Here is a 461,373-nt window from a genome sequence, read left to right as displayed (position 1 = left end):
CAATGCGGTTTCAATCAACCAAGAAGACATCGATGCATTTAATTATTTGAATGACAAAAATATTGAGCTTGAAGTCAGAAAAGTTTCATCTGACAACAAAGTCTACATGATGGACTTAATTAGCAAGCTCAAAAAATAATGCTTAATACAATTTTTTATTTTAGTTCTTTATCCATTACTCAAACAGATTTTAAAACTTGTTGGTTACAGGAGATTAAACAATGGAACTTACCGTTGTTCAAATAGTACTGGTCTTCATCGTTGCATGTATCGCGGGGATGGGGTCAATCCTCGATGAATTCCAGTTTCACCGCCCTCTCGTTGCCTGTACGCTTATTGGTATCGTTTTGGGAGACATGAAAACAGGTATCATCATCGGTGGTACTTTGGAAATGATAGCTTTGGGGTGGATGAATATCGGTGCCGCGGTCGCACCTGATGCTGCACTCGCCTCAATTATTTCAACCATTTTGGTCATCGCCGGTGGGCAAAGCATTGGTGCTGGTATCGCATTAGCCATTCCTCTTGCAGCTGCTGGGCAAGTATTAACCATTATCGTACGTACCATTACTGTTGCGTTCCAACACGCAGCTGATAGGGCTACAACGACTGGTAACTTGACTTATCTAAGCGTAGTTCACGTTTCAGCACTGGTCTTGCAAGCTATGCGCGTTGCTATTCCTGCGCTTATTGTTGCTGTTTCTGTAGGGACATCCGAGGTTCAGCAACTGCTAAGTTCAATCCCTGAAGTTGTCACAAGTGGCTTAAATATCGCTGGGGGTATGATTGTTGTTGTTGGTTATGCAATGGTCATTAATATGATGCGTGCAGGCTATCTGATGCCGTTCTTCTACCTAGGCTTTGTCACTGCAGCCTTTACAGATTTCAACCTCGTTGCTCTGGGTGTCATTGGTGTTGTCATGGCCGTACTTTACATCCAACTCAGCCCTAAATACAACAAATCTCAAGTTGTTGTGAGCCAAGGGAATAGTAACAACAATCTTGATAATGAATTAGACTAGGAGGAACGCAATCATGGTTGACACAACTCAATCTACAGAGAAAAAACTGACTCAGAGCGATATTCGCGGTGTTTTTTTGCGTTCCAATTTATTCCAAGGCTCTTGGAACTTTGAACGTATGCAAGCTCTCGGCTTCTGCTATTCAATGATCCCTGTTATTCGCCGCCTTTATCCAGAAAATAATGACGACCGTAAACAAGCGATTAAACGCCATTTAGAATTTTTCAATACGCACCCATACGTTGCAGCGCCGGTCCTTGGCGTGACGATGGCAATGGAAGAACAACGCGCTAATGGTGCAGACATTGATGACGGGGCAATCAACGGTATCAAGGTCGGTCTCATGGGGCCTCTTGCTGGTGTCGGTGACCCAATTTTCTGGGGAACAGTACGCCCTGTCTTTGCGGCACTCGGTGCTGGGATCGCGATGACAGGTAGTTTACTCGGCCCATTACTCTTTTTCTTTTTATTCAACCTAGTACGGTTACTCACCTTATACTATGGAATTTCATATGGTTATAAGAAAGGGATCGATATTGTTCAAGATATGGGGGGCGGCTTCCTACAAAAATTAACAGAGGGAGCTTCAATACTTGGTTTGTTTGTTATGGGGGCCTTAGTAAACAAGTGGACACACGTCAATATTCCACTTGAGGTTTCGCGCATCAAAAACCAAACTACAGGTGTAGAAGATATTACGACTGTACAGATGATCCTAGACCAATTAATGCCTGGTTTAGTGCCATTGTTATTAACCTTCGGATGTATGTGGCTCTTACGCCATAAAGTTAATGCATTATGGATTATTATCGGTTTCTTCGGTCTTGGTATCTTAGGTGCTTGGCTGAAATTCTTAGCACCATAATTCTCTTGTAATTATTTGAATTGGGAGGTTGCAGCCTCCCTTTTTTAATTTTAAGCTCTGCACATGTTTACTTATCCAAGGGCGCTCCAATGACTTTCAATGATGCCATTCTCGCTATTATCATTTTGCTCATGCTTGTGTATGCAATTTATGACGAATTTATTCAGCATTTACTGAAAGGCAAAACGTTATTAAAGATCAACTTAAAACGAAAACATCGTATTGATGCCATCATTTTTATTGTATTAATATGTATTGTTATTTACACAAATATTGTTCGCCATGGTAATTTATTAACCACTTACTTATTATTGGTTACTATATTCATGTCTATTTACTTGGCATTTATAAGAACACCTAAGCTATTTTTTAAACAAACTGGGTTTTATTTTGCCAATACTTTTATTTTATACGAAAGAATAAAAACAATGAATTTATCTGAAGATGGCATATTAATAATAGGGTTAGAACAAAAGAAAATTTACATAAAAGTATCTCATCTTGATGATTTACAAAGAATTTATGAGTTTCTAATTAATCATAAATAATCATTATATATATTCATAATAAAACTAAGGTTAATTAAATTTATAATTAACCTTTTTTTTCTTAATATCCTAGTTGATAATAATTCTCACTAACGTTTAATATCCACAATTAATTAATTGTTGCCTTTAAAATAAAATGTGGTATCTTTCTTTCAACGTCATTGGGGAGTAGCCTGTTCTGGTATTATATATATACCAGAAAGTCCGTATCAACATACTCGTTTGGTTTCAAACGTGGTGCGGACACCAGATTCGGTTGGCAAGACCATAGACACATAAATAAGCCTTTTGGTTGGGGGTAATTTATGTGTATATGGAAACACCCAACCGAGGTTCTTGTTATGAGCTTTTACGCTACCCTTATCTTAGCCCTTGCACTATCCATGGATGCCTTTGCTGTAGCCATTTGCAAAGGTGCTGTTTTGCATAAACCTCGCTTCAGAGAAATTCTCCGCACTGGATTTATTTTTGGCTTCATTGAAGCCATAACCCCAATTATAGGTTGGGGTATTGGGATACTTGCAAGTCAATATGTCATTCGTTGGGATCATTGGATTGCATTTGCTTTATTATTTGTTTTAGGTGCTCGTATGATTTGGCAGAGCATTAAAACAAAAGATGAAGAATGTTGTTCAAAGCCGTCAAGTCATAGCTCAACAAACCTAATATTCTCAGCGATAGCCACTAGTCTTGATGCAATGGCGATCGGTCTTGGTTTAGCATTTTTACAAGTAGACATCGTTCATACTGCAATGACTATTGGCTTAATGACGATGATAATGGCGACTGTTGGGATGATGATCGGCCGTTATGTCGGCCCATTATTAGGGAAAAAAGCCGAAATTGTGGGCGGGTTAGTATTAATTGGTATCGGGTTTAATATCTTATTCGAGCACCTTGAATTATTTATGTACGCTTCATAATTTTGTTGCCCCCTAATTATCTTAGGGGGCAATTTTAAGCGTTCTACTCACCCTGATATTGGTAAACCCGGATCAAGAAATCAGCAGTATAATTCTTCACATCAGATAATAATAAACCTTGCTTAACTTCTTCAGACGCACGCCAAGCAAATGGCGTCATTGCTAGCAATTCATAAGCTTCGCTGCCTGCCAGTGACATTTTATAATTTAACCGTGTTTCGTCTAATAGAACAAAATTAGGTAGGTTTTCTTCTTTAACAGGATGCAATTTCACTTCATCATAAATCAATGCTTTTAATTCTTGCAGATGTTCTGCTGCTGGAGTGACGGTAATTAGAGTCCCCTTAGATATTAAGATACGGCTTAATTCTTCCCCTTTGCATGGTGCATAAATTCGGACAATACTACCGAAACTTGTATCCGCAAAAGGTAATCGGTGGCTAGTCCCCACACAAAAATGTACTGATTTATAACGCTTAGCCGCGTAACGGATTGCCGCTTTAGACACATCTAACCCAAAGACCGTGGCTTGCTCGTCTTGCTTTTTCAGTTCTTGTGCAAAATAATCAGTGTAATACCCTTCCCCACAACCAATATCTAGCAAACTCATATTTGATGACGGAATAAATTGGGCTATTTTTTCTGAAACTTTGTCACGCATCAGGTGATAATGCCCCGCATCAAGAAACTGCCTACGAGCCTGCATCATCTCTGCGCTATCACCGGGGTCTTTTGAACGTTTATGTTGCACAGGTAATAAATTAACATAACCTTCTTTTGCACAATCAAACTGGTGGTTAGCTTCACAACGAAAGCTATTTTGTACTTTTTGAAGGGGTTTAAAACAAAGGGGGCATTGATAGTTCATAAACATCACTGATTTAAAAATAATGAGCAGTATACCATATCAGCCATCATGCAGCGCCATAGAATTATTTCCCATGACACCGTGACGTTAACGACATTCCATTAAATTATTTTACAGGCTTGCCCGCCTGCGCAGATTTTTCTTTGCTCTCTTTTTTCTCTGCTTTTAATTTATTATCATTAAACTGATATTATATTCTTCACCTAATGCAGAACTAAAAATAAAAGCCGGACTCATATCTGACTGAGCGGCTTTCATTCTTATTGCAGAATATCCTAAGCAATATACTTAGAAATCAGCAAATTCAGGGATTGGTTTACGCCCATGAGATTCAAGAAAATCAAGCACACGACGTGGTGTTACATTCAGGATCTGAGATTGTGGGAAATCAATAGAGTCCAGCATTTCAATGACACGGTCAAAACGACCTAAGTAACCTGAAAAGTGAGAGTCAGACCCCAGCGAAACCCAACCTCCACTGTCTTTAACCGCTTTTGCAATTTCTAAACAGTTCTTTTGACTACCCGCTCGGGAATGGAGAAATGATGAGTTATTCATTTCTAAAGCAACATTACTTTCTTTCGCCGCTTGAGCAACCGCTTTAATATCGATGGGGTACTTAGGGTTTCCAGGGTGCGTAATAATTTGCACTTTACCACTGCGGATCGTTGCAATCATGGCTTCTGTATTATCAGCTAAACTTTGGGGCTCTAATACCGGCTCATGAAAACCCGCTAATATAATATCCAGATGACGTGCTATTTTTTCATTACAGTCTGTCTCACCCAGCTTATTTTTTATATTAGCTTCAATACCATACAGTAAACCAACACCATCAACAATCCGAGGTAAGATAGGCATATTACCAAAATGCCATTCATGAGGGGCATCTTGCATTTCAGGTCCATGGTCTGTGATCGCAAATAGCTTTACACCACGGCTTGCCGCTTCCGTAAAATATTCACTCACCGTACTATATGCATGGGTGCTGGCAATGGTGTGCGCATGTAAATCAACTTGATACATAATATAATATCCTTCTAATTCTTCTATTTGCTTTATCACTTATAACGACTTATTCAAGCTAACATATCAAGGTTAAGGTTTCGATACTAATTAAGCTAAACAGCACTTTATAGACCTATACTTTATAAACTTATAACAATACATTGCACTTTATCTGGAATCGTATTTAATACGCAAAAACCCGCGATAATCGCGGGTTCAAGTTGAATATTTCGAGATTAAAACTAGTCGACTAAAACACGTTTATTTGTTGCGCCCCACAGGATCGACATCTCTGTAAAAAGTGCGCCACTGATATCTTCAACTTCCTCAGCCGTTATCTCGGCATTCCCTTGTTTACCAAAAAATACGACTTCATCACCTGGGCTGACTTTTTTTAAATCAGTAACATCCACCATAACGGTATTCATTGATGTTTTTCCTAACACAGGAACAGTTTGGCCATTGATCAATGCATGACCAGTATTACTAAATACTCGACGGTAGCCATCAGCATAACCAACAGGAATATTGGCCAAAACAGAATCTCGTTTCAAAGTATAAGTTCTGTCATAACCCACAGTATTTCCTTTAGGGTAATGATTCACCGCAGCAATATTTGATTTAAGCGTCATTACGCGTTTATAGTCGTTCGTTGCAACGGTGTCACCATAAAAGATCCCTCCTACACGCACCATATCTAGCCACGACTCGGGGACAGTAATAGTTGCATAAGTATTCGCCACATGCAGCATCACATCTTCACGCTTTATTCCAGTTACCGCCAAGACTTGTTGTGATCCTTTCTTGAATTTTGCGAGATCTTTACGGATTTGAGCTTCATCTTCCTCTGGATAGTGAGACATAATTCCCACGATTTTTAATTGCGGTAATTCTGAAATCTGCTTCGCTTCATTCAAACCAGCGGCATGGCTTACTTCGAGTCCATTACGGGACATCCCTGCCGAATTTAGCGCTAAATGAATAGGAATGATTTTATTTTGTTGTTTTGCAATCGCATTCAAACGTTGCGCCATTGCTAAATTACCAATGAGTTCTTCCGTGTCATATTGTGTCGCTTGTGCCATTTCCTGCTCAGTCGCATTTCTCACTCGCATTAAACGGCCTTTAAAACCTAAGTCTCTCACTGTTTTTAATTCTTGGTTGTTTGTTACGCCAATACATTGAACATTGTTTTCAATCATAATGGGGGTAACTAATGAAAGGTCATGACCGTAAGCATCCCCTTTCAATACCGCGCAAAGAGAGGATTTATCGCCTAATAGAGCTTGAACTTTTTGCACATTAAATTCTAATGCGCCTCGTGAGATTTCAATCCATGAGTTATTAACCACTACGGATTGGGTTTGTACTACAGGTGTTGCTACATCATTAGCATTAGTATTAAACGGTTGTTGGCATGCTGTCGTAGCAACAAATAGCGGTAGTAATGCAAGATATTTTAAACGAAAAGCCACAAATTATTCCTTAACTATAGTGATATTCACCCCAATCCGTTGTTGTTCTCATTTTGGGGACGTTGACCTGCATAAATACATTTCACCGTGATAATATCAATTTGAATAATTTGAACAAGTAATAATTCACTTTTAATGCATAAAAAGTCACGTTGTACGCATAAACATAATCAATGTTTCTTATCGCTCCTAATCCTCCCCAACCCATTACTTATATTTATTACACTGTTACCTTCCATTTGGCTTATTTCTTGATGGCTTGATAGCAGCTTATTTAATGCTTACCACATGGCTATCTTGCATATCATATTCGCCCATTATTGGGGCTCTATAGGGCTATTTTTAATTACATTCGTCACCTCATAGACAACATTGACATAGTGACATCATGATGTCATGATGATGATATGAATATTAATCCTGAACATTTACCGCTTTACGCAAAAATCGAATCAGCTCTCGCGGCTGATATTTCCAATGGTATATACCCCCCAGGCAGCCAATTGCCTCCCGAAGATCGCCTAATAGAAAGGTTTAATGCAAGCCGCACAACAGTACGCAAGGCGATTGAGAACCTTGTATTGCGCGAACAAATTGAAATCCGGCGTGGTAAAGGGACCTTTGTGACCATGCCTAAAATCAACCAAGAACTCACTGAGTTGACTGGGTTTGTTGAGGATATGCAAGCCCTTGGTCGTATCCCAACGGCTCGCCTATTAGACAAGCAAATCGTATCTGCCGATACACATGTAGCTGAGCAACTTGGCATCTTACCTGGAAGTGCCGTAATGCGGCTCCAGCGTGTCCGCCTTGCCGATGGCATCGCCATGTCTTTCGATGAAACCTATCTCCCTCAAGAAATTGGAGAAAAAATTATCACACACGATTTAGATGCTGAACCCATCTTTTCTCTACTCGAAGATAAATACGCTATCCCATTAACTGAGGCAGAATATCGCCTTGCAGCTATTACAGCCCCTTCTAATGTCGCTCTTGCTCTCAATATTGATACAGGTAGTGCGATCTTTTTAATCGAACGAACATCCTATACCACAGGCCACCAGCCCATTGATTATGAAAAGCTCTACTATCGCGGTGATCTGATTAGCTTCGCCACGCGTTTAACACGTCGTCCACGCACCTCACAGAAAGCCTAAATAATGGACGCTCTATTACTGTTTATCGCGGCTTGTGCAGCAAGTGCGCTTGGTGGAATACTGGGGATGGCAAGTGGCATTTTTATTGTGCCAATTCTCACGCAAATTTTTGGTGTAGAAATCCACGCCGCCATTGGAGCAAGCCTGGTCTCCGTCATAGCGTGTTCATGTGGTAGTGCAGGTCAGTTTCTCAAAAATCGCCTAGCCAATACCCGTCTAGCCATTGTACTTGAAACAGCCACTACATTTGGTGCCTTGACAGGGGTGTTGTTAATTGGGCTCATCTCACCCCCTGTACTGTATGGCCTCTTTGCCATGATCCTCACAATTTCAGCTAAACAGATGTTAACTCGCCGATATGAAGTCATTGCTGCTACTCCAATCAATCAAACTCGCTGGGCTACAACCTTACGCTTACATTCCAGTTTTCCAGAAAGCCAATCTAGGCAGGAAGTCCCCTATTACGTCAGTCGTGTTCCTCTTGGGATGATATTCATGTACGGGGCGGGGTTGATTTCGGCATTATTAGGAATTGGCTCTGGTGTACTCAAAATACCTGCCATGGATAGCGCCTTGCGTCTTCCCATTAAAGTTTCAAGCGCTACATCCAATTTCATGATTGGGGTGACAGCAGCAGCCAGTGCAGGGGCTTATTTTGTTCGAGGGGATATTGACATTAATGTTGCTGGCCCTATCGCCTTAGGTTCAGTTATTGGCTCAATTATCGGAGCACGCTTACTTATAGGGCTACCTGCCGATAAATTGCGTATCTTTTTTGTCATCATTCTGGCGTTTTTAGCATTTCAAATGCTTATGAGCGCTTTTGATATACACATTTTTGCTGGGACACTATGAAGTCTGAGAAAGGGTATTTAGAATTACGGGACCAAGTCATCGCTCTGTTACTTCGCTACGGAACATGGTTAGCGACAACCTTGATTGCCATTGGTGTAGCCTTAACCGCTTTAAAACCATTTTGGGGCACATCCCTACTTCCACTACATGGCTCTGACATTGTGAGTGCGGGCATTGCATTGTTTATTCTTTTGCCTGTATTACGCGTTATTTTAATGCTAGCCTTTTTTATACGTGACCGAGATTATGTTTATGTCGCGATTACGACTCTTGTACTCGTCTTTATCGCCGCAGGCGTTATTATTGAACTGTAATATTGATCCCTGCTTATTTCCCTATTGACCCAGCGAACTAGATATTTCAAGTCAGTTATCTACTTTTTTTCAGCATGTTAACTTCGTTACGATAAAAATCTTCGAGTCGATCACCTCCTACAGGTTCACCTAAGTGGCTTTCCCCCATAAATGTCAGAAAAAATTCAATTGGGCCATAAAACTTTTGCGGCGTGAAATGCCGAACTGCAAAAATACTTCCCCTACGAACCCAGTCAGGGAGATAGCTAATTTTGATATCTTGTCCTAAGGCTTGGGCTGCACAATTGGCAATATCATTTAGAGAAAGCACTTCAGGCCCTCCCACAGATAGTTCCTGCCTTGCTTGCCCCTGATTAAGGGCCTTAACGATAAATTCAGCCAAATCTTTACCCGAAATTGGGTTAATTTGCACATGACCATCACCGAACAAATAAACTCGCCCAGAAGCTGCCATCTTCAAAAAATCACCCATATCACTAAAGTAGCCGTTGGGACGAACGATAATAGAAGAAAGAGAAGATTGTTTGAGTTCATCCGCAAAACGTTCTTTTGCTTCAAATATCTTTAAGTGTCGGTTTTTATCGCCATCGATAGCTGAAACATAAACAAATTGCTTTACCTCATCAGCTATTGCTTCATCTAATAGGTTGATATTACCTTGATAATCAACATCCATATAGGTCAAACCATCTTTTTGTCGGGTTATTCCAACCGCACTAATAACGACGTCTATTCCCTCAGTAACACCATGCAGTGTGTTCGGTTCCGTCACTTCCCCAACATAGATATGATCGGCACTAGCCACCAACCCTTGTTGGTTTTGTCTCCTGACAAGCGCTCTGACCCAATAACCTTGTTTTTTTAATTCTGCAACGAGATATTGCCCCAAATAGCCTGTAGCACCTGCAACTAAAACTTTTTTCACATTTAAACCTTAGGGTAGCCACAAATTAAGTTAATTGAATACTGACATTATCGTCTTTCAAAATTAACCCTACTCTATGCTCTGTGATACCGTCAATAATACCGTCAAAATTATCTACTATTACTCGTAATTAAAAACGATAAAAAACAAAAAAGCACCAGTAAGTAACTGATGCCTTTGGATTTATCGACAACTAAAAACTGTTATCAACAATAACTATATTATTCCCACTCTATTGTAAACAAGCACACAAAACCCTTTAGTGACAACAATTTGCAAGAACTATCAGGCTCAGTGCCATGAAAAATACCATGACCAGATCATGAGGTTGAACACGGCTTGCGCCGGCAGCGTTCACGCTCCTGGTCGGCGATCTCGCCCGGCTGCAATGCTAGCTCAGCATCGGTCATGCGCTCCAGCACGTCGCGTAGGCGGATGGTGCAAGGAATGGGCGGCAGCTCGAACTCATAGCCGCCGGCGATCATTTCGGCCGCAATCTCCTCGGTGATGAAAAACGGCTCGTCGTCTTGGTTCGGCTTCTTCATGCCCTTTCCTCCTGGCGCTCATCCTGGCCGACAGCGGCCAGGGCATCGGCTTCCGTCAATGCGTCCTCCACGAACGCGCCGTGCTGCTTCGCTTCGGCCTGGCTGACCTCGGCCCATATCCGTTTCACCTGGGCCGCACTGTACCCGGCCAGCTCGGCGGTCTTGTTGATGCTGTAGCCGGACTTGCGCAGCGCGACAACTTGGGCGCGGCGCTTCGGATCAGCACGGCGGCCCTTGTACCGCCCGGCCTGGCGGGCCAACTCAATGCCTTGGCGCTGGCGTTCGCGCCTGTCCTCGTAGTCGTCGCGGGCCATCTGCAAGGCCAGGCGAAAAAGCATGATCTGCACGGCTTCCAGCACGATCTTGGCGACGCCCTGGGCCTCGGCCGCCAGGTCGGATAGATCGACCACGCCAGGGACGGCCAGGCGTGCGCCTTTGGCCTGTATCGAGGCCACCAGGCGCTCGGCCTCGGGCAAAGGTAGGCGGCTGATGCGGTCGATCTTCTCGGCAATGACCACCTCGCCGGGCTGTAGGTCGCCGATCATGCGCAGCAGCTCAGGCCGGTCGGCGCGTGCGCCGGATGCCTTCTCACGGTAGATGCCGGCGACGTAGTAGCCGGCGGCCTTCGCGGCCGTAGTGATCGCCTCTTGGCGTTCCAAGTCCTGCGCGTCGGTGCTGACGCGCAGATAGACCCGCGCCACCATCGGCGCGGCTACTGGCTTCGTCCTGCGCATACTTGCGGGCTCCTTTGGGCATACTCAAATGCACCCATCTTAAACTGGCAGGCCAATTTATCACATATCGATCTAAATGCGCCTAGCTCATTTTTACAGCTTAAATGAGCTATTGAGCACACTCCATATTTCGACTATTATTGAAACATGGAAACGATAAATGCTGTAGCCGCCCTGGCGGCCATCGCTCAAGAATCGCGCCTCGCGGTGTTCCGGCTTCTCGTCCAGGCCGGCCCCGCCGGCATGGCCGCCGGAAAAATCAGCGAAGCGGCCGGCATCCCGCCGTCTTCGCTATCCTTCCACCTGAAAGAGCTGGCACACGCCGGCATGGTCACGTCGCGGCAAGAAGGCCGATTTGTGATCTACGAGGCGAACTTTTCGACGGCCACTAACCTGGTGGCCTTTCTCACGGAAAACTGCTGCGGCGGCCAGGTGTGCAACCTGTCTTGCACCACGGAAGCCGGGAAGGTGTTGGCATGAGACTTCGCCATCTTTCCGACCCCGATTCTTTGCCCGCTTTGGACAAATCCTTTGCCATCGAGCGCCCGGCGCTCGGGCTGGCACCCGACGCCCCGCCGGTGCGTATCCTGCTGCTGTATGGCTCGCTGCGCGCCCGCTCGTTCTCACGGCTGGCCGTCGAGGAAGCGGCCCGGCTGCTGCAATTCTTTGGCGCAGAAACACGCATCTTCGACCCGTCCGATTTGCCGTTGCCCGATCAAGTGCAAAGCGACGATCACCCGGCCGTCAAGGAGCTGCGCGCCCTGTCCGAGTGGTCAGAGGGACAAGTCTGGTGCAGCCCGGAACGCCACGGTCAGATTACCAGTGTCATGAAGGCGCAGATTGACTATCTGCCGCTTGAAATGGCCGGCATCCGGCCGACCCAAGGCCGCACCCTGGCCGTGATGCAGGTATCCGGCGGCTCGCAGAGCTTCAACGCCGTGAACACCTTGCGTCTGCTCGGCCGCTGGATGCGAATGTTCACCATTCCGAACCAGTCGAGTATCGCCAAAGCGTTCCAAGAGTTCGACGCGGCGGGCCGCATGAAGCCCTCGCCGTACTACGACCGAATAGCCGATGTGATGGAAGAACTGGTGCGCTTCACGGCGCTGGTACGGCCGCACCGTGAAGCACTGACAGACCGCTATTCCGAACGGAAAGCGGCCGGCCACGTCATCGACGAGGCCACCGATCTTTCATCCATCGCCATTGCTCCCCAGCCACTACCAGAAAGCGAAACATCATGACCGAAAGAATCTATAACGTCCTCATCCTCTGCACCGGCAATTCGGCGCGCAGCATCATGGCCGAAGCTCTCATCAACACGATGGGGCAAGGGCGCTTCCGCGCCTACAGCGCCGGCAGTCACCCAACCGGCAAGGTCAATCCCTTCGCCGTCGAAAAGGTGGAGTCGGTGAATTACCCGACCGAGAATCTGCGCAGCAAGAGCTGGGACGAGTACGCCACGCCCGACGCACCGAAGATGGACTTCATCATCACCGTCTGCGACAACGCCGCCGGCGAAATGTGTCCGGTGTGGCCTGGTCAGCCGATCTCGGCGCATTGGGGATTTGAAGACCCGGCCGCCGTCGAAGGCACTGACGCCGAGAAGCGCCGGGCCTTCGAACAAACCTTCCGGCACATGATGAACCGCGTCCGCCTGTTCGTGAATCTGCCTCTCAAAATGCTTGACCAGACGGCCATCAAGCGCGAGCTGGCGAACATCGGCAAGACCGAGCAGGAAGCATGAGCGCCGGCGCACAGGCCATCGCCGCGAAGCCGCGCCAGGCCCCGATGAGCGGCTTCGAGCGTTACCTGACGCTGTGGGTGGCCCTGTGCATCGTCGCCGGTGTTGCGCTCGGCCAGGGCCTTCCTGACGTGTTCCAGGCCATAGGCCGCATGGAAGTGGCCCAGGTCAATTTGCCGGTGGGCCTGCTGATTTGGGTAATGATCGTCCCGATGCTGGTCAAGATCGACTTCGGGGCGCTGCACCAGGTCAAAGAGCATTGGCGCGGCATCGGCGTCACGCTGTTCGTGAATTGGGCCGTCAAGCCATTCTCGATGGCCCTGCTGGGGTGGCTGTTCATCCGACAAGTGTTCGCTCCGTTCCTGCCGGCCGATCAACTGGACAGCTACATCGCGGGCTTGATCTTGCTGGCCGCCGCGCCCTGCACGGCAATGGTGTTCGTGTGGAGCCGCCTTACCAACGGCGACCCGCTTTTCACGCTCTCGCAAGTGGCTCTGAACGACGCCATCATGATCGTGGCCTTCGCGCCCATCGTCGGCCTGCTGCTGGGCATGTCCTCGATCTCGGTGCCTTGGGACACGCTGCTGATTTCGGTCGTGCTCTACATCATCGTGCCGGTGATCCTGGCGCAGCTCTTGCGGCGGCATCTGCTCAAGCAAGGACAGGCCGCCTTTGAACGGGCCATGCAGAAGATCGGGCCGTGGTCGATGGCCGCGCTGCTGCTGACGTTGGTTCTACTGTTCGCCTTCCAGGGCGAGGCCATCATCCGGCAGCCGTTAGTGATCGCCATGCTAGCCGTGCCGATCTTGATTCAAGTGTTCTTCAATTCCGGGTTAGCCTACTGGCTGAACAAGCGGGCGGGGGAAAAGCACTCTGTCGCCTGTCCTTCGGCCCTGATCGGTGCCAGCAACTTCTTCGAGCTGGCCGTGGCGGCCGCCATCAGCTTGTTCGGTCTGCACTCCGGCGCTGCATTGGCAACCGTGGTCGGCGTCCTGGTCGAAGTGCCGGTGATGCTGCTGGTCGTGCGCGTGGTGAATCGCTCGAAGAGCTGGTACGAACGAGGTTGAACATGAGTAGGAAAAAACTGAGGAAATGATTGCAGATTGCCGCGCCGGCCGCTTCCTGGCGCATTCGATCACTGACCTGGAACACCTAGTATCCATGCTTGCTGAGGTCGCCCGATGACAGACCCAAAGAACCTAGAGAACAGGCTGCATGAGAAGGCCGACCCGGCCCGCGCCGTTTCCACTGGTCGGGTGCGCTACACACTGGCCGAACTACTGGCCGACGCGGAAGCATCCGGGGCTTACCCGCTGCCGCCGGAGGAACGCGAATGGATGGATGCGCCGTCTGTGGGTCGGGAATGGCCAAACAGTGAAGATTGAAAAAGGCGGCCAGTTCGAGTGGCCGCCCTTTCGTCATTAGCTGCACGCTTGGCGCAAGGCGTTCATTGCTTCTTGAAAATCAGCCTGTGTCGCCCGGCCCGTTTCAGCTTGGTAGTACACCACCATAAAAGCATTAGCGACGGCTTCGGCCAATGGCCCAAGGCTCCGCGCTTCCGCTTGGTTGATGTACTCCAAAGAAGAAAGAATAGCCGCTGCTTGATGCACTGCTTGCCCTGGTTCGATAATATGTTGTGTTGTCATAATTCACCTCTCCAGTAGGTGTTGATTGAAAGTGCCGGGCTGGTTGTGGCCAGCCCGGTGCGCCTACAGGTACAGCCCCGCCGCCTCCGCGAATGCTGACCGCTCATTCCTGCCGCCATTAACCTCAATACTTATCGGCTTAGTTTCGCTCTCTCTCATAGGGTCTGGCCGTGATACAAAAGCGGCTGTTTCTGTCTCTGCATCGACCTCGGTCGATTGATCACCCAGCGGCGAAATAAATACCTGGCTGACTTCTTCCCTTGGCGCTTCATCCAGGGCCGCCAATGCGGCCATGTATGTTGATGTCGTCATCGTGCTAACTCCTGACTTCGTTACTATCTGGGCCAGAATCGGCGCCCAAGCTATTGCCCTCGAACTGGCCAGATTGGCTTGCTTCTTTCGGCTCCATGCTTTCGCGTATCGAAGCAGCCAGTTTTCCGCCTGTGGTTTCGCTCACTCGCTCCTGGAATCCCTGCTTCACTTGAGAGCCGACACCCTTGGCTAACTCGGAGGCCGTGCCTGTGGCCAGCTTCGCGGCCTTGGCAAAGCCGCCACCGCTTGAGCTACTGCCGCTGTCACCAAAGCCAGCCGCTTGGGCGAATGGGCTACTGCCAGCAGTACCCGCTTCACCACCACCGTTTCCGCCACTGCTGACAACTGACCCCATGCTGGACATGTCACCGCCGGTTTCCATACTCGCTGATGCTTTCTGAAAAGCCGCTTGGAGTGCACTTGCACCTCCGGCTGCACCGGCTGCGGCACCCATAACCGCTTTACCTGCCAGGGCAGCGCCGCCAGTTGCCATACTGGCCGCCGTCACCGCCGCCCCAACTGCCGCACCCGCACCGAAGTTTCCAATTCCACCGGCTGCGCCAATACCACCACCAGACACAAGACCAGAAATCATCGGCGGAACTTTGTTGACCAAGAAAAGCAAGATGACCGATATAACCAACATCACGGCCAGTTCCTGGGATGCCATGTTCTCGCTGATTTGCGTGTAGTAGTGATTGATGAACTCTTTGCCAATCGCAACCAGAAGCACCATTGCCATAAGCTGTGCGGCCAGGCCCAGCACGGTCTTGTAGTAATTGATCGCCATGTCGGAAGTCCAACGACTTCCACCAAAGCCAAGGAAGAACACACCGGCATACAACAGAATCCAGGCTGATGCGAGCAACAGCAACAGGTTGACCGCAATCAACGCCAGGACAAACAAAACAGCCAGGGCCATTAGCTCCATGACCAGAGCAGTTGCCATCTGCCGCCATCCCAGCTCCGAGGTGGCCTGTACTGTGCGGTTGTATAACTCGAAACCAAGATCAAGGATGCTGGAGGGCCCAAGATTGCTATTGGAAAGTCCCCCCGCCTGCGCGCCCAGAGTTTGCAATGACTGAACAATCGTACCGGCGATATTCATGCCCTGGTTCGCATTCGTCAGCAACCACCAGAAAAAGCCGGTGAAGATCGTGAAGCGAACGAACTCCGCGAAGAACTCGCCAATGTCGGCCTTGCGCAAAGCCATCATGCCGAATGTCCAGACCATCGAAATCACAACCAGCGTCCAGAACAAACGCGATGCAGCGGACTCAATAGCTGGCCCCCATGTTGCGGCAGCATCATGAAAACGCTTGAGCACATCATTCATAACACCGCTGCTACTTAGCTCCTGCGCCATTGCAGGTTCAGCCAGCACCATTGTGGCGACCATCATCAAGCCACCTAGAGCAATTTTCTTTCTCATGGCGACCACCTCAATAATCATCTTTAGGGCTGGGCTTGAACTCCCACTGACGCATCTGCTTGGCCTTCTGGAATGCTCTGCATTCCTCGGTAAAGGCCTCTCGGTTCGCTTCGCTGCGCATTTCATTCAGTGCTGCCTGGAACGCATCGGGGGCACACGTCGCCGCATTTGGTTCGGGCATCCTTTCCTGTTCACATCCAGCCAACAACAGCAACGTAGCCGCGGTAGTAAAAAAGATTTTTTTCATCTCACCGCCTCCCTAGTAGTTGTCTGCCGGACTCGGGCGAAACGTCCAGGTACGCATTTGCTCGGCCCTGGCATCACCTCGCGCCTCGGCATCGAGTTCTGCTGCAATCCGGGCTGCCTCCGCGTTGTGTTGGGCGGTCAACATGGTGCGAATCTGCAAGAGCTGATTGGCCTGCTGGCTGGCGAGCTGGTTGGCGTAGCCGATGGCCTGTAGCTGGCCAGTTGCACCCTGGGCCGCGCCTTGCAGCCGCTCCAGGGTACGGGCGTCATCCTTCAAAGCCTTTTGCTGGTCGGCAACGGTCTGGAACAGGGCATCGTTGGCCTTCTTTTGCGACTCTGACGCCAGGCGGCGGTTCTCTTCCATCGCTGCCTTTTCGGCCGGCGTGCATCCGCCGCTGCCGTTGAAGCATGGCGAGCTGCGGTAATAGGCCACGTCCTGAAACTTGGCCAGGTAACGATCCAGGCTGCCTAGCTGGTTCTCGTAATAGGCCAGCGTGTTTTGCGCGGCAATCAGCCGGTTGATCGTAGTCTGCGCCTGATCCCAGATATACGCGGCTGGGGCCATCGTGTTCTGGAGCTGATTTTCGTACTGCTGCAACTGGGTCTGGTACTGCTCAATCTGCTTGAGCGTCTGCGCCACCGACTCGATGGCCGTCATGATGTTCTGGGCCAGGTTGCCGCCGTCGATGACGGGGATACCAGCTTGCACAGGGGCGGTGGTAGTGGTGATAAAGCCGGTTGCGAGTGCAACGGCTAGAGCGGTTTTTTTAGCCGCTAAAATTTTGGACTTCATGGTCGTACTCCGTCGATGAAAAGAAGGCATTGCCTTGACCAAGCGTTGTGCTTGTTCTCGGCAACGTTTCATCGAAGAGCTACGCCACTAGCTGATCGGTATTGCCCTTGGCGCTGAGGCCCGGACTTACAAACGTAAAACTACTCTGTTTTTTTATCGCTTTCGGACAAGCCAACTTCCCGGCCAATCTCTTCAAGCTCTAGCGGCTGTACTGCCGCCGTCAGTATTTCGCGTATTTCCGCGTCGGTGCTCCTATCGTTGAGCGCTGCTCGAACTTTCAACGCACGGTGCACCTCGGCGGGTAAATTCCTGATAAGCACATTTGCCATATCAATACCCTTTTGGTGTACCCGACAACCATGCTATCAAAGATATTAAAAATAGCAAGACCTATACTCTTGCAACCGGCGGTAGCCGATCAGCCCCGCAGGGCAGGATTCCCGTTGAGTGCCCCCGGCGCGAATAAGGGACAGTGAAGATAGATAACCGGCTTGCCGGTTAGCTAACTTCACCCATCCTGCCCGCATTTCACCCACTATTGAAAATCTAGCGCATATCGAACGTAAAGCGTTTTATCGTCAAACAAACACCGATTCTTGGCAACATAACCGTAATCGTCACCAAATCGGCCTGCAATCGACATAGTCGCTTCAAAATCGCTGCTCAATCGGCTTTAAATCGGAACCTAAAATGCCAACAATCGACACAAACCATTCGCCCCGATGGGGCGAGTTGGACGCCAAAAAAGAAGGGCATAACCCGCCCCTCAAGTGTCAATGAACACAAGAAATTTGCCTCCCCTCCCGTCATACCACTAAGGCGACGTATTGATACTTGAGGGGCAACCTTTCCTGATGTTGACACCTTCACGCAGGTTACTGGTTATGGGCGTCCAACACACACGGCTCATTCCTGCTTGGTAATAATAAGAATAATAATCTTCTTATTATTCTTACCGAACGAATGGGCACTGCTTAGCCATTTCACGTTTCGAGCCAAGGTTTCAGTACAGATAACTACAAGTGCACACAGCGGCCCTCCAGCACCGTTAGACGCAGATTCTGCTTCAGCTCATGGAATAAGGGACTCCGGGTTGTTTTCCCCTCTCACAAGGCGTTTCAGCGGCCACTGAAGCCGCCTTCTCTTCTTGGCGTTAAACCATCGGCCTATGGCCGATTGATAAAGCCCGCCAGGGCTTTATTGGCAAGGTCAGAACGCGCCCTCAAGGCGCGAGCTGCACCGCGCATGATGGATTATCTTTAGATAATCTTGGATGGATTTCCCAAACTGCCCGCAAAGCAGCGCACCGTCTGGGTTTTCCAAATTGGGACGGGGAACGTTACGACGGCAGAAGGGGAGCGTTACGACGGTAACAAGGGAACGTTACGACGGTAAACGGGTGCAGTTGCCGTGGGGCCAGGCCTCTTGATCTCCCATTTTCCCTTGGCGTATTCGTTCACTACCCAACCCACGGCGGCAAGTTCGGCCAGTGCCTTCCGGGCAGTCTGACGGCGTTTTTTCATAGCTTCGGCATTGGCTTCATCTGGCCAGACATAGCCGCAAAGCGTGTCCAGTTCCACGCGCCCGGATTTGCCGGGGTCGATCCAGCCGCATAGCCGTTGGTGCATCAGCCGTGCCGGATCAGTCTGTAGCACCCGCACTTCCGCCATGTCGATACGGGCATATGGACGATGCCCCAGGATCGCTTCGGCAATACGCGGATTCAGGGCAACCCATAGCCTGCCGTCCGTCTCGTCAAAAGCATGACTCATCAGGTGGAACGCGGCTTGCCGCCGTCCCTTCGTCACAAGGATGGTGACGTTCGACATGCGCAGCAGGCTGGCTTTGAGCGCCTTGATGTTGTCGCCGCTATCCGTCATGCCCGTTTCTGAGAGCAGTTTGGTCAGGCTCTCACGAACCACCAAGCCGTCTTGCTCAATGGCTTCGAAACGGGGTTCAAGGAATAGCCGTAGCTGTCGCCCCGTCTCACTGGTCGGTTCCGGGGTTAGCAAGATGCCGTTCGGGCCGCCAAGGGCCACGATGCCTTGCAAAAGACGCATATCATCGGCCCCGAGAGGTTCGAATCCGACGAAACGCATGGATTCGTCCTCGCCAAAGGTGTAGGTCACGTCCAGCTTGCAGCGTTTGCGATCGCCACGCTTGAGGCTGCGGAACAGGCCAGGTGCCAAACAGTGCGCGGGATCATGTCGGACGTGGGTCAGGTCATGCTTAGGCTTCTTCACGCTGTCTCCTTTTCACCTTGCACTGCCGCTCCAGTACAGCAGGCTTCAACACGCCGCCGTCGTGCCGTCTAAACCAGAGTTCTTGAAAAGGTGCGCCATAGTTGGCCTTGCTGACGCCAAAGCGGACAAAATACCCACGCTGACAATCATCGACCCCCAGTATCTCGGCCTCGCCTTGCGTCATGCCGGATAGGTACGATTGCCAACGGATGTTATCAACCAGTACGGACGATCCACGACTGGCCTGCTGTTGATCGCCCGACCCCATCATGGCTGCGCTTTTACTCGCGTGGTGCAGAAACACAATGGAGCAGCCTGTATCAGCGGCTATGGCCTCCATGTGCCCAACAACCTGCGCCATCGGCCCGCTAGCGTTCTCCTCCTCAATGTGGAAGCGCCGCAAAGTGTCCAAGATCATCAAGCGACGACCTTCAGCGGCTCGTTTGAGAGCATCGAACCAGCTAGCAGCCATGATGTTTGGGCATTTACCGATCAAGGGTTCAATGAGCAAACCATCAGCCACGGCTTGCCGTTCCGCTGCGCTGAGGTGTGCCCCAAGGGCGTGCAGACGATGGTGAATAGCGGCCGGTGGATCTTCAGCAGGCAGATAGACCACTTGCCCGGTGGGAAACTCGCCTATTTCAAGTAAATCAGGCCCGCCTGCAATCTGTGCAGCCAATTGAAGGGCCAACATGGATTTACCAGCCCCACCAGGCGACACAAGAGCACCAACAGTGCCAGCAACCATATTAGGCAGAACATAATCAATGGGTGGCGGCAATTCCGTGAAAGCCGCCATAAGATCAAGAGCCATATAACTAGCCCTCTATAGGGCCAGGTCGCGCAGCTTGATCACCCGATGATTTACGTGCCTCAATCCACTCTTCGACCTCTGACAAATCCCAGGCGACATTTCTACTGGTTAACGCGATACGGCGTGGAAAATCCCCTCGCTGCTCCAGGTTATAAATTGTTCGTGTCGAAAGCGGGATCATCTCCAGGAGCTTCTTCCTGTTGATGAGGGTCTTTATATTTTGCATGGGTCAATACCTCTCAAATGAATAGTTGCTATTCATCGAGTAGCTGCGCGAAGCAGCTAATCGGTAATTGACCTGCCCGATGCCAATGGCGGCCTTATTTATAAATTCACGGCATCAACTTCAATGCTATCAAAGATAGCAAAAACATCAACCCTTACTGCCTCCCGAAGTCCACTCATCAATCATATCGGCCCAATCCTGCAACATCGCCGCCCGCTGCTCGCGGTACTCAGCCTTGTTGTAGACAGCCCTCACGCCCTTCTGCTCGTGCGCCAGGCACTTCTCGATCCAGTCGGTGTTGTAGCCGGCCTCATGCAACAGCGTGCTGGCTGTGCGCCGCAAATCATGCGGTCCGAACTTGGTAAGTGACTTCCCATCTTTCTGCGCCGCCTTGTAAGTCAGCGTCAGCACCTGGTTAAGTGTGGCAGCGCTCATCGGCGCATCCGAGTCGTACCGTGATGGCAAAACGAAGTCGGAACCACCGGCAAAGGTTTTCATGGCAATGAAAATATCCAGAGCCTGCTGGGACAGAAATACCAGGTGCGGGTTACGGCGTTTCATCCGCTCCTTTGGAATCGTCCACAACGCTTCGCTGAAATTGATCTCGCTCCAGGTCGCATTGGTCAGCTCGCTCTTGCGCACCATCGTCAGCAATAACAGCTTGGCCGCCGCACGGTTTGTTGGGCTTGTGCCCACTCGCTCCATGTACTGGTACATCAGCCCAATTTCTTCTGGCGTCAACGCTCGGTCACGTGGCTCGAATCGAGCGATGCTTGTTGGGCGCACCAGTTCTGCCGGGTTTTCGACCTTCTGCCCACGCTCGATGGCCCAGCGAAATACCTGCAACACGATTTCACGCACATGAACGGCGGTGGCCGGTGCGCCTCGCTCAACAATGGCATCAGCCAGCGCCCGCAAGTCTTCGTGGGTGATCTCCACCAGCTTCTGATTGCTGAATTTCGGCTTCAGCTCACGCTCATAAACCGAGCGGCGCATATCGCGGGTGGAGTCGGCCATCTGGTAGCCACGCAGCCACTTCTCCGCCCAGGCACCGAACGTCTCTGCATCTTTCACCCGCGCCTTGTCTCGGGCTTTCTCCTTGGCCGGCGACTTGCCCGCCGCAACCATCTTCTTGGCGTCACCCAACAGCTCGCGGGCTTCGGCCAGGGTGATGCCACCGACACCATAACGCCCAAAGGTGATGGTCTCCTGCCGACCGTTGATTGAGTAGTTGTAACGGAACGAGATGGAGCCGGCTGGAGTCACTGCCACATAGAGACCTTCCCGGTCATTCACTTTGTAGAGTTTGTCCCTGGGCTTGAGATTGCGCAGCTTGGTATCGGTCAGCATGTACCTTGTCCTTCTTCGTCTCCGATACCATGCTGAAAAAATCTCGAATTTATCGTATTTTTTCTTACGAAACAGTAACTTATAGAATATTAATACCATGAACACACAAAAGAACGCAGCATGGTATCGGCATCAATCATGGCATCGCCAAACCATAATACCAGCTTTAATGCCATGCTCAAACGGTGCTTGGCGCTTCCTCCCGTTGCCAGATCGTGCCAAACACAAACAAAAAAAAGCCCGCAATTACGCGGGCTTAGCGGCATTTCATGCCATCAGGTGCCTGGCTGTGCCAGACGCGGAATCATTCCCACTCAATTGTTGCTGGTGGTTTACCACTAATATCATATACGACCCTAGAAATACCGCTAATTTCATTGATAATGCGGTTTGATACACGGCCTAAGAAATCATATGGTAAATGTGCCCAATGAGCGGTCATAAAGTCAATAGTCTCAACAGCACGCAGAGAAACAACCCAATCGTATTTACGACCATCTCCCATCACACCGACGGAACGAACAGGTAAAAACACGGTAAATGCTTGGCTAACTTTATGGTATAAATCTGCCTTATGTAGTTCTTCAATAAAGATAGCATCTGCGCGGCGTAGTAAATCACAATATTCTTTCTTAACTTCGCCGAGTACACGAACGCCTAAGCCTGGTCCTGGGAATGGATGGCGATATAACATGTCGTATGGCAGGCCCAGTTCAAGACCGATTTTACGTACTTCATCTTTAAACAGTTCTTTTAACGGCTCAACCAAACCTAACTTCATGTCATCCGGTAAACCACCTACGTTATGGTGTGATTTGATAACGTGTGCCTTACCTGTCGCTGAAGCGGCGGATTCAATAACATCAGGGTAAATTGTCCCTTGTGCTAGCCATTTAATGTTAGGAAGCTTCGATGACTCTTCATCGAATACCTCGATAAATACATGGCCAATTTTCTTACGTTTAGCTTCAGGATCGCTGATCCCTGCTAATGCACTTAAGAAACGATCTTCAGCTTTAGCATGAATGATGTTCAAGTCAAATTTACCCTCAAACATTTCCATCACTTGGTCTGCTTCATTTAAACGTAATAAGCCGTTATCAACGAATACGCAGGTCAAACGCTTGCCAATTGCACGGTTTAATAACAGAGCCGTTACTGATGAATCAACGCCACCTGAAAGTGCCAGCAATACATGATCATCTCCGATTTGCTCTTTCAAGCGCGCAACCGTGTCTTCTATAATTGCCGCTGGTGTCCATAGTGCCTCACATTGGCAAATATCTTGTACAAAACGTTTTAAGATATTTAAACCTTGGTGTGTGTGAGTAACTTCTGGGTGGAATTGAACCCCATAGAACCTTTTTTCCTCATTTGCCATGATGGCATATGGGCAGCTTGGTGTGCTTGCGATCGTTTTGAAGTCCGCTGGAATCGCAGTCACTTTATCTCCATGACTCATCCACACATCTAAAACAGGCTTGCCAGCTTCATTCAATGAATCATGAATATCACGGAACAGTTCACATTGCTCAGTAACTTCTACATTTGCATAGCCGAATTCACGCTCGCCTGAAACCTCAACTGCGCCACCTAATTGCATTGACATTGTTTGCATGCCATAGCAAATACCTAATACAGGTACGCCTGCATTGAACACGTAGTCAGGAGCGCGTGGGCTATCTGATTCCGTGGTGCTTTCTGGCCCACCAGAAAGAATAATACCATTTGGATTAAATTCTCGAATTTGCTCTTCTGTAACGTCCCACGCCCAGAGTTCACAATAAACGCCAATTTCACGGATACGACGGGCAATCAGCTGTGTATATTGCGAACCGAAGTCAAGGATAAGAATGCGATGCTTATGGATATTTGTTGTCATTTGAGGAGAATTCCAAAAATTCAAGTCAAAAATAAAATCGGTGGTGCGTATTAATTAACCGCACCACCCTGAAACGTTATCGATTATTGCCCCAAACGGTAGTTCGGAGATTCTTTTGTGATAGTAACGTCATGAACGTGGCTTTCTTGGATACCAGCACCACTAATACGAACAAATTCTGCTTTTGTTCTTAACGCATCAATAGTACCACAACCTGTCAGCCCCATACAGGAGCGTAGCCCGCCCATTTGTTGATGAATAATTTCTTTTAAGCGGCCTTTATACGCCACACGGCCTTCAATCCCTTCAGGGACAAGTTTGTCAGCCGCATTATCAGATTGGAAATAACGGTCTGAAGAACCTTTAGACATAGCTCCTAATGAACCCATACCACGGTATGCTTTATAGGTACGACCTTGGAATAAAATGGTTTCTCCTGGCGATTCTTCAGTCCCCGCAAACATAGAGCCAACCATGACACAAGCTGCCCCAGCGGCAATCGCTTTAGAAATATCACCAGAAAAACGAATTCCCCCATCTGCAATCACAGGGATACCAGTGCCAGCCAATGCCTCTGCCGCTTCTGCAATAGCAGTGATTTGAGGAACCCCAACACCAGTAACAATACGTGTAGTACAAATAGAACCTGGGCCAATCCCTACTTTTACAGCACTAACGCCTGCCTCTGCCAATGCTTTTGCACCTTCGGCTGTCGCAACGTTACCACCAATAATTTGTAATTCTGGGTATTTTTGACGCGTTTCACGAATACGCTGTAATACACCTTCAGAGTGACCATGAGATGAGTCAATCAATAATACATCAACGCCAGCAGCAACCAGCGCGTCAACACGCTCTTCGTTACCTGCTCCGGCACCAACGGCTGCGCCAACACGTAAACGCCCCTGTTCGTCCTTACAAGCATTAGGCTTACGTTCTGCTTTTTGGAAATCTTTAACGGTGATCATCCCTAACAAATGAAAGTTATCATCAATCACTAAGGCTTTTTCTACACGTTTTTCATGCATTTTTTGTAACACGACTTCACGCGCTTCGCCTTCTTTCACAGTAACTAAACGCTCTTTCGGCGTCATTACCGCAGTAACTGGCTGGTCAAGGTCAGTGACGAAACGGACATCACGGCCAGTAATAATCCCCACTAATGAATTGTCTTTAGCTACCACAGGGTAACCTGCGAAACCATTGCGTTCAGACAACTCTTGTACCTGACGAATTGTTGTATCTGGCGTCACCGTAACAGGGTCTGTCACGACGCCACTTTCATGTTTTTTCACACGGCGGACTTCTTCCGCTTGGCGCTCGATGGTCATGTTTTTGTGGATAAAACCGATACCGCCTTCTTGAGCTAGCGCGATTGCAAGATCAGATTCAGTAACGGTGTCCATGGCTGCAGAAAGCATAGGAATGTTCAGGCGGATGTTTGCAGTCAGTTGAGTTGATAAATCTGCAGTATTTGGCAATACCGTTGAGTGTGCAGGAACGAGTAAAACGTCGTCGAAAGTTAGTGCTTCTTTTTTAATGCGTAACATAGGCAATATCCCACCAGGCAGCGTTATGGAAAGGTATAAAATATTGCCGCGGAATTATACACACCGTAATCGGTTGCTTCCAGCCTTTTTTTGAAAAAAAACTTGATAACTCCAATGGCTACGTTAGTATCTATCAATTAAGTCCTTGTTTTAAAATTTGATCTAGCTCACATGTCGACATCACAAAATAGTGCTATTTACTCAGTTAGTAAACTAAACCAAGCGGTTCGCGAACTTCTTGATAACCAAATGGGCCGTATTTGGCTAACCGCTGAAATTTCTAATTTTTCGCAGCCAAGTTCAGGTCATTGGTATTTGACCTTGAAGGATGACCGTGCACAAGTTCGTGCAGCGATGTTTCGTGGGCAAAATGCGCGTGTGACATTTCGCCCACAAAATGGCCAACAAGTTTTAGTCAAGGCTACCGTGACTTTGTATGAGCCTCGCGGTGATTACCAATTGATCATCGAAAGCATGCAACCTGCTGGCGAAGGCTTGTTACAACAACGCTTTGAGCTTTTAAAGCAAACTCTAAATGCGCAAGGCTTGTTTGATGTCACCTATAAAAAAACTTTGCCTAGCCCAGCTAAATGCGTCGGTATTATCACTTCGGCAACCGGGGCTGCATTACATGATATTTTAAACATTTTACGCCGTCGTGACCCTTCACTGCCAATTATCATTTACCCTACAGCGGTTCAAGGTGAATTGGCACCAGCCCAAATTGCGAGAATGATTGAGCTGGCAAATTTGCGTCAAGAATGCGATGTATTAATCGTTGGTCGCGGTGGTGGTTCACTTGAAGATTTGTGGGCCTTTAATGAAGAAATCGTTGCTAGGGCTATTTTTGCTAGCCAACTGCCTATAATTAGTGCTGTTGGTCATGAAACTGACGTGACGATTGCGGATTATGTTGCCGATGTTCGAGCACCAACGCCTTCTGCCGCAGCAGAATTAGTCAGCCGTAACCAATTAGAGATGCTACGCCAGATAAAATCAGCACAGCAACATCTTGAAATGGCAATGGATTATTACGTGGCGGGCCAACAACAAAGGTTTGCTCGTTTACATCATCGTTTACAGCAACAGCACCCGCAATTGCGTTTGGCAAGGCAACATAACCAGCTTAATTTATTGCAACAAAAACTGGCGCAGTCGATGACTCGACAACTACAAAATTCAACGGTTAAATTCGAAAAAGTTAATCGCCGTTTACTGCAAAATGATTTGCGCCCTCAATTGCAAAAACAGCAGCGACAGTTGCAGCAGACACAGTATCATTTGCAGAATATGGTCACGAGTTTGGTTAATAGTTACCGCCAACGTTTCGCAGTAGCTTGTTCAAAAATGGAAGCGGTTAGCCCATTAGCTACCTTAGCTCGCGGGTTTAGTATCAGTGAAACCGCTAAAGGTACAGTGTTGAAAAAAACCAGCCAAGTGAAAATCGGCCAACCACTGAAAACTCGCCTTAATGATGGCTGGGTTGAAAGCCAAGTTACCCATATTGAAAAGGTTAAAGCCAAAAGAGTATCGAAATGATTATTATAACCACTTATCTCGATAAAAATAACGGGATAAGTGGTTTTAAATTTATACGTTGATTAAAAACGCACCTGCCCGCCAATCATATAAGTACGCCCTCTAGCTGTTGCATTGTTTTTACCGCGTTCTTCCATAATAGCGGTAGAATTTGCACGATTTAGTGCATCCGAATAATTTTTATTGGTTACATTATTAACCGTCATCATCAATTTAACGTTTTTATTAACTTCATAGTCTGCATATAAATCAATAATTGTAGGTTGTTTTTCATAGTTATCTTTTAGCGCATTTCCATCATGATCAACGATAGACTGTACACCAATTCGTTTTGAGGGGCCTGTCCATGTAATGGTTGTACCTACGGTTAATTTCTCATCCAATAAACGTACACCAGAATCTAACGTCAAATAATAATCGGGAAGCTCTGTGAAGTCCCCCGCACTGAAATCAGCAACTTTAGCTATAGAGTTAGGTTGATCCCCAGTTTCTTTGGTATAGGATAATGTTGAATAAACTATACCTGCATCATAATTAGCCTGTAATTCATAGCCACGTAGATTAACATCATGAGGCTCATTGACATACATATAGCTTTTACGCATAAATTCTGGGAATTCTTTGTCCCATACATCATCATTCATCAAACACCAAGCCAGTTCAGCATTTGATCTTGGGCGACAAAGTAAATAAGGCTTACTCGTAATATAGTCTTTAATTTTTGTATGGAACCATAATGCCTTCATATTAAACTGGTCACCTTCAAAAATTAAATCCGGTTTAAAGCTATTAAAACCAACTTGCCATGTCTGTGATTTCTCTTCTTTTAAGAATGGGTTCATTGAATTACCACCTTCTTGAGAATAAAAAACCTCTTGCGTATTCGGTGCTCTCATTGAATGCGCATAACTAACAAATGGCTGGAATTCAGGAATAATTTCTGCTGATAATAAAACTCCGGGGTTAAAACCATTACCCCGTAAATTTAAAGTCGCGGCTTCTTGTGGAAAACAAAAATCTTGATCGCCACATGCAGGTTTGAAACCTTTTAAGTGGTAATTCATATAGTTCAAATCAAAAATTGCTGTATAGATACCATACTTTGCTTCTAGTTGTGTATAGGCGCTCGCAAGATCTAACGACCCACTTGGCGAGAATGGGTTATAGTTCAACGTATCTTGGTCAATAACAGAACTAACCTCGCGCTCATATTTCGTTTTAGATAACTTAGAACCTACTTTCCATTGAAAATCAACATCACCATATGAAAACCGACTTGTATTAGAAAGATTAAGTCCATCGCCAATATTTTTAGACTTACCTTGCCTTAATGCCCAACCTAATGAGTCACCTTCAAATTGTTGGTCGTTTTTACCATGGCTAGCTAAAACCTCAACATCAATTAACTCATTCAGCGGCGTATATTTATATTTAATATAATAATCTTCACTATTAATCTTTCTTCTCGTGAGCTTATTTTGTAAGAAACGACCACTGAATTCTAATTCATGGCTGTCATTAGGTTTATATTTCAATTTGGCTAATTGCGATTGGGGCTTTTGTTTGAAAGTGGAATCAGTGGCAAAGTCGTCACTATCAAACCCATCACCATTTTTATAACTACCAGGAATATTATGGCCACTAACCGCAATTAATCCGCCAAAATAACCATCATCTTGTAATAATGTTTTCCCTGCAACCGCCACCATTCCATTATAACCGAGACCATTATCTCCCCAACTAGCTTTACTACGGAGCCCATATAAATTATCTTTAAAAATCACATCATCAATACCGATAGTGCGGAAATTTGCGCTCCCTACTAAAGCGTTAACACTATTTCCTCCATTTAATTGCCCTTTTTCTACTTCAATTTCAACAATAAAATTTGGATCAATTAAAGCGCCAAAATCATTATTTGGTTGTTGTCCATGTGTATATTGACTCGGGGAAATTCCATAATAACTCTGCGTGATACCATCAACCATCATATTCACGCGCCCAAAACCACTCAGACCACGGAGATTAACATTCACTGTTCCTTGGCTGCCATCCATTTGGGTATAAGTACCGGGCATCGTGCGGATAATTTTGTCCATCGACTGTAATTTATTTTCCGTACCAACCGCATTGTAAGCACCGGGTTTTTCTAATGCTTTGACGAGCGGGGTTTGTTTCTGCGCACCCGAAACTTTTAACTGGCTAAAATTAACCACATTATTTTTCTGTTTATTTTTCTGCTGCGTATTTTCAGCTAAAGCAACCCCTTGGTAGCTAGTGGCAATAATACCAACTACCATAATTATTGTTTTATTATTCATTAAACCATTCCTGTAAACGTACTGAGTGTCATACGCTCACATTGCTAACACAGAACAAAATAGTGCCTGTGAAAAGGCCCAGCAACAATGCCATTAATATTGTTGCTGCCCTAAGAACACCTAATTTTTATAGGTTAATTATTATTTTAAATATGGAAAATATTTGGGTTTATCTTCAAGCATTAAGATAAAGCTATATTCACGAGCTATGTCGTCTAGCGCATTAAAACGCCCTGACTTACCACCATGCCCCGCACTCATATTGGTTTCTAATAATAATAATGAATCACCTTGTTTAATATCTCGCAATTTAGCTACCCATTTAGCAGGCTCCCAGTATTGAACTTGAGAGTCATGTAACCCTGTCGTCACTAGAATATGTGGGTAATGTTGTGCTTTGATATTGTCATATGGACTATAAGCTTTTATTCTCCAGTAATCCTCTTCGTTTTCTGGATTCCCCCACTCATCATATTCCCCTGTCGTCAGAGGAATTGACGGGTCTAACATGGTAGTCACCACATCAACAAATGGGACAGCGGAAACCACACCCTCATATAAATTAGGCGCCATGTTCACAACCGCCCCCATCAACAAGCCACCAGCACTTCCCCCCATGGCATAAACATGCCCTGCTTTACCGTAACCTTCTGATAATAACCCTTTGGTTGCATCAATAAAGTCAGTAAAGGTATTCATCTTGTGGATTGTTTTACCTTGTATGTACCAATTTTTACCTAAGTCACCACCACCACGAATGTGAGCAATCGCGTAAACAAAGCCACGATCAAGCAAAGACAAGCGGGATGAACTAAATGATGGATCAATTCCGTAACCATAAGCGCCATAACCATAGACTAACAATGGGTTTTGCCCCTGTTTGAAAAGATCTTTACGGTAAACCAAGGAAACAGGGACTTTTACACCATCTCGTGCAGTAACCCAAATACGCTTACTTTGGTAATTTTGTTTATTAAAATCTTTAACTTCTTCTTGTTTTAGAAGCTGCTTTTCTTGAGTCAGCATATTAATTTCATATACTGAAGATGGCGTGGTCATTGATGAATAACCGTAGCGTAGTGTATCCGTATCAGGCTCAGGGTTATTCCCGATCCACGCCATGTAAGTTGGGTCATCAAAGCTTACTTGGTTTTCTTTATGTGTTAACCAACTGATTTGGCGGATATTCACCAAACCATTTTGACGTTCTTCCACAACTAACCAATTATTAAATAAAGCAAAATCTTCCAGATCTACCCCATCACGAGGGGCTATAAAGCTTAACCACGGCGCTGAAATATTGTCTGCAATGTATAAACCAAATAATGGGTGTTGGTGATTAGAGCGAATATAGAATTTACCGTTGAAATGATCAGGATAATACTCAACCCCTGTTTGACGTGGTTGTAGAATTTTAACTTCATTTTGTGGCTGGTTAGCATCAATTAACCGGTATTCAGACGTTTCAGTACTCGTGATACCAATTAAAATGAAATCTTTTGACGTCGATTTCGCTAAGCTAACGTAAAAAGTGTCATCCTTTTCTTCATACACCAGTTTATCTTGGGTTTGTTGTGTACCATATTGGTGTTTAACCACTTGGTAAGGCAACAATGTTTGCTTGTCCTTATTCACATAAAATAGTGTTTGGTTATCATTGGCCCAAACAATATTACCTGATGTATTGGTTAATATATTTTCTTGCCATTCGCCCCCCTTAATTTTGCGAAATGACACAGCAAATTCATTACGCCCTTGGCGATCTTCAGCAATAGCTAGCGTGGTGTTATCCGGCGAGATGGCTAATGCCCCCATGCGATAATATTCGGTGCCCTTAGCGCGTTCATTACCATCAACTAAGACAACCCATTCACCATCACTATTAATAGGGCGTCTTTCATATATCGGATAGTTTTTACCCGCAACGACTCGTGAACGGTATGTATAACCATTATAATTATAGGGAACTGACTCATCATCTTGTTTTACTCGAGAAAACAACTCATCATAAATTTCCTTTTTTAACGAACTTCCAGATTGAAGTTGTTGCTGTGTATAGTTGTTTTCTTGTGTTAAGTATTCAATAACTTCTGGTGACTTTCTTGCATCATCCCGCAGCCAATAGTAATCATCGATACGCGTATCACCATGAATAGTCATCGTATGAGGCTGTTTTTGTGCCTTTGGTGCAATCATTCTTTCCTCCGCAAAACTTGCGTTTGTCTGTAGTCCCAATAATATAATGAGACAAAATTTAACGGCTTGAGAGAAGCCTGACAATAGATTTAAATGTGTTAGCATTTCTTACCCTGATTAATCATTGATGATATTAAAATCAATAGGTAACTTCACCGTTACCTTTCCATTAACTAACATATCAATTGGTGGTGGTGGCAATGGTTCAGCTCTCAAAAGGACACGTTGTGCTTCTCTATCTAATGATTGCGTCCCGGAGTTTTTAATTAATACACTGTCTAATACATAACCTTGTGCATCAACCTCAAATTTTATGATAGGACGCCCTATTCTATTACGCCTTTTCGCATCATCAGGGTAGCGCTTAAACTTGTTCAACTGCCCCAGTACCATTGCTTCCCATTGACGTTTGCTATCATCCGCTTGAGAACTGCTATCAACTTGTGCAGCAACGCGCTGTGTTTGTTGTTTAGCCACCGCCTCACTAGTCACCGGGGCAGAACTCGCTTTTGAATTATCGCTTTCAATTTCACTTATTCGTTTGTTACTAATTTCCTTATGTGCTTTTTTGACCTCTGGTTGTGTTTTCTTTTTTTTAATTTTCGCCACTAATAATTCAGCATCTTCATTAACTGGAACAACCGGTTCAAGAAACTCATCGTCAGGAGTTAGCTTTGCTTCGCTTGCTATCGAGAGTTCTTGTGTTTTCCCAATATTAGTTTCAGTTAATTGTTTTGCTTCTGACTCAAAAGAGAGTTCCATTACCACTGAAGGTGATGGTAAGTAATCATCCCATTTATCTTCTATAGTACGAATAAAGAAACCAATAACCATTATGTGTAAAAGAACCGCTAATACAACTGAGCTACTGGTTTTTGTTGCTTGTTCATAACCTAAAGTCATCGCCACCATTTTCATCTTTCTTATCATAAAAAAAGTATGTAAATGATAATCAATAACAAATGTAAATGAAAAGCATTTATTGCCTTTAATGTTAAATCATTCGCATAATTAATGAATATTACTTATCTTATGCGAAATTAATTATTCTTTGGCGTATACCAAACATAATCAGCATGTAAGTTTTCAATTTGATTACCCTCTTCGGAGATAATCAAAACTTTAAATTCTATTTCAGGAGCTAAATCTTGTAAGTGTAAAGGAACCCCGATTGCACGGGTTGCGTGGTACCCACCGGCATACAGCAACGCAGGTTTTGGCGCATTGATTAACGCTTGTGCCATTGCCCGATCACGCATCTGCTGAATAACAGTCATTTTTTCTACTTGTTCAACGGTAAGTTCCCCACCATGTGAGCTTTTAATCGTTTTCCGAATTGTATCTTGTACTACTGACTGCGTTGAATACTGGCCTTTTAGTACAGGTGGATTAGCATAAGCCTCTGTAATAACCTGTTTATCTAAATTAGCGCTCAACAAAGGATATGGCTGACTAAGTAAATGCCTTACCAGATTACCGTATAAGCCCCAAGGCCAGCCAGTATTCCACTTAATAGCCGCCTGTAGCTTTTCATCACGTATATAAAGGTTACTTTGCATCTGAGCTTGCACCTTGGTGATATTGTTTTGCTGTGAAGGCGTAATCATTTCAAGTAACACAGAGCCTTGAGGGCGAACCTGTTGCATTTCCTGAGCAACCCACTGCTCTATTTGGTGATGATACAGATTGTCATGCTTTTCCCCCACAATCACATGAGTGGATTGTGCGAGTCGCTGGATAAGTTGTTGAGGCGTAATTGGTTTTCCTGTAGACAAATCAACCAATTGATTTGGCCCAGTAAGCTGATTATCTAGTTGTACTATGGACGGTGTAACTTTTTGCACACAACCGCTAATAATGAATAACCCGACGATAAAAATGGATACTTTTGATATTAATCTAATTGAAATCATTATACTTTCCGTATGCTGTAGTCTACACTACAAAATACAGATAATGAGAATCATTTTCAATTAAAAAAGACTTCTATTTTATAAAAACAGAAGTCTTTACAGATAATATTAAGTTATTAACACAAAACCTATAGCGGGTTAGTTTGTGCTTCTACAACGGCTAATGCCACCATATTCACAATGCGACGTACTGAAGCAATTGGCGTTAAAATATGCACAGGCTTCGCTACTCCCATCAATACTGGCCCTACAGTAACACCATCAGAGCTAGTCACTCGCAGTAAATTATAACTAATACGAGCTGCTTCCATATTAGGCATAATCAATAAGTTAGCTGAACCTTTTAATGGGCTATCAGGCATCACATCTTTGCGAATTGATTCGATTAAGGCCGCATCGGCATGCATTTCACCGTCAATTTCAAGGTGCGGATCACGTGCTTTAACCATCGCAAGTGTGTCGCGCATTTTTTGTGCTGATGCGCAATCCGAAGAACCAAAACTAGAACGAGAAAGCAGAGCAACTTTTGGTTCAATACCAAAGCGACGTACGGTATCTGCCGCCATTAAAGTAATTTCTGTTAGCTCTTCAGGTGTAGGGTCTTCATTAACGTAAGTATCGGCGATAAACGTGTTACCGGTTGGTAGTAGCAAGGCATTCATCGCACCTGCGGTATGAACACCTTCACGGAAACCAAATAGTTCTTTGACGACTTCGTAATGTTCACCATAACTTCCGACAGTACCGCAAATCATCCCATCTGCTTCGCCACGCAATACCATGATCCCACCAATTAAGGTTGGGTTATTGATTACAGCACGACGTGCCATTTCTTGTGAGACGCCTCGGCGTTTCATAATCTGGTAGTATTCTTGCCAATACTCTTTATACCGTGGGTCATTTTCATTGTTTACTACTTCAAAATCTTTACCTAGTTCAATATGTAGGCCAAGCTTTTGAATGCGCATTTCAATCACACTAGGACGCCCAACTAAAACAGGGAACGCTAAACCTAATGAAACTAATTCTTGAGTCGCATGCAATACGCGCTCTTCTTCCCCTTCCGCCAAAACAATGCGTTTTTTCTCTGTTTTCGCTTGAGAGAAAATAGGCTTCATAAACAAGTTTGTTTTATAGACAAACTGATTTAATTTTTCGATATACACATCAAAGTCTTCGATTGGTCGTGTTGCAACGCCTGAATCCATAGCGGCTTTTGCAACAGCAGGAGCAATCTTAACAATTAAGCGTGGGTCAAATGGTTTAGGAATAATATATTCAGGGCCAAAAAATAAGTCCTGATTACCATACGCAGAGGCCACTTCTTCACTTTGTTCTGCCAAAGCCAAATCTGCAATGGCATACACACAAGCTAGTTTCATTTCTTCGTTAATGGTTGTCGCACCCACATCCAGTGCACCACGGAAAATGAATGGGAAGCATAAAACGTTATTAACTTGGTTAGGATAATCAGAACGACCTGTACAGATAATGGCGTCAGGACGAACCTCTTTGGCTAACGGTGGAAGAATTTCAGGCTCTGGGTTGGCAAGCGCCAATATGAGTGGGTCTTTTGCCATGGTTTTCACCATTTCAGGCGTTAAAAGACGAGGACCAGAACAACCTAGGAAAATATCGGCATTTGGTATCGCATCAGCTAAAGTACGCTGGCCGTTATCTTCAATCGCATAGGCCGCTTTAGTGACATCCATTTTTTCGTCACGACCCTTATAAATAACACCTTTTGAGTCACAAACTGTGATATTTTCACGTTTTAAGCCTAATGCGACTAATAAATTCATACAAGCGATTGATGCGGCTCCCGCGCCTGAAACCACTAGACGGACGTCACCAATCTCTTTTTTTACAATGCGTAATCCATTGATAACCGCAGCAGTACAGATAATCGCTGTCCCGTGTTGGTCATCGTGGAATACGGGTATTTTCATGCGTTCACGCAGTTTTTGTTCAATATAAAAGCATTCTGGCGCTTTGATATCTTCCAAATTAATACCACCAAAAGTTGGCTCAAGCGAAGCAATGATATCAACCAGTTTGTCTGGGTCTGTTTCATCAACTTCAATATCAAAGACATCAACGCCAGAAAACTTTTTAAATAGTACGCCTTTCCCTTCCATGACAGGTTTACCTGCCAAAGCACCAATATTACCTAACCCAAGAACTGCCGTACCGTTGGACACAACGCCAACAAGGTTACCTTTAGCAGTATAACGATAAGCTTTAAGTGGGTTTTCAGCAATTTCAAGGCATGGAACAGCAACGCCGGGGGAATAAGCTAATGCAAGATCGCGCTGGGTTGTTAATGGTTTAGTTGGAGTAACAGTAATTTTCCCAGGATGTGGAAACTCATGAAAATCAAGAGCACTTTGTTTTAATTTATCATCCATCGTCAAGTCCTTTCAAAATTGGTAAGGTAAGAGCGCTAACAGTATAAACACATCTCACTAGCAAATCATGATCATGCTGGCAATTTCCAGAAAAATCTTTCGGTTACGATGATATTATCAGCAATATGTCTGCAGATACCTTACCTGCGCTATCGTTTTATCCATTCAAAGTCCCTCTGCCTCTACCAATAATAAAAGTGATAACAGCAACATGTTTAAGATATTAATCTATTTCTCACAGACTAAGATATTTATTAATTTTATATAAATCATATATCATTATGTACTCCTTCAATTTAAAAAACATGCAAATTAAATTGTGAAAATATTATTTTCACTTTCATGATTATTTTTTTATCATTATCATATTAAAATATTAGATATTATTTACACCAATTTAATGTATTATCAAAATTTGTGATTATTATTTTTATATCGTGTTCTCATAACATATTTCAGTAACTTATTTCAGCAATGCAGGCAATATATAACAACCTAATACATAGTGACAAAACACTATTATATATATTAATTATATATTAAATAAATTATTTAACAGCCCACTCTCTATATGGAAAATATGATATTCCTTAAGACATGACAAAGGAACCGACTATGTCTAATTATTCAGTAATGATTATTGATGAACACCCGATCATACACTTCGGATTACGTCAACTTATAAATACCGATGATTACTTTACTATAATTGCTGAATGTTGCTGCTGTAACGACGCTTTGAATGTCGCAACACAGTTACACCCTAACCTAATAATAATTGATACTAATATTCGAGGGAATAAAACGTTTGAGACCATACGCTCACTTCGTAAGCATTGTATAAATAGTTATATATTAGTGTTATCTGCATCTACTATTAAGACTGATGTGTATAATGCTATCGATTCCGGTGCTCAAGGTTATTTATTAAAAAACAGTGATCTAGATATGCTATTTTATAGTATGAAAAAAGCATCAGAAGGCCAGCATGTGTTTAGTGAAAAAATATATCAACTGCTTATTACACGGCATCAATCTACTGACCCTTTATCAACACTAACTCGACGCGAATGTGAAATCATTCACAAAATGGCACTAGGCTTAAAAAATAGGGAAATAGCTAAATTGTTTTTTATTTCAGAGGAAACGGTGAAAGTTCACATACGCAATATTCTTAAGAAGCTACGTGTCCGCTCACGACTTGAAGCAAGCTTAATATATATGCGCTCAAAATAAATCTATATAATTTAATATTAACGCTCAGTTTAATTCATTTAATATTTATGAAATAAACTATATGCAAGCAAATAATAACCTTGATATCTATTTACCATTTTGGGGTAGATCCTCAATGCATTTTCCCGCATTATATAAGGTATATCGCTATTTTTTGAGGACCATTGTATGTCGAACACCCCTGCTGCTTCTCCTTATATTATGTACGGAATTAAAAATTGTGACACCATAAAAAAAGCTCGCCGATACTTAGAGGATAATGGGGTTGATTATCAGTTCCATGATTATCGGGTTGATGGAATTAGTGATGCATTACTTTCTACACTGATGGATAACATTGACTGGGAAATCCTCGTTAATAAGCGTGGTACTACATGGCGTAAATTGACTGATGATGAAAAAAATGCCGTTATCGACGCTAATAGCGCTAAAAAGGTATTACTTGCAGAGCCTGCGATGATCAAACGCCCTGTACTTGTTTCCGCTGATAACCGTTATCTAGTTGGGTTTAATGCGGATGAGTACCAAAACTTCATTAAATAATCAGGTGATTAAAATGGATTGTCCGGTTATTCAACTTGCCAAAGAACTTATTGCTCGCCCTTCAATCAGCCCTGATGACCAAGGCTGCCAAGCCTTACTTATTGAACGCCTAGACAAAATTGGCTTCATTATTGAGCCCATGCTCTTTGGGAATACATTAAATTTTTGGGCATTTCGTGGCGCAAAAGGCCCTACTTTAGCCTTCGCAGGTCACACTGATGTTGTCCCTGCGGGTAATAGTGCTCAGTGGCAAACACCACCATTTACACCTACGATTATAAATCAGCATCTTTATGGCCGTGGTGCTGCCGACATGAAGGGTTCAGTCGCAGCAATGGTCGTCGCTGCAGAGCGATTTGTTGAAAAACACCCCAACCATCAGGGTCGTTTAGCCTTTTTAATCACCTCAGATGAAGAGGCAGATGCGTTAGACGGTACTGTTAAAGTCGTTGAAACTTTAATGCAGCGCCAAGAACGCGTCGACTACTGTTTAGTCGGTGAGCCTTCTAGTCAAGCTCAATTAGGTGACATTGTTAAAAATGGCCGCAGAGGTTCAATCACAGCTAACCTCACTATCATCGGCGTACAAGGCCATGTCGCCTACCCACATTTAGCAACTAACCCAGTTCACCGCGCAAGTGCGTTTTTGCATGAGCTTACGACCACCACATGGGATACTGGTAATGATTTTTTCCCAGCAACGACGATGCAAATTGCTAACATTCATGCAGGGACAGGGGCAAGTAATGTGATCCCTGGAGAATTATCTGTCCAATTTAATTTCCGTTTTAGTACTGAGTTGACTGACACACAAATACGTGACAGGGTCACTGAAATGTTATCACGACATGGACTCGAGTATAAAATTGAATGGGTACTATCTGGGCAACCTTTTTTGACAGAAAAACGCGAATTAGTTACCGCTACATTACAAGCAATTCATGAATTAACGGGTCAAAACGCTGAACTTTCAACCAGTGGTGGTACGTCGGATGGCCGTTTTATCGCTCAAATGGGCACTCAAGTGATTGAACTAGGCCCATTAAATGCAACAATTCATAAAGTTGATGAATGCGTAAAAGTGGATGACCTACAACAATTAGCTTTAATCTATGAGAGGATCATGGAGTTGTTAATACTATGACCACCAATAATATGCTCACTATTGAAATGCTAACTGGCCGCTCAACAGACCATTTAGTTACGCTTGGCGGGTCACATCGCTTGCAATTTAATGCAACAAAAGCGTTTCTTGCAATGCAACAAACCGCGACTAAAGCGGGCTTTAAATTACAGTCAGCAAGCGCTTTTCGTGATTTTTCACGTCAACAACTTATTTGGAATGAAAAATTTACCGGCCTGCGCCCTGTTCTTGATACTCATAGTCAACCATTAGATATCAGCCAACTTTCTGAAGGGGAACTATGTGAAGCTATTCTGCATTGGTCCGCATTACCCGGAGCCAGTCGCCATCACTGGGGCACAGAGATTGATGTTTATGACCCTTTGCGTATCCCTACAGGGCAAACATTGCAGTTAGAACCATGGGAATATGAGGCTGGGGGCTACCTTGCAGAGCTAAATGATTGGCTTACTGAAAATATGTCAACATTCGATTTTTATCGCCCGTTCACAGCAATTGATGCTGGTGTCGCATACGAACCGTGGCATATTAGTTATTGGCCTTTAGCGCATGAAGCTGAGCAATTATTAACACCTGAAGTGATTAAACAAGTGTTACAGCAAGAAGAGATCTATGGTAAAAATTGGCTAATCAACAACTTAAATTATGTATTTGAGCGTTATATTCGCCTAGATGTATAAGACTAGCTAAGACATTTCTCCCTATTATATTGCGTTTCATAGATTGGAATTCCCCGTCTATGAAACCTTCTTATTTTTCCCTGAAATTTGTTCATCAACCACTGGAAGCCTATACATAAACATTAACAACCAACATAACAGTACCAATAAGCTTATTTTTAACCAAAGGTAACTAACAACCCAAATAGAAAATGAAAATGTTAATAAGATTAAAATAATAGCCTTAGGTTTAGCCCCCTTTGGTAACCCTTTATGTTTTTGCCAATGACGAATATAACTACCGAACCACGAACGATATAGCAACCAGTGATGGAAACGCGGTGATGAGCGAGAGAAGCACCAAGCAGCTAATAATAAAAAAGGGGTTGTTGGCAAAACGGGAAGCACCACACCAGCAAAAGCCAGTACAACAGCTAACCATCCAATGGTAATGAGGAACAATTTTTTCAAAACTCCTCCTCCTTTATAAAGAATAAGAAATAAGCAGATACTAAGGTAAAATACCTTACAAAATCTGTGGTAACTCATAGTAATATCAATGATATACTGTAATGGTAAATAGGCGTAATGAAAAGTCGATTTTGCCGATTGAAATGATTATGATTACCTTTATTTTAGCGTGCTGAAGGTATTGTCCGATTTTAACGGGTATAGCTATATTTTTATCATGCCGTTTAATTTCTAATAAAGGTGATAGGAAACTCGCCTAGTCACATGCCCCCGTATGTAACTAGGGTAACTGAGCGAAATCAACGCACAGACAGCTCAAAGAATGACTGTTCCATACCCATTCTAAATTATTTGAGTTGTATGAAGGCGATAAGAGAAGGCATCCCTAGGAGCATACACCCGTATGTGACTAGGGTAACTGAGCGAAATCAACGCACAGACAGCTCAAAGAATGACGAATGGAAGGTGAATATGCAATGGCTAGCTGACTACTGGTGGATAATTTTACTCTTACTAGTCGGTATTATTTGGAACTCAGTAAAAGAAATGCTGAGACTTGACCCCAAAAAATACCTAGATGATAAACCTGAACTCCCTCCTCATAAAGATAATAACCACTTATGGGACGATGAGGATGACTGGCCTAATGACAAAAAGAAATAATCTTTTGTTTTATTTTGCTAAGCAAATCGGGTTGGTATTTTTTTACTTGTGTACCAACCTCTTTTCTCGCTAATTGTAGCCATTGTTTTTTCCCTGTTAATGCCATATCAGCACAAATTTGAGTTATCGGCTCTAATGATTGCAAATGCCTACTTAACAAAGGTAGTTCATTTGAAGTTACAGTTAACAAACGCATAATGGCACTTTTACTTGCTGCTAGAGGGCGTTTAAACTCACTAAAACCGACTAGTTCTAACCAATCTTCATCCATTAACTGCTGTTGGTCACTTACTAGTAAATTAAACGCTGATAAATCCTCACGCCAGGCTACATCCCGCTGTAACAACAATTCACCTTGCTCACAAAATTGAGATGCGCGGCTCGAAATCGGTAATATTGCCATCGCAGTAAAACACCCGCTACTCGCTTCTTTATGGTCCCCTATGCGAATTAACCGAAAACCTGCTTTTTGCCAAAATGCGAGTAAATCAGGGGTTAACCCAAAACTGACTGATAAAAAATCCAAACCCTGTTGTTTCGCAATAACCTGTTGCTTTTCTAATAATGTTAAACCAACTTGTTTTCTTCGATAATGGCTCTCAACGGCAATACGCATTACCCTACGTGATTTCCATTGAGCAACATTCGGAAAATAACTGTGTGCGGCTAATGACTGTACAACTAAATTCCCTCTAGGCCGGCGTAAACCAGCCCAAATTTGCCAGCCTAGCGCTTCAGTTAATTGCCCCTCATCTACCATCCATACAGCACCAATGAAAGTGCTTTCATGGCCGACAGCTTTTGCCGCCATAAAATGTTGTTGCTTTGCGTCCAATAAACGCCTTAAATCTAAAGGAGATGTTCGATAATGCGCACTCATCAATAAGCCATAAAAAGCGCTAAGTTGGGTATAGTTAGCCGCCAATTCCATTTGAGTTATCCCTAAATACTCAATGGCATCAACCTTATTTTTCTGACATTCTGGTTCTTGTAACAGGAGTGCTTGGTTAAGCCATAGCTCTAAAGGGTCATTTCGAGCAAAACGCATCGGCTCATCAAGCTGAAGTGCTGTGAAATTTTGCAAACTAGCACAAAATTTCAACATAAAACCACGCCCAGTTCCCTCATAACCATCAACGGTCGTCGTCAATAAAACTCGAGGAAAGTATTCTACTAATTCACGCAAAATATAGCTTGGGATGGCTGAAGCTTCATCAATAATTAACCAATCTGCAGTAATGTTTTTTTTCTGGCGACAAAACGACAAAAGATTATCTGGGGACCAAAACGTAATTGGCTTACCTGCTCGTTGTGTTAACACTTCTGTCGCCACTTTCGCTGGAGCACAACACCAGCACTCCCCAGGCCATTGTTGTATTAGCATCCCCGCAAGGGTCGATTTCCCCCGCCCTCTAGGTGCTATTACCCCCCAAATACCACCTTGAGCATGTAATAATTGGCTAATAATTTTTTGTTGTTGTTTGGTTGGTTGACCTGTTGCTGGCAACCATTTGGTTTTATTTTCCAACAATGAAAAACTGGGGGTATTCCCCTGCTGGTAAAATAATACGGTATCCGATAAGTGAATTGTGTGTTGTAAGTGCGATACAAAATTAGGAGTGGGAATAATACCGTGTTGCTCATTCCAGCGTAGGCTATCCACATCTTCACTGGCTGCCCATCTCGACGGCTCTTTGGTACATAAAACCAACAGACTGCCAGCCTTCAATGCCCCAGATAATATTGCCAATGCTTCACTATGTAGGCCTTTACGCGCGTCAAAAATACCGTGTAAAAACTCCCGACCTAACAACAAGTGTGCATTTTCAGGTAGAACCGCCCTCGGTAAGCTAGAGGATAGCGTTAACCAATCCCCCTTTAGTGTTTCTTGTAAGTTTATCAGTTGTTGCTCGACCCAAGCATCGTCTCCAGAAAGGAGCAAAAGACGCCGCATGCCCAGAAAACGAAGCTGTTCTACAATGGGAGATAATAGTTCAACCATAGTAATGTTATGATTTCCCAATTAATAACGACAAGATCCCAGCCGCAATTAACGGCCCTACAGGAACGCCGCGGAACAAAGCGACACCAATAACTGTCCCGACTAATAACCCTGCGACTGTAGAAGGTTGATGTGACATTAAAGTCACCCCACGGCTACCTAGCCAAGAGACGGCAATGCCAATCACGATGGCAAGGATTGATTTCCAATTTAAAAATGAGCTCAGGACTTCGTTCGCTGTTATTTTGCCACTTGCGATAGGAGCCATCACCCCAATAGTGAGAATAAGAATGCCGATTGTTAACCCATATTTTTCAATCCATGGGAAATAATTATTCAATGGCGTTATCCTAACCACCAATAAAAATAACATCGCAAGAGTGACCGTCATATTATGACTTATGATCCCTAACCCAGCTAATACCAGTAGGATGATTAATGTTGGATCAACATGACTCATAGATTTATCCCTGTAGAACGCGTAATTATTATTTTACGAACAGCTAAAATGATTGGTTTCAAAACATGTTATTGGCTCATCATCAAAGAAGCAAATATATACATGCTCTATTTTGTTTTTGCTAACCTATTATTATAATGAATAATAAAACTGACTGTCTCCTTCCATCATATTAACTTAGTAATTACACTTGTATTACTTATTAATATCAATTGATGCTGTTTAATATTTTTAGCTTTATTCTAACTAAAGGCATGTATGAATACGAATATTGCCCATCTAGCATACTGAACAATCCTCAAAGCTATACCATCCGAGGATGGTTTAAACGGGAATAGTAAACATTTCCCTTAGCAATTTACCCATATTAAAGAAAACACTCGCTAGCATAAACCATGGTTATCCGTTTATCGTGCTCAGAAAAACACCGTTAAGTTTAAATCCACCTGTAAGCAATAAAACTTAAGCTAAATATTCGGGATATTCATAACTCTTTATTTTTTTATTTCTTCATTTTTCCCATATTCATCACCATAAACACCAACTTACAGTGCGTTTTACTAAAGATGCACTCAAACACCTTTGTTCCCAGACAATTGGTAATTATTGAGTATAATATCCATCAGTTATTAATATAAAAAGTCATAAACCAAGATAATTGATAATTTACTAAATTGTGTGGCACTTATTACTAGCACAATAATTAGGATTAATGATATGACCCACCCTTTACCCCTTTATTCCAACGCTCGTTTTATTGCTATCCGCTTAGTACCCGATGAAGATGTGATTTTATCCTTACGCCAACAAATTGCACATCATCGTCTGCAAGCTGCGTTTATTGCTGGGAGTGTTGGCAGCTTAACCAATGTTGCTCTACGTTTCGCTGGGCAGGATATAACGCATCATACAACAGGTAAATTTGAGATTGTCTCTTTAATCGGTACGTTGGATGCCCAAGGTGAACACCTTCATCTGGCGGTTGCTGACGAAACTGGCAAAGTGCTTGGTGGCCATATGATGCCCGGTTGCACAGTGAGAACCACATTAGAACTGGTGATTGGTGAACTTGAAAAAACCAATTTCACACGTGAACCGTGTCCTCTTTCAGGTTACGAAGAACTTATTATCACCTCTCGTTAATTTATTATTCCATCATAGCAAGGAATACGTTGTCATGAGCAAAACGTCGATTATTTCTAGTCGCACACTGACTTTAATTGTTTTTTCGATCGCGATTAATATGATTATTGGGCAATTAAGCTCTATGTTAAAACTGCCTATTTTTCTCGATTCTATTGGAACGCTAATTTGTGCGTTATTAGCAGGCCCTTGGGTCGCCTTGTTTAGTGGCTTATTAACCAATTTATTGTGGGGATTACTCAGCGGGCCTATCGCCGCAGCATTTGCCCCCGTAGCCATGATGATCGGCCTCAGTGCTGGGTTGTTAGCCCGTGCCGGCTGTTTTCGCACCTTACCTAGAGTTATTTTATCCGGGGTCATTATTACCTTTGCATTAATGCTCGTTGCTGTCCCTATTCGCACTTACTTATTTGCAGGGACGACGGGTAGTGGAGCTGATTTTTTCGTTGCCTATTTCCATGCCGTTGGAGATAACTTACTTGAATCAGTCGCGATTACCGTTCTAGGTGCCAACATCGCAGATAAAGTTATTTCCGCTATTGTTGCTTGGCTGCTGGTTCGCCAATTGCCGGAGCGAGTGCAACGCAACTACCCCAATATGGCTAAGGTAAGTTAAATGCACCCGTTTACCTCGCTGACGCTTTGGCTCTGGCTGAGTGCGAGTTCACTATTTTTGCCTTTGGGGTGGCCTTTAGCTCTGCTAGGTTGTAGTACTTTTATGGTATTACTATTATGGCAACCCGCTCGTCATCGTTGGCGTGTTGTCGCGTGGATTATGATACCCATGGCGGCAGGTCTCTGGCTTATCCATAGTGGTTGGTTAGCCCAGATACTCACAGGGGATACGTTGAAAAATAGCCGCCCAGACTTTGCCATGGCATTATGGTTTAGGTTATTAACTATTATTAGTGGCTCCCAACTTTGGTTGCAATTTGTCCCGACGGAGCGGTTTATTCGAGCCCTATTTGCTAGCAGGTTGCCCGCAAGCTTTGCCTATTTATTGGCAGGTCCACTATTACTCGTTGAACAACTACGCCAACAGTTGATAACTATCCGTGAAGCTCAAATTGCTCGCGGAGTTCCCTTAAATGGCGGGATTTGGCAGCGCATCACATCATTGCCGGCCTTATTATTTCCACTAGCCAGTAATACACTCAATGAGTTGAGTATCCGCAGTGCCGCGCTGGATATGCGTGGCTTTCGATACAGCTCTAACCGTACGACCCTTAACCCTCCCGCTGACAGTTTATGGCAAATATCCTTACGCTACGGGTTAGTCATATTTATTTTTATTGAAGGTGGTTTAGCTCTGTGGTGGTGAATTTGCAACAAATGTGCTTTATTCCACAAGGAACAGAGCAAATTTTATTAGGGCCGATAGATTTACGTCTCGATCCAGGGCAGTGGCTATGTGTATACGGGGGCAATGGCAGTGGTAAAAGTACATTAGCCCAACTACTTGCGGGCTGGCATGATGATTTAATCCGTGGGAAAATTGAAGGTGTCGCCAATGTTTTACAGGGAACATTGACAACAGACTCATTAATTCAAGCTTCAACTAGCCGGCAACTCATTCAACAATCCCCACATTTACAGCTATCAGGCTGTGCTTTTACCGTCGAGCAAGAAATAGCCTTTGGGCCTGAAAATTTAGGGTTAGCACCAGAAGAGATAGATAGGCGGGTTGAACAAGCAATCCGTTTAACCTTCTGTGAGCCTTTACGTACTCGGCACCCTTCAACCTTATCGGGTGGTGAAGCTCAGCGTGTCGTCTTAGCCAGCGCTTTAGCAATGCAACCGAAATTACTGCTACTCGATGAGGCATTTAGTCGGTTAACACCTAGTGCGACACAGCATATTTTAATTCAACTCAAGCAATACACCGAACAAACTGGTTGTAGCTTAATGTTATTTGAGCGCAATTTATTACCCGCAACCCATTTTTGCAGTACTTTTTTGCTATTAAGTTCTGGTAAAGCATTTTTAGAAGCAGGAAAAATGCAAGCCGTCGGCAGCTTGAATGATATTTTTCTTGCTGCACTTGAAACTATTAATATGCCAGACGCATGGCGAGCCGTGGGAGAGCTAGTCAAACAAGGTCTTTGGGTTGGTAATATCCCCCATAATGAAAGCCAACTGGTGCAAGCATTTAAGGAGCGGTATGCTGCAACTCGATAAGCTAACTTACCGTTGGCCAAGTTCTAGTCATGATAATATTAAGAGCTTATCTGTCTCCATATACTCTGGAGAATGGGTAGCTTTAGTGGGGGATAATGGCGCGGGGAAATCAACACTATTGCGACTTTTAGCGGGTTTATTGCAACCCACCAGCGGTCATATACACCTCGACAATCAAAAGCTCAGTGCCATTACTGCACCCCATAGAGCAAACCAGATCGGTATTTTATTTCAAGAAGCTGAAAAACAAATTTTTCATAGTCGAGTCAAAGACGAAATCGCCTTTGGTTTAAAGCGGCAAAAATACGCTAAAGCTGAAATTCAAACGCGTACATTACATGCGCTAAAGACTTGCGGCCTCACTGATGTTGCAGATAAACACCCTTTAGATTTGCATGCAGGCCAACGAAGAATGGTTGCTGTTGCCTGTTTAGAGGCTATCTCTCCTAAATTATTATTACTCGATGAGCCTAGCCGTGATTTCGATGCATGTTGGATGCGCCGATTCGAGCATTGGCTAACATTGCAACGTGAAAAAGGGGTTACGGTGGTCACCATTAGCCATGACCTTGACTTTGTAGCACGCCATTTCCAGCGGACCTTACATTTATCAAATGGGGAGCTCATCGCTGATGGGCCGCCATTATCTATATTATGCCATCCTAAACTGCAAGTTGAGTCGTCTCTTCCGGCCCCAACACTGATTTCACTTAGCCAACAGTTACAACTGGAACAACTGGAACAACTGGAACAACTGGAACAACTGGAACAACTGGAACAACCTTATATCACCCCATTGTCTTGGGTAACCAATTTTCTGAACCAATCGTCCCTTAAGTAACATAACTCTTCGTCAAAATCAGCCTGAATAGCAGGCTGATCCATACCTAAAATAATGGAAAATTGATTAATCTAGCGGTACACCAATACGACGAGCAACTTCTTCATAAGCCTCAATCAAGCCGCCAAGGCTTTGACGGAAACGGTCTTTATCCATTTTATTAAGGGTTGCTTTATCCCATAAACGGCTACCATCTGGAGAGAATTCATCCCCTAGTACCACTTGGCCTTTATATAAACCAAACTCTAGTTTGAAATCGACTAAAATGAGCCCAGCATCGGCAAAAATTTTGCTCAGAACCTCATTTGCTTTGTAGCTCAGTTCACGCATTGTTGCCAGATTGTCTTTGCTAACCCAACCAAAGGTTTCACAATAAGACTCATTGACCATTGGGTCATGCTTCGCATCATCTTTTAAGAATAAGTCAAATAAAGGTGGGTTCAATACCATACCTTCTTCAACACCTAAGCGCTTAACAAGTGAACCCGCTGCGCGGTTACGAATAACACATTCAACTGGAACCATATCTAGTTTTTTGACTAGTGCTTCAGTGTCAGAAAGCAGTGCCTCCATTTGTGTTGGAATACCCGCCTCTTCTAATTTGCTCATAATAAAATGGTTAAATTTATTATTAACCATGCCTTTACGATCAAATTGTTCGATACGCTCACCATCGAGTGCTGATGTATCATTACGGAATTCCAGAACCAGCAGATCAGGATCCTCTGTGGTATAGACAGTTTTTGCCTTACCACGATACAACTCAGCTTTCTTTTGCATCTTACACACTCCAGAGATGTGATTAATCTATATAAAAAATGATATGGGAATTCTGTCATCATTCTGTCTTTACAGAAAAGATAATTAACAGAAGAAAAACCATTTAAAAATACGGTTCACTGTTAATTTTCTACTCTGTTTCAGCTAGTTATATGCCAATGTAAAAGCTTATGCTAACCCACTGATATACAATATTTTATATTTTAGCGCTAATTATGATAATAAAATTCTCAGGCGGACGCAAACGATTACTTCAGCATAAACACTGATTTTTTGTCCATTCGTTTTATGGCGTCTCATATTGGCAAGATAGCAATAATATTTAAAATGATTATCTATCTATAAACTTATGATGAGCTAACTCATCCCTTTTCCCCAATTTGAACACACCCAATTTGGCTAAAATTTCCCATAAAAAAAACCGCGACTTGTATTGCAAGCCACGGTTTTTATTTGTTTTACCAAAATGAAATATAATTATTTATTCGTTGGAACTTTACTAAACGCCGCTTTTAATGCCGCGACCATTTCATCATTTTGTTTCTGTGTTAATGCGACACCTTTAGTGGTGATAAATTGCAGCGTACTACGGTTGTTTAAGTCACCAACCTGCAATTTATAATCCGCTTCAGGGATAGATGGGTCATCAACCCCCAGAGCTTGCCATTCTGAGCTACTTAAGCCTTTGTAAGTTACCGTGACAGAGCCACTAGAGCGAGAACGGTCGCCAACTTTCATGCCTACACTTTCTAGTGCATGAGGTAACCTTTCCCAAACCGCATCAAATGGCGCACGGACAACGACTAAAGGAAGGCCTGTATCGTCACTACCTGTTTGAACATCTATGATCCCATAGGCACTTTGGATACTGTTTTTATTTGAAGTATCACGCAACGTATATAAATTATCAGTTAATTCGTTTAACAATAATTTGTTATAACGTTGAACTTCAATAGTATCAGTAATAGTTTCATCACCTTGGCGTAACCCTAAACTGGTGACTGTTAATGCCATCATGCCGTTTTCAGGTTTAACCGTAATTTTATGGCGGCTTTCAATAGGCACGTTTTCGTCAGCACGATCCCACTTGACCCAATTGGTTTCAATTGAGCGAGAGCCATCATCTTTCGATGAAACTGGGATGCCTCTTTGTTCTAGGATCATGGTGACTTGTGACCAAAGAGCACTATTTTCAGGTGTATTTTCTAGCAACAAACGACTTGCTTGCGCGCTATCTTCCGTGCGTGAACCCGCTAATTGCGAAATTGTCAGTACAGGGGGACGAATATCTAAAGCTTTCCCTACTGCGCCTGTTGATGTGGCTTTAGGGATATCATACTCACCATTTGCTTCTGGTAATGTAAGCCCTTGTGGCACATTTAACACTTTCAATGGCGCAGCATTGAGGTATTCCTCATCACCGCTGACCTGACGTTTATAGCGCTGATCGCTGGAGCAGGCTGCCAGTAACACGACAAGTGACAGGCCAGCAACCTTCATAACCTTCGATTTTTGCAATAATGTTGCCATTAAAATTCCCTAAATTTTACAGTAACCCAGCGAGTTTCAAGGCTTCTTCCACTTTTTGCTGGCCTGAGCTGGTTAGCGGTGTCATAGGTAACCGCAATGTACCATCTGTAATCAAGCCTAAGCGATGACAGCCCCATTTCGCTGGAATTGGATTTGGTTCAACAAACAACTGAAGATGTAACCCCATCAGTTTTTTGTTTAATTCGCGCGCTTCAGTATATTTGCCTGCAAGCGCTAAGTCACACATTTTTACCATCTGCGGTGCAGCAACGTTAGAAGTTACTGAAATAACGCCCTTTCCACCGAGTTGCATGAAATCGAGTGCTGTCGCGTCATCACCGGTTAACAGTACAAAATCATCATCAACCAGTTCTTTGATTTGATGAACCCTAGCTAAGTTCCCTGTCGCTTCTTTAATTGCGACAATATTCGCCAATTTCGCTAAACGCCCTACGGTTTCAGGTAACATATCGCAGCCTGTCCGTGATGGTACATTATAAAGAATCTGTGGCAAGCTAGTGTTCTCTGAAATTGCTTTAAAATGTTGATATAGCCCTTCCTGAGAAGGCCTATTATAATAAGGTGTTACCGTCAGGCAAGCAACTACCCCACTATTTTCAAATTCATTGGTTAAAGAGATAGCTTCTGCTGTCGCATTTGCACCTGCACCAGCAATAATTGGGATACGCCCATCAGCAAGTTCTAAGGTGGCTTTCACTACATCCACATGTTCTTTGTGAGTTAAGGTTGCTGATTCGCCTGTTGTACCAACAGAAACAATGGCAGATGTTCCGCTTTCAACATGGTAATCCACCAGTTTTTTCAGACTGGCTTTATCTAAACGCCCCGCTGAGTCCATCGGTGTTATAACTGCAACAATGCTTCCCATTAAAAAATCTTTATAATTTGCGTTTCCATTAGCCATGACGATACCCCCTTAATAATTGAACCCCCATGTTACTTTTTCATTTCCAAGAAGAAAACCACCCAACAGCAAGATTTTAATGAATTTTGTTAATGCCAGAGACATTAACTTAAATAGAAGTAATAATTCGCTGATATTTCTCGCAAGAGTGTGTGCTTTCTCTTGGCAGATGCCATTTTTTATGGTTTCCTTACCTGCATCTGGCGTCAGTTTTATGACAACTGTATTTACTGCTATATTCTAATTAAGTGTTTAACTGACATAATCAAAAACATTAAGGGACAGACTTTGCCTAAGACTGAACAGCAATTTCTTGTGATTACTGCGCTGGGAACAGATCGTCCGGGCATTGTGAACACGATTACTCGCCTCGTTAGTGAGTGTGACTGTAATATTGAAGATAGTCGCTTAGCGATGTTTGGCAAGGAGTTTACGTTTATTATGATGTTATCCGGCAGTTGGAATGCCATCACTCTATTAGAGGCGACATTGCCTCCTAAAGGGGCGGAACTTGACTTGCTGATTGTCATGAAAAGAACTCAAAGTGTTCAAACAACCTATTACCCATCGACAGTAACGGTGAACGTGGTTGTCGACGATGCACCACGGATTGTCGAGCAATTCACAAATTTATTCACAACTTCGCAATGTAATATTGCAGAGCTTGTTTCTAAGACTCAACCAGCCAATAATGATATGCCCGCTCAACTGGAAATTCAGATTACTGCACACGACCCGTTGGACGATAACGGCATAATTATAAAAAACAAATTTCAACAACTATGTACAATGCTAAATGCTAAAGGCAACATAAGCATTATCAACAACCCCAATATGCAGAGTTAACGGAGATATATGTAATGAACCCATTGAAAGCCGGTGATAAGGCGCCTCAATTTAGCCTTCCTGACCAAGATGGTGAGATCATCAATCTTTCTGATTATCAGGGTCAGCGCGTATTAGTTTACTTTTATCCTAAAGCGATGACTCCAGGTTGTACCGTTCAAGCGTGTGGTTTGCGTGATGAAATGGACACACTAAAAGCGAAAGGTGTCGAGGTTTTAGGGATTAGCACAGACAAACCAGAGAAACTTTCTCGTTTCGTTGAAAAAGAAATGTTGAACTTCACTTTATTATCAGACGAAGAGCACCAAGTATGTGAGCAATTTGGGGTTTGGGGTGAAAAACAATTTATGGGGAAAACCTATGATGGCATTCATCGTATCAGTTTCCTCATTGACCCAACAGGGAAAATAGAACACGTATTTGACAATTTCAAAACCAGCAATCACCACGAAATCGTCCTCGAATACATTACCGCGAACGCTTAATTTTTAGTCTTTATATAGTGCTGTATGGGCCATACAGCACTATTTTCTAAACTTATTTTACTAATTCGTTGGTGTCTTCAGGCCACACATGAATAACCGCTTTAATAAGCGTTGCCAATGGGATTGCAAAAAATACCCCCCACACTCCCCATAAACCACCAAAAACGACAACAGATAAAATAATCACTAGTGGATGTAGATTGACGGCTTCTGAAAACAACAAAGGCACCACAACATTGCTATCCAGCCCTTGGATCACTAAATAAGCCAGCATCAAGTACCAAAACTCACTACCAATACCAAATTGAAATAACCCAACAATAACGACAGGAATTGTTGCTGCTACCGCACCAATATACGGGATCAAAACAGCAACCCCTACCAACACTGATAATAATACTGAGTACCGCAAGTCAAAATACGCAAAACATAAATAAGTGACGACACCCACAATCACCATTTCTGTTACCTTGCCACGTAGATAGTTGGTAATTTGCTCGTTCATTTCTACCCAGACTTTACCTACTAATAAACGGTTTTTAGGTAATAGCTTTAAAAAACTTTGGCTAATACGTTCTTTATCTTTTAATAGGAAAAATGTCATCAGTGGAACTAAAACCAAATAAACAGCTAAAGTAAAAATGCCAATTAGTGATGCCACAGACGCTTTTACGACAGAGTCTGCAATACCTGACATGCGACTGCGTAAATTATCAGCCATCATATCAATAATGCCAACATCAACCAATGCAGGGTATTGCTCAGGGAGTTTCTGTGCAAATTCATTGAAACGGTTAACCATATTCGGTAGATCGGCCATCAAATTAATACCTTGCTGCCAAGCTGTCGGCGCAATAATTAAAATCACCATGGCACTTATTCCCGCAAATAGGGTCAAAATGATACTCACAGCAAAAGAGCGTGATAACCCCGCACGTTGTAGTAAATGCGTCGGCCACTCGAGTAAATAAGCTAAAGCAATTGCTGCCAATAACGGAGCTAGTATACTGCTGAAAAAGAAGATGATCACAAAACCAGAAACCAGTAGTGTAAAAAGTGCAACGGCTTGTGGGTCAGCAAAACGCCGACGATACCACTGTAAAAACAATTCCAGCATTTGTAGCTCCTGGGGAAATAACACAAAGGACAGTTCTTAAATTATCGAAAATTATACCGAAGAACAGATTTAACGATAGCTTTTGCTATCATATGTTTTAAACTTTTCGAGTTATTTGCTGCCTTACCCTATATACACTCGAAATAAAGTCGGTACTTACCCTAAATTTTAAATGTTGTATGGGATACTCACGTTTCATGAAGAAAAAATTCAAACACCCATTATTGGCTTTCATGATCGCCGCACTGATGAACGGTGCAGTTTTACCTGCTTATAGTGCCATAGAAGACACCTTACCTGATATTGGCACCACAGCTGGGGGCACACTGAGCATCAACCAAGAAATTATTATGGGTGATGCTATTACACGCCAAATCCGTGCTAGTACACCACTCATTTACGACCCATTGTTGACTCAATATGTTAACAAACTTGGTATGCGGTTAGTAAAGAATGCCGATTCAGTTAAAACACCGTTTAAGTTTTATCTCGTTAATAACCCTAATATTAATGCTTACGCCTATTTTGGCGGTAATGTCGTATTACACTCCGCGCTATTTCGTTACAGCCAAAATGAGAGCCAACTCGCTTCGGTGATGGCCCACGAAATTTCACACGTCACCCAACGGCATCTTGCCAGGATGATGGAGGATCAAAAAAGTACCACCCCTCTTGCGATTGCGGGGACGATTGGTTCTTTATTATTAGTGATGGCAAATCCGCAAGCAGGTTTTGCCGCACTGACAAGCACGATGGCCGGTGTGCAACAAGGCATGATCAGCTTTACACAAGCGAATGAACAAGAAGCTGACCGTATTGGTTTACAAACACTAAGGCGTTCTGGTTTTGACCCCCATGCAATGGCTGATTTTATGCAAACGATGTCAGACCAAACACGCTATATGTCTAAACCCCCTGAAATTTTGCTAACACACCCCTTACCAGATAGCCGCTTAGCGGATGCTCGAAACCGTTCAAATCAATACGCTAAAGTCAGCGTGCCATCTTCACTGGATTTTATGTTAGCCAGAGTCCGTATATTGGCAATGTATAGTTCAGACCAAAAACATGCATTAGACCAGATTATTGAAAATTATGGGAAAGGCTCTGCACAAGAACAAATAGCCGCGCAGTATGGTAAAGCCTTGATTCTGTCGCAAGATAAAAAATACGCAGATGCAGGTAAAATCATGGCTGAATTATTAGCTAAACAGCCTGATAACCCTTGGTTTATCGATACTATGACGGATATTGATATTGAGCAAAATCGTGTATCAAAAGCCGTTACGCGCTTGCAAAATGCCTTGAAGAAATCCCCTCAAAATACGGTGTTTATTGTTAATCTTGCGAATGCATTAATTAATGACCATCAATATAAAGAAGCCAGAACCTTGCTAAATAAATACACTTTCGATTATCCAGATGACCCCATCGGTTGGGATCTACTGGCAGAGGCGTCTGCTAAACAAGGTAACCGTACTGAAGAGTTAGCAGCTTATGCTGAAGGTATGGCACTGCGCGGAAATTATGATACTGCGATTAATTATCTCACTGATGCTAGCCGTAAGAGCAAATTAGGCAGTTATGAACAACAGCGCTATGATGCGCGAATCGATGCACTGATAAAACTGCAATTACGTGATAAAAATGCAAAACCGTAAGGAGTTAATATAATGACGGATTCGATTAAGATTTACCACAACCCTCGTTGCTCTAAAAGCCGTGAAACCTTAGCCCTGTTAGAGCAAAAAGGCATTGTTCCCACTGTGGTTGAATACTTAAAAACACCCCCAACAACGGGTGAAATCAAAAAACTGCTCAAGATGTTAGGGTTTAAAGATGCTCGTCAGTTAATGCGCACCAAAGAAGATTTATATAAAGAATTGAATTTAAGTGATGACGGCTTAACACAGGATCAACTAATTAAAGCGATGCATGAAAACCCGAAGCTGATTGAGCGCCCTATTGTGGTTAACGGCGATAAAGCACGTTTAGGCCGGCCACCTGAGCTGGTACTTGAAATTTTATAAAAACTGTTTGGTGATAAAAGTCGTACTCAATATATTATTGAGTTTGACTTAAGTTACTTCTTCTCTTCCAAACATTGTTTAAAAGGCGATATGCATGAGTCTATCGCCTTTAGTTTTATATATTGATTTAATCAATAATATTGACTAGAGCTTTAAGATATCTTTGACAAATGGAATGGTGAGTTTTCGCTGTGCAACAATCGAGGCATGGTCAAGTTTATTGAGAATATCGAACAATGTCCCCATTTTTCTATCAAGACGTTTTAACACAAACCGGCAGACGTCTTCAGGAAGCTCAAAACCACGGATACGTGCACGTAATTGAAGAGCCCATATTTTATCTTCATCGCTAAGTGGATGCAGCTTGTAGATTTGCCCCCAATCAAGGCGAGAGGCCAAATCCGGTAATTTCAACTCAATCTGCCGTGGGGGTCTATCACCCGTAATTAACAGGCAAGTACGGCCAATTTCTAAAATACGGTTATATAAATTGAAAATAGCCATTTCCCATTCTTCATCACCCGCTATACATTGGATGTTATCGATACAAACCAATGATAAATGTTCCATGCCATCTAATACTTCAGGAACAAAATATGCACGTTTATCGAGTGGTACATAGCCTACAGCAACACCCTGTTCAGAAAGCTCAGCACATGCAGCATGCAATAAATGGCTTTTCCCACCACCTTCACGCGACCAATAATAGATATAGCTACCATGTGGTTGAATAATTGCAGACTGAATAGCAGACAACAACGCCCCATTCTCCCCGGCATAGAAGCTAGCAAAGGTTTCATCATCTGGAAGATATAGTGGTAATGAAAGCTGTGATGGTGTGTTCAGAAGCGCCTCTGGCTGTACAAATCAATTTTCATCTCCCAGTTTACCATAAAAAACGAGGAGAGATGAATAAGAACGGTTTCCAATTGCCGCCCAATATTTTGAGCGGCGTATTGAAAACAATGTGAATTATTTTTTATGACTATTAAGCTCTTGCACTTCTGATGTCACAAACTGTTTCTCAGGCCGGACAAAGGTAATAAAGCGGAATAACAATGCCATACAAATACCAACAATCGTAGCCAGTGCCATACCTTTAAGTTCTGCTTGACCAATATGGATCACCGCCCCACTGACACCAATAATTAAAATCACTGACGTCAAAATCAAGTTTTGCGGTTTGTTGTAATCCACTTTCGAATCAATTAAAACACGGATACCCGATGCACCAATTACCCCGTATAATAAGAGTGATACCCCACCCATCACCGGTACCGGCACTAATTGGATCGCCGCAGCTAACTTACCAATGCAAGAAAGTAATATCGCTATTACCGCTGCACCACCAATAACCCAAGTACTGTATACCTTAGTAATGGCCATAACACCGATATTTTCGCCATATGTCGTATTCGGCGTGGAACCAAAAAAACCAGAAATTACAGTAGAAAAACCGTTTGCAAACATAGAACGATGTAAGCCCGGTGTTTTCATCAAATCCCGTTCAACAATATTTGCAGTCACAACTAGGTGGCCAACATGTTCTGCAATTACCACTAATGCAGCAGGCAAAATGGTTAAGATAGCAAACCATTCAAAGCGTGGCGTATAAAAAGTTGGAATTGCAAACCAAGGTGCTTCGATTACGGGTGTAAAATCGACAATGCCCATAAAGTAAGAAAGTGCATAACCAACTAAAAAACCAATTAGAATCGGAATGATAGATAAAAAACCACGAAAAACAACCGCACAAAGGATAGTTACAGATAATGTCGTCAGGGAAATGATTAGTGTATTGCTATCGACTGTGGCGCCATCTTTAGGCAATAAGCCAGCCATACTTGCTGCTGTTTGAGCTAATTCTAAACCGATAACGGCAACAATCGCCCCCATAGCCGCGGGTGGGAACATCACGTTAATCCACCCCCTTCCCGCAACTTTAACAATCAATGCAACAAGACAAAACAATACACCACAAATAATAAAGCCACCCAGTGCCAATTCATAACCGAGTGGCAATAAAATCAATACCGGCGAAATAAAAGCAAAACTAGACCCTAAATAAGCAGGAATTTGCCCTTTACAGATAAATAAATACAACAGGGTGCCTATCCCGTTAAACAATAATATTGTGGCTGGGTTTACGCCAAACAGAATCGGTACGACAACGGTTGCGCCAAACATAGCAAATAAATGCTGGAAGCTCAGTGGTATGGTTTGGAGTAATGGCGGTCTTTCTTCAACACTGATGGTGCGACGTGTCATTTTATTTTATCCCCTTTTAGCAATTTTTTACTGAATTGGCTTATCACTTTAAATACAGTGGTTCTCTACGAATAAATCAAAAAAAAGCCGACTTCTCAGTCGGCTTATCATTATTTTGTACCAAATATCTTATCACCCGCGTCACCCAGACCCGGAACGATATAACCATCTTCATTAAGACGCTCATCTATGGAAGCGGTATATAATTCAACATCAGGATGTACAGCTTCTAAAGCTTTAATACCTTCAGGAGCAGCCACAAGCACAAGTATCTTAATTGACGTACAACCTGCATTTTTTAACAAGTCGATAGTCGCAATCATTGAACCACCCGTTGCTAGCATTGGGTCAACAACGAGTGCCATACGCTCTTCAATGTTGGAGGCGAGTTTTTGAAAATAGGGAACTGGTTGTAGTGTTTCTTCATCACGATAAACACCAACCACACTGATACGTGCACTTGGAATACTGTCTAACACACCATTCATCATACCAATACCTGCACGGAGAATTGGTACTACAGTGATTTTCTTACCTTTAATTTGTTCTATTTCTACAGGACCACACCAACCATCGATAGTCACTTTTTCAGTTTCAAGGTCAGCGGTTGCTTCATAAGTCAGTAGGCTACCAACCTCTGAGGCCAGTTCACGAAAGCGTTTAGTGCTTATATCATGATCTCGCATCAGGCCGAGTTTATGTTTAACGAGAGGGTGGTTTACCTCAACGATCTTCATGGTTTTCTCCTACTATTTAAGACGTCGGCGGACAAAAAAATCGCCGGATTATACCTCTTTTAGCTACGATTGCCACTAGATTACCCTTGACTTTGGTCAAAACAACAACAATTAGACCCATTTTTTTCATATTATAGCTTATCTCAGCTAAGTTGATATTTGATAAACAGCAATCACCATCTCCGTGACCTCATTTCTTTTGGCTGATGTTTATTTACTGAATATTGTCATTTCTTTTCCCCTGACAATGACAAAAATTTTCATTGATAAAGCTATCGCAAACGTTTGCCTAGCCTGTTAGAATAATGCTAATGAAGTTAATTTTCTCAAAATGTAATTGCCTTGGGGGCCGTAGTGACTGATAAAACCTCTCTTAGCTATAAAGATGCCGGTGTCGATATTGATGCAGGTAACGCCTTGGTTGAACGTATTAAAGGTGTGGTAAAGGAAACTCGCCGTCCAGAAGTCATGGGCGGGCTTGGGGGGTTCGGCGCATTATGTTCCCTGCCTCAAAAATATCGTGAACCTGTACTCGTATCAGGTACTGACGGTGTAGGCACAAAATTACGTCTAGCAATGGATTTAAAACGCCATAATACTATTGGTATTGACTTGGTTGCGATGTGTGTCAATGACCTAATCGTTCAAGGTGCTGAGCCACTGTTTTTCCTCGATTATTATGCAACCGGTAAACTTGATGTCGACACTGCGGCAAGCGTTATCACTGGTATCGCAGAAGGCTGTAAACAATCAGGCTGTGCATTAGTTGGCGGCGAAACAGCAGAAATGCCCGGCATGTACCATGGGGAAGATTACGACGTTGCAGGTTTCTGTGTCGGTGTCGTCGAACGCTCCGAGATCATCGATGGCAGCAAAGTCAGTGCAGGGGATGCATTAATTGCCTTAGCCTCAAGTGGTCCTCATTCAAATGGTTATTCTTTGGTACGTAAAATTTTAGACGTTAGCCAAACTAATCCGGAAACCACACAATTAGACGGTAAACCTTTAGCTGACCATTTATTAGAACCAACCCGTATTTATGTTAAAAACGTATTAGAACTGATTGCTAACCGTGATATTCATGCAATCGCACATATCACAGGGGGTGGTTTCTGGGAAAATATTCCTCGTGTATTACCTGATAACACCCAAGCAATTATTGATGGAAATAGCTGGCAATGGCCTGCTGTCTTTGACTGGCTACAACAAGCTGGGGATGTTAGTACCCACGAAATGTACCGCACTTTTAACTGCGGTGTGGGCATCATCGTCGCCTTACCACCAAGTGAAGTTGAAGCTGCTTTAGCATTATTAACCCAACTTGGTGAAAAAGCTTGGCAAATTGGTACTATTGGTGAGCTTCCTGTGGGGGAAGAGCAGGTTGTGATCCGCTAATGAAGAAAATTGTTGTTCTCATTTCAGGCAGTGGTAGTAATTTGCAGTCATTAATTGATAGCTGCCATTCAGGGGAAATTGATGCTCAAATTGCCGCGGTTGTGAGCAACCAAGGCAACGCTTATGGTCTTGTCCGTGCACAGAAGGCTGGGATACCCGCCTTCTACCTTGATGCGACACAATATACCGACCGCCAAGCTTATGACACCGCCCTGTTAGAATATATTGAACAATACCAGCCAGATTTAATTGTTCTAGCTGGTTTTATGCGGGTTTTAACTGCACCTTTCGTTAATCACTTTACGGGGAAATTGCTCAATATCCACCCTTCTTTATTGCCCAAATACCCTGGGTTACACACTCATCGGAAGGCGCTGGAAAATGGCGATAAAGAACATGGTACATCCGTACATTTTGTTACAGAACAGCTTGACGGTGGGCCTGTAATTTTACAAGCCAAAGTACCTATTTTCACTGGTGATACCGAAGAACTTCTTATTGAGCGCGTAAAAACGCAAGAACATACCATTTACCCAATCGTTGTTGAATGGTTTATTAGTGGCCGTTTGTCGATGCACGATGGTAACGCGTTATTAGACAACCAAATTTTACCACCGAATGGTTATTCTATTGCATCATCAACGCTATAATTTATATTGTTAGCTAAGGGCGGAGTTTCCGCCCTTTTCTCTTTTATTTTTAGCGGTTAATCAAATCCCTCTGCATAAAGTGAACTATTCTTCAACAAGGAGTAGATCTGTCTGTGCTGTGTCATTATTTTATCGAAAAACCATGTTATCCTAGACGCAACGTTTTTATAAATAACATTTTACTCACTAACTTAGAGGTGTTTTATGACTACCGGGCAAGTTCATCCGTTTAGGTTGCGCCCACTTGAACGTGAAGATTTAGCATTTATTCATCAACTTGATAATAATGCCAGTGTTATGCGTTACTGGTTTGAAGAGCCTTATGAGGCCTTTGTTGAGCTAAGCGATCTTTACGATAAACATATTCATGACCAATCCGAACGGCGCTTTATTGTTGAGAATGATAGCGAAAAAGTGGGTTTAGTTGAGCTTGTTGAAATTGACTATATTCACCGTCGCTCTGAATTCCAAATTATTATTGCACCAAACCATCAAGGTCGTGGCCACGCAAGTCGTGCAGCAAAGCTTGCAATGGACTATGCTTTCTCTGTATTAAATTTATATAAACTTTACCTAATTGTTGATAAAGAAAATATCAAAGCTATCCATATTTATAATAAACTAGGCTTTCATACTGAAGGTGAGTTGATTGACGAATTTTTCGTAAATGGGCGCTACCACACGGCTATCCGCATGTGTATTTTCCAGCATCAATATTTTGCGATGAAACAACAGTCTGCTAACCCAGAAAGTGTTGTTGCTCAAGATAAAGCGATTAAACAACATATTTAGTTAGCTGGCTGAAATCAAAGCCTTAAAAAGTAACAAGCGTCTAATACGGAGTTATAATGTCCCAAGAACGTCTCTATCATGAAAAAGAGTTAAGCTGGCTATCTTTTAACGAGCGCGTTTTACAAGAAGCAGCCGATAAGCGTAACCCTCTTATTGAGCGTATGCGTTTTTTGGGCATTTACTCCAATAACTTAGATGAGTTTTATAAAGTTCGTTTTGCTGATGTGAAACGCCGGATTTTAATCAATGAAGAACGCGGCTCAGCAAGTGGTGCCCGTCACTTATTAAAGCGCATCCAATCTAAAGTTGCCAAACAGGAACAAGAGTTTGACGTTCTGTATAATGATTTGTTACTTGAGATGGCTCGTAACCAAATATTTTTAATCAATGAACGGCAAATTTCCCCACGTCAGCAGATTTGGTTACGTCAGTATTTCCGGCAAAATCTACGCCAGCACATCACCCCCATTTTAATCAATCCAGATACTGATTTAGTCGAGTTTCTGAAAGACGATTACACCTATCTTGCGATAGAAATCATTAATGGTAACCACATTCAATACGCCTTATTAGAAATTCCATCTGATAAAGTTCCAAGGTTTGTTAACTTACCACCAGAAAAGCCGAAAAGACGTAAATCAATGATATTAATTGATAATATCTTACGTTATACCCTCGACGAAATTTTTAAAGGTTTTTTCGATTATGATGAGCTCAACGCCTATTCGATGAAAATGACCCGTGATGCCGAATATGACATCGCCTCAGAAATGGAATCGAGCTTGCTTGAGATTATGTCTTCAACGTTAAAGCAACGTTTAACCGCAGAGCCAGTTCGTTTTGTGTATCAACGTGATATGCCTGATGAAATGGTTGCTTTGTTACGTGAAAAATTGGGGTTATCTAATGACGACTCGGTCATTGCAGGTGGGCGCTATCATAACTTTAAAGACTTTATTAACTTCCCTAATGAAGGGAATAAAAACTTATTAAACAAACCTCTACCAAGGTTACGTCACCGCTGGTTTGATAATTTCCGCAATGGCTTTGATGCTATTCGAGAACGTGATGTACTGCTGTATTACCCTTATTATACCTTTGAGCATACTTTAGAATTACTGCGTCAGGCTTCCTTTGACCCTAATGTATTGTCGATAAAAATCAATATTTACCGTGTTGCGAAAGACTCTCGCATCATTGATTCCGTGATCCACGCCGCCCATAACGGTAAAAAGGTCACCGTAGTCGTTGAACTGCAAGCACGTTTCGATGAAGCCGCTAATATACATTGGGCTAAAAGACTAACCGAAGCGGGTGTCCATGTTATTTTCTCTGCCCCTGGCCTGAAAATTCATGCGAAATTATTTATCATTTCACGTATGGAAGAAGGCCAAATTATCCGCTATGCCCATATTGGGACAGGTAATTTTAATGAAAAAACCGCTCGGTTATATACCGACTATTCATTACTCACCGCTAACGAACAAATCACTAATGAAGTGCGCCGAGTATTTAGTTTTATTGAAAACCCGTACCGCCCAGTCACCTTTGACAACTTAATGGTCTCACCACAAAATACTCGCATTAAATTAATGGCTTTAATTGACCAAGAAATAGCCAATGCACTTTCGGGGCTTCCAAGCGGCATTACATTAAAAATTAATAATTTAGTTGATAAAGAACTCACTGATAAACTGTATGATGCCTCTAATGCAGGGGTTAAAATTCGTTTATTAGTCCGTGGCATGTGTTCTTTAGTGGCAGGTCAATCGGGGTACAGCGAAAATATTCAAGTCACCAGCATCGTTGACCGCTTTCTTGAACATGACCGCGTCTATGTTTTCACTAATGCAGGGGACGAAAAAGTGTTTATTTCATCAGCGGATTGGATGACTCGTAACATAGACTATCGTATTGAAGTTGCAGTGAGTTTAGTTGATCCTCATTTAAAACAACGTGTTTTAGATATTCTAGAATTGCAATTTAGCGATACAGTAAAAGCCCGTTATGTTGACAAAGATTTGAGTAATCATTATGTTCCTCGCGGAAATAAGCGAAAAATACGTTCTCAACTTGCTGTTTATGAATATTTAAAATCACTTGAAACACCAGATACCAGAGCTTGATACTATGCCAATAACTTCAACATCATCACCAAGGCCACAAGAAATTGCGGCAATAGATTTAGGCTCAAACAGTTTTCATATGGTCATCGCACGTGTTGTCAATGGGGCATTACAAGTGCTCACCCGCCTTAAAAAGCGTGTCCACCTTGCTGATGGGCTGAGTGATACCAACGAACTCAGTGAAGAAGCAATGGAACGAGGGCTTTCTTGTTTAGCTTTATTTGCAGAGCGTTTGCAGGGTTTTTCGCCTGATAATGTTTGTATTGTTGGCACCCACTCATTACGAGTTGCAACCAATGTGAAGCAGTTTTTGCAACGCGCCAAAGAAATTATCCCCTATCCCATTGAAATTATTTCAGGCCAAGAAGAAGCAAGGCTAATTTTTATGGGAGTTGAGCACACCCAGCCGGAGAAAGGTCGCAAGCTTGTTCTTGATATCGGGGGCGGCTCTACGGAAATCGTTATCGGTGAAAAATTTGAGCCACTACTCATTGAAAGCCGCAGAATGGGTTGCGTCAGTTTTGCTCGCACTTACTTTCCAAACGAAACCATTTCCCCTGATTTTTTTAATCGTGCTTATCTTTGCGCCTGTTTAAAATTAGAAAGTACGGCTATTTTATTTAAAAAATACACATGGGATGTTGCAATGGGGGCTTCTGGCACAATTAAAGCAACACATAGTGTATTACAAGAACTTGGCTATAAAGACGGTATTATTACTCGAGAACGACTGGCTGAAATTAAACAAATGGCGTTGAAATATAAGTCATTTAGCGCATTAAACATTCCCGGCTTGTCCAACGAGCGCAAGCAGGTTTTCGTTCCAGGACTGGCTATTTTATTGGCTGTATTTGATTCATTAGATATTAAAGAATTACGGTTATCCGATGGTGCTTTACGTGAAGGGGTTCTGTATGAAATGGAAGGCCGTTTTCGCCACCAAGATATCCGTCAACGCACTGCATTAAGCCTTGCCGAGCACTATAATATTGATAGAGAACAAGCAAAGCGCGTTCTAAAAACCATGGAAGAGCTGTATTACCAGTGGGGTCAGCAAAACCCCAAACAGCTTAATCCTCAATTAGAATCTATTTTGATTTGGGCAGTTATGCTGCATGAAGTCGGGTTAAGTATTAATCATAGTGGCATGCACCGCCATTCTGCCTATATTTTACAAAACACTAACCTACCCGGTTTTAATCAAGAGCAGCAATTATTATTAGCCACGCTAGTCCGTAATCACCGTCGAGCCATAAAATATGACGATATTCCCAAATTTAATCTGTTTAAAAGAAAACAATTTATGCCGCTAATTCAAATCTTGCGGCTTGCCATATTATTAAATAACCAACGCCAATCAACAACAACCCCGACTTCATTACGAATAGAAACAGATGAAGGCCACTGGGCACTCTATTTACCAGAGGAATATCTCGTGCAGAATGCCTTGATGGCCCTGGATTTAGAAAAAGAAAGTGATTATTGGGAGGATGTTCCTGGTTGGTCATTACGTATTAGTGCGGAAACCAAGTAACTTACGCCATTATTGTAGTGATTTCTTCTGATTTTATTGGTTGATTACTGTGAAATCACTGCCTATTTAATTCAACTGTTTGAAATATTATTTAAATGGGCGACAATAATGATAATAAATTTCGTCCCCTCGTAGGCGAATTAATATAAAGCGCTGTGCGCTGTTATTGCTTTAAGGATTAAAATGTCACAACCTGCTTTCTCAATCGATGCGGTACCAACAGTAAACCCGCACTCACAAAAACTGGCGCATATCCGCCAGCAAATTCTGACGTTATTTTTAGACGACGAAGAGTTCGTCCATGCACTTGTTGAAAATGATCAACACGTCAGTATTGATGACAAAGCAATTAGTGAAAAAATCAATACTGTAAAAGAGTTACTTCTTGACCTGCACACCGCTGATATCGCGGATATTTTAGAGATGCTCCCATACGATGAGCGTCTCGCACTATGGCGCCTTGTTGATAATAACGAACGCGGTGAAGTGCTAGTTGAAGCCTCTGTTTCTGTCTGGGACAGTCTAATCAAGGATATGTCAGATAGAGAACTTCTGCGCGCAGTTGCTAACCTGCATGTTGATGAGCAAGCTTATATCGCGGAACACTTACCCCGCGATACGATGCGTAGATTACTAACCTATTTAGAACCCAGCTTACGTAGCCGCATCCGAGAAGTCTTGCAATACGCAAAAGATAGCGTTGGGCAAATGATGGACTTTGAGTTCGTCACCGTCCGTCCAAATGTCGCATTAAAAACGGTTCAACGTTATCTACGGCAACGAGGCAAAATCCCAGAAGCAACGGATAAAATTTTCGTTGTAGATAACAATAATTATCTACAAGGTGAATTACCATTAACCACGATTTTAACACAATCACCCGATAAAATCGTTGCTGAGGTCATGCGAACAGACACCGTCACCTTCTTACCCGATGAAAAAGGCGAAGATGCAGCAAGCGCGTTCGAACGCTATGACTTAATTTCCGCCGCTGTCGTAGACAGCAATGGCTTGTTAATGGGCCGTCTCACCGTTGAAGATATCGTTGATAACATCAGCGAAGAAAATGATAACAGTATTCGTCGTATGGGGGGGTTAAGTCCTGAAGAAGATGTCTTTGCTCCCGTAGGCCAAGCAGTCAAAACCCGTTGGACATGGCTTGCTATCAATTTATGTACCGCCTTTGTCGCTTCCCGAGTTATCGGGGTGTTCGAAGATACGATTTCCCAATTAGTTGCCCTCGCCACTTTAATGCCTATCGTCGCTGGTATTGGCGGTAATACAGGTAACCAAACTATCACTATGATTGTCCGTGCTATAGCGCTTCACCAGATTCAAAGCGGTAGTTTCTCTTTCTTAATGCTCAGGGAGCTTGGCGTTGCCTTTATTAATGGTATTGTTTGGGGAGGTATAATGGGTGTCGTTACCTACTTCCTCTATGGCGATATTGCGATGGGAGCAGTCATGACACTGGCTATGGTTCTAAACTTATTAATGGCCGCGATTATGGGTGTGCTTATCCCGCTAATCATGATAAAACTAGGTAAAGACCCTGCTATTGGCTCCAGTGTGATGATCACTGCAATTACAGATACAGGCGGTTTCTTTATTTTCCTAGGCTTAGCCACCCTTTTCTTAGTTTAGCTGTCTCTATGCATGTCCAGTTACCTTTCTGGGCATGCGTCTTTATCACTAGTAATCCCTTTCTTTAATACATTTCAAATTGTTAACTTTTAGTCACTGTCGGCTCTTTAGTCATGTTCATTTTTGCTAAAGATGTTTAGTTAGAATAATGACTATTTAGGATCACAGTATTTCCCTAGCAACTCTTATAATATTTTTTGTTATTCAAAAACGTAAGAAATTATTAAATTAATATTAATTAGCTAAATAAAACCCTGTTTTCGATATACGATATTCTGCAAATTTCATAATATTAACATCATATAAGGCTATTCACTGCCAGAGTGGGCGCTTAATTTAACTAATAGCAACTAACCAGAATATGATTCTTGTTTTTGGTGCCGAGGTTTACAAAATATAGAATTTCCTGCTATAAATAGCATATGCAAAAAGATACTGTGTATTAAACTAAGTTATACCCATCCAACGTTTATGCCTCTTATCTGCACCCAATAAATATGATTAACTCATTATTTTGAGCAACTGCTTGTTATCTTGAATTTATCCTATACTGATATTTCAAGTATTTTAGAAGGAAAGTGTTATGACATCGCAACCAGCCAGCCAACCCTCGGCGCGGCCCTTGGGTAAAGAAGATTATAAAACATTAGGTTTATCCTCTTTAGGGGGTACGCTTGAGTTTTATGATTTTGTTATTTTCGTTTTTTACGCAAAAATTATTTCTCAGCTATTTTTTCCTGGGGATAACGAATTCCTTGCGTTAATGGCTACTTTAGGGTTGTTTGCTGCTGGTTACCTAGCTCGCCCACTTGGTGGGATTATTATGGCCCATTTTGGGGATAAAATTGGTCGTAAGAAAATGTTCACCTTAAGTATTTTCTTAATGGCATTCCCTACCTTTGTAATCGGTTTCCTGCCAACCTTTGAAACAATTGGTGCAGCAGCACCGTTATTACTATTATTGATGCGCATTATGCAAGGTGCTGCCATTGGTGGGGAAATGCCTGGGGCTTGGGTGTTTATTGCCGAACATACCCCTAAACAACGTTATGGCTTAGGGGTTGGGACATTAACGTCAGGTATTACAGGTGGTATTTTACTTGGTTCTATCGTGGCCATTATTATTGAGCGTTCTTATACCACTACTGAAGTCCACGACTTTGCATGGCGTATACCGTTTATTCTCGGGGGTATTTTTGGCTTTATCTCCGTGTATTTGCGCCGTTTTTTACAAGAAACCCCCATATTTAAAGAGCTAGCCGCGAAAAAAGCATTATCTCAAGAGTTACCCGTCAAAACGGTCATTAAATCACACAAACAAGCTTGTATGATTACCGCCGCGCTAACTTGGTCCTTATCAACAGCGATTGTTGTCACTATTTTGATGACCCCAGATGTCGTTTTAAAAGGGATCTACAATATTGACCGCAATATTGCATTGCAAGCCAACTGTGCTGCGACATTGACCTTAACTTTAGGCTGTATTTTCTGGGGATGGTTAGGCGATAAAACAGGGACTCGGACATCCATGACATTGTCTTGGGGTGGTTTAGCTGTTACCGCGATTTATTTCTATTCATCGTTATCTTCAGATATTTCAGCAACTAGCTTAATTTTTAACTATGGCTTAATGGGCTTCTTTGTAGGTGCGATTGCAACAACGCCTATTATCAGCACGCGTGCATTCCCACCTGAAATCCGTTATTCAGGGCTGTCATTTGCTTACAATGTTGCTTATGCAATTTTTGGTGGTTTGACCCCAATTCTGACGGGGGCATGGTTACAACAGTCCCATATGGCACCTGCATACTATGTTGCTGGTGTATCGCTATTAGCTGTAGCGGTCGCATTTTTACCTCTTTCATGGAAAGGCTGGACGGCAAACAACCAAGATAATGAAAGCCATTCAACAGTTTTAAATACGAGTACGACACCGTAATTAAATCGTTAACTTTCAAACGGTCTGATGTACGTATCTTGGCGTCAGACCGTTTCTATTTATTGCATCTTACTATATATCTAGACCAATAGTTTGATCTAGTTTAACACCCTGTATCAAACCTGCATTAACGCTACTCGATTCTAAATGATTACTACTTGATGAACCATCTTCCTTAAAAGCGCTTATATATGAAGCCATGATTTGTTCGCATTCTTTAGATTCTTCAGCTGTCATTGCCCCTATCTCGGGATAGTTAAATTTATTTCTTACAATCAACTCTTTAATATTTTTTTCTGTTTTTGCTATTTGTTGTTTAAGGTCTCTTTTTTTTCCAGATAACGATAGGATTTTATCCATTAGCTCATCATTCTTAGCTCCACTCGATATATATTTTAATATTACCATTTTCACTATTATATCTATCTCTACTTTTTTAAAATCATCATTCAACATTTTATATTTGAAAAGCTCATCCCCGAAGTAGTCAACACCGCTATAGCTGCCCTCCTCCTCAAGTTTTACAATATCCTTTTTTTCTGCTAGTAACGTGTTAATTAGCCAAACTTCTTTATCATTAAGATTCTGTTCAGTATTTAATATTTCCAATGTTAAAGATTTAATTTCTGGGAATTGCACTGCTGCCTTACTATGATATTCACTCATATTTTTCACCCTATCATCATAATATTTTTGGGTGTCAACTTTAAAATCAAAGGGGTTTGATACTATTTCATTTGGGAAGTGATGGTCACTATCACTGCAGCAGAGTTGCTTTTGGGTTATCATAATAACATCATTTATATAATGCTTTATATTATAGGTGTTCTCTACGAATTGTACTTTATTTTTATAGCTATACTTAATATCTTCCAAATAGCTTGCCATTCTTGGAGCGTATATATCCTTCTTTGTAGGTATATTAGCGAAATTTTTTATAGTTTCGTTTATATATTCCTCAAAGTGCATAGGTGTTTTTGATATGATTTTTATAAAACCGTTCATATTCTCCTTATTAGACTGAGGCATTTTTTGTATAACATCTGTAATTTTTTCTATATAGCCATTGTATGTTTTGATATATTCTTCTATTAATGCTTCACTTTTTTTCTCTAGCTTTAGTTGAAGAGCATCTAGTTTATATTTTATATCAATTCGTCTATTTATCTTTCTATGTAACAGTTCAAGATCAATTGTTTTTTTATACTGGTTCACTGTTTTTTTTAACTGTTCTGTTCTAATTTTAACTAAATTCATATATTCTCCCTATAGATAAATAATTAAATGGTCCCTAATTTAATTTGACATTAATTTTAGGGACCATTTTGTTAATACTAACTACAGCGTTGCAATAGGTAATTCAAGTGCATAATGAATATATTTAAATCCACTATCTTGATTTACAGAGATGACTTCATCTTGCAAAAGGCTATTTGATGCAGAAACCAAAGCATCGCTTTGTACAGAGGTTTCAATATCTAATAAATTAACCTTACCAAGCATAGCCAATATTTCTTGTGCTTCAGAACCTATTATTTCCACTTCAGGAGTATTAACTTTATAATTCTCGGTATGGTTAGACTCCACATTTTTATTTACTTGTGTTGATACATTTAAATTTTGAACCTGAGAGAATATTCCTTTCACTTCTGAAGTAAGCATTTCTACCTCTTCTGTGCCGGAAACTTGTGCTGCAAAAGTTTTAGTGTCATAAATGATATCTGATAAAATTGAATTATTGTATAAAACCATTGATTAATTCCTTTTAATATATACAGTTATTAAATTTCTAGACTCTTTTCAAAGAGTGAGCAAACGTTATTATTTTTATATTAATTAAACTAATTTTTAATTAATATAAAACAAATTAATTCATTTACAGATCAAACTTGTAAGTTTTATTAGATTGATTTTTAATGTTTTTTTGGGATTTTGTTGTTTTTGGAGAATGTCCTAAAATTGTTCTATGCTTAACAATTAATCACTATATGCAGCAAAGCAAACATAAATTGACACTTATTCATATTTCCTCCATTTTTCTTTGTACCTATCACGTTAAACTATTAATATGCCTAACTAACTCTTTTCAGTTAGTTTTTTGCTCTAAAAACTCACTGAGCTTCCTTTTTTGTATTGAGCGACCAACCCAAAATGAATAAACAAAATCGCCGTAAGACATTGACTCGTTCTACTATTTTCGTTGCTATCCTTGTTGCAGCCGGAGCCTCTTGGTATTTTTATCAACAATCACAACAATCTGAAGCGCCTAATGCTAGTAACGTGGCAAAACCTAATTCACAACGCAGCGCCATGGGACGTCCACCTAGGGTACTCGCCCCTGTCCAATTTGCACTGGCAGAGCAAAAAGAGGTACCACGTTTTCTATCGGGGCTCGGTACAGTTCAAGCCGCTAATGTTGTCACCGTCACTAGCCGCGTTGAAGGCCAACTGATGCAGCTTTATTTTACTGAAGGTCAACATGTCAATGCCGGTGATTTACTGGCTCAAATAGACCCTCGTCCATTTGAAGTTCAGCTTTCACAGGCGCAAGGACAACTTGCTAAAAACAAAGCAACGTTAGCCAATGCACAGCTAGATTTGACTCGCTATCAAAAACTTGCTGGCAGTAACGTTATTTCACAACAAGAATTAGACAACCAAAAAGCGGCCGTTTTGCAAGCTCAAGGGAGTATTAAAGTCGATCAAGCCGCGGTGGATAATGCAAAATTACAATTAGCTTACAGTAAAATCACAGCGCCAATTTCTGGACGAGTTGGCCTAAAACTTGTTGATGTCGGTAATTTTATTCCCTCAGGAACTTCAACTCCGATTGTTGTGATCACTCAAACGCAACCCGCTGATGTGCTATTCGCTTTACCAGAAGGGGATATTCCTGCTATCCAACAAGCTCAATCTTCAGGTCAAAAAGTTTTAATCGAAGCTTGGGATAGAAATAATATTGCCCTGATCGCTAGTGGTGAATTATTAAGTACCGATAACCAAATTGATGCCGCCACCGGAACATTAAAAATTAAAGCCCGCTTCACGAATGAAGATGAAACATTATTTCCTAATCAATTTGTTAATATAAAAATGCAAGTCGAAACCTTGCAAGATGCCGTGGTCATCCCAACTGCCGCACTACAAATGGGTAACGATGGCCATTATGTCTGGGTTTTAAGTGACGATAATAAAGTCAGTAAACACGCTGTCACTGTTGGGATGCAAGATAGCCAGCAAGTGGTTATCGAAAGTGGGCTAGCCGCAAATACCAAAGTGATTACGGATGGTGTTGATAAACTGACTGATGGCACCACCGTAGAAGTCGTTAACCCTGAGAGCATTGCAAAAAAAGCCCAAACGCCTCGTAAAGATAAACCAAATAGCGCGGAGAAAGCGTAATGCAGCCTGAAATGCCAAAAGGCGGTGGTCCTTCTCGCTTATTTATTTTACGCCCTGTCGCCACGACATTATTCATGGTGGCTATTTTACTCGCAGGGATCATTGGCTATCGTTTTTTACCTGTTTCGGCGCTTCCAGAAGTCGATTACCCAACAATTCAAGTCGTTACACTCTACCCAGGCGCCAGCCCAGACGTGATGACCTCTGCGGTCACCGCCCCTCTGGAAACTCAGTTTGGCCAGATGTCAGGCTTAAAACAGATGTCATCGCAAAGTTCAGGCGGTGCATCGGTAATCACGTTAATGTTCCAACTCACCTTACCTTTAGAGGTTGCGGAGCAAGAAGTTCAAGCCGCGATAAACTCAGCGAGTAGCCTATTACCTTCTGATCTGCCTTATCCACCAATTTATAATAAGGTTAACCCAGCTGATCCACCGGTTTTAACCTTAGCGGTTACCTCTGATGCGATGCCGTTAACACAAGTTCAAGATATTATCGAAACACGTATTGCACAGAAAATTTCCCAAGTTAATGGTGTAGGTTTAGTGACACTAGCCGGTGGTCAACGCCCTGCGGTACGGGTAAATTTAAACCCACAAGCCATGGCAGCAAAAGGCTTAGATAGCGAAACTATTCGCCTAGCAATTAATAACGCGAATGTTAACTCTGCAAAAGGGAGTTTTGATGGCCCGACCCGTGCAGTCACTTTGTCTGCTAATGACCAAATGAAATCCCTTGATGATTACCGCAAACTTATTGTGGCTTTTCAAAATGGTGCTCCTGTCCGACTTGGTGATATTGCGACCATAGTACAAGGTGCTGAAAATGCCTATTTAGGTGCTTGGGCTAACAATCAACAAGCTATTGTTATTAATGTACAGCGCCAACCCGGTGCTAACGTTATTGAAACGACAGATACTATCCGTGCCTTATTGCCTGAGTTAATTGAAAGTTTACCTAAATCAGTGAATGTCGATATTCTAACGGATAGAACCAGCACTATCCGTGCCTCGGTCAGTGATGTTCAGTTTGAGTTAATGTTGGCAATCGCCCTTGTTGTAATGGTAATTTACCTGTTTTTGCGCAATGGGATAGCCACATTGATCCCAGGAATTGCGGTGCCACTTTCCTTAGTTGGTACTTTCGCAGTGATGTATTTCTGCGGTTTCTCTGTCAATAACCTCACGTTGATGGCCCTGACTATTGCGACAGGGTTTGTCGTCGATGATGCAATTGTGGTAATCGAAAATATTTCCCGTTACCTTGAACAAGGGGATAAACCCTTAGTGGCGGCATTAAAAGGCGCAGGGGAAATCGGTTTTACCATTATCTCCCTCACCTTTTCATTAGTGGCTGTGCTAATTCCATTATTATTTATGGGGGATATTGTTGGTCGACTATTCCGCGAATTTGCTATTACCCTTGCCGTCGCAATTTTAATTTCTGCGGTGGTTTCTCTGACTTTAACACCGATGATGTGTGCTCGCTTATTAAAACCTGAATCGCAACATAAACATAACCGTTTTGAATTAGCCTGTGAGCGTTTTTTTGACCGTATGGTGGCCGGTTATGCGATTTGGCTAAAACGTATTCTAAATCACCAATGGTTAACCCTGTCAGTTGCTGTGGGCACCATGGTATTGACCGTATTGCTTTATATGTGGATACCGAAAGGTTTTTTCCCATTGCAAGACAGTGGAATTATCCAAGGTTCAATTGAAAGCCGCCAATCTATCTCGTTTGCGGCAATGGCACAAAAACAACAAGAGGTCGTCTCTAAACTATTAGCCGACCCTGCCGTTGATAATGTCACCACCTATGTCGGCGTCGATGGCACCAATGCAACGCTTAATAATGCACGTATTCAGATTACGTTAAAACCACTAGATGACCGAGCAGATCGTGTCGTGGCAATTATTGACCGATTGCAACAATCAGCAGACAAAATTTCTGGCATCAATTTATATTTACAACCCATGCAAGACTTGACCATTGATACACAAGTGGCACGTACTCAATATCAATTTACCTTGCAAGCCGGTTCTTTAGATGAATTAGCAACTTGGGTGCCTCAGCTATTAACCGCGTTAGAGCAACAACCTGAGTTAGCCGATGTCAGTAGCGATTGGCAAAATAAAGGGTTAGTCGCTTATGTTAATGTTAATCGCGATACTGCCAGCCGTTTTGGTATCACTATGTCTGCAATTGACAATGCCTTATATAATGCATTTGGCCAACGCATGATCTCGACCATTTATACCCAATCTAATCAATATCGCGTCATTTTAGAGCATGATACCCAAACCCGTCAGGGGATGGATGCACTAAACGATGTTCGGTTAAAAGGGACTGATGGCGCGATGGTCCCATTAAGCACACTAGTCAATATTCAAGAAGGTACTGGCCCATTAGCGATTAATCACCTAGACCAGTTCCCTGCGGTTACCTTCTCATTTAACGTTGCCGAGGGTGCATCCCTTGAAGCCGCTGTTAATGCTGTCAAATACGCCGAATCGCAGATTGCCATGCCTAAATCCATTACCACACAATTCCAAGGCGCTACATTGGCTTTTGAAGCTGCATTAAGTAGTACTATTTGGTTAATTGCCGCAGCTATTATTGCGATGTATATCGTGTTAGGGATTTTGTATGAAAGCTTTATTCACCCCATTACCATTTTATCTACACTACCAACCGCTGGTGTTGGTGCACTACTCGCACTGATGATGGCGGGAAAAGACCTCGATGTCATTGCCGTTATTGGTATTATCTTATTGATTGGTATTGTTAAAAAGAATGCCATCATGATGATTGACTTTGCCCTTGCGGCAGAACGTGAAAAAGGGATGTCCCCTTATGATGCGATTTACCAAGCTTGTTTACTGCGTTTTCGCCCAATATTAATGACCACAATGGCTGCCTTGTTAGGTGCACTGCCATTAATGCTGAGCACGGGTGTCGGAGCGGAATTACGTCAGCCTTTAGGGATCAGTATGGTTGGTGGGCTTATCATGAGCCAAATTTTAACCCTATTTACTACCCCTGTGATTTATTTATTGTTTGACCGTCTTTCTCATTATTTTAAGCGACGCCGTCAAACCAATAAGGCGCAGGTGTCATAATGAAGCGCTTTTTTGCCCTGTTTGTCAGTCGCCCTGTCGCGACCACACTTATCAGCGTCGCCATAACCTTATGTGGCGCTTTAAGTTTTCTATTTTTACCTGTTTCCCCGTTACCCCAAGTAGATTACCCCGTGATAAACGTGACAGCGTCACTTCCTGGGGCTTCACCAGAAACAATGGCATCCTCCGTGGCTACTCCCCTTGAACGCTCTTTGGGGAGTATTGCAGGGATCAGCGAAATGACATCCAGTAGTGCTCTAGGGCGAACAACAATCACCCTTGAGTTCAACCTAGATAAAGATATCAATAATGCAGCGCGTGAAGTACAAGCTGCTATTAATGCTGCACAAACACTACTGCCCAGCGGTATGCCAAGTCGCCCACGCTATTATAAATCCAACCCATCTGATGCTCCGATTATGATCCTAACGATGACATCAGAAACGATGAGCACTGGTGAAATTTATGATATTGCTTCAACACGCCTCGCTCAGCGTATCGCACAAATCGAAGGAGTCAGTGAAGTGTCCGTTGGGGGCGGTTCACTCCCTGCTGTTCGTGTTGAATTAAACCCAACCGCCTTATTTAACCAAGGCGTCTCTTTAGATGCCGTCCGGTCTGCGATTAGCAGCGCCAATGTTCGTCAACCTCAAGGGTATATTAATGATGATGAAAAACGCTATCAGGTACAGACGAACGATGAACTAAAAAAAGCGGCAGACTATCGCCCTATTATTGTTCACTACCGTGATGGTAATGCCGTCCAATTGAGTGATGTTGCTAACGTTAAAGATTCTATTGAAAACATTCGTGCGGCGGGTATGGCTGATGGCAAACCCGCTATTTTAATTGTTATACGCCGTGAAGCGGGTGCCAATATTATTGAGACAGTTAACCGCATACGCGCTGAATTGCCTGAATTCAATGACATGATCCCCGCCGCTATTGACTTAAAAGTCGCACAAGATAGAACGCCGACTATCCGTGCATCTTTAGCAGAAGTCGAACGCGCTTTATTGATTGCCGTTGCCTTAGTTATTTTAGTTGTTCTGCTGTTCTTACGCTCAGGTAGAGCGACTTTGATCCCTGCGATTGCCGTGCCCGTTTCGCTGATCGGGACTTTCACTGCTATGTATTTATGCGGGTTTAGCCTTAACAACTTATCATTAATGGCACTGACAGTGGCAACTGGTTTTGTGGTTGATGATGCCATTGTGGTGTTAGAAAATATCTCTCGCCATATTGAAAATGGAACTAAACCCTTTATCGCCGCAATACGAGGCGTCCACGAAGTTGGATTTACCGTTGTCTCTATGAGTATTTCTCTGGTAGCTGTTTTTATTCCGCTACTGTTAATGGACGGCTTGGTCGGCCGCTTATTCCGCGAGTTTGCAATTACACTTGCCACCGCAATTGGGATTTCACTGGTTATCTCTTTAACACTGACGCCAATGATGTGCGCTTATTTGCTGAAGAAACGCGGTAGTAATATCAAAGCAAAGCATCGGGGATTTGGTCGAGTATTACTACGCCTACAAGAAAGTTACGCAGTGGCTTTAAACTGGGTATTAAATCATCGTCGTAGTGTTCTAGCAGTATTATTCGCGACTATTGGGCTCAATGTTTACTTATATATTACCGTGCCAAAAACCTTTTTCCCTGAACAAGATACTGGCCGCATTATGGGCTTTGTCCGCGCTGACCAAAGTATTTCTTTCCAATCCATGAAAGAAAAAATGACCCGCTTCATGCAACAAGTGAAAGATGACCCCGCTACCGATAATGTCACTGGTTTTACGGGTGGCAGCCGTGTGAACAGTGGTTTTATGTATATTTCATTAAAACCCCTTAGCGAACGCACTGAAAGCTCGGCTCAAGTAATCAACCGGTTAAGATTGAAACTCGCCAATGAGCCTGGGGCTAATTTATTTATGATGCCCGTTCAAGATATCCGTGTCGGTGGTCGACAAGCCAATGCCAGTTACCAATTTACCCTTCTTGCCGATGAGCTATCTGCTTTACGCGATTGGGAGCCTGCTATCCGTAAGGCATTAGGCGATTTGCCCCAATTAACCGATGTTAACTCAGACAAAGAAGACAAAGGCGCTGAAATGGCCATTACCTATGATAGGGATTTAATGGCGCAGTTAGGTATTGATGTTCGTGAGGCCAATAGTTTACTGAATAATGCCTTTGGCCAACGTCAAATCTCTACCATTTATGAAGCAATGAACCAATATAAAGTCGTGATGGAGGTCGCTCCTGAATACACCCAAGATGTCAGTTCCCTCGACAAAATGTTTGTGATTAATAATCAGGGACAAGCGATCCCCCTTTCCTACTTTGCGCGTTGGCAACCCGCCAATGCTCCATTAAGTGTTAACCACCAAGGGCTATCCGCTTCATCGACCATTGCATTTAACGTAGCCGATGGTTATACCTTGGATGACGCAATGGTCGAAATTGAAAAAACAATGACCGCCCTTGGCGTTCCTTCAACAGTCAGGGGGAGTTTTGCGGGTACCGCACAAATATTCCAAGAAACGCTAAAATCACAATTATTCCTCATTTTAGCCGCAATTGTTACGGTGTATTTAGTCCTGGGAATTTTGTATGAGAGTTATATTCACCCACTGACCATTTTATCAACACTGCCATCAGCAGGTGTAGGTGCATTATTAGCCCTAGAATTATTTGACACCCCATTTAGTTTAATCGCCTTAATTGGCATTATGTTGTTAATCGGTATTGTGAAGAAAAATGCCATCATCATGGTCGACTTTGCTATTCAAGCACAAAGAACCGCGGGACTTACCGCTCGTGAAGCCATATTCCGTGCTAGTTTGTTACGTTTTCGCCCAATACTCATGACAACATTAGCCGCAATTTTCGGTGCACTTCCACTGATGTTAGGTAGCGGTGACGGTGCTGAATTGCGCCAACCCCTTGGTATCACAATCGTCGGAGGGCTCATTATGAGTCAGCTACTGACTTTATTTACCACCCCCGTTGTATACCTAAGTTTTGATAGTTTAAGACAATATTGGCAACGTAAAAGAACAATTCCAACGGCAGTTAGTGGAGAGTAATCATGAAAATCAGGCTTAATAGTGTAAGTACCCGACTTTTTGTGGCTATTTTTGCTACCTGCCTGTTGTTAGTGGTGATCATGCACCAAGGTGTGCGTATGAGTTTCCAACATGGCTTTATTGATTATATTAAAGAAAACGATCAACAACGCCTCGAACTCGTCTCTGCGGCACTCGCTGATCAGTATGAAGAAACGGGTAACTGGCGCTTTCTCCTTAGTGATGAAAGGACATTCTTTCGCATTTTGAGATCGGTTGAGCACCAACAGCATCGTGGACCCATGCGCCAACGTTGGCGCACCATATTTTGGGTCTATGACACGCAAGATACTCTGATCTTTGGTCGGGACACCCCCTTACCGAACAAGGTACTCCGTGAGCCTATCATCATTAATAACGGTAATACTGTTGGCTGGTTAGTGGCGAGTTATGAAGATGGCATTAGCAGTGCACTGGACCGACGGTTTGATAGTAAACAAATGTATACTAGTTGGGTTATCGCTGGCTTATCACTATTTGTCGCACTGATAGCCACTATCTTTCTTGCCCGCAGCTTTTTAAAGCCTATCAAGCGCTTGTTAGAAGGTACCAACCAACTTGCCAATGGGGATTTTACCACTCGAGTACCTGATACAGGCCGTGATGAACTCGGCCAATTAGCAAAAGATTTTAACCATCTCGCTTCGACTCTTGAAAAAAACGAGCAAATGCGCCGTGATTATATGGCGGATATTTCCCATGAATTGCGCACACCGTTATCGGTGCTTCGTGGGGAACTTGAGGCCGTACAAGATGGCGTACGCCAAGCGACACCTGAAACCATTAATTCATTACTAAATGAAACTCAAACTTTAATTAAGTTAGTCAATGACCTGCACCAACTTTCCCTATCGGACAGGGGTTCGTTAGTTTACCGCAAGCAATCAACCGATATTATCCCATTGATTGAAATGGCTATTGGGCAAGCTCGTTGGCGCTTAGAAACAAGGCAATTAACCGTTGAAAAGCAATTAAGCGAACAAGCAATTATGTTTGCAGATCCAGACCGCATAACCCAATTGTTTTATAATTTAATGGAAAATAGCCTGCGTTATACCGACCCTCAAGGAAAAATAGTCATTAAGGTGACACAAGGCCCACATCAACTTTGTATTGTTTGGCAAGATAGTGCCCCCGGCTTAACCACTGAACAATGCCAGCACTTGTTTGAGCGTTTTTATCGTGCAGAAGGCTCACGAAATCGCGCAAGTGGTGGCTCCGGTTTAGGGCTTGCCATTTGCTATAATATTGTTGAAGCCCATAATGGGGAAATTACTGCCACCCCTTCTTCATTAGGCGGTGTAAAAATAACCATTAATTTACCTATTCAATCAAAGGATAAAGGCCGTGACCATGGTGGAAAATAGCAATTTGACCGTATTGATAGTGGAAGATGAACCTAAACTTGGGCAACTCCTTTATGATTACTTACAAGCTGCTAATTACCAGCCCGCGTTACTTTCGCGTGGTGATGAAGTGCTCCCTTACGTACAACAACATCAGCCCGCGCTCATTTTATTAGACCTGATGCTACCCGGCTTAGATGGTATTTCAATTTGCCGCGAATTACGTAAATTCAGTGATATCCCTATTATTATGGTCACCGCCAAAACAGAAGAAATAGACCGTTTATTAGGGCTAGAAATTGGCGCTGACGACTATATTTGTAAACCATTTAGCCCACGCGAAGTCGTTGCTCGTGTTAAAACGATTTTACGTCGCTGCCAACCTAACATTGTTCCGCCACAACACCAAACCAAACTGATTATTGATGAAAATGCATTTCAAGTTCGTTATGGCTCCCAGTTACTTGAGTTAACTCCTGCTGAATTTAGGTTACTGAAATTTATGTCTGATAATGCGGGAACGGTTTTTTCGCGCGACCAATTACTTGATATTTTGTATGACGATCACCGTGTTGTTACTGACCGTACTATCGATAGCCATGTAAAAAACTTACGCCGCAAATTAGAATCTCTTGATAGCGAAAAAACTTTTATACGTTCAATCTATGGTCTTGGTTATCGGTGGGATGAATACTAACCAATAGACATACTATTTTTGTGGGATATTTGGATTTTGACTGAAATAGAGTTAAAATCGCCATCCCTTAAAAACACTATCTCTCCCGAGTTAGTGCTGACTTGACATCAGATAGAGAATAACCATGTTTACACCAGAGCTTTTATCCCCTGCCGGTTCATTGAAGAACATGCGCTATGCCTTTGCTTATGGCGCAGATGCAGTATATGCAGGACAACCTCGTTATAGCTTACGCGTACGTAACAACGAGTTTAATCACGAAAACTTAGCCAAAGGTATCCAAGAAGCTCATGACCTTGGTAAGAAGTTTTATGTGGTCGTTAATATCGCCCCACATAATGCTAAATTAAAAACCTTTATTCGTGATTTAACCCCAGTCATTGAAATGGGCCCCGATGCGTTAATTATGTCAGACCCGGGTCTTATCATGATGGTACGCGAAGCCTTCCCTGCAATGGATATTCATTTATCCGTACAGGCCAATGCGGTTAACTGGGCATCGGTGAAATTTTGGCAACAAATGGGCTTAACACGCGTTATTTTATCCCGTGAATTATCACTCGAAGAAATTGCAGAAATCCGCCAGCAAGTCCCTGAAATCGAGCTTGAGGTTTTTGTCCACGGTGCATTATGCATGGCTTATTCTGGTCGTTGTTTGTTGTCTGGTTATATTAATAAGCGTGACCCAAATCAAGGCACATGCACTAATGCTTGCCGCTGGGAATATAAAGTTCAAGAAGGCAAAGAAGACGATGTCGGTAACATTGTTCATATCCATGAGCCGATCCCTGTCCAGAATGTCGCACCAACGCTGGGTGCTGGCGCACCAACCGATAAAGTCTTCATGATTGAAGAAGCTAAGCGCCCTGGGGAGTACATGACTGCCTTTGAGGATGAGCATGGTACTTATATCATGAACTCTAAAGACTTACGGGCGATTGAGCATGTTGAAAACCTCACTAAAATGGGTGTTCACTCGCTTAAAATTGAAGGTAGGACTAAGTCATTCTATTATTGTGCTCGAACAGCACAAGTTTATCGCCGTGCGATAGATGATGCTGTTGCCGGTAAACCTTTTGACCCGACTTTGCTCTCCACTTTAGAAGGGTTAGCACATCGCGGTTACACCGAAGGGTTCTTACGTCGCCATACTCATGACGCCTATCAAACCTACGAATATGGCTATTCCGTCTCCGACACCCAACAGTTTGTGGGTGAATTTACCGGTAAACGTGTTAATGGGTTAGCAGAAGTCGACGTTAAAAATAAATTTAGTGTCGGTGATAGCCTAGAAATAATGACACCTGCTGGCAATATTGTCTTTACCTTAGAAGCACTAACAAACCGCAAAGGTGACGCTGTTGAAGTCGCTCCGGGTAATGGTCATATTGTTTATCTACCAATTCCTGAAGATATCGACGTCAATTTTGGTTTATTGATCCGCAACCTTGCTGGTGCGACAACGCGAGACCCACATCAAACTCAGTCAGAAAACCACCTTGCGGGTTAGTTAGATAAAGATAGGTTTACTAAAGTATCCTATAATATACAAGCTAAGAATTTGAAGGTTATTTATTCAAATTCTTAGCTTTTTTTGCTAATAATACCGTTGTTCATTTCACTTTACATGCTCTTCTCATTTGATAATCATTCTCGTCATTGACATTTTCATTAAAAAGTGCACCTAATATCCAATTTTATGCAACAGATCACATCAATTGGCTATTCAATATCGTATAGTCACTCTCGAAAACGAAGAACTAGAAAGTCATAAAATAAGACTAGGAACCACCTCCTTGGCTGGCTCAATCTCCCTTGAGCTAGCCATTTCTTTTTTGTTATTTTTTCTCTTTCTCCTATAATGCTCTTGCTCTCTCTTTTTCTGTAACAAAATAAGCAAAACTCTTTTATACTTATTTTAAATATTAGCCGCATGGATAAATATTTATGAGTAAATATCAATCAGCTATGCTTATTCTTAATGGTAAACAATCTAATAACCCCGAATTACGCAAAGCAATTGCTCACCTACGCGAAGAAGGCCATCAAATACAAGTGCGTATTCCGTGGGAAAAAACTGACACTCGCCAGTTTATCGCCCAAGGGATAGAAAACGGTGTTGACACCATTATCGCGGCTGGAGGTGATGGCACCATTAATGCGGTTGCAAGCACGTTGATGCAATTCTCCTCAGAGACACGCCCTACTTTGGGTATACTCCCCATGGGGACGGCAAATGACTTTGCCACCAGCGCAAATATTCCTTTAGATGTTGAGGCCGCATTAGCACTTGCGATAAAAGGCAGGTCGGTCGCCATTGATATCATACGGGTTAATGAAAAGTATTATTTTCTTAACATGGCAACAGGCGGTTTTGGTACGCGGATCACCACAGAAACTCCCGAAGCGCTAAAATCTGCATTAGGCGGTGCGGCTTATGTCATTAATGGCCTATTTCGCCCTGACACTCTAAAAACAGATATTTGCCATATTGAAGGCAACAACTTTAGCTGGGAAGGCGAAACTTTAGTTATCGCTATTGGTAATGGCAAACAAGCAGGTGGAGGGCAACAACTTACCCCTCAAGCATTAATTAACGATGGTGCCCTTAATTTATTGATTATCCCTGCCAGAGACGTGATCCCCGCATTTTTCACCAATTTATTTTCAACCGATAAGAATGAGCATCTTATTGAAAAGAAACTATCATGGATTAAAATTTCCTCTCCCCATGACATGATACTAAACTTAGACGGTGAACCCCTTTCAGGGGATACATTTACGTTTAAAGTACAAGCTGGTGCAATACAATGCCGATTACCGCCGCAATGTAACTTATTAGCTTAATACAATGAATTAGCCCTTGAAGAAGGGCTTAGCAATCACCACCATGCATGGAAATGGTGTACAGGGCCGATCCCTGTTCCAACTTCCAAACTATCCGCTTTTTCTAACGCGGCCTGCAAATAGGCCTTTGCTTCTGTGACAGTCGTCTGCCAATCTGCATAACGAGGTCGTAATGCAGCTAATGCGGCGGACAATGTACACCCAGTACCATGGGTATTTTTCGTGTTAACACGAACAGAAGTAAACCGCCACTCACCTTCTGGGGTAATCAACCAGTCAGGGCTTTCTGCATCGCTTAAATGCCCGCCTTTCATTAATACCGCTTGGCAACCTTTTTGAAGTAACTTATAACCTTGAGCTAGCATTTGGCTTTCATTTTGCGCTATTTTTTCATCGAGCAATACAGCCGCTTCTGGCAAATTTGGTGTGATGAGTGAAACTAACGGAATTAACTGTTGCCTCAGTGAGTCAACCGCATCAGGTAGCAGTAATGGATCGCCACTTTTGGCTACCATTACAGTATCCAAAACAACATATGGAATATTATACTGTTTCAGAGCCTCAGCCACTACGGTGATGTTACGTTGATTAAACAACATACCAATCTTAGCGCTATCGATCCGGACATCACTAAGTACAGACTCTAACTGCGCTGCAACAAACTCAGCAGGCAAATCCTGTACTGATTGGACGCCTTTCGTATTCTGAGCCACTAATGCCGTCATCACACTGGTACCGTAGGCCTCTAATGCTGAGAAGGTTTTTAAATCGGCTTGAATACCTGCCCCACCAGATGGGTCTGTCCCAGCGATGGTTAATGCGTTGATCCTCATGAGTGCCCTCCTTTTTATGTGAAAGCGTATGAATGCAACAATCACATTCACGCTAGAAATCTATTAGCCGTTATCAGTTACTGGAAATGTGCTTAAAACCAGACAATAAATTGCCATGATTGTCTCATATCATTTAACAAATACCAGCAATTAGTGTGTGAAATTGAATGACTTAGATTTTAAAAAGGTATATCTCACATAAAAAGGATTAATTCATCTTATAAATATACGTTAGGTAAATAAATATTCCTAACACCACGGCGCTGAAGTTGCTGGGCAAAATCGTCTACTTGCACTTTGGTTGCTGACGGCCAATTAGCCGCTTCATTTTTTACACCATGTTGCTGAAATGCATTAATTTTTACCCGTGTATCCGTAGGAAGCCTAGTTAAAAAATTCGCTAATTCATCAATATGATGTAAATAATCTGTTTGCTGCGGAATAAATAATAGGCGCAATTCATACAATTTATTCGCTTCAGCCAGCAATTGAATACTTTGAAATACCCGTTGGTTATCTCTACCCGTTAACCGCAATGCACATTCATCACTCCATGCTTTCAGGTCTATCATTACACCATCCGTATATTCGATGACTTTGCGCCAGCCTGTAGAAGCAAGATGCCCATTACTGTCAATAAAGCAGGTTAAATGATTCAGTTCAGGTGAGTTTTTAATGGTTTTAAACAAATCAATAATAAAAGGCAACTGAGTGGTCGCCTCCCCGCCACTGACCGTGACCCCATTGAGGAAGGCAACATTTCTCGATAGGCTATTTATAGCATCATGAACACTAAGAACCGTGGTCATTGGGCTCGCGTTTTTACTGCAAGTCTGCAAACACGTATCGCAAAGCTGGCAAGCTACGTTATCCCAAACGACTTGACCACCAATGAGTGATAAAGCACCGTGGGGGCAAGTTACAACGCAGTCCCCACAGTGATCACAAATAGCCATGGTATAGGGGTTATGGCAGTTTAAGCACCGTAAATTACACCCTTGCAAAAATATGACTTGCCGATTACCGGGGCCATCCACGCAAGAAAAAGGAATAACCTTATTCAGTATAGCGCATCGATTGCTCATGGCTAATCACTCGTTGCTGACGGGCGGTAATATTACAATTCTTAGTCGCTTCTTCCCCTAACCACGTTGTATTACTTCTAGAGCCTTCCGTTTTATACTTTTCAATATCAGATAAACGCACCATGTACCCGGTGACACGGACTAAATCATTACTTGCTACGTTTGCGGTAAATTCACGCATTCCGCAGCTAAATGCCCCTTTGCATAGTTGTAATAGTGCTTGTGGATTTTGTTTGATAGTTTCATCGATAGTCAAAATATCGCTGATGCCAGATAAATAGTATTTGTGATGAGGTGCCACCGTTTGGATATGTGAAACTGGGTCTGGCTCTTCCCCATATGGAATACGCGCCCCAGGTGTGGTTCCAGTATCAGAGCTAATCCCTGATTGCGCATGCAGCATTGCTCGGTTTTTATAACCATATTTTACGGGGGTCGTTTCAACGAAATCCGCCAGTTGCTCACTAATTTGATAAGCTAGCGGTAATGCAGGGGAATCTGGTGCGTAATGCCCTTGAATTCCGTCTTTTTCCATCAAAATATTAACGGCTTCTGCTAATCCATAAATCCCAAACATCGGGGTAAAACGCTGCGGCTCAATTAACCCTTCATGCACAAGAAAACTGGTTTGGAAGAAATTAGATCCTTCAAATAAAAATGCACTACGCGTTTCGATTAACTCCATTTGCAATTCACAGTACTTTTTCAACTGGACAGTTAAAAAATCTGCCGCATTTTGGCTACGTAATGCAACTTCCCGTAAATTTAGCCGTACTAAAGTGCTACCACCACCCGCTATCGGTAGTGAGTTATAACAACTGACAATACCATAACCTAGGCCATCAAATGCCGCACTATGAATAATATCATTCGCAATATGTGGCTTACTACATTCACAAATATTTTCAATTACTTGAAAGAAAAGTGGTTCAGGGGTGCGCTGCGGGTGGTACACAAATGTTAAGTTCGGTGCAACTTGTTTTAACTCTGCGTCAATACGTAGAATCAAACGACAAATTAGGTTGTCATCTGGGCCAATATTCGCATGCATAAACGCATCCGGCAAAGTCCGGTCTAGCTGTATCCAAAATCGTTTTAATTTTGGATACAGCTGTTCCTCAGTAAGCTCGCCAACATAAGGCATCAATAGTTGGTCTAAATACCCAAGAAATACAGGGAAATTTGTTACCGATGGGACGTGATGATACACAATCATCAAGTGGTTTAATGCATCATCAAAATCCGCAGCAGGAGGAAGCTCTAAATAATCGGAACCTTGCTTAAGGTACTTAGCGTAATCAGGTAATACATAGCGAGGTTTATACGGCGCATTCCCTTCATACATATCGCAAATCACACCATTTTCTAATGCATCAGCTAAGGCTTGGCTGGTTGCTAGGTAAGGAATATGGCTATCCGCTTCTATCGCTAAAAAATTCGATTTTTGTTTAGGTGATAATATTTTATCCGTCGTAATCGCCAAACATTTGGCTTGATATTCAGTAAGTTGTTTCTGGCGCTTCATCATAGTGATGGTCCTCATTATTTAAGGCGCTGATGGTTTTCCCTGCTACGTTCCAGAAATGATTACCACTAAAATGGTTAAAAATTACTATTTTATGAGACTCATCATCTGAAAAATCAAAGGAAAATCAGCCCTATCATCATTCACCTATTTGGCAGTTTATATTTCCTATTTATAACTTCCATTTCATCCCATTGCGCCTACTGATTATTTGACATTCATCATGCTTTTTTGATTTGTTTACATCGTTTTTTCTATAAATGTCTACGCCATCTACATTATTAGCTGTATTCACTTATTTTCTTGAGATTACAAGTTGTTACTCACTCGCATTACGGGTGTCTCCTGCATTTTTTATCCCGTTTTCTACCACTTCTATCACTTGATACTTCGTCAATAGAATATCTATACTTAGTATTGATGCGTTTTTTAGGAAAATTGGACTCTTGGAATGGTTGTTTTATAAGCTAGAATTATACTTAATGTTAAATACCTATGGTTTTGGACCTTCAAAATTAAACCGTTTTGATATGGCTATTGAGTTATTCCCCTTAACAAGGCAATAAATACTATGATATTGCGTATATCTTAATTAAAATAATTAGGCTCAAAATTATTATAATAATGCTAGTTTTATGATTATTAGCGAGCTAATTGTCATTATTATATTTGCGATACAAAACTGGATTTACAATGAGAGTTTATAAAAATATACAATTTATGGTAAGCGCATCATTCGTTATAGGCGCTGCAATCAGCATACCATCGCCCGCGATTGCCGACGGTCAATCAACAAACTTATGGAACAAGTTTACCAACAACGTGAGTAACACATGGGACTCCGATAAATATGAACTCTATGTTCCTGCTGTCACGTGGCATAACCGTGCAATGTATGACAAAAAGAAAACAGACGAATACAACGAAAGGCCTTGGGGGTTTGGTCTGGGTAAGTATCGTTATGATGAGGATAATGATTGGCATGCTCTCTACGCAATGGCATTCAAAGATTCACATAATGACTGGGAACCGATTGCTGGATATGCATTTCAAAAAATGTGGGTTCCTGGAGACATAGATGGTTTTCGCATGGGGGCTGGTTTTACCTTGAGTGTCACTGCGCGTCGGGACATGTTTTATATTCCCATCCCAGCGCCACTTCCCTTAGTGTCAGTGGAATATGACAAGCTCTCACTGCAAGCTACTTATATCCCAGGGACCTATAATAACGGGAACGTCTTATTTGCTTGGTTACGTTGGCAATGGTAATTAACCCTTTTTAGTGACCTGATGAGATACCATAAAAAATGGCCGGAGATTTTTATCTGCCGGCCATTTATATATAAATCAATTAACTAAGCTTGCTCTGTTTGTTGTTTTTTAGCAAGCCCCTGCTTTTTAGCCCCAGAGAATTGGTAACCGACCCATAGAACGGCTATCCACAACGGAATAATTAATACCGAAATACGTAAGCCATCCATCGTCAAAATAATCCCTAGAATCAACAGCAAAAAGGCTAGGCACAGGTAATTACCAAATGGATACCAAATACTTTTGAACTTCGTTTCAATGCCCTGTTTATTCATTGCAGCTCTAAACTTCAAGTTTGACACACAAATCATAATCCAGTTAAGAACCAATGTGGTTACCACCAGAGACATCAATAATTCAAAAGCCTTACCTTCCATCAGAAAGTTAATTAAGATCCCACCTGAAGTTGCAATACCAGAAACAAGTAGAGCCATAACAGGGACACCACCCTTATTCACTTTTGAAAGGAATTTTGGCGCATTGTTTTGCTGCGCTAAGCCATACAACATACGGCTAGTCGCATATGCTCCACTGTTATACACGGAGAGTGCAGCTATTAAAATAACGACATTCAACGAGTTTGCGACCAGTAAATCACCTAACTCGTGGAAAATTAACACAAATGGGCTAGTCTTTCCGTCAAGGTCAACCCAAGGGTATAACGCTAACAACACCGCTAATGACCCAATATAGAAAATCAATATACGGTAAACCACTTGATTGATCGCTTTGGGTATACTTTTATCTGGGTTTTCTGCTTCAGCAGCCGTAATACCCACCAATTCCAAGCCACCAAACGAAAACATGATAATTGCAAGAGCCATAATTAGCCCATTAAAGCCATTCGCGAAGAAACCACCGTACTCCCACAAGTTACTGACTTTCGCCTGTGGCCCACCATGACCGCTTAATAATAAATAACAACCAAAGATGATCATGGCAATAACAGCAATAACTTTAATTAACGCAAACCAGAACTCTGTTTCACCATAAGAACGCACATTCACTAAATTGATGGCATTTACTGCGATAAAAAATACCGCGGCTGACACCCAAATAGGTAATTCAGGCCACCAATGTTGCATATATTTCCCTGCGGCAGTCAGTTCAGTCATCCCAACGAGGATAAACATCACCCAATAATTCCACCCAGACAGAAAGCCTGCAAAACCGCCCCAATATTTAAATGCGAAATGACTAAATGAACCTGCCACAGGCTCCTGAACTATCATTTCGCCCAACTGACGCATAATGAGAAAAGCAATAAACCCACATAATGCATAACCAAGTAAAACAGATGGCCCTGCCATTTGAATTGTTGTTGCAATCCCGAGGAATAACCCTGTACCAACAGCGCCCCCCAAAGCAATCAACTGGATATGCCTATTTTTTAATCCCCGCTTTAGCGTCTGTTGCTGTTGCGCCATAACTTTACCCTTTCGTCCTATTACTTGCTTTTTATCGTCCAAAATTATGATAATCGTACAAGTTTATTTGAATTTTCTTATTAACACTACATTCTTCTGGCTCTGTTTCACATTAATACAGCCCATCAGGAGGTGTTATTAGTTGTTTTTATTTTTCATCGTATTACATAACGATACTGGCAGAAAATTATCCCGACTCAATATCAAGTATTGTGCATTAAAAAGCAAATTCAAAATGGTAACAAGTCAGTTACACCGCAAATACCAAAAATAAAGTTTTCTCCCCCTTGATCGCAAAGGCTGTCCATCGCTAAAAGATAGAGAAAAAGGCAACTTAAGATGACGATAATAGCAATAAATATTTTACGACCAAACACCTAACATTCCTTCAAATATCAATGATGATTTTATTTTTCAAATGATTACAATGGTAAGGCGCGGTCGCTTTATCATTGACTGTGCTAATTACATTAGCTGCAATACATTCGCAGAATGAATACTACTCTAATTTGCGGTCACAAATTTGAGGAAAATAAGCAATTAACCTGTTTTTACAAAAATCTTGCTCATTTTAAGTACTATTGCCCGTTAACTTATTCTGATTGTGCTTTTTTTGCCCAAAAAATGAGAAATACCGCACAAGCAGCCTTTGTCATGGTGAAATGAAGTTGTGTATACTTCTGCTACCGTAAAACTAGAAATAATATAAGATGCCACAAGATAACCACTTAGCTCTTGTTTATGCTTTGAGTAAATGGATAGAAGAACACTTAGGACGCGTGATCCACTTAGAAGAACTCGCGGCTTACTCTGGCTATTCACTTTGGCATATGCAAAAAATTTTCAAAGAAGTCACCGGGATTTCACTAGGTAAATACATACGCCAACGCCGCCTTGCTGGTGCGGTTAACTTACTACGTAACAGCAACCAATCAATCTTCGATATCGCTTTGGATTTCGGTTTTGGTTCACAATCCCATTTTACGTACATGTTCCGTAAAGAGTATGGCATTACGCCGTTTGATTTCAGGCAAAATGAACAAATTCAGCTTGATGTCAAACAACCGTTGCACTTAACTGGTGATTATGAGTGAGTATGTTTTTATCGCATTAATTAAAAGCTTATTACTATTTTTAGTTTTAATGCCATAAAACATTGTCATTTCAATCGGTTTTCTGAACAGTCACATTGTCTTGTGTTCTGTTCGCCAGTATCTTCTTGCGGTCTTATACTCTTTATCACACCTGTTACATCGAGTTAGGTAATTTACATTCTAAATAATTGGAGTAAGGTACTGGGAGAAAAGTACTAATTTTAGGAGGCATTGGATGTCAATCAAACTGGTCGCCATTGATTTAGATGGCACGTTACTTAATTCCCAGCACCAAATATCTCCCGCAGTAAAAGACGCTATCAAGCAAGCACAACAAAAGGGTGTTCATATTGTCTTAGCATCAGGCCGCCCTTTCTCTGGCATATTCCCATACTTAAAAGAATTAGGTTTAAATAGCTCTGACAATTATTGTATTAGTAATAATGGTAGTGTTATCCATCAAGCAAATGATGGCAGCCACCTCATTGAAAACCTGCTAGATTTTGATGACTTCCAATATTTTGAAGAGCTGGCTAGAAATATCGGCGTTCACATGCATGCCCTCGCAGATAACTGTATGTTTACCACAAACCGTCATATTAGCCATTACACGGTTGCCGATGCTTATTTAACCAACACACCGCTGATATATAGCCCTGTTAATGAGATGGATAACTCGCTCGCTTTTACCAAGTTTATGATCATCGACCACCCAGAAAAACTGGAAGTCGGCATTAGCTATATCCCTGAGAATGTGTTTGATAGTTATTCATTAATCCGAACCAGCCCTTACTTTCTTGAAATATCGACAAAAACCTCAAGTAAAGGTGCCGCCTTACAATGTATTTGCGAAAAATTAGGAATCACACCCGACAAAGTGATGAGTATTGGCGATCAAAATAATGATATCCAAATGCTACAATATGCAAGTGTTTCAGTTGCGATGGCTAATGCTTTAGAGCCTATCCAGAAAATGGTAAAATTTGTCACAAATACAAATGATGAAGACGGTGTTGCTATCGCTATTAATAAGTTTATTAATGTCTAACTAGCTTAGAATTCATTGGCTTTACCAGCGCTCGCACGTCGCAAGCGCTGCGGTCTACTGCTCCTATACGCGCTTTTGTCGAGTCGCCCAAAAACAGACAATCGAACCAACTGTGACCATAAAAACACCCTGCCAAAAACTGAATGTCAATGCAGTACTCAATAATACTGAAGCGAAAGCTGTTGAAATAACAGGAGTAAAGTAAGAAAGTGTTCCTAAAAATGCCACATTGCCTTTAATCACAGCCAGTGTCCACAAGGCATTAGCTCCCCCTGTTGCAATAGCGGCAACGACTAAAAGCGAAATACTTTGGCTAGTAATAATAAATGGTGTTGGTGAGCTAAAAAAATAAAGCACCCATAAGCCGATTGAGGTCAAAATAAAAAATAGCACCATGCCATTATTGCCCCCCGAAATGCGCTTAGTCACATTACTATAAAAAGACCAAATAATCGCCCCGCTAAAGGCTAAAAAGTAACAAAGGGGGTTACTTTGAATATTTGCAAGAACAGCATTAATTGAAAGCGGTTGGTCCCCTGAAATAACCCAAACAAGCCCCATACAGGCTAAAATTAGCCCAATCGCTAATAATAGAGTGAAACGTTGCCGATTAAAAAAAACTGCGAGAGCAATTGTAAAACTTGGCCATAAATAATTCACCATACCCAGCTCAATCGCTTGTTGTCGACTGTTTGCTAACCCCAACGCTAAAACAAAACAAAGCTCATAGCATACAAATAGTATCGTTCCCCAAAATAAGTAGCGTTTAGGGTACTGCTTTATTTTTGGTACCCCCATTACAAGAACTAACACGATTGAGCCAATCGTATAAACGAGTGCAACACCACCAACAGGACCAAAGTTTTCACTTACACTGCGGATCAGCCCAACCATCGTACTCCATAATAAGATAGAAATGACCCCGTAAAACGTTGCAGCATACTGATTTAACTTCATAATATTCCCAGCTATTTAGTTCTAAAAATGTTTTATACCAAAAATGGTGGCGCTTAATATTTTAAAAAACCTTATAGCTCAAAGAATTATAATGCAAGATCTTTTACTGGTATTACGTTCTAATCGTATATAAAAAAATTCTTAGGTTTCTCACCTAAGAATTTCATAATGAAGCTTTAACCACTAACGCGAAGATTCTTTTTCAACCCATTTATCAACCTGTTCTTTTTCCCAAATTCCTTCTTCAAATTGTTTTTTCAACTCAGGGTGCTGATTAATGTCAAAAGTGGGTATTTTCCCCGCCGCTAATTGCTGCTTATAATCTTTTGCTAATTTAAATGCGATACCCGATAACAAAAGAATAGCGATCAAATTTGTGATTGCCATCAGCCCCATTGACAAATCGGCTAATTTCCAAATAAATGGCATTTCTGCAAGAGCACCAAACATCACCATCCCCAATGCCGCCAAACGGAAAATAAACAAACCAGCCGTATGGTTATTCTCTAGAAAAATCATGTTACTTTCTGCATAAGCATAATTTGCAATTATCGAAGTAAAGGCGAAAAAGAAGATAGCAATCGCGATAAATGTGCTTCCCCAACTCCCGACTGCTGAAGATAGCGCTAACTGTGTCAATTCGATGCCATTAATTTTTTCGACACCACCATCGAGAACCCCTGAAGAAAGGATAATAATCGCAGTCGCGCTGCAAATCACTATCGTATCCATGAAAACACCGAGCATCTGTACATAGCCCTGCGAAGCAGGATGAGGGGGATAAGGTGACGCCGATGCAGCTGCATTTGGTGCTGACCCCATCCCTGCCTCATTCGAAAATAACCCACGTTGAATACCTTGAGTCATAGCCTGAGCAACACCATACCCAATCGCCCCACCAGCCGCCTCTTGTAGACCAAATGCATTTCTAATAATCAACATAAATACTTCAGGTAACCGCTCTATGTGGTGCCCCACAACCCAAAATGCCAATAATAAATAAGCTGTAGCCATAACAGGAACAACTAATTCAGCGACCTTAGCAATAGATTTTAACCCACCAAAAATAATAACGCCGCTTAATAAAACTAAACCAATTCCGACATAAACAGGATTAAAATCGAAAGCAACAGCCGTTGCTTGTGCAATAGAATTGGCTTGGACTGCATTAAAAACTAAACCAAATGCAATAATGAGGAAAATTGAAAACAATACCCCCATCCAACGCTGATTTAGCCCTTTTTGCATGTAATAAGAAGGCCCCCCACGGTAATTACCTTGGTCATCTTTAGTTTTATATAGTTGAGCTAAAGTACATTCAACAAATGAAGTTGCCATCCCCAGCAATGCGACAACCCACATCCAAAAAATAGCACCTGGTCCACCAGCGGTTAGCGCGATTGCTACTCCAGTTAAATTGCCCGTTCCGACTCTGGCTGCTAGGCTGGTACACAATGCTTGAAATGATGAAATACCTGCACTATCCGTCTGTTTACTATTTTTTAACACCCCAAACATATGCCTAAAATGCCTAATTTGGATAAAACCTGAGCGAATAGTAAAGTACAACCCTGCTCCCAACAGTAAATAAATGAGTAAATAACCCCAAATAAAATTAGTTAATGTGTTTATATGTTCTATCAAATCGCTCTCCTTTTTATTAAATTAACTAATAAAGAATTAGCTGCTAATTAGCACGCATCTACTCTTTATAATTATTAAAGAATAGAAAACAAAAAATAAAATAAAATATTTCTTTTTGTTTTTTGAAATTATATTTTTTTATCTTTAATGTAAATTTTTTTTCGATTTATTATTCATTCATTTTCTATTAATGGAGATTCCGAACTCATTTCTTTAGAGAAAATAGCAACAAAATTCTTTTAAAACAGACAGATAAAATACCCCTCCTCTATTTGACTTACAGAAAATCAAACGTTTGATTTTTAGCTTTTTTTTTAATCGCATAACTAATGAGATTAATAACTCCCGCTAACTTATTAGCAAGAAATGAATTTAAATACAATAACAGCTAACACGATTGCTTATAATTAAACGAGTCTGTTAAGCTATATTTATTTTTAATCTAAAATCAAAATTTAATAAATCATATCAACCAACCAATGAACAACCAGACCAATTCGTATCATCTAAATAAGATAGTTGATTATACTTTGCGTTAACAATAAACTGATTGAAATTTCGCTTTTTAGACAAGAGGTTAACATATGGAAATTACGATAAAGCTGTCTGATGACTCTACATCTCAACTCTCAGAAAAATCATACCAAGCTTTTACAGATGAGTTAAAAGCCCGGGTTTTGGAAGTATATCCTGGTAGTTATTTGCTGATCACCCACGACAGTGGGCCAACAACTTTCCAAACTAATGGATTTCACGATGATAATAAAGTCCATATAGTGCTGCATGAACTTGTTGAAGATGTCTTAAAGCATGGGCACTGGTTACAGCAATAATTGATCAATAAGCCTTTTATTACATAGCCAGCTGTAACCTTAACAAAAGTGTTCAGCTGGTTAATTTTTTGATTTCAATTTGTGTAGCCTCAACTCACCCCTACCCTTATCGCAGTTTAAAGTCTGATCAAGGTCATACTTCTCCTTAACTTTTTTAAAATTATGGTAAATCGCTTTATTTTTTATCGTTATATGATAAGGTATATAACGTAATTTTCATTTACATTGCTTTTGCTGATTATAGCGGCCAGTATTTATACTGGCTCTTTTTTATGAAATCATGCTATAAAGTTATCAATCCCCCCCGTTTTAGGTCTAATCTGCTATAGTATTTCGCTGATACTGTATAGAGTTACTATTCATCGTGTGCAAAATAGAGGTATGATTATGAAGCGTTTATTACTGGCTTTTTGCCTGACTCCAGTCCTTGCTATGGCAGAAAATGCCCCTTTAAATATAAGCGAATTAGCCAATGATTATTGCGAAATCACCGGTCAAACGCTAAGTGAAGCATACAGCACTAACAAAACCAATAGTGAATTAACCCAAGCAACTATTGCTAAATTGAAAAGTGAGAATGTAGATCTGAAGCAATTAGAAACTCTTGAATCCGATCTTCGTCAAAACCTAGCCACTGCCATTGATGCTATACGCAGTAACAAATCTAATTTTGCTAACGAAGCAGATTTTCAAAAATCACTGAACGATTCAATCTCAGCTTGTAAACTACAAACTGAGCTATTATTAAATAAGTCTTAATTACTAGGCTAAAGTCAAAGAGCTCAAATTTCGCTTTGAGCTCTTTTTTGTTAATCTGTTTCTTTTTTAGAACACAATCTTTCTATTGAAAGTTGTAATTCCTGCGTTTCACTTATAATCAACTGTTCATGTTCAGAAAAACGCCCATCCTTGATGATAACATTTGCGACAAACGGCAAAGGGTTTTCTTGTGAAGGTAAATGATATTTCCCACACACACGGTAGTTTTCTCCCTCTTTAAACTCACCTTTTTGCATTATTTCAACATCATTAAACTCAATATTGCTTGCATTACCCAGCTTCGCTTCAACCAAACGTTGCGCCTCATTCTTAACATCAGAATCCCCGATACTGGTATAAGAATGGTAGCCAAACACACCAAGTGCTAACAACAGAACAATCAACAATTTTGTTTTTATACGTTTCAACGTACTACCCTTCTTCATTTATGACATTTGAGAATATTATAAATGCATCATATCAATTTTTGTGAACAATTTGAGCCTTTGATATTCACTGCCCTCAATACCGTTAAAAGTATGATAAAACCTGAAAGATAATGACAAAAACTCCTCACTTTTCAGATACACCAAAATTAATCGACAGAACTAATATTTTTCATATTAATATTTTTATATTTAGTATTGATAAAAAAAACATTTTATATTTTTCTTCTCAGTTTTATACTGGTTACCCCTACTTATTATTTTCTAAGTCATTTATGAAAGAAAAAATTGTAAAAAATCTAGTTGATTTAACCTACGGTAACAACAATGATGTTAAAATAGCAGCAATTACTGCATTAGGTGATTATAAATGTTCAATTGAACAACAAGATGCAATCGATAGGTTATTAGTTTTATGTGATGATTATAATAAAGATATTGCTGTCGCCTCTATTATATCACTCAGCAAGCTAGCAAAATTTTTCTATGAAAAACAATAGAATAAAAAAACCAGAAATTACCCGATGAAAACATTAACTTTAACTTAATTGTTTTAACAATATATTTTCATTGTGAATAAATAATGGAAAAATATTGTCACAATAGTGATTTATTCATTTAGATAAGTAAATCCGATTGAACTAATTAAATATATTGGCAGAATGATAATTAATAAATATTCCAAAGGAGATAAGCCATGAATATATTAAAACCATTAATTATCAGTGCAAGTTTAATCGCTGTTAGTTTTTCTACATTTGCGTACCCTGGGGATGGCTACGGAAATGGTTCTTGGCACCGTGGTGGGTATCAAAATCAACAACAATATAATAATAGACCATGTGATAACTTTCGCCAATTTAACAATACCGGTCGTTATCAAGGAATGATGCAATATTCAACTGCTATCCAAACAACTCAGCCAGATGAAGCACTGAAAAAAATTGCAGTTGATGCCCCTAAAGGAGAAAACGGGAAACAATATATGGTCAAAGTCGCCGTTATTGAAATCACACCCAATACACCAGTCCAAGGCCAATAATGTTTTATATCAAGCCACCCCTTGATATAACTCGACTAGAAATATTTGCGGTGGTTCACACCGCATTTTTATCACTATGAGGGCCAATTTGTAACTACATAATTAATTATATTTGCATTCCAACATGAGCCCCTAAAAGCCAGCCATAATGCTATACACTTAAGTGCGTTATCAATATAGATAAAACCTGATCATTCCCTCAATCGCTAGGTGAATAAAAAATCAAAAAAAGCAAATAATTATTTACTTTAATGCGATTTTAAGTAACCTAACAGATTCAAAAATAATAATTTCAGGGAATAATCATGGATCGTCGTTCATTTCTTAAATCAACTTCATTGATTGCAGGTAGCATTGCAATTAATGCTTTTTCAAATCAATCTATTGCACAAACAAATAGCCCTGTTTTGCCTGACGAACAACATCCACTATTGCTTAATTTTAATGAAAATTCGTTAGGTATGTCAGTAAAAGCTAGAGAGGCAGTTATTAACGCACTACCGGGTGCATTTCGTTATCCAGATGCCGCACGTGCTGAACTCTTAACTAATATTGCAGAACTTTACCGTTTATCTGACAAGCACATCAGTATTGGTAACGGCTCATCAGAAATTATCCAAGCTGCTGTCGCAATGTTAGCAAACCGAGCCAACCAACGTGGAATAAAAATTCAACTAGTGACGCCGGACCCAACCTTTAATTATGCAGAACTTTACTCTCTTTCACTGGGTGTGAAAGTTACGAAAATCCCGCTAACCGCAGAGCTTGCTTTTGACTTAGCGAAAATGGAGCAAGCCACAAAAGATTTTGAAGGATTATCTATAGTTTATATTTGCAATCCCAATAACCCTACTGCGATGATTACACCTCACAATCAACTCGAAAAGTGGATGAATAGTCAGTCTGATAATTTATTTTTTATTGTCGATGAAGCTTATGCAGAATATGTTGAAGACCCTAATTTTACTAGCGCGATAGAATTAGTAAAAAAAGGTCAAAATAATTTAATTGTCACTCGTACATTTTCAAAAATATTCGCCTTAGCAGGCTTAAGAATTGGTTATGGTGTCGCTTCCCCAGCGACCATTGCTGCTGTTGATGAGTTTTTATCCATCGATAATACCAATACGGCAGGGGCTGTTGCTGCTATAGCGTCGTTAAAAGATAAACCATTTATCGCACATAGTCTTAAATCTAATAACACATCTCGCATTATAGTAGAAAAAGCGTTCAATGAATTAGGTTTGGAATATGCGCCTTCACAAGCCAATTTCATTTTTCATAAGGTTAACGGTGATGTGAAAACTTATCAACAACGTATGGCTGATGCTCATGTGATGGTTGGCCGCGAATTTCCTCCAATTATTGGGTGGAACAGGCTCACTCTAGGAACGCCAGAAGAAATGCTGCAATTTGTTGTTATATTAAAGCAATTTCATAAGAAAGGATGGGTTTAAATACTAAGCACCTATCGGATTCATGGGGCCTTTCGATTACTTTATTAATTAAAATGGCCCCTTAAAAATAAAAAAAGCTCCTGCAAAAATAAGAATAAAACCAATCACATGGTTAACCGTAAAACTTTCTCCCAAATACAATACTGAGAATAGAACGAAAACACAGAGCGTTATTACCTCTTGCATCGTTTTCAATTCAGCCGCAGTATAATATTGATGCCCTAGCCGGTTGGCTGGTACGGCGAAACAATATTCTACCAATGCAATTAACCAACTAAAAAAAATGACTATATACAACGGCTTCGTTGTAAATTTCAAATGACCATACCAAGCAAACATCATAAATACATTTGAAATTACAAGTAAAAATACGGGGTAAAGTTTAGTTAGCATTCTATTTTAATAAGCCAGAAATTTGAGGCCGCTATTATGAGTTGAATAACATCACATTACAATCTTATCCCACCCAAAGCGTTTTATTCCATCTGCCCAAACCTATTTTCCCCTGTTAGAGGTAATAATGAAGATTAAATATGAATTAATGACACAAGCAGATTGCCCTGAAGTTGCAATATTATTACAAGCTAATGCCGAATCTCAGCAAGGTGGTCTTTTAGGGGAGTACCCATTACCCAAAGTGGGTGCAATGTATGCCAATAGCTTATCAACATTTGTTGCACGTGACGCTGAAAAAATTATTGGCGTTGTATTTAGCTTTGCCAGCACATCTACCGCATTACCCCCTATCGCCCATTTAATTCTTGAACAAAACAGTGGGCTAATGAATGGCAATTGGTTCTATGGCCCTGTATGTATTGATATTAATTATAGAGGAAACAATATTCTCAAATCTCTTTACGACAACATATGTGCTTTCAATACCGGAAAACCTGTGGCTTTCATCAATGCGGCTAACCACAGGTCTCTTGCCGCACATTTAAAAATAGGTATGCATAACGTTGCCAGTTTTGACTTTCAGGGGACGCACTATTATCTCGTAATAGGAAATTAAATTGTACTAATTGGTACACTTTTTTGTTTCAGTTTTTCCGTCTATCTATTACACTAGAACATATTATTGTATTTTGGAGTACACTTTATGATTGATATCATAACTACAAATCAACAAGCTTGGGATAAACAAGCAGAATTACAATTAGCTTGGTCAACTCCTGTTGACTCACAGACTATTAATGACGCTAAACAAGGGAAATGGAAAGTCCATCTTACACCTAGCCCCGTTGATGAAACTTGGTTAGGCAATATTAAAGGTCAGAAGATCCTGTGTTTAGCCTCCGCAGGGGGGCAACAGGCCCCTGTATTAGCAGCTGCTGGGGCAGATGTCACTGTTTTCGATTTATCTCAAAAGCAACTTGAAAAAGACCAAAAAGTCGCCGAAAGAGATAACTTAACATTGAAAACAGTTCAAGGGGATATGCGCTCATTAGATATTTTTGCGAATGAAACATTTGATATAATATTCCATCCCATCTCTAATCTGTATATTCCGGACGTTACACCTGTTTGGCAGGAGTGTTATCGCATTTTAAAACCTAATGGCCGGTTATTATCCAGTTTCTTTAATCCAATAGTTTTTGTTGGAGAACGAAATAAACATTACGATGAACAAGGTATTATTAAACCATCCTATAAGATGCCATTTTCTGAGCTAGCCACCTTATCCTCCGAACAAATAGCACAAAAACAAGCTAACCAAGACGCTTTTGTCTTTGGTCACTCATTAACTGATTTAATTGGCGGACAACTGAAAGTAGGTTTTCATATTGTGGGCTTTGAAGAAGACTGGCAACCCAACCCACGGTTTGTTATTGATAATTATTTGCCAACTTTTTTAGCCACTATGGCCATCAAAACAAATTAGCTTTACAAGAACTCGTTAACTTACCGTTAACGAGCAATAGGATGCTAAGCTCTATGGCAGTATCTATCCCATACTGCCTCAAATTGTTCAGGGGGGATTATATCATCTGTTTTTTCTACGAAAGGAATGGATACCATCACCTTCCCAGCTCTATTTTTATGTAAGCGTATAATAAATCTTTTATACCCATGAGGTAGCTCATTCTCAAAGCCAAAAACCTCACCGCAGTAATAACCTGTTTCGTCCCCTTCATCACTTTTTGTTAATACATAGTACTGAACATTTTTATAATTTGCCGCTGATGGGTAAGCAAGAAAATCCTCGACAGAGCTTTTTACTCGACTTTCAGTATCTAATTCAGGATCTAATGCGAGTTCTGTCATAATACCCGCAATATACGCACAACCAGCGACTAATAGTAAAACTAAGGATCTTAATAACATTTTTATCTTAAAGCTCTATGGAGAACACTGCATATCATTATAGTTTAGCCTTAATATTTTGCGACTCTTAAAATCATGGAATTCTTTTTTTCACATAATACACTAAATATAGGAACCTTATGTCAATATATTTAAATAACCTAGTGGCTATTTTTAATATAATTCACTGAGCAAGTTGCCATATATAAACTAATATTATCGCTGTAATTACCCATACAACCGTAGCAAGACTTAAGCTTGCCAAGGCCGTCATTTTAGTTGCAAACAAATACACGGTTAATAAGTACATTGCATAAGGGATGAGAGACCATAAGCCAAATAAAGCTATTTTTTTTAGCGCTTCCGTTCCTTGTTCTTGTACCACAATAACATGAGCTATTAAGGCAAATGTAGGAAATAAAGGAACTAATCCAGCAATATAATAAATTTTACTACGAGATAATAACGCAATAATTAGCACCGCTAAAGCACCTAAAATGCATTTAAAAAATAATGACAACATAAGACACTCAAAAGTTAAATTAAGCTTAGAATGTGATTATCTTCGATTAAAAGAATGATAACTACATTCTAGCTACCAATAATGCACAAATTATTTGCCTTTTGTAACACCACTCCTCCTGTATGCGTAAAAACACTTATTTTTTATTCAATTTTATGAGCTAAGTCAAATTGTTGAATATAAAGTATCCGGAATTGGTGCCGATACATTCAATTAGTCCCTACGCCTGATGCTTTCGCGTGACTACATATAACTTTTTAGCTATCGGACTGCTTGAATATGCTCGAGGTTAACAACGTTATGTTTAGAAGTCGGAATTTGTATGTGTGCAAACATACTACTCGATGGTATGAAAGGAAATAATTAATGATGTCTGATACTTCAAAAATAACTAAATTTAGCTCAGCTAAATTTGCTTTATCCGGTTTTAAAACAACTACCCTTGTTTGGTTAATCTCAGGGCTTCTTATTGTTCTATTGCTTTCAACTTGCTGGTTTTTCTTTAGTTCTTTAAAGCAGTATCAAACCACATTAACTAAACTCGATACTATTTATAATGAACAAACAGAATTAAACAACACATGGCAATCGTTATTACAAGCTAGAAACACCTTAAACCGCGCCAGTTCTCGACATTTACTTATCATCAACAAGATGAAAACATCCAATACTGATATTGATAGTCTTATTGAGTTTTATCATAAAAAAATGGTAGAGACTGATAGTTACTGGAAAGCGTTTTCCTCATCTTCTCTCTATAAAAATAGTGAAGCTTATTCTGAATTAGAAAAGGCTTATAAAGAACTCTATGCCGCCTTAAATGAGCTCTCGGTCTTTTTAGTACAAGGTAAAACGTATGATTTTTTAAATCAGCCCACCCAAGGGTTCCAAGATACGTTCGAAAAAAACTACATTAATTACCATCAGCAATTAAATGCAAACTATCACGATATTGCTGTAGCGAGTGAACAGCTGTATAAACAAAGCATCATAGGGCTAATAGTCATCATGACGATAATTACCCTTGTAACCTTGTTTATCCGGTTTATTTTACAGTTTTTCTTTATTCGACCATTAAACCAAGTTATTGATGGTATTGAAAAAGTAAGTCAGGGTATTCTCTACCATAGTTTTGATAATCGGGGCTTATTTGAAATAAAACTATTAAAGCAGCATGTTTCTAACATGCAAAGTAAGCTAGTCGATATTGTAACAAATATTTATGACAACACTCACCACATCAAAGTTGAACTGAGTGATATTACTCAAATGAATCACGACCTTTCCATTCGTGCAGACCAACAAGCAGCTGCGATTGTGGAAACTGCGGCGAGTGTAGAAGAGCTGGACTCCTCATTTAAATTAAATACGGCTAATACCAACCAGTCATGCCAGCTCATGTCGGCGACGAGTGTCACAATTGAAAAAAGTAATGAACTGATTTCTGATGTCGTAGAAAATATGGATGATATCGTCGATTTCTCTAAAGAGATTAGCAAAATCACTTCCACCATCGATAATATTGCCTTTCAAACTAATTTATTAGCCTTGAATGCTGCAGTTGAAGCTGCTCGAGTAGGTGAACATGGTAAAGGGTTTGCTGTGGTTGCTAATGAAGTGCGTGAGTTATCCATTAGTTGTACTCAAGCTTCAAAAGAAATTAAGCTCTTGATTAATAATTCAAATGATAAAATTAATCATTGTTTCCAATTAGCAGCCGATGCAAATGACAATATCGTTTCGATTGCCCAAGATACATCGAACATTAATGAAATGATCCAAAGCGTTGCTCTCGCCTCCAACGAGCAAACTTACGGTGTTAGCCAAATTCATTTAGCTATTAATGAGCTAGATAGTACAACACAAGCTAATGCTTCAATGACCCGCGAATTACAGTCATCATTAAAAGCCTTAGAATCTCAATCTGATTTACTGGAAGAAATTATTTCTATTTTCCATACTGAGCCTAAAGATGGGGAAGAATTAGAAACTAGTGATGTTAGTGAGGTAAAAGACTAATCTAAACTTAACCATTTACAATAGCAGCCATCAAGGGAATTGCTCTTTATAGGGCAATTTCCTTGACAATACCTATCCATAGTTCCTCCTCTTTAATACTTTACTTTCTAAGCGTCAATTTAGTAGTCATTGAATATTTTTTACTTTTTATCTGATATAACATATCCCGATGACTTCTGAACTAATAAAAATGAGCTAATGATGACAATAAAAATTACTGTCCTTGTCGACAACAATACCTTAATCGATAGTTATTTTTGCGGGGAGCCCGGCGTTTGTTACCATATCGAAGCCGATGGAAAAAAAATATTATTCGACACTGGCTATTCCAACATCTTTATTGATAATGCACACATTTTAAATATCGACCTTGCTAATATTACTGATCTTGTACTTTCCCATGGGCATAATGACCATACATGGGGATTAGGGCACCTAATCCAACATTTTGACCGCCGTAATATTGAAGCACAGCAAACAAAAAAGCTTATTTACCATCCTGATGCACTTATACAAAAAAAATTTCAGTCCAAAGTGATTGGAGCGAATACTCCAAAAGATATTTTATCTGCCTATTTTGATTGTATTGAAACGACTGAACCTTATTACCTTTCAAACAATATCGTGTTTTTAGGGCAAATCCCCCGAGAAAATAACTTTGAAGGGCAAGAGCCCATTGGAACCACCCTCGATAATGATAACAACGAGGTTGATGACTATGTCCTTGATGACTCTGCACTTGCTATCAAAACAACTGAAGGACTGATTGTGATAACAGGCTGTTCCCACTCAGGAATTTGTAATATTACAGAGTACGCTAAAAAGGTAACAGGGATTAATAAAATAGTTACTGTAATCGGAGGGTTCCATCTACAACAAGCCTCGAAAGAAGTTTTAGAATGCACCGGAAATTACTTTAATCAGCAAGATTTAATGCACATTCACCCATGCCACTGCACTGACCTCAATGCAAAAATACACCTAGCCCAATATGCTGCTGTTCAAGAAGTTGGCGCAGGGTTACAACTAACCTACCCTAGTTAATCGCATACATAGAATTTATAAAGCTCAGTTTTTAAACTGAGCTTTATTTTGTATTTAAATAATCAATGTTAAGTTCTTGAGCCTAAATCTTGGTCTGCACCGGCACCTTTTAGCATTCTTGTTAATTCTTCACAACGTATGATCTTATTATTTGCAATCTGGAAACAGGCAAATACTTCGAACTCGCTAACTGAACCATCTTTTTTAATCGCTTTTGCTAAATGCTGGGTATGTACACAACTTTCCCCTTCCGCTATCGATTTAATGGTTATAGTTATAGACTGAGTTGCCTGTTTCAGTACCTGTAAATGCGCGATAAACTCATTAAAATTAATTTTTTTACCATCAACAATTTGGATATATTCATCTGAAAAGTATTTTTGAGCAACAGACCTTGAACCAATATCTTCTCCCAATACTGCATTCAATGCTTGTTTTACTAGTTGCATATTATTCATTATTTTTCCTTAGTGACAAAAGCTATTCCCTAATTGTTATGGGTCTTTTATTTTTCATTTCAAGCCAAAGTCTGAGTTATTAACTTTCATACTGACATATGTAATATTTTAACCACAACCTTCATGTTAACAATCGTTCTGCTATTACTCACCTATTGTAACAATAGCACGGTAATCATCATTAAAATAACGGCCAATTTGTCGCATTTATTGTTGACTGCACAGCACAATACGGGTTTTTGCAACATTAATCTCCCTAAATTATCCCCCAAAAATTTTTTCTATCTAAACACATACTCTAATTTGGTTTAAAACATAATCACTGGTATCATCTTGTAGTTGCCCATTTAAACTATAGGCAGCTATAACAATAACTATAAATCTACATTTCCATTAGATACCCCTGCTTGCAGGGGCTTTTTTTCACTCCTTATCCCCCCTTTAGTCTCATTTTGTATCTAGTTAATTAGTAACTATTTTTAGCTAACGCCCTCAGCGTAAGCAAGCTAGGTACTCCGCAATTTAATATTAGATATCTCGGATATGCCATTGTTCTTGGTAAGTTAGATAACTTACCAACGCGTTAAATGCAAAAATCATCAAGGAGGAATATTATCCATAGATAGTTTCCAAGCTCTATTGCTTGCACCATTAAAAGTAACGCAACAGCCGATAAAACCTAATTTACGTTTATATGCTCTTTATAATCAAAATAGCCAATAGTAACCGTTACCAAAAAATTGGTATTCAGCCACCCGTAAATGGTGTTATCCATACAGTGTAAAACTTGTTTTTCGTACTTATTTTAATTCTCCCCTCCTTTTTGTTACAATATCTAACCCTTTGTTAAGGAAATACAAGTTTACTTAACGTAGATTATTTAAGTAATTATTAAATAATCAAGCTATATTATAAAAAAGGTGAACTCATGCGTTTTAACCTAACACAAATAAATATTTGTGGAGAAAACACAAAAATTGTTGGTTTAAACATAACGTTAATTGGGGATGACAACTCAACTCATAGTTTCAAAATAGATATCAAGGGGTTGGATACCATGAATTTAACATTAAGGGATATAGAAAAACATGCTATTAAACAGGCTAAGCATAGTTTTGAACACTGCTCCAATGGTTAGCTTACTCCTTGACATTGATAACTATAAACTGATCAACAAATATAAAATATTAATATATTAGTTTACTGTAATCAAAAACATAAAAAATTCTCATGAAATTTTGCCATAATTATAGTCATCAATTATATTTAACAATGTTATCTGTGTTCTTAGTTTTAACAAAAGTATAAAGTGTTGTACATTTACTCTGTATCACATCAAAACCAATGCAAAACTGATGTTACTTACTGATAAGGGGAAGTTGATATGAAAGCCTTCAAAGCAATATCATCTATACTGGTCGTTATCTTTATGGGCATTACATTAACAGCTTGTGCACCATCGTCTAAAAGTGAAGGCACTGGCGGCTATATTGATGATACGGTCATAACCACAAAGGTAAAATCAGCTTTACTTGCTGAAAAAAACTTAAAGTCAACGCAAATTAGTGTAGAAACATTTAAAGGGCAAGTCCAACTCAGTGGTTTTGTTAACTCTCAAGCAGATGTCAATAAAGCGATTGAAACAACAAGAAAAGTTGCTGGGGTACAATCTGTTATTAACTCTATGAAAATTCGCTAATTACAAACAATAAATGCCTCTTTTAAAGAGGCATTTATTGATATCGTATTCATGTTTAATGAGCAAATATGAGAGACACAAAGATAAAACCTATATTTATTATCGCTAATTTTTATGTATTATCACCTAAACTTTAGAACTATCTCATTAATAAAACCACTATCCTTCATATGAAGGAACCCCAGCAAACTCATTCAATATCTAAGTCTAAGTCTATTTTGCTAAGACTTTCCCCCTCAATGGGGGCAAAAATAGGCAGGTAAATTATATTCTTAATATAAATAGGGTATAAACCTATTCTAACATTACAAAAAAAACCAATTTTGTATTAGTAATGCGGATAGTGAAATAACGACAGCAGTCAAAGAATACTGCAGTACAACCATAAAACTAAGAAATTTACCAACATTTTTCACTAAACTGCATCCATTATAAAAAATATATCTAGATATTATAATGCAAATTTAAGATTGTTCATAACGATTATAAGCTTATTTTCGCCCTATTTCATTGGTTCAATAGCCCCATTCCATCCTAGGGAACCATTTTTAGTTTGTAATATACCGGTTTCTCATCTTTTCCAGAGAGTTTCTCTCCCCCAGCCTACAAATGAGCCTTGTTATATTTTTGCTTGAATGATAAACAATAAATAGACGCTAAATTTAACAAGATACGACTTTTTCTCAGGACTTAGAACCATAAGCTGTCTCCTACCCCCTAAATTAAGAGGTAAAATGGCGCATTTACGCATGGCAAAATAGTTTCCAGACATCATCAATTCGTTCAGATAGTAAGGCATTATCACCACCCTCTATAATAGGAAAAGATAGAAGAATTAACCCCTTAGGTGGCTCATATACTTTGACAACGAAACGTTTAAACCCATCTGGTAGATCATCATTATTAAACATAAAAACCTCACCACAGATATAGCCTAAACGCCCCCCGTTTTGTGTTTTTTTACTGAAAAAATATTCCATATTCCTAAAGTTAGCGGCATCTGGATATGCTAATACGTTAGCAACATTGATTTTAGACTGTTCAATAGGGTCAAAATTTATCGTTTTAGTCATTGATATACCAAAAATAAATGATATCACCATTAGAAAAATAATAATGATTGCCCTTAATATAGATACCTTACCAAGCTTAAATTTCATCCTACTTTCCTAACTTCTAATTAAATAACAGTGAGAATATGAATAGAATAGCAAAACTTTTATTTTAAGCTAGGTTTCACTGACTATATTGACGACCCAATATCCATATTAAATGTAACAATTATTGTTAAATATAATAATTAATTAAAAACCAATACTATTATGAGTAGTATTGGTTTTTCTTCAAATGTTATAACTGTTCGACATCCTGTTAAACTTGTCATAAAGCTAGGTTATTTATTATACCTTTCAAAAATACAGCATGTGTTGTGAGTGAAAATTGAGCTATTAAATCGCTGTATTCTAGGAACCTAAGCGATGACTAGAACTGTTGGTTTAACCCCAGCCCTAGTTTCACGCAAGCTATAAGTGAAGTTATTTTTCTTATCTAAACAACTAAAATTTCGTCAATGTTTAACGCTTTCAATTGATATTCGTGAGCATACATTACGTTATTAACCTCAATTCTCACGTTATATCGCTACCTAGAAGCCACCTACCGAATACAACTGTGTATTATTTCAATTTAAAATACGCAATGGTAAAGGGTTGTTGTATTGCCTTAACACATAAAACATATTGAAATATAAGCCAAATAATGTATTTCTCATTTATTGGGTTATTTATCTTGAGCTTATTATTCCGGATTAATATTTGATCTTATTCACAGATTACGACTCTTTCATTTGAGAAACTTAACTCCATAAAATAACATAAATCGGAGTTAAACTTCATGAAAGTGAGCTCAATATGGTCTTAATTGAAAAAATGACTAAAGATATTCAAGAAAAAGGTGGGCTAATTGTATCTTGTCAGCCTGTTGATAATAGCCCAATGAACAAGCCTGAAATTGTGGCCGCAATGGCTCAAGCTGCAGTAAATGCCGGTGCTATCGCAGTACGAATCGAAGGTATAGAAAACCTAAAAGCCACTCGCCCGCTTATTGATGTTCCAATTATAGGTATTGTAAAACGTGATTTACTGGATAGCCCTATAAGGATCACCCCGTGGTTAAGTGATGTCGATGCCTTAGCGCTAGAAGGTGCTGATATCATTGCTTTTGATGGCACCGACCGTCTACGACCAGTCCCTGTCAATGAATTACTCGCTCGCATACATCACTTAGGTAAATTAGCGATGGCCGATTGCTCAAATTTCAATGAAGGGATGTATTGCCATGCATTAGGTACAGAATTTATCGGTTCAACTATGTCAGGCTACACTGGCGGAGAACCTCCCAAATTACCTGACTTACAGTTAGTCACAGCCTTAGCTGAAAACGGCTGCCGTGTCATTGCTGAAGGCCGCTATAACACGCCAATTATTGCAGCGAGAGGCATGCATGCTGGAGCTTGGGCTGTCACTGTCGGTTCGGCATTAACTCGCCTTGAGCACGTCTGTAGTTGGTTTACTCAGGCATTAAAGTTACAGCAGGAGTTGGTGAAATGAATATATTAGCGATTGATATTGGAGGAACAAAAATTTCGGCTGCATTAATTAACCCAAATAACCAACTCACACAACACACTCAAATAACGACTCCTGCTAGCGCTTCACCACGACAACTATATGAAGCATTAAAGCTCATAACCTCACCACTTAAAGCGCATGCTGATGCTGTTGCTGTAGCTTCAACAGGGATCATTTGTGGCGGTATATTGACCGCATTGAATCCTGCTAATTTAGGTGGCTTAAAAGATTTTCATTTGAAACAAACACTTTCCACATTAACTGGTTTACCCTGCTGGATACTAAATGATGCTCAAGCTGCTGCATGGGCTGAATATCATTATCGTCATGAAACCATCTCCGATATGGCATTTATTACCGTATCAACCGGTGTTGGTGGTGGGCTTATTCAACAAGGGAAACTTCAACTCGGAAAGCGAGGTGTTGCAGGCCACCTAGGCCATACCATTGCAGACCCCTACGGACCTATTTGTGGGTGTGGGCGTTATGGGTGTGTTGAAGCCATCGCTTCTGGTCGTGCAATCGCTTCACAAGCTATCGATGAACTTGCTGGTCATGATGCCAAAGCTATTTTTACTGCCTATCACCAGGGAAATAAACAAGCAAAAGAAATTATTCAACGTTCAGCAAATACCATCGCTAATTTAATTGTAGATATTAAAGCAATAACAGATGCCGACTGCGTTGTTCTTGGCGGTAGTGTTGGGTTAGCTAATGGCTATATTGAACTGATTCAAACAACTATTGCACAGCAACCTTCTGCGCTACAAGTACCGGTTTTACCAGCCCACTATCATCATAATGCAGGGCTTTGGGGCGCAGCTCTCTGGGCTAGAGAACAATAAAAAAACTGTCGTACATTTTACCTACTACCTTACATATGGCAGGACTAAAAAATGCAATTACATGATTTTGGTTTCGTTAATTATGCAGTACTGTTTGGTTATTTAGCAGCAATGCTACTTGTTGGTGTTTATTTTTCAAAACGCCAAAAAACAGCAGATGATTATTTCCGTGCAGGTGGCCGAGTTCCAGGTTGGGCTGCTGGGGTTTCTGTTTTTGCAACCACTCTGAGTTCAATTACCTTTATGTCAATTCCAGCAAAAGCTTATACCTCAGACTGGACTTTTATTATTGGTCAATATTTAGCAATCGCCATCTTGCCCTTAGTATTTTATTTTTATATTCCTTTTTTTCGGAAATTAAAAATAACTTCTGCTTATGAATATTTAGAAGCACGTTTTGATATACGCAGTCGTTTATTTGCTAGTTTATCCTTTATGTTATTCCATATAGGTCGAATTGCAATTATCACTTATTTAACTGTACTTGCACTACGTCCTTTTATTGGGATTGACCCTATTATATTAGTTGTCCTTATTAGCCTATTATGTATTATTTATACATGGATGGGCGGCATAGAAGGTGTTATTTGGACTGATGTTATCCAAGGGCTATTACTCTCTGCCGGTGCTGTTTTAATCTTTATTGTGATCTGTTTTAAAGTCGATGGTGGGATAAGTGAAATATATACTGCAACTGCTCAAGCCGATAAATTTTTCCCTGATGCACAATTACGATGGAGCTGGACTGACAGTACTATTCCAGTTTTAATGATAGGTTTTTTATTTGCAAATATTCAACAATTTACTGCAAGTCAGGATGTAGTCCAACGCTACATTGTTACTGATTCTATTGAGCAAACAAAACGCACTTTAATTACTAATGCTAAATTAGTTGCTATTGTTCCTATTTTTTTCTTTGCCATTGGCTCAGCCCTATTTGTCTATTACAAACAAAACCCAAGCTTATTACCTGAAGGTTTTAATACTGGTGGAATTTTGCCCTTATTTATTGTCACAGAGATGCCTATCGGTATTTCAGGGCTAATTATCGCAGCTATCTTTGCCGCCGCACAATCGAGTATATCCAGTAGCTTAAATAGTATTTCAAGTTGTTTTAATTCCGATATTTATATTCGCCTAAGTAAAGTTGAGCGCCTTGCTGAACAGAAAATGAAAATTGCTAGGTTGGTAATTATTATTGCAGGTGTATTTAGCAGCTTAGCGACTATTTGGTTAGTTTTATCTGATGAGTCTGAAATATGGGATGCATTTAATAGTCTAATTGGGTTAATGGGTGGTCCCATGACAGGGCTGTTTATGCTAGGTATTTTTATTAAAAGAGCGAATGCAGGCAGTGCAGTTGCAGGTATTATTGTAAGTATCATTGCGGTATTGGCGACACGTTATGCTAGTGACCTTAACTTTTTCTTCTATGGCGTGATCGGTGCAATGTCAGTGGTTATTGTGGGGGCGGTTACGGCGCCATTTTTCTCAACTGCGAAACAAGTGTCACTAGATGATAGTGAAATTCACGAAAATTAATAGGAGTTACTTATGTTGTTTGGTCATGTATCCAATGTGGCAACAATGACTGAAATAAACTCAGTCCTACGCAACCTAATCGAAAAAACATTAGCACTCAATCCTGCATCTTTAGAACCGGGAAGCTACCCTATTGATGGTGATAATGCATTTGTCAATGTAATGACATTCGAAACCCAAGGCCGTGAACAAAAGAGTGCTGAATTACATCATCATTATATTGACGTGCAAATATTACTATCCGGTGACGAAGTAATAGATTATGGAATACGAAATTCCGCTAAAAATGTAACACCTTATAATGATGCGGATGACTATCAACTGGCTGATACAATCGAATATTGCCAAACAGTATCGTTAGTACCAAATATGTTTGTCATTTTTATGCCTTATGAACCACATAAACCGGGTATTACTTCAAAAAGAGGAAAAAGCACCGTAAAGAAAGCAGTTATCAAAGTACGCTTAAGTACATTAGCAAATTAATTTAGTCTGCTTTTAACGAAAACACTTTATTTCTAATGTATCAATCAGTTGTCTATTAATACTCTTAGAGTAAAGTGTTTTTATCATCATCACATAATTGTAAACTAAAGGCTTTTTTTAACTGATTATAATTGGTACTCTTATTTGCAGAATTTGTCTCACCTCTCTCTTCTGCAACCAAGGGTAATTTACATGACAACACAGGCAGCTTCCAAACTGAAACCGGGTAAAATACTCGATACGTTAGGGGCGATGAAAAATAGCCTGACGCGTGTTTCTCAGCGCATTGCTGATTACATCTTGTCTCACCCTGTTGAAACGACACAATTTTCCATAGCTCAACTTTCCCAAGCGACAAAAGCAGGTGAAGCCACTGTTGTACGTTTTTGTCGTGCTCTTGGTTATAAAGGCTTCCAAGACTTTAAAATGGACTTAGCGATAGAAATGGCGACATCAGATAGTGAAGAATCGCCAATTTTGGATGCAGAAGTGAGTGAGCAAGATGACATCCACACTATTGGTTTAAAATTACAAGCAACTATCAACAACGTGCTGTCAGAGACCTTGAATTTACTTGATATAAAACAAGTACAGGGGGCAGTAAATGCATTGCTTTCGTCAAATTATATTTTTATTTGTGGTGTCGGCTCCTCGGGGATCACCGCAGAAGATCTGAAAAACAAGCTAATGCGTATTGGCTATCGTGTTGATGCAGCTACCAATAACCATTTTATGTATATGCAAGCGTCCCTCTTAAAACCAGGTGATATCGCCATTGGTATTAGCCATTCGGGTAATTCTCCAGAAACCGTTCATGCATTAAAACTTGCACAACAAGCAGGAGCATGCACAATTGCACTAACACATAATTTAGGATCACAAATTATGGAATATGCTGATTACCATTTGATTAATGGTAATCGCCAAGGGAAATTACAAGGTGACTCCATTGGTACAAAAACGGCGCAATTGTTTGTTTTAGATTTATTGTATACCCTACTTGTTCAAGCTCAGCCTGATATGGTAAAAGAACAAAAACTACGGACACTCAATGCATTAAAGAGCATTAATTCCGCCTAAATTCAATATGCATTTTTATCGGTTTTCAACAGAAATCAGCTAAAGATCACACTTTCATTTTTATCTTCCTTCAACGCGAATTTCGTTATTGCGTTCACAGCTAATGCTCCCTAATATAGAGCTAAACTCCAAATTCAAAAAAATTAAGAAGCTAACCTCCAAAGGACTTATTATGAACAAACTCTCTGGATTAATTGCTGCGCCTCATACACCTTTTGCCGCCGATGGTAGTGTAAACTACCCTGTCATTGATAAAATCGCAGAACATCTTATTGCAAGTGGTGTAAGCGGTGCTTATGTATTAGGAACAACGGGGGAAGGTATTCATTGTTCTGTTGAAGAGCGTAAAAAAGTGGCTGAGCGCTGGGCTAAGGCTAGCCAAGGAGGATTAGAGTTAATTATTCATACTGGTGCATTAAGTATCGCTGACACCATAGACTTGGCTCGTCATGCAGATACATTAGATATTCGTGCCACATCCGTCATTGGTCCTTGCTTCTTTAAACCCAGTAATGTGGATGATTTAGTCGAATATTGTCGTTTAGCCGCTGAGAATGCCCCATCTAAAGGTTTTTATTACTATCACTCTACAATGTCTGGTTTAAACATTGATATGGAGAGTTTTTTACAAGTCGCGGGTACAACTATCCCAAATTTATCTGGTATGAAATTCAACTCTCCTGATATGTATGAATTCCAACGCTGTATACGCGTTAATGAGGGTAAATATGATATCCCATTTGGAGTCGATGAATTCATACCTGCTGGGTTAGCATGTGGCGCATTAAGTGCAGTTGGAAGTACCTATAATTATGCTGCACCCCTCTATCTTGAAATCATTGAAAAATTTAACATAGGTGATTACCAAGGTGTCGCCGCATGTATGGATAAAGTCATTGCAATTATTCGTGTATTAGTGGAATACGGTGGTGTGGCTGCCGGAAAAGTTGCCATGCAATTACATGGTATTGATGTAGGTAACCCGCGTCGCCCGCTACGCCCATTAACTGTAGAACAAAAGGCTAAAGTATTAGAGAAGTTTAAAGCCGCTGATTTCTTATAGTCAGTTTGGTATAAATCAGTGTTGATAAAATAGCCTATACCTTAACATGTTATCAATTAATGAGGGCTACACATAACGTGCAGCCCTGTTGCATCAACATAACTAAGATTGATTATTTATTATCTTTATTCTCAATCGCTATCATTTGTGGTTTCTCTTCTTCTGGCAGTTCATATTCAATATTAATAGCCAGTAACCCACTGGATAGATTAGCTTTCTCTATTTTTACATTTTTACCAAGATCGAATTGCAAAGTGAATTGCCCTTGTGATATTCCACGATGGAGCCATTTTTCATTATCCTCCTGTATTTTTTCCTCTTTTTTCCCCTCTACCAGTAAGCGCCCTCCTTTCAATGATACCGTTAAATCACTTTCCTGATATCCGGGAACGCTAACCGTCAACTCATAATGGTTATCATCAATTTGTTTTAGATTATAAGTCTGGGCTGGTACTGATACAGGCTTACTTCCGGTTAATTGGCTAAATAAGCGATCTATCTGATCAAACCGATTCGACAACATATTGTCAGAAATTGCTGGAAATAGTGAAAAAGGTCTAATGTTAGTCATAATTCCTCCTCCAATATTAATTGAACTAGGGTAAAGGTGACTTACCCACAATATAGATAAGAACGAATTGTCATTTTTCAACCCCATGACATGATTTTTACCTATTTTTATATTATAGAGATGTGAATTCAGGTGAGCCTACCCCGCCTAACGGTATAACTTATATTGAAAGAGAAAGCGCTAAGGGGAATAAGTCTCAAAAAATAACTGATAAATATCATGATGGCAGAGGTAAACAATGGCAAATTCTTACGATTTAAAGCGCCTGTTTTTAGATATCGAGCAGTAAATATCTTTAACCACCCAGACCAAGGACAGGCTAGATTAACTATTGAACAATATAATCAGCAGTCAATATCATTATATTTCCACCATGTCCGTTGCAATCAATCCTGACTACATGTTTTGGTGTCCATGTTGTTAATGTGTACGTGTATTTAAGGTTACTTATTGATGTTAATTTATGCTCCATTGCACCAGACGTATAAATAGCCTCTACTGATAGCTTACATAAGTCATAGTTCATTTTTTCAGCATAAATAAAATCCCAATCACCATAATTAGACCTTTTTGTATCTGCTACTAATGAGTCAATGCTATTGCTCGAATGTGCATTAAAACCAAAGCTAGTAATCATTAGCAAGGTAGTAACTATGTATCCTTTCATCTCACCATCCCATCAATTAGTTTCAATGATATTAGCTTAGAGGGAGTGCAAATTGAAGTTAATTAGTTGGTGGCACATAGTGTGGGAATACAGTAAAAGTGCAATACGTTATTAGAAATATGATGACAATTAACACTGTCATCCCAAGCCAAGAACCCCATGTTTCCTAGGGTAAATATCAACCCGGTAAGTTGGCATTTGGAGCTATAGTCATAGAGCATTTTGCTATAGCAAATATAATAGAGAAATAGATTAAGTAGCCAAGCCAATTACGCATATCAATCCCCCTCAGCGTGTAGAGGGTAAATATTAGGATAGATGTAGATTTCAGGCAATAAAAAATTATAAATTACAGTAACTTAGATTTAAATTCATAGAGCTAATATTTATTCAAGATAAATTGAAACTGTTTTTGAATTAACCCAATGAATTCATTTTAAATAAGTATATCAATGCAGTATAATGAACTAATTTCTATTAAGAGCGCCCATATGAAACAACAAATCAAGCCAGAGTCAAATGACATTACCCAACCACATTGGCCTACGTTGAAGCTCATATTGAGTTCTTTTATTGTTTTTAGTTTCTACTTAAATTTAGCTGATAAAAGTAAGGTTTCATTTCTTATTGATATTTTCGACTTAACATTAATTCCTATGTTTGTATTTATAGTTGCATTCGTAACGAAAAATACTACGTGGAAATCTTTGAAGTTTAGCTTACTTTCATCCTTTATAATTTACTTAACATTTCAAACAGTTGATGCAATTCCATTGTACTTTTCAGGCGAATTAAGTTTGAAAGTTTATATCCTTGAGCCTCAAAATGGAGTATGGTTTTTTTTAGCCACTCCTGTTTGGCAAGCTTTTTTTTTATTATTACCACCAAGATTAAAATCTAACATTTCAATATTATCTTGTATTTTGATGGTATCATTGGTTCTTTCTTATTTAGCCAACAATTATTTAATTAACTTATCAAAATTTTTCTCTATTATTATATACTTCCCATTCTTTATCATCGCTTATTTTATTAATAATGAAAAAGTATCCTCACTTAGAAAAAAACCTTACTTGATAATTGTAATCAGCACAACCTTGGCTATAGCCGCACTTTATTATGAGGAAAGTATCAATAGATTAATCATAAACAGTACTCACGCTGATTTTTTATCATTTTTTTTTGTTATTTATATTTTAAAATTCTGTATAAGTATAGTTTTAGGTTCTAGTATTATTTATTTCGCTTCATCAACAGATAAATATGCTAAACTATCAAACAATGCTTTAGGTGTTTATTTAATTCATCCTATTATTTGTTTTATTTTTTTACAAACCCTAACTTATTTCCATGTGGAATATAGCTCATTAGTCGTCATACTACTAACGCTATCAACTATCAGCATCGCTCTTTTATTAACCTTTAACTCAACCATTCACTGGTTTATTGAACCTAAGTTAGGTTTCAACAAGTTAACACATTAGTGCTACTTACCCCTTAAAATTCACTAAATTGATAGACAGTATCAATGTAGCCAACCGCAATTTCATTAAAGTGACTATGTGATTTGATGATTTGCGGTGGCTATATACAAAAAAGACCGTGCAGTGCGTAGCCCTTGGAATATTTTGTTGTTTGAAATGGCGTTATGACTAATTGAGTTCAAGCATTGCATTTGTTTTAATAGATAACTGACCATTTTTAACAAAGAGCGGGCTCGCAACAAACCCACCACTTGCTGGCTGTTTTAATCCCGTGCTAACCATCAGCCCTTCAATGCGCTTTAGTTGCGCTTCCAACTTGTCTAAGTCAGCGCTATCGACTGAGATCTTTATAGATAGGGTGGCTATTTCTTTTTTATCTGACATGACTGTCTCCATAAATGAAAAATCCACCAGTGATTAGCTGATGGCTATAAATATTTAACTTATGTATAGTGCTGGTAGCTTAAAGCAACTTAGAGATTATATGATTTATGGCTGATGTTTTTTCCGCACTTCTCATCGCTTTCCTTGTTTCGTTTGTTTCTTTCATAGCTATAACGCTTTATATGGATAATAAATATAAAGGCGACACATCTATGTCAGGGTGCTTTAATTCATTCTTTGCTTCATTTTTCATTCCGCTAATTATTTTTATTGCAGTATTTTTGTACAATTTTAGTTTCTATTAAAAGCCCGCTCTAGGCGGGTCATTGTGAATTCTTGTTGTTTGTTTAATATCTAACGGCATATCGCGCATTGATTTAGGTATTTCCCTTTCACCATACTCTTCGGCTATTGCCATTATTTCTCTGTATGGTTTTGCGAGTGGGCAAGCTACAACAGTAATGTTCTGCCCTCCGCTTCCTATGGTGTTAGCTTCATTGTTTCTACCGTCATTACCAGTGCGACTTTCAATGCAGCACCAGTCCACGGCTAACTCTTAATTAAATCTTCTTGTTCATCCACCATTTCCCCCTGCAATTTAATTCATCTCTATTCACTTTCTCAACAAAAGGTCTACTGCTCAACATACTTAATATATTTGCAATTTAAACACATTAAACTAACTTAATCTAAATTTATTGAGTTTCTATGGGGTAGTATATGATTACTTTTGAAGTCATTTTATGGACTGCTGGTATCTTGGTAATTTCAGCGGTTGCATTCCTTGTGTGGGTAACAATGATAATACTGAGTAACAAAGCTAAGGCAGATGCTCAACGCGAAAACACTAAAAATAAAGTAGAAAATGGTGACTAAATAAAACTAACGCCAGCCATGTCTTCATATTCGTACTCTCTTTCCGCATTTGCTTACACTTAATTCATGTGAAGACTTTGCTAATTATCTATGCTTATAGTGTATTCAAATAGTTTTGATAATTAGCTATTATTTGGCTTTAGTTACATTTATTTTATTCGTTTTTTAAATAGAGGCCTTAAAGACCTTACACGGAAAATTTATGATAAAAATAAAGTATTTGCCAATTATGATGTTTACTTACTCTTTATTTGCAGCAGGTTCGGATCATGATTGCGCTAAGCTATCCCCTGATCTCAATATACAAAAAGTATGCGAACAAGCCAATAAAGGGGAGGCTTTAGCTCAATATAAACTAGCAGTACAATACGCTAAAGGTGAAGGTGTTGAGCAGAATAAAGATCTGGTCTTTAAATGGATGGAAAAATCAGCGCAGTCAGGTTATCCAAAGGCTCAGTATCAAATGGCATTAATATACTATTTAGGTCGTGATTTTCCACAAGACTATGATAAGGCAATGCTATATGCCCAAAAAGCCGCGCAAGGTAAAATACCTCAAGCACATAATATCATCGCAGGAATGTATTATTCTGGCAATGGAGTCCCAGTGGATCTCAAAAAAGCATTTGCTCAATATGAAAAAGCAGCCAACCAAGGTGACCCTATGGCACAATTCTATTTGGCAGAAATGTATTTTGAAGGAAAAGGTGTTAGTAAAAATTACTCTAGGGCTATTGAGTGGTATATCAAGTCTGCCAATCAAGGCTATGCAGATGCTCAGCTAGAATTAGGATACCTTTACTATTATGGCGATGTGATTAAACAAGATAAAGACAAAGCTTCTGAATTATTTAAAAAAGCGTGCTTAAACGGCATTGAAGATTATGATGAATTATGCGCCGAATGGCGGTAATACTCATTCTGGTGCTAATTCTGCTTCTGCTGATTCGATATTTTCATTTAAAATAGCCCCTGAGTTAGCACCATAATAATTTATTTCGTTACTTTGCTAAACGCATATTCAGCTACACCCTCTTCAATAAAATATTTGCTCGTTAATTTTTCATAGAACGGCTTCCAGTTTCTGCGCCATGTCCTTTCGTTAAGATCAGGCACTAAATGTCTAATTACACTAAACGCCGCAGATGACGGCACCCGCTTAGGGATCAGACAGATTTGAAGAGGGAAGATGGAACTCCGCCAAGTTTTTATGGGCAGCGTTCTTTATCAGAAAGGTTATATAGAGATCAAGGCATCGGTACTAAAACTTTATTGGCCATAAGAGCTAGGTAATGACAGATAAATATCATGATGATCGAGGATAAAATTGACAGGTTTTAGCTATAAAATAACGATTATTTTGTAGCCTGTTTTGCAGAAGAGTTTTGCAGGAGTTTTGTAGAGGAATTTTTCAAGGCAAAATAAAACGGGAGTTTTTAGGCTCCCGTTGTTAATCACACCACGTAATAAATTACATGTGTTTAATGATTGCGTCACCGAATTCGCTACATTTCAGTAATTTAGCGCCTTCTAATTGACGTTCGAAATCGTAAGTTACAGTCTTAGCCGCGATTGCGCCTTCCATACCTTTAACGATTAAGTCAGCGGCTTCAGTCCAACCCATGTGGCGTAACAGTATATAGGGGCATCATTTCTAACACAATGATATTTCTGGCTTTATCAAAAATATTTTGACAAAATCACAGTGTAAATAGTGATTTATAAGCTGTTGATTGTATAAATTATTGTTTTAGTTTTGATAACCGCTTTTCTGGCACGATACATAATTCCCCTTGATCTTTGATTGCCTTTTGCTGTATATAATTACAGTTATATTTTACTGTATAAAAACCCAGTCAATTAACCTGCGAAGGAGTGTTTTATGGTTACCATCAAGATCCGCTTTAATAGCAATAAAAAAGGTAAATTACCTACAGGTACTTTTGAAGCATTGAGAAATGAAATAACAAAAAGATTAAGTGCCAAATACCCCGAGCTAAATATCGATATAAACTGGAGCACTCAAGATAATGTGTCTATTGATGGTCTTGGGAAGAATGAGAAGAAAACATATATTGAAGAAACGCTGGAAGAGATATTTAACGATGGTGATTGGCTTCCTGAAACCCAAGAAGCCGAAGTGGAATATTTTGATAAGTGATCTAGATGCGCCAACCACTCGAGCTGGCGCATTAGTTTTTATTGTTGCTCTACCTGTTCCGCAGCGTCCTGCTCTGCCCTTTCTGCTTCCTCTGCTGCACGTTTAGCTTCTTCTTGCGCTAATCGCTCTGCTTCTATCTTAGCGAGTCTCTCAGCTTCAGCTTGCTTTTGATTGTAGAGGGAGTTAGGTGGCATTTCGACACGCATGTCTATCCAGCGCGATTCAGGTATATCACAAGGTTCGTAGTTTTCGAAGTAAACAGGAACACCTTCTTCATCAAAGTGCTTAATGCGCTTGTTCTGGAAACGTTCTGGCATATCTGCGTTCTGTTGGTGGAAAACAAAAACTTCAATGTCACCATCTGGTCTCACCTCGTAATCAATGAGAACCATGTTTTTACCGTTATGGTCTTGAGGAATGACAAAGCCGTTATTGATACCCCATGCACCATCTGCATTAAACCCCACAACACCTTTAATGAGGTAATGGCCAATACCAAGGTGCTCCATTTCAACGCCTTCAGATTCTTCGTTTAACTCAATGTCATCAGCGAAGAGTTTAACAATCGGGGATGCGGCTTTTAAGTTACCGTTTGAGTCTTTAGTTGTGTTTCCATCTGTATAAACTTTATTTTTCCTAATCTGTCCATTTGCAATATCTGCACGAGAACGCCACACGGTCAAATCACCATTTGCGTCATTTATGAATAACCCGGCTCGAATTGATGCTGAATATGAAATTAATAGCCCTGCGCCGTGATTTACAAATGCATTGTCATCATTACCTCCGCCCATTTTAAAGAACCGAGATTGTAGTGATGACATGAGTTGTGAATTTGTAGCTCTAGCAGCTTCCAATGAGCCAAAGCCATAATCACCAACTTGCATTAATGTGCCCGGCGAATTCGGAATAATATGTGTTTGCCACGCACCACCCATGTTTCTACTTTTAATTGCAGCTTCATTTCCACTGCCACTTATTTGTACACCAGATCCGCCATCTCTATAGGCTGTTATTTCACCTTGATTTGTTTGTATTGACCCTGTTGCTTTTATTACTCCGTTTACATCCCCACCAGCCTTATCAAACTTCCCATCTAGCTGCTTATCCATTTCTTTTGTGGTGCGCAGTTGCTGGGTTGTTTGGTCTGGCAATGTAACAGTGATAATGCCCTGCTCGGTCATCCAGCGCGTTAATATGTCGCTGAACTGCACATTCGCACCATTCATGGACACAATCTTATTCATCGCATCGGAAACAGAATGAACCATCGTCGTGAGAATGACGTATTTTGCCCCCGTTGCTGCGGTTGGTAATGGGAAATTTAATGTGAGTTCAGTATCTGATTGAATCGACTGAATACTGTTATTGTAAACAATGTTATTAATTTGAATTTGAATTGCTTGCTCTGCGGATACACGATTAATGTTATTGAGCCATTTAGTGCCGGTACCAACTAATTTAGTGCTGTTTGCTGTTGTGGTAACTGTGCCCGTACTGTACATAGGATTCTCCGAAATTTAGACGTAAAAAAACCGCAATTAAGCGGCTTGTTCATATGATTCATTAATTTAATGGTTAGAAATAATCATCTCGGTTTAAAACCAAAACATTACATTCCGAATAAAATTCACTACCTGTTCCAGATTTTTGGTCTCCCTGCACTCCTGCATATGATCCACTGGCTATACTGATAGTGCCGTTTTGCATTTTTAATCCGGCATTCCATGCTCTTCGTCTACCCGTCGAACCAGTAAAAAATAACCCATATTGCCCCAGTGTCACCAAAGGTTTATCAAACGATTTCACGGCATTTCGCCCTAATTTGACGTAACTTGGCGTTTTGAGTGGTGGGTAGTAATTTGTCAGGACGGGTTCACCGAGATCATTAAATATAAATACTCCCCAATCATTGAGCTTTGCAGGTGGGCTAAATCCACCTTGCGTTATGACGATATCCATTTGAACTGATTGCCCGTTCGTAATAACACGATTATTTACGTGGTCATACTCAACAACAGCGGAAGAGTGATCCCAATAAGCTAGCACTGATTGTGAGCTCATATTGGGTAAATTACTGGGTAGTGTCATTGCGTTATTAACAACCCCGCTATAACTCCAGACAATAAAGCCCAGCTTCGACTTATCCGTAATTTTTGAATAATCCGTAGCATTATCAATCACAATACCGAAGTTGCCCTCCTGGTCATCTGCATCAAACATTTCGAAAATATGAATGGTTGCCGTTGGATCTCGGTAGCCCTCCCAGTCGGCATTATTGTTTGGGTTTATATAGTTTACATACATATAAACAGTGACAAGATCACCCGAAATAACAATGTTCTTTATCACTGTAAACATGACCCAGCCATGTCCCGGTAACCATGCATTACAAGCCTTGTAGGGTATAGCGACTAGGGTTGAGTTTGGTGATTTATTTTCAATCCTAAACTGGACTGTATAGTCTTCTGTTTTTCTTGGGGGTTGGCCTAAATTGAGGGTTTGTAGATACGTAAAATTTCGCGTTCCAGACAGTGAGTAGGGGTTTTTCACCCCTACCTCATTAAAAATATAAACATCATATTCCATAAAGCCGCCCTATCACTATTTTGGGTTTTCCTCCTGCATAGACTGCGATTTGGTCATTTTTGATGGTCATTCGTGACCCTGAGTCATCACTACCATTGATTTCAATAGTGCCATTATTCATATCAATCCTTGTCCCTGTTTTACCTGCAGCATAGTTTTTGGAGCGCATATCTGTACCCACAATGATTTTTTCAATTGTGGCTTTGTTGATAAAAGCATCACTCATAACAACCTGCCCGTTAACGACGACAAATGCCGGATCTAACTTGCCGCTTACAGGATTAAAAATGCCGAAAGTATCTGCACTGAAACCAATTTGTGTGGTCACCTTTCCATTTTTGATAATAGCACTCATCATCATTTGGGCTTCATAGTATTGCCCATTTACCATCACGGCGTTTTTAATGCCAAAAATCGAAGAGGCATTACCGTTGTGATCAACTGATGTTTCAGCTCGTTTCTCAATTGCCGCCTTGTTATCACCTATTTCTGATTTAATGAGTTCGTTAACTTCCGCTTGTGACTTCTGGTTATCAGCGACAACTTTTTGTAATGAGTTGATACTTGAATTCATAGCGCCATATTGAGCATCAAGTTGTTCCACTTTTTGCGCCAAGGCATGCGTTTCAGTCGCTATAACAGTTTCCACACGTCGAATGGAAGCCTTCACACTCAACACTTCTATGCCTTGAATATCATGCTGAACTTGCAGTTGACCAACTGCCTCAACGGTTGCCCCTTCAATATTGGCTACCGTTTGCTGCAAACTCGAAATTGAGGCTTCTGTTTCTTCGAAGCGGGATTCTGTTAAAGCTTTCTCCGTTGTCATTGCTTCATCAAGGCTTGTCGTCGTTTCTGATAGCTCATTGATGCTCGCTTTGGTTTCGTTGTATTGGCTCTGCTGGTTTTGCTCAACCTGTGTAAGTGTTTTATCTAAATTAGCAATTGTAGTCTTGTGCTCAGTCACAACACTGCTGACTTCGGATAACTCACGGCCTTGCTCGGTTAACTGACCTTGTAGCGCCTCATCGCCGAGGTTAATTTCAGCGCGTAGCTGTTCTTCAGATTTTGCAATCGCTTCACCCTGTTGAGCCTGAACCTCCTTAATTGTGGTAATCGCGCCTTCTGCGTCATTGAGACGTGCATCAATTTGTACTTTATCTTCCGCTCGCGCTTCTGTTTCAGTGGCTAAGGCTGTCTCAGTACGGATAATACGGGCACGCGAGACCAGGCTTTCATTATGCAGCGAAAGAAACTGTGCTTGAGTTTGCCCTATGGCCTCCACTAAGGCTTTGTTATCATCCGTTGTGACTTGCCCTAGGTGCGTTAGATACCCTCTCATTTCGCCAAATTCAGCGGCAACGGATTGTTCTTGCTTCGCTTGTGCTTGCTTTAAGTCGACCGTTGCAGTTTCAACCGTAGTCACTCGCCCTTTAATGGTACCGACTTCATCGTTGGTCTCACCTAAATCAGCACGAACTTGCCTAATATCCTCTGCAAAAGCTTCATTTGATTTTGCTAGCGCATTTTGAATATTCAGAACATCAGCAGCCGTATGCTCAAATTGAGCCGCAACTTCTTGCTGGTACTTTGCCTGAGAGGCCGTAAAGTCAGCTTGAACTTGTTGTAACTGCTTAATTGACGCCTTACCTTTAGCGGATTCCTCCTTGAGCTCATAGTAATTTTCAGTGGAAAAGTGAACAACTTCCATGACCGCTTCATTCACCGCCTCTAATTCGCGATCAATACTGATAACCTTCTGCCTAAAATCGTCACTATCAATTTTTAAATCAGTGAGATTGTCCTTGTTGAAGTCGATTTGCTCCTGCATTTGCTGTCCAGCTTCAGTGCTGAGAAACTTATCACCGATAACCTCCAATATTTCATCAGCCCGATCCTCTGGCTTGCCGTTGGCTTCAACAAACTGCGATTTGCCTACAGGGTTCACGGTTCTGACATAAACATAATATGTCTGGCCAGCTTTAAGCTTTCTTCCTTGGATAACCCACATCGTGCCGTTGCCAAGATATTCAGCTAATAGCTCAACTTCATTGATATTGGCGATCTGCTTTTCAGAAAACCAGAATTCATACTGCAGGCGTAGGGCATTTTGCCCACCCACATGAGGGATAATCCCTAAACTGAAAAAGCCCGGCTCAACATCGATATAAGACGGCGGTGGCGGTGGGTTAATATCAAATGAGACCGAGGCTTGTTCGCCCTTTTGCCCATCTTTATTTTGCGGTGCGACAGAGAGTAGGTAATTACCTTGCGGTAAATTACCAATACGATAACGGTTTTCTTGGGTTTTAGCGGTACCAACAATACGCCCTGCTTGGGTTAATTTGAGAATAAAATCAACACCTCGAACCGCTGTTGCGGTTGTCCAGTTGGCTTCCACTTGCCAGTTGTCACTATCTGCACTGACTTCAACAGAAAGGTTTTCAACTGGAGGAATGTAGCCGCCCAATGGCGTATCGGGCAACGGCTCAAATTTTACACCCTGATCAACAATAGCCTCTTTTTCGGGGACATGTTGAACTGCAATAATACTGTAGGTACCATCGCCTTTATCAGAAATGGTGATAGCTCTAAATAAACGACGAGCCAAATCAGGCAGATTAATTCCCCAAATGGTTTTTGCTTTTAATCCTTTTGGTACCGCCTCAACTTTGATTTGGTTATTGGATAAATACCCCGTAATTTTCACACGTTCATATTTTCCGGTACCATTCATCAGGGTAATGAATATTGAACCTGATTTAGGCGGGGTGATCTCCCTGTCTAAAGTTAAAACTTTTTGAGTGGCATTAATATCAATGAGACGACCACTAATGGGATCCTCACCACCGACCCAGTCATTATCCATGATTTCAATAATGTCACCGGGAGTATGGCGCAACCCTTCCGCCCCCAAGTCAAATTCTACTGTTTGTGTTTCTAACTTTTCAGTCATTAACACCCACAAACCATAGCGCCTTGCTTGACCACGGCTCGTACACCCAAAAGCATCAAGGCGTAAGACGTTAGGACCGAATTGAGCTACCAGTGCATCATCCGTTACCTGTTCGATGCTGGTTTTCCAACCATTTTCATGATCAATGAAACGCACTTCAATGATATTATGGCGGGCTTTTGCCGGGCTAAAGCTGTAATTAAATCGACCTGCAACCACATTGGCGTTTGTGTAAGGCCAAACAACATCACTCGGGCGATCTTGAATGAAAGTGAGCATTTGCCCATTCCATGCAAACATCACTCGCATTTGTGAGCAGAGATCTTGAAAAAAGTCATAAGCTTTACGAATATCAGTAATGTAAGCATTGCAGGTAACACGAGGCTCTGTGCCCCCAAAACCATCAGGCACCCTCTGATCGCAATACTGGCCAATAACATAAAGTGCAAATTTATCAATTTCTGACAGCTTTAACCGCTTACCTAGCCCGGCACGGGGATTTGTCAATAAGTCATACAAAACCCATGCAGGATTATTTGTGTAAGCAGGTTTAAATGTTCCACTCCAGATACCACTATATTCTCGTGTTTCGGGGTTATAGTTATCAGGCACCTGAACAATACGCCCCCTAATGAGGTAACTGCGAGAAGGGTATTGATTACCAAACTGCTCACTTTCAAACGTCAACCCCGCAACCGCTGAACCCGGATAGGTTTGATTAATATCGGTGATCTCGGTATAGCTTGACCATATCGTATTATTTTGTAGTTTATCGCTATCACTATCCGGTGTAATGCGAAGCATACGAATGCTAAATGGTGGAGATGGTAAGTTATCAATAATAACTGCAGTTAAATAAGGTGAATTACTACGCTTCCCTCGGATTGTAATATTTTTCTCTGTCACCCATGTACCATTGCGCTGCACTTGAACTTGTAATTCTACTGCAGTGGGTACTCTATCTCCGTTATCCTTAACCTCGACCAATGTTTGGGTTCCAAACGTTAAGCGGAGGCGATCAATGTTCCTCGAGGTAATTGTTCGTGTAACTGGGGTGCTTTTTTTTATTTCAATCCCCACAGGAGTTTCACTTGAGGATGAAGAAAACCCCTCTAATGCTGGCTGCTCCAATGTTCCAGAGACCCACTGAGCTGTCATACCATTGACATTGCTATTACCAGACGAGTCAATCACAGGGGTATTATTAAGATACACGCCCTTTAAATCACCCACAGGTCCCTCAATGGGTCCTTCGCTTACAAGGTCAACGATAGACAGTTTTTGCCTTGATGTTAAATCGTTAGGTGCTTCGTACGGTGTACGTTGCTTGCCTCCACCTTTACCCATGATTAAGTCTCCCCACTACCACCGTGTTTGCCTACGTCAATATCTTTGCCTTCACTGTCATCCATAATTTCGACAGACTGAGAAATTACCCGCGATCCACACATGATTTCACCGTACGCGATAGGTACCGCCATCCCTTGAGCCACTGAGTTATCTAAGTTGCTGAAGTAGGTATTCCCTTTTTCTTCTTCAGAACGAGATAAACTGGCTCGCTTAGGAAGTGGAGTCAGCATCTGAGCAACGCCGCCCAGCATCATTGCGGCACCTGCTGACATCATCATGGTTGCAGCTGTCGCTGATATCCAAGCTGGCCCCCACCAACCCAGCCCCAAAATAGCGGCTCCTGCCACAAACTGGAAAACACCACCTGACTTAGCCCCTTCAATACGTGGCACAATATGGATAATCGCATTGGGTATTAGCGGCTCATAAATACGTTGATGAAGTTCATCAGGCTTAACATCAGAGCCGCTAATGCGGATCTGATACCAACCTTCGCGGAATTGCTGTTTAAGATTGGGAATTTGAAGAAATAAGGCATGAAGCCCTTCCGCTGCAGTTTTTATATTTAAATCGAATCGACGGCCAAATCGTTGTAAATCCCCATAAAGTCGGATGGTAGCCAACTGCGGTAACGCCAAATCGAGTGAGTCATTTTTTGCCATCTTTCGTTATAAACCTCACGTTTGCTTAATTGATTAGGGACGTGGTGCAGGATTGTTTGATCACCGAGATAGATTGCGGCATGATTTGCGCGAGAACTGGCGTAACAACACAAAATAATGTCACCGGGTTGGATATCTCTTTTGACTTGCTTAAAGCCATTTTCAGTCAAGTTATCTAAATAGAGCTCTTTACCTTGCCGCCACCAATTGTCTTCGCGATCAAAATCCGGCAATGAATGACCGGATAGATGATAAGCATCACGAAACAAGCCATAACAATCTGTAGAGCCATGAACAAACTCACGACCTAATAACTTAGGTACACATTCAAATTTGATAATTTTTTCATCACACGCTAACCACCAGGGGAGATGTGTTTTGAGCTGATGAGCTCTATCTGCTGAACTTAAGTAAGGCTTTCCATTTGGATGACTGTGAACAATAGCAGCCACATCACCTAAGCGTTCGGCTTGGATGTAGCTTTCAACTGCAATCGAGAAATGGTTTTCAGGATCGGCATGCTGATTTTCACAGGGAATATAAACCTCGGTACCCTCTTGAATAATCACAAGGCCGCACGACTCCTGTGGCGCCATGCTTTTAGCATGTTCCAGAATAGTTTGTTCTAACATAGGGGTCCTTATTGACTAAGGCGAGATGAGGAGAGGAAGCAGCCTATTCGATGTGTATTGTTTCTTAATTTACAATCAGATAACCGCTTTCCGCACTTGTCTTTTGCTGGATCTTGGGTTGGGTTCCCAAGTTCATCAGCTACTGGCTCACCTTTATAGCCGCACTCCTCACCCCGATAAGCAAAATTACACACATCAGAAAGAATGACTCGAGCTGGCAATGTTGCACCATCGGTTTCGGTTGGGGCGGCTAACTCGAAAGTCGCTGTTTCTGCGTTTATCGAGGTCAGTTGCTCAATTACCCATCGACTCACCTGCTCTTGAGTTGGATCGGCATTTTCATTACCACCAGCAAAATTATCCGCATCGAGAAACTTAGCGTCCGTTTTCCTACGGATCACTGTACCCCCGATGCCTGAATTTAACCGGCTAGCAATGCCATAAACCAAACCAAATAAATTTGATAATGAAATAGTTGGACGGGTTGATGGCCCTTTACCGTTAAACTCGAACCCCTCACCAACAATAGGATAAGGCTCATATTGTTGCCCTTGCCAAATAATCGGTTTTAATAATTCATTCGCACCATCATGAAAACGATAGCGAACACCACCGATATTGGTTAGATCTATTTCATATAATATGATTTCGGAGTCACCTTCAGTTTCAGTAACTGCAATAAGTAACTCAGGTGGGATGTTTTGCATTTTATTTACCTACAAAAAAACCACCCGAAGGTGGTTGTGTCACTATGAAAAAATTTTATTAATTACCTATAAGATTTAATATTTTTTTAATAAACTCACTTTGAATTCTTGTTGGTAGTTTTTCTGCAACATCATGAATATCATCATTATATTTTAATTTTAGCATGGCGGGAGTAACTCTGGGATTATGCTTTTTTATTTCAAATGCTAACTTTTTCACCCCATAGTCATTAATTACTTCCCTTCCATTTTTTATGCCAATTAATTCATCTATATTATAATTTAATAAAGAAAATGAATAATCAACACTTGAAGGACTCGCCTTTGCTACGTTTATATCACTACCACAATGTTTACATTTTATAGCATCAGTATTAATAGATTCCGCGCAAAATGGACATTTTTTTGTTACTGAGGATTTTTTACCAAAAATAGTCACCAATAAACCACACAAAATAATAAAGCAACTAATTAAAATGTAATTCTGTTTGTCTGTCATTAAGCCAATATTATTAACCCTTCCACCATATCCAGTTGCTACAGTAACATCCATTGCGAAAGAAGCTATAGCGCCAATTATGCCAATAACCAAAATAAATAGCCCAAATCCTTTCATAATGACCTCTAACTATGATAATTGGCATTATATTAGCGCATTGAAGCAAAAGAGAAAGCGATCAATCTTTAAAAAACTACCTGCTCAAATTCAGCACTGATAGTTTTGCGAATATTACCGTCATCCGAAGACCATTTTCTGCAAACAACTACAACTGCCGGCTGACTTTTTATAGGTTGAAACAAAAATGATTTTACACCGCCGTGACGAGCCAAAAACTCTAGTGCCTGATCTGCTTTTTCTAAAGGTAGCGATAAATTGACATTAAATTTTTTAAGCTGTGAATTCAGCCCATCTGATTTACGCTGTTCGTATCCATCACCAAAACGTACAGATCTTACTCGGGGTGAAAAATCCGTTTTCATCCCCGGTTTAATTGGCCAATTGAATATTTCCATTAAACCTCCATTATCTAGCCTTCACTCTGGAGGCTTTAAATTTACTTTATTAAGAGAATGAACCACCATCACGACGCTGCTTTCTCATGTAATCTTCAGCTCCTTTTTTACCCACTTCATAAACCGCCTTAAGTGCTTGAGGTCCAATCTCACCATTTGAACTATCATTCTGAATAGTGACATGGTTGGTTTGATAGAAATCACCAGAATTTTGCTTCGTATTCGCAGCAATAACACCTAGTTTTCCATCAATGCCACGGCGCAAAGGTAGTATCGCCTCTGGCCCCGCCTCCCCCATAAGTCCTGCACCGCGAGCAAAGGGGAATAAAGTTGGTTTAGAAACAATCTGACCACTATAAGCACTTAGACCAGGAGTGTTGTACACGCCACCATTAGCATTCGGTGTCACGCTACCAAAACCAAAGGCTTCAAACCCTTTAACAATGGTCATTTTAATCGCAATTTCAGCTAACATTTTTAGGATAGAGCGAGTGAAATCTTTAAAGTTAGCCTCACCCCCTGTGAGCGTTTCCGCCAGTTGAGAGCTAAAACCATTGAGCGTAGCTGAGGTTACATTTTGGATTTGCGCATTAGCATCCAACGCAGCATCACGATAATTACCCCAAGCCGTACTAGCGCCTGATACCCAATCCGTTTTTGCAGCATCCTCCTTATCAAAAGTAGCTTGCTTAGCTGATTTAACTTTGCCCCATTGTGGTGTGTCACCATAAACAGAGCGAAGCTGTTCCATTTCCAAGGCACGCTGAAGTTCTATGGTGGACTTACCCAGTGAATCAGCAATTGCTTTTTGCCTCGCCTCCTGTTGTTTGACATACTTATCAGCCTGATCCTGCAGTTTATTTAAGTGCTCTTGCTTGGCAATTTTGTCACCCAAATCCGCTAACTGCTTTTTATTCGCAAGAATACTTTCTTTATTTTTCAATAAAGATTGTTCATCAAGAGATAATTTACGAGTCTTTCGAGCTTCTTCTAAAACTTCAAATTTAGCCAACTCCAATTGCAGGTTTTTACGTTGCTGACTAAGGAAATCAGTTGCTGAAGAATGCTGCTCAAGAAGTCTTAATTGTGCCTGAAGAGATGTAACCTCTGCTTGTGCTGACTCGTCATGCCGAGTGCCCATATCAGGTTTATAGGCTTTCCCTTTCGGTGTTTTACGGTCTAGCTCTTTTTGGTATCGTTCCTTTTCTCGCTTAATGGCTTCATCTTTTGCGGCTTGAGAAGCATATTCATCATTCCTGATTCGCCTCAATTCACTTTGATGTTTTTCTTCTGCGGTTTCATATTTCTTTTTTAATGCTAAGTCTGCTTCAAGCTGCTTCTTCATTCTCTCATTAAACGCAGTAATAGCATTTGTTCCCGCTTTAAATGATTTCTCATTGGCTACTTGATTTTGCAGGATTTTAATCTCTGACGTGAGATTTTTAACTAAAGTTTTGTTTGCCTCTAAATTTCTTGTGGCATTTTGATTTAAAAAAGACTCAGAATTTCTTCCAACCCCATAACCTGTTGTATCTGGCGCCCCCCCTTTTTCTGCTAGCTCGAGTTCTTTTTTAATCGCAGCCAATTGCTTAACTTTTGCGTCTAACTTTTCTTGTACAGAAACTGAACGACCTACATTAAGCATCTGGTTCCATGCGTTTTGAGCTGCTTCCCCAACCCATTTCCATGCAGTTTCAAGCGTCCCTAAATTTTCACTTATTTGCTTGGTCCGTTCATTCATTGAGGTAGAAAAAAGCTCCCATGCTAATTTAGTTGCCTCAGTCTTCCTCCCTTGCTCCTCTAGCGTAGTTATTTGCTCAAGTTGTGCCGCTGTCAAAAAATGAAGGGATTTGTCCAGTTCCATGACCGCTTGAACTGGCTGATCTTTAAGGCGCTGAAATTGCTTGATAGTTTCATCAATAGATTGCCCTGTAGCCTTTTCCATTTTTGCCGCAACACCAGCAACCATATCAACTTGAGAGCCAGTGAATGAGCCAGAACCCACCACTTGAGCTAACGTATCCGCCATTTTGTACTGTGTGATGCCATCACCCGAAAGGGATTTGGCTAAGGCGTTAAGTTCGCCTTGAGTTTTAGCGGCATAGTTTCCCGTTAAGATAAGCTGTTTATTGTACTCGGTGAGCTCCTTAGATCCTTGGTATGCAGCAACACCAAAAGCCGTTAGTGCACCAGCGCCGGCAAACATAGCCACTTTCCATGGTGTAATTAAGGAGGTGATCGCTTTTAGTGAATTACCAAAACCACCAAAAGAATCTTTAATTTACCCGCCTTGCTGAACAGCCACTAACCATGGTGGCATGCCAGAAGCCAAAGAAGTAACAATATCGGTCATTTGCATAGGTAATTGACGCATAGCTTGACGATACTGGCCAGAGGTTAAGGTTACCCCCTTCATGACACTATTTTGCTTTTCCAGCTTACGAATATAAATATCCGCTGAACTCGAAACGCCAAGCTGCGCGGCTTGTAATCGCAGCATTTCAGTACGTGACAAGTTTTGCTGTGTGACCTGTTCTTTTAACTTATTAATAAAACGCTGCTTGGCTTGTGCTGCGCTATTTTCTGACTGTGTAATGGATTTTGATGTACCAATTGCTTGCGAGGTAAGCGCCTGATAATCTTTGACATGCAATAATCCCTGCTGCATGTCCTTGTTCATTTTGCGCTTAATTGCGCTCAGATCTTCTAATCCCTTACCATTCGCTTTAATTGCATCCAATTGGGCATAATATTGCTCAGCCAGTACTTCTTGGCTTCTGGCGTTTTGTGCTCGCCGTGCTTCAGCTTGAATGAGCCCCTGTATATTTTTGTGTGCTGCATCCAATTCAGCATTAGCCCGTTTGCACTCGCTGGCTAATTTTCGCTCAGCTGAAATAGACTCATTTTCAAACTGCTTGAGTTGTGACCGTGAGCGTGCAAGTGCCGCTTCCGCCCTCGCCGCTTGCTTGGCTAAGGCGTCTTGACGCATTTTTTCAAATCGCTGCTCATCGCGCTCTTGCTTTTCTAGTTCGCGCTGAACTCGACCGGCTTTTTCAAGAAATTCGGTTGTATTCGCGCCAATCTTAATCTCAAGATCCGCTATTTGGTTGCTCATACCGCACCCCTCCTGATATGCCCTCACTGGCTAACTGAATGGCTTCGTCTGACATTTCTCCCTCATCTACCTCAACATCAGTTAGCAACATAAAATCGGTCAACTCGGTTTTTGTGCCACTCATTGCCATATAAAGAGAGGTGTGCAAGGCAGCAAATTCAATATCAACAAGTTGAGGCATAAAAGGCGTCTTGCTGAAGTGTGTCACCCAATCACTAAACTCGGAGGCACTCATTTCACTTAGCATTCGACGCCAATCTGGACGCCCGAATTCACGCGCAAGTCGCAAAGCAAAAATACGCTCACGGCTGGCTACTTTTCCAACGTGATAAGCTCACCGTCTTCCGCTTCATCGTCATCACTCTCAGAACTCGACATGCCGCTGATTTCCGAGATAGCGCGAACCGCTTCGCTTAATGCATCCATGCTCCATGTTTGCGCGATTTCGTCGTAGAGATCATCAATGTCACGATCGCGGTCTTCATGCCAACGTGAGCGAGAAACCAGCCATGCTTGGCTTTCTACCATTGAGCGCATTGATTTAGCATCTTTTTCAGCACCTTCAAGCCCTTCAGTTTCTTTCTCTTTTTTAGCTAGAAAATCAAAGTAATCTGCACGTTGCAGAGCGGATAGCTCATAGAGAACAACATTTTCATCGCTAATAGTGATTTCTTTTTTCTTTAAAAACATATCGATACCTTTTCATTAATAATAAAAAAGGCCGCTGAGCGACCTATGCAATTTGATTTGAAAACTCCATTTCCGCAAAGTCTTCAAGCAAAACCGATATTTTCTGTATTGCCTCATCCGTTAACTCTTCATTCATGCACCAAGAAACCAGCACCGTCGGATCTGGTAGGTATTCTCTTTTCAGCATATCGAAGAACAGCATGCTTAATTCGAGGTCACTTTTATAATCTTCCTGATAGTATGATTTTAAGAAGTTAGCCAGCGACTCAACACTAAACTTAATATCTCCTAGCGATGAACGAAAAACAGGCCGCTTATGCATGGCGACCTGTCTAATCAAAAATAACTCGCTGACGACCAGTGAAAAGATTTCTACTTGCTTACTGTAATCTTGCTGCATGCCGCTCTCCATGTGCTGATGGATAAAGCAGTTGCATTTGCCCTTTAACATCAAAGGCAGCCATACAACGAGCATCGAAGTCTTTGTAGTCAACAGAACTATTGGCAATATTTGTTACTGCTACCATTTGCTGTTCTACCGCATGCATGGCATCACCTTTCAGGTACTGATGGATTTTTTCTCTGTCGCCTTTATTTTCTTTGACTGATTCATAGACATAATCAGGTAATGCAACGCCATAAACCCATTTAGCCGTGATACCAGCGAACAATAATGGACAACCGCCAACATGACCAAAATAAGGAGTACCCGACATCTTTGATAGCGCTCTGTAATAGGGTTCTTGAAATCGCTTTTCCCATTCAGTAGCCTCTTTATATGTTAGTAACCCAATAACCTGATCTTCGGTCAATGTCATACTCTGTGACATCAACATGTTTTTAATGTGTCGGTCACAAGCGCGAGCAAATTTTGGTGATAACCATCTTGCGAACTCAATTACTAATTCAGGATGGATCCAAGTGCCGCCATGTCGCCCTTTTTCTACTCGAACTAAAAGGGGAGAAATCTCCTCTTTAGAATTATACGCTTCAATATCAAGCTCTTTACCAACCTCATAGATATATTCTTTAGTTGATGAGACCCTTAACCAGTCTTTGGTTAGTTTTCCAAAGTGCCTAGCTGCTGTTGTAGCATTAACCCAGCAATCACCATTAAACGGGATCAAGGTTTCGTCATACTTCATAGGTACGATTTTAATCATTGCATATTTCCTATAGAAAGGGAGCCTGTAGCACAGAAAAGCCGCCCCAAGAGAGCTTGCCAGCTATAACGGCAGTTCTCAGGCTCACTTTCTGTAGGCTCTTGGTATTTTTGTGTGCGTGCTATGCACAGGATGAAATGTATATAAAAAAGCCACATTCCTGTGGCTATATAATTGATTTAAAAGTTTTATTACTCTTTTGGTTGAGGTGCCGTCTTACCCGATGGCTTCGGTGTAATTTCTTCCGCCATTGTTGGGCGACCGGTATTTTTAATTTTTACCGTACGCGTCATGGTTTCTTTGATCGGAATGGATTTACCTAAGGCGCTAATCCAGCCTTTAAATAAATCCAGCGTGCCATTCGGGTACGAAATTTTGTAAAAGCGCGGCAAGCCTTCATCAAACCACTCAATCAGGTCTTTTTGCCCTTCCTCGCCCGGTAACCAAGCAAGAGTAATACTGGTTTCACCTGAGGATTTCTCACCTTGAGTGGTGTTTTCCCAGTCCCCATCAGGATCATCAAGGTAGCTATCATCTTCACTTGCCGCCGTGATTTCTCCCGGCTCCAGTGACTTAATTTTAGCTAATCGAATAAAGCCCGTTTCGCTAAAGGGATCTTGGGTTGGGTCACCCGTGCCGGTATAGACCCAAAGTGTGGTACCTGCCCCCTTGGTGGGAGCTAATGGATTTGGTACTTTTGCCATCGTAAAATTCCTTACATGTCATATTCAATTTGGTAGGTGATATCAACCGAAGCCCATAACGCCATTTCATCATCGCGATCATAATCAAACCCTTTCGGGGTCATATCGGTTAATACATCACCTAAACTGCTCATGCTTTCGATAGCTGGATATAGCTTTTCTTCCACCCAGTTATCTAAATCAGAGTCAGTTTTGGCGGCTTTTAAAAAAAGCTCGATATGAAGGATGGCCGTCCATTGGTTGCTATCAAGGTACCGTGGATCAGGGTGGGGCTCTGTTAAATAAACAGCGACGACAGGCAGCTCACTTTCATCAAAGTTAACGGGTCGCCCGTCATAAGTTGATAATTTTGGGAGGCTAGTCTTGAGTCCCTCAATCACCAACTGGCGGATCTTGGTGTGCTTAATCATTATCCCCCCTTAAAATAAAGCCGTAATTGGTTATTCAAGGCGTATTGCATTTCTTTGCTCATATCCTCCTCACGAACTTTAATAGCGTGCTCTTCAAAGGCTTCTGTTAACGGTTTGGATACGGGAATTTTGACAACATCAATCGGGTAACGGCTTAAGCTAAGCCGTTGCATGACATGCCATTTACCATTTTTTAGCTGCTGAATAAACGCACCTTTAAAGGTGAATTTACCCACTTTTAAAACACTGCCATGCCGCCTATCGACTCCCCGACGACGAGATAATTGAACACGCGCCGTGCCGAGCACAATCGCAGGTAAATTACCTCTGTTTACTGTGATCCGCGCTTTAGGGGTGCCTTGCTTTACACTGGCTTTCTTAAGCCTTACACGCTTACGGATGATCTTTTGTTGGATTTTGACTTCTTTGGAAACTTGTTTGACACTGCGGCTAACGGCTCTTGCCGCAATCCGATTTATTGCCTGTGCCGTGGCAATCGGCGTCACTTTATCAACGATAATGCCAAGATTACGAACCGCTTCATCTTTCCCCTTCATCGTCATCAACCTCTAAAAAAATCATCCACTTACCGTTGAATCTTTGTCGGCGAGTGGCCTTATAATGGAGACCATCTGCGATGACACTGTCATTCTTCCCAGGCTTGTACGTATCAGAAAAAATGACATAAGAAAGTCCATCCCCCGTAACAGGGCCGAAGTCAGGTAAGAAATGAGATTCCACCCCAATATAACCAACACCGTTAATTATGATGGGCTTCCCCATTCGCTTTGCAGTGAGTGCGTCCATGCGTTCTGCAAACCGTTCAAACGCACTCATAAATTAACCGCCTGCTGCCACGGCTGCTGGAAAAATATTAAGCTTTACAGGCACTAACTCCGCACCCGCTTCAGCCGCCCCCCATGTAATACCAACAGGAACGCCACCTTTATCCGCAACAACCCCTTTATCACCTGTCACCGCTTGACCTGCGGTTAATGCAACGCCTGCCTTTTTCTTTAGTAAAAAGACACCCTCTGCAAAACCATCCCCCGTCTCCCCAGGTTCAATATTTGTCGCTGCGACACAAGCCAATGCGCCCACCATGACCAAATCTCCACTGAGAATAGCGGTTGTGCCTGTATTGATAACTTCAACAGTTAGCCCCTGTTGTTGATAATTCTTAGCCATAACTTCTCCTTCTGGCCCCGAAGAGCCAGATTTTAGGTATAAAAAAAGCCCGTTAGGGCGAGAGTATTGTACTTTTAATACGAATTATGCCGCTTCCACACGCACCAGACCGCGATAATCAACAGGGGCAACGCCTGCATCGATGCGGACTTTAGTGGTTACACCGTCAGAAGTGAAACCTTCTTGCTGGTCGATGTAAGGCGTATCAACACCATTTAAATAAGCAACTTCAATGGTATCAGTACCTTTTGCTGAGGTCATATACCAAGTGGTATCACTGTTGATATCCAGACGGGGCTCTGTGATGATTTCAGCGATATTACGGATTGGGTTAATAATATTAGCGTTCACATCTGCGCCTTTTACGCTGCCTGAACCTACTACCTGAATGGCGGCGATTTCTAACGCGGTCGGCACAAGCATAAAGGCAGGGCGAATATTTAACGTACGTTCACCTTCTTTTTGCTTACGCATAGCGGTTCTGCCGTTACCAATAGTATCAACATCCATCCCTCCCTTGATCGTGTTGCCATGATCAGCACTAAAGAGGGGTTTGTTATCGGACCGCATTTTTTCATTTTTGGTTAAAATAACGTAAACCAAATCACCAATCGTCGCTTTTGCTGCACTCCCCAATTTCATTGGAATATCGGTTAGCATGGACATGTCGTCATTAATAATGGCTTGACGAGAAATGCTAAACAACTCTCCATAAGTCGCCAGTGCAATCGTTTCTTTTTTGTCGCTGGTCGTTACGTATTTATATTCTGCCCCTTCACGAACTGTGCGAAGTGAATTGAAGCCCCCCATCCCGACACGCGTTGCGGTTTTAAAGTCACTGAGTTGGCCTTTCTTCGTCCACAAATCAAAAGTTTCCTCTGCTTCATTCCATCCCTGTAAAATGGATTTATTGGCAACATCGAGGAGAATATTACCGAAATCAGAGGTTGTATGCGTAAAAGCCATCGCAATCATTTGCATTGGATTGTAACTCGCAACACCCACGCCGCGATCAGCTAATGACATACGCGCCAATTCACGTAACGTCATGCAGTTATATGGGTTATCGGCTTGGGTTTCATCATAACCCGCACGTGCCATCAATGATGCACGGACGCTATCACCTACGATATTGCCGTTATTTGCATAAATATGAGCACCGTAATTATTTGTATTTGTTGGTGTCGCTTCTTTAGCAACCAAATCTAAAATTTTGTCTTTTGCCTGCTCGACGGTGCAGTTGATATCTGTCAGACACTCAACCATGACGCTGTCATGCTTACCGCCAAACATCGCAAATAAATCTTTAATGCCATTCATACGCGTTTGTTCAGCTTGTCGTGCTTGCGCTTGAATGCTTGCCGTATCTGGCTGTTGTGTATTAGTTGGATTTTGTGATTGTGGTGCAGGCTCTGCCACCGGTGCGCTTGATGTTGTTGTGTTTCGCGGATTAGCGAGACTGTTTTTTAACGTATTTTTTAATGAGTTCGGCATGGATTTAAATTCCTCAATGCGTTTAGATGAAAGACTGGCCATGGCTTTAACCGGCTCAATCACAGTATTAGCAAAACCGTGTTCCACACACTCTTCTGCCGTTAACCATGTCTCTTCACCGAGCATGGCTTCAATTTCTTCTTTGGTTTTCCCTGTTTTCTCCATGTAGGCAGGGATTAAGACGTTTTCAACCTTGTCGAGCAGATCAGCGTAATCGCGCATATCATTAGCATCACCCCACGACACGCCCCAAGGTTTATGGATCATCATCATGGCATTGGTTGGCATAATGATTTCATCACCCACCATGGCAATAACTGACGCCATAGAAGCCGCTAATCCATCGATATAAGCCGTAATCGTGGCATTGTGGTTTTTCAGTTGGTTATAAATGGCGATACCCTCAAAAACTTCACCTCCGGGCGAATGAATATGAAGGTTGATGTGGTTGATATTACCGAGGGAAATTAAATCTTCGGTAAATCGCCGGGCGCTTATCCCCCACATGCCAATTTCGTCATAAATATAAATATCGGCTGAAGTCTCACTGGTCGCTTTCATTTGAAACCAGCTCTTCTCCGGTGCCGACATTAGCGGTTTACTCATCGTCGTGCTGTTTTTTGGTCGCATGAGATGTGTGTTTATCGTCTGCATTGTCGTTACCTTTGTCATTGGCGGGATCTGTGTCATAAACCAATCCAAGCCGTTCATTTTCATCAATTTCCGCTTTGCGGCGCCGTTTAACTTCTGCAGGGTTACCACCTCTAGCGCGAACCCAATCACTCTCTGTTGCCGCCCCTCCTCGAATTTGTGTTTTCCATGCCGCTGACTCTTTAAGTGGATCTATCCACGGCATAACTGGTCCGCTGTAAGTCGCGTTATACAGTGAGCTGCGGTCAACATCAGCCGGAACCACAATCACGCCTGCAGCGATAGCCATCTGTAACCATTGTCGATAAACAGGTCGGCTAACTGAGCCGCAGAAGGTATCTTGCAAGATGTAATACCCCTCAAATGATTCCACCAGCTCTTGCCGCTGCGCGCTGTATGTCCCGTTATAATCCCGTGCGATACTGGAATAACTACCGCGACTTCCCGCTGCAACTGCTCTAAGTTGACCATTCCGGAAGTTTTCAAGGTTTGGATTGGGCCTATCAGACTTGATCATGCCAACATCTTCACCGGGCCGTAATTCATCAAAAATAATCCCGGGAACAATATCGATAGTGCGGTCCTCATATTCCCGCTCATCATCGTAAGTCCCTGCATCACCTTTCTTGATGTACATCCCTAGAGAGGCGGCGATACGTGCGGCCGTCAACTCTGCATCTTCGTAGTCTTTTAGAGCACTTAAACGCATTAAGATGCCGGAAAATAAACTATTACCGCGCAGTTGATGTAATCGACGCACATATTTCAAGTGCAGCATGTTTTCCGTCAGGATAGATTTAAGCTCCCCCATCTGCTGGCCTGCGGTTAACAAGCTTTTATAAACAAAGTAAGTTTGTGGGCGGCCCCAATCATTTAATTGGATCCCCTGTCGGATATTTTTCCCTGTATCATCCAAATGAATCGGAACGAAGTCAGGCTCAAGTGCTTCAAGCCAAAATGGAATACCCGCTTGCTTATCAAGCCCTTTCTGATTTCCTCTGACTAATTGAGCAAAAACTTCACCATCACGGATCCATGTTCGAACCAAAAGACGCTCAAGCATTGGACGGGTAAATTGTCCTGTCACCTCTGGACGAATGGACCATTCAGACCATGCCGTTCTGATTTGCTTGGCGAGGTCATCATGGATCTGCCCTGTAAGTGATAGTGGCTGTGGTTCAACAATAATCCCCTTGCTACCAACAATGCGCTCTTCCATTTTGTCGAGAATACCAATCACAAGGTCGTGATTATTATCTAGCCATCGCGCTTGCTCACGTAAGGATTTACCACCAACTTGCGTTAATTGGTTTGCATTTCGGTTCTCTCGACGCGCCTTATGAAGTCGAGAAGGATTGGCGGCTTCATAAGCTTGAATGGCATAACGTGACTTGGCTCGTTGACTCGCCCATGACGGTGAAAATACCGCAATCGCCTTCTCCAACATATTCATGAGAGCCTCGCTAATTTATAACCAGGTGACTTGCGATTAGCGGCGCTACTTTGTGAATATCGATACTCCCAATATTCTCGCCCCTTACGGATCTCGCTAAGGTTTTCCATTGTCATTGACTGCCCGTTAAATGTAATACTCTTCCCCTGCAGTATTTCCATTTCTGCTTTTAAATATGCATCTAGCATTTCTTTGATTTGTTCACGGGTCATACCCATCCCCCTGAAGTTGCAGACACAGGAGCCCATGCCGTGCTTGCGCTAGGCGTGGTTTCTTGTGTTTCTGTTTGAATTGGTGTTGATTTTTGAGGAGGTTGATTAGGCGCTGGACGAGATAGTTTAACATCACTGATATCCGGCAACCGAGCCCATTTAGGCGGGTTCTCACATTTGATTTTTTCGTAACCAAGCAAAATTACCAACGCATGCGCATAGACCATTAAGTCAAATGCTTCGTTAGCCCCTTTACCCGGTTTACTCCATTTCCCGTTACTGTCGCGCTCTTCATACGTCAATTCATCGTAGAAAGAATCATCAAGCCAATCTGGGAAATGAATATAGTTAGGGCCAACGGTGTCTCGCCCAAGATGAGCAGAAATGCGATCTTTAAGTTCATTGGTTTGTAATAAATGAATAGGTACATCACCCCGCGCTTTTGCTCGGCGATCTGAACGATTAGTGTTATCAGGGTAAGATTTAGTAATCAGCTTGCTTTTCGCTTTACCATCCCCCTTAAATAAATAAACTCGCCTCGCTAACCCTTCCTTCTTACATTGTCGCCAAAATTTATACGCGTTATCAGTTACCCCTTCTTCCCCACCGGTATCTATTGCCATGCAATGGACGCCCATTTCTATATTGTCATTTCCTTGAATTGGGTAGGTTTTATCGAGCACATCTGTAATGAGAACATCCCAGTCTTCCGCATAAGATGAAGGATTAATAGGCTGTGATTCGCCATCTTCATTTATTCTTAATGAATGAGTGATATCAAATCGGTCAATGATCCAGCGCTCACCTCTGGCGCCATAGCCTGTGACTTGAACGACAAAACGCCGCTTTTTACCGCCCTGAACGTCAATAGTTGCAACGAGAAAACGAACGCCATTAGGCACTGAGCCATAGTCCCAATACTCTGCTCGGGCTTTAAGATCATCGCCGCTTCGCTGCTCTTGACTGATTTTTGCTAAATAAGGTTGCCCCCAGTCGGTATTAATAACAGACTTTAGTGTTTCTTCACTACCGGTTCGCTCGTATTCTTGCTCCGCATTGAGTAAGTTATAAACTAACTTTTCCCATGTTTGATAAGCGGCTGCGGGGCCTTCCATCCAAAATGAAGCAATGCGCGACTCCCTTGGCTCACCTGTCACAACGCCATTTTGGTCAATAGACTGCCCCTCTTTGAGCCAAATACCTTTATTATTTAACGCTCTTTTCTGGTCAGGTTCAATGAGCCCAAGACAGTGTGGACACTGTAATCGAGCGGCTTTGCTGCCCACTGTTGGGTCATCCCCTTCGTTAAAACCCACCATGTTTTCTCGAATGGGCAAGAAATATTCCGAACAGTGCGGGCATGGCCAATACCAACGACGACGATCGCCACGATTATAAAGTGACAAAATCCCCGTTGTAGGTGGGGCTTCGTGAGGTGTATTTCGTCGCCATTTGCTGTCTGTTATCTCTCGACCAGGGGAGCTTTCAACCAGTGTTTTCCCTGCGGACATGAATGTGGTTGTTCGCTTTGCGGCTAACGTATAAGCATCCCCTTCACCATCAACATCTTCGGGAAATCGGTCATAATCCGTTAAAGCAACAAAACGATAATCCGAAGAGGACATAATATTGACGGATGGCCAGCCAATTTTTAAGTAATTTCCAGCCCTAAATGTTTTGTCATGGACGTTATTATCATTTCGGTGTGGGCTTAGTCTTTTAGCTACTTCGCGACTAGATCGAAAAGTTCTATCCAATCGCTTTTTAGAGTGCTCTCGCGCTTTTTCTTCTGTCATTTGGATGAGAAGAAAATCCGCAGGGTCACACACAATGACATAAACAATCCAACCATCAATTAACCCCAGTGATTTCCCCGTACGGGCTGGACCAACAAATATCACCGAATCATACCGGCGATCTGCAAGGCAATTCATGGGTTCAATAATATAAGGTGTTAATGAGTCATCCCACGGAATGGAAGAGCCTTCACCCATGGGCACCCGCATGTATTTTTTCACTGCCTGAGCAATTGGCATTCTACGTGGCGCTTTTAGTAAGGATGCAACATCCTTTCTTACTGTTGATGCTGAGGCATAATTTACTGTCATTCGTCAAAATCCTCCGCATCCATCACGCGAGCAGCGAGAATATCCCGTAATTCATCGACAATGATTTGCACCTCAGTGAGCTGTTCAGCATTCCAACCTTTATCTCGCTCTAATTTATCGGGCCATGTATCTAAAACTTGGGTTATTGCTTTAACCAGTACCGCCATTTCCAAATGTACATCGGCAACAGGAACTAATTGTTTAAGCGTAGTTTCCAACTTAATTCTTTCATTTTCAGACTGATACCAATCCTTACGCTCTTTAGGTGGCATTAGTGTGGGATCTTGAAGATTATTTGTATTTACATCGGGGTCGGCACCGAAAAGTATCGGTCCGATATCTCGCAAGGCATAAACGGGATTGCCTCGCACAATATTGGCAATGGGAGTATTTGCATCGAGCAATCGCTTTTTAACTGTTCCGCGATTTAAGCCGAATGCTTCAGCAATCTTAGCCACGCTCCAGTTGTAGGCGTCCCCCAGATTGCTGATGTTGGACATTGACACCTCACTCTGTCAGGTGAAAACTGATATTTTTATTTATTATCAGATAGATATAACACATTGAGGTGACAACTCATTTTGAAAGTTGTCACCTCAATGTCGATATTTTCAAATTAAATCAAAAAGTTAAATCACCTGCTGCTGACAGCATGAAAAATTGAAAACGAGCCGTTTTCCGCGCGCGCGGCGCCTCGTGGTAAGGGTACCCCCTCAGGAGTACCTTTTGAATTATGCGTAAAATTAATCAATCTAATGAGTTTAAGGTTTCTTTGGTGGCGAGAGCGGCTTGGAATTGTTAGACCGCTTGGGTTGATACCCTTTAACATTTGTATCGCTATCATTTAACTGCTTATCCAATTGTTCTCTGAATTGGTTGGGGTTCTTAAAGCCTTCGCTGCCCATGGCTTCCTCCATTTGGTTATTAACCGCCATAATCAATTTGTACTCGTATGGCTTCTTCATAAGTTGCATCACGCCAACCCGTCATCGTTTTGATATCATTACTTGGGCTATCAAGAGGATATCGTGAGCGCTTTATATCAACTTCTACTTGCAAGACAAGAAGGCCAGTCAGATTCTGACGTCTGAACTTAAAGCGCCCTGTCAGGCCTATTTCGTGGTTTCTATATCTTGGTAATGGCATATTAAGCAAACCCTGAGCTTTTACGCTGAATATCAGCCCGAATCTGTGTGATAGAAGACTGCAAATGACTAAACTCAGACTCAACCTGTTGTTTAAACTTTTCGAATTCTGACTGCTCACGAGAAATAACTTCACTTGTTCGGCTAATTTCAGCGGAAGATTTAAGGGTCACCTCGGCAGATGGTTGCTCACGGTTATCATTAATACCTGTGGTTATTTCAAACCGTGCTTTCTCTACACCCTTTTTAGCCCCCTCTTTTGCTGCTTGTAACACTACTTTCTCTAGAGTGCTATTCTCAATAAACACGTCATTAATAACCACTCTGCCAGCGACATTTGTAAACACGGGCTCTAAGCGCCCTATACCAAAATCCACTGTGAAGCCTTGCTTAGCTGGCTGCTTCATTCCCGTGCTAATCATCAGCCCTTCAATGCGCTTTAGCTGCGCTTCCAGCTTATCTAAGTCAGTGCTATCGACTGATATCTTTATAGATAGGGTGGCTATTTCTTTTTTATCTGACATAACTGTCTCCATAAATGAAAAAGCCACCAGTGATTAGCTGATGGCTGTTTATATGTTCGATTTGGTTTTATCTGTTTGTAGGTGTGTTACTAACAAACATTCATTCTTTACGATGCTTTTTATCCATGTAGACATGATAGATTTTCGACAAGCCATTCACAGACCAAATTGAAAGGATAACTATCACTGTTATAGGCCAAATCAGTGAAAAAAACATAGCCCAAATCAATGGTATCTTGTCAACTCGCTGATGAAACCGGAAGTAAACCATCAGCAGGAAGAAGCCCAATACAGCCCCTGCTTCCCAAATAAAAAGCTTATCCATTGCCTAATCCACCAAAATTAATGTTTTCTCCAGTCATTACATAATGGTGAGTTTAATTGACCCCATAGATTAAGCAAAATTTAATTTAGCTCAGCAGGAGAAAGCTCGCCCTCTTCAAACCATGCATTCACAGCACGACCATCCGCAGATAGGTAATGGACATAATACTGATTGGCATCATTTTGATATTCTGCACGGCCTTTAATATGACCCTCTTCACCACTGATGGTGACTTGTACAACCTGACCTAATTCGTGTTTAAACATAGTGTTTCCTTAGCCTGAAATATCTAAAAACAATAATTACATTACTGTGTGGCTTGCTGACCAAATCATAAGCAATTTTTACCTTTAATTAACAATACTTTGATTTATTTAACCTTGATTCATTATAATCCGCGCCTATTAAAAAAATGAGATGTATATCACCGCAGTAATCACACACAGCAATGCGGTGTTCAGCCCTGCCTTTGCTGGGCTTTTTTTTTTATTTTCATTCATTTAATTGACAATGATTTTTATCATAAAACCAACTAAACCTTTAAATAAAAATGTTTAATCAGACGTCTATCATTATCGTTCTTCTGGCCTTTATACTTAGTATATTTATTGCAATTAAATGCAGTTCGCTATGGACAGAATTAGAAGGGTTCATCCGTTTTTTTATTGGCTTATTAGCGATCATCTCCTCCTTGAATTTTGTTTTCTTTTTACAAACTATTATAGGTTGGGATTAGTGCAAGCACTCCGTTCTGATATAGTCCTGCAGATACAGGGTCTGCTTTTCGTTCTCAACTATCATTCCTCTGAGACGCCAATAATCTTGTTCAGCTGCTTCACTAAGTCTTGCGGAGCCCTCATTGCTTCCGCTTTCGGAGGTATTCGCTTCGGGTTTTGGACATTTAGCGTTGACGTACACGCGCTTAGTGCCATTGCTAACATCAATACGCAACCGGTCAATTTCAGCTTTTGCATTTGTGAGTTCCGTTGTGTGTTTGGTGTCGAGTTCGTGAAGGGAGTTAATGCGCTTTTCGTAGTCTGCGTTAATTTCTTTTTGCTCAGATAACTCATCAGTTAGTTGCTCAATTTTACTATTTGACTCATTTAATGAGGCTGTTAGCTTTTGATTTTTACTAACTTCCCAATTAAGCAGCCCACCAAGAGCAATAACACCGACTAACGCTATAGCTATCATTTTCCAGTTCACAGCAAACTCCACGCTTTTTCGAACGTAGCCTCACTGTATGGCTGATAACCCAATTCAACACCGACAATTGCCGTTGCTAATGCAATGCCTACTTTTTTATCGAGAGTGTTGATGTGGTCGTTAATACCAACACCAATTGAAGCGGCAGCGCGGTTGATGTAACCAGCCGTATTGTTCTCAACTGGTGGTGCATACTTGTTAATAATTGCGGCTACAGAATTCAATCCATATTTACGCTGATAAGTTTGCAGTAACTTATAAATAGCTCGAATGCCATACTCAGCAGATTGAAAACGACAGAAACGAGATTCAATGCTTGTGTCGTGAGGCAATTGCCCTTGCCATTTATTCGCTGGGTTATAATCAATGTTGCCCGGATTATTGTTGCGTTCACCGCGTGCTATTTTTCGTTGTTGGTTACTCATTTCTTCACCATAAAAGTAAAAGGCCGCTTAATGAGCAGCCAGATTGATTTGATTCGAGCGATTAATTTACTGAAAACGACAACCGACATGATATTTCCACCAACAGCGAATATGACGACAAAAAATACCCCACTAAACAATACATCTGACGATGCTGCTATACGCTCACCCGCCGCCGTTTGATAAATTTGATAAACCCAACAAACAAATAATACGGTGCCAATAATCGAATCTCGACGCTTAGCATAACGGCATAAAAACACCGTAATTGCTGAGGCGGACTTAAACAAAATATCAGCAGTCCCCAGTGGATGAGTATCTATCCAGCGGGCTATATCCGTAAAAATCGTTAAGAAGGCCTCCATCAGTTACCCCCTTTATTTCGCCAATCTTTAATGGCCTGTACGATACTGCTGAAGTTTCGGTCTATTGATGCTGCAATTCGGCTAAACAACTTTCTAAGGTTGTCTTTGTTTGCAGCAAGCACCAGAACGGGGATTAACAATGCCGAAATAATAATGGCTGTTATCTTAGGGCTAATTTCCCATTGCCACACCTGAGCAATAAAATCTGAGGCTTCTTTAGCAATGAGGATCCCCGCACCGAGCGCCAAAATAAAATGAAGTATCTTTCGTCGGTTATTATCTTTGGATGCAATGACGGAAACTGATGCGCCAATAACTGCCCCTAGCACAACGCCATAGTCGGCACCAATAAGGAAACCGCCCATCGCGCCACCGCCAGCAGCACCGAGGGTTATCCCTATTGATGTGCTCATAAATTATTTGTTCTCTTAACAGTTAATGAGAAGGTGTTTTACCTCTGCAGATAACTCGAACTGTATCGCCAGTTACTGTCGTAATGTAGGCATGGTCGGTTCTCTTGATATCAAATGCAGGTACACCGTCTTTTGTTGTGTATTCCAATCGAGCAACTATATCGGGATTATCGACTACTGGATAAAACTCCAGTCGGTACATTTTTCCCAAATAATGTGACTCTTCAACTTTGCGGCCATTACGTTCTGTCATTAATTTGAGTGCGTACATAATTACGTTCCTTATTTTTAGGCAACAAAAAAGGCCACCGAAGTGACCTTTAGTTAATTCACACTTGATAACTTAAGATGTATGGCATTCCCTGCTGCACCAATAACATCCATTTGCTGGGACATATCCTAAGCTTCTCGCCATCTGAACCGCAGCTGCGCAAGTATAGAAATCACCTAGAAGCTTTCTGTTCAAGATTGTAGGCATATGATTACACCCTTCTCTATGAACCTCATAATCACCCTGTGCATCTTTAGATGTGTGAACATAGTAATTCATGCATATCTCCTATTGTTGCGTACGCAAGGAGATAATACATAGAATAGAAAAATAATACTTAAGCTAAATTCACATTTCTCATATTTCAAGCCACCAGCTACAGAAGCTAGTGTGGCTTAATGAATTCAGTTGATATTTAGGTTAAGTTAGAGATTCAGCCCTATGTGACTTACCGAAGGGATGGCTGATTAACTTCGGTGTGAGGAAAGCATGTTTTATAAACTTTCAAATATCGGATATTTATTAAGCGCTGATACTAGTCATGAAATTAGCGTTCAGCTGCAAGGTAGTGATAACTCAACCTATAACTTCACTCTGAAACTAGGAGATAGAGATATAAACCAAATGACCATAAAAGAAATAAATGATTTAGCTATTCAGCACCTTAAAAATAACGTTATTAAGTGTCCTTAGAAATCATTTTATTTTGAAGTTCAAAACAATGGAAATTTAGCGAACCTAAAAAACTGCTCATTGCCGCTTGCATGTCAGTGAGCTGTTTTTCTAATGCTGTTACTCGTTCTTCTAGGCTTAAATTACCACTAGTGGTAATAATGCCTGAAAATTCACCTTCATTTTGATTGCTCATAGCTACCTCTCTTAAATAGAAAAAGGCCACGCAATGCGCAGCCCTTGGAATAATTTTTGGAATATTTTGTTGTTCGAAATGGTGTTGTGGAGGCATACGCTGAGAGTGTATGCATTCAGGTTCCCCATGGCGTGTGTGCTTCTATCCTGATAAGTACAGATAACCCATGCGAGTTAGCCAATCAGCCTTGGCATTCTCCACAATGAAAACCCTATTCGCTTTAATGCCGTTATGTGCAAGATAGAAGCTAGCAAATAGAGTTTTCATTATGTGAACTGAATCGCTTTTATATATTTACCTTAAGTCAACTTAGTGGTATAAAAACTCATCAAGCATTGTTGGTTCCATTTTATTGGCTTCCCAGTAATTTAATTTATGCCACCACCGAAAGGTGGTATTTTTTTGCCAAAAATAAAGCCCCACCGAAGTGGAGCCTTATTTATACATCGCACATATTATTCATAAACATTTTGTGATTTTTTTGGTAATTAAACAGTCTGACTGATGTTCGTCGAATTACCTTTGTTCAATAATAATAGACTAAAATTTAAACTTATCCTTTGATGATTGTCACAGTATGACCACTCACTTCTGATATCACTTTTTGTTATTTATGCTCTGCCGTTGAATGGTCGCACCGCTCACATACGCAACAATGGCGATTCAAGTATTGCTCGCCCTCAAATTTATCACTCAAAGCTATGCCATCTGGCAAAAGTGCCCACGCAACATAAAAACTATGAGGGCGCATTATCTCACCGGGTGAATAGTAAATTCCGATAAAGCAATCATCTTCATCTTTATCGACTTGAATATAGCCAATATGCCAACCATCGCACGGGTTAAGTACAATAACCTCTTTTCCGTCTAAATCTTCGGTTGGTAATTCGCTGCGGGTCTGAAAACTAATTCGGTAGGTATTTGCATTATTGAGCCCCAGAAAGCAAAAACCCCGCACAAATAAATGGCGAGGTTTCATTCTATAAGTTAGGTGACAACGTATTCACTCTTATCACAATAACATCGAATTTGCGTAGCGCACTAATACTTTTTTACTATCTATCGCTTTTACTTTGTTAATAACCTCAGAGTCCATTTCTAGGGTTACCCCCAGCATGGCTAAGCAGCCATCAACAAAACCTTCAGCAACTTGCATCATTTGCCGAATTCGCCCCTCGCTCATTTTCCATTCCTTGGCAATATTGCGTTTTGACACCCCATAAAGGTAATGCAAAACAATTAATTCTAGCTCTTCCTCTTTTCTTACCTGCCGTAGCTTCGCAATAACACTATCAATAATTATCCCATCATCATCACTACATGATTCTCTTGCTGGTTCTTTGTTTGCAATTAGACCTTTAAAGCCCGCAGCAATATGGGAATAATCGATTCCCGGATTATCACTCGTCCAACCTGCCCATTTTTGTAAGACCAACTGAATATCTCTCATGCAAAAAGTCTCCTGCGTTCCGCACAACGCATTAACCGAAAACACCCAGACCAATTGAACGGTCTAGGAATCGAAATAACAAAACCAACTGACTACCGTGTTCCCTTTCCCATCCGTTTGGATCCTTATGCAACTCGCTGTGGTGAATGCGACATAATGGAATAGTGAACAAATCATGGGCTTTTGTACCCATTCCACCTTGACCATGGCCGATTAGGTGATGTGCATCATCCGATGTGGCGCCACAAACACAACATGGTTGTGATTTAACCCACTTAAGGTATTCGTCGCTTGTCCAGCGTTTAAACTTTGGCTTTAACATCAAGCTGGCTGGTGGCTCGGGATCAATGGTTAAATTTAACACAGGTTTTGATACCTGTTCATCACCAACTACGCCGCTGAGGTATTGGTCAGAAAGAGAGATAAGGCCTGATGGTTTATGCTTTAGCTCCTCAGGTAAAGTCATGAGCAACATTCTTCCATTGAATGTATTTAAATGTGCTTCTGGTCTAAATATCACCGCACTAAGCTCAGGTATTAATATTGGAGTTAATATCCATTGGTGCCTCATGATATTTTCTCCAGTTCTGCATTGAGGGGCCTTATCTCAATTTCAAATCGACCACCTTTAACTACTTCACACCAAGTGATATCAACATGCTTAACTTGCTCATCGTCTTTCCAAATATTGGCATGGGTGATGGCGTCAAATGGTGCTTTTAGATAGTTATCAATATCCCTTCTGTGATAAGTGGGTGGGAACATCTTCACAATGACGGATACATTTTCAGTAATTACCCTAGGCCTTGGTCTTAATTGGGTATAAATAGCAGCTATTGCACTAGCCCGAAATGCACGCCCCTTTGCACTGATTAACGTTTTACCGTTGATATTCCGCCAGCAAGCATTAACACTTGGAGGGAATGGGAGTATTAATGTAATTGAAGAATTCATTTTGATACCACCTCATTCCATAATTTTACAGCTTCAGTTCTATCGTTTACTGCAGGGCTTTTTTTTCCGCAGCTATGACAATAAACATAAAACCAAGTGCGATATTCTAGGGTTTGAATGTGCAGATCTTCACTGCCGCATTTGCATTGATGGATTTCTGGCATTTTATTTTTCATCCAACCTTCCCCTCATGCTGAAGCTTTTTATTTTCAATAAACATTAAATCTGTTCTGGCGCTTCGCAATCTGGCTTTAGTGTTCTTTTCTTCCCTCAAAAGCCCATCGACTGATTTGCGCAGTTCGTCACGCTTATTTAATAATTCACTCATACCTCGGATTACTGACTCGGCATTATTCGCCCTAGCTAACAGAACATCAAAAGCCTCGACAACACAGCCACAATCGTTGCATTCAACTGTTCTATGCTCTTCATCGATAACTAGTGAATGATGCTTACAGTACATTTGCTGTCTGCTTTTTCTTCCCTTTACTTCCGTGTCGATAGTGGGAATTGCATCACTAGGCGCTTTGAATTGAATAACATTATCATCTGCACTCATGGCCTCACCCCCGCCAGTAACTGATCTAACTGTTTAAGTGATTGATTCCCCATATCGCCTACGTAAGCTTTTTCAACAACTTTAATGCCACACTCGAATTGAGGCTCAGGCTCACACTTCTTGATTTCGTCCACTTTTTTAGGCTCAGCTGGTGGCTGCGCTTTAAGCTTTTCTGCCCTCTTTGGTTTTTCCTTCTCCTCTAACTTTGTCTCCCACACTGCCTTTAGCTTTGTAATTGCATGGGGATCGATGCTGTATTGCTTTGACCTCTGTTTAGTTTTCCCTGCAGGGAAATTGCCGACATGTTTTATGCAGCCAATTTTTTCCAGCATTTCAAAAGTTCGGTGTGCAGCGGATGGTGAATAACTAGCAACATTTTTTAGGATCGCTGCATTTATTGTTTTAAATTCGCGTCCAATCCTAATGACTTCAATTCCTTGCGTGTATTGGTATTCAGTTATCATTTTATGCAGCCACCCTCTTCGCTAACCACCTAACTTGCTCTATGAATATTCTGCCTCGTTCCTCTAGATCCTCACGCTTGATATAATCAAATGGTTTGCCTGTCCATGACTTGTCAAAAACGACAATAGCGCCAGCAAAGAGTGCACCCGTTGGTTTCTGTTTTTCATCTGATGGGTTAAACCACGCAGGGAGCCCAAACCCAATACGACCGCGAATAAAGCAAACATGATCTGCATTTTCTGGCCACCAGCTTTCACTTGTTGCCGCTTTCAGAAGAAAAACATAGCGACCGCCTTTCTCTCTCATCGCAAAGGCGTGGTTCATTATGTGGCCAACACCCGTTATAGCCTGTTTTTCGTGATATGAACTGCGTGAATATGGTGGATTACCAAATGCAGCACCGCCAACTTCTTTTAGCTTTTCCGACCAATCTTGAGTTAAAGCATTATCTTCTGCAGTGTAGAAGTTAGGTGCCTTAGTATTTTTACCGTCAGTAAATAAATCGAGTTTGAATAACCCATATATCGAGCTGATACCCCAGTACAATTCATCGGGTGTACACCACTGATCCCCAATCTCACTAAGTTTATGTAGTGGTTTAGCTTTAAGCGCCTCGAGGCTTTGAATGTATTTATTCATCAGATAGCACCTCGCTGCTGGTGGGATTTAACATACTCGCGCATATGCTTATAACGCTGCTGAACTTGAAAATGGTCAGCATGATGGTTTAAGTGGCGAAACTTCCTGCAGGTCACTAAGTCACGACGGGATTGATTCCATCTGTTACGAAGCTTGCGAATCGTGCGCCATTTACGTATCTGTTTGAATATGGCAATCATGCCTAGTACGTCAACGCCATAGATTGTTTTAGTTTCACTACGCATCATGCTGTCACCTCTTTCGCTGCTAGCTCTGCTGCTTGTTGCCAAATACCTAACCATGCCTTGCGACCTACAAAATCCGACATGTTACGAACACCCTGTTTACCCGCTAATTCAGCTGCGATTTCCTCAATGCGGTTTTTAGGTGTTAGCCTTGAACCAATGATCCGTGTGTAAGCATTGTCACGTTCTACGGGGTCGATACTTACAGCAACTTCACCAGGCTTGAGCCATTTACCGTTAACACAGACGGGGCGACCAGCCTCATGCCATTTCTGAGCTTTTTCAAAGTACTCCATGCAGTTTTCAGGGCTAAATAATGTTTTCGGGCGTAGGTAATCACTCATTCTTGAGTCATTTAGCCACTTGGCTGTGATGTAGTCAGTCACCAGAATTAAATCATCTGAGGTGTAATTTTCAGCTAGACGGGCTCTGATATGGCCCATAGTTGTTTTACCATCGCGATAACTTGAGTTAGTGACCTTGTTGAAATGATCTAAAACAGCTTGCGCATGGTCGGGCTCAGCATGAGCCTGACAAAAAGAGTTACTCTCTGTTGTAATCTCTTGAGTATTCTCTGTAGTACTCTCTGTAAGATCAGGGCAATTTGCCCCGTTCGATGAGGTCATTTTGGTACTGTTCGAACGTTTCATTTTGCGCTTATCGATAAGGTCATTTTGACCTGTTCGAGAGGCTTCGGCTGAACTGTTCGATGAGTTCAATTTGACCTCATCGGATAACAACGCATGTTCATAATTTATAGAGTAATAATTTGTGCGGTCATGGGTGCGTTTATTGATTTGCTCAATATTTAATACACCCAACTTTTTTAAATTGTTAAATGCACGCTTAATTGTGGATTCGGAAAAATACGGGAATTGTTCACGCCATTCTTCAATAGTGTTATAAACCCAGCGCCTACCGTCATGATCAACACCTGACGAGGTTTCAGATAGCCAGTATTGAACTTGCTGAAGCAACAAAGCCTCATTCAAGCCCAAGCGAACCGCCAGCTCAGGTATAACAATTTGTGGGCGGGTTTTAAGGAGTAATAAGCTACTCATACAGCCACCTTACTTAACTTCTGTGTAATATTTTTTGAATTGTTCGAGGGGCTCAAAACAGGGGTGCTCATAGTCATCGAGCATGAAAACAACCCGTTGCCTTGGTTTGTCCCACTCAACAACATGGACAATACGGCCTCGCTTATCTCGGAAGTATCGATTAAGGTTTTTATGCTTTTCATTGCTCACTAACCTCTCTCCCACTGCGGAAATAGTATTTAGCCCAGCTATCTCTTAGGGCTTTGCTATCTACCAATTGTTGTTCAGTCTGGTAGTTGCCCGACTCGTCAGCTGACGTTATGATCTCTACATATTGAAACGGACCAGATTTTGATATTGGTAAGCAGCGAAATTGCTTTTTATGTTGAAATTGGTTTAAACTGCTCATGCTAGTTACTCCACACAAGTTGTTATTAGCACCCGACGCCTCGGACCGCATATCTGGGGCGTCAACCTTTCTAGTTATGCTCATCATAGTTTAATCCCATAAACACTTTCCAAAGAACCAACAAACCCAAGCGCATAAGCAAAGACTTTTTCCATCTTTCTGTAGATAGCCTTTGTTTCATCAGGTGTTAGAACGCCATCAGAAATACTGTCTTTGATTAAAACGCTTAAAGCCCCTTGCATTGCACCAAGGCGTATTTGAATATCAAATAACTCAACCGTATCTAAGCTCTCAGCTTCAATTTTTACTGCCGGTGTAATTCCGTGGCGTTCCATGTGATATTCCACCAGCAACTTAGTACCTGATAATTCCTCAATCGCTTCAAGTTCATCATTTTCAAAGAAACGACAGCCGTTTTTCTCATACAGCTTGTTATTGAAAGTGGTTTCAGAAATACCCAAAGCGCCAGCCATCGCAGAACGCCCACCAGGGAATGCCTTACACATCTCTTTCACAACTTCTTTTAATGTTTGTTTGCACATATCTACAATTCCGTTGTTTTGTTGGTAGTTAACTCAGTTAGTTGGTTTTGGTATCGTTTGCCTGTTCCAATTAGTTCATACAGATCTGGTCTTATTTCATGAGGTAAAACAGCATTGTTGGTGGCTTTCACAATAGACATAACCAACCTTGCGTCTACACCACCTCCATGAAGCCAACGCCAAACTGTAGGTTGGCTAACGCCGCATAAGTCAGCTAGTTTTTTTTGCCCCCCAGCAATATCAATTGCTTTTTGAATTGCTTCGTTTTTCATTTTTTAACCCTTTTAGTATTGTCGTGAGATAAATAATAGCAATGAGTATTAATTTATACAATAGCAATGAGAATTTGATTTTTAATACGCATGACTATAAATTCGCATTCATGAAAACGACACTGTCTGAACGCCTTCAAAAGGCTATGAAATATAGGGGCAATATGACTCAGGGTGCTTTAGCTGAAGCATCAGGTGTTGCTCAACCTACTATCTGGCGTTTAGTTAATGGAAAAGCTAAAGGCTCTGTTAAATTAGTTGATATAGCTAATGCTCTTGGCGTGAATGTTGATTGGTTGGCGAACGGCATTGGGGAAATGGAAGGGTCTAATAACGAGCAAAAATTTAGGCTAGATAAATCTCTTAATATTTCAGTTTGGGATGAGACTGGTGAGACTGACGATTTCGTTTTATCCCCCATGGGCAAGCCATTACCGTCTTACCGTGCATATGTCCTTAGTCGCAATACAGGGTGCGCTGAGGCACCTAACGGGAGTATCGCTATTGTAGATACTGAGATAACACCAGGAACGGGGGATCTGGTGATAGCGCAGGTCAACAATTCTATTTCTGTATATAAATTTTTAGATGGTGGTAGTCACGGCTTCCTGTCAGTTGATGATAATAGAGTGCCATTGATTGATTTATCCTCTGCACTATTTATCGGAGTAGTTGTCTTTCTTGTTCGTGATTTCAGGAGGTAGCTTGTTTTCTTTTTTTTACTAACAAGCACCTCTCTATACTCACCAACCCCATCTCTCACCAAAACTATCACCATCGTCTCATTCCTCTCGAATATAACATCGTAGCTTTTGGTTATTTACTGTGTATTTATACAGTAAATTGTTTTATACTTTATATTCTCAAGTAAAATTTGCAAGAATTATTCTATAAAAATTCTAATAGCCTTTCGTATTATTATAAAAATAAAAAAATAATTCTTTTAATTTCAATTAAATACAATCTATCTTAAAATAAATAAAATATACTTATTGCTATAATTAATACTCATTGCTATATTTATTCCATCAAGACAATTACTAGGTGGATATCATGCAAACCAATTCAAATGAACCAATCGTTACTTTTAGTGTGCCAATGTCGCAGGATGATGTACGCGAGTGGATACTGGAAAAAGCCAAACAAATTAACAATCTGCAAAAACTACGTAACGAGCGTGATGAGCTGCAATCTAAACTCGAAAAGCTCGACGAAGAAATTGCAGAGTGCATGGATATGTGTGCAGTTACTGTTAGTGCTTAACTGAATTCAATTGTGTGGAGTACTTAGTATGGGAATGCTTATTTTAACTCGTCGAGTCGGTGAAACTTTAATGATTGGTGATGATATTAAAGTGACTGTTTTAGGTGTCAAAGGTACCCAAGTGCGGATCGGTATCGAAGCCCCAAAAGATGTTGGCGTACATCGACAAGAGATTTATAACGCTATTCAAGAAGAAATTAAAAACGCCACTGCTAGTAATAAGTGACCCTTGTAGTTTTTGGCGGTATCGCACCGCCCTTTTTCATAATACATAAGGCCACTGACTTTATGTCAGTCCATACTAGGTAATATATCTTTATATATTGTCAGTGGTCTTATTTATTGTGTGGAGTTAATTATATTTGAGGAAAAAACAAATGAAACGTTTTCCAATTACTAGCTGTGTTATTTTTAAAGCTGAATTACCCAGCGCTGACGTTTTAGAAAGTCATTTAAAAGAATTACCCTTTGTTGATATTTTAGAGTCACATTCTATTAGCTATGGTTTTATTCCGAATAAAATTACAGGTGAGTTAGTTACGCCAATTGAAGGTGGTTATATTATTACTTTTCGTATTGATGAAAAGATACTTCCTAAAGCTGCCATTGCATTTGAGGTTAATAGACGCATTGAAAAATTGAAAGAGCAAGGCGCTAATGACTTAAATGAAGCAGAAGTAAAGCGAATAGCTATAGAGGAAATGCTTAAAGTTGCTTTAACTAAAACAAAAATCATCACCGCCCTTTATCACGTTAAAAAAGGTTTTCTTATTGTATCGAGCACTCGCAAACCAGAGCACCAAGCGCTTGTTAGATGCTTAATTAAGGTTTGTGGTTCGGTAAAAACAGAAACAATCCATGTTGATGATGCTAAGAACGGTATAACAACTCGCCTGATTAACTACATAAACAATGAACCACCAGCAGACTGCTTTGGCGGGAAGTTATATCCTTGCAACTTCTACTTGCTGCAAAGAAAAGTAGAGAAAAAATTAGAGTCTGTTAAATACGACGCTGAACTGCACTATGTCCAACGCGAATTAAGTGAGAGTCTATCAAATGGATTTCGTGTCAGCCTATTGGAATTATCAACCCTAGATATTGTCTTTAAATTAAGTGATAACTTCGAATTCAAGGGAATAAAACCAATTAGTGAAGTTGACTGTGATGGTGATAGAGTTTTCCGTCATCGGCATGTTAATTCTTTATTTATGTTTTATATGATAGACACCATTGAGTTATTAATTGAATTATTAAAATACAAAGAAAAAACAGAGTAACTATTTAACCAACACCAAGGAATTTAATTCTCTTTATTAAGAGACGGAATCTTATTATCTAAATTTTGTGTGGAGTATTAATTATGTCTAAAGAACTAACATTAAGTGAATTATTAACTCAGCGTTGTGTTGAGTTTGCAAATAGCGAACAAGCAGTAGAAATTATTGATAAAGGCATCACTAAATTATTTACCAGTGTTGTTGATGATGCCTTTCGTTCCTATGGAGATTTCGGTAAGGCTTTTAATAAGGCAATGGAGGGTGCATTACCTGCGAATATAGAGGATGTGGTTGATTTGAAAAAATACAACACGCTGGTTGCTGAAAAAATGCGTAACTCTTGGGAAAACTCAGGAATCGAAACCGACTTACAGGAAAAGGTTGCCGCTTTAGTAAAAGATTTCACAAGTGACGAAGAGTGCCCTAAATACATTAAAGCTTCTGATCTATGGGAGGCATTTATCAAAGACAACACTAGCGATGCCATGGAAAGTGGCTGGGATTCTCCACAGGTATTTTTTGATGATGAACGTGACGGATCTATTTTTGTTAGCTTGCACCCAGATGAGGCCACATCTTCATATAGCTCAATAAGAGAAAGCGAATGTGATTATAGATTCCATCTAGGTGATGTCCGAGTTGATGGTTATGGAAGTGAATTACTTTTGCATGAAGGTCATAAAGTGTATGAGCTGTTTAGTGGCAAAGTGAAAGGTAAAGTTTTAGGGAAAAACATAATAAAACCATACTCCACTTTCGATAAATTAATTTTGAACCTCTATTACGGCGGCAGCTTATTAGTTTGGGATGAATCACCAGAAGATATTTGTTATAGCAATGGTTGGGATTAATGAGGGTATAAATTATGCAACTTAGCCAAATTAATTTAATTTCCGCTATTTCTAATGAAATAGAAAAACAAATACCCGGCATACCTGCTGAACCTCGTTATATGAATGCCATTATTAGGGCTGCAACATTGGTTTGTGAAGAATTCAAAAAGCCGCTTGTTAAAGCTTCTGAAGATATGGGGCTTGCTGCATGGCTTGCTAGTGATGATGTAGGGGCGAGTTCAAGATATATGGCTTCCGTTCTTTCTGGTCAGTTTAGCGCTCCAAATCATTACCCTTTGGATGGTGCCGATTTAGGCCGCTGCATTAGATTGCTGGTGGCTGTACCTGAATTAGTAAGCCAATTACATGAAATGAAAGCATGTTCACCTCAGTGGTCAGCTGTTATCGATAATTGGGATAAATGGAAAGAGCTTTACGATGCTGGTGAAGGTACAAAACTTTATCAAGAAATGAAATTAACTTACAAATCATTAAGGGGCTTGCCATGAAAACTCTACATGGACGCTGCATTCGTCGCTGTAAATTACAATTCAATCGGTTATTTGCCAAAATGAATTAAAAAAATACCGCCATGACGGAGGCGGTAAGGGAATCTTGATGAGTAATTTAATTGTAATAATAAGTATCAGCTTTTTAACATAGTTAATGAATATAAATCAATATCGAGTGTTTAATAAACCAGACCTGGTAATAAAAAAATTGCCGACACGGATTGGGCGGCAAATTGTGTAGGGATATTTATAGTTTCTTTGTGTAAGCAATTTAAGCATAGTGAACAATATTAATTTAACAAGGAAGTTAGATAAAAAAATGCCGACACATGGGATGATCGGCAAGAGATACACATAAAACTCATTACTAAGGTCGGCTCTATCGCAAAGAGCCAACTAGAGAATACATCTAAAATAAAAAACGCATAAGTGTATTTTTAGTGAAATATTTTGCTCGATAGGATTAAATTTAGATAATGAAGAGATATGAAGGGATGGATAGATTTAATAGACGATATTACGAATGGGTATATCGCTAAACATTTTGAAAACACTGACTGAGGTCACACTAATCACAGTTTAAAGGATACCCAACTAATATCTTATATGTTCGGGCGGATTTTTTATTTCAATCCGTAAAACAATGCTAAAAGTATCAGAACTGAAAGCATGATTATAGCCAAAGCACCAATGAGACAGCTAATGCCTCTAAATAGACAAGATGCCACATCAACCCAGGTTGTATTTTTTCTATTACGTCTCATTTTAGCCTCCTTGGCACAAGTTACTAAATTAAATAACTGAAATTTAATATACACCCCATAGATAAGGACTAGCAATGAAATATAAACACTTAATGGTAGATCTAGAAGGAATGAGCACACATAACAATGCAGCCATTGTTTCTATTGGTGCAGTCGCTTTTGAACCTTCAACTGGTGAGATTGGGCCTACATTTTACCAAGTTGTCGATTTAAGAAGTTGCGAGCGTGCAGGTCTTCATATCGATGCTGATACCGTCCTTTGGTGGATAAAGCAAAACGCTGAAGCTAGATCGGAAATTGTTGGTGTTAGTTATGAGTTAGAAGAATCACTAGCCGACCTAAATCTTTTTGCCGAGAGAGTTCTGACTGATGATGTTCAGGTGTGGGGTAATGGCGTTGATTTTGACAATGTTATTTTGCGTAACGCATATGATGCTGTCGGTTTAGATCCGTTCTGGAAACATTGGAACAATCGCTGTGTTAGAACAATTGTAGAGCTAGGCCATAATGCTGGTATTGATCCTAAGCGTACGCTCGAATTTGAAGGAGAACAACACAATGCATTAGCTGATGCAATCCATCAGGCTAAATATGTGTCTATTATCCACCAGCATTTAATCAAACCAGTTAACGACGATATTTAATTTTTAAGTCTGTATGCGGCAGGTGTGTGGAGGTAGTTATGCAAATGCTAACTTTAGAGGAATGGGCCAATGATCGCTATCGCAGCCGCCCACCTCGGCTGGGAACATTACAACGCTATGCAAGAAACGGCTTGTTTTATCCACCAGCACAAAAAGAAGGCGGTATTTGGCGCGTGAGAGAGGATGCCGATCTAGTCGGTAATTTGACATCACCGGATATCAAAAAGAATGATAATCCGAAATTGCAAAGGATTTTAAGCGATGGCTGCCCGACCACGTAAAAATAATGTCAGTATTCCTAACCTTTATCCACTGTTCAGTAGAAAAGCGAATAAGGTTTACTGGCGTTATCGTCACCCCATAACTGGAAAATATCACGCCCTCGGTGACAATGAAGCCGAGGCGCGAGAAATTGCCCTTGAAGCCAATAGTCGCTTAGCTGAACAGCGCAGCCGACAAGTCATGGCGATCAGCGATAGAGTGGCAAGAATTAAAGGAAAAGAAATTACTGTTAATACTTGGCTAGATCGCTATTGGGTAATACAAGATGAGCGATTAGCTGATGGTGACATAAAACCAAATACACATAAACAAAAAAGAAAACCTGTTGAATTAATGCGGCACTCATTAGCAATGAAACCTTTACCCGCTGTTGATGCGAGAGATATCGCATCAATACTCGATGAATATAAATCTAATGGCCAGCATCGCATGGCTCAGGTTATTCGCTCAGTGTTAATTGATGTATTCAAAGAAGCACAGCATGCTGGTGAAGTTCCACCAGGATATAACCCTGCTCTTGCAACTAAACAACCTAAAAGACGAATTACTCGCCAGCGCCTCAATTTAGAAGAGTGGCAAAAAATATTTGAAGTAGCGGATAAACAACATAAGTATTTAGGTAACGCGATGCTACTGGCAATAATTACCGGACAACGACTAGGCGATATTTCAGCAATGAAATTTAGCGATATCTGGGATGACCACTTGCATGTAACGCAAGAAAAGACAGGAAGTAAATTAGCTATTCCACTAGCGTTAAGATCTGATGCGTTGAATATGTCTTTGCGTGATGTTGTTTCTAGATGTCGCGATCGCGTTGTGAGTCAGTATTTAATTCATTATTTCCATACAACATCACAAGCAGAAAGAGGCGCTCAAGTTACAGCAAATACACTAACCACAAACTTTAAAAAAGCGCGAAATAAAACTGATATTGACTGGGGAGAAGGAACACCTGCTTCTTTCCACGAGCAGCGATCTTTGTCTGAAAGACTGTATAGGGATCAGGGTATCAACACTAAAGATTTACTGGGACATAAGTCGCAAAAAATGACCGATAAATATAATGATGACCGAGGTAAAGATTGGGTAAAAGTTGTTATTTAAGGCTCTAAATGTAGGTGGGTTTTGATAATTCGTTTTGATAACTTTTTGATAACCGTTTCAAGTGTGATAATAAAAAACGGGAACTATTAAGCTCCCGTTATTAATCACAACACGTAATAAATTACATGTGTTTGATGATTGCGTCGCCGAACTCGCTACATTTCAGTAATTTAGCGCCATCTAACTGACGTTCGAAGTCATACGTTACAGTCTTAGCTTCAATTGCGCCTTCCATACCTTTAACGATTAGGTCAGCCGCTTCAGTCCAACCCATGTGGCGTAACATCATTTCAGCAGAAAGAATGATAGACCCTGGGTTTACTTTATCTTGACCCGCATATTTTGGTGCAGTACCGTGTGTTGCTTCGAATAATGCACATTCAGAACCAATGTTTGCTCCTGGCGCGATCCCGATACCACCAACTTGAGCAGCTAATGCATCAGAAATATAGTCACCATTCAGGTTCATACAAGCAATAACATCATATTCTGCTGGACGCAGTAAGATTTGCTGCAAGAAAGCATCTGCAATCACATCTTTAACGATAATATCTTTACCGTTTTTAGGGTTTTTAATTTTAACCCATGGGCCGCCATCTAATAATTCACCGCCGAATTCTTCTAGTGCTAATTGGTAACCCCAATCTTTAAATGCACCTTCAGTGAACTTCATAATGTTACCTTTATGAACTAAGGTCACTGAATCACGGTCATTATCAATTGCATATTCAATCGCTGCACGCACTAAACGTTTTGTTCCTTCTTCTGAACAAGGTTTGATGCCAATACCGCAGTCTTGTGGGAAACGGATTTTCGTTACACCCATTTCATCTTTTAGGAATTTGATAACTTTATCAGCTTCTGCTGAACCTGCTTTCCACTCAATACCTGCATAGATATCTTCGGAGTTTTCACGGAAGATAACCATATCAGTCAGTTCAGGTTGCTTAACAGGGCTAGGCGTTCCTTTGTAATAACGAACTGGACGCAAACAGATATACAGATCAAGTTGCTGACGTAGAGCAACGTTCAGTGAACGAATACCACCACCAACTGGAGTTGTTAAAGGACCTTTAATTGAAACACGGTAATCACGGATTAAATCGAGGGTTTCTTCTGGTAACCAAACATCTTTACCATAAATTTGTGTAGATTTTTCACCGGTGTAAATTTCCATCCACGAAATTTTGCGCTCACCGTTGTAGGCTTTTTTAACTGCCGCATCAACCACTTTTAACATTGCGGGTGTCACATCAACACCAATACCATCACCTTCAATGTAAGGGATAATTGGATTGTTCGGAACGTTCAGTTTGCCTTTTGCATCAATGGTAATTTTAGCGCCTTCTGCCGGAACTACTACTTTGCTTTCCATTAACCTCTCCTTTCACTTGCGTATTTTGCTTGTTAATTTTTTGTAAGAGACGTGTCAATACTACTTCAATCTGCGTCGAACGCCAATGATTACTCATCTAAGCTTCAATGCGGATCGCATTTAACGTACTGCTCAATCCTATAAGTTGAAGGGATACATATTTATAACTACTTTGAAATCAATTGATTAGTTTTATTATCCCTATTTAAAGAAAAAATTGATTATGATAAAAGTTCTTTTAAGGTAACTAATTCTAATAGCTTAATATGCTATAAACGCTTTCTTTAACCTAATTAATACTAACAAATTAACCGAAATTAAAAACACGCTCTCATCACACAATTGCCACCTTAATTATATCATAGGTGTTTATTTTTAAATGGAAAATTGGCTTTATCGTTTTAAATGATTTTAAAGTTGTTAATTAAATATTGCATTAAAACGTAAAATCCATCCCTAGGCTTTTACGGGTAAATCCCCTACACTAATGTTAATCAATATCCATTGAACCAATTCATGCCAATAAACTGCCATAAAGCCATTATGAATAAGCCAAATAATAAATCAGCGACCAACAAGTATAAATACAATCAACGCCCAACTGATTTAAGGCATAAACGAAAATCAACTTCAGTTAACGCATTTTCCCATCAGTCTCCTCGTAAAGTTATTTTATTTAATAAACCCTTTGATGTTTTGCCTCAATTTACTGATGAACAAGGTCGAGACACATTAAAAAACTATATTCCTATTACTGGCATTTATGCTGCGGGCCGCTTAGATAGGGATAGCGAAGGGTTATTAATTTTAACTAACGATGGCAAATTACAAGCACGCTTAACACAGCCTGAGAAAAAAACAGGGAAAATATACTATGCTCAAGTCGAAGGTATCCCCGAGGAAACCGCATTAATCAAATTTCGCCAAGGTTTACAGTTAAATGATGGGCTAACTCAGCCTGCGGGGGTCGAACTCGTCAACGAACCAGATTGGTTATGGCCAAGAAACCCACCAATCAGAGAACGAAAAAACATCCCAACAAGTTGGCTAAAAATCACTTTATATGAAGGACGAAATCGACAAGTCCGCCGAATGACAGCAAATATTGGTTACCCTACATTACGACTGATCCGCTACCAAGTGGGTGAATTCAGTTTGGGGAACCTTTCTGTTGGTGAATGGAAGGAGGTAAATGTTGTTTAAACCTAATGTCACTGTTGCAACTATCGTACATGCTCAAGGCAAATATTTAGTCGTTGAAGAATGGGTAAATGAAAAGCCAACGTGGAACCAACCCGCTGGGCACTTAGAAGCAAATGAAACACTTTTGCAAGCCGCAAAACGTGAGTTATATGAAGAAACAGGAATTGACGCTTGCCCCTCACAGTTAATTAAAATCCACCAATGGATTGCACCTGATAAGACTCAGTTTATCCGTGTTTTATTTGCTGTCGAGCTAGAGTCCATATGTGAAACACAACCACAAGATAGCGATATTAGCGCTTGTCACTGGGTTAGTGCTCAGGAAATATTAGAAAGCCAATATCTGCGTTCGCCCTTAGTTGCAGAAAGTCTACGCTGTTTCTTGACAGGAACCCACTACCCCCTTGATATCTTGGCTGCATATGGTGAGGACTACCTTTAACGCCCCACATATTGCTTGGTGAAATCTTCATCAAGCAATAATATTCCCCTCAAACGCTGGTGCAACAAGGTCACAACATGCTAAAGTATGGGGCTTGATTTTTCCGCATTGAGACTATTTCCATGTCAAATAACAGTACCATGTCAGACAACAGCCTAAAAAAAGTCATCGTCGGTATGTCCGGTGGTGTTGACTCCTCTGTATCCGCCTATTTGCTGCAACAGCAAGGGTATCAGGTTGAAGGGTTGTTTATGAAGAACTGGGAAGAAGATGACGACACGGAATATTGTTCTGCCGCAGCCGACCTCGCCGATGCCCAAGCCGTTTGTGACAAATTAGGCATTGAATTACATACCATCAATTTTGCAGCAGAATATTGGGATAACGTATTCGAACATTTTTTGACTGAATATAAAGCTGGTCGTACACCAAACCCAGATATCTTATGTAATAAAGAAATCAAATTTAAAGCATTTCTAGAATTTGCCGCTGAAGATTTAGGGGCAGATTACATCGCTACGGGCCATTATGTCCGTCGTCGTGATATTGCAGGCAAAAGCCAGTTATTACGTGGTTTAGATGGCAATAAAGACCAAAGTTATTTTTTATATACCTTAAGTCACCAACAAGTTGCTAAAAGCTTGTTCCCAGTAGGTGAACTTGAAAAGCCTGAAGTACGTCGCATCGCAGAGGAAATTGGTTTAATTACTGCAAAGAAAAAAGACTCCACAGGGATCTGCTTTATTGGTGAACGCAAATTCCGTGATTTCCTAGGCCGCTACCTGCCCGCACAGCCTGGCCCTATCGTTACAGTAGATGGTGAAACCATAGGTCAGCATGAAGGCTTGATGTATCATACATTAGGGCAACGTAAAGGCTTAGGCATTGGTGGGACTAAAGAAGGTTCTGAAGAACCTTGGTATGTCGTCGATAAAGACGTTCAAAATAATGTCCTTATCGTTGCACAAGGGCATGAACACCCTCGTCTAATGTCCGTCGGGTTAATCGCCCAACAATTGCATTGGGTTGACAGAGAAACATTAACCCAGCCTTTACGCTGTGTAGTAAAAACCCGTTATCGCCAAGCGGATATCCCTTGTACTATTACACCATTAAGCGAAGACCGCATAGAGGTTATATTTGAAGCCCCTGTAGCAGCCGTTACGCCAGGGCAATCTGCTGTCTTTTATCTAAATGAAGTTTGTCTCGGCGGCGGCATCATTGAAGCCCGTATTCAGGAGTAAATGTGGCTAAAAACTACTATGATATCACGCTTGCGTTAGCGGGTATCTGCCAAGCAAGCGCAATGGTTCAGAAGCTTGCTCACGAAGGCATTAGTCAAGACCAAGACACCGAAACCATGGTCAATTGCCTCACCAATATGAATCCAAAATCAACATTGGATGTATTTGGTAATGATGAAGCAAACTTAAAAACTGGTCTAAATGCTATGTTGGGCATGTTAACGGGTGGAAATAGTGGTTTATCTGCTGAAATGACCCGCTATATGTTGAGCATTATGGTGCTTGAACGCCGTCTCAATAAAAACCAGGAAGCGATGAATCAACTGGGTCAACGTATTGAGCAATTTGAACGGCAAGCTAGCTATTTTGAGCCTCTATCAGAAGGTGTATTTAATGCGCTTGCTGGTATTTATGTCGATGTTGTCAGCCCTGCTGGCCCACGAATTCAAGTTACAGGCTCCCCTGACATCCTGAAAAATACCTTAGTACAGGCTAAAGTTAGAGCCACTTTACTCGCGGGTATTCGTTGCGCAGTACTTTGGCAGCAAGTAGGTGGAAGCCGTATCCAACTAATGTTCTCTCGCAATCGTCTGGCTAATCAGGCGAAAGATATTTTGTCTCACCTTTAAATCTGGAGTTGCTACCAATGGAATTATCCTCACTGACCGCTGTATCCCCGATTGACGGCCGTTACGGTGATAAAGTCAGCGCTTTACGCACTATATTTAGTGAGTTTGGCTTACTGAAATTTCGTGTGCAAGTTGAAGTTCGTTGGCTACAAAAACTGGCTGCAACCGCTGAAATCAAAGAAGTTCCTTCATTTGATAATGACGCAATCGCTTACTTAGATGAAATTGTCGCGAACTTCTGTGAAAAAGATGCAATGCGCATTAAAGAGATTGAGCGTACAACTAACCATGACGTTAAAGCAGTAGAATATTTCCTAAAAGAAAAAGTGGCAAATATCCCTGCACTACACGCCGTCTCTGAATTTATTCACTTTGCTTGTACATCAGAAGATATCAATAACCTTTCTCATGCTTTAATGTTAAAAACAGCGCGTGAAGAAGTCTTATTACCACAATGGCGCCAAATAATTGATAAAGTTAAAGCGATGGCACATGAGTACCGCAACTTGCCGTTGCTATCTCGCACCCATGGCCAGCCAGCAACACCATCGACTATTGGTAAAGAATTCGCCAACGTCGCCTATCGTTTAGAGCGCCAATATCGTCAGTTACAACAGGTTGAGATTTTAGGTAAAATTAACGGTGCTGTCGGTAACTATAATGCCCATATGGTAGCTTACCCTGAAGTTAACTGGCACGAGTTTAGTGAAACCTTCGTAACCTCTTTAGGTATCCAGTGGAACCCATTCACCACACAAATCGAACCTCATGACTATATTGCGGAACTATTTGATTGTGTCGCACGTTTTAACACGATTGTGTTAGATTTCGACCGTGACATTTGGGGTTACATCGCATTAAACCATTTCAAACAAAAAACAGTAGCTGGTGAAATCGGTTCTTCTACAATGCCACATAAAGTCAACCCTATCGATTTCGAAAATTCTGAAGGTAACTTAGGTTTAGCTAATGCTGTATTAGGTCACCTAGCCAGTAAACTGCCTGTTTCTCGTTGGCAACGTGACTTAACAGACTCCACAGTATTACGTAACTTAGGTGTAGGTTTAGGCTATGCTTTAATAGCCTATCAATCGACCATGAAAGGTTTAAACAAACTGGAAGTGAACGAACAGCACCTGTTGGATGAATTAAACCAAAATTGGGAAGTCTTAGCCGAGCCAATTCAAACCGTTATGCGCCGCTATGGCATTGAAAAACCTTATGAAAAGCTGAAAGAACTTACCCGAGGTAAGCGTGTTACCGCTGAGGGGATGAAACAGTTTATTGATGGTTTAGAACTGCCAGAGCATGAAAAAGCGCGCCTCAAAGAAATGACACCTGCTAACTATATTGGTTACGCTGTCACTTTTATTGATGAGCTTAAATAAAACTGATTTAGACTATTTCGGCGGCCTCTGTGCCGCCTTTTTTTACTGATTTGTCTTACCTCTTAATTCCAAAAGCCAACTTCGTCGATAACCTACGTCAAAAACGCGCTGACTTACTAAGAATACGCTATTTTTAGGGTTTGTTTGACTTATATTTACTTAAACGCTTGTTGTTATTCAGAACTCTTTTTACCATAGTGCTACTATTATCATTAATAGCAACTATCATTTCCTTACTGTGAGGGTTTCAGATGCGTATTTTAATCGTCGAAGACAATGCATTACTTCGCCACCATCTAACGGTTCAGCTGAAAGAGCTTGGTCATCAAGTTGATTCCGCTGAAGACGCAAAAGAAGCGGATTACTTTTTGCATGAAAGTTGCCCTGATATTGCAGTTGTCGACTTAGGTTTACCTGAAGAAGACGGCCTTTCAATGATCAAACGCTGGCGCGGTGCGCATGTAAATATCCCAATTTTAGTTCTCACTGCACGTGAAAGCTGGCAAGAAAAAGTTCAAGCTTTAAACAGCGGCGCTGATGATTACGTCACTAAACCTTTCCAACTAGAAGAACTCGTCGCAAGAATGCAGGCACTGATGCGAAGAAATAGCGGCCTAGCCTCACAGGTATTAGAACTAGGTAATTTTGTTATTGATTTATCACGCAAAGAATTCACCGTTAACGGTGAAGCCGTCAAATTAACCGCATTTGAATATACCATCATCGAAACCTTACTACGCAACAATGGCAAAGTCGTCAGCAAAGATTCATTAATGCGCCAACTTTACCCCGATGCTGAACTAAGAGAAAGCCATACAATCGATGTATTAATGGGGCGATTAAGAAAAAAAATACAGCAATTTCATAGTGATGATGTAATTGTCACCGTTCGTGGTCAAGGCTATCGTTTTGATGTGAATGGCTAATATGCAGTTAGGTAAATTTAAATTTAAGCCCCTTTCGCTTCGAGCACGTTTTTTATGTGCAACCTCTGCGGTCATTTTGGCACTCACTTTGTCTTACGGTATCGTTGCCATATTGGGCTATTTAATTAGCTTTGATAAAACAACTTACACCCTTTTGCGTAGTCAAAGTAACTTAATTTATAGCTTGGCACAGTGGCAAAATAATAAAATTGATATCCGTGTTCCCCCTAACTTCACGTTAAATAACCCCACATTAGTGATTATTTATGATGATCAAGGGCAAGTATTATGGCGTCAACGCGATGTGCCTAGCGTTGAAAGGCTGATCCGAAATGATTGGCTAAAAAAGGAAGGGTTATATGAGATTGATACTGACATCCGTGAAACCCGTCAACTGCTTAATGATAACCCTGAGCTAAATAATAAACTGGATGATATGGACAATGATGATGAGCCACTCACCCATTCTGTATCAGTCAGCCAATATGCCGCCAGCGAAAACCTACCAAACCTAACCATTGTCGTGGTGGATACACTTCCACAAGACTTGCAAAATACAGGTCTAGTCTGGGAATGGTTTGGCTATGTGTTACTTGCTAATTTAATTTTAGTTATCCCATTATTATGGCTAGCGGCTTATTGGAGCTTACGCCCAATTAAATCATTAGTTTCACAGCTTGGTAGCTTAGAAAAGGGGGAACGAGATACACTCGATGAAAACCCGCCTTCAGAACTTCGAGGGTTAGTCCGTAACCTCAATATTTTATTAACTAACGAGCGGAAACGTTATAGTAAATACCGAACCACGCTTTCTGACCTGACCCATAGCCTTAAAACCCCATTGGCAGTATTACAATCGACCCTACGCTTGTTACGTTCGGGTAAACAGATGAATATTGACCAAGCAGAACCTATTATGCTTGAACAAATTGGCAGGATCTCACAACAGGTCGGCTACTATTTGCACCGCGCTTCCACACAAGGTGATGAAAACATGATGTTGCGTGAAATTTCATCTGTTCCATCAATATTAGATAGCTTAGCGAGCGCCTTGCATAAAGTTTACCAGCACAAAGGAGTTGCTATCACAGTAGAAGTTTCTCCAGAAATCACTTGGCTCGGTCAGCCTAATGACTTTATGGAAGTCATGGGTAATATTATGGAAAATGCATGCAAATATTGCCTAGAATTTGTCGAAGTCACTGCGGTGACTGGGCCTGATAGCCTAACGTTAATTGTTGATGATGACGGCCCTGGCGTCCCGGAAAGCAAACGCAGTTTAATTTTCGTTCGAGGCCAACGTGCCGATACCCTTCGTCCAGGCCAAGGTCTCGGCTTATCCATCGCGGTCGACATTATTGACCAATATGATGGGGAGATCACAATTAGTGATAGCCCGCTCGGTGGTGCTCGCTTAGCCGTCACATTTAGACAGCAATCTATGATCGAAGATAGTTAATCTGTGATATTAACCCACTTATTCCCTATTTTATGATACGTTTCCGGTATACTATTTAGGGAGTCTTATTACTAGGGGCTGCTCCAATACTGCTATCTATATTCATATAAATAGCAGCCCTCAATAATTATGGCTAACCTAATTTATTTAAAAGAAGTACTAAGTGACTTACTTCATATATAAAGGTCATTTCGTACCATTATGGCCTGTGGTATTGCCGTAACACCATCAGCAATATTCAACAGCTCCAAGGGACAATAAGATGGATTACAAACTAAATCTAGACTGGCAAAGTTTTCTGGATAGCCACTGGCAGAAGCGCCCACTGCTTATCAAAAAAGGGTTTGCAAATTTTATTGATCCTATCTCACCTGATGAACTTGCAGGTTTGGCGATGGAAGATGAGGTTGATAGCCGTTTAGTCAGCCATAAAGAAGGAATTTGGCAAGTAAGTCATGGCCCATTTGAGAGTTATGATCATCTCGGTGAGAAAAATTGGTCTATTTTAGTCCAAGCCGTTGACCATTGGCACTATCCAAGTTCCGCTCTAATGAAGCCATTTCGTGTTCTCTCTGATTGGCGAATGGATGACTTAATGATCTCCTATTCGGTTCCTGGTGGTGGTGTAGGCCCTCATCTTGACCAATACGATGTATTTATTATTCAAGGTGAAGGTCGTCGTCGTTGGCGTGTTGGGGAAAAAATCCCGATGAAACAACATTGCCCTCACCCTGACTTACTACAAGTTCAACCTTTTGATGCCATCATTGATGAAGAAATGGAGCCCGGTGATATTTTGTATATCCCACCAGGGTTCCCGCATGAAGGCTATGCAATTGAGCCATCATTAAACTATTCAGTAGGCTTTCGAGCCCCTAATACGCGTGAGTTAATCAGTAGTTTTGCCGACCATTTAATTTCGAATGATTTAGGCAGCTACCGTTACAGCGACCCTGATTTATCATTCCGTGATAACCCTGCGGAAATTTTACAAGGGGAACAAATTAAATTACGCGAAATGATGGAGTCTCTGATTAATGACCCTGACCTGTTCCGTAAATGGCTTGGTGAATTCATTTCACAATCTCGCCATGAACTAGACATTGCACCACCAGAACCGCCTTATGAGCATGACGAAATCTATGACTTGCTAAAAACACAACAGGAAACCCTATACAAACTAAACGGGCTCCGAGCATTGCGTGTTGGTGACCAATTTTTTGTTAATGGTGAATGTTTAGAGACCCAGTGCTATGAAGCTGCTGATAGCCTATGTCGTTATGATGCGGTAAACAGCAAAATTTTAGCTGATGCTATCGATGACGTTAACTTTATCGCGCTCATTACCGCATTAGTGAATAATGGTTATTGGTATTTTGATGATTAGTCCATTTTATAAACATTAAATTTACCGAAAACACCCCCAATATTGGTAAAACAATTATTGGGGGTTAAATTTTATTCATTACATTCTAGTTAGCATATAACTTTTATTATCATTCCCAGTTAAACCGAAGCCACCCCCTTTCCCTTTAGATATCTTTATGAATATCTATAAAGTTTGCTTTCCTGTTTATTTTACTTCCGTATCAATAACATTGATAAAAAATTAAGCCTCACAAATAGGCACTCAAAGATAAAGTGTTTTTAAAATTTAATTCTAGAATATTTTTGCTTAGACCGATTAAGCTTGGGCGAATAATTAATAACCTTTCAATGATTATAACTTTATGAATATAGAAACTTTTTTAGCTTTATCCCTGTTTTCATTTGTAACATCCATTACCCCAGGCCCTAATAATATTATGTTACTTGCTTCAGGGGTCAACTTTGGTTTTCAAAAAACGTTACCACATTCGCTTGGTGTTTCAATTGGCTTTTTCATCATGCTTATTGCTGTTGGCTTAGGTGTTGGTGCACTCATTCAATCATTACCACTTGTTTATTCAACATTAAAATACATTGGTATTATTTATTTATTTTGGCTCGCATGGAAAACAACCATCAGCCATTCTATTGCTCAAGTAAATCAGCAAGACATAAAGCCATTAACATTACTTGAGGCTTCATTATTTCAATGGATTAACCCTAAAGCATGGATGATGGCGATATCAGGGATGGCAATGTATACCAATACGATAGAACCTTATATCTCAATATTATTAGTTGCCATCATATTTGCTTTGATAAACTGGCCATGTGTGGCTATTTGGGCAATGTTTGGTAGTAAATTAAGAGAAAAACTGAAGCAACCTAGTACATTAAAACGTTTTAACTTAGTGATGGGTATTTTACTCGCACTAAGTGGTATATCCGTGCTATTGCAATGAAATACCCATAACATAAAACGGAAATTATCCCGCTTGCTCAATAACCTCAGCTCAGTACTTATTGTACTGAGCTTAACAGGTTCATTAAGCCCCTCATGACTGGCGGGCGTGTATTGCGGTAAGTTCAGCAATACGCATAATGACACTAACGGCCTGCTCCATCCCTTCTTGGGTGATAAACTCATGTTTACTATGAAAATTATACCCCCCAGTAAAAATATTTGGGCACGGCAAGCCACGATGTGAAAGCTGAGCACCATCAGTTCCACCGCGGATAGGTTGAATAATAGGGTTAATATCACAATCAATCATGGCCTGTTTTGCTAATTCAACCACATGTGGGTATTTCATTACTTCTTTGTGCATATTGTAGTAGGTATCGTCCAATGTCAGCTCGATATAACAGCTCGGGTGTAAGCCTTCCCCTACTTTTTCAGCAATTCGAATAATATTTTTCTTTCTTGCTTCGAAGCTTACCAAGTCAAAGTCACGAATAATATAGTTCAGTTCTGCTTTTTCTACCGTTCCCTTCATCGATGTTAAATGATAGAAACCTTCATATCCATCCGTCTTTTCGGGAGTTTCATCTGCGGGTAACATCGAATGAATACGGTTAGCTAGCCCTAAAGCATTTACCATCACCCCTTTAGCATTTCCAGGGTGTGTATTGTTCCCGACTATTTTGATTGATACATTCGCCGCATTGAAGTTTTCATATTCTAATTCACCAACACCACCGCCATCGACAGTATAAGCCCACAATGCATCAAATTGCTTGAAATCAATATGGCGAGCGCCACGCCCAATTTCTTCATCAGGGGTAAATGCTAAACAAATTTTACCATGTGGAATATTGTTACCTTTTAGGCGCACTAATGCTGTAATAATCTCCGCAATACCCGCCTTATCATCAGCACCAAGTAGCGTCTTACCATCAGTCATAATTAATGTTTTCCCAATCATTTCATGTAAAACTGGGAACATGACAGGGGATAACACTTCATCACCAATCCCAAGGGCAATATCACCACCTCGGTAATTTTCGAGTACTTGTGGGCAAACATTTTTCCCCGAAAAATCAGGTGCCGTATCTAAGTGTGAAATAAAACCAATAGTTGGAACATCCCAATCAACGTTTGACGGCAAATAGGCCATCAAGCAACCTTGATCACTGAGTGTTACCTTTTCGAAACCTAAGTCAATCAGTTCTTTCATTAATGCGCGTGCAAACTTTAGCTGACCGGCACTACTAGGCACTGTTTTAGCATTCAATTTTGATTGCGTATCAAAAGCCGTATATTCAAAAAACCGCTCCAAGAGTTTGTCCATACCCTTCCCCCTCAAATATCAATGTCTGTATTATGGGAAAGATCACAGATTCAATTATTGTCTCAAATCAGCTTTGCTGTTAATGCTTGCAGGTTTTCGCAATAAATCTTTAATGAAATTTATTTTTTACACACTATTTTGATTTTCTCTTGCAACTAACCATTTTTAATACCTAAGACTAGTTAGGGGAATAATTAAATTGTATTATTTTATTACCCCCTATATTTGTTAGTTAAAACAGTGAATTAAGTTAAATATCATTTATCAATTGCACTAATTACCTATTATTATTTATTAATACTGTGCTATATCTGACGCATTATTATTTCGTTTATTATTTTTTATAATAATTAATGTAATTTTTATTCAAGTTATCGGGGCGTTTATGTCAAAAACATATTTGATTTATGGTGTGAGTAAAGGATTGGGCAAAGCACTTGTTGAAGGTATTCCCACAAATGAAGAGCTGGTTTACGGCGTCTCTCGTTCCAAACCCCCGTTTGAGCAAAGTAATTTTACTTGGCTCCCCGCTGACCTAAATGATAGCCAGTCTGCTAATATCATTAAAGATAAGGTTAAAGAACAACCGATTAACACCTTAATTTACAATGTAGGAATTTGGGAAAACCTGGCTTTTAGTGACGATTACCAGTTTGAAACAACTGATGACCTTGAGTTACTCAATATTATCCAGACGAATATCAGCGCCTGTTTATTAAATTTAAAAATGCTATTACCTAATTTACGCTCAGCTGAAAACAGTAAAATAATTTTAATTGGCTCTACATGGGGGCTAGATAATCATAATGGTAAAGAAGTTGCATTTTCCGCCACAAAATATGCCTTAAGGGGAATAGTGCAATCGCTAAGGGAAACATTACGTGAAGATAAAATTGGCATTTCTATCATAAACTTAGGTTATCTTGCTACAGAATACCCATTGTCTGTCCCTGTGGCTGAGGTTATTGAGAAGAGTCACGGGCAATTGATCCCATTACAAGATGTTGTCAATGCAGTACGTTTTATCCTAAGCACCAGTAATGCTACCTGTGTTAAGGAAATCACAATGCCGGCGATGATGGATTTAAATGTATAAAGAGGAATAGCTAAGGGAAATGACCGTTTCCCTTAGCCTGAAGTTGACTTATTTCGTTGTGCTTTTTACCTGTAATTCTGTAATAAGCTTATTAATATATTCCACTACAATTTTACTGGCTAAGCCGTAGTGCTTTTCATCAAACTCACTTTCTACCTGACTCGGTTCTAAATTTAATTCAACTGTATGTGCACCATGTAACTTCGCTTCATGAACAAAGCCCGCTGCCGGATACACATGGCCTGATGTACCAATTGAAATAAAAATAGTCGCTGATTCAATAGATTGATAAATATAATCCATGCCAATAGGCATTTCACCAAACCAAACAATATGTGGACGTAATGGCTGTGGAAACTGACAGCAGTGGCAACGGTCTTCCACTGATAAATCCCCTTTCCACTCGACAACCTGATTTGACCAGTTACAACGTACCTTTAATAATTCACCATGCATATGGATGATACGCTGACTCCCGGCTCTTTCATGTAAATTATCAATATTTTGAGTGATCAATAAAAAGCGATCGCCAAGTAACTCTTCAAGCTGAGCTAAAGCATAATGCGCCGCATTAGGCTTGATATTTTCTTGCTGTAATTGCCGACGACGCTCATTATAAAAACGTTGAACCAGTTTAGGGTTACGTTCGAAACCTTCCGGCGTTGCAACGTCTTCAACGCGGTGCTCTTCCCATAAACCATCCGCAGAACGAAATGTTTGGATCCCTGACTCAGCTGAAATCCCCGCACCAGTCAATACGACAATATTCACATTTTTCATATTATTTAATCTGTTATCTATATAAAAAGACCGGTTGCGAAGTCGCTGGCGACGTACACATTTATTTTTACGAGCTTTTTTTAATCTATAACGAAATCGCAACATCAAAAACTTCCTTTCATCCATGTAACTAATAAACTTGACACCTAGACGAGGCCGAGTACTTGTTTAACGCTGTATTTAGCGGCTCTACTCTCTGATTTATCATTAGTGTACAAATAAATATGCTTCTATATATTTTTATTAGTATATCTCACATTTACATATTCAACTTTGCACTATCTTAATGTTAACACACTAGAACTCATCACAATGACGAATGCAAATAAAAATATCGAGGGCATCGAACTTGTCACTTTTTCTTCATAAAACTGACATCTTTCTTTCATATTAATCCCCAATATCCCTAGAACTGTAAAACAATAAAAAAAACCTTCTTGATATGACTACCTACGGTTAATATACCGCTCGTCGATTTTGCTGTAATGATTATTCACCATTAAAAGGGATTGCATGGAAAAGTTTTTCGAAAAAACAATGTATGCTTCACGCTGGATTTTAGCGCCAATTTATTTCGGGCTTTCACTGACACTGTTGGCATTAACTATTAAGTTCTTTCAAGAACTGTTCCATATTTTGCCGAATATTTTAGCAATACCAGAGGCAGATCTCATCCTCACATTGCTCTCATTAATTGATATGGCATTAGTCGGTGGGTTATTAGTGATGGTGATGTTTTCAGGATATGAAAACTTTGTCTCCCAAATGGATATCCCAGAAGAAAGTGAAAAGTTAGGTTGGCTAGGTAAAATGGATGCCTCGTCACTGAAGAATAAAGTGGCTGCATCTATTGTCGCAATTTCATCAATTCACTTATTGAAAATTTTTATGGACTTAAAAAGCGTTTCGAACGATAAACTAATGTGGTATGTGATCATTCATTTAACCTTTGTTTTATCTGCTTTTGTCATGGGCTATTTAGATAAAATGACTAAAAAATAGCAACATGACCGCCTATAGCTACAGCTCTGATTAAAACTAATTTAATAGCCTATTTTATCAATAATAGGCTATTAAACGCCCCCTCTAACGCATCTTTAACACACTGAATACTCGCCATTTATGCTATCCTAACCACCTACTTGCCTATTGATTATAAGGAATATTTTAATGAGCGAGCACTTTGTCGGTAAATATGAAGCTGAAATTAAATTTCGGTTACCAAACCCTGAGAGTTTTCTACAAAAAATAAAAGCCGACCAAGCTGAGCCATTTACTGAAAATAATTCAGAAACTGATTATTTCTATGACAGTGAAAATTCGCCACTTGCAGCGAATAATATTAGCATGTGTGTTCGTAAGATGGTTCCGTCAGGGATTAAGTTATGGATAGTCAAGGGCCCAGGTTCTTCCGAATGTAAAGCAATTAATATTGATGACTGCCAACATGTGCAAAATATGTTAGTAACACTAGGTTATCACTGTAGTTTGGTGACAACAAAAGTTCGTAGTATTTACTTCCTGAATGATGTTCATATCACCATAGACCATCTTGCTGGCATCGGTTGGTTTGCCGAATTCGCTATCATGACGGACGATAGTCGTTTACTCAAACACTTATATAACAAATTATTAAGTGTTGCGATGACATATGGTTTCACGGAAGCGATGATTGAAAAGCGTAGCTATAAACAAATGTTCTTAGAAACACAAACCCAATAAAGAAGCCAATCACCTTAAAGCCTATTGCTAAGGTGATTGGCTGAGTGTGCACTGATTATTGACCACTAAGGATGCGAGCTGGGTCTAATTTGCTTGCTCGGCGAGCTGGGTACCAACTTGCCACCAAACTTAAAATAATCGTTGTGATTAAAACATAGACCACATCCATCATATGCAATTCAGAAGGCAGAAAATCGATAAAGTAAACATCTCCAGATAGAATTGGGTGACCGACTACTTTTTCTATCCCTTTGATTATAGTTGTTAAATTTAAGGATATCGTTATACCTAATACAACACCAATCAAAGAGCCAACTAAGCCACCTAATAACCCATACCATAAGAAAATAGCACGGATTTGCCCATCCTTAGCCCCTAGCGTCCGTAGTACAGCAATATCACTGCTTTTATCTTTAACTGCCATCACAAGAGTCGATACAATATTAAAGCATGCAACGCCAATCACTAGGATCATAGCTAAGTACATAATACTTCTAACCATTTGAATATCATTGTACATATAGCCGTAATCACCAATCCAGCTTTTAACGATGACATGATGCATTGTCTTTAACCCAGCATCATAAACCACCTTATCGGCGATAAAAGGATCTGTTGCTTTAATTTCGAAACCTGTCACGCCATCACCGTAATCAAGGTATTCTTGAGCATCCGCAAGCGGCACTAAAGCAAGTTGGTGATCCAATAAACCACTAAGCTTAAACACCCCCGTTACCTGAACACGAATACGTTTAGGCTGTTGGATTTTCAAACTTTCATCCGTATTGGGGATCATGATTGTAACCCAGTCCCCTTCCTTAACATTCAATGCATTAGCAACGCCTTGCCCCAAAATAATGGATTGTTTCCCTGCTTCAAAATGCTCCCATGCATCGTTAAGGATAAACTGTGGCAATGCACTAACTTGCGATTGCGTTTCGCGAGAAACTCCCATCACTTGGATTGCTTTTAAATTCGCCCCCCGCTCAAGCAACCCTGTAAAATTGATGTATGGACTCACGGCTTCCACACCTGGGGTTTTGCGAATGACTTGTTCGGCAAAATCTAAATCTTTATAAGGGGGCTTTACTGCATATATCTGACCATGTGGGACCACAGATAGCACGCGGTTATTTAATTCGCGCTCAAAACCATTCATGGCACTCAAGCCGATGACTAAAACAGCAACGCCAAGCACAATACCCAATGTCGACACTATCGACACCAAAGAAACCAACCCCGTCCGACGGCGACCACGACTAAAGCGTAACGCTGTTAATAATGTAAGAGGCATTTTAAACATTACCGAGCCCCCAAGGTAACTTCCTGTTGTAAGTGCCCGTCACGCATTTCCAATTGGCGGGATAAACGGCGCGCCAATGTCATATCATGAGTGACAACTAAAAAAGCAGTACGTTGTGTACGATTTAGCTCCCCCAATAACTCAAAAATGGCATCTGCGTTACGTAAATCAAGATTCCCCGTTGGTTCATCAGCTAATACTAAAGCGGGCTCATTAACCAACGCTCTGGCGATTGCCACCCGTTGACGCTCCCCCCCTGATAACTCAGAAGGCCTATGCCCTGCACGATGTGCCAAACCTACCGCTTCTAACATTTCTGTCGCTTTAGTCAATGCCAATTCTTTTGCAGCACCACCAATTAACAGTGGCATAGCCACATTTTCAAGAGCCGTAAAGTCAGGTAGTAGGTGGTGGAACTGATAAATAAAGCCTAAATCCTTATTTCGAATAGCAGCACGTTCATCAGAAGACAATTGATTAATATGCTGCCCGCGAAAAATTACATTCCCTTCAGATGGCGTATCTAAACCACCAAGTAAATGTAATAAGGTACTTTTACCAGACCCGGAGCTCCCCACAATGGCCATCATTTCGCCAAGCCCCATAGAAAAGCTGACATTTTTTAGCACTTGCGTAGACAATGCCCCTTCTTGATAGGTTTTATTTAAATTTTCACAGACAAGAAGTGGTTGTTTATTCATAACGTAAAGCCTCAGCAGGTTGGACCGCTGCTGCACGCCAAGAAGGATAAAGCGTCGCAAGCAGTGAAATCAGCATCGCACTTAGTGCAATAATTAAAATACCTGAGTAATCAAGTACAATCGGTAGAGATACACCTTTTGGTAATAAACCAATCAGTGGCATGATAAAATTTAACTGACTAGACAATAGTGTACCAAGTACCGTCCCCACTAGTGAGCCAATCACCCCTGCGCCTGCGCCTTGGATCATAAAGATGGCTAAAATACGCCAGCGTTTTAGACCGAGGGTTTTTAATATTGCAACTTCACCTTGTTTTTCCATCACCAGAAGTGATAACGAAGTGATAATATTAAAAGCTGCCACCGCAATAATTAGGCTAAGTAGTAAACCCATCATATTTTTTTCCATGCGTACAGCTTGAAAAAACTCCCCTTTGCGTTCTCGCCAATCCGTCCATACCAACCCGCTAGGCAATGCTTGCTTACTTAGTTCATCCACTTTTAAAGGTTCATCTAAATACAAACGCCACCCAGTAATACGACCAGCTGGATAACGCAACATACGTGCTGCATCTTGCTGCGCAACAATCAATTCACTGGTATCCGCTTCGCCATTGGTTTGGAAAATACCTGCGACGTTAAACAAACGCTGACTTGGAATACGCCCCATTGGCGTTAACTGGCTCACACCCGGAATGATTAAACGGACTTCATCCCCCCGCTTAACTCCTAAATTTTCCGCCAGTTTATTCCCCAAAAACACATTGTAGCTACCTGCTTTTAGGTCCTCTCGTTGGCCACTAATCAGTTTGTCTAATAGCAAAGAAGGTTCTGTTGGTTCGATTCCCCCCATCATTCCAACACCAACATTGGTGCGGCTTTGTAGTACGACATCAGATTGTACAATGGGAGCTATGTGGTTAACCCCTTTTAAATTCTGTAAGGCCTTTATGGGGTGTTGGGCTGGGTCGATATTTCCAGATGCTGAGGTTAAAATTGCCTGCGGCATATAAGCAAGTATGCTATCTTGTAGCGATCGCTCGAAACCATTCATCACTGATGTAACCGTAATTAATGCCGTAACGCCCAGTGTGATGCCGATTGCTGACAAACTGGAAACAAAGCGCCCGAATTTATCGGCAGCGCGTCCACGTAAATAGCGTAGACCTATAAATAATGAGACAGATTGGTGCATGAAGTCTATGATGCCCCTGTTGCCAAAGCGAAGTGTTCAGCGATAATAAAGGGTACGATTGATGAATGGAACCACTCACGGGTATTTTTTCTTATTTGAGTGCCTTTTTGTCTGACTTTCAGACAAATTACGAGTTAAAACCGATTGTATTATTGTGAATTTTATTGTTTAACTATCTATTGGTTAATTTAAGTATTAATCATAAAAAAACTGGCTATCATTATATTGAATTTTGTTTAATTGCTTAACTAATCGCTGTGAGATACCAAAGATTTCTATGTCGTCAAAATTTCGTTATGAACTCCCTAGTCGTAGTGGCGATGTCCGCCATTTAGGTTGCCTTATCGGGGCGGCTGGTGCGCTTGAATGTGGAGAAATGATCCAACGTCATCAAGGGCCTGTTGTTATTGTCACTCGTGATATGCAAAATACTTTGCGCTTACGTGATGAAATTCAACAATTTACACATCACCCTATTGAAACCCTTTCTGATTGGGAAACATTGCCTTATGACAATTTCTCCCCACATCAAGAAATCATTTCTCATCGTTTATCAACACTATACCGCTTACCATCTATGCAAAAAGGCGCATTAATCCTTCCGGTTAATACGCTTATGCAGAAAGTTTGTCCCCCTGATTTTTTAACTAGCCATGCATTGGTCATGGCAAAAGGCGATAAACTTTCCCGTGATAATTTACGTGCCGAATTAGACAAAGCAGGCTATCGCCATGTTGAGCAAGTTCTAGAGCATGGCGAGTATGCAACCCGTGGGGCGTTATTAGATTTATTCCCAATGGGCAGTACATTACCATTTCGTATTGATTTCTTTGATGATGAAATTGATAGTTTGCGAACTTTTGACGTTGACTCACAACGAACACTTGAAGAAGTTAGCCATATCAATCTCCTCCCTGCTCACGAGTTTCCAACAGATAAAGACGCAATTGAACGTTTCCGTAGCCAGTGGCGGGAACGCTTTGACGTTCGCCGTGACCCAGAGCACATTTACCAGCAAGTCAGTAAAAATACGTTACCAACTGGTATCGAATATTGGCAGCCTTTATTTTTTTCACAGCCTCTGCCCTCGTTATTTGATTATTTACCGTCATCTAGTTTATTGGTTTCACAAAATCTACAAGAAGCCGCAGAACGCTTTCAACTCGATACGTTGCAACGTTATGATAGCCGTAGGGTTGACCCAATGCGGCCATTACTCCCCCCTACAGACTTATGGTTAACCGTTGAACAGCTCAACCAATCATTAAAACAATGGCCTCGTGTTCAATTATCCACTGAATCTTTAGCTCCCAAAGCCGCTAATACGAATTTAGACTATTTACCGCTACCGGACATCAGTACTCAAGGCCAAAGCAAGACCCCTTTAGACAAACTTCGTCAATTCACGGAACAGTTTGATGGCAAGATCATCTTTTCTGTGGAAAGTGAAGGTCGCCGTGAAACAGTTACGGAACTGTTAGCTCGCTTGAAAATTCGCCCTGAAATTATTGAGCATTACGCAAGTCACATTGATAGCCGTTTTGCTATTACTATCGGCGCAGCTGAGCATGGTTTTATTCAAGTCGATGCCCATAAAGCGTTGATATGCGAAAGCGACCTGTTAGGTGAACGCGTTGTTCGTCGTCGTACTGATAACCGCCGAACAATTAATACCGATACACTGATCCGTAACTTAGCTGAATTACGTCCGGGGCAACCCGTCGTCCATATTGAACACGGCGTTGGTCGCTATCAAGGGTTAATCACCCTAGAAGCCGGTGGCATTAAAGCAGAATACTTAATCTTAACTTATGCAGGTGAAGATAAACTCTATGTTCCGGTCTCGTCACTGCATTTAATTAGCCGCTATGCGGGTGGTGCGGATGAAAATGCGCCATTACATAAGCTAGGCAGTGATAGCTGGGGACGTGCCCGCCAAAAAGCGGCTGAAAAAGTACGTGATGTTGCAGCAGAGCTGCTGGATATTTACGCACAGCGTGCAGCCAAAGCGGGCTTTGCTTTCAAACATGATAAAGAACAGTACCAAGAGTTTTGCCAAGGTTTTCCTTTCGAAACAACCCCTGACCAAGAGATGGCAATTAATGCTGTACTCAGTGATATGTGCCAACCATTAGCTATGGATAGGTTGGTATGCGGTGATGTTGGGTTCGGTAAAACCGAGGTGGCTATGCGTGCAGCATTCCTAGCTATCAACAATAATAAGCAGGTAGCTGTTTTAGTTCCAACCACCTTACTTGCACAACAGCATTATGATAATTTCAAAGACCGATTCGCCAATTGGCCTGTGCGTATAGAAATGTTGTCTCGCTTTAAAACGGCGAAAGAGCAGCAACAGATTATTGCTGAGACTGCAGAAGGCAAAGTTGATATTTTAATTGGTACTCATAAACTGCTACAAAGTGATTTAGTATGGAAAGATTTGGGCTTATTGGTAGTAGATGAAGAGCACCGCTTTGGCGTCCGTCATAAAGAACGAATAAAAGCTATGCGTGCAGACGTTGATATTTTAACACTTACAGCAACCCCTATTCCTCGGACACTGAATATGGCAATGAGTGGTATGCGCGATCTATCCATTATCGCCACGCCGCCAGCACGCCGTTTAGCTGTAAAAACCTTTGTTCGCCAATATGACGAGCTCGTGGTACGTGAAGCCATTTTACGTGAAACACTACGTGGGGGCCAAGTTTACTACTTATACAATGATGTTGAAAATATTGAAAAAGCCAAAGCGCGCCTTGAAGAACTAGTCCCTGAGGCTCGTTTCGTTGTTGGTCATGGCCAAATGCGGGAGCGGGAATTAGAACGGGTGATGACCGACTTCCATCATCAACGTTTTAATGTCTTGATATGTACGACTATTATCGAAACGGGTATCGATATTCCTACTGCAAATACCATTATCATTGAACGAGCTGACCATTTTGGGTTAGCACAATTGCATCAATTACGTGGTCGAGTCGGCCGGTCACACCACCAAGCTTATGCTTACTTACTCACACCGCATCCTAAAGCAATGACAACAGATGCCCACAAGCGTCTCGAAGCCATTTCTTCACTTGAAGATTTAGGGGCTGGGTTCGCACTTGCGACTCATGATTTAGAAATTCGAGGTGCAGGAGAATTACTTGGCGAAGACCAAAGCGGGCAGATGACAACTGTTGGCTTTACCTTATATATGGAACTGTTAGAAAGCGCGGTCGAGGCCCTAAAAGAAGGGCGTGAACCTTCACTGGAAGACTTAACTAGCCAACAAACTGAAGTTGAGCTACGGATGCCGGTTCTTTTGCCTGACGATTATATACACGATGTAAATATGCGACTGTCTTTTTATAAACGGATAGCCAGTGCAAAAGATAATCAAGAATTAAACGAATTACGTACCGAGTTAATTGACCGTTTTGGCACCCTCCCTGATGCAGGCAAGTTCCTTTTAACGTCTGCTGCAATTCGTTTGCAAGCTCAAGCTTTAGGTATTAAGCGTATTGAAGCCCATGAGAAAGGGGGTTTTATTGAGTTTAGTGAGAAAAATAAAGTCGAACCGGGCTTCTTGATCAGCTTGTTACAAAATCAACCACAAACTTATCGCTTAGAGGGTCCCGTCCGACTGAAGTTTTTCCATGATTTAGCGGAAAGGACAACTCGGCTTGAGTTTATAAAACAACTATTAACCAGTTTTGAAGAACACCAATTAACCTAAAAAACTCAAGGTGTAAAAATGTTACAGGCAATCAATTAAGATTGCCTGTAATAGAATATTCAAATTGGTTAAACCTATTCCATAAAACCAAAAGTATTTTGGTTTGGTTGCAATTCTAATATTGCAGACGGGTTTCCAGTAATTGGTAAATTATTTGGTTGTAAACAATAAAATGGCAATAAGCTTTTGACATCACTGCGGATTGTTTCGCATACAGAAGCTGATGATGTCAAAACCAAACGCCCCTCCTCATTTAACGGAATAAACATAGAAGGTGCATAGGAAGTTCTCACTTTCCCCACTGTTTTACCAATTTGGTAGACAACATCATAGCCAACCACAACTAATTCCATTTTTTGCGCTGATACACAGGTTGGGTCACGCTCATAAAACAAGGATGGGAACCCCTTACCTTGTAGCGCTTCTATCATAAAGACCATTTTACATTCGCTTTGCGCAGGGTGAAAACGAGAAAGTGATTGTTGGTCAAAAGTACCTAAAACCCCAGTTACCGTACAATTTTGGTACTCAACAAGCCGGTTAGATTTGATAGGCTCAACCGATAATACGGTTGCTAATTTAATTTCAGGCTCACGCGTGAAGATAACAACTAACAATACAATAAGGCATGCCACTATAGCTGCTAATAACAACTTAAATTTTAGCTTCATAGTACAATCCTTATTAAATTAATACTGACCTATTGTAACGGCTACTCAAGATAATTCGATGCATTACATGCATTAGATATATTTTTTAGATTTATCCGAAATTATAATTGTTAAATTTTACTTAATATAAGATTTAAATTAATTAAATGTGAGGTTTAATATCCATGATATGACTCAGCGATAAATAAAATAGGTTAAATTAACTATATTAATCAATATATTATAGTTTATCGATTTCTAAATTTTCTGAGTTATACCAATATATTTACAACATACATCTTTCATCAATAAAAAATGTTACCGTAACTGATTATAATATGAGCTCAATATATGGTTTTAAACTCATCTTTATTATCCGTATAAAGTAACTTAGACCTCTATAAGTAATGCCTGTAATATAATCGATCACCAACCAACTAAAATTGATCTAAATAGTTTTTATTACAAATATTAACGTTACTAAATAAAAATACTCTCATATACGATATCAATATGATTCTTTTATCATTGATTTTATTGGTTATTTTAACCACATTAAAAAATAATGCACCTAATCAAATTAATAACTAGGTGCATAAAATTTGATGAAGATCAATTAGATATGTTAACAAATCGCGGCTAGTGTAATTTCAACTTGGGTCGTATAATTCGGTTAATACTCCCTACTAACATCATTAAGCCCGTTTGGATATAACCATGCAAAGCTATCTGGTGCATACGATACAAAGAAATATACACAAAACGTGCAATACGCCCTTCGACCATCATATCTCCACGCATCAAATTCCCCATCAAACTGCCCACGGTACTAAAGCGTGATAATGAGACTAATGAGCCATGGTCTTTATAAACATAATCTTTTAATGGTTTTTCTTTCATCATGGCTAAAATATTGTCATAACAACGACTTGCCATTTGATGTGCAGACTGCGCCCTTGGCGGTACAAAGCCCCCTTCAGGTTTAGCACAAGAGGCGCAATCGCCAATCGCAAAAATCATATTATCGCGTGTAGTTTGCAACGTAGGCTTAACTACCAGTTGATTTATACGATTTGTTTCTAAACCTGCGATGTCTTTCATGAAATCCGGCGCTTTGATGCCAGCAGCCCAAACCATTAGATCAGCAAATACTTTGCCGTCTTGTTTAGTATTCAAACCATCCGCATCAGCGCTAGTGACCATAGTTTTAGTCAATACATTGACACCAAGCTTGTTTAACTCCTGATGCGCAGCGCTAGAGATCCGCGGAGGTAAAGCAGGTAAAATACGCTCCCCAGCCTCAATCAGAGTAACATTGAGAGCATCGGTATCTAGCCCTTTAAACCCATAACTAGTGAGTTGCTCAACCGCATTATATAATTCAGCGGATAGCTCAACACCTGTAGCCCCGCCCCCAACTATGGCAATATTCACTTTTTCTTCTGCATTATCACGTACAGAATAGCGTAAGAACAGGTTTAGCATTTCATCATGAAAGCGATGAGCCTGCTGTGGATTATCTAAGAAAATACAATGTTCTTTCACACCTGGGGTACCAAAATCATTCGACTTGCTTCCCAGTGCCATCACTAAAATATCATATTCAAGCTCACGTAAAGGAACTAATAATTCACCATGTTTATCATATAGCTCACCAAGCACTATTTTTTTATTATCACGGTCAATATTAGTCAATGAACCTAACTGGAAATTAAATGCATTATGGCGCGCATGGGCAAGATAGCTAATCGCATCAACCCCATCATCCAATGAACCAGTAGCAACTTCATGTAACAATGGCTTCCATAAATGGCTTGGATTACGGTCAACGAGTGTGATATGTGCTCGTTTTTTCCGGCCTAATTTGCGCCCTAAACGTGTTGCCAGTTCCAAACCACCGGCACCACCTCCGACGACGATGATTTTTGGTTGAGATAAGGTCATAAATCCCTCGAAACAAAATATATTAATATTATCTAAGCACTTTTATGATAAAAAACTTAGATAACATTAATTAGCCATGCCTTACACTATGAATTAAATAGAATAACATGACTGGGTAATTGGTAATACCAAATATTGATCCATATCAATTTAGTTGATTATTATGACAACCATCACATTCGTCAAATCATTTTTAACGAGGAATGAATCGAATCAGCTTGAGATCGTTCAAACAGTTAAGTTCACAACGAATTAACGATAATGAGAATTATTATCTCATTGTTTTTGATATAGACGCTACCGTTAATTGTTAACCCAAAGAAAAAGGGTCGAGATAAATGCTGAAACAAAGAAAAAACCCGAAGAGATTAAACACTTCGGGTTTTTAGTTGTTATATCGTTCGATTTAACTAGTTAATTTTTTTGATACGTACATCAGTTGGGACTGAAACTGGTGAGTTATCTTTAAAATAATGCATCAATGCTTCGTTATCAGGCACACTGTAAACGCGGTCTTTACCTTGATTAAACGCGCTGAATCGGCTACCACCCGTTGCTAAAAACTCATTGGCTGCAACTCGATAGCTTTTTTTCATGTCTAACGGTTTACCATTTAACTTCATTGATTTTTGAATGACTTTATCACCAACAGGTCGGCTATCATCCCATTCGTAATAAAAACCTTTAGAAACAGGCATTACTTGTGGACGCGCACGATCCCATTGTTGTTCTAACGCCTGTTTGATTTGCTCACCCGTTAAAGATTGAGTCACGACAACATTTGAGAATGGTTGAACAGTAAAAATATCACCATAGGTCAGTTCACCGGCTTTCAGATCAGCACGAATACCACCACTATTCATAAAGGCGATTTGCGCACCACCAGCTTCTTTACTTGAAGCGGCATAGAGTTGACCATCAGCGATAATTTTACCTAATGTAGAGTCACCCGCTGGCAATAATTTTTTGTCTGAACTCTCCGTCAAAGTTCCCATCACTTGTTGTGAAATAGGTAACGCAATTTGTTCATATCTTTGAACAAAAGTCGTTAACTCTGGGTTTTTCTCATAACGTTTTGTTTCAACAGGAATATTTTTCGCATTGATGCTAACAATATCTTTTGTATTTCTATCAATTTCAATATTTAACTGAGAAAGCAATGCGCCATTTGATTGTGCAGAAATCACGGTTTTACCATTGATTTCACAATTGTACGCTTGATGCGTATGACCACTGACCACAAAGTCTACAGCGCCATCTAGTTGGTTTACAATATCAACAATTGGGCCTTTGATATTATCACAACGGTTAATATCTTTAACTTTCGTATCAACTTGCTGTGTCGCCCCTTCATGGATCAGAACACCGATGCTATTAATACCTTGTGCCTTCAATAGCTTCACTTGGTTATTAATAGTTTCAACTTCGTTTTTAAACTCTAATCCAGCGGTACCGCTTGGCGTTACAATAGCAGGTGTGCCTTCTAAAGTTAGGCCAATAAACGCCATTGGAATACCATCAAATTCTTTAATGAAATATGATGGGAACAGAGTTTCACCTGTTTCTTTTACAATAACGTTAGCCGCTAAATAGTTAAAATCGGCACCTGCAAATGAGTCTTTACCAACACAACCCGCGGTTGGATGACAGCCACCATTTTGCTTTCTTAATAGCTCTTCTTTGCCTTTGTCAAACTCATGGTTACCAACTGCACTGGTTTCCATGCCTATTGCACTTAATGCTTCAATAGTAGGCTCATCATAGAACATCGATGACAATAATGGGCTTGCACCAACTAAATCCCCTGCACCAACAACAATAGTTTTATCATTCTGCGCTCTTAACTGGTTTACTAAGGTGGCGATTGATTCTATTCCACCTAACTTACCATCTCCTGGCGCTTTTAGTGCGCCATGGAAATCATTGATACCAATGACCTGAACTTTAACCGTATCCGATGTTTTCTGAGCACAACCGGCCAGTAAAGCACCTGAAATTAACAGTGTGAGTAGCCCAATTTTATGTTTCATTTATCTTACCTTTTATTGTAAATTTCACTCTGCTGGCAACTACATTTTGAACCGATAAGTGGTTGTCATTGAACCAGATAAGGAGTGCGCACGGCGTGAATGGCCATCATATAGCTTAGGCGTTGTATAATCGTTCTCTTGGCGGTGATGCCAACCTAAACCTCCGCTCAATGACACGGATAGGTTTTCAGTTGGTTTCCAATAGCTGAACAGACCCAATTGACCTTGTTTTAACCTTTCACCTTCATATTTAAATTCTGAGTAATTGGTACGAGCACCAACAGAAAGCTCTTTACTTACACGATATTCGGCAGCCATCGCGACCATAGTTTCCCCATCACGAACGTAATCGATATCCGCATAAGCTGGCGAGTTAAAACGACCACGCGTATTACCAATTGGGTTACGTGCGAATTGACCGACACCATTTGCTTTTTTTGCTTGAGTGTAAGTTAAACCAGCGCGGAGTGTCCAAGGTGACTCTGGAATACGCCAGTCAGCGGTTCCTGCATAGTGCCATGCTCGTTTGTCGAAATTACGCTTACCGATAGCATCATTTTTTTCGGTGCGCTTACCATCACTACCATATTCATGATTGTAAATTTGCGTTCCAAGCGTAACATCTGAAGTTAACTTATATTTAGCTTCGAGACCTTGCTGACGAAATAAATCATCTGCCTGCCCATAGAAATAGTGAACAGTCAATGGCTTAGTATTGTAATTAATACCACCAGTGATCACATGATTAACCTTATGTCGTTTACCATTAGCATCAGTAAAATACATAGCATCAATATTTGGACTATCACGACGCATTACTTTTTTGTCGAGATAGAGTAAATCTAGGCTCCAGTCATCAATTGCTGTATTGGTGTAATAACCGCTATAACTGTTTAATGAAAGGCGTTGTGAATTAGTAAAAATACCTTTGTTTTTCAGTGTGAACCAACCCGCTTTACCGTGGAATTGAACAGGGTCAAGGTCGAATTTTACTTTCGCATAACGTTGTCCGATTTTGTTATAGCCTTTAGCGTGACCATCGTCGTTATATAAAATTGCACGGGAGGCGAAGTCTTTACTTGCACCGAGTTTAATACCACCATAGTAAGAAGCATCAAACCCGATTACGTCAGCAAAATAACCTGATTTGAAATCAGCTTGGAAGTTTTGCCCCCAAGCGTTAGCAACTTGTTTTCTATAGCGTTGCTCATTTTTATCAAAACGATTTTCGGTTTTTAAGTACTTCCACATGTTACGAGTTGACAGTTCTAACTCAGAATCCGCAATAAATGAATTTTCTTTAATTGTGTTTTCCCAATTGCTGGCATTTGCCATTGCGACTGCTAAACAACAAGGAGAAAGCATTAATAGCGCAATATTTTTAACTTTCATTGAAATTAACCTAGTTAATGATTATTTGAATTAATTTTATGCTGCGTCATGTAACCATGAACAACAAAACACCATTTTTATTTTTAGCTTAATAAAACAACTTTACTTAAAGTCAAACTGATACATCCCTTTCAAACACATAAGTCAATTTTTAAAATAAAAAATTCAATACAGATATTTCACTGCATTAGTGTTTACTTAATTACCATAAATAAGGCGTTCTACTTATAGTAAAGACCTAATAGCCTTTAATAATTCACCACCATTACTTTACTCAAATTTCGCGTTAATTTTAGTTAAGAAACAATATTTCAGATATTATTTAAACAAGCGTTAATACACACGCCACTATATGTTGTGCTTCTATTTTCTTATTTAATAGGCAGAGTCATAGTCTGAGAAATGCTTATCTCAATCAAAGAAACATTATTTAACTTAAAACGCCACCATCCAGTTTATTGTTATTTTTATAATCGATTAGTTATTGCTCTAAATTGTCATAAAAAATTCATAATGTGGATGCTAACGTAATTTTACGTCAATTAAAACGATCACTGTCACAACACGTTACATAAATTGCATTATTTAAACCAACTAATAGTGATTAAGATCACACTTGTTTTGGTGTTTATTTATCACTGTAAGCATTACTAACAATAAAGATGAGGGGACATTTGATAGCGCAGTACACCGTGAATAGTTAAAAAATAGACATTGTCCCTAAATAACCTTTAGATACTGATTAAAAAAAACTCATATGCATAGATTTTTTTAATACTTGTATAATTAATTTACTGTTAATTTATCTAGACATGAAAAATTTGAATAAAACTGTTTTTTTATACATTAAAATTAATGTTAATAATATTACAAAAAAGATAAGAGTATTTAAGCATTAGGGTTAATCGATTTTATTTAGCTATCCACTAATTTAAATTTATCTTAACTTTTATCATTAATAGCTATTATCATTTTCTTTTTACTTATAGGCGCTCTCACCAAAATAAAGTGATACATAAGACAAATATCCGGCTGTTTATATTGAAAAAACACCTAGCAATATCAATATATGTATCCATTACAAATAAACTATGGATTATTATTTTGAGTTGACCTTTAAAAGACTACAGCTTAAATGAATAGAATAATTAATTATTTTTTTGAATGTAACCATTATGCTAGATACTTTACCATCACATTTTTAATATAATAATATGATGATTTAATCATTATATTAATAACGTTACGGGTAACTTTCAAAGTGGTTATACTTCCCTTTCATACTACTTATACGTCGTTATTTTTCACTTCAATGCGTATTTATGCAAAATAGCCGGTAAATAGTTTAATTTACCGGCTATATTTTATTCACCTTAATGTTATTGACGGTGTGCTTGCCATCTTTGGTGTAAATCCACTAATTGCCGATGGCTTTCTTGCCAACGAGCCAACCCTTGTAACTCGGTCAAACTGTATTGACGGCCACTGTGATATAACTTAGAGGCTTGGCTATCATGCTGTTTAGGTAAGTTATCAAGTACACTTACCGCACCTTCGCGGTTATTGCACACCAAAACCATATCACACCCAGCATTTAAAGACGCTTGTGCTCTTTCTGGATAGCTCCCCATAATTGCTGCCCCTTCCATCGATAAATCATCAGAGAAAATGACACCATTAAAACCAAGCTGTTCCCGTAGCACTGATTTTAACCAAAATGGCGAACCACTCGCAGGGCGTTCATCAGCTTGAGTGTAAATGACATGCGCTGGCATAATTGCATCAAGTAATTCACGTTGGATAAAATCTTTAAAAATCGACATATCTTTACCCCGGATAGTTTCCAATGTACGGTCATCACGAGGTGTTTCTTTATGCGAATCAGCTTTAACTGCACCATGCCCAGGGAAATGTTTCCCTGTTGTCTTCATCCCTGCACTGTGCATTCCTTTAATAAAACGTTCTGCCATCATCATCGCCATTTCAGGATCTTTATGGAACGAACGCTCCCCAATCGCGATACTTTGATGGCCAAGATCCAACACTGGGGCAAAACTAATGTCAATATCCATCGCTATCATTTCTGCTGCCATTAACCACCCCGCTTCTTGTGCCAACTTAGCACCGTCCATAGGGTTATTTAGCTCAGCAAAAGCCTGTGCCGAAGGTAGCGCAGTAAAACCATCACGAAAGCGTTGTACTCGCCCACCTTCTTGGTCAACAGCAACCAGCAGACGGTGCCTTGACGCATCACGTATTTGGCGCACAAGCTCTCGTAATTGTGCAGCATCATGAAAGTTACGGGTAAATAAAATCAAGCCCCCCACTAATGGGTGAGCCAATATTTCGCGCTCTTCGTTATCTAATTCATAACTTTGAACATCCAGCATTATCGGACCCATAACATGCCTCACTTATTTAACTAAATCAAAAATTATTCGTTGATAACTTTATTATCAACCCAACAAACCGAAGTAGTGGCGTAATGACTGCGAGTGTACCAAAAAATGCGATAATTGACTTTTATTCCACTGCACTTCATACCACATTAACGTCATATATTTTACCCATGGTTCCCATAACTGGCAGTGCTGAGCTAATTGTTGTTTATCCCGATAAGCACTTTGCACATCACAGTATTGCATGAGAAAAAAATGACGCTGTTTATCTGTCAGACTATTAAATTGAAAATAGGTTTCTAACGAAAATGCAATATCAGTATTTGCGGCATATTCCCAATCCAATAGCATTAACTCCCCTGTATGAGTACTAATGATATTTTTAGGATGAACATCCATATGTGCAGGGGCCAACTTCAACGTTTTTGGCAATGCAGTAGAGAGGAAATGACGATGTAGTTTTTTCCAACGTGGTGACAAACGTTTGGTATCAACCAAATAACCATAATGCGCAATTTCATCGCGCAGTTGCAAGCGGTAGCCGAATAGTGCGCTGCAATGTAATTGTGCAAGCGTATTTGCTAGTTGGCATTGAAAATCAGCGGATAAAAATGTGGATGGGCCCGGATGCAAGCCTTCACACCACGCCAACAATAACCATTGAGCGTTATAACCAACGACAGTCGGTGCAAATGTGTATGGTTGCAATTGTCTTAATATACGCGCTTCTTTCCGGCGATCCACATATAGACAAGACTGAGTCTCACCATTAGCACGAGCCACTAATTGAAGTGTGCGATTAGACTGCACACACTGCAATAAATAACTCCCGCCTGACAACCCTGTTAACGGCGTTATTTCCCAGTGACTTGATTTAATCTCTGGGAAATAGGTAGATAACAGCGTAATAAGTGACTGTCTGTTAATCAATACTGTGCTTTCCAGTCCAAATAATTTCGCCTGTTTGCACTTCCATTAGTTGCATTTCAAGGCTCTTATCTTTATTTGAACCTGACATAACACTGTAAATCACGTAATCAGCTTGTACATAACGCCCTAGACCAATCGCCTTACTACGCGTCACTAAGCTATCTTCTTGTGATAAACCTAATGTTTTACGTGCAGAATTTACCACACTTTGAGGGACTACTTTGAAACGATTGGTATTTTCAACTGCGCTAGCCATTGTTGATGTAATAGTCTGTACAGGTAATGAGCCATTCGTATTGTTTTTCACTGAATCAACTAATAACACTTTGCCACTTTCCACGCCATCCGCAGCAACCATTTGGCCAACCAAAGGTGTTATCGATGCAGCCCAATCAGTTGTTTGCTGTTTTGGCGGTGTCGGAACGACATCCGTTGGCGGTGGTGTCACTTCTGGTGGTTGATCCGGCTCAACAGGAACAATCGGTGGTTGTGTTCCCGGCTGTTGAGGTGGATATGATGGGCAACCTGCTAAGATTAAAGCTGCTACCGCAACCATTAAGATCCGTTTCATTGTTTTTCTCCGGCCTTAGGTGATAAAAACACATGGACACGCACATTGCTAGCGCGTGATGAGGAGGTCATGGCTTGAATAGTTTCTGTTGAATTCGCTGCAATTTGCTGATGTAAGATACTCGAAGTATCCACCTTCAACCCTTGTTTATCGTACCAATATAAACGATACGCAATCTCTACGGCATCAGGCTGCAAATTACTCATACTAAGCGTGGCAACAGTTTGGTGGTTTTCAACACTAATCACGGGGGACTCAACAATGACCCCTTGGGCTAAAACTGCTGGTTCCATAATAACGCGCTGCTGCTCATTAAAAACTAACCCTTGAGGTTTGTTATTTAAACAGCCAGTTAATAACACAGCCATCAGCCCAAGTATTACTATGCGGTTCATTGTATGAGCCCCTTCCTATTATGATTTAGCCAATAAAGGCCCTAATGGGCGACCACCCACTAAATGCATATGAATATGGAATACCTCTTGTCCAGAATGCTCATTGCAATTCATAATCAAACGATAGCCATTTTCAGCAATGCCTTCTTCTTTGGCAATTTTAGCTGCCACCGTAAATAAACGCCCTAACGCCAGTTCGTCATCCACCGTCACATCGTTTACTGTGGGGATTAATTTATTGGGGATAATTAAAATATGTGAAGGCGCTTGTGGCGATATATCACGAAATGCCGTGACAAGCTCATCTTGGTAAACGACATCCGCAGGGATTTCGCGACGAATGATTTTACTAAAAATTGTTTCTTCTGCCATATCAATTCCCTTACTAATCCAATAGTTAGTTTATATATTGTTAACAAGTTACCCGTTATTCGAGCCAACATTCAAATGAAATAAACGATTGAAATTTTGTGTTGTAATTTCAGCCATTTGTTCAACGCTAACCCCTTTCAGCACCGCCATGTATTCAGCCACATCACGTACGTATGCAGGCTGATTTTCTTTTCCACGATGCGGTACTGGGGCCAAATATGGGGAGTCTGTTTCGACCAAGATTCTATCTAGGGGCACAATACGCGCCGCTTCTCTGATTTGTTCAGCATTGCGGAATGTCACAATCCCTGAAAATGAAATATACATTCCTAAATCGAGCAATTCGCTAGCTGTCGCTTTGTCTTCAGTGAAACAGTGTAATACCCCACCACACTCACTAACTTGTTCTTCACGTAAAATTGTTAGCGTATCCTTTTGCGCAGCACGCGTATGTACGATCACGGGTTTATTTACTGCTCGGCCGATACGGATATGCTGACGAAAAGACTCTTGCTGCAATGCAGCATTCTCTTGTTGATAGTAGTAATCAAGCCCTGTCTCACCCAGTGCCACAACCTCAGGGCCGGCGGCTAATTGCGCTAAGCGCTCAAAGTCATAGCCTTCGTCTAAATTAAGTGGATGAATACCACATGAAAAAGCAATATTGTCACGTAACCCAATGAGCTTTTTCATCTGTTCAAAACCGGGCAGCGTTGTTGCCACGGCAAGCATGAAACGGACATCACGAGCCGATGCCTTAGCGATAACATCATCGACATTAGTGTGTAATTTTTCATAATCTAAACAGTCGAGATGGCAGTGTGAATCAACAACAAACATATTTAACTCTTTTTAAAATGAAGGTGAAGCCAATAAGGCTTCCCATTGTAATAATTGATTGGTCAGAATAAGTTCCTGATTAAGCGCAGGAACTGTCAATAATTGATAACGACAATGTAGCCACTGTTCATAAGCCTCCAATAATTGAGAACGGTTCATGGTACTGGCCAATTGCATAACTTGTGCAAGATGATCTTGGTTAATACAGAACGTTGTCGCACCTTGCTGTACTTTAACTGCATCGGAAAGTAAGGTTAATAACCAACTTAGGGCAGCTGAAGCTTCTTCAATATTCAATCGTGGCAATAAACTTAGCATATCCCGCGTTTGTAATGCTGTAGAGATACTTTGGCATAATGCATTCCGTTTTTGCCAAAGATGTTCTTCTAACAGAGCCAGAGCGGCTACTGGAGCACCTTGACAAAGTTTCAATGCGGTTATTGCGTGATCAACAACTACATTTGGCTGTTGTTTTTGTAACCAATACAACGCAATTTGTGGCTCAGGAGCTGGCAAAAAATGACTTAAACAACGGCTACGAGTTGTGGCAAGTAAATTCTCTGGTTTGTCACTACTTAATAGAAAATAAGTGTCTTTTGCAGGCTCTTCCAGCGTTTTTAGTAACGCATTCGCCGCAGCATCAGTGAAAGCTTCAATTCTAGGAATATACACCACTTTATTGCCACCTTGTTGAGAATGACTACTCAAGGTTTCAATTAATTTCCTAACAGCATCAACACTGACCGTTGATTTACCTTTTTCAACGTCAATAACATGATAATCGGGGTGTGTTCCTGCTAGCATTAATCTGCAGCTATGGCACTTCCCACAACTTTTCAGCCCTTCACGCTCTTGGCAAATAAGCCAACGACTAATACCATAGCAAAGTGCATCGGCCCCATTTCCAGGCAAAGAATGAAGTAGTAAGGCATGGTGCCCTCGCCCACTTTGATAGTTCGCTATAATTTGCCGGTAAGGTTCATTTAACCAAGGATACCAATTCATGTTATTAACACCTTACTTTTTGCCTATCATTATTTAGCTAGCCATTGGGTCAGTGTTTGGCGAATATCATATTGTACTTGCTCAATATTTTGGCTCGCATCAACCGTCAGTATTGTTTCATCTTCCGCTGCCAGTTCAAGGTAGCGGTGACGGGTCCTTTCAAAAAAGGCTAACGATTCTTTTTCGATTCTATCTAACTCACCGCGGGACCTTGCACGTTGTAAGCCCAATTCTGGCGATAAATCAAGATACAAGGTTAATGATGGTTTAAACTCACCAAGTACCAAATCACGTAACGACTTCATTAACTGGTGGTCGATTTCCCTTCCGCCGCCTTGGTACGCCTGTGATGACAAATCATGGCGGTCACCAACAACCCATTTACCTGCGGCTAAAGCCGGTTTAATCACTGTTTCAACGAGTTGAACTCGCGCTGCATATAACATTAATAACTCAGCTTTATCAGTGACTTTATCGCCTTCAATCCCTTGTTTGATCAGCTCTCGTAGCTTTTCGGCTAGTGGCGTCCCACCCGGTTCCCGAGTGAAAACGATATCCGTAATACCCGCCTGATTAAGTGTATCTACCACCGTATTGATTGCAGTCGTTTTGCCTGCACCTTCTAATCCTTCAATAACAATAAATTGATTTTTCATTTTTTTATCATTTTTGCTGTTCAAATTGGCGATAAACTTTGACCGCCCGATTGTGTTCATTCAAGTTGCGACTAAAAGTATGACCGCCTTTACCATCTGCGACAAAATAGAGGTAATCCGTTTTAGCTGGGTGCGCAGCCGCTTTTATTGATGCCAAACTTGGCATTGCTATCGGTGTTGGCGGCAACCCATCAATTTTATAAGTATTGTACGGTGTGTAATTGTCTAAATCACTACGATAAATCTTACCATCATACTTATCACCTAGGCCGTAAATAACTGTTGGGTCGGTTTGTAAGCGCATATTTTTCTTCAAACGATTAACAAACACCGATGCAACTTGCGACCTTTCACTCTCTACACCGGTTTCTTTTTCAATAATTGAAGCCATAATCAGCATTTCATAAGCATTTTTATAAGGTAGGTCTCTATCTCGCCCTTGCCATTCTTCTTCAAGGCTACTTTGCATGCGCTTATATGCACGCTTTAAAATTTCCGTATCTTTTGTCCCCGCCGTATATAAATAGGTGTCAGGGTATAACCACCCTTCTAGTGTACCTTCACCTTTGAACCCGATAAACGCATGAAGTTCTGCTGGTGTCATCTCTGTCGATGTATGTTCTAAGTAAGGGGCATCACGTAAAATGTTACCCCAATCATTCAATCGGTTACCTTCAATAAAACGAATAGAAAATTGAGCTTCTTTACCGCTAACCACTAACGATAATAATTGTTCTACGGTCATGTCAGGTTGTAAACGGTATGTCCCCGCTTTTAATTGAGCGAGTTCCGGCCGTAATTTTAATAACCATTGAAACTCATTCCCCTGCTCAATCATATTTTCTTTGACTAGCAAGGCTTCAAATGCAACTCGCCCGGTCCCTGTAGGAACCGTTAAAATTTTCTCTTGAGTCAAGTTAATGGGGGTTTTCGCATAGTTCATGACTTGACGATATTGTAAATATACGGCAACGGCTACAACAGCAGTAAGAGTCACAGTAATCAGAATGATTTTTTTGGCTAATTTCATTTATTGACCATTTCAATAAGTGTTTAGGTAATAGTGATATAGTTTTTAGATACTAGATTTTGCAGCGCAAAAAGAGATACTCAAATAATTCACGCGACATGAATTGTAATGGCGACTGCCCTTTGCTTAACTGAATGCTTTGTACAGGTAACACTGGCATCAATGCATTACAAATAATCACTTCATCACAATAATTCAAAATAGAGGCAAACCGCTCAACTTCTTGAAAATGGTACTGACTATCTTGCAGTAGTGCTATGATCTTTTGTCTCATTAATCCATTCACACCACAATGAGATAATTTTGGGGTGTAGACTGTTTGACCAACTCGCCAAAAGACATTGGCACTACAACATTCAACGATAACGCCGTTGGTATCAAGTACGATGGCCTCATCCGCGTTATACTCATCAATTTCTTGTCTGATAAGAACTTGCTCTAACCGGTTGAGGTGTTTCATACCTGCTAATAATGGGCTACGTGCCAATGGGATCTCACTTAAGATTAACGCAGCCCCTTTACATTGTAGTTGAACATAGTTTTGTGGAAAGGGAGAAACACTGACAATCACTGTTGGTGAATTAAAGCCTCTAGAACTATAACCCCGCCCCCCTGCACCACGGCTAATTATCACCTTTAGCACCAGTTCATCTTCTACTTGCTGCGCGCAAATATGCAATAAATGCTGTTTCAGCATACCCCAGTCAGGCTGAGTTATTTTCAACCTCTGGCTGTCATGCTGCAAACGTGCAATGTGCTCATCTAACATTTTAGCTTGCTGATTAACGACATGTACGGTCGTAAAGCAGCCGTCCCCAAAAGAGACTGCACGATCAGTTACGCTTATTTGCTGGCAAACTTGCCCATTAACCCAATATGACATTGATAATACTTATAATAAAAGCTGATAAATCAGACAGTAAACAAGATGAGTCATCATAAACTAAAGCGAATGGCTGTGCAAAGAGATGGGCAAAATAAAGCCCTAGTCACTTTCAGCGACTAGGGCTAATTAATAACGGTGATAGATTATTTACTCGCCGTGATAACGACGGAAAATCAATGAACCGTTTGTACCACCAAAACCAAATGAGTTACACAGAGCATACTCCATGTTCTCAACCTTGCGTGCATGACCTGGGACAAAGTCCAGTTTGCATGCTTCATCTGGGTTATCCAGATTAATGGTTGGTGGAACAGTTTGATCACACAATGATAAGATGGTAAAGATTGACTCAATAGCACCCGCTGCACCTAAAAGATGCCCTGTCATGGATTTGGTTGAGCTAACGAGTACATCAGTACCCTCACCAAATACAGACACAACAGCCTGTGCTTCGGCTAAGTCACCCGCAGGTGTCGAAGTACCGTGAGCATTAATATACCCTACGTCACTTGCTTGAATACCTGCATCTTTCAGTGCGTTTTCCATTGCAAGCGCTGCGCCTTCCCCATTTTCTGGAGGTGAAGTCATATGGTAGGCATCACTGCTCATCCCAAAGCCTGCAATTTCGGCATAAATTTTCGCACCACGCGCTTTGGCATGTTCATATTCTTCAAGAATAATGATACCTGCACCATCACCAAGAACAAAACCATCACGGTCTTTATCCCAAGGGCGACTTGCTGCTTGTGGGTCATCATTACGAGTTGATAACGCTCTTGCTGCGCCAAAACCCGCAACACCAAGCGGGGTTGTTGCTTTTTCAGCACCGCCTGCAACCATTACTTCTGCATCACCATAAGCAATCATACGCGCCGCATGACCAATATTATGCACACCCGATGTACAGGCTGTAGCAATAGAAATACTGGGACCACGGAAACCGTACATAATACTTAAATGACCAGCCACCATATTAATGATGGTTGACGGTACGAAGAATGGGCTAACTTTTCGAGGACCACCGTGTAATAGAGATTCACAGTTATCCTGAATTAACCCTAACCCACCAATACCAGAACCAATCGCTGCACCAATCCGAGTAGCATTGGCTTCTGTTACTTCCAACCCTGCATCTTTAAAGGCCTGAAAGCCTGCTGCGATGCCGTATTGGATAAATGGGTCCATTTTTTTCGCATCTTTACGAGAGATGCCAAAATCTTCGTAATTGAAATCTTTTACTAAGCCAGCAAATTTAGTTGCGTGGTTAATAGTATCAAAATGCTCAATTAGGCTGATACCACTCTGTCCGTCACAAACAGCTTTCCATGATGACTCAACTGTGTTGCCGACAGGAGATAACATGCCCAGTCCGGTTACGACTACACGACGCTTAGACACGTATTTCCTCCAAGGAGGGAAAAGTTACAAAGGAAACATAGGCGATCGAGTGATCGCCTAGATAAGTTTTCGTACAATTATTTAGATGCGTTGCCGACGTAATCCAACGCTGCCTGTACTGTTGTGATCTTTTCAGCTTCTTCGTCAGGGATTTCGCAATCGAACTCTTCTTCTAGAGCCATAACCAGCTCAACTGTGTCAAGAGAATCAGCGCCCAAGTCATCAACAAATGAAGCTGTATTTACAACTTCTTTCTCTTCAACACCCAGTTGTTCAACGATGATTTTCTTAACGCGTTCTTCGATAGTGCTCATACTATTAAAATTCCTATCAAAACTCGCTTTCGCGATGGTTTTCGTAGTTTATGAAATACAGGAAAAGATACAACCCAATCCCGACTGTTGGAACCATTATTTTGCATTATTTAGCGTTGGATAACACTAATAATGCAAATAGTTCCATCATTTCTTTAGATCATGTACATGCCACCATTGACATGCAATGTTTCACCTGTGATGTAAGCCGCTTCGTCAGAAGCTAAAAACGCTACAGCACTGGCAATTTCTTGTGCATCACCCAGTCTATCAGCAGGAACCTGAGATAAAATGCCTGCACGCTGTTCATCTGTCAATGCTTTAGTCATATCAGTTTCGATAAAACCAGGTGCAACGACGTTGACAGTAATACCACGAGAAGCGATTTCACGAGCTAATGATTTACTAAAACCAATCAGCCCAGCTTTCGCTGCCGCGTAGTTTGTTTGCCCCGCATTTCCCATCACCCCAACAACAGATGCGATAGAAATAATACGACCATAACGTTTTTTCATCATGGCACGCAAAACGGATTTAGACAAACGGTAAACGGATGAAAGATTGGTGTCAATAACATCTTGCCATTCATCATCTTTCATACGCATCAATAGGTTATCACGTGTGATACCTGCATTATTAATCAAAATGTCAATTTCACCAAATTCTTTACGGATCTTGGTCAAAGTTTCTTCGATTGATGCTGCATCAGTCACGTTTAACGCTAAACCTTTACCTTTACCATCAAGGTAAGCGGTAATAGCTTCTGCGCCTTTTTCGCTTGTTGCGGTCCCAATAACAGTTGCACCGCGTGCGATTAAGGTTAAAGCTATCGCTTTACCTATCCCACGGCTAGCACCTGTTACCAGTGCAATTTTTCCTTCAAAGCCCATGTCTTCCTCAGCTATTTTCTAAAGCAGTGCTCAATGATACAGGATCATTGATTGCTACGGCAGTTAAATTAGAGACAATTCGCTTGGTAAGACCAGTCAATACTTTACCCGGCCCTACTTCGATAAGGTGTTCAACACCTTGATCTGCCATCAATTCTACTGTTTCCGTCCAACGGACTGGATTATACAGCTGACGGACTAAAGCATCACGAATATTTTGCGCCGATTGCTCTATTTTAACATCAACATTGTTGATAACTGGATAGTCTGGCTCACAAAAATCAATTTTTTCTAACGCATCGGCTAATTTATCAGCAGCAGGCTTCATTAATGCACAGTGAGAAGGAACACTCACAGATAACGGCAATGCACGTTTTGCTCCTGCTTCTTTACATGCAGCCCCTGCACGTTCTACTGCAGCTTTTTCACCGGCGATAACGACTTGCCCAGGTGAATTAAAATTAACCGGAGAAACAACTTGGCCTTGTGCAGATTCTTGACAAGCTTTTTCAATGGATTCGTTATCTAAACCGATAATGGCATACATCGCACCCGTCCCTTCAGGAACAGCTTCTTGCATTAATTTGCCACGTAATTCAACAAGTTTAATTGCTTGTTTAAAATCAATAACCCCTGCGCAAACCAACGCGGAGTATTCACCTAAGCTATGACCCGCCATAATCGCTGGCATCGCTCCATTTTTGTCTTTCCAAATACGGAAGATAGCCACGGATGCAGCTAACAATGCGGGCTGAGTCTGCCATGTTTTATTTAATTCTTCTTCTGGCCCATTTTGTACTAGTGCCCAAAGATCGTAACCCAATGCTTCCGATGCTTCAGCGAATGTCTGCTCAACTAGCTGATTTTCCTCAGCCAGTGCCGCTAACATACCTAAAGACTGAGAACCCTGTCCGGGAAATACCATAGCAAATTGTGTCATGTCTATTTTCTCAGTTAATTAAAAACGAACTAATGCAGAGCCCCAAGTGAAACCACCACCAAAGGCCTCTAAAAGCACCAGTTGACCACGTTGAATACGGCCATCTCGAACCGCTTCATCCAAAGCGGTTGGAACTGATGCTGCAGAAGTATTACCATGACGGTCAAGGGTGACAACAACTTTATCCATTGTCATATCTAACTTTTTAGCCGTCGCAGATATAATTCTTAAATTTGCTTGATGTGGCACTAACCAATCAAGTTCTTCTTTTGCAATACCACTTTCAGTCAATGTTTCATCAACAATATGGGCTAATTCGCGCACTGCAACTTTAAATACTTCATTACCCGTCATCGTTAAATACGCTGGGTCTTCAGAACAGCGACTGCGGTTAGGCAATGTTAATAAATCACCATAACGACCATCCGCATGCAGATGAGTAGAAATAATACCCGGCTCTTCAGATGCACCAATAACTACAGCCCCTGCTGCATCACCAAATAAAATAATAGTACCACGGTCTTCAGGGTCTAATGTTTTTGATAATGCATCAGCGCCAATCACCAAGGCTTTCTTCGTCATACCTGTTTTGACAAACTGATCCGCAATGCTGATTGCATAAGTAAAACCAGCACAAGCTGCGGCGACATCAAAAGCAGCGCAATCATTAATACCTAACAGTTGCTGTATTTGGCAAGCTGCGCTTGGAAAGGCATGCGTCGCTGATGTTGTTGCAACAATAATCAAGCCTATTTCAGCCGCCTCAATTTGAGCCATTTCTAGCGCATTTTTTGCAGCATGTAACCCCATCACTGAGACACTTTCGTCTTCGTTTGCAATTCTTCTTTCGTGTATTCCAGTGCGTGTCACAATCCACTCATCAGAAGTATCAACCATTTTCTCCAGATCAGCATTGGTGCGCACTTGCGCTGGCAAGTAGCTGCCTGTTCCTAAGATTTTACTGTACATAGCCATAGGTTATTGATCACTCCTGGGTAAAACAATATTTAGTCGCGCTGTTATTCTTTCTGGGACTTGCTTTTCAACAGCTTGTACTGCGCGGTCAATTGCGGCTTTAAAAGCGCCTTCATTCGCTGCACCATGACTCTTGATGACAATACCTTTTAATCCTAACAGAGTCGCACCATTATACTGGTCGGGGTTCATATCCCCAAAACGCTTCATTAAACGTTTTTTTAGCCATTTTTTCGCCAGTTGCATCAACCAACTGCGTTTTTTATTTTGATCACTTGATGATTTTATCAATGAAAGGATCACTCGGATGACACCTTCCATTGTTTTTAAAGAGACGTTACCTGCGAAGCCGTCACATACTAATACATCAGTTTTGCCTGTCAGTAATTCATTACCTTCTACATAACCAATATAGTTAATTGACGTTGTTTCTTTTAACACGGAGGCGGCTTCGCGGATATTATCTAGCCCCTTGCTCTCTTCTTCGCCAATATTGAGCAAAGCGACTCTAGGTTTAGAAATATTGACCACTTCTTCGGCCATAACTGAACCCATTACAGCAAATTGCACTAACATATCACTACTACAATTGACATTAGCGCCTAAATCAAGCACAACTGTTTGGCTTTTTTGCTGATTAGGTAAGATGGTCATTAACGCAGGACGTTCAATGCCGTCTATCGACTTTAACATCAATTTAGCTAACCCCATCAGTGCACCGGTATTGCCTGCACTCACGCACGCTTGTGCCTGCCCAGTTTTTACCAACTCCAAAGCCACTCGCATTGACGTCCCCTTACTTTGTCTTATGGCATTCGATGGCTTAGCATCATTTGCGATAACACCGTCCGCAGGGATTATTTCGACACGCGAAAGTTGCTCTGCACGACATTGTGCAAGCAAAGGTTGAATGGCATCGGGTTGACCGACTAGCAGTAATTTTAGCGCTGGATTAGATGCCAGTGCCTGCAATGCAGCAGGCACCGTGACGCGGGGACCAACATCCCCGCCCATAGCATCTAACGCAATGGTTAGATTAGCCAAGGTAACAACAAATTACTTGCTGATAACCTTACGGCCACGGTAGTAACCATCTGCAGTCACGTGGTGACGCAGGTGAGTTTCACCGGAAGTTTTATCTACAGAAACTAGGGTAGCAGTCAGTGCATCATGTGAACGACGCATACCGCGTTTTGAACGAGTTGGTTTATTCTGTTGTACGGCCATTGACCTTACTCCTTAAGTACTTTTCTTTAAACTGGCTAATACGGCAAATGGGTTTGGTTTTTCTGCCTCAGGAGGCAGTTCACCAAAGACCATATCCGCTTCGGACACTTCACAGTGTTCAGAATCATGAACCGGAACCACTGGTAAGGAAAGAATTATTTCATCTTCTATCATTCCCAGCAAATCTATTTCACCAAATTCATCAATTTGAATTGGCTCGTAGAGCTCCGGTAATGCTTCGGCCTTTTCGTCATTGACGACAGGACTAAAACAATACGATACGTAGACATGATGCTTGAAATCAGTTCTGCAACGTTGACATTTTAAGGTGACATCCACTTGGGATTTCCCCTCAATGACAGTCAAACGCTGATTATCAATTTTAAATGATAATTCGGTTTCTACATCACTATCTACACTGACTACTGATTCGGCAATACGTGTAACTTGCTCAGGTGTATAACTCCCGACATAGTCGAGGTTTTTCTGAGCTGCACGCTGCGCATCGATAGTCAGGGGTAATTTTACCTTTTGCATAAGGCGCGCATATTAACTTTGTAATGAGCTATAGTCAAAGAAAAAGGCGGGGTAAACTCGCCTTTTCACCAAAAAATCGCAGGTTTTGCGTTTTATAGTTTAAAATGAGTTAACCCTTTTGGCTACGAGTTTCGAGAAAAATCATGAAATCGATTATTTTGGCGTCAACTTCAGAGTTCCGACAAACCTTGCTAAAAAAATTAGGATTACCTTTTTTAGCGGTTCCACCTAACATTGATGAATCGCCTATTTTACATGAATCGGCTCAAGAACTGGTCATGCGGTTAGCCCATGCAAAAGCCGCCGCTTTGGCGAACCAATACCCACAACACCTCATCATTGGTTCCGACCAAGTCTGTGTCATTGATGGAAAAATAGTTGGCAAACCTCATAGCTTTGATAACGCCTTCAAACAATTACAAGCCGCATCAGGAAATAAAATTACCTTTTATACCGGTTTGTGTTTACTTGATACTGAAATAGGTAAGTTTGATGTGCAATGTGAATTATTCGATGTCTATTTTCGCCAACTAACGGATGACGAAATCACTCATTATTTGCATAAAGAAGAACCTTTCCAGTGTGCTGGTAGTTTTAAATCTGAAGGATTGGGCATTGCTTTGTTTGAACGGCTCGAAGGAAGAGACCCTAATACATTAATCGGGTTACCTATCATATTGTTATTAGAAATGTTGAGAAAGTGCGGTGTTAACCCCCTAAGCGATTAACTAAATAGAGCATGGCGCAGTGACAGGGGTTCACTCTCTGTCACTGCCAAAACTATTAAATTGCTGTTTTACGGTTACGCAACACTTTTAAGCAACGGGTTAACCCTGCATCCATAGGTGCCTGTAAGCGCATTTCTTCCCCTGTATTTGGGTGTGTGAATTTCAGCGCACTGGCGTGCAGAAATAAACGGTTTAAACCTGTATCCGCCAATTGGCTATCAAATTGCCTGTCACCATAGCGGTCATCAAATGCAATGGGATGCCCCGCGTATAAAGTATGTACACGGATTTGGTGAGTACGCCCTGTCACTGGGCTAGCCTTAATTAAGGTTGCATTTTCAAAGCGCTCTTCAACTTTGAAACGCGTTTCTGAAGGCTTACCTTCACTGTTAACTTTTACTACTCGCTCACCACTTTGGAGGATATTTTTTAGTAGCGGCGCTTGAACGACCTTAGTATGCGACTGCCAATTTCCTCGAACTAGCGCTAAATAATCTTTTTGCATTTGCTTTAAGCGCAATTGTTCGTGTAATGCCCTAAGGGCTGAGCGTTTTTTGGCCACCAATAAAATACCTGATGTATCCCTATCAAGGCGATGAACTAACTCAAGAAAACGAGCTTCTGGGCGTAGCGCTCTAAGCCCTTCAATCACCCCAAAACTGAGCCCACTTCCGCCATGTACCGCCGTTCCAGAAGGTTTGTTCAGCACTAAGATATAATCATCTTCAAATAAAATACAGTCAGCAAGCGCTGCCACTTTCCCTAATTTAGCTGATACTGGCGCTGTTTCACGCTCAGCAACCCTAACTGGCGGTACGCGAACTTGGTCCCCTTCCAGCAATTTATATTCTGGTTTTATCCGCCCTTTGTTAACACGCACTTCCCCTTTACGGATAATGCGATAAATCATACTTTTTGGCACACCTTTGAGTTTGGTGAGCAAAAAATTGTCGATGCGTTGCCCAGCTTCGTCATCGCTGATCTCAATAAATTGAACTTGGTTTTGTATATTCATTCGGGAATGCGTTAACTCTAATTGATTAAAATATGCTCTTATTCGCTCTCTCTATCATACCGACTCCACAAAATTTTTTATCTTTTTTTTTAATTTGTCTATTTTCTGCCTGATTTATCCTATTTCTAAATAAAATTTCCATATAACTTCCGTATCGACTTGCTATAATGTCTATGGCAATGGAATAATACGAAGTCGCCGAAATGTTTAAAAAACGAAAATTGGCGTTATATAGGATTTCTTATTTGATGACGTAACAATGCAGCAATGGCGTAAGACATTTAGCAACATCAAATAAATTAGCGAGCAACGAATTTTAGCTTATTGGGTTAGGAACTTCCGTTTTCAATAACATACGGCATCCTGATTAAGAACGCTGAATTTTTAATCTAAAAATCAGGTTCACCGAATACTGCGCGTCTCTATACGAACGACTGCCGCGAGGCAGACGGTTTTGTAAAAATCACGAGGCCATCGGTTTACAGTAGCTCATTCTTTCGCTGCTCTTTATTTAAAGAAAATAATTGAGTAAGTAATAACATGAAAAGAATGCTAATAAACGCAACTCAACAGGAAGAGTTGCGTGTTGCCCTTGTTGACGGGCAACGTCTTTATGATCTGGATATTGAAAGTCCAGGTCATGAGCAAAAAAAGGCCAATATTTACAAAGGTAAAATCACCCGCATTGAACCCAGTCTTGAAGCCGCATTTGTTGACTACGGCGCTGAAAGGCACGGTTTCCTTCCTATCAAAGAAATCGCTCGTGAATACTTCCCAAGCAACTACCACTCTCAGGGCCGTCCTAACATTAAAGATGTGTTAAAGGAAGGCCAAGAAGTTATTGTCCAAGTTGATAAAGAAGAACGAGGCAATAAAGGTGCAGCACTAACGACCTTTATTAGTTTGGCTGGGAGCTATTTAGTTTTAATGCCAAATAACCCTCGCGCAGGGGGGATTTCCCGTCGTATTGAAGGTGAAGACCGTACAGAACTTAAAGAAGCTTTGTCTTCTTTAGAAATTCCAGACGGTATGGGGTTAATTGTCCGTACAGCAGGTGTAGGCAAATCAGCAGAATCACTGCAACAAGATTTACTTTATCGCTTACGCCATTGGGATGCTATCCAAAAAGCGGCTGAAAACCGCCCTGCACCGTTCCTTATTCATCAAGAAAGTAACGTTATTGTTCGTGCGTTCCGTGATTATCTACGCCCTGACATTGGTGAAATTCTTATTGATAACCCGAAAGTGGTCGAAATGGCTCGTAACCATATTGAAGCTATCGGTCGCGGTGATTTCGCCAGCAAAATTAAACACTATAGTGGTGATGTTCCTTTATTTAGCCATTATCAAATCGAGTCGCAAATTGAGTCTGCATTCCAACGTGAAGTTCGTTTGCCTTCAGGTGGCGCATTAGTCATCGATACGACTGAAGCATTAACCGCTATCGATATCAACTCCTCACGGTCAACCCGTGGCGGTGATATCGAAGAAACTGCATTCAATACCAACTTAGAAGCGGCTGATGAGATTGCTCGCCAGCTACGTCTACGTGACTTGGGCGGTTTGATTGTCATTGACTTTATCGATATGACACCGGTTCGCCATCAGCGTGAAGTTGAAAATCGTCTACGTGAAGCCGTACGACAAGACCGTGCGCGCATTCAAATTGCACGTATTTCTCGTTTCGGTTTACTGGAGATGTCACGTCAACGTTTGAGCCCTTCTCTTGGTGAGTCAAGCCATCACGTCTGCCCTCGTTGCATGGGGACAGGGACAATTCGTGATAACGAGTCACTATCGTTGTCTGTGCTTCGTCTTATTGAAGAAGAAGCCTTAAAAGAGAATACCCATGAAGTACACGCGATTGTGCCAGTCCAAATCGCGTCTTATCTACTAAACGAAAAACGCAAAGCAGTCAGTGATATTGAACAACGCCAAAGCCATGTGCGTGTGGTGATTGTCCCTAATGACCAAATGCAAACGCCTCACTTCCATGTGATCCGTATTCGTAAAGGCGAAGAAGTTAACACTCTAAGCTACAATTTAGCGCAATATCATGAGACAGAAACGTTAAATCAAATTGATGAAACGACTGCAGAGCGTAAACTTCCTGAGCAACCAGCGATTTCGGCTTTTGCCCTGCAAGAACCTGTCGACATGCCTGCGGTGAAACCTAAAGAAACCGTTTCAAAAACCCCAGCAAAACCCGTGACAACAGAGCAGGCAACGCCAGGCTTATTCAGTAAAATTGCGGCCTTCTTCAAGAAGCTATTTGGTGAGGAAGAAGAAAAGGTGGTTGAGAAACCAGCACCGAAACCTCGCAATAATAATGACCGTCGCCGTAATAACGATCGTCGTCGTAACAATGATCGCCGTAATAATAACCGTCGTGACCGCGATGATAATGAAAACCGCGAAACTCGTGACAATCGCGACAATCGCAATAATCGTAATGCGACTGCGGATGAAACCAACAATCGTAATAAAGGCCGTAATAATAAAAATACGAGCCAACAAGATGAGCAAACAACTGATAGCAACAATCGCGATAATCAGCAACAACGTCGTGAGCAACGTGCAGAGCGTCGTCGCCGTCAGGACGAAAAACGTCAGCAACAAGCTGCAAAAGCACAACAAGATGCTCAACAAGATAACGTCGAAAATGTTGCGGAGAAAGAGGAACAACAACGCCCTGTTACACCTCGTCGCCAACGTCGCCAGTTATCACAGAAAATCCGTGTTACCGATAACGACCAAGTTGTAGATTCGGTTGAAACATCACAGGAAGTGGTGGCTACGCAACCTCTTGCCGCATTGCCTGTCGTTGTAACGCCTGTCAATCAGTCTGAAGGTGAAGTTAAAACAGATGACCTGCAAGGCGTAAACACTCAAGCAGATGACGAAGAAAAGCAAGACACCATCATTCCTCGTCGTTCACGTCGTTCGCCACGCCACTTACGCGTAAGTGGGCAACGTCGTCGTCGCTACCGCGATGAGCGTCATTTGAATAAGTCGCCAATGCCATTAATCGCTGCGGTTGCCTCACCTGAACTAGCATCAGGTAAAGTATTTATTCATTATCCTATCGCCCAACCACAACAAGAAGGTATGGCGATCATTACTAATGAAGAAATGCTGGAACAACAAAGTGTTGATGAAGCCTCTTCGGCTGAAAAAACAAAAGTGACAGCGTCACAATCAGAGGTTATTGTTCCTGCTGTAACGGCTACCGCTGTTGAGGTTGCTCAGGTAGAAGTATCAGAAACGGTTGCATCCCCTGTTGTGGAAGCTGAAGTTAAAGCCCCTATCGATGAACAACCAGTAGAAGCAGTACCTGCTGAGATTGAGGCCGTTGAAGTGACTCAATCTGAAAACACACTAACTGAAACTACAGCAATCGTCGAGAAAGCGCCTGAAACAACAGAGCAAGTGATTGAGTCTCCTGTTGAATCTGTTGTTAAGTCAGAAACAACTGAGCTCGTTGTAGAAGAAGCTTCCGCTCAAACTGAAGCTGTTGATGAAACTGTGACTCAATTCGTTGAAGAAACATCAACGTCTGAGGTTATCGTTGAGACAGCAAAAGAGCCCGTAATAGTTAAAGAGGTTGAACCCGTTAAGGTCACCGAATCAACTGTTGTCGCTGTAAGCTTACATAAACGCCATGCGTATTCACCAATGACTAAAGCGCCTGCCCCTGAAACTTCGGGTGCGTCATTTGAAATTAAAGAATACCTACGCGATGCCTCAACCTTTGAAGGTAAAGGTGGCGCAGGTGGCCATGTTGCTTCAAACGTCGCAACCTCTGAAATGGCAAAACCTGCTGATTTCTAAGAACTAGCTAGCTGTAAACATAAAAGCCTTGATAGGAAACTATCAAGGCTTTTCTTATTTACAGCTGATTTTTATAAAGAAGTTTTAATACTTACGGTGACCTAGGCGGCAAACTAAACGAGGCCCTAGGAGCATACATCAGTATGTGACTAGGGCGAGTGTATGAAACCAACAACGCTACATCCCTAAATAAAGTACAAGTAGAATACCTAAATAAAATTCAAGTAAATTAATCCTCTATATAGTTCGACTTGTAGCTAGGCGGCAAACTAAACGAGGCCCTAGGAGCATACATCAGTATGTGACTAGGGCGAGTGTGTGAAGCCAACAACGCTATATCCCTAAATAAAGTACAAGTAGAATGCCTAAATAAATTTCAAGTAAATTAATCCTCTATATCGTTCGACTTGTCCCTAGGCGGCAAACTAAACGAGGCCCTAGGAGCATACATCAGTATGTGACTAGGGCGAGTGTGTGAAACCAACAACGCTACATCCCTAAATAAAGTACAAGTAGAATACCTAAATAAATTTCAAGTAAATTAATCCTCTATATAGTTCGACTTGTAGCTAGGCGGCAAACTAAACGAGGCCCTAAGAGCATACATCAGTATGTGACTAGGGCGAGTGTGTGAAACCAACAACGCTACATCCCTAAATAAAGTACAAGTAGAATACCTAAATAAATTTCAAGTAAATTAATCCTCTATATAGTTCAACTTGTAGCTAGGCGGCAAACTAAACGAGGCCCTAGGAGCATACATCAGTATGTGACTAGGGCGAGTGTGTGAAGCCAACAACGCTACAAGGTGAAATATGACGAGGATTTTTAGAACCAAGGTGCTTGGATCATCACCGAACCATAGAACAGCGCACGGCCGGCCAATTCTCCGCTAAAAATCGCCAACATCACCAAAGCCATTACCATAACCGATGGTCGTTCCTTATATGCTTTCATTGCCACAATACATGGCAATAGCATACTCATTACAACTTGCCACCACAGTAAATAGCTTCCTCCTTGGCTAGCGGGTAATTGCAAGCGAATGATTTGCGCAGCTAATACCAACATAACACCTATCAGCACCCCTACTTTGATAATGGATAGTAATGGTTTCCCTTGTCCAATAACGAATAAGGCAACTAGACTAAAACCAAGGACAATCGCACTACCAATGAACGCGATTTGCGTCGCTGGCGTGTGCCATAATGGATGCGCAACCATTTGATAATACACTTGTGCAGTTACAAAAATAGCCGCAATACCACCAAGAGCGCTTAACCAGCCAAGTAACTGATTTCGCACATTCACTTGGGGTGATACCCAACACGAGAGTGCCCATAACGTGACAAGACCATTTAATAAAATAAATGTCACCGCTTCACGGCTCAACCATGAATGGCTTAACCCAAGTATGGAGCGATACGCTTCTAGTGGTACTCCCAAATGCCCCATTGACATAGAAGAGCCGATCACCTCGATTAACCAAATCGCTAATACTGCTCTGCGTAGCACTCCGCCTGATAAAATATTTTCCTTGCTAGCATTCATTTGATAAATAGTTAATGCAAGAATAGCGCCAATTCCCCACTGGCTCATTACCGTAAAAAATACCAGAGGAAGTTCCATATATTTAATATCCATGATTAATCCTCCATACCAATAATCACAATATTTGGATTGCTGATAGTGTGGTCTGGCATATTGTAACGTTGTTCTAACAGCGTCCAATTTGTTGTGTGTTTTTTACGTAGTTCTGTAATTTCACCGAATTCGATAGCCCCTGTTGGACAAGATTCCACACACCTTGGTAATAACCCTTCATCTAACCGTTCCGCACACATATTACATTTGCTGGTTTTACCTTCTACTGGGTCAAATACAGGCGCGTGATATGGGCATGCCATAATACACATCTGGCAACCTATGCACTTTTCATGGTCTTGGACGACTATGCCATCTGCTCGTTTTGTATAGGTATCCGCAGGGCAAACCTTTAAGCATTGAGGGTCATCGCAGTGATTACAAGACATCGTAATAAATGCTTGGGTATTTGGAGCATCACTATTAAACTCACGAACTCGGCGCCAAAGTACTCCTGGTGGTGTCACATTTTCCGACTTACACGCCATTGAACAAGTACGGCAACCGTAACAATCTTTAGTATTGATTAAAAAACCATATTGTTTAGCCATGACTAAGCCTCCCTTCTCACATCAACCAACGTACTATTGCAGCAATGCCCGGTTCCTAAATGTTCCACTTGGTCATTCGTGACATGACTACTACTTCCCCCTTGCTGCTCCCACCAGCCATTATCGAGAGAAATAACCCCTTTTTTAATATGAGTAGTCACTACCGCGATAGCGCGATGCTCGCCTCGGTCATTGAATGTAATTGCCCATTCACCATTCTTAATACCTCGTTGTTTTGCATCTTCTGGGTGGATTAACACATTAGGCTGGTTGCGCTGAACCTCAAGTATCCATTCATTCATGCCATGGCTTGAGTGTACACTCCGCGCCAACTTACGTTGCACCGCCATTAAAGGATATTTTTTAGCTAACTCAGGGGAACCTTTCACCGATTCAGTTACTTGGTAGTAAGCAACGACAGGTGAGAAATTTTTCTTTTGCCAATCTTCAATAAACAAATGTGCTTTCTTGGTTGATGTTCTAAAAACACCATCTTTGAACGGTATCCAATCCCCTTCAACAGGCCGTACAGGCCCTTTTTCCAGCATCTGACGAGTGATCCCAGAACCAGCTAAACAAGCATCGATATAATGTTCAATCGGTTGATTAAATACCTCACCAAAACCAAATCGTTCTGCTAAGCGGGCAAAAATCCAATAATCAGGTTTTGCTTCCCCAGCTGGTTCAACGGCTTTTTCCATTAATTGTACATATTGGCTGCGAACTCCGGCCATTAGGCTGGTATCTTCGAAGATTGTAGTGACGGGTAATACAAGGTCTGCATACAGTGCCGTGGAGCTCATTAGATTATCCGCTACCACAACAAATGGGACTTTCTTCAATGCTTCTCGAACCTTATTCGTGTTAGGTAATTGCGTCATTACCCCCATGGTCATAATCCACCAAAAATTAATCGGATGAGGTTTATCATTCACAATATAGTCGCCGACTTTAGCAACAGGAATAGGGGTAATTTTTTTGGCATTCGGTGCAGGTGGCACTATCGGGCTAAAATTCGCCATTTGCCGAGCACCACCCGCATCACAAACACCTGCCCCGCGCTTACCTATATTCCCTGTCAGTAGTGCAAGATAAAACTGGCTAGCAGCCACATAAGCCCCATGTTCTGTGCGCTGAGCACCGGACATATTTTGTACAATCATTGAAGGTGTAATCGATGAATAATCACGAGCAAGGCGTACGATAGTTTCAACGGGAACATCGGTTTCTTCACTAACACGTTTGACATCCCAACCTTTTGCCTGCTGGTAAATTTGCTCAAAGACCGTGGTGTAACCCAGGTTATCCGGTAATTCATTTTGGAATAATGCGGGTTTGATATTCGGTGTGTCATGGCGAGCCAATTGCCCACTTAACAGGTCAAACACTAAGTAACTGTCTTTATCGTTATTATCTTGCCTAACTTGCTGTTGTTTATCATCAACTAAGTACACGGCTCCAGTATGAGCCCTGAGAAAATCCTCATCGATACGGTTTTCTTCAATGATAATTTTGATCATCCCCAAAGCAAGTGCGGTGTCAGTACCCGGTATAATCGGTATCCACTCATCTGCTTTTGCTGCGGTTTCATTAAAACGAGGGTCAATCACCACCAGCCGAGCTCCATTTTTTCGGGCTTGGTTATAGTTTTTAAAATAGGCTTGCATCGTCACTGCTGGGTTATTCCCCCAACACAAAATATAACGACTATCCGCGATGGTATCCCGCGTATCGGCATAACGTAGCCCTAGCATCGGTATCATCGCAGCAGTGACTGCCGAGCAACATAAAGAGCCCGCTTGCTTTGTTGAGCCACCTAAATAATCAAAAAACGCTTTACCCATATCATTTTTAATAGAATCCATATTTCCGGCATGGGTCGATATGAATAGCCCTTCATTTCCATATTTGGTAATCGTTTCTCTGATATTTTTTTCGATAAGGTCGAGAGCTTCATCCCAACTTATTGGTTTGAACTCAGCTTTCCCTTTTTCACCGACCCTTAATAGTGGTGTTGTTATGCGTTGGTCATGATAAACCCATTTAGTCCGGCTCATTCCTCTTAAACAACATTTAACATTAAACCCTTCAGTTGCTTGTATTTTCATCAACTTACCTTGGTATGTATACGCTGTAAGGTTGCAGTGCAAACATTCCATAGCACAAGTTGATCGAAAGGTTTTGTAGTCAGATAGTTTTAATCTCACCCTAGGTAAAGGTTGATTATTATTCGCCTCAGCGAAAGAACAAGGAGCTATGGTAGCTAAACCAACCACGCCGAGCCCTTTTAATAGAGTTCGGCGTTTTATTCGTAATTCATTTATTGTTTTCATTATAGTAAACCTCGACATTGCTTTTTAAAGTTCACTATATATATACCTCATTCACAAATGGTGAACTTGAGTAATATCAAATACACTCATTATTTATGAGTAAAAATTAACTACTTCTTTAGTATTAGTATTCTATGCGTGATGGTTGTTAGCGGCTTAGGGCAACTCATGGTAAAATATGAGGACTTGTTAAACTGAGGTTTATCTATGTATTCTCTGCAAGGTGTTAATTCTGTTGATATAGCGGTGAGCATTTTAAATTATATTGCTCAAAATGGGGGCATTGCGCGCGCAGCTGATATATCAAAAGGCTGTGACATATCGAAAAGCCGTTTACATAAATACTTGGTTTCATTGTGTCGCACACAAATGTTATATCAAGACACACAAACAAGCCGGTATGGTTTAGGGCGTAACTTAACTTTTTTAGCTAATTTTGTTAAACCAGAGAGTTCTTATCTAGAAACCATCAATAAAAGCTTGATTCAATTTCGTGATGAGCAAAACGTTTCGACTGGTGTCGCCACACGTTTAGGAAAAGCACTCTCATTAGTGACGTACAACCGTAGCTTTAAAAATGTTGAGATTGATTTTTTACCCAACACCCCATTACCGATAGAAAAAAGCGCGGCAGGGCTGATTTACTCTGCGTTCGATAACCAATTTCAATCAAATTATTACTCCCCGCAAGAGTTGGAAAAAATCATCAAGCAAGGCTATGCCGTGCGCTATCAACCAACAGAGGGGATCCCTGGGGCGCAATCAATCGCATGCCCTGTCTTTAATAGTGAAGGTCAGTTGATTGCAGCTGCGGTAACGATGGGTTTTATCGATAAAAATGAAATGGAGCGATTAGCTCAAGAATTGATTAAACAAGTTAATACTTTGATTTTACAGTAGTTCAACGATAAATACCTGGGGCTACTTAGTTTTTGACTCGCCCCCATGCTAAAGTGACCATACTGTAACATATTATTTATATTCAATATGTTACTTTGATAAGCCGAGGTTGCCTCGGCTTATCACTTATAATATCACTTACTTAACATCAATCCTCGGTAACTCCCCCATCTCTTTTAGCTTTTTAGAGATTTCACGGCGTTCTTTGGAGAGCTCTGCATTTTTGATGATATAATCATCAACACGGTCATCATAGTCGCTACGCATATTTGCAATAATTGCTTGGATCTCTTCAATTGACATCCCAGGCTTAATATATTCGCTTAAGTTATCCAGTAACAAAACTCGTTTCTGGTTATCACGAATTTTTTTCTCATTGTCAGTAATTTCACGACGGATCTTGTTTTTACGACGAAACATACGCACAAATTCCAGTACATTTTGGAAAGACGGCTTGCTAGCGTTGTCCATGTTTAAAACCCTCTAGTCAATATTTAAAACCTATTATCTATTAACACAATACATTCTAATCCTACCGCGTTACAAGTACGTTTCGCATATTTATCTAATTATTCGTTCGAAAAGTACCTTGATTTATACTTTTAGCACTAAATTTTCGTCATCGCTTTTATCTTGGGCGTTTAATTGTTGCGCATTATCTATGGGTTGATCGCCAATATCGTCACTTCTAAGACAAAAAGCAGACAATATCGTTGTCACCACCACAAAAGCCCCCATCACAAGATAAGTATCCGCAAAGCCAATTTTGTCATAGCCCCATCCTGCTAATGGCGATAAAATGCTTGCAACAATCGAAGTTACACAACTGAACCCAACTAAATACAATGTTGATGATAAACGTTTATCAAAATGGCGGCTGTTATATTTAAAAATAGCGATTAACAAGATGGGAAGCTCAACCGCATGTAATAGCTTCATTGCTGATATCATGATTGGTCCGTCAACTAAGCCAGAACCTATGATCCGCAAAGCCATCACTGAACTCGCAAATAACAAGCCATTTTTAGCACCAATACGGTTAACAATAAACGGCGCTAAAAACATCCCCCCAGCCTCTAGGAAAACTTGCAACGAATTTAGATAACCGTACATCTCATTGCCAAATTGCTCATCTGGAAATTGATGGGCAAAATACACCATAAATTGCTGGTCATAAACACTATAAATACAGGTCCCCAAGACAAACAGTATCAATGCCCAAAAACGGGGTAAAGCCAATAATTGCAATGCGTCACCTACCGTTATTGCTGAAGGTTTCCCATGTTCAAGGCTATTATATGCATCCGCATTAGCTGTCTTTAAATTAAGTAATATGGCTAAAAATATTAACCCAGAAATGGTCGCCATAATGAAATTATAGTCAGGGTCAATATTAATATTACGCCCCGCAAAAAAGGTCGCAGCAGCCCACCCTAAAGACCCCCACATTCTTGCCTTACCGTATTCAAAATTTCGTAAGCGCCCCACTCTTTCAGTGTATGACTCAAGAACGCCGATCCCTGCATGGAATGTCATCCCAATAAATAGCCCGCCAAGAATACTACCAAACACTAGGTTCCATTTTAATAACGACCCAAAAACCATAAAAAATGGCCCAGAAGCGATTAATAATATAGCAATAAATAATAGTAGGTTTTTCCGTAGCCCTAGTTTGTCCTGTATAAAACCGTATAAAGGTTGAGCGCAGAGAGCGACAAGCGAGATACAAGAAAAAATAAACCCCGTATCTGACCCCTCTAAGCCCACATATTTACGTAGCCATATTGCAACCACCGAAAATGTAGATGACCATGTAAAAAAGAAAAAAAACAATAATGCACTCAAAGAGGCATAATACTTTTTTGAGCCACTATTCATATCTAATCACCTATCAATAATTTTTATTGCCGCAATGTTAAGGTTAACATTTTCATGAAACTACAAAAAACCTTGCCATTTGTGATGTTGCTCACTTTTGTTAACGTTAACAATAAATATTCGTGACTAAACTCACAATAAAAATAGAATGAAGTTCGAGTACTAAATAGCATTATCCCATTGTGGCATGACCTCATTGTCCCACACTAAATCAGGCGGTCTGAGTTTAGCTTTCACAGCAGATAAGGTATCATTAACTCACAAAGCATAGTGAATACCAACAAAATCATCACTATCAGAACCAACTTATAACCCATCAAAACGGTGAAAACGTTGCAAGATAATAAAAAACAGCCCACTTTTTTTATTCATGACTATGAAACCTTTGGTAAACGGCCTGCATTAGATAGGCCGGCCCAATTTGCGGGTGTTCGTACCGATTTAGAGTTTAATATCATTGAAGAACCTGAGGTTTTCTATTGTGCACCTGCTGATGACTATCTGCCACAACCAGAAGCCGTCATGATCACAGGTATCACGCCACAACTTGCATTATCCGAAGGGGTTAATGAAGCTGAATTTGCTAAGCGTATCCACCATGCTTTCAGTGTGCCGAATACCTGTATTATGGGCTATAACAATATTCGTTTCGATGATGAAGTGACTCGTAATATTTTCTACCGTAATTTTTATGACCCATACGCTTATAGTTGGCAGCAAGGAAACTCTCGCTGGGACTTACTTGATGCCTTGCGAGCTTGCTTTGCACTTCGCCCTGAAGGAATTGAATGGCCAGAAAATGAAGATGGCCTACCAAGCATGCGCTTGGAGCACCTAACCAAAGCCAATGGGGTTGCCCATGAAAATGCTCACGATGCGATGTCTGATGTACTGGCTACAATCAATATGGCCAAGTTATTGAAAGCCGCTCAGCCTCGGATGTTTGATTATTTTTATCAGATGAGAAACAAAAACAAAATAAGCCAACTAATTGATATTGTTGATATTGCCCCGCTTGTTCATGTTTCTGGAATGTTCGGTGCATTACGCTCTTATATAAGCCTAGTTGCTCCTCTCGCATGGCACCCAGACAACCGCAATGCCGTGATTATGTGTGACTTATCTGCGGATATCTCCCCATTACTCGAATTAGATGTGCAGCAATTACGTACCCGCCTGTATACGCCTAAGGCCGAACTTGCGGGAGCGTCTCCTGTCCCAGTCAAACTTGTGCATATTAATAAGTGCCCAATATTAGCACCAGAAAAAACGCTTCGACCCAATGATGCACTACGCACAGGGATAGACCGTGACCTCTGCATGCGTAATTTAGAAACCCTGCGTAAAAACCCTGATATTCGTAATAAACTAATAGAGCTATTTAGTGAGCCACAAATCTATGACGAAGTCACTGATGTCGATGCACAAATATATAATGGTTTCTTTAGCCCGTCGGACAGGTCAACCATGGATATTATTCGTGAAACACCTCCACAAAAATTACCTGCTTTAGATTTAAGTTTTCAAGATAAGCGAATGAAGGAATTATTTTTTCGTTATAAAGCACGTAATTTCCCAACGACCTTATCCTATGATGAGCAACAACGCTGGTTACAACATCGCAGAGATTACTTTAGTGAAGCACGCTTAACAGAATATATGCAACAAATACAGATGTTACTTGCTGAACATCAGCACGATGAAAAGCGTTGCCAGCAATTAAAAGCACTGGTGAATTATGCAATGGAGTTGGCTAGCTAAACTGTAAAAAAATGGGCAAAATCGTTGCCCATTTTTATTTTAGATTAATGTGGTTTTAATGTTCATTAGAATGGCTACAACCGCAATCCCCTTCCCAATTTTTCCGTTTCGTTGTTTTCCCTAAACCTGGGTTCATCGTATTCGTTGGGTCCGCTTGCTTATAGAATGATTTTAACTGTGGTGCCGCTTTATATAAGTGACCAACATTATGTTCTGCTGGGTATTGCGCCCCTCGTTCATCTAATAGCGCTAACATTTTTTCTTTTAATTCTTTTGGGTCCACACCTTTTTTCAACACATAATCTTGGTGCATAACATGGCACATAAAATGACCACAATACAGTTTATGGACTAATAACTTTTCAATTTCCGGTGGTAACGTTTCAAACCAGTTTCTATCATTGCGTCGTAACGCAATATCTAACGGCAAAACATCTTCTACGTCTTTATTATGTACCGCATGGTATCGTACTGCTGACCCCGCAGCTGCAAAACGATGTAAGAAAGCTTTCGCACCTTCTTCTGGGGTACATTCAAAATAACCACCATCCGCGGTTGCGAAATATGACTTTAACCAAACTTTAGCTTCATCAATCCCATCACCTGCCATTTTTAGCATTAGATGATGTTCATAACGGTCACGAAACTCTTTCATTCGCGGCGGCAAATGGGATGGCCATAATTTACTCAGTACTTGCATAGTACGGTCAATTAAATTAGAGGGTAAAAATGGGACTTTATTTAATACCGCATCAATACGGCCTTTTATCGTGAAAAACATTGGCATTTTATCCGTGCCAAATTTATCTATCATTAAAAAGGTATCTTTACCGTAAATTTCTGCAATATCGAAACAACCACGGTGCATATATTCACCCGCTACGGGTAAATTTTTAAACTCACTCAAAATATAGCGACGAATATCTTCTAGAACATCGGGGTTATTTGAGCCAATATAAAATACTTGTGTTTTTTTATCCGCTGGAAAAGTATCCAAACGAACTGCAAATACTGCTAATTTACCGGCACAACCGGATGCTTCAAATAAACGGCGTTCATCAGCATTAAAGCGAGACGGCGTATCTGCATCAACATCACGAACACGCTGTGCATATTCATGATCAGAAGCTAGTTTTTCGCTAACATGGACATCTTCGCTGCTATAACCCCGGTTTTGTAAGTTAGTCAGTATTTCTTCTGGGGTATTCCCTAAATCAATACCTAAATGGTTCACAAGTTCCACTTTACCATCATCATTTACTCGGCCATACAACGCAAGCTCGGTATAAGCGGGGCCTCTACGCACTAAGGAGCCACCAGAACTATTACAAATCCCGCCCACAACAGATGCACCAATACAAGATGAGCCAATCAACGAATGTGGTTCACGCCCCAAGGGTTTAAGAATCTTCTCTAAGTCATATAACGTACTTCCCGGCATCGCAACCACTTGATTGAATTCAGGAAGGACTTGTATTTGGTTCAAACGTAGTGTACTGATGATCACAATATCGCGATCATAGTCATAACCGCTTGGTGTTGAGCCTTCTGTCAGCCCGGTATTTGCCGCCTGCATTAAAACAATTTTATCGGCTTCAACACACGCTTTAAATACATGCCATTGCTCAAGCAGTGTTGTAGGGAATACAACCGCTATTGCATCCCCAACGCCTGATCGAAAACCTTTGCGATAACGTTCTGTCTTATGAGGTTCTGTTAGAATGTTTTTCTTACCAACAATATTCCTGAGGGTGAGTAATAATCGTTGATTCTCAGGTTTTTTTACATCATTCATTTGTGTGCCTTCTTAATCGAATTCATGTTTATGATGATTTGTGAACTATTCATTGTAACAACAGTATCACATAATATTATGATGTTGATAGGCTACACGTTTTATCTTAAATAATTCTTAACAGGCAAAAAATACCTGAGCCTATTTACGCTATCACTGTATGTCAGTTCACATTTTTAGCTCCACGTTTTCTTTGATCTTCAAAATCAAAATGGTGTTTACCCAACTCTTTTAGTGCATTGATAAGGTAATCTTTCTCTTGGATCAGTTTTAATGGGATGATGACTTCATCATACTCTGCGGTATATTTACCTTTTTCAGTTTTAGGGGGGCAAAAAGCAAAGACTAAGCTAGTATCGTAGACTGCAACATAGTGCAAAGCATCCCAGTAAAGGCTCATATTTTGATTAAATTCATTAAATACAAAGCCTTCAGAGTAAAAAATATAGTGATTAATATCCTCCTCTTTAATTAATCCTTTGCTAAGATACGATTCTTGTAATGATACAGCCCCCTTTAACCCAATTTTAAACGCTAATATAAACAACCCAAAAATAATAAATGTGATACCCACTGTTTGCATTATTGTGTGGTAATAAGGTATGTTTTTATGAAAATATTGCGGGTCATCAAACGTAAAGCGTATAAATGATGCTGCGATTAAAAATAACTCAATAAATACTACCCACCTAATAAGTTTAAACTTTCTTTTATAATTACGAATTAAGTTATTTTTAAAATCAGTTATCATTTCTTTATAACTTGAAGGGGTGTATTGAATATCAATTTTGTAAAAAGGCTGTTCTTGTGTAGTAACATCAAAATGGAAGGGATTCATAAATTCTCCTTAAAATTCTTATAGTTGAATTATGAGGAGTTGGGTATATCAGTCAATAAGAATATTCGCGATAACAAGTTACAACTTGCATACATTATTGAAACAAAAATAGCGCCAAAAGGCGCTATTCCATTAGTAGAAAATAACTAGATATCACTCATCTGCGGCATCGGTCTCTTAAACATGCGAGTCAGTATAGCCATATAAACTAAACCAACTGCTGTCCAAATCAGTCCATAAACCATTGAATCTTCTTCAATATTTAACCATAAAACGCACACTGTTAGTGTACCTATAACAGGTAAAATTAAGTAATTCAAAATATTTTTGAAACCTGTCATCCGACGTTCACGGATAAAGAATTGGCTAATCACAGAAATATTAACAAAGGTAAATGCAATTAATGCCCCGAAATTGATTAATGCGGTCGCAAAATCCATTTCAAACCAAATTGCCCCTAACGCTAAGAAACCGACCATCAATACGTTATATGCCGGTGTACGCCATGTTGGACTAACATAGCCAAAAACTTTTTCTGGGAATACCCCATCGCGGCCCATTACATACATTAAACGAGCACTACCTGCGTGGGCTGCCATTCCTGAAGCTAATACTGTCACGCATGAGAATACCAAAATAATTGACTGGAAGAATGCACCAGCAACAAAGCGCATAATATCTGGCTGAGTTTCATTGATATTCTTAAAGCGTGATACGTCTGGAAAATATTGTTGTAAGAAGAAGGAAACCGTAATAAAGATAACCCCCCCAATAAGTGCCGTTAAGAAAATAGCACGTGGGATCACTTTACCTGCGTTTGGCGTTTCTTCTGACAATGAACTTAAACCGTCAAAGCCTAAGAATGAAAAACACAAAATGGTAGCCCCAGCTATCAATGGGATCATTTCAGTTTTTTCATTACCAAATGGGTTAAAGGTCCAAATTTCTCCCGACCCCTCGCCATTTGAAACACCGTGGATCACTAAGCCTGTAAACACGGCCATTACCCCAATTTGGATAATCGCAATGACTGTACTTAGGTTGGCGATTACGTTGATACCACGTAAGTTAGCCGCGGTCATTAAAATAACCAGCCCAACGACAAATATCGCTGGCTCCACATTGGGGAAAATGTCTTGCAAATAAATTTTAGCCAATAATATGTTAATCATTGGCATAAAAATGTAGGACAACAAAGATGTCCAGCCCACCAAGAAGCCGATATGCGGGCTCATTGATTTTTGAGCATAAGTATACGCTGAGCCAGCAGATGGGAAGCGTTTCACCAGCTTACCGTAGCTCAGAGCCGTAAACAGTATCGCCGCTAATGCAATAATGTATGAAGTTGGAACGTGTCCACCGGTCTTATCTGATACCATACCGAAAGTATCGAAGATGGTCATCGGTTGGATATAGGCGATACCTATCATGACCACTTGTACAAGCGTTAACGTTTTTGCAAGTTGTACGCGATTATTCGCACCGGTTTGGTTGTGACCAATGTCTAATGGAATTGGAGTATTATTTGACATTATCAAGCCCTCCCATAACTTTCGATTGCATACTACTTCGGCTTAATCGACAGTTACTGGGAAGACTTTGCATCTGCCTATAGGCAGAGAAAAACGAAGAAAGGGAGAAAGGCGTGTGAGCGAAGCCACCGAGAGCCCCGTAGTCATCGATACGGCAGCCGCCAGCGCCTGGCCCTGCTGCGAATGCGAAAAAGTAAGCCATAAAAGCATTCCTCAAATCGGTAGCGTAAAATGTTTGCTACACGTAAATATTAAAATTATCTCTCCGGCTCTATGTCCGGCCCCGCTAGAATGAACGTTCCTAAAAACAAAAAAACCGATGCTTCATTTGATTAAGCATCAGTTATTTTTTAGTTCGCGCATTTTGCACGCCATAACCACAAATAGCAAGTTAAATTGTTAACAAATCACCCTATTTTCGATGAGAAATTTTGATTATTTCTGACTTTTTGCCCTATCTGCTTATAACTTTTTTTTCTTATGGTTTTAATCAGGTTTTAATCAGGTTTTAATCAGCAAAAAACCCTTTGGTAGAAGCCAAAGGGTTTGGATTAATCGAGATTAATTATACGATTAGAAGTTGTAGTTGATACCGATATTGTAACGACGGCCTTCTAATTCAGCACCGTAAGTCGCATTATCGATTCGGCGATCTAATACGTTATAGACACCACCAACAATGTTCGCGTTCTTGTTAAGCTGATAACTCGCACCTAAATCAAATAAAGCATAAGATGCTGTACCACTTGACATTTTTTGTCCACGACCTTGGTATTCAGAGGTTTTACCACGGAAATTCATACGCGTCCATGTTTCTAAATCTTCAGTAGTTTGCCATGTCAATGTGGAGTTAGCCATATGTTTAGGCTGTTTATTTAATGGCTTACCTTTATTTACACCACTTTTTTGTTCAGTATCAGTATAGGTGTAGTTAGCTGCAAAGCTTAAATCATCCACAATACGCCAGTTGAAGGTGAGTTCAACACCACGCATTCTTGCTTTATCAACGTTCGCTTTATCGCTGATGAAACGATACGGTTTGTTAGGCTTGTCACCTTCACCATCTTGAGCTACTGTACATGCTCTTACTGTACTACTATTTTCTTCACAACGCCTAATTTCAGTAATTTTATCTTTAAAGTCAGTGTTATAGATAGTTATCCCAGCAGTAATATTATCCTGATTGTTCCAAATAACACCTATTTCTTCAGTAATACTTTTCTCTGGTTTTAAATCAGGATTACCATAAATAACGGCATTTCCTGCACTACCGCCTGTTGCTTGTCCCCAGTTTGCGGACGATTCACGCAAGCTTGGTGCTTTATAACCTGTAGTTACCCCACCTTTAATTGTCCACTGTTCATCAGCATGCCACACACCATATAAACGTGGAGTCCAGTGTGAACCGTAGTTTTCGTCTTTATCCATACGAATACCACCGGTTAACGCAAAATCATTGGTCATTAACCATTCATCTTCTGCAAATAACGCCCAGCTATATCGTTCAAGCTTATTATACTGTTTAAATTTATTACCTTCGTCTTTCAACTTCTCTTTACGATATTGACCACCAAGGCTTAAACTATGATCACCCAATAAAAAGACACTTTGATTACGGAAAACAAGGTCTTCTGCCGTCATTTTACGGCCTGGGTTTTTTGTCTCATCGTATTGAACATAGGTATCTGTTGATGCAATATCATAAATACCCGTATGGGTTAATGCCATATGAGTCAACTCATATTTGCTAAAACCGCTACCGTCGCCTCTTTTGCTGGTATAACCCTCACGGTCATCACGATGTTGGTTATCACGTTTAAATTCTGCGTCGAAGGTATTTTTGTCATCTGGAGTCAACGATACCGTTGCTCCACCACTCGCCATGATTTGGCGATTAAAACCATTAATGATTTTATCTTCACCACGATGCGAATATTGGCCTTGTAGTTTCACACCAAGTAAACCATCAATTAATGGACCTGAGGTGTAAAAGCTGCCTTGCCCTGTATTACCTGAATTTTTGCGTTCAGTTAGTGTAGTATCCGCTCGTAAACTTGTGGTCCACTCTTGTTGAACACGGCGAGTGATAATATTAATTACCCCACCCATCGCATCCGAACCATACAACGATGACATTGGGCCACGTACTACTTCAATACGCTCAATGGCGGGTAATGGTGGTAACCAACCTTGTTCAATACCAGAACCATCACTATTTGGGCGAGTGCTGCGTGTATCAATACGTTTACCATCGATTAAAATCATGGTGTATTTAGCATCCATACCACGAATGCTAATATCAGAGCTACTGCCGCCACCGGTAACTAAAACACCCGGTACATCTTTTAAAGCGTCAGTCACATCACGGTAAGCTTTAGTTTCAAGTTGTTCGCGCGTTACTACTGAAATGGATGCTGGGGCATCTTCAATTTTTTGCTGATAACCTGATGCAGTCGTTACATAGATTTTATCTTTACTGTCATCAGCAAATGCAGGTGTCGCAGCGATAGCGGCAATTATGCTAATTGCAACTTTTCTTTTATTAAAAACAACCATTCCCAACTCTCCAAGAGATATTTTTTTATATATGAATTGATTTGCTCACATTGATTGCATTAAATTTTAAAACGCTTTTTATTATTTGGATATTTAAATACCCATAAGAAATTCATGGTAAAAAACCATTTATAAATCAATTAAATTTCCTGTGGGTAATTAATCTTAATATTTAATTCGTTTGTTTTTTTATATTGCCCCTTTTTCTTTATTAATGTGCTTGCCGCACGACGCCACAAGCACATCATTTATTGTGCGGTATTAACTTGCTAATTTATCAACTAGCCCATCAATTAACACTTGAGGTACCCCTTGCGAACACCTTTCAATACGCCCTCTTACACCGTAAACCTCTGCAAGGCTTTCAGGCGTGATAACCTCAGCAGGCTCTCCCTGTGCGATGAGTTTCCCTTGCTTAAGCATTAATACATGTTCCGCATGTCTTAACGCAATATTAATATCATGAACAACCACAACGGTAATTATATTTCGACGTTTAGTTTCCTTTGCCACTAAATCCATCACATGATATTGATAATTTAAATCTAAAGCGCTTAAAGGTTCGTCCAATAATAATAAATTTGGTTGACGAATTAATGATTGTGCCAAACCGACTAATTGTTTTTGGCCACCTGAAAGTTGATCTAAATAACTTAATGCCAAATGTTCAATACCAAGTTGGCGTAATAAATGCATGACTTCGTCTTTATTATTTTGATTACTCAAACCACCCGAGGCACGCTGAGCAACAATCACAGACTCTAAAACATATAAGTGAACCCCCGCAGGTAATGTTTGCGGTAAATACACCACATTTTGCGCACGTTGAGCAAAATTCTGCTGCGTGAGATCCAAGCCGTCCAATAATAACTGCCCCGTTGCCTTATTTAAGCCAGCTAAAGAGCGTAATAATGTTGATTTACCACTCCCATTTGGCCCAAGTAATACCGTGATCTTTCCTCGGGGTAAAATATCGGTCGATAAGTTTTCAATCACTGCACGTTTTGGGTAGCCTGCATTAAATTGGTTAATAATCAAACCACTCATGATACATTACCCCGATGACGTAAAATAATACTTAAGAAGAACGGAACACCCACTAACGATGTCACAATACCCACAGGAATAATCACACCTGGAATAATGTTCTTCGAGGCAATAGATGCCATCGATAAAATTAATGCTCCAATTAATGCACTTGCTGGCAGATAAAAGCGGTGATCTTCACCAAATATCAAACGGGCAATATGTGGTGCAACCAGCCCAATAAAGGCAATCGGCCCAACAAACGCAACCGCCAATGCAGACAAAATACTGATCCGCAATAACGTTGTCAGCCTTAGCCGCCGGACATCAATACCGAAGCTAATAGCCCTATCCTCACCGAGCCTTAAGGCCGTTAACTTCCATGAACTCATCATCGCAATTGGGAAAACTAAGGCGAAAACTAGCGCCATCACGCCCAGTTTTACCCATGTCGCTTTTGAAAGGCTCCCCATCGTCCAGAAAACAAGCCCTTGTAAGGTATCTTCCGTCGCAATAAATTGCATCATGGAAACCAATGCATTAAATGTAAATACCAAAGCTATACCAAATAAAACCACACCGGAAGTAGCAACTCGAGTCCAGCGGGTAACCGCATCTAGCATCAACGCTGCTAGTAGTGCAAAAATAAAGGCATTTGCCGATATTACCCATTGGTCAGGCACCCCTGGAATTGCGATACCTGAAACAATGGCTAGAGCAGCACCAAAAGCCGCCGCATTTGATACACCTAAAGTAAATGGGCTCGCCAGCGGGTTGTTTAAAATCGTTTGCATCTCTGCCCCAGCAAGCCCTAATGACATACCGATAACAACAGCCATCAATGCATATGGCAACCGAATATCCCAAACAATAACCCGAGTCCCTGCATCCACCGTTTCTGGTGTTACCAAGGTTTGCCACAATCGTTCAAGAGATAAGCCCGAAGGGCCCAACGTAAAATCAATAATTAAAGATAATAAAATTGCAGCAACAATAACCCCAATCCATGTTAGCCTACGGCGTAACATATTTTGATAATGCTGCTTCACACCATTATCAGCTTGTTTGATGGCTTGCTCTGCAGCTGCTATCGGTTCACTTGTAATACTCATTAATTCCCACCTACTCTCATTGCTTTTCGCTGACCCAATATACACCACTTGGTTCTACTGCGAGAAACTCACTGTGCAGCTGTTCAAGTGTTTTTTGCGGGTCTAAATCCGCAAATTGCTCAGGATAAAACCATTTAGCAAATACTTGTGTCGCAATCACATTGTATGGAGAGTTATAGTAGTTATGCCAGATAGCGTAATCTTGCTTATCTTTAATGGCTGATAATGAATTAATGCCTTTACGTTCTGTGACCCTTTTTAGACTTTCTTTCGCATCAATTAAAGTACCTTGAGCGCCTAATTGAACACCAACATCTTTGCTACCCGGCGCTTTGACACCAGATGCGATATAAATACTGGGGTCTGATGCAATGACCTTCTCAAGGTTCATTGTACCTAATGCGCCGGGCAATACCCCCTTAGCAATATTTTTCCCACCCGCTAAGTCAATAAAGTTCCCCATGTTACCGTCACCTGCAGTACCACAACAATCTTCAAAAGCACCGGCTCTTAATTCAATGAACACCGTCGGTTTTTTATCTTCCGGAACTTTAGCGGTAATATCGGTGACTAGCTTTTGGTTTTTTTCATAAAAATCGATATATTTATTGGCTACCTGTTCCCGATTTAACGCTTGACCGAGTAAACGCATACTCGGCAATGTATTTTTCAATGGGTTGTCACGGAAATCGACAAAAATGACAGGCACACCCGCTTTTTCTAACTGGTTCACTAATTCACTATTTTTGCCCGGACCATGCCCTGACAGACCAAAAATGGCGATATCGGGATTTAGTGTTAATACTTTTTCTGAACTGACACTATCGGCACTGGTATTACCAATTAGAGGAATATTATCAATCTCTGGAAATTTCGCTTTATAAACCGCATACGTTTGCGGGTCTAATTTACGCAAATCCCCTTGCCAGCCTACGATACGTTCAATGGGTTTATCACCTTCAAGGAGAGCTATAGCGCTAAATAAACGCCCTTCGCCAAGTAAAATACGGTTAACATTATCAGGGACTTCAACAGTACGGCCTGCAACATCAGTTACAGTAGCGGCCCACGAGTTCAAACTTGCACTCACTAATAATGCTAAACTTATTCCTTTTACTACCGACCTAGCTACTGATTTCTTGGCTACCGACGACATAGTATTAAGCTCCACCATCAACCTCATTGACTGAATTTTTTATTGCGGTAACAATAAAGCAAATAAGAATACTTATCAATACGATTATTGAATCTAACATGACTTAACTCAATGAAATTGTGTGAGCCATATCGAAAAGTTATGCATCTTGCCAAATTAACCTGCTAATTTGGCACTTCTAACATTTTATTCTGGCGTGATAAAAAAATAGCACCTCAATGGAGGTGCTATTTTAGTAAACAAGATACGAATTTTATTTATCTAAATTTTCTTTGTAACTTGGAAAGTTCATGTCTTTATAGCGAATAAATGTGGTTTTTCTGGCAATTTTATAACCAAACCATATGGCTAAAAATAGCGGAATTCCGATATAAGTCGCGGTTACCCCAACCCAATCAATCCTATCTTCTAAGAAGGCTTGATAGTTCTGACCTAACGTAATCGTTAAACATAAAATAAATGCAAAAATAGGGCCGACCGGGAAGAAGCCTGAGCGATATGGTAAATCGTTAAGATCTTTACCTTGTGCGATGTACCCTCTACGGAAACGATAATGGCTAATCGCAATTCCTAACCATGCAATAAAACCCGTCATTCCCGACGTATTCAATAACCATAAATAAACGGTTTGATTACCGAACATCGAACTTAAAAAGCATAGACCGGCAATAATTGTTGTAGCTAATAAAGCATAGCGTGGTACGCCACCTTTTGATAGGCGGGCAAAAATACGCGGAGCTTTACCTTCACGCGCTAAGGTATACAACATACGGGTGGATGCATACATCCCTGAGTTACCCGCCGATAAAACCGCGGTTAAAATGACGGCATTCATTACTGCCGCTGCGGAGAGTAAACCTGCATTTTCAAATACCAATGTAAATGGACTTACACTGATATCTTTAACGTCATTACGCAATAAATTAGGGTCGGTATAAGGAATGATCAAACTAATAATCAGAATTGCAAAAATGTAAAATAACAGAATACGCCAGAAAACCTTACGTACCGCTTTTGGAATATTTTTTGCCGGATCTTTTGATTCCCCTGCAGCAATACCGATTAGTTCAGTACCTTGGAAGGAGAAACCAACAATCATTGCAACACCAATCATCGCTGAAAAGCCACCAGCAAAAGGTGCATCACCGATTTCCCAATTATGCCATCCTGCATTTTCTGCACCATTCATGATGCCGAAAATCATTAACACGCCCACGACAATAAAAATAATGACGGTAGTGACTTTAATTAAGGAGAACCAATATTCAGCCTCACCAAACCCTTTAACTGAAATAAAGTTTAGCAAGAAAATAATAGCAAGGAATATTGCACTCCAAATCCAGCCGGGGGTATCTGGGAACCAATAAGTCATCACTAATTGCGCTGCTACAAGGTCAACCGCAATAGTGACCGCCCAGTTATACCAATAGTTCCAACCTAATGCGAAACCAAAGCCTTCATCAACATACTTAGCACCATAGGTCGCAAATGAACCTGAAACTGGCATATAAGCAGCTAACTCACCTAAGCTGGTCATTAAAAAATAAACCATTAAACCGATGATAGCGTATGAAAGAAGTGCCCCACCAGGACCTGCCTGTGCAACGGTTGCACCTGATGCGACAAATAAACCGGTACCGATTGAGCCCCCGATAGCAATCATCGCAAGGTGGCGTGCTTTTAATTCACGGCGTAGCTTTTGTGGGCCGCCTTGCGAGATAGTATTGGTATGTTGTTCTGACATTTGTTCCCTGTATTTTATTATTCAGCTAATATCGGAGGAATTCTAGCAAAATAGACTGCCAGAACTAAGCAACTCTTTGCTGTTATAAGATACCTTCATAATCCGTAGCAAATTATAAGTAAAACGCGTTATCGCAATCACAACACATTCATTGCAATCCTCTAAATATTTTGGCTTGTCGCTAGACGGCAAATGAGACTATCCAAGGAGCATACACCAGTATGTGACTTGGATAGTCGATTGCAGCCAACAACGCGACAAGTTAAAAGATGACGAGGATTTTTAATTACAGTAGGCTAGCAAATTAGTAATCGCGTTCGAAAGGTGCTTTTGACGATGGTAAATCAAATATAAGGTTCTTTCTAATTGCAGTTCTTCTATTTCTAATTCCACTAATGAACCATTTTCCAATTGTTCTTCAATAACACGCCTTGATAAACAACTGATCCCCATACCGAAACGAACAGCATGTTTAATCGCTTCTGAATTTCCAAGCTCCATTAAAATATGAAACCCGGGAAGGTGAGCAAATAATAGTTGGTCAAGAACGTCTCTTGTCCCTGAGCCCCTTTCCCGCAAAATCCATGGAGCATCTTGTAAATCTTTTAGTGATACTTTTTTATTTGCTAGTGGGTTTTGTGGTGAAGCAAAAACAACCAATCCATCTTTTAACCACGGTTTAGAAATCAACTCAGGGCTATGGCAAACCCCCTCGATTAAACCAACATCGGCTCTAAACTCCATGACACCTTTGATAACTTCTTCTGTATTACTAATAAACAGTTCCAAAGGAATATCAGGGTGGTCATGACGATAACCCGCTAAAATTTCCGGTAGCATATAGTTGCCAATCGTCGTACTTGCTGCAAGACGCACGGCGCCCATCTCTTTCTTAAATAATTGCTCGACTTCTAACCCTTGTTCTAATAATGCTAATGCTTTAGGGTATAAAAGCCTTCCGTGCTCGTTTGTAACAAGTCGTTTACCCACGCGGTCAAATAGCTGAACACCTAATTGACCTTCTAAATCCGTTAGCGACGCACTTACTGCAGATTGAGAAAGTGCTAATAATTGAGATGCTTGCGTCGTGGAGCCACTTTTTAATACTTCCGTGAAGACCTCAAGTTGCCTAAGTGTAATTCGCATAAAGGTAAGCCCCAACGTGATTTTTAGTATTTGTAATAATATTGTTAATATTAATGATTTATTAGCAATATTCCAGAAGAAACTTATAATCAATTTTTTCGATAGATTATACACAAATAATGAATTTAAATTATTATTGATTTTATTATATGCTTATTACCAAATCTTATAAGCGGTAATGAAGAGCATTGTCATGAATAAAAGTGAAGCTAACAGCTTAGAGCAAAATAGCCTGCATCCTATTTTTAAATTAATACCTGGCATTATTTTAGCTGGTATTTTAACGGCTATCTCAATTTACCTCGGTGAACAGCCTTGGTTTATGGATATCGGTTTAGGTGCATTAACCCTTGCTATCTTATTAGGCATCGTTGTTGGTAATACTTTTTATCCTGTTGCGAGCAAATCTTGTGACAGTGGTATTAAATTTGCTAAGCACTATTTCCTTCGAGCGGGGATCATTCTGTACGGGTTCCGTCTTACTTTTCAGCAAATTACTGATGTAGGTGCAACAGGCGTCATCATTGATGCCTTAACATTAACATCGACATTCTTATTAGCTTATTGGCTGGGTAAAAAAGTATTCGGTCTTGATGAAGAAACAACATTGCTGATTGGTGCAGGAAGCAGTATTTGTGGTGCTGCAGCAGTCATGGCAACTGAACCGGTGGTAAAAGCCTCCGCAAGTAAAGTCGCGGTTGCCGTTTCAACTGTCGTCATATTCGGGACAATCTGTATATTTGTCTACCCTTGGATGTACCAATTAAATGCCCACTTTGGTTGGTTCCCTGCGACTGAAGAAACATTTGGTATTTATATTGGCTCAACGGTTCATGAAGTTGCACAAGTTGTTGCTGCTGGTCACACCATAGGTACTGACGCAGAAAATGCATCCGTGATCGCTAAAATGATCCGTGTCATGATGCTTGCACCGTTCTTAATTATTTTATCTGCCTTTTTGAGTCGAAAAGCAAGCCACAATCAAACGGCAAGCAACCAAAAAAGCAAAATTACTATTCCTTGGTTTGCTGTATTCTTTATCGTTGTAGCAGGTTTTAATTCATTACACTTATTGCCTAGTGTATTAGTTCAACAAATCATCGCATTAGATACTATTTTACTCGCAATGGCGATGGTCGCATTAGGCTTAACCACCCATGTTAGTGCCATTCGCCAAGCAGGTATTAAGCCGTTACTGATGGCATTGATTTTATTTGTTTGGTTAATTGTGGGTGGGTTATTAATTAATGTGATGATCCAAAATATCTTTTAACGATTTATATTCTTATTATTAGCCACCTTAACCGGTGGCTTTTTTGTTGATTTCATTTATTAGCTTATTAATGGCATACTCCCACAAAAAGGAGTCAAAAATGAAATATATTGGAGCACACGTCAGCGCATCTGGTGGCGTTGATCAGGCTGTTATTCGCGCCCATGAACTCGAAGCAACGGCTTTCGCGTTATTCACTAAAAACCAACGCCAGTGGAAAGCCGCACCACTAAGTGAAGAAGTGATCCGCAAGTTTAAAGATAACTGTACAAAATACGGTTATGGCAAACAGCAAATTCTCCCCCATGACAGTTACTTAATAAACTTAGGTCACCCAGAGTTTGAAGCTTTGGAAAAATCACGGGTTGCATTTATTGATGAAATGCAACGTTGTGAACAATTAGGCATCGGTTTACTTAACTTTCATCCTGGAAGCCACTTAAAAAAAATTGAGGTTGATGACTGCTTAGCTCGAATTGCCGAGTCGATTAATATTGCTCTTGCTGAAACAGAAGGTGTCACTGCTGTTATTGAAAATACGGCAGGGCAAGGTACTAACTTGGGGTTTGACTTCACTCACTTAGCTAAAATTATTGAAGGTGTAAAAGATAAAAGCCGTGTTGGCGTTTGTATTGACACTTGCCACGCGTTCGCAGCAGGTTACGATTTACGCACGATTGAAGATTGCGATAACACCTTTACACAATTTTCTGACATTGTCGGTTTTGAATTTCTGAAAGGAATGCACCTTAATGATGCAAAAAGCGAATTCGCCAGCCGTGTTGACCGCCATCACAGTTTAGGTGAGGGAAATATTGGCTTCACACCATTCACCTACATTATGCAAGATAAGCGTTTTGATGGTATCCCTTTGATTTTAGAAACGATCAACCCAGATATTTGGCCGCAAGAAATTGCATGGTTGAAATCTCAGCAACAAAACTAATACTTTATTGTTAAGCTCTAGGTTAACCCTAGAGCTTGACTATAATATCGAAAACACCACATTGTTAATGCCGCGAACTGGCTATTTTTCACCAATTACAATGATTTCATCTCAATTTTAGCCATCATATCCGCTAATTTATTACGATTTTTTAGCCCAACATCGGGCTGAGAAACTGATAACGCGGAAATAGCCGTCGCCATACGTAATGTATGCTCACTCGACTCCCCATTGAGTAAACCATAAGCAAGCCCAGCAACCATTGAGTCCCCAGCCCCTACCGTACTTATCACATCACAATGAGGTGGTTTGGCCAACCAAGACCCTGAGGCATTTACCCACAAAGCCCCTTCTCCTCCTAATGAAATGACAACATGAGAAATGCCCTTATCACGTAATTCATGGGCTGCTGCAATAACATCTTTTAAATCAGGAAGTTTTCTACCAACCCAGCTCTCTAATTCATGTCTATTCGGTTTTACTAACCAAGGTGATGCTTTAAGACCGGCTTTCAAGGCCTCTCGGCTACTATCAAAAATAATACATGGGCATAATTGCCGAAGTCTGGTCATCCAACGAGTAAATTCTTCAGGGTCAATACCATTTGGTAAACTGCCGCTAACGACAACCATATCAAAATGGCCTAGCCAATTTAATGACTCTGTAGAAAAGCGGTTCCAATCCTCTTTACTTACATCAAAACCTGAAAAATTAAAATCTGTTGATTCCCCATTATTTTCAGTAAGTTTTACATTAATACGTGTACGTCCCGGTACCATACTAAAACGATTAGCCATCCCATTTTCACTGAAAAAATGTTGGAATTCTTCTTGGTTATCCTTCCCCATAAAACCACTAACTGTGATATCAATGCCTAAATCACGCAGCACTTTCGCTACGTTTACACCTTTACCACCCGCATTGAGGCTAGCGGTTTTGACTAAATTGACTTCACCAACTTCGATTGTAGAACACAGCCCTACAAGGTCGTAAGCAGGATTTAATGTAATTGTAGCAACCCGGCGAGTCATAACCACTAATCTCCCTTATCATGATTATCGTATCTTAAAATATAATCATAGTTATAACATTAAAGCATATTGTTTTCAGTGATATTTGTATTTTTCCCTGCTTGTTTTTCTGTTGTACCATGGCAAAATCAGCGCGCTAAAAAATAAAATAATCAGGAGAAAATATGTCTGAGCCTGTTAACGTCGTCGTCGGTGTCGGTGTGATCATCACCAATTCGCACGGGCAAATACTCATGGGTAAACGCAGCAGTAAACATGCCCCTTACTGGTCAATTTTTGGGGGTCATGTTGACCCTGGGGAAACTTTCGAACATTGCGCTATTCGTGAAATAAAAGAAGAAATCGGTATTGATATTCAAGCACCAACCGTATTTGGTATCAGTAATAACTTGCAAACTTATCAACAAGAAGGGAAGCATACGGTCTCTATCTGTATGCATGTTGAATACAATGGTGAAGTTGCACCTCAAATAATGGAAACAGACAAATGTGAAAGCCTAATGTGGGTTTCACCTGATGCATTACCTGAGCCTCACTTTGAAGCCAGCCGCAATGCCATTGACCTTTGGCTAAACCAGAATCTTTATCACCATAAAGCCTAATATTAACCTTTAACGTATAAACGATTTTGTTTGTACGTTTTTTATTCATCTCTTTCTTATTACTCGCTTTTTCCTATTTAATTGCCTTTACCATATTTACAACGTCATGTGCTTACCGTATCATTTAGCTAGTACAGTGAAACATTCTATTAGGAGCCACCATGGCCGTTGATACTACAACACAACACAAACGCCCTTCCATCTTGGGTGGTGCAATGATTATCGCAGGGACTGCAGTCGGTGCGGGTATGTTTTCAATTCCAATGGTGACTTCAGGTGTATGGTTTTCAGGCTCAGTCGTGCTATTAATCTATACATTTATTTGTATGTTACTTTCGGGGTTAATGATCCTAGAAGCAAATATGAATTACCCTGCTGGAGCCAGTTTTCACACTATGGTCAAAGACCTGTTGGGAACAACTTGGAATTCAATTAATAGCTTATCCGTCACCTTTGTTCTCTACATACTGACTTACGCCTACATTTCCGCGGGTAGTTCTATCATTACCGCAAACTTGTCAGGTCATATACAAATTCCACAAGCGGGTGCAGGCTTTATTTTTGCTTTCATCGTCGCTTTTATTGTTTGGCTTTCAACTCGTGCTGTAGATAGGTTAAGTACTATTTTAATCGGTGGTATGGTTATCACATTTATCATGTCAATTGGTGGGATGATCTCAACGGCATCTCCTGCCATTTTATTTAACCAAGTTGAACAAAGTGATCATCAGTATTTACCTTACGCTCTCGCCGCATTACCTTATTTATTAACCTCTTTTGGTTATCATGGCAATGTACCTGGGCTAGTTAAATATTATAATAAAGACAGTCGCAGTGTAGTCATGAGTTTAGTGTTTGGAGCAACTATTACGGTTGTTATCTATATCTTGTGGCAGTATGCCATCCAAGGCAATATCCCACGCTCTGCCTTTATTGAGATAAGAGAAAGTGGCAATAATATTGATGCCCTGTTGACTCAAATGAATATCTCGACGAAAAACAGTTTTATTTCACAATTCCTAAACCTGTTTTCTTATATGGCGTTAGCCAGCTCATTCTTAGGTGTCTCTCTTGGCTTATTTGATTTTATTGCAGACTTCTTTAAATTTAAGGACAATCAACAAGGGCGTTTCAAATCTGTTTTAGTCACCTTTGTACCGCCTACCATCCTTGCGTTAATTTTTCCAAATGGTTTTATTTATGCCATTGGTTTTGCAGGGCTAGCAGCAACCATCTGGGCGGTAATTGTCCCTGCTCTAATGGCAAAAGCGAGCCGTGTACGCTATCCAAATAATAGTTATAAAGCACCTGGTGGAACATTTATTATTGTTTTCGTTATCTTATTTGGTGTGATTAATGCTGTAGCACATTTGCTATCTTTAGCTGGTTTACTCCCTATTTATTAACGGCCTTTGGTGAATATCGCTTTTACGCAATATTCACCATTCCCTTTCCCATAAAATTTTTCACCGAAAATTAACCGCAACATCTTGCCTAATCGCTTATCTGCGAGTAATTTTGTCGCACTCTTTTTGACAATCCCAAAGAAGGTTATTTATGGCCAAGGCCAATGAAATTAAACGCGGTTTAGCAGTTAACTATAATGGCAAATTACTACTTGTAAAAGATATTGATATTCAAGCACCTAGTGCTCGTGGCGCAAGTACCTTGTATAAAATGCGTTTTACAGATATCAAAACTGGCCAAAAAGTTGAGGAACGTTTCAAAGGAGATGATATTTTAGAAACGATTTCGTTAACACGCCGTGGAGTGACTTTTTCTTATATTGACGGTGATGAATATGTTTTTATGGATAATGAAGACTATACACCTTACATGTTCAAAAAATCAGATATTGAAGAAGACCTATTGTTCATCCCTGAAGAGGGTTTGCCAGGAATGCAAGTGCTTACCATAGAAGGTCAAGTCTTGGCTTTAGAACTTCCTCAAACCGTTGATATGGTCATAATGGAAACAACACCTAGCATTAAAGGTGCATCAGCGAGTGCCAGAACTAAGCCTGCGACTATGGCTACAGGGCTTACTATCCAAGTTCCTGAGTATTTATCGAGTGGCGAAAAAATTCGTATCCATATCCCTGAACGCCGTTATATGGGGCGTTGTGATTAATTACAATATGTTATCTAACCTATGACCTTATATGCCTATGAATTAATTGTTCATAGGCATATGCCACAATCACTTAGCATTATCCCCTCCTAACGACCTGCTCTTCGGCTTCACTCATGTTTAATCATATTTAATCGTATAGATTCCCAATGTATGGTCTTTGTTTATCCAATTAAACTCTTGAGTTCCCTTTGAATTAGGAAGTAGTGTTGTTTGCCCTCTGAGTTTTCGAATATCAACAGACGTCGTTTTTTCATCTCCAGTATCACTCCAACATTTGGTTATCACACTTTTAGGCGTTGCTTCTATCATGCAAGGTGGCGCGACAATCGCTCCTGTAAATAAAATGACACCAGAGCTAGCACGTTTCATCCCACTATTTTTTGATGCTACTGCCGAAAAACTTGAAACCAATACTGTTACTGTAAAAATAGTCGCTACAATTTTTTTTACTGAGTTATCCATAAGAATCGCCCTCTTAAAGTTAAGTTATCGTCACTTTTCGTGATTTATTTATACTTAAAATATTTTTCACTCTGCGTGACTGAGGACGACATACTAATCTCAACGAAATATTAGTGATTTCATTTATAGTCGTAGTTTTTTATTTTTTTGAATCGTTATTACTCAAAATAAAATCACCTATTTAAATGACTTTTTTATTACCACACGAAATGCAACATCTTTAGAATTTTATCTATTAAAATCAGCCCTATATATTGTAAAAAACGTCATATTTATTGTTTACAAATCATTTTTGTATTTAACTTATAAAATGAGTATTTATTAATATGAAAAAAAACCTTGCTACTAAAATTTACCTATCCCCCAAACAGTTGATAGCTGCGGGTCGGCAACGTGCTTGCTATCAACATCCAGAGTATGATGATTTATGCATCAAAGTGCATTTAAATGGGAGAAGTGATAAAGAAACGCTACGAGAAATACGCTATTACAAGCGGTTATATAAAAAAAGTTTAAGTACCAACACTATTTCTCATTATTATGGAACCCAAGAAACTAATTTCGGCTTAGGGTATGTTTTCCAACTCATTAAAGATAAAACAGGGAATGTTTCACATACATTAGAGTATTACCTAAAAAATAAAAACATACTTTTAAAACATAAAAAAAATATGAGAATTGCCTATGAACAATTTAAAAAAACAATCTATGAAGAAGCCATAGCAACAATGGCACTAAAAACTTATAATATTGTTTATCAATTAGGCTATAAACCTCACGGCCAATTTTTTATTATTGATAACCTTGGTTCAGCCAATTTGATCCCCCTAGATTATTTTTCAGCCACTATTGCGCGTTCAACATTAAATCGTCGTTTCGCAGATTTTGAAAATCGGCTTTATAGAGAATTTCAAATCAAAATATAGTTTTCAATACCTGTCTTACTACCATTCATTTTTTAGATTTAAAATTAATCAAAACTTCAATATAAGTATTTTTTGTTATCAGAATACTGATAAATAAACAGTAGCTATGATTTTTTAAAGTCAATCACCTAACGGCCACCTATAATTAGTGCATGACTTGATGACTAAAACCTTTCTAACTTAGATAAATTTAAACTTCTTTACATTAGAGGTAGATGTTAGGCATTTACTTCGTAAATAGACTGAAACAAGACGTAAGAAAATGTGAACAAGTTCATACTTTATTTACTCAAAACGGTGCAATACCGCGCAAAATGCCCTTACATATGATAGAAATCACATAAACCAATAGTGAATAGGCAGTTCTATCTAATGTTTTGTAAATTATAGACCTATTGCCTCGCCATTTCGGCTTTGTTTATGTATGCTCTTTAAGGTTTATTTTCAGGCTTGTTAGGCTACCAATTCACGTAAAATTCTTTTAGTAAATATTGGTATCTGTTCTATACTCAATAAGTCATTGAAAATGACTAAAGCGTACAACACCTAGTTTGGGTTGTTTGCTATAAATTGTTGTCATAAACATTTCTTGCGAAAAACACACTCTTATCGCCAAATGCGTTTTTCACAAGGATAGGTTTTATTTTGTCGTGTCTATTTACACGATAATGCGATAAAAAAATGGTAAGGGATATATATAAGAATGTTAACATCTGAAAAACTTAAGCGCTATGCTTGGCGCATTGTACCGGCAATTGCTATCGCCGTGACACTCTCAGCATGTACCAATCCTAAGTCAGCTAAGAATACACAAAATACTGCTAAATCAGATGTACGTATGTTAAATGGTTCCGCGGGGGACTCTTTAACTATGGCATCTCAAGATGAATTCGAAGAGCTAGTACAAAGTGTTGACACTAAATCCAAAATCATGAACCAATATGCAAGCTGGAAAGGTGTTGCTTATCGCCTCGGTGGCACAACCAAAAAAGGTGTGGATTGTTCAAGCTTTGTTCAGCGCACATTTTTTGAACAGTTTGGTGTGGAACTCCCTCGCACAACCTCAGAACAAGAGTACTCGGGTAAAAGCGTAAAACGTAATAATTTAAAAGTTGGCGATATCGTTTTATTTAAAACAGGTCGCACAATGAAGCATGTTGGGATCTATATCGGCGATGAAAAATTTGTTCACGCCTCCACAAGCAGTGGCGTTATTGTTTCTGAAATGACGAATTCCTACTGGAGCAAAAGGTACTACGCTAGCCGTCGGATCATTAACGGGTCCTAACTTTCTGCCATACCTTATCCCCTTACCAATAAAAAAGCTTCCAAGTAACAGATACTGGAAGCTTTTTTATTGGTAATTCATATTTAATTTCTGAGCCTAGCGGTTGTTATTTAACGCCATCAAAAAAATGAGAGACGCTGTACGCAAAAGTGCCTAATAATATCAGTCTGTATTTTAGTAAAGCAACTTAGCAGCAGAGCAAATCGCCACCGTCTATCACCGATACATTAGCAATAACGTAAATCAATAAATAACCCATATATATTTATTTGCACTCAAATTAAGCACAATAAAAACCAGATGATAGCTCTGCAATAGCCACACCAGAGGCTTTCAAACGACACATAGCTGCTAATTCATCATTTGCGTGAATGAACAAGCACACTTCTTTCTGCCACTCCAAAATAGCATTAGCAATTTGCATATCCGATAACGACTCAGATAACTGCTGCATCGCAATACAATCTGTTGCACAGTCATGACTAAGTAATTTTAGCCCCACAAGCTTATCGCTATCGACATCATTCATAGGTACGACTTCAACATCAGTCCCTATTTTGCCTGATAACCAGCGGTAGCTTTGCGGTAGCCTGTGCACCACCGAAAGACCTGATTTTTCCACAAAGATATCCTATTAAAACATTTTAGTATTTAGCCAAGTGACCCGGGGGTTACCGCCCCACTAGACCTAACACGAGGATCGAACCAACCCTATTACGCTTATATACTATTTAAACGTGAATAAAACCCTCTTTAAACTAACTCATCGTTCAAACCGAGTTTTTAACAACCACAAAAGTAACAGTAATGTTAAATTCTAAAACCTAAATATAACATTAAAAATACAACATGTCGTTAAATTTTTGTGACACAAATCATTGCACATCAATTTTTATGGTAAATTAATTAAATATTAAATTTTTTTTGATATTTGAACTCAACATTCACCACAAAACACCTAACTTTTTTTTACATCTTTGACATAAAAACCGCAATAACTGAGCTATTTTTTGAAGTGCGCACAAATTTTTGCCAACTTGTTACAGCAAAGAATACGGTGTGATAAAAAACATAAATTTAACAAATTACCTACTAACGGTAATTGATTTAGATCATTTTTCACCAAATATTTTAATCCCCCTACTTTACTATTCGTATTTAACGAATTAAAGGTAGCTATAAACATTGAGAATAGCTGTATCTTATTGGATGAACTGAATCAATTCGGAATAATCGGACAAAAGGAAGGATAGACATCTATGACATTTTCAGTTTCATCCGTGAAACTGAAAAATTAATGAAATTACTTTGTTCTTTTCGCCAATAAAACAAATAGCATGGATAATGCAACACAAGCCACCATTGACCCAACCATTGGCCATGCATTTTTAGCGGGTATCAAAGATAACAATGTTCCGACCAGAGCCCCAATTGAAAAACGAATGGTTCCAGCTAAGGAGGAGACAGTCCCTGCTATATGTGGGTAATTATCCAAGATAACAGCCATTGCGTTTGATGTGATCATCGCTATCCCACTAACATAAATGGCCACACCAATGACTAGAGTCCAAAAATCCAGCGCAAAAGCAGTCGTCGCTAACAACCATAACCCCATCACAAATTGGATAATAATGCCAAAGTACAGCATTTTTTCCGCGCCAAAATGCCTAACGTAGCGGCTATTTATTGTGGTCATAATAAATAGAAAAATAATATTGATACCAAAATAGTAGCCAAAATGCTGCGGTGACACGCCATTTAAATCAATATAAACAAATGCGCCCGCATTTAAGAACGAGAACATACCAGCGAAAGAAAATGAGCTAGCTAATATATAGAACAAAACCTGTTTAGCTCTAAATAACGTCGCAAACTGCCTGAGTGTAGTGCCGACATGGAATTTCTGCCGTTTAGCGGCAGGTAGTGTCTCTCGCACAAAACAACTCACTAAAATAACCGCTATCACTGCTGCGATTGCAATGCTCCAAAAAATCGCATGCCATGAGAACCAACGCATTAGTTCTCCCCCAAGGATCGGGGCTAATAATGGTGCAATCGTCATGACTAACACCACAAATGACATGCTTCTTGAAAATTCGTCACGAGTGAACATATCGCGCATTAATGCGTTAATCACCACACTCGCAGCCGCAGCAGCAAACCCATGTAAGAACCGTAACCAGATCAATGATTCAATGGATTCCGTGATTGCACAGGCAGCAGATGCAATAGCAAAGACAATTACACCACCTAAAATTACTGGCTTACGCCCAATGCTATCCGCCATCGGACCATAGAATAGTTGCCCAATAGCAAAACCAAAAATGTAGCTGTTAAGCGTCATCTGAATACGCCCTTCATCTACATTAAAATAATGCATCATCGTCGGAAAGCTAGGTAGGTACATATCGATAGCCAATGGCATTAGCATCGATAATAAACCTAAAATTAATATCAGCCCCAAATAGGATGAACGCTGCTGTTGCACTCTTTAAACTCCTGCATTTTATTTACGTGATACATTAATACTGTTAATTTCAGCTTCAGTTAACGGCCGATACTCACCGGGCTCAAGCGAATCATCGAGCCATATTTCCCCGACTCGTTCCCGATGCAAGCCGCAAACATGGTTACCCACCGCTGCAAACATACGTTTTACCTGATGGTAGCGCCCTTCGCTAATCGTCAATCTAACATCACGTGGACTAATGATTTCAAGTTTGGCTGGCTTAGTGACGGTTTTTTCACCGTTAAGCATTACACCTTGCTCAAACTGTGCAGCCACGTCATTTGCGATATCGTCACTTAATTGCACACGATAGGTTTTTTCACAATGATGTTTTGGTGATGTAATCCGATGAGACCATTGCCCATCATCAGTTAGCAATACTAACCCTGTCGTATCAATATCTAAGCGCCCTGCTGAATGAAGTTTTTGAGCGAGCGGCTCATCGATAAAATAAAGTATAGTGGGATGCGTTGGGTCATCTGTCGAGCAAATATACCCTTGGGGTTTATGCAACATAAAGTAACGAGGCCCTGTTACTTGCACAAGAACATTGCCATCATAAGCGACTTCATGGTCGGTCGTAACTTGAAAGGCTCCCGATTTGACGATTACATCATCAACTGTCACCAGCCCTGAGCGCAATTCACGCGCTACCAAACTGCGGCTTATCCCTAATTGCTGGGACAAAAATTTATCCAGTCGCATAGATTCTCTTAACTTGATGGAATGCCAGTGAGGCGTACAATAGCACTCAACTGTCAGAATATAGAATGAAAGGTTGCTGTGATTATTATCACATAATTCATTATATCAATAACCCTAGTGAAGGGATAGTTTCCTAGCAGCAACTCAGATCTTTAGACAGAGCCATGGTTTTAAATTAAATTTAACGCCTTTTTCCCAACTTATTAACTCTATACTGAATAATATGTCTTTTGTTTTACGTCCTTATCAACAAGAAGCCGTTGATGCAACAGTGCATTATTTCCGCAAGCACACCCAACCTGCGGTTATTGTTCTACCTACTGGCGCGGGGAAAAGCTTAGTCATCGCAGAGTTAGCTCGCCTTGCGCGTGGTCGTGTTCTTGTGTTAGCCCATGTTAAAGAACTCGTTGAGCAAAACCATGGAAAATACCTCGCTTATGGCTTACAGGCTGATATTTTTGCCGCTGGACTGAATCAAAAAGATTCACAAAGTAAGGTCGTATTTGGGAGTGTACAATCGGTTGCCCGGAACCTTGATGCTTTCAATACTCACTTTTCTTTAATTATCATTGATGAATGCCACCGTATCAGCCTGAATGACAAAAGCCAATACCAGCAAATTATTCAAGCCTTACAAATTCATAACCCTACGTTACGTATTTTGGGGTTAACAGCGACGCCTTATAGGCTTGCCAGTGGCTGGATTTACCAATACCACTATCATGGTATGGTGCGGGGCGATGAAAACTGTTTTTTCCGTGAATGTATTTATGAATTGCCACTACATTATATGATTAAAAATAAGTTTCTCGTCCCTCCTGAACGGTTGGATATGCCCGTTTTGCAATATGACTTTAGTCAGGTATCACTGAGCTCATCTGGTATTTTTAATGAACAAGAGCTCAATTTATCACTTAAAAAGCAACAAAGGATCACGCCAAAAATCGTTTCTCAAATTGTTGAGTATGCAACGCCATTACAAGGCTGTATGATTTTTGCGGCAACAGTAGAACATGCAAAGGAAATACTGGGTTATCTACCTAAAAATACGGCTGCGCTTGTGACGGCAGATACCCCCGCTGCTGATAGGCAAGACATCATTCAACGTTTCAAAAACAAGCAATTACATTATTTAGTCAATGTTTCTGTATTAACCACGGGCTTCGATGCCCCCCATGTTGATGTAATAGCTATTTTACGCCCTACCGAATCCGTAAGCTTGTATCAACAAATTGTCGGCAGAGGCCTGCGACTTGCCACCGGGAAAACAAAATGCCTCATTTTAGATTATGCAGGCAACCCTCATGACCTATTTCGACCGGAAGTCGGCTCAAGTAAACCCAATTCAACGAGTGTACCCGTGCAAGTTTTTTGCCCATTATGCCAATTTGCCAATACTTTTTGGGGGAAATGCACTTCTGATGGGCAAATTATCGAACACTATGGTCGTCGCTGCCAAGGTTGGGAAGAAAATCAACACGGACAAAAACAACAATGTGAATTCCGTTTTCGATTTAAACAGTGCCCCCATTGTGGCGCAGAAAATGATATTGCCGCACGTCGTTGCCAACAATGCCAAGAAGTCCTCACTGACCCTGATGATATGCTAAAAGCTGCACTTAAATTAAAGGATGCCCTAATTTTACGTTGCGGTGGGATGCAACTATTGACAGGCCATGATGCAAAAGGTGAATGGCTTAAGATTAATTATTATGATGAGGACGGAACCAGCGTTTCTGAAAGGTTTCGTTTAACAACACCAGCTCAGCGACAAGCCTTTGAATTTCGATTTTTACGCGAACATCAACGTGCGCCTGGAGTTCCATTTAAGTGGAATAATGCTAATGATATTTTATTACAACAATCATTATTACGTTATCCACAATTTATCGTGGCTCGGAAAAAAGAACGCTATTGGGAAATACGTGAAAAAATCTTCGATTATCAAGGGCGTTTTCGCGTTGCTGACAGCCTATCTTAAAGCTAAGGCGATCTTAATGATTGCTGGATGGCGGATTTTTCGTTAAAATGCCGCCCGCCTTCATATATCACATTCTCTGAATGAAATATTCTTAGGCCAAATCTCGAACCTGCTGCTGGGTCGCCTGTAGCAGGATTTATCTTTTCTTTTTATAGAGAAATAGTAATGTTAACTATCAATGCAATTGAACGTAAAGAGCAGGGTAAGGGTGCGAGCCGCCGCCTGCGCAGAGATAACCAACTTCCAGCTATCGTTTACGGTGGCAACCAAGAGCCTATCTCTGTGACTTTAAACCACGATGAAATCATTAACCAAGAAAGCAAAGCAGAATTTTACGAAGTTCTGAATCTGGTTATCGATGGTAAAGAAACTAAAGTAAAAGTTCAGGCTGTTCAACGTCACCCATTTAAACCAAAAGTGACGCACATTGACTTCCTGCGCGCTTAATTAAAGCCCACAGCCGAGCTTTAGAAATTTCGGGACGCCGAGTAAATAACGCCGCAATTGCGGCGTTATTTATTTCTAGGGTATTTATTTTTTAGCCTTCGCTATTCTGGCAAAGAACTAATTTTCCTTCAGTAATTTTACTTACTACCACGTCGTTGTAACTGGTCACGCAAATTAGGTGGGGTACCACGAATAGTTAATGTATCAGTTACTGGGTCCCAAAAAATACGCTCCCCCATCAACATAGCATCGAAACTGATAGTGATCCCCCCTCCACTTCCTGAAAATTTGGTCAGTTGCTTTAGTGTTCCTCTATCAGCAGGAAAACTTTCTTCTAGTTGATAATCATTTTGACGTGCGAAATCATCAAAGCTTTGCTCTTCCACCATTGGCAACTCTTTTGCCAATGCCTGCAATTCAATTTCCTCGCCTGATTGAAGTTGTTCAGTACAATAACTATGGACTTGCTGGCGGTACGCTTGGCGCGTATTTTTATCCATTTGAGCATTGTCACAAAAATCATCTAACGCTTGAACTAACCCCTTATTTTGTACTTTTGCGTTTAACCCTTCAGAAGCCGCCAAGAAATCCATAAAGAAATCAGAGACCTTACGCCCTACCCGCCCTTTTAAAAAGGTTAAATAACGTTTTGATTCAGGGTTTGTTTCCCACTCGGTTAAATCAATACGAGCGACAATATCCGCATGAGGTATATCTAAATAATGTGTCGTTCCTAAATCTAAAGTGTCCGTGACAAACATGCTATCGCAACTACTCAAAACTGAAATCAAAAGATATTCAACAGCAAGGTAGCGATACTGACAGAAAAGAACGATCCCCCCTTCAGCAAAAGGGTATTTAGCGAGTTCATCCTTTAAACGTACCGTCATCGCACGGCTGAAACCTAAAAACTCTTCTTCACCTTTACGCAGTAACTTTAAAGCATCAGCCAGTTCACTTTCTTCATTAAACTCACCGAATGCTTTACTTTTTGCACTATAGACTCGGTGTAATTCTGCCATCATGTCCTGTACGACATCATCCGCTGTTAATAAAGAATCCCGTAACATCACCTCAAGGGTTTGTTCATCCCGCTTAATCAACTGATGTAAAGCTATCTGGGTAATTTCCAGACTCATTGTTGGCTCCTTTTTTATAGCAGAAATATTGTCGCGCGTATTCAAACACTGATATTATCACTCTGCAATAGAAACTATCATTTGTTCTTTTTTCAACCTCAAAATGCTGAACTAATACGCACTTTACGAATCTGAATAAACATTATTATCACTTAAACGAAAATTTGTTGCGAAGAAAGAAGAAAAAACAGCAGCTATACGCTATGATATGGAGCTTTCATTAATTTAGGATGTCTCAATTTATGCCACAATCATCTCGCTATAGTGATGAAAAAGTTGAAGGTTTACTTTCTGACCTCGTGAGTGTGTTAGAAAAAAACCATACACCTGTTGACCTTTCCCTTATGGTGTTAGGTAATATGGTAACGAATCTGCTCAATACTTCTGTTGCGCCAGCGCAACGTAAAATGATTGCAGAATCCTTTGCAAACGCATTACTTTCTTCTGTTAAAGAAGATCAATCACACTAATTGATTAATGAAATAAACAGTATGGTCACCCACCTGCGCTACCGTGACAAAGTCTCTGCCATGATTGGTTGGGGACACTGGTTTGCACTATTCAATATACTGCTTAGTCTTGTACTAAGCAGTAGCTATCTGTTTATTTTTGATTGGCCAGATACCTTAACTGGTCGTGTTTATGCTTTCGTCAGTTGGTTAGGTCATTTTAGTTTTGTGGTCTTTGCCGCTTACCTACTCATTATTTTTCCACTGACCTTTATTGTGATGTCTCAGAGGCTACTGAGGCTACTTTGTGTTGCCCTTGCGACAGCAGGGATGACACTGTTAATTTTTGATATACGTGTTTTTAGTCAGTTCGGCCTTCACCTAACACCACAAGTTTGGGATCTCGTCATCAACCCAACCAAGGGGGAGATGGCCCGTGAATGGCAGTTAATGTTTATTAGCATCCCTATTATCTTTCTACTTGAGATGCTATTTGCCACTTGGAGCTGGCAAAAACTTCGTAGCCTAAACCGGCAAACTTTTGGTAAGCCGCTTGCGAGTATTTTTATTGTGACTTTTATTATGTCACACCTTATGTATGCTTGGGCTGATGCCAATTTTTATCGCCCTATTACTATGCAACGCTATAATTACCCATTATCGCAACCAATGACGGCACGTAAGCTACTTGATAAGTATGGTTTATTAAACTTAACCGAACATCAAAACCGCGTATTCCAACAAGGTAGCCCTACGGCATTGAAACTAAACTACCCACTAAAACCGTTAAGTTACTATGACCAAGGTGCTGGCTATAACTTATTGTTGTTAGTGATTGATGACCTCGGGGACAAGTCCCAGCAGGATTCAATGAATTCACTTAATGCGTTTAAAGAGATTAGTACGCAATTTACCAACCACTATACAACGGGTTTGCGTAACGATACCGCATTATTTGGCTTATTCTATGGAATATCATCAACTTATTTTGATAACATTTTAAACGGTAGGCATCCATCCGCTTTAATTTCGGCTCTGCAACACCAAGGTTATCAATTTGGTTTATTCTCGACCGATGGATTCAATTCACCTTTATTTAGGCAAGCTATTTTATCTGACTACTCGTTACCTGCAAAAACTGCAGATAACGACAATTTAACCATCTCACAATGGAATCACTGGCTAAGTAATTTGAAACACGATTCCCCTTGGTTCTCTTTCCTTAATATTAAAGGGGCCCCTGGTAGCGCAAAAACCAATGAACAAATTAACAGTGTGATGGCTACATTAAAACGTGATGGTCGCTTACAAAATACCATTGTTATCGTGACTGCAAATTACAATAACAATGGAAAAGCAGAAAATGAATGGTTGAATAATAAACGCTTCAATCGTGACAAAATGCAAGTGCCATTATTTATTTATTGGCCAAATACACCCGCTCAACAGATTGATAAGCTTACAAGCCATCAAGATGTCATGACCACGTTAATGCAGCGTTTATTACATGTAAACAACCCGCCTGATGATTATAGTCAGGGTGAGGATTTGTTTAGTAATCAACGCGTTTATCCATGGGTGATCACTGGTGACAATGATGATGTCGTTATTACTACCGATACCGCCACGCTCTATATGGATCATAATGGTCAGTTTAATATCTACGATAAACAAGGGGCTATCGAAAAAGACGAAAAACCAGATTTGGCTGAGCTGTTGAAAATTTTCACAGAATTAAAGCGTTTTAATGAGAATTAATGCTTAAATATCAACCAGTCGTATCATTAGTCTATTGCTTTTAGAGACAAATTGAGTAGTATAAAACAAAGTTCGGCATGTAGCGCAGCTTGGTAGCGCACCGTCATGGGGTGTCGGGGGTCGTAGGTTCAAATCCTATCATGCCGACCAACTTTTTATAGAGAAACCAACCGCTTAAGGTTGGTTTTTTTATGCCTAAATTTTAAGCGAGGTAAAATGGGGCTAAAACTCCATCGCAATAGTTTCTATTTCAATATCAAAGTGCCCCAACCACTCAAGCTGGCGCATTAGTGTTTATTTGCAGACATTGATAGGAATGAACCTAATACAAAAAAGTACTTAATAAGATTTGCTTCACGTTCCCCTGCTGGTTTTAATTCATGGTAACTAACCGTAAAGACCAAAATAAAGCCAAAATCCCCAATTAAGAAGCGTATTAAGATTACAAGCCTAGAAGTGATAGATTCCCACTGAGTATTAGGTTAGCAAGAGTACAAATTGAAGTGAACAAAAAGGCCGCATAAGCGACCTAATACGAAATATAAGCTATACAGAAACTGTATTATTCAACCAGAAAATTGACATCTAAGCTACCGCGGTATTTTCCTGGAGCTATTTTTCCATTAACGCATAAAGCAAAGTTTAACCCTTGGATAAAATTTCCCCCAACGGAGCTATAAACCTGCTTACTTTTCGTATAATTAATGGCTTGAGAAGAGTCAGCAATACAAACTTCATCACCTTTAGCAGTCGCATCAATCGATGTGGCTATATAAGGCAAATCATCTGAATTTCCATCTAACGGGTCCAGCACCATTCCAGTATAATTTCCATCCACTAGAGCATTGTTTGGCTTAATAGAGATCAAATACTTACCAGTATCTGGACAATTAACATTAACCTGAGCAAGAGCATTAGCTAAATTCTTAGGACTTGGATAAGTCCCCGCTAACTGTACCCCGAAATCAATCTTCGTGTTTGTTATTGCGGATACTTTACATGTATCAACAACAAATATCCCCATGTACTGATGCTCACCAATAAATACCGCTTCAGATTTATCTTTAGGGTATCCATCTCCATACCCATTTCGGTGGGCCATCATAATAGTATCATCTGCAAGGTAGCGCCCTTTTTTTAAGGGCTGTGGAGCATATGCTGAATAACTTGTTATAACACCTGTAAATTTAGCGGGGTGAGTAAAAGTAGTATATAAAACTCCAGGTGTACCTGACTTAGGTTCGAGCCCAAAATCAAAATAACCACTATAGTTTATACCGTACGGCACATGGTACATACCTTTTGATGAGCTTATTTTAGAATGCCTTAATGAAAACGATGCAGTTTCCCAGCGCACTCCTGAACTCCAATCATAAGGAATATTATATCTAGCGTATGTAGTGGAAAACACCCCATTTATCAATAATATTATACGGTTGCTCTCATCAAATTCATTAAATAACGAGATCCCATAGGCTCCTTCTTGAGGATAGTAGACAAATGCTGAATCAGGACCTTCCCTCCACTTCCATGTAATCAACTCAATAAATGGGAAATTTGGAAGTATATCACTGTTATTTAAAACCTGTTCAAAATAAACAGTACGCACAGGTGGGGAAACCTCACCTAAATACCCGATTGCTCCCACAGGTACACGTAAATCATTAGCATGAGAAGTAGCTATAATTCCTCCTAGTATTAATGCCACCGCCGACAACAAACCATTTATACACTTATTCATAGATGACCTATTATTTTTAATAATTTCACGTTTTATTAATTATATGGCTCTTTTCCTATTTGAGCATGAAATAACCACATAAGTTACAACAAAAAATTACACCAATCATGCGTTATAACAGAGTTAAACACCAAGATAATAACTAAAAATAGTACATACACTATAAATAACAACATTGAAAAATCACTTAAAGACCGGCCTGTATAACACCAAAACACCGCCCATACACAATAACCCTAGAGCCTGTGCCCTATTTTTCCCCTTCATTTCCTGCTCTTTCAACTATTCTTCACGGAATTGCTCATCAAGTGAAAAATAGCCACATAAAACTCTCTACAACTTATCGCGGTAAGCTTTAACAAAGATAATGATCGATATCTCAGAGGGATAAAGGTATAGGCAGGCGGTCATTACAGCATGTCGACAGTTGCGACTAATAACACTGTGGGTAATTAAAAGCTCGTTAGTAGCACCATTAAATTTAAGGACCGGGATATCGGGAAGCTCTAATTATATTCTCTTCCACTTGGCTTTACCGCCTTGTAGCGCCCAAACTCAGTAAACCACTTTTGAGCTTCTATGGCTTTTTTACTATTTCCTCCACATGTTCAGATTCTTCTTGTCCTAGTTCAGTGGCAGTACTAAGAACTTTCCAGAAAAAACTGATTGTGATCCATTTGATTGGTAGCCATTCACCATTTTGTGTGAGAATTTCAAATTCATATCAGCAGTTTTATAAAAGCAAAGATTTATCTTGCTACGTACAAAGTATAAAAAACACTGATCTACTACTGTCTCAGATATATTCAGAATTATTAAAGAGTAAAAACTCGTGGTCTATGCTCTATTTTGCAGATCACGGTCTGTCTTTTATTGATAATCAACAAGATTTAATTCATGGTGATAAACGTAAACAAAATTTTGAAGTCCCTTTATTTATTACATCTTCTAATTCTGTTGACCGTGAAATAATATCAGCACAAAGAAATGGGCTTAATTTATTTCAATTATTTGCAGAGTGGTTGGGTATTAATGCTAATAATATAAAACCCACATGTAAAATGCTATCCAATAATGATTGTAAAGGGCAAAGTAATGTGATCGATTTTGATCAACACATTATTGATTTTAATAAACTACCAAATGATGATATAAAATACCCATATCAGTATCACTAAAATATTCGTAGCCATTAGTTTATGTTTTTAGTCGATGAGTTCAACGCCTAGTCGGCTGGGTAACCCTAGTACTTCAAAACGTGAAATTTTCGCCTTGACTAGGCTAGTTTAGAATACTTTTCAATTAGGTCTATAGACAGGTAAGATTTTACACGATCGAATAAAGCCCCCAGTAATTGGGGGCTCTTAATAGAGTAGTCCTTATTACTAAGGTTATTGATAAAGTAATTGAATTTATTTAACCAATTTACACGTACGGCCTTTATCGTCAGAGGTTTTTCCGTTTACAATATCATCCTCTGATATGGTTGCTAAATTAAATTCATTCTTACCTTTAGACCACAATTGAAAGCTTTCACCCGTATATCTTGCACCACTTGCACTTGGTGCCTCATTCAAGACTATAATTTCACCGGAATATAAGATTACTGCGATTTTATCATTTGGGAATGACGCTTTAATTTTCTGACCTTCACAGTTATAAGTATCTGTTTTAGCGGCCAGTGAAGGCTGTGCCATGAAAATAGAAGCTAAAATAATAGCAGGGATAAATTTAATTTTACTCATGTAATGCTCCATCATATAAAAGTATTAAATCCGTTAATGATTTTAAACTCCTATATTGAGTAAAATAATAAGACAATTCCGTAACCAAAGATCTGCATTATATTCGATATTCAGAATCAAGCCCCCCAAAAGAACAAAAAATACCTTAGTGGTTTAGTAAGTTCAGACTAATTAGTTAGGTGAGCATCTTTTTAAATTCTACATAGCTCCGCTTATTTAAATGTGACTAGGTGTAGGAACTTGAATATCCAACATAATAAACCAATGTGTCGAAAAAATGCGAGCATTTCAAAAACAGCTGACTGTTCAACTGATTAATCTAAGAATAAGACTACTCATTACATAATATATTTATCATATGCTATTGCTATAATTTGAAAAAACTTTTTGGGGTACCAATGAAAAAATTAGCATATATGTTCTTACTTATATCCACATACGCTCTCTCTGATAGTAACAATGACACTAGCCTCATTAAAGATGGCATGAAATCAATAACATCATCAATAACAAGTTCAAGTAAAGATGCACTATCCGGATTCAAGGAAGGTATTGATGAAGGGAGAGCTTCTGGGAGCAGCGTTGATGGTGCTATTATCATTTACGACTTGGAAAACCTGAATAAATACACTGAGATAAAAGTATTAAAATCTGAAAAAACTGCTGATACTGAGTATCTGCTGACATTAGCTATAAAAAATAAATCAGAGTCAGCAATTCGCTTAACAAATTTTGATGATAAAAATAACATTTATATCTTAGACCAAGATGGGTTTACATCTTATTTAAATGGGGTTCAAAGTGATATTAGTATTCCCAAAAGAGCGGCATCTAAAGTGAAGCTTAAGTTTTCAGAAGTAGATGATGCTCCTTCAATACTAAGGCTATATGACCTAGATGTAAAAGTACCACCTGTAAAATAACTGATTTATTCCTTGTTTTTTTTACTCTCACAATAAAAACGGTCTACATTGTATAAGGCGCGTTTTTATTGTTTTATTTCCAGTTTAATCATCTGTCAGCCCCCTTATCTTGTAATATTGTTTTTAACCATATTAGATTTTATTAATACAAATACAGTAAGTATTTAAATTTAACAATAGCCGATACAGTGAAAATAATTAGAACAGTACTAAAAACAAGATCAAGGTGAGAGAAAAATGTTAAAAATCAATCTTATCGATAGATGTTTTGGGAACATATCCATAAAACGTTGACGTATCGAATCCGCTATTGATTCATCTGTTGGTGAGTTAATCAGGGGATATTAATACCCGCTATAGCTTTCAATACTCATAGTTATAGCCGTGTTTATTTGCTATTTTAATCATATAATCGGTCTTGTCACCAAAAACAATAATTCTATAGATTGATAACAACCTATTGATTTCATGCGACTAAAGACTAAACTGTGATTCCATTTACACAAAAGCAGGCTCACAATAGCTAATGAATATAAATTTCAGATTAACCACATCTCATGATGTGAGCGCTATTTTTCTTATTGATACTGTAGCAACACCAGAAAGACTGCTGGAAATCACGCAGTGGGTAAAGCAAAATGCGTGTTTTGTATTAGAAGCAAATGATGAAATATTGGCTTATGGTGTATTAACCCATCATTTTTATTCACATGATTTTATTGAATTATTAATGGTAAATAACAAATATCGGCGTCAAGGCTTTGGTCACATACTGATTAATAAATTAAAAGAGCAAAGCAAAACGGATAAAATTTTCACATCGACTAATCAGTCAAATCTGGCTACACAAAAGCTCCTTGAGAAAACTGGCTTTGTTCCTAGCGGCTATATTGATAACCTAGACGATAATGACCCAGAACTCATTTACTACTATAACCGAGTTAAAACTATCTAGGTACCCTTATTATAACAACGAATTATCCATAATCGTCTGTTGTAACTGATGAGCAAAAAGCCGATATGCGTCATCACTAATGGCGCTAGGATAACTTAATACTTCGAGCTGATGAGGCTTATTTTCTGGGTAATAGCTTGGATGAGTATGCGAGTATCGATTTCGTTGAAACCCGCAATGTTGATAAAAATTGAGCCTTTTTTTGCTTATCTCATCAATTACAGGGTCAATTTCAAGAATAACTTTACCTACATTCCCGCAAAATTGTTTCAATACTTTTTGACCATATCCTTGCCCTCTTAATTCTGCGGAAATAGCAAAGTGCTCAATATAGAAATAATCATTAATTTTCCAGCAACCTATAAAACCAACAAAAATAGAGCTATTAGCAAAGTAATATAAGTAATAGTCATCTTGGCCTAATACTGCTTTACGCCCTTGATAACTTCTCTGTTCGTACAAAGGAAATGCCTTATCATAAAGTTGATTAATGGCATTTATTTCCTCAATATTTTCCCTCGACATACGGCTAGATCGTAACATTTAGACTAAACTCACTTTAATAAACCCTGTTTTTTCTTAAGAATACGGATTTTTTGTTGCCTGACAACCCGTTTATTGCCCTAAGCAGCGAAAGAAGTAACATTAACTTTTTGTTTTATATTAATATTATTCTGACTCTATTTTTACCAATAAAATATTTACTTATCGATATTGACTTTTCACACTGATACATTTAAAAATACTGTATATTAATACAGTCCTTACTAGAGGTCATTATGTTACGGATTGAAGTGTTATTTGATAAAAATGCACCACAGAAACCAAGTTCAACTGTTTTACATGCTCTTGAGTCTGAGATCTTACGTAAACTACAGAATCAGTATCCAGATATGGTCACTCGAGTTGGCTTTAGCTCTCAACAACGTGTAAATATTTCAGGTACAAAAATATCGGAGGATAAAACTCGTATTGAAGAAATATTGGAGGAAATTTGGATGGATGACGGCTGGATTCCCGAAGAAATTACAGAATAATCGGTACCTAAATAAAGGAATGCTGTTTACTACTAACTCATTCCTTTATTTTTATAAAGCTAAAATTCGTACTAAAGCTTGTTAAGCTATTTATCCCAATCATTGGCCTGTTAACCTACTTTTTGCCTATATTCCAATTAAGTTATAACGCCCTATCCCAGTATTTAGCATGAGCCCCATTCATACCGTAATCACATTCATTTATTATTAGTAAATTTTTTTCCTTAAAAAATCCTTAATAACTTTTAATAAACTTGTTTTATCTTTTTTATTATCTGCAATCTTAATTTGAGAAATACATTTTTTTAGTTCTGTACAAGTTGAGATTTCACTTATCGCTAGATTTGAAATACTTACAACTGGCATTTTATTATAATCTTTAGTAATAAAAGTCAATGTTATCAGGATAATTACAATGAATATTGCTACTCCATATAAGGTTTTTTTCATTTTAATGCCCTTATTCTTAGTATGTAGGATAATCATAAACAGACTATTTTTTTATACCTTAAAGAGCGGTTAAACTATCCTTAAGATAAGCTTAAATCTAGTTAAGCCAAGAGTTAGATATGTTGTTTGTCAGTGTTTGAATGCTTATACTTGTAAGCAGAGGTGATAAAATGAATATCCTTTTAGTAGAAGACGATCTCCAACTGGGGAAGGCGCTTTGCCGAGGGCTGGAACTTGCTGGATTCAATCCATGTTGGGTACGACTACTGGCTGATGCAAAGCAACAACTCGCTTCTCGGAATTTTGATTTGATGTTATTAGATTTAGGCTTGCCAGATGGTGATGGTCATCAGGAGTTAATTGCATGGCGTAATGCGGGGGAATCTATCCCAATTATTATTCTAACGGCTAGAAATCAAATGGATAATTTGGTTTCCAGTTTAGATTCAGGGGCGGACGATTTTTTGACGAAACCATTTGCAATGCCAGAGCTTATTTCTCGAGTTAAAGCAGTTAGCCGCCGTATGGCTGGGTTTTCGTCTGAAATATGGCAATTAGATAACCTACAATTAAATCCAGTTAATCACCAAGTTTCACTTAATGGTCAATTACTTTTTCTATCTGGTAAAGAATATTTACTATTGTATGAATTAATAAGAAATGCCGATAACGTTGTTAGAAAAGTCGACTTAGAGCAACGTCTATTTGGTGTTGATGATATAGAAAGCAACTCCTTAGAGGTTCATATTCATAATCTGCGCCGTAAAATAGGAAAAGAGCGTATTATTACTATCCGAGGTATTGGTTACTTATTAAAAAAGAAGTACAGCCATGAAGGTTAAATCATTTTTTATTTATACATTCGGTTTACAAATTACCTCTGTCATTTTTTTATGGTTGTTATTAGTTGGCTGGTTACAATTTTATTATTGGCCAGCTATTCATGACGAATTAAATGAACAACAAAATATAATTACACAAGGTTTCGCTAGAACACTCAGCGTGGTTTCCGATGACCCTGAACAATTCAATGAAATAGCTGATAGCTTACAAGCCTTATATATGGAAGCCATGGAAAATGGGGATGATATAAGCTATCGCCCATTCATGTTAGTAAGGGATAAACAAGGAAATGTTTATTATCGCAATAACGATAAACTGCTTGTCCCATCTCTTAAATCAGTAGCCGAACTAACGGCTTTACATAAAGATTGGCATTTTACCTCTGCATGGAATAAAAATAACACGTTTGAAATCGTCATTGCTGAATCTTATAGTGATAGAAAATCTTTGTTAGGTACTCCTGCTGAAGGCACGGCTATTCCACTCGCTTTTATTTTAGGGATCATGCTACTTGCTATGTTAATTACCGCATATTTTAGCCTGCGTCCTTTAAGGCAATCCGCAAAACTTATTTCTAGCCGTCAGCCCGGTAATTTAACGCCGATAGAAACCAAAGAACAATACAAAGAAATTCGCCCTATTATTGCTGCTATTAATAATTTAATGGCACGTGTTGATGCCGCAAACCAACGAGAAAAACGCTTTATGGCAGATGCTGCTCATGAATTGCGTACTCCGATTGCAGCCGTTATCGCCCAATTACACTTATTAATGCAGATCGACCATCCGAAAGAAAAAGAAGAAATTATTAATGACATGCAAGAAACATTAAATCGTGCAGCGTCACTTTCCCATCAACTAATTGACCTTGCCCGTTTAGAGACTGAGGATTTCTTATTAAATAAAGAAAATATCGACCTACCTATGCTCATCAGTAACTTAATTGCCACTCATGTACCTTATGCTATTAACAAAAATATTGATGTCGAGCTTCAAAGCTCTGATTCCTTTAATATACTCACCGACAAGCTTGCTTTGAGTAATATTTTTACTAACCTGATTGAAAATGCGATTAAATATTGTCCTAAAGATGGGAAAATAAAAGTTACCCTAAAAGACCTTACTCCCTTTGGTGCCACTATTTTAGTTCAAGATAATGGACGCGGCATTCCCGAAGAAAGTCGACAGCTTATTTTTTCCCGTTTCTATCGAGTACCGGGAACAATGGAAATTGGGAGTGGGTTAGGCTTATCCATAGCCCATAACTTAGCAACAAAAATAGGCGCAGTGATTAGAGTGACGGATGGATTAGAAGATAAGGGTATCGGGTTTATTATTGACTTACCCTAAATCCAATTATGTTATTGACTTAACAGCATAGCTTCTACTTAACCTTTACAATAGCCTCTTTAAGTTAATATACTTACAATATAAAGAGGCAATAATGTCCAATGCATTAATAATTATTGATCTTATCGAAGAAATAATTGGTAAAAATGGCTTATCTAACTCAAGTTATCAACAAACTCAATCTCGTAAAATAGTCGAAAAAGCAAACCAAGCAGCAAACCATGCACGTAATCATAATATCCCGATTATTTGGGTTAAAGTTGGCTTTGCGGATAATTACCATGATATACCTGCCGGCTCCCCAATGTTTCAGCACGCTAAAAACATAGGCGCTCTAAAATTAAGTGAAAATGGCTGTAATTGGGTAAATGACTTAGAAGTTCATTTTCGCGACCTAGTAATGATTAAAAAAGGTGTATCCGCATTTGCTGGTAACCAGCTAAATAAATGGCTAACGGATAATAACATTACACAGCTATTTATTGGCGGAGTCAGTACAGTAAAAGCGATTCAAAGTAGTGCCAGACAAGCTCATGACTTAGGTTACTATGTCACAGTTTTAGAAGACTTATGCGCAGCCCCAACACCTGAGCTTCATGAGCAAAGTCTTGAGGCATTAGAAGGATTGATATCGATTTCTTCTGTTAAAGAATTTATGCAAATAAAATAATCAATTCACCTCCATATCTGCTTATTTTATTGGGTTTTTTGTAGGTAAATTTCACGTAGCCGGATTGCAATTTCTCCCGGCTCACCTTTACCAATAACTTGATTATTTACTTTTACAATAGGCCAAACTAATGTTGTCGCTGAAGTAATAAATACCTCTTTTGCTGCTAACATATCATCTAGTGTAAAAGCCTTTTCAATAAGCTCTATTCCCTGCTCCCCAGCAAGTTCAATAACAGCCCGGCGAGTAATTCCAGGTAAAATTATATTACTCAAGCCTCGAGTTTGTAGTTGATTATCACGATTCACAATAAAACAATTACTAGAACTTCCTTCTGTAATATAACCATCTTTAATAAAAACAGCATCATCAGCGCCTTGCTGCCTAGCAAATTCTTTTGCCATTGACGCCGCAAGCAATGAAACCGTTTTAATATCACAACGTTGCCAACGAATATCTTCCACTGTGACCACTTTAATTCCAGTCTTAGCTTTTACGCTATCAATAATATTCATCTGTTGTGCGAATAATACTAAGGTTGGCTTAGTACCTGTCTCTGGATATAAAAAATCACGTACTTTTGCATTACCACGAGTCAGTTGTAAATAAATAAGCCCTTCTTGTAAGCTATTTTGTTGAATTAACTGCAAATGAATCTGTTTTAACTCCGCTACGCTACAAGGCATTAAAAGTTGTAGCTCCTTGCATGAGCGCTGTAAACGAGCCATGTGATGTTCAAAATCAATTAGCTTACCATTGATAATGGCCGTCACTTCATACACGGCATCTGCGAAGAGAAACCCCCGGTCAAAAACCGATACAGACGCTTGTTCTTCAGGTAAGAACTGACCGTTAACATAAGTAATCATTGAGATAGATTCCTTTATCAATCAACTTTTATCTTTTATAAGATTAACCATACACCATATTGAAATTAATGCTTTTTATCCCTTCACATATTTCATTTTTGTATGATTATTTCTCGTAGGTTTGCAGGCAAATACACTTGAACCCATTTACGCCATTTCAGCTTAAAAATATGTTTAAAAATTAAAATATATTTTATATATCACCTTGACATTAACACGCTGAAAGCTAAAATAGCCTTAAGTGATCTGGATCACGTTTTTATATTCGGAGTCAATGATGAATAGCATTAAAGAATTTATCAGTAGTGTACAAGAAGTTGTTGAATTGCTGTCAAAACGTTTTATGTAACTTATTTTTTAATCAACCGAACCGTTTATTTACCTCATCATTAGCGTTAATTTGCATAGTTTTTGCATAACGACCTTGAAATCAAGGTCGTTTTTTTTATTCAAAAACATTTTCAATAACTTCCGCGACTATTGCTGTTCCGACCGCAACAAGAAGCAAGTCTCTTCCACTTATTTTCCATTCATAACCTACATACACTGGTAATTGAGAGGTGAAACCCGCTGGTAGTGATTTCTTAGCAATACCTGGAGGAAGTGGTTTCCCCCGACTAACTTGTTTAGCAATACCCGGTGGTAAACCTTGATATCCGGTTAAACCATATTCAATTGCTAAAGGCCTAACGTTACCAAAACTCACGGTAAAATTAACATTAGCATTTCTTTGCTTGTCATAATATTTATTGGATTTAGCATTATTTTTTGCTTGGACATGAGCCCCTTTATTATTACCATGGATTTTCTGATGTCCCTTGCTATTTCCGGCGCCATGATTACCATTCCCTTGTCCCTGATTACCATTCGGGGATGAGTTAGCTGCTAATGGCGTAATAAAGACCGCAGGCAATAAGATGAACTGCAAGAGAAACAAACATGCCGATTTTTTCAATTTAAATGTGTTCATAACAAGCTCCTACAGAATTAGACCTACGTCGTGTAATGTATAGAACATTATGCTTAGTAATGAACCACCACAATCAGATAATGCTTATCGTAAGTAATGTTATGTAAATGTTATCCATTCACCTAACTTACAGAATACCTTCATTTATAATTGATGCCCTTTAGCCCTTATATTCAGTAATACATTTACTCATACTTAATACTACTTATGAAAATTAGGACAGTATTTAATATTACCAATGATGAAATTTTACTATACATATGATAAGGTTTATCGATTAAAAAAGAATTTATAGCGGAACATATCTCAGAACGACATAAAAGGAGAAAACATGCAGCAGCAACTGCTAGACTGGGTACGTCAATTCAACCAAGATTATGCTAACCTCGCCTCTTTACTCATGGTGCTCGGGTTAATTCTCATAGTTGCCTGTGTATTACACCTTATCTTGCATAAGCTATTACTTCCACGGTTAGAAAAGCGTGGGCAAAAATTTGCAGGTAGTTGGCCTCACTTAATTACTCAACATAACCTTTTCAATCGCTTTGCGTTTGTTATTCAAGGGGTGGTCGTCAATATCCAAGCAACTTTATGGTTGCATCCTGGTTCAACGGCACAAGCTGTTCTTAAAGTCGGTTCACAGGCGTGGTGTTTATTATTTGGTTTATTAACGCTTTACTCTATTCTTGATATTATCCTCGGTGTATTGCAGCGGGCTGCAAGAACAGCCCACCTGCCACTTCGGGGCATATTCCAAAGTATTAAGCTAATTGCTTCTATTCTAATTGGTATCATGATCATCGCCCTATTAATTGGCAAATCTCCGCTAATTATTTTAAGTGGCCTTGGGGCAATGACTGCGGTCATGATGTTAGTCTTTAAAGACCCTATAATGGGTTTAGTCGCAGGGATACAACTTTCAGCCAATAATATGGTGAACATTGGTGATTGGTTAGAAATGCCTAAATATGGCGCTGATGGTGCAGTCATCGATATTGGTTTAACGACTGTGAAAGTACAAAACTGGGATAATACCGTTACAACAATCCCAACTTATGCTCTCATTTCCGATTCGTTCAAAAACTGGAAAGGAATGACAGATTCAGGTGGCCGCCGTATTAAGCGTAGTGTCCGATTAGATGCCAACAGCGTGCATTTTTTACAACCTGATGAAACAGAGCTGTTCATTAAAGCCAATTTACTTGAGCCTTATCTCGATAAAAAGATATCAGAAATTCAAATTTATAATTCTAATATTCCTGATGATAAAGCTATCCCATTGAACCAACGTAAGTTAACCAATATTGGGACTTTCCGTGCTTATATTGAAGCCTATTTGAAATCCCATCCGAATATTCATAAAAATATGACGATTATGGTTAGGCAACTTGAGTCAGATTCAAATGGTGTACCAATAGAAATATATGCATTTACTAATACAACGGTATGGGTCGAGTATGAACGAATTCAGTCCGATATCTTTGACCATATATTTTCTATCCTGCCACAATTTAATTTAGCGGTACATCAATCACCTACCGGAAATGATGTTAGAATGATAGGTAAATCTACAGAAAAATAGTTAACACTTAGTGATTAGTTAATATTTCTTATTTATCTACAACTAAAGTAGTAATTTAAAGAGGGAGAAATCCCTCTTTTGCCTGCTTTCCCCTCCTACCATTATATAAAATCAAATATAGCGATAGTTAATTAAAACAGAACTACCCCCCTCTTCTTGACAGAAAAAAGCCTTATAAATTATATAAATACATTTTACTTATCAGGGGTAACATTGATGTAAGTCATGTAACTCAGCAGAAACTTTTTTTAACATATAAAACAAGATAGTAATGTTGTTATTTACATATAGGCAATGTCAATGCATAAAATTAAAAAAAATACTCAATTTGGAGAACTGAGCAGGAGGGAGTTTATACAAACCTCTGCAACAGTTGCGGGTGTCGCCGCAGTTGCTGGCTCAATCACCCTTCCCTTTGCTGCACAAGCAAAAGCACCAGCAATTATGCCTGACGAAGTCAGCGAAAAAATCAGCTATAGCGCATGCTTAGTTAACTGTGGTAGCCGTTGTCCATTAAAGGTTCATGTTAAAGATGGTGTTATCAGCCGTATCTCAAATGAGACCATGTATGACGACTCTACTTTAGGCGAACACCAAATTCGTCCATGCTTACGCGGTCGCTCAGTTCGTTGGAAAACCTATAACCCAGATCGTTTAAAATACCCAATGGTACGCGTTGGTAAACGTGGTGAAGGGAAATTCAAAAAAATCACATGGGATGAAGCCACTACCATCATCGCTGAGAAGTTGAAATATACCATTGATAAGTATGGTAGTGATGCCATCTATTATCAGTATGGCTCCGGCTCTACAGGGGCGAACTTGCACGGGCGTGCAGCGTGTAAACGTTTATTAAGTTTAACGGGTGGCTTCTTAGGTGACTATGGGACTTATTCATACGCTCAATTAATGGAAATTACTCCTTATGTGTATGGCGGCATTGAAGAGTCTTATTTATCTGAGATCCAAAACTCAGATTTAGTTGTCATGTTTGGTCATAACCTTGCAGAAACTCGTATGTCAGGTGGTGGTCAATTCTATGAAACGCTAAATGCCTTGGACAAAAGCAAAGCAAAAGTGATTATTATTGACCCTCGCCGCACCGATAGTGTGACAACACTTGGCGCTGAGTGGGTCCCTATTTACCCGGGGACTGATGCGGCATTAGTTGCTTCATTGGGCTATGTAATGATCCAAGAAGGGCTAACGGATGAAGAGTTCCTAAATAAATACTGTGTTGGCTGGGATGAATCTACATTACCCGCTTCTGCGCCACGCAATGCATCTTACAAAGATTATATTTTAGGTAATGGCCCTGACGGAATAGCTAAAACGCCAGAATGGGCGAGCAAACTGACTGGAATTTCAGTCGCGCGGATAAAACAACTTGCTCGCGAAATTGGTAATGCTAATCACGCATGGATTTCACAAGGTTGGGGCTTACAACGCACCGAAAATGGTGAGCAAGCCTGTCGCTCAATTATGATGTTACCGCTAATGTCTGGCAATATCGGTCGTGCAGGTACCAATACTGGTTTATGGGGTAATAGCTATGCATATCCTGTAGCAGGTTTTGGCTTACCTAACCCAGTCAAGGCACTGATCCCAACTTATATGTGGTCTGAAGCCATTGTAAGGGGTAAAGAGCTTACGGCTGAAAACGCAGGTATCAAAGGTGTCGATAAATTAAATAACGACATCAAGTTTATGTGGTGTTACTCAAGTAATGTGATTGGTAACCAACATGGTGATTTAAACAAAACCCATGAAATTCTTGCAGACGAATCAAAATGTGAATTCATTTTAGTTTGGGATAACCATGACACCCCATCAGCAAAATATGCAGACTTGCTATTACCGGATGTAACAACCGTTGAAACTAACGATTTGATTAATAACTCCTATGCAAGTGGGGCCTACCATTACTTAGTTCGCCTACAAAATGCGATTGAGCCACTATGGGAAAACCGCCCTAACTATGATGTCCTAGCTGAAATCGCTGAAAAAATGGGTGTTAAAGAACAATTTACCGAAGGGCGTACATACGCACAGTGGATTGAGTTCTGCTATAACAAAACGCGTGAAAAAATGCCGCATTTACCTGAGTTCAGTGAAACCGATGGTGCGGGTATCATCGACCGTAAATTCCTGAATAGTGCAGAAAATGTCGCATTACAGAAATTCCGTGAAGACCCAATAAACAACCCGTTGAAAACACCGTCAGGTAAAGTCGAAATCTACTCGGAACAATTAGCTGAACGTGTGAAAAACTGGGAATTACCAGAAGGTCAGCGTATTCCTGCAATTCCAGAATATTGTGTGAATAAAGAAGGCGTTGAAGCACAAGCAGCGCAACAAAAACATACGTTATTAATGACTGGCTTCCACGATAAAGGCCATGTGCATTCGTCTTATTATAACGTTGCCATGCTGCGTGAAGCGATTCCTCACCAATTTTGGCTTAACCCAATCGATGCACAACAACGTGGATTGAACAATGGTGATATTGCTGAAATTTTTAATGACCGTGGTCGTATTCAAATCAAAGTGAAAGTTACAGAGCGTGTATTACCCGGTGTTATCGCTGTTCCACAAGGTGCATGGCGAGCTCTCAATAATGAGGGGTTAGATATAGGCGGTTGTATCAACACGCTAACCTCACATGTTCCTTCGCCACTTGCAAAAGGAACGCCACAACATACCAACCTTGTTGAAGTTAAACGCGCTTAAGGAGTTAAATGATGAAACAATATGGCTTTTACTTTGACTCCACAAAATGCACTGGCTGTAAAACTTGCCAAGTCAGTTGTAAGGATGAAAAAGATTTAGATTTAGGCCCCAAATTCCGTCGTGTTTATGAGTTTGGTGGTGGTAGTTGGCAAAAACAAGATGGTATATGGCAGCAAAACGTTTTCAATTACTATCTTTCTATTTCATGTAACCATTGCTCAAACCCAACGTGTGTCGCGGGTTGCCCAACAGGCGCCATGCATAAACGGGAAGAAGATGGTTTAGTCGTTGTTGACCAATCAATTTGTGTTGGTTGCCGCTACTGTGAATTGCGATGTCCATATGGTGCACCGCAATTTGATGAAAAGAAAAAATTGATGAGCAAGTGTGACGGATGTTATGAACGAGTGGCACAAGGAATGAAACCCGTTTGTGTTGAGTCTTGCCCACAGCGTGCTTTAGATTTTGATGATATTAATGTTCTACGTGAACTACATGGCACTGAATGTGGTATTGCTCCAATGCCAGATCCTAGCCTAACAAACCCAAATATTGTCATTAAGCCACATAAAGATGCGAAGCCATTTGGCGATAAAAGTGGCGAACTAAAAAACCCTGCGGAGGTGTAAAATGCATGAATTACCACTGGTTTTTTTCACTGTCTTAGGACAATCAGCCGCTGGGCTTTTCTTGCTTGCTTATTTAAGCCGTAAAATGGGTTCGATTGACGATAACCAATTAAAAACAGCCAATATTATTGCCTTTATCATCATGATCATCGGCTTAGGTATCGGTGGGTTACACGTAGGGCAACCCCTACGTTTCTTCAATATGCTGCTTGGCGTTGGCCGCTCACCAATGAGTAATGAAGCCTTCTTAAGTGGCGTTTTTGTTGGTTGTGCTGCCGCAACACTGTTTTTCACCTTATTTTTCAAGCACACGCTATTGCGTGAGCTGGCAAATATTGCTGCGGTGATCTCAGGGCTTGCTTTTGTTTGGTCAATCCCGCAAGTCTACAATATCGCAACTATTGCTAACTGGAATACGGGCTACACCACCTTACAAATGTGGATGACCATGTTAGTCGGTGGCGGTGCGTTAGCTATTGTTATTGGTGCTCGAGGTTTAGGTATTGCATCGTTTCTGGTCGGTACATTTGCTATTTTTGCAAGCCGAGCTAGTTACCAAGCTTTCTTAACCGAAACAGGTCCGGCACTGAGTAGTGAACAAACTGGTTTTTGGGGATTTCAAGTTGTTGTACTGGCAATCGCCTTAGCGGCTTTCGTTGGTATGGCCTTAAAGCAACGCGCACCAAAAGCGACTTTAGCCACCTGTGCAGCAGCAGTATTACTAGCTGAACTTGCCGGTCGTATTGCGTTCTACAACTTGTGGCAAATCACCATGTAACCTATTGTTGTTACTATGTTATAGTTGTTTATCAAAGAACCCCATTTGGGGTTCTTTACTTTAATTTCATTGCCCTGACTAAATTCAAGCTGCCAGATATATTGTGCTTTAACTCGTTTACCCTAAATAGTTTGAATGACAGCTAGGAGGCAAATGAATATAACTGAGAAAGCATACATTAGTATGCGGCCTGAATAGACGAGCGCAGTCAACACTGCTGTAGCTCAAAATATGACGGATAAATTAACGGATATAAAATGATTGATACGACATTACTGCGCATTTTGGGTGCTTGCTTCTATTATTCACCCCAATCCGAAACTTTAAAAAACTTATTCCCCGTGTTACCTGAAATCCCGACCCTATATTCATGGCAAGACGCAGAACAAATACAAGAACTTTGCACCAAATTATCAGCAATACAAGCAGATGAAATTAGCTATGATTATTCAATCCTATTTGAAGGACAAGGTAGTATGCCAGCTCCACCATGGGGGTCAGTATACTTAGAGCATGACAATACTGTCATGGGTGAATCAACGGCAGAATATCGTAATTTCTTACAAAGCAAAGGGTTAGTTACAGATACTGGGGTCCGTGAGCCTGAAGACCAATTTGGTTTAATGATGATGGCAATTTCAGCTTTAGCAGAACAAGGGCAAGAAGCCGCAATCACGGTATTATTTGAGCAACATTTATTACCTTGGGCGTACCGTTACTTAGCTCTCGTTCAGCAGTCCAAAACAGAAACACTGTTCTATCCATGCCTAGCCCAAATCACTGAGATATATTTAAAATCACTACAACAAGAATTAGGGTTATCCCCCGCGAAAGTTGAATTATTTCGCTAAATGATTAATGTTGCTAAATGAGCTTCTCAATAGATAGCTGAGGGCCCATTTAGCAATGCATTTATTCAAGTGCCTCTAAAATGAAGAGTTAGGTTCTTGTAAAAATGCAACTTCTTCTGGTGTTGATACCCGGTCTAAAATGTTATTGCGATGCGGGTAACGCCCGAATTTATCAACAATAGCCTTGTGGCGCATTTCATAATCCAGAGTCGCGTCATCACCTAACATGCGAAATAGTTCAACAGCCTGCAAATGAATAAAGCTAGATTCCGAATGCATATAAGGCATCAAAATAAACTTACGTTGTGATAAGGTCAGCAAATTATAATCATGCTGTTTAATCGCCTCTTGAGCTAAAGCTAATGCCATACCATCTTGAGCAAAAGACCTTGGCGTATCGCGCCATAAATTACGTGAAAATTGGTCCAACACAATGATTTCCGCTAACCGCCCCCGTATAGACGCTCGCCAATAAGCCAACTCACCTTTAGCTGCACGCTCACAGATTTGCGAAAAACGCTGTGCTATCGCCAAATCAAATTTAGCACTTTTCTCAAACCACTGTTTGGGCGTAGATTCCTCAAACCAAAAGGAAAGCACGTCTTCCATGGTATTCATAATTTATTCCTATCACTTTTCTTAATAGAGGTTATTTAAATCCTAGTTAAAAATCACTTTAATTAATAGGCTTGAGCTCTAAAAATGGCTATTTGCAGATAATTATTTTGTTTCTTTGCGTGCTATCACTAAAAAATCATGCACTGACTACTCGTGAATTTTGTAACCGTTATTTTTACCACTGGCTATTTGTTGTTTAGTGTCAATATGGCCATTCTTCATGTCTAAATACATACATTTATTTAACTCAATGTTAGAATTCCACTTATAATGTGTGAGTAAATCAGGTGCCGCCGATACTCAATAGTCGTAATAACTCATCAGCGTTTCATATTGGTTTTATTTAAGGAAGGCAATGTAAATGGCAGGACATATGGTACTTATTGGTTGGGCATTATGGGTTAGTCCTTGCGGCACAGATTCATGTGATGCATTGCCCGTGACTGAAACCATTTTCACACAAGAGCAATGTGTCAGCCGAAAAAAATACTTAGAATCAAAACGACCAAACCTTTATTTTCTCTGCGGTGAGGTTTATCGTGATAGTGAAGAGATGGCCGTTGAAGAACAACATGCGGTTCCTGCACCACACCCACCATTAAGGTCGTTACCTAAGCGCCAGTCTCGTTAGCTTGAGCCGTTTTCCAGCCCAAGCCATACAACTATTACATGTTAGATAATTTCAGCAATTGGAGATTCCGCTTCAATAAACTCACCTTTATTTGCATGGTATTTCAGCGTTCCAGTACGATGAGCAATAATTTGCACTTCCATTTTCATCGCTTCCATTACGCCAATAACATCCCCTTCTACGACATTGTCCCCCTGAGGGATCAACCAGTTAAACAACACACCGGAGATAGGCGCATTCACCACATCAGGGTTGCTAGCAGCTTGAAGCTCACCGTTAGGTGGTATCATATTAGTTGGAGACACACTATTTGCGGTAAGGCCGGACATTAACTGCGCCGGTAAGCCTAATTCACAACGTTTGCCATCAATTTCAATAAAGGTGCGAGTCAATTGATGGTTTGCAGATGGAATTTGGCGCTTTGCAGGGGGGATCTCCACACTAAATTCTGTTTCAATCCAACGTGTATGTACATTAAAACGGTCACAAAAGTCGGCTTGTTCCATGACCGCGCGGTGGAACGGTAATACCGATGCGACCCCTTCAATCTTAAACTCTGCTAAAGCGCGACGGGCGCGTGAAATAGCTTGTTCTCGCGTATTTCCCACCACTATCAGTTTTGCCATTAACGAATCAAATGTCCCTGGGATCGTCGTACCAGCAGCAACACCACTATCAATACGAACTCCAGGCCCTGTTGGAACATCAAAAGTTGTAATTGTCCCTGGTGTTGGCAAAAAACCATTACCTGCATCTTCCGCATTAATTCGGAACTCAAAAGCATGACCGCGAGGCTTCGGAGTCTCATTAATACTTAAAGGTAAACCTTCGGCAATACGTAATTGCTCAATCACTAAATCAATCCCTGCCGTTTCCTCAGTTACCGGATGCTCAACTTGTAGCCGAGTATTCACCTCTAAGAATGATAACGTCCCGTCCTGACTCAGTAAAAACTCAACAGTGCCTGCGCCAACATAGCCAGCTTTACGACAAATATCTGTTGAGGATTTAATAATTTGTTGCTGTTGTTCCTCAGATAAAAATGGCGCGGGTGATTCCTCGACCAATTTTTGATTACGACGCTGCAATGAACAATCCCTTGTCCCCACCACCAGCACATTACCATGTGTATCTGCAATCACCTGTGCTTCAATGTGGCGCGGGTTATGCAAAAACTGTTCAATAAAACACTCACCACGCCCAAAAGCGGCAACCGCTTCGCGTACAGCAGAATGATAAAGTTCTTCAACTTCATGTAATTGCCACGCGACTTTGAGACCTCGACCACCTCCACCAAACGCAGCTTTTATTGCGATAGGCAAACCGTGTTGATGAGCAAATTTAACTACCTCCTGCGCATCAATAACCGGGTCTTTCGTCCCCACAACCAGTGGGGCTCCTACTTGCATAGCAATATGGCGAGCCTGAACCTTATCACCTAAAATATCAATACTCTCCGCACTTGGTCCTATCCATATTAAACCCGCATCATTCACCGCACGGGCAAATTCCGCACGCTCAGACAAAAAGCCATAACCTGGGTGCACCATCGTCGCACCTGACTTCTGAGCGACTTCAATTAACTTTTCAATATTTAAGTAACTTTGTGCAGGTGAGTTCCCGTTTAGCCCATATGCCTCATCTGCCATTTTAACGTGTAATGCATCAATATCGCTGTCTGCATACACCGCAACAGACTGGAAACCATAATCACGGCAAGCACGAATAATACGCACAGCGATTTCACCTCGGTTTGCAATCAATACTCTGTGTGTCTTTTTATTCTTGTTCATCAGTACCATCACTCCCATGTAATTCTTTAAATTCACCAAGTGGATTAAAGCGTATTCTTGCATTGACAGGAATTTGCCCTGCTAAATCTAAATGATATTCACATACGGCCCCAATAACTGGGTAACCCCCGGTTAATGGATGGTCATTTAAAAATAAAACTGGCTGGCCATTCGCAGGAACTTGGATAGCGCCTATACAAGTCCCCTCACTCGGCAATTCTTGTAATTTTTTACGCTCAAAAGGTTTCTCACCTGACAAACGCAAACCTATACGATTTGATGCGGCTGTTACCTGCCACAATTGATTTGTTAGCTTATCAATGGCTTGCTCTGTAAACCAATCAGTTCTAGGGCCTAAAACCACATCAAGCACAACAACATCATCTGCATCTGGGTAATCAAATGCAGGGGTTTCTGATAAAGAAACTGCTGATATCGGTGAGCTTGTCTTAATGCTTAGTGCCTGATTAACCCTAAGAGGCGCAGGACCAACCTGTGCCAAAGTGTCGAATGAACAACTGGATAAAATAGGTTTAACATTAAACCCACCCCGTACAGCTAAATAACTGCGTACACCTTTATTTGGACTCCCAAGTTTAATCACATCCCCTTTGATTAAATGTACAGGTTGATAAGGATTAACTTGATATTGTTGATTGCTAGCGGTTGTCACCTCAATCACACAGGAGGCGCCTGTAACAGCAACAACTAAATTTCTATTTATTTGAGCTTTAAAGCCACCTTGAGTAATTTCTAATACCGCTGCGTCAGATAAATTCCCCACAATACGATTAGCACTACGTAGTGCTGATTTGTCCATACCACCGGATTCTGAAATCCCTAATGCCGACTGGCCTACTCGGCCTAAATCTTGGAATAACGTCTGTAAACCCGTAGCCAACACGATTATGTCTGCTTTCGTATTTTCAGGTTGCTCTATGCTTAGGTTCTTTGTGGGTAAGCTATAACTAACCTGACTTTTCTGTGCATCAACAAAGTTGACCCGAGTCCCTGCCTGCACTAAGGCTGGTTCAGGGCGGTTGATATCCCACATTGATAACTCGGTTACACCAATTAACTGCCAGCCCCCGGGGCTTGCTTGCGGATAAACACTACTAAACTCCCCAGCCAAAGCCACTGAACCTGCGGGTATCCGCACTCGAGGTGATTGGCGCCTTGGGACATTTAACTGAGCATGCTTAGAAACCATGTAACCAAAACCCGGCGCAAAACCGCTAAAAGCAACTTGATACTCATTTTGTGTGTGTCGCCGGATCACCTCATCAACAGAAACACCGAGGAACTGGGCAACATCAGGTAAATCCTGCCCATTATAATGGACAGGAATTGTCACAAGCTTGCTAGCGTGAGCTTTAGCTTTGGTGATATCCCTCAAGGAAATCAATTTAACCAAGTTGTCTTCTTCCGCAATAAACGGGTTATAGCGGACTAAAATGGTTCGCGCTGCGGGGATTATTTCTTCAACCCCATGAATTGGTATCTCTGTTAAAGAGTCTGTCAGTGCCATTGTTTGTTCAAGGCTATCCAATTCAACCATGAAGGCACTTAAATTGACGGGTAAAAATCGCAATGGGCACCTCTATATATGATATGCAGCATCAGGAACATCAGTAATAAACATATAACCGGGTGCATGACTCAAAGCAAAAGGAACACCGGACTTCATTACTGCCGCTTGTGGCGTCACTCCGCATGCCCAAAATACCGGAATTTCCCCTTTTTCAATTCTGACGGCATCACCGAAATCAGGGCGCATAATATCCTGAATACCAAGCTGCTCAGGTGCACCAACATGAACAGGCGTTCCATGAACCGCGGGAAAGCGCCCAGTAATACTCACGGCATCCGCGATGCGGTCAGCGGGGATTGGGCGCATTGAAACAACTAATTCCCCCTGCAAACGCCCCGCGGGGCGACATAATCGATTCGTTTTAAACATGGGGACATTCGATTGATCAGTGATATGCCGTATATCAATACCCGCCTCAATCATTGGCGTTTCAAATGTAAAGCTACAACCAATAAGAAAGGTGACTAAATCTGGATGTTGTTGATAAATCTCTGTCGCATCTGTAATTTCAGCAGCTAACTGCCCATTTTCCCAAATACGGTAACGTGGAATATCTGTCCGTAAATCAGCTCCGTCTGCAAGGCTTGTTTGCCAACTCCCTGCTTCGCATACATCTAGCACTGGGCAACTCTTAGGGTTACGCTGTGCGTATAATAAAAAATCGAACGCCCAGTCACGGGGCAAGGCTATCATATTGGCTTGTGTCATTCCGCGGGCAAGCCCTGCTGTTGGTTTATCATAACCACTACGAATAGCTTCTCTGGCGGCGCGTGCCGCATCAATCGCTTGTTGCGATGCCTTCATAAGTTGCGTCATTAGCTATCCCTTCTATGCACAAAACCCTGAATTTCAATGCCTTGATTTTCTAATACATTACGTACTTCCTGTGCCATTTCTAACGCACCGGGGCTATCCCCATGTACACAAATCGACCCAGCTTCAATCGGAGTAAATTGGCCATCAATTGACATCACCCCGCCTTCGTTAACCAGTTGCAACATGCGTTGTGCAACTAATTGCGGGTCATGTAAAACTGCGCCTTCTAATCGACGTGAAACTAACGTGCCATCACTGTTATAAGCCCTATCCGCAAAGGCTTCAGCCACCACATTCAACCCACTTTCTCTTGCCCATACAATCAATGGCGAGCCCGCTAATGCGACTAATATCAATTGATTATCAATAGCTAACATTGCATTAATCACAGCCATCGCTTGGCGCTTATCATGAGCAATCGTGTTATACAGTGCCCCATGGGGCTTAACATAACGTACTTGAGTCCCAACGGCGGTTGCTAGCCCTTGCAGAGCGCCAATCTGGTAAATAACATCCGCCATTAATTCATCAGTAGCAATATCCATATTACGACGACCAAAACCAACTAAGTCGGGATAACCAACATGAGCACCGACCACAACCCCATTATCTTGAGCCGCTTGCAGTGTTTTTAATATGCCTTCTGGTGACCCCGCATGGAACCCACAAGCAACATTAGCACTGCTAACCACGGGAAGGATCGCTGCATCATTCCCCATACTCCATTGACCAAAACTTTCCCCGAGGTCACTGTTTAAATCGATTTGTTTTTTCATCATCGCCCCTTGGGTTACTTCAGATAATTAAAGATTGTACTAACAGACATAACACCCATATACCAAGTTAAGGCACAGGTAATAACCCCAGACCATAATAACCAACGTGGATAGTGGTATCCCGACATCAAATCAGTTCTTTTCCAACCAATATAAACAAACAAGGTCAATCCAATAGGCAAGATTAACCCATTGAAACCACCTGCAAATACTAATAATGCGGCAGGCGCTGTTCCCATAAATAAATAAACAATTAATGAAATAGCAATAAATAGGATGGTCGCGACATTACGCTGCCTTTCGGTAATTGATGATTTAAATGCCGTTAAAAAACTCATTGATGTATAAGCTGCACCAATCACGCTGGTCAGTGCCGCAGCCCATAAAATTAAGCCAAAAATACGTAAACCAAAGTTACCTGCTGCTGCCTGAAATGCTTGAGATGCAGGGTTAGCCGCATGCCCTGAAATATCAATCGTTACACCACTTGCAACCACACCTAAGATCGCAAGGAATAAAATGTAGCGCATCAAACCAACAACTAAGATGCCTTTGGTTGCTGCACTCGACACAATATTTATATTTTCAATCCCTACTGCACCTTTATCTAATAAGCGGTGCGCGCCTGCATAGCAGATATATCCCCCAACGGTTCCCCCGACAATGGTGGTTATCATGGCAAAATCAACCGTATCCGGTAATACACTTTGACGTAGAGCCTCGCCAACAGGTGGGTTTGATGCAATAGCCACAAATAACGTTAGGCCAATCATCACTACACCTAACCCAATAATGAGCCTGTCAATAAATGTGCTTGCTTTACGGGATGAGAAAATATAAATCGCCAGCAATGCACTGATTAACCCTCCCCATTTTGGGTCGAGACCAACAAGTGCATTTAGCCCTAAACCTGCACCAGCAATATTACCAATATTGAAAATAAGCCCACCAAAAATAACCAATATGGCAAGTAAATAGCCACTTCCTGGGATTGTGGCATTAGCAATTTCTGATGAATGCATTTTCGTTAATGTCACGACTCGCCATATATTTTGCTGAACAACAAAATCAATCACGATAGACGCTAAAATACCGAACGCAAATGCCGCACCTAATGTGACAGTAAAGGTTGCTGTTTGTGTAATAAATCCAGGACCTATGGCAGAAGTTGCCATCAAAAAAATTGCACTTATTAATGAAGAACGGCGGCTTTTCACATACTCTGCGGTCGTTGATGCGCTTTCTTGAGCGGCCATATGCATACTCCTCTAATAGTTATTGTTTTAATTATTGATGTGATTGTTGATGTCATGATCATTGAGGCAATTATCGTGCCATTGTTCTACTTGTTATAGATATTGTTAATCTATCTTTAATGGATTGTTGAACAATTAATATGAGATGCTGAATAAACAATCAATAAAAATCGTTATTGATGATTTAAAAACCAAGACGTGATCACTTTTTTAACAAATTATTGAAGTCGGTCTACTTTCTTACAAAATAATCAGCACCAAAATGATGCAAAATTATTTAATTTCACTATATCAGTGCAAAAAATGAGTCTAGTGTGCTCATTGTGCAAGGAAACTTGCCGCTCTAACTCGAATATGTGAATATAGCGACTCATTTAATCGCTAAATTAAAACTATTCTTTTTATGAAAAAACAACCTGTTGCACAAACCTTATCCGTGACTATTGCAGAAACTATTCGCTATAAAATTACGGTGGGAGAAATCACTCCAGGTCAGCGCTTATCTGAAGCAACATTAAGTGAAGTGTTAGATATTTCACGCAACACCTTGCGGGAAGTGTTTAGGGTTCTCACTCAAGAAGGCTTACTTACCTACGCACCAAATAGGGGCGTATTTGTTTCTGTGCCTGATATGGCTGCTATTATTGACATCTATCAAGTACGCCGCTTAATCGAGTGTGATGCACTCACTCATGCATATGCTTTACACCCCGCGGTTCAAAAAATGAAAGAGGCAGTCAGCTGTGCACGTGAGCATGAAAAAATAGAAGATTGGGTTGGTGTAGGAACCGCAAATATGCAGTTTCATACCGCGATTGTCGAGTTATCAGATAGCGAACGCCTAATTAAGCTGTATCGTAATGTTTCAGCAGAATTACGCTTAGCATTTGGTCACCTTAATGACCCCAAAATTCTCTATGCCCCTTATATTGATAAAAACCAATCTATTCTTGAATTATTAGACTCTGGTCGTAATGTAGAAGCAGCCAGTGCCCTACGTAGCTACCTTGATTTATCAGAGCGCACATTACTTGCAGCATATAAGCGCAGCCAATCCTCAACAAATTAATGCAGAATATTTTTTACGGGATAATACAACATAGATTCGATTAATTTTTCGGCAGTTAGATAATCGCCAAAAACTAATTGTTAATTAATAATATCCTCAAATTTATTTTTTATATTATATTTTCTATTCCCTGCAACAAATCAAACACTTTAAGTCATTACCTTCCCATAATTAAGTCTTATGACAAATTAATTAACATTAATAACATAATTAATTAAAAAAATAATAACCAATAGTTACTTAAACACAACACACGTCTCTAACATCTCCCCTTCCTTAAGAGATACATTTAGTCATATATTTTTACATAATTACTTGTTTATACATAACATAATAACAAAATATACATAATGAAATAAATCACCCAATGTAATCACTCTATTTTTTCGAGTTAATAGTTGTAGTTTTATCGAATATTGGTTATAAAATTTATGATAATAAAAAAGCATATACATAAATATTATTTATACAATGAGATTCCACTATGACATTAAACCAAGTAACTAAAAAGAAACCATTTAAATTTGGCCTAGGGTGGCAAATATTGGTAGCTCTCATTTTAGGCGTTATTGCTGGGGCGCTTTTACATGATAATACTGAATACAAAGATTGGCTTATTCTGAATATTCTATCTCCAGCTGGTAAGATTTTTATTCAATTAATTAAAATGATCGTTGTTCCTATTGTTATTTCTACTCTAATAGTAGGGATAGCCGGGGTTGGAAATACAAAGCAGCTAGGGTCCCTTGGGTTTAAAACTATCGTTTACTTTGAGGTTATTACTACCATTGCTATTATTGTCGGGATCTCTTTCGCCAATATATTCCAACCCGGTGTTGGTATTGATATGTCACAATTAACACAAGTCGATATATCCCAGTATGAAAAAACAACCCAAGAAGTTGCAAGCCACCCTTCAGGGATTATTAATACTATTCTGACTTTAGTTCCTAGTAATATTTTTTCAGCAATGGCAAGTGGTGATATGCTTCCAGTCATTTTCTTTGCTGTTTTATTTGGCTTAGGGCTTTCTTCTTTGCCTTTAGAGAAAAAACAACCATTACTTGATGTGCTACAGACTTTTTCTGAAACCATGTTTCGTGTAACTAACATGATCATGATGTATGCCCCTATCGGTGTATTTGCCTTAATTTCAGTTACTGTCGCTAATTTCGGCTTTTCATCATTAGTCCCACTATTAAAATTAGTCATACTTGTCCACTGCGCAATTATATTTTTTGCGGTGGTTGTATTGGGCTTAGTCGCTCGTTACTGTCGAATAAATATTTTCACCTTAATGAAAATATTAAAAGACGAATTATTGCTTGCTTATTCAACAGCAAGCTCTGAAACAGTACTCCCTCGTATTATGGATAAAATGGAAAAATACGGGGCACCAAAATCGATTACCAGTTTTGTCATTCCAATTGGTTATTCATTCAATTTAGATGGTTCAACATTATATCAAAGTATTGCTGCGATATTTATTGCCCAACTCTATGGTATTGAGCTTTCTATCGGACAAGAATTAATACTTGTATTCACATTAATGATCACTTCTAAAGGGATTGCAGGGGTTCCTGGTGTATCATTTGTTGTTCTTCTCGCCACCTTAGGCAGTGTGGGTATCCCATTAGAAGGCCTTGCATTCATCGCTGGTGTCGACCGTATTCTTGATATGGCCCGGACAGCCCTTAATGTGGTAGGTAATGCCCTTGCTGCACTAGTAGTTGCAAAATGGGAACACAAATATGATAAGAAAAAAGCACTTGAATATGAACAATCCTTTTAGCCATTTAAATATATAAAAAGGATAATGCTCTTTATATTAATTTATAGAGAGCATTTTTATTATTTTTATATCACCATTAATCAACTAATATAAATCCCTTATAAAACTCACTTAATTTAGTTATTTATACTTACCTCTTACTTAATAAAATTTAATTTACATCACACTTTTTCAAAAAATTATTTTATATTCGTTTTTTGTTCATTTCTTTACTACGCTAAATAAGTCATTTTTAATTAGTACAAGCAGGAAAGAATGAACCAATTAAGAAGATTCCTTTTATTTTTAAAATTACTCCAGCATCTTATGGTACTTTTTATATTTTCATTATCATTTTTATTACTACACAACTGGTTCTAATAAGAAAGCCTCGTATTATGCGAGACTTTCTTACAATAAAACCATTAGTCATATATTTGGTGGGTTTGCTTTAATAGCATCAAAAAATACTCACCACTTACTAATCATAATATTTAAACAGGTTATCTCACTGTTTGATTTAAATTTACTGAATAGCAAATTTATAAATACAGTGAAGCCTCCCCTTCAGGTCTAGTTTTAAAACGCCTATGAGCCCAAAGATACTGCTCAGGAGCCTTTCTTATTTCTGCTTCTAACACTGAGTTAATCGTTGTAGCATCCAGCAAAGCATCTGTTGTCGGATATCCAAGTATTTCCTTTCCCAGTATTAAGTCATATTTAACGCCGCTTTTATTTCTTAATAACGTAACAGTAAGAGTTGGCGAATGTGACAGTTGAGCAAGGGTTGATGTCCCTTTTGATGTGGAACTATGTTTAACCGAGAAAAATGGGGCAAAGATAGTTCCTTTTCTACCAAAATCTTGGTCTGGAGCAAACCATATTGCTTTACCGCTTTTTAATTCTTGAACCATGAATCTGAGATTTTTCCGGTCAATCATTCCTTTGCCGGAGCGACAGCGGCCTCGAGTCTGGATGTATTCCATTGCTTTATTGTTATGTGGCCTGTACATCGCATTAACAGGAAAACAGAGCCCCATGATCCTACCACCTAGCTCTAGCGACATAAAATGCACACCAACAATAATCACACCTTTATTTTTGGCCACTGCATCCAAATAATTTGACATTCCCTTAACTTGGAACAGTTTTTTAACTTTTGTATCACTCCAGAACCATGCTATTCCAGTTTCGAATAGAGCAATACCTAATGATTTTAAATTTTCGGTGACTAGATCATCAATTTCTTTTTTACTTTTATTTGGAAAACATAATTCTAAATTTCGCTTTATAATTGAGACTCTTCGCTTAATAAAATACCTTGAGTTTTTCCCCAAGAAGGCCCCTAACCAAACTTGCCATGTATAAGGTAACTGTACCAATAAATATAAAAGAGATACCCCTAACCATGTTACTGCATATTTTGGATGGAACAACTTCAGTGAAAACGGGTTTGTGGCGTACATTATATCTCCCAATACTTCGCCTTTGCAGAATGCACGCTATTTTAGACTGCATTTCGTCTGTTAAATTCAACATGAATGCCATAACGAATGAATGCCACAACAATATAAGCTGACTTAAACAGTGAGTATTATATCAATAATCCGTATAAACACTACCCTCAGCTATGAATAAGCAACCAAATATTTTCTCACGTTATACTTTTACCAGATAAACACTAATAGTTTTTACCTACTCATATTAAAGCATGGCAGTGATTAGAGGAAATATGAGGCACCAACGGCTAACGTTGGAAAAATGAGAGTGGGAAGCGATACCTATTTAGTACTAAATCATCTAACTGAGTATGCAATGAAGGTCGACAAGCTAATGTTCTGTGATGGCTCAAATATGTCCCATCGACTATTTGAAGCAGTAGAATGACCTGAATGACAAGCAAGAAAAAACCCGTTATCTCTATGAGATAACGGGTTCTTATTTGGTGCCGGCTACCGGAGTCGAACTGGTGACCTACTGATTACAAGTCAGTTGCTCTACCAACTGAGCTAAGCCGGCGAATATGGCGGAGAGATAGAGATTCGAACTCTAGGATGGTTTCCCATCGGCGGTTTTCAAGACCGCTGCCTTCGACCGCTCGGCCATCTCTCCATGGGGCGCGATTATGGAGGAATCCCGACGCCTTGTCTACCCCTGAAAGTAAAAAAATTGATTTTTTTACTTCGTTTGGCTAATCTTCACTCAATTACTCTCTATTTGCGAAAAATAATGGTAATATCTGTGCAAAATCGGTGTCTATCATTTCTCTAGGTGTATGATTTTTAACCTAATAATTTTTAGCCTATGGGAACGCACGCTACAGTATGTACAAACAATCATCATTAAAACCAAGCACTCTTTCACGTATTTTTGCTGCGTTTATTCTGTTGTTAATTGTGATGCTGTTTTTATCACTATTTAACTACTATCAAGCATGGGTGCAAAACCGCCAGACCTCATTAAGTAGTATGGCCACTAGGTTAGCGTATCAAATCGAAGACTACCGCTACCAAGCTAGCCACATTTATAAGCTTGCCAATGATAAAACAACTCCCACTGCTATAGATAAACTTTCCGTGACAGAAATGCGCCATGATATTTTTTGGTTAAGTAGTGCAAACCAAACTATTGATGCGATTGTATTTGGGAATAATAAAAAAGCGAATAATGTATTAGCCACTAAGCTAGCTGATTATATGGAGATTGTCTGGGGTGCACGCAATGAATATAACTCAATGTATTATCTTAATGGGCTAGATAATACTTTAGTTTTAGTAACTACTCATTCAATACTTAAGCCTGAACTACGTTTTAAGGAAAGCTATCTGACTCTAACTGCTGAAGAAAAGCGTGCGGATATGTTGACTCAATCGACACTGTTAGATAGACGAGAAATTATATCTAATATACAAAAGTATTCTCCAGATAACCTCTTCTATTATACTTATCGCTTGATGTTCAACTCTCCAGGGCAGCTAACCAGTGTTATTTCATTTGATATTTCCATTAATTCGCTGATCCCAGCAAGCCTTAATGGGGATTTTTTCACCATTAATACACGCCCATCAAGTACTGGCAGTAATGAGTCTCATACCTCTTGGGTTGGAACAAACCTAATATTTTCGCAACCTATTGAAGGGACTAGCTATCAGCTTTATTATCATACTTCATTAAAAAACATTATTTTTAATATGGTGAGCTTTAACCTTTGGTTAATGACAGGCATGCTCATCATGATTTTCCTTGCTTTGTTGATCATGGCTTTTATTCGTAAACGGCTTATTTCTCCCAATACCAACATGCTACAAGAACTCCATTTTAACGAAGCGCTAAACAATGCCCTGATTAACCATATTGCCTATGGTATTTTAGTCTACGACTTTAATGCCAACAAAAAAATCCTTAGCAATAACATTGCAAATCAATTACTACCTTCAATGGATTTGGTTCATATAAAAGAGATGGCAATCGAAAATCATGATGTTATTCAGGTTTCGATTGAAAATATTGTTTATGAGATCGTACTTGTTGAAAGTGCAACCAAAGCAAATACTGTCATGTTTATTATTGTAGATAAAGACAAGGAAGCTCTCACTCAAAAACGCCAAGAACTAGCCAACCGTGAATATAAAAAGAATATCCAAATGCGCAAGGTTGTATTTGAAAATATGTGTAGTGAAATACTTCCTGCCCTTATCCAAATTGACGACCAATTAACTAAATTAGCTGAAATTTCAGGTGAAAACAACCAAAAATTTGTTTTAGAAATAGAAAGTCAGCTATTTTATATTAACCGTTGGTTTGAAAATATAGGGTTGCTAAATCAGCTAGAATCAGAAACAACTCCACTAAAAAGTGAAAAAATTTCGATTGCAAATGTCGTTAATCAGTTTTTGAAACAAAACCTATCGCGTCTTAATAATAAAGGGTTAGCCCTTTATTTTCATAACAATATCAATCCTGATTCATTAATTGAAACCAATTTGGCTTATTTACAGCATCTAATACAACTCATTTGGGATTATTCTATTGCAACAACCTCTTTTGGGAAGATATCTTTCACGCTATCTTATGATTCAGAAAAAAGAGTCGTTTTACTTAACATTAGAGATAGTGGTTCAGGGCTTAGTAACCAAGAACTTAATAACTTGCAAAGTCCTTTTCTTGGGAAAATACTAAATTCATCTCACTTCACTCGTTCTGGTATGACATTTTATTTATGTAAGTTATTGGTAAAGAGGATGAATGGGACATTTTCGATTCGTACTAGCGATGCGATAGGCACACATTATGAGATTACACTTCCAGCGACCAATGAACTCCTTGTTAAGGATTATCCTGCTTTATTAGAGGATGTCTACGTGCGGTTAAATATTCATAATGCAGATATTTCGCGTATTATCAGAAATACCTTAGCCAATTATGGCGCAGAATTTCTTGATTTAAATGAAAGTTCTCCGCATACGGATTGGGATCTGTTGATCACTGATAATAATGAAGAATGTTTTGAACACATTATCAAAATTAATGGTAATCTTTCTGGAATGCACGAGTTGCAACCTCACTACATAGAGGTTAATTATAACTTTGCTGATGAGCTTATTAGTGCAATTTCATTACTTATCGAAAATTCGGATAGCGAAGATGAATGTTCACGCTTACCAGAACCTAACGAGGTTGAATCTCAAACTTCATTATCTAACCCTGATGGAGAAATGGAAAATGCAATTAAAAGTTATCAATTAGTTTTAGCTAACAGTGGATATCGAGATTTGTTCATAACAACAGTACCGATAGATATTAATAAACTGTATAATAGTGAAAGTGTTGAGGATTTGACCGAATTGAAAAACACTGCACATCGTTTAAAAGGAGTTTTTGCTATGCTCGAATTCACAGTTCTTCATAAAATTTGTGAAGATTTAGAGCGTTATATAGCAGATGAAAACGGATTGGAAATAAGAAAATGCATTAGCATGCTGGATAATTCAGTCAAAAAACTAATGCCAGAAGGTAACCAATAAGATGAATAACCTAAATGTCATTGTTGCCGATGATCACCCTATTGTTCTTTTCGGTATCAGAAAATCACTTGAACAAATCGAATGGGTGAATATCGTAGGTGAATTTGAGGACTCAACCTCTTTAATTAATAACTTAGCACGCTTAAACGCTGATGTTCTAGTTACTGATTTATCTATGCCAGGTGATAAATACGGCGATGGTATTACGTTAATCAAATACATTAAACGCCATTATCCTGACCTTTCAATTATTGTTCTCACCATGAACAATAATCCAGCCATTCTAAGTGCAATTCTAGAACTGGATATCGAAGGTATAGTGTTAAAACAAGGCGCACCAGCAGATTTACCTAAAGCATTAGCGGCCTTACAGAAAGGTAAAAAGTTTACCCCTGAAAGTGTGAGTAAATTGTTAGAAAAAGTCAATGCGAGTGGTTACGGTGATAAACGCTTATCGCCAAAAGAAAGTGAAGTTCTGCGTTTATTTGCTGAAGGTTTCTTAGTCACTGAAATTGCTAAGAAGCTTAATCGTAGTATCAAAACAATTAGTAGCCAGAAAAAATCAGCAATGCTGAAATTAGGCGTTGAAAATGATATTGCCTTACTGAACTATCTTTCTTCTGTCAGTATTGATAACTCGCCTTCAGAGTAATATTTAAGTTCTTTTACTACACGATAAAAACCCGGTTACGGGTTTTTATTTTTTACTCCATTCATTTTTCAGCAAAAACGGGTCAATGTCTCGCGCAAAATAGCAATAGTGGTTGGTTTTGATAAACAATCATTCATACCCGCATCGATACAGCGTTGTTTTTCCTCAGCCATCGCATTCGCTGTTAGTGCAACAATAGGTAAATTACATTCTAAGCGGCGTAACTCTCTTGCCAACTGATAACCATCCATATTTGGCATGTTAACGTCCGTTAAAATAATATCAGCATGATGGCTATCTAAGTATTTCAGTGCATCTAATCCATCCACTGCAGTACCCGTTGTAAAGCCGATGCTGGCTAATTGTTCACTCAAAAGCATCCGATTGATTGGATGGTCATCAACAATAAGTACATGGTATTCACCCAAAGAAAAATCTGCCATTAGTTGCTCATTCGAGCTAACATTTTTCTGTGAATTCTCAACGGTTTTCATAATAACTTTATCAATTAATACGGGTAACTTATCTAATTGATATGTGTTATAAACCCATTCATTTGATTTTGCTTCATAAAGATCACCTGCGTAGAAGCTCGACAACTGAATATGATGAGTGCTTCTCACTTCCCCTTTATGCTCACAATCGGTTATCAACAGGTCATAATCGATTGTTTTGTCGATAGAGTTATTAGTTACTACTATAAATTTTTCATGTGCTAATAGCCGTGATAGGAAATTCATTAAGAATTCGTTTTGGCACGAAATAGCAATACGATAGCCTGTACGATAATCGGGAACCGTTTTTTTAATGTACTCTTGCCCATAAAGTGGGATACGTATTGTGAATGAACTTCCAAGACCTATTTGGGAACTAACTTCTATATCACCATCCATTAGGTTGATTAGTTTTTCACATATAGCTAAACCTAAACCTGTTCCTTTGTGTCCGGTATTGTTTTGGTCATGTACTTGAAAGAATGGGTCAAATAATTGCATCACCACTGCTTGAGTCATGCCTATCCCTGAATCTCGGATTTCGACCTTCAAATAATTCTCATCTTTCCAAACATACAACAGTACAAAACCGGATTCCGTAAACTTAATACTGTTATTAACAATATTAGAAACCACTTGCTGTAGCCGTACTGAATCATTGAGAATTAAATCAGGAATGTCAGGCTCAATATAAGAATACAACGATATTTTTTTCTTGGTCACTAATGGCAAATAGTTAGCTAATACAAATGCAAATACTTCCCGACAATTAAAAAGTTTATTTTCTATTTTCAATTGTTTAGATTCAATTTTAGAAAAATCCAAAATATCACTGATGATTTGCAACAGTAATGAAGAAGAATTATCCATTGTGGACACTAAACGCGTTGCTTTTTCGGATAACTCATAACGTTGCAATAATTCAATGTTACCGATGATCCCATATAGCGGTGTTCTTAATTCATGGCTTACCGTTGCTAAGAACATCGATTTTGCATGGTTTGCTTGCTCTGCAGCATCAGCAATATCTTGCAATGATTTCTCCATTTGCACACGGATACTGATATCAATTAAAACACAAATCGCGACATCTTCATTTTGATAACGAGAATTCACAAAGCTGATCTGTAAATGTGTACCATTTGTTGTCACAACATCAATATAATTACTCGCTTTCTGGCGAATAATTGTCAAAATCCGCTGCTTATCATCATCACTTAATAAGCGAAAATAATCATGAGCCAGCTCATTACTTAGAATATTGCCACCATCCGTTAACCGTAAGATAATGATCCCCACAGGCGCGGAGGCCACAATTTTATGATTAAATTGTTCATGTTCTTCGAGGCGAATAGCGGTATTCGCAGCTGGCTCCAACATTTTTCTTTCTAACAACCAGATTAGAAAGAAAATAAGCCCACCTGTAAAAATATTAAGTATTACCCCGTAGAAGATAGTATCTTCTAAGCTCGCGAGTATTTGAGATGTTGCTATTGAGAAAATAACCGTTACTTGAGAAGGGGCTAAACGCTTCTTAAAAATTAATTTTGAATAATCAGAATTAAAGCCAAAAAAAGAAGGCTCTGCGATATTCAACAGTGCTGAACTTTTAGGATTCATATCTACCGGTGAATATAAAACAGGTTGGTTATAATTATTCACCATCAATATTTCAACTGCTTTATTTTTACTTATATTAAATTGATTCAAATTGATTGAGCGTTCTAGACCAATAAAAGCAAGCAACATCTCTTTATGATTAACAGGTTGAATTAGATAGACTTGGCCGTTATCGGGTTGGGCGCCATGCACAATAGTGAACAAATTACGCTCTTTGCCTCTCAGCCTTAGTCCCTGATAGGTGCGTACACTCTCATAACTCACTTTTTTCAATATCTCAATATCGGATATTGTAGAACGGATCGGATAATCCACCATACAATAACTTCTTGAACCGACTAAAAATACATGATTTAAGGCTTGTGGAGCCGCAATACTATCCTTCCAGAAATAATTTAATTGTTCGAAAGCATGTAAATAATTTTCAGCTCTATTCCTAAAATAATCACAATCTGTATCGGCGGTTAATTTATAAAAAGAATAGTTTGATGCACTAGGCAAATCCATAAAACTTGTAGATGTAGCCTTTCCATTCCCAGATTCTTGTAATTTAGTTTTATATTGTTCAGTCATTGACTGAATAGAATTTAAGGTCGCACCGGTTTGTTGAATATAAGCCTGAAGATTCTCATGCCCTGAATAAAATTGCTGACGTATGTCAGATTTATACTCATTGAATTGTGAATAAAGAAAAAATAAAGTAATAAAAACGCCCATCCCCCACAACATCAAGCCGAGGATACGAAATAAATCTCGAGAGAGTCTAAGTGATGTTTTAAACGAGGGTAAATATCTCAAGCGCCTTCCTGTATATTCGATACCATGACCGTTAATTATACTCGATCACATGATAAAAAAGCGATAAACATGAAAAGTAATAAAAACCATGAGAGATATCAATTAGAAAAGTAAAACGGACAGCGTGATCGGCTGCCCGTTGAGTAGATTAAACGAAATGATTAATCTTGTTCATTGATGTCTGCATCATCCACACCATTTTCCATGGTGTTTTCGTCTACATTTTCATCATCTAAACCTTCATCATCTTCCGTTTCAGCAACGCGCTGTAAGCCAACAACTTTTTCGTCTTCGGCAGTTCTAATCAGAGTAACACCTTGAGTATTTCGACCAACAATACTGACTTCTGACACTCGAGTACGAACTAACGTCCCTGCATCAGTGATCATCATGATTTGGTCAGTGTCATCGACTTGAATGGCGCCAACTACATTCCCGTTACGTTCACTCACTTTAATGGAGATAACCCCTTGAGTTGCACGTGATTTTGTTGGATATTCTGCTGCTTCAGTACGTTTACCGTAACCATTCTCTGTTACAGTCAAGATATGGCCTTCCCCTCGAGGAATAATTAAAGAGACAACTTTATCGTTATCCATTAATTTTATACCACGAACACCTGTTGCAGTGCGCCCCATCGGTCTTACTGCATCTTCAGCAAAGCGAACCACTTTACCTTGCGCAGAGAACAACATGACTTCATTTGAGCCATCGGTCAAATTAACACCAATGAGTTCATCACCTTCATTTAGGTTAACCGCAATAATACCTGCGCTTCTTGGACGGCTGAATTCTTGTAAAGGCGTTTTCTTCACCGTACCGCTTGCAGTCGCCATAAACACGTTGTAGCCCTCTTCGTACTCTCGTACAGGTAAGATAGCTGTAATGCGTTCGTTTTGTTCAAGTGGTAATAAGTTAACGATTGGACGACCACGAGCACCACGGCTGGCCTCTGGTAATTGGTAAACCTTCATCCAGTATAAGCGACCACGACTTGAGAAACACAAGATGGTATCGTGCGTATTGGCAACCAAGAGGCGTTCAATAAAGTCTTCGTCTTTCGTCCGCGCTGCCGATTTACCTTTCCCTCCACGACGCTGTGCTTCGTAATCAGACAGAGGCTGATACTTCACATAACCTTGGTGAGATAACGTAACGACCACATCTTCTTGATTGATTAAATCTTCAATATTGATGTCCGCGGTATTCTCGGTAATTTCAGTACGTCGAGGGTCATTATATGTATCACGAATAATTTCTAATTCTTCGCGAATAACTTCCATCAAACGTTCAGGGCTGCGCAAAATAAATAACAGAGCTTCAATTTGAATTAAAAGTTCACGGTATTCTTCGAGTAATTTTTCATGCTCAAGACCCGTTAACTTTTGCAAACGCAAATCAAGAATAGCTTGTGCTTGTTGTTCAGTAAGGAAATATTGACCATCATGAACACCGAACTGTTCTTCTAACCATTCTGGACGAGCCGCGTCATCACCTGCACGCTCTAGCATCGCAGCCACATTACCAAGGTCCCAAGACCTTGCTATCAGCCCTGCTTTGGCTTCTGCTGGCGTTGGTGCCTTACGGATCAGCTCGATAATTGGGTCAATATTCGCTAATGCAATCGCTAACGCTTCAAGTATATGAGCTCTATCGCGTGCTTTACGCAGTTCAAAAATGGTACGGCGTGTAACAACCTCACGACGATGACGAACGAAAGCAGCAATAATATCTTTTAGATTCAGTATTTTTGGTTGGCCTTGATGTAAAGCCACCATATTAATGCCAAAAGAAACTTGCAGCTGAGTTAATGAATACAAGTTGTTTAGGACAACCTCACCCACCGCATCACGTTTTACCTCAATGACAATACGCATGCCGTCTTTATCTGACTCATCACGTAATGCACTGATACCGTCAACACGTTTGTCTTTGACTAGTTCAGCAATTTTTTCAATCAAGCGAGCTTTATTCACTTGATAAGGTATTTCGCTGACAATGATGGTTTCACGGCCACTTTTCTCATCGACTTCGACTTCTGCACTAGCACGGATATAAACCTTACCACGCCCTGTACGATAAGCATCGATGATACCACGACGACCGTTGATGATGGCAGCAGTCGGGAAATCTGGGCCCGGTATGTGCTCCATCAAACCTTCAATACTGATATCTTCATCTTCTATATAGGCAAGACAACCATTTATAACTTCCCCTAAATTGTGAGGAGGAATATTAGTTGCCATCCCAACAGCAATACCTGACGACCCATTAACTAAAAGGTTAGGGATTTTCGTTGGCATTACTTCAGGAATTTGCTCTGTTCCATCATAGTTTGGAACGAAATCAACGGTTTCTTTTTCAAGATCAGCCAGTAGCTCATGAGCAATTTTCGCCATACGGATTTCCGTATAACGCATTGCCGCAGCTGAGTCTCCATCAACTGAACCGAAGTTTCCTTGACCATCCACCAGCATGTAACGCATAGAGAAAGGCTGTGCAAGACGAACGATAGTCTCATAAACAGCGATATCACCATGTGGATGGTATTTACCGATGACGTCCCCGACTATACGGGCAGATTTTTTATAGGGTTTATTCCAATCATTTCCCAATACATTCATCGCAAATAGTACTCTGCGGTGTACTGGCTTCAGTCCATCTCGAACATCCGGAAGTGCACGGCCGACAATAACGGACATTGCATAATCCAAATACGAACTTTTAAGCTCTTCTTCGATATTAACTGGTGTGATTTCTCTGGCAATCTCGCTCATGGAACCACTGTCCCTCATAACTTCGGATTCAAAGAGTAGAACTATACCACAATTCGCCAATTTAATAAAAATAAGAGACGGGTATTTGTCTTTCAAGCTATGTATAATAGCGGAAAATTAAGTTTATGTGTCCGAAACTTGAAGGTTATGCAATGAATAGCTGCGATAACTCAGTTATTGTCTGCATTTTAACCTTCAATAATAAACGGGCGCCTATCACCTCCCCTATTAAAATCAGGCTATCAATAATAGGTCTATCGGGTAATAGGATCAAAATAGGAGCTTCTTTAATGAGTGATACCCAAACCCCAGCGTATCTTAATGTCGATAAACAAGAAATTGAAAAATTTGAATCCATCGCGTCCCGCTGGTGGGATTTAGAAGGCGAGTTCGCCCCTTTACACCGTATTAACCCATTACGTTTAGGGTACATCATGCAACGTGTAGAGGGGATTTTCGGTAAAAAAATTCTTGATGTAGGCTGTGGTGGCGGCATTTTATCAGAAAGTATGGCGCGTGAAGGCGCGGAGGTTACTGGCCTAGATATGGGCGCGGAACCTTTAATGGTTGCACGTTTGCATTCTCTTGAATCAGGTATTCCTGTTGAATATGTTCAAGAAACGGTTGAACAACATGCAGATAAACACCCTCAAGCCTATGATGTTGTAACTTGCATGGAAATGCTAGAGCATGTGCCAGACCCACAATCTGTCGTCAGAGCCTGCGCAAAATTAGTTAAACCAGGTGGCCATGTTATTTTTTCTACTATTAATCGTAATAAAAAAGCTTGGTTGATGGCAGTTGTTGCTGCAGAGTATGTGATGAAAATGGTCCCCAAAGGGACTCATGATGCGAATAAATTTATTCGCCCATCAGAATTGATTAGCTGGGTCGATGGAACACAGTTAAAAGATAAACATATCATAGGGTTGCACTATAACCCTATGACTGATAAATTTTGGCTTGGCCCAAATGTGGATGTCAATTATATGCTGCACACGATCAGCGAATAGTCTGTTAGTCGCGAAAAGAATAAATCGCAAGCAGTACGTTTAAGAAAGCAGCAAACGATCGCAATTTACAAAATTTATTTTAGTCCTCATGTCGGAAGCTTTTTTTTTATTAGTTCCTTTTACCATGCAGCTTACCGACATGATCTATTTTCTTATCCAACCAGTTATCCACAAGAACCCCGCAATTTGTTCACTTGATAAAATCGCATATTAACATTATCTTGTTATGGTATTCTCAACAAACTACTACATATAGTAGTAAGGCAAAACATAACACAACTAGTCTCATGGCATTTAACCATGGGCTTTTTTATGTTTGCATTACACTATTTGTTGTTCAACCAAGGTGCATTTGCTCATGAACCAGAGTCTGTTAGTCACAAAACGTGATGGACATAAAGAACGCATTAATCTCGATAAAATCCACAAGGTAATAACCTGGGCTGCTGAAGGCCTCAGTAACGTATCTGTTTCTCAGGTGGAGTTACGTTCACAGATTCAGTTTTATGATGGGATCAGAACTTCTGATATTCACGAAACGATGATCAAAGCAGCAGCCGATTTGATTACTGGTGAAACACCAGATTACCAATATCTTGCCGCACGTCTTGCGATATTTAACCTACGCAAGAAAGCCTATGGCCAATTTGAGCCACCAGCACTGTATGCACATGTAAAACACCTCGTTGAAATGGGGAAATATGATAAGCATTTGCTGGAAGACTACTCCGAAGCAGAGTTCGAGCAAATGGATAGTTTTATTGACCATTGGCGTGATATGAATTTTTCCTATGCTGCGGTTAAACAGCTCGAAGGCAAATATTTAGTACAAAACCGCGTAACTGGTGAAATATACGAAAGTGCGCAATTTTTATATATATTAGTTGCGGCTTGTCTATTTTCACATTACCCAAAAGAAACACGTCTTGATTACATTCGCCGTTTCTACGATGCCGTATCTACCTTCAAAATTTCACTACCTACGCCAATTATGGCTGGGGTACGTACACCTACGCGTCAATTTAGTTCTTGTGTTCTAATTGAATGTGGAGACAGCCTTGATTCTATCAACGCCACATCAAGTGCCATTGTCAAATATGTTTCACAACGTGCAGGAATTGGTGTAAATGCAGGGCGTATCCGTGCATTAGGTAGCCCTATTCGTGGTGGTGAAGCATTCCATACTGGCTGTATACCATTTTATAAGCACTTCCAAACAGCGGTTAAATCTTGTTCTCAAGGTGGCGTCCGCGGTGGTGCAGCAACATTATTCTACCCAATCTGGCACTTAGAAGTTGAAAGCTTATTGGTTCTAAAAAATAACCGTGGTGTTGAAGGTAACCGTGTTCGTCATATGGACTACGGCGTTCAGTTAAATAAATTGATGTACGAACGCTTGATTAAAAACCAAGATATCACGTTATTCAGCCCATCTGATGTGCCGGGTCTTTATGACGCTTTCTTTGCCGATCAAGAAGAATTCGAACGCTTGTATGTGAAATATGAACAAGATGAAAATATTCGCAAGACCGCCGTAAAAGCCGTTGAGCTATTTTCATTAATGATGCAAGAGCGTGCATCTACTGGTCGTATTTATATTCAAAACGTTGACCACTGTAATACACATAGCCCATTTGACCCACAAGTTGCACCCGTTCGTCAATCGAACCTGTGTTTAGAAATTGCATTACCGACAAAACCATTAAATAACATTAATGATGAAAATGGTGAAATCGCGCTATGTACACTTTCTGCTTTCAACTTAGGTGCAATTGAAAGCCTTGATGAGTTAGAAGAATTAGCTACGTTAGCTGTCCGTGCGTTAGATGCCCTACTCGATTATCAAGATTACCCAATTATTGCAGCGAAGCAAGGGTCTATGGGCCGTCGTACCTTAGGTATTGGCGTGATCAACTATGCTTATTATTTGGCAAAACATGGTGTTCGTTACTCCGATGGCAGTGCAAATAATCTAACGCATAAAACCTTTGAAGCAATTCAATATTACCTGTTGAAAGCCTCAAATGAACTAGCAAAAGAGCAAGGCGCTTGCCCATGGTTCAATGAAACCACTTATGCACAAGGTGTGTTACCGATCGATACTTATAAAAAAGAACTCGATAAGTTAACTAATGAGCCTTTACATTATGATTGGGAAGCACTTCGCCAAGACATTAAACAACATGGTCTGCGTAACTCTACATTATCTGCTTTGATGCCTTCTGAAACATCATCCCAGATTTCAAACGCAACCAATGGTATTGAGCCGCCACGTGGTTACATCAGTATTAAAGCATCTAAAGATGGCATCTTACGTCAGGTCGTCCCTGATTACGAAAATCTTAAAAGTGCTTATGAACTGTTATGGCAAATGCCTTCAAATAGCGGTTATTTACAACTCGTTGGTATCATGCAGAAATTTATCGACCAGTCGATATCTGCAAACACAAACTATGACCCAACTCGTTTCGAGAGCGGTAAAGTACCAATGAACCAATTGCTAAAAGATTTATTGCTCGCCTATAAGTTTGGTGTGAAAACACTTTACTATCATAACACCCGCGATGGCGCGGAAGATGTGCAAGGTGATCTGGAAGAAGTTGTTGAGTCAGCAGATTCCGATTGCGAAGGCGGCGCGTGTAAAATTTAATAGGAATGGTTATGTCACATACATATACAACGTTTTCACAGAAGAAAAATGACCAAATGCTGGAACCGATGTTTTTCGGCCAGCCGGTTAACGTGGCACGCTATGATCAGCAAAAATACCCTATTTTTGAAAAACTGATTGAAAAACAACTGTCATTTTTCTGGCGACCAGAAGAAGTTGACGTGTCGCGCGACCGCATTGACTATAATGCATTGCCAGAACACGAAAAGCATATTTTCATCAGTAATCTGAAATACCAAACGCTGCTTGACTCTATTCAGGGTCGCAGCCCAAATGTGGCTCTGTTGCCATTAATTTCAATTCCTGAGTTAGAGACTTGGGTAGAAACGTGGGCATTTTCTGAAACTATTCACTCACGTTCTTATACGCATATTATTCGTAATATCGTAAATGACCCTGCCATCATTTTTGATGATATTGTTGAAAATGAAGAAATTTTAAAGCGTGCAAAAGACATTTCTGGTTTTTATGATGACCTAATCGAAATGACTAACTACTACCATATGTTTGGTGAAGGCACTCATAATTGTAATGGCAAGCAAGTCACCGTTTCTCTACGCCAACTTAAAAAGCAACTTTACCTGTGCTTAATGAGTGTTAATGCCCTAGAAGCCATCCGTTTTTATGTTAGTTTTGCTTGTTCATTTGCTTTTGCTGAGCGTGAACTGATGGAAGGGAATGCAAAAATCATCAAGCTAATTGCGCGTGATGAAGCGTTGCACCTAACCGGTACTCAACACATGCTTAACCTATTGCGTTCAGGTCAAGATGACCCTGAAATGGCAGAAATTGCAGCGGAATGTGAACAAGAATGCTACGACTTGTTCGTACAAGCAGCGGAACAAGAAAAAGAGTGGGCTGATTACCTATTTAGTGAAGGTTCAATGATTGGTTTAAATAAAGATATTTTATGCCAATACGTTGAATACATTACTAATATCCGTATGCAAGCGGTAGGTTTGAAATTACCTTTCGAAGGGCGCTCCAACCCGATACCATGGATTAACGCATGGTTAGTTTCAGATAACGTACAGGTCGCACCTCAAGAAGTTGAAGTTAGTTCTTACCTAGTTGGTCAAATTGACTCTCAAGTCGATACCGACGACCTGAGCGACTTCGAACTGTAATTATGGCTAGCCATAAAATCACCCTGCGATTAACGCAGGGTGTTCAAGTCCCCTTCCATACTGAAATCCATTCGTGTTTATTGGAAGCTCTCGAAGATAGTCGTGTTCCTGTCGAATATCAATGCCGTGAAGGCTACTGTGGTTCATGTCGTGTGATGTTATTACGTGGAAAAGTCGGCTATAAGCGTAAACCTTTGGCATTTGTTCAAGAAGGTGAAATATTACCTTGTTGTTGCCACCCGCTTTCTGACATTGAAATTGGTTGATAGTTTAATATCGTTAGCGATTGCATGGTAATTGACTTTCCATGCAATCGCTTTTCATCTTATGAGATTGCTATCGGTTTATAGGTAACCATATAAAGCGGCAAATACCCAGCCAAATACGCAAGAGACGCCCACCCCAATTAACCCCGGCAAGATAAAACTGTGGTTGATAACAAATTTACCGATACGTGTTGTTCCTGAGCGGTCAAATTGAATCGCTGCAAGGTCACTAGGATAAGTTGGTAAAATATAATAACCATAACAAGCTGGTGCAGAAGCAATAATATAAGCAGGGTCAACACCAATTCCTAATGCGATAGGCACAACCGCTGCCAATGCCGCTGCTTGTGAATTAACGAATTTAGACACCAATAGTAAAATAACCGCATATGCCCATGGGAAATCCTTAACTAAAGAACCAAGTGTTCCTTTGATCTCATCCATGTGTGCACCAAACATGGTTTCAGCCATCCATGCGATACCATATACCGCGACAATAGCAATCATCCCTGAGCGGAAAACTTCATTCTTCGATATTTGCCCTGGATTAGTTTTACAGATGATAATAATTAGCGCTCCTGCCAATAACATAAACATCTGGATCACTAATACCATAGAAAGTGGTTTACCATTCACTAGTGGTCTTAATTCAGAAAAAGCGCCTAATAATGCAACGACTGCAATAGATGCTAGGAAAATCCACATCGCTACCCAATTAATTTTAGGCAGTTTTTTATCCAGTAATGTCACACTGTCACCATATACATAATCATGGTTTTCAGGGACAGAAATAAACTCTTGGAATACGGGGTCTTTATCAAGATCTTTCCCCCTAAACCAACTAAAGATACCAATAGCTAAAATACCTAATAATGTTGATGGGATAGTAATGGCCAATAAATCTAGAAATTCAAGAGATTGCCCGTTTATCGTCACCCCATTTAACATTGCAACGAGTGAAACAACAGCCACTGATACAGGGCTAGCTATAATCCCCATTTGTGCACCAATACTACTTGCAGCCATTGGTCTTTCTGGACGAATATTGTTTTTAATCGCTGCATCATAAATGATAGGTAAAATAGTATAAACAACATGCCCTGTACCACACAAAATGGTTAAAATGCATGTCACAAATGGTGCCACAATAGAGATGTATTTAGGGTTTTTCCGTAGTAATCGTTCTGCAATTTGCAGCATGACATCTAAACCGCCTGATGCTTGTAACGTTGCTGATGCGGCAACAACAGCAATGATAACAAGCATAACATCAACAGGCGGTTTTCCTGGCGGTAAGCCAAACCCAAAAACTAAAATTACGAGACCAACACCACCCAAAAGCCCTAACGCCATCCCACCTTTTTTTGCTCCGTAAAACAAGCAAACAAGGATAATGGCAAGTTGTATCATGAAGTCCATAGTTTCATCCTTTATAGATATGTCTGCCTATATTATCCGGATGATTTATATTCATTAATTTGATTTATGATAATTTCAAAATCAATTTAATTTTATTTTTTATGCTTTTGTTATAGCCCCATCACACAATTCACCTTAAGTAACTGCCATACTGCCCAGTTAATTAGTCTATATAGAAAAATCAATTAATTACCCTCTATTTTTTAACATATGCCTCCTCTTTGAATTTACGTTTATCTCTCATTATTTTTTCATTTAATTAACCTGTATTTATTTAGCCATTCTTTTAGTCTCAACTAAATTTAAGGTGTAAATATATATATACACCACCTGTAATTTACATTTGACAGCGCACGTGCAATCGCATAATCTGCTGCACTTATTAATAAATTAATTTCAATTAGAGGAACTTGTGAAGAATCGTACGCTTGGCAGTGTGTTAATCGTTGCAGGAACAACAATAGGGGCTGGGATGCTGGCAATGCCACTTGCTGCTGCAGGTGTCGGTTTCACAGGCATCGTCTGTTTGCTTGTTGGTTTGTGGATGTTAATGAGCTATACCTCATTGCTATTAGTTGAAGTATATCAACATAACCCAGCCAACATGGGATTAGGGTCTGTTGCTAAGAAATATCTAGGTCCCACAGGGCAAATAGTAACAGGCCTCAGTATGCTGTTATTAATGTACGCCTTAACGACTGCATATATTGGCGGTGCCGGTGTTCTAATTTCAGACAGTTTTTCTTCATGGTGGGGTATTAACATTTCGACGGATACTGCCATTATTGCGTTCACAATTATCGGTGGTGCGATTGTCTGCATAGGCACCCACTCTGTAGACTTTATTAATCGAATTTTATTCACTGCAAAAACTGTTTTTTTAGTGATTATGTTAGTCGTGATGATGCCCCATGCCGAAGCTATTAACTTAAGCACAATGCCAGTTGAAAAAGGCCTACTTCTTGCGGCCGTGCCCGTTATATTCACTTCATTTGGGTTCCATGGAAGCGTGCCTAGCTTGGTGAACTATATGAATGGTGATGTGCGTAAATTACGTATGATTTTTATTACGGGTAGTGCTATCCCACTAGTCGCCTATATTCTGTGGCAAATCGCAACGCTTGGGTCAATTCCCTCTCATACGTTTATCGGGATCCTTGCGCAACAATCTGGCCTAAACGGGCTACTGACTGCAATCCGTGATGTTGTGGCTACACCCCGTGTAAATATCGCTGTTAGTTTATTTATGGATTTAGCCTTAGCGACTTCCTTTTTAGGTGTTGCCCTTGGCCTATTTGATTATCTTGCCGACCTATTTAAGCGCAGTAACCACCTATTTGGTCGCATTCAAACAGGTTTATTAACCTTCATACCGCCGCTGTTAGCTGCCTTATTTTTTAGCAGTTTCGTGCAGGCCTTAACTTATGCTGCTGTTGCACTGTCTGTTCTTGCACTGATTATCCCTGCGCTCTTAACCTTACGGGTGCGTAAAGTTGAAACGCAAGGTGAATACCAAGTTAAGGGTGGCACACCAATATTAGGTTTAGTGCTACTTTGCGGTATCGCTGTCATCGCTATCCAATTTGCTATTGTTGCTGGTTTTTTACCAAACGTTGGGTAAGCTCTCGATAAAGTAAAAGACTTCAATATCATGCCATTTGAAGTCTTTTACTCAGGATTGAGTTTTATTGTTATTACCTTTATCCATTAACCCAATCATTCATCATCCCTATATTTTACTCTGAGTTAATACACCTCTTAAAATTTACCTCCAAAATATCACTCCTTATCAGTAAATAATACCGAGCAGACAACTTTGTCTGCTTATTCTATTGTGGTGTAGTGACGTTACTGCTTGTTATCATTGGCTGCCAATAAGGATAATTGGATGCAGAAAAAACGGATATCTACTGCACATGATGCCGCTTTTAAAGGCTTTATGACGAAAATTGAGAATGCCCGAGACTTTTTTGATATTCACCTCCCTAATCATATTAAGTCATTATGTGATTTTAATACGCTAGCCCTAACTAACTCTTCATTTATTGATAAACAACTGCGCTCACGTTTATCCGATGTTTTATATTCAGTGCAAACAACCCACGGAAAAGGTTACCTTTATCTTTTAGTCGAACACCAGTCAACCCCAGATAAACTTATGGCTTGGCGTTTAATGCATTATGCGTTTTTAGCGATGAACCAACATCTGCAACAAGGTAATAAGACGCCCCCTCTTGTGGTGCCAGTTCTTTTTTATCACGGTGGGCGGTCTCCATACCCCTATACGCAATTATGGACGGATTGTTTTACACTCCCAGATATCGCTAATGGGCTATACACACAGCCATTCCCATTGGTAGATGTCACGGTAATAGAGGATAGTCAATTGGTTAATCATCGGAAAGTCGCTGTCATGGAGCTGGCGATGAAACATAAGTATTTACGGGATGAATTTCAGCAAGTTCTGCCGCTCTTGGCACAGGCACTTAATCAACACTATAATAGCGATAATGATATCGTGACTATCTTGAATTATTTGTTCATTGCGTTGGACTCCACTAATTTCGAACATATTGTGCAGGCATTGGGGGAGCAAACCGAAAAACATAAGGAAACTATAATGAATATTGCACAGCGGTTACAGGATAAAGGCCGCCAAGAAGGTCTACTTGAAGGCATTGAGCGAGGGCGAGAAAAAGGGCGTGAAGAGGCAACAATTGTTTTGGCGAGTAATTTACTTAAACAAGGGGTTAGCCTAGAAATTATTATGGAAAGCACGGGGTTAAGCCGTGAAGTACTGGTTTCATTACAGTAACCCTCTAACAGCTATTAGTATGTGCAATGTGAGCAACATCGTAATAAATAAGCTTAGTTATTATTTTGTTTCAAGCGGCTTTTAAATAAAGAATATTTATGATAATAAAAAATAAGGTGGAATTATCAGTTCCCAATCTAAGGGGTTAATCCCGGATTAGGAACTGATTAAAATACGAGAAAAGTTTTAAAATGAAAGCCCTGCTCCCACATACCAACCATCTGCAACTTTATCACTGTTGTTGCCATGGCTACCTTTCATTTCAATTAACCGATACCCAGCATCAATAGATAACGGCTTGAATACCGTGTAACGTGCGCCCGCTTTAGCTTCTACGTACGATTTGCTGCCTGATGTCAGTTGCTCAGGAGCACCATAAGCTTCACCATAAATATTTAATGAAGGCAAAGCTTGCCAATTTACCCCACCACCAACAGCTAATGCAGCACCATTACTATTGTTATCAGGCGATAAATATAACCCTTTACCACCAACATGAGCAGAAAAAGGCCCAATTGGCAAACCAAATGTAGCGCCGAGGCTCCCCATTTGACCATCATGGTCACTGCGCGCCCAAGAACCATTAAACGCTAAACCGGCATTTGGGTTACCCAACCCAGCGGACAATTCCGTAAAATGTTTACCTGCTTGAGCACTAACTGAAACTGCCTGTGCAGTACCAACAAAAAATGGCGACATGGCCGCTGCTAATAACAATACTTTGCGCATTATCTTATCCTCTTCAAATTATTACATGCGGATACTACGCGAATTTTACGTAATCCTCAGTCTTTATTACTCAGATTTACTCAAGCTATACATAAAATACGACAAATTCTCAAATAATTTTATCAAATCAAAGGTATATCATTCAATAACAGTAATATGAATACCACTATTGCCATGTTAATCACAGTAATTGGTCATATTAATTAGATTATTAATACCATGGTAATTATACTGGTTTATAGGTTCATTGTAGTAATGATTTTATTTTTTTACAAAAGATTAACTTATTAGTTAGGTTTGTGTAGTCATTTAATCCAGAATTAGGAGTATTTTGATGAAAAAGAAAGGGCTTACTACCGCTTCTGGCGCTCCCGTCGCCAATAATAATAATGTCATGACCGCGGGTAAACGCGGCCCTATGTTATTACAGGATGTTTGGTTTTTAGAGAAACTGGCTCATTTTGACCGTGAAGTGATCCCAGAAAGACGCATGCATGCAAAAGGTTCAGGCTCATTCGGTACCTTTACGGTGACACATGATATTACCCGTTACACAAGGGCAAAAATTTTCTCGCAAATTGGAAAAAAAACCGAAATGTTTGCCCGCTTTTCTACCGTTGCAGGTGAGCGTGGTGCCGCAGATGCAGAACGTGATATCAGAGGTTTTGCACTGAAGTTTTATACAGAAGAAGGTAACTGGGATATGGTTGGTAACAATACCCCAGTTTTTTACTTCCGTGACCCTTTGAAATTCCCTGATTTAAACCACGTGGTTAAGCGCGACCCACGCTCTAATTTACGTACTATGGAACATAAGTGGGCATTTTTCTCTCAGTTACCTGAATCTTTGCACCAATTGACCATTGATGCGAGTGATCGAGGCATCCCTCAAAGTTACCGTCATATGCACGGTTTTGGTAGCCATACTTATAGCTTTATCAATAGTGATAACGAGCGATTTTGGGTCAAATTCCATTTCCGCTGCCAACAAGGCATCCAAAACCTCTCTGATGAGCAAGCAGAACAATTAGTCGGTAAAGATAGAGAAAGCTCACAACGTGATTTATTTGAATCTATTGAAAAAGGTGACTTTCCTCGCTGGAACTTACAGGTTCAAATCATGCCTGAGAAAGAAGCATCGCAAGTTCCTTATAACCCATTTGACCTAACTAAAGTCTGGCCACATAAGGATTACCCATTAATTGATGTTGGCTATTTTGAACTTAACCGTAACCCAGATAATTATTTTTCTGATGTCGAACAAGCAGCATTCAGCCCAGCAAATATCGTCCCGGGTATTGGTTTCTCACCAGATAGAATGTTACAAGGGCGTTTATTCTCTTATGGCGATGCGCACCGTTACCGCCTTGGCGTCAACCACCACCAAATCCCTGTAAACGCACCTCGCTGCCCATTCCACAATTACCATCGTGATGGAGCTATGCGTGTGGATGGCAATAGTGGCAATAATGTCACTTATGAGCCAAATGAAGCAGGCTTATTCCAAGAACAACCGGATTTCAGTGAGCCGCCATTATCTATCGAAGGTGCTGCTGACCATTGGGATCATCGTGAAGACCAAGACTATTTCAGCCAGCCTCGCGCCTTGTATGAACTACTGGATGATGCAGAACATCAAAGAATGTTTAAACGTATTGCGGGGGAACTGATTGACGCAACAGAAGAAACCCAAATACGCCAAATTGGGTTATTTAAACAAGTTCACCCTGAGTATGGTGCAGGCGTGGAAAAAGCATTAAACGCTCTGAAAAAATAATTCGCTTGAGTGGCAGGAGAATCCCTGCCACTTTTTAATGACTAAACACTGCCTTTGTATATAGCCAGTGTTTTACTTGTTGGCGAGAAACTTTGATCCCGCCAGCTTTCAGCTCAGGAGCTAAATAATAAAACGCTGTAGGATATTGATAGGAGGCGAGTTTATCTTTCAACCAATCTGCCAGTTTATTTAAATCCGTTGTTTCATTAATTTCAATGACTGCGACTGGCCGTTGACCAAATTGTTCATCATCAACAGGAATAATAAAACTTTGGCTGACATCAGGGTGAGAGTTTATGACGGATTCGATATCTTCTGGTTGAATATTTTCACCGCCACTGATAAATAAATTGTCTAATCGACCGAGTATCTGGTACTCACCTTCAGTAAAAGCGCCTTTATCATTGGTTTTAAACCAGCCGTCAATACAGTTTAACGGCTTGACCTCACCATCAAACCAATACCCTATTGCTTGGCTATCTGCCTTGATTTGGATTTCATCATTAATAATACGTACTTGCTTACCTTTTAATGGTAAGCCGACACCTTTTTTACCATTTGCACGTTTAGCACAAACAGTGGATGCCATTTCAGTCATCCCATAACCACTCCAGCAAGCAATTCCGCGGCTTTCTGCTAAATCTGTGAGTGTCGTAGGTATCATCGCCCCCCCCAACAAAACTTCTTTTAACACAAGCTGACTGGCAGTTTCTTCGTTTAACAAACGCCATAATTGTGTTGGAACTAGGGATGCGTGCGTAACATCCTGCAAGGCTTCGGCCAATGGTGAGGTTTTCAACGCTAAACTGCCCCCTTGGAGTAGCCAGCGCCAAATAATACCTTGTCCTGAAACATGAAATAGCGGCAAAGAAAGCAACCAACAATCCGCTTGTTGATAACTCATCACACTGACAACCCCTTTTGCACTACATAAGTGGGCAAATACACTGTGAACGACGGCTTTTGGTAAGCCGGTTGAGCCGGAAGTTAATATGAGTGTTGCGGGTTGTTCTAATGCGGTCAAAAAATCAACTGTCTGAAAAGCATTATCATCAATAAAATGATAATACTGCTGATAATCTAAGTTTCGATACTCAGCTAAGACACCTGATTCACCAGTAAAATCAATAGCAGCACTCACATCAAGGTGTGGCAATAGTTCCCCTAATAACCTTTCTGGTAGACGCGGGTTAAGAGGCAACACCCTTGCACCACAAGCAATAAGAGCTAACTGGCTTAGCAACAATTCGATAGAGTTTTTACCTCGTAAGACAACACATTGCCCTTGATTGACCCCTTGCATTGAAAAGTAATTGGCAAGGTCGGTGACCTGTTGGCTTAAGGCTTTCCAAGTAATACGCTCAGAATCCGTCAATAATGCGATTGAGTCGGGGTAAAGACTGGCCCAATGTTGCCAAGGCCAGTCATTAAAATGGATTAACTCTGCCATACGACCGTTAATTCATCGAGTTGCTGAACAGCTATTTCGCACTGGGGCCAAGGACGGATCAATTGCGATTGGATCAATGAAACGGTGTCCAAACCAGGAATAGTGTTTGGTGTTAACCACTGTGCAACACGCGCTAATTGTGTTAAACCAAAACTGCTTTCAATGGATGAGCTAATCACAGCTTGTAAGCCTAAACGATGCGCATCCTCAACTAAAGAGCGGCAATAATTAAGGCTACCCGTCAATGTTGGTTTAATCACAATTGCCGCAACCCCTTCCTGCGCTTCGACTTTAAAGCCGTCTTCACGCACGCTTTCATCCCAAGCAATGTTAATCCCCGTATCCATTGCAAATTTCAACGATTCTTCACGGGTTTTACAGGGCTCTTCCAAGAATGCAATACGGCTTCGATAGTCAGGATTAACATACTTCGCAAAACCGTCAGCTTTCGCACGAGTCCAGCTCCGATTAGCATCTAAACGCAATTTAAGCTCGGGTACTGCCTCTAATAATAGGTTAACGACCATTCCATCACGTACCGCTTCATATAACCCAACCTTGACCTTAGCCACCTTTTCACCATCCATCGCATCAAGGCTTAGAATTAAATCATCGGGGTCACCACTGCATAAAGGAGCTTTGCGATAATCCGCTGACTCAGGCAATTCACCAGTCAATTCTGCAAGTGCACAACTGCAACCAAATGCAACAGAAGGCAATAGACTTTCAGAAATTTTGCCGTGTTTTATCCATTCATTCAATCGAACAATAGTTTCGGCGGTTGCTTGTTCTAATGTTTCTGAACTGAACTCTGGTAGAGGGGAAATCTCCCCCCAACCTTCGTTATCGCCCTCTTTTAAGCAGACTAATAACCCATCACGAGTTTTTAAACGCTGATAACGAAGGATGACGCCTGCCTCCATTGGCAGGCTGAACGAATAGAGTGTGGCTTTACGCATTATGGATTACGCTTATATTTAGAAAAGTCTGGCGCGCGTTTTTCGTTAAAAGCATTGCGCCCTTCCTGACCTTCATCTGTCATATAAAATAGCATTGTTGCATTACCCGCCAGTTCTTGCAGGCCAGCTTGACCATCACAATCTGCATTCAAGGCAGCTTTCAAACAACGTAATGCCATCGGGCTATTTTCTAGCATTTCACGACACCAGCGTACCGTTTCTTTTTCTAAATCGGCATAAGGAACTACAGTATTGACTAGCCCCATCTCCAATGCTTCCTGCGCATTGTATTGGCGGCATAGGAACCAAATTTCACGTGCTTTTTTCTGCCCAACAATACGTGCCATATACGATGCGCCCCAGCCACCGTCAAATGAACCAACTTTAGGGCCCGTTTGACCAAATATGGCGTTATCAGCCGCAATAGTTAAGTCACACATCATATGTAAAACATGACCGCCGCCGATAGAGAAACCGGCGACCATCGCCACAACTGGTTTTGGACAGGTACGTATTTGGCGTTGGAAATCTAAGACATTTAAATGGTGTGTGCCACTTTCATCGCGATACCCACCGTAGTCACCACGAATTTTTTGGTCGCCCCCTGCACAGAAAGCTTTTTCACCCTCACCAGTTAAAATAATAGTGCCTATTTGGTCATCATAACGTGCATCAGATAATGCCTGGATCATCTCTTTCACAGTTTGTGGGCGGAAAGCATTACGCACTTCAGGGCGGTTAATCGTAATTTTTGCAATCCCTTCAGGAGATTTATGATATCGAATATCTTCAAACCCTGTAGAACAATCTTGCCATTCAATTGGCGCGTATAATTTTTCTTCGCTTGGATAAATCATTATCAGATTCCTTTAACCACATTGTGATAAAAAATGGTGAAGTGCAGCCGCATAACCTATTGGGTTTTCCCGATGAGCATTATGCCCTGCATTTTCAATCAGCGTTAACGGCAAAGCGTATTGTTGCGAAACGCTTCGAAACTTTTGATCTCTATCGCCACAGAAATAGCGATAAGGGCAATCCAGTTGGTGCAATTTGTCAGCCAAAAAAGGTTGCTTTGCTAATGATGTATTTTCTAACATATCAGCAATTCCTTGTGGGCTATTTTGTTGGCGTAATAAAACTAACTGTTGGCGTTGCAGTGGTGATAAGTCAGCAAACACGTTTTGTTGATACCAGCTATCCAAAACTTGTTTCATCGGTTCGCAGCGAAAACGCTGTGCCCATGCAGCATCATTTGCTCTGCGCTCTACCCGTTCTTGCTCACTGCTCAAACCAACATTCCCCCCTTCTATCACTAAGCCTAATAACCCCTTTGGCTGATGATAACAGGCAAAATGCATTGCAAGGCGGGCACCTAATGAATAACCAACTAGGTAATATTCATGGATTTGATAATACTGTAATACAGCACTAAGTTGTTGGTCAAAATGCAAAAAACCATGATTAGTTTCCGATTTCGACGCGCCGTGACCCGGCAAATTGACCGCTAATGATGGGTAGTTATTGAATTGCTCAATCACTGGAAGCCAATCATTTGCGCTGCCCAGTAACCCATGTAACCACACTAACCAAGGGCCTGAAGCATTCGTGTGATAACGTTGAGCTGACAGCATTATAACTCCGAGATATCGCTGACTAATTGTTTTAAAGTACGAGCACCCTCATCGCTATCAACCACCAGCTCCACAAGTAATGTACCGTGCTGATTGTGCCAAAATTGCTGGATAGCCTGTTTCAACGAATGCCAATCCGTTGAGGCGCAGTACTGTAAACCAAACATTTTTGCGGCAGGTTCAAAACTCACGTTTTGCGGCATACAATAATAGTTTGTTCTTGCCTCTTCCGGTGTGGGCAACATAGAAAAAATTTGCCCACCATTATTGTTCACAATAATCAGAACAGTTGGAGCTGAAGGTGAACGTAATAATGCTAAGCTGTTTAAATCATATAATGCAGAAAGGTCCCCAACAATCCCGAGCGTTGGCCTTGCCGTTGCTCGCTGCACTCCCGCCATTGTTGAAATCAGCCCATCAATGCCACTTGCGCCACGATTACTATACACAGGGTAGTTCATCGGTAATTGAGCTAGAGCATCGACTAAGCGTACGATTAAGCTATTGCCAACAAATAACTGCCCGCGAGATGGCAATAATTCGGGCAACTGATGCGCTATGGCGGCCTCTGAAAATTGCTCGCTTAACTGTTGATGCACGTAGTGTTGTGCTTTCTGCGCTAAGGTAACAAGCTCCTCACACCATAAGCTGCGTGGTTGTGCGGGGTGGTTTTCTAACCAACCTTTAATTGAGCATGTTAATTTGCGACCAGTATGATTTGCAGGGTCTAAGCGCTGTGGAATTGTATCGATTACCCAGTATTCTTGTGGTTCACAACTCGCTTGCCACTGCAATAACCGTTTTCCTGTCAGGCTTGAGCCAAACTGCACGACTAATTCTGCTTGCTTTAAAATACGAATAGCATCGGGGTGTTGAAGCCATAAATCTGCGCAAGGGTAAGGTTGCCCTGTTTGTGATAATACATCACCTAATACTGGCCACCCCAATTGTTCAGCCCATTTAGTGACCTTTTCACCCTCATTTACATTCATTCTCCCAGCAATAACAACCCCTTTTTTCTGTCGCCAAAAATACCAATCAGCTACGAGCGCAACAGAATTAGTTAAGGGTTCACTTAGCCATGGATGATTTGAGTTCCACCAGTCACCCAATGTCTGCTGCCATTCATAATCGCCTTCACTTTCACCGTAAAGCGGCTCAGCAAATGGGCAATTAATATGAAAAGCGCCATGATGGAGTTGATTCATACCGTTATCCACCGCTGACACCAGCCATTTGGCTGAAATATCGCGCGTTGGGCGCGGTAACATTAATGACTGAGCGGGATGTGAAGCAAAAATATGGGCTTGGCGAATAGCTTGGTTAGCACCACAATCAATTAATTCTGGAGGCCTATCTGCGGTCAGGAAGATAACTTTCTCCCCCGTTAAGCCCGCTTCAATTAATGAAGGATAAAGGTTAGCGACAGCAGTGCCTGAGGTGACAATAACACCAACGGGTTCATTGCTCGCTTTCGCTAAACCTAGGGCCAAATGCCCTAAACCACGCTCATCAAAATGCGTATGGCAGTGTAATTTTGCATTATTAATTGCCGCAAGAGTCAAAGGCGTAGAGCGTGAGCCTGGCGCAATACAAATATGTTTCATACCGTGACGAGCAAGCGCTTCAATAATCACTTCAGCCCAACGGATATTAAAAGCAGAATTAGACATAATATGCTCAGCAAATTATTAATTATCAATCAGTTTAAACTGACTAAGAAAAATTTCTTGATCTCAGGACAATTTTTGATGAACTAATTGAAAATAAAAAGAAAATAACCACTTTTACTTTATGGTTTTTCGTTATTTCCAAATAAAGATTTTAACCCAGCCGCTTTATTCTCTATTTCTATCCATTCTTGCTCAGGGTCTGAACCACTCACAATACCGGCTCCTGAATACAGAGAAACATGCTCACCTTCAATTTGTGCGCAACGTAAAGACACCGCAAACTCACTTTTATTGAGACTAATAAACCCACCTGTTCCCGCATACCAACCACGTGAAAAAGGTTCATTTTTAGCCAAAAATTGCCGCGCAACATTTCTGGGTAGCCCACAAACAGCAGCGGTTGGCTGTAAACGTTGTAAACAGTCACTATCAGAAGGCGTGACGAGAGTTGCAACTATCGAACGGTAAAGATGCTGAATTTTTCTTAAACGAATGACTTTCGCACTAGAAACGTCGACCCCTGTCACTGCACCTTGTAACTGCTGGCAAATATCATCAACTACAACGAGGTTTTCATGTTGATTTTTTTTGTCTTCCATTAGCCATTTTGCATATTCAGCAGCAATGACATCATCAGGGTCATTTGCCACCGTTCCCGCTAAGGCTTCAGAATTAAGCTGCTCACCTTGACGTAGGTATAAACGTTCAGGCGTAGAAGAAATAAACCCTGAATGCTGATTAAAAGCCATCATAAAATGGTAGCAATGATGATTAACCTGCTGGCTTTTTGATAAAAGTTCAGCGACTGCAATCGGTTCAGACAGGGTTAATTTAGTCTCTCGTGCCATCACCACTTTTTCCATTTTCCCTGCTTTCATATCCTCAATTGCACAATTCAATAAACGGCACCATTCATCACGCATAGGAATATGTTCCTGCGCAATAATATCTGCTGTAAGAGCTAATGTCGTTTTAGCCGTTAACGTTAATTGTTGTACAAAACTGAGTGTATTCAGTCGGTCTTCTTCCCCATCTATATTGACGCTTATATGAACGGTTGAACGAAATCGATGGATCTCAAGACGAGGCAAAAAACAAAACGTGGCCTGTTGCTTTAAGGTTTCGGGAATACCTTCCCCGACTGCATTCCAACCATTTAGCCCCCACAAACGCATATCCGGGTTTTCAGGGTGTTGCGATAAAAAAGCTTGTGCATCATCAATCGAATGAAATGATTTCACCATTCCAATCGCGCTGCACTCCTGTGCGCCAGTTCTTTGATACCAATAGAACTGCGGATAACAGTTTTGCTCAGATAACCATGGAAGCCCTGGAAAAGTAAGTTGCCCATCCAGTTGCCAAGTAAGACGAGTATGCTCTTTCGTTTTGAGTGTCAATGTAGACAAATGATCCAAAATTTCCGTTATCACTTTATCAATTTTTTTATATGTCACTTTCGATCCCTACAGCTACATCACACAGATTCACTTTGAATTATTATATAGCGCAATGTAATTTTTTAATACATTGATGACCCACAGTAAGCACCATGTCACCAAATAGCCACCAGCGATCACACAGACAGTATAAAAGGGTTGAATTTAAGACATTCATGTTGTTACTTGTTGACCGCTAAATCTCTCAGTTTATGAGTATAGTTTATTATATATATTAGGTGATTACATATTAATTTAATCTATTGATAATAGTCATTTTATCTTTTGCTGACTATGGTTAAACCATTGACACTTTCCCCCTTTGTCTATTTCATTTTGAAACATCTTGTACCCCAAAATTTACCTTCAGGATTAAATTAACAATTCCATCAGGAATTCCCCTTTGAATGAATATTGCCTTGTATTAGGTAACAACCCTCTCTTTCCCATTTAATGGGAGTTTGTTTAACAGAATATTATTGTTTATAGCTATAAATTATTTTTTGTCTCTGATTTTCATTTTTTATTATCAACCTTTTCTCCAGTTTCTTGTAGGTTAATGGTTATAAAATCTTCATCACTTGACCATCATAAACCGGTATTACAATCATAATTATAGTTATTAATACTAAATTCAACTTTCTCCTTTAACTTAATTAAATTGGAATTAATAATGAATACACATGAAAATTACGACCGAATTATCGAAAAAGAAAATATAGGTAATGCAACATTAGCATTATTAACAAATCAAGATTCACTTTCCACCCGGTCTGCAGGCATTTTTACTTTAGAAGATTTACTCAACATCCATCAGCATGTACAATTTGCCCTTTCTTTACCATTGAAAAAACCTGATATTTTAAAATGGTTTGGCATTACCGATTCAACCGTATTACCTATTAACTCTAATGATATAGCCACAGCAATTATAAATATTCGCGACCATGCTAATTCATGGGATAATGTTGAACAACATGTTAAAGAACAATCTGTTAATCTTTCACTCACTAGCCGAAATATCATTCAGACTGGTAATGAGGTCATTGAGTATATTAATCACATGCCAATTTTACAAAGAGTGTCTGATAATTTGGATGACCTAGCAGAAAATAAACTTGATGAAATCATTTATCAAAGCGATGACCAACAAATTGCGACTGAGCTTGTAAGCATTTTAAATTTAATTAAAAGTGATATAAAAAACCAGTCAATTAAAACGATAAAAATAAAAAATATCGTATCTGATTTTAGGGCATATATTACAGGGGGGTACCTTTCTAATTTCGAGCATGTTGAATCATTACTGTTCAATATTAAAGGTCTCTATCAGCAACTTGACCCAAGTAATAATGAAAGCTCAGAACCTTTCTTAAAAGAAATGATTGAAATTAAAAAAAATGAGGTTCAGCAACTTGATCAGGAATATAACCATTTTGTGAAACTCTGTTTTACAGGGCTTGCTGGTGGGGTGATCGGTCTTATTATTACAAGCAGCATTTTTGGTTCAAAAGCAGAAGTCATAAGAATAAAAAGGAATAACATCCTAAAAGAAATAGAAGAAATCAACACTAAAATTAACCAAGAAAAACTCATCCAAAAAACGATGTTTGATATGCAAATTAACCTACATAAAATTGAAGGGTTTATCAAGGATGCGAGGCTAGCCATCGACCACTTAGACTATATGTGGTTGGTTATTTTAACTGAAGTTACTCAATCAATTGAAGTTTTTCAAAGAATTAATAACGCAGACAAACTAATCAGGTTTATCTCCCAATTTAAACGTGTTATCAGCTCTTGGAATAAAATACAAGAATACTCAGTTCATTTAATTACATTATTTGATGAATTACAAATAAATGACAACACTTCTAAATAAAAGGTACGAATATGCATGATAACAACGAAATCCCTGTATTGCCCTCCATTGATGTATACCAATTAAGATGTATATCAAATAGCATCATTGATTTTAATAAGAACATTAAAAATTATGACTATGTTATTTATGATAAAATAAACAAAATCGCCATTAAAACAGAAAGTCTTAATCAACTCATTAGAAATTCAATCCCAATTATAAAAATAAAATTAGATTATATAATATTTAATGATTTAAACGAAAACAATAATGACAACCATCACCCTGATAACATTGAGAATTTAAAGAATAAAATATTAACAGTTGGTTTTATAGAAGACCTCATTGAACTAAAATTAGAATTAGAAAAATTCATTTATAAAATACGATTCACCACCGATTCATTGCAAACATTTAATATTGATAAGCCAAATAAGAATAAACTTCAAGAATATAATAACCAAAAAGGGTTGTTAAGCTCCGCCAAAAAAAATATTCAAATGAAAATTAATGAGGTTAATCAACAACACTCTATTATTAAAGCCGCTGAAGATATTATTTTAAAAACAAAAATTACCGATTTCTTTGAAAAATACTTTTTAAATCAAGAATCGATAGATTCTATTGACATACCGAAAAACAAAAAACAGATTTTAAAGATGGCTCTACGCTATATTAAAAACCTCTTAGCTGTGGTTGATGACGGTTTAGAATTTCTGCAACTTGTTGATGTTAGGCTCTATTTAAGTGACCTAATAATCGAATTGAAAGGGGAAATGAATGCGATTGATACGAATATTTTCAGGGTGTCTAAGCTCATCAGTCTATCAGAAGAAATCTCCACTATCGTTCTAAATGTACAGTCAGTCATTACTCAAGCTAACCTGCTGAGGAACTATTTAGAGTCTTGGTGCGACTTTATTAATGAACATGTATCTGAACAAACGCTGAATGTGCCGCATATTCATGTCGCAAGTAAGATATTTATGACCTATTTAAATGAGGTGGAATATCAATACCAATTGCAACTTCCAGATTAAAAAAAACCGGTTACTGTTGAGGTAACCGGTTTTCATCAACATGATGTGTTTAACCGTCAGTTAATCACAGCAAGAGCTGTTGATGTGATATCGATAAGTGGTTGTGGCCAAACCCCAAATGCAATAACTGCAATGGCACAAATAACGGCAACCACAGTACCCAATGTCGCTTTTTCAGGGCCTGTATAACGTTCTGCGTGTTCTGCATCACGGCTATATAGGCTTGCCATAAAGCGTAGGTAGTAATACAAACCTATTGCACTACCCACCACCACAGCTCCAGTTAACCACCATAATTCAGCTTTCACTGCGGATGCAATCACATAAAATTTACCAATAAACCCTAATGTGATTGGAATACCTGCCAGTGATAGCATCATAATAGTCATGACCGTTGCTAACACAGGTTTGTGCCAGAATAGGCCACGGAACGCACTGAAGTCATCTTGGTCATCACCACGGTAAGGGCTGGAAACGATACTGATTACCCCAAAGGCCCCCAAACTTGCAAATAGATAACCTACAAGGTAAATAGCGATGGTTGTTTGGGCGTATTCCGGTACGGTACGTAAAGCAACAAGTGCTACCAACAAATACCCCATATGAGAGATAGATGAGTAACCTAGTAAGCGTTTTGCACTTTTTTGGCTAATTGCCAACAAGTTACCAAATAAAATAGAGGCAATGGCAATGACAGAGATAACAATCGATAAAGTGTCGCTATTGGTCACTGGCGCTTCCATAAAAATACGCACTAGCACGGCAAAGATAGCAATCTTACTGCCTGTTGCCAAAAATGCCGATACTGGCGCAGGAGCACCTTGGTAAACATCTGGTGTCCATAACTGGAATGGGAATAACGATAATTTAAAACCGAAGCCCACAATCAGCATCCCAAAACCAATCATAATTAATGGCGCATGGATTTGGCTGTCAGATAAGCTTTGACCGACCGCTGCAAAGCTTAAACTGCCTGACTCTGCATACAGTAATGCTATACCAAATAACAGGAATGAAGACGCTGCTGCGGATAACAGCATGTATTTAATCCCTGCTTCTAAGGTGCGTCGACGTTCGAAGGTATAAGCAACTAAGCCAAACAATGGTAATGAAATCAGTTCAATACCGATAAACATTGACGCCATATGGTTTGACATAGATAACAGCACACCACCCGCCACAGCAATAGCGACTAAAAGGTGAAACTCATCCCTATTGTCACCAAAGCCTTCTAGCCAATGGTAAGCAAAGATACTAGTACCGATACCTGCAACTAAGACTAATGCACTGTAGAATAGTGCAAAGTTATCAACACGGATAAGCGAAGTCACATCCATCAGGTAGCCATCAGCCACCCAAATCAGTGAAAGCAACGCAATAATAAAACCAGATACTGTCAGCGCGGCGCTGGTCAGGTGATCGCGTCGCCACGCAATGGACAGCATCACAACCACTGCCGTCAACCCGACGATCATCAGTGGTAATATTGCGATCAGTTCTTGAGGAGTTATTGTCATGGCGAATTACAGCCCTAATGTTGTAAGTGAAGCAGAATACAGGTTATGCAATGTTTCCATTGAACCAATTGAAGTATCTAAAATTGGTTGTGGATAGAAACCGATAATAACCAGTAAAGCAGCTAGAGCCAGCAGCACACCGAATTCACGCGCAGTTAACCCTTTCATTTCTTTTTCTGATTTTGGTGTGCCATAGTAAGTTTGTTGCATCATCCACAACGAGTAGATAGAAGCAAACACCACACCAAATACCATAATGCAGGTCACTAATGTGAATTGGCTGAAGCTACCGAACAGGATCATGAACTCACCAATGAAGTTACCTGTACCTGGCATGCCTAACGTTGCCGCGGCAAAGAACAGGGACATTCCTGGTAACCATTTAATGCGTTTCCACAACCCACCCATCATGCGCATATCACGCGTTTGTGTACGCTCATACAGTTGACCACTGATGATAATCAGCGCTGCACCTGACAGGCCGTTGGTGATCATTTGGATCACAGCACCTTGGTACGCTAACACTGAACTTGCATAAATCGCTACTGTCACAAACCCCATATGGGATAAGCTACTGTATGCCGCCAGACGTTTAATGTCGGTTTGTTTGAACGCTAACCATGCACCGTAGAAGATACTGATCACACCCAGTGTCATCGCAACTGGCGTGAACTGGATAGAAGCTTCTGGGAACAGTGGTAAAGTAAAACGTAACAAACCATAAGCCGCGGTTTTTAGCATAATACCAGAAATGTCCACCGAACCTGCGGTTGGGGATTGTTCTTGCGTATCCGCCATCCAACCGTGGAATGGCACTAATGGCATTTTAACGGCAAAAGCAATAAAGAAACCTAACATCAACATAAATGCGACGCTACTAGACATTTGTGTGCCTAACAGTTGGTCGTAATTGAATGTTAATGTGCCTGTTGAGTTGAAGTGTGCCAGTGCCAATCCAATGATGGACACTAACATAATCAAACCACTCGCCTGCGTATAAATAAAGAACTTGGTAGCTGCGTTGATATGTTTTCTACTCTCTGACCCTTTGTGCCCCCAATTGGCAATTAGGAAATACATCGGGATCAGCATCATCTCCCAGAAGAAGAAGAATAAGAACAAGTCAACCGCAGTGAAAATCCCCATCACCCCTGTGATAATCCACAGCAGGTTAAAGTGATATGCACCTTGGTTCTTTTGGTTTTCACTCCATGAGCTCAGAATCGAAAACGCGCCCATAATAGCCGTCAATACGACCATTAATAGTGACAAACCATCAATCGCTAAGTGAATGTTGATTCCCAGTGCTGGGATCCACGGCATAAAGAAAATAGACTGCCATTGTGGAACGCCTTGTGGATTAACCAGAGAATAGTTCCCTTGTAACCACAATTGCACGGAAAGAATAAGTGTTAATCCCATTGTCGCCAGCGCAATCCAACGTGGAGCGCGGTGACTGAACCGGTCAGCCTGCCAACTTAGCAGGCCTCCGATAAAGGGAATAAGTATTAGCCAAGGTAATAGCATGGCGCAATGTGTCCCTTAATTAAACCAAAAGCAGCAGAGCAAGAATCAGCACTGCACCCAGCCCCAATGAGGCAACATACCAACGGATCTGGCCGTTTTGACTCACCGCAAGCCCTTTATTCGCTAAACTTGATAAGCGTGCAGGGATATTCATCAGTGAGTTAATCGGATCGCTCTCCAATAGCCATGCAATACCTTTAAAAGGTTTCACAAAGACTACGTCATACAGCCAGTCGAATCCCCATGCTTGGTACCACCATGCACTGAAAAAGCGGCCAACTGCTGTTTTCGCGATAGCATCAACAATGGAACGTCTGAATAGATAGAGGAATATAGCAATCAACAGACCCGCGATTGCAAACCCGCCAGAAATCGCTTCAAGTAAGACTTTACCGTCTTCACTTCCCACGGCTTCAGCAGGGAATACCCCTTCTAATGGTTGGTGAATTAATGCACCAACAAACGTTGCAAGGATAGCCAGAATGCCAAGTGGCAATGTATGAGTGATGCCTTTAACCTTGTGCGCTTTGATTTTTGCTTCACCGTGGAACACGATGAAAATCATACGGAAGGTATAAATTGCAGTCATTAATGCACCAAGGATACCTGCCCATAACAACACCGTTTGCCCATCAAGCTGCGCACCCCACAAAATTGCATCTTTACTGTAGAAACCTGCGGTAAACAATGGCAATGCAGCCAGTGCGCTTCCGCCGATTAACATCACAGCATAAATGAATGGGATTTGCTTACGTAGCCCACCCATTTTGAAGATGTTTTGTTCGTGGTGACATGCGAGGATCACCGAACCTGCTGAGAGGAACAATAGCGCTTTAAAGAAAGCGTGTGTCATCAGGTGGAAAATCGCCGCATCCCAAGCTTGTACTCCCAGAGCCAAGAACATATAACCGATCTGGCTCATGGTTGAGTAAGCAAGAACACGTTTGATATCCGTTTGTACCAATGCGGCAAAACCAGCTAGTACTAATGTGACCGCACCAACGACACCCACTAAATGTAAAACCTCAGGTGCTAACAGGAACAGAACATGTGTACGTGCAATTAAGTAAACACCCGCGGTCACCATGGTTGCGGCGTGGATCAATGCAGAAACAGGCGTTGGGCCTGCCATCGCATCAGCCAACCATGTTTGCAATGGTAACTGTGCTGATTTACCGACTGCACCACCTAATAACATTAAGGTAGCCCAGTTGATAGCACTCGAACCTTCAGCAAATTTCTGAGGTGCTAATACTGCCATTTCGCTGAAATTCAGTGTGCCCAGTTCATTCCACAGAATAAACATACCGATGGCAAGGAACACATCACCAATACGGGTCACGAAGAAGGCTTTCATCGCAGCTTTACCGTTGTCTGGATTGGTATAGTAAAAACCAATCAGCAGATAACTGCACAGCCCTACCCCTTCCCAACCGAGATACATCAGCATCATGTTATCGGCGAGAACTAAAACCACCATACTCGCGATAAACAGGTTAGTGTAGGCAAAGAAACGTGAGTAACCCTCCTCGCCACGCATATACCAAGAGGCATACACATGAATAAGGAAGCCCACCCCCGTTACCACACCCAGCATGGTAAGAGACAGACCATCAAGGACTAAGGTAAATGGAATGTTGAAAGTACCAACCGACATCCAAGTCCAAAGTTGTTGTGAATATGGTTCATATCCACCATTTGATAAAACAGGTTGAGCTAAAAATTCATTGCCAACATAAAGTGCTACGAGTGCCGCTAAGCCGACCGACCCCGCACCTATAATGGCAGAAACGTTTTCTGACCAGCGTCCACGAGAGAAGGCAAGTAACACCGACCCAAGTAGAGGCAACAGAATAGTTAAATAGAGTAGGTTCATCCGCGCATCTCACTGACTTTATCAATATTCAGGTTCTGACGATGACGATGGAGTTGCAGTAACAACGCCAATCCAATACTCGCCTCCGCTGCAGCCAATGTAATCGCCAAAATATACATAATTTGGCCGTCTGGCTGCCCCCAAAAACTCCCTGCAACAACAAATGCCAGAGCAGTAGAGTTAATCATGATTTCCAGTCCGATCAGCATGAAAAGCAAATTGCGGCGAATAACGAGACAACTCAGTCCCATTACAAATAAAATCGCTGCTAAAATCAGACCATGTTGAAGAGGTATCATTTTTGCTCCTCCGCATTACGTACACTGACAAGGTCAGCGCCGTTTTCTTTACGGTCACGCCCAACGTGGAATGCGACAACTAAACCGGCCAGTAATAGCAATGAAGCCAACTCAACAGCTAGAACATAAGGCCCGAATAGGCTTATACCCACTTCTTTCGCCCCAATCACGGTACCTTTAATCCCATCTTCGTAAGACAAAGAGGTAATACCGTAAACTAAGATGGCCAGTAATACGGCAGACAACACCGCGGGACCAATCCAGTTTTTTGGTGTTAACCAAGCCCGCTCTTGTTCTTGCACTGAGCGACCTAAGTTAAGCATCATGACGACGAATACGAACAAGACCATGATGGCTCCTGCATAAACGATGATTTCCAAAGCCCCAGCAAAATACGCACCGAGAGAGAAAAACACCATCGACAGAGCCAGCAGAGAAACAACCAGATACAACAGTGCATGCACCGGGTTGGTATTAGTTATCACCCTCAAAGTTGCTAATATGGCAACTAGGCCGGCGATATAAAATGTAAATTCCATGAATATCGCTCCTTATGGCAACAGGTCTTTGACGTTAATCGGTTTCGCTTCGTTATCCGCTTCACCTTTGTCTTTACCTGCAATCGCCATACCCGATTTACGGTAAAAGTTATAATCAGGATATTTACCCGGACCTGAAATGAGTAGGTCATCTTTTTCGTAAACCAGATCCTGACGTCTCCAATCGGCCATTTCAAAGTCAGGTGTTAATTGGATTGCCGTAGTTGGGCAAGCCTCTTCACACAAGCCACAGAAAATGCAGCGCGAAAAGTTCACGCGGAAAAACTCGGGGTACCAACGGCCGTCTTCATGTTCAGCTTTTTGCAGTGAGATACAACCCACAGGGCAAGCCACCGCACATAAGTTACAGGCTACACAACGCTCTTCACCGTCAGGGTCGCGTGTTAATACGATACGCCCACGGTAACGGGGTGGTAGATAAACCGGCTCTTCTGGGTACATTTGCGTTTCGCGTTTATCGAACGCATGTAGGCCGACCATCCAAATACTACGTACTTGGGTGGCGAAACCGACCAATAACTCTTTTAATGTCATGGTTCAATCACCCCTTACTGAGCGTTGTATAAAATCACTGCTGCGGTACCCAGCAGATTAAGCAGTGTCAACGGCAGACAAATTTTCCAACCGAAAGACATCACTTGGTCATAACGTGGACGCGGCAAAGAAGCGCGGATCAAGATAAACATCATCATGAAGAACGCAGTTTTAATCGCAAACCACAAGAATGACGGCAAGAATGGTCCATGCCAGCCACCAAAGAACAGCGTCACAATCAGAGCAGAGACCGTTACGATACCGATATACTCACCAACGAAGAACAGACCGAACTTCATCCCTGAGTATTCAACGTGATAACCATCCGCAATCTCTTGCTCTGCTTCTGGTTGGTCAAACGGGTGACGGTGACATACCGCAACACCTGCAATCGCAAAAGTTACAAAGCCAAAGAACTGAGGAATGATGTTCCACATGCCTTCTTGGGAGTTAACAATATCAATCAGGTTGAATGAACCTGCTTGTGCAACCACGCCCATTAAAGAAAGGCCTAAGAACACTTCGTAACTCACGGTTTGTGCTGACGCACGCATCGCCCCCAATAAAGAGTATTTGTTGTTACTTGACCAACCAGCGAATAACACCGCATACACCGCTAGACCCGCCATCATCAGGAAGAATAAAATCCCAATATTCAGGTCTGCCACGTGCCAAGTTGGGCTAACTGGTACGATGGCGAATGCAAGGAATAATGAGCAAAATGCGATAACTGGCGCTAGCGTAAAGATTTTCTTATCCGCGAACTGTGGGATCCAGTCTTCTTTAAACAGCATTTTGAACATATCCGCGATTAACTGGCCCATCCCAAACGGACCAACACGGTTAGGGCCGTAACGGTTCTGGAACAGACCGAGAATACGGCGCTCTCCCAGACTCATGTAGGCTCCACAAGTCACAACAACCAATAAAATGACGACAGATTTAAGTATGGAAATAAGGACTTCCATTACTTCAGGAGAAATCCAATCCATCATGCTCCCCTCCGCAGATTATTGACTGACACGCCAGCCAGAACAGGTGCGATACCCGGCATCCCTAATGGTAAACCAATTTGACCAGTCGATAGGTGATTACTGAGGCGTACAGTTAAGTTAAATGCTTGACCTGCATGGCTAAATTCAGCTTTTGTTCCTGCTGTCAAACCAAGTGACTCTGCATCTTGCGCATTCAGCATGATATAAGGCTCAGGCATACGCTGTTGGATCACGTCTGAACGCTGTGACATTTCGTCACTGCCGAACAGATGGTAATACGGCGCCACCACCCATTGAGCTTCAGTCGCTTGATAAGCTGCTGGAATATCAGTGAAGTAAGCCAATTTACTTTCTGTTGAATTGAACAAACGCACACCTGGGTCACCAAATAACAAATGGCCCCCCACTTCTGCTTGGAATTTATTCCACGCTTGTGGTGAGTTCCAACCCGGCGCCCAAGCAAATGGAATTTGCTGACGTGGTGCCGTTGGGCTGTTGTTCCCTTCCATTGAGAAAGCAAATGGAGAATCAATATCTTGCGGTTGACGAGGCTCATGAACAGATTGGTTAGCCAGCATCGCTGTTCGACCACTGTAACGATGAGGTTCACGTGCCAGTTTTTGACCACGGATACGGAAAGAGGCTTTTGGTGCAGAATCAACAATGCCTGCAAATTGTGGCAGTGTAGCAACACAATCAGCAATCACATGGTCAAGTTGCGACCAGTCTGCATCACGTTCCTGTGCTTCAGTTTGCAATGAATGCATCCAGCGCCAGCTTTCGTTCATCACGATAGCTTTGTCGTAATAAGTTGGGTCGAAGACTTGGAAGAAACGTTGTGCCCGACCTTCTTGGTTAATCAACGTACCGTCTGCTTCAGCAAAGCTTGCTGCTGGCAGAACTAATGTTGCTTTATCCATGATGTCGGTTTGCTGATGGTCAGCAACAATCAAATGCTTCAGCTTCGCTAATGCGCTATTAACCGCATCTACATTGCTATGACGGTACAGGTCGTTTTCGATAACGATAGCCACATCCGCTTCGTTCGCTTCAATGCGAGCTAATGCGCTGTCTAATGGCTGTGCGTCCATCATTGCTAAACCAAAACTGTTTGCATGAGAGGCTAAGTAAGATAAGCCCACCTGCGCACCTTTCGCTTTTAGTGCAAATGCCACGTTAGCCGCGGCTTGGATCATCGCCTCACTAGCACTATGGCTACCACTGATAATCAGTGGTTTTTTCGCGCTTGAAAGCGCTTGTGCGATGGTTTCAACTTTCGCTTTGAGGTCTGCAGGTAAGTCATTCACTGCTGGTGCATCGCCATTAATCATGTTGGCAATAGCAAAACCAAAACGTGCTTGGTCAGCCACAGGAGCACGGTAATTAAATGCGGCGACATCATCTAAGCGGGTATCATCCACATTGGTGATAAACAGTGGGTATTTCGCATGTTGACCAATGTTCATGATTGCCGCGATTTGCCAGTCAGCGACTTTTTGTGCTGCCGCCATTTCACGTGCTTTACCTTTCACCGCTTGACGTACAGATAACGCCATACGCGCACCTGTCTGAGTTAAATCTTCACCCAGTACCAGCACCGCATCGTAACCCTCCACTTCACGCAGTGTTGGCGTATAGATACCGCCATTTTGCAGGATATTTTGCATCAGCGCTAAACGGCGTTGCTCACTCGAAGAAACACCTGAATAGAAGTTTTCTGCACCGACAAGTGCTCGTAACGCATAGTTACTTTCGATGCTTGCACGTGGTGAACCAATACCAATCACTTTCTTCGCTTGATTGATAATTTGCGCACCGCTTTGCATTGCCTCAATAGCCGATATAACCTGTTTTACGCCATTTTTATTTAACACAGCTTGACGTGGACGGTCTTTACGGTTGACATAGCCATAACCAAAACGACCGCGGTCACATAGGAAATAGTGGTTTACTGAACCATTATAACGGTTCTCAATGCGGCGGATTTCACCATAGCGCTCACCAGGGCTAGTATTACAACCGATACTGCACTGTTGGCAGATACCCGGGGCAAATTGCATGTCCCATTTACGGTTATAGCGCTCAGAGTGCGTTTTATCGGTAAAGACCCCTGTCGGACAGACTTCAACTAGGTTACCTGAGAATTCACTTTCTAGCGTACCGTCTTCTGTACGACCGAAATACACATAGTTATGTGCCCCATAAACCCCCAAGTCCGTGCCATCTGCGTAATCTTTGTAATAACGCACACAGCGGTAACAAGCGATACAGCGGTTCATTTCATGACTAATGAACGGCCCTAAGTCTTGGTTGATGTGTGTACGTTTCGTAAAACGATATTTACGCATATTATGACCGGTCATCACCGTCATATCTTGTAGGTGGCAATTACCGCCTTCCTCACAGACTGGGCAGTCGTGAGGGTGGTTGGTCATCAGCCATTCCACAACACTTTCACGGAATTGTTTGGCTTCTTCATCATCAATTGAGATGTAGGTACCTTCCGTTGCCGGTGTCATACAAGACATTACTAGGCGACCGCGAGTATCATCCGCGTTCTGATATTGCTTAACCGCACACTGGCGGCAAGCGCCAACGCTTCCCAGCGCCGGATGCCAGCAAAAATAAGGAATATCTAGCCCGAGAGAAAGACAGGCTTGTAACAGGTTTTCAGACCCGTTTACGTCATATTCTTTGCCGTCTACATATATTGTAGCCATAGTCAGCATGCTTCCCAAAGGCCCGCATAAAGCAGGCGTTAATCAAAAATACGTTCTTCGTGAAAAATCTCTTTAGCGGTTGCTCAATCGCTAAATAATTACCAACGCTGCTTGAGCAGGTTTGGTTGGATACCCGCAATCTGCACGATGTTACGCAGATCTTTTTGCGAGATACCCGCTTCAAATTCATCACGGAAATATTTGATGGCACTTTGCAGCGGTTCGACTGCTCCCGGTGCGTGAGCACAGAATGTTTTACCCGGACCTAAGAAACGGCAAAGTTGCTCTAATGTTTCGATGTCACCCGGCTGGCCTTCGCCTTTTTCCAGTGCTTGTAAAATTTTCACGCTCCACGGCAATCCATCACGACATGGCGTACACCAACCACAGGATTCACGTGCAAAGAAGGTTTCTAAGTTACGAACTAACGAAACCATGTTGATTTCATGATCAACCGCCATTGCTAATGCAGTACCAAGACGGCTACCGGCTTTGGCAATATTTTCAAAATCCATTGGTAAGTCGAGGTGGTCATTGGTCAGGAAGTCTGTCCCTGCCCCACCCGGCTGCCATGCTTTAAGTTTTAAACCATCACGCATACCACCTGCGTAATCTTCTAATACTTCACGTGCCGTTGTACCAAATGGTAATTCCCATAGACCCGGATTTTTCACACGCCCAGAGAAGCCCATTAATTTAGTGCCCGCGTCTTTACTCTTACCTGCGCTTAAATCGATGTACCACTGGTCACCATGCTCTAAAATAGCCGGCACGTTACAGATAGTTTCAACGTTATTTACGCAAGTTGGTTTACCCCAAGCACCTGATGTTGCAGGGAATGGTGGTTTAGAACGCGGGTTAGCACGACGACCTTCTAAAGAGTTAATCAGTGCAGTTTCTTCACCGCAGATATAACGCCCAGCACCGGTGTGCACAAATAGCTCGAAATCAAACCCCGAACCGAGGATATTTTTTCCTAACAGGCCCGCAGCTTTCGCTTCTTCGATGGCACGGCGCAAGTGTTGAGCTGCCTCAACATACTCACCACGTAGGAAGATATAACCACGATAAGCTTTTAGTGCATATGCTCCCGTGATCATCCCTTCAACTAACAAATGAGGCAGTTGCTCCATCAATAAGCGGTCTTTGTAGGTGCCCGGTTCCATTTCATCCGCATTACATAAGAAATAACGCAGTTTCATGTTTTCGTCTTTTGGCATCAGGCTCCATTTCAGGCCTGTTGAGAACCCCGCACCACCACGCCCTTTCAGGCCAGCGTCTTTGACAAGGTTAACAACTTCATCCGGTGCCATGCCTTTGAGCGCACGCTCAAGACCTTTGTATCCGTTTTTACTGCGGTACTCATCTAACCAAACAGGCTGATTGTCATCACGCAAACGCCATGTTAGGGGATGAGTTTCAGCAGTACGGATCACTGGATTAACAGAATTTGTCATGGATACTGCTCCAGTAATTTTTGAATATTTTCAGGCTGCACATAACTGTGAGTATCTTCATCGATCATCATCGTCGGACCCTTATCACAGTTACCCAAGCAACAGGTTGGCAGCAATGTAAAGCGACCATCGGCTGTTGTTTGGCCAGGGCGAATATTCAGCTGTTTAATGATTTCAGCTTCTAAACCCTGATAACCAGTAATATGGCAAACAACACTGTCGCAATAGCGAATAATGTGGCGTCCAACAGGTTGACGGAAGATTTGGCTATAGAATGTTGCCACACCTTCAACATCACTAGCGGGGATACCTAAGACGTCAGCGATAGCATAGATCGCACCGTCCTCAACCCAGCCACGGTTTTTTTGCACAATTTTCAGTGCCTCGATAGATGCTGCTCGCGCATCTTCATAGTGATGTTTCTCACCTTCTATTTCTGCACGCTCTTCGTCAGTTAAAACAAAGCCATGATGAGCTTGAGGTTCGAATACATTCACCACATCGAGTTGATTGTGTTTATCATGTTCATTATGCATGGTTAGCGATCCACATCCGACATTACAAAATCGATACTACCCAGATAGACGATTAAGTCTGAAACTAAACTACCGCGAATAACCGCAGGGATTTGCTGCAAGTGAGCATAGCTTGGCGTACGAATACGTGTACGGTAGCTCATCGTGCTGCCATCACTGGTCAGGTAGTAGCTGTTGATCCCCTTCGTGGCTTCAACCATCTGGAATGATTCATTCGCAGGCATCACTGGCCCCCAAGACACTTGCAAGAAGTGGTTAATCAGGGTTTCAATGTGCTGTAACGTACGCTCTTTTGGTGGCGGCGTCGTCAATGGATGGTCGGCTTTGAATGGGCCTTCTGGCATATTCTTGTAGCATTGCTCAAGAATACGGATACTCTGGCGCATCTCTTCAACTTTGATCATCACACGGTCATAGCAGTCACCGTTGTGAGCGATAGGAATATCGAATTCAAAGTTTTCATAACCTGAATATGGACGCCATTTACGCACGTCAAAATCAACGCCTGTAGCACGTAAACCCGCACCTGTCACACCCCATGCCAATGCCTCTTCTTTGTTGTACATTGCTGTACCAATAGAACGGCCTTTTAAGATGGAGTTTTTCAGTGCAGACGTGACATAAGACTCTAAACGTTTCGGCAGCCAATCAAGTAACTCACGCAGCAACTTTTCCCAACCGCGCGGTAAGTCGTGTGCAACACCACCAATACGGAACCAAGCTGGATGCATACGGAACCCAGTGATAGCTTCAATCACGTTGTACACTTTTTGACGGTCAGTAAACGCAAAGAATACAGGTGTCATTGCGCCGACGTCTTGAATATAAGTACTGATGTATAGCAAGTGGCTATTAATACGGAATAATTCAGACAGCATGACGCGAATGGTCTTTACGCGGTCAGGCACTTCAATGCCAGCCAATTTTTCAACGGCTAACACGTATGGCATTTCATTCACACACCCACCGAGGTACTCAATACGGTCAGTGTAAGGAATGTAACTGTGCCATGACTGGCGCTCGCCCATTTTCTCAGCACCACGGTGGTGGTAACCGATATCAGGCACACAGTCGATAATTTCTTCACCATCAAGTTGCAGTACAATACGGAATGCACCGTGTGATGATGGGTGGTTTGGCCCTAAGTTCAGGAACATGAAATCTTCATTTTCATTTCCACGTGCCATGCCCCACTCTTCTGGTTTGAAAGTTAAAGCTTCCATTTCCAGATCTTGTTTCTGTTTAGTCAGAACAAAGGGGTCGAACTCAGTTGCACGCGCAGGATAATCCTTACGCAGTGGGTGACCTTCCCAGCTTGGCGACATCAGTAAGCGACGTAAATTTGGGTGACCTTGGAAGGTGATCCCAAACATATCCCACACTTCACGTTCATGCCAATTTGCATTTGGGAACAGCGAAACCATAGAAGGTACGTTGAGGTCTTTCTCATTAAGAGCGACTTTCAACATAATATCGCGGTTACGGTCAATAGAAATAATGTGATAGAAAACACTAAAGTCTGCTTCAGGCAGGCCTTGACGGTGGATTCTTTGGCGTTCATCTACCCCGTGTAAGTCAAATAGCATGACATACGGTTTTGGTAGTTTCTTTAGAAAATCTACAACTTCCAGTAATTGTTCACGACGAACCCAAACCACTGGCATACCAGTGCGGGTTGCTTGAACAGAAAAGGCATCCGGCCCAAATTGATTGCGCAGTTCCAGAAGCACAGGGTCATTTAAATGTTCCTGTGTCTGCCATCCTGGCTGGGTACTACTCGCTTGCGCTATCTGATCTGTCATCATTCTTCACCATAACGCTTGATCAGGTTTATTATTTCGCAACAACATTGCTCTGTTACGCTGTATGGCTTTAAGCCTTAAATTTCGTCTGGTGTACGCAGGTTCGTCACTGCAATACGTTCACCGTGCTTTCTTTCTCTTTCTGATTGCATGTTGGCACGGTAAACCCCTTGGTCACCAACGACCCAAGACAGCGGACGACGCTCTTTACCGATAGATTCTTGCAACAGAAGCAGAGCCTGCATATAGGCTTCTGGGCGCGGTGGGCAACCTGGGATATACACATCTACAGGGATAAATTTATCGACGCCTTGTACAACAGAATAAATGTCATACATACCACCAGAGTTAGCACATGAACCCATGGAAATAACCCATTTTGGTTCAAGCATTTGGTCATACAGACGTTGAATAACAGGCGCCATTTTAGTGAAACATGTGCCTGCAACGACCATGAAGTCGGCTTGGCGAGGAGAAGCACGTAGTACTTCCGCACCAAAGCGGGCTACGTCATGAACAGCCGTGAACGAAGTCACCATTTCTACATAGCAACATGAAAGGCCAAAGTTATAGGGCCATAGAGAGTTTTTGCGCCCCCAGTTAACAACATCGTGAAGTGCATGAGAAAGTTTCCCCATGTACACACTGTTTTCAACTTGCTGCTCCAGTGGATCAGTTACGATCTCCTGAGTTTGCAGTGGGTAACGGTCGTTCTCACCGTTCGGATCTATGCGGGTGAGCGTATAATCCATTGTATAATGCCTCGCTTTTTACTGCGGATGACGATTGCTGATTTTAATAACTTCACTAGGATGCTTTACTTTTCCGCGAGAACGGACTGGTGTCCAATCCAATGCTCCAACGCGAACTAAATAAAACAATCCCGCCAACAATACCAAAATAAAGATAGCGGCTTCGATAAAGCCTACCCAGCCAGCTTCGCGGATGGCGACTGACCATGCAAATAGGAACATGGCTTCAACATCGAAGATAACGAAGAACATGGCGACTAAGTAAAACTTAGCTGACATACGAAGACGTGCACTACCGACCGAATCAATACCTGATTCGTAAGGGACATGTTTTGTTCTGGCTTTGGCGCGGCTACCCAAGAAGTGACCTGCGACCAGCATGAAAGCACACAGACCGATAGTGCCGATAAGGAATATCGCAAACGCCCAGTTATGGGCTAACGCTAGGATTGATGTAGACATACTCGTTGCTTACTCATTACTTATGGTGCGTAAACTGCTCTTTTTTACAACACGGCAGTATTGCACCACAATTGCCCAGTTAATCGAGAAGAAAGACCAAACATTGATCACCAACTAAAAGATCACCAAACTTAAATCAGTCTGTTGACCGCGTTTGGTTTGTCCTCTCTCATTACAATTTACTTTACCCAAATTAGGTAAAATAACCCGTATTTGTTACAAAAACCTCACAGACTAAAAACACTAAAATAACAAAAAGTACTCATAATCTGCTAAAACGTGTCAGTGTAATGATACACAAGTAAAGACGCAAACTAGTTTAACTGATTATTCGTTTTTACTACACCATTATCTCAGGAAAAACCTGTCTTAACAGATGAAAAATTGCTCTTTTTATTTGATCTAACGCACAGTTTTATTGAAAAAGTACTCAATTTGTTTACATCACATTCAATTTAACTTTAAGAAGCCTTAACGCATTTTTATTGTTTAATTTAAGTAACTAACTGACATACCAGCGCTATTTTACCAATTCTGCTAAAAAAAATTGTTAATAACATAACAAATCATTAACTAACTAATGAAATTCAGGTTATGCCAGCTACATCACAATTATTTCATGCTCTTCAATATTTAACCATACTTATTAAGTGGTTAATTGATTTTTTTATAAGCTAAAATCGGAAATAAAATGATAAATTTGAACTTGATAACGATAAAAAGCATTTTGACTATTTAAACACTGACTCAATAGGATTACTTGATACCGTTTCCCAATATTGAACATTAAACACGGTAACGTGAAATAATCGTTTCAGTCAGTAAGCATTATTTTGTTTGTGCTCAGCAGCAACAAGTCACAAATAGGATTATCTTGCCACTTTTTATCACGTTGTAATTTGATTGTGTAAGTTGTGCTCTTTCCACCTGATGCGCCGTTAAAATAATATCTGTCTATAAGCAGTAACGCATTGATCACAAACAAGTGAATCACTTGTAAGTTAATAAAATGATATAAAAAACGGTACTTCCAAGCAGGTTGGAAGTACCGTCGAAACAAATAAATAAATTATATATTATGATTAAGCTAAATTAGACGAAACGATTAACTTAATTCTCCCCATCATTGCTATCAGCCAATTCACTCGCTGACGATGCAACATAAGGTATTTTTTTGTTTTCGATGGCACTAAACACCGTTAAAACAAAATCTTTCTGTTCATCTGCATTTTTATACAACCAATACTGAATATCAGGTAAACGAGGTAACCCATCTGATTCATTTAAAATACGTAAATCCGCATTTTGCATTTCCATTGGTCTAGCAGTTACCCCAACCTCAGCATTCACAGCAGCACGAACAGCTGGTAAAGAAGCAGCCTCATAGGCTACATGCCATGGCAACCCTGCTTCATCTAACGCATTAGTACACAGTTTACGATAAGGGTTAGTTTCATCCATAACAACTAACGGTATTGGCTCATTAGGGCGCAATTGGAAATCAGGAGCACTGTGCCATAACACAGGTACTGTCCTTAATGCCGTCTTAGGATGATGACTAATCCTTGTTGTCGTTAATGCTAAATCCACTTCGTGATTATCTAACATTGACTCAATAAATTGCGCTCGCTTGATGCGAACTTCAACAGCAACTCGTGGGTATACTGATGCTATCCGGTTAAGTAAAAATGGCAGCAAAATATCAACAGTGTCGTCTGATGCTCCGATACGAAGTTCACCTTCTGCATCGTTATAAGTCAATGATGCAGTTGCATCATCATTTGCACGAAGAATTTGCCTCGCGTAACCGAGTAATTGCAATCCATGTGCTGTAAGCAGTTTATTCCGCCCATGACGAGCGAAAAGCTCACGACCGACTAATTGCTCTAAACGTTGCATCTGCTGGCTTACCGCAGACTGCGTTCTACACACCGCAGCCGCTGCGGCTGCAAATGTATTTAGATCAGCGACAGCAACGAAAGTTCGTAGCAAATCAAGATCTAAGTTCATAATGGGACGATTGGAATTTATCATCGTTCATTCTCTTATATAATATTATGTAACCTGGTGTTTCTGCTCTCCTCCATGAGAATCAGCGAGTTTTGTGCGACTACTAAGTGAGTGCATTTCTAATCCATAGATCTGCAATAACTTCTCTTCTACTTTTCTTTATTTTACCTATTTAACACAAATATAGCGCTTATTAGCGACAAAATAGCTGAGATAAATAGAATACTTCCAAAAAATCAAAAATGTATTTAAAAAAAGGAATATACTTCTTAAAAGCTAATTAAAATCCCTTCGTTTAGTACACCTAAATAGTAACATATTTAATGTAATCACAATTATTTTAATGTAAGCACATTATAAAAATCATTTCACTATTTTTTAATGTCATTAAAAATCAATAAATTACAATAAAATGAAGCACTTTAAGTTAAAAAAAACCAGCCGAAACAATCAATATTACTAACAAAACCCCACTAAAAATTACAAAAAAAGGCCGTTATAGCGTATAAATTATGACAGTATTCATGATTCCATTATCAATATTACATTTCGATACAATTTTTCTTTTAAGAGCTAGGATTTCCTCATTTTTACCATTTCTATACTAAAACCCTAAAGATTATCGAAATTAAACTCCAACTTAAAACATACAATTAGACTGTAAGGCTAACTTAATGAATATATTCAGAGCCCAAGTATTACATTTATGCTCAAATCAACCTTTTACACCAAAGATTACCTAGCATCTTCAAAAGCTTCTGACAGAAGAGTACAGTAAGGTAATAATGCCGGTCCCTACCAAAGTAACCCCGTTAGGGTAATGAGAGAACAATGAATAATCTAACCAAATCTAATAAACTCGATAATGTATGCTATGACATTCGCGGGCCTGTGTTAAAAGAAGCTAAGCGCTTAGAAGAAGAAGGGAACAAAGTTCTCAAACTGAATATTGGTAACCCGGCACCATTTGGCTTTGAAGCGCCTGATGAAATTCTCGTTGATGTTCTACGCAATTTGCCTAGTTCACAAGGTTACTGTGATTCAAAAGGGCTCTATTCTGCCCGTAAAGCTATCGTTCAACATTACCAAGCTCGCGGTATTCATGAAATGACCGTTGAAGATGTCTATATTGGTAATGGGGTATCAGAACTCATTGTGCAAGCAATGCAAGCGTTACTTAATAATGGGGATGAAATGCTTGTCCCTGCACCTGACTACCCTCTGTGGACCGCCGCCGTCTCCCTATCTGGTGGGAAAGCCGTTCATTATATGTGTGATGAACAACAAGGGTGGATGCCAGATATCGAAGATATCCGCAAAAAAATTACACCAAGAACCCGTGGTATCGTTGTTATCAACCCCAATAACCCAACAGGTGCTGTATATAGCAAAGACCTGTTGATGGAAATCGTCGAAATTGCTCGACAACATAATCTCATCATTTATGCGGACGAGATTTACGATAAAATTCTATATGATGGTGCAGTCCACCATTCAATCGCAGCATTAGCACCGGATTTATTAACCATCACGTTTAATGGTTTATCAAAAACCTACCGCGTTGCTGGTTTCCGTCAAGGTTGGATGGTACTAAATGGTCCTAAAAAGCATGCTAAAGGCTATATTGAAGGGTTAGAAATGTTAGCCTCAATGCGTTTATGCGCCAACGTCCCTATGCAACATGCCATTCAAACGGCTCTCGGTGGCTATCAAAGCATTAGCGAATTTATTCAGCCAGGTGGTCGCCTATATGAACAGCGCGAACGCGCTTGGGAACTGATTAACCAAATTCCAGGGGTTTCTTGTGTTAAACCTCAGGGGGCGCTGTATATGTTCCCAAAAATTGATATTAAACGCTTTAATATTCATGACGACCAAAAAATGATCTTAGACTTGTTATTACAAGAAAAAGTGCTATTAGTTCAAGGCACTGCATTTAACTGGCCTGAACCTGATCATTTTAGAATTGTCACGCTACCCTATGCAGATGATTTAGAAATGGCGATTAATAAATTTGGCCGTTTCTTAGAAGGTTATCGCCAGTAATATGGTATTTTAGTTATTCCAAAAATAAAGCCTCCTATTTGGAGGCTTGTTAAATTTTACATTTCATCATCTTTTATTGACTGTATTATTTTGATTATCAAATAATAGAAATAAAATAGATTGCCACAAGGAAAAACCCCAATAATATAAATGGAAAGTATTTCATATTGCCCCTTTATTTCTTATTTAAAAGTCCATTATATTTTTTTAATATTATAATTCAATATAATTAATATATTAATTAAAAAGTTCCAAAATAGATATTCGGATTGCGATTGATAATTGAATGTTATTTATTTTATATTTTAGAAATAACTAATTAAAAAAACAATAAACTGATATCACTTTACTTCTATTTTCGATATAATTTCTATGGCCTACAAACAATATGAAGAGGAATTATGAGCTACTTTTTTGCCCATCTCGCTAGAATGAAACTGATCCACCGCTGGCCACTTATGCGCAATGTACGTACTGAAAATGTCTCTGAGCATAGTTTACAGGTTGCTATGGTCGCTCACGCACTTGCCATCATTAAAAACCGTAAGTTTGCAGGTAATGTAAACGCAGAGAAAATCGCACTACTTGCCATGTACCATGATGCCAGTGAAGTCATTACCGGTGACCTCCCTACTCCTATCAAGTATCATAATCAACAAATAGCCCATGAATATAAAAAAATAGAGAAATTTGCGCAACAAAAGCTTATCGACATGCTACCTGAAGAATTACAAGACGACTTTAAAGAATTAATTATTGAAGATTTACAATCGGAAGAAGAGCATTTTATCGTAAAACAAGCAGATACATTATGTGCCTATTTAAAATGTCTAGAAGAGCTGTCCGCAGGGAATAGTGAGTTTAAATTAGCCAAAAGGCGTCTAGAGAAAATGTTAGCGGAACGAAATAGCCCAGAGATGGAATATTTTATGAAAACCTTCGTACCCAGTTTTACTTTATCTTTAGATGAAATCAGCAATTAATATATAAGTAGTAGTATTTTATATCTACTTATATATCTGTTGATTTACCAATCTAATAATAGCAAATTAGATTCGAGTTTATTCTATAAAAAAGGTTATTCAACCTTCACTAGCTTTTTATTGCAACCTATCATAGTAGAAAATGCAATATAAAATGTTTTTTTATCCCCATTAATACCTAGTATTACATATTCAGAGTCATCAATAGAGATAGTACAACGTAAAGGCTCTTTAGTTTTATATACTTCCCCTTTCTTCGTCACAAATTTTATTGACCAAAAATCATATGAATCTATTTTATTTCGTTCAAATAATATGGTAAATACTTTTTTTAGCTCAGATTTATCTGGAATATCATATAGTTTTATTGACGTAGCAAGTTTTTTAGTCACATCAAAATAACCTGCAACGAAGTGAGTTAGTTCAACATGTGACAATGTCTCCCCCCAATAATTTTCAAAGTCACAATAACCATAATTGAATTTATCATCTCCCCATGATTCATTTTGACTCATTTTATTCACCTATAATTGAAATGTATTGAATTACAGAGAATATCAACAAAAAAATTTCTTTTAAAATATATTAAATATTAAAAATATCATTAATTTTAATAGCAAAAAGCTCTAATATAGATTAGAGCTTTTTGCTAAAATTAATTTCTATGAGCTTAAAAAGGAAATAGTATCGGAATAACTGCCACACTAATTAACATAACAATAATAGTAAATGGCACTCCCATTTTCAAAAAGTCAGCAAATTTATATCCGCCGGGGCCAAGAACTAATGTATTAACAGGAGATGAAACTGGCGTCATAAAGGCAGCTGAAGCCGCAATCCCAATCACCATAGCAAATGGCAACGGTGAAACTTCCATTTGACGTGCGGCAGCAATCGCAATAGGGGCCATTAACACCGCAGTTGCAGTATTTGAGATAAACAAACCAATAGTAGCGCATAAGATAAAGAGACATAACAGCATCACATGAGGGCCTAACCCCCCTGCAACTTTCATCAACGCGTCAACCGCAAGGGCAATCCCCCCTGTTTCCTGTAAAGCTATAGCAAACGGCATCATCCCTACGATTAAAATAATACTTGGCCAATGGATAGACTTATAAGCACTTTCCATATCAATACAACGGAATTTACCCATTAACAAACACGCAATCAGCGCAGCGATAAAGTTTGGAATTTCATTAGTCACCATCATTGCCACCATTAGGGCTAGGCAAAATAGCGCATGGGGAGCTTGTGATGACGCTGGCGCAACTGCTTCTACTTCCGCAGCAAGGTTTAATACAATAAAATTACGTGGTTTAGTGGATAAAATACGGATTAACTTCCAATCACCAATTACCAGCAAGATATCGCCAAGTCTTAGTGGTTCATCAACCAACTTTCCATCCAATGCTTTACCATCACGACGGATCCCGACGACGTTAAGCCCATAACGAGTACGAAATTTAATGTCCCTTAACGTTTTACCAAGCAGTTCTGAATCAGGGTTCATGGAAACTTCAGCCATTCCCACATCGCGGGATTGGTCAGAAAAGTAATCACCACGTAAAATCATTGGTTCGAGTAATTGCTCACTGCAAAACTGCCGCAACTCATCATCACTGACCGAAATATCAACCAATAAAACATCACGTTCGCGCAGTTCCGTCCCCCCTGTCGCACTGACCATAACACGACGGAATTTACGCCAGCGCTCAATGCCCACTACGTTTGCTTCATAGCGAGAACGTAGGTGTAATTCATCAAGGGTATGGCCTATTAATGGCGAGCCTTTGCGAATAGCGAGGCGGCGTGCTCTACCAGTCAATTTATAATCACGAATTAAATCACGAAAACTACGCTGATAGCGTTCAGGGAGTTTGTCTGGCTCGTTGCTTCCTAACCAGCGACGTGTAACCCACATATAGGCTATACCCGCCAATAAAATCAGAATACCGATAGGTGTAATTGAGAAAAACTTAAAGCCTTCAATCCCCTCACGAACCAATTCACTGTTAACAACCATATTCGGAGGCGTTGCAACCAATGTCATCATGCCGCTCATTAGCCCTGCAAAACCAAGTGGCATCATCAGACGGCTTGGGGAAGTTTTCATCCGGGCAGAAACACTGAGAACGACTGGAATGAAGATAGCAACCACCCCTGTTGAACTCATAAATGCACCCAGCCCCGCAACGGTGAGCATTAAAAAAACCAGCATCTTGCTTTCGCTGCTTCCTGCTACGCGAACAAGCCAATCCCCCATTTGATATGCGATGCCAGTTCGGACAAGACCGTCACCTATAACGAATAAAGCCGCAATCAATAGTACGTTAGGGTCAGCAAACCCTGCCGTTGCTTGCTCAAGTGTTAAAGTATCACTCAGAACAAAAGCGACAATCACTAATAGCGCAACCACATCCATACGGATTTTATTTGTGGTAAATAAAACTATCGCGATCAACAGTAAGGTTAATACCCACAGCAATTCTCCGTTCAAAATATCCCCTTTCGACGAAAAAATACATTGCTAAAGTTTTTCTTTAGTTAACCATGTTTTACGGAGAATTTCTTTGATTAGATCATCATTAATCCGAATTAGACACTAAAAGTTCATAATCCCCATTATTGTCGGGGCCCATAACTGAAATTTGTGCCAATGAATTGATGATTACATTAATTTCATCACGACGGGCCATTTCTTCTGGCGCATGGACTGCAACGACTTGGCAGCCAGCACTAAGTGCAGAATGAATGCCTGCCGTAGCATCTTCGAAAGCAATACAGGATTTTGGCGATAAAGAAAGTACATTTGCACCTAATAAAAATGGCTCTGGATCTGGCTTACCTTTAGTTACCTTTTCAAAGGTTACCCAGTGTTTTGGTTCCGGTAGACCCGCTGCTTGCTGACGACCATGAGCGATTGGCACTGTTCCTGAAGTCACGATTGCCCAAGGTGCACCTATTTCATTTAAACGCGTTAATAGCGCTACAGCCCCCGGCAAGGCAACCACTCCTTCCATATCTTCACTTTCCATTTTCTCTAACCAGCGGAAATAATCCATGACCTCTTCTTCAGTCGCATCGGGTAAAAAATGACGTAAACTGGTTAATGCTGGCTTCCCATGAATATAGCTAATAATTTCCTCAGCACTTTTACCGATACGCTCACCAAACTTACACCAACAACGCTCAACCACTGCGAGCGAATCTGCTAATGTGCCATCTAAATCAAATAGAAACCCTTTTGCCTTTAATTTCACGTCTACCCCTTTCTTGTTCTTGAATCGATTCTATCTCTTAGTTAACGCTAAATAGACGCCAATGCGCAACCTCAATAACAAAAATAATCAAGATTTGCGTTAATGACTTAGATTTGAGTGCACTGGAGAGTTAAAACAGAAAAGAAATGTTAATTTAAGTTTGAGTTTGAGTTTGAGTTTGAGTTTGAAATTTTTATACTTATTAATTTCATTTGCTCTAAATTATTCGCCTTGACGCCAAGTAGAAGTATGACGAACAAATTTACTCTAAGAAGTTTGTGCTGTAGCTAAGCGACCAGAGACGAGTAGCCGAACGCAGTCAACAACGCTACAGCGCAAAATACGACGAGCACTAAGCATTGAAGATCTGGGAAATCTCTACCGCTGAAAGATGATACTGGCGTGGACAAGCATGCCAAATCGCTAACATCCGTACATATTTATCCCACATTGGCGTTTGTGAGTTAAACCCATGCGTCCCGCTGTCGAAGTGGGTATAACGCCCTTCTGTATTTACCATAAAGCGGACGTAGCTCAAATAACGTGCTTCTGTTGCGGCATCAAAGCCCAAAAACTGCACACGGCGGCCATCAATCTCTTCCTTGTTAGCCATGTTGCTATAAGAAACTTGCAGTGCATGGTACATTTCCATGATATCAATAACAGTACGGCAGGTATCTTCACTTAAATGGCCGAAGTCTCTGTCTAACTCACGCATTTGTAACCCATAACCACGTTCAATAATGGTTTGTAGACGACGATAACGTTCTGCATTATCAGGGTCAAGCATGGTCATCATTTTATATTGATTCGATAAGATCAAGCGTTGTGCGTTAGTCATTTCCATCATGGTTCTCCCACTAAAAAGTATGGCTTATCTTCGCATTCAACATTAATCATAGACAGTGAAAACACAACTTTTATTGATCTAAACACCCTTTTTACATTACTTATTGTTAAATCTACCTTTTAATAGAAATTATCTCTTAAATATCTTCCATAAAGGAACGATCTAATTGGTTAAATGCGCGCTTTAGCAAGTCAGCTAACGCCATATAATCAGGTTGCTGCTCAATCGGTGCCATGGCAATTCCTGCTTCAGTAAATTTATCACGGATCTCATGAAACCAGCTCAGCAAGCTAGATGGTAGAGGCGTCGCAGCACGTTTACCTAACCACCATAGGCCTTGCATTGGCAAACTACAGGCAAAAAGAGCCGTAGCAATGGCGGGTCCCAATTGCCCACCTAACGCGATTTGCCATGCTAATGTAAAAATTGCAATGGGCGGCATAAAACGAATACCAAAGCGAACTGCTTTGTTGATACGAATTTCGGGGAAAATTGGCGACAGTTTTTTCTCCATAGGAAAGGTCTTCAGATAGCGGTTACCTAATCTAAAGCGTTTAAAAAAACCGGGCGGTGTACTTTGTAATGTACTCATGAAACGTTTCCTATCGACTTCTGAAAAACTGAGGCAATAATTTGTAGATTGCACCATGGTAAAATGATAGCACATTTAAGATAACGAAATTATTTCATTACATTTACCTTAAGTTAAGTCACTTTACTAAATATCAGCTATTCTAATAGCAATGTAACCCTGTGCTATAACACCACTTTATACGTCACTTATGATTTTAATCAATCAAAGTCTCTATTTTTAAAAAAAACGTATAAAATATAAAATAATTTTAGTAGAATCTGCCACATTTAGAATTGCTGTTGCATTTGTTACTTTGTAACTTTATCCATCTTCGAAACTGAAGATAGACAACAGTTATATATATTGGGGTTTTTGGTCGTTATTTCAACACTAGGTGCAGAGGTTTACTTTTATATGCCTTTGCAAAAAAGGATAGCGCCTGCTTTATCAACCCCTAAAGGTCTCACGATCTTTAACTTTTTCGCCTTTAACATGATATCAATCATGATGTTTCAGGTCATAAATACGCTAGGCTCTAGCAATATATTTTTAATCTGAGTCTTTTCATTTTTTTCAAAAGGCTTCACAACAACAATTAACGATAGGTATTTCCATGTCAAGTAAGCTGGTACTGGTTTTAAACTGCGGTAGCTCCTCACTGAAATTCGCCATCATCGATCCGACTAATGGAGATGAATTTTTATCCGGTTTAGCGGAGTGCTTCAACCTCCCTGAAGCTCGTATTAAGTGGAAAATGGACGGTGCTAAAAAGGAAGCTCCTTTAGGTGCTGGTGCGGCGCATAGCGAAGCATTGGATTTCATTGTTAACACCATTCTTGCTGAAAAACCAGAGTTGTCAGAGCAGATCACTTCTATCGGTCACCGTATTGTTCACGGTGGTGAAAAATTCACGTCTTCGGTTTTAATTACTGATGACGTTATTGCCGGTATTGAAGCGGCTATCCCATTCGCACCACTGCACAACCCTGCTCACCTTATTGGTATTGAAGAAGCAAGAAAATCATTCCCGCACTTGGTCAATAAAAATGTTGCTGTCTTTGACACCGCATTCCACCAGACCATGCCGCAAGAATCCTATCTGTATGCATTGCCATACGAACTCTATTCAGAGCATAGTATCCGCCGTTATGGCGCGCACGGTACAAGCCATTACTATGTTTCCCGTGAAGCTGCAAAAAAACTGAATAAGCCTGTTGATGAGCTCAATGTTATCACTTGCCACTTAGGCAACGGTGGTTCTGTGACTGCGATTGTTAACGGTAAATGTGTTGATACCTCCATGGGCTTAACGCCATTAGAAGGTCTGGTAATGGGAACACGTAGTGGTGATATCGACCCTGCAATCATTTTCCATTTACATGATTCTTTAGGTATGAGCGTTGAACAAATCAATAAAATGCTGACTAAAGAATCAGGTTTACTTGGCTTAACAGGCGTGACCAGCGACTGCCGTTATGTTGAAGACAACTATGGCACTCAAGAAGACGCAACTCGCGCAATGGATGTTTTCTGCCATCGTTTAGCGAAATACGTGGGTGCATATAGTGCACTGATGGAAGGCCGCCTTGATGCTATCATCTTCACAGGTGGTATTGGTGAAAACTCAGCACAAGTTCGTGAAATCACCTTGAAGAAACTGGCAATCCTTGGTTTCGAATATGACCACGAACGCAACTTAGCGGCACGCTTCGGTAAAGAAGGTTTAATCACTACCGATCAAAGCCGCCCAGCGCTGGTTATCGCAACCAATGAAGAATTGGTTATTGCCCAAGATACTGCGCGTTTAACCGCATAAGCAACTTCTACCGCCAGCAACCTGCTGGCGGTATCGTTTTGTCATTAGAGTAACCGAAATAAAGAGGTTCCCGTGTCCCGTACAATTATGTTAATACCTACTGGCACCAGCGTTGGCTTAACTAGCGTTAGCCTAGGTGTCGTTCGCTCAATGGAACAAAAAGGTGTTCAATTAAGCGTTTTCAAACCTATCGCACAGCCACGCGTCTCTGGCAATAAAGACCAAACTACCGAAGTACTTCGTTCGCATTCAAGTATTACTACCATTGTTGAACCATTAAACATGGAATACGTTGAATCGCTGCTAACCTCGTCGAAAAAAGACGTCTTAATGGAAGAAATTGTTGCTCGTTATCATGAGCACACAAAAAATGCAGAAGTTATTCTTATTGAAGGTCTTGTTCCTACCCGTAAGCACTCATTTGCTCAATCATTAAACTATGAAATTGCCAAAACATTGGGTGCTGAAATTGTTTTCGTTACTGCTACTGGTAATAGTAACATTACACAAATGCAAGAGCGTTTAGAACTTGTCCGTAATGAGTTTGGTGGTCAACGTAATAAAAACATTATCGGTGTTATCATTAACAAGGTAAATGCACCTGTTGATGAGCAAGGTCGCACGCGTCCTGATTTGTCTGAAATTTTTGATGACTCCACCAAAGCAACTGTTGCTAATCTTGATACGAAACAGTTAGCGTCATTAAATTTACCTGTGCTCGCTTCAATTCCATGGAATTTTGATTTAATTGCCACTCGTGCAATTGATATGGCAAAACACTTAGGCGCTGAAATTGTTAACGAAGGTGAAATTAAAACTCGTCGCGTTAAATCAGTCACGTTCTGTGCGCGCAGTATCCCGCACATGCTTGAGCACTTCCGCCCAGGCTCTTTATTAGTGACCTCAGCAGACCGTCCTGATGTACTGGTATCTGCTTCGCTTGCCGCGATGAATGGTGTTGAAATTGGTGCTGTACTACTCACTGGTGGTTACAATATCGATGCACCAATCCGTCAACTGTGTGAACAAGCGTTTGAGACGGGCCTTCCGGTTTTCATGGTAAAAAGCAACACATGGCAAACATCCTTGAATCTGCAAAGTTTTAGCTTAGAAGTTCCCGCAGATGACCATGAACGCATTGAAAAAATTCAAAACTACGTTGCTCGTCATATTAGCAGTGATTGGATTGAATCACTGGTTGCAGATTCTGAGCGCCCTAATCGCTTATCACCACCTGCATTCCGCTACCAATTAACGGAATTAGCGCGCAAAGCAGGTAAACGAATCGTTCTTCCTGAAGGTGATGAGCCACGTACAGTCAAAGCGGCTTCTATCTGTGCAGAGCGCGGGATCGCAACATGTATTTTATTAGGTAACCCTGATGATATTCGTCGTGTTGCTGCAGCGCAGGGTATTGAGCTAGGTACAGGAATTGAAATTGTTGACCCTGTCAAAGTACGTGAAGAATATGTCGCTCGTTTGGTTGAGCTACGTAAGAACAAGGGTATGACTGAAGTTGTTGCTCGTGAACAACTCGAAGATAATGTCGTCCTAGGGACACTGATGCTTGAAAAAGGTGAAGTTGATGGCCTCGTTTCAGGCGCGGTCCATACCACTGCCAACACTATCCGTCCACCGCTGCAATTAATTAAAACAGCACCGGGCAGTTCATTAGTTTCTTCCGTCTTCTTTATGCTATTACCTGAACAAGTATTTGTTTATGGTGACTGTGCTATCAACCCAGACCCAACTGCAGAGCAATTATCAGAAATCGCTATTCAATCTGCTGATTCTGCAAAAGCGTTCGGTATTGACCCACGCGTTGCGATGATTTCTTACTCTACAGGTGATTCAGGTGCTGGTAGTGATGTTGAGAAAGTACGTGAAGCAACACGTTTAGCACAAGAAAAACGTCCAGACTTGATGATTGATGGCCCATTGCAGTACGATGCCGCAGTAATGGCTGATGTTGCTAAATCCAAAGCGCCTAATTCACCAGTTGCAGGTAAAGCGACCGTATTTATCTTCCCAGACTTAAATACCGGTAATACCACGTATAAAGCCGTACAACGTTCTGCTGACTTAGTCTCTATTGGTCCAATGCTGCAAGGTATGCGTAAACCAGTCAATGACTTGTCTCGTGGTGCATTAGTTGATGATATCGTTTATACCGTTGCGTTAACTGCTATCCAAGCAGTACAAAACGAAAATGCCTAATCAATAAATAATTGATGTTAAAAAGCCAGTCAGGTTACTTTCAACTGACTGGCTTTTTTATAAAAAAATTTAATCTCTAATAGCAGCGCAATACGGCTTGCAAATATATTCTTGATAATGACATGTGTGCAACACATTCCGTTTTTCACCAAGATAACAAACAGCAACCAAATGAAAATTCCCTCACTCAATACTCATGTATCAACTGAATGAGAAACACCTTATCTGATTTGTCGAAGATGAAGGCTGTAAATATATTCATAGGCTTCAGCTTGGTTAGGATAAACTAACTGAATTTGTAATGGGAGTTCAACACCAGGGTCAATTGTATGCCCACTAGTATTACTCAGTATCACATTCCCACCAGACTCCCTCTTATTTAACCAATTTTTCTGGCTTTCATACCAATTTTCGGAGACTTTCGCTCCAGCAGGTAATTGGAAGGATAACTCCCATAAAGTGACCCGTGTATTTTCTGATATTAATGTCAGCATATAACTATAAAGATAACCACCTTCCCCAGCCCAACTTGCCTGATATTTCTGTAAGACCTCTAAATCTTTTTCTGCAGTGACTATGATATTAGAACTAACATTATGGTCGCCTTCATTTTCATAGCCGGCAGGAGGCGTTATACTGCAAATTAACCTTGTGCTTCCCACTCGTGATACACTTGTATTGAGTGGGATATCAATCACTGTCGAATCATTTGCATCAATATTGACTATCGGGTCAATGTCACTCACTCTCATAAGTAATTCATTCTCTGATTCAGCTTCAATGACAGCACCATTAACTGGTATTTCACTTTTATTAGTGATCTTTAATGGTATGCGCTTTGTGATCCCCCTCAGTAAAGTAACTTGCCTATCAACCATCAGTGTTAAATTCACAACGCCATTCACTTTTGCTGTCACACTATAAGTATTATTGTTTTGATTAATAAAACCGATTGGCGTATTAATTCGTACGCTTAACTCAGTATTACCCAGCCCCTTTCCATCGACTAATACCTCAACTGTCGTTATGGCTCCTGCAGGGAGATTAACCGTATTAGGATAGGAAATAATTTCAACTACACCACTATTCTTAGACGTAATATCCAACGTTACATCAGGGACATCGACACCGCTTTTATTTTCTATTTTAAATTCAAAGTGCTCTTGTTGGCCTAATTTTAATTCAGCTGGATTTTGAGACGATATCACAAGCTCCACTAGTTCAACGGGAGCAGAAACCACTGAGCGGGTCGCATCATTCCAACCGTAATCAACAAGAGAAGGGATTGATGTCATCGCAAGGACTTTGAGTATTTCCCCATCAAGATTAAGCCCAGCAACGAGAGTGGCTGACTGACCCATATTATTAACAACACAAGAAACCCCATCATGATGACCAACATCAAACCCATACGATGCTAACTCTTGTTGATCAAGTTGAATGTTGGGAGAGATAAGAAGAATATCGCCAAGTTCTGAATTGTTATAATTAATATTAGTGTATAAAGCTAGCTTATTAGGTGGGCACTTATCTTTTCCTTTCTGATTCTTTAATAACTCAACTGATTTATTATTTGGCATAATTATATCTTCCATATTAATGTTTACTATTAAGGAAATAAGAAACTGTCAGATGACATAATTAATAATAAAGCTAAGCCTTGTTTATACAACAAAATAAAACCATCAAATTTAATATCGCACCATTATTTAAAATAGGTTTAAAACTGATGCCAAACTTAAATTAAAACTCAATTAATAATTTAGATGTTAAATGCCAGTTAATTATTTAACTGGCATTTAATTGTAGCAATTAAAATAATTATAATTTTTTACGCGTAAATACCGACACAGCACACGCAATAATAATATTCAGAATAAATGCAGCAATACCAATATTCATATAGCTTAAGCCTTCCCCTAACCATGGGAACAATTGAGCTAACGAAATTTTTTCAATATACGTCACTGCAAGGAATAATACCCCTGCCATAATCCCACAAATTGCACCCGCAGGGGTCATTGGATTATGTTGTTTAAAGCTCATCAGCAGCGCAGGGAAGAACTGTGCCACAATATTAACCCCTAATAGCATGATTGCGACCAGCGTGTCATTACTGTGGAATATAAAATACAGACTCACTAATGCAACAAGTGGCACCATAAAACGTGCATACATCCCTGATTGTTGTTTTTCCTCACTCACCCCTAGTGCTTTTTGCACCACACCTGCAAGCATGTTAGACGTTGTGAGTAACAACATTGAGCCCGGCACTAAAGCGGTCAACATCCCTGCTGCGCCAATAAACCCAACGACAACAGGTGAAAACGTTTCTTTCGATATTTCAAACAGGGATAAATCTACAGCGGCTCCTTCAAGATGCGGAATTTGTAGAATTGATGCGTAACCCACAAAAAAAGCAAATAACATAATCAAACTGTACGCTGGAATTAAAATACTATTTCGCTTCAGAGATTTTTCATCTTTTGCAGTAAATACCGCCGCCATATAATGAGGCCAGCAAAAATAAGCAACCACTGACAGAAATACCGTCGAAATATACCAAGGAATATTGAGCCCTGTATCTGAGAAAGTTAAGAAGCTTGGCATTGCAGTATCAATGGCTTTAAACATCTCACCAAAACTACCGTAGTAATGTAATGGAATATAAATACCAATAAACACAACTACAATTAAGATCATTAAATCTTTAAGTGCCGATGTCCAAGCTGAGCCATGAATACCTGAAATCATTACAAATAAGGTGACAGCAATAATACCAATCCAAATCGCCATATCTGCGGGGATAGCACCATAAGATGCTTGAGAAACTATAATGCCTAATCCTTTAAGTTGTAAAACGAATAAAGGCACCATTGCAGCAATAGAAATTAAGCTAATCAGTAGCCCTAAGCCTGCACTTTGGTATTTTTTAGCAAATAATTCAGAAATTGTCCTAACATCATTATCTTTTGCAAAACGCCAAACTCTCGGGTGTACCCAATATAAAAAGATCCCCATAAATGCATTGACGGCTAATGTGTATAAAATAGCAGGGCCTTTGCCATATGCCCAACCACTCCCACCAAGGAAAGTAAATGTTGTGTAGATTTCCCCTGCACTCAGTAAAAAAACCAATAGAGCGCCATAACTACGCCCACCGACAGACCAACCTTCGTGATCCATCGTTTTCCCTTTTTTAGCCCGAATAGCAAGATAGATACTAAAAAGGAAAAAAATGGTAATAATAATTAACGCAGAGCTCATGATGTTTCCTTAGTATTTTTATTATCTAATACATTTATCAGTAACATCACTAAGGCGGTAATAATCACCCATACAACAATCCAAAACATTAAAAAGGGTAGCCCCATCACAAAAGGTTCTACTTGGTTAGCATAATAAATGCCCACCGTTAATGCTAGGATCGGGAAAATCACTAAATAATGGTACCATTTCATAGAAAATTCCTTATTCCATTTACCCTAATGAAACCAATTCGCGAGGCAAATGGCTTAACATCTCAACACCATCTTCAGTAATTAGCAGCATATCCTCAATCATAATACCGCCAACACCAATCCCGTAATATGGTGTTTCTAAACTCATTACCATGCCAGCACGAAAGACTTCTGTCGTTGCTGCACTCACAAAAGGGGCTTCTTCTAACCCAACGAATACCCCATCACCATGACCTAGGTGCCCACGGTTATAATACGGTAACCCTGAAGAACGGATTAGTGCCATCGTCTCATTAAAAACGTCACTTAATGCCACGCCGGGTGCTATGCGACTTAGCATATATTGATGACCTTTTAAAATAGTTTGATAAATACGGCTCACTTTTTCATCCGGCTTACCGACGACAAATGTGCGTGCTATGTCAGCACCATAGCCTGCAACATCTACCCCGCAATCAAATTTAATGAGATCACCCTCTTTGGCTGGCACGTCATCGGGTAACATTTTCGGGGAGAAATCGCTGCCAACTGAAATAAGGTGAAAACGACTATAATTAGTCTCTGGATATTCCATCACTTTAGCTTTAAATGCCGCAGTCAATTGCGCAGAGGTGCATCCCACTTTAATTAATTGGCTTGCTGCTGCAATCCCCGCCTCTGTAATTTGTGCAGATTTTCTTAGGTGAGCAATTTCCCACTCACTTTTAATCATCCGCAACTCATTAAATAAAGCGGATGAATCTACTAAGTTTAAGCTTGGGATAACTTTATCTAACCATGTTTTTCCCATATGGGTTATTTGGTTTAGTTCAATCGCAACCGGTTTACCATAAACATCAGCTTCAGATAACGCCTCTTTTAAGAGCGTAAAAATGGTTTCTATCGGGCTATTTATCGGCCGTGCTTTTACCACTTTACCGTTATCAGGATTATAAGGATCGTCAACATCGACCCATATTGGGAATGTTTTAATTTTAGCATTTGGCATTTGAAGCGATAAATTTGCGGCTTCAAATTCATTCATGATCACCAAAGATTCAATTGAAGGGTCACGAAAAATAACAGCAATTGCAGAGCCAGTCTGCCTAAAGGTATACATAAAGAAGCTGGCAAAACCGGTTAAGTGATAAAAATTATCCCCTACCGTTGCAATTAAAGCTTCAATACCTTCACGCTCCATAATTTCACGTGCTTTGTTTGTTACATTCTCAAGGTGTTGGTGTTTCAAAAGGAGGTCTGCTTTATGAATTGTCATTTTTATTCTCTCGAAGCGTTATTTTATACATCAAGCAATTACATAATATCGCAAGCGATAAATGCGAAGCTCAATCATATTATATCTAGAGTTGAAATGAATACATCGTGTAACGTGCAAGTTTTATATAACTAATAATTATATACTAGTCAGAAATATACCTTGCTAACGATTTGAATATGATAGAAATAATTAAAAGAGCTAAATAAAATAGCCCTTTTAAAATTTAAAACTTATTTATTGAGAGTTTTCAGCACAAGTAATGGCTTTTTCAGACTCGTTATTACGAGTTAACCATAAAGAAAGTGCTTTTAAAGAATCAGGGGTAAATTCATCACAACGGGCACTGATTTCTTTAGCCGTTAACCAACTCACTTCAGCCACTTCTGATTCTTGCAATGCAAAAGGGCCATGGCTCACACAACTGAATAACCCACCCCATACACGGCAGTGCTCATCTTCAAAATAAAAATGGCCATGCTCGGCAAAAGGCACGCCTGCTATACCCAGCTCTTCTTCGGCTTCACGTTTAGCAGAATCAAGAATATTCTCACCTTGTGTAACAACGCCACCCGCCGTTGCATCTAAAAAACCAGGGTGAAAATCTTTAATTTCAGTACGTCGTTGCACCAATATTTTCCCCATGCCATCATGCACCACAATGTAAGTTGCACGGTGGCGTAAGTTCTCAGCTCGCATTTGGCTACGGGTTGCCTGAGCAATCACGATATTATCTTCATCAACAATATCTACCCACTCAACGACTTCGGTTTGTTGTTCCATCCTGTAAACCTTTTCAAAATTGCCTGAAACAGCTTATGCCATAGATTGATTGCCGCAATAAAAGGCAATACAAGATATGCTTTAACTAACATTCGGTTTTCGATCCTAGCTGAATTTGCATTGAGTTGCTATCACAAAAAAGATCATCGGACGAGAAGATGTGTATTGGTAACAATATTTTTACATTCGTGTCGCCGGAATACACAAACTTAGTTTATAAATGCTATAGTTAGAAAATAAAAACCATACAATCACTGAATTACAGCGATAAAATTGATAATGTAAACATTCATCATTGGCGAGGCTTTAAGGGGTGCAAAAAATGAATATACTCATCACTGGTGGTACGGGGCTCATTGGTACGCCTCTTGTCCAAAAACTCATTTCCCTTGGTCATCAGGTCACAGTATTGAGCCGTTCGCCACAAAAAGTGTATAGCCATTTTTGTAAGGCTGTTGAATGTTGGACAACGTTAAATGACGTCAATCATCTCAATGACTTTGATGCTGTCATTAACTTAGCTGGCGAACCTATTGCTGAAAAACGCTGGACTGATGAGCAGAAAAAACGCCTTTGTGATAGCCGTTGGAAAATCACCCAGCGACTCGCTGAACTGATTGCTGCTAGTGAAACACCGCCTTGCGTCTTTTTATCGGGCTCAGCCGTGGGTTACTATGGCGATCAAGGCCAATCTGTCGTCACAGAAGATGAACAACCCCACGACGAATTTACCCATCAACTCGCGCAACATTGGGAAGCCCTTGCTGAAAATGCCGCGTCCGACAAAACACGCGTGTGCTTATTACGTACAGGCCTCGTATTATCCGCCAATGGTGGGGTTCTAGGTAAAATTCTGCCCATTTTCAAAATGGGGGCTGGTGGCCCAATCGGTCACGGCAAACAATACATGCCATGGATACATATCAACGATATGGTCAATGCGATTTACTTTTTGCTGACGACTCCAACACTTTCAGGCCCTTTCAATATGACTGCACCTTATCCTGTGCATAATGACCAATTCACTGCTGTTTTAGGGGATGTACTTAACCGCCCTTCTTTTGTCCGCACTCCAGCTTTTGTGATCAAAACTATTTTAGGCGAATCCGCGGCTTTAGTATTAGGTGGGCAGCAAGCCATACCTAAACGTTTAGAAGAAGCGGGGTTTCAGTTCGAATTTATCGAATTAAAAATTGCATTAGAAGACTTATTGGTTTCCAAAGAAAGGTAACCCTTCTTAACGCTACTCATATCTCTAGACGAAATGGTTTTTACCTATTTCGATGGAAAATTTTAACCTTAATACTGACCCTAGTGTTATGTTTGGCTCAAGAATACTTAATAACCAAGCATAACTACCGTACTAAATTATTTAGCTCCTTGCCAACGATGAAATAAATCGTGTTCAAGGGTAATATCAAACTGGTCGATAACGCGGTTAACGGTTTGGTCAACAATATCTAAAATAGTTTCAGGCTGATGGTAAAATGCAGGCATGGGGGGCATGATCACGGCTCCCATTTCAGCCGCTTGCACCATTAAACGCAGGTGGCCGACATGTAATGGCGTTTCCCGTACCCCTAGGACGAGTTTTTTCCCTTCTTTGAGTACAACATCCGCAGCTCGGGTCACCAAAGTATCAGTATAGCTGTGCACAATCCCAGAAAGGGTTTTCATTGTGCAAGGCATTATGACCATCCCTTCAGTACGAAAAGAACCTGATGAAATTGCCGCTGCAATATCACGGCTATCATAATAATGGTCAGCTAATTGTTGCACTTCTTTTACGCTAAACTTGGTTTCTAACGCCAATGTTTGCCGTGCGGCTGCACTCATCACCAAATGGGTTTCTATCCCTTTGACAGGTTTTAATACTTCAAGCAGCCTAATGCCATAAATAGCACCACTTGCCCCAGTTAACCCGATGATCAGTTTTTTCATTTAGCAGCCCAATTCGCGATTTTTTTTGCGATTATATACCAAAGGCTTCCAGTTGTCGCTTGGCGGCAAATGAAGCCATCCCAAGAATATACAACTTGGTTAGAAAAGCGCTGCCAACACGACAAAAGCCTATAGGATATTAAGGATTTTGGTGATCAGCCACAGTCCCAGTTATACACTACTCGACTAAAATCTCTTTTTTTCAAGTCATCTGGGTGAATAAAGAAATTACCGACGCCCATATCCCCCCACATAATACCGATTTCATAATCCGTATTTATTTGCAGTAATAGTTCGTATTGCTGGATATTTTCTTCATATTCTCTTGGATCAGATTGAGTAAAAAATGGGTAGCCTCCAATACAGTGCGCACCCGATTCAAATGAATCACTGTAAGGTTCAACCCATTCATCATAGAAGTCTTCACCTTCAAACTGTTCTTCATAATCATAGAGGTTATCAACCCCAAGGATTTTCTGCCCGAACTGGAAATCATCGATACTAATGTATTGTTCTGCAGGTGTGTATTCAATACTATATTGATGGTCGATGGGCGTGTAATAGTCATCAGTATGTGCGGCAATTACTGAGGAAAAATCTTGTGTTAACTGGCTAATATCTTCAATAATATTTTCCCAATAGATAACTCTAAAATCCTCTTGTTTTTGCTTATCTTCAAAATCAGCCCCATACAAATCATCTCCACCAATAAAAAACTGTAACAGCCCTTTTTCTGGGTAATTTTCTAACTTAGGCATTTGTGCAAAGTTAATTTGCGCAAGCAGTTTTAGTGGTGTCCCTTCACTATTTGTTGGGTATTTTTCACCAAGCGGCAAATAAGGCATTCCGCCCACACGGCTTTCCCACCACACATACTCTTCAACGGGGGTTAAGGTCATTTCAACAAGGGATTTTTTAGTGGCTTTGATTTTATCTACGAAAGGTTTAATCACATCAGGAAGGGAGTTGAAATCAGCCATATATAGCTCCAGATAGGCAGTTAATGTCCCTCTAGTTTACTCGAATTTTGCGCGTTTTAAATCAGATATAACTGTAACTTACGCCTTCATTTAACGTTATAATTTTCTAAATAGTTTCGGTTACAGCTAGACGGCAAATGAAGTTATCCCAAGGAGCCTACAAAAGTAGGTAACTTGGGTAACTGAATGAAACCAACAACGTTAGAAAATTAAATAATGATAAAAATAGCATCACGATTAATTTTCTAAATAGTTTCGGTTACAGCTAGGCGGCAAATGAAGTTATCCCAAGGAGCATACAAAAGTAGGTAACTTGGGTAACTGAATGAAGCTAACAACGTTAGAAAATTAAATAATGATAAAAATAGCATCACGATTAATTTTCTAAATAGTTTCGGTTACAGCTAGGCGGCAAATGAAGTTATCCCAAGGAGCCTACAAAAGTATGTGACTTGGGTAACTGAATGAAGCTAACAACGTTAGAAAATTAAATAATGATAAAAATAGAATCACGATTAATTTTCTAAATAGTTTCGGTTACAGCTAGGCGGCAAATGAAACTATCCCAAGGAGCATACAAAAGTATGTGACTTGGGTAGCTGAATGAAGCCAACAACGCTGTAACCGAAACTATGACGAAAATTTAGCCTTCGTTATAAATTTCGAGGTCTTCAACCTCACTCTTATCTTTCAATTTTAGCTCGTCATCTTTACGTAAGTTTTCCAGATAATCTAAATAACTTTGGTCGATATCCTTGGTGACGTAAATACCATCAAACACAGAACATTCGAACTCATTAATTTCTGGATTTTCCTCACGAACCGCATCCACCAAATCAGCTAAATCTTGGAAAATTAACCCATCTGCACCAATTAATTTACGAATTTCATCCACTTCCCTACCATGAGCAATTAGCTCATTAGCATTTGGCATATCAATGCCATAGACATTCGGAAAACGCACTTCCGGTGCCGCTGAAGCAAAGTAAACATTTTTTGCTCCCGCTTCACGCGCTAATTCAACGATTTGCTCAGATGTGGTGCCACGCACTATTGAGTCATCAATCAATAAGACATTTTTGTCACGGAACTCTGCTCGGTTCGCATTGAGCTTACGACGGACTGATTTGCGACGCTCTTGTTGACCAGGCATGATAAACGTCCGACCCACATAACGGTTTTTTACAAACCCTTGGCGATACGGTTTATCAAGGATATGTGCTATTTCCAGAGCAATATCACACGAAGTCTCAGGAATAGGGATCACAACATCGATGTGTAAATCTTCCCATTCACGGGCAATTTTAGCGCCAAGTTTTTGCCCCATGCGCAACCTTGCATTGTAGACCGAGACTTTATCAATAAAGGAATCTTGGCGAGCAAAATAAACGTATTCAAAAATACATGGCGTCAATTGTGGGTTTTCTGCGCATTGACGGGTAAATAATTGGCCTTTCTCAGTGACATAGACCGCTTCACCGGGGGCGACATCCCGTAAAAACTCAAAACCTAGTGTATCAAGTGCGACACTTTCAGAAGCCACCATATATTCGTGCTCACCCTTCTCTGTGACCCGACGCCCTAATACTAGGGGACGAATACCATGAGGGTCACGGAATGCTAACATCCCATGGCCAATAATAAGTGCCACACAAGCATAGGCGCCGCGTAGTTTTTTGTGCATCGCTGAGACAGCACTAAATACGTTATCTGGCTCAAGAGGGAAATGGTCAAACCTATCTAGCTCATAAGCTAATACGTTGAGTAATATTTCAGAATCCGATGTGGTATTGACATGGCGGCGTGCTGTTTCAAATAAACTCCGAGTGAGTTCATGAGCATTTGTCAGATTACCATTATGAGCAAGGGTGATACCAAAAGGTGAGTTTACGTAGAAAGGTTGAGCTTCAGAAGCACTTGAACTCCCCGCAGTTGGGTAACGAACATGCCCTAACCCCATACAGCCTTGTAACCTGAGCATGTGACGTGTTTCAAACACATCCTTAACCAGACCATTCGCTTTGCGTAAACGAATATTATTTTTGCCATCAATAGTGGCAATACCTGCTGCATCTTGCCCACGGTGTTGTAACACCGTTAAAGCATCATAAATCGATTGGTTTACCGGTGTTACACCGGCGATACCGACAATACCGCACATTTAGTCTTTCCTCATCAGCCAGACGGAGAAATATTCTCCGGTAGGAAACTTGACGCATTTTGCAGGTAGTCAAAAAACCACCTGATGATATGACTGAACTGCGGAATAAGTTCCGAACGCTGCCAATCCTCACTTTGAGGAAGTGGTGTAAATGTATCGAGAAAAAACAATAAGGCCGAAACAATTAACACACCACGCAGCGCACCGAAGCAGATCCCCAGAACCCGATCTGTGCCTGATAACCCCGTTTTTTGTACTAATGAGCTAATCACATAGTTCACTACTGCCCCCACAATAAGGGTGGCAATAAATAATGCAGCGATAGCAATGCCATTTCTAACAAGTATATCCTCAAAGCGCGTAAAGTAGCTGGCTAAATAAGGATAAAAGGTACTTGCAACAAAAAAAGCACAACCCCATGTCACTAGTGATAATGCCTCACGTACAAAACCACGGATCAAGCTAACCAGTGCCGAGAAGCCAATAATGGCGATAATTGCGTAATCTATCCAGACCATATTCCATTCCAAAATTCGCACTCACGACATCAGCGAAGTGCATTCTAACAGAAAACGAAAACGTTTGCGTAACCATTTTTCTATCAAATTTAAAAAAATAGCGGCGAAAAGAAAAAATCATAATCGCCGCAGTAAGTTACTAAATCCCCTTACCTTTTAGGGATTATTGGATCTTTAATTTTAAGGTTTATAGGTTTGAATTATCCCTTTAGTCCCTGTAATCGAATTTAGCTCTGGTAACGCGGCCTCTAGCCTTTGCCTAGAGGCTTCTGGCCCCACGTAAATACGTGTGAGTTTATTATTCACTGGCTTAGCGGGAACCGTATACACTTGGTAACCAGACAACCTGAGTTTTGCCACAATTTCTTCTACCTTAGCTGCATTGTTTAAGGCAATAACTTGCACAACAAACGCTTTACCTTGCGGAGCTGGTTTCACTTCGGGTTTAGGCTCCGGTTTTGGTTCAACTTTCGGTTGTGGCTTAGGCTCTGGTTTAACTTCTGGCTTGATTGGTTTTACTGGCTCAACAACAGCAGGTGGATTATTTTCAGCCGATGTTGCCGCTTCAACTTGTTCATTTTGCTGCTGTGTTATCGCTTCTGACAGCATCGCTTCAGAAGCCCCTTCAGAAGAAGCTGTTGATGTCGTACTGGCGATAGGCGCTATCGCTTCAATATCTTCTTCATCACCCGGTTTAGGGATAATAGGAATGGCCGCAAATTCATTTTCATTATATTTCTTATCGCCATCAAGCAGTGCAGGGAGAACGATAACCCCTACAGCAACAAGAACAATGGCGCCAGCAAGACGATTCTGAAATTTACTAGCCACCGGCACTATCCTTTTTGGTTTTCTAATAACATCATAACATGGGCGACAGTATGAAATGACCCACACACAACAACCACATCTTGCTCTTTTGCATCAAGACAAGCTTGTTGCCATGCTTTTTCTACGGAATCAAATTCATTCGCTTGCGCTAAATGTTGGCTAAGCGTAGCGACATCAGCCCCTCTAAATTCAGTTAATGGCGCAATATACCAATCAGTAACTTGCTGTGACAGGCAATCAAGAGTGCCTTTAATATCTTTGTCACCTAACATACCGACAACCGCACGAATATGACGCCCTTCCATAACAGGAAGTTCGGCTAATTTACTGACTAAATAGCCTGCAGCATGCGGGTTATGTGCCACGTCTAAAATCATCAATGGTTTTTCACCGATAACCTGAAAACGCCCTGGCAATTGAGCCGATTTTAACCCTTGATGAATTGCGCTTTCTGTAACTTTTTGGGCGATATCAACATCAATCAATAATAAGCAGCTAATAACACCAAGCGCGGTTGCTGCATTCGCTAATGGGACATTCGGTAATGGTAAATTATGCCACTCATGTTGAGCACTTTTCCATGACCAACTTCCCGCTTGTTCACTATATTGCCAATCCGCACCACGACGAAAAAGCACCGTACCTAGTTTATCCGCCACTTGAGCAATAGACGCAGGCATATCAGGTTCACCGACTACACCATAGTGACCAGAACGGAAAATACCCGCTTTTTCATAGCCAATATGTTCTCTATCAGCCCCAAGCCAGTCTGTATGATCTAACGCAATGCTGGTGATCGCTGCAATATCGGCATCCACAACATTTGTTGCATCCAAGCGGCCGCCTAGCCCCACTTCTAAAATAACCACATCCAGTTCAGCTTGCTTAAATAACTGTAATGCAGCCAAGGTACCGTATTCAAAGTAGGTAAGCGAAATGTTTTCACGTTGTGATTCAATGGTCGCAAACGCTGCGCAAAACTCTGACTCTGCAAGTTCTTGGCCTTGAATACGCACACGCTCTGTATAACGAACAAGATGTGGTGAGCTATAGACCCCAACCTTGAGCCCTGATGCCATCAGAATAGACTCTAACGTATGGCACGTTGTCCCTTTACCGTTAGTTCCAGTGACAGTGATAACTCGAGGTGCAGGCTGTGTGAGGTTCATTTGCCTAGCGACTTGACCGACTCGTTCCAACCCCATATCAATATTTTGGCTATGTAAGTCGGTGAGGTAAGAAAGCCAAGTCTCCAATGGAGACTTGGCATTAGGAATGATTAAATTACTCATCATCTTTTTTATGCTTTGCAGGTTCCTTTTCTTGTACGTCTACCTCAAAGCCATCAGTCTCATCAGTAATATCAATGTCAACTTCTACATTTTCTGCAACAATAATTGGCGCCTCAGTAAAACTAGGCTTATTCGTTAACATTGCCAAGACTTCAGCCAAGCGGTCACGCATTTCAGGGCGGCGGACTATCATATCGATAGCGCCTTTTTCGAGTAAAAACTCACTGCGTTGAAAACCTTGTGGCAGTTTTTCACGTACCGTTTGTTCAATAACACGCGGGCCAGCAAAACCAATCAGGGCTTTAGGCTCAGCAACATTAATATCCCCTAACATTGCAAGACTAGCAGAAACGCCACCCATAGTTGGGTCAGTTAGTACTGAAATATACGGTAAGCCGCGTTCTTGCATTTTTGCCAACGCTGCACTGGTTTTTGCCATTTGCATCAATGATAACAACGCTTCTTGCATACGAGCGCCACCACTTGATGAAAAACACACCAATGGACAGTTATCTTCCAAAGCCTGTTCCACTGCGCGGACAAAACGAGCACCAACAACCGATGCCATTGACCCCCCCATAAAGGCGAATTCAAATGCCGCAGCGACAACCGGCATCCCTTTTAGGGTCCCTTTCATGACAATAATGGCATCTTTTTCGCCCGTTTCTTTCTGTGCGGCTGAAAGTCGGTCTTTATATTTTTTTGAGTCTTTAAACTTGAGGAGGTCTTTTGGCTCAAGTTCACTACCTAATTCGGACGTTGAGTCTTCATCAAGGAAGGTTTCTAAACGTTGGCGTGCATGAATACGCATATGGTGGTCACATTTAGGACACACTGATAAGTTACGCTCTAATTCAGCACCGTATAACACCTGCCCACAGCTATCGCATTTCGTCCAAACCCCTTCTGGGATATTGGCTTTGTGTGATTGGGTCAAGTTACCTTTCTTTAATATTTTTTCAATCCAGCTCATTAATGGACCTTTTTGTCTGATTCACTCTGGTTATCACCAGTAGGTATTTTTTGCCATTAAACCACAATGATATCTCACTGTAGATAAAAACTTTTTAAACCGCTTAACGGTTATCGATTTTTTGCGCTGTAGCACGCTTTTCTTTCGCGGCCTTACGGCGATGGCGAATAATTTCAACCACACCCGGCAAAATTGAAACAAAGATAATCGCGACTATCAATAATTTCAAATTCTTTTGTACAATCGGTAAATCACCGAATAAATAACCTGCATAGGTAAATAATAATACCCATATAAATGCACCTGCGACATTATAAAAGGCAAAATGACGATAAGACATTTTCCCCATTCCTGCAACGAAAGGCGCAAATGTTCTTACTATCGGCACGAAACGAGCCAGTATAATCGCTTTACCACCATGTTTTTCATAAAATTCATGGGTTTTTTCTAAATATACGCGACGAAAAATTTTTGAGTCCGGGTTTTTAAATAACCTTTCGCCAAAAACACGTCCAATGGTGTAATTCACTGCATCACCAATAATCGCAGCAGTAATCATTAATGCGACCATTAAGTGAACATTTAAATCATTGCTGTCTAATGCTGAAATTGCACCCGCAACAAATAATAACGAATCCCCAGGTAAAAATGGTGTGACCACTAGACCTGTTTCACAAAAAAGGATCAGGAATAAGATCCCGTATACCCATGTACCGTAGTCTCTAACGAGTTCAGCAAGGTGCACATCTATGTGTAAAATAAAGTCGATAATAAAAGTGATGAATTCCATATAATCCTCATTAATGATAGCGTCCATGCCATTCCCAACAATGATGGGACAAATAAAAAGTTTGCTTTATATCAGTTCATCTGCAAGAAAAAGAGGCCCCATAACATTCTGCGGCAATGCAAATTGTTCAGGGTAATCGACGCTCACCAAATACAAGCCTTCAGCTTTTGCCGTTGCCGCTGCTTTGGTGCGATCTTTTAGCTCAAGAAGATGTTGTATCCAATCAACACCTTGATTGCCACACCCTATCTCCAACAGACTACCAACAATATTCCTAACCATGTGGTGAACAAAGGCATTGGCTTTAATATCCACCACCACATAATGACCATGGCGACTCACATTCACGTGCATTACATTACGCCATGGAGACTTTGATTGGCACTGGACTGCTCTGAATGAGGTAAAATCACGCTCACCTAAAAGTGACTGAGCCGCTTGATGCATTCTTTTTTCATCTAATGGGTAGTGAAAATGAGTTACACCATTAGATAAAATTGCAGGCCGATAGCGATGATTGAAGATCACATAACGGTAGCGGCGAGCGGTGGCACTAAACCGTGCATGAAACTCATCATTCACAGGTTTACACCAACGAACTGCAATATCCGCAGGCAAATGTGTATTTGCCCCCATAGTCCAAGCCGCTTCTTTGCGATTGGCTGAGGTTTCAAAATGCACCACCTGCCCAGTGGCATGAACACCTGCATCCGTACGACCCGCGCAAAATACGTTGATCGGCTCTGCGGCAATCTTTGACAAGGCGATTTCTAAGCACCCTTGCACACTTTTCACTTCTTGTTGGCGTTGCCAACCAAAATAGCGACTACCGTTGTATTCGACCCCTAACGCAACCCGATACAACTTTGTTGGTTCTGACATCAGTAGAATAGCTCCTGAGCTAATTTTTCAGCGGTTTCTACTGCCATCAGTGCCCCACCGAAGCGCACATTATCCGCCACCGACCAAAACTGTAATATTTCAGGAACGCCATAATCATTACGAACGCAGCCGACACTTAGTTGGTCATTGCCAGAAGCATCCGTTACCTGAGTTGGATAATCCCCTTCTTCTGAGACCTGAATATCCGCAAAACGTTCAAGTTCTTCATTCGCTTCTTCTGCACTCAAAGGGCGTAACGTTTCCAAGTAGACAACTTGAGCATTTCCATAAAAAACAGGCGACTGAATAAAACTAACAGCAACAGGTAAACCTTCATCTTGGAGTACTTTGCGCACTTGTTCAACAAGACGGCGTTCTTGAACAACACTCCCCTCCATGTCTGACAATAAAGGCAACATATTGAAAGCAAGTTGCTTACTAAAACGCCCTTCTTCCGCAGGAATACCATTTAATAAACGTGCACTTTGCCCTGCAAGTTCATCCACGGCTGCTTTACCATAACTCGACATGGATAACATATTCGTTAAGGTAATTCGCCCTAAGCCTGCTGCGTCCACCAGCGGTTTAATCGCTGTGACTAATTGACTCACGGAGCTATCTGCCAAAGAAATAATATTACGATTGCGGTAATCAGCTAAAACTTGAGGATTTACATTTGGTACCACTAATGGCACATCAGGTTCTTGAGCAAATACGCCACTTGTATCAATAACAATACAACCTTCCTGTGCCGCTAATTCTGCATATTGCATGCTAACCGCTTCATTAGCCGCAAAAAAAGCAATTTGCGCTTGCGACCAATCAAAACCATTCACCTCTTCAACTTGAATACTTTTGCCACTAAAACGTACGCTCTCCCCCGCACTACGCTCACTGGCTAGTAAATACAGTTCGCCAACTGGAAACTCCCTTTCTTCTAGCAGTGAGATAATGGCCTCACCTACAGCCCCAGTTGCGCCTAATACTGCAATATTCCAACCTTCAGTCATGGCTATTCCTCTAGTAATAAAAACTAAACGACCCCATTAATGAGATCGTTTAATGATAAAAAATTATACCAATTAATTTGCTAAATAAGCACTGAACCCTAATGCATTAAGCTGCGCGACAACATCGGCGTTATCACAAGCCACATTGAGTGATGACCATTCGCGACGTTCTTGGTAGTTTTTACGCAGCTTATCAAATTCCCCTTTAATACCTGCTACCTTGCGCAGCTTGGCATCGTCACGGCGTACATCATACACAAGATGGGCTAATCTTTTGAGTTGGCTTTGCGTTAATTTACCATTGAAGGTTAACTCGCTAATATCCGGTTTTGGCAACAATGATGAAAGGGAAATTTGCACGGATTTACCGATAAATTGACAGTAAGCTTCATAAACTTGCGTCGTTCCCCTTGCTTTACCTTCTAGGGTGTAACCTGCTATATGCGGTGTACCAATATCGACCAAAGCTAATAGCTCAGTAGACAAGTCAGGTTCCGGCTCCCAAACATCCAGTACCACACTCAACGGTTTCCCCTGTTGCAATGTTTTTAATAATGCTTGGTTATCAACCACCTCACCCCGGCTAGCATTAATTAAAATGGTGCCATCACGTAGGTTTTCTAAGTGGGTTTGGTTCATTAAATGAAAAGTTTGATATTCCCCAGAAAGATTCAATGGCGTATGGAAAGTTAACACATCCGCCTGCGCTAATACGGTTTCAAAAGACACAAAATCTTCTTGTTGGCCCATAGCGGCACGTGGAGGATCACATAATAAGGTTTTTACGCCCCAAGCGTTTAACCGCTCAGCTAAACGCCCACCGACATTCCCTACACCAATGACCCCTACTGTTTTATCACGTAAATCAAAGTTATCACGTTCCGCAAGGAATAATAACGATGAAATAACGTACTCCACTACCGCAATAGCATTACAACCGGGTGCAGAAGAAAAACCGATATTTGCCGTTGCCAACCATGCAGTATCTACATGGTCAAAACCTGCTGTTGCCGTTCCAACGAATTTAACCGGCGTATTTTTCAATAGAGATTCATTCACCTTGGTGATCGACCGTACCATTAATGCGTCCGCGTTTATTAATTCGTGTTCGGGTATTGGACGCCCCGGTACAGCTTTAACTTCGCCCAGTTCACTAAATAATGCCTGAGCATAAGGCATGTTTTCATCAACTAAAATTTTCACTGTTTTGTCCCAATCTATTGACGATACGGCTTTGCATCGCAATATTTTGCCACGCTTTGCCCCAGATGCCTATGAGAGTTAACGTTCCAATGTAAACTAATCTTCTGTCACAAACTCTTTCGCTCGAAAACGGTCCGGGGTTACCCCTGAAATTTGTTGGAACATCGCAATAAATGCCGACGCAGAGCTATATCCAACATCAAGTGCCACTTCGTGTACACTTTTACCACATTCAAGACCCGCAACCGCATGAAGATAGCGCAAGCGCTGACGCCATTCACTAAATGACATACCGAGTTCCTGTTGGCAGCGTCGTGACAATGTACGCTCTGAGGTATAAAAACGTTTTGCCCACCCAGCCAAGGTCGTATTATCCGCAGGGTCATTTTGCAATTCCAGTAAGATTGGCGCTAAAAACTTGTCTTTAGTGTTAGGCAAATAAGTATCTTGGCAAGGTGATAATGAAAACTGGTCAATGAGTACATGAGCTAACCGTAGATCTTGTTCAGTTTCTGGTTGTACAATGCCTCTTTGATACATATCGCTCATGATGGATTGAAATATAGGGCTTAATTTAATCACGCACGGCCGTTGAGCTAATATTTGATTGTATTGATGTGAGAAATCAATAATACGAAATTTGACACTTTCTTTATTAAAGCTAGCATGGGAAATATTTGCAGGTATCCAAATACAAAACTCAGGTGGCGCTAAATAGTGCTTACCCGCAACTTCCATTTCCATAATACCGCAAACCACATATAACATTTGCCCAAATGGGTGTGAATGGGATTTGTATTCCGTCAGCGCGGCAGTTTGCTCGTGGCGAAAAGCAATAAGTTCAGGCTCAATAATATTGCATTCACTGACTTGCCAAATATCTGATTTTGAAGTTTCCATGATACCTGTCTGAAAAGCGTTATCGATTGTCTGAATATCAGTATATATAAAAAACCAGACAGATGTATACTACTGCGCATTCGATACGGGAGAGTGTTTTAATGAAAAGTCTTCTTTTTCCGCTAATTGCGGTTTTATTATGGTCTATCAATGCGATTGTTAACAAAGCAGCATCCACGGCTATTGACCCTGCTGCAATTTCTTTTTACCGCTGGGCGTTGGCGCTAATCGTCATGACCCCATTTGTATTACGTTCGGTGCTACGAAACCACAAAGTCGTCATGAAACACTGGTGGCAATTAGCCATTTTAGGGGCTCTGGGCATGATGCTATACCAAAGCTTAGCCTATTACGCTGCCCATAGTGTCAGTGCGACCTTTATGGGGATAATGAACTCACTGATCCCATTATTAACCGTTGTGATCAGTATTTTCGTATTACGTGTTATCCCAACTGTCGGTATTGTATTGGGCTCCGCCCTGTCATTATTGGGCCTGTCGTGGCTCGTTAGCCAAGGTAACCCTATCTCATTATTTTCTCATGGCTTAGGCCAAGGCGAAATCATGATGCTAATAGCATCAGCAGCTTATGCCCTCTACGGTGTATTAACTAAGCGTTGGTCAATCCAATTATCTAGCTGGGATTCACTCTATGTGCAGGTGTTCTTTGGGGTTATTCTGCTATTGCCTAACTTTTTGTTAGCTGATGATGTGTCACTCAACAGCCACAATATTGGGCTAGTCGTATTTGCAGGGATCGCCGCCTCCATCATTGCCCCTGCGCTATGGATCCAAGGCGTAATGCGGCTAGGGGCAAATACCACGTCTATCTTTATGAACCTTGCTCCGGTCTTTACCGCCATTATTGCCGTTTTTGCTCTTGGCGAAGAATTAAAAAGCTATCATTTAATTGGTGGAGGTGTTGTATTATTAGGGGTAATGTTAGCGCAACAATTACGTACCCCACTGACGCAAGTATTTAGCCGTAATAAAAAAGTGGCACAGCAAGAAGATACTTGTCAGTAACCTGCCGCTACAACTTATAACTTAAAGCAATAAAAGCAATGTCGTGGACTCATATGCCCCACTCTGTGGGGCTATGTTTTATCTATTTTCCTCAATATATTTCTTCCCACATTCCTGCACGGTTTTTCGTCATTTATATTTTGTAACGCTCTAAAACGTCTCAGTCACCCTTTGTCTGTCATTCGCTGATAAGCTTGTGCAAAGCTAATCTGAGCAAGCAATAAAGGGAAATTCTGATTGAATCTTCTTCTTAAGCAATTAGACTTAACTAAAATCGTTCTACCCATTAAGTAGTATTTTCACTCAAAACCAAATATTGACTCGATGTGCACTGATGGAACACGTCATGTCATACATGACCTTTAATAAGGAATAACAATGACTAAACAACTTAAAGTTTGGCTTTGCATATTTATAGTAATTGCTATTGCAGTTGGCATTTACTTTATCAATGCATTAGGCCATTCCAATTCCGCACAAGCTGGTTACGATTTATATCAACAAGGCGATACCGAAGCCGCTTTTAAGCAATTTGAAAATACGGCTGATGTTGACTCCCAATCCGCTTATGCATTAGCCACAATGTATAAAGATGGGATAGGTACTCAACCTGATGAGAGTAAAGCACTAAGTTGGTTGGTTAAATCTGCAGCACAGAACAATAAAAATGCGCTCTATAATCTGGGCTTTTACCGTTATGATCAACAAATAGAGGATACCCCTGACGATAAATATGGCGTAACCTCTTTAACTAAAGCTGCGGATCTCGGTGTAATTGAGGCTCAAGTGATGGTTGGCGGTATTTATATGGAAGCTAAATATGAAGATATTCCGCAGAATACCGAACTAGCTCGGAAATACTTTACACTGGCTGCGGAACAAGATTCACGTCTAGCTAAATTTGCACTCGGTTATATTGCCCATAAGGTTGATAAAGATAATAAAAAGGCAGTCGAAATCTTAACCCCCTTAGTCAGTAAAGACTTCCCATTACCGGCTATGTTATTAGCATCTATTTATAAAGAAGGCGGCAATGGTATTACGCCAAATAAGATTTTTGCAAAAAAATATGAAAGTATGTCAATGGCATCAGCTTTCGAATTTATTGCCGATGCTGAGAGATTTGAACCTGCGCCATTATCAATTTATGGCTCACTAACGCCAGAAGAAAAACAACAAATAATCGCTAACCTTGAAACCCGAGCCAGTCAAGGTGATGAAACTGCTATGTATATTTTATATCAAAAATACATGACAGGCGAAGATGTCCGTAAGAATAAAAATAAAGCTGTAATGTATTTGCGGCCTTTAATACAACAACGGGCTCCCAAAGCGCTATATTTTAATTACCTCGCAGATAGAGATAATATTAAAGATTTGACAGAGGCCGCTGAGGGGCAATATCCCGATGCATTATACCAAGCCTATCAGGTCTATTCAGGTAATACCTTTAATTATGATGTAAAACGCGATGATGAATTAGCGAATAAATATTTAATTAACGCCGCAGATTTAGGCCATCAAAAATCGTTAATTACTATTATCGAAAAAGCTATTTACAGTTACCGTTTTCCAAATAAACAATTAGTAGATACTATAAAAAAATATACTCCGATATTAATCGAGAAATACCCTAATTCTCCAGAAGCTTTGATCGTTGTAAGCCAAGTATACCGCAATAAAAATAGCTCATTCTATTCACCAGAAAAATCCTTTGAAACACTCGCAAAAGCTAACCGAATTGCACCCGATTATGAATCACAAATGCAGTTAGCTCGTTACTATATCAATGGGTTTGGTACTAAGCAGAACTTGCCAGAAGCCGTAGAGATACTGAAAAAAGGTTTAAGTAAAAATAGCTACAAGTCGACAGCTGACCGCCTGTTAGTTCAACTCTATTATCAATATGATATAAAAGACTACGTCAACGAGAAAACGATCATTGATATTCTCAAAAATGATGTCATTGAAAGAAAAAACTATACATTAGCGCATTTCTATGCGGATTATTTATTACGCGAAGATGCGGAGAAAAATAGCAATCTAGCCTTTGAACTGTATGAAGAATCCAGTAAAAATAATGATAGCAGCCGTATTCATTATGCAGCCTCATTATTAAAATATAAGCCGGAAGAAAACAAACGTGCTGTGAACTTAGTTGTTGACGTACTCGCTTCACCTGATAGCAAGTCACGATTGTCAAAAGAAGACTTTAATACCGCCAATGACATTTTATTAAAACTTGGTTTGGCTACCATACACGCTAAACGTTTATTAGTCGATTTAGCCCTATCCGAAAATAACACCGAAGCCTTAAAGCGTATCGAACCACAAATTGGGGTTGATGCGGATATCACTTACTTTTATGGCATCAAGCAACTTACCCAGTTGACCCAAGTTGATACCCTAAGTGATGCAGAGCTAAAACCTTATTACGATACCATTATAAAAGCCGCAGAATTAGGCAATACCACAGCGTCTTTATATATTGCTCAAAATTTGGATGGCGTTAATTATTATAATGACAAGCCCTACTATAAGCAGCGTTTTCAGAAAATCACAGGGTTAACACCGAAAGACCTCGTCCCACAATATAAAAAGTGTGCAGCATTAGGCAGCAACCGCTGTTTATATGAGCTGGGGGAAATTTACCAAAAAGGTAATTATGGGGAAGATTCTGACTATGATCTCGCAATGGAATATTACAACAAAATCTCTGACCCAGATTTCAGTTTTTTAAAATCACGTAAAAGAGAAATTGAAAAAGCAAGAGCCTCGTTTATTACTATTCAGGAAAAGGCAAAAAATAATGACTCTGATGCCATTCGTACCCTCGCCAATGCTTATAAATTCGGTAACTATGGGCAAAAAGTCGATGAGAAAAAATGGCTACAATACTTGACCGCTAGTGCAAAGTTGAATAATAAAAACGCTTTAAAAGAATTAGTGGATTATTACAGCCAAGACACACTCATTGATGCTAATAAAGCGAAGATTCTTGGTTATTACGACCAATTAGCCGCTATCGGTAGCAAAGACTACACCCGCAAATTAGCACATCAATATTTAAACGGTAGTCGCCTTGTTGCACCAAATCGCCAAAAAGCCCGTGAATATTACATTAAAGCAGGAAGTTGGGGGAACGAGTTCATTAAGTATATGAATGACTATGACATCAGCATGAAAATGCTCAATGAAAGTTCAGAGGCTAAATATAAAGTAGGCCGAGCCTATTATTATGGTAAAGGGATCAAAGAAGACAAATTAGAAGCCTTAAAATACTTAAAGCTTGCTAGCGATGAAGGAAATGATAACGCAATTAGCCTTTATACAAAAACCCTGTATATGGGGATACTCAACGAAGACAAAATGTCTTGGTTGAAAGAACCAGACTGGGATCAAGCTATTGTTTATTTAAAAAAACACTCAAACCCTAAACGTGTTGATAATTATATCGAAACCTATAACTCCATCGTTGTTCCTGCGCAAAATGGTGATACTTCAGCCTATATGAAACTCGGAGATTGGTATAAGGATTACAGTCGCGCATTAGCCGCCCAAACTTGGTATAAAAAGAGCATTGAAGCAGGCAATTTAGCCGCTTATCAAGCTCTTGACCAAGTCACCAGCGATAAACAAGTCAAACACCAAAATTACCTTGAAGGTGCAGCAAAAGGTGACTTATTTTCCAAGGTCCAACTAGCCAAAGACTACTTGTATGACAGCGACGTTCTAACCAGTTCAACGGACTATAATTCAGCCATTCAATACCTACAAGAAGGTATCAAGTCAGCTGATGATGAAATTTCTAGTATGGCATTCAATACATTAGCCAATTTGTATCAAAAAGGTATTCGTAATAACAAGAAAAACCTTAACCGCCCTAAAGATGATAAAAAATATTTAGAATTGCTGCAAAGCGAAGAAAATAACCGTACAGATGCATTGCTTAATCTTTATAGCTATTACGCAAGAACCGATGCGCCGAAAGCTTTGGGTTACTTACAGCGTGCTTATGAAAAAGGCGACTTAGATGCCATTGAGAAACTGTATGAAATAAATTACCCTGGTGAATATTGCAGTAATAGCGATAATGCCGATCTGGATAAGGCAAGCACTTACTTAAAAGAGTGGCTACAAAAGAAGAATTTCGAGAAGAATACTGAGCGGAATTATATTCGTTCAGCTGAAAGTTTAAGTAAAAAAATGGGGGATACTTACTTAGCTGGTGAATGTGATATGAAAAAAGATATCGATAAGGCTATTGAATGGTATCTAATTTCATTGAACTATCATGAGAGTCATGCGCTAAGTAGCCTGTACAAAGCCTATGTGGAAAAAGGGGATGCGAAACAAGCCTATTACACGGCATTGCGTCTGAAAAAAGACCCTAAAAATATTGAATTATTAGAGCAGTTATCACCACAGGAGCGACAAGCGATTGAACAACGTTTCAATGATGAGCAAACATTCCAAAAATATGGTCGCTTTGCTAAACAAATTGAAGAACAACGTGTGAAGGCTGAAGCGGGTGATAAAATGGCAGCTTTCTCCTTAGGTATCGCTTATGCTCGGGGTGAAAGAGTACCGCAAGACACGCAAAAGATGATCTACTACTATGAATTAGCAGGTAAAAATGGCTATCCTCGTGCTTATAATATTTTAGGTAACCTTTACCGCAAAGACAATGAGCGCGGTATTGAGAAAGACTTTCCTAAAGCGCTTTATTACTTTGACTTAGGCTCACAACAAAATGACAGTAATACCGCGCACCAAGCCGGTGATATGCTGTATTTTGGCCAAGGAGTACCAAAAGATTATGTTGGTGCAGCCAAATATTATGATATGACAAACCTAGAGCAAGGGACTCATCATGGAATGGCAAAATACAAGCTGGCCTACATGTATTACAATGGTTGGGTCGGAACAAAGAGCAAAGCAGACCTGCAAAAAGCCCATGATTACCTTGAACTCGGTGCTAAATACCAAGACGAGGACTCAATTAAAGCACTAAAAGAGTGGGATTTTAAACTCATTAATAAATAATTAACGATAAAGGCGCTAATTTGCTTTAGCGCCTTTATCGAATCCTTTTTATTATTATCAGTTATTATTTGGATACTTCAATATATCAGTCGGTTATATTGTTTAGTTCCGATTACCATTTATGGATATAACATTTAGTCTTTTCCTAGTTGATTTTCAATAAAACACAAAAGCTTATCAATATATCTAATAATATATTCCTGATAAATATAGAATTCCGCTTAAAATCATCTAATTATTAAAAAATTAGTCATATAATTATTCCAATAATAACTATTTAGAACTCATTTTAAATAAAAATTAGTTATCTTTGTTTAGTTGGTTTATATTTTATTGATTACGGATTACAAACGTTAGAAAGCCCCTAATTAATATGGAGTATTTATTGTGAATTCAAATCTAAAAAATAATGCATCAAACACATCTATAGTAAACAGAGAAAAATCAATCACTAAAAACACAAAAAACGAACAAAATGAAATTAATAAGCCCCATCTATTAACTCCTCGACAATCTGATAAAAAAAATATCAATATATCGGAGATGCGGCGAGAAAAAGAATACTTAACAGCAGTGAAGAATGATTTTATTTCTAACATTCATAATTATGTTCCATTAAAATCTGCCATATCTAATGTTAGCGAGAAAACTTATTATAAAACAATTGGAAATGCATTGTTAGAGATTACTGAACAACGCCATCAATTAAACGAAAAAAAGAAATCAGAATCTACTGATAAGATCTATTTATGGGAAGAAAAAATAACTAATTCAAAAAACAACCTTGCAAAATACCTTTACGACCATTCAGAAAATAAAGAAAACAATTTAATTTCACAAGATTTATCGACTTTACTTGACGAAATATACAATACAGATGTAAAAATAAAATCAATCGAGGCATCCTTAAATGAAAAAGAAAATAATGAGAAGTTGACTAATACACCTTTCAATAACAAAAACCAGTTAGATACGGAATCATTATTATCATCCTCAATGGCAAGTCTCAAACAAAACACAATGGCTAGTGATTTTAAACACGGTTATTCAAATAACAAACAACTAAATATACTAATACCAATGCGAGACTAAACACATCCAGTTTTTACTGCGTTTAAACTTTGGCACCAAAGCGCCCAAATAAGGGCGCTTCTCTTACCGTGGTGCTTGGCTAGCTTTAAATGCGATTCGAACCAACAATCCATTGAGTAATTTACTTTTTAATAGTTGTGGTTCAGAGCCATGGTAACTAGCAATATCTTTAACCAAAGCCAAACCTAAACCAGCCCCTTCCTTCCCTAAGGCATTATTTAAACGAGTAAACGCTTCCATAGAACGGTTAATCTTTGCATCTGGTATCCCTGGCCCTGAGTCCTCGACTTCCAAAACAAAATGCGCCTTGTCATCACTATTTACAACACGCACTGTCACCACGCCATTTGCTGGCGTATATTTTATTGCGTTATCGATTAGATTTGCGCACATTTCTGCCAATAAAATGGGTTCACCTTTGATCCAAGCCACATCGAGCCCTTCATAGCCCAAATCCACACATTGACTTTCTGCATGAGTCAGCCGCGTAAAACAGGTTTGATGAACAATTTCGACTAGATTAACAGCACGATACTGCGTAACGGCTTCTTTTTCATGCGCTTTTAACCGAGATAGTTGCAAAAGCCTATCAGTGAGAATAATCGTATTATCGAGGGTTTTATCGATAGCTTGTAAACTCTGTTGCCGCTGATTAGCATCTTGACTGTTAATCGCGACTGAAACCTGTGTTTTCAACACCGTTAATGGTGTTTTCAATTGATGGGATGCATCCGCACTGAAACGCTCTTGTCGCCTCACCATCCGCTTTAAACGGGAAATATAGCGGTTCAATGCATCAATTAATGGCGATAAATCAGACCATGGCAGTAAATCTGGCAATGGTGTTAAATCATTAGCGGAACGGCTTAACATTAAGTTGGACAATTTTTTCAATGGCGCCAATAACTTACTAAGTAAAATATAGGCAAGAACTAAGGTTAAAAGCACCACCGTACCTTGGCTCATCAGCGCGGAGATTAATAATTGATTAGCGAGATCTTGTCGTGAATAAACGGTTTCCGCAACACGGATCTCAACCATCCCAGTGATGCCACCTTCATTAATGGGTTGATAAAACGCTGCAATGCGAATAGGCAAGCCCTTATACTGTGCATCATAAAAATAAACTAGCGCAGTATAGTGCTGTGAGCGCATCCAATAAGAGGGAATTGGCGGTAAGTCATCATAACCGGAGATAGTCTCACCGTCAGGGGAAATAACTTGATAAAAAATTCGGTCATTATTATTCAGTTCGAAACTATCCAATACCACATAAGGTACGCTAACAGATAAATGCCCATTTACCACTTGTAGCCTTTCTGCCACAGTACGAGCAGAGGCGAGTAGCGTTCTATCATAAGCTAAATTTGCAGCGTTCTTAGCACTATAATAATGGGTATAAACCGAAAATCCCCCCAATAAAATGAGGGGGATACCGAAAAAGAGCAGCAACTGATGAAAGAGAGAGCGTGGATGAGAGACTAATTTCATACACTACACTGCTCTAATCGGTATCCCAATCCACGTAACGTATTGATGTTAACATCCGAACCTGCGAGTTTTTTTCTCACTCGGTGAACATATAATTCAATACTTTGTAAACTGGCTTCATCGGACAAAGAAAACACTTGTTCAAATAATTGCATCTTTGAAACTGGGCGTCCTCGTCGGTGAAACAAGGTATTTAATACCGCATATTCCCTTGGGGTTAACCCTAATGGTTCTTGACCAAGTAAAAAATAACCTTCTTCGTGATAACACAGCGCACCAAAACGCTGCGGTTCATTGACTTGCCCTTGGCTACGCCTTAGTAAGGCACGAATCCTAGCTTCTAACTCAGCGATATCAAAAGGTTTTGTTAAATAATCATCCGCACCTGCATTTAAGCCTTGGACACGGTCAGCCACATCCGAGTTTGCCGTCAACAGCAAAACAGGGATCTCTTGATGACGTTTTCGCATTTGCGCCAATACTTCCAACCCACTCATTCGTGGAAGAGATACATCAAGCACAACAAGGGCATATTGTTCTGTTTGTAATAATTGATCTGCGATGGCGCCATCACTGGCAATGTCAACCGCAAACCCTGATGACGATAATGCCTTTTGTAACCACAATGACAACTCGTCATGGTCTTCAACCAATAAAATTCTCATTCCGCATACTCATTATAATTACTTATCTGTATACGTTGGCATTACCTATCGTGATTGAAAAGCAATTGTCATCGTTTTTACTGTATCCATCACAACTATTACGGTTAAATGGAATCAACAATTTAAATTTAACATTAAATTAACATAACAAAAAAGCAGAAATACAAAACAATCTGATATATATCACATAAAAATAATAATATTTGTTAATGAAAGGTAAATGAAAGCTTTGTCAGACAATGATGCAACATCTACACAACAAGAAGTAAATAACATAGTTCTTTAATTATTGTCTTAGTAAGGAAAGAAAAATGAAAAAATATACAATCAAGGCCTTAGCAACAGCAATATTTTTAGTTGGCGTTAACCAAGCAAGTGCTCTACCAGAGCGTACTGAATGTATCGCCCCAGCCAAACCTGGAGGGGGGTTCGACTTAACCTGTAAATTAGTCCAAGTTTCCATGCTTGAAACTAAAGAAATTGAAAAACCAATGCGTGTTACTTACATGCCCGGAGGCATTGGTGCGGTAGCCTATAATGCCATCGTGGCGCAGCGCCCTGCTGAACCAGGAACGATTGTTGCTTTCTCAGGTGGCTCATTACTCAACCTAGCGCAAGGTAAGTTTGGTCGCTATAACGAGAATGATGTCCGTTGGCTAGCCAGTGTGGGCAGCGACTATGGGATGATTGCTGTACGTGCAGATTCCCCTTATAAAACCCTTAATGATTTAATGGATACCTTTAAAAAAGACCCGAATAGCATCGTGTTTGGAGCCGGTGGTTCTATTGGCAGTCAAGACTGGATGAAAACCGCACTACTCGCTAAAGCTATCGATATAGATCCAAGAAAAATGCGTTACGTTGCTTTTGAAGGTGGTGGTGAAACCCTAACAGCTCTACTTGGAAACCATATACAGGTGTTATCAGGGGATATTAGCGAGATGACCCCGTATATCAATGAAGGCAAAATTCGTATCCTAGCGGTCTATGCCGATAAACGCCTCGGTGATGGCTTATCCGAAATCCCTACGGCGAAAGAACAAGGCTATGACATTGTTTGGCCAATTATTCGTGGTTTCTATATGGGGCCCAAAGTGTCCGATGAGGACTACAACCAATGGGTCGAGGCATTCCAAAAACTCCAACAAACCGAAGATTTCAAAAAGCAACGTGAACTTCGTGGCTTGTTTGAATATAACTTAACTGGGCAAGAACTCGATAGCTACGTAAAAAAAGAAATCGAACAGTATCGTGAGCAAGCCCGTGCATTTGGTTTAGCCAAATAACGGAGAAAACGATGAGTCAACGCATATTCGCCATAGTCTGGCTAATACTGTGTGCTATCGGGATCTATATCGGCTGGGGGATCCAAAGTGAATTTTCATACGAACCACTGGGCCCCCGCCCTTTTCCGGTCGCCATACTATCTTTAATGGCTATTTGTGCCCTTGCCTTATTATTTGGCAAACAAGAAGCTGTTGAATGGCCGAAACCTTATGTATTGCGCCGCTTAATACTCTTAGTCATCGCACTAGTTATCTATGCATGGGCATTTGAGTGGTTAGGGTTTCCTATTGCTACCAGTTTATTGACTATCAGCATGGCCCTACTATTTGGTGCGACACCAACGGCAGCCATTATTTCAGGCCCTATCCTTGGCATCTTCTTATTTTATGCCTTTGATAAATTGCTGGATGTCACTTTGCCTATTGGCAGCCTGTTTAATTAAGGAGCAAGCTCATGGAAACTTGGATGTATCTATCGCAAGGTTTTGAGGTTGCGCTCGTCCCTCAAAATATCTTGATTGCCTTAATTGGCTGTTTTATCGGAACCGTAGTTGGCATGTTGCCCGGTCTTGGTCCTATCAATGGGGTCGCTATATTATTGCCACTCGCATTTGCGCTCAAATTACCAGCAGAATCTGCCTTAATTTTACTCGCTACTGTTTATTTAGGTTGTGAATATGGAGGACGGATCTCATCGATACTACTTAATGTTCCGGGTGATGCTGCGGCTATAATGACCACATTAGATGGTTATCCGATGGCAAAACAAGGAAAAGGCGGTGTTGCTCTTTCTATTTCAGCGGTCAGTTCATTCATTGGCTCAACAATCGCCATTGTGGGTATTATTTTATTCGCACCTTTGCTTGCTCAATGGTCGTTAGCTTTCGGGCCTGCTGAATATTTCGCTTTAATGGTTTTTGCTATTGCCTGTTTGGGCAGTATGATGAGCCAAAACCCTATTAAATCATTACTTGCCGCATTAATTGGTTTGTCACTCGCCACCGTCGGTGTCGATGCCAACTCAGGGGAATATCGTTTTACATTTGATAGTGTCCATCTTTCTGATGGAGTGCAATTTATTGTCGTTGTGATTGGTTTATTTTCAGTCAGTGAAATTTTATTGATGCTTGAAGGTACCGCTACAGGCCAAGGTTTGATCCGCAAAACGGGTAGAATGCTATTTAACCGCAAAGAAGCCAAAGCTTGCGCAGGGCCCGCACTGCGTTCGTCTTTCGTCGGTTTCTTTGTTGGAGTTTTACCCGGTGCAGGTGCCACTATCGCCAGCGCTATCACTTATATGACTGAAAAGAAAATCAGTGGTGAAAAAGGCGATTTTGGTAATGGTGATGTACGTGGTGTCGCTGCACCTGAAGCCGCAAATAATGCCTCAGCATGTGGCTCATTTATCCCTATGTTAACACTTGGCGTTCCAGGCTCAGGGACAACTGCGGTGATGATGGGGGCGCTAACGCTCTATAATATCACCCCTGGACCGGGAATGTTTACCGAACAACCGGAAATTGTCTGGGGGCTAATTGCTGCATTACTTATTGCTAACGTCGTGTTGTTAATCATGAATATTCCATTAATTGGCCTATTCACACGTATGTTGACTGTCCCTTTGTGGTTTTTAGTTCCCGCAATTGCCAGTGTTTCCGCTGTTGGTGTATATGCAGTTCATAGCACTACTTTTGACTTGCTGTTGATGATGGGGTTAGGTGTTTTTGGGTTTATTCTACGGAAAATGAATTTCCCGCTTTCCCCACTTATATTAGGTTTTGTATTAGGTGAGATGTTAGAACAAAACTTACGCCGTTCATTATCTATCAGCAATGGTAATTTCGATATTCTTTGGAGCAGTACTATTTCACAAAGCTTATTGATCCTCGCCGTTGTTGTTTTAATCCTGCCGCCTATTGTGAAATTACTCCGTAAACGCAAACAGGCTACAACGTTATAATTTTCAAATTGTTAAGCCATCTCTGTAGAATTTGCCCCAATGTGATTTTGGGGCATTTTTTTATTAAAAAATAGGGAGCTTTATATAACTTAACAAAACCACAGAGTTATCATGGACTCCTTCGCCATAATAGACATATTTTGATTGTAAATTAGGGACTATATTTGTTCTCTTTTGGTCATACTTATACAGTGGAAATGGTTTTTCAATATTATGTATTTTACTCATCCTCCCACAAAGTTTATCGTGGATAGAGCGAGATAACGCCTTACCTAAAATTTTAAAATCCTGTTTCCAAATAGCCTCATGAAATCTGGTTACACACATATGACTACCTCTATTCGACTAAAAATCAAGTCAATATCATGTCACTATTTTGGACAAAACATTCAATACAATGATGTATATTTATTCAGTTGTTAATAAACCACTGAATCAGACAATGATGATATATTAAATAATGCCAATCAATTATGGTACTCACCTGACTTATTAAGATATAAAACACAATGTTCGATAGATTACTTTTTGTCCTTTTTAATATCCAGCCGAAACCATTAGCGTATACAGTCACCATCGATATTCATGGTGACCGTTACACCATCCATAGCCAGAAACCCGTGACTATCACAGAAAAAGACAGCGGTTATATCCAAATAAAAGCACTGGGTAAAATGCATATTTTTTGTGGAAAAATGCTGCATATCAGCGTCAAGAAAAATACGACGCTTGTGACTATTGGTTGGTCGAAAGGGAAAAGCCAAATATTTGAAGTGAAAAAAAACTACCAAGACATTACTTCCCACAGAACGTCATCCTCATCAAATACCCGTTATGTCCCCCCAGTTTATGAAAGTACCACTAGCGACAATTCCCATCGTGCTAGCAATCATTTTTGTTCAAATGATAATTCCAGTACTGATTGCTCATCATCCGATTCAGGGGGAAGTGATGGCGCTAGTGGCGATTAAGTAACAATACCTTTTAGATACTGCTTAAAAACTTATCTTTTATATCATGCTTATTGTCAAAATATCTAATATTTGAATCAAAGGATTTTTTTAATTTACTCAATAAATCATTTTTAATTTTTTTATCATTAATTGTTAATACTGACTGGAATACATTATTAGAATAGTGATTATCATCACCAAATAACGCCAATAAATTAAGTTGACTTAACTCCCCACTAGGGATATCTAATTCAATCCTTGTATTATTCAGTTTTGCTTTATCGAAATTATAATTAACATCTGATTTAATAGGTAGCTTAATATCTACATTATTAAGCGTTGCATTAGAAAAATCCGCTCTAATTAGTGGAGTTTGTTCACTTGATGCAATTCTCATGTCTGATAATGTAGAGTTAGAAAAGTCTGCGTTAATACTGCTAGGTTTGAAGGTTTTTTTATCCTCCCAATTAAAAATAATATTATTTATATCTGTTTTCTCCAATTGACAATCTGAAGAGTCATAATGTAATGCTATACTATCCGACATACTATGAGACTTAACTTCCATAGAGTTAATAATATTATTACCGCTTATTTTAGATTTAACAGGCCCTATATTAAGCACATCATTCAATATATTAATCTGTTTATTGATTTTTAACTTATCTTTTATCTCGACATCCAAAGCACATTTCTTATAAACATTTTTCACTTTTGAAATTACTGTCTTTAATAAAAGTTTCTTATTTGCATCACTGTTGTTTTTTTCATACTCCTTACTTATTTTAGTCGAGCTATTACTTAACGTTAAGAAAAAAGATTTAACATTCATATTTACACACCTCTAGGCTATTTGTTTTCAGAAATTGGCTAGAGTATCTCATGTTAATCATTTCTATAATTTAATAAAATGACACAGCTATTCTCCTTTTTATATTTATAAAAAAAGCGAGAACCTGAGTTCTCGCTTTTTTCTAATTGTTTAGCCTAAAACAAATTACGCTTTGTATTTGCTCATCACCAATGTGGCATTAGTACCACCAAAGCCGAAACTGTTTGACATCACTGTATCCAACACTTGTTCTGTTGGTTTCGTGACGATATTCAGGCCATGGGCTTTTTCATCTAAATTTTCGACATTGATGCTTGGTGCAATAAAGCCATGCTCTAGCATTAATAAACTGTAAATTGCTTCGTGAACACCTGCCGCCCCTAATGAGTGGCCACTCATCGCTTTTGTCGCAGAAATCGCAGGGGAATTACTACCAAAAACTTCTTGGATAGCTTCCAGCTCTTTGGTGTCGCCGACTGGTGTCGATGTACCGTGTGTATTGATGTAATCAATTTTATCGACACCCTGCATCGCCATTTGCATACAACGTACCGCGCCTTCACCTGAAGGTGCTACCATGTCTGCACCATCAGATGTTGCACCATAACCGACAATTTCAGCATAGATATGTGCACCACGCGCTAAAGCGTGCTCGAGTTCTTCAACTACTACAATACCGCCGCCGCCGGCAATAACAAAACCATCGCGGTCTTGGTCGTAAGTTCTTGATGCTTTGTCTGGCGTTTCATTGAACTTAGTTGACAATGCGCCCATTGCATCGAATTCACAGGTCATTTCCCAGCTCAGCTCTTCACCACCACCAGCAAAAACTACATCTTGTTTGCCTAGTTGGATCAATTCAACTGCATGACCAATACAATGTGCAGATGTTGAGCACGCTGAACTAATTGAATAGTTAACACCTTTAATTTTAAATGGTGTGGCTAAGCAAGCTGAAATACCTGATGCCATTGCACGGGTCACCATATAAGGACCAACACCACGTAAACCTTTCGCACGCATACCATCAGAGCCAGCAACTTGGTTACGCGGAGAACCGCCGCCAGAACCGACCACAATCCCCGTACGTAAATTTGAAACTTGTTCTTCTGCTAAACCCGAATCAGCAATTGCTTGTTCCATAGATAAATAAGCATACGCAGAGCAATCACTCATAAAACGAAAGATTTTACGGTCAATCAGGTCTTTCAGCTCTAAGTTTTTGACATTACCCCAGACATGGCTACGTAGCCCTGCCTCTTTGAATTCTTCTGAGAAAGTGATCCCGGAACGACCTTCCTTCAGAGAAGCCAGTACTTCTTCCTGGTTATTACCAAGGCTGGAAACAATACCTAGACCAGTGATGACTGCACGCTTCATTCGTTACCTCATGTCTATAATTATATGATTGCGGGATTACAGGTTGTCACTTTAGCTTACACTTGTACGCTGAACAAGTCCGATCAGGGTAAATATTTGTATTTTTTTTCTTTGTGACTGTAATAAGACTTTTTTATGAAGGTAGCCTTACACTCATAACAGCGTTAAAATTTACTGATTATTAGGTCATAGTAGGCTTTATCGTGAACAAACGTGCTGTACAAACTGCTCGCCTTAGCTGGAATGAAGAAGGCACACCGATGTCCGAACAATTTGAAGACATCTATTTTTCTAACCAAGATGGCTTAGAAGAGTCTCGTCATGTCTTTTTGCAAGGAAATCTTTTTCCTGAACGTTTCAATACTCACCCATTCAAAACCTGTGTTATTGCCGAAACAGGCTTTGGTACAGGGTTGAATTTTTTAGCATTATGGCAATCCTTTAACCAATTTAAAGCCGAGCATCCACACGCAAAACTGCAGCGTTTACACTTTATTAGCTTTGAAAAGTACCCCTTATCAAAGCCCGATTTAATCACAGCTCACCAATGCTGGCCTGAACTTAACGACCTATCACAATCACTGTGTGACAACTGGCCTCAAGCATTACCCGGAAACCACCGTCTGACCTTACAAAATGGCGATGTTGTACTGGACTTATGGTTTGGTGATGTTAATGAGCAAATATCTAAGCTAAAAAACAATCTAAACAATAAGATAGACGCATGGTTTTTAGATGGTTTTGCCCCCTCAAAAAACCCACAAATGTGGAGCGAACACTTGTTCGCTACAATGGCTAAACTAGCCCGTATTAATGGTACATTTGCGACCTTTACCGTCGCAGGTTTTGTCAAAAGAGGGTTACAGCAAGCAGGTTTTACTCTTCAAAAAGTCAAAGGCTTTGGTAAAAAACGTGAAATGCTAACTGGCATAATGATAGAAAAAGAAACTGAAAACTTAACACCTTGGTTTGCAAGAGAAAAAGCCAATAACCCAACAGACATTGCAATCATTGGTGGTGGCCTTGCAAGCCTCACCGCAGCTTACACCTTGCTAAAACGTGGCGCAAAAGTCACCTTATACTGTAAAGACTCGCAAGTCGCACAAAATGCTTCAGGCAACCGCCAAGGCGCAATTTACCCATTACTAACAGGTAATAATGACCCACTTGAGCGTTTTTTTATTAGTGCCTTTCCTTTTGCTTCACGCTTTTATCACCAATTGGCAAAACAGGGAGTTAAGTTTGACGGGCAATGGTGTGGAGTCAGCCAATTAGCTTATAACGATAAAGTTGCTAATAAAATAGCGGGCATGCTAGAAACCGACTGGCCCACCGATTTTGCTATTGGTAGAAACCGCCAGCAACTGAGTGACCTTTGTGGTATTGATGTCAACCATGGTGGAATTCACTATGCTACCGGTGGTTGGTTGTGCCCTGCTCAACTCTGTGAAAGCTTACAACAATATTTACACCAACAGGGTGTCACATTCCATTTTGAACACGATGTTTACGAACTTAAGCCTGATGGTGATAACTGGCAGTTGCTGATAAACACCCCCCAACAGACGTTAATATCTACTCATTCCACCGTTATTATTGCCAATGGGCACAAACTGCGCCAATTTTCGCAAACTGTTAATTTACCTATTTCCCCTGTTAGAGGGCAAGTTAGCCACATCCCAACCAATGAAACACTACAACAATTAAAAAATGTGTTGTGTTTTGAAGGTTATTTAACCCCTGCTGATGCTTCTGGGCAGCAACATTGTTTAGGTGCAAGTTACCAAAGGGAGCATCTGGATTTAAACTATAGCGAAGAAGAACAACAGGGGAACCGCCAAAAACTGATTGATAACCTGCCGGATGTTACTTGGCCTAACGATATTGATATTTCACACAAACATTCACGTCAAGGGGTACGTTGTGTTATCCGTGACCACTTCCCGCTATTAGGGAATGTGCCTGATTTTGAAAAACATATGGAAGTCTACCAAGATTTACCCTCTCAGATAGCCAAAAATCAGACAATTTGCCCTGCACCTATGCACCCAAATTTATTTATTTTTGGTGCCCTAGGCTCCCGAGGCTTATCAACTGCCCCACTTTGTGCTGAACTTCTCGCCGCACAAATTTTTGCTGAACCTCTACCTTTGGATGACGAAACCCTCGCAGAGCTTCATCCGAACCGTTTTTGGGTTAGAAAGTTATTATTAGGGCGTAAAGTAAAAACCCCTTATTGAAACCAATACCTTGCAGCCTGCCATTCATTAGCTAGCTGCAAGTTCATTTAATGAGATAACCATTGCACAGCGATCTTCCCGTGCAAACCCCATATCAACTTCACTCTGTAAAATCGCTTTCAACTCAATGGTTAGCTTGTCATTATCAATGATATCAAAACCTAAGCGTTGATAATAAGGGGCATTCCAAGGTACGTCACGAAAGGTTGTCAATGTCACAAACTGTAGCTGTAAAGACAATGTGGCTTCAAATACCCGTTTGATTAATTGCCGACCAATTCCCTGACCTTGCCAGTTTTGGCAAACAGATAACTCACAAATATGTAAACTATTTCTGCGCTTTTCTGCATTGATAAACCCCACTACTTCACCATCGTTATTGACAGCAACCCATTCAAGCTGCTGATGAATAAAAGCAAGGTGTTCTTGTTCCGTTTGCCCTTCCCCCTCAGCAACCCAACGGTATTTTTCATGGTTAGCGAATGTTTGCCCTGCGGATAATTCCACTGCGGGGAGATATTTGGCATCGTCTGGTACAGCTAAGCGGGTCATATACATATTATAAATGAGGAAAGTGATAGTATTAAAGTGTGAACCAAAAGCGGGTTCCCCCGCTTGTGATCATAAATCGATGGGTTATATTGCGTTATTCAGTAATTTTTTCCACATGTCCAAGACCAGCACTTGGTCCGGTGGTGTCAATTCACCCGCTTTGATTGCAGTGTGAATACTTTCTTCAACGCGTTGGAATAAAGCGTCAGAGCCAGTTTGGTTTTCTTCCTCCAGCTCTGCCACAGCAAGGGTTAAGTGACCACGCAAATAACCACCAGCGAACAATTCATCATCGTTAGCGTGTTCAACCATATCATCAATTTTTGTCAGTATGCGTGTTTCTAAATCCGCAAGCATGCTTAATCCTTACTGTAATGTATTTTCATTAGGCAAAAATATCTTCCGGATAAGGGAAGTCTTCTGCACAAATAGGTGGCGTATTGTAAAACGATTGTAACGCATTAATAAAGCATAATGGTCGTTCAGGGATACCATTTTCTAAATAAACCATCACTTGAGCATGCACTTTACGCATAAAGGCAATACGATCGGGCTCAAAATCCCCTTCCAAGTTATCGCAACTGACATTAAATGGAATACCAACCGCAACACAGAATAACCAATCTAAAGCTTGGGGTTTAATTTCAACCACTTCAAACTCACTCTGCGTTTTTTCATCTCGTCCATCTGGGCAATACCAGTAGCCATAATCGACTTGCTGGCGTCTGGCTTCCCCTGCGATGCACCAGTGTGATATTTCATGTAGCCCACTAGTAAAGAAACCATGCGCAAAAACAATACGATGATAAGGAACAGACTCATCCGCAGGTAAGTAAATGGGTTCATCATCCCCTTTTACCAATTTGGTGTTATAACTTTCACCAAAACATTTATCAAAAATATCAATTAGATCTTGATAGTTATATTTACTCATGAATAATTTAAATCATCTTAAAATAATGAGAGAAACCAAGCTTTTATCACATCGCCATGGCTATCATGGAGTAACTTAATACTCATTAATAACGAAATAACCACAATCATTGGCCTGATCAGTTTTTGTCCTTTGGTCAATACTAACCGTGCACCTAAGCGTGCACCCACCATTTGGCCAATAAGCATAACAAAGCCGAGTACCCAAAGAACATGACCTCCGATAATAAAGAAGACTAAAGACCCAAAGTTGGAAGCAAAGTTCAGTAACTTAGCATGAGCCGTTGCTTTAGCGAGGTTATAACCAAGTAATAACACGTAACCCAATGCTAAAAATGACCCCGTACCGGGCCCAAATGCACCATCATAAAAACCTAGCGTCATACCGATGGCAACACCAAAAAAAGGCATACTAATACGCTGTTGACGGTCTTGTACCCCAATCGATGGCGTTAATAAGAAGTATAAACCGACACAAATGACAAGAACCGGTAGCAGTTGCTTTAAAAACGCAGTATCAATCATTTGAATAACGATGGCGCCTAACATCGCACCAATCATCGTCATAATGAACGGAAATATTTGCTCTCGTAAATCTATCGCTTTACGTCTAACAAAATAAAGGGTTGAAGAGAATGACCCACCAACGGCTTGTAATTTGTTGGTTGCTAATGCTTCAACAGGAGTGATCCCGACAGATAACAGGGCTGGAATGGTTAACAAGCCCCCGCCCCCTGCTATTGAATCAATAAAACCAGCGAAAAGTGCAACAAAGAAGAGTAACGCATAAACTTCAGGCGCAACGGCGGTTAGCCAATCCATTTTACAATCCAAAGATGAGAAATATCATGATGTTGATATGTAGTATATCACAACCCAGATGAGGTATTTTAAGTAGGCTTCATCCAAACCTTTCTCACCCGTAAGCGACTAGACCGCCCCGCTCACGGGTTATAGCATCAACCTTTACTAATTAATCAAATGCTTGCATCGTAGGAGTAACATCAGCACATTGCCCACGATGGCGTAAGTAGTGATCCATTAAAACAATGGCCATCATCGCTTCTGCAATAGGTACAGCACGGATACCGACACAAGGGTCATGACGCCCTTTGGTGATCATTTCAACTTCTTCACCAGAACGGTTCAACGTCTTACCTGATACCGTGATGCTCGATGTTGGTTTCATCGCAATATGGGCAACAATCGGTTGGCTACTGCTGATGCCGCCTAAAATACCGCCAGCATGATTAGAGGTAAAACCATTACGGGTAATTTCATCGCGATTTTCACTGCCTTTTAACGCAATAACACCAAAACCGTCACCAATTTCTACGCCTTTAACCGCATTAATACTCATGAGAGCATGGGCTAAATCTGCATCTAAACGGTCGAATACCGGTTCCCCCAGCCCCGCAGGAACATGTTCAGCAACCACAGTCACTTTAGCGCCGATTGAATCACCCTCTTTCTTTAAACCACGCAATAATTCATCAAGTGAATCTAACTGGTTTGGATCAGGGCAAAAGAACGGGTTTTCCTCAACGATGGACCAATCTTTAATTTCACATGCAATCGGGCCCATTTGTGTTAAACAACCACGAATTTGAACCCCTAGCTTTTCTTGTAGATACTTTTTAGCAATAGCCCCCGCAGCAACGCGCATTGCCGTTTCCCTTGCAGACGAGCGACCACCACCGCGGTAATCGCGTTGGCCATATTTTTGCTCATAGGTGTAATCCGCATGGCCGGGTCTAAAAACATCTTTAATTGCCCCATAATCTTGGGAACGTTGATCCGTATTTTCAATCAATAAACCAATACTTGTCCCCGTCGTTACCCCATTAAATACACCTGATAAAATTTTCACTTGGTCAGGTTCACGACGTGCCGTTGTATAACGAGATGTCCCAGGACGACGCCGGTCTAAATCTTTTTGTAAATCAGCTTCTGTTAGAGCTAAACCAGGGGGAACACCATCGATAATACAACCTAATGCCACCCCGTGTGACTCACCAAAGGTCGTTACGCGAAACAGTTGCCCAATTGAATTTCCTGCCATCGAAGTTTCCTATTCTAAGCCGCTCTTGTATTACCAAGACGTGTGTTGTTTGCTGTTAATCGTTATGTAATTGTTATTGATTACATGATTATGAGAAATCACGCAACCCTTGATTAATCAATATAAAGCGCAAAGTGCTCATGATGCTCAACAAGCTGTTCACGCGTTAACATAAACACCCCGTCACCACCGTATTCAAAGTCCAGCCAAATAAATGGAATATCAGGGTACTGTTCAATTAAATGCACCATACTGTTGCCAACCTCACACACTAATACCCCTTCTTTCGTTAAGAACCGTGGGGCATTAGCTAAAATACGGCGCACTAACTTTAGCCCATCACTGCCAGCTGCTAAGGCAAGTTCCGGCTCTACACGAAACTCTTCAGGTAGGTCATCCATATCTTCTGCATCCACATAAGGTGGATTAGTAACAATCAAATCATACTTAACTTCAGGCATATCGCGGAATAAATCGGAGCGAATAGGCACAACCTGATGCTCCAAACCATGGCTAGCGATATTTTGCTCAGTGACCGCGAGCACATCCGCCGAAATATCAACGGCATCAATTTCTGCTTCGGGGAATTCATATGCACAAGCAATTGCAATACAGCCACTACCTGTACATAAGTCTAATATCGCTTGAGGTTCATCAGTTAATAAGCCAACAAAATGGTTATTGATAAGCTCCCCAATAGGTGAACGAGGGATCAATACCCGCTCATCAACATAAAATTCGTGCCCACAGAACCACGAACGGTTAGTTAAATAGGCAACAGGAATGCGTTCATTAATACGGCGCAGAACACGCTCAATAATCCGATGGCGTTCTGTTGGTGTCAGGCGAGATGTCAGGAGTTCATCTGGTAGGTCTAGAGGCAAATAAAGTGTCGGTAACACTAATTGCAACGCCTCATCCCACGGATTATCTGTACCGTGACCATAATACACATTGGCAGCATTAAAACGACTCATCGTCCAACGTAAAATATCCTGAATGGTATGAAGTTCTGCAACAGCTTCATCAACGAAGATCTTTTCCAAGAAGGGTTTCTCCAGCCTGTTTTTTGAAAGGGAATATTTGAATAACTAAAGTTTGCCACGAAGTGAAAGACAAATCAGCAGATTAATGCAATAAAATCACCAACAACCTTTAGCTAGCACACCATTTTCGCTATAAATTAAAAATAAAAACGCCCTTTTTAATTAAAGGGCGTTAAGTAACCTAGTCTTTTAGATGAGAAAAGTGATATCTCTAGCCTTCATTTTGCACAAGCTTCTCAACGTCTTTAGCCGGTTTCTTTACCCAAACCGCATAAGCAATAGCCAAAAGTGCCAACCACACAACCCCTACATATAAGGCAATACGCGTGGATTCAAAATACCCGAGCACACCAAAAATAAAGACCATGAAAGCTATCGCCAAAATAGGCGCCACAGGCCACATAGGAACAGGGAATTTTAATTTACTCACTTCTTCTGGCGTCATTTTTTTACGCATCGCAAACTGAGCTAGTAAAATCATTAGCCACACCCAGATGGTTGCAAACGTTGCTATTGATGCAATGATAACAAAAACATCCTCAGGAATAACATAATTCAATACAACTCCGACCAATAACACCAGCACCATGACTAATACCGTCATCCAAGGCACACCGTTTTTTGTCAGTTTGGTAAAGGCTTTCGGTGCTTGTCCCTCATGTGCCATACCATACATCATGCGCCCTGCGCCGAAAATATCACTGTTGATCGCAGAAATCGCTGCGGTGATCACCACAATATTTAAGATATTGGCAGCAGATTTGATACCTAAACTGTCAAATATTTGCACAAATGGGCTACCTTGCTGGCCAATTTGATTCCACGGATAAATACACATTAAAACGAAGAGCGTTAAAACATAGAATAACAAAATACGGATAGGAACAGCATTGATGGCGCGTGGAATAGTCACTTCAGGGTTTTTTGCTTCACTGGCAGTGATCCCAATCACTTCAATTCCACCGAATGCAAACATCACTACCGCAAAAGAGGCTATCACCCCTCCAACCCCATTAGGCATAAACCCATCATGGATAAATAAATTAGACACCCCAACCGCATGGTCAGCCGCTTGGCCAAAACCAAACATCATGATGGCAGCCCCACCCACTATCATCGCAATAATGGCGACCACTTTAATAATGGAAAGCCAAAACTCCATTTCACCAAACGTTTTCACGTGACACAAATTAATAGCACCAATAAAGAATATGATACTTAGCACCCATATCCATTGAGCGACATCAGGAAACCAGAGTTTCATATATACGCCAAATGCGGTGACATCAGCCAGACAAACAATAATCATTTCAAATATATATGTCCATCCAGCAAAAAAGCCAGCTCGAGCACCTAAATAATGGCTAGCATATTGTGAGAACGACCCCGCAAGCGGACGATGTACCGCCATCTCGCCCAATGCGCGCATGACCATAAACACCGCGGCGCCCCCTATTATATAAGCGAGCAGTACCGCCGGACCTGCTGTTTCTATTGCTTTTGCTGAACCATAAAATAAACCTGTACCAATCGCTGAACCTAAAGCCATAAATCGGATGTGACGCGCAGAAAGCCCTCGCGCAAGTTGTGATATGCTTTGCATGATTTATCCTTCGTATTATTTTATTAGTCGTGTAGATAAATACTTCAGGCGGCCGATACGTTGCCGGCCACCTTTATTGGCTTGATGTACTACCAGTGCTATTTAGGGAAAACAGCACCTTTCGTAAATAATTTTGAAAGTTTATGTTGATTAATTAAATCAATGGCAGCTTCAATATCCGGCGCAAAATAACGGTCTTTATCATAATAAGCGACCTGTTCACGTAACGTTTTACGCGCTTTTTCGAGTGCTTCGCTAGATTTTAACCCTTCACGAAAATCTATCCCTTGGCATGCAGAAAGCCATTCTATCGCAAGAATACCAGTGACGTTTTTCGCCATCTCCCACAAACGACGCCCCGCAGCAGGTGCCATAGAAACATGGTCCTCTTGGTTTGCTGAAGTCGGTAAGCTATCGACACTCGAAGGGTGTGCTAATGCTTTATTTTCACTTGCCAATGCAGCTGCAGTGACTTGAGCAATCATAAAGCCAGAATTCACGCCGCCATTATTCACGAGGAATGGAGGAAGCTGTGACATATGGGTATCCATTAATAACGCTATACGACGCTCGGATAGAGCCCCGATTTCGGCTAATGCCAAAGCAAGGTTGTCTGACGCCATCGCAACTGGCTCAGCGTGGAAATTGCCCCCAGAAATGATATCGCCGTTATCCGTAAACACCAGAGGGTTATCTGATACCGCATTTGATTCGATTAAAATCACCTCAGCCGCTTGGCGAATTTGAGTTAAGCAAGCTCCCATCACTTGTGGCTGGCAACGCAGTGAATAAGGGTCTTGTACTTTCACGCAGTTTTCATGCGACTTTGCCAACTCACTGCTTGATGATAATACCTCTCGGAACATGGCTGCGACATCAATTTGCCCTTTTTGCCCTCGCACTTCTTGTACTCGAGCATCAAAAGGTTTACGCGAACCTAATGTCGCTTCTACACTCAATGCCCCACAAATAATCCCTGAAAGTAGTAGTTTTTCAGCTTCAAATAACCCTTTAAGGGCAAAAGCAGTGGAGGTTTGGGTTCCGTTTAATAAAGCCAACCCTTCTTTTGCTTCAAGCGTTAAAGGCTTCAGCCCTGCTTTTTCTAACGCTTTTTTGGCTGATATCCATTTACCTTCAAAACGAGCCTTTCCTTCACCGAGTAAAATCAAACTCATATGGGCTAAAGGTGCCAAATCACCTGATGCACCGACTGAACCTTTAGCGGGAATAAACGGGTAAACCTGTGCGTTGACTAAGGCAATTAAAGCATTGATTACTTCGAGGCGAATTCCTGAAAAGCCACGCGCTAAGCTATTAATTTTTAACACCATGATCAAACGTACTAGTTCGTCATCTAAAGGGTCACCCACACCAGCCGCATGTGACATCACGATAGAACGCTGTAATGACTGCAAGTCCTGCGTAGCAATACGCGTATTCGCTAGCAAACCAAACCCAGTGTTAATACCATAAGCAGTTCTATCTTCAGCAATAATTTTATTAACTGTTGCTACACTTTTTTCAATCACGGCATGAGCACGTTTATCTAATGTGACAGTCACTGGCTGTTCAAAAACGATGCGCAAATCTTCGAGTGTCATTTTTCCTGGGTGGATAGTTAGTTTAGTCATTAATGGCACTCCTTAACGTGTTTTAATCATAGGTAAATTGAGATTTTTTTCTTCTGCACAAGCAATCGCGATGTCATACCCTGCGTCAGCATGGCGCATCACCCCTGTTGCGGGGTCATTGTGCAGTACTCGAGCAATACGCTCAGCCGCTTCGTCGGTTCCATCACAAACAATCACCACTCCCGAATGTTGTGAGAACCCCATTCCCACACCACCGCCATGATGCAAAGAAACCCATGTCGCGCCACTGGCTGTATTTAATAAAGCATTGAGTAGCGGCCAATCTGATACCGCATCAGAGCCGTCTTTCATCGCTTCTGTTTCACGGTTTGGGCTAGCAACTGAGCCAGAATCTAAATGATCACGACCAATAACAATTGGGGCGGAAACCTCACCACTTCTGACCATCTCATTAAAGGCTAAGCCTAATTTAGCTCTGTCCCCTAAACCAACCCAACAAATACGCGCCGGTAACCCTTGAAAGCTGATCCGCTCACGTGCCATATCCAACCAACGATGTAAGTGCTTATCATCAGGTAATAATTGTTTAACTTTAGCATCAGTTTTGTAGATATCTTCGGGATCTCCTGATAACGCAACCCAACGGAATGGGCCAACGCCACGACAAAATAGAGGGCGAATATAGGCAGGAACAAAACCAGGGAAATCAAAGGCATCTTTCACCCCCATTTCCAGCGCCATTTGGCGAATATTATTGCCATAATCAAATGTGGGTATACCTTGTTTCTTGAATGCCAACATGGCTTTAACGTGTTCTGCCATGGATTTCTTTGCCGCTAAGGCAGTGGCTTGTGGCTCTTTGACACTGAGTTCTCGGTATTTTTCCCAACTCATGCCAATGGGTAAATAACCATTGAGTGGGTCATGGGCACTGGTTTGGTCGGTAACCATGTCTGGCTTCACACCACGTTTAACTAATTCAGGTAAAATTTCAGCAGCATTTGCACACAGTGCAATAGAAATGGCTTTGCCTTCTGAGGTGTATTTTTTAAGACGTGCTAATGCATCATCGAGATCAGTGGCTTGTTCGTCGACATAATGCGTTCTTAGGCGAAAATCAATGCGGCTTTGTTGACATTCAATATTCAGTGAACAAGCCCCTGCAAGTGTTGCGGCTAATGGCTGAGCGCCCCCCATTCCACCTAACCCCGCCGTTAATACCCAACGACCAGTTAAGTCACCATTAAAATGCTGACGAGCAGCTTCAACGAATGTTTCATAAGTACCTTGGACAATCCCTTGGCTGCCGATATAAATCCAACTTCCTGCGGTCATTTGCCCATACATCGCCAAACCTTTGGCATCCAGTTCGTTGAAATGCTCCCAATTGGCCCAATGAGGCACAAGATTCGAATTAGCAATTAAAACGCGTGGAGCATTAGCGTGAGTTTTAAACACCCCGACAGGTTTACCGGACTGAACAAGTAAAGTTTCATCGTTTTCGAGTTGTTTCAAAGATTCAATGATTTGGTCATAACATTGCCAATTACGTGCCGCACGACCAATACCACCATATACAACTAATTCATGGGGATTTTCTGCAACATCGGGGTCAAGGTTATTCATTAACATACGTAGTGGCGCTTCCGTCAGCCAGCTTTTTGCACTCAATGAATTACCACGCGGCGCCCTAATTTCGATATTTCTATATTTATTATTAAGTGCTGTCACTTGTATACCCTCTATTTATCGATTCATTGGATACTCACTCTATCTTTCTATAGATATAGTTGTATATACATGTACGATCAATCAATTTTTTAACATAAAAATTAAATTATTTTTATATAAAAAAGAGGGTTTTCATTAAAAAACAACAAGATAATTATCTTATGTATTTATTGTTCTATACTTTTTTATTCTAAATTTGCCTGTGAGATCACATTAAATTCACAATAATTTTACATGAAAAAACAAAAAAAACGTGATGGAGAGAGTGTGTAAGGCGCAAAGCGGAAATTTGTATTAATACAACCCCGCCTATTTTTTAATAAAAACTAAGAGGAAAAACTGCCTTTGAGTTTATAACGATGACCGGGGAACAATAATTTTGTACTGGTGACTATAAATGACTGAGACCAAGTACGACGAGTAATCAGCAAGCAGGATGCACCTACATTAATTTGCAATAACCTTGCAGCCCGTTCATCTGCCTCGATCGCTTCCACAATGTGCTCACCTTGGGTCAATGGTGCGACCTGAGATAAATAATCATGGGGAGTAATAGATAAAAAGTTTTGCTGTAAGTAATCAGGCGCCGCTAGAGCATTAACATACCTATCTTCGATTTGAACAGGGACATCATTTTCTAAATGTACAATGATAGAATGAAAAACAGGGGCTCCTAGACTAATATTAAGTTCACTCGCCAATGCTGATGACGCTTGTATTTCTTCAAGCTTAATTATACGGCAACTATATTTATGATCCCTCGCAAGGATCTCCGCTTCTATGCTGTGTATTTCGAATAATGCGGATTGCCCCTTAGGCTCTGCAACAAAAGTCCCAACGCCTTGCAAGCGAACTAATAACCCTTCAGCTGTTAATTCACGGACAGCACGGTTTGCTGTCATTCGGCTACATTGAAATTGGGAGACTAGCTCAGCTTCAGATGGAATACGGTCATTTGCCTGCCATTGTGCAGTGTGAATTTTCTCAATAATAGACTGCTTAACTTGCAAATATAAGGGAACTGGCGTTCCTGATTTATCTTTTTTATTGGCTGTCACAGTGTTTTCCAATTTAATCATTAAAATCTGAAGGATGTATAGGCTATTTTACGTCACAAAATGTAACTTTAGCTTAGTACTATCGGGCATTTTTTATCCTGACAGTCGTGAATAAAAGCATCACATTTAATACCCCATTAACGGTATAAATACGCGATGAGATTTTAATAACAACAAACAAAAATAATCATAGAGTTGCTATACATAATGAATACATACATTACATACAGCAACCAATATATTATTAATTATGGCTATTATTAGCTCAATTTAAATGATTTTTTATATTAATACTGACCAAGATTATGGATTACGGTGGGTAATTTCCCCTTCATATACTCGTAAATACAAGGGGTTACTGCCTTGCTCATATATCATTTCCACAGGTTCTTGCGCATTCCACACCACAAAATTGGCAATAAACCCCGGCGCTAATTGCCCATGAGTATCTTCTCGCCCTAACGCTTTTGCAGCATGGCGGGTCACGCCTGCCCAAATTTCTTCTGGTGTTAACTTAAATAACACAGCCGCCATATTCATAATCATACGTAATGATGCAAATGGGCTTGTTCCTGGGTTAAAATCGGTTGAAACAGCCATCGGAACTTGGTGTTCGCGTAATAATTCAATAGGTGGCAGTTTAGTTTCTCTTAGAAAATAAAAAGCACCTGGCAATAATACTGCAACTGTCCCGCTCGCTTTTAGCGCACGTATTCCTTCAAGATCTAAATATTCAATATGATCAACAGATAGACCATGGTAGCGAGCAACCAATTCGCTGCCACCTAAATTTGATAGTTGTTCAACATGGCCTTTTACTGGGATACCCAACTGCTGAGCGGCGGCAAATAACTTTTCACTTTGCTTAAGAGAAAAACCAACGCTTTCACAGAATACATCAACGGCATCAAATAGACCTTTTTTCCACAGCTCGGGCATGATTTTTTGACAAATTAATTCAATGTACTGATCAGACTGGCCTTTGTATTCTTCAGGCACAGTATGTGCAGATAACAATGTTGAACTCACTGAAATTGGATATTCCGCGGCTAAGCGCTTAGCAACTTTTAATTGTTTCTCTTCATTTTCATAATCAAGGCCATAGCCTGACTTCATTTCAATTGCCGTCACACCCTCGCGAATTAATGCTTCGAGCCTCGGTTTAGCACGGCAAAACAACGCGTCCTCACTCATTTTTCGTGTCTCACGGACAGTGGAGTTTATTCCACCTCCTTGAGCACTAATGGTTTCATAGGAAACGCCATTCATTCTTTGTTCCCATTCCGCGGCACGGTCACCACCAAAAACTAAATGAGTGTGGCAATCAATTAAACCAGGGGTAATTAACCTACCCTTAACATCAATAATTTGGCAGTCGTTAATTTCAGTATCTTTAGTAGGGACAATGGCAATAATTTGCTTATCACGAACAATTAAATCATGATTTTCGACTAGCCCATACGGTGCTGCTGATCCTGTACTCATTGTTGCAATGCGGCCATTACGCCAAACTATATCGTGCGGGAGAGTTTTAAATACCATTAGCTTTTCCTATTGTTGCCAACGTCGGTTTTATTCATTTCATTAATGAAAGTATATATATGTATATACAATTAGACTAGCTACCCCCCTGTTGTCAATGCTTACTCGATAAAAGGTTATAAATTTGTTACATAACACCAATAATTTGCAATTGTCTCCATTGACCGAAAAAATGGGTTACACTAACGACCAGAAAGATTAATCGCCAAAATGTTATTAAAATTATGAAAAACAAATTTGGACTTGAAGATGAAGATATTCGTCTCTTTAAAGAAGCCATTAATGGCGCAAAAAAAATTCATCAGGACCAAGTCCTACACGCGCCTATTCGAGCAAAAGTAACCCAACCCTCAAGTAAGAAGGTTATCCAAGAGCAAGTTGATGCTTCATTTTATTTTTCGGATGAATTTCAGCCTCAGCTACAAGAGGAAGGCCCAACCCGTTATTTAAGGCCAGATTCTAACCCTTATGAACTAAAAAAATTGCGGCGTGGTGACTACGTCCCTGAATTATTTTTAGACTTGCATGGCCTAACACAAATGGAAGCGAAACAAGAAATTGGCGCTTTGATTGCCGCCTGTAAACGTGAAAATGTTTATTGTGCTTGTATCATGCATGGTCATGGGAAACACGTTTTAAAACAACAAACACCATTATGGCTTGCACAGCACCCTGATATTATTGCTTTTCACCAAGCCCCTAAAGAATGGGGGGGAAATGCTGCTCTATTATTACTTATAGAAACGATGGAGAGCGCTCGTCGTTAAGCGCTCATATTATATTTTACTTTGCAAATAATAATTGCGATGGGCTCAACATCCATTCAACGTGGCTTTTCTGGTGTGCCACATCAATTTCAATACAAGCAATAGTTGATGTGGTAAACATTGGTGGTTCTTTGTGTGGGCACAATTCAGACACCAAATAACCCACCAATGGCAAATGAGAAACAACTAATATAGCATTGGCACCGATCACCGCAAGGTCACGGATATGATCAGCAACAAAAACGGCATTCCCTCCTGGTGTCAATTGCTCTAACACTTCAAATTTGCTTGGTATGTTAAGATGTTGGCTAACCACTTCACGTGTTTGCTCAGCCCTTAAATAAGGGCTCACCAATACACAATCAATTTTGACCCCTTGATTTTGTAACCACTGAGCCATTAAAACTGACTCATCTTTTCCCTTTTGTGTTAATGGGCGAGCAGCGTCGCTTGCTGCCTGTATCGCTGCATCGCCATGACGCATAATATAAACTTGCATAATCCACCATCTGAGTAGCCTACTTAATTAAAGTGACTATTCTTTTTGTTAAGGTAATTGTTGTAAAAATAACCATCAGTTGGGGTAAAGTGTGATTCTGCATGAAATGGCCAGCAAAGAAAATGATTTGGGTAGATTTTTGTTGATGTTTTATCTGAAAAATATGCATAAAAAAAGTTATATCTTAAAAACAATCGGTTATAAATCACCTTATACTATCTCTACCGCCCATTAGGTAATTAACACCTCTCACCTTATGCCCCAAAAATAAACTTGCCTCTTTTAGCCTAACTTTTGCGATAAAGCCCATTGGAAAATAAAGGGTATGACACGCATAATAAAAAACCTGACACCAAGCAAAACGTATTAGTATCAGGTTTATATTATTATCTTATTAATTTTTAAAATATTTTTACACCACGGGGAAAACCATAATTCAGTAATCGTTATCCCATCATGTAAGCGAAGCTACTTGTCAGTGTTAACTGAGAAAAAAGTATGGTTTTTTTCAGCCATTTCACACAATAGCTCACAAGGTTGAAACTTCTCACCATGACGCGCGGCGAGAGAACGTAATGTTTCTACCGTTTTAGCGATACCTAAGCTATCCATATACCTAAATGGGCCACCAAAAAAAGGTGGGAAACCAATACCAAATACAGCCCCTACATCACCGTCACGTGCATTTCGAATGATATTTTCATCTAAGCAACGGGCCGCCTCATTGAGCATCATCATAACACAACGCTGTGCAATATCCGCTTTACTCAATCGGCTGTTTGGCGTTACCCCTATTAGTGAATAAATGGTTTTATCCACTTGCCGTTTGCTGTTTTTTTTCCAAAACAACAGTTTGCTTGAAGGATGACCGTATTCATAAAACCCTTTGCTGTTTTTCTTACCTTTACGCCCGTCTTTGACAACTTTATCAAGTAAATCAGGTGCATTAAAACGCTCACCAAAGCGCTCGACTAAAATAGGTAAAATTTTGGTTCCGACATCAATACCGACCTCATCCAGCAAATTAAAAGGCCCCAAAGGGAAACCGAACTCAACCAAAGCGCGGTCGATTTGTTCAATAGACTCACCTTCAACAAGACATTGAGCTGCCTCACATAAATAAGGCGCTAAAATCCGGTTCACATAAAAACCGGCATCGTCCCCGACAACAATCGCCGTTTTACCTTGGCGTTTCGCAAAGGCAACCACTGTCGCTATGGTTGTTTCATCCGTCTGCTGGTGAGGGATCACTTCCACCAGCGGCATTTTATCGACTGGGCTAAAATAATGTAAACCAATAACCTTTTCAGGGTGTGCTGCATTAGCCGCAATTTGATGAATAGGTAATGATGATGTATTAGATGCAAAAATTGTTTGTTTGGCCGACATTTTCTCAACATCAGTAACCATTTTTCGCTTTAATGCTAAATCTTCGAAAACAGCTTCAATAATGATATCTGAGTTTTCAAGCCCTTGATAACTTAACGTCCCTGATATTTTAGCCATTACAGCCGCTCGTTCTCGTGCTAATAACCGCCGCTTAACTACCCTCTGAGTGAGTAGATCCCAGCTATAACGTAGTGCTTGGGCAACACCTTTCTCTGAAATATCTTTAATACGGACAGGTAATTTCCCCTGAAATGCACTAACGTAAGCTATCCCTCCCCCCATGAGGCCACCACCCAATACCCCCACTTTATTAATTGGCAATGGGTTGGCTTGTGCACCGGATTCATTTTTCAATGAAGTGACGGCAAAAAATAAACTACGCAATGCAGCCGACTCTGGTGTCATCACCAGTTCGCCGAAAGCTTTCGCCTCTTCTGCATACCCAGCTTTCAAGCCTTTATTCATCCCTGTTTTCACAACATGAATTATTTTTTCAGGTGCAGGATAATGGCCTTTTGTTTTACTTAATACTTTTTGCTTGGCATTTTGAAACACTTTATTACGCAGTAATCGGCTGCTTAATAACCGTTGTTGCCAATGAATAGCAGGACGTTTAATGCCCCCTTTTTTAACCATGTTAACCGCGACATCTAACAATATGGATTGCGGCACAACGTCATCCACTAACCCCATTTTTAGTGCTTGTTTTGCACCTAATTGCCGACCTGTTAGCATTAAATCCAAAGCATGTGGGATACCGATTAACCGAGGTAATCGTTGGGTTCCACCTGAGCCAGGCAATAGCCCTAATTGTACTTCAGGCACCCCTAGCTTGGTTTTACTATCATTCGAACAAACCCTAGCATGGCAAGCCAATGCAAGCTCTAACCCACCACCTAAACATGCACCATGAATAGCGGCAATAATAGGTAAAGGGTAATTATCAATTTTATCAAATAATGTATGGCCTTCCTTTGACAACTCGCTTGCTTGCGCTTTAGTTTCACAATTCGCAATCATGCTGATGTCCGCACCAGCAATAAAATTGTCTTTTTTCCCTGAGGTAATGACTAAACCTTTTAACCCCGAAGTGGATTGTGCTTTTTGTAAAATGGCAAGGAATTGTTCAGCAAATTCAGCTTTTAATGTATTGACCTTTTCTTCAGGCACATCAATGAAAATAACCCCAACATTTTCATTGTAAATTTCTAATTTAAACGCGGGTTGAATAGCCCCTATCGCCAATTCAGTAGTAGAATTTTGTGTCATTATTCCACCTCTAAGATCATTGCAGTACCTAAACCACCAGCCGCACATGCAGTGGTCAACCCAAAACCACCACCCCGTCTACGCAGCTCATTTAAAGTTTGCGTAACCATCCGCGCCCCTGTTGCCGCAAAAGGATGCCCATAAGCAATAGAGCCGCCCAACACATTAAATTTATCCATATCAATTTCACCAATTGCATTGCTCATTGCTAGTTTTTCTTGTGCAAACTTACGGCTACCAAACATTTGTATATTCGCCAGCGTTTGTGCAGCAAAAGCTTCATGCATATCAATCAAAGATAAATCTTGTAAAGACAGCCCCGCCCGTTTCAATGCAATGGGTGTGGCATAAGATGGGCCTAATAGCATGTCTTCCCATACATCAATTGCAGCAAAGGCATAACTGCGAATGTAACCTAAAGGGGTGTAACCTAGTGCTTTTGCTCGTGACTCTGTCATCATTAATACTGCTGCTGCACCATCAGTCAGTGGTGTACTATTAGCCGCAGTGACACTGCCATGCTTACGGTCAAACGCAGGTTTTAGCTTAGCGTATGATGATAGAACTGAATTAGCGCGAACATTATTATCTTGTGAGTAGGCTTGTTTAAAAGGCGGCATATATGCCGTCATAACCTCATCATTTAAAGCACCATTTTCCCATGCTTTTGCCGCTAATAAATGCGAACGATGCGCAAGTTCATCCTGTTGTTCCCGACTGATATGATAGCTTTTAGCCATTTGTTCAGCAGTATCCCCCATGCGAAGCCCTGTGGAGTACTCTGCAACCCCCGGCGCAACAGGCAGTAGGTCTTTTAAGCGTAATTTTGCTATTAGTGACAGTTTTTGCCCAACAGATTTAGCTTTGCTTAATGCTAATAAGGTCGCTGCTAATTTTTTCGATACCCCGATAGGAAGAACAGAGGATGAGTCAGCACCACCAGCAACCCCAACAGAGATATCCCCTACCATCATACTTTGAGCTACATTAACGATCGCTTGAAAGCTTGTTGCGCAGGCACGAGATACACTATAAGCATCTGTTGAGACACTCATTCCCGTTCCAAGGACTATTTCCCTCGCAATATTAGGGGCTTCTGGCATTTGAACAACTTGCCCAAAAACAAGTTGTTCAATTAGGTTTTTATCTAAGTCACTACGCGCTAATAACTCGGCAACAACCGCTTTGCCTAAGTCAACAGCTGCAATCCCTTGATATGCGGTAGACTGCTTTGCAAATGGTAAGCGTAAACCACTCACAATGGCGATCCTTTCTTTTGTTGGATATGTTTTTTCACCATGGTGGGAATGTTGATTCATGGTCGCTCCTGCTAAAAGCAAAATGAAATATAGTTAGATTATTCACTACCGACCCAAAGAGGTCTGACCTGTAATGATTGTTAACATAATATTCACATTTATCAATGGCTATTGATAAAAAATGCGAGCAAACACGCAACTTAGAGTAAAAATAGGATGGAAAAGATGTGATAAAAAAAGACAAGATAAACCTTTTACCACACTGAATCTGCCTAAAGGCTATATTCTTGGTGATAAAAGGTCAATTAGGATAGATTCAAACGTTTGATTAACGAAGGCCTAACTGAAAAATCAGACTTTCTGCTTCGCAACTAAAAGTAAATTCAGCATTCAATTCAACGCCACCCTCTACCGCATTGATAGAATGGGTAATAACACAAGGGTCTGACTCAACAGATTTTGCTTTGTCTGTGAGTGTTTTCAACATGGACTCCGCTTCTCCCTGTGTGGCGAAAACATGCTGATACGATGCGGTACAGTCTTTGTTATCTAACACTGTTCCTACATCCACACAACAGCATGCTGCTGTCTCATCCGCGCTACAACGGTTAATCGCATCAGTCATTTTACTCTCCAAATAAACAAACTGTTAAGTTGCTATCATAACGCTTAAAAAGTGCTAAAAACTAGTGTGTATCAAAATATATCACTAAAAATTAAACATAAGTTTGATCTTACCCCGCGCTTGCTTGTTTATTACTCTTAATTGGTCATTTTATGTTGCCATTTTGTTAAATGTGTCGCATTTTTGCAAACGGAATCGAAATAAACACAAAACAAGCTTGCAACATATCAGGTGGTCAGACCTATACTCTAGTAACTGGTCTGATTTGTCATAGCGGCAAGGGACCCTACAATTCTGCGCTTCTTGCGATAGAAGTCGCTTTATTCAAATAAAACATAAGAGGGTTTTGGTCATGAGCCAGAAAAACCTGTTTTCTAGATCAGCTTTAGCAATAGCAGTGGCAATCGTCTCCTCCAACGCAGGTGCAGCTGGTTTTTTGCTTAATGAATATTCCACATCTGCACTGGGGCGCGCGTTTTCTGGGGCTGGTGCAATGGGCGACAACGCAAGTGAGGGAAGCCGTAACCCTGCAGCCATGATGTTGTTTGATCGCCCTTCTCTGTCTGTCGGTGCTGTATATATTGACCCAAGTGTTGATATTAAAGGTAAAGGCGGCTCACCATTGGGTAGCAATACGACAGCAAACGATATCGCACCAAGTGCTGTTGTACCGAATGCTCACTTTATTTTTCCAGTTAATGATAAATGGGCAGTTGGGACTTCAATGACCACTAACTTTGGTTTAGCAACTGATTTTAATAAAAACTATGCTGCGGGCCCTATTGGCGGTAAAACAGATCTAAAAACTGTTAACTTAAATTTAAGTGGCGCATACCGTGTTAATAACAATTTCAGTTTTGGCTTAGGTGTTAATGCAGTCTATGCTGATGCAGAAATCACTCGGCATGCGGGTGATTTAGGTGCTCTAGCACCAATTATTAGTCAAGGGCAATTACCGGCCTTTCCTGGCAGCACCACTATGGCAAAATTGACAGGTGATGATTGGGGTTATGGTTGGAATGCGGGTATCTTATACGAAATTAATGATGATAACCGCTTAAGTTTAAGCTACCGTTCTAAAGTTAAAGTTAAGTTTGAAGATGGAAAATTCTCAAATGATATTCCTAAAGGAATACCAGACCTATACGGTACGGGCGGCGAAAAAGTTAAAGGTAAATTAGACCTTAATCTACCTGACGTTTGGGAATTCTCAGGTTACCACAAAGTCGCACCTAAATGGGCTCTACACTATAGTGTAGCTTATACAGGCTGGAGTGAATTTAAAGAATTAACCGCCTACCAAAAAAGTGATGGTAGAGAGTTATTCCATAAACCAGAGCATTTTAAAGATGCATGGCGTTTAGCATTAGGTACTACTTATTTCTATGATGATAACTGGACATTCCGTACCGGTATCGCCTATGACCAGACACCTGTACGTTCAGAATACCGTTCAATTTCTATCCCAGACCAAGACCGCTACTGGTTAAGTGCTGGTACAACTTATGCATTCAATGAAAATGCCTCTGTCGATGTGGGGATTTCTTATATGCATGGTAAGAAAGTCAATATCAGTGAAAAATTGCTGGAACGACCTGGTTCCCCTGTTTATAACTTCAAATCTGAAGGTTCCGCTTGGTTATATGGTGTAAACTTTAACTACGCTTTCTAATTTATTAATTTTAGTGAGTATCAGCGGAAACATCCCTGATACTCACTTACCTCCCACACCTTCACTCCCTAATTAAAATTTCATCTTGACCTCAGCTGTCATTACATGTAAATTAATTGTTAAATAGGTTAGTTTCATTCTATTCATTTCGTCATCTACAATTAGCTTTCAAAACTTTACAAGTTTAAGATAAATCGCTTTATATATCATAAAATTAACAGTTACTCTCTGAATGTTCTTATTTGCAAGCACAACTTAAGTATGTATCTTATACTTACTCATACACACAAAATATGAGCTGTTTCATCAAACTGTATTAATAATGCTATATCTTAACGCTAGTAATAGCTGTGAAAATACAAAGAGGCAACAATGACAAAAACGTAGGGGGTTTTTATGGGAACACTATTTACTATAGGCTTTATTGGTGTATTAGGGGTAATCGCCTTGATTGACACCGTCTCTCAACGAGGAAAGCAAGACAATGATTAGTTTTTTATTTATCACTCTCTAGTATCAAACGTATACAAGAGAGTGATAAACCTTCCATGAGCATATCAATCTATTAGTCTATAGAATCGAGCTGGTCCTCAATTGCGGCTGCATTTGGGTTTTCTGTCGCATTCAATGCCCCACCACTCGATAAGAAATCGTTCCGTTGGAAATACGCTTCACGTAACATCAAGTACGGGTCTGAAGAATTTTTCAACAGCCCATCAGAATCCAACAATCTCGCTCGAGTTTCAATACCTTCAAGTGCCCACTTACCCGCCGACATCCAAAATGTCAGATAACTTAACATTGGGTATAAACTATCAGCAAGGTCACCACCTTGTTCTCTCGGTGTAGCACTACCATAGCCAGGCAGAACTACATATGGCCCATAACCTACATCATAATAACCTAATGTATTACCAAAGCGTTTAGGCTCTTCTTTTGCTAATTGCGGGTTAGCCATCGACGCAACGTCAATTAAGCCCCCCATCCCAAACACGGTGTTAAGGAAAAACCGGTTAAAATGTTTAAAACCTTGGGTGACTTCACCACGCAAGAAACTATTCAACATACTTGCGGGTTCTTCAAGGTTGACAAAAAAGTTAGTTAATCCATTACGAGCAGGCATTGGTACATAATCATTCCAAGCAACAGCAACCGGCCTTAAGACATAAGGGTCTAAGACGTTATAGTTGAAATTAAACATCGCTCGGTTAAAACCTTCTAATGGGTCTGAACGCTCATGAGTTTCTGGATCAATGTTACTTGCACAACCTGCAATTAACACTCCAGCCAGAAAGACGCCCGTCATGCGAAACTTCATAACACTTCTCCATTCCCTGCACCGTCCTGCTACGGCACTTTCCACTGTAATAATGAATACGATTATAGTAAGGCTAAAAAAGGGATTTTGTTAACCTTTTTGAGTGATTTGATTACTTAAATATAAATTATACCTTATTTAATCATCTTGTTATTATAAGAATATTGAACAATTAGTCCAAACTACAGATAAGCATTATTATATTTTATAGGGTAATCAAATTATTATATATAGAAATACGATTTATTACGCCTATCAATCGCATTATAAGTTAAAAAACATACTCAATATTTAGCTTCTGCCCCCATTATATTTAATCGTCTTTTTACGACCAACCAAACCAATATTCATTAGTATAATTAATGCACCTAAGACAATTACTATATCAATATTATACCAATGGGACAGTGATTAGTGCATTTTTTATTCAGACAATAACTATTTGAGTTAAACCATATCATCTTGATTTATAAGACCGCGATTATAACTAACTACAATACATTCAATCTATGTTGAACACTAACCATAGCCACGATATTAGAGCTTGTATCTTTATTGAAAAACATTCAATTAATTCATTAGAAGCATCGAAAGAAATTTTGCTTGTATGCTGATATATAGAAAAGGCTAATCCGTAATCGTAAACAGATAAAATTTAGCATGAAAATTGTACAAAAACGCCATTGTGTGCAATTAATTCAATTTATTATACGTAACGACTTGATTCAATTAGAAGTGAACAGTAAAATGCCAAACTCATCCAGTGACACGTCGAAAGTCCCCTTAGTTAAATGGATATAACGAGCCCCTCCTAAGGGCTAGTTGCAGGTTCGATTCCTGCAGGGGACACCATAAACAAGAGCTCCCTCTTTACTGCAACCATAAAAAATCTATATTTACAGCAAGTTAACACTAACCTCAGTGAAATATAAAAAGGGTAAAGTGAGTTTGCATAGTTACATCAGATAGCCATTATAAGGGCACTAACTACTCAATTTAGCTTTAGTAAGATAATGCCTCTGCATACCTGATTCTGGGAAATCGGGGAGTGACATTTGTTTTACATAGCCAAGTTTTTCGTAAAATGGCAAGGCTTGGAAACTGAATATATCAACTAAACCATGAAGGCAACCTACTTTTACAGCCTCTTGCTCAGCAGCGCACATCAACTTTCGGCCTAACCCTTCATTTCTTGCCTTTTCACTAACCCATAAAAAATCTATACAAAGCCAGTTAGCTTTAACCTCAGCAAGCAAACCGCCAACCATTACACCATCATTATCTTTAAAAAAAACGCCTAATGAACTAAAACGTTCTGGGTTTAAAAATTGGACATTAAAGCTGCGTAAACCATTAAGAAGTTCATCTTTATCTGCAGGAGTGACGTCTGCGTAACAACAATATTCATTTAATACATCCTAATAACCATTTAATAAAATGGATTATATAATCATATTAATTTCAATTGATAAATAATAAAATGTAGCATAGTAACTAAATAAATATGCGGATATTGATTCATTAGCTTAAAATACATCCGTTTCTATTATTTGAGTAATAAGTGCCGTCACTGATAATACAAGTGATGATTTAATCATTTGCTGAAAACGTTGCTTTTGTAATTCTATAAGCTGTGTATCAACCATATCTTCTGGTTGATCAAAGCGCATCATTTCAGGTAAAGGCCCCATGCAATGAAGCATTTTAATACTGCCTAAAATTTCATCATCAATATAATCTAAATTTAAATCACTTGATAATAATGACTGATTTAAAGCAAGAAATAACTCAATATCCTCATAGGTTTCTCGAGTAATTGCGCCTAAAGCAAATAATAACTTTAAACGAACAGATAGTTCACCTAATGGCCCACTCCCTGTTAAAAGAGGCTCAACTGCATATTTTACTGCATAATCATCCTTTCTAAACACTTTTAACATTAATTTATCAATAGCTTGTGTAATTAACGAAACAACCTCTTGAAAAAAAAGATGTACTTCAGGGCGCCCATTTAATCGCTCAAGAATTTGATTTTCAATGTTTTGTTTATTTTCCATAATAATTTTTTGTCACTTTACAGCTATACAGCTCGTTACTAATTTACTGATAGCTATAAAGTGAACGAACCTCAATAATTAATTTATTATCCGTAATATTACTGGTTACTCAACATCATTAATTGGTATTGAGAACAAATTTTTTCAACAACCTGTGGATATTGCGCTAATGCACAAAATTCAATAACTGCTTGGTAAACCCCGTTTTCATTGATACGTTTTGCCATCTCATTCGCTTGCGGGTCACTATCACACCTAAAATGTAATGCAGCAGCAATACCTATAATCAGATTTTTATTAGGTAATTGGTACTCAAGTGTACCTAATAGTGGCTTAACTAGCCTATCATTTGGACTCAGCTTACGTATTGGTTGACGCCCCACACGGTTAACATCATCTTTTAAATAAGGGTTTGCGAAACGAGTTAATATTTTATCAATATATTGGCAATGGGTTTCTTCATTAAAGCCATAACGTTGAATTAATACTTGCCCACTTTCTTCCATCGCAGATTTAACCACAGTATAAATCTTTGGTTCAGCAATCGCATCGCTAATTGTTTGACAACCATATAACTGCCCCAAATATGCGGTAATGGCGTGCCCTGTATTTAATGTAAATAACTTACGTTCGATAAACGCCATCAAATTATCAGTTAGCTCCATTCCATTAATGGTAGGGATCTCGCCAATAAACTGAGTTTGATCGACAATCCACTCACTAAAAGACTCAACAGTAACATCAAGGGGGTCATCATTAGCCGCCTCCATGGGTGGCACAATACGGTCAACAGCTGAATCCACAAAACCAATATGTCGTTCAACCCATTGGTGTAGTTTCTCTGGTAATTGTGCCAACACATGCTGTTTTAATTGACTACTTCCCCTAACCATATTTTCACAAGCAATAATGTTGAGTGGTTGGGTGTTCCCTAATTCTTCACGATAAATAATACCTTTCGCTAATGTCGAGGCTATTTTTTCAAGAACTTGGGGGCCTACTGCCGTTGTCACCATGTCAGCCATAGCAATAAATTCAATGGTTTTTGGATCATTACTATTAACAGCATGGACATGCTGAACTTTTTCAATACGATTTTCTTGCCCAACAATATGAACTTGATAAGATTGTCTGTGGGCTAATTGGTCAATTAGCGGCTGGTTAACATCGGTAAAAGTCACTTGTGAATTCGCATCCGCTAGTAGTTTGCCAATAAAGCCACGACCTATATTTCCTGCTCCAAAATGAATGACTTTCATTGCTATTCCCCCTTACGCTGCACTTTGAGATGCTAAAATTTCGAGCACTTCTTGAACATCTTGCGTTTCACATAAACGTTCAATAACACCCTCTTCATCAAGTGCGGAAGTGATTCGCGTGATCACTTCAATATGCTCATTATTTTGCGCGGCAATACCAATGACTAAACGAGCAACCTCATCAGGTTCTTCACCAAATTGCACCCCTTCAGGGTATTGGCAAATCACAATACCGGTTTTTAAAACACGGTCTTTAGCTTCTATAGTGCCATGTGGCACCGCAATAGATTCACCAAGGTACGTTGAAGTTAATTTCTCTCTTGCTAACATGGCATCAATATAATCAGGCTCAACATATCCACCTTCAACTAACTTTTGCCCCGCAAAGCGAATGGCTTGCGTTTTATTTTCTGCTGTTAGGTTTAAATGAATATGTTTAGCACTTAAAGTAAATAAAGCATCTTCATGTTCAGCAATTTCATAAGATTCATCATTTGCTGCCATAATAGTCTGTTTAATTAAACGCCCATCATTGGCTGCCTTAGGATTTTTTTTAGCAATTAAATTCGTGACTAAATTATTATATGTTTGGCTATCTAAAAAGTTTGTTAAAGAAATGTGCATCGCATTGGGTGCAAATAATTTAGCCCTTTCTGTTAAGTCTTTATGAGTCACAACAATATCAACATTATCGGGTAAATCATTAATAGCCATATTCGTGACTGAGATATCCAATAAACCTGCATCCTGTACTTTTTTAGCTAATACACCAGCTCCCATAGCACTGGACCCCATCCCTGCATCACATGCTACGACGATATTACGCACTCCCATAAAATTAAGTGGTTCGTTTTGGTGACTAGAAACCTTTACTGGTGATTTTGATTGCGTTTTCATATCACGCATCTTTTTGGTTGCGTTATCAAGCTCATCTTCATCACCAACTCGGGTTCTTTTCAATAAAATGGCTGAAACTAGGAAAGAAACTACCGTAGCACTTGTAACCGATAGAATAACCCCAACTAATGATGATTTCGGTGTCATCAGTAGAACTGCAAATATAGACCCTGGTGAAGCAGGAGAAACTAAACCAGCATTAAAAAGGTTCATAACAAATACCCCTGTCATTCCACCTAGAATAACAGCAAGAATTAACCGAGGATTCATTAATACATATGGGAAGTAGATCTCATGAATTCCACCAAAAAAGTGGATTATTGCTGCCCCAGGTGCTGATTGTTTGGCATTTCCCTTACCAAAAAACATGTAAGCTAATAAAACACCTAGCCCGGGCCCTGGGTTTGCTTCAATTAAAAAGAAAATCGATGAGCCCGTTTCGGCCGCTTGTTGGATACCGAGCGGAGAGAAAATACCATGGTTGATTGCATTGTTTAGAAACAATATTTTTGCAGGCTCAACAAATATTGACGTAAGTGGTAGTAAATTGTTTTCTACCATTACATTCACACCCGCAGCTAATATTTTAGACAAGCCAGCCACTAATGGGCCAATAGCAAGATAGGCTAATATAGCTAGCAACATACCGATGATGCCAGAGGAAAAGTTATTCACCAGCATTTCAAAACCTGTTTTGACTTTTCCATCAACCCAGCGGTCAAAACGCTTAATTGCGAAACCACCTAATGGCCCCGCAATCATTGCCCCCATGAACATTGGCATATCCGCCCCAACCACCACTCCCATGGTAGTGATTGCACCGACAATCCCACCCCGCTCACCACCCACTAAACGCCCCCCGGTATAACCGATTAAAAGTGGCAATAAATAAGTGATCATTGGGCCAACAAGTTGAGCTAGTGTTTCATTAGGCCACCAGCCTGTAGGGATAAATAACGCTGTAATTAAACCCCAAGCGATAAAAGCACCAATATTAGGCATAACCATATTACTCAGGAAACGCCCAAAATTCTGTACCTTTAATTTGATATTTGATGTTACCATGATAGAACCCCGTGGTACGAGAATGATAAGGTCATAACGTTATCGCCAAATAACGTCAGTGATTTTTTCAACACTTTCACTCTAACATGCCGTTTATCAGATGCGTACCACGCGGGCTCTCTGTGACCCCGATCACGCTTATACCCCCACCTCCCCCACCTTTATAGTGATATTGATCACGCAAATCACATGTAGCTTAATTACACTGGCTATTTTTAACGCTAAAAACTAGAAATTTGTGACTCACATCACGCAATAAGAAAGCGTGTTTATTTTAAATTAGTGATCACTATCACTAAATATAACTAAATTGTGGTACACCCATCATTTTTTCAATCTGATAACTCTCCAGTTTGTAATAAAATTACAAACTACTGTCCTTATTCCTTAGGCTAAAAATTAGCAATGAGCTAATAGGTACTAAAACTCATTTTCTATCAAAGTTTATTATCTCACCATAAACTCTAACAATAACTCTTACCACAAATATATTTCCATTATTTAACCCGTAAATTTCAATTATCAAATTATTTAAATTCTATCGAAAAAATACATATATGAAACATATAAAATATTAAATTAAGTAAAAAAAATGTGAGTTAACCCTAACTCAAATTAATAAAACCACTATTTATCATTGCAAATTTATTTTTTGTTTGTTAAAAATCTTAACGCCATTTATTAATCAGGTTTATATGGTCAAAAATATATCAATTTTGTTTTTTCTGATAATAATACATTATGAGGGATTAGACTTTGAGCACTGAGTTTTGTTTTACCCGCACCTGTTCAGAAAATAAATTAAGTCGTTTAAGTAATGAATTCCATATTACAAATATATCAACTGGCATTTTAATATCTAAAAATAACACTACCATCATTCAATATGAGACAGCTTATTACACTGCATATTTGTTCGGTAATATTTATAATATATCAGTGCTAAAATCAATTCTCGGTAAAATAGAAGGAAGTACTTGGGCACTTAACGAAATTGAAATACTTTGCTTATTAAGAGAAAAGCTAGGGGATACCGCTATTTATCTAGCTGAAGGAGATTTTTGTTTATTTATCGAATATCATAACGGTACGATTGAAGTGATTACCGAATCACGCGGCTTAAACCTTATTAATGTAGTAAAAGCTGAACAATTTTGGATTACTAATTGCTTAAAAATTGTAGGTAACTTAGAAGGAGAAAAAATTTTTGATTTTTCTCCTGAACATGAAATCATCGAAAATACATTCAAAACAGATACATTCTCGCCAATTAGAAATGTTATTCGGTTAAAACCAGGAACGATAAACACAATCACCCATGATGAACAAAATTACCCTTATATTGAAAGTAGACAACTTGCTACCCCCACAAATAAAAATATCATAACACTGAAAAAAGATGTTCTATACCATTTAATTGATATGGAAATGAGGTATTCCATCTCTAGACTTGTTGATAATAATGAATCTATTGGTATTCCACTATCTGGCGGGCTAGATTCTAGTCTTGTCACTGCTTTAGCCTGCCAATACTTTAAAAAAGTAAAAACTTGGTCTATTGGTAGCGAATTAAGTAATGAGTTTGAATTTGCTCAAATTGTTTCTAACGCCTTAGGAACGGAACATGAAGTTAAAATATTGAGTGACGATGAGATAATTAATGGTGTAATTAACGCTATTTATCATAATGAAATTTTTGATGGTTTATCATCAGAAATCCAATCAGGGTTATTTAACGTTTATAAATTGGCACAAGGTAAAGTTAACTCACTCTTAACTGGATATGGCTCCGATTTACTTTTTGGGGGAATATTAAACCCATTAAAAGATTATCAAAACCCCAATAATATCCTTGCTGAACAAGTTTATAGAACCAAATGGACGGGGGAATTCTCTACTCATGGAGCCAATAGTTATGGGCTAAACGTATATCATCCATTTTGGAATAATGGCCTAATATCCCTATGTAAAAATTTAAACCCTGATTTTAAAATCAGAGATCAGGAGGTTAAAAATATCCTCCGCGAATATACCGATAATCTGCATCTTATTCCAAAAGAAATTGTTTGGCGTAAAAAAATAGGTATTCACGAGGGCTCCTCTGTCAACCAATCCTTTGCCAATATCATTGGTACCAGCGCCACCAACTACCAAGCAAAAACTCGATTTAGCTATGCGGTTTATAAGGAGTTTTTGACTGGGAGACTCACCATTGATGAAGCCACGCCAACGAAACTACGTGAAATAATGAAGAGGATTTAAAGATGATTATTGAGCAAGATTTTGAATCGACTCGTTTATTAACATTGGATCATACAAATAAACATAATCCATTCAGTGAAGAGCTAGAAAATGCAATTAAACATGCGCTGGTTAAAGCCGAAGAAGATAGCCGCATTAAATCTATTGTCGTCTACGGTGGTGTAGGTCGCTCCTTCTCATCAGGAGGTGACTTCAATGAAGTCAAAGCACTTTCTGGAGGAGTTGAAGTCGAACGCTGGATAGACCGCGTAATCGATCTGTATCAAGCTGTTTTAAATGTTAGCAAACCAACTATTGCAGCTATTGATGGTTATGCCATCGGTATGGGGTTCCAGTTCGCAATGATGTTTGACTATCGTGTTATGTCTGACCAAGCGCAATTTATCATGCCGGAGTTAAAACATGGTATTGGCTGTTCTGTTGGTGCAGCAATACTTGAGTTTACACATGGTCACTCTTTGATGAAAAAAATTGTTTTTGAATGCGAAAAACTTTCCGCGACCCAATGTCATCAATATCACATTGCCAATCAAGTAACACCAAGCTCGCATCTTTTAAAAACTGCCTTATTGCAGGCTAATGCATTATCGAAATACCCATCAGCAGCTTTCGGTAATACTAAGAAATTGATGAATAAGAGCTTTATTAAAGTATTAGAAAAAACCAGAGAGCAATCTAAGTTAGTACATAAAAACGCCTTTGCTGCGAAAGATGCTCAAGAACATTTCCAAAAAATACTCGGTAAAAACTATTAATTTATAAGGGATTTTATGAATAATAATCTGCAATGGTTACCTGCTATGCCAACTGGCTTCGGTGCAAAAATGTCGGCAAGTCATTTTATTAATTCGGATACCAACAGTATTAAACATCTGTTAATGCGCCAAGGCTTCTTAATTGTAAATAAACTGAATATCGATGCTAATGAATTTCGTGATATATACGGCAAATATGGCACGATTGTTGAGTATGCAGATGAAAAAATAGATGTCGGATTTGGCTACCGCGACACCCTAAAACTAGATGGTGAAAAAGGAAAAATAGTTACCGGTCGTGGGCAGTTACCCTTCCACGCTGACGGAGGCTTGTTACTCTCACAAGTAGATCAAGTATTCTTATATGCGGTAGAAATTAAAAATATGAAGTTTCGTGGCTCAACAACAATTTGTGATCACGTCCTTGCCTGCAATGAAATGCCGAACCATTTACGTCAAGTACTCGAAAATGAAACTTTCGAAGTCAGAGTATTGGAACATGGCTACTATGTTGATGTTTCACCTGCGGGATGGTTTAAAGTCCCTGTCTTTACCGATTTGGGATGGGTGAGAAAAATGCTAATTTACTTCCCATTTGATACCGACCAACCCGCTAGCTGGGAACCCCGAATCGTTGGGTTTACTAAGGATGAAACTCAAAGGTTTTTTACTGAGTTAAGCGCATTTATGAAGTTACCACGTTACTACTACAAGCACTATTGGGAAAATGGTGATTTGCTCATTATGGATAACCGAAGAGTTATTCATGAACGTGAAGAATTTAATGACGATAAAATTATTCGCCGCCTCTACCGTGGACAAACGGCAGATCTTTAAGTTTATTTAAACGCTAGCTAGGTGAATAACTGGCTAGCCAATATGGAAATTAATGAAATGAACTCAAAGACATTATCAATTTATTTTCGCTATACCACTACGACACTTTGCATAAAATATATAGTAACACTACTTTTAACCTACAAAATAACTAAACGCCTTTCTATCTATATACTAAAGCTAATGGTCAAAAGAAATATAAAAATAATTACCAATAAATTAAATGGGATCTATTTTTGTGGTGAAACACTCGAGCAAGCCAAGGATGTCACTGGTATGTTAGCAAAAAACAATATATCAAGTGTCCTAGACTATGCTGTCGAAGGTGAAGAGGATGCTTCATTTTTTGATGAGGCCGTCAATTCTACACTTAGGTTAATCGAACTCGCCAGTAGTACAAACCATATGCCCTACGTTGTAGTAAAACCATCATCGCTGGGGTCAATCACCGTATATCAGGCTAAAATTAAAAACGACCATGATTTTCTAATATATCAACCTGCTTGGGAAAAAGTACTCAGCAGATACAACCAAATTTTTGCTTATGCAAAACAAATGTCAGTATGTGTCATGATTGATGCTGAGCAATCATGGTTCCAACCTATTATCGATAAAATCGCTATAGAAAATATGCTCAAATACAATAAGGAAAAAGCTGTTATTACACTAACATTACAATGCTATAAAAAATCATCTTATGAGTTCATCCAACTAATGAATAAGTTGGCAATAAAACACAACATAAAAATAGGTATAAAATTGGTCCGTGGCGCCTATTTAGAAGAAGAACTCCAACGAAACGATTCTGCAAGCAACCATTTCTTCACCTCAAAACCGGCTAAAGACGACAACTACAATGCTATCATTGAGTTTATTGCGATTAATATTGAAAATTTCACCCCCTTCTTTGCAACCCATAACAAAGCAAGTATCTCCAAAATATTAGAGAATACGCGGCTAACAAACCACCATTACTGGTTAGGGCAATTGTATGGCGTAGGCGATCACATTTCACTCAATGCCGTTAAACATGGCGCTAGAGTATGTAAGTATTTGCCATATGGGCCATTTGAAAAATCTTTACCTTACTTACTTAGACGAATAGAAGAAAATGCCGTGTCTATAACGACTTTTCGTCATGAAAATAAACTTATTCGAAAAGAAATAATATCCAGAATTGTAGGTAAAAACCATGAGTAAAGCACCTTATCACTTAATTATTGGTAATAATAACTTTACTATTATGTCTAATGAAACCATTCTAGAATGTGCTTATAAAAATGGAGTGAAAATAAAATATCATTGTGCTGCTGGGCATTGTGGTAAATGTAAAGTTAAATTAATTTCAGGTGAAGTAAAGCTTGATCATTCTGGTGGTATATCCAAAGAAGATATTGCCAACGGCTTTATTTTAACTTGTTGCTCCTTTGCAAAAGGTGATATTCAGATTTAACCGCGCTTGCTATTAAGTATTTTTTATTAAACTTTAAAGATAGGAATTTAAACATGAAATATTTTTTGCTTGCCTGTTGTCTAATTTTTTCAACCTTCAGCCAAGCTGCTAGCACAGATAAATATATGATGTTAATTCAGCAAGCTTTAGATAAGCAACCACCTTTATGTTTAGGGGAAACTCAATGGCCAGTATCTATGAATAAAGGAGGGTCGATGTGGGTAAATGCGCAAATGGAAGCACTCGTTGATGCAGGCCTAGCTAAATCGCAATGGATATCAAATCAAAAAATTTGGCAGCTAACCACGAAAGGACAAACTGAATTTAATAAGCATGGAGATTTCTGCTATGGTCGTGTACGCATTAACAAAATTGAGAATATCATTGATGATGGTAACGGTAACACTTCTGTCATTTTTTACTATTATATAGACAAACTTCCTCTATGGGCTAAACATAAATCTATCAGAGTGGCACATACAGATTTAGACAACCTTGTTACCGGGGTTAATAACGCACGTTATCAAGCAGACTTTATGACTACCCCAGCAGGTTCAATAAAAGTTATAGGTGAGCCTTATCAATTAGATCTATTTTATTAGATCTACTCATACTATTCTAAAGTTTTCAAAAATAGCTAATTTCGTAAAAGTATTCACTTTTTAGTTTAAATATCTCTCAATAGAGTGCCCCTTAAATTAAACATATAGGATTTTAATACAGTATGAAATACTTGGCTTCACTAATTCTATTTATCTTACCAATCTGGAGTACCCATGCATCCTCCTCTTTATTCCAAGAAGTATATATTGACCAAGGGGATTATTACGTAGGTGCTGTTTTTGGTGATCATGATTATAAATCAAATTCAAATGTCAAGCTTAATGGCTATTTTATTATGAATACTGAAGTAACCTACAAACTTTACGATGAGATTATTAATTGGGCACACGGACAAGGTTATAAGATAAATGAGGGTTGTAATGGTTCCTTTTATGATGACTGCCGTACATCTGACTTAAATAATAAAGACCATCCAATTACTAATATTGAATGGTCTGATGCGATTGTGTTTGCTAATGCATTGAGTGAAAAAATGGGGCTAGAACCTGCCTATATAATTGCAGATAATTCTATTTTGCGAGATAGCTCACAATATAGTTTTTCAATAAATAATAATGCCAATGGTTATAGATTACCAACAATTGCAGAGTGGATGGTCGCAGCGAGAGGAGGAAATAATGGCCTAATTGATGGTACATATGGGCATTATTATTCCGGAAGTAATAATGCAAAGGAAGTTGCCTGGTTTCCCGAACCTAATACAGAGCTATTCGGCACCAGTCCTGTTGGTAAATTAAAAGCGAATGCTCTAGGAATTTATGATATGAGTGGTAACGTATATGAATGGGTCTATGATAGCGAAACCGTGTTAGGCACAGAAATGTATTATTTCTGTGGTGGAAGCTATTTACAACCAGCAGGCTTATCAAGTTGTGATATTCACAGCGCGGGTTTTGTTATGCCCGACATTGGTTTTAGACTAGTTCGGAGTGCGACCAAATGAAACTTAAGAAACTCATCTATTTATTATTATTAGCTAGCTTTATGAGCAACAGTAGCACATTAGTCATGTTAAAAGATGGGCAAAATAATATAGACCTTAATAATAATGGTATTACTGACATCATTTTTTTAGCTAGCTTTGACAATAATACATCACACCCTAATCGCACTGCGACTATTTTTATGAAAGATAACAAAAAATGGTCAATCATTCCCACTCCAGATGATAATGGGTTTATTTGGAGCGATTTTAGCCTATCTGCATCTATGGTTAAAATCTCTGATTTTGAATTACATCAGTATAAAAACCATTATTATATGGTTAAAGGAACAAAATTTATAGATAATAACAACAGTGGAGATTTAAGTGATAATACTCAAATAAAATTTATTCGTTATAAAATAGCAAATAATGAGGTAGACCCTGGAGTCTCTAATTTATATTGGCAACCAACTGGCAGCTACATTACAACTGAGAAATACCTTAATGTAGATGATGCTTTCAAATTTTTAGATATGGCGCTATTTAAATAAGATCATCATATTACGGCGTACTTAAATTAATTATTTTCTGCGTCGTAATAGTTTTAGGCTGTAAGCTTATCTTAACGCATATCGTGAGTATCATAATTTCACGATATCAATCATTTTATTATTACTTACTGGTTAAAGTCCCCTAATCCTTACTACCCCTCTCTATAAAACCCGTCAAATATTATTGCGATTATCAAAAATGGTATTTAACTCACTTTATTATTAAGACACTATTTTGATTTACTACAAGGGGTTTCCGTGGAAAAACATTTCTAAAATTAATTAAAATATAAATGCAATGACTTTAACAATAATTTTTTTGTTTATATTGCCATCGGCTTTAGGAAACTCTCCGAGTTTAAAATATAGGTTTTTTAATTATTTTATAACTATTTGCCATTTAACGCTCCCCATCAAACTAAATGGCTATAGATGGGGAATGTTATCAACATATTCTAGGGTAGAATTGCAAAAGAGCGTACCGGAAAACCGCTTGCATTGTTTGGTTTAGCTACGATATTAAAAATAACAGCGCCCCGAGTAGGCACTTGGTCTAGGTTAGCCAGTAACTCAACTTGGTAAGTATCCTGTTCTAATACGTAATATTCCCCCAATAATGCATTATTTTTCCGAAAATCTTTCGCTGCGTCAGTATCAAAGGTTTCATGACCAATCGCTTTAATGCCTCTCACTTCAAATAAAAACTTAAGTGCATCCATTCCCCAGCCAGGTATTTGGTTATTACCTTCTTCGTCTTTGTTATCCATAAGTTCTTGCGAGGGCCATCGCTTGCTCCAATCTGTACGTAATGCAACAAAGCTGCCTGACTCAATTTGACCGTGTTGTTGTTCAAACGCTAAAACATCATCAAGATTAAATGCAAAATTTGGGTCTTTCTTTGCTCTTTGTGACTGATCAATTACGATTAAAGGTAAAACAAGCTCTTTCAATTCTAATTCGTGTAAGTAGCGCTTTCCTTCTACAAAGTGACATGGAGCATCAATATGTGTTCCATATTGCCCAGGGAAAGTAAATTGCTGTGCAAAAAAACCCTCAGGGTAGCCAAATAATGTTTTAAATTCAGCTGAATCAAACATAAAAAAATGGGGTGAATCCTTATCAAAGCTATGAGTCAAATCAACCCATTTTTTTGCCTTTATCACATTAAATGCATTTATTAATTCATTATTCATATGTTCCCCTGCCTGATTGACTTTTTAAACTGAGTTAACTCTACGCGGTTCTTATCGTACTTTTGTTTCCTATTAAATATCTAAAAAACATAACGTTGTCTAGCAATTCAACACGAATAATTTTCATACTAAATCAGTAAAATAATATAAAAAAGCCACTAATAAGTGGCTAAAAGATGTTGAACAATAAATAAAATAGACTAGGTTTTTATTTTGGATACTTACTCCAGCTTTCTGGTTCAATAAAACCATCATAAATACGCTGTGAGCGAATATAATCTGCATATTCTTTTGATTCAAAAGCATCTTTTAAATCTTTAGCCCATTGAGAATCAAGGTTTTCCTGCATCACAGTAACAATAACACGGTGTTCCAAAGGTGAATCTTCTACCACCAATCCATCCGCTATTCTCTGCCCTGCACTCGCAACATAATTTCCATTTACCACAACAAAATCAACATCATCTAATAAACGTAAACCTTGTGCTGCATCTGTTTCTCTAATATCAAGCTGATATTTCGCTGGTGAAATATCATTCACACTAAAACTTAACGTACTAACATCAGGTTTAATTTTAACCCAGCCCAGTTGCTCTAAAATCCTAGCCCCTCGTTCTGCATTAACAGGGTCGTTCGATAACGCAACAATCATGCCATCTCTGACTTCATCGAGTGATTTATGTTTATTTGACCGCAAACTTTGTGGTGCACTAGGAGAGTCGGTCAGCGCTACCATATTAATATTATTTTTTTTATTATAAGCATCCATATAAGCGCGACTTTGGTTAACAGATGCATCTATTGATCCCTCTTCAAAAGCAGGGTTTATTTGCCTATTTTGTGAAAACTGACGCAAATTAACGGTATAGCCTTTCTTTTCTAGAATAGGGACAATACCTTTCTCAACTTGGTCAATATAATTTCCCACGCCAAAGCCTATCGTAATGTGTTTTTTATTTGGATTATTTTTTTCATTATTATCGCCACACCCAGCAAGTACGATTACCGCTGTAGCCATTAACGATAAATTTATTATTTTTTGTTTTAACATAGATAACAACCCTGTAAAGATATTTTGGGCAGTATAATCATAATTTGTAAGTTCTACTTAGATCATATCGTTATACCTTAATACAAAAGTAATATAACAATCTATTTTAATTCTTTTTAGCTATAAGGATATAACAAATAGATCGTTCGGTTAATGATGAGCTTGATATGTAATAAAGGAGATAAAAAAACGTTTAAAAAAAGTGAGTTACTTTATGACTGTTTTCAATGATGATTTAATTAATTACCTGACTGATTTAACACCAGACTCCAATTTAGCTAAAATTCGCGAAGAGCGCGCAGCAGCAACAGATAATACTCAAGCTTGTTTCAATGCTATTTTTTCTGTGCCATCTACTTTGCTTTCAAATGATGTGAAATATTATTTTGCTTATCAAGTCGCTGAACTAACGGGCAGCCCACGCCTTGCGAAATTCTATTTTAAGTTAGCTGGGTCTGTGCCAGAAATAACTCATTCCCTCCCTTTTCAGGCCGCTAAAGAATATCTACAAATATTAACTCAATCACCTAAAGAGACAAATTACCATTTAATTGAACCATTAATTGAACATGGTTGGGGCGAGCATGACATTATTTTACTGGCGCAGTTAGTGACTTATGTCACTTACCAAGCCCGCCTCATTGAGGGCATATTGTTACTTTCTGGTAATAGCGATAGTACAACTCACCCAAATAAAGTTGTGGCTGGTAAATGGAATCAACAACCAATAACTCAGCAAGGCCGGCCATCACCAACAGCTTTTACTCAAGACAATTTAGGTTGGGAACCATGGCTATCGGCAAGGCTGCCAGACTCTTTATCCGCCGAAGAAGCACAAACCATGAAAAAATTCGGCCAATTAAATTCAGAATATTTTTTACTACTTGCTCACCAAAGCAAAATTTTAGAATTACGCACATTAGTTGACCGCGGAGTATTTTACACAACGGATGGCCTTCCTCGTTGGGAGCGGGAATTTGCTGCCGCTGTTGTGAGTAAAGTCAATGGCTGCATTTACTGTGCTTCCGTTCATGCACGAAAAGCAAGCCAATATGCTAAGGCACGCCGTCCCGACGTTGAAAAACTATTATCGACAGCGCCAGGCTCAATACTTGCCGAAGGTTTTGATGAAAGATTAACCGCGATCACGGATTTAGCCGCATCTTTGTCTGCAACACCAATTCAAGCAGATACGCAGCAAATTGAAACCCTACGAAAACTCGGTTTATCCGAACTTGAATTGCTTGATCTGATTCAATCTAGTGCTTTCTTTTCGTGGGCAAACCGTCTCATGCTGTCCTTAGGTGAACCATTTGAAATTACAGAAGGTAAGGAGTAATTAAATGGCATTACCTATCGGCTTAGATGCATTAGAGGCACAAGTAAAACAAGATCTGCAATATCTAAATTTACCTATTAGCTCCTGGTCGTTATCAGGAAATAATAAACATAAAACACAAGTTGATGTGGCTATTATTGGTGCTGGTATGTCAGGGATTACCGCGGCGTTTGCACTTAAGTTACAGGGTATTGAAGCTATCGTTTTTGATCAGGCTCCCATTAGAAAAGAAGGCCCATGGCAAACACCTGCGTTGATGGAAACACTACGCTCTCCAAAACATGTTGTTGGCCCAGCCTTAGCTTCTCCATCTTTAACCTTTCAAGCTTGGTTTAAAGCGCAATTCGGTGTCCAAAAATGGGAAGAACTCGATAAGATCCCTCGTTTACAATGGGGGGAATATCTACAATGGTTTAGAACCATGACAGAACCTTATGTCCTAAATCAGTATCAATTAATTGATATTTTACCAACTAATGATTACCGCGAATTAATATTTGATACGCCTGAGGGCAAAGTCACTTATCAAGCGTTACATGTCATCTTGGCGACAGGAATGGAATCATTTAGCGAAGCTAATATCCCCAGTTTTATGGATAATATTCCTACCGCTTATTGGGAGCATTCATACGCAGGCTCCGATTATCGCCGTTTTAAGGGGCTAGATATTGGTGTTGTCGGCTATAGCGCAGGCGCAATGGACAGCTCTGCGACCGCATTGGAAAATGGCGCTAACTCGGTCGAGATTTTAATTCGAGCAAGTGATATGCCACGCGTAAACCGAGGTAAAGTAGCTGGTAGTCCAGGTTTTACTAACGCCTATAGCTATTTTACCGATGCACAAAAATGGCACTATGCTGACTATGTCGCTAAAGCAAAAACGCCCGCTCCACATGGTAGTACACTACGCGTATCTCGCCATAAAAATGCTTATTTCAACTTTAATACTGAAGTTAACTTTGTTGAGTTGAATAATAAAAAGTTAGATATCACCACAACGAGTGGCAAATACACCGTAGATTATCTAATTTTAGCAACTGGCTATCGTATAAATTGGTCTAAAAATAGCGCTTTCAACCGACTCACTCCTCTGATTAAAACATGGGGAGATGTTTTCATTCCCCCTGCTAATGAGCAAAATTCAGAGTTAGCATCACACCCTTATTTAGGCAATCACTTTGAATTAGTCGCTAAAAATAGTAATGATAACCATAAAATCAATCAGTTATATTGCTTTAATTTATCAGCGTCACTCAGTATGGGACCTGTTATTGGTTTAATTCCTGGTACTAATGTCGGCGCTGAGCGATTGGCTGGGCATATTGCCGCAAAATTATATCTTGCGCATCGCGAACAACATCTTGAATTAGTCAAAATGAGCCAAGAGGCTGAATTATTAGGTGATGAATGGCGAGCTGCCTCTCCTCAATCAGAGCGTATACAACTAACTGATAATGTAGAGTAAATTATGATTACCTTTCAAGATGTACAGAAGATATATGAAAAAGATGGGCAATCTTTAGTTGCATTGCAAGGTATTAATTTGCATATCAATCAAGGGGACATCTTTGGTTTTATTGGTTATAGCGGCGCAGGTAAAAGCTCCCTTATCCGCTTAGTTAATCAATTAGAAAAACCTACTAATGGCGCCATCATTATTAATGAGCAAAATATTGCGCACCATACCCCTGCTGAGATACGTGCGCATAAAAAAAGTATTGGTATGATTTTTCAGCATTTCAATTTATTAGAAACTAAAACTGTCGCACAAAATATTGCTATGCCTCTGTTACTCTCAGGCGTCGATAAACAAGAAATCAATCGTCGAATTGATAATATTCTTGAATTTGTAGAGCTTAGCGATAAGAAAAACCAATACCCGGGGCAGTTATCTGGCGGGCAAAAACAACGCGTTGGTATTGCCCGAGCACTCATCAATAACCCACAAATCTTATTATGTGATGAAGCGACCTCAGCACTCGACCCACAAACAACCCGTTCAATTCTTCAATTACTAAAGAAAATTAACCAAGAGCAAAATATTACAATTTTGCTTGTCACCCATGAAATGGAGGTTATCGAACAAGTTTGTAACCGCGTTGCGGTTATGGAATCAGGCAAAATTGTCGAAGAAGGTACAGTGCTCGATATTTTTGCAAACCCACAACATCTGACAACACAAAAATTTGTTGGAACCGTTTTGAATCAGGAGATCCCCGAACGTGTTCTCCATAATTTAGAACATCAACAAGATGTCTACCGATTAGAGTTTTTAGGGGCTTCCGCTCAAGAGCCTGTTGTGAATGAGTTGATACTGAAAAATATCGTCAAAATCAATATCCTGTTTGCCAACATGAAAGAAATCAGCGGTGTAGTACTAGGGAGTATGTTTGTACAAATTATTGGTGACAAAGAAAAAATCAATGACGCAATTTTGTTTCTTCGTCATCGAGGGGTCGCAGTCAATAAGGGGGCATTATGACACCATTATTCGAAACAGCTTTAACAAGTAAACAGTTTCTACTCGCCATGTCCGAAACATTTACTATGGTCAGTGTTGCCCTCATTTTAGGAGCCGTATTCGGTATTTTGTTAGGAATATTGCTCGTAGTGACTCGGCCTGGAGGTATTTGGGAAAATAAATCCATTTATCGGATTGTAAACCCAATTATCAATGTCATTCGCTCATTACCTTTTATTATTTTATTGGTCGCAATGATCCCATTAACGCGTTTTATGGTAGGCACATCAATAGGGACAACAGCAGCAATAGTACCTTTAGTCATTTTTATCGCCCCCTATACCGCTCGCTTAGTCGAAAATTCATTGCTAAGTGTACATTCAGGAATTATTGAAGCAGCAGACTCTATGGGAGCAACTAATTGGCAAATTGTTTGGCATTTTATTTTACCTGAAGCAAAATCATCACTGATCCTTAGTCTAACAGCTGCAAGCATTACTTTAGTTGGAGCAACTGCAATGGCAGGGGCCGTCGGTGGCGGTGGTGTGGGTGACTTAGCGCTAAATTATGGTTATCAAAGATTTGATAATGTAGCAATGGCCATAACGGTTGTTACATTGATAATCATTGTACAAAGTATGCAATTTATTGGTGATTATTTAGCTAAAAAAGCACGATATCATTAACTATAGATAATACAGATAACACTGGAAGCAAGTATATATTACCGGTCAGTTAGTAATTAACTCATCCAGCATTATCTATGAATCAGTGTTATTTATTATTTATCTATTATTAAGTTAAATAGTTTAGTCCCGTATTTATATAATAATAAAATAAAAGCCCAACTCGGGCTTTTATTTTTAATATCATTCGATATGAGAGATAAATAATATAATTATACTCTTTTTGAAATACGCACATCAGTGCATTAATTTATGTTCTTAATTGAAACAATTAAGAATAAAAATTAAATTAAGTTTCATTTTGAGACAAAATAATTATTTGTATCATACAAGAGTATAGATTGAATCATCAAATCCTTTTGTGTCCCTTCTCTCATCTATATGTTCGTCATCTTGTAGTATTTCACTAAAGAATTCACCCATATTGACGTCTAATATTTTTAGTACGCGAACAAGACAATCTATGTCAATACGATTAACGCCACGCTCGTAACGAAATAATTGCTGCTCACTGATATCTATCTCTTTGGCTAACTGAAAAACCGTATAACCTTGAGCTTTTCTTAGTGCTTTAATTTTTTGTCCAACTGCACAAGCGACAGGATATTTTGTATTCATAAACATTCTCGCTTCAATTTATATTAATGAAATAAAAGTCTGCAGATAGTTAACTGCATTTTTTATTTTTATCTTTATTTAATTTGTGTAACTTTGATAAAGCTAAAGACGACTCAGCCAATATCGGAAAGAATGATATACTAGCCTTCTAATTACTTTCAACTAGTCTTAAAATGACATTGCAACTATGTAACAAATCATTTCACACTCTTAAAGTAACAATAAAATATTGTAATATCAATCAATTATAATGATCAGGACTCGTCGGTTTATGCCTATCCCCTTCAGTCACTTGGCTGATATCAGAATATTAATCTAAAAAAAACCCTTCACACCGATGTATAACCTGAAAATAAAGGAAATAAACAGAATAATTTAACACTGTAACATTATTAATGATATTAAAGTAGTACAGGCACTTGGAAGTGAAAATATGAGCATATTTGCTAGTTTTATGTAAAAAATAGTAAAAACAATAAATTTTACCTCTAAAACTATTTGGTAATATTAAACATCAATGAGTTACAAAAAGCACCATTCTGTTACAATTAACCAAAATGCTAAATTTTTAAAGCAGCAAGGTAAATATCTACCAAATCATAACTATCAAGATAACAAAACCTTAACGTTAAAAAAGTTTATTATTCACTTTACTTGATGAACATCACAAAATTATGAATAAATAATGCTAATTGATAATCTAAATTTAATATTGTTATTTTTATCGTCCCAATAGCATGGTTGGAATTAAATATCAAGAAATAACACTCAAACAGAGTTTAACTTCAGATGATAATATCATTGCATTATTGCATAATTAAGACAGATAGTGAAACTCGATATCCCACCTTATGTTACTACAATACTATTATTTTAATTAACCAATGCTTATTTAAGCCTATCAGATTATCTATCATTATTGCCAACCTCTCCAGATAAAAAATACAATTATGACTTTACATCAAATGGTTATGTAATTTTTAAGATATTGTCTCTAACCATGCAAAAATACTGTTTCAATGTTCACCTACATTTCAACAAGTTTATCTTATGTATGGTGAATAAACATTGCAGATGTCGGTTTTATTCCATAACCGCTATCTTCAAGATCAAAGTACTGCTCAGCGACTGAGTATTTACGGGGCGGTGAATTGACTTGAACTGCTGTTGAGATGGTGGGTCGTGCAGGATTTAAATTCTACGAATTTAGCCTGCGGCCTGAACCTGCAACCAGCTTGCCGAGGTATGAATTGGTGACTGAGTCTTTACGGGGTAGTGAATTGGCTTGCGCTGCTGTTGAGATGGTGGGTCGTGCAGGATTTAAATTCTACGAATTTAGCCTACGGCCTGAACCTACAACCAGCTTGCCGAGGTATGAATTGGCGACTGAGTATTTACGGGGTAGTGAATTGGCTTGAATTGCTGTTGAGATGGTGGGTCGTGCAGGATTTAAATTCTACGAATTTAGCCTACGGCCTGAACCTACAACCAGCTTGCCGAGGTATGAATTGGCGACTGAGTATTTACGGGGTAGTGAATTGGCTTGAATTGCTGTTGAGATGGTGGGTCGTGCAGGATTTAAATTCTACGAATTTAGCCTGCGGCCTGAACCTGCAACCAGCTTGCCGAGGTATGAATTGGTGACTGAGTATTTACGGGGCGGTGAATTGACTTGCGCTGCTGTTGAGATGGTGGGTCGTGCAGGATTTAAATTCTACGAATTTAGCCTGCGGCCTGAACCTACAACCAGCTTGCCGAGGTATGAATTGGCGACTGAGTATTTACGGGGCGGTGAATTGGCTTGCGCTGCTGTTGAGATGGTGGGTCGTGCAGGATTTAAATTCTACGAATTTAGCCTGCGGCCTGAACCTGCAACCAGCTTGCCGAGGTATGAATTGGTGACTGAGTATTTACGGGGCGGTGAATTGACTTGAACTGCTGTTGAGATGGTGGGTCGTGCAGGATTTAAATTCTACGAATTTAGCCTGCGGCCTGAACCTGCAACCAGCTTGCCGAGGTATGGATTGGCGACTGAGTATTTACGGGGCGGTGAATTGACTTGAACTGCTGTTGAGATGGTGGGTCGTGCAGGATTCGAACCTGCGACCAATTGATTAAAAGTCAACTGCTCTACCGACTGAGCTAACGACCCATCTGAATTGCTTGAATTGTTTGTTTCTTTTAGATGGTGGGTCGTGCAGGATTCGAACCTGCGACCAATTGATTAAAAGTCAACTGCTCTACCGACTGAGCTAACGACCCATCTGAACTGCTTGAATTGTTTGTTTCTTTTAGATGGTGGGTCGTGCAGGATTCGAACCTGCGACCAATTGATTAAAAGTCAACTGCTCTACCGACTGAGCTAACGACCCATCTAATTTCGTATTTTTAATGCGAGTAACAAATGAAGTGGTGGGCGATAGCGGGCTCGAACCACTGACCCCCTCCTTGTAAGGGAGGTGCTCTACCAACTGAGCTAATCGCCCACTTCATGACTTATTCCACATTTTCATAAATAATTGGTGGGCGATAGCGGGCTCGAACCACTGACCCCCTCCTTGTAAGGGAGGTGCTCTACCAACTGAGCTAATCGCCCAATTATTTATTTTCATCGTCAACGGTGGTGGGCGATAGCGGGCTCGAACCACTGACCCCCTCCTTGTAAGGGAGGTGCTCTACCAACTGAGCTAATCGCCCCGTCGTCGATGGAGGTGCATTATAGGGATACTGAGTTCTGAGTCAACGATTTTTCAATAGATTTTTTTCGTTCGTTGCAAAAATAATCAAGATGTTTCAATATTCGCCATAAAAGCTGCCTTTTTAATCAATTACCTATATATTTCACCCTTATTTTATCGCTCAAAAAAGTGAAAATTGTTTTCCTCCACATTTATTTTTATTTTTATCGGCAAAATAATCATTTTCTTTCCTTCTATTTTGATAACTTGATTGAGGAATCACTACAGGATGATAGAATAGAGTCACATTTTAGCAATGCTTATAAATATCACTAGCCAGAACGTCCTGCACAAACCCTATTTAATGATGTCTTGTTTCAGTTCTTCGATTGGCTAGCGAGCAAATAAGCAATTCAAAAACAATGTTTTGCAATTAAGGCAATCTCGATGAGTAAAATCAAAACCCGTTTTGCACCTAGCCCAACTGGCTATTTACACGTTGGTGGTGCTCGTACTGCTCTGTATTCCTGGTTATTTAGTCGCCACAATCAGGGCGAATTTGTCCTGCGTATTGAAGACACCGACTTAGAACGCTCAACTCAGGAAGCTATCGATGCCATTATGGACGGTATGAACTGGTTGAATTTAAATTGGGATGAGGGTCCTTATTATCAAACTAAGCGTTTCGACCGATACAATGCTGTCATTGACCAAATGTTAGATGCAGGTACTGCATATCGCTGTTACTGCTCAAAAGAGCGTTTAGAAGCGTTACGTGAACAGCAAATGGCAAACAATGAAAAACCTCGCTATGACGGTTGCTGCCGTGATCACGCTCATAACCACACTCCTGATGAACCTCACGTTGTTCGTTTCCGTAACCCACAAGAGGGTTCTGTAATTTTTGATGATAGGATTCGTGGGCCAATTGAATTTAGCAACCAAGAACTCGATGATTTAATCATTCGCCGTACAGATGGTTCACCAACTTATAACTTCTGTGTAGTTATTGATGACTGGGATATGGAAATCACTCACGTGATCCGCGGTGAAGACCATATCAATAACACGCCTCGCCAAATCAACATCCTAAAAGCATTAGGTGCACCAGTTCCAGAATATGCACACGTTTCAATGATTTTAGGTGATGACGGTAAAAAATTATCAAAACGCCATGGTGCAGTAAGTGTTATGCAATATCGTGATGATGGTTATTTACCTCAAGCACTATTAAATTACTTAGTTCGCCTAGGTTGGTCCCATGGGGATCAAGAAATTTTTACTGTTGATGAAATGAAAGAGTATTTTACTCTAGATGCGATCAGCAAATCAGCAAGTGCGTTTAATACAGATAAACTGCTGTGGTTAAACCATCACTATATCAACACACTACCTGCTGAAGAAGTAGCGACTTACCTTGCATGGCATATTGAACAGCAAAATATCGACACGAGTACAGGTCCTCAGTTAGTTGATTTAATTAAGCTATTGGGTGAACGTTGCAAGACCCTAAAAGAAATGGCCGAATCTTGTCATTATTTCTATCAAGATTTTGAAGAGTTTGATGCTGATGCGGCGAAAAAACACCTACGCCCTGTCGCTCGTCAACCATTAGAAGTAGTTAAAGACAAACTGGCTGCAATCACCGACTGGAATGCTGAAAATGTCCATAAAGCGATTGAAGCTACCGCTGAGCAACTTGAAGTCGGTATGGGGAAAGTGGGAATGCCTTTACGTGTCGCTGTAACAGGTGCAGGCCAATCACCAGGCCTTGATGTTACTGTTCATGCAATTGGCCAAGCACGCTCTATCGCTCGTATTGACAAAGCACTCTCCTTTATTAGTGAACGCGAAGCAAGCGCACAATAATAAAAACTAAAGTTTAAAAGCTCCATGTTATTTATTAGGCATGGGGCTTTTATTTAGATATGTATTCATGTCATATAAAAAATGACTTAACCCACCCATACCAATCAATTTAATCTAGGTGCTCTACCATTACGCTCAAAGCTCTTAAATAAAAAATTAGCCTAGCGGAAATAAGGAAAAGCAGCCTATCTCATCAAGCGCTTTAAATCATAACTGCAACCTAACCGTGCCAATTAGCCACTTCAATCATTTGAATTAACTGATGTTTGCTTTATATTTAAGCAGTCAGTGTCAAAACACCATTATTTGATTGACACTCCCCCTAGCCTTGAATATCATCCCAACGTCCAAAAGAATTGTATTTGGGGCTATAGCTCAGCTGGGAGAGCGCTTGCATGGCATGCAAGAGGTCAGCGGTTCGATCCCGCTTAGCTCCACCATCTAATTCCCTGTTAGGTGGCATTAATACAACATCAAAATTATTCTATTGGGGCTATAGCTCAGCTGGGAGAGCGCTTGCATGGCATGCAAGAGGTCAGCGGTTCGATCCCGCTTAGCTCCACCAATAATTTCCTCTGATTACTCGTTTCTTCTTACTAAAATCGCTTGTTTTTTTCATTAATGTCGTAAAACATCAATTTACTTTTACCTCATTTGCACTCCACTATATTTAATACTTACTACATTATTGTGCTGTATAACCGCCATCAATAGGAATAAATGCGCCTGTCATAAAGCTGCTTTCATCTGATAATAAAAAGGCGACCACATTAGCAATTTCTTCCCTTGTCGCCATCCTGCCCATTGGGTGTGTTGAAGACATCCATTCCTGAGTTGCTTGCGGTAACCTCTCAATATTAGGCGTTTGTACATAACCTGGGCCAACAGCATTAATACGAATACCTTTTTGCGCATTCTCTAACGCCACAGAGCGCGTAAGCCCTAACACTGCATGTTTTGCCGCCGTATAAGGTGCAATCCCTGCGATCCCTGTCACCCCATTACAAGCAGATAAATTGACAATCGCTCCGCCCCCACTACGCAAAATACTAGGGATGCTATATTTTAAACCATGGAACGTCCCCGTGATATCTGTTGCAACCACATCATGCCAAGCCTTTAATGGGTAATCCTCTACATTGACACCATGTGGGCCAGTGATACCCGCATTATTCACCAGATAATGCAAAGCACCGTACTGCTGCTCAATTTTTTCAATCGTTGCTTTGAAATCTTGCGCATTTGCAACATCCATTTTGATAGTGCTGATGCGTTGACCCGCTGGATCTATTTCTTTCGCAGCTTGTGTTAATGTAAGCTGATTGCGCCCTGTTATAACAACAGTCGCTCCGAGGGAATGTAATTTCTGAGCAATACCAAAGCCAACGCCTGTTGATGCGCCCGTAATAAGCGCTATTCGGTCGTTAAATTTCCCCATGATGCACCTCAATTATGATTAACCAAAGTTAACTATAAACAATTAACTTTAGTTAATCAATGTATCGTTTTATCTAAAAAGTCAATGTATACTTGAGTGATTGAATATTAAGGAACATTTTTTATGTCAGATGCTCTTGAAGATGCGCTTTCATTATTACAATGTACATTAGTGGCTCGCAGAGCGAGTTTTACCCCCGAGCAAATAACTTGGGGCCAATATGATGTACTAGAAATATTAAGGCTTAAAGGTGATTTGACGCCGAGCCAATTAAGCCAATCCCTTGGACTTTCCCGCCAAAATTTATCGAAATTTCTTCGAGTCCTAAAATCCTATGATTTTGTTGAACAGTATCAATCTGAAGAAGATAAGCGGGAACTGATCACCCACTTAACAAGAAAAGGGCATGATTTCTTACAACGTGCAGCCACTGGCCGTGCTGAAAATGCCTTAAAGGTTAAAACAGTATTAACTCAACAAGAGCAAGAACTGTTTATTAATTTGAGTAAGAAAATTACTGATTCCCTAAGCCACAAATAGCCTTAGCTGCTTAACTGCGTTTAAGTGGCTTCACAAGGCCTTCAAGCCCTTCAATTTTTAACCCTAAGGTCATTTCCATTAATTGCCCTAAACGCCCCGCAGGGAACTCTCCTTTCTTATAGAACCAAAGTAAATATTCCTCTGGCAAATCTATTAGCACACGCCCCTTGTACTTACCAAACGGCATATAGGTATTTGCTATGTCGATGAGATCTTGTTTTTCCATTTATTCTCTTACATTTTTAGTGTTGTGTCTTTGACTGCGTTTTATCTGTTCTTTTAACAGTTTTCTTTTTTATATGAAAGCAAAACGGCGCTCATTTGAACGCCGTTTTGCCAATTTAACACTTTTTTATTGATTACAAAACTAAGCCAACAACAGCTGCCGATAGGAAGCTCACTAATGTTGAACCGTATAATAGTTTCAAACCAAAGCGTGCTACTGTATTACCTTGTTTTTCATCTAACCCTTTAATTGCACCAGCAATAATACCGATAGATGAAAAGTTAGCAAAAGAGACTAAGAACACCGATAAGATACCGACAGAACGTTCTGATAAGCCACCAGCAATCGCTTGTAAGCCATCCATTGCGACAAACTCATTCGTGACCATCTTAACTGCCATGATGCCGCCAACTTGTAAAGCTTCATCCGCAGGAATACCAAGAACCCAAGCAAATGGATAAAACACGTAACCTAACATCGTTTGGAAATCAACGCCGAATACTGCAGAGAAAATACCATTAACCATCGCAATTAGGGCAATAAAACCAATCAACATAGCTGATACTATAATTGCGACTTTAAACCCAGCAAGGATATATTCGCCTAACATTTCAAAAAAGCTTTGCCCTTCATGCAAATTGCTCATTTGGATGTCTTCTTCACCTTCTGGTGGGTACGGGTTAATTAATGATAAAACAACAAAAGTACCAAACATATTAAGCACTAATGCCGCGACCACAAAGCGAGGTTCCAACATGGTCATATAAGCACCAACGATAGACATTGATACCGTAGACATTGCGGTTGCCGCCATGGTGTACATTCTGCGCTCTGACATTCTATTGAGTTGGTCTTTATACGCGATAAAGTTCTCTGACTGCCCTAACAATAATGAGCTTACTGCGTTAAATGACTCTAATTTCCCCATACCGTTCACTTTCGATAATACAGTACCGATAATGCGGATCACGATAGGTAAAATTTTGACGTGTTGTAAAATACCAATTAATGCAGAAATAAAGATGATTGGACACAAGACTTGTAAGAAAAAGAACGCTAAATTGCCCTCAATCATGCCGCCAAAAATAAATTTCGTCCCTTCCGCTGCATAGCCTAGCAAGTGAGTAAACACCCCTGCTACACCCATTACAAAAGATTCGCCGATATTAGATTTTAAGAAAAGGTAAGCCAACGCAATTTGAATAACAAGGAGTTGAATAACATAGCGGGGGCGGATCGCGCTACGGTTACTACTTGCTAAAATTGCAAGAGCAGCAATTACTACTAAGGATAAAACGAAATGCAGGATCGAGGTCATATGCGACTCCAACAAATTTAAGAATCAGTCTATGTGCATATTCTATGTAATAGACAACATTTAAATGAGACGGTGGTCACATTAATATGAAAGCTTACTAGGTGTATTTTGCAAAAAGAAGAAGGCGGTCACGTTTCAACTATAACAAAACCCTGTAATCACTTTTTTTGCACAGAAATCTTAATGAAAATTTAAGTTAAGGCTTACAACGACCTAAGTATTATTTTGTTGCTTACCACCTTGTAAGCAACAAAATTAGATTGAATATAGTTCACCATTAAATATTCAGCAAACGTATTAACTCATTTTCATCTATAACATGAATACCCAATTCATTCGCTTTCACTAATTTAGAACCTGCCGCTTCCCCTGCAATCACCATATCCGTTTTCTTAGAAACACTTCCAGCCACCTTTGCACCTAAAGCGACCAGCTTGTCTTTTGCTTCATCGCGGGTTAATACACTCATTGACCCAGTTAATACCACTGTTTTGCCAGCAAATGGACTATCAATTTCAGCACTGTTCACGACCTTCACTTCTGGCCAGTGAATATTAGCCTTAGTAATCAGGTCGTTAATAACGGCTTGGTTATGTTCTTCGCGGAAGAAATTCACGACATGTTTCGCCACCACATGACCGATATCTTGAACAGTTTTCAGTGACTCTTCGTCTGCACACATTACCGCTTCTAATGTTGCATAATGCGCTGCAAGATTAGCCGCAGTAGCTTCTCCAACTTCGCGAATACCTAATGCATAAATAAAACGTGCCAGTGTTGTTTGTTTCGATTTTTCTAGTGCAGTGACTAAGTTTTGAGCTGATTTAGGCCCCATACGGTCTAAACCAGTTAAAATACCTGCACTCAATTGATAAAGGTCAGCTGGCGTTTTGACATATTCTTTTTCAACCAGTTGATCGATAATTTTATCCCCCATGCCATCAACATCCATGGCACGACGAGAAACAAAGTGTTTTAAAGCCTCTTTGCGCTGTGCGCCACAAATCAACCCCCCAGTACAACGCGCTACGGCTTCGCCTTCAATGCGTTCAATATCAGAGCCACAAACAGGGCAATGGGTTGGAAACACGATTTCACGGCTATTAACAGGACGTTTTTCAACCACGACACTGACAATTTGCGGGATCACATCCCCTGCACGGCGGATAATAACGGTATCACCAATGTGAACCCCAAGACGTTCAATTTCATCGGCATTATGTAGCGTCGCATTGCTCACGATCACCCCGGCAACTTGCACAGGTTCAAGACGCGCAACGGGCGTAATAGCCCCAGTACGCCCGACTTGGAACTCAACGTCTTTCAATTGAGTTATTTGTTCCTGAGCTGGAAATTTAAATGCCGTAGCCCAACGTGGCGCTCGTGAAACAAAGCCTAATTCCTCTTGAATAGCAATTGAGTTGACCTTGATAACGACGCCATCGATGTCAAAACCAAGACTTGGTCGAGCTTGTTCTATTTCGCGATAAAAATCTAATACAGCTTGCGAGCCAACACACAATTGAACATAGTCACTAACAGGCAAACCCCACGCTTTAAACTGCATCAAACGCCCATAATGGGTATCAGGTAATGTTTCTCCCTCAACAACCCCAACACCATAGCAATAGAAAGTTAATGGCCTTTTCGCTGTAATGCGTGGATCAAGTTGACGTAAAGAGCCCGCTGCGGCATTACGCGGATTTGCGAATACTTTGCCATCTGTCCTACGCGCTTCTTCATTCAGTGCTTCAAACCCTTTTTGTGGCATAAAGACTTCACCACGGATCTCCACTCGATCTGGGATATTATCCCCAGTCAAACGCAAGGGGATAGCTCGGATGGTCCGTACGTTGGCAGTAATATTTTCACCAACCGTCCCATCTCCACGCGTCGCAGCCTGTACTAGCTCACCATTTTCATACAATAAACTAACTGCTAGCCCATCAAGCTTTAATTCGCAACAGAATGTAAGCTCTTCATGGTTTTTTAAGCGGTCTCTAACACGTTTATCAAAAGCTAAATAACTCGCTTCATCAAAAACATTATCTAATGACAGCATTGGAATTTCATGGCGAACCGTTTCAAACGCCGATAAAGGCGCAGCACCAACCCGCTGAGTTGGCGAATCACTCGTAATAAGCTCTGGATGTGCCTCTTCTATACTTTTCAGACGTTGCATAAGTTTATCGTATTCAACATCTGGAATTTCGGGTGCGTCTAATACATGGTACTGATATTCATGATGACGTAACTGTTTTTTTAATTGGTCTATTTCTTGCTTGGTAGTCATGATCACACTCATTAAAGATAAAAAACCCCCAGTTAAGGGGGCCTTTATAAAACGATTATTTAGTTTAACGTGCTTCTGATCCGCGCGTGGTACACCTCTATTTTTTGAGGTGTGAGCATCTTGCGCTCATCATCAAGCACAACACCACCCGCATCGGATGCGATACGCTGAGCGGCTTGTAACATCAATTTGAAATTCTGCCCTGCATCACCATAAGATGGCACCATCATAAACATGGAAACACCCGGAGTTGTGAAATCAGACATCGTTTCAGGATCAAAGGAACCTGGTTTAACCATATTGGCTAAACTAAATAATACAGGCCCAGTACCCGACGGGTTGACATGACGGTGGAATATTTTCATTTCACCAAACTGGAACCCTGCTTGAAGGATGCTTTGCAATAATACTTCACCTTGTAGCTCTTGCCCATGATGAGCTGCTACATGAAGTACCAAAACTGTCTCCTTGCTATTTGTTGTAGCAGAATCTTCCTGCGGCTCAGCTTTCGTTTCAGTGTTCGCCGTTGTTTGTTCATGTTGTATCGACTGTGGCTCTTCTTTCAGGTTATTTGAATCAATGTGTGGCTCAATCGCAGTAGGCCGCACAGGTTGGGTGCTAACTTGTGGCTCAGTAACTGACTCATCATTCATATTGATAGTCAATTGCTCTGGAGCATGAGAGGGTTCAGTGCGTACAGCCACCACAGGTTCTTCATTAGCCAGATGTTCAGAAGCCGCCGCCAATTTAGGTTCAGGCTCAACCGGAGCTACTGGCCGTATGTTTGGCTCAACTTGAGATTCATTTTTTGCTGAATCAAGTGGGTCTGCTACTGCGGGTTGAATCGCCCCCTGCTGAGTGGGTTTGTCCTCAGTAAATAATACAGAATCATCATACTCAGATGATTTATCCTGCGTTTCGCTTTTTCGACGTTTTACCGGTCTGTCGCGAAATAACGTTGACCGCTCTTTACGGCTGGTCCATAAACCATGCAGTAATAAAGCGACAATGGCTATCGCACCTACGACCACTAATATCAGACGCAAATCCTGCATCGCTGTTATCTCTAGTTGATGAATGATTATGCCAACACGGCGGAAACTACCTTAAGATTATTTCTCAATTGCTCTAAGTGCAACCCTCAGAACGATTTTCTTACAAGAAAGAGAATATTCCGCTTTCGTTTGCTGCTTTTTTAAGCAAATAATGGCTAGTCAGCCTAGTTTCATACCTATATGATACATAGTCAACCGAAAAGGAGAGAACAAGAAGTATGACCCAATCGACATTTTCGCCACAAAAAGACCATTCTGGCTTTTATTATTTTACACAAGGGTGGCGACTAGTTACACGTCCTGGTATTAAACGCTTTGTCATTTTGCCCTTATTAGCAAATATTATTTTCTTAGGAGGTGCTTTTTGGTGGTTATACACTAAGCTTGGCGGCTGGATAGACCAAGTGATGAGTTATATTCCGAGTTGGCTACAATGGCTTGATTATGTGTTTTTTCCATTAGCGGTGATTTCTATCTTATTAGTTTTTACCTATTTTTTCAGTACCATTGCAAATATTATTGCAGCCCCATTTAATGGTTGGTTATCTGAAAAACTAGAAGCCGAACTGACAGGGAAACCCGCTCCTGACACAGGAATGGCGGAACTACTAAAAGATGTTCCACGCATGATAAAACGTGAGTTTGTGCGTATTGGTTATTATTTACCCCGCGCACTTGGTTTATTGATTTTATTTTTTATTCCGGGTATTGGCCAAACCATAGCACCTGTTTTGTGGTTCCTATTTGGGGCTTGGATGATGTCAATTCAATATTGTGATTACCCATTTGATAACCATCGCGTTGGCTTTAGTGAAATGAAACAAGCGCTTGCGAAAGAACGCATGAGAAATATTCAATTTGGTGGCGTCATCAGTTTACTCATGATGCTACCTTTCGTAAATTTAGTCATCATGCCTGTTGCTGTCTGCGGCGCGACACTCATGTGGGTTGATAGGTATCGCGGACGTTACGCCCGTTACTAAGTATTTTCTAACCGATAAGCGCAGGCTTCATCGCCTGCGCATGCCAACACACACATTCACACCATCAATTTTTTGCTTTAATTTCATTCTTAGAACAATTAGATCTAAAATAGCATTTTGTTATAAGCTTATATTCAAATCATATTTGCATTAATTTGTTGTTCACGTATGTTGAATTCATATTATTTTTTGTCTTGACTGAGTGACACAGTTTTACTCGCTAACCGATTTTTAAGGATATCCCATGAGCAAAATCTATGAAGATAATTCGTTGACCATTGGACACACTCCTCTTGTGCGTTTAAAGCATTTTGGTAATGGTAATATTTTAGCAAAAGTGGAATCACGCAACCCAAGTTTCAGTGTAAAGTGCCGTATTGGCGCTAACATGATTTGGGATGCGGAGAAAAAAGGTATCCTAAATAAAGATAAAGAGTTAGTGGAACCAACGAGTGGTAATACTGGGATTGCTCTTGCTTATGTTGCCGCGGCTAGGGGGTATAAATTGACCCTTACAATGCCAGAAACCATGAGTATCGAGCGCCGTAAATTGCTCAAAGCCTTAGGGGCTAACCTTGTCCTTACTGAGGGTGCAAAAGGCATGAAAGGCGCCATTGCTAAAGCTGAAGAAATTGTCAATAGTAACCCTAAAAAGTACCTTTTACTTCAGCAATTTAACAACCCTGCCAACCCTGAAATTCACGAAAAAACAACCGGCCCTGAAATTTGGGAAGATACCGACGGTAATGTTGATGTCGTCGTTGCGGGCGTCGGAACAGGCGGTACTATCACAGGGATTGCAAAGTATCTAAAAAATACCAAAGGCAAAGAAGTTACCATCGTTGCTGTTGAGCCTGAAACTTCCCCAGTTATCACCCAAGCATTGGCAGGTGAAGAAATTAAGCCAGGGCCTCATAAAATTCAAGGTATTGGTGCTGGTTTCATCCCCGGTAACTTAGACCTAAAACTACTCGATAAAGTCATTCAAATCAGTGATGATGAGGCAGTTAAAACAGCCCGTGAATTAATGGAAAAAGAAGGTATCCTTGCGGGTATTTCATCAGGCGCTGCCATCGCAGCCGCAACAAAAATTGCTGCAGACCCTGCATATAAAGGCAAAAATATAGTCGTAATTTTACCTTCATCAGGTGAGCGTTATTTATCAACTGTTCTGTTTGCTGACATTTCTGCTGACTAACATAATTTCGTTGCAAATTCGTTAAAAAAGCACCTTAAAGGTGCTTTTTTTGTGGTGCAGATCAAAGTTTAGCACGGATGGAGATGATTTCTAATTCGGGGTTTAGTATTAAACATAGTAATTATTTTGCACCTCGAAATTAATCACTTTTTAGTCACCTCCACCGCAAACATCTGGTAGTTGCAAAGTGGCTAAAAAAACATAACTTCAGAGGCAAAAACTGAAAAAGGGTTGATACCGCACAAAGTAGGAAACCTTTTTGCAAGTTAATAATCTAACTATACGCAAACCTAGTCTATTTCATCTACAATAGGCTGGGTAATTAAAAAAACTAAAGTTATTGAGGAAATACTATGTTCCAGCAAGAAGTCACTATTACGGCACCAAATGGTCTACATACTCGTCCTGCAGCTCAATTTGTGAAAGAAGCAAAAGCATTCTCTTCTGATATTTCTTTGATTTCTGGCGGCAAATCCGCTAGCGCAAAAAGCCTGTTCAAATTACAAACTTTGGGTTTAACTCAAGGTACAGTGGTCACCATTTCCGCTGAAGGTGAAGATGAGAAAGAAGCCGTTGAACATTTAGTTAAACTGATGGGCGAATTAGAATAATTTCGCACGCAAGAGAAACGTCTTACCGATCTCATTCGCTGTCCCTGAATGATATCATTCGGGGATATTTATATAATCGGTATAACCATAGCGGTCTCTGCAATATCAGAACTCCTAGCACTAGCAGCAGTAAGGTAATATTATGATTTCAGGAATTTTAGTATCCCCGGGTTTTGCTTTTGGTCAGGCTTTAATCCTCAAAGAAGATCCTATCGTTGTTAGCACAAAAAAGATTGCTGACGATCAGGCAGATAAAGAAATTGCACGCTTTATTGAGGGTCGTAACAAATCAGCCGAACAACTCACTTTAATTAAAGAGAAAGCCGAAAAAAATCTTGGAGCCGAAAAAGCTGAGATTTTTGAAGGTCATATTATGCTGCTAGAAGATGAAGAGCTTGAACAAGAAATAATCTCTTTGATTAAAGGCGACAAAAAAACGGCTGATGCTGCCGCCTATTCCGTTATTGAAGACCAAGCCCAAGCACTTGAGTCCCTAGATGATGAGTATCTGAAAGAACGTGCTGCCGATGTACGCGATATCGGTAAGCGCCTACTAAAAAATATTTTAAATATTCCAATTGTTGATTTAAGCGCTATCGACAAAGAAGTGATTTTGGTTGCTGCTGATTTAACGCCTTCCGAAACCGCACAACTGAACTTAGATAAAGTTCTGGGTTTTATCACCGATTTAGGTGGTCGTACATCACACACCTCAATTATGGCTCGTTCTCTTGAGTTGCCTGCTATTGTCGGCACGAGTGATGCAACCAGTAAAATTAAAAATGGTGATTTTATCGTATTAGATGGTGTAAATAACACTATCTACTTAAACCCATCAGAAGCTGAAGTTGATAAGTTAAAAGCTTTCCGTGATGAATATCTGCAAGAAAAAGAAGAGCTCGCAAAATTAAAAGATTTGCCAGCAATCACACTTGATGGACATCAAGTTGAAGTCTGTGCAAATATTGGTACTGTACGTGATGTCGCAGGGGCTGAACGTAATGGTGCAGAAGGTGTTGGCCTCTATCGTACCGAATTTTTATTTATGGATAGGGATTCATTCCCAAGCGAAGAAGAACAATTCCAAGCATATAAAGCCGTTGCAGAGTCAATGGGCAGCCAAGCTGTTATTGTTCGTACAATGGATATTGGTGGTGATAAAGACCTGCCGTATATGAATTTGCCAAAAGAAGAAAACCCTTTCCTTGGTTGGCGTGCAATTCGTATTTGTCTTGACCGCAAAGAAATTCTACACTCACAATTAAGAGCTATTTTAAGAGCGTCTAAATTTGGTAAACTGCGTATTATGTTCCCAATGGTCATTTCCGTTGAAGAAGTTCGTGAACTAAAAGCAGAACTTGAGATACTAAAAGCTCAATTACGCGAAGAAGGCAAAGCCTTTGATGAAGCAATTGAAGTTGGTGTTATGGTGGAAACACCAGCAGCAGCAGTTATTGCTCGTCATTTGGCAAAAGAAGTTGATTTCTTTAGTATTGGGACGAACGATCTAACTCAATACACTTTAGCGGTTGACCGTGGTAATGAACTGATTTCTCATCTTTACAACCCAATGTCACCAGCTGTCCTAAACTTAATTAAGCAAGTGATTGATGCATCACATGCAGAAGGTAAATGGACAGGGATGTGCGGGGAACTCGCAGGAGATGAGCGTGCAACCTTATTGCTACTTGGCATGGGGCTGGATGAATTTAGTATGAGCGCAATATCAATTCCACGTATCAAAAAATTAATTCGCAATGCGAACTTTGTTGATACTCAGGCTCTGGCTGAACAAGCACTTGCTCAACCAACAGCAGATGAATTGATGAAACTTGTAGATACCTTTATCCAAGAAAAAACGTTATGCTAGGAACAGCACATTAGTTCGGTCCCATATAAAACGATTAGGAGAAGGTCCATGGGTCTGTTTGACAAACTGAAATCACTCGTTTCGGAAGACAAAAGTAGCAGTGGTAGTATTGAAATTATCGCCCCTTTATCTGGTGAGATTGTCAATATTGAAGATGTTCCAGATGTTGTATTCGCAGAAAAGATTGTTGGTGATGGTATTGCGATTAAACCAGCAGGGAATAAAATTGTCGCTCCTGTAGATGGTACAATTGGTAAAATCTTTGAAACTAACCATGCATTTTCTATTGAATCAGATGATGGTATAGAGCTATTTGTTCACTTCGGAATTGATACAGTTGAACTCAAAGGCGAAGGTTTCAAACGTATCGCTGAAGAAGGCCAAACCGTCAAGAAAGGTGATTTAATCATCGAATTCGATTTAGCACTGCTAGAAGAAAAAGCCAAATCGGTTCTCACTCCTGTTGTTATTTCTAACATGGATGAAATTAAAGAACTGAATAAACTAACGGGTTCAGTGACCGTTGGTGAAACAGTTATCATGCGTATAAAGAAATAGCCTAGCTATCCGCTCTATTCGCTAGACAAAGCCGTCAGGCCCTTGCCTGATGGCTTTACTCGTTCTTAGCCTGAGTTAACCTTACTGGTTAAATACCCCAGTCGATAAATAACGGTCTCCTCGGTCACAAATTACCGCAACAATCACCGCACCTGGGTTCTCTTTTGCTACTTTTAAAGCCCCTGCTACTGCTCCACCAGAACTGACACCACAGAATATCCCCTCAATTTTTGCCAAAGCCCTCATGGTTTCTTCGGCTTCTTGTTGGTTGATATCTAATACACTGTCAACTAATGAATCATCAAAAATACCGGGAAGATACCCCGGCGACCAACGTCTGATCCCTGGGATTTGGCTTTTTTCTGCGGGCTGCAACCCAACAATCTGTACATCGGTTGATTGGGATTTTAAATAACGGCTGACCCCTGTGATAGTCCCTGTTGTTCCCATGCTAGAGACAAAATGGGTGACCCTCCCCTGTGTCTGCCGCCAAATTTCTGGGCCGGTTGTTTTAAAATGAGCTAATGGGTTATCTGGGTTATTAAATTGGTCTAATACAGTCCCTTCCCCCCTGAGCGCCATTTCTTTAGCGAGATCTCGAGCACCTTCCATTCCCACTGCGGTACTCACTAAAATAAGCTCCGCACCATACGCTTGCATAGATGCTTGGCGCTCTTTACTCATGTTATCTGGCATCAGTAATTTTAGTTTATAGCCTTTTAGTGCAGCTATCATCGCTAGTGCTATCCCTGTATTGCCGCTCGTCGCTTCAATAAGCGTATCCCCAGGTTTAATTTCCCCTCGTTCTTCAGCTTCTTTGATCATCGAATAGGCAGCCCTATCTTTCACTGAACCCGCAGGGTTATTACCTTCTAGCTTAACCCAAATTTCAGCATTAACCCCTTGAACCAAGCGCTGAAGTTTTACTAAAGGTGTATTACCGATAAACTGTTCCAGAGTTGACACTTTACCATCCTTATAATTTTTATTTATAGATAGGAGCAAATAGAAATAAGATATTACTCCAATATTAGCGCGTGAAAAATGAAATCTATTCACATTAATATTAGAAAAATAGATTATCTTTATTACCATTATTGATATAGCTAATTGATATAATATATTACTATAAGTTTATATGATTACCAGTTATATTTAACAGAAAAAATAAAATAATACACATAAATATCAATGAATTACAAGAAAAAACGACGTGATTGTTGGGCTAAATACTATTCATAAATAGCCCAACAACAGAAAAGAGAGATACTTAAGATGTCATAAAAATAAATAGCATTTATTATCTATTTATATAAATGCTATCAACAATAACAATTTATATTCATGCACTTTCCGCTAATTGAGGAAATAATAACTCCGTGTTTCCTTGGTAAATTTTAACCTGCTTGCTACCTAAAAAGTAACGTTCACCTCGTGTCGGTATTGTTGCTGCGGACTGCCAAACAACAGATATTGGGTCATTTCCCCACCCTAATGGTTGAACTGTTAATTGCCAAAAATGACCTCTTGGACCAGATTCTGTTACCCTAACAGGTAAACGGTGTTGTTCATCCACTTCAGGTTGTAATGATATTTCCCAAGGCCTAAGAAATACATCGACCTCTCCTTGATGAGCACTGCTATGATTAAGCGAAAATTCATAACCGCCGATATTGAGCATTGACCCCCTGATTTGTGCTGAGATTTGGTTAACTTCCCCCATAAACTCAAGAACAAAGCGAGTCTCAGGGCTCTGCCAAATAGCACTTGGCGTCCCAACCTGCTCAATATGCCCTTCACTCATAACGACGACCCTATCTGCCACTTCCATGGCTTCTTCCTGATCATGAGTGACAAACACACTAGTAAATTTTAACTCGTCATGTAATTGACGTAGCCAGCGGCGTAGCTCAACACGAACTTGCGCATCAAGAGCTCCAAAAGGCTCATCAAGCAATAAAATTTGCGGGTCAACCGCCAGTGCACGTGCTAAAGCTACACGTTGCTTTTGCCCACCAGAGAGCTGTGCAGGATAACGGGAAGCCAAGTGAGATAATTGCACCATCTCCAATAGTTGCATGGCTTTTTGTTTGATAGCTTGTGTGGATGGTCGCTGCTTACGCGGTAGAACTGTTAAGCCAAAAGCGACATTATCAAATACCGTCATATGACGAAATAATGCATAATGCTGAAAAACAAAACCTACATGCCTATCCTTTGCATGTATTTTACTGACATCTTGGCCGTGGAAACGCAAAGTACCGTAACTTTGTTGCTCAAGCCCTGCGATTATCCTTAATAGCGTTGTTTTACCTGAACCAGAAGGCCCCAATAGCGCCACCATCTCACCCGATGCAATATCCAGTGAAATACCGTTGAGTACTTGGGTTTTCCCAAATAACTTACCGATTTTTTCAATTTCAATACTCATGATCAATGGACTCCTGATTCAGACTGCTGACGATTTAAATGCCATTGCAATGCGCTTTTAAGGATTAATGTAATGATGGCCATTACAGCGAGGACCCCTGCGGCAGTAAATGCACCGACAGTGTTATAATCCTGATGTAATAATTCAACTTGTAACGGTAAGGTATAGGTCTCACCACGAATAGCACCGGAAACCACGGATACCGCACCAAATTCCCCAATCGCCCGAGCATTGGTCAGTACAACACCATATAGCAACGCCCAACGGATATTCGGTAATGTCACTCGCCAAAACATTTTCCACCCTGAAGCCCCCAGCAATACCGCGGCTTCATCTTCTTGGCTGCCTTGGCTTAACATCAATGGTACCAATTCACGCACAACAAATGGGCAAGTCACAAAAATCGTCACTAAAGCCATTCCTGGCCATGAAAACATAACTTGAATATCAAACCCTTCAAGCCAACCACCAAACCAGCTATTAGAACCATAAAATAGCAAATACAATAAACCTGCGACGACGGGGGAAACCGCAAATGGGATATCAACTAATGTAAGCAGTAACTGCCGACCTGGAAAATGAAAACGCGTGACGAGCCATGCCATCATTGTGCCAAAAACCAAATTTACAGGTACGGTAATTAAGGCAATTAACACAGTTAGCCCAATCGCATGTAACATGTCAGGGTCTGCTAAATTCAGTAAAACGGTATCTAAGCCTTTTTGAAATGCTGTAATAAAAATCCAAATAATTGGGATAACCAATAGCAAAACTGAGAACAGAATACCAATGGCTATTAATAACCATTTCCCCCAGTTGATTTGGGAACGATTAGCAGCATGAATAGGTGTAACTTGTGCCATTACTTACCCCCTAATCGTTTACCAAAACGGCTTTGTACTAAGTTAACACTAAATAAAAGCAGCAATGAAACCGCCAAAATAACGGATGCGACAGCACTCGCCGCAGGGTAATCAAATTGCTGTAATTGACTGAAAATCATTAATGAAACTACTTCTGTTTGCCAAGCAATGTTACCTGCAATAAAGATAATGGCACCAAATTCCCCCAAACTACGAGTAAAAGACAACACTGTACCCGCTAAAAGAGCTGGGGAAAGTTCAGGTAATACGACTCGTCTAAATGTTTGCCAGCGGCTAGCACCGAGCGTTTGCGCCGCTTCTTCATATTCAGGCCCTAACTCTTCTAAAACAGGCTGCACGGTACGCACTACAAATGGGATACTGGTAAACGCCATTGCTACCGCAATTCCTAACCATGTATTCACAACTTTAATGTCGAACTGGTGAAGGTATTGACCATACCAACCAGAAGTTGCAAACAATGTCGCGAGTGTCAAACCAGCGACGGCGGTAGGTAATGCAAAAGGCAAATCAACTAAACCATCTAAAAACAGACGTCCAGGAAAGCGATAGCGAGTCAAAATCCAAGCTAATAATAGGCCAAAGACAGCATTAAATAGACTGGCAACCAGCGCTGACAACAAAGTTACTTTGTAGGCGGCAACCACTTGCGGGTAACTAATCACCGCCCAATATTGCTGCCATGTCATATCTGACAGTTGTATTACCAATGCACTCATGGGTAGCAGCAAAATCAAACAGGTATAAAATAAGCTGCTCCCTAATGTCAGCCCAAAGCCTGGTAGAAAGCGCTTTCCTGAACGACTCATTAACGGCGCCCTTGAGCCATTAGTTCGTCAAACTCGCCACCTGTTGCAAAATGCACATCCATCACTTTTGGCCAGCTTTCAAATTGAGACTCAACTGTAAAAAGTTTTGTCTCTGGGAATTTAGCCTTATTCGCTTCCATTACGGCTTTATCATTCACGCGATAATTAAAGCTAGTAATAATTTCTTGGGCTTGAGGGCTATATAAATAATTCAAATAAGCTTTAGCGACATCTTCTGAACCATTTTTTTGTACATTTTTATTAACCCAAGTCACTGGAAATTCAGCCAAAATATCAACTGGTGGTACAATCACTTCATAATCAGACTCACCATATTGACTACGAATGTTGTTCACTTCTGATTCGAAGCTAATCAATACATCACCTAGCTCTCTTTCAATAAAAGAGGTAGTTGCACCACGGCCACCAGTGTCGAATACTTCGACATTTTTTAGGAATTGCTTCATTTGCTCACGTGTTTTTGCTTGGTCACCATTGTTTTCTTGGTTAAAAGCCCCCCATGCAGCAAGGTAGGTATAGCGGCCATTTCCAGATGTTTTTGGGTTTGGAAATATTAATTTTACGTCTTCACGTACCAAATCATCCCACGTCTTAATTCCCTTAGGGTTTCCTTTACGCACTAAAAACGCCATTGTGGAGTAATAAGGTGAACTATTATTTGGTAATCGAGCTTGCCAGTCAGCAGGGATCAATTTGCCTTTATCGTGCAAAATTTGCACATCTGTAACTTGATTATAAGTGACAACATCGGCTTTCAACCCCTGCAATATTGCTAGCGCTTGCTTCGATGAACCCGCGTGGGATTGTTTAATCGTTAATTTGTCGTCTGGATGTGCTTCATTCCACTGTTTTTCAAATGAAGGGTTTAATGCCACAAATAACTCACGGGCAATGTCATAAGAGCTATTAAGGAGTTCTGCGGCAATTAATGGCGTGCTGCCGAATAACGATGCCGTCGCTAAGCTTGCTAATGCTGTTTTTTTCAAAAATGATTTTTTCATTCCACACCCATTCATAACTAAACCAAAACGACTAAGATTAAAAACACTGTATCTGTTTTGGTTATAACTGTGTAGTTATCAATCACCTTTTGATATATCAAATTAGAATAACAAAGAAAATATCGACATAAGAGTAAAAATACTGTTTTATTTTAATGAGTTAAGAAATGAATAGTTTTCATGAATAAACCAAATCGACAAATCTATATACCGTATTTACGGTTGTTGATGGCTTAATTCGTTTGGGGTGAGAAAAGATTGATATTCACTTAGGCAGGGCATCAGCATATTCATGATAACAAAAGAGCGCCGCATCCATGCGGCAAACAGTCATTTATAATGCGAGTAGTTTTTCAAGAGAAGGCGCATAGTAATAACTACCTGAAACGGCTTTCGTCATACGCAGTAAATCATCGTATTTACCGTCTTTTTCACCAAACATACTAAGCAATTGTTGTTCAATATTGTGTAGCCTTGCACAATAGGCGACAAAGAATAAACCATGTTTACCACTTGCTGTGCCATACGGCAGGCTGTGACGCATGATGGATAGCTCTTCACCCTCTTCTTCTACCACGACTCGTGAAACATGCGAAGTCACATTACGCACATCTTCATCAAGCTCAACGCTATCATGTTTAGTACGGCCAATCATTTTTTCCTGTTCATGTTCAGTAAAACGATCCCATTTCCTTAAGTCGTGTTCATAGCGTTGAACTAAAACATAACTACCACCCTTGTCATCGCCTTGTTCGACTAATGTCACTTCCGCAATTTCTTCACCTTGCGGATTTTCTGTACCATCAATAAAACCGCTTAAGTCCCTATCATCTACCCAGCGGAAACCATGAATTTCCTCAACAACATGAATAGATTTACCAAACACTTTTAGTGCCGCTTGCGCTAAAGAGAAATTAATATCGTGGCGAAGAGATTGAATATGAATAAACATATCTCTTTGTGTGGCAGGCGCAAGCCCCTTACCTAATGTATGGAATGGTTTCAATTCAGGTGCGCACTGAGCATGCCCCAATTGCTGCCAAATATCAGAGCCAAACGCAATTACTGCCCCAAGACGGTCATCAGGATATTGCGCCTGTAGTTTGGTCAAAGCATCGACAAAGCCTTTACATCCAGATTTAACTTCATCCAGAGATCCTTCTTGCACTTGTGCTTCAATAAAAATACCAAAACGGCTATGTTCTTTCAAAATACCACTTTGAGAATGAGACATACGGTAAACCTCGTAAAATGAGTATGTTATATAACCTATTTTTTATATAAAACGATATGATTATCCTATCTTATCGTGATGTTTTTCACCTTGTTTTAACGCAAGGGTTTATAGGTTTCGATGCCTATTATAGGAAAGAAAATTTAAGAAAGGGGAAATTTATTTGTGTACAATAACGAGGTTCGATAAAAGAGGGGATCGCCAGTATAACTAAACCTGACGATATACCTTAAAATCAGCTTACTTATGCCAAATTATCTGCGATATTGTCCATGATTGAAGGTCATTATCCGAAGGCATCATCCCTTCTGGCCCTTGCCATTTACCCGTAAAACGGTAAATAACTTTTGTTGATTGTGGCGAATTACATTCAATGCTTGGTACATCATTGATTCGCTCACCAAGGCTACATACACCAAATGCTTTTTGGTATATTTCACTAAATTCAGTGCCAACTTTTGGCCCCCACTCGGTAACAATATCAGGGTCATTGACTGTAATGCGCGACACATAGCCATGCTCAGGCCCCATTATCTCTAATTTTACCTCGTCATCATTAATGCCTTGGAAAATAGCGACCACATCACCATTGTCCATTTGCATTCCGCTACGGATGTTATAACGGTCATTAAGCTGCGTTTTAATAGTATCAGCTTGCATCGGGGTAAAATTGGTTACTTGACCAACCCCTGAGCTAGAGATCACTAGTGGGCTACTAAACCAAGTCGATGGCGAAAAAATTTTCGTGCCAGCACAACCTGACAATAGTGTTATTCCGCATAGCAGAGTAATTTTCAACAATGGCGTTAAGCCGCTATTGTTATTAAAAGTTGCATGTTGGGACATATCATCCTCTTTAATCCGTCGCATAATGCATATTGTGACAACCTATTTGCCAAAACATTCACATGAATGATTAAACAAATAGTCAATTAACCTAAAAATCCGTTTCGTGAGTTAATTTTTTCGAATAAATCAAACGTTCAGACTGTTCTTCTTCATAAAGCATTTTTTCAAACATACAAATAGCGGCATCTGATTCTTCGCTCACTAAAAGTTCAATTCTGCCACACCCTCTGGCAATTAGTTTTTTCTCTAGCCGGCTGACTAAAGCATTTGCTATACCGCGCGCACGATATTCAGGATGTACAGCAAGGTAAACGGCTGTGCCGCGGATACCATCGTACCCGCCCATAATGGTACCAACAACCTCACCTGCGACCTCAGCGACTAAGAATAAGTCTGCACCGCATTGTAATTTACGTTCGATGTCGAGTTCAGGGTCCCCCGAAAACTCATTGAGAGAACAACGTTCCCATAACGTCAGTACATCTTCATAATCACTTTGGCGAAAGATGCGTATTTCCATAACATTTGCCCGTTTAAACTAATCTTTCTGTCATTATCACTGCTTTTGCCACACAATCAATATTCAATATGCCTTTTTTACGACAAAAGGGTATACTTTGGTTATTATTTTTCATCTATGGTTCTATTAGAAAACAATGAATTACCCAGATATCGGTCGTGTAAAAGCTTTCTTGCAAAGCTTACAAGATACTATTTGTCAAAAAATCACTGAGCTAGATGGTAAGGAAACTTTTCTAGAACAAACATGGGAACGTTCTGAAGGTGGTGGGGGCCGTAGCCGAGTATTAACTAATGGGGCTATATTCGAACAAGCAGGGGTCAACTTCTCCCATATTCAGGGGGAAAAATTACCTGCATCTGCCACAGCACACCGCCCTGAACTCGCAGGTCGTAGCTACCAAGCAATGGGCGTCTCTCTGGTTATCCATCCACTCAACCCATATATCCCAACTACCCACGCGAATGTGCGCTTTTTTATCGCCGAAAAAGAGGGAGAAGCCCCTGTTTGGTGGTTTGGTGGTGGGTTTGATCTAACCCCCTTTTATGCCTTTAACGAAGACGTCATTCACTGGCACACTGTAGCTCGCGATTTATGCTTACCTTATGGCGATGATGTTTATCCTAAATATAAACATTGGTGTGACGAATACTTCTTTTTAAAACATCGTAATGAGCCTCGGGGTGTCGGTGGCCTGTTCTTTGATGACCTCAATCAATGGGGTTTCGATAACTGTTTTAACTTCACACAAGCCGTTGGACATGGTTTTTTACACGCTTATGTACCCATTGTTGAAAAACGCTGTGGCCATTCGTGGGGAGAACGCGAACGACAGTTTCAATTATATCGTCGTGGTCGCTATGTCGAGTTTAACTTAGTTTGGGATAGAGGCACCTTATTTGGTTTACAAAGCGGTGGACGAACTGAGTCTATTTTAATGTCAATGCCACCACTGGTGCGTTGGGAATATGACTATCATCCTGAGCCTAATAGCCCAGAAGCGACTCTCTATAGTGAATTTTTAATCCCCGGTAAAGACTGGTTAACCCAATAATTACTGTTACAAGCTTATTCATTAAGGTAGAAATATTCCATTTCTACCTTTCTAATAAAATATAACAAAATCTAACTAAATTCGTTAAATATCAAAAGGTTACACAAAACAAAAAAACAATTATGATTCCATTTCATCCAATAGAATGGAGTTATAATATGAGTCAAATTTTAGGTCGTTCCTTATTATCGCCTTGTCTAATATCAAGTTTAATCTCCGAAACTGGAGTGACTAAGCTCAACCCTACACTCATTCATATCAATGATGTCATGAGCAGAATCTATTCAGATGAAGATGCACAATTACATCGTAATAGCCTATCTGCTTGTTCTATTGATCCTGTTAAAAATTACAGCCGCTTTATTCGAGATGCTCAGCGCCCTGTTCCCTATAAGATCCATCGACACTCAGATTTACCGATTTGCCAGCGTGACCAACTTTCCCTTAATGAGCATATGCCACATGATGATTATACTGTGATCATGAGTGAAGGTGATGATAAAGCCCCTTCAGCACCGGCAGGCTATGTCTTCGATTATATTGGGAAAGTACGTGCTTTCTTTAAGGAGAAATTAGATATTGACCAGATGTTTGGCTGTTCTGCAGACATCAATGCGGTTATTCATTATGGAACAAACTACGCTAATGCCTTTTGGAATTCTCAGGCTATTTTCTTTGGTGACGGAGATGGTAAAGTCTTTGGCCCCTTTTACAATGACATTGACATAATTGCCCATGAATTAGCCCATGGTTTCATTAGTTCAAAAGCTAACTTTAGATATGCATTTCAATCTGGTGCGCTAAATGAATCCGTTGCTGATGTTTTAGGCATTATGGTCAAACAATTTGTACAAAATGAGACAGCTTGTGAATCCAATTGGCTTATTGGTGAAAATTTATTTATCGACCAAATTAATGCCCCAGCCTTACGTTCCATGAGTGCCCCAGGCACTGCTTATGCATTGAATAACAAAAATGTTGACCCACAAGTTGGTCATATGTCTCAATATCGAGATTTACCTATGCGGATTGATAATGGTGGTGTCCATATTAATTCAGGTATCCCGAATAAAGCCTTTCATTTATTAGCAACTAGCCTAGGAGGATATACATGGGATGTTGCTGGTAAAATATGGATAGCGGCAGTATCAGACCCTATTGTTACCTCAATGGCGGATTTCAAGCAATTTGCCACAGCAACAGTGAGTAACGCCCAAAAATTATTTGGTGAACAAATCGCATCACAAACACAAAAAAGCTGGGAAAAAGTTGGATTAGTATTCGATAAACACTAATCTTTTATCATATGGCGACATCACCATGCCAAATAGCTGTTCTTAGTAGTTAGTCATTTTCATCTATAAAGGCCGATGTTAAGCAATTCAAATGCCTAATCATTCAGCCTTATAAGCAAAGGATTTTTAACTAAACCCGCACGTTAACGTTTTTTCTTTTTACGACCCGGTTGGGTAAATTTTTTACGTGTAGGGTTTTCAGGTTTCGCCTTTGGCTTATTCCCTGTATTTTGTTTGGCTCCACCACCATTTTTACTGGTTGCTTGGGTCTTTGCCTGTTTTTTCGGTTTAATATCCGATTCTGATTTTTCCATCATATCAAATAATTCAATCAGTTCGTCTGCTGTTAAGTCACGCCACTCTCCAACTGGAAGCCCTGTTAACCGAACATTCATAATACGAATACGTTCAAGCTTAGTCACTTCAAAACCAAAGTGCTCACACATCCGCCTAATTTGACGATTCAGACCTTGCACCAAGGTAATACGGAACACAAAAGGCGCTTCTTTTTTCACCTTACATTTCTTAGTCATCGTACCTAAGATGGGGACTCCGGCTCCCATGCCTCGAATAAAATCATCTGTAACGGGTTTATTCACCGTAACTAAATATTCTTTCTCGTGAGAATTCCCGGCACGTAAAATTTTATTAACCAGATCACCGTGATTAGTCAAAAAAATCAGCCCTTGAGAGTCTTTATCTAGACGCCCAATAGGGAAAATTCGCGTGCTATGGTTAACATAGTCAACAATATTGTCTTTTTCGCCGCTTTCCGTGGTACTGACAATCCCCACTGGTTTATTCAACGCAATTAATACTAAATCATCTTCATTACGCGGTTCAATCAATTGACCATTAACTTTAACCACATCACCTGCAAAAACTTGGTCACCGATGGCTGCACGTTTACCATTAATAAAGACATTGCCTTGCTCAATATAACGATCAGCTTCACGTCGTGAACAAATACCACTTTCACTAATATATTTGTTTAGACGTGTAGAAGAACGAGTGTCCATAATTTACCTCAATCATTTGTGCCCCACCGCGCCATCGTTGTTAGTTTTGGTTGTGTGAAAGCAACGTTTAATTATTAAACTATTTAAATCGATAATATAATAAAAAGCCGTAACACAATAATTTTGTTACGGCTTTTTATTCACTAAGGTTAGTAAACCCTTAGCTGATACTTTGACCCACTAACGTTTTTTAAGATGTTGCATCAAACGCTTACGTTTACGTAATTGGGTTGCAGTTAGTTTATTTTTCTTATCTGCATATGGGTTTTCACCCTCTTTAAACAGAATACGAATTGGCGTCCCCATCACTTGCAGTGAGCGACGGAAATAATTCATTAGGTAGCGTTTATAGCTATCAGGCAAATCCGACACTTGGTTACCATGGATCACCACTATCGGTGGGTTATGCCCCCCTGCGTGTGCATATTTCATTTTAACTCGACGGCCACGAATCAACGGCGGCTGGTGTTCGTCTTCCGCCATATTCATAATTCGAGTTAACAATGCCGTTCCCACACGACGCGTAGCGGATTCATAAGCCTCTTGCACCGATTCAAATAAATTACCTACACCGCTACCATGCAACGCTGAAATAAAGTGAATACGTGCAAAGTCAACAAAACCAAGACGTAACTCTAGCATGTCTTTTACATGTTCACGGTCTTCTGGTTTCATGCCATCCCATTTGTTAACCGCAATCACCAGTGAACGCCCAGCATTTAAAATAAAGCCAAGTAACGATAAATCTTGGTCTGAGATACCTTCTCTTGCGTCAATCACTAGCAACACAACGTTTGCATCTTCGATTGCTTGCAGTGTTTTAATTACAGAGAATTTTTCTACTGTTTCCGTTACTTTCCCACGTTTACGCACGCCCGCAGTATCAATCAGAATGTACTCACGGTCATCGCGTTCCATTGGAATATAAATACTGTCACGGGTTGTACCCGGCATATCAAACACAACAACGCGATCTTCACCTAGGATACGATTTGTGAGTGTTGATTTACCCACATTTGGGCGACCCACAATCGCTAATTTGATGGGTAATGTGGTTGGGTCAAAATCGTCTTCTTCATCTTCAGCAAGTTGGCCTTCTGCTTCTAACTCAGCCCAGTAAGCCGCATTTGCTTCTTCTTCCGTTAACTCAACTTGCTCTTCTTCTTCACCAATAAACGGTTTCAAAGATTGTTCAATTAATTGTGTTACACCACGACCGTGGGAGGCAGCAATGGGGTGTATTTCCCCTAACCCAAGCGAATAAAAATCACCAACTGCGGTATTTACATCAATACCATCAGTTTTATTTGCCACTAAGTAAGTTTTTTTCTTGCGGCTACGAAGATGTTTGGCAATTCCTTCATCTGCTGGCATCAACCCGGCTCTCGCATCGACCATGAACAATACAATGTCAGCTTCTTCAATGGCTTGTAAGGACTGTGCGGCCATATGCGTTTCTACGCCTTCCTCAGTCCCATCGATACCACCCGTGTCAATAATAATAAACTCATGCCCTTCCACTTCGGCACGACCATATTTGCGATCACGAGTCAGACCGGGAAAGTCCGCTACTAATGCGTCACGGGTACGGGTTAAACGGTTAAATAACGTGGATTTTCCTACGTTTGGACGCCCTACCAGCGCTACGACGGGTATCATTCTTAGATGCCTCACAACTTTTATTAACTAAAGGAATTCTGAAGCTTTCACTCAGAAAACAAAAAACGAACGGCTCCTGTCATCAGGAACCGTTGATTTTATCGATAAATTGTCGGTTTGTCAGAAAATTAACGCGTTAACAGATAAACTGTTCCGTTTTTCGTCTGAACCATTAGTTTATCACTTGCAACAACAGGGCGACTGTGAATACCGGAGCTGTTTAATTTATTTTGAGCAACAAACTCACCCGTATTCATATCTAACCAATGTAAGTAGCCTTCTTTGTCACCGACAACAATATAACCATTAAACATTTCAGGTGCTGACAAACCACGGTTTAGTAAGTCTTCTTGTGTCCACAATGTCACACCATCACTTTTACGGACGGACAACACGCGGTCATTTTGGTCAACGAGATACAGGTTTTCACCTGACATCACCATATCATTAATTGAACCTAGTTCGCGTTTCCATAAAATTTGGCCTGAGCGCATATCAAGTGATGCTAATGTGCCATTATAAGCAATCGCATAGACTTTGCCGTCATCAATAATCGGTGTCATATCGACATCATTCAAACGGCCGATCTCTGTTGAACTAGTGACTTGAGAAATGCGTTGTTGCCAAATCAGTTGCCCTTGTGATAATAAAACGGCGTTTACACGCCCGTTATCACCACCAACAATTGCAGCCCCAAATGCGACCGCTGGTGCAGATTCACCACGTAAAGACAGTGATGGCGTGTCCATGTTAACAGTCCACTTGATTTCACCACTATTTACATCTAACGCTTGCAATTGGCCATTGCTAGTATGAATAACGACTAAATCGTTACTAACAACCGGTTTAGAAAGGGCTTCACCAGCAACTTCAACATCCCAAATAACTTGACCATCTTCTTTGTTTAAGGCAATAACGGTACCACGCTCAGTACCAATAAAGATTTTATCGCCATCAACAGTTAAACCACCTGATAATAACGCGGATAAATTCGCAGAAAGGAAACCGGTACGCTTGGACAAGTCAACAGACCAAATCTCTTTACCACTGTCTAGCTCAAATGCTTTCACTAAACCTTTACGGTCTGCCGCATAAACAGCTGAGCCATCCCAAGCAGGCGATAACTCGGAGTAAAATTGTTCAACGCCATTACCAACAGATTTATCCCAAACAATTGATGGAGTAAATTGATTCTCAACCTGCGGAAGTGGCGCCATAATGATAGAATCAGTTTCGCTGGAACAACCGGCAAGTAAAGCTGAAGCGACTAGGCCAACCAAAAGAGTTTTGCGCAACTGCATGTTTGTCGTTTCCTTTCTTCTTATGAATTAGATACGTTGTTCAATTTCAGAGTTAAAATACCTCTAAGAGATTGAGAACCTTCACTTTCTAGCCCCTGAGTGTATGCGGCTTTTGCACCAGCTTTATCACCCTTATGGAGTAAAGCATCACCACGGACATCCTGTGCCGTCGCTTGCCATGACTTACCTTTGATATTCGTAATAGATGCTATCGCACCATCGGCATTACCTTGAGCCAATTGTACACGAGCCAAACGCAAGTTAATTAAATCTTGCATATCAACCGTTTTCGCTTTAGCTAATGCATTAGTTAGCGCAGTTTGTGCATTCGCTAAGTCGCCTTTATCAACGGCGATTTGCGCTAACTCTAGCCCCATCATTGCGCTGTAAACATCATCAGTTTCAGCAGCAAATTTTTGCGCGGCAACGATACTTTGTTCTGAGCCTGAACGCAGTTGAGTGCTCACTGTTTCAAATTTTTGGGCGCTTTCTTGCAATATATTGGTTTTATGTGACTGCCAGTAATTCCAACCAAATACACCACCAACACCAATAACAAGGCCAACAACTAATGCAACACCGTTGTTAGCAAAAAAGCGTTTGATCGCATCAACTTGATCATTTTCGTTTGTATAGACTTCCACTTGTCTCTCCTTAACCTAATAGCTCAGCGATGCGAGAAGCCATTAGTTGCTGTGAAATAGTTTCTTGTGCGCCTGTGCGCAAATCTTTCAAGGTTACTTGACCATTAGTCATTTCGTCTTCCCCCAAGATCAAAGCAATTTTAGCGCCTTGTTTATCTGCTCTTGCTAACTGTTTCTTGAAGTTCCCACCGCCGTGGTTAGCCATTAATCTCAAAGTAGGTAGTTCATCACGTACTTTTTCAGCAACCAATAAGGCAGCTTGTTGGCAATTTTCACCAAAAGACGCTAAATACACGTCAGCCACTGAAGTGTCTGCGGTAAATGCTGGATTCACTTCTTGGACTAGCAACACCATGCGTTCCATACCCATGGCAAAACCAACAGCTGGGGTAGCTCTGCCGCCTAATTGCTCGACAAGGCCATCGTAGCGGCCACCAGCACAGACTGTACCTTGAGAGCCTAGTGCCGTTGTAACCCATTCAAATACAGTACGGTTATAGTAATCAAGACCACGAACTAAACGCTGATTAACACGATATTTGATACCCGCAGTATCTAATAGTTTACACAAACCATCGAAGTGTTCACGTGATTCGACATCAAGGTAATCAAACAGTTCAGGTGCATCATTCAATAACGTTTGCACCCCTTGATTTTTAGAGTCCAAAACGCGAAGTGGGTTAGTGTACATCCGGCGTTTACAGTCCTCATCCAGCTTATCTTTATGTTGCTCTAAAAATGCAACCAAAGCCTCACGATAATTTGCACGCGCGTCTAACGAACCAATTGAGTTTAGTTCTAGCGTCACATGTTCGCTTATACCTAATGCTTTCCACCAACGCGCTGTCATTAGGATCATTTCGGCATCGATGTCTGGCCCACTCAAACCAAATACCTCTGCACCTAATTGGTGAAACTGGCGGTAACGCCCCTTTTGAGGGCGTTCATAGCGAAACATTGGCCCTAAATACCACAAACGTTGTTCCTGATTGTACAGCAAACCATGCTCAATACCTGCGCGGACACAGCCTGCGGTATTTTCTGGGCGTAATGTCAGACTTTCTTCATTACGGTCATTGAAGGTATACATTTCTTTTTCAACGACATCCGTCACTTCACCAATCGCTCTACGAAATAGCGGGGTCTGCTCTACAATCGGGGTACGTATTTCACTAAAACCATAACCCTGTAAAATATTTTTCAATGTTGCTTCGATTTTTTGCCATACACGCGTGTCAGCTGGTAAGTAATCATTCATGCCGCGAATGGCTTGGATATTTTTTCCCACTTTATTTCTCTATTTTCAGAATTACATAAGTTTGATTATAAGAGCGAAATATCATCAGGTTCAATCAACAAACACCAATTACTGATACGAATCGGGAATTATCTGTTTATTTGCCCGATGAGTGTTCGATTTTAGAAAAAAACACGGATAATTAACACCATTAATAGCCTGATAAATGTAAAAACTGGCTCTATACGAGCCAGTTTATTTACCTAATTAATTTTTTAGGTTAATTTCGATCCGGTTACTCTCATCCATCATCGCCGCTTTAGCACGGATTTTCGCTTCAAGTTGGTCAATAATATTATCATTATCAAAGCGTTCTTTTTGCCGCTTACCATCTTCATAGAAACCGCTTTTAGTTTTCGCCCCTGCAACACCAAGTGTTGAAACTTCGGCTTCACCTGGGCCATTAACCACACAACCGATGATCGAGACATCCATTGGCGTAATAATGTCTTCTAGACGTTGTTCTAAAGCATTAACGGTCCCAATGACGTCAAACTCTTGACGTGAACAGGTTGGGCAAGCAATAAAGTTGATACCGCGAGAGCGAATTCGTAATGATTTTAGAATATCAAAACCGACTTTTACTTCTTCAATTGGGTCTGCGGCTAATGAAATTCGCAAGGTATCACCAATACCTTCCGACAATAACATACCTAAGCCAATTGCAGATTTAACCGAGCCTGAACGTGCGCCACCAGCTTCGGTGATCCCCAAATGTAAGGGTTGATCAATTTTATTTGCCAATAAGCGATAAGACCCCACGGCTAAAAAGACATCAGAGGCTTTCACGCTGATTTTGAACTGATCAAAGTTCAGTCTATCCAAAATATCCACATGGCGCATCGCTGATTCGACTAGCGCTTCTGGTGTAGGCTCGCCGTATTTTTCTTGAATGTCTTTCTCAAGGGAACCACCATTAACACCGATTCGAATGGGGATATTGTAGTGACGTGCACAATCAACAACTTGGCGTATTCTTTCTTCGCTACCAATATTACCTGGATTAATGCGCAAGCAATCAACGCCGTATTCTGCAACTTTAAGGGCAATGCGATAATCAAAATGAATATCTGCCACTAATGGCACATTGACCTGCTGCTTAATCAATTTAAATGCTTCAGCTGCATCCATAGTGGGGACTGAAACACGAACAATATCTACGCCAACGCGTTCAAGGGATTTAATTTGCTGTACCGTTGCATCAACATCCGTTGTGCGGGTATTCGTCATTGATTGAACTGCGATGGGTGCGCCATCGCCTATAGGCACATTGCCTACGTTAATTCGAGTGGATTTACGTCTTTTTATCGGTGATTCATTATGCATTTTTCTTTAATTCTCCGAACGTCCATGTGCTCTTTTATACCGTGTTATAGTGTTAACAATTTCGTCTTACTGGTTTCACTATACACAAGAAAGCAAACTATAAACTATCATAAAAGATGTTTTCGGATATAGTTTGCCTCTTTTTATTCGTCATACTTTAAGCTTCAGGTAATTTCAATTTAGCAGGGCGTTTCGCTTTGATGAAACGGCTTAAATCCACCGCATTACCTTGGAATTGTACTGTGACATTCGCAGGGGCACCAATATTTAAGCGATAAGGCTGTGCGCCATCGAGTTCGAGCTTATCACCATTATTTTTAGTACCACTAAATAAGATTTTATTATTCGCATCACGAATCTCTAACCAGCACTGCCCCGTGAAATTTAACACTAGCGCACTACTGCTAACAGGTGCAATTTCTGTATTTTCAGCCGAATGCGTTCGGTCTAACGCATTCGTTGTTTGGGCCGCATTCGGTAGTGGAATAGTCTTCACTGGCGCATTTTCTTCCACTGGATTAACCGATGAAGGAGCCGCCGTCGACGGTTGCTGAGCCAATGTTTCTGGGGTATTTTCTAATATTGCAGCCCCGATAGGTGCTTCACCTGTAGGACTTGGTAAGTCAACAGAGGTTGTATTGTTATCTTGCTGAGACAATATCAAATCGTTCTGACTCGCCATCGAGACTAACTCGTCTTTTTGCGCGTTGTGATCTTGCCACCACCAGATACCGACCATCGCAATCAGTACAATTACGATTAACCAAGTCAGTTTCATTAACCAGCCTTCACGTTTTTTACGTCGTTTGCCTAGTGAGTAGCTTTGCATTGGAGAAACTTTTGCTAACGGAACAGGCTCTTCCGTTTTCATTAAGTCTTTAATTTCGCTTTCAGCCACACCCACCATACGTGCGTATAGACGAATATAACCGCGTAAAAATGTAGGTTCCACGCCAGCGGGGGGAATATCTTGTTCTATCTCATTTACCGTACTTACTTTGAGACATAATCGTTCTGCGACAATATCTTGTGTTAACCCCATGCGCTCACGAGCTTGCACCAATAATTGTCCTACAGTCACAGTGGTTTGTTCGGTATTATTTTCGATAGTCATTTGCTGGCAACACTATTTCCAAGTTAAAAAAATATAAAGCAACTATTCAGTAGCTTTATTCGTCAGAATTTATCATAGTTTTGAAACAACAGTTAAATTTATCATATTGCTTCAACTATTGTAGGTGAACAAAGACGTTTTGCCTAACTGTAAAACGCCTCGAAACATAACCTAACTCACTGATTAGATAATATCTATAAATCAGACTGTTTTTACCTTGATAGGTTCCCCTGCTATACGTTTTTTCAAAGTCCTTTTTGTCCTATCGATCACATCACCCGCTAACTGGCCACATGCTGCGTCAATATCATCACCACGAGTCTTACGGACTATCGTTGTAAAACCATATTCCATCAGCACCTTAGAGAAACGGTCTATCCGGCTATTTGAGCTGCGACCATATGGTGCACCAGGGAATGGGTTCCATGGGATCAAGTTGATTTTACTTGGTGTGTTTTTTAAACATTCCGCCAGTTGATGTGCTTGTTCAACACTGTCATTAACGTGATCTAACATCACATACTCAACCGTAACCCGCCCAGCATTTGCATTCGATTTTGTTAAATAGCGGTTTACACTGTTGAGGAATGTTTCAATGTTATATTTCTTATTAATTGGAACAATATCATCACGAATATCGTCTGTCGGAGCATGTAATGAGATGGCTAAGGCAACATCTATCATATCGCCTAGTTTATCCAAAGCAGGTACAACACCCGATGTTGAAATCGTAACTCGGCGCTTAGATAAACCAAAACCGAAATCATCTAACATAATTTCCATGGCTGGGACCACATTGTTCAGATTCAGTAATGGCTCGCCCATTCCCATCATAACAACGTTAGTGATTGGACGACGACCACTGGATTTCAACGAACCAATAATTTTCGCCGCTCGCCATACTTGACCAATGATTTCTGAAACACGCAAGTTACGGTTGAACCCTTGCTGTGCCGTAGAACAAAATTTACATTCCAGCGCACAACCAACTTGTGAAGAAACACACAACGTTGCACGGTCTGCTTCTGGGATATAAACCGTCTCAACCAACTGATCTCCTACTTTTATCGCCCATTTAATGGTGCCATCAGATGAACGTTGTTCCTCAGATACTTCAGGAGCACGGATTTCCGCGACTTCTTTCAGTTTTGCTCTCAGGACTTTATTAATATCGGTCATTTGATCGAAATCATCATAGCAATAGTGATAAATCCACTTCATGACCTGATCCGCACGGAAAGGTTTCTCACCCATCTGAGCAAAAAATTCACGCATCTGTTTGCGATTTAAATCAAGTAAATTCGTTTTTGGGTTCGTTTTTTCTGGTGTGACAGAAATAGCGGAAGAAGTTGCACATTGTGCAGCTGTCGTCATATCAGACATGATGTATTGCCTCGTTATTACACTTTCGGCAGTGCTAACATTTATTATAGCACGACGTAATTTTGCAGTCTTAAAAAGATAATCGCCCCGCTAATAATAGCAGGGCGTCGCATTGTACAAACTTTACAACAATAATGCTAATGCATTATGTAAAGTGTATTAGCGTGGGCAAATTTCGTCAGCAGTGAAGAAATACGCGATTTCACGTGCAGCAGATTCTTCAGAGTCTGAACCGTGAGTTGCGTTTTCAGTGAAGCTGTCAGCGTAGTCTGCACGTAAAGTCCCCGCTAATGCGTTATCTGGGTTAGTTGCGCCCATCAGGTCACGGTGACGTTGAATTGCATTTTCGCCTTCTAACACTTGCAGCATGATTGGGCCTGAAGTCATAAATTCAACCAGACCTTCAAAGAAAGGACGACCTTTGTGTTCAGCGTAGAAGCCTTCAGCTTGCTCACGAGTTAAATGCATCATTTTAGCAGCAACGATAGAAAAACCTGCGCTTTCGAAACGGTTGTAGATAGCACCGATGACGTTTTTCTTCACAGCGTTTGGTTTAATAATAGAAAATGTACGTTGAACAGTCATAAATAACCTCTTAGCGATTTATTAGGCCTTTATTCTTTGCTCTTCCCTGTAAGTTAGGATTCAAGAACGTGAAATAGGGGCATGTTGTAGTTTTTTATATTATTTCTATTTCTGATATTAGGTTTTTAGGCTTTAAAATTAAGCACACCTAGGAAAAAGAAAAATAAGGCGATGATTATAGGGGCTCTGATTACAATTTCCTACAGTCACATCAACATTTTGTTAAACTTTTTATAGCAAAAAACACTATTTTTTCGGGTAAGTCACGTTTTTCAACTATTATCGAACTCTAAAGTTAATTGCCGCCACTTGACCGCTTAGATCTAATACAGAAACTTGGTAGCTCCCTGCTTTATCAAGTGTCAGCAAAATTGAACCATTTTGCTCTGTCGTGTTAACTTGCTCGCCATTTAGGAACCACCATTTTTCACCCTGCCCACCTTGAGTGACGAGACGTAAATCCAAGCTCGTTTTTCCGGGTAAACGTTGTAAAACTTCGCTATCTCGCACGCCTGAAATTAATAAGGGTGGCATTTCCAATTTGAGGGGTGGGCAAGTTAGGTCTACTTTTGGTAAACGATTAACTCGTTTCTCACTTGCTGGTAACCATGACTCTACCGTAATGGGCCATAAGTGGACTTCTTTTTCTTGCGCATTCGGGCAATCGGCTGCGACTTGTAACCCTTTGTCATTAACCCAGACTTTTTGTCTTAAACCTAATAACGATTCTTGGTCCCTCGCCATCAAGGTTGGCGGGATGGTATTATCCAAAATCCAACTTAACCGCCGTTGACGGCAATTACTGTCGTCTTTCAATAATGATGTCCCTCCCGGCCAACAAATCACAGCTTGGCTGACACTGGCGGGTTTAATATCTTTTGGCAACGGCTGATGGGATGAATATATTTTACTCAGCAACATGGCATTTACTTGGTTCATTATCGGAATCGCAGTCGCAAAACCCAACTGCCCCGCCACGGGTGTCGCATCAGGACGCCCAACCCAAACACCGATAGTATAACGTGGATTAACCCCTATCGCCCATGCATCACGATAGCCATAGCTAGTCCCTGTTTTCCAAGCTAAATTCAATTGCCCTGATAAATTCTCATCGGGCACTGGGCGTGCTTCTCCCCCCATAATGCGTCGCACTATCCATGCCGCCCCCGGTGACATTAGTACCCTATCTCGGATTTGATCTGACGGTTTAAACCGCAAAGGTGAGACATGACCTTTGCGGGCAAATGCACTATACGCAGAGACTAAATCTTCCATGCGAGTTGCAGTTCCGCCTAAGATCAACGATAAGTTAGGTTCGCTTCCCAATGGGAAACGTAACTCAGTTCCAACATTACGTAATTGCGCTGTAAAACGTTTACTACCGTAGATATCCAATAACTGAACTACCGGTAAATTTAAGGAACGAACCAGCGCATCACTCACACTGACTGGGCCATTAAAACCACTGTCAAAATTTCCCGGTCGATAATCATTAAACCGCCTTGGAACATCTTGTAAGAGTGATTCTGCGTGAATTAAGCCTTCGTCCATCGCTAACCCATATAAAAAAGGTTTCAGCGTAGACCCCGGTGAACGCCATGCACTAATCATATCGACGTGACCAAAACGGCTATCATCTAAGAAATCGATTGACCCAATATAGGCTTTTACACTCATATCAGTATGATCAACCACCAAAATCCCCAGCGAAGTTTGCTTGGGTAATTGGTTTTTCCAATTCATAGCCATATCTTCCAATTGCCTTTGCAAACTGGCATCAATGGTAGTTTCAATAATTGGTTCTTGGGTGTCTTTAGTGACTCGTCGAGCCAATAGAGGAGCCAAATGCGGATTTTTCCGCGGTGCTAACCAAATTTGTTCTTGTTTAATATCAGCAACTTTTTCCGCACTCCATACTTGGTATTCTTCTAGCCTATCCAGCACTTTATCACGAGCAGCTTGCGCTCTTTCTGGGTATCTGTCTGGTCGTAAACGGCTTGGAGCCTGAGGTAAAACCGCAAATAATGCAGCTTCACTTGCCGTTAATTTGGCAGGGGCTTTGTTTAAATAGACCCAGCTAGCAGCCCCAATACCTTCTATCGTCCCACCGTATGGTGCGCGATTTAAATACATCTCAAGAATTTCGTCTTTAGAATAATGATATTCAAGTTGAGCGGTACGCCAGAGTTGTTTTAATTTTCCGCCAAGCGTTCTTTCGTGAGGGTCGATTAGCCTAGCAACCTGCATGGAGATAGTACTCCCACCGGACACGATACGACCTGAACTCACCAACTGCCCCGCTGCTCTTACTAATGAAAACGGGTTTACCCCAGGGTGACGATAAAAATAACGGTCTTCATAGGTTAACAATGCTTCGATAAAATCCGGCGAAACCTCTTCCAACTGGACAGGAAAACGCCAAATCCCTTCTTTATCCGCAAAGCGCCATAAAGGCATTCCGTCCGCCGCCACGACTGTTCGTGCCATTTCTATTTTTTTAATTGGCAAAGGCCAAATCTTGTCTGCAATAAAAAATAGTAATGGCAGAAAAATAACTAACAGTAACAGTGTAAAGGTGGTGCGACGTAACCATTTTTTCATTGATGGATGTACCAAGATGATGAAATAAAAAAGCCCTTATATCTTAACTCCAATATAAGGGCTTTAGGTGACAATTAACGAACGATTTCTAGTTGGCCATCAGAATAACCTGTCGCACGCCATTCAGGTACATACATTGATTCAACCTGTGGCACAGGGATGCTATACACACCCGGTGTCACTGCGCGCGCTAAATACACCAATGTTGTCGGCCGATATTTCTGAACTTCAACGGCAGCAACAAAGCGATCATCACGGTATTCCATATGACGGATTTGTGATTGTTGCATATCATCAATTAATTCTTGAAGATTTGGTGCTGATTCACTTAAGTTAGCGCTGCTGTTTGCTAAGTTTTGGTTTTCCAATTCTAAGCCTGCTGGCAGTAAGTCAACCACCAACGCATCAGGCACACTTTGTGACGCTTGAACTTCAAGTTTAACCACCACCATTTCACCACTTCTGAGTCTATCTAATGAAATACGGTTACCTTTCATGTCGTAGTAACTGCGAGAGATACCTAACACATTTGAGCTTGGTTTTGGTGACTGCTGCGGATAACCCACTACATTTAAACGCGTATATAGGGTGTTAGTGCCACTATTTTCAATGCTATAACCAGTCTGTAGCTGATCTTTGCTCAAGAACTCACTTACGGGTTTATCTGAAACCATTGGTGGTTCCTGACCATTGACCGTCGCTTTCCACGGAGATTCGCTTTCATTTAAGTAGAAACGCCCTGCTAAATACAATGCATTGCTTTCTTGAGTTGAGAAGTAACGCTGAGATATCAGATTATTAGATAAAACCTGCAATTTTTGATCGCGTGATTTTGGCATTAAATTATATTCATTTAATAACGCAACAATCATCGCATCATCGCGGATCACCGAACCATAATCACCAACATAACTATAACGGCTACGCTGTTTTTTCAACCCATCAATAACAGCGCTTTCGCCTCGTGCTTTATCGCCCATTAGATTCAAAGCAACACCAAGCTGAACTAACGGTAAACCACTTGCAGCATGGCTACTTTGGTTATAAAGCTGACGTAATGCGCCTAAAGGTGCTTTTTGTTGCGATGCCAACACTAAACCTGCGTAGGCCTGGGTCGCAAAACGAGCTCCCGCTTGATTCTCTGTATATGGGTAATTGATTTGATTACCATCTTGCAAATAACTTAACAAACGCGTATTAGCATTACTTAATGCTTCTTGAGGTACGGTAAACCCGCGCTGATTGGCTTTATTTAAGAAATCTGCAGCATAGGCCGTCAACCAATACTCTTCACGCCCATTTCTATCCCACAGTGAGAAACCGCCGTCATTACGTTGCATACTCAATAAGTGTGGAATACCAATTTCAATCGCTTTATGGCGGTCGGCATCGGTTTGTGTTTTGATCCCTAACTTATTCAATTCAGCTTGAGTTGAGAACAACGATGGATATAACCCACTAATCGTTTGTTCCAAACAGCCGTATGGATAAGCAAATAATTCCCTGATATAGCGGGAAATATCTAATGGAGGACGGCTGGTTAACAAGACTTGCCCTTCAATCGTATCCGGCTGTAGGCCTGCGATTTGGTTAGTCGGTAACGACCATACATTCCCCGGTTCAATCGATGTCGCGAAGGAAATAGTTTCAGCTGGCTGTGCTGGACGTACCCCCACTTTCCAACTATTGCTATATTCTTTATTGGCTTCACCATCAATCGTCATGCCATTGATGGTCATAGAAACCTCACCCTCACCAAAACCATAGTCAGCTTTTACTGGTAACGTTAGTGTTGTACGTTTCCCTTTAGGAAGTTGCAATTCACGGCTACTAGCACCATCAAGTTTCACCATTCCTGATGCCTTGAAATTGACCGTCACGTTTTGCGTGTTGTCAGTCATATTCGTCAAATCAAGGGCAAAGTAAGACTTATCGCCTCCGGCCATAAAGCGTGGCATCGACATCTGTGTCACTAAAGGCGCTGCAACCGTGACTTTACTATCTGCGTGCCCGAAATCCTTTTCATTCCACGCTTGCGCCATCACACGTAATTCACCGTTAAAATCAGGGATAGCCAAACTCACTTCCCCTTCTCCGTTTTTATCTAGGGTCACAGGTGTTGCTTGCTCAGCAATGATTTGTACTTCGGTTAGTGGCTTCATCCCACCGCGCTCTATCGCA

The 461,373-nt window shown here is 40.4% G+C and carries 426 protein-coding genes, 12 tRNA genes, 5 pseudogenes and 1 riboswitch (2 of these 444 cut by a window edge); of the genes and pseudogenes, 172 read left to right on the top strand and 271 right to left on the bottom strand.

The window, feature by feature from the left end; genetic code table 11:
- The 5 genes from manX to mntP form a co-directional block, all read left to right on the top strand.
- Positions 1-139 carry the final stretch of a PTS mannose transporter subunit IIAB gene (manX, locus tag ABE954_RS10415; protein WP_206074965.1) on the top strand. 824 nt of this gene lie to the left of the window's left edge, so only the last 139 of its 963 coding nucleotides appear in the window; its start codon lies off the left edge, out of view; it ends in the stop codon at positions 137-139.
- A gap of 82 nt (positions 140-221) precedes the next feature.
- Positions 222-1,022, top strand: a complete 801-nt coding sequence (locus ABE954_RS10410) for a PTS mannose/fructose/sorbose transporter subunit IIC (RefSeq protein ID WP_042843583.1) — start codon at positions 222-224, stop codon at positions 1,020-1,022.
- A 13-nt stretch (positions 1,023-1,035) separates the two neighbouring features.
- The gene (locus ABE954_RS10405) at positions 1,036-1,887 is read left to right on the top strand and encodes a PTS mannose transporter subunit IID (RefSeq protein WP_042843581.1); all 852 of its coding nucleotides are present in this window, start codon (positions 1,036-1,038) and stop codon (positions 1,885-1,887) included.
- A gap of 89 nt (positions 1,888-1,976) precedes the next feature.
- Positions 1,977-2,435 carry a DUF986 family protein gene (locus ABE954_RS10400; RefSeq protein ID WP_048607316.1) on the top strand — a complete coding sequence of 153 codons (459 nt, stop codon included), beginning with the start codon at positions 1,977-1,979 and terminating at the stop codon, positions 2,433-2,435.
- Between the two features lie 151 nt (positions 2,436-2,586).
- A riboswitch (yybP-ykoY riboswitch) is annotated at positions 2,587-2,728 on the top strand.
- A 48-nt stretch (positions 2,729-2,776) separates the two neighbouring features.
- Positions 2,777-3,358, top strand: a complete 582-nt coding sequence (mntP, locus tag ABE954_RS10395) for a manganese efflux pump MntP (protein ID WP_129466346.1) — start codon at positions 2,777-2,779, stop codon at positions 3,356-3,358.
- Positions 3,359-3,401: 43 nt separating this feature from the next.
- On the opposite strand, the gene rlmA is transcribed toward mntP, so the two are convergent.
- From rlmA to alr, 3 genes are all read right to left on the bottom strand, one after another.
- Entirely contained in the window at positions 3,402-4,226 is an 825-nt protein-coding gene (rlmA, locus tag ABE954_RS10390; RefSeq protein ID WP_166696706.1) for a 23S rRNA (guanine(745)-N(1))-methyltransferase, read from the bottom strand.
- A 288-nt stretch (positions 4,227-4,514) separates the two neighbouring features.
- Positions 4,515-5,252, bottom strand: coding sequence for a phosphatase (locus ABE954_RS10385; protein WP_042843578.1), 738 nt, complete (start codon positions 5,250-5,252; stop codon positions 4,515-4,517).
- 224 nt (positions 5,253-5,476) lie between these two features.
- Positions 5,477-6,709, bottom strand: coding sequence for an alanine racemase (alr, locus tag ABE954_RS10380; RefSeq protein ID WP_129465970.1), 1,233 nt, complete (start codon positions 6,707-6,709; stop codon positions 5,477-5,479).
- A 407-nt stretch (positions 6,710-7,116) separates the two neighbouring features.
- On the opposite strand from alr, the gene ABE954_RS10375 reads away from it, so the two are divergent.
- Genes ABE954_RS10375 through ABE954_RS10365 form a run of 3 tightly spaced genes read left to right on the top strand, consistent with a single transcriptional unit; the run spans position 7,117 to position 9,035 of the window.
- Positions 7,117-7,866: a GntR family transcriptional regulator gene (locus ABE954_RS10375; protein ID WP_129465971.1), complete on the top strand. Its 750-nt coding sequence runs from the start codon at positions 7,117-7,119 to the stop codon at positions 7,864-7,866.
- A 3-nt stretch (positions 7,867-7,869) separates the two neighbouring features.
- Positions 7,870-8,721 carry a sulfite exporter TauE/SafE family protein gene (locus ABE954_RS10370; RefSeq protein ID WP_371025887.1) on the top strand — a complete coding sequence of 284 codons (852 nt, stop codon included), beginning with the start codon at positions 7,870-7,872 and terminating at the stop codon, positions 8,719-8,721.
- Positions 8,718-9,035 carry a DUF1634 domain-containing protein gene (locus tag ABE954_RS10365; RefSeq protein WP_042843574.1) on the top strand — a complete coding sequence of 106 codons (318 nt, stop codon included), beginning with the start codon at positions 8,718-8,720 and terminating at the stop codon, positions 9,033-9,035. The genes ABE954_RS10370 and ABE954_RS10365 overlap by 4 nt, the downstream gene beginning before the upstream one ends.
- A 55-nt stretch (positions 9,036-9,090) precedes the next feature.
- Here ABE954_RS10365 and ABE954_RS10360 read toward each other — a convergent pair whose 3' ends face one another.
- From ABE954_RS10360 to ABE954_RS10350, 3 genes are all read right to left on the bottom strand, one after another.
- The gene (locus ABE954_RS10360) at positions 9,091-9,960 is read right to left on the bottom strand and encodes an SDR family oxidoreductase (protein ID WP_071548137.1); all 870 of its coding nucleotides are present in this window, start codon (positions 9,958-9,960) and stop codon (positions 9,091-9,093) included.
- A gap of 320 nt (positions 9,961-10,280) precedes the next feature.
- Complete coding sequence (locus tag ABE954_RS10355) at positions 10,281-10,505, bottom strand: hypothetical protein (protein ID WP_000743213.1); 225 nt, start codon at positions 10,503-10,505, stop codon at positions 10,281-10,283.
- On the bottom strand, positions 10,502-11,239 hold the full coding sequence (locus ABE954_RS10350) for a recombinase family protein (protein WP_001366550.1): 738 nt from the start codon (positions 11,237-11,239) through the stop codon (positions 10,502-10,504). Before ABE954_RS10350 ends, ABE954_RS10355 begins: the two co-directional genes overlap by 4 nt.
- 147 nt (positions 11,240-11,386) lie before the next feature.
- Here ABE954_RS10350 and ABE954_RS10345 point away from each other — a divergent pair, with 147 nt between their 5' ends.
- The 5 genes from ABE954_RS10345 to ABE954_RS10325 all read left to right on the top strand — a co-directional run bounded on the left by ABE954_RS10345 (position 11,387) and on the right by ABE954_RS10325 (position 14,368).
- Entirely contained in the window at positions 11,387-11,719 is a 333-nt protein-coding gene (locus ABE954_RS10345) for a helix-turn-helix transcriptional regulator (RefSeq protein WP_000447876.1), read from the top strand.
- Positions 11,716-12,483 carry an arsenical resistance protein ArsH gene (arsH, locus tag ABE954_RS10340; RefSeq protein WP_371025886.1) on the top strand — a complete coding sequence of 256 codons (768 nt, stop codon included), beginning with the start codon at positions 11,716-11,718 and terminating at the stop codon, positions 12,481-12,483. Before ABE954_RS10345 ends, arsH begins: the two co-directional genes overlap by 4 nt.
- A complete protein-coding gene (locus ABE954_RS10335) occupies positions 12,480-12,986 on the top strand; it encodes an arsenate reductase ArsC (protein WP_000140066.1) in 507 nt (168 codons plus the stop codon). Before arsH ends, ABE954_RS10335 begins: the two co-directional genes overlap by 4 nt.
- Entirely contained in the window at positions 12,983-14,050 is a 1,068-nt protein-coding gene (arsB, locus tag ABE954_RS10330) for an ACR3 family arsenite efflux transporter (protein WP_001272375.1), read from the top strand. Before ABE954_RS10335 ends, arsB begins: the two co-directional genes overlap by 4 nt.
- A 114-nt stretch (positions 14,051-14,164) precedes the next feature.
- Positions 14,165-14,368, top strand: a complete 204-nt coding sequence (locus tag ABE954_RS10325; RefSeq protein ID WP_000131871.1) for a hypothetical protein — start codon at positions 14,165-14,167, stop codon at positions 14,366-14,368.
- A 36-nt stretch (positions 14,369-14,404) separates the two neighbouring features.
- On the opposite strand, the gene ABE954_RS10320 is transcribed toward ABE954_RS10325, so the two are convergent.
- The 13 genes from ABE954_RS10320 to guaB all read right to left on the bottom strand — a co-directional run bounded on the left by ABE954_RS10320 (position 14,405) and on the right by guaB (position 25,477).
- Entirely contained in the window at positions 14,405-14,629 is a 225-nt protein-coding gene (locus tag ABE954_RS10320; RefSeq protein WP_000211355.1) for a type I toxin-antitoxin system ptaRNA1 family toxin, read from the bottom strand.
- 63 nt (positions 14,630-14,692) lie between these two features.
- Entirely contained in the window at positions 14,693-14,941 is a 249-nt protein-coding gene (locus ABE954_RS10315) for a hypothetical protein (RefSeq protein WP_000213809.1), read from the bottom strand.
- Between the two features lie 4 nt (positions 14,942-14,945).
- Positions 14,946-16,373 (bottom strand): P-type conjugative transfer protein TrbL, encoded by a 1,428-nt coding sequence (trbL, locus tag ABE954_RS10310; RefSeq protein ID WP_001405816.1) that lies wholly within the window; start codon positions 16,371-16,373, stop codon positions 14,946-14,948.
- 10 nt (positions 16,374-16,383) lie between these two features.
- Entirely contained in the window at positions 16,384-16,620 is a 237-nt protein-coding gene (gene trbK / locus ABE954_RS10305; protein WP_000718002.1) for an entry exclusion lipoprotein TrbK, read from the bottom strand.
- Positions 16,621-16,632: 12 nt separating this feature from the next.
- Positions 16,633-17,412, bottom strand: coding sequence for a P-type conjugative transfer protein TrbJ (gene trbJ, locus ABE954_RS10300; RefSeq protein WP_000836966.1), 780 nt, complete (start codon positions 17,410-17,412; stop codon positions 16,633-16,635).
- 140 nt (positions 17,413-17,552) lie between these two features.
- Positions 17,553-17,741, bottom strand: a complete 189-nt coding sequence (locus ABE954_RS10295; protein WP_000024442.1) for a stabilization protein — start codon at positions 17,739-17,741, stop codon at positions 17,553-17,555.
- Between the two features lie 1,032 nt (positions 17,742-18,773).
- Positions 18,774-19,655 carry a replication protein C, IncQ-type gene (repC, locus tag ABE954_RS10290; RefSeq protein ID WP_000743064.1) on the bottom strand — a complete coding sequence of 294 codons (882 nt, stop codon included), beginning with the start codon at positions 19,653-19,655 and terminating at the stop codon, positions 18,774-18,776.
- A complete protein-coding gene (locus ABE954_RS10285; protein ID WP_001162384.1) occupies positions 19,642-20,469 on the bottom strand; it encodes a helicase RepA family protein in 828 nt (275 codons plus the stop codon). The genes repC and ABE954_RS10285 overlap by 14 nt, the downstream gene beginning before the upstream one ends.
- Before the next feature lie 4 nt (positions 20,470-20,473).
- Positions 20,474-20,695, bottom strand: coding sequence for an AlpA family transcriptional regulator (locus tag ABE954_RS10280; protein WP_001179606.1), 222 nt, complete (start codon positions 20,693-20,695; stop codon positions 20,474-20,476).
- A gap of 147 nt (positions 20,696-20,842) precedes the next feature.
- On the bottom strand, positions 20,843-22,045 hold the full coding sequence (locus ABE954_RS10275) for a site-specific integrase (protein ID WP_000954590.1): 1,203 nt from the start codon (positions 22,043-22,045) through the stop codon (positions 20,843-20,845).
- A gap of 89 nt (positions 22,046-22,134) precedes the next feature.
- Complete coding sequence (locus ABE954_RS10270) at positions 22,135-22,311, bottom strand: hypothetical protein (protein ID WP_001131288.1); 177 nt, start codon at positions 22,309-22,311, stop codon at positions 22,135-22,137.
- A gap of 38 nt (positions 22,312-22,349) precedes the next feature.
- Positions 22,350-23,927: a glutamine-hydrolyzing GMP synthase gene (gene guaA / locus ABE954_RS10265; protein WP_048607329.1), complete on the bottom strand. Its 1,578-nt coding sequence runs from the start codon at positions 23,925-23,927 to the stop codon at positions 22,350-22,352.
- An 83-nt stretch (positions 23,928-24,010) separates the two neighbouring features.
- Positions 24,011-25,477, bottom strand: a complete 1,467-nt coding sequence (gene guaB, locus ABE954_RS10260; protein WP_042843566.1) for an IMP dehydrogenase — start codon at positions 25,475-25,477, stop codon at positions 24,011-24,013.
- Positions 25,478-25,648: 171 nt separating this feature from the next.
- Between guaB and xseA the strand changes: the two genes are divergently transcribed.
- Positions 25,649-27,016, top strand: a complete 1,368-nt coding sequence (gene xseA / locus ABE954_RS10255; RefSeq protein ID WP_048607330.1) for an exodeoxyribonuclease VII large subunit — start codon at positions 25,649-25,651, stop codon at positions 27,014-27,016.
- A gap of 62 nt (positions 27,017-27,078) precedes the next feature.
- Here xseA and ABE954_RS10250 read toward each other — a convergent pair whose 3' ends face one another.
- From ABE954_RS10250 to maeB, 5 genes are all read right to left on the bottom strand, one after another.
- Positions 27,079-29,337, bottom strand: a complete 2,259-nt coding sequence (locus ABE954_RS10250; protein WP_371025885.1) for a TonB-dependent receptor domain-containing protein — start codon at positions 29,335-29,337, stop codon at positions 27,079-27,081.
- 141 nt (positions 29,338-29,478) lie between these two features.
- Positions 29,479-31,638, bottom strand: a complete 2,160-nt coding sequence (locus ABE954_RS10245) for a S9 family peptidase (RefSeq protein WP_129465977.1) — start codon at positions 31,636-31,638, stop codon at positions 29,479-29,481.
- A 12-nt stretch (positions 31,639-31,650) separates the two neighbouring features.
- Positions 31,651-32,445, bottom strand: coding sequence for an energy transducer TonB (locus ABE954_RS10240; protein ID WP_071548144.1), 795 nt, complete (start codon positions 32,443-32,445; stop codon positions 31,651-31,653).
- A 128-nt stretch (positions 32,446-32,573) separates the two neighbouring features.
- Positions 32,574-33,446, bottom strand: coding sequence for a ChaN family lipoprotein (locus ABE954_RS10235; RefSeq protein ID WP_129465978.1), 873 nt, complete (start codon positions 33,444-33,446; stop codon positions 32,574-32,576).
- Between the two features lie 128 nt (positions 33,447-33,574).
- Positions 33,575-35,854, bottom strand: coding sequence for an NADP-dependent oxaloacetate-decarboxylating malate dehydrogenase (maeB, locus tag ABE954_RS10230; RefSeq protein WP_042843562.1), 2,280 nt, complete (start codon positions 35,852-35,854; stop codon positions 33,575-33,577).
- Positions 35,855-36,469: 615 nt separating this feature from the next.
- Here maeB and ABE954_RS10225 point away from each other — a divergent pair.
- From ABE954_RS10225 to ABE954_RS10210, 4 genes are all read left to right on the top strand, one after another.
- Positions 36,470-37,090 carry a LuxR C-terminal-related transcriptional regulator gene (locus ABE954_RS10225; protein ID WP_042843561.1) on the top strand — a complete coding sequence of 207 codons (621 nt, stop codon included), beginning with the start codon at positions 36,470-36,472 and terminating at the stop codon, positions 37,088-37,090.
- Positions 37,091-37,258: 168 nt separating this feature from the next.
- A complete protein-coding gene (locus tag ABE954_RS10220) occupies positions 37,259-37,633 on the top strand; it encodes an ArsC family reductase (protein WP_042843560.1) in 375 nt (124 codons plus the stop codon).
- Positions 37,634-37,646: 13 nt separating this feature from the next.
- Complete coding sequence (gene dapE, locus ABE954_RS10215; RefSeq protein ID WP_371025897.1) at positions 37,647-38,777, top strand: succinyl-diaminopimelate desuccinylase; 1,131 nt, start codon at positions 37,647-37,649, stop codon at positions 38,775-38,777.
- An 11-nt stretch (positions 38,778-38,788) separates the two neighbouring features.
- Positions 38,789-39,457: a M15 family metallopeptidase gene (locus ABE954_RS10210; protein WP_042844315.1), complete on the top strand. Its 669-nt coding sequence runs from the start codon at positions 38,789-38,791 to the stop codon at positions 39,455-39,457.
- Positions 39,458-39,514: 57 nt separating this feature from the next.
- On the opposite strand, the gene ABE954_RS10205 is transcribed toward ABE954_RS10210, so the two are convergent.
- Positions 39,515-39,907, bottom strand: a complete 393-nt coding sequence (locus ABE954_RS10205) for a DUF454 family protein (protein WP_094301207.1) — start codon at positions 39,905-39,907, stop codon at positions 39,515-39,517.
- Positions 39,908-40,378: 471 nt separating this feature from the next.
- On the opposite strand from ABE954_RS10205, the gene ABE954_RS10200 reads away from it, so the two are divergent.
- Positions 40,379-40,570, top strand: coding sequence for a YpfN family protein (locus tag ABE954_RS10200; protein ID WP_042843559.1), 192 nt, complete (start codon positions 40,379-40,381; stop codon positions 40,568-40,570).
- Here the strand turns inward: ABE954_RS10200 and ABE954_RS10195 are convergent.
- Positions 40,551-42,572, bottom strand: coding sequence for a tRNA(Met) cytidine acetyltransferase TmcA (locus ABE954_RS10195; RefSeq protein ID WP_042843557.1), 2,022 nt, complete (start codon positions 42,570-42,572; stop codon positions 40,551-40,553). The two genes, ABE954_RS10200 and ABE954_RS10195, sit on opposite strands and share 20 nt — an antisense overlap.
- A 7-nt stretch (positions 42,573-42,579) precedes the next feature.
- Positions 42,580-43,032: a DUF441 domain-containing protein gene (locus ABE954_RS10190; protein ID WP_004911348.1), complete on the bottom strand. Its 453-nt coding sequence runs from the start codon at positions 43,030-43,032 to the stop codon at positions 42,580-42,582.
- A gap of 717 nt (positions 43,033-43,749) precedes the next feature.
- Between ABE954_RS10190 and ABE954_RS10185 the strand changes: the two genes are divergently transcribed.
- From ABE954_RS10185 to ABE954_RS10165, 5 genes are read left to right on the top strand one after another with little or no spacing between them, the layout of a single operon-like run.
- Positions 43,750-44,175: a PPC domain-containing DNA-binding protein gene (locus ABE954_RS10185; RefSeq protein WP_042843555.1), complete on the top strand. Its 426-nt coding sequence runs from the start codon at positions 43,750-43,752 to the stop codon at positions 44,173-44,175.
- 34 nt (positions 44,176-44,209) lie between these two features.
- Complete coding sequence (locus tag ABE954_RS10180) at positions 44,210-44,791, top strand: membrane protein (protein WP_042843553.1); 582 nt, start codon at positions 44,210-44,212, stop codon at positions 44,789-44,791.
- Positions 44,792-45,496, top strand: a complete 705-nt coding sequence (locus ABE954_RS10175; RefSeq protein WP_129465979.1) for an energy-coupling factor transporter transmembrane component T — start codon at positions 44,792-44,794, stop codon at positions 45,494-45,496.
- Entirely contained in the window at positions 45,487-46,353 is an 867-nt protein-coding gene (locus ABE954_RS10170; protein ID WP_206226983.1) for an energy-coupling factor ABC transporter ATP-binding protein, read from the top strand. The genes ABE954_RS10175 and ABE954_RS10170 overlap by 10 nt, the downstream gene beginning before the upstream one ends.
- Positions 46,337-47,194, top strand: a complete 858-nt coding sequence (locus ABE954_RS10165) for an energy-coupling factor ABC transporter ATP-binding protein (protein ID WP_206226986.1) — start codon at positions 46,337-46,339, stop codon at positions 47,192-47,194. Before ABE954_RS10170 ends, ABE954_RS10165 begins: the two co-directional genes overlap by 17 nt.
- A 66-nt stretch (positions 47,195-47,260) precedes the next feature.
- On the opposite strand, the gene purC is transcribed toward ABE954_RS10165, so the two are convergent.
- From purC to dapA, 3 genes are all read right to left on the bottom strand, one after another.
- On the bottom strand, positions 47,261-47,974 hold the full coding sequence (gene purC, locus ABE954_RS10160; protein ID WP_042843549.1) for a phosphoribosylaminoimidazolesuccinocarboxamide synthase: 714 nt from the start codon (positions 47,972-47,974) through the stop codon (positions 47,261-47,263).
- A 477-nt stretch (positions 47,975-48,451) separates the two neighbouring features.
- The gene (bamC, locus tag ABE954_RS10155) at positions 48,452-49,504 is read right to left on the bottom strand and encodes an outer membrane protein assembly factor BamC (RefSeq protein WP_042843547.1); all 1,053 of its coding nucleotides are present in this window, start codon (positions 49,502-49,504) and stop codon (positions 48,452-48,454) included.
- 16 nt (positions 49,505-49,520) lie between these two features.
- Positions 49,521-50,393, bottom strand: coding sequence for a 4-hydroxy-tetrahydrodipicolinate synthase (dapA, locus tag ABE954_RS10150; protein WP_042844313.1), 873 nt, complete (start codon positions 50,391-50,393; stop codon positions 49,521-49,523).
- Positions 50,394-50,717: 324 nt separating this feature from the next.
- Between dapA and ABE954_RS10145 the strand changes: the two genes are divergently transcribed.
- Positions 50,718-51,275 (top strand): glycine cleavage system transcriptional repressor, encoded by a 558-nt coding sequence (locus ABE954_RS10145; RefSeq protein WP_042843546.1) that lies wholly within the window; start codon positions 50,718-50,720, stop codon positions 51,273-51,275.
- Between the two features lie 14 nt (positions 51,276-51,289).
- The gene (gene bcp / locus ABE954_RS10140) at positions 51,290-51,760 is read left to right on the top strand and encodes a thioredoxin-dependent thiol peroxidase (RefSeq protein WP_042843545.1); all 471 of its coding nucleotides are present in this window, start codon (positions 51,290-51,292) and stop codon (positions 51,758-51,760) included.
- Positions 51,761-51,812: 52 nt separating this feature from the next.
- Here the strand turns inward: bcp and ABE954_RS10135 are convergent, their stop codons facing one another.
- A complete protein-coding gene (locus ABE954_RS10135; RefSeq protein ID WP_042843543.1) occupies positions 51,813-52,877 on the bottom strand; it encodes an AI-2E family transporter in 1,065 nt (354 codons plus the stop codon).
- A gap of 197 nt (positions 52,878-53,074) precedes the next feature.
- On the opposite strand from ABE954_RS10135, the gene ABE954_RS10130 reads away from it, so the two are divergent.
- Together ABE954_RS10130 and arsC are read left to right on the top strand one after the other, a co-directional pair.
- Positions 53,075-54,538, top strand: coding sequence for a M48 family metallopeptidase (locus tag ABE954_RS10130; protein WP_129465984.1), 1,464 nt, complete (start codon positions 53,075-53,077; stop codon positions 54,536-54,538).
- A gap of 12 nt (positions 54,539-54,550) precedes the next feature.
- Positions 54,551-54,907, top strand: coding sequence for an arsenate reductase (glutaredoxin) (gene arsC / locus ABE954_RS10125; protein ID WP_129465985.1), 357 nt, complete (start codon positions 54,551-54,553; stop codon positions 54,905-54,907).
- A 144-nt stretch (positions 54,908-55,051) separates the two neighbouring features.
- On the opposite strand, the gene hda is transcribed toward arsC, so the two are convergent.
- The 3 genes from hda to upp all read right to left on the bottom strand — a co-directional run bounded on the left by hda (position 55,052) and on the right by upp (position 57,912).
- A complete protein-coding gene (gene hda / locus ABE954_RS10120) occupies positions 55,052-55,753 on the bottom strand; it encodes a DnaA inactivator Hda (RefSeq protein WP_042843540.1) in 702 nt (233 codons plus the stop codon).
- Between the two features lie 126 nt (positions 55,754-55,879).
- Positions 55,880-57,175, bottom strand: coding sequence for a uracil permease (uraA, locus tag ABE954_RS10115; RefSeq protein WP_042843539.1), 1,296 nt, complete (start codon positions 57,173-57,175; stop codon positions 55,880-55,882).
- Positions 57,176-57,285: 110 nt separating this feature from the next.
- Complete coding sequence (gene upp, locus ABE954_RS10110) at positions 57,286-57,912, bottom strand: uracil phosphoribosyltransferase (protein WP_042843538.1); 627 nt, start codon at positions 57,910-57,912, stop codon at positions 57,286-57,288.
- Positions 57,913-58,266: 354 nt separating this feature from the next.
- On the opposite strand from upp, the gene purM reads away from it, so the two are divergent.
- The 7 genes and pseudogenes from purM to ABE954_RS10075 all read left to right on the top strand — a co-directional run bounded on the left by purM (position 58,267) and on the right by ABE954_RS10075 (position 67,992).
- Complete coding sequence (gene purM / locus ABE954_RS10105; protein ID WP_042843537.1) at positions 58,267-59,307, top strand: phosphoribosylformylglycinamidine cyclo-ligase; 1,041 nt, start codon at positions 58,267-58,269, stop codon at positions 59,305-59,307.
- Positions 59,307-59,957 (top strand): phosphoribosylglycinamide formyltransferase, encoded by a 651-nt coding sequence (gene purN / locus ABE954_RS10100; protein ID WP_042843536.1) that lies wholly within the window; start codon positions 59,307-59,309, stop codon positions 59,955-59,957. The genes purM and purN overlap by 1 nt, the downstream gene beginning before the upstream one ends.
- Before the next feature lie 204 nt (positions 59,958-60,161).
- The gene (gene speG / locus ABE954_RS10095; RefSeq protein ID WP_131680719.1) at positions 60,162-60,749 is read left to right on the top strand and encodes a spermidine N1-acetyltransferase; all 588 of its coding nucleotides are present in this window, start codon (positions 60,162-60,164) and stop codon (positions 60,747-60,749) included.
- 56 nt (positions 60,750-60,805) lie between these two features.
- A complete protein-coding gene (gene ppk1, locus ABE954_RS10090) occupies positions 60,806-62,875 on the top strand; it encodes a polyphosphate kinase 1 (protein ID WP_042843534.1) in 2,070 nt (689 codons plus the stop codon).
- Positions 62,876-62,879: 4 nt separating this feature from the next.
- Positions 62,880-64,409 (top strand): exopolyphosphatase, encoded by a 1,530-nt coding sequence (gene ppx, locus ABE954_RS10085; RefSeq protein WP_042843533.1) that lies wholly within the window; start codon positions 62,880-62,882, stop codon positions 64,407-64,409.
- Between the two features lie 372 nt (positions 64,410-64,781).
- A pseudogene (mgtE, locus tag ABE954_RS10080) lies at positions 64,782-66,053 on the top strand (magnesium transporter); the annotation flags it as partial.
- A 583-nt stretch (positions 66,054-66,636) separates the two neighbouring features.
- Entirely contained in the window at positions 66,637-67,992 is a 1,356-nt protein-coding gene (locus ABE954_RS10075) for an MFS transporter (protein ID WP_166686890.1), read from the top strand.
- Positions 67,993-68,064: 72 nt separating this feature from the next.
- Here ABE954_RS10075 and ABE954_RS10070 read toward each other — a convergent pair whose 3' ends face one another.
- Complete coding sequence (locus ABE954_RS10070) at positions 68,065-69,249, bottom strand: hypothetical protein (protein ID WP_371025884.1); 1,185 nt, start codon at positions 69,247-69,249, stop codon at positions 68,065-68,067.
- Positions 69,250-69,330: 81 nt separating this feature from the next.
- The gene (locus tag ABE954_RS10065) at positions 69,331-69,744 is read right to left on the bottom strand and encodes a hypothetical protein (protein ID WP_129465988.1); all 414 of its coding nucleotides are present in this window, start codon (positions 69,742-69,744) and stop codon (positions 69,331-69,333) included.
- Between the two features lie 399 nt (positions 69,745-70,143).
- Between ABE954_RS10065 and ABE954_RS10060 the strand changes: the two genes are divergently transcribed.
- The 7 genes from ABE954_RS10060 to yegS all read left to right on the top strand — a co-directional run bounded on the left by ABE954_RS10060 (position 70,144) and on the right by yegS (position 82,534).
- Positions 70,144-71,394, top strand: a complete 1,251-nt coding sequence (locus ABE954_RS10060) for an MdtA/MuxA family multidrug efflux RND transporter periplasmic adaptor subunit (RefSeq protein ID WP_371025883.1) — start codon at positions 70,144-70,146, stop codon at positions 71,392-71,394.
- Positions 71,394-74,516, top strand: coding sequence for an MdtB/MuxB family multidrug efflux RND transporter permease subunit (locus ABE954_RS10055; RefSeq protein ID WP_129465989.1), 3,123 nt, complete (start codon positions 71,394-71,396; stop codon positions 74,514-74,516). Before ABE954_RS10060 ends, ABE954_RS10055 begins: the two co-directional genes overlap by 1 nt.
- Entirely contained in the window at positions 74,516-77,605 is a 3,090-nt protein-coding gene (gene mdtC, locus ABE954_RS10050) for a multidrug efflux RND transporter permease subunit MdtC (protein ID WP_048607365.1), read from the top strand. The genes ABE954_RS10055 and mdtC overlap by 1 nt, the downstream gene beginning before the upstream one ends.
- Before the next feature lie 2 nt (positions 77,606-77,607).
- Positions 77,608-79,011: a two-component system sensor histidine kinase BaeS gene (gene baeS, locus ABE954_RS10045; protein WP_042843523.1), complete on the top strand. Its 1,404-nt coding sequence runs from the start codon at positions 77,608-77,610 to the stop codon at positions 79,009-79,011.
- Positions 78,998-79,687 (top strand): two-component system response regulator BaeR, encoded by a 690-nt coding sequence (baeR, locus tag ABE954_RS10040; RefSeq protein WP_042843521.1) that lies wholly within the window; start codon positions 78,998-79,000, stop codon positions 79,685-79,687. Before baeS ends, baeR begins: the two co-directional genes overlap by 14 nt.
- Positions 79,688-79,811: 124 nt before the next feature.
- The gene (yegQ, locus tag ABE954_RS10035) at positions 79,812-81,197 is read left to right on the top strand and encodes a tRNA 5-hydroxyuridine modification protein YegQ (RefSeq protein ID WP_042843520.1); all 1,386 of its coding nucleotides are present in this window, start codon (positions 79,812-79,814) and stop codon (positions 81,195-81,197) included.
- A gap of 437 nt (positions 81,198-81,634) precedes the next feature.
- On the top strand, positions 81,635-82,534 hold the full coding sequence (yegS, locus tag ABE954_RS10030) for a lipid kinase YegS (RefSeq protein WP_210789936.1): 900 nt from the start codon (positions 81,635-81,637) through the stop codon (positions 82,532-82,534).
- Positions 82,535-82,569: 35 nt separating this feature from the next.
- Here the strand turns inward: yegS and thiD are convergent, their stop codons facing one another.
- From thiD to ABE954_RS10015, 3 genes are all read right to left on the bottom strand, one after another.
- On the bottom strand, positions 82,570-83,367 hold the full coding sequence (gene thiD, locus ABE954_RS10025) for a bifunctional hydroxymethylpyrimidine kinase/phosphomethylpyrimidine kinase (protein ID WP_071548152.1): 798 nt from the start codon (positions 83,365-83,367) through the stop codon (positions 82,570-82,572).
- Positions 83,368-83,585: 218 nt separating this feature from the next.
- Positions 83,586-84,452 (bottom strand): YjjW family glycine radical enzyme activase, encoded by an 867-nt coding sequence (locus ABE954_RS10020; protein WP_048607367.1) that lies wholly within the window; start codon positions 84,450-84,452, stop codon positions 83,586-83,588.
- The gene (locus ABE954_RS10015; RefSeq protein ID WP_226693351.1) at positions 84,424-85,980 is read right to left on the bottom strand and encodes a YjjI family glycine radical enzyme; all 1,557 of its coding nucleotides are present in this window, start codon (positions 85,978-85,980) and stop codon (positions 84,424-84,426) included. The genes ABE954_RS10020 and ABE954_RS10015 overlap by 29 nt, the downstream gene beginning before the upstream one ends.
- Before the next feature lie 690 nt (positions 85,981-86,670).
- Here ABE954_RS10015 and pagP point away from each other — a divergent pair.
- Positions 86,671-87,246, top strand: a complete 576-nt coding sequence (gene pagP, locus ABE954_RS10010; protein WP_042843516.1) for a lipid IV(A) palmitoyltransferase PagP — start codon at positions 86,671-86,673, stop codon at positions 87,244-87,246.
- 86 nt (positions 87,247-87,332) lie between these two features.
- Here the strand turns inward: pagP and ABE954_RS10005 are convergent, their stop codons facing one another.
- On the bottom strand, positions 87,333-88,715 hold the full coding sequence (locus tag ABE954_RS10005) for an amino acid permease (RefSeq protein ID WP_042843515.1): 1,383 nt from the start codon (positions 88,713-88,715) through the stop codon (positions 87,333-87,335).
- 230 nt (positions 88,716-88,945) lie between these two features.
- Entirely contained in the window at positions 88,946-89,077 is a 132-nt protein-coding gene (gene mgrB, locus ABE954_RS10000) for a PhoP/PhoQ regulator MgrB (RefSeq protein ID WP_370661207.1), read from the bottom strand.
- 348 nt (positions 89,078-89,425) lie between these two features.
- On the opposite strand from mgrB, the gene ABE954_RS09995 reads away from it, so the two are divergent.
- A complete protein-coding gene (locus ABE954_RS09995) occupies positions 89,426-89,809 on the top strand; it encodes a helix-turn-helix domain-containing protein (RefSeq protein WP_042843512.1) in 384 nt (127 codons plus the stop codon).
- A 235-nt stretch (positions 89,810-90,044) separates the two neighbouring features.
- Positions 90,045-90,857, top strand: coding sequence for a sugar-phosphatase (yidA, locus tag ABE954_RS09990; protein WP_166686898.1), 813 nt, complete (start codon positions 90,045-90,047; stop codon positions 90,855-90,857).
- 63 nt (positions 90,858-90,920) lie between these two features.
- Here the strand turns inward: yidA and yddG are convergent, their stop codons facing one another.
- The gene (yddG, locus tag ABE954_RS09985; RefSeq protein ID WP_129465996.1) at positions 90,921-91,814 is read right to left on the bottom strand and encodes an aromatic amino acid DMT transporter YddG; all 894 of its coding nucleotides are present in this window, start codon (positions 91,812-91,814) and stop codon (positions 90,921-90,923) included.
- Between the two features lie 183 nt (positions 91,815-91,997).
- The gene (locus tag ABE954_RS09980) at positions 91,998-93,458 is read right to left on the bottom strand and encodes a sodium:alanine symporter family protein (protein WP_042843507.1); all 1,461 of its coding nucleotides are present in this window, start codon (positions 93,456-93,458) and stop codon (positions 91,998-92,000) included.
- A 584-nt stretch (positions 93,459-94,042) separates the two neighbouring features.
- Here ABE954_RS09980 and ABE954_RS09975 point away from each other — a divergent pair.
- Positions 94,043-94,291 (top strand): DinI-like family protein, encoded by a 249-nt coding sequence (locus ABE954_RS09975; RefSeq protein ID WP_042843506.1) that lies wholly within the window; start codon positions 94,043-94,045, stop codon positions 94,289-94,291.
- A 387-nt stretch (positions 94,292-94,678) separates the two neighbouring features.
- On the top strand, positions 94,679-95,050 hold the full coding sequence (locus ABE954_RS09970) for a hypothetical protein (protein WP_042843505.1): 372 nt from the start codon (positions 94,679-94,681) through the stop codon (positions 95,048-95,050).
- Positions 95,051-95,100: 50 nt separating this feature from the next.
- Here ABE954_RS09970 and ABE954_RS09965 read toward each other — a convergent pair whose 3' ends face one another.
- On the bottom strand, positions 95,101-95,478 hold the full coding sequence (locus ABE954_RS09965) for a hypothetical protein (RefSeq protein WP_042843504.1): 378 nt from the start codon (positions 95,476-95,478) through the stop codon (positions 95,101-95,103).
- Between the two features lie 293 nt (positions 95,479-95,771).
- Between ABE954_RS09965 and ABE954_RS09960 the strand changes: the two genes are divergently transcribed.
- The 3 genes from ABE954_RS09960 to ABE954_RS09950 all read left to right on the top strand — a co-directional run bounded on the left by ABE954_RS09960 (position 95,772) and on the right by ABE954_RS09950 (position 97,995).
- The gene (locus tag ABE954_RS09960) at positions 95,772-95,996 is read left to right on the top strand and encodes a HEAT repeat domain-containing protein (RefSeq protein WP_042844310.1); all 225 of its coding nucleotides are present in this window, start codon (positions 95,772-95,774) and stop codon (positions 95,994-95,996) included.
- A gap of 197 nt (positions 95,997-96,193) precedes the next feature.
- Complete coding sequence (locus ABE954_RS09955; RefSeq protein WP_042843503.1) at positions 96,194-96,538, top strand: hypothetical protein; 345 nt, start codon at positions 96,194-96,196, stop codon at positions 96,536-96,538.
- A gap of 305 nt (positions 96,539-96,843) precedes the next feature.
- Complete coding sequence (locus tag ABE954_RS09950; protein ID WP_048607374.1) at positions 96,844-97,995, top strand: histidinol-phosphate transaminase; 1,152 nt, start codon at positions 96,844-96,846, stop codon at positions 97,993-97,995.
- Between the two features lie 48 nt (positions 97,996-98,043).
- Here the strand turns inward: ABE954_RS09950 and ABE954_RS09945 are convergent, their stop codons facing one another.
- Positions 98,044-98,388, bottom strand: a complete 345-nt coding sequence (locus tag ABE954_RS09945; protein WP_042843501.1) for a DMT family protein — start codon at positions 98,386-98,388, stop codon at positions 98,044-98,046.
- 127 nt (positions 98,389-98,515) lie between these two features.
- Between ABE954_RS09945 and ABE954_RS09940 the strand changes: the two genes are divergently transcribed.
- Both ABE954_RS09940 and ABE954_RS09935 read left to right on the top strand, forming a co-directional pair.
- Positions 98,516-99,007 (top strand): hypothetical protein, encoded by a 492-nt coding sequence (locus ABE954_RS09940; protein WP_042843500.1) that lies wholly within the window; start codon positions 98,516-98,518, stop codon positions 99,005-99,007.
- Between the two features lie 87 nt (positions 99,008-99,094).
- Entirely contained in the window at positions 99,095-99,877 is a 783-nt protein-coding gene (locus tag ABE954_RS09935; protein ID WP_042843499.1) for a class I SAM-dependent methyltransferase, read from the top strand.
- 44 nt (positions 99,878-99,921) lie between these two features.
- On the opposite strand, the gene ABE954_RS09930 is transcribed toward ABE954_RS09935, so the two are convergent.
- Complete coding sequence (locus tag ABE954_RS09930; protein ID WP_042843498.1) at positions 99,922-100,320, bottom strand: hypothetical protein; 399 nt, start codon at positions 100,318-100,320, stop codon at positions 99,922-99,924.
- Between the two features lie 163 nt (positions 100,321-100,483).
- Positions 100,484-100,822 (bottom strand): GlpM family protein, encoded by a 339-nt coding sequence (locus ABE954_RS09925; protein ID WP_129465999.1) that lies wholly within the window; start codon positions 100,820-100,822, stop codon positions 100,484-100,486.
- Positions 100,823-101,188: 366 nt separating this feature from the next.
- Here ABE954_RS09925 and ABE954_RS09920 point away from each other — a divergent pair, with 366 nt between their 5' ends.
- Entirely contained in the window at positions 101,189-102,841 is a 1,653-nt protein-coding gene (locus ABE954_RS09920) for a methyl-accepting chemotaxis protein (RefSeq protein WP_371025882.1), read from the top strand.
- A 201-nt stretch (positions 102,842-103,042) separates the two neighbouring features.
- Complete coding sequence (locus ABE954_RS09915) at positions 103,043-103,885, top strand: MBL fold metallo-hydrolase (RefSeq protein WP_071548156.1); 843 nt, start codon at positions 103,043-103,045, stop codon at positions 103,883-103,885.
- A 68-nt stretch (positions 103,886-103,953) separates the two neighbouring features.
- Here ABE954_RS09915 and ABE954_RS09910 read toward each other — a convergent pair whose 3' ends face one another.
- Positions 103,954-104,343, bottom strand: a complete 390-nt coding sequence (locus ABE954_RS09910; protein ID WP_042843492.1) for a limonene-1,2-epoxide hydrolase family protein — start codon at positions 104,341-104,343, stop codon at positions 103,954-103,956.
- A gap of 928 nt (positions 104,344-105,271) precedes the next feature.
- On the opposite strand from ABE954_RS09910, the gene ABE954_RS09905 reads away from it, so the two are divergent.
- The gene (locus tag ABE954_RS09905; RefSeq protein WP_042843491.1) at positions 105,272-105,481 is read left to right on the top strand and encodes a hypothetical protein; all 210 of its coding nucleotides are present in this window, start codon (positions 105,272-105,274) and stop codon (positions 105,479-105,481) included.
- Between the two features lie 246 nt (positions 105,482-105,727).
- Positions 105,728-106,042: a BON domain-containing protein gene (locus ABE954_RS09900; protein ID WP_042843490.1), complete on the top strand. Its 315-nt coding sequence runs from the start codon at positions 105,728-105,730 to the stop codon at positions 106,040-106,042.
- 743 nt (positions 106,043-106,785) lie between these two features.
- Here the strand turns inward: ABE954_RS09900 and ABE954_RS09895 are convergent.
- Complete coding sequence (locus tag ABE954_RS09895; RefSeq protein ID WP_042843488.1) at positions 106,786-107,202, bottom strand: hypothetical protein; 417 nt, start codon at positions 107,200-107,202, stop codon at positions 106,786-106,788.
- A gap of 750 nt (positions 107,203-107,952) precedes the next feature.
- On the opposite strand from ABE954_RS09895, the gene ABE954_RS09890 reads away from it, so the two are divergent.
- From ABE954_RS09890 to ABE954_RS09865, 6 genes are all read left to right on the top strand, one after another.
- Positions 107,953-108,651 (top strand): N-acetylmannosamine-6-phosphate 2-epimerase, encoded by a 699-nt coding sequence (locus tag ABE954_RS09890; RefSeq protein ID WP_042843486.1) that lies wholly within the window; start codon positions 107,953-107,955, stop codon positions 108,649-108,651.
- Positions 108,648-109,517 carry an N-acetylmannosamine kinase gene (locus ABE954_RS09885; protein WP_042843485.1) on the top strand — a complete coding sequence of 290 codons (870 nt, stop codon included), beginning with the start codon at positions 108,648-108,650 and terminating at the stop codon, positions 109,515-109,517. The genes ABE954_RS09890 and ABE954_RS09885 overlap by 4 nt, the downstream gene beginning before the upstream one ends.
- Before the next feature lie 51 nt (positions 109,518-109,568).
- Positions 109,569-111,059: a sodium:solute symporter gene (locus ABE954_RS09880; RefSeq protein ID WP_129466002.1), complete on the top strand. Its 1,491-nt coding sequence runs from the start codon at positions 109,569-109,571 to the stop codon at positions 111,057-111,059.
- Between the two features lie 12 nt (positions 111,060-111,071).
- Positions 111,072-111,545 carry an N-acetylneuraminate anomerase gene (nanQ, locus tag ABE954_RS09875; RefSeq protein WP_371025881.1) on the top strand — a complete coding sequence of 158 codons (474 nt, stop codon included), beginning with the start codon at positions 111,072-111,074 and terminating at the stop codon, positions 111,543-111,545.
- A gap of 192 nt (positions 111,546-111,737) precedes the next feature.
- Positions 111,738-112,625: a MurR/RpiR family transcriptional regulator gene (locus ABE954_RS09870; protein ID WP_042843482.1), complete on the top strand. Its 888-nt coding sequence runs from the start codon at positions 111,738-111,740 to the stop codon at positions 112,623-112,625.
- A 172-nt stretch (positions 112,626-112,797) separates the two neighbouring features.
- The gene (locus ABE954_RS09865) at positions 112,798-113,688 is read left to right on the top strand and encodes a dihydrodipicolinate synthase family protein (protein ID WP_166686901.1); all 891 of its coding nucleotides are present in this window, start codon (positions 112,798-112,800) and stop codon (positions 113,686-113,688) included.
- 112 nt (positions 113,689-113,800) lie between these two features.
- Here ABE954_RS09865 and ABE954_RS09860 read toward each other — a convergent pair whose 3' ends face one another.
- Positions 113,801-114,259 carry an Hsp20 family protein gene (locus ABE954_RS09860; RefSeq protein WP_042843480.1) on the bottom strand — a complete coding sequence of 153 codons (459 nt, stop codon included), beginning with the start codon at positions 114,257-114,259 and terminating at the stop codon, positions 113,801-113,803.
- A gap of 1,158 nt (positions 114,260-115,417) precedes the next feature.
- Here ABE954_RS09860 and ABE954_RS09855 point away from each other — a divergent pair.
- Positions 115,418-116,410, top strand: a complete 993-nt coding sequence (locus ABE954_RS09855; RefSeq protein ID WP_371025880.1) for an acetyltransferase — start codon at positions 115,418-115,420, stop codon at positions 116,408-116,410.
- Between the two features lie 168 nt (positions 116,411-116,578).
- Here ABE954_RS09855 and ABE954_RS09850 read toward each other — a convergent pair whose 3' ends face one another.
- Both ABE954_RS09850 and ABE954_RS09845 read right to left on the bottom strand, forming a co-directional pair.
- Positions 116,579-116,794, bottom strand: coding sequence for a hypothetical protein (locus tag ABE954_RS09850; protein ID WP_166686884.1), 216 nt, complete (start codon positions 116,792-116,794; stop codon positions 116,579-116,581).
- 301 nt (positions 116,795-117,095) lie between these two features.
- Positions 117,096-117,341, bottom strand: coding sequence for a hypothetical protein (locus ABE954_RS09845; protein WP_371025879.1), 246 nt, complete (start codon positions 117,339-117,341; stop codon positions 117,096-117,098).
- Positions 117,342-117,514: 173 nt separating this feature from the next.
- Here ABE954_RS09845 and ABE954_RS09840 point away from each other — a divergent pair, with 173 nt between their 5' ends.
- Complete coding sequence (locus ABE954_RS09840; RefSeq protein ID WP_162762176.1) at positions 117,515-117,670, top strand: hypothetical protein; 156 nt, start codon at positions 117,515-117,517, stop codon at positions 117,668-117,670.
- Between the two features lie 202 nt (positions 117,671-117,872).
- Positions 117,873-118,583, top strand: coding sequence for a tetratricopeptide repeat protein (locus ABE954_RS09835; protein WP_048607399.1), 711 nt, complete (start codon positions 117,873-117,875; stop codon positions 118,581-118,583).
- Positions 118,584-118,663: 80 nt separating this feature from the next.
- Here the strand turns inward: ABE954_RS09835 and ABE954_RS09830 are convergent, their stop codons facing one another.
- Positions 118,664-118,786 carry an antitermination protein gene (locus ABE954_RS09830; protein WP_230683866.1) on the bottom strand — a complete coding sequence of 41 codons (123 nt, stop codon included), beginning with the start codon at positions 118,784-118,786 and terminating at the stop codon, positions 118,664-118,666.
- Between the two features lie 355 nt (positions 118,787-119,141).
- Positions 119,142-119,309, bottom strand: a pseudogene (locus ABE954_RS09825) (NADP-dependent isocitrate dehydrogenase); the annotation flags it as partial.
- 243 nt (positions 119,310-119,552) lie between these two features.
- Between ABE954_RS09825 and ABE954_RS09820 the strand changes: the two are divergent.
- Positions 119,553-119,831 (top strand): DinI-like family protein, encoded by a 279-nt coding sequence (locus ABE954_RS09820; RefSeq protein WP_195697292.1) that lies wholly within the window; start codon positions 119,553-119,555, stop codon positions 119,829-119,831.
- A gap of 38 nt (positions 119,832-119,869) precedes the next feature.
- Here the strand turns inward: ABE954_RS09820 and ABE954_RS09815 are convergent, their stop codons facing one another.
- The 34 genes and pseudogenes from ABE954_RS09815 to ABE954_RS09650 all read right to left on the bottom strand — a co-directional run bounded on the left by ABE954_RS09815 (position 119,870) and on the right by ABE954_RS09650 (position 147,603).
- Positions 119,870-121,336 carry a hypothetical protein gene (locus ABE954_RS09815; protein WP_371025878.1) on the bottom strand — a complete coding sequence of 489 codons (1,467 nt, stop codon included), beginning with the start codon at positions 121,334-121,336 and terminating at the stop codon, positions 119,870-119,872.
- A gap of 73 nt (positions 121,337-121,409) precedes the next feature.
- Positions 121,410-122,420, bottom strand: coding sequence for a DUF6453 family protein (locus ABE954_RS09810; RefSeq protein WP_349484694.1), 1,011 nt, complete (start codon positions 122,418-122,420; stop codon positions 121,410-121,412).
- Positions 122,410-126,723 carry a phage tail protein gene (locus ABE954_RS09805; protein ID WP_371025877.1) on the bottom strand — a complete coding sequence of 1,438 codons (4,314 nt, stop codon included), beginning with the start codon at positions 126,721-126,723 and terminating at the stop codon, positions 122,410-122,412. Before ABE954_RS09805 ends, ABE954_RS09810 begins: the two co-directional genes overlap by 11 nt.
- A 2-nt stretch (positions 126,724-126,725) precedes the next feature.
- The gene (locus ABE954_RS09800; RefSeq protein ID WP_264403796.1) at positions 126,726-127,388 is read right to left on the bottom strand and encodes a tail assembly protein; all 663 of its coding nucleotides are present in this window, start codon (positions 127,386-127,388) and stop codon (positions 126,726-126,728) included.
- Complete coding sequence (locus ABE954_RS09795) at positions 127,292-128,020, bottom strand: C40 family peptidase (RefSeq protein ID WP_264403795.1); 729 nt, start codon at positions 128,018-128,020, stop codon at positions 127,292-127,294. The genes ABE954_RS09800 and ABE954_RS09795 overlap by 97 nt, the downstream gene beginning before the upstream one ends.
- 8 nt (positions 128,021-128,028) lie before the next feature.
- Positions 128,029-128,727, bottom strand: a complete 699-nt coding sequence (locus ABE954_RS09790) for a phage minor tail protein L (RefSeq protein ID WP_371025876.1) — start codon at positions 128,725-128,727, stop codon at positions 128,029-128,031.
- A gap of 58 nt (positions 128,728-128,785) precedes the next feature.
- Positions 128,786-129,343, bottom strand: a complete 558-nt coding sequence (locus ABE954_RS09785) for a zinc ribbon domain-containing protein (protein ID WP_264403793.1) — start codon at positions 129,341-129,343, stop codon at positions 128,786-128,788.
- A gap of 68 nt (positions 129,344-129,411) precedes the next feature.
- On the bottom strand, positions 129,412-129,741 hold the full coding sequence (locus ABE954_RS09780) for a phage tail protein (RefSeq protein ID WP_371025875.1): 330 nt from the start codon (positions 129,739-129,741) through the stop codon (positions 129,412-129,414).
- Positions 129,742-129,790: 49 nt separating this feature from the next.
- Positions 129,791-130,882 (bottom strand): phage tail tape measure protein, encoded by a 1,092-nt coding sequence (locus ABE954_RS09775; RefSeq protein WP_371025896.1) that lies wholly within the window; start codon positions 130,880-130,882, stop codon positions 129,791-129,793.
- 729 nt (positions 130,883-131,611) lie between these two features.
- A pseudogene (locus tag ABE954_RS09770) lies at positions 131,612-132,730 on the bottom strand (phage tail length tape measure family protein); the annotation flags it as partial.
- A gap of 100 nt (positions 132,731-132,830) precedes the next feature.
- A complete protein-coding gene (locus ABE954_RS09765) occupies positions 132,831-133,145 on the bottom strand; it encodes a phage tail assembly protein T (protein WP_181489613.1) in 315 nt (104 codons plus the stop codon).
- A 23-nt stretch (positions 133,146-133,168) separates the two neighbouring features.
- Positions 133,169-133,546, bottom strand: coding sequence for a phage tail assembly chaperone G (gpG, locus tag ABE954_RS09760; protein WP_211888377.1), 378 nt, complete (start codon positions 133,544-133,546; stop codon positions 133,169-133,171).
- A 43-nt stretch (positions 133,547-133,589) separates the two neighbouring features.
- Positions 133,590-133,946 carry a hypothetical protein gene (locus ABE954_RS09755; RefSeq protein ID WP_369099342.1) on the bottom strand — a complete coding sequence of 119 codons (357 nt, stop codon included), beginning with the start codon at positions 133,944-133,946 and terminating at the stop codon, positions 133,590-133,592.
- Positions 133,927-134,709 carry a KilA-N domain-containing protein gene (locus ABE954_RS09750; protein ID WP_369099340.1) on the bottom strand — a complete coding sequence of 261 codons (783 nt, stop codon included), beginning with the start codon at positions 134,707-134,709 and terminating at the stop codon, positions 133,927-133,929. The genes ABE954_RS09755 and ABE954_RS09750 overlap by 20 nt, the downstream gene beginning before the upstream one ends.
- 212 nt (positions 134,710-134,921) lie before the next feature.
- Positions 134,922-135,413, bottom strand: a pseudogene (locus ABE954_RS09745) (phage tail tube protein); the annotation flags it as partial.
- An 11-nt stretch (positions 135,414-135,424) separates the two neighbouring features.
- On the bottom strand, positions 135,425-135,823 hold the full coding sequence (gene gpU, locus ABE954_RS09740; protein ID WP_164528403.1) for a phage tail terminator protein: 399 nt from the start codon (positions 135,821-135,823) through the stop codon (positions 135,425-135,427).
- Positions 135,823-136,386: a phage tail protein gene (locus tag ABE954_RS09735; RefSeq protein WP_172412309.1), complete on the bottom strand. Its 564-nt coding sequence runs from the start codon at positions 136,384-136,386 to the stop codon at positions 135,823-135,825. Before ABE954_RS09735 ends, gpU begins: the two co-directional genes overlap by 1 nt.
- On the bottom strand, positions 136,364-136,660 hold the full coding sequence (locus ABE954_RS09730; RefSeq protein ID WP_369099337.1) for an ATP-binding protein: 297 nt from the start codon (positions 136,658-136,660) through the stop codon (positions 136,364-136,366). Before ABE954_RS09730 ends, ABE954_RS09735 begins: the two co-directional genes overlap by 23 nt.
- 3 nt (positions 136,661-136,663) lie before the next feature.
- The gene (locus ABE954_RS09725) at positions 136,664-137,011 is read right to left on the bottom strand and encodes a DUF2190 family protein (RefSeq protein WP_371025874.1); all 348 of its coding nucleotides are present in this window, start codon (positions 137,009-137,011) and stop codon (positions 136,664-136,666) included.
- Between the two features lie 84 nt (positions 137,012-137,095).
- Positions 137,096-139,135, bottom strand: coding sequence for a ClpP-like prohead protease/major capsid protein fusion protein (locus ABE954_RS09720; protein WP_371025895.1), 2,040 nt, complete (start codon positions 139,133-139,135; stop codon positions 137,096-137,098).
- Positions 139,104-140,609 carry a phage portal protein gene (locus tag ABE954_RS09715; RefSeq protein WP_371025873.1) on the bottom strand — a complete coding sequence of 502 codons (1,506 nt, stop codon included), beginning with the start codon at positions 140,607-140,609 and terminating at the stop codon, positions 139,104-139,106. Before ABE954_RS09715 ends, ABE954_RS09720 begins: the two co-directional genes overlap by 32 nt.
- The gene (locus ABE954_RS09710; protein WP_164565502.1) at positions 140,606-140,821 is read right to left on the bottom strand and encodes a hypothetical protein; all 216 of its coding nucleotides are present in this window, start codon (positions 140,819-140,821) and stop codon (positions 140,606-140,608) included. Before ABE954_RS09710 ends, ABE954_RS09715 begins: the two co-directional genes overlap by 4 nt.
- A complete protein-coding gene (locus ABE954_RS09705) occupies positions 140,818-142,929 on the bottom strand; it encodes a phage terminase large subunit family protein (RefSeq protein WP_371025872.1) in 2,112 nt (703 codons plus the stop codon). The genes ABE954_RS09710 and ABE954_RS09705 overlap by 4 nt, the downstream gene beginning before the upstream one ends.
- Positions 142,926-143,429, bottom strand: coding sequence for a DUF1441 family protein (locus ABE954_RS09700; protein WP_110591874.1), 504 nt, complete (start codon positions 143,427-143,429; stop codon positions 142,926-142,928). Before ABE954_RS09700 ends, ABE954_RS09705 begins: the two co-directional genes overlap by 4 nt.
- Before the next feature lie 261 nt (positions 143,430-143,690).
- Positions 143,691-143,834 carry a hypothetical protein gene (locus ABE954_RS09695; RefSeq protein WP_210814723.1) on the bottom strand — a complete coding sequence of 48 codons (144 nt, stop codon included), beginning with the start codon at positions 143,832-143,834 and terminating at the stop codon, positions 143,691-143,693.
- 19 nt (positions 143,835-143,853) lie between these two features.
- The gene (locus ABE954_RS09690) at positions 143,854-144,075 is read right to left on the bottom strand and encodes a hypothetical protein (protein ID WP_210814724.1); all 222 of its coding nucleotides are present in this window, start codon (positions 144,073-144,075) and stop codon (positions 143,854-143,856) included.
- A 1-nt stretch (position 144,076) separates the two neighbouring features.
- Positions 144,077-144,598 (bottom strand): hypothetical protein, encoded by a 522-nt coding sequence (locus ABE954_RS09685; protein WP_210814725.1) that lies wholly within the window; start codon positions 144,596-144,598, stop codon positions 144,077-144,079.
- 100 nt (positions 144,599-144,698) lie between these two features.
- Positions 144,699-144,923 (bottom strand): hypothetical protein, encoded by a 225-nt coding sequence (locus tag ABE954_RS09680; protein WP_210814726.1) that lies wholly within the window; start codon positions 144,921-144,923, stop codon positions 144,699-144,701.
- 80 nt (positions 144,924-145,003) lie between these two features.
- Positions 145,004-145,189, bottom strand: a complete 186-nt coding sequence (locus ABE954_RS09675) for a hypothetical protein (protein ID WP_210814727.1) — start codon at positions 145,187-145,189, stop codon at positions 145,004-145,006.
- Positions 145,190-145,655: 466 nt separating this feature from the next.
- Positions 145,656-146,129: a lysis protein gene (locus ABE954_RS09670; protein WP_371025871.1), complete on the bottom strand. Its 474-nt coding sequence runs from the start codon at positions 146,127-146,129 to the stop codon at positions 145,656-145,658.
- Positions 146,126-146,554: a structural protein gene (locus ABE954_RS09665; protein ID WP_371025870.1), complete on the bottom strand. Its 429-nt coding sequence runs from the start codon at positions 146,552-146,554 to the stop codon at positions 146,126-146,128. Before ABE954_RS09665 ends, ABE954_RS09670 begins: the two co-directional genes overlap by 4 nt.
- Positions 146,551-146,919 carry a hypothetical protein gene (locus tag ABE954_RS09660; protein WP_371025869.1) on the bottom strand — a complete coding sequence of 123 codons (369 nt, stop codon included), beginning with the start codon at positions 146,917-146,919 and terminating at the stop codon, positions 146,551-146,553. The genes ABE954_RS09665 and ABE954_RS09660 overlap by 4 nt, the downstream gene beginning before the upstream one ends.
- Complete coding sequence (locus ABE954_RS09655) at positions 146,919-147,332, bottom strand: putative holin (RefSeq protein ID WP_125892324.1); 414 nt, start codon at positions 147,330-147,332, stop codon at positions 146,919-146,921. Before ABE954_RS09655 ends, ABE954_RS09660 begins: the two co-directional genes overlap by 1 nt.
- A gap of 22 nt (positions 147,333-147,354) precedes the next feature.
- Positions 147,355-147,603 (bottom strand): hypothetical protein, encoded by a 249-nt coding sequence (locus ABE954_RS09650; protein ID WP_110591881.1) that lies wholly within the window; start codon positions 147,601-147,603, stop codon positions 147,355-147,357.
- Between the two features lie 489 nt (positions 147,604-148,092).
- On the opposite strand from ABE954_RS09650, the gene ABE954_RS09645 reads away from it, so the two are divergent.
- Positions 148,093-148,296, top strand: coding sequence for a hypothetical protein (locus ABE954_RS09645; RefSeq protein ID WP_272517713.1), 204 nt, complete (start codon positions 148,093-148,095; stop codon positions 148,294-148,296).
- On the opposite strand, the gene ABE954_RS09640 is transcribed toward ABE954_RS09645, so the two are convergent.
- The 15 genes from ABE954_RS09640 to ABE954_RS09570 all read right to left on the bottom strand — a co-directional run bounded on the left by ABE954_RS09640 (position 148,283) and on the right by ABE954_RS09570 (position 155,046).
- Complete coding sequence (locus ABE954_RS09640) at positions 148,283-148,471, bottom strand: hypothetical protein (protein ID WP_272693842.1); 189 nt, start codon at positions 148,469-148,471, stop codon at positions 148,283-148,285. The genes ABE954_RS09645 and ABE954_RS09640 overlap by 14 nt on opposite strands.
- 607 nt (positions 148,472-149,078) lie before the next feature.
- A complete protein-coding gene (locus tag ABE954_RS09635; RefSeq protein WP_226694055.1) occupies positions 149,079-149,450 on the bottom strand; it encodes a hypothetical protein in 372 nt (123 codons plus the stop codon).
- A gap of 33 nt (positions 149,451-149,483) precedes the next feature.
- A complete protein-coding gene (locus tag ABE954_RS09630) occupies positions 149,484-149,921 on the bottom strand; it encodes an antiterminator Q family protein (RefSeq protein ID WP_164528394.1) in 438 nt (145 codons plus the stop codon).
- Between the two features lie 31 nt (positions 149,922-149,952).
- A complete protein-coding gene (locus ABE954_RS09625; RefSeq protein ID WP_217008389.1) occupies positions 149,953-150,492 on the bottom strand; it encodes a DUF968 domain-containing protein in 540 nt (179 codons plus the stop codon).
- A complete protein-coding gene (locus ABE954_RS09620) occupies positions 150,489-150,875 on the bottom strand; it encodes a RusA family crossover junction endodeoxyribonuclease (RefSeq protein ID WP_164528392.1) in 387 nt (128 codons plus the stop codon). The genes ABE954_RS09625 and ABE954_RS09620 overlap by 4 nt, the downstream gene beginning before the upstream one ends.
- A complete protein-coding gene (locus ABE954_RS09615; RefSeq protein ID WP_164528391.1) occupies positions 150,872-151,051 on the bottom strand; it encodes a hypothetical protein in 180 nt (59 codons plus the stop codon). The genes ABE954_RS09620 and ABE954_RS09615 overlap by 4 nt, the downstream gene beginning before the upstream one ends.
- A complete protein-coding gene (locus ABE954_RS09610) occupies positions 151,048-151,434 on the bottom strand; it encodes a hypothetical protein (protein WP_096863812.1) in 387 nt (128 codons plus the stop codon). Before ABE954_RS09610 ends, ABE954_RS09615 begins: the two co-directional genes overlap by 4 nt.
- Positions 151,431-151,898: a hypothetical protein gene (locus ABE954_RS09605; RefSeq protein WP_217008495.1), complete on the bottom strand. Its 468-nt coding sequence runs from the start codon at positions 151,896-151,898 to the stop codon at positions 151,431-151,433. Before ABE954_RS09605 ends, ABE954_RS09610 begins: the two co-directional genes overlap by 4 nt.
- A 1-nt stretch (position 151,899) precedes the next feature.
- Positions 151,900-152,538: a phage N-6-adenine-methyltransferase gene (locus tag ABE954_RS09600; protein ID WP_226694077.1), complete on the bottom strand. Its 639-nt coding sequence runs from the start codon at positions 152,536-152,538 to the stop codon at positions 151,900-151,902.
- Positions 152,538-152,783, bottom strand: coding sequence for a hypothetical protein (locus ABE954_RS09595; protein ID WP_094962346.1), 246 nt, complete (start codon positions 152,781-152,783; stop codon positions 152,538-152,540). The genes ABE954_RS09600 and ABE954_RS09595 overlap by 1 nt, the downstream gene beginning before the upstream one ends.
- Positions 152,783-153,844, bottom strand: coding sequence for a conserved phage C-terminal domain-containing protein (locus ABE954_RS09590; protein WP_110591889.1), 1,062 nt, complete (start codon positions 153,842-153,844; stop codon positions 152,783-152,785). The genes ABE954_RS09595 and ABE954_RS09590 overlap by 1 nt, the downstream gene beginning before the upstream one ends.
- Positions 153,845-153,853: 9 nt before the next feature.
- The gene (locus ABE954_RS09585; RefSeq protein WP_071548505.1) at positions 153,854-154,033 is read right to left on the bottom strand and encodes a DUF4222 domain-containing protein; all 180 of its coding nucleotides are present in this window, start codon (positions 154,031-154,033) and stop codon (positions 153,854-153,856) included.
- On the bottom strand, positions 154,023-154,232 hold the full coding sequence (locus ABE954_RS09580) for a hypothetical protein (protein ID WP_371025868.1): 210 nt from the start codon (positions 154,230-154,232) through the stop codon (positions 154,023-154,025). Before ABE954_RS09580 ends, ABE954_RS09585 begins: the two co-directional genes overlap by 11 nt.
- An 83-nt stretch (positions 154,233-154,315) precedes the next feature.
- Positions 154,316-154,774, bottom strand: a complete 459-nt coding sequence (locus ABE954_RS09575) for a YmfL family putative regulatory protein (protein ID WP_371025867.1) — start codon at positions 154,772-154,774, stop codon at positions 154,316-154,318.
- A 2-nt stretch (positions 154,775-154,776) separates the two neighbouring features.
- Positions 154,777-155,046 (bottom strand): helix-turn-helix domain-containing protein, encoded by a 270-nt coding sequence (locus ABE954_RS09570; RefSeq protein ID WP_371025866.1) that lies wholly within the window; start codon positions 155,044-155,046, stop codon positions 154,777-154,779.
- Positions 155,047-155,210: 164 nt separating this feature from the next.
- On the opposite strand from ABE954_RS09570, the gene ABE954_RS09565 reads away from it, so the two are divergent.
- From ABE954_RS09565 to ABE954_RS09525, 9 genes are all read left to right on the top strand, one after another.
- Complete coding sequence (locus ABE954_RS09565; RefSeq protein WP_229597461.1) at positions 155,211-155,750, top strand: helix-turn-helix domain-containing protein; 540 nt, start codon at positions 155,211-155,213, stop codon at positions 155,748-155,750.
- Between the two features lie 349 nt (positions 155,751-156,099).
- Positions 156,100-156,309 carry a hypothetical protein gene (locus ABE954_RS09560; protein WP_094962334.1) on the top strand — a complete coding sequence of 70 codons (210 nt, stop codon included), beginning with the start codon at positions 156,100-156,102 and terminating at the stop codon, positions 156,307-156,309.
- Positions 156,310-156,343: 34 nt separating this feature from the next.
- Entirely contained in the window at positions 156,344-156,535 is a 192-nt protein-coding gene (gene csrA, locus ABE954_RS09555) for a carbon storage regulator CsrA (RefSeq protein WP_226693410.1), read from the top strand.
- A 151-nt stretch (positions 156,536-156,686) separates the two neighbouring features.
- Positions 156,687-157,589: a recombination-associated protein RdgC gene (gene rdgC / locus ABE954_RS09550; protein ID WP_371025865.1), complete on the top strand. Its 903-nt coding sequence runs from the start codon at positions 156,687-156,689 to the stop codon at positions 157,587-157,589.
- Positions 157,590-157,672: 83 nt separating this feature from the next.
- Complete coding sequence (locus tag ABE954_RS09545; protein ID WP_371025864.1) at positions 157,673-158,440, top strand: hypothetical protein; 768 nt, start codon at positions 157,673-157,675, stop codon at positions 158,438-158,440.
- 14 nt (positions 158,441-158,454) lie between these two features.
- The gene (locus ABE954_RS09540; RefSeq protein ID WP_371025863.1) at positions 158,455-158,931 is read left to right on the top strand and encodes a hypothetical protein; all 477 of its coding nucleotides are present in this window, start codon (positions 158,455-158,457) and stop codon (positions 158,929-158,931) included.
- Positions 158,932-159,808: 877 nt separating this feature from the next.
- Positions 159,809-160,342: a 3'-5' exonuclease gene (locus ABE954_RS09535; protein WP_371025862.1), complete on the top strand. Its 534-nt coding sequence runs from the start codon at positions 159,809-159,811 to the stop codon at positions 160,340-160,342.
- A gap of 38 nt (positions 160,343-160,380) precedes the next feature.
- A complete protein-coding gene (locus ABE954_RS09530) occupies positions 160,381-160,623 on the top strand; it encodes an excisionase (RefSeq protein ID WP_112308304.1) in 243 nt (80 codons plus the stop codon).
- On the top strand, positions 160,604-161,731 hold the full coding sequence (locus ABE954_RS09525; RefSeq protein ID WP_112308303.1) for a site-specific integrase: 1,128 nt from the start codon (positions 160,604-160,606) through the stop codon (positions 161,729-161,731). Before ABE954_RS09530 ends, ABE954_RS09525 begins: the two co-directional genes overlap by 20 nt.
- A 121-nt stretch (positions 161,732-161,852) precedes the next feature.
- Here the strand turns inward: ABE954_RS09525 and icd are convergent, their stop codons facing one another.
- Positions 161,853-163,106, bottom strand: coding sequence for an NADP-dependent isocitrate dehydrogenase (icd, locus tag ABE954_RS09520; RefSeq protein WP_371025861.1), 1,254 nt, complete (start codon positions 163,104-163,106; stop codon positions 161,853-161,855).
- Between the two features lie 543 nt (positions 163,107-163,649).
- Here icd and rluE point away from each other — a divergent pair.
- The 9 genes from rluE to ABE954_RS09475 all read left to right on the top strand — a co-directional run bounded on the left by rluE (position 163,650) and on the right by ABE954_RS09475 (position 172,727).
- Complete coding sequence (rluE, locus tag ABE954_RS09515) at positions 163,650-164,309, top strand: 23S rRNA pseudouridine(2457) synthase RluE (RefSeq protein WP_181468562.1); 660 nt, start codon at positions 163,650-163,652, stop codon at positions 164,307-164,309.
- Complete coding sequence (locus ABE954_RS09510) at positions 164,302-164,751, top strand: NUDIX domain-containing protein (RefSeq protein WP_042844307.1); 450 nt, start codon at positions 164,302-164,304, stop codon at positions 164,749-164,751. Before rluE ends, ABE954_RS09510 begins: the two co-directional genes overlap by 8 nt.
- Positions 164,752-164,891: 140 nt before the next feature.
- Positions 164,892-165,995 carry a tRNA 2-thiouridine(34) synthase MnmA gene (mnmA, locus tag ABE954_RS09505; RefSeq protein ID WP_042844306.1) on the top strand — a complete coding sequence of 368 codons (1,104 nt, stop codon included), beginning with the start codon at positions 164,892-164,894 and terminating at the stop codon, positions 165,993-165,995.
- 2 nt (positions 165,996-165,997) lie between these two features.
- Positions 165,998-166,624 carry a high frequency lysogenization protein HflD gene (hflD, locus tag ABE954_RS09500; RefSeq protein WP_042843472.1) on the top strand — a complete coding sequence of 209 codons (627 nt, stop codon included), beginning with the start codon at positions 165,998-166,000 and terminating at the stop codon, positions 166,622-166,624.
- A gap of 17 nt (positions 166,625-166,641) precedes the next feature.
- A complete protein-coding gene (gene purB / locus ABE954_RS09495; RefSeq protein ID WP_042843471.1) occupies positions 166,642-168,012 on the top strand; it encodes an adenylosuccinate lyase in 1,371 nt (456 codons plus the stop codon).
- Positions 168,013-168,263: 251 nt separating this feature from the next.
- The gene (gene phoP, locus ABE954_RS09490; protein WP_048607402.1) at positions 168,264-168,938 is read left to right on the top strand and encodes a two-component system response regulator PhoP; all 675 of its coding nucleotides are present in this window, start codon (positions 168,264-168,266) and stop codon (positions 168,936-168,938) included.
- Position 168,939: 1 nt separating this feature from the next.
- Positions 168,940-170,397 (top strand): two-component system sensor histidine kinase PhoQ, encoded by a 1,458-nt coding sequence (phoQ, locus tag ABE954_RS09485; protein WP_173424794.1) that lies wholly within the window; start codon positions 168,940-168,942, stop codon positions 170,395-170,397.
- Positions 170,398-170,659: 262 nt separating this feature from the next.
- Positions 170,660-171,784: a cupin domain-containing protein gene (locus ABE954_RS09480; RefSeq protein ID WP_166686903.1), complete on the top strand. Its 1,125-nt coding sequence runs from the start codon at positions 170,660-170,662 to the stop codon at positions 171,782-171,784.
- Between the two features lie 343 nt (positions 171,785-172,127).
- Entirely contained in the window at positions 172,128-172,727 is a 600-nt protein-coding gene (locus ABE954_RS09475; protein ID WP_042843467.1) for a LysE family translocator, read from the top strand.
- A gap of 93 nt (positions 172,728-172,820) precedes the next feature.
- On the opposite strand, the gene pepT is transcribed toward ABE954_RS09475, so the two are convergent.
- Positions 172,821-174,056: a peptidase T gene (pepT, locus tag ABE954_RS09470; RefSeq protein ID WP_042843466.1), complete on the bottom strand. Its 1,236-nt coding sequence runs from the start codon at positions 174,054-174,056 to the stop codon at positions 172,821-172,823.
- A gap of 385 nt (positions 174,057-174,441) precedes the next feature.
- Here pepT and ABE954_RS09465 point away from each other — a divergent pair, with 385 nt between their 5' ends.
- A complete protein-coding gene (locus tag ABE954_RS09465; RefSeq protein ID WP_042843465.1) occupies positions 174,442-175,152 on the top strand; it encodes an SDR family oxidoreductase in 711 nt (236 codons plus the stop codon).
- A 48-nt stretch (positions 175,153-175,200) separates the two neighbouring features.
- On the opposite strand, the gene cobB is transcribed toward ABE954_RS09465, so the two are convergent.
- Positions 175,201-176,034 (bottom strand): Sir2 family NAD+-dependent deacetylase, encoded by an 834-nt coding sequence (cobB, locus tag ABE954_RS09460; RefSeq protein WP_042844305.1) that lies wholly within the window; start codon positions 176,032-176,034, stop codon positions 175,201-175,203.
- Positions 176,035-176,445: 411 nt separating this feature from the next.
- On the opposite strand from cobB, the gene ABE954_RS09455 reads away from it, so the two are divergent.
- A complete protein-coding gene (locus ABE954_RS09455) occupies positions 176,446-176,934 on the top strand; it encodes a TIGR00645 family protein (protein ID WP_042843464.1) in 489 nt (162 codons plus the stop codon).
- Between the two features lie 168 nt (positions 176,935-177,102).
- Positions 177,103-177,654 carry a class IV adenylate cyclase gene (locus tag ABE954_RS09450; protein ID WP_371025860.1) on the top strand — a complete coding sequence of 184 codons (552 nt, stop codon included), beginning with the start codon at positions 177,103-177,105 and terminating at the stop codon, positions 177,652-177,654.
- A 55-nt stretch (positions 177,655-177,709) separates the two neighbouring features.
- Here ABE954_RS09450 and lolE read toward each other — a convergent pair whose 3' ends face one another.
- The 3 genes from lolE to lolC are packed head-to-tail and all read right to left on the bottom strand — an operon-like array spanning position 177,710 to position 180,853.
- Positions 177,710-178,957 (bottom strand): lipoprotein-releasing ABC transporter permease subunit LolE, encoded by a 1,248-nt coding sequence (gene lolE, locus ABE954_RS09445; protein WP_042843462.1) that lies wholly within the window; start codon positions 178,955-178,957, stop codon positions 177,710-177,712.
- Positions 178,957-179,658, bottom strand: a complete 702-nt coding sequence (gene lolD, locus ABE954_RS09440; RefSeq protein ID WP_042843461.1) for a lipoprotein-releasing ABC transporter ATP-binding protein LolD — start codon at positions 179,656-179,658, stop codon at positions 178,957-178,959. The genes lolE and lolD overlap by 1 nt, the downstream gene beginning before the upstream one ends.
- Positions 179,651-180,853, bottom strand: coding sequence for a lipoprotein-releasing ABC transporter permease subunit LolC (gene lolC / locus ABE954_RS09435; RefSeq protein WP_071548157.1), 1,203 nt, complete (start codon positions 180,851-180,853; stop codon positions 179,651-179,653). The genes lolD and lolC overlap by 8 nt, the downstream gene beginning before the upstream one ends.
- A gap of 277 nt (positions 180,854-181,130) precedes the next feature.
- On the opposite strand from lolC, the gene mfd reads away from it, so the two are divergent.
- Entirely contained in the window at positions 181,131-184,574 is a 3,444-nt protein-coding gene (gene mfd / locus ABE954_RS09430) for a transcription-repair coupling factor (RefSeq protein WP_166696675.1), read from the top strand.
- A gap of 74 nt (positions 184,575-184,648) precedes the next feature.
- Here mfd and umoD read toward each other — a convergent pair whose 3' ends face one another.
- From umoD to yceD, 22 genes are all read right to left on the bottom strand, one after another.
- A complete protein-coding gene (gene umoD, locus ABE954_RS09425) occupies positions 184,649-185,245 on the bottom strand; it encodes a UmoD family flagellar biogenesis regulator (RefSeq protein WP_042843457.1) in 597 nt (198 codons plus the stop codon).
- A 618-nt stretch (positions 185,246-185,863) separates the two neighbouring features.
- Positions 185,864-187,168: an NAD(P)/FAD-dependent oxidoreductase gene (locus ABE954_RS09420; RefSeq protein ID WP_371025859.1), complete on the bottom strand. Its 1,305-nt coding sequence runs from the start codon at positions 187,166-187,168 to the stop codon at positions 185,864-185,866.
- A gap of 410 nt (positions 187,169-187,578) precedes the next feature.
- Positions 187,579-189,198 (bottom strand): bifunctional UDP-sugar hydrolase/5'-nucleotidase, encoded by a 1,620-nt coding sequence (locus ABE954_RS09415; RefSeq protein WP_129466064.1) that lies wholly within the window; start codon positions 189,196-189,198, stop codon positions 187,579-187,581.
- A gap of 39 nt (positions 189,199-189,237) precedes the next feature.
- Positions 189,238-190,590, bottom strand: a complete 1,353-nt coding sequence (locus tag ABE954_RS09410; RefSeq protein WP_042843454.1) for an OprD family outer membrane porin — start codon at positions 190,588-190,590, stop codon at positions 189,238-189,240.
- Between the two features lie 1,379 nt (positions 190,591-191,969).
- Positions 191,970-192,992: a beta-N-acetylhexosaminidase gene (nagZ, locus tag ABE954_RS09405; RefSeq protein WP_042843453.1), complete on the bottom strand. Its 1,023-nt coding sequence runs from the start codon at positions 192,990-192,992 to the stop codon at positions 191,970-191,972.
- 54 nt (positions 192,993-193,046) lie between these two features.
- On the bottom strand, positions 193,047-193,919 hold the full coding sequence (locus ABE954_RS09400; protein WP_129466065.1) for a phosphotransferase: 873 nt from the start codon (positions 193,917-193,919) through the stop codon (positions 193,047-193,049).
- Complete coding sequence (gene lpoB / locus ABE954_RS09395) at positions 193,912-194,490, bottom strand: penicillin-binding protein activator LpoB (RefSeq protein ID WP_166686905.1); 579 nt, start codon at positions 194,488-194,490, stop codon at positions 193,912-193,914. Before lpoB ends, ABE954_RS09400 begins: the two co-directional genes overlap by 8 nt.
- Positions 194,487-194,885 (bottom strand): YcfL family protein, encoded by a 399-nt coding sequence (locus ABE954_RS09390; RefSeq protein ID WP_042843449.1) that lies wholly within the window; start codon positions 194,883-194,885, stop codon positions 194,487-194,489. The genes lpoB and ABE954_RS09390 overlap by 4 nt, the downstream gene beginning before the upstream one ends.
- Before the next feature lie 18 nt (positions 194,886-194,903).
- Positions 194,904-195,257 carry a purine nucleoside phosphoramidase gene (gene hinT / locus ABE954_RS09385; RefSeq protein ID WP_042843448.1) on the bottom strand — a complete coding sequence of 118 codons (354 nt, stop codon included), beginning with the start codon at positions 195,255-195,257 and terminating at the stop codon, positions 194,904-194,906.
- A gap of 48 nt (positions 195,258-195,305) precedes the next feature.
- Entirely contained in the window at positions 195,306-196,097 is a 792-nt protein-coding gene (locus tag ABE954_RS09380; RefSeq protein WP_042843447.1) for a metal-dependent hydrolase, read from the bottom strand.
- 12 nt (positions 196,098-196,109) lie between these two features.
- Positions 196,110-197,102: a DNA polymerase III subunit delta' gene (gene holB / locus ABE954_RS09375; protein WP_272678032.1), complete on the bottom strand. Its 993-nt coding sequence runs from the start codon at positions 197,100-197,102 to the stop codon at positions 196,110-196,112.
- A 29-nt stretch (positions 197,103-197,131) separates the two neighbouring features.
- On the bottom strand, positions 197,132-197,758 hold the full coding sequence (tmk, locus tag ABE954_RS09370; RefSeq protein WP_042843445.1) for a dTMP kinase: 627 nt from the start codon (positions 197,756-197,758) through the stop codon (positions 197,132-197,134).
- A 7-nt stretch (positions 197,759-197,765) separates the two neighbouring features.
- Positions 197,766-198,788: an endolytic transglycosylase MltG gene (gene mltG / locus ABE954_RS09365; RefSeq protein ID WP_042843444.1), complete on the bottom strand. Its 1,023-nt coding sequence runs from the start codon at positions 198,786-198,788 to the stop codon at positions 197,766-197,768.
- 52 nt (positions 198,789-198,840) lie between these two features.
- A complete protein-coding gene (gene pabC, locus ABE954_RS09360) occupies positions 198,841-199,671 on the bottom strand; it encodes an aminodeoxychorismate lyase (RefSeq protein WP_071548161.1) in 831 nt (276 codons plus the stop codon).
- A gap of 150 nt (positions 199,672-199,821) precedes the next feature.
- Positions 199,822-201,072 carry a beta-ketoacyl-ACP synthase II gene (gene fabF, locus ABE954_RS09355; RefSeq protein ID WP_042843442.1) on the bottom strand — a complete coding sequence of 417 codons (1,251 nt, stop codon included), beginning with the start codon at positions 201,070-201,072 and terminating at the stop codon, positions 199,822-199,824.
- A 77-nt stretch (positions 201,073-201,149) separates the two neighbouring features.
- Positions 201,150-201,386: an acyl carrier protein gene (gene acpP / locus ABE954_RS09350; protein WP_042843441.1), complete on the bottom strand. Its 237-nt coding sequence runs from the start codon at positions 201,384-201,386 to the stop codon at positions 201,150-201,152.
- Positions 201,387-201,541: 155 nt separating this feature from the next.
- Entirely contained in the window at positions 201,542-202,276 is a 735-nt protein-coding gene (gene fabG, locus ABE954_RS09345) for a 3-oxoacyl-ACP reductase FabG (protein WP_048607423.1), read from the bottom strand.
- A 7-nt stretch (positions 202,277-202,283) separates the two neighbouring features.
- A complete protein-coding gene (gene fabD, locus ABE954_RS09340) occupies positions 202,284-203,216 on the bottom strand; it encodes an ACP S-malonyltransferase (RefSeq protein WP_048607425.1) in 933 nt (310 codons plus the stop codon).
- Positions 203,217-203,234: 18 nt separating this feature from the next.
- Positions 203,235-204,185: a beta-ketoacyl-ACP synthase III gene (locus ABE954_RS09335; RefSeq protein WP_042844304.1), complete on the bottom strand. Its 951-nt coding sequence runs from the start codon at positions 204,183-204,185 to the stop codon at positions 203,235-203,237.
- A gap of 9 nt (positions 204,186-204,194) precedes the next feature.
- Positions 204,195-205,235: a phosphate acyltransferase PlsX gene (gene plsX / locus ABE954_RS09330; protein ID WP_071548163.1), complete on the bottom strand. Its 1,041-nt coding sequence runs from the start codon at positions 205,233-205,235 to the stop codon at positions 204,195-204,197.
- 12 nt (positions 205,236-205,247) lie between these two features.
- Positions 205,248-205,418: a 50S ribosomal protein L32 gene (rpmF, locus tag ABE954_RS09325; RefSeq protein ID WP_006660802.1), complete on the bottom strand. Its 171-nt coding sequence runs from the start codon at positions 205,416-205,418 to the stop codon at positions 205,248-205,250.
- Between the two features lie 12 nt (positions 205,419-205,430).
- Complete coding sequence (gene yceD, locus ABE954_RS09320) at positions 205,431-205,955, bottom strand: 23S rRNA accumulation protein YceD (RefSeq protein ID WP_048607428.1); 525 nt, start codon at positions 205,953-205,955, stop codon at positions 205,431-205,433.
- Between the two features lie 143 nt (positions 205,956-206,098).
- Between yceD and ABE954_RS09315 the strand changes: the two genes are divergently transcribed.
- Positions 206,099-206,683, top strand: coding sequence for a nucleoside triphosphate pyrophosphatase (locus ABE954_RS09315; protein WP_129466068.1), 585 nt, complete (start codon positions 206,099-206,101; stop codon positions 206,681-206,683).
- Between the two features lie 55 nt (positions 206,684-206,738).
- Here the strand turns inward: ABE954_RS09315 and rluC are convergent, their stop codons facing one another.
- Positions 206,739-207,698, bottom strand: a complete 960-nt coding sequence (rluC, locus tag ABE954_RS09310) for a 23S rRNA pseudouridine(955/2504/2580) synthase RluC (RefSeq protein WP_071548165.1) — start codon at positions 207,696-207,698, stop codon at positions 206,739-206,741.
- A 540-nt stretch (positions 207,699-208,238) separates the two neighbouring features.
- On the opposite strand from rluC, the gene rne reads away from it, so the two are divergent.
- Entirely contained in the window at positions 208,239-211,529 is a 3,291-nt protein-coding gene (gene rne / locus ABE954_RS09305) for a ribonuclease E (protein WP_166696672.1), read from the top strand.
- A gap of 828 nt (positions 211,530-212,357) precedes the next feature.
- Here rne and ABE954_RS09300 read toward each other — a convergent pair.
- Genes ABE954_RS09300 through ABE954_RS09290 form a run of 3 tightly spaced genes read right to left on the bottom strand, consistent with a single transcriptional unit; the run spans position 212,358 to position 216,057 of the window.
- A complete protein-coding gene (locus ABE954_RS09300) occupies positions 212,358-213,173 on the bottom strand; it encodes a DmsC/YnfH family molybdoenzyme membrane anchor subunit (RefSeq protein ID WP_206227236.1) in 816 nt (271 codons plus the stop codon).
- Between the two features lie 2 nt (positions 213,174-213,175).
- Positions 213,176-213,724 (bottom strand): 4Fe-4S dicluster domain-containing protein, encoded by a 549-nt coding sequence (locus tag ABE954_RS09295; RefSeq protein WP_173424793.1) that lies wholly within the window; start codon positions 213,722-213,724, stop codon positions 213,176-213,178.
- A gap of 2 nt (positions 213,725-213,726) precedes the next feature.
- Positions 213,727-216,057: a molybdopterin-dependent oxidoreductase gene (locus tag ABE954_RS09290; protein ID WP_042843429.1), complete on the bottom strand. Its 2,331-nt coding sequence runs from the start codon at positions 216,055-216,057 to the stop codon at positions 213,727-213,729.
- 207 nt (positions 216,058-216,264) lie between these two features.
- Between ABE954_RS09290 and ABE954_RS09285 the strand changes: the two genes are divergently transcribed.
- Positions 216,265-216,957 carry a helix-turn-helix domain-containing protein gene (locus tag ABE954_RS09285; RefSeq protein WP_042843428.1) on the top strand — a complete coding sequence of 231 codons (693 nt, stop codon included), beginning with the start codon at positions 216,265-216,267 and terminating at the stop codon, positions 216,955-216,957.
- 138 nt (positions 216,958-217,095) lie between these two features.
- Here the strand turns inward: ABE954_RS09285 and tmaR are convergent, their stop codons facing one another.
- Together tmaR and ABE954_RS09275 are read right to left on the bottom strand one after the other, a co-directional pair.
- Positions 217,096-217,428, bottom strand: a complete 333-nt coding sequence (gene tmaR, locus ABE954_RS09280) for a PTS system regulator TmaR (RefSeq protein ID WP_042843427.1) — start codon at positions 217,426-217,428, stop codon at positions 217,096-217,098.
- 123 nt (positions 217,429-217,551) lie between these two features.
- A complete protein-coding gene (locus tag ABE954_RS09275; protein ID WP_048607439.1) occupies positions 217,552-218,835 on the bottom strand; it encodes an MFS transporter in 1,284 nt (427 codons plus the stop codon).
- Positions 218,836-219,168: 333 nt separating this feature from the next.
- Between ABE954_RS09275 and sbcB the strand changes: the two genes are divergently transcribed.
- Positions 219,169-220,596 carry an exodeoxyribonuclease I gene (sbcB, locus tag ABE954_RS09270; protein WP_048607441.1) on the top strand — a complete coding sequence of 476 codons (1,428 nt, stop codon included), beginning with the start codon at positions 219,169-219,171 and terminating at the stop codon, positions 220,594-220,596.
- A 55-nt stretch (positions 220,597-220,651) separates the two neighbouring features.
- On the opposite strand, the gene dld is transcribed toward sbcB, so the two are convergent.
- The 10 genes from dld to yieE form a co-directional block, all read right to left on the bottom strand.
- Positions 220,652-222,391 (bottom strand): D-lactate dehydrogenase, encoded by a 1,740-nt coding sequence (gene dld, locus ABE954_RS09265; RefSeq protein WP_048607443.1) that lies wholly within the window; start codon positions 222,389-222,391, stop codon positions 220,652-220,654.
- A 163-nt stretch (positions 222,392-222,554) separates the two neighbouring features.
- Complete coding sequence (locus tag ABE954_RS09260) at positions 222,555-223,229, bottom strand: hypothetical protein (RefSeq protein WP_371025858.1); 675 nt, start codon at positions 223,227-223,229, stop codon at positions 222,555-222,557.
- 146 nt (positions 223,230-223,375) lie between these two features.
- On the bottom strand, positions 223,376-224,761 hold the full coding sequence (locus tag ABE954_RS09255; protein ID WP_042843420.1) for an APC family permease: 1,386 nt from the start codon (positions 224,759-224,761) through the stop codon (positions 223,376-223,378).
- Positions 224,751-224,963 (bottom strand): hypothetical protein, encoded by a 213-nt coding sequence (locus ABE954_RS09250; RefSeq protein WP_042843419.1) that lies wholly within the window; start codon positions 224,961-224,963, stop codon positions 224,751-224,753. The genes ABE954_RS09255 and ABE954_RS09250 overlap by 11 nt, the downstream gene beginning before the upstream one ends.
- Before the next feature lie 371 nt (positions 224,964-225,334).
- Complete coding sequence (locus tag ABE954_RS09245; RefSeq protein ID WP_071548172.1) at positions 225,335-227,317, bottom strand: ligand-gated channel protein; 1,983 nt, start codon at positions 227,315-227,317, stop codon at positions 225,335-225,337.
- A gap of 261 nt (positions 227,318-227,578) precedes the next feature.
- Positions 227,579-228,367, bottom strand: a complete 789-nt coding sequence (locus ABE954_RS09240) for an ABC transporter ATP-binding protein (RefSeq protein WP_094301210.1) — start codon at positions 228,365-228,367, stop codon at positions 227,579-227,581.
- The gene (locus ABE954_RS09235) at positions 228,361-229,371 is read right to left on the bottom strand and encodes a FecCD family ABC transporter permease (protein ID WP_370661204.1); all 1,011 of its coding nucleotides are present in this window, start codon (positions 229,369-229,371) and stop codon (positions 228,361-228,363) included. Before ABE954_RS09235 ends, ABE954_RS09240 begins: the two co-directional genes overlap by 7 nt.
- Positions 229,372-229,471: 100 nt before the next feature.
- The gene (locus ABE954_RS09230; protein WP_042843416.1) at positions 229,472-230,611 is read right to left on the bottom strand and encodes an ABC transporter substrate-binding protein; all 1,140 of its coding nucleotides are present in this window, start codon (positions 230,609-230,611) and stop codon (positions 229,472-229,474) included.
- Positions 230,612-230,864: 253 nt separating this feature from the next.
- Positions 230,865-232,355: an amino acid permease gene (locus ABE954_RS09225; RefSeq protein WP_071548173.1), complete on the bottom strand. Its 1,491-nt coding sequence runs from the start codon at positions 232,353-232,355 to the stop codon at positions 230,865-230,867.
- Between the two features lie 282 nt (positions 232,356-232,637).
- Positions 232,638-233,501 (bottom strand): DNA-binding transcriptional regulator YeiE, encoded by an 864-nt coding sequence (gene yieE, locus ABE954_RS09220; RefSeq protein WP_042843414.1) that lies wholly within the window; start codon positions 233,499-233,501, stop codon positions 232,638-232,640.
- 193 nt (positions 233,502-233,694) lie between these two features.
- Here yieE and ABE954_RS09215 point away from each other — a divergent pair, with 193 nt between their 5' ends.
- Positions 233,695-234,774: a YeiH family protein gene (locus tag ABE954_RS09215; protein WP_048607451.1), complete on the top strand. Its 1,080-nt coding sequence runs from the start codon at positions 233,695-233,697 to the stop codon at positions 234,772-234,774.
- 100 nt (positions 234,775-234,874) lie between these two features.
- Positions 234,875-235,720 (top strand): deoxyribonuclease IV, encoded by an 846-nt coding sequence (gene nfo / locus ABE954_RS09210; RefSeq protein ID WP_042843412.1) that lies wholly within the window; start codon positions 234,875-234,877, stop codon positions 235,718-235,720.
- 95 nt (positions 235,721-235,815) lie between these two features.
- On the opposite strand, the gene fruK is transcribed toward nfo, so the two are convergent.
- Positions 235,816-236,751, bottom strand: coding sequence for a 1-phosphofructokinase (gene fruK, locus ABE954_RS09205; RefSeq protein WP_217008476.1), 936 nt, complete (start codon positions 236,749-236,751; stop codon positions 235,816-235,818).
- 164 nt (positions 236,752-236,915) lie between these two features.
- On the opposite strand from fruK, the gene ABE954_RS09200 reads away from it, so the two are divergent.
- The 3 genes from ABE954_RS09200 to yeiP all read left to right on the top strand — a co-directional run bounded on the left by ABE954_RS09200 (position 236,916) and on the right by yeiP (position 239,483).
- The gene (locus ABE954_RS09200; protein WP_129466077.1) at positions 236,916-237,353 is read left to right on the top strand and encodes an NUDIX hydrolase; all 438 of its coding nucleotides are present in this window, start codon (positions 236,916-236,918) and stop codon (positions 237,351-237,353) included.
- A 161-nt stretch (positions 237,354-237,514) separates the two neighbouring features.
- Positions 237,515-238,759: a tryptophan permease gene (gene mtr, locus ABE954_RS09195; protein WP_042843410.1), complete on the top strand. Its 1,245-nt coding sequence runs from the start codon at positions 237,515-237,517 to the stop codon at positions 238,757-238,759.
- Positions 238,760-238,910: 151 nt separating this feature from the next.
- Positions 238,911-239,483 carry an elongation factor P-like protein YeiP gene (gene yeiP / locus ABE954_RS09190; RefSeq protein ID WP_042843409.1) on the top strand — a complete coding sequence of 191 codons (573 nt, stop codon included), beginning with the start codon at positions 238,911-238,913 and terminating at the stop codon, positions 239,481-239,483.
- 120 nt (positions 239,484-239,603) lie between these two features.
- Here yeiP and ABE954_RS09185 read toward each other — a convergent pair whose 3' ends face one another.
- Positions 239,604-239,948 carry a hypothetical protein gene (locus tag ABE954_RS09185; protein ID WP_042843408.1) on the bottom strand — a complete coding sequence of 115 codons (345 nt, stop codon included), beginning with the start codon at positions 239,946-239,948 and terminating at the stop codon, positions 239,604-239,606.
- Between the two features lie 326 nt (positions 239,949-240,274).
- On the opposite strand from ABE954_RS09185, the gene ABE954_RS09180 reads away from it, so the two are divergent.
- On the top strand, positions 240,275-240,874 hold the full coding sequence (locus ABE954_RS09180; protein WP_048607453.1) for a YrbL family protein: 600 nt from the start codon (positions 240,275-240,277) through the stop codon (positions 240,872-240,874).
- Between the two features lie 703 nt (positions 240,875-241,577).
- On the top strand, positions 241,578-242,162 hold the full coding sequence (gene mepS / locus ABE954_RS09175) for a bifunctional murein DD-endopeptidase/murein LD-carboxypeptidase (RefSeq protein WP_042843406.1): 585 nt from the start codon (positions 241,578-241,580) through the stop codon (positions 242,160-242,162).
- Between the two features lie 280 nt (positions 242,163-242,442).
- Here the strand turns inward: mepS and ABE954_RS09170 are convergent, their stop codons facing one another.
- The 3 genes from ABE954_RS09170 to rsuA form a co-directional block, all read right to left on the bottom strand.
- A complete protein-coding gene (locus ABE954_RS09170) occupies positions 242,443-242,784 on the bottom strand; it encodes a hypothetical protein (protein WP_042843404.1) in 342 nt (113 codons plus the stop codon).
- A 681-nt stretch (positions 242,785-243,465) separates the two neighbouring features.
- Complete coding sequence (locus ABE954_RS09165; RefSeq protein ID WP_230233542.1) at positions 243,466-244,593, bottom strand: Bcr/CflA family multidrug efflux MFS transporter; 1,128 nt, start codon at positions 244,591-244,593, stop codon at positions 243,466-243,468.
- A gap of 75 nt (positions 244,594-244,668) precedes the next feature.
- Positions 244,669-245,376: a 16S rRNA pseudouridine(516) synthase RsuA gene (gene rsuA, locus ABE954_RS09160; protein WP_131680739.1), complete on the bottom strand. Its 708-nt coding sequence runs from the start codon at positions 245,374-245,376 to the stop codon at positions 244,669-244,671.
- Positions 245,377-245,599: 223 nt separating this feature from the next.
- Between rsuA and ABE954_RS09155 the strand changes: the two genes are divergently transcribed.
- Complete coding sequence (locus ABE954_RS09155) at positions 245,600-247,357, top strand: DEAD/DEAH box helicase (protein WP_206227080.1); 1,758 nt, start codon at positions 245,600-245,602, stop codon at positions 247,355-247,357.
- Between the two features lie 165 nt (positions 247,358-247,522).
- Positions 247,523-247,804 carry a 50S ribosomal protein L25 gene (rplY, locus tag ABE954_RS09150; RefSeq protein WP_042843399.1) on the top strand — a complete coding sequence of 94 codons (282 nt, stop codon included), beginning with the start codon at positions 247,523-247,525 and terminating at the stop codon, positions 247,802-247,804.
- A 137-nt stretch (positions 247,805-247,941) separates the two neighbouring features.
- Here rplY and yejK read toward each other — a convergent pair whose 3' ends face one another.
- Positions 247,942-248,943: a nucleoid-associated protein YejK gene (gene yejK / locus ABE954_RS09145; RefSeq protein WP_042843397.1), complete on the bottom strand. Its 1,002-nt coding sequence runs from the start codon at positions 248,941-248,943 to the stop codon at positions 247,942-247,944.
- Between the two features lie 242 nt (positions 248,944-249,185).
- Between yejK and ABE954_RS09140 the strand changes: the two genes are divergently transcribed.
- The 3 genes from ABE954_RS09140 (at position 249,186) to ABE954_RS09130 (ending at position 251,300) form a co-directional block, all read left to right on the top strand.
- Positions 249,186-249,413 (top strand): YejL family protein, encoded by a 228-nt coding sequence (locus tag ABE954_RS09140; RefSeq protein ID WP_004911940.1) that lies wholly within the window; start codon positions 249,186-249,188, stop codon positions 249,411-249,413.
- A 21-nt stretch (positions 249,414-249,434) separates the two neighbouring features.
- Positions 249,435-251,150, top strand: coding sequence for an LPS biosynthesis-modulating metalloenzyme YejM (gene yejM / locus ABE954_RS09135; protein WP_042843396.1), 1,716 nt, complete (start codon positions 249,435-249,437; stop codon positions 251,148-251,150).
- A 73-nt stretch (positions 251,151-251,223) separates the two neighbouring features.
- Positions 251,224-251,300, top strand: a tRNA-Pro gene (locus ABE954_RS09130).
- Between the two features lie 412 nt (positions 251,301-251,712).
- Here the strand turns inward: ABE954_RS09130 and ABE954_RS09125 are convergent.
- Positions 251,713-252,891 (bottom strand): hypothetical protein, encoded by a 1,179-nt coding sequence (locus ABE954_RS09125; protein ID WP_166686842.1) that lies wholly within the window; start codon positions 252,889-252,891, stop codon positions 251,713-251,715.
- A gap of 668 nt (positions 252,892-253,559) precedes the next feature.
- Here ABE954_RS09125 and ABE954_RS09120 point away from each other — a divergent pair.
- Positions 253,560-254,069 (top strand): sulfatase-like hydrolase/transferase, encoded by a 510-nt coding sequence (locus ABE954_RS09120; protein ID WP_238563576.1) that lies wholly within the window; start codon positions 253,560-253,562, stop codon positions 254,067-254,069.
- A gap of 234 nt (positions 254,070-254,303) precedes the next feature.
- Here ABE954_RS09120 and ABE954_RS09115 read toward each other — a convergent pair whose 3' ends face one another.
- The gene (locus ABE954_RS09115) at positions 254,304-254,636 is read right to left on the bottom strand and encodes an MliC family protein (RefSeq protein ID WP_210814216.1); all 333 of its coding nucleotides are present in this window, start codon (positions 254,634-254,636) and stop codon (positions 254,304-254,306) included.
- Between the two features lie 398 nt (positions 254,637-255,034).
- Here ABE954_RS09115 and ABE954_RS09110 point away from each other — a divergent pair, with 398 nt between their 5' ends.
- A complete protein-coding gene (locus ABE954_RS09110; RefSeq protein ID WP_042844382.1) occupies positions 255,035-255,559 on the top strand; it encodes a hypothetical protein in 525 nt (174 codons plus the stop codon).
- A gap of 526 nt (positions 255,560-256,085) precedes the next feature.
- Positions 256,086-256,514, top strand: coding sequence for a GNAT family N-acetyltransferase (locus ABE954_RS09105; RefSeq protein WP_166686843.1), 429 nt, complete (start codon positions 256,086-256,088; stop codon positions 256,512-256,514).
- Between the two features lie 9 nt (positions 256,515-256,523).
- Here ABE954_RS09105 and ABE954_RS09100 read toward each other — a convergent pair whose 3' ends face one another.
- Positions 256,524-257,057 carry a GNAT family N-acetyltransferase gene (locus ABE954_RS09100; RefSeq protein WP_129466085.1) on the bottom strand — a complete coding sequence of 178 codons (534 nt, stop codon included), beginning with the start codon at positions 257,055-257,057 and terminating at the stop codon, positions 256,524-256,526.
- Between the two features lie 236 nt (positions 257,058-257,293).
- Between ABE954_RS09100 and ABE954_RS09095 the strand changes: the two genes are divergently transcribed.
- Entirely contained in the window at positions 257,294-257,551 is a 258-nt protein-coding gene (locus tag ABE954_RS09095) for a DinI-like family protein (RefSeq protein ID WP_131680985.1), read from the top strand.
- 207 nt (positions 257,552-257,758) lie between these two features.
- On the opposite strand, the gene ABE954_RS09090 is transcribed toward ABE954_RS09095, so the two are convergent.
- Complete coding sequence (locus tag ABE954_RS09090; protein ID WP_129466086.1) at positions 257,759-258,001, bottom strand: hypothetical protein; 243 nt, start codon at positions 257,999-258,001, stop codon at positions 257,759-257,761.
- Positions 258,002-258,171: 170 nt separating this feature from the next.
- On the opposite strand from ABE954_RS09090, the gene ABE954_RS09085 reads away from it, so the two are divergent.
- The 3 genes from ABE954_RS09085 (at position 258,172) to ABE954_RS09075 (ending at position 260,864) form a co-directional block, all read left to right on the top strand.
- On the top strand, positions 258,172-258,843 hold the full coding sequence (locus tag ABE954_RS09085) for a response regulator (protein ID WP_042844387.1): 672 nt from the start codon (positions 258,172-258,174) through the stop codon (positions 258,841-258,843).
- Positions 258,833-260,194, top strand: coding sequence for a HAMP domain-containing sensor histidine kinase (locus tag ABE954_RS09080; protein ID WP_048607474.1), 1,362 nt, complete (start codon positions 258,833-258,835; stop codon positions 260,192-260,194). The genes ABE954_RS09085 and ABE954_RS09080 overlap by 11 nt, the downstream gene beginning before the upstream one ends.
- Positions 260,195-260,288: 94 nt before the next feature.
- On the top strand, positions 260,289-260,864 hold the full coding sequence (locus ABE954_RS09075; protein ID WP_042844391.1) for a cysteine hydrolase family protein: 576 nt from the start codon (positions 260,289-260,291) through the stop codon (positions 260,862-260,864).
- Positions 260,865-260,890: 26 nt separating this feature from the next.
- Here ABE954_RS09075 and ABE954_RS09070 read toward each other — a convergent pair whose 3' ends face one another.
- Positions 260,891-261,739 (bottom strand): D-amino-acid transaminase, encoded by an 849-nt coding sequence (locus tag ABE954_RS09070; RefSeq protein WP_129466357.1) that lies wholly within the window; start codon positions 261,737-261,739, stop codon positions 260,891-260,893.
- A gap of 439 nt (positions 261,740-262,178) precedes the next feature.
- Complete coding sequence (locus tag ABE954_RS09065) at positions 262,179-262,703, bottom strand: anti-virulence regulator CigR family protein (protein WP_210846684.1); 525 nt, start codon at positions 262,701-262,703, stop codon at positions 262,179-262,181.
- A gap of 331 nt (positions 262,704-263,034) precedes the next feature.
- Between ABE954_RS09065 and ABE954_RS09060 the strand changes: the two genes are divergently transcribed.
- The 5 genes from ABE954_RS09060 to ABE954_RS09040 all read left to right on the top strand — a co-directional run bounded on the left by ABE954_RS09060 (position 263,035) and on the right by ABE954_RS09040 (position 269,273).
- The gene (locus ABE954_RS09060; RefSeq protein WP_042844392.1) at positions 263,035-264,285 is read left to right on the top strand and encodes a mechanosensitive ion channel family protein; all 1,251 of its coding nucleotides are present in this window, start codon (positions 263,035-263,037) and stop codon (positions 264,283-264,285) included.
- A gap of 300 nt (positions 264,286-264,585) precedes the next feature.
- A complete protein-coding gene (locus ABE954_RS09055) occupies positions 264,586-267,015 on the top strand; it encodes a DMSO/selenate family reductase complex A subunit (RefSeq protein WP_042844393.1) in 2,430 nt (809 codons plus the stop codon).
- An 11-nt stretch (positions 267,016-267,026) separates the two neighbouring features.
- Positions 267,027-267,644: a DMSO/selenate family reductase complex B subunit gene (locus ABE954_RS09050; protein ID WP_042844394.1), complete on the top strand. Its 618-nt coding sequence runs from the start codon at positions 267,027-267,029 to the stop codon at positions 267,642-267,644.
- Between the two features lies 1 nt (position 267,645).
- Positions 267,646-268,422: a DmsC/YnfH family molybdoenzyme membrane anchor subunit gene (locus tag ABE954_RS09045; protein WP_042844395.1), complete on the top strand. Its 777-nt coding sequence runs from the start codon at positions 267,646-267,648 to the stop codon at positions 268,420-268,422.
- Between the two features lie 257 nt (positions 268,423-268,679).
- Positions 268,680-269,273: a molecular chaperone gene (locus ABE954_RS09040; protein WP_042844396.1), complete on the top strand. Its 594-nt coding sequence runs from the start codon at positions 268,680-268,682 to the stop codon at positions 269,271-269,273.
- A gap of 75 nt (positions 269,274-269,348) precedes the next feature.
- Here the strand turns inward: ABE954_RS09040 and ABE954_RS09035 are convergent, their stop codons facing one another.
- Positions 269,349-269,891, bottom strand: a complete 543-nt coding sequence (locus tag ABE954_RS09035; protein ID WP_371025857.1) for a DUF924 family protein — start codon at positions 269,889-269,891, stop codon at positions 269,349-269,351.
- A gap of 361 nt (positions 269,892-270,252) precedes the next feature.
- On the opposite strand from ABE954_RS09035, the gene ABE954_RS09030 reads away from it, so the two are divergent.
- On the top strand, positions 270,253-270,522 hold the full coding sequence (locus ABE954_RS09030; RefSeq protein ID WP_048607480.1) for a hypothetical protein: 270 nt from the start codon (positions 270,253-270,255) through the stop codon (positions 270,520-270,522).
- A gap of 41 nt (positions 270,523-270,563) precedes the next feature.
- On the opposite strand, the gene ABE954_RS09025 is transcribed toward ABE954_RS09030, so the two are convergent.
- Genes ABE954_RS09025 through ABE954_RS09005 form a run of 5 tightly spaced genes read right to left on the bottom strand, consistent with a single transcriptional unit; the run spans position 270,564 to position 276,754 of the window.
- Positions 270,564-272,324 (bottom strand): biotin carboxylase N-terminal domain-containing protein, encoded by a 1,761-nt coding sequence (locus ABE954_RS09025; RefSeq protein ID WP_371025894.1) that lies wholly within the window; start codon positions 272,322-272,324, stop codon positions 270,564-270,566.
- Positions 272,302-273,906, bottom strand: a complete 1,605-nt coding sequence (locus ABE954_RS09020) for a 5-oxoprolinase/urea amidolyase family protein (protein ID WP_210790310.1) — start codon at positions 273,904-273,906, stop codon at positions 272,302-272,304. The genes ABE954_RS09025 and ABE954_RS09020 overlap by 23 nt, the downstream gene beginning before the upstream one ends.
- 9 nt (positions 273,907-273,915) lie before the next feature.
- The gene (locus ABE954_RS09015) at positions 273,916-274,722 is read right to left on the bottom strand and encodes a putative hydro-lyase (protein WP_371025856.1); all 807 of its coding nucleotides are present in this window, start codon (positions 274,720-274,722) and stop codon (positions 273,916-273,918) included.
- Positions 274,722-275,498 (bottom strand): LamB/YcsF family protein, encoded by a 777-nt coding sequence (locus ABE954_RS09010; RefSeq protein ID WP_129466091.1) that lies wholly within the window; start codon positions 275,496-275,498, stop codon positions 274,722-274,724. The genes ABE954_RS09015 and ABE954_RS09010 overlap by 1 nt, the downstream gene beginning before the upstream one ends.
- Before the next feature lie 14 nt (positions 275,499-275,512).
- Complete coding sequence (locus tag ABE954_RS09005) at positions 275,513-276,754, bottom strand: NRAMP family divalent metal transporter (RefSeq protein ID WP_042844404.1); 1,242 nt, start codon at positions 276,752-276,754, stop codon at positions 275,513-275,515.
- A gap of 403 nt (positions 276,755-277,157) precedes the next feature.
- Between ABE954_RS09005 and ABE954_RS09000 the strand changes: the two genes are divergently transcribed.
- Complete coding sequence (locus ABE954_RS09000; protein WP_166686850.1) at positions 277,158-277,823, top strand: GntR family transcriptional regulator; 666 nt, start codon at positions 277,158-277,160, stop codon at positions 277,821-277,823.
- Positions 277,824-278,307: 484 nt separating this feature from the next.
- Entirely contained in the window at positions 278,308-279,615 is a 1,308-nt protein-coding gene (gene gltP / locus ABE954_RS08995; protein ID WP_048607486.1) for a glutamate/aspartate:proton symporter GltP, read from the top strand.
- 521 nt (positions 279,616-280,136) lie between these two features.
- On the opposite strand, the gene lpxL is transcribed toward gltP, so the two are convergent.
- From lpxL to ABE954_RS08980, 3 genes are all read right to left on the bottom strand, one after another.
- Positions 280,137-281,060, bottom strand: coding sequence for an LpxL/LpxP family Kdo(2)-lipid IV(A) lauroyl/palmitoleoyl acyltransferase (gene lpxL, locus ABE954_RS08990; RefSeq protein ID WP_048607488.1), 924 nt, complete (start codon positions 281,058-281,060; stop codon positions 280,137-280,139).
- Positions 281,061-281,537: 477 nt separating this feature from the next.
- Positions 281,538-281,613: transfer RNA gene (locus tag ABE954_RS08985), tRNA-Thr, on the bottom strand.
- Between the two features lie 5 nt (positions 281,614-281,618).
- A tRNA-Ser gene (locus ABE954_RS08980) sits at positions 281,619-281,706 on the bottom strand.
- A 212-nt stretch (positions 281,707-281,918) separates the two neighbouring features.
- Between ABE954_RS08980 and rcsD the strand changes: the two genes are divergently transcribed.
- The gene (gene rcsD, locus ABE954_RS08975) at positions 281,919-284,618 is read left to right on the top strand and encodes a phosphotransferase RcsD (RefSeq protein WP_371025855.1); all 2,700 of its coding nucleotides are present in this window, start codon (positions 281,919-281,921) and stop codon (positions 284,616-284,618) included.
- 1 nt (position 284,619) lies between these two features.
- The gene (gene rcsB, locus ABE954_RS08970; protein WP_004259923.1) at positions 284,620-285,270 is read left to right on the top strand and encodes a response regulator transcription factor RcsB; all 651 of its coding nucleotides are present in this window, start codon (positions 284,620-284,622) and stop codon (positions 285,268-285,270) included.
- 68 nt (positions 285,271-285,338) lie between these two features.
- Here rcsB and rcsC read toward each other — a convergent pair whose 3' ends face one another.
- Positions 285,339-288,125: a two-component system sensor histidine kinase RcsC gene (gene rcsC, locus ABE954_RS08965; RefSeq protein ID WP_230233540.1), complete on the bottom strand. Its 2,787-nt coding sequence runs from the start codon at positions 288,123-288,125 to the stop codon at positions 285,339-285,341.
- A gap of 218 nt (positions 288,126-288,343) precedes the next feature.
- Positions 288,344-290,959: a DNA topoisomerase (ATP-hydrolyzing) subunit A gene (gyrA, locus tag ABE954_RS08960; protein ID WP_042844411.1), complete on the bottom strand. Its 2,616-nt coding sequence runs from the start codon at positions 290,957-290,959 to the stop codon at positions 288,344-288,346.
- Positions 290,960-291,249: 290 nt separating this feature from the next.
- Between gyrA and ubiG the strand changes: the two genes are divergently transcribed.
- From ubiG to yfaE, 4 genes are all read left to right on the top strand, one after another.
- Positions 291,250-291,972, top strand: a complete 723-nt coding sequence (gene ubiG / locus ABE954_RS08955; protein WP_042844412.1) for a bifunctional 2-polyprenyl-6-hydroxyphenol methylase/3-demethylubiquinol 3-O-methyltransferase UbiG — start codon at positions 291,250-291,252, stop codon at positions 291,970-291,972.
- A 358-nt stretch (positions 291,973-292,330) separates the two neighbouring features.
- Positions 292,331-294,622: a class 1a ribonucleoside-diphosphate reductase subunit alpha gene (gene nrdA, locus ABE954_RS08950; RefSeq protein ID WP_042844413.1), complete on the top strand. Its 2,292-nt coding sequence runs from the start codon at positions 292,331-292,333 to the stop codon at positions 294,620-294,622.
- An 11-nt stretch (positions 294,623-294,633) separates the two neighbouring features.
- Entirely contained in the window at positions 294,634-295,770 is a 1,137-nt protein-coding gene (gene nrdB, locus ABE954_RS08945; protein WP_042844414.1) for a class Ia ribonucleoside-diphosphate reductase subunit beta, read from the top strand.
- Positions 295,771-295,772: 2 nt separating this feature from the next.
- Positions 295,773-296,036, top strand: a complete 264-nt coding sequence (gene yfaE, locus ABE954_RS08940; RefSeq protein WP_042844415.1) for a class I ribonucleotide reductase maintenance protein YfaE — start codon at positions 295,773-295,775, stop codon at positions 296,034-296,036.
- Positions 296,037-296,114: 78 nt separating this feature from the next.
- Here the strand turns inward: yfaE and ABE954_RS08935 are convergent, their stop codons facing one another.
- Positions 296,115-297,455 (bottom strand): anaerobic C4-dicarboxylate transporter, encoded by a 1,341-nt coding sequence (locus tag ABE954_RS08935; protein ID WP_048607497.1) that lies wholly within the window; start codon positions 297,453-297,455, stop codon positions 296,115-296,117.
- 412 nt (positions 297,456-297,867) lie between these two features.
- Here ABE954_RS08935 and tyrP point away from each other — a divergent pair, with 412 nt between their 5' ends.
- Both tyrP and ABE954_RS08925 read left to right on the top strand, forming a co-directional pair.
- Positions 297,868-299,076 carry a tyrosine transporter TyrP gene (gene tyrP / locus ABE954_RS08930; RefSeq protein WP_042844418.1) on the top strand — a complete coding sequence of 403 codons (1,209 nt, stop codon included), beginning with the start codon at positions 297,868-297,870 and terminating at the stop codon, positions 299,074-299,076.
- A 267-nt stretch (positions 299,077-299,343) separates the two neighbouring features.
- Positions 299,344-300,270 (top strand): Rpn family recombination-promoting nuclease/putative transposase, encoded by a 927-nt coding sequence (locus ABE954_RS08925; protein WP_042844419.1) that lies wholly within the window; start codon positions 299,344-299,346, stop codon positions 300,268-300,270.
- Positions 300,271-300,456: 186 nt separating this feature from the next.
- On the opposite strand, the gene ABE954_RS08920 is transcribed toward ABE954_RS08925, so the two are convergent.
- Positions 300,457-300,999, bottom strand: coding sequence for a YfaZ family outer membrane protein (locus ABE954_RS08920; protein WP_042844420.1), 543 nt, complete (start codon positions 300,997-300,999; stop codon positions 300,457-300,459).
- A gap of 334 nt (positions 301,000-301,333) precedes the next feature.
- Here ABE954_RS08920 and ABE954_RS08915 point away from each other — a divergent pair, with 334 nt between their 5' ends.
- Positions 301,334-302,776 (top strand): catalase, encoded by a 1,443-nt coding sequence (locus ABE954_RS08915; protein ID WP_042844421.1) that lies wholly within the window; start codon positions 301,334-301,336, stop codon positions 302,774-302,776.
- 34 nt (positions 302,777-302,810) lie between these two features.
- Here ABE954_RS08915 and menE read toward each other — a convergent pair whose 3' ends face one another.
- From menE to ABE954_RS08885, 6 genes are all read right to left on the bottom strand, one after another.
- Positions 302,811-304,226 carry an o-succinylbenzoate--CoA ligase gene (gene menE / locus ABE954_RS08910; RefSeq protein ID WP_210846734.1) on the bottom strand — a complete coding sequence of 472 codons (1,416 nt, stop codon included), beginning with the start codon at positions 304,224-304,226 and terminating at the stop codon, positions 302,811-302,813.
- A complete protein-coding gene (gene menC, locus ABE954_RS08905; RefSeq protein ID WP_042844424.1) occupies positions 304,214-305,185 on the bottom strand; it encodes an o-succinylbenzoate synthase in 972 nt (323 codons plus the stop codon). The genes menE and menC overlap by 13 nt, the downstream gene beginning before the upstream one ends.
- Positions 305,185-306,042 (bottom strand): 1,4-dihydroxy-2-naphthoyl-CoA synthase, encoded by an 858-nt coding sequence (menB, locus tag ABE954_RS08900; RefSeq protein WP_042844425.1) that lies wholly within the window; start codon positions 306,040-306,042, stop codon positions 305,185-305,187. Before menB ends, menC begins: the two co-directional genes overlap by 1 nt.
- Before the next feature lie 12 nt (positions 306,043-306,054).
- Entirely contained in the window at positions 306,055-306,819 is a 765-nt protein-coding gene (gene menH, locus ABE954_RS08895) for a 2-succinyl-6-hydroxy-2,4-cyclohexadiene-1-carboxylate synthase (protein WP_131680533.1), read from the bottom strand.
- Positions 306,819-308,492, bottom strand: a complete 1,674-nt coding sequence (gene menD / locus ABE954_RS08890) for a 2-succinyl-5-enolpyruvyl-6-hydroxy-3-cyclohexene-1-carboxylic-acid synthase (RefSeq protein ID WP_206227074.1) — start codon at positions 308,490-308,492, stop codon at positions 306,819-306,821. Before menD ends, menH begins: the two co-directional genes overlap by 1 nt.
- 119 nt (positions 308,493-308,611) lie before the next feature.
- Positions 308,612-309,946 carry an isochorismate synthase gene (locus ABE954_RS08885; RefSeq protein WP_166686855.1) on the bottom strand — a complete coding sequence of 445 codons (1,335 nt, stop codon included), beginning with the start codon at positions 309,944-309,946 and terminating at the stop codon, positions 308,612-308,614.
- 655 nt (positions 309,947-310,601) lie between these two features.
- Here ABE954_RS08885 and ABE954_RS08880 point away from each other — a divergent pair.
- Both ABE954_RS08880 and ABE954_RS08875 read left to right on the top strand, forming a co-directional pair.
- Entirely contained in the window at positions 310,602-311,810 is a 1,209-nt protein-coding gene (locus ABE954_RS08880; protein WP_042844430.1) for an alpha-xenorhabdolysin family binary toxin subunit A, read from the top strand.
- Between the two features lie 11 nt (positions 311,811-311,821).
- Complete coding sequence (locus ABE954_RS08875; RefSeq protein WP_166686856.1) at positions 311,822-312,832, top strand: alpha-xenorhabdolysin family binary toxin subunit B; 1,011 nt, start codon at positions 311,822-311,824, stop codon at positions 312,830-312,832.
- A 56-nt stretch (positions 312,833-312,888) separates the two neighbouring features.
- Here ABE954_RS08875 and nuoN read toward each other — a convergent pair whose 3' ends face one another.
- From nuoN to ABE954_RS08805, 14 genes are all read right to left on the bottom strand, one after another.
- Positions 312,889-314,349 (bottom strand): NADH-quinone oxidoreductase subunit NuoN, encoded by a 1,461-nt coding sequence (nuoN, locus tag ABE954_RS08870; protein ID WP_042844432.1) that lies wholly within the window; start codon positions 314,347-314,349, stop codon positions 312,889-312,891.
- 6 nt (positions 314,350-314,355) lie between these two features.
- Positions 314,356-315,876 (bottom strand): NADH-quinone oxidoreductase subunit M, encoded by a 1,521-nt coding sequence (nuoM, locus tag ABE954_RS08865; RefSeq protein WP_042844434.1) that lies wholly within the window; start codon positions 315,874-315,876, stop codon positions 314,356-314,358.
- Between the two features lie 19 nt (positions 315,877-315,895).
- Positions 315,896-317,752: an NADH-quinone oxidoreductase subunit L gene (gene nuoL / locus ABE954_RS08860; protein ID WP_048607505.1), complete on the bottom strand. Its 1,857-nt coding sequence runs from the start codon at positions 317,750-317,752 to the stop codon at positions 315,896-315,898.
- Positions 317,749-318,051: an NADH-quinone oxidoreductase subunit NuoK gene (gene nuoK, locus ABE954_RS08855; RefSeq protein WP_008910727.1), complete on the bottom strand. Its 303-nt coding sequence runs from the start codon at positions 318,049-318,051 to the stop codon at positions 317,749-317,751. The genes nuoL and nuoK overlap by 4 nt, the downstream gene beginning before the upstream one ends.
- On the bottom strand, positions 318,048-318,590 hold the full coding sequence (gene nuoJ, locus ABE954_RS08850; protein ID WP_048607509.1) for an NADH-quinone oxidoreductase subunit J: 543 nt from the start codon (positions 318,588-318,590) through the stop codon (positions 318,048-318,050). The genes nuoK and nuoJ overlap by 4 nt, the downstream gene beginning before the upstream one ends.
- Positions 318,591-318,602: 12 nt before the next feature.
- Positions 318,603-319,145: an NADH-quinone oxidoreductase subunit NuoI gene (nuoI, locus tag ABE954_RS08845; RefSeq protein WP_042844439.1), complete on the bottom strand. Its 543-nt coding sequence runs from the start codon at positions 319,143-319,145 to the stop codon at positions 318,603-318,605.
- A 14-nt stretch (positions 319,146-319,159) separates the two neighbouring features.
- On the bottom strand, positions 319,160-320,137 hold the full coding sequence (gene nuoH, locus ABE954_RS08840) for an NADH-quinone oxidoreductase subunit NuoH (protein ID WP_042844440.1): 978 nt from the start codon (positions 320,135-320,137) through the stop codon (positions 319,160-319,162).
- Positions 320,137-322,860 carry an NADH-quinone oxidoreductase subunit NuoG gene (gene nuoG / locus ABE954_RS08835; RefSeq protein ID WP_173424803.1) on the bottom strand — a complete coding sequence of 908 codons (2,724 nt, stop codon included), beginning with the start codon at positions 322,858-322,860 and terminating at the stop codon, positions 320,137-320,139. The genes nuoH and nuoG overlap by 1 nt, the downstream gene beginning before the upstream one ends.
- Positions 322,861-322,958: 98 nt before the next feature.
- Positions 322,959-324,317, bottom strand: a complete 1,359-nt coding sequence (gene nuoF, locus ABE954_RS08830; RefSeq protein ID WP_042844442.1) for an NADH-quinone oxidoreductase subunit NuoF — start codon at positions 324,315-324,317, stop codon at positions 322,959-322,961.
- Positions 324,314-324,853 carry an NADH-quinone oxidoreductase subunit NuoE gene (gene nuoE / locus ABE954_RS08825; RefSeq protein WP_042844444.1) on the bottom strand — a complete coding sequence of 180 codons (540 nt, stop codon included), beginning with the start codon at positions 324,851-324,853 and terminating at the stop codon, positions 324,314-324,316. The genes nuoF and nuoE overlap by 4 nt, the downstream gene beginning before the upstream one ends.
- 2 nt (positions 324,854-324,855) lie before the next feature.
- Entirely contained in the window at positions 324,856-326,658 is a 1,803-nt protein-coding gene (nuoC, locus tag ABE954_RS08820; RefSeq protein ID WP_370661202.1) for an NADH-quinone oxidoreductase subunit C/D, read from the bottom strand.
- Positions 326,659-326,732: 74 nt separating this feature from the next.
- A complete protein-coding gene (locus tag ABE954_RS08815; protein ID WP_004912254.1) occupies positions 326,733-327,407 on the bottom strand; it encodes an NADH-quinone oxidoreductase subunit B family protein in 675 nt (224 codons plus the stop codon).
- 18 nt (positions 327,408-327,425) lie between these two features.
- Positions 327,426-327,869, bottom strand: coding sequence for an NADH-quinone oxidoreductase subunit A (locus ABE954_RS08810; protein WP_004259806.1), 444 nt, complete (start codon positions 327,867-327,869; stop codon positions 327,426-327,428).
- A gap of 1,110 nt (positions 327,870-328,979) precedes the next feature.
- Complete coding sequence (locus ABE954_RS08805; protein ID WP_042844447.1) at positions 328,980-329,903, bottom strand: LysR family transcriptional regulator; 924 nt, start codon at positions 329,901-329,903, stop codon at positions 328,980-328,982.
- Positions 329,904-330,710: 807 nt separating this feature from the next.
- Here ABE954_RS08805 and ABE954_RS08800 point away from each other — a divergent pair.
- Positions 330,711-331,925, top strand: coding sequence for a pyridoxal phosphate-dependent aminotransferase (locus tag ABE954_RS08800; protein ID WP_042844448.1), 1,215 nt, complete (start codon positions 330,711-330,713; stop codon positions 331,923-331,925).
- 401 nt (positions 331,926-332,326) lie between these two features.
- Positions 332,327-332,908, top strand: a complete 582-nt coding sequence (yfbR, locus tag ABE954_RS08795; RefSeq protein ID WP_042844450.1) for a 5'-deoxynucleotidase — start codon at positions 332,327-332,329, stop codon at positions 332,906-332,908.
- A gap of 95 nt (positions 332,909-333,003) precedes the next feature.
- Here the strand turns inward: yfbR and ABE954_RS08790 are convergent, their stop codons facing one another.
- The 5 genes from ABE954_RS08790 to yfbV form a co-directional block, all read right to left on the bottom strand.
- The gene (locus tag ABE954_RS08790) at positions 333,004-333,423 is read right to left on the bottom strand and encodes a hypothetical protein (RefSeq protein ID WP_048607514.1); all 420 of its coding nucleotides are present in this window, start codon (positions 333,421-333,423) and stop codon (positions 333,004-333,006) included.
- Between the two features lie 155 nt (positions 333,424-333,578).
- The gene (locus tag ABE954_RS08785) at positions 333,579-335,408 is read right to left on the bottom strand and encodes an SLC13 family permease (RefSeq protein ID WP_048607515.1); all 1,830 of its coding nucleotides are present in this window, start codon (positions 335,406-335,408) and stop codon (positions 333,579-333,581) included.
- A gap of 88 nt (positions 335,409-335,496) precedes the next feature.
- Positions 335,497-336,171 carry a sugar phosphatase gene (locus ABE954_RS08780; protein ID WP_042844454.1) on the bottom strand — a complete coding sequence of 225 codons (675 nt, stop codon included), beginning with the start codon at positions 336,169-336,171 and terminating at the stop codon, positions 335,497-335,499.
- A 352-nt stretch (positions 336,172-336,523) separates the two neighbouring features.
- A complete protein-coding gene (locus ABE954_RS08775) occupies positions 336,524-337,018 on the bottom strand; it encodes a YfbU family protein (protein ID WP_042845353.1) in 495 nt (164 codons plus the stop codon).
- Positions 337,019-337,157: 139 nt separating this feature from the next.
- Entirely contained in the window at positions 337,158-337,613 is a 456-nt protein-coding gene (yfbV, locus tag ABE954_RS08770; protein WP_042844455.1) for a terminus macrodomain insulation protein YfbV, read from the bottom strand.
- 595 nt (positions 337,614-338,208) lie between these two features.
- Here yfbV and ackA point away from each other — a divergent pair.
- Both ackA and pta read left to right on the top strand, forming a co-directional pair.
- Positions 338,209-339,411, top strand: a complete 1,203-nt coding sequence (gene ackA, locus ABE954_RS08765) for an acetate kinase (RefSeq protein WP_042844458.1) — start codon at positions 338,209-338,211, stop codon at positions 339,409-339,411.
- A 72-nt stretch (positions 339,412-339,483) separates the two neighbouring features.
- A complete protein-coding gene (gene pta, locus ABE954_RS08760; protein WP_048607517.1) occupies positions 339,484-341,628 on the top strand; it encodes a phosphate acetyltransferase in 2,145 nt (714 codons plus the stop codon).
- A 221-nt stretch (positions 341,629-341,849) separates the two neighbouring features.
- Here the strand turns inward: pta and ABE954_RS08755 are convergent, their stop codons facing one another.
- The 5 genes from ABE954_RS08755 to yfcD all read right to left on the bottom strand — a co-directional run bounded on the left by ABE954_RS08755 (position 341,850) and on the right by yfcD (position 347,127).
- Positions 341,850-343,208 carry a hypothetical protein gene (locus tag ABE954_RS08755; protein ID WP_166686857.1) on the bottom strand — a complete coding sequence of 453 codons (1,359 nt, stop codon included), beginning with the start codon at positions 343,206-343,208 and terminating at the stop codon, positions 341,850-341,852.
- Between the two features lie 241 nt (positions 343,209-343,449).
- The gene (locus ABE954_RS08750) at positions 343,450-344,895 is read right to left on the bottom strand and encodes a sodium:solute symporter (protein WP_042844462.1); all 1,446 of its coding nucleotides are present in this window, start codon (positions 344,893-344,895) and stop codon (positions 343,450-343,452) included.
- Complete coding sequence (locus ABE954_RS08745) at positions 344,892-345,089, bottom strand: DUF3311 domain-containing protein (RefSeq protein WP_048607520.1); 198 nt, start codon at positions 345,087-345,089, stop codon at positions 344,892-344,894. Before ABE954_RS08745 ends, ABE954_RS08750 begins: the two co-directional genes overlap by 4 nt.
- A gap of 19 nt (positions 345,090-345,108) precedes the next feature.
- A complete protein-coding gene (locus ABE954_RS08740; RefSeq protein WP_042844467.1) occupies positions 345,109-346,344 on the bottom strand; it encodes a M24 family metallopeptidase in 1,236 nt (411 codons plus the stop codon).
- Between the two features lie 237 nt (positions 346,345-346,581).
- The gene (gene yfcD, locus ABE954_RS08735) at positions 346,582-347,127 is read right to left on the bottom strand and encodes an NUDIX hydrolase YfcD (RefSeq protein ID WP_042844471.1); all 546 of its coding nucleotides are present in this window, start codon (positions 347,125-347,127) and stop codon (positions 346,582-346,584) included.
- A 322-nt stretch (positions 347,128-347,449) separates the two neighbouring features.
- Here yfcD and ABE954_RS08730 point away from each other — a divergent pair, with 322 nt between their 5' ends.
- Complete coding sequence (locus tag ABE954_RS08730; RefSeq protein WP_129466098.1) at positions 347,450-348,358, top strand: TIGR01777 family oxidoreductase; 909 nt, start codon at positions 347,450-347,452, stop codon at positions 348,356-348,358.
- A 137-nt stretch (positions 348,359-348,495) separates the two neighbouring features.
- Here the strand turns inward: ABE954_RS08730 and ABE954_RS08725 are convergent, their stop codons facing one another.
- The 12 genes from ABE954_RS08725 to ABE954_RS08670 form a co-directional block, all read right to left on the bottom strand.
- A complete protein-coding gene (locus tag ABE954_RS08725) occupies positions 348,496-349,068 on the bottom strand; it encodes a UbiX family flavin prenyltransferase (RefSeq protein ID WP_042844474.1) in 573 nt (190 codons plus the stop codon).
- 155 nt (positions 349,069-349,223) lie between these two features.
- Positions 349,224-350,048, bottom strand: coding sequence for a YwqG family protein (locus ABE954_RS08720; protein ID WP_048607526.1), 825 nt, complete (start codon positions 350,046-350,048; stop codon positions 349,224-349,226).
- 643 nt (positions 350,049-350,691) lie between these two features.
- Entirely contained in the window at positions 350,692-352,209 is a 1,518-nt protein-coding gene (gene purF, locus ABE954_RS08715; RefSeq protein ID WP_042844478.1) for an amidophosphoribosyltransferase, read from the bottom strand.
- Positions 352,210-352,223: 14 nt separating this feature from the next.
- Positions 352,224-352,727, bottom strand: a complete 504-nt coding sequence (cvpA, locus tag ABE954_RS08710) for a colicin V production protein (RefSeq protein WP_042844479.1) — start codon at positions 352,725-352,727, stop codon at positions 352,224-352,226.
- Positions 352,728-352,907: 180 nt separating this feature from the next.
- Entirely contained in the window at positions 352,908-353,558 is a 651-nt protein-coding gene (gene dedD / locus ABE954_RS08705; protein ID WP_042844480.1) for a cell division protein DedD, read from the bottom strand.
- A 5-nt stretch (positions 353,559-353,563) separates the two neighbouring features.
- A complete protein-coding gene (folC, locus tag ABE954_RS08700; protein WP_131680538.1) occupies positions 353,564-354,853 on the bottom strand; it encodes a bifunctional tetrahydrofolate synthase/dihydrofolate synthase in 1,290 nt (429 codons plus the stop codon).
- On the bottom strand, positions 354,843-355,823 hold the full coding sequence (gene accD, locus ABE954_RS08695) for an acetyl-CoA carboxylase, carboxyltransferase subunit beta (RefSeq protein ID WP_042844483.1): 981 nt from the start codon (positions 355,821-355,823) through the stop codon (positions 354,843-354,845). The genes folC and accD overlap by 11 nt, the downstream gene beginning before the upstream one ends.
- Before the next feature lie 103 nt (positions 355,824-355,926).
- The gene (locus ABE954_RS08690; RefSeq protein ID WP_042845356.1) at positions 355,927-356,613 is read right to left on the bottom strand and encodes a DedA family protein; all 687 of its coding nucleotides are present in this window, start codon (positions 356,611-356,613) and stop codon (positions 355,927-355,929) included.
- A gap of 66 nt (positions 356,614-356,679) precedes the next feature.
- Positions 356,680-357,495, bottom strand: a complete 816-nt coding sequence (truA, locus tag ABE954_RS08685) for a tRNA pseudouridine(38-40) synthase TruA (protein WP_042844485.1) — start codon at positions 357,493-357,495, stop codon at positions 356,680-356,682.
- Positions 357,495-358,505 (bottom strand): aspartate-semialdehyde dehydrogenase, encoded by a 1,011-nt coding sequence (locus ABE954_RS08680; RefSeq protein ID WP_042844487.1) that lies wholly within the window; start codon positions 358,503-358,505, stop codon positions 357,495-357,497. The genes truA and ABE954_RS08680 overlap by 1 nt, the downstream gene beginning before the upstream one ends.
- A gap of 72 nt (positions 358,506-358,577) precedes the next feature.
- On the bottom strand, positions 358,578-359,708 hold the full coding sequence (pdxB, locus tag ABE954_RS08675) for a 4-phosphoerythronate dehydrogenase PdxB (protein WP_042844489.1): 1,131 nt from the start codon (positions 359,706-359,708) through the stop codon (positions 358,578-358,580).
- Between the two features lie 96 nt (positions 359,709-359,804).
- Positions 359,805-360,608, bottom strand: a complete 804-nt coding sequence (locus tag ABE954_RS08670; RefSeq protein WP_042844491.1) for a helix-turn-helix transcriptional regulator — start codon at positions 360,606-360,608, stop codon at positions 359,805-359,807.
- A 101-nt stretch (positions 360,609-360,709) separates the two neighbouring features.
- On the opposite strand from ABE954_RS08670, the gene ABE954_RS08665 reads away from it, so the two are divergent.
- The 3 genes from ABE954_RS08665 (at position 360,710) to ABE954_RS08655 (ending at position 367,771) form a co-directional block, all read left to right on the top strand.
- On the top strand, positions 360,710-361,633 hold the full coding sequence (locus tag ABE954_RS08665; RefSeq protein WP_042844494.1) for a DMT family transporter: 924 nt from the start codon (positions 360,710-360,712) through the stop codon (positions 361,631-361,633).
- Between the two features lie 378 nt (positions 361,634-362,011).
- Positions 362,012-366,679, top strand: a complete 4,668-nt coding sequence (locus ABE954_RS08660; protein WP_371025854.1) for a sel1 repeat family protein — start codon at positions 362,012-362,014, stop codon at positions 366,677-366,679.
- A gap of 387 nt (positions 366,680-367,066) precedes the next feature.
- Positions 367,067-367,771, top strand: a complete 705-nt coding sequence (locus tag ABE954_RS08655; protein WP_166687195.1) for a hypothetical protein — start codon at positions 367,067-367,069, stop codon at positions 367,769-367,771.
- A 63-nt stretch (positions 367,772-367,834) separates the two neighbouring features.
- Here ABE954_RS08655 and ABE954_RS08650 read toward each other — a convergent pair whose 3' ends face one another.
- Both ABE954_RS08650 and tctD read right to left on the bottom strand, forming a co-directional pair.
- Positions 367,835-369,262, bottom strand: coding sequence for a sensor histidine kinase (locus ABE954_RS08650; RefSeq protein ID WP_048607532.1), 1,428 nt, complete (start codon positions 369,260-369,262; stop codon positions 367,835-367,837).
- Entirely contained in the window at positions 369,259-369,927 is a 669-nt protein-coding gene (tctD, locus tag ABE954_RS08645; protein ID WP_042844502.1) for a transcriptional regulator TctD, read from the bottom strand. The genes ABE954_RS08650 and tctD overlap by 4 nt, the downstream gene beginning before the upstream one ends.
- A gap of 311 nt (positions 369,928-370,238) precedes the next feature.
- Between tctD and ABE954_RS08640 the strand changes: the two genes are divergently transcribed.
- The 4 genes from ABE954_RS08640 to ABE954_RS08625 all read left to right on the top strand — a co-directional run bounded on the left by ABE954_RS08640 (position 370,239) and on the right by ABE954_RS08625 (position 374,144).
- Positions 370,239-371,213, top strand: coding sequence for a tripartite tricarboxylate transporter substrate binding protein (locus ABE954_RS08640; protein WP_048607533.1), 975 nt, complete (start codon positions 370,239-370,241; stop codon positions 371,211-371,213).
- An 11-nt stretch (positions 371,214-371,224) separates the two neighbouring features.
- Positions 371,225-371,656 carry a tripartite tricarboxylate transporter TctB family protein gene (locus tag ABE954_RS08635; protein WP_042844505.1) on the top strand — a complete coding sequence of 144 codons (432 nt, stop codon included), beginning with the start codon at positions 371,225-371,227 and terminating at the stop codon, positions 371,654-371,656.
- Positions 371,657-371,667: 11 nt separating this feature from the next.
- Complete coding sequence (locus ABE954_RS08630; protein ID WP_042844508.1) at positions 371,668-373,173, top strand: tripartite tricarboxylate transporter permease; 1,506 nt, start codon at positions 371,668-371,670, stop codon at positions 373,171-373,173.
- A gap of 509 nt (positions 373,174-373,682) precedes the next feature.
- Positions 373,683-374,144, top strand: coding sequence for a hypothetical protein (locus tag ABE954_RS08625; RefSeq protein ID WP_166687196.1), 462 nt, complete (start codon positions 373,683-373,685; stop codon positions 374,142-374,144).
- Between the two features lie 13 nt (positions 374,145-374,157).
- On the opposite strand, the gene ABE954_RS08620 is transcribed toward ABE954_RS08625, so the two are convergent.
- A complete protein-coding gene (locus ABE954_RS08620; protein ID WP_042844513.1) occupies positions 374,158-374,958 on the bottom strand; it encodes a hypothetical protein in 801 nt (266 codons plus the stop codon).
- 165 nt (positions 374,959-375,123) lie between these two features.
- Entirely contained in the window at positions 375,124-376,338 is a 1,215-nt protein-coding gene (gene fabB / locus ABE954_RS08615) for a beta-ketoacyl-ACP synthase I (RefSeq protein ID WP_042844516.1), read from the bottom strand.
- 203 nt (positions 376,339-376,541) lie between these two features.
- Here fabB and mnmC point away from each other — a divergent pair, with 203 nt between their 5' ends.
- Entirely contained in the window at positions 376,542-378,578 is a 2,037-nt protein-coding gene (mnmC, locus tag ABE954_RS08610; RefSeq protein ID WP_166687197.1) for a bifunctional tRNA (5-methylaminomethyl-2-thiouridine)(34)-methyltransferase MnmD/FAD-dependent 5-carboxymethylaminomethyl-2-thiouridine(34) oxidoreductase MnmC, read from the top strand.
- 27 nt (positions 378,579-378,605) lie between these two features.
- Here mnmC and ABE954_RS08605 read toward each other — a convergent pair whose 3' ends face one another.
- The 11 genes from ABE954_RS08605 to hutI form a co-directional block, all read right to left on the bottom strand.
- Entirely contained in the window at positions 378,606-379,130 is a 525-nt protein-coding gene (locus ABE954_RS08605; protein WP_226619157.1) for a GNAT family N-acetyltransferase, read from the bottom strand.
- An 84-nt stretch (positions 379,131-379,214) separates the two neighbouring features.
- Entirely contained in the window at positions 379,215-379,487 is a 273-nt protein-coding gene (locus ABE954_RS08600) for a YfcL family protein (protein WP_042844523.1), read from the bottom strand.
- Between the two features lie 28 nt (positions 379,488-379,515).
- Entirely contained in the window at positions 379,516-380,064 is a 549-nt protein-coding gene (locus tag ABE954_RS08595) for an elongation factor P hydroxylase (RefSeq protein WP_042844526.1), read from the bottom strand.
- 17 nt (positions 380,065-380,081) lie between these two features.
- A complete protein-coding gene (locus ABE954_RS08590; protein WP_042844527.1) occupies positions 380,082-380,885 on the bottom strand; it encodes a TSUP family transporter in 804 nt (267 codons plus the stop codon).
- A gap of 151 nt (positions 380,886-381,036) precedes the next feature.
- On the bottom strand, positions 381,037-382,125 hold the full coding sequence (gene aroC, locus ABE954_RS08585; protein ID WP_042844529.1) for a chorismate synthase: 1,089 nt from the start codon (positions 382,123-382,125) through the stop codon (positions 381,037-381,039).
- 113 nt (positions 382,126-382,238) lie between these two features.
- The gene (gene prmB / locus ABE954_RS08580; RefSeq protein ID WP_042844532.1) at positions 382,239-383,171 is read right to left on the bottom strand and encodes a 50S ribosomal protein L3 N(5)-glutamine methyltransferase; all 933 of its coding nucleotides are present in this window, start codon (positions 383,169-383,171) and stop codon (positions 382,239-382,241) included.
- Between the two features lie 211 nt (positions 383,172-383,382).
- The gene (locus tag ABE954_RS08575) at positions 383,383-384,774 is read right to left on the bottom strand and encodes an amino acid permease (RefSeq protein WP_371025853.1); all 1,392 of its coding nucleotides are present in this window, start codon (positions 384,772-384,774) and stop codon (positions 383,383-383,385) included.
- A 98-nt stretch (positions 384,775-384,872) separates the two neighbouring features.
- Positions 384,873-386,405, bottom strand: coding sequence for a histidine ammonia-lyase (gene hutH / locus ABE954_RS08570; RefSeq protein WP_042844535.1), 1,533 nt, complete (start codon positions 386,403-386,405; stop codon positions 384,873-384,875).
- A 12-nt stretch (positions 386,406-386,417) separates the two neighbouring features.
- Complete coding sequence (gene hutU / locus ABE954_RS08565; protein ID WP_042844536.1) at positions 386,418-388,097, bottom strand: urocanate hydratase; 1,680 nt, start codon at positions 388,095-388,097, stop codon at positions 386,418-386,420.
- Positions 388,098-388,423: 326 nt separating this feature from the next.
- Entirely contained in the window at positions 388,424-389,155 is a 732-nt protein-coding gene (gene hutC / locus ABE954_RS08560) for a histidine utilization repressor (protein ID WP_370661201.1), read from the bottom strand.
- A 303-nt stretch (positions 389,156-389,458) separates the two neighbouring features.
- Positions 389,459-390,697, bottom strand: coding sequence for an imidazolonepropionase (hutI, locus tag ABE954_RS08555; protein ID WP_166687198.1), 1,239 nt, complete (start codon positions 390,695-390,697; stop codon positions 389,459-389,461).
- Between the two features lie 224 nt (positions 390,698-390,921).
- On the opposite strand from hutI, the gene smrB reads away from it, so the two are divergent.
- Positions 390,922-391,464: an endonuclease SmrB gene (gene smrB, locus ABE954_RS08550; protein ID WP_166687199.1), complete on the top strand. Its 543-nt coding sequence runs from the start codon at positions 390,922-390,924 to the stop codon at positions 391,462-391,464.
- A gap of 16 nt (positions 391,465-391,480) precedes the next feature.
- Here the strand turns inward: smrB and sixA are convergent, their stop codons facing one another.
- The 4 genes from sixA to ABE954_RS08530 all read right to left on the bottom strand — a co-directional run bounded on the left by sixA (position 391,481) and on the right by ABE954_RS08530 (position 396,505).
- Positions 391,481-391,963, bottom strand: a complete 483-nt coding sequence (gene sixA, locus ABE954_RS08545) for a phosphohistidine phosphatase SixA (RefSeq protein WP_042844543.1) — start codon at positions 391,961-391,963, stop codon at positions 391,481-391,483.
- A gap of 468 nt (positions 391,964-392,431) precedes the next feature.
- On the bottom strand, positions 392,432-394,621 hold the full coding sequence (gene fadJ, locus ABE954_RS08540) for a fatty acid oxidation complex subunit alpha FadJ (protein ID WP_371025852.1): 2,190 nt from the start codon (positions 394,619-394,621) through the stop codon (positions 392,432-392,434).
- Positions 394,621-395,940, bottom strand: a complete 1,320-nt coding sequence (fadI, locus tag ABE954_RS08535; RefSeq protein WP_042844547.1) for an acetyl-CoA C-acyltransferase FadI — start codon at positions 395,938-395,940, stop codon at positions 394,621-394,623. Before fadI ends, fadJ begins: the two co-directional genes overlap by 1 nt.
- 268 nt (positions 395,941-396,208) lie before the next feature.
- Positions 396,209-396,505, bottom strand: coding sequence for a YfcZ/YiiS family protein (locus ABE954_RS08530; protein ID WP_080750863.1), 297 nt, complete (start codon positions 396,503-396,505; stop codon positions 396,209-396,211).
- 352 nt (positions 396,506-396,857) lie between these two features.
- On the opposite strand from ABE954_RS08530, the gene fadL reads away from it, so the two are divergent.
- Entirely contained in the window at positions 396,858-398,177 is a 1,320-nt protein-coding gene (fadL, locus tag ABE954_RS08525; RefSeq protein ID WP_042844549.1) for a long-chain fatty acid transporter FadL, read from the top strand.
- 565 nt (positions 398,178-398,742) lie between these two features.
- On the opposite strand, the gene mlaA is transcribed toward fadL, so the two are convergent.
- Positions 398,743-399,495, bottom strand: coding sequence for a phospholipid-binding lipoprotein MlaA (gene mlaA / locus ABE954_RS08520; RefSeq protein WP_042844550.1), 753 nt, complete (start codon positions 399,493-399,495; stop codon positions 398,743-398,745).
- Between the two features lie 777 nt (positions 399,496-400,272).
- Between mlaA and ABE954_RS08515 the strand changes: the two genes are divergently transcribed.
- Positions 400,273-400,347 (top strand) — tRNA-Arg (locus ABE954_RS08515).
- A gap of 131 nt (positions 400,348-400,478) precedes the next feature.
- On the opposite strand, the pseudogene ABE954_RS08510 reads toward ABE954_RS08515, so the two are convergent.
- From ABE954_RS08510 to ABE954_RS08495, 4 genes and pseudogenes are all read right to left on the bottom strand, one after another.
- Positions 400,479-400,903 (bottom strand): annotated as a pseudogene (locus ABE954_RS08510) (GNAT family N-acetyltransferase).
- Between the two features lie 118 nt (positions 400,904-401,021).
- On the bottom strand, positions 401,022-401,555 hold the full coding sequence (locus ABE954_RS08505; protein ID WP_042844554.1) for an MltR family transcriptional regulator: 534 nt from the start codon (positions 401,553-401,555) through the stop codon (positions 401,022-401,024).
- Between the two features lie 95 nt (positions 401,556-401,650).
- The gene (locus ABE954_RS08500) at positions 401,651-402,811 is read right to left on the bottom strand and encodes a mannitol-1-phosphate 5-dehydrogenase (RefSeq protein ID WP_042844555.1); all 1,161 of its coding nucleotides are present in this window, start codon (positions 402,809-402,811) and stop codon (positions 401,651-401,653) included.
- A 12-nt stretch (positions 402,812-402,823) separates the two neighbouring features.
- Positions 402,824-404,773 (bottom strand): PTS mannitol transporter subunit IICBA, encoded by a 1,950-nt coding sequence (locus ABE954_RS08495; protein WP_371025851.1) that lies wholly within the window; start codon positions 404,771-404,773, stop codon positions 402,824-402,826.
- A gap of 756 nt (positions 404,774-405,529) precedes the next feature.
- Between ABE954_RS08495 and ABE954_RS08490 the strand changes: the two genes are divergently transcribed.
- From ABE954_RS08490 to ABE954_RS08455, 8 genes are all read left to right on the top strand, one after another.
- Positions 405,530-407,035, top strand: a complete 1,506-nt coding sequence (locus tag ABE954_RS08490; protein ID WP_166696650.1) for an asparagine synthetase B family protein — start codon at positions 405,530-405,532, stop codon at positions 407,033-407,035.
- A gap of 2 nt (positions 407,036-407,037) precedes the next feature.
- Positions 407,038-407,790 carry an enoyl-CoA hydratase/isomerase family protein gene (locus ABE954_RS08485; protein ID WP_042844560.1) on the top strand — a complete coding sequence of 251 codons (753 nt, stop codon included), beginning with the start codon at positions 407,038-407,040 and terminating at the stop codon, positions 407,788-407,790.
- 15 nt (positions 407,791-407,805) lie between these two features.
- Entirely contained in the window at positions 407,806-408,627 is an 822-nt protein-coding gene (locus ABE954_RS08480; RefSeq protein WP_166687202.1) for a TauD/TfdA family dioxygenase, read from the top strand.
- A 42-nt stretch (positions 408,628-408,669) separates the two neighbouring features.
- The gene (locus ABE954_RS08475) at positions 408,670-409,827 is read left to right on the top strand and encodes a proline dehydrogenase family protein (RefSeq protein ID WP_371025850.1); all 1,158 of its coding nucleotides are present in this window, start codon (positions 408,670-408,672) and stop codon (positions 409,825-409,827) included.
- On the top strand, positions 409,820-410,080 hold the full coding sequence (locus tag ABE954_RS08470; protein WP_166687203.1) for a 2Fe-2S iron-sulfur cluster binding domain-containing protein: 261 nt from the start codon (positions 409,820-409,822) through the stop codon (positions 410,078-410,080). Before ABE954_RS08475 ends, ABE954_RS08470 begins: the two co-directional genes overlap by 8 nt.
- A gap of 53 nt (positions 410,081-410,133) precedes the next feature.
- The gene (locus tag ABE954_RS08465; RefSeq protein WP_042844565.1) at positions 410,134-410,682 is read left to right on the top strand and encodes a hypothetical protein; all 549 of its coding nucleotides are present in this window, start codon (positions 410,134-410,136) and stop codon (positions 410,680-410,682) included.
- 122 nt (positions 410,683-410,804) lie between these two features.
- Positions 410,805-411,647 (top strand): SUMF1/EgtB/PvdO family nonheme iron enzyme, encoded by an 843-nt coding sequence (locus tag ABE954_RS08460; protein ID WP_071548201.1) that lies wholly within the window; start codon positions 410,805-410,807, stop codon positions 411,645-411,647.
- Positions 411,644-412,180 carry a hypothetical protein gene (locus ABE954_RS08455; protein ID WP_048607569.1) on the top strand — a complete coding sequence of 179 codons (537 nt, stop codon included), beginning with the start codon at positions 411,644-411,646 and terminating at the stop codon, positions 412,178-412,180. The genes ABE954_RS08460 and ABE954_RS08455 overlap by 4 nt, the downstream gene beginning before the upstream one ends.
- 455 nt (positions 412,181-412,635) lie before the next feature.
- On the opposite strand, the gene ABE954_RS08450 is transcribed toward ABE954_RS08455, so the two are convergent.
- Positions 412,636-413,373, bottom strand: coding sequence for a cyclase family protein (locus ABE954_RS08450; protein WP_042844570.1), 738 nt, complete (start codon positions 413,371-413,373; stop codon positions 412,636-412,638).
- Between the two features lie 208 nt (positions 413,374-413,581).
- Positions 413,582-414,424, bottom strand: coding sequence for a MetQ/NlpA family ABC transporter substrate-binding protein (locus tag ABE954_RS08445; protein ID WP_048607571.1), 843 nt, complete (start codon positions 414,422-414,424; stop codon positions 413,582-413,584).
- 214 nt (positions 414,425-414,638) lie between these two features.
- Here ABE954_RS08445 and ABE954_RS08440 point away from each other — a divergent pair, with 214 nt between their 5' ends.
- The 4 genes from ABE954_RS08440 to ABE954_RS08425 are packed head-to-tail and all read left to right on the top strand — an operon-like array spanning position 414,639 to position 418,910.
- A complete protein-coding gene (locus tag ABE954_RS08440; protein ID WP_166687204.1) occupies positions 414,639-415,763 on the top strand; it encodes an alkylhydroperoxidase domain protein in 1,125 nt (374 codons plus the stop codon).
- A gap of 4 nt (positions 415,764-415,767) precedes the next feature.
- On the top strand, positions 415,768-417,228 hold the full coding sequence (locus ABE954_RS08435) for an FAD/NAD(P)-binding protein (RefSeq protein ID WP_166687205.1): 1,461 nt from the start codon (positions 415,768-415,770) through the stop codon (positions 417,226-417,228).
- 3 nt (positions 417,229-417,231) lie between these two features.
- Positions 417,232-418,245, top strand: a complete 1,014-nt coding sequence (locus ABE954_RS08430; protein WP_048607576.1) for a methionine ABC transporter ATP-binding protein — start codon at positions 417,232-417,234, stop codon at positions 418,243-418,245.
- Entirely contained in the window at positions 418,242-418,910 is a 669-nt protein-coding gene (locus ABE954_RS08425; RefSeq protein ID WP_042844584.1) for a methionine ABC transporter permease, read from the top strand. Before ABE954_RS08430 ends, ABE954_RS08425 begins: the two co-directional genes overlap by 4 nt.
- A 324-nt stretch (positions 418,911-419,234) precedes the next feature.
- On the opposite strand, the gene ABE954_RS08420 is transcribed toward ABE954_RS08425, so the two are convergent.
- Positions 419,235-419,528 carry a helix-turn-helix domain-containing protein gene (locus ABE954_RS08420; RefSeq protein WP_042844586.1) on the bottom strand — a complete coding sequence of 98 codons (294 nt, stop codon included), beginning with the start codon at positions 419,526-419,528 and terminating at the stop codon, positions 419,235-419,237.
- A 1,172-nt stretch (positions 419,529-420,700) separates the two neighbouring features.
- Between ABE954_RS08420 and ABE954_RS08415 the strand changes: the two genes are divergently transcribed.
- On the top strand, positions 420,701-420,946 hold the full coding sequence (locus ABE954_RS08415) for a hypothetical protein (protein WP_166687207.1): 246 nt from the start codon (positions 420,701-420,703) through the stop codon (positions 420,944-420,946).
- Positions 420,947-421,087: 141 nt separating this feature from the next.
- Positions 421,088-421,462 carry a hypothetical protein gene (locus tag ABE954_RS08410; RefSeq protein WP_166732521.1) on the top strand — a complete coding sequence of 125 codons (375 nt, stop codon included), beginning with the start codon at positions 421,088-421,090 and terminating at the stop codon, positions 421,460-421,462.
- A gap of 142 nt (positions 421,463-421,604) precedes the next feature.
- Here ABE954_RS08410 and ABE954_RS08405 read toward each other — a convergent pair.
- The 6 genes from ABE954_RS08405 to ABE954_RS08380 form a co-directional block, all read right to left on the bottom strand.
- Positions 421,605-421,680 (bottom strand) — tRNA-Lys (locus ABE954_RS08405).
- Positions 421,681-421,714: 34 nt separating this feature from the next.
- Positions 421,715-421,790: transfer RNA gene (locus ABE954_RS08400), tRNA-Lys, on the bottom strand.
- A gap of 34 nt (positions 421,791-421,824) precedes the next feature.
- Positions 421,825-421,900, bottom strand: a tRNA-Lys gene (locus tag ABE954_RS08395).
- A gap of 38 nt (positions 421,901-421,938) precedes the next feature.
- Positions 421,939-422,014, bottom strand: a tRNA-Val gene (locus ABE954_RS08390).
- Positions 422,015-422,048: 34 nt separating this feature from the next.
- Positions 422,049-422,124, bottom strand: a tRNA-Val gene (locus ABE954_RS08385).
- Positions 422,125-422,149: 25 nt separating this feature from the next.
- A tRNA-Val gene (locus ABE954_RS08380) sits at positions 422,150-422,225 on the bottom strand.
- A 428-nt stretch (positions 422,226-422,653) separates the two neighbouring features.
- Between ABE954_RS08380 and gltX the strand changes: the two genes are divergently transcribed.
- The 3 genes from gltX to ABE954_RS08365 all read left to right on the top strand — a co-directional run bounded on the left by gltX (position 422,654) and on the right by ABE954_RS08365 (position 424,640).
- Complete coding sequence (gene gltX / locus ABE954_RS08375) at positions 422,654-424,075, top strand: glutamate--tRNA ligase (RefSeq protein WP_042844589.1); 1,422 nt, start codon at positions 422,654-422,656, stop codon at positions 424,073-424,075.
- Between the two features lie 364 nt (positions 424,076-424,439).
- Positions 424,440-424,515 (top strand) — tRNA-Ala (locus ABE954_RS08370).
- Between the two features lie 49 nt (positions 424,516-424,564).
- Positions 424,565-424,640, top strand: a tRNA-Ala gene (locus ABE954_RS08365).
- A gap of 120 nt (positions 424,641-424,760) precedes the next feature.
- On the opposite strand, the gene ABE954_RS08360 is transcribed toward ABE954_RS08365, so the two are convergent.
- Positions 424,761-425,513: an SDR family NAD(P)-dependent oxidoreductase gene (locus tag ABE954_RS08360; RefSeq protein WP_048607825.1), complete on the bottom strand. Its 753-nt coding sequence runs from the start codon at positions 425,511-425,513 to the stop codon at positions 424,761-424,763.
- Positions 425,514-425,636: 123 nt separating this feature from the next.
- Between ABE954_RS08360 and ABE954_RS08355 the strand changes: the two genes are divergently transcribed.
- Positions 425,637-426,053 (top strand): MarR family winged helix-turn-helix transcriptional regulator, encoded by a 417-nt coding sequence (locus tag ABE954_RS08355; protein ID WP_042844593.1) that lies wholly within the window; start codon positions 425,637-425,639, stop codon positions 426,051-426,053.
- A 10-nt stretch (positions 426,054-426,063) separates the two neighbouring features.
- On the opposite strand, the gene ABE954_RS08350 is transcribed toward ABE954_RS08355, so the two are convergent.
- From ABE954_RS08350 to zipA, 4 genes are all read right to left on the bottom strand, one after another.
- Entirely contained in the window at positions 426,064-426,279 is a 216-nt protein-coding gene (locus tag ABE954_RS08350; protein WP_042844595.1) for a DUF3820 family protein, read from the bottom strand.
- Positions 426,280-426,412: 133 nt separating this feature from the next.
- Entirely contained in the window at positions 426,413-427,597 is a 1,185-nt protein-coding gene (locus ABE954_RS08345) for a NupC/NupG family nucleoside CNT transporter (RefSeq protein ID WP_042844596.1), read from the bottom strand.
- A 277-nt stretch (positions 427,598-427,874) separates the two neighbouring features.
- On the bottom strand, positions 427,875-429,890 hold the full coding sequence (ligA, locus tag ABE954_RS08340; protein ID WP_042844597.1) for an NAD-dependent DNA ligase LigA: 2,016 nt from the start codon (positions 429,888-429,890) through the stop codon (positions 427,875-427,877).
- Positions 429,891-429,949: 59 nt separating this feature from the next.
- On the bottom strand, positions 429,950-430,945 hold the full coding sequence (gene zipA, locus ABE954_RS08335; protein ID WP_048607828.1) for a cell division protein ZipA: 996 nt from the start codon (positions 430,943-430,945) through the stop codon (positions 429,950-429,952).
- 218 nt (positions 430,946-431,163) lie between these two features.
- On the opposite strand from zipA, the gene cysZ reads away from it, so the two are divergent.
- The 5 genes from cysZ to crr all read left to right on the top strand — a co-directional run bounded on the left by cysZ (position 431,164) and on the right by crr (position 436,165).
- On the top strand, positions 431,164-431,928 hold the full coding sequence (cysZ, locus tag ABE954_RS08330) for a sulfate transporter CysZ (RefSeq protein ID WP_042844599.1): 765 nt from the start codon (positions 431,164-431,166) through the stop codon (positions 431,926-431,928).
- A gap of 244 nt (positions 431,929-432,172) precedes the next feature.
- Positions 432,173-433,126: a cysteine synthase A gene (gene cysK / locus ABE954_RS08325; RefSeq protein ID WP_048607831.1), complete on the top strand. Its 954-nt coding sequence runs from the start codon at positions 432,173-432,175 to the stop codon at positions 433,124-433,126.
- Positions 433,127-433,479: 353 nt separating this feature from the next.
- Positions 433,480-433,737 (top strand): phosphocarrier protein Hpr, encoded by a 258-nt coding sequence (gene ptsH / locus ABE954_RS08320; protein ID WP_004264876.1) that lies wholly within the window; start codon positions 433,480-433,482, stop codon positions 433,735-433,737.
- Positions 433,738-433,879: 142 nt separating this feature from the next.
- Positions 433,880-435,607 (top strand): phosphoenolpyruvate-protein phosphotransferase PtsI, encoded by a 1,728-nt coding sequence (gene ptsI, locus ABE954_RS08315; protein WP_042844601.1) that lies wholly within the window; start codon positions 433,880-433,882, stop codon positions 435,605-435,607.
- Positions 435,608-435,655: 48 nt separating this feature from the next.
- On the top strand, positions 435,656-436,165 hold the full coding sequence (gene crr / locus ABE954_RS08310) for a PTS glucose transporter subunit IIA (protein ID WP_004264878.1): 510 nt from the start codon (positions 435,656-435,658) through the stop codon (positions 436,163-436,165).
- Positions 436,166-436,246: 81 nt separating this feature from the next.
- On the opposite strand, the gene cysM is transcribed toward crr, so the two are convergent.
- From cysM to ABE954_RS08270, 8 genes are all read right to left on the bottom strand, one after another.
- A complete protein-coding gene (gene cysM, locus ABE954_RS08305) occupies positions 436,247-437,131 on the bottom strand; it encodes a cysteine synthase CysM (protein ID WP_042844602.1) in 885 nt (294 codons plus the stop codon).
- A 376-nt stretch (positions 437,132-437,507) separates the two neighbouring features.
- Positions 437,508-438,596, bottom strand: coding sequence for a sulfate/thiosulfate ABC transporter ATP-binding protein CysA (gene cysA, locus ABE954_RS08300; RefSeq protein ID WP_042844604.1), 1,089 nt, complete (start codon positions 438,594-438,596; stop codon positions 437,508-437,510).
- 2 nt (positions 438,597-438,598) lie between these two features.
- On the bottom strand, positions 438,599-439,459 hold the full coding sequence (gene cysW, locus ABE954_RS08295) for a sulfate/thiosulfate ABC transporter permease CysW (RefSeq protein ID WP_042844605.1): 861 nt from the start codon (positions 439,457-439,459) through the stop codon (positions 438,599-438,601).
- On the bottom strand, positions 439,459-440,289 hold the full coding sequence (gene cysT / locus ABE954_RS08290; RefSeq protein ID WP_042844606.1) for a sulfate/thiosulfate ABC transporter permease CysT: 831 nt from the start codon (positions 440,287-440,289) through the stop codon (positions 439,459-439,461). The genes cysW and cysT overlap by 1 nt, the downstream gene beginning before the upstream one ends.
- Positions 440,289-441,311 (bottom strand): sulfate ABC transporter substrate-binding protein, encoded by a 1,023-nt coding sequence (locus ABE954_RS08285; protein WP_371025849.1) that lies wholly within the window; start codon positions 441,309-441,311, stop codon positions 440,289-440,291. Before ABE954_RS08285 ends, cysT begins: the two co-directional genes overlap by 1 nt.
- 334 nt (positions 441,312-441,645) lie before the next feature.
- Complete coding sequence (locus tag ABE954_RS08280) at positions 441,646-442,545, bottom strand: Dyp-type peroxidase (protein ID WP_042844608.1); 900 nt, start codon at positions 442,543-442,545, stop codon at positions 441,646-441,648.
- Between the two features lie 240 nt (positions 442,546-442,785).
- Positions 442,786-443,391: an RpoE-regulated lipoprotein gene (locus ABE954_RS08275; RefSeq protein WP_129466124.1), complete on the bottom strand. Its 606-nt coding sequence runs from the start codon at positions 443,389-443,391 to the stop codon at positions 442,786-442,788.
- A gap of 91 nt (positions 443,392-443,482) precedes the next feature.
- The gene (locus ABE954_RS08270; protein ID WP_042844611.1) at positions 443,483-443,914 is read right to left on the bottom strand and encodes a GNAT family acetyltransferase; all 432 of its coding nucleotides are present in this window, start codon (positions 443,912-443,914) and stop codon (positions 443,483-443,485) included.
- 136 nt (positions 443,915-444,050) lie between these two features.
- Here ABE954_RS08270 and hemF point away from each other — a divergent pair, with 136 nt between their 5' ends.
- Both hemF and ABE954_RS08260 read left to right on the top strand, forming a co-directional pair.
- On the top strand, positions 444,051-444,968 hold the full coding sequence (gene hemF, locus ABE954_RS08265; RefSeq protein WP_042844613.1) for an oxygen-dependent coproporphyrinogen oxidase: 918 nt from the start codon (positions 444,051-444,053) through the stop codon (positions 444,966-444,968).
- Positions 444,969-445,126: 158 nt separating this feature from the next.
- Positions 445,127-446,263, top strand: a complete 1,137-nt coding sequence (locus ABE954_RS08260; protein WP_071548205.1) for a M4 family metallopeptidase — start codon at positions 445,127-445,129, stop codon at positions 446,261-446,263.
- Positions 446,264-446,406: 143 nt separating this feature from the next.
- On the opposite strand, the gene rluF is transcribed toward ABE954_RS08260, so the two are convergent.
- The 11 genes from rluF to ABE954_RS08205 form a co-directional block, all read right to left on the bottom strand.
- On the bottom strand, positions 446,407-447,282 hold the full coding sequence (gene rluF, locus ABE954_RS08255; RefSeq protein WP_048607837.1) for a 23S rRNA pseudouridine(2604) synthase RluF: 876 nt from the start codon (positions 447,280-447,282) through the stop codon (positions 446,407-446,409).
- Positions 447,283-447,462: 180 nt separating this feature from the next.
- Entirely contained in the window at positions 447,463-448,941 is a 1,479-nt protein-coding gene (gene der / locus ABE954_RS08250) for a ribosome biogenesis GTPase Der (RefSeq protein WP_042844616.1), read from the bottom strand.
- Between the two features lie 128 nt (positions 448,942-449,069).
- Positions 449,070-450,242, bottom strand: coding sequence for an outer membrane protein assembly factor BamB (gene bamB / locus ABE954_RS08245; RefSeq protein ID WP_042844617.1), 1,173 nt, complete (start codon positions 450,240-450,242; stop codon positions 449,070-449,072).
- A 20-nt stretch (positions 450,243-450,262) separates the two neighbouring features.
- Entirely contained in the window at positions 450,263-450,886 is a 624-nt protein-coding gene (locus ABE954_RS08240) for a tetratricopeptide repeat protein (RefSeq protein WP_042844619.1), read from the bottom strand.
- A 10-nt stretch (positions 450,887-450,896) separates the two neighbouring features.
- Entirely contained in the window at positions 450,897-452,174 is a 1,278-nt protein-coding gene (gene hisS / locus ABE954_RS08235) for a histidine--tRNA ligase (protein ID WP_042844621.1), read from the bottom strand.
- A gap of 216 nt (positions 452,175-452,390) precedes the next feature.
- On the bottom strand, positions 452,391-453,509 hold the full coding sequence (gene ispG / locus ABE954_RS08230; protein WP_042844622.1) for a flavodoxin-dependent (E)-4-hydroxy-3-methylbut-2-enyl-diphosphate synthase: 1,119 nt from the start codon (positions 453,507-453,509) through the stop codon (positions 452,391-452,393).
- Positions 453,510-453,666: 157 nt separating this feature from the next.
- Positions 453,667-454,623, bottom strand: a complete 957-nt coding sequence (gene rodZ / locus ABE954_RS08225; RefSeq protein ID WP_371025848.1) for a cytoskeleton protein RodZ — start codon at positions 454,621-454,623, stop codon at positions 453,667-453,669.
- Positions 454,624-454,824: 201 nt separating this feature from the next.
- The gene (locus ABE954_RS08220) at positions 454,825-456,006 is read right to left on the bottom strand and encodes a bifunctional tRNA (adenosine(37)-C2)-methyltransferase TrmG/ribosomal RNA large subunit methyltransferase RlmN (protein ID WP_042844625.1); all 1,182 of its coding nucleotides are present in this window, start codon (positions 456,004-456,006) and stop codon (positions 454,825-454,827) included.
- 159 nt (positions 456,007-456,165) lie between these two features.
- Positions 456,166-456,591, bottom strand: a complete 426-nt coding sequence (ndk, locus tag ABE954_RS08215; RefSeq protein WP_042844627.1) for a nucleoside-diphosphate kinase — start codon at positions 456,589-456,591, stop codon at positions 456,166-456,168.
- Between the two features lie 279 nt (positions 456,592-456,870).
- On the bottom strand, positions 456,871-459,192 hold the full coding sequence (gene pbpC / locus ABE954_RS08210) for a peptidoglycan glycosyltransferase PbpC (protein ID WP_371025847.1): 2,322 nt from the start codon (positions 459,190-459,192) through the stop codon (positions 456,871-456,873).
- A 74-nt stretch (positions 459,193-459,266) separates the two neighbouring features.
- Positions 459,267-461,373, bottom strand: partial view of an alpha-2-macroglobulin gene (locus tag ABE954_RS08205; protein WP_048607844.1) — the end only. The gene runs 2,933 nt beyond the window's last position; only the last 2,107 of its 5,040 coding nucleotides appear in the window; its start codon lies beyond the right edge, outside the window; its stop codon occupies positions 459,267-459,269.

This window comes from Providencia sp. TYF-12 (assembly GCF_041344805.1).
GTDB classification, from domain to species: domain Bacteria; phylum Pseudomonadota; class Gammaproteobacteria; order Enterobacterales; family Enterobacteriaceae; genus Providencia; species Providencia huashanensis.
Note: the sequence above shows the minus strand (reverse complement) of the source record. Positions and strands in the feature narration are given on the sequence as shown.

Coding starts and splice junctions, on each gene's coding strand:
- ABE954_RS08805 (WP_042844447.1), bottom strand. CDS start 329,903: ATGATAAATTCCAATCGTCCCATTATGAACTTAGATCTTGATTTGCTA.
- ABE954_RS08630 (WP_042844508.1), top strand. CDS start 371,668: ATGGAAACTTGGATGTATCTATCGCAAGGTTTTGAGGTTGCGCTCGTC.
- ABE954_RS08790 (WP_048607514.1), bottom strand. CDS start 333,423: ATGAGTCAAAATGAATCATGGGGAGATGATAAATTCAATTATGGTTAT.
- ABE954_RS09925 (WP_129465999.1), bottom strand. CDS start 100,822: ATGTTGTCATTATTTTTTAAATGCATTTTAGGTGCTTTAGCGGTGCTA.
- fadL (WP_042844549.1), top strand. CDS start 396,858: ATGAGCCAGAAAAACCTGTTTTCTAGATCAGCTTTAGCAATAGCAGTG.
- ABE954_RS09410 (WP_042843454.1), bottom strand. CDS start 190,590: ATGAAAGTTAAAAATATTGCGCTATTAATGCTTTCTCCTTGTTGTTTA.
- ABE954_RS09540 (WP_371025863.1), top strand. CDS start 158,455: ATGCAACTTAGCCAAATTAATTTAATTTCCGCTATTTCTAATGAAATA.
- ABE954_RS10180 (WP_042843553.1), top strand. CDS start 44,210: ATGAGCAAAACGTCGATTATTTCTAGTCGCACACTGACTTTAATTGTT.
- ABE954_RS09090 (WP_129466086.1), bottom strand. CDS start 258,001: ATGAAAAAAACCTTATATGGAGTAGCAATATTCATTGTAATTATCCTG.
- ABE954_RS09275 (WP_048607439.1), bottom strand. CDS start 218,835: ATGAATAGTGGCTCAAAAAAGTATTATGCCTCTTTGAGTGCATTATTG.
- ABE954_RS10350 (WP_001366550.1), bottom strand. CDS start 11,239: ATGCGCAGGACGAAGCCAGTAGCCGCGCCGATGGTGGCGCGGGTCTAT.
- ABE954_RS10220 (WP_042843560.1), top strand. CDS start 37,259: ATGTCGAACACCCCTGCTGCTTCTCCTTATATTATGTACGGAATTAAA.
- ABE954_RS09880 (WP_129466002.1), top strand. CDS start 109,569: ATGCAATTACATGATTTTGGTTTCGTTAATTATGCAGTACTGTTTGGT.
- ABE954_RS09960 (WP_042844310.1), top strand. CDS start 95,772: ATGAAAGAAAAAATTGTAAAAAATCTAGTTGATTTAACCTACGGTAAC.
- ABE954_RS08465 (WP_042844565.1), top strand. CDS start 410,134: ATGAAATATTTTTTGCTTGCCTGTTGTCTAATTTTTTCAACCTTCAGC.
- ABE954_RS08875 (WP_166686856.1), top strand. CDS start 311,822: ATGCATGATAACAACGAAATCCCTGTATTGCCCTCCATTGATGTATAC.
- ABE954_RS08915 (WP_042844421.1), top strand. CDS start 301,334: ATGAAAAAGAAAGGGCTTACTACCGCTTCTGGCGCTCCCGTCGCCAAT.
- rluE (WP_181468562.1), top strand. CDS start 163,650: ATGAATAAGCCAAATAATAAATCAGCGACCAACAAGTATAAATACAAT.
- purB (WP_042843471.1), top strand. CDS start 166,642: ATGGAATTATCCTCACTGACCGCTGTATCCCCGATTGACGGCCGTTAC.
- ABE954_RS10345 (WP_000447876.1), top strand. CDS start 11,387: ATGGAAACGATAAATGCTGTAGCCGCCCTGGCGGCCATCGCTCAAGAA.
- ABE954_RS08740 (WP_042844467.1), bottom strand. CDS start 346,344: ATGACAATTCATAAAGCAGACCTCCTTTTGAAACACCAACACCTTGAG.
- dapE (WP_371025897.1), top strand. CDS start 37,647: ATGGATTGTCCGGTTATTCAACTTGCCAAAGAACTTATTGCTCGCCCT.
- guaB (WP_042843566.1), bottom strand. CDS start 25,477: ATGTTACGCATTAAAAAAGAAGCACTAACTTTCGACGACGTTTTACTC.
- ABE954_RS09155 (WP_206227080.1), top strand. CDS start 245,600: ATGTCTTTTGTTTTACGTCCTTATCAACAAGAAGCCGTTGATGCAACA.
- yidA (WP_166686898.1), top strand. CDS start 90,045: ATGTCAATCAAACTGGTCGCCATTGATTTAGATGGCACGTTACTTAAT.
- crr (WP_004264878.1), top strand. CDS start 435,656: ATGGGTCTGTTTGACAAACTGAAATCACTCGTTTCGGAAGACAAAAGT.
- ABE954_RS09105 (WP_166686843.1), top strand. CDS start 256,086: ATGAATATAAATTTCAGATTAACCACATCTCATGATGTGAGCGCTATT.
- ABE954_RS09000 (WP_166686850.1), top strand. CDS start 277,158: ATGAAAAAACAACCTGTTGCACAAACCTTATCCGTGACTATTGCAGAA.
- yfaE (WP_042844415.1), top strand. CDS start 295,773: ATGGCTAGCCATAAAATCACCCTGCGATTAACGCAGGGTGTTCAAGTC.
- ABE954_RS08415 (WP_166687207.1), top strand. CDS start 420,701: ATGGTGGGTCGTGCAGGATTTAAATTCTACGAATTTAGCCTGCGGCCT.
- zipA (WP_048607828.1), bottom strand. CDS start 430,945: ATGCAGGATTTGCGTCTGATATTAGTGGTCGTAGGTGCGATAGCCATT.
- ABE954_RS09850 (WP_166686884.1), bottom strand. CDS start 116,794: ATGTCAGATAAAAAAGAAATAGCCACCCTATCTATAAAGATCTCAGTC.
- ABE954_RS10185 (WP_042843555.1), top strand. CDS start 43,750: ATGACCCACCCTTTACCCCTTTATTCCAACGCTCGTTTTATTGCTATC.
- ABE954_RS10130 (WP_129465984.1), top strand. CDS start 53,075: ATGAAGAAAAAATTCAAACACCCATTATTGGCTTTCATGATCGCCGCA.
- gpU (WP_164528403.1), bottom strand. CDS start 135,823: ATGATTAAGCACACCAAGATCCGCCAGTTGGTGATTGAGGGACTCAAG.
- holB (WP_272678032.1), bottom strand. CDS start 197,102: ATGAATTGGTATCCTTGGTTAAATGAACCTTACCGGCAAATTATAGCG.
- hinT (WP_042843448.1), bottom strand. CDS start 195,257: ATGGCAGAAGAAACAATTTTTAGTAAAATCATTCGTCGCGAAATCCCT.
- gpG (WP_211888377.1), bottom strand. CDS start 133,546: ATGTTTTTAAAGAAAAAAGAAATCACTATTAGCGATGAAAATGTTGTT.
- ptsH (WP_004264876.1), top strand. CDS start 433,480: ATGTTCCAGCAAGAAGTCACTATTACGGCACCAAATGGTCTACATACT.
- ABE954_RS08640 (WP_048607533.1), top strand. CDS start 370,239: ATGAAAAAATATACAATCAAGGCCTTAGCAACAGCAATATTTTTAGTT.
- ABE954_RS09855 (WP_371025880.1), top strand. CDS start 115,418: ATGAAACAACAAATCAAGCCAGAGTCAAATGACATTACCCAACCACAT.
- ABE954_RS09810 (WP_349484694.1), bottom strand. CDS start 122,420: ATGGAATATGATGTTTATATTTTTAATGAGGTAGGGGTGAAAAACCCC.
- fabD (WP_048607425.1), bottom strand. CDS start 203,216: ATGACACAATTTGCTATGGTATTTCCCGGACAGGGTTCTCAGTCTTTA.
- pagP (WP_042843516.1), top strand. CDS start 86,671: ATGAGAGTTTATAAAAATATACAATTTATGGTAAGCGCATCATTCGTT.
- ABE954_RS08730 (WP_129466098.1), top strand. CDS start 347,450: ATGAATATACTCATCACTGGTGGTACGGGGCTCATTGGTACGCCTCTT.
- ABE954_RS10385 (WP_042843578.1), bottom strand. CDS start 5,252: ATGTATCAAGTTGATTTACATGCGCACACCATTGCCAGCACCCATGCA.
- ABE954_RS10270 (WP_001131288.1), bottom strand. CDS start 22,311: ATGCCGCTAAGCCCGCGTAATTGCGGGCTTTTTTTTGTTTGTGTTTGG.
- ABE954_RS08665 (WP_042844494.1), top strand. CDS start 360,710: ATGAAAAGTCTTCTTTTTCCGCTAATTGCGGTTTTATTATGGTCTATC.
- ABE954_RS09940 (WP_042843500.1), top strand. CDS start 98,516: ATGAAGATTAAATATGAATTAATGACACAAGCAGATTGCCCTGAAGTT.
- cysT (WP_042844606.1), bottom strand. CDS start 440,289: ATGAGTCGTTCAGGAAAGCGCTTTCTACCAGGCTTTGGGCTGACATTA.
- ABE954_RS08720 (WP_048607526.1), bottom strand. CDS start 350,048: ATGGCTGATTTCAACTCCCTTCCTGATGTGATTAAACCTTTCGTAGAT.
- ABE954_RS08435 (WP_166687205.1), top strand. CDS start 415,768: ATGGCATTACCTATCGGCTTAGATGCATTAGAGGCACAAGTAAAACAA.
- ABE954_RS09725 (WP_371025874.1), bottom strand. CDS start 137,011: ATGGCTAAGAATTATCAACAACAGGGGCTAACTGTTGAAGTTATCAAT.
- ABE954_RS09085 (WP_042844387.1), top strand. CDS start 258,172: ATGAATATCCTTTTAGTAGAAGACGATCTCCAACTGGGGAAGGCGCTT.
- csrA (WP_226693410.1), top strand. CDS start 156,344: ATGCTTATTTTAACTCGTCGAGTCGGTGAAACTTTAATGATTGGTGAT.
- der (WP_042844616.1), bottom strand. CDS start 448,941: ATGATACCCGTCGTAGCGCTGGTAGGGCGTCCAAACGTAGGAAAATCC.
- ABE954_RS08815 (WP_004912254.1), bottom strand. CDS start 327,407: ATGGATTATACGCTCACCCGCATAGATCCGAACGGTGAGAACGACCGT.
- uraA (WP_042843539.1), bottom strand. CDS start 57,175: ATGACACGTCGCACCATCAGTGTTGAAGAAAGACCGCCATTACTCCAA.
- ABE954_RS10190 (WP_004911348.1), bottom strand. CDS start 43,032: ATGAGTCATGTTGATCCAACATTAATCATCCTACTGGTATTAGCTGGG.
- ABE954_RS10065 (WP_129465988.1), bottom strand. CDS start 69,744: ATGGTTTTATACAATAATTCAATTTTATCAGATATCATTTATGACACT.
- tctD (WP_042844502.1), bottom strand. CDS start 369,927: ATGAGAATTTTATTGGTTGAAGACCATGACGAGTTGTCATTGTGGTTA.
- ABE954_RS08595 (WP_042844526.1), bottom strand. CDS start 380,064: ATGAGTAAATATAACTATCAAGATCTAATTGATATTTTTGATAAATGT.
- ABE954_RS09060 (WP_042844392.1), top strand. CDS start 263,035: ATGCAGCAGCAACTGCTAGACTGGGTACGTCAATTCAACCAAGATTAT.
- aroC (WP_042844529.1), bottom strand. CDS start 382,125: ATGGCAGGAAATTCAATTGGGCAACTGTTTCGCGTAACGACCTTTGGT.
- ABE954_RS09975 (WP_042843506.1), top strand. CDS start 94,043: ATGGAAATTACGATAAAGCTGTCTGATGACTCTACATCTCAACTCTCA.
- yfbR (WP_042844450.1), top strand. CDS start 332,327: ATGAGCTACTTTTTTGCCCATCTCGCTAGAATGAAACTGATCCACCGC.
- yieE (WP_042843414.1), bottom strand. CDS start 233,501: ATGCGAATTACACTTAGGCAACTTGAGGTCTTCACGGAAGTATTAAAA.
- ABE954_RS09055 (WP_042844393.1), top strand. CDS start 264,586: ATGCATAAAATTAAAAAAAATACTCAATTTGGAGAACTGAGCAGGAGG.
- ABE954_RS10225 (WP_042843561.1), top strand. CDS start 36,470: ATGTCTAATTATTCAGTAATGATTATTGATGAACACCCGATCATACAC.
- ABE954_RS09015 (WP_371025856.1), bottom strand. CDS start 274,722: ATGACGCAACTTATGAAGGCATCGCAACAAGCGATTGATGCGGCACGC.
- lolE (WP_042843462.1), bottom strand. CDS start 178,957: ATGTTTAAAATGCCTCTTACATTATTAACAGCGTTACGCTTTAGTCGT.
- ABE954_RS08810 (WP_004259806.1), bottom strand. CDS start 327,869: ATGTCTACATCAATCCTAGCGTTAGCCCATAACTGGGCGTTTGCGATA.
- ABE954_RS09115 (WP_210814216.1), bottom strand. CDS start 254,636: ATGAGTAAAATTAAATTTATCCCTGCTATTATTTTAGCTTCTATTTTC.
- ABE954_RS10245 (WP_129465977.1), bottom strand. CDS start 31,638: ATGCTAACACATTTAAATCTATTGTCAGGCTTCTCTCAAGCCGTTAAA.
- ABE954_RS08485 (WP_042844560.1), top strand. CDS start 407,038: ATGATTATTGAGCAAGATTTTGAATCGACTCGTTTATTAACATTGGAT.
- nrdB (WP_042844414.1), top strand. CDS start 294,634: ATGTCACATACATATACAACGTTTTCACAGAAGAAAAATGACCAAATG.
- ABE954_RS08670 (WP_042844491.1), bottom strand. CDS start 360,608: ATGGAAACTTCAAAATCAGATATTTGGCAAGTCAGTGAATGCAATATT.
- ABE954_RS09140 (WP_004911940.1), top strand. CDS start 249,186: ATGCCACAATCATCTCGCTATAGTGATGAAAAAGTTGAAGGTTTACTT.
- ABE954_RS08425 (WP_042844584.1), top strand. CDS start 418,242: ATGACACCATTATTCGAAACAGCTTTAACAAGTAAACAGTTTCTACTC.
- fabB (WP_042844516.1), bottom strand. CDS start 376,338: ATGAAGCGTGCAGTCATCACTGGTCTAGGTATTGTTTCCAGCCTTGGT.
- ABE954_RS10405 (WP_042843581.1), top strand. CDS start 1,036: ATGGTTGACACAACTCAATCTACAGAGAAAAAACTGACTCAGAGCGAT.
- cvpA (WP_042844479.1), bottom strand. CDS start 352,727: ATGGTCTGGATAGATTACGCAATTATCGCCATTATTGGCTTCTCGGCA.
- ABE954_RS09420 (WP_371025859.1), bottom strand. CDS start 187,168: ATGACCTTATCTCAACCAAAAATCATCGTCGTCGGAGGTGGTGCCGGT.
- cysK (WP_048607831.1), top strand. CDS start 432,173: ATGAGCAAAATCTATGAAGATAATTCGTTGACCATTGGACACACTCCT.
- icd (WP_371025861.1), bottom strand. CDS start 163,106: ATGGAAAGCAAAGTAGTAGTTCCGGCAGAAGGCGCTAAAATTACCATT.
- ABE954_RS09050 (WP_042844394.1), top strand. CDS start 267,027: ATGAAACAATATGGCTTTTACTTTGACTCCACAAAATGCACTGGCTGT.
- baeR (WP_042843521.1), top strand. CDS start 78,998: ATGGTGGAAAATAGCAATTTGACCGTATTGATAGTGGAAGATGAACCT.
- ABE954_RS08470 (WP_166687203.1), top strand. CDS start 409,820: ATGAGTAAAGCACCTTATCACTTAATTATTGGTAATAATAACTTTACT.
- ABE954_RS10235 (WP_129465978.1), bottom strand. CDS start 33,446: ATGATTTCAATTAGATTAATATCAAAAGTATCCATTTTTATCGTCGGG.
- nuoH (WP_042844440.1), bottom strand. CDS start 320,137: ATGGATTGGATTTCTCCTGAAGTAATGGAAGTCCTTATTTCCATACTT.
- maeB (WP_042843562.1), bottom strand. CDS start 35,854: ATGGATGATAAATTAAAACAAAGTGCTCTTGATTTTCATGAGTTTCCA.
- rlmA (WP_166696706.1), bottom strand. CDS start 4,226: ATGAACTATCAATGCCCCCTTTGTTTTAAACCCCTTCAAAAAGTACAA.
- sixA (WP_042844543.1), bottom strand. CDS start 391,963: ATGCAAGTTTATATTATGCGTCATGGCGATGCAGCGATACAGGCAGCA.
- ABE954_RS08605 (WP_226619157.1), bottom strand. CDS start 379,130: ATGACCCGCTTAGCTGTACCAGACGATGCCAAATATCTCCCCGCAGTG.
- menB (WP_042844425.1), bottom strand. CDS start 306,042: ATGATTTATCCAAGCGAAGAAAAATTATACGCGCCAATTGAATGGCAA.
- ABE954_RS09455 (WP_042843464.1), top strand. CDS start 176,446: ATGGAAAAGTTTTTCGAAAAAACAATGTATGCTTCACGCTGGATTTTA.
- arsC (WP_129465985.1), top strand. CDS start 54,551: ATGACGGATTCGATTAAGATTTACCACAACCCTCGTTGCTCTAAAAGC.
- ABE954_RS09835 (WP_048607399.1), top strand. CDS start 117,873: ATGATAAAAATAAAGTATTTGCCAATTATGATGTTTACTTACTCTTTA.
- ABE954_RS08800 (WP_042844448.1), top strand. CDS start 330,711: ATGAATAATCTAACCAAATCTAATAAACTCGATAATGTATGCTATGAC.
- ABE954_RS08460 (WP_071548201.1), top strand. CDS start 410,805: ATGAAATACTTGGCTTCACTAATTCTATTTATCTTACCAATCTGGAGT.
- ABE954_RS08285 (WP_371025849.1), bottom strand. CDS start 441,311: ATGAAAAAATCATTTTTGAAAAAAACAGCATTAGCAAGCTTAGCGACG.
- nuoC (WP_370661202.1), bottom strand. CDS start 326,658: ATGATGACAGATCAGATAGCGCAAGCGAGTAGTACCCAGCCAGGATGG.
- nuoN (WP_042844432.1), bottom strand. CDS start 314,349: ATGACAATAACTCCTCAAGAACTGATCGCAATATTACCACTGATGATC.
- nuoM (WP_042844434.1), bottom strand. CDS start 315,876: ATGCTATTACCTTGGCTAATACTTATTCCCTTTATCGGAGGCCTGCTA.
- ubiG (WP_042844412.1), top strand. CDS start 291,250: ATGAGTGATACCCAAACCCCAGCGTATCTTAATGTCGATAAACAAGAA.
- ABE954_RS09650 (WP_110591881.1), bottom strand. CDS start 147,603: ATGTACGCACTCAAATTAATGACAGAACGTAATGGCCGCAAAGTTGAA.
- ABE954_RS09905 (WP_042843491.1), top strand. CDS start 105,272: ATGCGTTTTAACCTAACACAAATAAATATTTGTGGAGAAAACACAAAA.
- ABE954_RS09075 (WP_042844391.1), top strand. CDS start 260,289: ATGTCCAATGCATTAATAATTATTGATCTTATCGAAGAAATAATTGGT.
- ABE954_RS09010 (WP_129466091.1), bottom strand. CDS start 275,498: ATGAAAAAACAAATCGATTTAAACAGTGACCTCGGGGAAAGTTTTGGT.
- ABE954_RS09970 (WP_042843505.1), top strand. CDS start 94,679: ATGAAGCGTTTATTACTGGCTTTTTGCCTGACTCCAGTCCTTGCTATG.
- ABE954_RS09950 (WP_048607374.1), top strand. CDS start 96,844: ATGGATCGTCGTTCATTTCTTAAATCAACTTCATTGATTGCAGGTAGC.
- ABE954_RS08275 (WP_129466124.1), bottom strand. CDS start 443,391: ATGTCCCAACATGCAACTTTTAATAACAATAGCGGCTTAACGCCATTG.
- ABE954_RS09480 (WP_166686903.1), top strand. CDS start 170,660: ATGGATTACAAACTAAATCTAGACTGGCAAAGTTTTCTGGATAGCCAC.
- ndk (WP_042844627.1), bottom strand. CDS start 456,591: ATGACTGTTCAACGTACATTTTCTATTATTAAACCAAACGCTGTGAAG.
- ABE954_RS09525 (WP_112308303.1), top strand. CDS start 160,604: ATGGCTGCCCGACCACGTAAAAATAATGTCAGTATTCCTAACCTTTAT.
- mlaA (WP_042844550.1), bottom strand. CDS start 399,495: ATGAAGTTTCGCATGACGGGCGTCTTTCTGGCTGGAGTGTTAATTGCA.
- ABE954_RS09285 (WP_042843428.1), top strand. CDS start 216,265: ATGTATTCTCTGCAAGGTGTTAATTCTGTTGATATAGCGGTGAGCATT.
- ABE954_RS09545 (WP_371025864.1), top strand. CDS start 157,673: ATGTCTAAAGAACTAACATTAAGTGAATTATTAACTCAGCGTTGTGTT.
- ABE954_RS09680 (WP_210814726.1), bottom strand. CDS start 144,923: ATGGATAAGCTTTTTATTTGGGAAGCAGGGGCTGTATTGGGCTTCTTC.
- ABE954_RS08590 (WP_042844527.1), bottom strand. CDS start 380,885: ATGGATTGGCTAACCGCCGTTGCGCCTGAAGTTTATGCGTTACTCTTC.
- ABE954_RS09390 (WP_042843449.1), bottom strand. CDS start 194,885: ATGAACCGCATAGTAATACTTGGGCTGATGGCTGTGTTATTAACTGGC.
- ABE954_RS09655 (WP_125892324.1), bottom strand. CDS start 147,332: ATGAGCACATCAATAGGGATAACCCTCGGTGCTGCTGGCGGTGGCGCG.
- ABE954_RS09475 (WP_042843467.1), top strand. CDS start 172,128: ATGAATATAGAAACTTTTTTAGCTTTATCCCTGTTTTCATTTGTAACA.
- lpxL (WP_048607488.1), bottom strand. CDS start 281,060: ATGTACGCCACAAACCCGTTTTCACTGAAGTTGTTCCATCCAAAATAT.
- mfd (WP_166696675.1), top strand. CDS start 181,131: ATGTCGTCAAAATTTCGTTATGAACTCCCTAGTCGTAGTGGCGATGTC.
- pepT (WP_042843466.1), bottom strand. CDS start 174,056: ATGGACAAACTCTTGGAGCGGTTTTTTGAATATACGGCTTTTGATACG.
- ABE954_RS08530 (WP_080750863.1), bottom strand. CDS start 396,505: ATGACTGATGCGATTAACCGTTGTAGCGCGGATGAGACAGCAGCATGC.
- ABE954_RS09840 (WP_162762176.1), top strand. CDS start 117,515: ATGATTACTTTTGAAGTCATTTTATGGACTGCTGGTATCTTGGTAATT.
- ABE954_RS08635 (WP_042844505.1), top strand. CDS start 371,225: ATGAGTCAACGCATATTCGCCATAGTCTGGCTAATACTGTGTGCTATC.
- ABE954_RS10335 (WP_000140066.1), top strand. CDS start 12,480: ATGACCGAAAGAATCTATAACGTCCTCATCCTCTGCACCGGCAATTCG.
- hutH (WP_042844535.1), bottom strand. CDS start 386,405: ATGACTAAACTAACTATCCACCCAGGAAAAATGACACTCGAAGATTTG.
- ABE954_RS08500 (WP_042844555.1), bottom strand. CDS start 402,811: ATGAAAGTCATTCATTTTGGAGCAGGAAATATAGGTCGTGGCTTTATT.
- cysZ (WP_042844599.1), top strand. CDS start 431,164: ATGACCCAATCGACATTTTCGCCACAAAAAGACCATTCTGGCTTTTAT.
- rcsB (WP_004259923.1), top strand. CDS start 284,620: ATGAATAACCTAAATGTCATTGTTGCCGATGATCACCCTATTGTTCTT.
- ABE954_RS09225 (WP_071548173.1), bottom strand. CDS start 232,355: ATGTCAGAACAACATACCAATACTATCTCGCAAGGCGGCCCACAAAAG.
- purC (WP_042843549.1), bottom strand. CDS start 47,974: ATGCAAAAGAAAGCTGAGTTGTATCGTGGTAAGGCAAAAACTGTCTAT.
- ABE954_RS08410 (WP_166732521.1), top strand. CDS start 421,088: ATGGTGGGTCGTGCAGGATTTAAATTCTACGAATTTAGCCTGCGGCCT.
- ABE954_RS09795 (WP_264403795.1), bottom strand. CDS start 128,020: ATGTTAGAACAAACTATTCTGGAACATGCTAAAAGCATGGCGCCACAG.
- ABE954_RS08220 (WP_042844625.1), bottom strand. CDS start 456,006: ATGTCTGATATGACGACAGCTGCACAATGTGCAACTTCTTCCGCTATT.
- yddG (WP_129465996.1), bottom strand. CDS start 91,814: ATGAAGTTAAATCAGTATGCTGCAACGTTTTACGGGGTCATTTCTATC.
- ABE954_RS10295 (WP_000024442.1), bottom strand. CDS start 17,741: ATGGCAAATGTGCTTATCAGGAATTTACCCGCCGAGGTGCACCGTGCG.
- gltX (WP_042844589.1), top strand. CDS start 422,654: ATGAGTAAAATCAAAACCCGTTTTGCACCTAGCCCAACTGGCTATTTA.
- ABE954_RS08935 (WP_048607497.1), bottom strand. CDS start 297,455: ATGGACTTCATGATACAACTTGCCATTATCCTTGTTTGCTTGTTTTAC.
- tmaR (WP_042843427.1), bottom strand. CDS start 217,428: ATGGACAACGCTAGCAAGCCGTCTTTCCAAAATGTACTGGAATTTGTG.
- yejK (WP_042843397.1), bottom strand. CDS start 248,943: ATGAGTCTGGAAATTACCCAGATAGCTTTACATCAGTTGATTAAGCGG.
- smrB (WP_166687199.1), top strand. CDS start 390,922: ATGAAAAACAAATTTGGACTTGAAGATGAAGATATTCGTCTCTTTAAA.
- ABE954_RS09610 (WP_096863812.1), bottom strand. CDS start 151,434: ATGAGTGCAGATGATAATGTTATTCAATTCAAAGCGCCTAGTGATGCA.
- ABE954_RS08270 (WP_042844611.1), bottom strand. CDS start 443,914: ATGGAAATACGCATCTTTCGCCAAAGTGATTATGAAGATGTACTGACG.
- rne (WP_166696672.1), top strand. CDS start 208,239: ATGAAAAGAATGCTAATAAACGCAACTCAACAGGAAGAGTTGCGTGTT.
- rpmF (WP_006660802.1), bottom strand. CDS start 205,418: ATGGCCGTACAACAGAATAAACCAACTCGTTCAAAACGCGGTATGCGT.
- fadI (WP_042844547.1), bottom strand. CDS start 395,940: ATGAATCAACATTCCCACCATGGTGAAAAAACATATCCAACAAAAGAA.
- ABE954_RS09535 (WP_371025862.1), top strand. CDS start 159,809: ATGAGCACACATAACAATGCAGCCATTGTTTCTATTGGTGCAGTCGCT.
- yeiP (WP_042843409.1), top strand. CDS start 238,911: ATGGCCAAGGCCAATGAAATTAAACGCGGTTTAGCAGTTAACTATAAT.
- ABE954_RS09230 (WP_042843416.1), bottom strand. CDS start 230,611: ATGTCGTCGGTAGCCAAGAAATCAGTAGCTAGGTCGGTAGTAAAAGGA.
- mtr (WP_042843410.1), top strand. CDS start 237,515: ATGGCCGTTGATACTACAACACAACACAAACGCCCTTCCATCTTGGGT.
- ackA (WP_042844458.1), top strand. CDS start 338,209: ATGTCAAGTAAGCTGGTACTGGTTTTAAACTGCGGTAGCTCCTCACTG.
- ABE954_RS10325 (WP_000131871.1), top strand. CDS start 14,165: ATGACAGACCCAAAGAACCTAGAGAACAGGCTGCATGAGAAGGCCGAC.
- yejM (WP_042843396.1), top strand. CDS start 249,435: ATGGTCACCCACCTGCGCTACCGTGACAAAGTCTCTGCCATGATTGGT.
- rcsD (WP_371025855.1), top strand. CDS start 281,919: ATGTACAAACAATCATCATTAAAACCAAGCACTCTTTCACGTATTTTT.
- ABE954_RS10365 (WP_042843574.1), top strand. CDS start 8,718: ATGAAGTCTGAGAAAGGGTATTTAGAATTACGGGACCAAGTCATCGCT.
- ABE954_RS09800 (WP_264403796.1), bottom strand. CDS start 127,388: ATGGCAAAAAATGACTCACTCGATTTGGCGTTACCGCAGTTGGCTACC.
- ABE954_RS10070 (WP_371025884.1), bottom strand. CDS start 69,249: ATGAATTTAGTTAAAATTAGAACAGAACAGTTAAAAAAAACAGTGAAC.
- nuoJ (WP_048607509.1), bottom strand. CDS start 318,590: ATGGAATTTACATTTTATATCGCCGGCCTAGTTGCCATATTAGCAACT.
- ABE954_RS09730 (WP_369099337.1), bottom strand. CDS start 136,660: ATGAGTGCGTTTGAACGGTTTGCAGAACGCATGGACGCACTCACTGCA.
- acpP (WP_042843441.1), bottom strand. CDS start 201,386: ATGAGCACTATCGAAGAACGCGTTAAGAAAATCATCGTTGAACAACTG.
- mdtC (WP_048607365.1), top strand. CDS start 74,516: ATGAAGCGCTTTTTTGCCCTGTTTGTCAGTCGCCCTGTCGCGACCACA.
- rdgC (WP_371025865.1), top strand. CDS start 156,687: ATGAAACGTTTTCCAATTACTAGCTGTGTTATTTTTAAAGCTGAATTA.
- ABE954_RS09625 (WP_217008389.1), bottom strand. CDS start 150,492: ATGAGGCACCAATGGATATTAACTCCAATATTAATACCTGAGCTTAGT.
- ABE954_RS09995 (WP_042843512.1), top strand. CDS start 89,426: ATGCCACAAGATAACCACTTAGCTCTTGTTTATGCTTTGAGTAAATGG.
- ABE954_RS10315 (WP_000213809.1), bottom strand. CDS start 14,941: ATGACGACATCAACATACATGGCCGCATTGGCGGCCCTGGATGAAGCG.
- ABE954_RS08575 (WP_371025853.1), bottom strand. CDS start 384,774: ATGCAAAGCATATCACAACTTGCGCGAGGGCTTTCTGCGCGTCACATC.
- upp (WP_042843538.1), bottom strand. CDS start 57,912: ATGAAGATCGTTGAGGTAAACCACCCTCTCGTTAAACATAAACTCGGC.
- ABE954_RS10355 (WP_000743213.1), bottom strand. CDS start 10,505: ATGAAGAAGCCGAACCAAGACGACGAGCCGTTTTTCATCACCGAGGAG.
- speG (WP_131680719.1), top strand. CDS start 60,162: ATGACTACCGGGCAAGTTCATCCGTTTAGGTTGCGCCCACTTGAACGT.
- ABE954_RS09005 (WP_042844404.1), bottom strand. CDS start 276,754: ATGGCCGCTCAAGAAAGCGCATCAACGACCGCAGAGTATGTGAAAAGC.
- ABE954_RS08600 (WP_042844523.1), bottom strand. CDS start 379,487: ATGCTTGCGGATTTAGAAACACGCATACTGACAAAAATTGATGATATG.
- ppx (WP_042843533.1), top strand. CDS start 62,880: ATGCCAATAACTTCAACATCATCACCAAGGCCACAAGAAATTGCGGCA.
- menD (WP_206227074.1), bottom strand. CDS start 308,492: ATGTCTAATTCTGCTTTTAATATCCGTTGGGCTGAAGTGATTATTGAA.
- ABE954_RS08480 (WP_166687202.1), top strand. CDS start 407,806: ATGAATAATAATCTGCAATGGTTACCTGCTATGCCAACTGGCTTCGGT.
- ABE954_RS10210 (WP_042844315.1), top strand. CDS start 38,789: ATGCTCACTATTGAAATGCTAACTGGCCGCTCAACAGACCATTTAGTT.
- ABE954_RS09945 (WP_042843501.1), bottom strand. CDS start 98,388: ATGCTAACTAAACTTTACCCCGTATTTTTACTTGTAATTTCAAATGTA.
- ABE954_RS09755 (WP_369099342.1), bottom strand. CDS start 133,946: ATGCAGCAAGATTACAGTAAGCAAGTAGAAATCTTTTCACTGGTCGTC.
- nuoE (WP_042844444.1), bottom strand. CDS start 324,853: ATGCATAATGAACATGATAAACACAATCAACTCGATGTGGTGAATGTA.
- ABE954_RS08260 (WP_071548205.1), top strand. CDS start 445,127: ATGAGTCAAATTTTAGGTCGTTCCTTATTATCGCCTTGTCTAATATCA.
- ABE954_RS09080 (WP_048607474.1), top strand. CDS start 258,833: ATGAAGGTTAAATCATTTTTTATTTATACATTCGGTTTACAAATTACC.
- ABE954_RS08925 (WP_042844419.1), top strand. CDS start 299,344: ATGCAGAAAAAACGGATATCTACTGCACATGATGCCGCTTTTAAAGGC.
- ABE954_RS09030 (WP_048607480.1), top strand. CDS start 270,253: ATGGCAGGACATATGGTACTTATTGGTTGGGCATTATGGGTTAGTCCT.
- ABE954_RS09235 (WP_370661204.1), bottom strand. CDS start 229,371: ATGTTACGCCGTAGGCTAACATGGATTGGGGTTATTGTTGCTGCAATT.
- hemF (WP_042844613.1), top strand. CDS start 444,051: ATGAATTACCCAGATATCGGTCGTGTAAAAGCTTTCTTGCAAAGCTTA.
- nrdA (WP_042844413.1), top strand. CDS start 292,331: ATGAACCAGAGTCTGTTAGTCACAAAACGTGATGGACATAAAGAACGC.
- ABE954_RS09465 (WP_042843465.1), top strand. CDS start 174,442: ATGTCAAAAACATATTTGATTTATGGTGTGAGTAAAGGATTGGGCAAA.
- ABE954_RS08445 (WP_048607571.1), bottom strand. CDS start 414,424: ATGTTAAAACAAAAAATAATAAATTTATCGTTAATGGCTACAGCGGTA.
- ABE954_RS09665 (WP_371025870.1), bottom strand. CDS start 146,554: ATGAGTAACCAACAACGAAAAATAGCACGCGGTGAACGCAACAATAAT.
- ABE954_RS09790 (WP_371025876.1), bottom strand. CDS start 128,727: ATGCAAAACATCCCACCTGAGTTACTTATTGCAGTTACTGAAACTGAA.
- ABE954_RS10240 (WP_071548144.1), bottom strand. CDS start 32,445: ATGGTGGCGATGACTTTAGGTTATGAACAAGCAACAAAAACCAGTAGC.
- ABE954_RS09930 (WP_042843498.1), bottom strand. CDS start 100,320: ATGTTATTAAGATCCTTAGTTTTACTATTAGTCGCTGGTTGTGCGTAT.
- ABE954_RS09720 (WP_371025895.1), bottom strand. CDS start 139,135: ATGCGACCAAAAAACAGCACGACGATGAGTAAACCGCTAATGTCGGCA.
- fadJ (WP_371025852.1), bottom strand. CDS start 394,621: ATGACACAAAATTCTACTACTGAATTGGCGATAGGGGCTATTCAACCC.
- yegS (WP_210789936.1), top strand. CDS start 81,635: ATGAGTAAATATCAATCAGCTATGCTTATTCTTAATGGTAAACAATCT.
- ABE954_RS09620 (WP_164528392.1), bottom strand. CDS start 150,875: ATGAATTCTTCAATTACATTAATACTCCCATTCCCTCCAAGTGTTAAT.
- trbJ (WP_000836966.1), bottom strand. CDS start 17,412: ATGAAGTCCAAAATTTTAGCGGCTAAAAAAACCGCTCTAGCCGTTGCA.
- ABE954_RS10060 (WP_371025883.1), top strand. CDS start 70,144: ATGAATAAACAAAATCGCCGTAAGACATTGACTCGTTCTACTATTTTC.
- rsuA (WP_131680739.1), bottom strand. CDS start 245,376: ATGCGACTGGATAAATTTTTGTCCCAGCAATTAGGGATAAGCCGCAGT.
- ABE954_RS09315 (WP_129466068.1), top strand. CDS start 206,099: ATGAAATCGATTATTTTGGCGTCAACTTCAGAGTTCCGACAAACCTTG.
- gltP (WP_048607486.1), top strand. CDS start 278,308: ATGACATTAAACCAAGTAACTAAAAAGAAACCATTTAAATTTGGCCTA.
- fabG (WP_048607423.1), bottom strand. CDS start 202,276: ATGGGCTTTGAAGGAAAAATTGCACTGGTAACAGGTGCTAGCCGTGGG.
- ABE954_RS09300 (WP_206227236.1), bottom strand. CDS start 213,173: ATGGATATTAAATATATGGAACTTCCTCTGGTATTTTTTACGGTAATG.
- lpoB (WP_166686905.1), bottom strand. CDS start 194,490: ATGAAACGGATCTTAATGGTTGCGGTAGCAGCTTTAATCTTAGCAGGT.
- mnmA (WP_042844306.1), top strand. CDS start 164,892: ATGTCAGACAACAGCCTAAAAAAAGTCATCGTCGGTATGTCCGGTGGT.
- ABE954_RS08350 (WP_042844595.1), bottom strand. CDS start 426,279: ATGGAAAAACAAGATCTCATCGACATAGCAAATACCTATATGCCGTTT.
- nuoF (WP_042844442.1), bottom strand. CDS start 324,317: ATGACAAATTCTGTTAATCCAGTGATCCGTACTGCTGAAACTCATCCC.
- ABE954_RS09590 (WP_110591889.1), bottom strand. CDS start 153,844: ATGAGTAGCTTATTACTCCTTAAAACCCGCCCACAAATTGTTATACCT.
- ABE954_RS08775 (WP_042845353.1), bottom strand. CDS start 337,018: ATGGAAATGACTAACGCACAACGCTTGATCTTATCGAATCAATATAAA.
- ABE954_RS09860 (WP_042843480.1), bottom strand. CDS start 114,259: ATGACTAACATTAGACCTTTTTCACTATTTCCAGCAATTTCTGACAAT.
- ABE954_RS10005 (WP_042843515.1), bottom strand. CDS start 88,715: ATGGCGCAACAGCAACAGACGCTAAAGCGGGGATTAAAAAATAGGCAT.
- ABE954_RS09200 (WP_129466077.1), top strand. CDS start 236,916: ATGTCTGAGCCTGTTAACGTCGTCGTCGGTGTCGGTGTGATCATCACC.
- ABE954_RS10280 (WP_001179606.1), bottom strand. CDS start 20,695: ATGCAAAATATAAAGACCCTCATCAACAGGAAGAAGCTCCTGGAGATG.
- ABE954_RS08450 (WP_042844570.1), bottom strand. CDS start 413,373: ATGAATAATGAATTAATAAATGCATTTAATGTGATAAAGGCAAAAAAA.
- baeS (WP_042843523.1), top strand. CDS start 77,608: ATGAAAATCAGGCTTAATAGTGTAAGTACCCGACTTTTTGTGGCTATT.
- xseA (WP_048607330.1), top strand. CDS start 25,649: ATGTCGACATCACAAAATAGTGCTATTTACTCAGTTAGTAAACTAAAC.
- pabC (WP_071548161.1), bottom strand. CDS start 199,671: ATGTCATATTGGGTTAATGGGCAAGTTTGCCAGCAAATAAGCGTAACT.
- ABE954_RS08650 (WP_048607532.1), bottom strand. CDS start 369,262: ATGAAATTAGTCTCTCATCCACGCTCTCTCTTTCATCAGTTGCTGCTC.
- menC (WP_042844424.1), bottom strand. CDS start 305,185: ATGCGTAAAGCCACACTCTATTCGTTCAGCCTGCCAATGGAGGCAGGC.
- rplY (WP_042843399.1), top strand. CDS start 247,523: ATGTTAACTATCAATGCAATTGAACGTAAAGAGCAGGGTAAGGGTGCG.
- arsH (WP_371025886.1), top strand. CDS start 11,716: ATGAGACTTCGCCATCTTTCCGACCCCGATTCTTTGCCCGCTTTGGAC.
- ABE954_RS08430 (WP_048607576.1), top strand. CDS start 417,232: ATGATTACCTTTCAAGATGTACAGAAGATATATGAAAAAGATGGGCAA.
- bcp (WP_042843545.1), top strand. CDS start 51,290: ATGAACCCATTGAAAGCCGGTGATAAGGCGCCTCAATTTAGCCTTCCT.
- purF (WP_042844478.1), bottom strand. CDS start 352,209: ATGTGCGGTATTGTCGGTATCGCCGGTGTAACACCGGTAAACCAATCG.
- bamC (WP_042843547.1), bottom strand. CDS start 49,504: ATGGCAACATTATTGCAAAAATCGAAGGTTATGAAGGTTGCTGGCCTG.
- ABE954_RS10020 (WP_048607367.1), bottom strand. CDS start 84,452: ATGAGCAATCGATGCGCTATACTGAATAAGGTTATTCCTTTTTCTTGC.
- menE (WP_210846734.1), bottom strand. CDS start 304,226: ATGGCAGAGTTAATCCATTTTAATGACTGGCCTTGGCAACATTGGGCC.
- ABE954_RS09785 (WP_264403793.1), bottom strand. CDS start 129,343: ATGAAAGGATTTGGGCTATTTATTTTGGTTATTGGCATAATTGGCGCT.
- ABE954_RS09775 (WP_371025896.1), bottom strand. CDS start 130,882: ATGGGCACTCGGCATGACGAGTCAGCACAAGCAGAGGTTACATCTCTT.
- ABE954_RS10075 (WP_166686890.1), top strand. CDS start 66,637: ATGACATCGCAACCAGCCAGCCAACCCTCGGCGCGGCCCTTGGGTAAA.
- purN (WP_042843536.1), top strand. CDS start 59,307: ATGAAGAAAATTGTTGTTCTCATTTCAGGCAGTGGTAGTAATTTGCAG.
- dapA (WP_042844313.1), bottom strand. CDS start 50,393: ATGGGAAGCATTGTTGCAGTTATAACACCGATGGACTCAGCGGGGCGT.
- ABE954_RS09255 (WP_042843420.1), bottom strand. CDS start 224,761: ATGTCAAATAATACTCCAATTCCATTAGACATTGGTCACAACCAAACC.
- ABE954_RS09245 (WP_071548172.1), bottom strand. CDS start 227,317: ATGGTTGTTTTTAATAAAAGAAAAGTTGCAATTAGCATAATTGCCGCT.
- ABE954_RS10370 (WP_371025887.1), top strand. CDS start 7,870: ATGGACGCTCTATTACTGTTTATCGCGGCTTGTGCAGCAAGTGCGCTT.
- ABE954_RS09660 (WP_371025869.1), bottom strand. CDS start 146,919: ATGGAGGCCTTCTTAACGATTTTTACGGATATAGCCCGCTGGATAGAT.
- yceD (WP_048607428.1), bottom strand. CDS start 205,955: ATGCAAAAGGTAAAATTACCCCTGACTATCGATGCGCAGCGTGCAGCT.
- ABE954_RS09250 (WP_042843419.1), bottom strand. CDS start 224,963: ATGGCTTACTTTTTCGCATTCGCAGCAGGGCCAGGCGCTGGCGGCTGC.
- lolC (WP_071548157.1), bottom strand. CDS start 180,853: ATGCACCAATCTGTCTCATTATTTATAGGTCTACGCTATTTACGTGGA.
- arsB (WP_001272375.1), top strand. CDS start 12,983: ATGAGCGCCGGCGCACAGGCCATCGCCGCGAAGCCGCGCCAGGCCCCG.
- gyrA (WP_042844411.1), bottom strand. CDS start 290,959: ATGAGCGAGATTGCCAGAGAAATCACACCAGTTAATATCGAAGAAGAG.
- ABE954_RS10055 (WP_129465989.1), top strand. CDS start 71,394: ATGCAGCCTGAAATGCCAAAAGGCGGTGGTCCTTCTCGCTTATTTATT.
- ptsI (WP_042844601.1), top strand. CDS start 433,880: ATGATTTCAGGAATTTTAGTATCCCCGGGTTTTGCTTTTGGTCAGGCT.
- ABE954_RS09645 (WP_272517713.1), top strand. CDS start 148,093: ATGTTTTATAAACTTTCAAATATCGGATATTTATTAAGCGCTGATACT.
- ABE954_RS09705 (WP_371025872.1), bottom strand. CDS start 142,929: ATGACAGTAAATTATGCCTCAGCATCAACAGTAAGAAAGGATGTTGCA.
- ABE954_RS09595 (WP_094962346.1), bottom strand. CDS start 152,783: ATGCGTAGTGAAACTAAAACAATCTATGGCGTTGACGTACTAGGCATG.
- ABE954_RS10375 (WP_129465971.1), top strand. CDS start 7,117: ATGAATATTAATCCTGAACATTTACCGCTTTACGCAAAAATCGAATCA.
- ABE954_RS08280 (WP_042844608.1), bottom strand. CDS start 442,545: ATGTCTCATTCTCAAAGTGGTATTTTGAAAGAACATAGCCGTTTTGGT.
- ABE954_RS09690 (WP_210814724.1), bottom strand. CDS start 144,075: ATGCCATTACCAAGATATAGAAACCACGAAATAGGCCTGACAGGGCGC.
- ABE954_RS09920 (WP_371025882.1), top strand. CDS start 101,189: ATGATGTCTGATACTTCAAAAATAACTAAATTTAGCTCAGCTAAATTT.
- ABE954_RS09035 (WP_371025857.1), bottom strand. CDS start 269,891: ATGAATACCATGGAAGACGTGCTTTCCTTTTGGTTTGAGGAATCTACG.
- ABE954_RS10165 (WP_206226986.1), top strand. CDS start 46,337: ATGCTGCAACTCGATAAGCTAACTTACCGTTGGCCAAGTTCTAGTCAT.
- ABE954_RS08745 (WP_048607520.1), bottom strand. CDS start 345,089: ATGAAATGGTACCATTATTTAGTGATTTTCCCGATCCTAGCATTAACG.
- tmk (WP_042843445.1), bottom strand. CDS start 197,758: ATGAAAAATCAATTTATTGTTATTGAAGGATTAGAAGGTGCAGGCAAA.
- phoP (WP_048607402.1), top strand. CDS start 168,264: ATGCGTATTTTAATCGTCGAAGACAATGCATTACTTCGCCACCATCTA.
- ABE954_RS10135 (WP_042843543.1), bottom strand. CDS start 52,877: ATGCTGGAATTGTTTTTACAGTGGTATCGTCGGCGTTTTGCTGACCCA.
- ABE954_RS08660 (WP_371025854.1), top strand. CDS start 362,012: ATGACTAAACAACTTAAAGTTTGGCTTTGCATATTTATAGTAATTGCT.
- bamB (WP_042844617.1), bottom strand. CDS start 450,242: ATGCAGTTGCGCAAAACTCTTTTGGTTGGCCTAGTCGCTTCAGCTTTA.
- nagZ (WP_042843453.1), bottom strand. CDS start 192,992: ATGGGTCCGATAATGCTGGATGTTCAAAGTTATGAATTAGATAACGAA.
- ABE954_RS10285 (WP_001162384.1), bottom strand. CDS start 20,469: ATGGCTCTTGATCTTATGGCGGCTTTCACGGAATTGCCGCCACCCATT.
- ABE954_RS09110 (WP_042844382.1), top strand. CDS start 255,035: ATGAAAAAATTAGCATATATGTTCTTACTTATATCCACATACGCTCTC.
- ABE954_RS09415 (WP_129466064.1), bottom strand. CDS start 189,198: ATGAAACATAAAATTGGGCTACTCACACTGTTAATTTCAGGTGCTTTA.
- ABE954_RS09185 (WP_042843408.1), bottom strand. CDS start 239,948: ATGGATAACTCAGTAAAAAAAATTGTAGCGACTATTTTTACAGTAACA.
- ABE954_RS09580 (WP_371025868.1), bottom strand. CDS start 154,232: ATGAGCAGTTTAAACCAATTTCAACATAAAAAGCAATTTCGCTGCTTA.
- ABE954_RS09560 (WP_094962334.1), top strand. CDS start 156,100: ATGCAAACCAATTCAAATGAACCAATCGTTACTTTTAGTGTGCCAATG.
- ABE954_RS09335 (WP_042844304.1), bottom strand. CDS start 204,185: ATGTACAGTAAAATCTTAGGAACAGGCAGCTACTTGCCAGCGCAAGTG.
- ABE954_RS08880 (WP_042844430.1), top strand. CDS start 310,602: ATGAATACACATGAAAATTACGACCGAATTATCGAAAAAGAAAATATA.
- thiD (WP_071548152.1), bottom strand. CDS start 83,367: ATGAGGATCAACGCATTAACCATCGCTGGGACAGACCCATCTGGTGGG.
- ABE954_RS08755 (WP_166686857.1), bottom strand. CDS start 343,208: ATGCCAAATAATAAATCAGTTGAGTTATTAAAGAATCAGAAAGGAAAA.
- ABE954_RS08750 (WP_042844462.1), bottom strand. CDS start 344,895: ATGAGCTCTGCGTTAATTATTATTACCATTTTTTTCCTTTTTAGTATC.
- ABE954_RS08920 (WP_042844420.1), bottom strand. CDS start 300,999: ATGCGCAAAGTATTGTTATTAGCAGCGGCCATGTCGCCATTTTTTGTT.
- nfo (WP_042843412.1), top strand. CDS start 234,875: ATGAAATATATTGGAGCACACGTCAGCGCATCTGGTGGCGTTGATCAG.
- ABE954_RS09570 (WP_371025866.1), bottom strand. CDS start 155,046: ATGAAAAACGAAGCAATTCAAAAAGCAATTGATATTGCTGGGGGGCAA.
- ABE954_RS08455 (WP_048607569.1), top strand. CDS start 411,644: ATGAAACTTAAGAAACTCATCTATTTATTATTATTAGCTAGCTTTATG.
- ABE954_RS09100 (WP_129466085.1), bottom strand. CDS start 257,057: ATGTTACGATCTAGCCGTATGTCGAGGGAAAATATTGAGGAAATAAAT.
- ABE954_RS09630 (WP_164528394.1), bottom strand. CDS start 149,921: ATGAGAGATATTCAGTTGGTCTTACAAAAATGGGCAGGTTGGACGAGT.
- ABE954_RS09735 (WP_172412309.1), bottom strand. CDS start 136,386: ATGACGATGAAGGGGAAAGATGAAGCGGTTCGTAATCTTGGCATTATC.
- trbL (WP_001405816.1), bottom strand. CDS start 16,373: ATGAGAAAGAAAATTGCTCTAGGTGGCTTGATGATGGTCGCCACAATG.
- ABE954_RS10195 (WP_042843557.1), bottom strand. CDS start 42,572: ATGGTTGAACTATTATCTCCCATTGTAGAACAGCTTCGTTTTCTGGGC.
- ligA (WP_042844597.1), bottom strand. CDS start 429,890: ATGACTACCAAGCAAGAAATAGACCAATTAAAAAAACAGTTACGTCAT.
- phoQ (WP_173424794.1), top strand. CDS start 168,940: ATGCAGTTAGGTAAATTTAAATTTAAGCCCCTTTCGCTTCGAGCACGT.
- accD (WP_042844483.1), bottom strand. CDS start 355,823: ATGAGCTGGATTGAAAAAATATTAAAGAAAGGTAACTTGACCCAATCA.
- ABE954_RS10250 (WP_371025885.1), bottom strand. CDS start 29,337: ATGAATAATAAAACAATAATTATGGTAGTTGGTATTATTGCCACTAGC.
- ABE954_RS09695 (WP_210814723.1), bottom strand. CDS start 143,834: ATGGGCAGCGAAGGCTTTAAGAACCCCAACCAATTCAGAGAACAATTG.
- ppk1 (WP_042843534.1), top strand. CDS start 60,806: ATGTCCCAAGAACGTCTCTATCATGAAAAAGAGTTAAGCTGGCTATCT.
- ABE954_RS09675 (WP_210814727.1), bottom strand. CDS start 145,189: ATGTTTAAACACGAATTAGGTCAGGTTGTACAAGTCACCATCAGTGGT.
- ABE954_RS09040 (WP_042844396.1), top strand. CDS start 268,680: ATGATTGATACGACATTACTGCGCATTTTGGGTGCTTGCTTCTATTAT.
- ABE954_RS09065 (WP_210846684.1), bottom strand. CDS start 262,703: ATGAACACATTTAAATTGAAAAAATCGGCATGTTTGTTTCTCTTGCAG.
- ABE954_RS09900 (WP_042843490.1), top strand. CDS start 105,728: ATGAAAGCCTTCAAAGCAATATCATCTATACTGGTCGTTATCTTTATG.
- nanQ (WP_371025881.1), top strand. CDS start 111,072: ATGTTGTTTGGTCATGTATCCAATGTGGCAACAATGACTGAAATAAAC.
- ABE954_RS09910 (WP_042843492.1), bottom strand. CDS start 104,343: ATGAATAATATGCAACTAGTAAAACAAGCATTGAATGCAGTATTGGGA.
- ABE954_RS09635 (WP_226694055.1), bottom strand. CDS start 149,450: ATGAAACCTCGCCATTTATTTGTGCGGGGTTTTTGCTTTCTGGGGCTC.
- ABE954_RS09715 (WP_371025873.1), bottom strand. CDS start 140,609: ATGAATATGTTGGAGAAGGCGATTGCGGTATTTTCACCGTCATGGGCG.
- nuoL (WP_048607505.1), bottom strand. CDS start 317,752: ATGAACCTACTCTATTTAACTATTCTGTTGCCTCTACTTGGGTCGGTG.
- truA (WP_042844485.1), bottom strand. CDS start 357,495: ATGTCAGAACCAACAAAGTTGTATCGGGTTGCGTTAGGGGTCGAATAC.
- ABE954_RS08680 (WP_042844487.1), bottom strand. CDS start 358,505: ATGACTGAAGGTTGGAATATTGCAGTATTAGGCGCAACTGGGGCTGTA.
- ABE954_RS10015 (WP_226693351.1), bottom strand. CDS start 85,980: ATGATGAAGCGCCAGAAACAACTTACTGAATATCAAGCCAAATGTTTG.
- ABE954_RS08495 (WP_371025851.1), bottom strand. CDS start 404,773: ATGGTAACATCAAATATCAAATTAAAGGTACAGAATTTTGGGCGTTTC.
- ABE954_RS09295 (WP_173424793.1), bottom strand. CDS start 213,724: ATGGCTAAACAATATGGTTTTTTAATCAATACTAAAGATTGTTACGGT.
- ABE954_RS09870 (WP_042843482.1), top strand. CDS start 111,738: ATGACAACACAGGCAGCTTCCAAACTGAAACCGGGTAAAATACTCGAT.
- nuoI (WP_042844439.1), bottom strand. CDS start 319,145: ATGACATTAAAAGAGTTATTGGTCGGTTTCGCCACCCAAGTACGTAGT.
- ABE954_RS09095 (WP_131680985.1), top strand. CDS start 257,294: ATGTTACGGATTGAAGTGTTATTTGATAAAAATGCACCACAGAAACCA.
- ABE954_RS08475 (WP_371025850.1), top strand. CDS start 408,670: ATGGAAATTAATGAAATGAACTCAAAGACATTATCAATTTATTTTCGC.
- cysW (WP_042844605.1), bottom strand. CDS start 439,459: ATGGCACAAGTTACACCTATTCATGCTGCTAATCGTTCCCAAATCAAC.
- ABE954_RS08620 (WP_042844513.1), bottom strand. CDS start 374,958: ATGAATGTTAAATCTTTTTTCTTAACGTTAAGTAATAGCTCGACTAAA.
- dld (WP_048607443.1), bottom strand. CDS start 222,391: ATGAATGATGTAAAAAAACCTGAGAATCAACGATTATTACTCACCCTC.
- rluC (WP_071548165.1), bottom strand. CDS start 207,698: ATGAATATACAAAACCAAGTTCAATTTATTGAGATCAGCGATGACGAA.
- ABE954_RS08355 (WP_042844593.1), top strand. CDS start 425,637: ATGTCAGATGCTCTTGAAGATGCGCTTTCATTATTACAATGTACATTA.
- ABE954_RS09260 (WP_371025858.1), bottom strand. CDS start 223,229: ATGAATCCCTTCCATTTTGATGTTACTACACAAGAACAGCCTTTTTAC.
- ABE954_RS09935 (WP_042843499.1), top strand. CDS start 99,095: ATGATTGATATCATAACTACAAATCAACAAGCTTGGGATAAACAAGCA.
- yfcD (WP_042844471.1), bottom strand. CDS start 347,127: ATGGAACAACAAACCGAAGTCGTTGAGTGGGTAGATATTGTTGATGAA.
- mntP (WP_129466346.1), top strand. CDS start 2,777: ATGAGCTTTTACGCTACCCTTATCTTAGCCCTTGCACTATCCATGGAT.
- ABE954_RS09180 (WP_048607453.1), top strand. CDS start 240,275: ATGAAAAAAAACCTTGCTACTAAAATTTACCTATCCCCCAAACAGTTG.
- ABE954_RS08690 (WP_042845356.1), bottom strand. CDS start 356,613: ATGGAATTCATCACTTTTATTATCGACTTTATTTTACACATAGATGTG.
- nuoG (WP_173424803.1), bottom strand. CDS start 322,860: ATGGCTACAATATATGTAGACGGCAAAGAATATGACGTAAACGGGTCT.
- menH (WP_131680533.1), bottom strand. CDS start 306,819: ATGCTGTCAGCTCAACGTTATCACACGAATGCTTCAGGCCCTTGGTTA.
- hutI (WP_166687198.1), bottom strand. CDS start 390,697: ATGGTATTTAAAACTCTCCCGCACGATATAGTTTGGCGTAATGGCCGC.
- ABE954_RS09915 (WP_071548156.1), top strand. CDS start 103,043: ATGACAATAAAAATTACTGTCCTTGTCGACAACAATACCTTAATCGAT.
- ABE954_RS09575 (WP_371025867.1), bottom strand. CDS start 154,774: ATGTGCAAACAAACATTAAAAGAAGTTGTGAAAGAGATGTGTAAGGCA.
- cysA (WP_042844604.1), bottom strand. CDS start 438,596: ATGAGTATTGAAATTGAAAAAATCGGTAAGTTATTTGGGAAAACCCAA.
- ABE954_RS08440 (WP_166687204.1), top strand. CDS start 414,639: ATGACTGTTTTCAATGATGATTTAATTAATTACCTGACTGATTTAACA.
- ABE954_RS09125 (WP_166686842.1), bottom strand. CDS start 252,891: ATGAATAAGTGTATAAATGGTTTGTTGTCGGCGGTGGCATTAATACTA.
- umoD (WP_042843457.1), bottom strand. CDS start 185,245: ATGAAGCTAAAATTTAAGTTGTTATTAGCAGCTATAGTGGCATGCCTT.
- yegQ (WP_042843520.1), top strand. CDS start 79,812: ATGTTTACACCAGAGCTTTTATCCCCTGCCGGTTCATTGAAGAACATG.
- ABE954_RS09615 (WP_164528391.1), bottom strand. CDS start 151,051: ATGAAAAATAAAATGCCAGAAATCCATCAATGCAAATGCGGCAGTGAA.
- ABE954_RS10410 (WP_042843583.1), top strand. CDS start 222: ATGGAACTTACCGTTGTTCAAATAGTACTGGTCTTCATCGTTGCATGT.
- ABE954_RS09565 (WP_229597461.1), top strand. CDS start 155,211: ATGACTCAGGGTGCTTTAGCTGAAGCATCAGGTGTTGCTCAACCTACT.
- mepS (WP_042843406.1), top strand. CDS start 241,578: ATGTTAACATCTGAAAAACTTAAGCGCTATGCTTGGCGCATTGTACCG.
- ABE954_RS09640 (WP_272693842.1), bottom strand. CDS start 148,471: ATGAGCAATCAAAATGAAGGTGAATTTTCAGGCATTATTACCACTAGT.
- ABE954_RS10275 (WP_000954590.1), bottom strand. CDS start 22,045: ATGCTGACCGATACCAAGCTGCGCAATCTCAAGCCCAGGGACAAACTC.
- fruK (WP_217008476.1), bottom strand. CDS start 236,751: ATGACTCGCCGGGTTGCTACAATTACATTAAATCCTGCTTACGACCTT.
- ABE954_RS09885 (WP_042843485.1), top strand. CDS start 108,648: ATGAATATATTAGCGATTGATATTGGAGGAACAAAAATTTCGGCTGCA.
- ABE954_RS10400 (WP_048607316.1), top strand. CDS start 1,977: ATGACTTTCAATGATGCCATTCTCGCTATTATCATTTTGCTCATGCTT.
- ABE954_RS08360 (WP_048607825.1), bottom strand. CDS start 425,513: ATGGGGAAATTTAACGACCGAATAGCGCTTATTACGGGCGCATCAACA.
- ABE954_RS09750 (WP_369099340.1), bottom strand. CDS start 134,709: ATGATTAAAATCGTACCTATGAAGTATGACGAAACCTTGATCCCGTTT.
- trbK (WP_000718002.1), bottom strand. CDS start 16,620: ATGAAAAAAATCTTTTTTACTACCGCGGCTACGTTGCTGTTGTTGGCT.
- ABE954_RS09530 (WP_112308304.1), top strand. CDS start 160,381: ATGCAAATGCTAACTTTAGAGGAATGGGCCAATGATCGCTATCGCAGC.
- mltG (WP_042843444.1), bottom strand. CDS start 198,788: ATGAAATTAGCCAAAAAAATCATTCTGATTACTGTGACTCTTACTGCT.
- ABE954_RS10175 (WP_129465979.1), top strand. CDS start 44,792: ATGCACCCGTTTACCTCGCTGACGCTTTGGCTCTGGCTGAGTGCGAGT.
- ABE954_RS09780 (WP_371025875.1), bottom strand. CDS start 129,741: ATGGAAATATTCAATTGGCCAATTAAACCGGGGATGAAAACGGATTTT.
- ABE954_RS09890 (WP_042843486.1), top strand. CDS start 107,953: ATGGTCTTAATTGAAAAAATGACTAAAGATATTCAAGAAAAAGGTGGG.
- ABE954_RS09605 (WP_217008495.1), bottom strand. CDS start 151,898: ATGATAACTGAATACCAATACACGCAAGGAATTGAAGTCATTAGGATT.
- ABE954_RS08725 (WP_042844474.1), bottom strand. CDS start 349,068: ATGAAAAAACTGATCATCGGGTTAACTGGGGCAAGTGGTGCTATTTAT.
- ABE954_RS08345 (WP_042844596.1), bottom strand. CDS start 427,597: ATGACCTCGATCCTGCATTTCGTTTTATCCTTAGTAGTAATTGCTGCT.
- ABE954_RS09820 (WP_195697292.1), top strand. CDS start 119,553: ATGGTTACCATCAAGATCCGCTTTAATAGCAATAAAAAAGGTAAATTA.
- nuoK (WP_008910727.1), bottom strand. CDS start 318,051: ATGATACCTCTTCAACATGGTCTGATTTTAGCAGCGATTTTATTTGTA.
- pbpC (WP_371025847.1), bottom strand. CDS start 459,192: ATGAAAAAATGGTTACGTCGCACCACCTTTACACTGTTACTGTTAGTT.
- guaA (WP_048607329.1), bottom strand. CDS start 23,927: ATGACAACAAATATCCATAAGCATCGCATTCTTATCCTTGACTTCGGT.
- ABE954_RS09895 (WP_042843488.1), bottom strand. CDS start 107,202: ATGAAATTTAAGCTTGGTAAGGTATCTATATTAAGGGCAATCATTATT.
- lolD (WP_042843461.1), bottom strand. CDS start 179,658: ATGAATAAACAACCACTTCTTGTCTGTGAAAATTTAAATAAAACCTAT.
- ABE954_RS09025 (WP_371025894.1), bottom strand. CDS start 272,324: ATGGTACTGATGAACAAGAATAAAAAGACACACAGAGTATTGATTGCA.
- folC (WP_131680538.1), bottom strand. CDS start 354,853: ATGATGAGTAATTTAATCATTCCTAATGCCAAGTCTCCATTGGAGACT.
- ABE954_RS09165 (WP_230233542.1), bottom strand. CDS start 244,593: ATGCTAATGCCATTGGCTATCGATATGTACCTACCTAGCTTTCCGACG.
- ABE954_RS09045 (WP_042844395.1), top strand. CDS start 267,646: ATGCATGAATTACCACTGGTTTTTTTCACTGTCTTAGGACAATCAGCC.
- ABE954_RS09380 (WP_042843447.1), bottom strand. CDS start 196,097: ATGTTTGTTGTTGATTCACACTGCCATCTCGACTGTTTAGATTATGAA.
- ABE954_RS09700 (WP_110591874.1), bottom strand. CDS start 143,429: ATGTCCAACATCAGCAATCTGGGGGACGCCTACAACTGGAGCGTGGCT.
- ABE954_RS08420 (WP_042844586.1), bottom strand. CDS start 419,528: ATGAATACAAAATATCCTGTCGCTTGTGCAGTTGGACAAAAAATTAAA.
- ispG (WP_042844622.1), bottom strand. CDS start 453,509: ATGCATAATGAATCACCGATAAAAAGACGTAAATCCACTCGAATTAAC.
- ABE954_RS08625 (WP_166687196.1), top strand. CDS start 373,683: ATGTTCGATAGATTACTTTTTGTCCTTTTTAATATCCAGCCGAAACCA.
- ABE954_RS10200 (WP_042843559.1), top strand. CDS start 40,379: ATGCAATGGCTAGCTGACTACTGGTGGATAATTTTACTCTTACTAGTC.
- ABE954_RS09815 (WP_371025878.1), bottom strand. CDS start 121,336: ATGTACAGTACGGGCACAGTTACCACAACAGCAAACAGCACTAAATTA.
- ABE954_RS09215 (WP_048607451.1), top strand. CDS start 233,695: ATGAATAAAAGTGAAGCTAACAGCTTAGAGCAAAATAGCCTGCATCCT.
- ABE954_RS09290 (WP_042843429.1), bottom strand. CDS start 216,057: ATGAAAACAATAAATGAATTACGAATAAAACGCCGAACTCTATTAAAA.
- ABE954_RS09805 (WP_371025877.1), bottom strand. CDS start 126,723: ATGGGTAAAGGTGGAGGCAAGCAACGTACACCGTACGAAGCACCTAAC.
- ABE954_RS09600 (WP_226694077.1), bottom strand. CDS start 152,538: ATGAATAAATACATTCAAAGCCTCGAGGCGCTTAAAGCTAAACCACTA.
- ABE954_RS09710 (WP_164565502.1), bottom strand. CDS start 140,821: ATGACCCGTGAACAAATCAAAGAAATGCTAGATGCATATTTAAAAGCA.
- ABE954_RS09865 (WP_166686901.1), top strand. CDS start 112,798: ATGAACAAACTCTCTGGATTAATTGCTGCGCCTCATACACCTTTTGCC.
- yfbV (WP_042844455.1), bottom strand. CDS start 337,613: ATGAGTACATTACAAAGTACACCGCCCGGTTTTTTTAAACGCTTTAGA.
- rodZ (WP_371025848.1), bottom strand. CDS start 454,623: ATGACTATCGAAAATAATACCGAACAAACCACTGTGACTGTAGGACAA.
- ABE954_RS09450 (WP_371025860.1), top strand. CDS start 177,103: ATGAGCGAGCACTTTGTCGGTAAATATGAAGCTGAAATTAAATTTCGG.
- ABE954_RS09955 (WP_042843503.1), top strand. CDS start 96,194: ATGAATATATTAAAACCATTAATTATCAGTGCAAGTTTAATCGCTGTT.
- rluF (WP_048607837.1), bottom strand. CDS start 447,282: ATGGACACTCGTTCTTCTACACGTCTAAACAAATATATTAGTGAAAGT.
- ABE954_RS09685 (WP_210814725.1), bottom strand. CDS start 144,598: ATGTCAGATAAAAAAGAAATAGCCACCCTATCTATAAAGATATCAGTC.
- ABE954_RS10320 (WP_000211355.1), bottom strand. CDS start 14,629: ATGACAACACAACATATTATCGAACCAGGGCAAGCAGTGCATCAAGCA.